Here is a 456,353-nt window from a genome sequence, read left to right on the forward strand (position 1 = left end):
CCCCACCCCGGCCGTCGACGGCAGCGCCTGGCAGAGCGCTACTCGACGGTGACGGACTTCGCCAGGTTGCGCGGCTTGTCCACGTCCCGCTCCAGTGCCACCGCCGCGTAGTAGGCGAGCAGCTGGAGCGGGATGCCGAGCAGGATCGGGTCGAGCTCGGGCTCGTTCCGCGGGATCAGGATGGTGTCCTCGGCGAACTTCGGGTCCGGCGCGGTGTGGCCGACCATCAGCACCCGGCCGTGACGGGCCCGGATCTCGCCCATGGTGGTGAGGTTCTTCTCCACCAGCTCGTCGTCCGGCACCAGCGCGACCGTGGGCAGCTCGGGACCGATCAGGGCCAGCGGGCCGTGCTTGAGCTCACTGGCCGGGTAGGCCTCGGCGTGGACGTAGGAGACCTCCTTGAGCTTCTGCGCCCCCTCGCGGGCCACCGGCCAGCCGCGCACCCGGCCGACGAACATCATCCCGGCGTTGTGCGCGTACTCGGCGGCCAGCTTCGCGATCTGCTCCTCCTGGCCCAGGATCTCCCTGATCTGGTCGGGCAGCGCCTTCAGGCCCGCGCAGATGCGGCGACCGTCGGCGGGCGAGAGGTCGTGGACCCGGCCGAAGTGCAGCGCGATCAGCGCGAACGCCACGGCCGTCGAGGTGAACGCCTTGGTCGAGGCGACCGAGATCTCCGGGCCCGCGTGCAGGTAGACGCCGCCGTCGCACTCGCGGGCGATGGCGCTGCCGACGGTGTTCACGACGCCGAGGACCCGGCCGCCCTTGCGCTTGATCTCCTGGACGGCGGCCAGCGTGTCGTAGGTCTCGCCGGACTGGCTGACCGCGATGTAGAGGGTGTCCGCCTCGATCACCGGGTTGCGGTAGCGGAACTCCGAGGCGGGCTCGGCGTGTGCGGGGATCCGGGCCAGCTCCTCGATCAGCTGGGCGCCCAGCTCGCCGGAGTAGTAGGCGGAGCCGCAGCCGAGGATCTTGACCCGGCGGAAGGCACGCGCCTCGCGGGCGTCCAGGTTGAGGCCGCCCAGGTGGGCGGTGGCGAAGCGCTCGTCGACGCGGCCGGAGAGGGTCCGCTCGACGGCGGCCGGCTGCTCGTGGATCTCCTTGATCAGGAAGTGGGCGTGCCCGGCGGTGTCGTAGGAGGCCTCCTCCCAGTCCACGGTCGAGGGCTTCTTGGCGGTGATGTGGGCGTCCTGGGTGAAGGTCTGGAAGCCGTCGGCGCGCACCGTGGCCAGCTCGCCGTCGTCCAGGTGGACGACCTGGCGGGTGTAGCGGACCAGCGCGGCGACGTCGGAGGCGGCGAACATCTCCTTCTCGCCGATGCCGAGCACGATCGGGCTGCCGTTGCGGGCGACGACGATCCGGTCCGGCTGCTCGGCGTCGAGCACCGCGATGCCGTAGGTGCCCACGATGCGGCTGAGCGCGGCGCGGACGGCGTCCTCGAGCTGCTTCTCGTGCTGCGCCTCGGCGGCGATGAGGTGGACGAGCACCTCGGTGTCGGTCTCGGACGCGAAGACGACGCCGTCGGCCTGCAGCTTGGCGCGCAGCTGGTCGGCGTTCTCGATGATGCCGTTGTGCACGACGGCGAAGCGCTGCGCGCCGTCCAGGTGCGGGTGCGAGTTCACGTCGCTGGGCTCGCCGTGGGTGGCCCAGCGGGTGTGGCCGATGCCCGCGCCGCCCTTGAAGCGCGCCGGCACGACGGCCGCCAGGTCGGCGACCCGGCCCTTCTTCTTCACCATCTTGAGCGCGCCCTTGGCGGCGACGGCGACACCGGCCGAGTCGTAGCCCCGGTACTCCAGCCGGGCCAGCCCCTCCAGCAGGATGGGGGCCGCGTCCTTGCTGCCGATGTAGGCGACGATTCCGCACATATGCTCTCTCTCCTCTGGTTCGTTGCCTCAGCCGTAGACGAGGCGGCGCAGCTGCCGGGCGGACAGCTCGGGCGCCGACACGCGGCGCTGCGCCAGCTCCTGGCCGACGCGGGCGAAGATCTGGTCGTTGGTCAGCCCGCGGGCCTGCAGCTCGCCGTGGCGGCGGCGCACGTACTCCTCGGCGCTCTCGCCGAAGTAGGCGAGCACGTCCGCGATGACGCGGGCGGCCTCGCCGGGGCCGAGCGCCGTGGTGCGGAGCAGGTGCTGCAGCAGGTCGTCGTGAGGGTGGCTGGCCTGGGACACGAGGCACGACCCTACGCACTCGGAGGCGGTTCACCAAGAATCCTGCCCGAAATCGGGCAGGACTGCGCCCGAACGGCCGTCGGGGCGACCGCCTGCCCCTCGGCCGGGGGTTCAGCGGCGGTCGCGACGGCGGTCCCGCCGGGCCAGCAGCAGCCAGACACCGCCGCACAGCAGCACCGTCAGCGCCGACCCGGTCGGCACCCAGTTGCCCCAGCGGTCGTAGAGCGTGCTGCCGGTGGCCAGCGGCACGGTGTAGGCGACCGCGCCCGCGTCGTCCTTGCCGAGCTGCTGTCCCACCCGGTTCCCGGACGGGTCGTAGGCGACGCTGACGCCGGTCAGTGTCGCCTGCACCACGGGACGCCCGGTCTCGGCCGCCCGCAGCGCGGCGAGGGAGGCGTGCTGCTCGGGGGCCCAGGTCTGCTGGAAGGTCGGCGTCGCCGACTGCACCAGGATCACCTGCGCACCGCGTTGGACCAGCGCCCGGCTCATGTCGGGGAAGGCCGACTCGAAGCAGATCAGCGGGCCGACGGCGAGGCTGCCACCGTCCCTGGTCGGCACGGTCATCACCACCGGGCCGGTACCGCGGCGACGGTCGACGGCGGCGGCCTTGGAGAAGTTCTTGACCCAGCCCAGCACCGGACGCAGCGGTATGTACTCGCCGAAGGGCACCAGCCGGATCTTGTCGTAGCGCGCTCCGGTCGGCCCCTGCGGGCCGACCAGCACCGAACTCTTGTAGATCCCGCCGCTGCCGGGCCGCACGGCGTCGACGTTGACCAGCAGGTCCGCGCCGACGGCGGCGGAGCTCGCCGCCAGCCGGGTGGTGAGGTCGGGCCGGGCGGCCAGGTCGTAGGAGACGCTGCTCTCGCCCCAGAGCACGAGGTCGGGCCGGCTCGGCCCCAGTGTCGCGGTGAGCTGCTCCCCGCGGACCGTGCGGTCCTCGATCGTGTCGTCGGCCAGACCCGGCTGGACGACGCCGACCACGGCGGTCCGGCCGGTCAGCCGGGGCTGCGGGGCCCAGGCGGTCACCGCGAAGGTGCCCAGCGCGAGGCCCACCAGCGTCAGCCAGGCCACGGCGGAGCGTCCCCAGGCCGCGACGAGCACGACGACGGCGGTGTTGACCGCCACGATGAGCAGGCTGTCCAGCCAGACCCCGCCGACCGAGGCCAGCCGCAGCGCGAAGTGCTGCTGGTACTGGCTCGCGCCGAGCAGCCCCCACGGCCCCCCGAGGTACTGCCAGGAGCGGACCGTCTCGGTCAGCAGCCAGCCCGTCGGCACCAGCACCAGTGCGGCCAGCGCGCGCCCCACATCGGGCGTGCCGTGCAGCAGGCGGTGAACCAGCCACCCCCACGGAGCCCACAGCACGCCGAGGAACGCCGCCAGGGCGACGATCGCGACGCTGAGCGAGGGGATCAGCCAGCTCATGACGCCGATCAGGAATCCCATCCCGCCCCACCAGCCCAGCAGCAGCGCCCGACGCGGGGTCGGGGCGGCCCTGAGCACCAGCATCAGCGGCACCAGGCAGACGTAGGCGAACCACCACCACCCCGGCGCGGGGAAGATCAGCACGGGCAGCGCGCCACAGACCGCCGCCAGCAGCGGCGCGGCGGCGCGGCGCGCGAAGGACGGTCGCGCCGGGGCGGGCCGGTCGCCCTGCTCGCCCATCGGTCTCCTCCCGGCGACGACGCGCACGCTGATCCCTTCCGCCGGCTGAGTCGGTGTCGCCCAATTCTCCCTTGCGATCAACCGTTGAGCACGTTGTTTGCGGGTCCGATCGAGTGGGGGCACCCTGGAGCGGACGGGAGGCTGACATGGGATCAGGCAAACGGCAAGGTCACTACCGCGCTTCGGGGCGCGGCCGACGGGGCGGCGTCGACCGCACGCTGAACTACGGGGGCCGGAACGGGGCCGTCCGGCGGCAGGGACAGAGCTTCGCGATCAGCCTCGCCATCGTGGCCGTCGCCCCGCTGTGGCTCTTCGTCGGCTACCCGCTGGAGCGCACGTGGGGTCGCGGCGGCGGCCCCGGCAACCAGCTCGCCTTTCGGGTGACCCGCCACCCGCTCGCGATCGCGCTGAGCGCGCCGATGCGCTTTGTCGCCTCCCGCGTGGTCCGCCCCCGCCGCACCGACAACGGCGAACCCGGCCCCCCGAACGCCGGCGACCGCGAACCCCGCCACCCCAGGCCCACCCTCCCCTCCGACACCATCTCCCTCGGCGAACCCCGCGCCTGACCCCGCCCCGACGGCCACCCAGGGGCGCGCGGACCTGCGCGCCCCCGGCGCGCAGGCGCGGCACCTCTCAGCAAAGCGCAAGTGGCACCACCTCGAGGGAGGAACTGCGCGGCCAAGCCGCGCGGACGCGCCAGGTCAGAGCACCGCGTCCGTTGCACTGTCAGGGGCGCGAGGCTCTGCTCGATTCACTGCGTGCGCGACAATCCCCCGGCCTTCGGCCGGGAGGTGCGCCCTCCCGCACGCGGATGGTCCTCATTGAGCAGGGCCATCCGCACAGGGTGGTTCCTCGCGCCCCCAAAAGGGCGCTTACGCGCCCGTCAGGGCCTGGGCGGCGGACTCCGGGGCCTCGATGACGACGGAGTGGTAACTCTCGATGCGGGAGACGATCGCCTCGCGAGGCCCCTTGAGCCACGCCTCGCTGCCGTAGAACGCGGCCTCCTGGTCGCGATGCTCGGCCAGGGAGGCGAACGCGCGGATCAGGTACGCCTCCTCGTGGCCGTCCTCGTCCGACAGGGAGGGGCCGGAGTCGACGACGCGGATGCCGGCCTGCCGCAGCAGCGGAATCGCCTCCTCCCGCATCGCCCGGACGAAGTCGGCACGCGTGCCCGGCACCAGCCGGTACGTGCGGATCTCGAGAAACATGGTGCATCCCCCTCCGAAGTCACTCGGCCTCGCGGTCGAGCCAGTCCGACAGCCGGCGTGCGCGCCGCGCCTCCTGCCTCAGCGCGTCCCCGTGCGACTCGGCGAGGCCCAGCACCTCGCCGAGCAGTTCCCGTGCCCGCGCGCTCTCCCCGGCGTGGGCGCAGATCTCCGCCGCGCCCAGCAGGGCCGTGGCGCGGCCGCGGTCGAAGTCGGGGCCGAGCTCGCCGAAGCCCGCCGCCGCCCGCTCGAAAAGCCCCAGGCACTCCTCGCGCGTCTCCGCCTCCGCGCCGTACTGCCGCAGCAGGTTCGCCAGCTGGCGGGCGGTGTCGGCGGCCTCGCCGCGCAGCTCCTCGCGGAACGCGGCCCGCCACTCCTCCTCCCCGGGGACCGCCAGACCCTCCACGGCGGCGGCCTCCGCCTCGGCGAAGGCCGCCCGCGCCGCGTCCAGGTCCGGCTCCTCCCCACGGGCCAGCAGCCAGCCGCGCGCCCGCAGCGTCCGGATCACCGGCACCGGCGCGTCCAGCTCGCGCCAGAGCCGCGTGGCCTCGGCGTACGCGGCCACCGCGTCCGCGACGCGGCCGGCGTCGGCCAGCGCCTCGGCGGTGGCCCAGGCCAGGTGCGCGTGCGAGCCGCGGTCGTCGGTCCAGCCGGAGGTAACGGCCATGGCCTCCAACAGCTGCTCCGCGCGGGCCGCGTGCTCGCCGAGCGTGGCCAGCGAGTCGGCCAGCGCGCGACGCGCGCTCACGCCCTGGCCCTCTCCCTGCGCCAGCAGGTCCGGCAGCGCCGACTGCAGCACCTCGGCCGCCTCGGCGTGGCGGTCCAGACCCTGGTAGGCCTTGGCCAGCCGGAACCGTGCCGCCGCGCCCGGCCCTTCGGCGAGGCCGGCCTCGTCGAGCCAGCGGGCGGCGTCCAGTGCGTGCCGGACCGCCTCCTCGTGGTCCTCCTGGTGTCCGGCCAGGTCCGCCACGAGCAGGTGCAGCAGACCCGTCTCCTCGGCGTCGTCCAGGATCTCGCCGCGTTCCAACGCGGTCAGCGCCGTCGCCCTGGCGGGGCCGAGCTCGCCCGCGCGGGCCAGCTGCCTGGCCAGCGCGCCGAGCGGGGCGGCCGCGTGCCAGGGCTGACCGGCGTCGTCGTAGGCGTCGGCCGCCTCGCGGAGCAGGGCGGCGCGGAACACGGCGTCCCCCGCGCCGAGTCCGGCGAGCAGATGCCGGGCGTCGGCCCCGATCGCATGCAGCCTGGGCTCTGCCTCGGCCTCGGCGGCGGCCGCGCCGACCTGGGCCAGCACCTCCTCGGCGGCGGAGCGGGCCGCCGCACGGCCCGCGTCGTCGTTCTCGTGACCGGCCAGCAGACCGAGCACCTTGGCCCGGCTCAGCTGGACCCCGGCACGGCGGCGGGTGTCCGCGCCCGCGGCCTGGGCCATGGCGACGGCACGGGACGCGGTCTCCCTGGCCTCGTCAGGCCGGTGCAGCAGGGCCAGCGCCAGGGCCGCCCGGCCGGTCTGGACGGCCGCGTCCCCCATCAGGTCCGCCTCGGCGCTCAGCTCCGCCGCCTCGGTGAAGGCGGCGAGCGCCGCCTCCGGGTCCTCGCCGGCCACGCGGATGCCGCGCTGCGCGGCGAGCTCGGCCCGCAACCGCAGGTCGTCCGTCCCACCGCGGGCCGCGAGCGCGCCCTCCACGGCGAGCCAGGCCGGACGTCCGGCCGGATGGCCCTGGTCCCGCAGGGTCCGCGCCCGGGTCAGCAGGTCCTCGAAGGACTCGTCCGCCCCCGCAGCCGTCGCCGCAGCCGCCTTGGTCGGCGCGGCGGCGTCGGGGACGCGGGGCAGCCGACGCGCGGCCGCGCCCAGCGGCAGGCGGTCGAGCAACGGCGGCTGGGCGACCCGCTCGCGGCTGCGCCGGGAGGTCGCGTCGGAACCGTTGCGGGCGTCGAAGCGGGCCGCGATGGCCGAGCGCTCGGCCTCGACGTGGGCGAGCAGCTCCGCGACCGTCCAGGTCCGGCCGGCCGGACCCGCGGTCGGCTGCTCGCCGAGCCCGAGCGCGTCGAGCCGGCCCAGCAGCAGCGCGGCCGCCTCCAGCAGCGAGAGCCGCGCGTCGGGGTTGGCGTGCTGGTCGAGGTGCTGGACGTGGTCGGCCAGGATCTCCAGGCCGCGCGCCTCGTTGCCGGTCAGCGCGCAGAACTCGATGTGCTTGCCGACGGTGGCGATCAGGCTCTCGTTGCCGCGCGCCAGCCGGTAGCCGCGCAGATGGTTGGCGCGGGCCTCGTCCAGGCGGTCCAGCCGGACCAGCGGGAGCAGCGTCTTGGCCAGCACCCGGTGCGGCTCCTCCGCGCAGGAGAGCCCGCCGGAGAGCACCGGCGCCCAGCGTTCCAGCGCCCCCTTGTCGTCGCCCCGCTCGGACTCCCACAGGCCCATGGACCCGGCCTCGCAGGCGTGGCAGTCGCTCATGGAGTCCCGGTCGGCGGCGAGCACCTGGGCGTAGGCGCCGGCGGCCCGGTCCTCGTCGCCCAGGTGCCAGGCGACGTAGAACTCGACCCAGCGGACGGTGCGCGCCGCGTGGCCGGCCAGCCGGTAGCGGCGCTCCATCTCGACCAGCCACTGCTCGATCGCGGCCAGCGGGATCTCCGGGTAGTCGAGCATGCTGCTGGTGACCCACTTGAACCACCAGAACAGCGAGTGCGCCTGCTGCTTGTCGAACTGGCTCGGGTCCGCGTCCCACAGCTGGAGCGCGCGGGTGAACGGCACGAACATCTTGCTGCGCTCGGCGCTGAACTCGTAGGCGGACATCAGCCCGCGCAGGCAGTCCAGCAGCAGGTCGACGTCGCCGGTGCGCTCGGCCCGCGCCACGACGTCCTCGGCGCGGGCGTTGCGCAGCGCGCCGTTGTCCATGTCGTAGGTGGCCCACAGCGCCTCGCGGATCTGCTGCGCCTCGTCGTCGTGGGTCATCGGTTCTCCTCCGGGCGGCTCGCCGGGGTGTGGGTGGCCCAGTCGAGCAGACCGAGGAAGGAGCGGTTGAGCAGCGCGCTGTCCGCCGCGGTGAGCGGGCGGCGGGAGAGCAGCAGCGCCTGGCCGTAGAGCGACTCGACGGCCACCCCGGCCAGTTCGGGCTCGGCGATGCCGGCGATCCTGCGCACCAGCGGGTTGTGGTGGTTCAGCACCAGCTGGGCCCTGGGCGCGCTGCCGCGCAGGGCGCCCAGGATGCCCGCCCAGAGCGCGTCCGCGCCCGCCTCCGCGTCGGCGCGCGAGCGCTCGTGGCGGGCCTCGCGGTCGTCGAGGTACAGCGCGGGCACGCCGACCGGTTCGAAGCTGCGCAGCACGACGTCGCAGCCCAGCGGTTCGAGCCGGGCCCTGGCCGTGGCCAGGAAGGGGGCCAGCGCGAGCTCGGCCCCGGCGTCGACCAGGTCGAGTCGGGCGGTGACGGCGCCGGCGTCGAGATCGCTGACGGCGACCCCCGGCACGATGCCGGGGAGCAGCGCGGTGACGTCGGCGTCGTAGGTGTAGCCGCCGTTGACGACCGCGATGCCCTGGGCCTGGGCGATCGGCGCGATCTGGCGGAACTCCTCGACCGTGCCGGCGAGGTGGATCTGCTGGTGGTCACGGGTCAGCTCGGCGAGCGTGGTCCGGCCCGCGGTGGTCTCGACCGTCAGCCACGGCAGCATCAGCCGCAGCAGCTCGGGATCGTGCCTGGCCAGGGACTTGACGCCGAGTTGGTGCACCTGGAGGAACCGGCCGAGGCGGTCGGGATCCCCCGCCGCCAGCCCGGTCAGCCAGTCACGCACCCGGACGCCGAGGGCGTCGCGGACGGCGGCGAGCGTCTCGTCCTCGTAGAGGCTCTCGCGGGAGGCGGTCGGCCGCAGCGCGTCGGTGTCGAGCACGCAGCGGACGAAGAAGGCCCAGTCGGGCAGCAGGCCCTCGGCGCGGTCGGTCAGCAGCATGCCCTTGAGCGAGACCCGGTGGCCGCCGCGCTGGCTGGGGTTGGCGGCGGCGGGCAGCACGTAGCCGACGCCGCGGACCCCGGCGGCGGGCAGGTCGAGCTCGATGACGTCGAGGGGCTCGAAGCCGAACAGCGTGTGGCAGTGCGAGGCCAGCGCGACCCGGCGCGCGGAGGGCGTCGGGAACGGTCGGTCCCAGACGGCGGGCAGCTCGGTGACCGCGTGCTCGCCGCCGTCGGCGTCGACCACGGCCACGTCGTAGGGCAGCAGCGAGCCGAAGTCCCTGGCCAGCTCCAGCACGCGGGCGGGCGCGAGCCACTCCTCGCTGCCGCGACGGGCGGTCAGTTCCACGGTGGTGCCGGGCTCCGGCCTGGCGTCGTCGGTCAGGGTGCGCACGGTGTACGAGCCGTCGTCCCGCGCCAGCCACTCGACCGGCGGCGCGGACGCGTCCCGCGCGGAGCGGGTGACGACCCTGATCTCCTGGGCCACGACGAAGCAGGCCAGCAGGCCGATGCCGAACTGCCCCAGGAACTCGGCCCGCGCGGACTCCAGGCCGTCCCGCTTGGAGCTGCGCCCGATGGTGGCCAGCAGGCTGTGCACGTCGGCCTCGGTGAGGCCGACTCCCGAGTCGTCGACGCGAAGCGTGCCGTCCCCTGCGCGCAGCCGCACGACCGCGGGCGCGTCCGGGTCCGCGAGACGTCGGGCGGTGACGGCGTCGACCGCGTTCTGCAGCAGCTCCCTGACGTAGACGCGGGGGCTGGAGTAGAGGTGGTGGGAGAGCAGGTCGACCAGACCACGCAGGTCGACCTGGAAGGTGTGCGCGGTGGAGCGGGTGTCAGCAGTCATCTCTCGGCAGCGGTTCGGGCGAACGCGGGGCGTCGCGAACGAGAAGGGACACAGCGGGGGAGCGGCTCATGCTAGGGCCTCGAACAGACCCACGACCACGGATTTCCGCCGCCTCAGACCCTCCCACCCACCACTGACACCGCCCCGCGCGGCCATGCACTCCCGGGATCCGAAGAGTTCACTCGACGCCCTGGACGTCCCTGCGCCTGGCTCCGTTCCTTCTCGACGTCAGGAGCCGTCTTCAATGGGTCAGGGATCGTCCGTCGCCCCCCTCACTGGAGCACGACGGTGACGCCGTTCCTGCGCAGGAGGTTCACGGTCTCCTCGAAGTAGGACAGGCCGCCCAGGTGGTGCAGGACGTGTCCGGCGAGGGCGTCGCGGGCGATGGCAGCGTGGTGCCAAACGACGCCGGATGTCGGCTGCTTGGAATGACGCTCCCCGCCCGTCGGCGTGGACCCCGGTACTCGGCCCCGCGTCAGGCCATCGCCAACGCCATGGACGATCCCCAGCCGCAGGCCGTCTCCGCCGCCTCCAGCAAGACCGACCAGGCCCACGACACCTGGAAGCCCCCGCCCGCGCCACCCGCCCGCGCCGCCCGGGCGGGGGCGGGGCCGGGAAGGATCTCGGGGGGAGGGCCTAGGGTGGGCCCCATGGGCCACAGCACCGACTTCCGTTCCGCCGCGCGTCAGGCGGCCGATCTCATCGCCGACTACCTCGACGGCCTGCCCGATCGTCCGGTCTGGACGCCGATGTCGGCGGAGGCGCGTGAGGCGTTGCTCGAACTGCCGCTGCCGGAGCAGGGAACCGGGCTGGACGCGCTGCTCGGCGAGGTCGCCGCGAAGGTGCTGCCGCATCCGATGGGCAACGGGCACCCGCGGTTCTTCGGCTGGGTGAACGCCGCCCCCGCGCCCGCGGGCGTGCTCGGGGCGTTCGCCGCGACCGCGGTGAACCCCAGTTCGGCCGGGGGCGACCACGCGGACGTGCACCTGGAGCGGAGCGTCGTGCGGTGGCTCGCGGAGCTGGTCGGGTTTCCGCATCCGGCCGGGGGCGGGCTGCTGACCTCGGGCGCCTCGATGGCGACGATCGTCGCGCTCGGCGCGGCCAGGAACCGGGCCGCGGCCGGGCTCGGCGTGGACGTGCGGGAGGCAGGGCTGTCGGCGCTGCCGCCGCTGGTGGGCTACGTCAGCGCGGAGACGCACTCGTGCGTGCGCAAGGCGGCGGAGCTGCTCGGTCTGGGCAGCCGGCACCTCAGGACGGTGGCCACCGACGCCGCCGGACACCTGGACCCCGTCGCGCTGCGCCTGGAGATCGCCGAGGACCTGGCCGCCGGGCGGGTGCCCTTCCTGGTCGCCGCCTCCGCGGGGACGGTGAACACCGGGGCGGTCGACGATCTGGACGCGCTCGCGGACGTCTGCGCCGAGTTCGGGCTCTGGCTGCACGTCGACGGCGCCTACGGCGCGTTCGGCCGGCTGGACCCGGCCTCCGCGCACCGCTACGCGGGGCTGGAGCGGGCCGACTCCCTGGCGCTCGACCCGCACAAGTGGCTGGGCGTGCCGGTCGACTGCGGCTGCGTGCTGGTCCGCGACGCCGAGCAGCTGCGCGGGACCTTCAGCCTGGTGCCGCCCTACCTGCGCGACGACGCGGCCGGGGGTCTGGGCTGGTTCTCCGAGTACGGCATCGAGCAGACCAGGCCGTTCCGCTCCCTCAAGGTGTGGGCGACGATCGCGGCGTCCGGCCGCGAGGGCATCGTCCGCGACGTGAGCCGCTGCTGCGCCCTGGCCCGCACCCTCGGGGAGCTGGTCACCGCCGCCGACGACCTGGAGCTGCTCGCTCCCGTGGAGACCTCGATCGTGGCGTTCCGCTACCGGCCCGCCGGGCTGGACGAGGAGACGCTGCACCGCGTCAACGCCCTGCTGCCGGTAGCGGTGCAGGAGCGCGGCGAGGCCTTCGTGACGGGGACCGTGCTGGGCGGCCGGGAGGCCGTGCGGGCCTGCCTGTTGAACGCGGCGACCACCGAGCAGGATCTTCGGGTCCTGCTCGACGAGGTCCGCGAGGCCGGTGCCGCGCTCGTGAAGGGCGCCTGACTCCGGCCCCGCGGTCCACCACCGGCCTCAGCCGGTGGTGAACTCCGCCATCATCGCCATGTCCTCGTGTTCGAGGTTGTGGCAGTGCAGCAGGAAGCGGCCGGCGTAGTCGGTGAACCTGACCGCCACCTCCACGCCCTGGGCGGGCAGCACGTCGACGGTGTCCTTCCATCCGGCGTCGTAGAGGCCCGGCTGCTCGCCGTTCCTGCTCACCACCTGGAAGGGGTCCAGATGCAGGTGGACGGGGTGGTGCACGTCGGTGACGAAGCGCCAGACCTCGATCTGCCCGAGCTTCGGCGCGGCCAGCGAACGGCCGGGCCGGTAGTCCTGTCCGTTGACGGTCCAGCTCTTCTCGGACTTCTGGAAGACGAAGGTGCGGTGGGCGACGGCCTTGGCCGGGTCCAACTGCTCGACGTGGGACAGCGGCCGCCGTATCGGGATCACCGAGTCGTCCGCGACCTTGGCGGTGCCGATGTCGAACCGCATGACCTCGTCCGTGCCGCCGCTGCCGAGCCGGTTGACCAGCCGGACGCTGCTGCCCGCCGGGTAGCGGGAGAAGTCGACGAGGACGTCGAAGCGCTCGGCCGGGGCGATGTCGATCGAGTCGTGGAACGAGGCCGAGCTCAACAGGCCGCCGTCGGAGCCGATCTGCACCAGGCCGAGGCCGCCGGACGGCGGCGGGTCCAGCTCCAGCCGGTAGCGGCGGGAGTTGGACGCGTTGAGGAGGCGCAGCCGGTAGCGGGCGCGGTCGACCTCGGCGAAGGGCCAGGGCGCGCCGTTGACCAGGACGACGTCGCCCAGCACGCCGTTCATGTAGGCGTTCCGGACGCCGGGGGTGCCCTCGGCCGGGTCCAGCGCCGGGTAGGCGAAGCCGCCGTCGGCGCCGAAGGCCCGGTCCGCGATCATCAGCGGCAGTTCGCGCGGGCCGCGCGGCAGCGGCAGCGCCGCCTCCTCGTCGTCGCGGACCAGGTGGAAGCCGGCCAGGCCGCGGTAGACGTGCGGGCCGGTGAAGCCCATGGTGTGGTCGTGGTACCAGAGCGTCGCGGCGCGCTGCTGCATCGGATAGACGTACCGGCGCTCGGTCGTGGCGGTGGCCGAACCCATGCCGGGCATGCCCGCCATGCTGCCAACAGAGGCCGAACCGCCGCCGCCCAGCGGAGCGATGAGGTCGAGCGGGTGGCCGTCGCTGTCGTCCGGGGTGTGGCCGCCGTGCAGGTGGACCACGGTCGGGTGCGGTAGTTCGTTGCGGTGCGTCACCACGGTGCGGCGGCCGGAGCGGGACTCGATGGTAGGGCCGGGGAAGACGCCCTGGTAGCCCCAGACCTCGGTGTCGTGGCCCGGCACCAGCCGGGCCAGCCCGGGGCGGGCGGTGATCTCGTAGTAGTCCGTGGTGCCGTCGGTCCGCACCGGCTGCAGGACCGGAGGGACCGGCAGCGGCACCGCGTACTTCTTCGGCAGCGGCACCTTGCTGGTCAGCAGCAGGCCCGGCTGGCCGCCGGGGATCATCCCGCCGAGCAGCGGCAGCCCGACGGCGACCGCCCCCGCCCCGAGGACCCCGGCCGCGCCGTATCCGAGGAACCGGCGGCGGCTCACGCCATGCCCGCGCATGCCCTGCCCGCTCATGCCTGCACCTCGACGGTCTCCGCCGCCTTCGGGACAGCGGTCGCCGCACCGGGCCTGAAGGTGAAGACGTCCACGGCGAACTTCTCCGCCATCACGAAGATGCCGACGCCGAGCGGGATGTGCAAGAGCAGCGCCCGCTCGAAGCCCAGCGAGATCTGCGCGGCGCAACTGACCAGCAGCACACCGTAGGTGACGGCGAACCTGGCCGGACCGCCGGCGAGCCGCCAGGCCAGCAGCCCGGCGAGGACGGCGAGCAGCACCACGGTGGCCAGGATCATCGCGGCCATCATGTGGGCGTCGAGGAGCGGGTAGTAGCCCTGCAGAAAACCGCCGGCCAGGAACGGCTGCCCGGCGGCGAGCAGCGCGACAAGGGCCGCGCAGACGCGCAACACGAGCAGGGGCCAGCGGGGCGGGACAGGGTTCTGCGGCATGACGATTCCCCCAGGGACAGCACAATTTCGTCTCTGGAGAGATAGTCTCATATGAGATTGTCTTGCGCATCCCCTATATTGGAGTCATGACCGACAGCACCCCGCCGCCCCTCGGCCTGGCCCTGCGCCACGCCCACCTGCGGGCCGCCCGCGTCTTCGCCGAGGAGCTGGGGCCGCTCGGCGTGGAGAACATCGTGGCCGGAGTGCTGATGCACCTCGGCCACCTGGGGCCGCAGACCCAGCGTCAGCTGGTCGAGCGGGTCAACAGCGACAAGTCCGCCATGGTCCGTTACATCGACGCGCTGGAGGCGCGCGGACTGGTGCGGCGCGAACCGCACCCGACCGACCGCCGCGCCCAGTTGATCGTGCTGACCGACGCCGGACGGGTGCTGCTGGCCGAGGTCCAGGAGGCCGCGGACCGCACCGAGGACCGGTTGACGGACCACCTCACGCCGGAGGAGCGCGAGCTCTTCCACCGCCTGCTGGTCCGCTTCACCTACGACTGACGGACCGAACGCGACGCCTCGTCGGCCGCGCCTCCCCGGCCGACCAGCCCGCGCGGCTTCTCGGCGAACTCCGCCAGCCGCGAGCCCATCGCGCGGAGCTTCATCGGTCCGACCGCGCCGACGATCAGCGGGGTCAGGTGCCGCTGCGGCTGCATGGCCCGCAGCCACGCCTGGGCGTAGACGTGCACGGAGCGGCGGGAGATGCCGTCCGCGAGCCGCTCGACCGCGGGGGCCAGCGGGTAGGTGCGGTTGAGCGGCCAGGGCAGTGCGGCCCGCATGTCCCGCATCACCGCGTCCTCGTCCGCGCCGCGCACCATGTCGGTGTCGGTCCAGCTCAGGTAGCCGACCCCCACCTTGACGCCCTTGAGCGCCAGCTCGGGGCGCAGCGCGTGGGCGAAGGCCTCGACGCCGCTCTTGCTCGCGCAGTACGCCGTCATCAGCGGCGCGGGGGTGAGCGCGGCCAGCGAGGCGATCTGCAGGAGGTAACCGCGCGAGGCGGTCAGCGCGGGCAGGAAGGCCCAGGCCGTGTTGGCGCTGCCGACCAGGTTGACCTCGATCACCCGGGTCCACACGTCGGGGTCCGAGTCCTCGAACGGCGCGCCGGTCGCGATGCCGGCATTGGCGACCACGACGTCGACCCGGCCGTAGCGCTCGACGATCGCCTCGGCCGTGGCACGCAGCGCCTCCCGGTCGGTGACGTTCGCCTCCCACCAGCCCGCGTCCGCCCCGCACTCCCCCGCGACCTGCTCCAACTGCTCCCGCTCCAGGCCGACCAGCGCCACCTTCGCGCCGCGGGCGGAGACCGTGCGGGCCAGCTGCGCGCCGACGCCGCGGGCGGCCCCGGTGATCACGACGACCTGACCGGCCATGCTCTTGTTCGGCATCTCGAACCTCTCAGACGTGCTCGGACGTGTCGGTCGTGCCCGACCCTGGTCAGGCGGGCACGGGGGCGGTGACGGGCGCGTGGATCAGGTCGTACTCGTGCAGGTCCACCTGGCGCGTCTCCCGCCGGAAGTGCCCGGTGGTGCCGGGCCAGAGCACGGTGTTGTTGCCTTCCGCGTCCAGGTACCAGCTGCGGCAGCCGCCGGTCTTCCAGACGGTACGGGCCATCCGCCGCTGGACGTCGTCGTTCCAGCGCCGCTGCGCGGACGCGGTCACGTCCAGCGCGGCGGCGCCGCTCGCGTCGAGCTTGCGCAGGTAGTCCGCCAGGTAGTTGAGCTGCGACTCGATCATCAGCACCATCGAGCTGTTGCCGAGTCCGGTGTTCGGGCCGATGACCAGGACCAGGTTCGGGAAACCGCGGACGGTCGTGCCCCGCAGCGCCTCCATGCCCTCGGTCCACTCCTCGGCCAGCGTGGTCCCGGCCGCTCCGGTGATGTGCTCGGCCACCGGCAGGTCGGTGACGTGGAAGCCGGTCGACAGGACCACCGCGTCGACCTCGTGCTCGCTGCCGTCGGCGGAGACCAGGGTGTTGCCCCTGACCTCCCTGAGCCCGCCGACCACCTCGGCGTTGGGCTGCGCGAGGGCCGGGTAGTAGGCGTTGGACAGCAGCACGCGCTTGCAGCCGAAGCGGTAGTCGGGCGTCAGCTTCGCCCGCAGCGCCGGGTCCTTGACGGCCCTTCGCAGGTTCGCCAGGGCAAGCGCCTCGGGGGCGCGGAGCAGTCCTGGGCGCTTCACGAAGGCGCCGACCTGGTACTCGCGGATCAGCCAGAGCGCCCCGCGCAGCGCGCGCTGGGTCGCCGGGAGGTGCCGGTAGACGAAGCGCTCGGCGGAGGTGATGTCGCGGTCCATCCGGTTCATCACCCACGGGGGCGTGCGCTGGAACAGCACCAGCTTGCCGACCTGGGGCTGGATGGCCGGCACGATCTGGATCGCGGAGGCGCCGGTGCCGATCACCGCCACGCGCTTTCCGCTCAGGTCGTAGTCGTGGTTCCAGCGCGCGGAGTGGAAGATCTCGCCGGGGAACTCGGCCAGACCGGGGATGTCGGGGATCGACGGGTCCGAGAGCGGCCCGGTCGCCGACACCAGGACCTGGGCGCTGTAGCGGCCCTGATCGGTGTCGATCTCCCAGCGGGCGGTGGCGTTGTCCCAGCGGGCGCCCTTCACCGTGTGGTTGAAGCGCAGGTGGGCGCCGAGTTGGAAGCGCTCGACGATCCGCTCCAGATAGGCCCGGATCTCCGGCTGGCCGGAGAAGGTACGCGGCCAATCGGGGTTGGGCGCGAAGGAGAACGAGTACAGATGCGAGGGCACGTCGCAGGCGCAGCCCGGATAGCTGTTGTCGCGCCAGGTGCCGCCCACGGACCCGGCGCGTTCGAGCACGACGAAGTCGGTGACGCCCTCCTCGCGCAGTCGCACGGCGGCCCCCAGGCCGCCGAAGCCCGAGCCGACGACAGCCACTTTCACGTGCTGCACTGCCGCACTGCTGCCCATCGCGATCCTCCTTCCGATTGTGCCAGTGATCGGTGGCGCAATCAGGAGAGTAGGGGACCGGCGGAGCCTCGGGAAGACTCCGGAGGTCAGAAAGTTACGCTCCGGTAAGGTCCGCCCCGCCCGCAGCGGTTCCCCCGGACGGCCCATCGGAGACAGCTCCGGACATTCCTCCGGACACCGGCCCGGATGCGCTCGAGAGCCCGTCCAGCAGTCGATCCAGCACCTCACCCGCCTCGCGACGCGCCCGGGCGTGATCGTCCGCACGGGCGATGTAGAGGCTCGCCTCGGAGATGAGCGCCGCCAGCATCCGGGTGAGCGGCGCGACCGGCATCGGCGCGATGCCGCCCTCGGCGATGGCCCGGGTCAGCTCCTCCGCGAGCAGCACGTAGCCGTGCTGCTCGACCAGCGCGTCCCAGGCGCTGTGACCGAGCACGGCCGGGCCCTCGACCAGCACGATCCGCTGGAAGTCCGGGTCGTTGCAGGCGTCGAGGAAGGACTGGAAGCCCAGTCGAAGCAGCGTCCAGGCGTCGCCCTCCTGCGCCTCGGCGCGGGCGGTCTCCTGCTCGACCAGACGCTCGGCCATCTCCTGGGCGCACTCGCCCATCACGGCCTGGAACAGGTCGGCCTTGTCCTTGAAGTGGTGGTACAGCGCGCCGCGCGTGACCTGCGCCGCGGCGACGATGTCCTCGGTCCCGGTGGCCGTGTAGCCGCGCTCGGCGAACAGCGTGCGGGCGGCGCGCACCAGCGCGCGCCGGGTGTCGGCGGTGTGCGCCGCGCGCCGACTCCGCACCGATCGAGGAGCTGACATACCTACATCCTGTTCCATACAGACTGTATGTTAGAGGAGGGCCACGGACCCGGGGCCCGGGGGAACGGAGACATGGATCATGGGACTCCCACTCAATCTGACCGTCAAGATGGGCGGCTACCTCCTCAAGCAGAAGCTTCTCCGCCGCGAGAAGTTCCCACTCATCGTGGAGGTCGAACCCCTCTTCGCCTGCAACCTCGCCTGTGCGGGTTGCGGCAAGATTCAGCACCCAGCGAGCGTGCTGAAGCAGCGGATGCCTGTCGAGCAGGCCGTCGCGGCCGTCGAGGAGGCGGGCGCGCCCATGGTCTCCCTGGCCGGCGGCGAACCGCTGATGCATCCGCAGATCGACGAGATCACCCGCCAACTGCTGAAGCGCGGCAAGTTCGTGGTGCTCTGCACCAACGCGGTCCTGCTGCCCAAGCACCTGCACAAGTTCAAGCCGAACCGGAACTTCGCCTGGATGGTTCACATCGACGGGCTCCGCGAGCGGCACGACGAGTCGGTGAGCAAGGACGGCGTCTTCGACCAGGCGATCGAGGCCATCAGGCAGGCCAAGGCCGCCGGATTCCAGGTCTACACGAACTCGACGTTCTTCAACAACGACAGCCCGCAGGACATCATCGAGGTGCTCGACTACCTCAATGACGACCTGAAGGTCGACCGGATGCAGATCTCGCCCGGCTACGCCTACGAGAAGGCCCCCGACCAGGACCGCTTCCTCGGCGTCGAGCAGACCCGGCAGCTGTTCAAGAAGGCCTTCGGCGACGGCCGCCGCAAGAAGTGGCGGCTCAACCACTCGGCGCTCTACCTGGACTTCCTGGAGGGGAAGCAGGACTTCGAGTGCACTCCGTGGGCCATTCCGTCCTACTCGCTCAAGGGCTGGCAGAAGCCCTGCTACCTGATGGCCGACGGTTACACCGAGACCTACCAGGAGCTGCTGGACACCACCGAGTGGGACAACTACGGCCGGGGCAAGGACGCCCGCTGCGACAACTGCATGGCGCACTGCGGCTACGAGCCGACGGCCGTGCTGGCCACCATGGGCTCGCTCCGCGAGAGCCTGCGCGCGGTCACCGCGGGCTGAACCCCGCGCCACGGTCCGCGCGAGGTGCGGCCGGGCCTGCTGTCGGGCCGCTGTGACGTTCGTCCGTCGCAGCGGCCCGTCCCTTTCGTCCCTAGCAATGCCCGCCGACGCGTCACTAGCATGAGCCCAATCCGAGGCAGTCGGAGACATTCGGGTGATCTGGGGGCATTTCCATGGCCGCAACGGACGATCTGGACACGTTCCACGTGCTCACAGCCCTGCTGCTGACCCCCGCCCAGTTCCCGAGCGTGCTCGGGGACGACTACCCGGAGGCCTGCGCGGCGCTCGACGTCGAGCCGTGGACCGACGGCTACGGCCTGCTCTTCGGCCAGGACGGCGCCGGCGCGCGGTGGACCGTGGTCTCCGACGACGCGGCGCTGATCGGCTGCGCGATCGCGGCGTGGGACTGCGGCATGCCGTACGAGCTGTCCGCGCCGGAGCGCACGGTCGTCCAGACCGTCGCCGGCTGGCCGCTCTCCATCACCATCGCCGCGCCCTCCCTGCCCGCCCCGCACGACCCTCCGGGCGAGCAGCCGATCCGGCTCACCGCGCCGGACCCGAAGGCCTGGGGCCCCGCGCAGCGGCGTATGGCGGCGGACGACGTGGCCAAGCAGTGGCTCAAGTGGCGCGAGCAGGTCACCGTGCACGCCAGCTTCGACGGCACGGGGGCGAAGCCCGCCGCGCACATCCAGCGCGTGCTGGACGAGGCCCACGGCTACACCAGCGACCCGCCGCCGGCCGGCCGCGTGCGCTCGGCGCCGGCCCCTGACGGCGCCCGCATCGTCCGGGCCGACGGCCCGGGCTGGAGCATGGCCGCCCACACGGAGGACATCGCCCTCCTCCTGCTCGACGAGAAGCCCCACGAACTCCTCCCCCTCGGCCGCGGCCCCGAACTCCCCGCCCTCCTCCGCGCCCTCGACCAAATGGCCCGCGCCTCCGCGTAACGCCTTCTGCCGGCGCGGAACCGGGCAAGCGCTCGAGAGGCGCCACATCCGCGGGCGAGAACCAGGCAAGCGCTTGAGGGGCGCGGGGAACTGCGCGAGAAACCACCCTGTGCGGATGGCCCTGCGCGTTGGGGACCATCCGCGCGTGGGTGGCTTGTCGCGCAGTTCCCCGCGCCCCTGGACCGTGCAACCAGCCCCTTGCTGAGAAGTGCCCCGCCCGCGCGCCGCAGGCGCGCAGTTCCTCGCGCCCCTGGACGGTGCAAATGGCCCCCTTGCCTCGGCAGCGGGTACAGACTGAAGGGGTGACCGAAGTGACTCGGCGGGGTGTGCTCGCCATCGGCGCGGGGGTGGTGCTCGGGGTGGCCGGGTGCACCAGCAGCCGGTCGGCGGGGGCGCGGTCGACGCCGAGTCCCACATCCGCCGCGGGCACGCCCAGCCTCAGCCCGAGCCCGACGGCCACGCTCGCGCCCACACCCTCGGCACCCCCATCGACGCACGCGTCGTCCGCCGCGGCGCTGCCCGCGGTCATCGCGTGGCAGCCCAGCAGCAACGACATCCAGCCGCAGGTGAAGCTCCGCGCCGTCCGCCTGATCGAGGCGTTGGGGAGCTGGCCCGTCGGCGGGTCGGGGCTCGCCGCCGCGCGGGAGCGCGCCGCCGCGGCCGGGTACGACCCCGCGCTCGCCGCGCAGGCGGGCGGGCTGCTGTCAGGGGCCGAGGAGGCCGCTCTGCAGGTGCTGGAGGCGCAGTACGGGGGGATTCTCAGCGACTCGTCCAGCGTGCTGGTCGTCTGCCGCCAGTACACGCCGGGGAACGACACCGGCGGCACCACCGTCGACGTGCGGCTGGTCAGCGCGCAGCCGCAGTGGCAGGTGACCGCGCTGCACCCCGCGCAGCCAGGGCCCCCCGCAGCAGCGCTCGGCGCCGCCGCCCGCGCCGTGCTCGCCTCGGACGCGATCACCCTGCCGCCCGCCGCGCACGCGGACGTGCTCAGCGGGAACATCCACGACAGCGCGCTCAACGCGATGCTGACCCTGTCCCGCAGCCATCGCATCGAGCTCAGCGTCGTCCGCTCGGGCCACCCGATCTACGTCTTCGGCACCAACCGGCCCAGCGACCACCCCAAGGGCCGGGCCTTCGACGTCTGGCGGATCGACGGGCACGCCGTCGTGGACCCGGCCACCCCCCGCGCGCTCACCGAAGCGTTCATGCGCGCGGCCGCGGCGGCCGGGTCCTACAACGTGGGCGGGCCGTGGCAGCTGAGTGGCGCCGCGTTCTTCAGCGACGACACCCACCACGACCACGTCCACGTGGGCTTCGACTTCTAGCCGGCGAAGCCGTCAGTGCGCCGGAGGCGCGTCCACCGCTGCGGCGTCCAGGGACTTGAGCGGCTTCTCCTTGAGCATCAGCCCGAAGCAGAACGCGATCGCGATGAACGGGATGCCGACCAGGAACAGGTCGCCGATCGCGTGCGCGAAGGCCGCCGTCACGTGCTCCTTGTACGGCTCGGCCAGGTGCTGGATGGCCTGGACGTTGTTCACGTTCGCCGCCTTGCCGCCGCCCTTGACGCCCTCCTGGGCCATGTAGTGGGCGAGCCGGCTGGTCAGCACGGTGCCGAAGATCGCGGTGCCGATCGACGCGCCGATCTGCCGGAAGAACGTCGCCGACGCGGTGGCGACGCCCATGTCCCTGAAGTCGACGGAGTTCTGGATCGCCGTCACCAGCGTCTGCATGGTCAGGCCCAGGCCCGCGCCGAAGAGGAACGCGAAGATCGCCACCTGCCAGTACGGCGTGGTGTTGCTCAGCGTGCTCAGCAGGAAGAGCGAGCCGATGATCACCAGCGCGCCCACGATCGGGTAGATCTTGTACTTGCCGGTCTTGGCCATGATCCGGCCCGAGGTGATCGAGGTCGCCATGATGCCCGCGATCGCCGGCAGCATGCCCAGGCCGGACTCGGTCGCCGACATGCCCTTCACGGCCTGCAGGTAGACCGGCAGGTAGATGATGCCGCCGAACATCGCGAAGCCCGCGAAGAAGCCGAAGCCGTTGCCGTCCCTGAAGATCGGGTTACGGAACAGGCGCATCGGCAGGATCGGCTCGGCCGCCCGCTGCTCCGCCAGCACGAACCCGATGGTGAGCAGCACCGCCCCACCCAGCAGCAGCAGACCCTGCCAGGACGTCCAGCCGTAGCTGGTGCCGGCCCAGTTCAGGTAGAGGAGCAGGCTGGTGACGCCCGTGACGATGAGCGCCGAACCCAGGTAGTCGATGCTGTGCTCGCGCCGGTTGACCGGAAGCTTCAGCGCGAAGGAGCAGACGACCAGCGCGCCGATGCCGATCGGCAGGTTGATGTAGAAGATCCAGCGCCAGCCGATGGAGTCGGTGAACCAGCCGCCGAGCAGCGGGCCCGCGACGCTGGCGAGACCGAAGACGGCGCCCATCAGACCCTGGTAGCGGCCGCGCTCGCGCGGGGGTATGACGTCGCCGATGATGGCGAAGGCGAGCGACATCAGACCGCCGCCGCCGATGCCCTGGACGGCGCGGAAGCCGATCAGCTCGCCCATGTTCTGGCTCAGGCCGGCCAGCGCGGAGCCGATCAGGAAGATCACGATCGCGGTCTGGAAGATGATCCGGCGGCCGTAGAGGTCGGAGATCTTGCCCCAGAGCGGGGTGGCCGCCGTCGAAGTCAGCAGGTAGGCGGTGACCACCCAGGAGAGCTTGTCCAGACCGCCGAGTTGGCCGACGATCGTGGGGAGGGCGGTACCGACGATGCTCTGGTCGAGAGCGGCGAGCAGCATGCCGGCCATCAGGCCGCCCATGACGACCATGATCTGCTTGTGGCTGAGGTAGTTGGGGCCGTCGGCCGAGGCCTCGGGACCGGGCGGAGTGACCGGGGTGTCGGTCGAGATCTCTGACATGCGACGCACCGTACTGCATGGCCCCGCGGACCGGATCGGCGGGGCTTGCCTTACGGCAAGTAAGGAGGCCGGACCGTCTGCACGGCGGCCTCGGGCGGCGGTCACGTCGTCGTCGCAGCTCCTCATCGGGATTACCCTGGGCATGACAAATGCTGCCACAGACACCCCTGCTTGTGGTGTCCGGCGCGAGAAAGATAGCGAAGTCATAAGTTGTGCCACAAGACAGCAGGACCACCCCGGTCTGTCCGGAAAAATCCCCCCAACTGGCGCTCGGAACCCGTCATCTCGCGGATGGCGCTTGCCAGCACCCGCACGTTCGCCGCTAACGTGCGTGCATGCAGACGGACGATCGACGCGCAGCCGACCTGGAGGAACTCGGCCTCACCAACTACGAGGCCCGGGTGTACCTCGCCCTGATCCGCCGCGACGTCTTCACCGCGGCGGAAGTCGCCAGGGAGGCGGGTGTGCCCCGGCAGCGCGTCTACGACGTGCTGGAGGGACTGATCCGCCGGCAGCTCGCCATGCTCCACCCCGGCCGGGTCGCCGGATACTCGGCGGTCGCCCCGGAGACGGCAGTGGAGCGGCTGATAGAGCAGCAGCGGCGCTCGCTCGGGCGCCTGGAACGCCTCTCCAGCGAGCTCGCGCGGGAGCTCAAGCCCACCTACGACAGCGGCCGCACCCACACGGACCCGCTCGACTACGTCGAGGTCCTGCGGGACCCGGCAGACATCGCCGAGCGCTTCGCGCGGATGCAGACCACCTCCGAGGGCGAGCTGCTGAGCTTCTGCAAGCCGCCGTGGATCACCCCGCCGGAGAACACCGCGGGCCTGGAGGCCAGCGCCCGCCTGCACGCGGCCGGGCGGACCGTGCGCTCGCTCTACACCCGCGAGGTGCTGGAGGACCCCAGGCTGGTCGAGGTCATGCACCTGTTCGTCGAGGCCGGCGAGGAGGTGCGGATCGCGGACGACCTGCCGCTCAAGATGATCATCTCGGACGGCTCGACCGTGCTCTGCGACATGCCCGACCCGGTGGCCAGGGACGGCGCGACGACCACGCTGTGCATCCGGCACCCCTCGCTGGCCGCCGCGCTCGCCACCGCCTTCCGGGCCATCTGGGAGGAGAGCCCGACGCTGACCGAGGCGCTCAAGGAGGCTCAGCCCGAGGCGCTCGAACCCCCGGCGGCGACGTCCTCGCCGGCGGACGCGGGCTCCCTCGAGGTCTCGAACGAGGCGGAGCCGGACGCGTCCCAGGCCTGATGCTCGTCCCGCAGCACTCGGCGCAGCACCTTGCCGAGCATGTTGCGGGGCAGCGGGTCCACCCTGAACTCGACGATCTTCGGCACCTTGTAGCCGGTGAGCCGGGCGGCGCAGTACTCGATCAGCGACCGCTCGGTGAGCCGGCTGCCCGGCCTCACGATCACGCAGGCCTTGACGGTCTCGCCACGGTAGGCGTCCGGCACGCCCACGACCGCGGCGTCCGCGACCGCCGGATGCGCGAGCAGCACCTCCTCGATCTCGGTCGGGAAGATGCTGAAGCCGGACGCGATGATGACGTCCCGCTTGCGGTCGATGACGGTGACGAAGCCGTCCGGGCTCATCACCGCGATGTCGCCGGTGAAGAGCCAATGGTCGTGCAGCATGGCGGCGCTGTCCTCGCGCTCGTGCCAGTAGCCGCCGAAGACCTGCGGCCCGCGCACCACCAACTCCCCCGCCACACCGTGCGGCTGCTCCCGCTCCGGGTCGTCCTCGGCGACGATGCGCACCTCGGTGCCCGGCAGCGGTATGCCGACCGTGCCCGGCCGGGCGTTGGCGTTCAGCGGGTTGGCGAGCACCACCGGGGAGGCCTCGGACAGGCCGTAGCCCTCGACGAGATGACCGCCCGTCAGTGCCCGGAAACGGTCCACCGTCTCGGGCTCCAGTCGCATCGCGCCGGAGATGCAGTACCGCACCGAGCGCAGCGCACGGGTGAGTTCGGGGCCGTGCTGCTCCGCCTCCCTCATCAGCGCCTGGTACATCGGCGGCACGCCGGGGAACAGCGTCGGCCGCCAGCGGCGCAGGGTCTTGACCACCAGCTCGGGGTCGAAGTTCGGCAGCAGCACCGTACGGGCTCCGGCGGTGGCGGCGACGCCCAGACACATGGTCATGCCGTAGACGTGGAACATCGGCAGGCAGGCCAGCAGGGTCTCGCGCCCCGGCCGCAGCTGCGGATACCAGGCGCGGACCTGGTGCGCGTTGGCGACGAGGTTGCGGTGGGTCAGCATGGCGCCCTTGGGCGTGCCGGTGGTCCCGCCGGTGTACTGGAGCACGGCGACGGCGGTGCGCGGGCTGACCGGCCCGAGCGTCCCCTGGCTCACCCGCGGGCCGCGGGCGACCTGGGGGAAGGGCACCTGGTCCGCGCCCGGCGGCAGCGGCGTGATGAGCTTGGCGCGGAGCTCGCGGGCCTTCGCCAGCGGCAGCCGCAGGGCCAGCCGGGACCGCCTCGGCAGCGCCTCGGCGAGCGAGGCCACCACGACGTGCCGCAGCGCGGTCCGGCTGCGGACCGCGTCGACGTGCGCGAACGCGCCGTCGTAGACCACGGCCACGACGGCGCCGGAGTCCTTGAGCTGGTGGGCCAGTTCGGACTCGGTGTAGAGCGGGTTGGTCGGCACGGCGATCGCGCCGAGCCGCAGGATCGCGTAGAACGCGATCACGTACTGCGGGCAGTTCGGCATCACCAACGCGACCCGGTCCCCGCGCCCCACCCCGAGCCCGGCCAGCCCGCCGGCGAAGCGCTCGACGCTGCGCTGCAGGGCCCGGTAACTCGTCCGTGCCCCGAGGAACACCAACGCGGTCCGCCGCCCGTGCCGCTGCGCGGCCTCGTCGAGCAGGCCGCTGACGGGAATGTTGGGAATGCTGACCTTGTGCGGCACCCCGGTCGCGTAGTACCGGTGCCAGGGCTGACCAGTACCGGCCACGGACGCCTCCTCCGGCGGCGGAGCGGATGCTGCTGACGCGCTATCTCACTAGAGGGCAAGATCGTGGCAGCCCGACGGCCCGCTGACAAGGCCCTCGCCGCCCCGGAGACGCGAGAACCCTTCCCGACGCCGCCAGGAAGGGGCTCGTCCGCCTCAGGTGTGCCCCGGCGTCAGCCAGGCACCAGCCGAGCTGGAGTCGACGCGAAGGATCACCGTTCTCGACACAGCCTGTACGGCATGTCTGAGTACTCCTGCTCAAGACCGCACACTGCGGCCCGAAGACACTGTCCGCATGAGCCTGAGCACGCATCGACGCAACATCAGGGAGGGCGAGCGCTTCCGCAGGAATATGGGGTGGCTGCTCGCCTCTCCGCTGTTGGCCGTGCCGGGCCTGCTCGCGCTGCTGTTCACGGCCTCGGGGGTCTGGGCCACGCTCGCGGAGGCGTGCCTGGGCGTGATCGCCGGCCTGGGAGTCCTGGCATGGGCCGCGATCATGCTGCTCATTCACCTGATCAGGCGGGCAGGCGGATTCCGGCCCTGACGGGTCGGGGCGCTCCTGACAGCCCAGGCGGGCCGCCCACGGCCCCGGGACGACCCCTTGCTTCCCGCTCCTCCCGGCTCTGTCCGGCGGGTCTGTGGGACGTCCGCTCGCCCCGATCGACGAGGTAGCTTGTGCGGATGCATCCGCAGATCGAACGGCTGACGGCGATGATGACGCCGCCGCCGATACGTCCCGCCCCCACACCCTGGCACCTTGCGCCGGCGGAGGTCGGTTTCCAGTTCCCTGACGACTACCGGGATTTCGCGGACCTCTACGGCTGTGGGCGGATCAACGATCAGCTGCTGATCTGGACCCCCAGCCTCACGTTGGACCGGGTTCACGAAGGCGACGGGCGCAGGGGATTCGCGAGCCTGGCGTCGGGCGCGCCCTCCGGGATGAGCGACTACTTCGCCGAACTGCACGAGGACGAACCGGACGAGAATCCGTACCCCATGTATCCCGACAAGGGTGGGCTCCTCGCCTGGGGCAACGACTACTCCGCGAACCACTTCTTCTGGCTCACCGGCGATCCGGACCCGGGTGCGTGGCCGATCATCGCCTGGAACCGATCGGGCTACTGGTTCCGCTTCGAAGGCGGCTTCGGCGACTTCCTCGTCGCGAACCTGACGGGCGAGTACCCCGAGGCGACGTGGATCGTCGGGGATGAGCGTCCCCCGACGTGGGAGATCCTTGGAGACTGGTCCAGGGACTACTGATCCGGGAGATCGGGGTCGGCACGCTCAGAAGAGTGCTTCCTCGTTCCAGTCACCGGCCCACGGCATGGTGCCGTCGGACATTGCTGCGCATTCGGCCCGCCATGCGGCCTCGTGGCGCTCGCGTAGCTCGGCGATGTCCTCGCCCCATGCCTCCAGAGCTCTGAGTGCTTCGACGCGGTAGCGAGTTCTCGTGCTGGCCGCGAGTTCGCTCCTGACCCTGTCGGCGACCGGCGAGCGCTGTTCGGCGAGCTCGGGATCAAGAAGCATTGTGGCAGCAGCAGCCAGTGCAGCCTCGCGAACCGTCGGGTCACGCTCGTCCATGAAGCGGCTCACGTCCTTGAGAAGTGACGGCAGGACCGCTCGCACTGCTGCCAGGTCAGCCTCGTCACCGGAATTCCATGCCAGCGCGTCCGCGACACTGCCCAGCCAGTCCAGCAACTCCGCCCGCAGACACCGCTCCTCGGCGTAGAAGAGGCCGCGAGCCTCCGTGCGCACGTCCGCGAGGACGGCCGCCACGACCAGCGCTGCCGCCGCAGTCGACCCGTAGACCGTGTTCTGGTGAAGCACCAACGAGGACAGGTCGCGCAGCGCCCGACGCCGAGCGTCGAAGTCACCGGCCAGCAGCCGCACCAGGATCTCCTCCGTGCGAGCTGCCTCCGGCTCATCCGGGCAGGCATGATCCAGCGCGGCCCAATCCGTGCCGGCCATCAGAATCTGCGCCTCGGGCGGCAGGGACGATCCGAGGTAGTTGGGCGTATCGCTCACACGAGGAGTGTGGCGTGGTGTGCCGCCGATGCCGCCGGCAGGGCTCAGGCCGAGCGGTGGCCCCCTCCTCGATCGGCCGGCTCTGCCGCACCCCCGGACGGGCCGCGGGTGACGCCCAGGCTGCTGTTCGACACCCGGGCCGGGGCCGCACCGGACCGGAGCAAGTCCCATACGTGCCTCTGGCCTCCAGCACTTCGCGCGGCCGGCGTAGACGCCGGCCGCGCGAATGGGATGTCTGTACTGAGGCACTTCTACGCCTCGGTGCTGCTCGACGCTGGGGAGAGCATCAGGGCGTTGGCTGAGGATCCGGGGGCACGACGACCCGGGCTTCACGCTCCGGACGTACGCCCACCAGATGCCCAGGAGTGGCTGTGGCCGGCTCAGTACCAGCTGTTCTGCTGCCAGAAGGCCCAAGCGGCGTTGGGGCTGCCGTAGGTGGAGTTCATGTAGTCCAGGGCCCAGCGGATCTGGGTCGCCGGGTTGGTCTGCCAGTCGGCGCCGGCCGAGGCCATCTTGGAGCCGGGGAGGGCCTGGGCGAGGCCGTAGGCGCCGGAGGAGGGGTTGGTGGCGGTGACGTCCCAGCCGCTCTCGTGGGAGATGATCTGGTCGAAGGAGGCCAGCTGGTCCGCCGGGACGATCTGCGCGGCGATGTCCTGCGGGCTGCCACTGAGGGTGGCGCGCTGCTGCGAGCGGTTGGCGGCGGCGGCCGCGTCCGCGGCGGCGCGGTCGGCGGCGGCCTTGTCGGCAGCGGCCTTGTCCGCGGCGGCCTTCTGAGCGGCGGCACGGTCGGCGGCGGCCTTCTGCTCGGCGGCCTTCGCGGCAGCGGCCTTGTCCGCGGCCGCCCTGGCAGCGGCAGCCTTCGCGGCGGCGGCCTTCTGCTCGGCGGCCTTGGCGGCGGCGGCCTTGGCAGCCGCGGCCTTCGCGGCAGCGGCCTTGTTGGCGGCGGCCTGCTGGGCGGCCGCGGCCTCCTGCTGGGCCTGCGCGCTCGCGCTGGCGACGGCGGCCTTGGCGTTGGGCTCGGCGACCGAGCTGCTCGCCGAGTTGCCCGGAACGGCGACGGCGACGGTGGCCGCGAGGCCGACAGCGGCGACGGAGGAGGCGATCGCGATCCCGCGCTTGCGGAGACTGATCTTGCGCAGGTTGATGGAAGGCATGGACGGCATGGAAGAAGCTCTCAATCGGTTGGCTGGGCAGCCGGCCGACGTCGTCCGCAGCACGTGACAGGTGCGCTGCGGAGTCGGACGGCGCCAGTGGCACGCCGGTTTCGGGCTGGTGCCGGACTGCGGGCGGACCCTGCGATCGCAAGGCCGCAATGACGACATCGCCATTGATAACAAGCCCGCTCGGGCCGGATCAAAGAGGCTTCTACTACCCGGCTCCGTAGTGGAACGGCGTTCGCGGCGGCCTCGCTCGGGACGTCCCGCCGTCCGCCCGCGGCGCGTCACCCGGGGAGACCAAGATCGTGCAGATCGCGTAAGGCCTGAGTGAAGCCCGGGGCGCACCTCTTCGCCGAAAGCGACGATCGCCCCGTCCGCTCGGACGAGGCGATCGCGAAAGCCCGCAAAAGATCAACTATCGACCATCGTAGAGAGAAAAGACCGTGTGGCGCGGCTCACAGGCACGTCACCCCGGGCCACAGGACGACCACCGGGCGTCGCCGCCCGGCGCGGCTCACCGACGGCTGTCCCGGTACCTCCTGCCGAACCAGCCGAGCACCACGCCCACCAGCAGCATCACCGCGAGCATCACCCACATCGGCATGGTCACGGTGGACAGGCCCCACAGGTGGATCTTCACGTCCGCGGTGTTCATCAGGATGAACCAGACGGCCAGGACGGCGAGCACCACGCCGGTCGCCAACCGCGGCGTGACCGTGACGCCGCCGATCTTCCGTTCCTTCGTGCCGCCCGAGGTCTTCGCCATGGCACCAGTCTCCGCTCGGCGGCGCCGCCACGCGCGGCCGGAGCAGGCCGAAGACGCCGAAAGGGGGGTACGGGGACGGGTCCCCGCACCCCCCTTTCAGGGAGAGCGATCCGCGTCAGCGCTCGGTCAGCCTGGCGGTCACGCCGAGCAGCAGCAGGACGCGCGCCCGCTCCAGGTCGTCGAGCGGCTCCAGCAGGCGGGTCTGGACCTCGGAGACGCCCGGGGCCACCTCCTCCAGCAGGCGCGCGCCGGCCGGTGCCAGCGCCAGCAGGTTGCGGCGGCCGTCCGAGGGGTCGCGGCGGCGCAGCACCAGGCCGCGCCGGACCAGGCGGCTGATCAGCTCCGCCATGGTGGCCTTGTCCAGCGAGGTGCGCTCGCCGACGGTCCGCTGGTCGATGTCGGGCTCGTCGGCCAGCGCGTCCAGCACGGCGTGCTGGGGCGCGGTGAGCTCACCGGCGACGAGTTCCGCCCAGAGCCGGGTGTGGACCTGCTGGGAGACCCTGATCAGGTAGCCGATCACGCGCGGAGCGTCCAGCAGCGGACGGGCGTCCACCATGGTCTCCAGCGCCAGGTTCTCCATGCGGGCCATCCGGGCCAGCGCCATCATCAGCTCGGAGCGCTCGGACTCGGTCAGCGGGACCAGCAGCTCGCGCTGGACCACGGCGACTCCGACCGAGGCCTCGTTCATGACCTGCTCGCCGTGGGGCGACAGGGTGAGCAGCTTGCGACGGCCGTCGGCCGGGTCCCGACGGCGCAGCACCAGGCCGCGCCGGACCAGTCGGCCGACCATCTCGGCCATGGTCGCCTTGTCCAGGGAGGCGCGCTCGCCCACCGTGCGCTGGTCCGCGCCCGGCTCCAGGGCCAGGGCGATCAGCGCGGCGTACTGCGGCGCGGTCAGCTCGGCTCCGACGTGCTCGGTCCACAGCCGGGTGTGGACCTGCTGGGCTATGCGGATCAGCTGCCCTGGCGACTGGGACAAGCGGATCGGCGTACCCGTCATGTCGATATCCCCCAGCACCATAGGACCGTCCTGATGTGTTCCACCGACACTGCAGCCCTGTGGGTGGGCGCGTTCGGATTCGAATCGGCGCGACCGTGGGCAGGTACCGTGTGGGGGTCCTGTGTACGGAATAATTCGGCCGGACAGCCTGCGGCTGCTGGCGGACACTATACAAACCAGACAGACCAGAGCGACATGCCCCAGAGAGCTGCGATCCAATCGTGATCCGACCCGGTCGTGTGTGGTCGACTCAGATCGGTTGCAGCCCCCGGAGCAAAAGGTCGGCAAAGGCTGCGCCGATCGCCTCGGGCGCGAGCTCGCCGTCCGCGTGGTACCAACTGCCCAGATGGTGGACCCCGCCGAAGAACTGATGGGTCACCAGATCGGCCGCGACGTCGTCGCGGAAGTCGCCCCGGGCCTGCCCCTCCTCGATCAGCGCGCGGAAGCGCTCGTGATAGCGCCGGCGGTCCGCCCGCACCTGGGCCAGACGGTCGGCCGGGAGCATGTGCATCGAGCGCCAGGAGACCATCGCGTCGTCCAGGTGCTCCAGCGTGCTCACCACGACGTCCGCCGCCGCGGCGCGCAGCCGCTCGGCCGCGGAGCCCGGCCCCTCCGCGATGTCCGCCAGCCGCGCCGACTGCACCAGCAGCAGCCGGGTGTAGATCTGCTGGAGCAGGTCGTCCTTGGAGGCGTAGTAGTGGTACATCGCGCCCTTGGTGACGCCGGCCAGCTCGACGATGTCCTGCACCGAGGTCGGCGCGAAGCCCCGCTCGGCGAACAGGCGGCTGGCGGCGGCGAGCAGCCGCTCCTGGACGGGGACCGCGATGTCGACCCTGGGCATCGGCGTCCTCCCCTTCTACTGGTGCGGTGCTTCACTGCGGCGGCAGTGCCGTCAAGGTGTCGCGAGCCACTCTAGCCGACATACCTACTAGTCGGTATGGTGGCGCTCATGAGCACTCAGACGCCCCCCGGGCTGGATCTGGACCGGCTTCGCGAACGCCTCGGGACGGGCCCGCTGACGGCCGAGCTGATCTCCGGCGGCAAGTCCAATCTGACCTACCGGCTCACCGACGGCAAGCACCGCTGGGTACTGCGCCGCCCGCCGCTCGGACACGTGCTCGCCACCGCGCACGACATGGGCCGCGAGCACCGCGTCATCGCGGCGCTGGCGGGCACGGCGGTCCCGGTCCCCCGGGTGCACCTGCTCTGCGCGGACGACGAGGTGCTCGGCGCTCCCTTCTATCTGATGGACGAGGTCGCCGGCACGGTCTACCGCACCGCCGAGGACGCCGCGGGGCTGGGCCCCGAGCGCGCCCGCGCCCTCTCCTTCCGGCTGATCGACGTGCTGGCCGAGCTGCACGCCGTGGATCCGGCGGACGTGGGCCTGGCGGACTTCGGGCGGCCCGAGGGCTATCTGGAGCGGCAGGTCTCCCGCTGGCACCGCCAGGCCGAGGGCTCCCGCAGCCGCGAGATCCCGGGCCTGGACGAGCTGCAGCAGCGCCTGAGCGAGGGCGTCCCCGCGAGCCAGCGGGCCACGATCGTGCACGGCGACTACCGTCTGGACAACACCATCGCGGCCGACGACGACTCGATCGCCGCCGTCCTGGACTGGGAGATGGCGACGCTCGGCGATCCGCTCGCGGACCTCGGCCTGATGAAGGTGTACTGGGACATCGCCGGCCGCATGCCCGGCAACCCGGTCGCCGGAGCGGTCAGCCCGGAGCTCGGCTTCCCCGCGATGGCCGAGCTGGTCGACCGCTACGCCGCCACGACCGGCCTCGACGTCACCCCCCTCCCCTGGTACACCGCCTTCGCGCAGTACAAGCTGGCGGTCATCGCGGAGGGCATCCACTACCGCTTCATCCAGGGCAAGACGGTGGGCGAGGGCTTCTCCCACCTCGGCGCGATGGTGCCGCCGCTGGTCGCCCTGGCCCTGGACACCCTGACGGGAAAGGTGGCCGACTGATGGACTTCCGCTACGACGAGCGCACACTGGAGCTGCAGCAGCGCCTGCTGGCCTTCATGGACGAGTGCGTCTACCCGGCCGAGCCGGTCGCCGCCCGGCAACTGCGCGAGGCCGCGGACATCTGGGAGCGGCCCGCCGTGATGGCGGAGCTGAAGGCGGAGGCGCGCAGCCGGGGGCTGTGGAACCTCTTTCTTCCCAACGCGGAGCACGGCGCGGGGCTGACCAACCTGCAGTACGCGCCGCTGGCGGAGATCACCGGCCGCAGCCCGCACCTGGCGCCGGAGGCGCTGAACTGCGCCGCGCCGGACACCGGCAACATGGAGGTGCTGGCCGAGTTCGGCACCCCCGAGCAGCAGAAGCGCTGGCTGACCCCTCTCCTCGAGGGCGAGATCCGCTCCGCCTTCTGCATGACCGAACCCGAGGTCGCCTCCTCCGACGCCGCGAACATCGCGACCAGGATCGAGCGCGACGGCGACAGCTACGTGATCAACGGCCGCAAGTGGTGGTCCTCCGGGGCGATGAGCCCGGCATGCGAGATCTTCGTCGTGATGGGCCGCACCGACCCTGACGCGCCCAAGCACCAGCAGCAGAGCATGATCCTGGTCCCGCGCGACACCCCGGGCGTCGACGTGCAGCGCGGCATGGAGGTCTTCGGCTACACCGACGGCGCCCACGGCGGCCACGCGGAGATCGTCTTCACCGACGTCCGCGTCCCGGCGGAGAACCTCATCGCCGGCGAGGGCCTCGGCTTCGCCATCGCCCAGGCCCGCCTCGGACCGGGCCGCATCCACCACTGCATGCGCCTGATCGGCATGGCCGAGCGCGCCGTGGAGCTGATGTGCCGCCGCGCCGTCGCCCGCAACGCCTTCGGCAAGCCGCTGGCCGAGCAGGGCGTGGTGCAGGAGTGGATCGCCGAGTCGCGGGTGAGGATCGAGCAGTTGCGGCTGCTGGTGCTGAAGACTGCCTGGTTGATGGACACCGTCGGCAACAAGGGCGCGCACACCGAGATCCAGGCCATCAAGATCGCCACCCCGGCGACGGTGGAGTGGATCCTGGACAAGGCGATCCAGACCCACGGCGCGGGCGGCATCTCCCAGGACTTCCCGCTCGCCCACCTCTGGGCGCAGGCGCGGACGCTGCGCTTCGCCGACGGACCGGACGAGGTCCACAAGCGGTCGCTGGCGCGCCGCGAACTCAAGCCCTACCTCGCATAACCCTCACCCACACACCCTCAGGAGAAGGCACCTCATGACCGAGCAGAACCGCGTCGCCATCGTCACCGGAGCCGCGCGCGGCATCGGCGCCGCCACCGCGATCCGTCTGGCCGCGGACGGCTTCGCCGTCGCGGTGATCGACCTGGAGGAGGCGGCCGGCAAGGACACCGTCGAGAAGATCACCGCCGCCGGTGGCCGCGCGATCGCCGTCGGCGCCGACGTCAGCAACGGCGAGCAGGTCGCCGCGGCGGTCGAGCGGGTCGCGGCGGAGCTGGGCGCGCCGACCGTGCTGGTGAACAACGCCGGCGTGCTGCGGGACAACCTGCTGTTCAAGATGTCCGAGTCGGACTGGGACACCGTCATGAACGTGCACCTGAAGGGCGCGTTCCTGATGTCCAAGGCCTGCCAGAAGCACATGGTCGACGCCGGTTACGGACGCATCGTCAACCTGTCGTCCTCGTCGGCGCTGGGCAACCGTGGCCAGGCGAACTACTCGGCCGCGAAGGCGGGTCTGCAGGGCTTCACGAAGACGCTGGCCAAGGAGCTGGGCAAGTTCGGCGTGACCGCGAACGCGGTGGCCCCGGGATTCATCGCCACGGACATGACCGCGGCGACGGCGGAGCGGGTCGGCATGGGCTTCGAGGAGTTCAAGACGGCCGCGGCCAGCATGATTCCGGTGAACCGGGTGGGCGTTCCCGAGGACATCGCGCACACGGTCTCGTTCCTGGTGAGCGAGGGCGCGGGCTTTGTCTCCGGCCAGGTGGTCTACGTCGCCGGCGGCCCGCTGGACTAGGTCCTCTCCCGCCGACCTCCGCCCTGCCGCGACCCCGGCACGCGCATCCGCCGGACCGGCGGAGGTCGGCGGGCGCGGCGCATGGCTGTTCGACACGGCCCGATCCACTACCCCGCCATGGCAAGGAGCACCTCATGACCCCTCCCCCCGCTTCCGGCAAGGTCGCGCTCGTGACCGGCGCCAGCCGGGGCATCGGCCTCGCCGTGGCGCAGGCGCTCGTCGCACGCGGCGAGCGCGTGGTGATCACCGGCCGGGACGCCGCCGCCCTCGAGGCGGCCGTGGCCGAGCTCGGCGGCCCCGAGGTCGCACTGGGCGTCGCGGGCAAGAGCCACGACGCCGCCCACCGCGCGGAGACCGTCGAGCGGGCGGTCGCCGCCTTCGGGCGGATCGACCACCTGGTCAACAACGTCGGCACCAACCCGGTCTTCGGTTCGATGGTCGAGCTGGACCTGGAGGCCGCACGGAAGATCCTCGACATCAACCTGGTCGCCACCCTCGGCTGGGTCCAGCTCGTCCACGCGGCGTCGATGCGCGAGCACGGCGGGGCGATCGTGAACGTCTCCTCGATCAGCGCGCTCGGCCCGGCCCCCGGCATCGGGATGTACGGGGCGAGCAAGGCGGCGATGATCCAGCTCACCCAGCAGTTGGCCTACGAGCTGGCCCCGAACGTGCGGGTGAACGCCGTCGCGCCGGCCGTGGTGCGCACCAAGTTCGCCGAGGCGCTGTTCGCCGGGCACGAGGAGCAGGTCGTCAAGAGCTACCCGCTGGGCCGCCTGGGCGAGCCGGCCGACATCGGCGGCGCGGTCGCGTTCCTGCTCTCCGAGCAGGCGACCTGGATCACCGGGCAGACCCTGGTGCTGGACGGCGGGCTGACCCTGGGCGCCGGCCTCGTCTGAATCCGCGCATTGCCTCATACCACGCACCACCTCCCGATGCGGCCGAATTCGCAGGTCGTATCGGGAGGAATTGTGAAGCCGCTCGGATTCCCGCATTCCGCCCCGGCCAAACCGTTCAGGGGGCGGAGATGAGGCAGATCACACCGGTCGACGATAAACCGTGGACATTTATTCAGATCCGACAATCCACCAGGTCACATCGTTGTCACGAAGGCGGTCTCGCGGCAGGAGTTGAAGGAGAAACACTGTAACGTCGAAGGGGTGCGTAACCAGAGGAGCCAGGTCGCCCTGCTCGAACGAGTGGAGCGGCCGGAGCAGCGAAGCAGCGAGCAACCGCCCGGCCGAGAGCGCTGGCGGCCGCTGAGCCGCACCCACAAGATCCTCTTCGCATCCACCACCGTCGTCTACGCCACGGTGATCGTCGCCGTCTTCACCACCTCCCGCCTGGTCGAACTCGACTGGGCGGTCATGGCGTTCAAGCCCTACCAGCACTGGCCCGCGCTGGAGACGTTCCTCAACTACTACGTCATCGCCGGGCAGCGCGGTCCGTCGGCCATCGTCGTCTCGATCTGGCTGGCCTGGCGCTGCTGGCGGACCAAGTCGATGCGGCCGCTGCTGGTCCTCGGCGTCTCCCTGGTCCTGCTCAACATGTCCGTCGGAGCCGTCAAGATAGGCACGGGCCGCCTGGGCCCGCACTACGCACACGTCTACGGTTCCAACGAGATCTTCCTCGGCGGCGGCATATTCCCGTCGGGGCACACCGCGAACGCCGTGGTGACCTGGGGGATCCTGGCCTATCTGGCGACGAGCTGGCGGCGCACCGGCGCCGTGCTGGCCGGCTGGATGGGCTTCTCCGTCGGCGCGACCACCGTCTACCTCGGCACCCACTGGGTGACCGACGTCCTGGCCGGCTGGGCCGCCGGGGCGCTGGTGCTGCTGGCCCTCCCGCTCTTCGAGCCGATCATCACGAGCGCGGACGACCGGCTGCGACAGGCCTGGAGCGAGCGCCGGCGCGGCACCCGGAAGCCCTCCCGGGCCTCGGAGCCGGCCTGGCTCTCCCGGCGCGAGGAGCAGCAGGCGCTGGAGCGGGCCACCGCCTCCCCGAAGCCGAGGAGGTCGATGGCCGTTCCCGCGCCGCGTGACCTCAACCACCGGGCGCACCGCACCCTTCCCGTGGTCTCCTAGCCTTTTCCCTCCGACCCCTTATCGGGCCGCGACGGCCTGCTTGATCAGGGTCTTCCCGAAATCGCGCATGAGTCCGGTACCGCTGTGCGCCTCGTCCATGATGTCGACGAACGCGTCGACGAAACGGTCCACCTCGGCCTCGCCGATGGTGAGCGGCGGAATCAGCTTGATGACCTCGAGGTGATCGCCGGAGACCTGGGTCAGGATCCTGTGCCGGTGCATCAGCGGCGCGACCACCATCTGCGCGAACAGGCCCTTTCTCGCCGCCTGCAGCGCGGTCCAGCCGGTGCGCAGCTTCAGCGACTGCGGGCGGCCGAACTCGATGCCGATCATCAGGCCCCGGCCGCGGACGTCGGCCAGCATCTCGTACTTCGGCTTGAGCGCCGTCAGCCGCTCGCGGAAGAGGTCGCCCACCCGCCGCGCGTTCGCGACCACCTGCTCCTGCTCGAAGACGTGCAGCGTGGCCAGTCCGGCCGCCATCGCCTGGGCGTTCGAGCCGAAGCTGGCGGAGTGGACCAGGACCCGGTCCATCGAGGAGTACACCTTCTCGAAGATCCACTCCTTGCCCAGTGTCGCGCCGACCGGGACGTAGCCGCCCGACAGCGCCTTGGCGACGCAGACCAGGTCGGGCTCGACCCCGGCCTCGTGCTGGTAGGCGAAGAAGTCCCCGGTGCGGCCGATGCCGGTCTGCACCTCGTCGGCGATGAGCAGCGCCTTGTGCCTGTGCAGCAGCTCCTGCGCGGCGCGCAGGTAGCCGTCAGGGGCGGCGTGCACGCCCTTGCCCTGGATCGGCTCGAGGATCAGCGCGGCGACGTCGCCCTTCTTCAGCTCGCGCTCCAGCGCGGCCAGATCGCCCAGCGGGATCGCGGTGTCCGGCAGCAGCGGCGCGAAGCCCTTGCGGAAGCCGTCCTCGCCGTTGACCGAGAGCGAGCCGGTGGTCAGTCCGTGGAAGGCGTGGTCGCAGAAGAGGACGCGCGGCTTGCCCGTGGCGTAGCGGGCGAACTTCAGCGCCGTCTCGACGGCCTCGGTGCCGCTGTTGCCGAAGAAGACCCGGTCCAGGTGCGGGGCGTAGGAGAGCAGTTTCTCCGCGAGCAGACCTGGCAGCGGCTGGCAGTCGAAGCGGGTCAGGTCGGCCAGTTCCAGATCCATCACCTGGGTGACCGCTCCGCGCACCACGGGGTGGTGCCGTCCGAGCGCGAAGATGCCGAAACCCGCCAGCATGTCGAGGTAGTCGTTGCCCTCGGCGTCGTAGAAGTAGGCGCCCTTGGCGTGCTCGTACACCTTGTCGAAGCCGATGGTGTGCAGCATCCTCGGCAGCTGGTGGTTCAGGTACTCGGCGTGCAGGCGGTAGCGCTCGGCGCCGCGCTCCGCCAGCAGCGCCTCCAGGTCGAAGGCCGGCGTCGTCGTGCCGGTCTCTGTCTCAGCTGCCACGGTGCTGGTCCCCTCCAACGAAGTCCGACGTCAGGCTGTTCGATGTGATGTAGGCGTCGCCCGCCACCAGGCCGAGAGCCTTGGCGAAGGCGGCGGTCTGGGCGGCGATGCCGGGACCGGTCAGGCCGATCTCGTCCAGGATCTCACCCCGCGCGGCGTGGTCCAGGAAGCGCTGCGGAATGCCGAGTTCGCGCGTCGGCAGATCCAGGTCGGCGTCACGCAGCGCCTGCGCGACGGCGGCCCCGACGCCGCCGACCCGGCCGCTGTCCTCGACGGTGACGACGAGGCGGTGCCGGGCGGCCAGCTCGGTCAGCGCCGGGTCGACGGGCTTGACCCAGCGCGGGTCCACGACGGTGGCGCCCAGGCCCTCGGCGGTCAGCAGTGCGGCCGCGTCCAGGCAGGCAGAGGCCATGGTGCCGACCGCGACCAGCAGCACCTCGGGCGCGCGCCCGGCCGGGCCGGTGCGCAGCAGCACGTCCACGCCGCCGACCCGCTCCACGGCCGGGATCGGCGGCCCGACCTCGGCCTTCGGGAACCGCACCACGGTGGGCGCGTCGGCCACGTCCAGCGCCTCGCGCAGCTCGGCGCGGAGCTGCTCCGCGTCGCGCGGCGCGGCGATCCGCAGACCGGGGACCACCTGGAGGATCGACAGGTCCCACATGCCGTTGTGCGAGGCGCCGTCGGTGCCGGTGACGCCGGCCCGGTCGAGCACGAAGGTGACGCCGCAGCGGTGCAGCGCACAGTCCATCAGCACCTGGTCGAAGGCGCGGTTCAGGAAGGTCGCGTAGACGGCGACCACCGGGTGCAGGCCGCCGGTGGCCAGTCCGGCGGCGGAGACCGCGGCGTGCTGCTCGGCGATGCCGACGTCGTAGGTCCGGTCGGGGAACTCGCGGGAGAAGGCCTGCAGCCCGACCGGCGCGAGCATGGCGGCGGTGATCGCCACGACGTCCGCGCGCTCGCGGCCGACGGCGACCATCTCCTTGCCGAAGACGGAGGTCCAGGAGACCCCGGTGGTCGGCCGCAGCGGCTCGCAGGTGATCGGGTCGATCGCGCCGACCTGGTGGAAGTGGTCGGCCTCGTCCAGCTCGGCGGGCCGGTACCCGCGGCCCTTCTCGGTCAGGCAGTGCACGATGACCGGCCCACCGAAGCCGCGGGCGCGGCGCAGCGCCGACTCCACGGCCTGGACGTCGTGGCCGTCGATCGGGCCGACGTACTTGAGGCCCAGGTCCTCGAACATGCCCTGGGGTGCGGTGGCGTCCTTGAAGCCCTTCTTGGCGCCGTGCAGCGCGTCGTAGATCGGCCCGCCGACGACGGGCGTGCGCTGCAGGGCGTCCTTGCCCCAGGACAGGAAGCGCTCGTAGCCCTGGGTGGTGCGCAGCGTGGCGAGGTGGTTGGCCAGACCGCCGATGGTGGGCGCGTAGGAGCGTTCGTTGTCGTTCACGACGATGATGACGGGCCGGTCGGTGGCCTCGGCGATGTTGTTCAGCGCCTCCCAGGCGAGGCCGCCGGTGAGCGCGCCGTCGCCGATCACCGCGACGACGTGGCGGTCGCCGTGGCCCTTGAGCTGGTTGGCCTTGGCCAGGCCGTCGGCGTAGCCGAGAACGGTCGAGGCGTGCGAGTTCTCGATCACGTCGTGCTCGGACTCGGCGCGCGAGGGGTAGCCGGAGAGCCCGCCCCGGTTCTTGAAGCGGTCGAAGTCCTGACGACCGGTGATCAGCTTGTGCACGTAGGACTGGTGGCCCGTGTCGAACAGGATCCGGTCCTGCGGCGACTCGAACACCCGGTGCAGGGCGAGCGTCAGCTCGACCACGCCGAGATTGGGTCCGAGGTGACCACCCGAACGGGTGATGGCATCGATCAGGAACTCACGGATCTCCTCGGCGAGGCGAGGCAGTTCCGACGGCGGCAGCAACCGCAGGTCGCGGGGGCTGCGGATGGACTCCAGCAGGGACATTCGCTCCTACCCTTCGTTGCGATCGCTCCAGGGGCGCCGGGAACTGCGCGAGGAACCACCGGCGTGCGGAGGGCCCTGCGCGTTCGGCCCGCCACCCGGGTGGGTGGCTGGTCGCGCAGTTCCCCGCGCCCCCAGGACGCTGCAACTACCTCGCCACCGAGACGGTCGGCTCGCCGGACTCCGTCATGTTTTCTGCCAGCTTGAGGGCTTCCTCGATCAGGGTCTCGACGATCTTGGACTCGGGGACGGTCTTGATGACCTCGCCCTTGACGAAGATCTGCCCCTTGCCGTTGCCCGACGCGACACCCAGGTCCGCCTCACGCGCCTCGCCCGGACCGTTCACCACACAGCCCATCACCGCGACCCGCAGCGGCACCTCCATGCCCTCCAGGCCCGCGGTGACCTCCTCCGCCAGCTTGTACACATCCACCTGCGCCCGCCCGCACGACGGACACGAGACAATCTCCAGACCGCGCTGACGCAGCCCCAGCGACTCCAGGATCTGGTTCCCGACCTTGATCTCCTGCGCCGGCGGCGCCGACAGCGAGACCCGGATCGTGTCCCCGATCCCCTCCGCCAGCAACGCACCGAACGCCACCGCCGACTTGATCGTCCCCTGGAACGCCGGACCCGCCTCGGTCACCCCCAGATGCAGCGGATAGTCGCACGCCGCCGCCAGCTTCCGGTACGCCGCGATCATCACGACCGGGTCGTTGTGCTTCACCGAGATCTTGATGTCACGGAACCCGTGCTCCTCGAACAACGAGCACTCCCACAACGCCGACTCCACCAGCGCGTCCGGCGTGGCCCGCCCGTACTTCTCCAGCAGCCGCTTGTCCAGCGAACCCGCGTTCACCCCGATCCGGATCGGCACCCCCGCGTCACCGGCCCGCTTCGCGATCTCCTTGACCTGGTCGTCGAACTGCCGGATGTTCCCCGGATTCACCCGCACCGCCGCGCAGCCCGCGTCGATCGCCGCGAACACGTACTTCGGCTGGAAATGGATGTCCGCGATCACCGGGATCTGCGACTTCCTCGCGATGATCGGCAACGCGTCCGCGTCGTCCTGCGAGGGACACGCCACCCGCACGATCTGACAACCCGACGCGGTCAGCTCCGCGATCTGCTGCAGCGTCGCGTTCACATCCGAGGTGACGGTCGTCGTCATCGACTGCACCGAGATCGGCGCGCCGCCGCCGACCGGCACATTACCCACCATGATCTGACGGCTGATCCGGCGGGGCGCGAGGGGTTCGGGCGGGAGGGACGGTATTCCGAGAGAGACGGCGGTCATGTGCGGAACTCCTCAGCAGAGTGCGTCAGCAGAATTGCGGATGCCAGGTCGCGAGCACCAGGCCGACCTGCTTGAGCGCGCGCAGCGCGCGGGGACCGTTCAGGAGGGTGGCGGGGCGGGCCAGCTCGTACTCCGGCGTGTCGACGACCACGCGCACGGCCAGCAGCGGGAGGCCGTCGGGGACAAGCTCACGCGCGGCGCGGAACGCCGCCGCCGTCTCCATGTCGACGCAGGTCACGCCCGCGCCGGCGAGACGCGCCCGCTCGGCGCCGCGGACCACGTGGTCGCTGGAGTGCAGCACGCCCCGGTGCACGGCCAGGCCGAGACCGTGGACGGCGTCCACCGCCCAGTCGCTCGCCGTGTCCGTCGCGGCCACCCCACGATCGTCGCGCACCTCCGTGGCGATCACGACGTCGCCCGGGCGTATTCCGGGGACCGCGGACGCGCCGAGGCCCGCGAAGACGATGCCGGACGGCGCGTGCGCCCGTTCGGCCAGCGCGCGACGGATGGCGCGCTCCGCCCGTTCGGGGCCCATGCCTGTACGCACCGGCCGCGCCCCCCGCAGCGCGCGCGCCTCGATGCCGAGGGCGCACGCCACGAGAGGCACGCCGGTTCGGGGTCTCACCGCAACCGCCGCCCGGCGAGGGAGGGCAGCAGCCGGCGCGTGATCGGCACCTCCTGCGGACCGCCGGCGGGGGCCGGCAGCGCCGGGTGGGCGCTCGCGTCGACCTCGCCCGGCGTCAGGTGCGGGGTGCCGTACAGGTAGCGGCCGAGCGCGGTGACCGGGAAGACCAGCCGGTAGAGGTTGTAGTTGATCGAGAAGTCCCACGGGAAGCCCGTCCCGGTGAACTCCGGCTCGTCCCACGTGCCCTCGGGCAGCTGCGTCTCGGCGAGCCAGCGCACGCCGCGGTCGACGCACTCGCCGCTCTCCCCCGCCGCGAGCAGCGCCATCAGCGCCCAGGCGGTCTGCGAGGCCGTCGAGGTGCCCCGGCCGGCCCAGGACTTGTCCTGGTAGGAGCGCATGTCCTCGCCCCAGCCGCCGTCGGCGTTCTGCTTCTCCTCCAGCCAGGCCACCGCGCGGCGGATCGACCGGTGGTCGGTCGGCACCCCGGCCGCGACCAGCGCGGGCAGGACCGAGCCGACGCCGTAGACGTAGTTGGTGCCCCAGCGGCCGAACCAGGAGCCGTCCTCCTCCTGCTCCTTGAACAGCCAGTCGATGCCGCGCCTGGTGCGCGGGTCGTCGGACTTGCCGTCCGCGGCGAGCATCTCCACCACGTGCGCGGTGACGTCCGCCGAGGGCGGGTCGACGACCTCGCCGAAGTCGCAGAACGGGAGCTTGTTCGGCAGGGTGCTGGTGTTGTCGACGTCGAAGGCGGCCCAGGCGCCGTTCTTGGACTGCATGCCGAGCACCCAGTCGATGCCGCGCCGGGTCGCGCCGGCGATCCGGCCGGGCTCGGGGTGGGCGATCCGGCGCAGCGCGAGAACCACCTCGGCGGTGTCGTCGATGTCCGGGTAGTTGTCGTTGTCGAACTCGAAGGCCCAGCCGCCGGCCGGCAGTCCTGGCCGCTGCACGGCCCAGTCGCCGCGGCGCAGCACCTCCTCGCCGAGCAGCCAGTCCGCGGAGCGCACCAGCGCCTCGTGGTCGGCCGGGAGCCCGGCGTCGGCCAGTGCGGTGAGGGCCAGGCAGGTGTCCCAGACCGGGGACTGGCAGGCCTCGATCCAGCGGTGTCCCTCGTCGGTGTGCACGGTGAAGCGGTCGAAGGCCGCCAGGCCCGCCTTCATCACCGGGTGGTCGAGGTCGTAGCCGAGCAGGTGCAGGGCGATCAGCGAGTACACCGCGGGGGGCTGGATGCCGCCCCAGCAGCCGTCCGCCTCCTGGCGCTCCACGATCCACCGGCCGGCCTGCTGCAGCGCCAGCCGGCGCAGCGACTTGACCGGCATCCTGTGGTAGTAGTGCAGCGCCTTGTCGAGCCGGACGAAGAAGCCGTCCCAGGTGTACGCGGGCGCGACCGGGCGGCTCGGATAGGGCTTCTCCGGGTCGGTGTGCAGTTCCTCCAGCTCGAACGGCCCCTTGCGCACCGGCCGGTGAGCCGAGACGACGGTGAGCGGCACGATCGTCTGGCGGGCCCAGCAGCCGAAGGAGTAGATGTTCAGCGGGAAGCCGCGCGGCAGGAAGATGACCTCGGGCGGCAGCTCCGGCAGCCGCTCCCAGGGCCACCAGCCGAAGAGCGCCAGCCAGATCCTGGTGAAGACGCGGGTGGACGCGATGCCGCCCTGCTCCCTGATCCAGCGTGAGGCGCGCTTCATGTGCGGCGCCTCCGGGTCGTCTCCCGCGAGCTTCAGCGCGACATAGGCCTCGACCGTGGTGGACAGCTCCGAGGGCCCCCCGTAGAAGGTGGCCCAGGTGCCGTCCGCCCCCTGTTGCGAACGGATCCAGTCGGCGGTCGCCCTGGTCTGTTCCTCGGTGCGGATGCCGAGGAACTGACGGAGCAGCAGGTCCTCGGCGTCCATGGTGACGTTGGTCTCGAGGTTGCCCTTCCACCAGCCGGCCTCGTCCTGGAGGCTCAGCAGGTGCGCGGTGGCCGCCTCCAGCGTCTTCCTGGCGACCGCCTTGACATCGGCCGGTCCGGCCTCGTCGGCGCCGTCGGTCGTGCTCTCGTGCTCCCCCGTGGTGGTGCTCTCCGCGACCGGCTCTGCTTCGTACTGTGGGTCGAGCCGGCCGTCCGCGGATGCTGTCATCTCGTCACCTCTCCCTGACCACAACGAACTCGGCGAGCGCGGCGAACTGCGCCCGCACCTCCGTCGGCATGGCGACCTCGTCCAGAGCCGCCAGGGCCGTGCTGTGCTGACGGCGGGCCTCCTCCGCCGTCCAGGCGCGGCCGCCCGCCTCCTCGATCAGCGCCGCGCGCACCGCGAGTTGTTCCTCGTCCTCGTGGCCGCGGCCCTCCGGGTCGGCGAGCAGCTCCGCGAGGCGCAGCGAGGCCTTGTTGCCCTCGGCCAGGGCGGCCGAGACCGGGAGGGACTTCTTGCGCTGGCGCAGGTCGCCGAAGTTGGGCTTGCCGGTGACCTCCGTCTCGCCCCAGATGCCGAGCAGGTCGTCCACGGCCTGGAAGGCGAGACCGAGGTGGTAGCCGTAGCGCTCCAGCGCGTCGGCGGAGGCGTCGTCGATACCGGCCAGCACCGCGCCGATGGACGCGGAGACGGCGAGCAGCGCGCCGGTCTTGTTGCCCTCCATCTCCAGGCACTCGGCGACGGAGACGCGGTCGCGGTGCTCGAAGGAGAGGTCCTGCGCCTGGCCGTCGATCAGCTTGCGGGTGGCGGTGGTGAGCCGCCGCACGGCGCGGCCGGCGTCGACCGCGGAGGCGGTGCCGTGGCCGGGGGTCTCCAGCAGGATCTCGTTGGCCAGCGCCATCATCGCGTCGCCGACCAGGATGGCCTGGGCGGGACCGAAGACGGTCCAGACGGTGGCGCGGTGACGGCGGGTCTCGTCGCCGTCCATCAGGTCGTCGTGGAGCAGCGAGAAGTTGTGCACCAGCTCGACGGCGACTCCGCCGGGGACGCCGACGGCGGCCGGGGCGCCGGCCGCGCGGGTGGAGAGCAGCGCCAGGGCCGGGCGGACGGCCTTGCCGCTGTCGGCGTTGGTCGGCAGGCCCTCGGCGTCGGTCCAGCCGAAGTGGTAGGCGGAGACCGCGTCCATGGGCGGGGCGAGCCGGGAGACCGCCTCCCTGAGCACCGGGGTGCACAGGGTCCTGCCGTGATCCAGCAGGGACAGCACGTCGACTGCCTCCACCGTCGGTGCCTGATCGGGGCGCGCTACCACGCTGGTTCCCTCTCCGTTCGCTCTGGTGTGTCGCATCTGTTCGTCGGACTGTTCGTGGTTCGGTGCTTCGGTGCGGACATCGGTCATCGCAGCTCTCCCAGGACGCTTCGGGCCGCTGCGGTACCGCTGCGCACGGCGCTCTCCATGGTTGCGGGCCAGCCGGTGGCGGTCCACGAGCCGGCCAGGTGCACGCCCGGCGTCCGGGTCCGCGCGCCGGGGCGCAGCCGGGCGGTGCCGGGGGCGGGAGCGAAGGTGGCGGTGCGCTCCCTGGTCACGAAGAACTCGGTGATCTCCGCGTGTCTGGCCCTGGGGAGCAAGCGCTCCAGGGCCGGGACGTAGCGCTGCCGCAGCACCGAGACCGGCAGGTCGACCTCGGCCTGCGCGGCGGACTGGGACAGCGCCAGGTACTGGCCGGGCCCCTGGAGCCCGGAGTGCGGGGTGCGGTCGAAGACCCACTGGATCGGCGAGCCGAGCGCGGCCAGGAACGGCTGGTCGAGCACCGGCCGGTCGTAGACCACGTGGACGTTGAGGATCGGCGCGTAGCCGAGGCCGAGCAGCGCGTCGGGCTCGTCGAGGCTGCCGGGCGGGAGCAGGGCGTGCGCGGCGTCCTGCGGGACGGCCAGCACCAGCGCGTCGAGGTCGGCGAAGGTCTCCGCGCCGCCGTCGAGCCGCTCGCCCTCCAGCTGGACCGTGTGCCGTCCTTCGCCGTCGCCGGAGGGCTTGACCTCGACGGCCCGGGCGCGCAGCAGCACCCGCACACCGGCGCGGTCAAGCGCGGCGCGCGCCATGTCGTCGTGGATCCGGCCCAGCGGGACGCGGGCGAAGCCGATGTCGGAGGCGCCGGGCTCGGAGAGCAGCCCGGTCTTGAAGACCATCGCGGCCAGTGCCAGCGAGGACTCGTCGGCCGTGGCGTTCAGGGTGGCGACGCCGACCAGGTCCCACAGCGCCTCTATGGCCCGCGCCGACTGGCCGTGCTCGCGCAGCCAGTCGCCGAAGGAGCGCTGGTCCAGCGCCGGGTCGGCCAGGTCGAGCCGCTTGAGCGCGAGCGCCGCGCGGCCGGTGGCGGCGCGTTCGGTCAGGCTCAGGTGCGGGTATCCGGCCAGGCCGCGGCCCAGGTGCAGCGGCACCGGCAGCGGATCCCTGCGGAGGCTGCCGGCCCGGCCGGTGTTCACGTCGTGCACGGGCACGTCGAGGCGCGGCTGGATCCAGACCTCGTCGCGCACGCCGAGGCGCTGCAGCAGACCGCGGTAGGCGGTGCAGCAGCGCAGGAAGACGTGCTGGCCGTTGTCGACCGTCAGCGCGCCGCGCCGGAAGGAGAAGGCGAGGCCGCCGAGCCGGGGCCTGGCCTCCGCGAGGGTGACGGAGAGCCCCGCGTCGGCGAGGCGAAGCGCGGCGGTGATGCCGGCCAGCCCGCCGCCGACGACCAGCGCCCTCCGTGTGCCCGACCGGTGCGTGCTCGCGCTGCCGCTCACCGGAGCCACCCCCCTTCCTGGTCCCGTACCAGCCGCGACGCAGCGCAGCGACCAGTGGTTCCCCACCGGATCGGGCGGGCAAACGGGATCGACACGAACGGACGGCCTTTCAAGGGGTACGCCCTCCCACCAGGCCGGACAGTGCTACGTAGGCCTTCTCCCAGCCGGGCAGCGAGACCCGGCCGCGCAGCACCGCCTCGGGCTCGGCGATGATCCGCTCCAGCACCCGGCGGTAGATCCCGGCCATCGCGCCGACGCAGGCGCGGCTGCGGCGGTCCAGCATCGGCAGCAGCCGCAGCCCCTCGTCGAAGTACTCCTGGGCGCGCCTGGCCTCGAACAGCACCAGTCCGCGGAAGTCGGCGTCGGCGGGCGGGGTGGTCAGGCCGAAGCCCTCCTCGCAGCCGAACCTGGCCAGGTCCTCGGAGGGCAGGTAGACCCGGCCGATGGAGGCGTCCTCGCGGACGTCGCGCAGGATGTTGGTGAGCTGCAGGGCGAGGCCGAGCGTGTCGGCGTACTCGGCGCCGCGCTTGGGGTCGGTGCAGCCGAAGACCGCGAGCGAGAGGCGGCCGACGGTGCCGGCCACGCAGCGGCAGTACAGGCGCAGCTGCTCGAAGGTGGCGTACTCGGTTCCCCTGACGTCCATCTCCATGCCGTCGATCAGCTCGTCGAAGGCGTCGAGCGGGATCGGGAAGAGGCCGCAGCTGTGGGCGAGGGCGACCTTGACCGGGTCGGTGTCCTCCGGCTCGACCGAGCCCTCGCGGATCGCGTCGAGCAGGGCGCGGGTGCGGCCCAGCTCCTCGAACTTGCGCGCGTCGGACCAGCCGCCGTCGCCGATGTCGTCGATCCGACGGGCCAGGGCGTAGATCGCGGACATGGCCTGGCGCTTGGCCTGGGGCAGCAGTCGGATGCCGTAGGAGAAGTTCTTGGCCTGGCTCCCGGTCACCGCCTCGCAGTACTGGTAGGCCGCTGCCACCTGTGGTGACAGCGGCTCCACCGCCGTGCCCGTCCCCTTGATCTGCGGACTCACCTCATGCCTTTCGGATCACTCTTCGGTTCAGCGCCGCGCCGTGCCGCACTGCTCTGCTCATCCTTGCGCCGCGCGGGCTGCTTCGCGGGAAGCAGCAGGGCCGGGAGCAGGGCTCCGGCCACCTCGCGCAGCAGCCGCCCCTTGCCGGCCTTGGGCGACGTCGCCAGGACGTCGTACCCGGCCGCCTCGACCGCGCCGAGCGCGGCGTACCCGCCCGCCGCGAAGCCGGAGAGCAGCAGCCGGAGCCGCCCGCTCACCGAGGCGAGCAGCGGCGCGCCCTCGTCGAGCAGGGCGCGGGTGCGCTCCGCCTCGAACATGACCAGACCGCGCAGGGCCGTCCCGGCGCGGTCGGCGTCGAGATCGCGCTCGGTGACGCCGAAGCGCTTCATGTCCCGCGCCGGGAGGTAGACGCGCCCCCTGGCCCGGTCCTCGGCGACGTCCTGCAGGTGCTCGACGACCTGCAGCCCGCTGCAGACGGCGTCGGACCAGCGCAGCCGCTCCGGCGTGGCCAGACCGGCGAGCTGGAGCACCAGCCGGCCGACCGGGTTCGCGGACAGCTCGCAGTAGGCCATCAGGTCGTCGAAGGTCTCGTAGCGGGCGACGCGCTGGTCGACCCGGTTGGCCTCGATCAGACCGCGGAAGGGCTCGACGGTCAGGCCGTGCCGGTCGATGACGGGCACCAGGGCCGCGATCAGCGGGTGCCGCGGCGGTGTCGCGCCGGGCGTGCCCAGGACCGCCTCGAAGGCCGCGTCGACGTCCGCGTCGAGGGCGTCGAGCAGGGCGAGCCTGAAGGCGGTGTCGGCCTCGGTGCCGGGCTCGGCGTCCGGGTGTTCGACGCCGAGCAGCTCGGCGGTGCCGCGCGGGTCGGGCAGGTCGCCGTCGCCCGCGTCGTCGACCAGGCGGGCGAAGCCGTAGACGGTCATGAGCCCCTGGCGCATGGCCGGCGGCAGGAAGAAGGGGGCGACGGGGAAGTTCTCCCGCGCCGCCTTGTCGAGCACCGCTCCGGAGGAGCCCACCGAGGCTTCCCCGGCCGCTTGCTCCTCGGACATCTGTTCACCGGACTGCTGTCGACGCACCGTCATGACCGCCACCCCCCCGTTCTACACCGATCTTGACAAGCTGCCCACAGGGGACACGCCTTCGTGCCCGGCCGCCGCTGCCGCGCCCCCGCGCACCGGCCCCATGGATCTTGCTCGTAAGCCTATGACCCGCAGCCTACGTCCCCGCACCGTCAGCCGCCGCGGAGGGTGGTCGCGGCGGCTGTCGGATCGTTATGGATGGTGTCCGGACGGTCTGCCCGGCAGCGCTGGAAGGTCAGCGCTTCTTGGTCCAGTCCTCGTACTCCTTGACGACGTCCTCGGTGGCGCCGTCGGCGCGGATCACGCCGTGCTCCAGCCAGATGGTCCGGTTGCAGACCTCCCGGATGGCGGAGTTGCTGTGCGAGACCAGGAAGACCGTACCGGCTTCCTTGCGCAGCTCGCGGATGCGGTCCTCACTGCGCTTGCGGAAGGCCGCGTCACCGGTGGACAGCGCCTCGTCGATCAGCAGCACGTCGTGGCTGCGCGCCGCGGAGATGGCGAAGCGGAGACGGGCGCCCATGCCGGAGGAGTAGGTGCGCATCGGCAGCGAGATGAAGTCGCCCTTCTCGTTGATGCCGGAGAAGTCGACGATGCCCTGGTACTTCTCCCGGACCTCGGCGTAGCTCATGCCCATGGCCAGGCAGCCCAGCACGACGTTGCGCTCGCCGGTGAGGTCGTTCATCAGGGCCGCGTTCACGCCGAGCAGCGAGGGCTGGCCGTCCGTGTAGATGGCGCCCTGGGCGGTCGGCAGCAGGCCCGCGATGGCGGCCAGCGTGGTCGACTTGCCGCTGCCGTTCGAGCCGATCAGGCCGATCGCCTCGCCCTTGTAGGCGGTGAAGCTGATGCCCCTGACCGCGTGCACCTCGGTCAGCGCCGGGGAGGCCTTGCGGTTGACGATCCGGGACAGCGCGGAGGTCGCGGAGCCCTTGCCGGCTCCGGCTCCGTAGACCTTGTACACGATGTGGACGTTGTCCACGATCACCGTGGGGATCTTCTCGGTGGGAACGGGCGGCGGCCCCTGGGGGTCCAGCACCTCGTCCATCATCTCCTGGTCATCCACGACCGTACTCCTGCTCCGCCTTCCAGAAGAAGACATATCCACCAAGACCGACCAGCACTGCCCAGGCTAGGGCCATCGGCCAGACATGGTGCGGCAGGCTGCTCGCCGCGACCGTGTCGATGAGCGCGTAGCGCATCAGCTCGATGTAGATCAGCGCGGGGTTCGCCTCCAGCAGCGTCGCCGCCCAGTGCGGCAGCTTGTCCGCCACCGTGGAGATGCTCCAGAAGACACCGGACATGTACATCCAGGTGCGGATCAGGAACGGCATCAGCTGGGCCATGTCCGTGGTCTTGGCGCCGATCCGGCCCATGAACATCGCCAGGCCGGCGTTGAAGATCGCCTGGAGCAGCAGCACCGGGATCATCAGCAGCCAGTTCACCGTCACCGGCACGCCGCTGACCAGAACGATCACGGCGAGCACGCCCATGGAGACCAGCAGCTGCTGGAGCTGGTTCAGGGTGACCGTGAGCGGCAGGGCGGCCCGCGGGAAGTGCAGCGCCCGGATCAGCCCGAGGTTGGCGGCGACCGACCGCGTGCCGTCCAGGACGGCCGACTGGGTGAAGTTGAAGATGAAGATACCCGTGCACAGGTACGGGACGAAGTTCGGAATGCCGCGGCTGGTGCCGAGGATCACGCCGAAGATCAGGAAGTAGACGGCCGCGTTGAGCAGCGGCGTCAGGATCTGCCAGACCTGCCCCAGCTTGGAGGACGTGTACTGCACGGTCAGCTTGGCCGTCGCGTAGGCGGTGATGAAGTGCCGACGCGCCCACAGCTGCCGGGAGTACCCGAGAAGCGTGGGCCGCTTGCCGCTGACGGTCAACCCGTACTTCGCGGCAAGCTCCGCGGGGGTCAACCCCGCGTCCGGGTCGGCTGCGCTGGCCGCCCGCTGCTCATACACCGTGGACACGCTACTCCCAAGCCTTCGCCCCACTGGACAGAACGAAACGGTATCGTCTCGTCCTGGGTAGGACGCTAACGGGGGCGACCGACGGAACGCAACCGTTACGTCGCAACGCTGGCGTATCGTGGGGCTCGGAAACCGGAGTCACGGCAGCCACCAGTGCTGACAGGGGAGCATATGGGAACGCAGTCGATGCCCGCCGCAGTGGCCGAACCCGCAGGTCGACCGGTCGCCGGCGGCGAGGCGAAGCGCCCGCCCGCAGGGGCGGCACTGCTGCGCGGCGATGTGACCGAAGCCATTCACGAGGCGGTCTTCGAGGAGCTCGCGACGACCGGCTACGCCCGGCTGTCGATCGAGGCCGTGGCCCGGCGCGCGGGGGTCGGGAAGACCGCCGTCTACCGGCGCTGGCGCTCGAAGCTGCCGATGGTGATCGAGGTCGTCTCCCAGGTCGTCAGCACCGGGATCGTCCTGCCGGACACCGGCTCGCTGGTGGAGGACCTGCGCCTGCTGGTCCAGGTCGTGCACCGGATCCTGCGACACCCGCTGGCCGCGCAGATCGTGCCCGACCTGCTGGCCGAGGCGGCCCGCAACCCCGGCATCGCGGACACCCTGGCGGTGGCGCTGCGCGAGGCCCAGCGGGAGTCCAGCGCCGCGCTGGTGGCCCGCGCGGTGGCCCGCGGCGAGCTGCGCGAGGGCGCCGACCCCGACCTGGCGCTGGACCTGATCGCCGGTCCCCTCTACTGGCACCTGCTGGTCACCCGCGGCCCGGTCACCCGCGACTACCTGGACCGGCTCACCCGGGCCATCGCCGCCGCGCTGAGCGCCGCGTGAGCGGCGCGGGGCCGGTCCGGGACCTGCTCTTCGGGGTGCCGATGCTGGCGGGCGAGCTGCCCGGCTTCGCGGCGGAGGCCGCGCCGGAGGAGCCGTTCCCGCTGTTCCTCGACTGGCTGACGGAGGCGGTCGCCGCGGGCGTGAGCGAGCCGCACGCGATGTCCCTGGCCACGGTGGACCCCGACGGCTGCCCCGACCTCAGGATCGTGGCCCTGCGGGACGCCACCCCCGAGGGCTGGACCTTCGCGACCGGAGCGGACAGCCCGAAGGCCCGACAGCTGGGTGGGCAGCCGCAGGCGGCGATCGGCTTCCACTGGCGCGAGCAGGGCCGCCAGATCCGCGCCCGCGGCCCGGTCGTCCGCGCGGACGCGGCGACGGCCGCGGCGGACTTCCTCGACCGCCTGCCGGGCTCCCGCGCGGCGAGCCTGGTCGGCCACCAGAGCGAGCCGCTGGCCGACCCGTCCGCCCTCCCCGACGCCTTCGCCGCAGCGCTCGCCGTGGTCGAGGCGGCGCCGGAGACGGTCGACCCTGCCCATGCGCTCTTCACCGTCCGCCCGGTCACCGTCGAGTTCTGGCAGGGCGTCCCCGGCCGTGGCCACGTCCGCCTCCAGTACCGCGCCGCCGCCCCGGTCGGCACGGCGGGCGCCTGGACCCGCACCCGGTTGTGGCCCTGACCCACCGAGGCCGCCGACGGACCCGAGGAGCCGCGCGAGAATCCGCCGGCTGCTGCGGACCGCTCTGCGCCCCGGGGGGCTCTCCGCGGGTCGACGGCGCACGCGATGGTCCTCGCGCCGTCCGCCCGACCGAACCGCCTCATCCGCCTCGTCCGCGGAGCCGGACGTCAACGTGGCGCGCCGCCGCGGGGAGACAGTTCCGGGTAAGGGCGAAGAGCCCTGCGCGCCGCCCAGGCACTGAGCAGTCGGGGCGACCACCGGGTCAGCAGCACTCCGACGAGCAGGCCCACGGCGGCCGTCACGGCCGTGGGCAGATAGGCGCCCGCCGCGAGGGCATGCGGGGCTTCGTCCACGTCGGCGGTCGCCCACAGCACCGGCACGACGGCCGGCAGCAGGCAGAGCGCCCACCACGGGTACGCCCTGCGTCCACGCCACAGGCCGAACACACCCCAGAGGATCAGCGGGAGCCCGGCCACCACTCCCAGCAGGGCGTTGCCGATGAACACCCCGTCCCAGTAGCCGGGATAGTCCGGCCCGTGGACCACCGCGCCGGAGGAGTCCCGCCGCAGGTCCATCCGCCAGCCCTGCCGCACCGTGCCGACGGAGACCGGCTCCCCGACCGCCAGGCCGTCGAAGGACGCTGGCGGGTGCCACAGGTTCATCCTGGCGGATGTGCCGTCGTCCATGGTCAGAGTGACCCGTGTCGTGGGATCCACCCCGTCGGGCGGCTGCACCCCGGTGACCTGGGCCGACTGCCAGGCGTAGCAACCGTTCGCCGGGACCGTCTGTCCGGCCGGACAGGGCTGCGCCTGCCGGTACGTCCGCAGCAGGGCGTCCTGCTCCCCCACGAACCGCAGCGCGGAGCCGAACCATCCCAGCACCAGCAGCCCGACCAACAACGGCGCAAGATGCCCCCAGCGCCACCCGACAGCTCTCTCCCCCATAGCCCTTGAGGGTAGGGACGGGCCTTCGGCCTGTCAGCACCACGGGCACGGGGCTCTGCTGATGCTCGGTCCCTCCTCCAGACTCCGGCATGGAGGCGCTTCGTGCGTGGGCGCGGGCCCCCCATGGGGATGGCCCTGCGCGCCCCGGACCATCCGCACGCACGTGGCCGGTCGCGCAGTTCCTCGCGCCCCTGGAGGTGCAACCGAGCCTTTGGCGTTACTGCTTCGTCCAGCGGTCGCGGCCGTCGGAGCCGGCGGTGCAGGTGAGCTTGGCGCCGTTGGCGCCCGTCGCCGTCGCGCCCGTGGTCGCGCAGAACTGGCCCGCCACCGCGGACGCGGACGGGCTCACCGCGGAGGTCCAGCGGTCCTTACCCGCGGAGTCCTTCTGGCAGGTCATCGCCACGCCGACCTTCGTCACCCCCTGCGCGCCCGCCGGCGCGCAGTACGCGCCGGGGGTGACCTGCTTCTGGATGGCGGTCGAGGTCGGGTTCGCCTTGGCCGAGATGCTCGCCTTGACGCTCGCCAGCGCGCTCGCGCCCGCGCTCGACGCACGGGCCTCCGCGCTGGCCACGGCGCTCTTCGCCGCTGAGGCCAGCGCCGACGCCTTGCCGCTGGCAACGTTCGACACGGCGTTCTTCGTGCTGCTGGAGCAGCCCGCCGTGCCGGCGAGCGTCGCCGCGGTCAGGCCGCAGAGCAGGAGCATGGTCGGGCGCCGGGAAGTGAGCATGAGGGAGTGCCTCTCGTCGCGAGCCGCCCGCGAGCGCGTGCGCAGCGGGCCTACCACTCCGAACGTAGGAGCGACAGCGCGGACCCGCCTCCCGCACTAGCCTGATCGCGTGATCATCAGCTGATGCCGCCGCCCCGCGCGGGTCTTCTCTTCTCCGACCCGCGCGCCCACACTGGCGCGCATGCTGACGCTGCAGGAGATTTCCGACCGCCTGGAGATCCAGGAACTCTTCGCCCGCTACGCGCACGCCGTCGACAGCCGCGACTGGGCCGCGCTCAAGGAGGTCTTCACCGAGGACGCCGTCGTCGACTACACCGCGATGGGCGGTCCGGCCGGGACCGTGCCGGAGATCTGCGCGTTCCTGGAGTCGGTGCTGCCGATGTTCCCGGCCACCCAGCACCTGGTGGCGAACATGCTGGTCGAGATCGACGGCGACCGGGCGACGGCCAGGACCATGTGTCACAACCCGATGCCGCTGCCGGACGACGGCGGACTGCTCCAGTGTGGACTCTGGTACATCGACAAGCTGGTGCGCACCGAGGTGGGGTGGCGACTCGCGGAGCGCGGCGAGGAGAAGGCGTATCAGGTCGTGCTGAAGCAGGCCACGGCGGAGTAGCCGGAGCGGCTCCGGTCCGTCGTGGCCTGCTCGGGCCGTCGGCTACTTGCTCCGGCTGCCGAAGAGCGAGCGGCTGAGCCGCCGCAGCGGCGCGAGGAGCACCGTGCGGGAGAAGCGGTTCGGGCGCGCCGGAGCGGAGGGCGTGCCGAGGCCGCGCGGCGTCAGCTCCCTTATCAGGCCGACCGCCTCGGCGACCTCGACCTGCGGGAGCGCGGGCGCGCCGAGCACCGCGAGGTGCCGGTCGAGCCGACGGCTCGCCGCACCCGTGCCGCACTGGACGGCCGGAATGCGCGGCCGACTGCGCAGGTGTTGCGTCTGTTCCATGTCCCACCCCTTGGAAGGCACCAGGGCCGTGGTGCGAAGCCTATCCGCCCCGTGAGGTCGGTGTGCAACTGTCCGTCCAGTTGCAGAGCGTACCCCGCGGCACTGACACCTACTCAGGCGGGGTTGCCCGCACCGGAAGTCGTTGCGGGTGGGGCCTGTGTGACGGTTGTGTCGGCTGCGAGCGGAATCGACTGCGGCAGGACGACGGAGAGACCGAGCCCGGAGAGCCCCATGCCGACGAGGAGCAGCAGGACCGCGACCACGCCCCAAGCGCCGAGCGAGCCCCAGTGGACCCGGCCTCCGTAGCGAACCAGTCCGACCAGCCCGAGGAGGCCGGTCACGATCAGCGCCGCCATGCCGTGCCGGACCCGGTGCAGCTCCCGCTCGCGCACGGCCATCAGCATCGCCGCGCCGAAGGTCAGCGCGAAGGCCGCGAGCACCCGGACGTCCAGCCTGCTGACCGCCCAGGGCCAGTGCCGAACCGCCCAGCCGGGGGCGAGGTAGAGCAGCAGGCCCAGCAGGCCGAGGAAGGCGCCGGAGCAGAAGGTCGGCAGGGCGATCCACCAGGGCATCGGGTCCGGACGCTCAGGCTCGGCGCCCTTGGTCCAGAACCACTGCGCGCCCAGTCCGACCGCGCCGACCAGCGGCGCGACCAGGTGCACGGCGAACCAGCCGAGGGCGGCCAGCACCGCGACGAGCGCACCGCCCCTCAGGTGCAGCGTGCCGTGCTCCAGCAGGATCGCGGCGAGCATCAGGAGCATGAAGAGGGAGGAGCTGAGCACGCTGACCCGGGCGTGCGTCCACCCCCTCGCCCGCGCACCGCAGAGCCAGAGCATCGCGCAGCTGCCCGCGTAGCCGGCGCCGATCAGGGTGGCGCTGACCGGGGACATGGTCCAGGCGAACAGCACCCCGGTCTGCGAGGAGGCGAGCGTGAGCAGCAGGGCCGCGTACGCGGCGCCGAGGGTCAGCGGCACCACCATCGCGAAGCGGACCACCGGGCTGAGCGGCTTGCCGGTCGGCCAGGCCTGCTGCGGCTGCGCCGACTGCGGCTCCATGCCTGCCCCCTTGTTAGACGTGGCGTCAGCATAGGGCGGCGCCCGGCCGCTGTCAGCCCTCGCGCATCGCCCTGATTTTCGGCGCCCGGCTCTTCGGCGAGTCCAGACTGAAGCCGCGGGCATCGCCGAGCTCGTCACGGACGAAGGCCTCGGTCCGGGCGAGCGCCTCCTTCAGCGCCGCGTCCTGCGGCACGAAGAGCTGGTGCACGATCTCGCCGGCCGCCGGGTCGAACTCCCAGAAGCCGACGATCCGGCCGCGGTCGGTCACGAGGTGGCACTGCGGGTCGACGTCGCCGCCGAAGACCCGGCCCTGCTTGGCGCCGGGCACCGGCCGCTGGGCGTCGGCCGGGTCGATCAGACGCGGCAGCGCACGGTGCAGCAGGTGCAGGCCGTCGATCCCGGCGAGCAGGGCGTAGTGCGGCTCCTCGGGGCGGCGGTAGGCGGCGAACTCGTCAGCCAGAGCGGACGGCAGCAGCAGGTCCGTCCCCTGGACCGGGACGAGGCCGAGGGGCGCGACCGCGGCCTTGGCCCGCGCCGCGGTGAAGCCCGAGAACCACCGGAAGTGCCCGAGCGTGGCCGGCCCGGCCCAGTCGAAGTACCGACGGGCGAGCTCGACCTCGGGCTCCGCCACGGCGACCGGCGTGCGCAGCCAGCGGACGTAGCCGTAGCGCTGCTGGTCGAGCCTGCCGTTGACCGGCACGCGGCGGATCTCGCCGCTCGCCTGGAGCAGGCCGAGGGCGAGCGGGAGGGTGGTGCCGAGGCCGCGCTTCTTCCCCGCCTCGCCCAGGTTCCGCACGGCTCCGCCCACGGCATCCTTGATCGCGGCCGGGTCGAGCGCCCCCTCGGCCCCCTCCAAGGCCGCCAGGACCGCCGCACACAGCGTGTCGATCTCGGCCTCGCGCACGCGGAGGTGCTTTCCGGCCGCGGCCAGCTCACCCGCGGGCGCGCCCGCGCCGACCGTGAGCCCGAGCGCGAAGTCGGCGGCGGGGAGCACGTAGGTGCAGCCGCGCGCGGACGGCAGCTCGTGGATCTCCACGGCGGCGACGGCGGCGTCGACCTGCGCCCGGGTCAGCCCGGCGCGGGCGAAGAGCCCCAGGTAGGGAGCCGCGCCGCCGACCGAGCGGGCCCAGCCGGTGCGGGCCAGCACGGTGGCCGCGTCGCTGCCCAGCAGCGAGCCGTCGAGCCCCTGGCGGTGCGCCCACCAGGCGCGGAGGCGGGCGGGATCGAGCAAGGAGGTCATGCCGGTCAGTATGGCGGGCTCCACCGACAGCACCCCGCAAGAAAACATGAGAAGTGCTCGCATTAGTCTTGCGTCCGCTCGCGCACCGGAGCATGATCGGCGGCCATCCGCCCCATTCGCCCCGGACCCCGGAGGTGCCCTTGCGTGCCCGCCGCCGCTCGACCGCCGCCCTCCTTCTCACCCTGGCCGCCAGCCTGGCGCTGCCCGCGGCCGCCCCGGCCTACGCCTCCTCGGCAGCGGGCCCGGCCTCGGACTCTGCCCCGGCCGCGGCCGCCCGCTCGGTGCAGGGCTCCTTCGCCGGCTTCACCGACGCCCGGGGCCGCCTGCTCGGGCTGCGCGGCTTCAACATCGACAAGTACGACGAGACCACCCCCGCCGACGTCCGCGCCATCGCCGCCCAGGGCTTCGACCTGCTCAGGCTCGACATCACCTGGGCGCGCCTGGAGCCGCAGCGCGGGCAGTACGACCTGGCCCAGTTCCGCAAGCTGCGCGCGCTGATGGACGCCGCCGACCGCTACGGGCTGCGCGTGGTGGTCGACTTCCACCAGGACGTCTTCGGCCCCGCGTACGGCGGCGGCGACGACGGGGTGCCGGTCTGGGCCACCCGCGACGACGGCCTGCCCTTCGTCGCCGACCCGGACGACTGGTTCGCCGGCTACTTCCAGCCCGCCGTCCAGCGCGCGTTCCAGCACCTCTACGACGACCCCGACCTGCGCCGCGACCAGGCCGACTTCTACGCCAGGGTCGCCCGCGAGCTGGGCGGCCACCGCTCGCTGCTCGGCTACGACCTGTTCAACGAGCCGAGCGGCCCGATCGCCGGCGACCCGACCGACCCGGCCGTCCAGGTCGCCGCCTCCGCGGCACTGGAGCAGGGCCGGCTGGCGGCCATGTACCGGCGGCTGATCGCGGCGGTGCGCGCGGTGGACTCCACCTCATGGCTCTTCGTAGAACCGACGGTCCTGGTCGGCGAGGGCGTTCCGACGCGGCTGCCCGGCTTCGTCGACCCGCGCCGCGGCGGCGCCAGGATCGGGTACGCGCCACACTTCTACGACACCGCCGTGGAGAACGGCCAGGACTGGGACCCCGCCGACGGCTTCGTGCAGAACTACGTCGCCGCGATCACCGCGTACCCGGCGGCGCACCGGATGCCGGTCCTGGTCGGCGAGTGGGGCCCGCCGAACGCCGACCGGCCCGGCAACACCGAGCTGATCGCCCGCCAGGTGGCCGCGATGCAGGGCTTCGCGGCGGGCTGGACCATGTGGTACTGGGGCAAGGGCGTCGGCGGCTACACCCCGGTGGGCCCGGACGGCGCCCCGCACCCGGGCGACGCCCCGGTCTTCGCCCCGTACGCCCAGGCCCTGGCGGGCAGCCCGGTGAGCGAGTCCTACGACCCGGCGACGAGGCGGTACGTCCTCCGCTTCCGGCTCTCGCGAGCCGACGCACCGACCCGGATCGTGCTGCCGCCCTCGGTCTACGGCGACGGTGGCGCGTCGGTCGCCGTGACGGGCGCGGCGTCGCCGGGCATCCGTCTGCGACAGCCGGGCCCGGACCACTACGGCACGGTCGACGTCACGGCCTCCCGGCACGGCGCTGCCGACTCCCTGCTCACGGTCACGATCTCACCGGCCTGATCAGGCAGGGCCTCAGGGGCACGCCGATCCTGCACGAGCAACCAGGCAAGTGCCCAGGGGCGCGAGGAACTGCGCGAGCAACCACCCGGTGCGGATGGCCCTGTTCAGTGAGGACCATCCGCACGCGGGAGGGGGTACCTCCCGGCCGAAGGCCGGGGGATTGTCGCGCAGTTCCTCGCACCCCTGATAGTGCAACCAGCCCTATGGCGCACAGGCGCCGCGCCCGCGCGCCGGAGGCGCGCAGTTCCTCGCGCCCCTGGGGTGGTGCAACTTCCCCTCTGATGTGAGGGTTTCACGCCCGCGCGCCGGAGGCGCGCGGTTCCTCGCGCCCCTGACGGTGCGACTGGCCCCGCCGTCGTGGGCTACACGTTCACGCGCCAGCCCGGGACGGGGACCGCTTCGCGGAGGGCCCGGGTGTAGGGCTCGCGGGGGTCGTCGAGGACCGGGCCGCAGGCGCCCTGTTCCACCACGCGGCCGCGTCTCAGCACCAGCACCGTGTCGCAGAGCTGGCGGACGACGGCGAGGTCGTGGGAGATGAGCAGGTAGGCGAGGCCGGTCTCGGCGCGGATGTCCGTGAGCAGGTTGAGGATCTGGGCCTGGATCGAGACGTCCAGGGCCGAGACCGCCTCGTCCAGCACCAGGACCTTCGGCCGGGCCGCCAACGCGCGGGCGATGGCGACCCGTTGGCGCTGGCCGCCGGAGAGGTCGCGCGGGCGGGCGGAGGCCTGGCGTTCGGTGAGGCCGACCTGGTCGACCAGTTCGTCCAGCCGGGCCGCGCGCTCGGCGGACGAGAGCCCGCCGTGGTGCCGCAGGATCTCGTCGACGGCTGCCCGCGCACTCTGGCTCGGGTCCAGCGAGGTGTAAGGGTCCTGGAAGACGATCTGCAACTCCCGTGCCCGGGCATTGCGTTCGGCGCCTCCCCGGGCGGGGCGACTGCGGTCGCGGCCCATCACGGTGATACTGCCGCTGCCGGCCCGCTCCAGACCGACGAGCATCCGGGCGATCGTGGTCTTGCCGGAGCCGGACTCCCCCACGATCCCCAGCGAGCCGCCCGCCGGGACGGTGAAGCTGACGTCGGCGACCGCGTGGTGGGCCTTGAAGTACTTGTTCAGGCCGTGCACCTCCACGGCGTTGCTGACCGGGTTCATGCGTGGGCCTCCTCGCTCGTGCGGGCCGCGTGGATCTCCTCGACCCGCGCGCAGCGGACCAGGCCGCCGTCGAACTCGGTCAGCGGCGGCGGGGTCTGCTCGCAGCTCTCCGCGGCGAACGCGCAGCGCGGCGCGAACGCGCAGCCGGGACCGGCCTCGAAGGCCGAGACGGGACGGCCGGGGATCGCCGAGAGCCGCTCCGAGCGCTCGTCGATCGCCGGGCGGGAGCCCAGCAGGCCGAGCGTGTAGGGGTGCGCGGCCCGCTCGTGGAGCGTCCGGGCCGAGCGCAGCTCGACGATCCGGCCCGCGTACATCACCGCGACCCGGCCGCAGACCGCGAGCGCGAGGTCGAGGTCGTGGGTGATGAAGACCATCCCCATCCCCCGTTCCCTGCGCAGCCGGTCCAGGATGCCGACGACCTCGCGCTGGATGGTGACGTCCAGCGCCGTGGTCGGCTCGTCGGCCAGGATCAGCCGGGGCTCGGCCAGCAGCACGGAGGCGATCATCACCCGCTGGAGCATGCCGCCGGAGACCTCGTGCGGGTACTGGCGCAGCCGGCGGCCGGGATCGTCGATGCCGACCTCGGTCAGCACCTTCTCGGCGCGGGCCAGGGCCTCCTTCTTGCCCAGGCCACGGTTGCGGAGCAGCGCCTCGGTGAGGAAGGCCCCGATCCTGCGGGTCGGGTTGATGTGGGCCCGCGGGTCCTGGAAGACCAGGCCGACGCCGCCGTCGCGATAGCCGCGCAGCGCGCCGACGTCCATCGCGCCCACGTCGGCGCCCTCGAAGCGGATCGTGCCCGAGGCCGTCGCCGCCTGCGGCAGCAGCCGGGTGATCGCCCGGACCGTCATCGACTTGCCCGAGCCCGACTCGCCTACCAGGCCGAGCGCCTCCCCGGGCGCGAGGGTGAGGTCGACGCCGTCGAGCAGGGTGCGCGAGCCTCCGTCCTCGGTCGCGAAGTCGACGGTCAGGCCGGAGAGTTCCAGCAGCGGCTGGTCCGCTGCTGTCGGTGCGGCGGTCATGCGGCGGCTCCCACGGTGGTCTTGTCCTGGACGGCGGCAGCGGCACGGCGGGACCGGCGCAGGTAGCCCGGCGGCTTCTCACCGCTGATCCTGGCGCCCAGCACGGTCAGCGAGAGCACCGTGAGGACGATCAGGACGCCCGGGGCGATGACGGGCAGCCAGTAACCCTTGATCAGCGCGTCGCTGTCGCTGACCATCACGCCCCAGTCGGAGGCGGGCGCCTGGACCGCCAGGCCCAGGTAGGAGAGCGAGGCGAGGTCGAGCAGCGCGTAGCCGAAGGCGATCGCGGCCTGGCCGACGACCACCGGCGCGATGTTGCGCAGGATGTGCCGTCCGGTGATCCGCAGCACGCCGAAGCCCTGCACCGCCAGCGCGTCGACGTAGGGGCTCACCCGCTGCTGCCGCGCCGCGGCCCGCACGATCCGGGCCAGGAACGGGACGTAGGCGATCGACAGCGCGGCGACGGCCGGGGTCAGACCGGGACCGAACAGGGCCACCGTCAGCACCGCGAGCAGCAGGCCCGGCAGCGCGTAGACCAGGTCGAAGACCCTGGCCACCACGCCGTCGACCCAGCCGCCGTACCAGCTGGCCGCGAGCGCGAGCGGGATCCCGACGAGCAGGGAGACCCCGACCACCAGCGCCGGGCCGAGCAGGCTGGTGCGCGCGCCGTAGACGAGCCGGGACAGGATGTCCCTGCCGATGCCGTCGGTGCCCAGCAGGTGCGCGGCCGAGGGGCCGGAGTAGGCGTCCAGCAGGCTCTGCTGGTTCGGGTCGGCCGGGGCGACGAGGGCGGCGGCGATCGCGGCGAACAGCACCACGACCAGGAAGACCGCGGCCGCGATCCCCGAGCGGCCGAGCGTGCCGCGCGCCCGGGTCCAGAGGTGTGTCATGAGGTACTCCCTGCCTCGCGCAGGCGCGGGTCGACGAGGGCCTGGATCAGGTCGCTGGCCGCGTTGCACAGCACGAACGCGCCCACCAGCAGCAGGGCCACGGCCTGGACGACCGGGAAGTCCTTCTGTGCGACCGACTGGATGGTCAGCTGCCCGATGCCGGGCACGGCGAAGGCCGACTCGACCACCAGGGTCGAGGCGAAGGTGCCGGCGGTGAGCAGGCCGACCGCGGTGATGATCGGCGGCAGCGCGTTGCGCAGCACGTGGCTGCGGAGCACCGTCGCCCGGGGCAGGCCGCGCACCAGCGCGGTCTGCACGTGCTCGCGTTCCAGCTGCTCGCGCACGGCGTTGCGGGTGACGCGGGCCAGGAAGCCGCAGGAGAGCACCGCCATGGCGACCGCCGGCAGGGCCAGGCCCTGGATCCTGCCGCCGAGTCCGTCGCCCAGCCCCGAGGCCGGGAACCAGCCGAGCTTGACCGCGAAGACGGAGATCAGCAGGGTCGAGGCGACGAAGGGCGGGACGGTGACCGAGACCGAGGTGAGCATGGAGACCGCGCCGTCGACGCGTCCCGGCAGCAGCGCCGCGGCCAGGCCGGCCGCCATGCCGACGACGACCACCAGGATCATCGTCATCAGCACCAGCAGCAGGGTGTTGCCCAGCCCGGCGCCGATCCGGTCGGCGACCGGCTGGCCGGTGACCATCGAGGTGCCGAGGTCGCCGTGGAGGACCCCGGTGAGCCAGTCCCAGTAGCGGACCGGCAGCGGCTGGTCCAGGTGCAGCCGGTGCCGCACCGCCGCGCGGGCGGCGGCGGTGGGCTGGCGGCTGCCGAACAGCACGTTCTCCGGGCTGCCCGGCGCCAGGTAGAGACTGCCGAAGATGACGACGCTGGACAGGAAGAGCGTGGTGAGCAGTCCGCCCGTCCGGTGCAGCAGCAGCCGCCCCATCAGGGCGCCCCGACCGCGGTGACCCAGGCGTTGTCCATGTAGGAGAAGGTCAGCGGGGCGCCGGTGACGGCCTTGCTCTGGAAGAGCAGCGCGCGCGGCTGGACGATCGGGATCCAGGGCAGGTCCTGGCTCAGCAACTGCTGGGCCTTGAGCACCTGCTGGGCCCGCGCCTGCGGGTCGTCCGTCGCCTGGGCGGCGTCGAGCGCGGCCTGCACGCCGGGGTTGGCGTAGCCGTTGAAGTTCTGCACGCCGCTCTTGGTGCCGTAGCTCGCGTACATGGTCGCGGCCTCGGGGTACTCCATGTAGTTGATCGTCAGGAAGCCGTCGTAGGACGCGCGGGCCTTCGGGTCGGTGAAGAGGCTGCCGTACTGCTGGTCCGGCAGGCCGACCAGCTTGACCTTGAGGCCGATGGCCTGGCCGGTCTGCTGCAGCACCTGGGCCAGCTGCGTCTGGGAGGGGGTGCCCGCCGCGTAGGCGATGCTGACCTGCTTGCCGGTCGCGCCCGCCTGCTGCACCAGCTTGGTGGCGGCGGCGATGTCGGGCGCCTTGGACAGCTCGTCGTAAGCGGCCTGGTAGGTGGCCTTGGCCGGGTTGTTCAGCCAGAAGCCGGGGCCGGCGACGGCGTAGAGCGGGTCGGCCGCGCCGCCGTAGATCGCCTTGGCGATGCCGACGCGGTCGATCGCCGCGCTCAGCGCCTGCCGGGTGCGGGCGTCGGCCAGGCCGCCCGAGAAGCTGGAGACGATCAGGTCGACGTTCTGCGTGGTGGAGCCGGACTCGCCGATGTAGAGCTTGCCCGCCGCGGCCTTGCCCAACTGGGCGATGGTGGAGGACTGCAGGTCGAACGCGCCCTGGACCGTTCCGGAGGAGAGGGCGTTGGCGAGCGCGGAGGGGTCGGCCAGGAACTTGAAGGTGACCGTCTCCGCCTTGCCCGCGTGGCTCGGGTCCCAGTAGTTGGCGTTCTTCTTCAGCACCATCTGGTTGGTGCCGTCGAAGGACTGCACGGTGTAGGGGCCGGCGCAGACGACGCCGACGTTGGCGTTGCCGAAGTTGGCGCCCGCCTTGACCGCGAACGACTTCTCGACCACGGCGGCCGCCAGGATGCCGAGGTTGCGCACGAAGATGTAGTCGGGCTTGGTCAGACTGACCGTCACCTCGTGCGGCCCGGTGGCCTTGACGGTGTCGACGTCGTTGAAGGAGTCGGCGTAGTTGCTCGCCACGGCCGGGTCGAGGTTGCGGACCAGGCTGTAGACGACGTCGTCGGTGGTGACCGGCTTGCCGTCGCTGAAGGTGGCGCGCGGGTCGAGCTCGACGACGACGTGCTTCGAGTCCGGCTGCGACCAGGACTTGGCGATGCCCGGGTGCATCGTGTAGTCGGCGGCGACCCGGATCAGGGGCTCGCAGACGTTGCCGAGGATGGTCTCCTCGGGGTAGTCCGCGGTCTTGACCGGGTCCTCCGAGTAGGGGGCGCGGTAGTCGCCGGACCAGGTGAGCGAGGACAGCGGCTGGGTGCCGGGGGCGGTGGTCACCTGGGACGTGGAGAAGTTGCTCTTGGCGTCGGGGGTCTTGGCCGCGCCGCCGGAGCCGCAGGCGGTGGCGAGCAGCGCCACGGCCGTGCCGGAGAGTGCGGCACGCAGGAGTCTGGTGTTCACGGGGAGGTCTCCTCGGGTAGCGGGGCGGCGGTCAGGCGTCGGCGGCGGCGTGGACGAGTTCGCCCTGGACGTAGGTGCGCAGCACCCGCGTGTCGGCGATGGCCTGGGTCGGTCCGTCGAAGGGGTTGCGGTCGAGCACGACCAGGTCGGCGAGCTTGCCGGTCTGGAGCGAGCCGGTGAGCTCGTCGAGGTGGTTCACCCGCGCCGTCCCGGCGGTGTACGCGGCGATGGCGGAGCCGAGGTCGATCCGCTCCTCGGGGCCGAGGATCCGGTTCGGGTCCTCCTCGCCGGTGCGGTTGACCGCGACGTGGCAGCCTGCCATGACGTCGGGGGTGGAGACCGACCAGTCGCTGCCGGCGGCCAGCATCGCGCCGGCGCGCAGCAGGGAACCGAAGGGGTACTGCCAGCCGGCCCGGCGCTCACCCAGGAACGGGATGGTCAGCTCGTCCATCTGCGGCTCGTGGCAGGCCCAGAGCGGCTGCATGTTCGCGGTCGCGCCGAGGGTGCGGAAGCGGGCGATGTCGTCGGGGTGGACCACCTGGAGGTGGGCCAGATGGTGCCGGTTGCCGCGGTCGCCGTTGCGGCGCAGCGCCTCCTCGACGGCGTCGAGGGCGTTGCGGACGGCGCGGTCGCCCAGCGCGTGGAAGTGCACCTGGAAGCCGGCCGCGTCGAGTTCGGCGACGTAGCCGCCCAGCTTCTCCGGGTCGACGAAGTCCATGCCCGCGTTGCCCGAGGAGCAGCCGCAGCCGTCCAGGTAGGGCTCCAGCATGGCGGCGGTGTGGTTCTCGGCGACGCCGTCGAGCATGATCTTGACGGTGCCCGCCCGGAAGCGTTCCCCGTTGCGCTCGGCCTCGGCACGGCGGTCCTGGAAGCCGGACAGCTGCTCCAGGCCCCCCTCGCGGTCCCACCACTGGGCGGCCCGGGCCCGAGCGGTCAGCGTGCCCTCGCGGTCGCCGCGGATGTAGGCGCCGTACACGTCGCCGGGTCCGAAGGTGGCCCCGACGCCCGCGTCCTGCCAGCCGGTGATGCCGTAGCTGTGCAGGTAGGCCTGCCCGGCCAGCAGGCCCTGGTAGAAGTCCTCGTCGGAGGCGGGCGGTATACAGCGGGTGACCAGCTCGGCCGCGCCCTCTTGGAGCATGCCGGTCGGGACGCCGTCGGCGTCGCGCTCGATCCGGCCGTCGGCCGGGTCGGGGGTGTTCGCGTCGATGCCGGCGATCTCCAGTGCGCGGCTGTTGGCCCACAGGCCGTGGCCGTCGCGGTTGGGCAGCGCCACCGGACGGTTCCCGACCGCGCCGATCGCGTCCAGCAGGTCCCGGTGCGGGGTGCCGCCGGGGAACGCCTCCATGCTCCAGCCGCCGCCGGTGATCCAGGTGGCGTCCGGGCGGGCGTCGGCGTAGGCGGCGACCGCGGCGACGTATTCGTCTGCGGTACGCAGCTCGTGCAGGTCGCAGCTGCGCAGGGTGGTGCCGGCCAGCACGGGGTGGACGTGCGCGTCCTGGAAGCCGGGCAGCAGCAGCTTGCCGGCGAGATCGACGACCTCGGTGCCGGGGCCGATCAGCGGACGGACATCGTGGTCCTGCCCGACGGCGACGATGCGGCCTTCGCGGACCGCGAGGGCGCCGGCCCAGGACCTGGCCGGATCGACGGTGTAGACAGGGCCGCCGAGAAAGACCAGGTCGGCGGGGTGGTGATCGCGGTGCACGGGCGCTCCAGAGCAGGGTCGGACGGAAAACCGGGGGCAGCGCTGCCGGATGTGTGGAGTAGCAAAGCTGGTGACAACGGCCCTGTCAATGCCATTGACAGCGGCACGCCGTTACGATCGGATGAAGCGATCCCGCGTGAAGGCGTCCACAGCGCGACGCGGGACAGTCGGCCGGCGGCACGAGGCGAACGATGAGGAGGGGCCCACGTGGAGGCCCAAGTGGCGGAGCAGGCGTCGAAGCGACGCGTCGCGCTCACCCGGGAGTCGATCCTTGAGGCCGCGCTGCGGCTCAGTTCGCCGGAGGGCGGCGGCCAGCTCACCTTCAGCCGCCTCGGCAAGGAGCTGGGCGCGGACCCGACGGCGGTCTACCGGCACTTCCGCGACAAGGACGAACTCGTGCTCGCGCTCACGGATCTGGTGATCCACGAGGGCATCGAACTCGCCCGCGCGGCACTGCCGGACGGCCCCTCGGAGGACTGGCGCGCCTGGCTCACCGTCACCGCGGACAGCGTCCGCACCGCGTACCTGGCCCGCCCGGCCCTGGCCGTCCTCGCCGCCGCGCGCACCACCGCGAGCCCCGCGGAGACCGGCAGCGTCGAGGAGGTCATCGCGGTGCTCCACCGAGCCGGCCTGCCGGTCCTTGAGGCGGCCGAGTGCTACCGCCAACTCTTGGACCTCACGCTGGCGATGACGCAGTACTCCGCCGCGTTCACGGCACTGGGCCCGGCGATCCACGCCAAGGACGAGGCGGCCTGGGCGGTCAAGTACGGCATGCTCCCGGAAGAGGACTTCCCCCTGCTTCACCAGAGCGCGCAGCGGCTGACCGAGCTCTACCGGGACGACACCGAGGTCTTCCGGATGACACTCGCGACCTTCCTCGACGGCCTCTCCGTCCGCATCGACCGCGCGCACGCGGCGGAAGCCTCCGCGCGACAGGCCTGAGGCCGGCCCTCTCCGAGGGCTCGTCCCTTTTTGCCTAACCGGCACAGAACATCCGACCGGTCAGGCAAAAAGAGATGCCCCCTGCCTCGGCCGCGGGGCACGTCCTGGGCGACCGGCCGTTCGAGGATCGCGGCGGTGCCGCCGTCCGTCTGTTCCGTCGTCACCTCGTCCGCGACGGCGTTGAAGCCCTCCGAGTTCCACGTGCCGACGCGGCGACGGTTAGGACGTGCACCGCGCCATCAGGGGCCGGAACCGGATCGACTATCTTGACGCCACATCGAGCGGATGCGGGGCGCGGTCGCCGACCGCGTGGGGCTCAGTGCCGGGAGGCGTCGGGGGGCGCCTCCCCCTCCTCCTGCTCCTGCTCCTGCTCCTGCTCCTGCTCACCCTCCGTCTGCTCCCGCTCCCACAGGGTGTGTTCGCGTCGCGCCCAGGTGCGCGGCACCCAGCCGGTGCGCATACCGCGCCTGGCCTCGGGGTCCTTGACGGCCATCCGCAGATGGCCCAGCACCAGCACGCCGATGACCAGCGCCAGCCAGTCGTGCACGAAGGTCGCGCCGGTGCGCACGTCGAGCGCGGCCAGGTGCGGGAACCAGAGGATCAACCCGGTGCCGATCATCACCAACGTCCCGCCCGCGATGAGCGAGGCGTACATCTTCTGTCCCGCGTTGAACTTGCCGGCCGGCCCCGCGGTCCGCGTCCCGTGCCGCATCGCCCGCCAGGTCCAGCCCCGGTCCTCCGGCCGGAACCGGTTCAGCCTGCGCATGTCCGCGCGCACCGCGCGGAAGAAGAGCCCGACCGCGAGCGGGAACGGCAGCAGCACCCCGCTCCACTCGTGCACGACCACCAGCAACCGTCTGCGGCCCACCAGCTCGGCGAGCTGCGGCAGGTAGAGGAAGGCGGCGGTGACGATCGCGACGATCATGAGCAGGGCGGTCGTCCGGTGCACCCAGCGCTCCGCCGTGCTGAAGCGACGCAGCAGCCGGGGCTCAGTTGGAGGTGGGGGCATCGTCGCGCCCGTTGGAGCGACCGACCCAGGCTTCGACGTCATAGCCGTACTGCTCCCAGTAGCCGGGTTCGACCTGCTCCGTCACGGTGATCCCGGACAGCCACTTGGCCGACTTGTAGAAGTACATCGGCGCGACGTAGAGCCGGACCGGACCGCCGTGGGCGCTCGTCACGGGCGCGCCGTTCATCTCGTGGGCGACGATCACGTCGTCACGGTTGGCCTCGTCCAGGGTGAGGCTCTCGGTGTAGACGCCGTCGAAGCAGGTCAGCTTGATGGCCTTGCCCTTGGGCTGCACACCGGCCTGTTTCAGCAGGTCGCGGACCAGCACACCGGAGAACTCGGTGTTGGGCACCCGCCAGCCGGTCACGCACTGGACGTCCTTGACCAGGCGCGTCTGCTGCATCGCCTTGAGGTCGGCGAGCGTGTACGTGGCGGGGCGGTCGACCAGGCCGTCGACGGTGAGCCGGTAGTCGGTGTCGCTCCGGTGCGGGATCGACGAGGCCACGGAGTAGAACCGGAAACCTCCCCCACCGGGAAGCAGCCCGGTCAGGCCGGTCGGGTCCTTGCTGTTGACCGTGGCGAGCACGCTGTCGAGACCGTTCTGGATCCGCGCCCCGAACGCCACCCCCGCCCCACCGAGCGCGAGCACGCCCAGCACCACCCGCCGCCCGACCGGCGTGCCCGCGTCCACCCGACCCCGTCGTTGCATGCCTCCATCCCATCACCACACGCCCGCCCTGACCAGGGCAAAGGGGTAAGCGTCAGACTTCGGTAATACAGAAGTTGCAAGCACCTCGGGGGGCGCGCGGCAGCGAACGGTTCAGATGACGACCGGCAGGGTCAGCGGCCCGTGCATGATGCCGCTCGGGGTCCACTCCAGATCCGCACTGGGCACGGCGAGCGCCAGGTCGGGCACGCGCCGCAGCAGCGTCCCCAGCGCGACCGAACCCTCCAGCCGGGCCAACGGCGCGCCCACGCAGTAGTGGATGCCGTGGCCGAAGGAGAGGTGCCGGCCGTCCGTGCGGGTCACGTCCAGCGCGGCCTCGCCCGCGCCCGTCGCGGGGTCGCGGCCGATCGCGCTGAGCGAGACGGTGACCACGCTGCCCTTCGGGATCCGGACCCCGCCCAGCTCCAGGTCACGCGCGGCGAAGCGCAACGGCGTCTGGTCGACGGGGGCGTCGAAGCGCAGGAACTCCTCCACCGCGCCCGGCAGCAGCTCCGGGCGCTGCCGCAGCAGCGCCGCCTGCTCGGGGTGGTCCAGCAGCGCGACCGTCGCATTGCCCAGCAGGTTGACCGTGGTCTCGTGGCCCGCGATCAGCAGGATCACCGCCGTGCCGAGCAGCTCCTCGTCGCTGAGCGCGTTCTCGTCCTGCTCGTTGAGCCGGATCAGCTCGGAGAGCAGGTCCTCGCCGGGGTCCTTGCTCTTGGCCGCGAGCAACTCGGCGAAGTACCCGTGCAGCGCGATCGCGCCCGCCTGCTGCGCGGCAGAGGGCCCGGAGGAGGTGGAGCCGGACACCGCGGCCAGCGTCCAGCTGCGGAAGTCGGCCCTGGCGTCCACCGGGACGCCCAGCAGTTCGCAGATGACCAGCACCGGCAGCGGCGCGGTGAAGTCCTCGACGAGGTCGATCGGCTCCCCGGCCGCCGCCTTCGCCTCCATCGCGTCGATCAGCCCGTCGGTGATCTCCTGGATCCGGGGCCGCAGCGCCTCGACCCGCCGCGGTGTGAACGCGCGGGCGACCGGGCCGCGCAGGCGGGCGTGGTCCGGCGGGTCGGCCATCAGCATGTTGATGCCGCGGCCCTGGTACGAGCTGACGCCGGCGGCGTCCAGCGCGGCGCGGGCGACCTCCGCGTCCTTGAGCAGGTCGGGGTGGGTGAGGGCGGCGCGGCCGAGCTCGTGGTCCAGGACGAGGAAGAGGCCGAGCCCGTTCGGCTGCCGCACCCGCTGCACCGGCCCGCGGACGCGCAGCCCCGCATAACGGGCGTGCGCGTCCGCCTTGAACGCTCGGTCGTTGATCAGCGGCGCGTCGGCGTCGGCGATCGTCATCAGGGCCCTCCCCAGACGGATGACGTGTTCGCAGCAAAAGCTACCCGATCGTCAACAGCCGTGCGCCTCAGGGCTACTGCAGCCCGGTGAGGTTCACGTGCATGTTGAACCTGATCCCGTTGATCGTGGCCAGCAGGTCACCCTGGTACCGCCGCTGCTCCAGGGTGGCGCCCACGTTCCCCCTGCCCTCGAGCGCCTTGTCCTGCGGATCGAGGCCGGCGAACGCCGTGAAGATGCCGCCGAGCGTGGCGGCCACACGGCCGACCTGGGTCCACTCGTCACGTAGCTCCTCGTAGGTCTCCGGGTCGAACGGCTGGCCGCCCAGGCCCAGGTTGACGCGCTCTCCCGCGACGTACGCATCCGCCATCTGCTGCAGGATTCCGTGAACCGCGGAGCCGTGGAACCGTCCGTCGGTCGCGATCGTGGCGATCAGACGGTCCCCGTCGACCTGTCCCAGACGACCCGCCCGGACGGCGTCCCTGTGGAGCTCCATGCGATCCGCTTCGAGCGCTTTGATCGCCTCCGGGTAACCGAACTCGGGGTTGCAGGCGATGCCGAGCGTGAGCCTCCACTTGTGCTCCCCGACGAACTCCGGGTCGAACCCCCACTTCTCGCAGTGCGCTCGCAGTTCGGCGTCCGCCTCGGCGCGGTCCTTCGCGTGCCTTCCAGCCATCGGCTGCACGATGCCCCCTGGCATGTCTCGGAAAAGTTCAAAGTTGCCACCTGCCAAGCAAATTGGCACTCGGAATCGCCCACTTCGTTCTGGTGGCCTCGCGCCCCGCCGCGCACAATGCACGCCATGAACATGGACGGCAGAGCTGCGGTGGTCACCGGCGGATCGCGCGGGATCGGGCGGGAGGTGGCCAGGGAGCTGCTCGCCGCCGGGGCGTCGGTGCTGATCGGCGCACGGGGGAAGGCCGGTCTCGACGAGGCGCTGGCCGAGCTCGGGCCCGCGCCAGGACGGCTGGTCGCGGCGGCAGGCTCGGCCGGGGATCCGGTGGACGTGCGCCGCTGGGCCGGTCTCGCGCTGGAGAGCTTCGGGCGGCTGGACTACGTGGTCTGCAACGCGGGAGCGAACCAGCCGCTCGGCCCGGCCGTCGAGGGCGACCCCTTCGCCTGGGCGGAGACCTTCGCCGTCAACGTCCACGGCCCGCTGGCCCTGGTCCGCGCGGCCTGGGAGGGCTGGATGCGGGAGCACGGCGGCGCGATCGTCACCGTGGTCACCGAGGGCGTGCACGGGGTCGGCCCCGGTCTGGCGGCCTACGAGACGAGCAAGGCGGCGCTGCTGCAGCTCACCCGCCACCTCGCCGCCGAGCTCGCGCCGCAGGTGCGCGTCAACGCGGTCTCCCCCGGCCTGGTCCGCACCGAGCTGGCGCGCTTCTACTGGGAGCGGGACGAGGCCGGCCTGGCCGCCGCCACCCCGCTGGCCCGGCTCGGCGAGCCGGAGGACGTCGCCCGCGCCGTGGTCTGGCTGCTGTCGCCGGACTCGGGCTGGGTGACCGGCGCGGACCTGCTGGTGGACGGTGGCCGCCGGGTCCGCGCGGGCATGCGCGCGCCCGGCTCGGCGGCCCCGGCCGGGGAGGCGGCGCAGAGGGCCGGGGAGGGCCTGGGGAGGGCGCTGTGAAGGAGGCGGCGGGACAGGCTCCGGAACAGGCAGAATGGTCCGGTGACCCTGACTGATCTCATCCCCGCAGAGCCCCAGCCCGACGACCTGTTCACCGCCTTCGCCGGCTGGGTCGAGGAGCGCGGGATCACCCTCTATCCCGCTCAGGAAGAGGCGCTGATCGAGATCGTCTCGGGCAACAACGTCATCCTGAACACCCCGACCGGCTCGGGGAAGTCCCTGGTCGCCGCGGGCGCGCACTTCGCCGCGCTGGCGATGGGGCAGCGCACCTTCTACACCGCGCCGATCAAGGCCCTGGTCTCGGAGAAGTTCTTCGACCTGGTCAAGATGTTCGGCACCGAGAAGGTCGGCATGATGACGGGCGACGCCTCGGTCAACCCGACCGCGCCGATCATCTGCTGCACGGCGGAGGTGCTGGCCAGCATCGCGCTGCGCGACGGTGCGCAGGCGGACGTCGGCCAGGTCGTGATGGACGAGTTCCACTTCTACGCCGAGCCGGACCGCGGCTGGGCCTGGCAGGTGCCGCTGATCGAGCTGCCGCAGGCGCAGTTCCTGCTGATGTCGGCGACGCTGGGCGACGTGCGCCGCTTCGAGACGGACCTCAAGCGCCGCACCGGCCGCCCGACCACCACGGTCTCCTCGGCGACGCGTCCGGTCCCGCTCTTCTACGAGTACCAGCGGACCCCCATCCACGACACGCTGGAGGACCTGCTCAAGTCCGGCAACGCCCCCGTCTACGTCGTGCACTTCACCCAGGCCGCGGCGGTGGAGCGGGCGCAGGCGCTGATGAGCATCAACATGTGCACCAAGGCCGAGAAGGAGGCGATCGCCTCGCTGATCGGCAACTTCCGGTTCACCACCAAGTTCGGCCGCAACCTGTCCCGCTACGTGCGCCACGGCATCGGCATCCACCACGCGGGCATGCTGCCGAAGTACCGCCGCCTGGTGGAGCGGCTGGCGCAGGCCGGTCTGCTGAAGGTGATCTGCGGGACGGACACCCTCGGCGTCGGCGTCAACGTGCCGATCCGCACCGTGCTGTTCACCGCGCTGAGCAAGTACGACGGCCAGCGGGTGCGGATGCTGCGCGCCCGCGAGTTCCACCAGATCGCGGGCCGCGCCGGGCGCGCGGGCTTCGACACGGTGGGGACGGTCGTCGCGCAGGCGCCCGAGCACGTCATCGAGAACGAGCGGGCCGTCGCCAAGGCGGGCGACGACCCGAAGAAGAAGCGCAAGGTCGTACGGAAGAAGGCGCCCGAGGGCTTCGTCTCCTGGGGCGAGGAGACCTTCACCAAGCTGATCGACGCCGCGCCGGAGCCGCTGGTCTCCCGCTTCAAGGTCAGCCACCTGATGCTGCTCTCCGTCATCAACCGCCCGGGCAACGCCTTCGAGGCGATGCGGCACCTGCTGACGGACAACGACGACGACCCGAAGACCCGCCGCCGCCACATCCGCGAGGCGATCGCCATCTACCGCTCGCTGGAGGCGGGCGGCGTCGTCGAGCGCCTTCCGCACCCGGACGAGACCGGCCGCATCGTCCGGCTGACGGTCGACCTCCAGGACGACTTCTCACTCACCCAGCCGCTGTCCACCTTCGCGCTGGCCGCGTTCGAACTGCTGGACCCGGCGTCACCGTCGTACGCGCTGGACGTCCTCTCGGTCGTCGAGTCGACGCTGGACGACCCGCGGCAGATCCTGCACGCGCAGGAGAACAAGGCGCGCGGCGAGGCCGTCGCGGAGATGAAGCGCGACGGGATCGAGTACGAGGAGCGGATGGAGCGGCTGCAGAACATCAGCTACCCCAAGCCGCTGGAGGAGCAGCTCGAGTACGCCTACGAGGTCTACCGCCGCGCCCACCCGTGGATCAGCGACCACCCGCTGCGCCCGAAGACGGTCGCCCGCGACCTCTACGAGCGGGCGATGACCTTCGTCGACTACGTCGGCTTCTACGAGCTCCCGCGCACCGAGGGCCTGGTCCTGCGGTACCTGGCCGGGGCCTACAAGGCGCTGGAGCACACCGTCCCCGACGACCTCAAGTCGGAGGACCTGCGCGATCTCTCCTCCTGGCTGGGCGAGCTGGTCCGTCAGGTGGACTCCTCGCTCCTCGACGAGTGGGAGCAGCTGGCCAACCCGGAGGACGAGGAGGAGCTGGAGCAGTCCCTCGACGAGAAGACCGCCCCGGTCACCGCGAACAAGCGCGCCTTCCGCGTCCTGGTCCGCAACGCGATGTTCCGCCGCGTGGAACTGGCCGCGCTGGAGCACCACGCCGCGCTGGCGGAGCTGGACTCCGAGGACGGCGGCTGGGACGCGGACCGCTGGGCCGACGCGATGGACCCGTACTGGGACGAGCACGACGACCTCTTCACCGGCCCGGACGCCCGCGGCCCGAAGATGCTCATCATCGACGAGGACTCGGTCCAGGGCGCCTGGCTCGTCCGCCAGATCTTCGACGACCCGGCCGGCGACCACGACTGGGGCATCAGCGCCGAGGTCGACCTCACCTCCTCCGACGAGGAGGGCCGCGCCGTCCTCCGCGTCACCGAGGTCAGCCGCCTGGGCTGAGCCTCACGCAGTGGCCCCTCCGCCCCGCTCCCGCCCGGCCTTCCGAGCGGCGGCGGGGCCCGCGCGTCGCGAGCCCTTCACGCGTCCCACGCCCGGCCGGACACCACCTCAGCCGTCCTGTCGTCGTCCCGGATCTCCGCCACCCCGGCAGCGTACCGAGGCCGGGGCCGGTCACCGGCGCAGCAGGGTGACGCCGTCCCGGGTGTCGATCAGTTGGTAGCCCTGGGCCTCGAAGCCCGCGAGGGCGGCTTCGGCGGCGTCGGAGGAGCAGGGGGCGACGGCTTTGGAGTCGGTGGAGTCGACGACGACCCAGGCCGGGCCCGGGGTGGTCTGGGGGGAGCAGACCAGGGTGACCGTGGTGCGGTGGACCAGTTGGGCCGCGAGGCGGTTGCTGGCGGCGACGGTCACGCCGTCGGGGATCTCGGAGAGGACCGCGTCGGCCGCGCGGACGTGGGGGCTGGTCGTCCACTCCGAGGGGAACGCCAGCTCTCTCAGGGGGAAGAAGGGGATCAGCGCCAGCGTCACCGCCGCGCTGCCCGCCAGCAGGCCCCGGCGGACGCGGCGCCGCAGCGGCAGGCGGCCGAGCGCGTGGACGAAGCCGCCGAAGACGATCGGCATCAGCACCGCGCTGTAGTGGTAGGCGACGCCCCAGTAGTGCGAGTTGCCGGAGGCGAAGCGCCACAGCAGCGTCGGCGCGCAGAGCAGGGTCAGCGGGGAGCGCACCGCGAGGAACGCCGTGGGCCCGAGCAGCATCAGCACCGTGAGCCATTTGACGCCCGGCCAGGGCACATGCAGCAGCAGGCCGACCAGCGAGCCGTCGCCGCCCGCCTGGGTCACGCCGCCGGTGGTCGCGCTGCCGCCGCCGGTGACCTGCTGCCAGTAGTCGAAGCCGCCGTGCTCGTTGAGCGCGGGCAGCAGCACGAGGACCTCGAAACAGGTGCCGAGCGCCCCGGCTGCGGTGAGCCAGAGGCCGAGGCGGCGCGGGCCGAGCAGCGCGACGTAGACGCCGATCGCGGCGACGGTCAGTCCCTGATCCTCCTTCACCAGCAGCAGCGGCAGCGACCAGAGCGCGGCCGCGCGCCACCGCTCCTCCCCCAGCGCCCGCACCGCGAACGCGATCAGCGGCACCGCGAAGGCGATCTCGTGGAAGTCGAAGTCGGCCGCCTGCACGATCCCCCACGACGCGCCCACGCCCAGACCGACCACCAGGGCGGCCCGCGGCCCACGCGTCCGCCGCGCCCAGTCGGCCAGCGGGACGATCGCCAGGGCGAAGAGCACGCTCTGCGCGACCAGCAGCGTCACCGGGCTGGGGAAGACCCGGTAGAGGGGCGCGAGCAGGGCGACGGCGGGGCTGAAGTGGTCGCCGAGGACGTCGAAGCCGGCCCCCTTGAGCGGGGTGATCGGCGCCTGCAGGTGCGCGTAGGCGCGCACGGCCTGCTCGAAGATGCCGAGGTCGAAGCCGGCCGTCAGCTGCTGGTCGTGCCGGCGCACCGACAGCAGCGTGTAGAGCACGGCGAACAGCCCTGCCACGCCCCAGCTGTACGCCCACGCCGGTATCCGGCCGTCCCGGCCGCCCAGCTCCCCCGGCAGCCCCGGCAGGGCCCGCAGCCGTCGTTGTGCGACGACTGTCACCTCGGTTGTACTCACTCGCCGCTTCCCACCCCGTCAGCCTGCAAACCCGACCACCATACGCGTCGCCCTCGTGAGCAGGTTGCCCTTTCGTCACTCAGTCGTCCGTTGGCGAACCTACCGACCCGGACGGTCCCGGGGCCAGCACCCGGACCGTTCCGGCGGGCACCGGAAGCGGACCCGAGGGCGTCGGAACCGTGGCGTCCGCGGCGGTGTGGTTGATCACGACCTCCCAGCTCCGCCCCTCTGCGTCGGCGCGTCGCACGCGTTCGACGCCGTCGGGCAGGCCGGAGGGGGTGCGCACGCCGGCGTCGGCGAGGGCGGCGCGCAGGACGGCGTCGAGCGTGCCCGGATCGGGTGCGGTGGCGACGTACCAGGCCGTGCCGTCGCCGAAGCGGTGGCGGGTGACGGCCGGGCGTCCCGCCGCGGGGCCGTCCGCGTGCTGGAGCACGGCGGAGGCGCCGTCGAGGGCGAGGTCCTCGGCCCAGCGGCCGGCCGTCCCCGGCGCGGCGTCGGCGCCGTCCATCCGGGGCGGGGCGACCAGCCTGGTCTTCTCGTCCTTGCGCAGCGGCAGGAACTCCTCCGTGCGCACGCCCAGCACGTCACGCAGCGCGCCCGGGTACCCGCCGGGGTGGACGGCGTCGTTCTCGTCGACGATGCCGGTGAAATAGCTGGTCAGCAGGGTGCCGCCGGAGCGGACCCAGGTGCGCAGGTTCTCCGCCCAGGCCGCGGTGGTCACGTACATCGAGGGGGCGACGACCAGCCGGTACCGGCTCAGGTCCGCACCGGGGTGGACGAAGTCGACGGTCACCCCGGCCCGCCACAGCCGCTCGTAGTAGGCGTCGATCCGCTCCCTGAAGTCGAGCTCGACCGAGGGCCGGAACTCCAGGTCCAGGGCCCAGCGGGACTCCCAGTCCCAGACGACGGCCACCCGCGCGTCGACCCGGCTGCCGCGCAGCGCAGCGAGCTCGCGCAGCCGCGCGCCGAGGTCCACGACCTCGCGCCAGACCCGGGTGTCGGTGCCCGCGTGCGGCAGCATCGCCGAGTGGTACTTCTCCGCGCCGGACCGCGAGGCGCGCCACTGGAAGAAGAGGACGCCGTCGGCGCCGCGCGCCACGTGCGCGAGGCTGTTCCTGGCGAGCTCGCCGGGCCGCTTGGCGATGTTGCGGGGCTGCCAGTTCACCGCCGAGGTGGAGTGCTCCATCAGCAGCCACGGCGCGCCGCCCGCCAGCGAACGCGTCAGGTCGGCGCTGAGCGCGAGGCCGATCTGGTTGTCGGGACGCTCGGCCGACAGGTAGTGGTCGGTGGCGACGACGTCCACCTCGCGGGCCCAGGCCCAGTAGTCGAGGTTGTCGGAGAGCCCCGCCATGAAGTTGGTGGTGATCGGCACGTCGGGGTCGGCGGCGCGGACGATGTCGCGCTCGGCGCGGTAGAGGGCGAGCAGCGCGTCGGAGGAGAAGCGGCGGAAGTCGAGCTGCTGGGCCGGGTTGACCGCGGTGGGCGCGGCACGGGGGACGTCGACCTCCGCGAAGTCGCCGTACCGCTGGCCCCAGAAGGAGGTGCCCCAGGCCTCGTTCAGCGCCTCGACGGTCTTGTACCGGTCCGTCAGCCAGTCGCAGAACGCAGCCGCGGAGCGCTCGCAGTAGCAGCGGGCGACATGGCAGCCGTACTCGTTGTGGATGTGCCAGAGCACGATCGCCGGGTGCCCGGCGTAGCGGGCGGCGAGCTCGCGGGTGATCCTGGCGGCGGCCGCGGCGTACTCCGGCGAGCTGGGGCAGTAGGTCTGCCGCGCGCCGTAGCCGAGGGTGCGGCCGTCCTCGGTGACCGGGCGCACGTGCGGGTGGGCGCGCTGGAACCAGGCGGGCGGGGCGGCGGTGGGGGTGGCCAGGTCCACGGCGATGCCGCCGGCGTGGAGCAGTGCGATGACCCGGTCCAGCCAGCCGAAGTCGAACTCGCCAGGACGCGGCTCCAGCCGGGCCCAGGAGAAGATCCCCAGGCTGACCAGGTTGACGCCGGCCTCCCGCATCAGCGCGACGTCCTCGGCCCAGACCTCCTCCGGCCACTGCTCCGGGTTGTAGTCCCCGCCGTAGGCGATGCCGTCCAGGCGCAGCGGCTGTGCCATGGATCACTCCTCGTCCGGTGCGCTCGATGGAACCGCGGTGGCCGTGGGCAGCCTCTCCCCTTCGACGCTTCCGGGGCAAGACCCCGTCCGGGTGCGTGGCGGGCCGCGCACCCGGCGTGGGTGTGAAGTCCGGCCGTGAGGGCTCCCGCCTCTGCCGGTCCGGTCGAGTAGCCTCGTAGGCTTCTTGTCCGGGGCGTGTCCGAAAAGCCCCGAACACCAGCCGGACCCGCAGTGCCCGCAGCACCCGCTGGACCCGCTGGACCCGCACCGCAGAACGCAGAACGCAGAAGGAGAAGGGCCGCACCGTGATCCACGTGGTCATCGTCGACGACGAGACGCTCGTCCGCTCCGGCCTGAGCCTGATCGTCAGCTCGGCCCCGGACATCGAGGTGGTCGCGACCTGCGGCGGCGGCGACGCCCTGGAGACGGTGGCCCGGCTGCGCCCCGAGGTGGTGCTGCTCGACGTGCGGATGCCGGACGTGGACGGGCTGACGGTGCTGACCGGGCTGATGGAACTGCCGCAGCCGCCCGCCGTGGCGATGCTGACGACCTTCGACACGGACGAGTACATCGGCACGGCGCTGCGCTCGGGCGCGGGCGGCTTCCTGCTGAAGGACACCGACCCCGAGCAGCTGATGCACGCGGTGCGGGTGCTGGCCGTGGGCGGCCGGATCCTCTCCCCCGCGGTCACCGACACGGTGATCGCCGGCTACCTGGACTCGGGACCCGACCGGCAGACGGCGGCCCGCCTGGCCACGATGACGACGCGGGAGCTGGACGTCCTCGCGCTGCTCGGCGAGGGCCTGTCGAACGCGGACATCGCGGCCCGCCTCTTCCTCAGCACCGGCACGGTCAAGGACCACATCAGCGCGATCCTGTCGAAGCTCGGCACCTCGAACCGGGTGCAGGCCGCCGTCTTCGCCCACCAGGCCGGACTGCTGGCCGGCGACCACTCCTCGCAGCCGGGCCCCGCCGCGGGCCGGGACCACCGGTGAGCGGGCCGGGCCGCCCCTGGTACCTCAGCCCCTGGGTGACGCTCCCGTTCCCCGTGCTGCTCGCGTGCCTGGACGCGGTCCTCGCCAACGACCTGGGCTCGGCGACCCAGATGGCGACCTCGCTGCTGGCCGCCGGCGCGCTGCTGCTGCGCAAGCGCTGGCCGATACCCGTCCTGCTGGCGACCCTGCCCGGCATGCAGCTCAGCTACATCTGGCTGGCGCCGATGATCGCGGTCTACTCGGTGGCGGTGCGCTACCGGAGCCGCTGGGTGGTCGGCGGCGGGGCCCTGCTGGTCGCCCTGACCCAGTTCGTGCCGTGGCCGATGGCGGACTACACCCTCGCCTGGGACCGCACGACCGCGCTGGCCGCGATGTACGCCCTGCTGACCGGCGGCGCGCCGGTCGCCCTCGGGCTGCTGGTGAACACGCGCCGCGAGCTGGCCGTCCGGCTGGACGAGCTGACCCGCGGGCAGGAGCGCGAGCGCCGGCTGCTGGCGGAGAGCGTGCTGTCCACGGAGCGGGCGCGGCTGGCCCGTGAGATGCACGACGTGGTGTCGCACCAGGTCAGCCTGATCTCGATCCAGGCGGGCGCGCTGCAGGTCCGGGCCGACGACCCGGAGGCGTCCAGGGAGGCGGGCCGGACGATCCGGCAGCTCTCGGTGAAGACGCTGGAGGAGCTGCGGCAGATGGTCGGCGTGCTGCGGGCCGCGGGCGGCGACGCGGGGCAGCTCACCCCGCAGCCGACCCTGGCGGACCTGCCCCGGCTGGTCGCGGGCTCCGGCCTCAGCGCGACCTTCGCCTGCGGCGACGGCCTGAACGGCACCCTCCCTGAACCGGTGGAGCGCGCGGCCTACCGCACGGTCCAGGAGGCGCTGACCAACGTGCGCAAGCACGCCCCGGGCTCGACGGTCTCCGTCGAGGTCGCGGCCTCGGACGGCCCCCTCCAGGTCACCGTCACCAACGGCCCGGCCGACCCGGACGCGCAGCCCCTCCTCCTCCCCAGCGGCGGCCACGGCCTGATCGGCCTGCGCGAACGCGCCCAGCAGCTCGGCGGCACCCTCTCGGCCGCGCCGACCCCCGACGGCGGCTTCACCGTCCACGCCACCTTCCCCGCGCCGGCCCGGTAGGCCCCGTCCGGCAAGTCTTCTCGGATCAGCCCGGGTTGTCCGGCGCGTGCGCTCGCAAGGCGGCGGAACGCCTCGTACAACGCAGCGAGCGTGCGTGCCAGGCAGACCGGGCCCGGGAAGATCCTCCCCCAGCCTTCCCCCTGGACAGGGCCCGGCCGCTCCGGGCGTCGAGATGCGCTCGGGCACGACCGCGCCGATCGTGGAGACATGGGCGTCATCGTGATGGTCGAACCGCAGACGGAGCACGCACCCGACCTGGAAGCCAAGAGCTGGGTCACCGGCGGCCTCCGCGCGGTCCACGCCGCCCTCACCGACCCCGACACCCCCGAGGACCCGGCCGACCTCACCCTCTGCGGCAAGCCCACCGCATCCATGGAGAAGCACAGCTACCACCCCCAGGGCCCGGGCGCGACCTGGTACCCGCCCAACCTCACCCCCTGGCAGTGCACCACCTGCACCCAGGCCCTGCGCCGGAGCTGAGCGCGAGGCCCACGCACAGGAGCCCGGGCCGACGGCCCGGGCTCCCTCGCTGAGCGGATCGCGCCCGCGGCGCGGTGGCCGTCAGGCCACGCTCTGGAGCACGCGGTCGCGTTCCTGCTGGGCCGCGACGCCGCGGCGCTTGCGGCGGAGGAGGGCGGGGAGGCGGGGTTGGGCGATGAAGCCCTCGACGCAGGCGTTGGCCAGGGCGATCCGGGGGAGGTCGCGGCTGCGTTCGAAGAGGACGTAGCGTGGCTCCCACTGTGGGCGGTACTTGGCGTTCGCGCGGTAGAGGGACTCGATCTGCCACCAGCGGGAGAAGAAGACCAGCACCGAGCGCCACGCGCGCAGGAACGGTCCCGCGCCCAGCTTGGAGCCGCGCTCGAACACCGCACGGAAGACCGCGAAGTTCAGCGAGACCCGCTCCACGCCGATGCTGCGGGCCTGCTGGATCAGCTCGATGACCATGAACTCCATCAGGCCGTTGTCGGAGTCCCGGTCACGGCGCATCAGGTCCAGCGAGAGGCCGTGCTCGCCCCAGGGGACGAAGCTCAGCAGCGCCCGCAGCCGGCCCTCGCCGTCGCGGCACTCCAGCATCACGCACTGGCCGTCGTCCGGGTCGCCCAGCCGGCCCAGCGCCATGGACCAGCCGCGCTCGGTCGCGCCGTCGCGCCACTGGTCCGCGTGGACCAGCATCGCCTCCATCTCCTCCTCGCCGATGGAGCCGTGGCGGCGCACCGCCACGGTGTAGCCGGCGCGGCGGACGCGGTTGTGCGCCTGGCGCACCCCGCGCATCGAGCGGCCCTCCAGGGAGAACTCGCCGACCTCGACGATCGCCTCGTCGCCCAGCTCCAGCGCGTCCAGACCGTGGCGGGCGTAGACGACGCCACCCTCCTCGCTCGCGCCGGTGACGGCCGGGACCCAGGCGTGCTCGCGGGCCTGCTCCAGCCACTTCTCGATCGCGCCCGGCCACGCCTCGACGTCGCCGATCGGGTCGCCGGATGCCAGCGAGACGCCGCCCACGACGCGGTAGGTCACCGCGGCCTTGCCGCTGGGCGAGAAGACCACCGACTTGTCGCGGCGCAGCGCGAAGTAGCCCAGCGAGTCGCGCGCCCCGTGCTTGGCCAGCAGGCCGCGCAGCTGCGTCTCGTCCTCCGGGCTCAGGTACTCCTTGCCCTTCGGCGCCCGGAACAGCGCGTAGGTGACCAGCACCAGGACGCCCACGCTCAGCACGTTGACGGTGACGTCTATCGACAGCGGCACCGGGGCGTCGAAGAACTGCGAGCCGTCCGAGCCCAGCGTGATCGCGCGCAGCAGCACGTACTCGGCGCGGTCCCCCAGCGAGGCGCCGCGTCCCGCGGCGGTCAGGCTCAGCAGGCCGACGCCGATCAGCAGCGTCGCCAGGCCCCCGCCGACCAGCGCGCCGGCAGCGAGCCGCGGGTTGGCCGGGTCGCCCTTGGCACGGAACTCGCCGCGGCCCAGCAGCAGCGCCGCGACGAAGAGCACCAGGATGCCGAAGGTGACCCAGTTGAACGGGTGCGAGCTCACGCCGCGCTGGTCCTGGAGCGCCACCGCCATGCCGAAGAGCAGCAGCCCGGAGAAGGCCAGGTTGGCGATCCACGCCGCCCGCTTGCGACGGTTCATCATGACCGCCATGAACACCGCGAAGGCGGCCGAGCTGAAGCCGGCGGTGAGCAGGTACGGCGTGTAGAACTCGCCGTGGTTGTGGTGCCGGACCTGGTCGCGGAAGCTCAGCGAGACGGCGCAGAGAAGGTTCAGGCAGGCCACGATCCGCAGGTACCAGACGGCGGCGCGAGCGCTCAGGCGCTGGACGCGCGGTGCGGCGGCTCGGGAGTTCAAGGACGGCTCCGTAAGAGGAGGGGCAGGACCGGTATCAGCTTCTCGCGGCGGGCCGTCGGCTTCGTCACTCCGAGGTGCCGTCCGCACCCCGCCGTTCGGCGGGGTGCCGGCACCGAACGGCAGGTCAGACGGGCGTGGCGGAGGTGTACTGCTTCCAGTCCGTGGGCGTCTGGCCGACGTTGAGCGTACGCAGTTTGGTCAGCACCGCCGGGTCCTGCGCCTCCAGCCAGTGCACCAGCTGGCGGAAGGAGACCAGCCGCACGTCGGGCTTGGCCGCGATCTCGCGCAGCGCCTGCTCGACGGCCTTCATGTAGATGCCGCCGTTCCAGCTCTCGAAGTGGTTCCCGATGAAGAACGGCGCGCGGTTGGTGGTGTAGGCGCGGTTGAATCCGGCCATGTAGGACGCGTAGGCCTGCTGCTGCCAGTAGGGCCGCCGGGACGGGTCGCCGTTCGGGGTGCCGCCGGTCTGGTTGGCCAGCATGTTGTAGTCCATCGACAGCACCTGGAAGCTGTGCCCGGGGAACGGGATGGACTGGAGCGGGAAGTCCCACAGGCCCATCCGCTTGACCGGCCACATCTGGTTGCCACCGGGCGAGCTGGCGTCGTACTTCCAGCCGAGCGCCGCGGCCGTGGGCAGCAGCCGGTCCTGCCCGAGCAGGCAGGGGGTGCGTCCGCCGATCAGCTCCTTGCGGTAGTCGAACGGCAGCGGGTCCACGTCGGTGAAGCCGGTGTTCGTCTTCCACTGGGTAACGAACTGGACGGCCTGGTCGATCTCGCTGCGCCACTGGGCCGGGCTCCAGTTGCCGACGCCGGTGCTGGGGCTGCAGAAGTGGCCGTTGAAGTGCGTGCCGATCTCGTGGCCCTCCAGCCAGGCCGCGCCGACCTGCTGCAGCGTCGCCTTGACGTGGTTGTCCGCGAGGTAGCCGATGTCGGAGGCGCCGGGACGGTGGCCGGGCGGGAGGTAGAGGTCCTTCTTGCCCTCGGGCAGCACGTAGATGCCGGAGAGGAAGAAGCTCATCGTCGCCTTGACCTCCTTGGCGACGCCGCGGAAGTGGGAGAAGAGCTCCTTGCTGTCCTCGCCCGCGCCGTCCCAGGAGAAGACGACGAACTGCGGCGGGCGCTGGCCCGGCTGCAGCCGCTCGGGGACCGGCTGGTTCGGCTGCGCACCGGTGTCGGAGGTCGAGCCGTCGCCGATCAGGTTGATCGGCTTCGCCGTGGGGGTCGGTGCGGTGGAGGGGGAGTGACCTCCGGCGCGGGCGTCGCCGCCGCCGGGTCGAGTGGCGCCGCTGGAGCCGCCGCAGCCGGAGACGCCCAACGCCGCCGCCGTGACGGCGGCTCCCCCAGCGAGTACGTTCCTGCGCGAGATCGCTCCCATATGGTTTCCCTGCCTTCCGCTCGGCCCAGTGTCGACTTCTCGACTTCTCGACGTGGTCGTCAGTTATGTTCTGCTGGCGTTCGGTTGTCCGAATACCGGGACGCTCGCACCGGATGCATCGGTTCGCTCCGATCGATCCGGATATAAGCAACCCTCACAGCATCGCTCAACCGGGGGCATCCGACGGGGAGTGACCCACCCGCGATTCACTCGCCAGTGCGTAGCCGCACGGGGTTTCCGGGGCGTCCTCGACCCGAATCTCACCCGAACGTGTGCCTCCTCGGCCAGACGGCTAAGCTGCCGCCAGTCTGATGAGATCACCGCCGAGCGGCGGGGTCCATCCGCCAACCGGCCGGAATTCGCCGGAGTCCGTCCGTGCTGGTCCGACCCGTGGGGGGCGTTCGGATGTCGATCGACTGGAGCACGGCCTCGGCCGTGCTGACGGCCGCGGGAACACTCGTGCTGGCTGCGGCCAGTTTCGCCTCCATCCGTTCGGCCGAGAAGGCGGCCCGCTCCGCCGAACGGGCCCTGCAGGTCTCGCTGCGGCCGGTGCTGGTGGCCTCCAGGGTCAGCGATCCCCAGCAGAAGCTCCTCTGGTACGACGGGCACCACGCGCATGTGACGGGCGGCCACGGCCACGCCCAGCTGGGCGAGGCGGTCGTCTACCTCGCGGCGTCCCTGCGGAACCTCGGCCCCGGCCTCGGCGTCGTCCACGGCTGGTCCCTGCCGAGCGGCGACGCCCCGGCGGAGGCGGAGGCCTTCCGCCGTCAGGGCCTCGACATGTACGTCGCCTCCGGCGACCACGGCAGCTGGCACGCCGCGCTGCGCGACCCGGCCGACCCCGAGTTCGCGGCGCTGGCCGACGCCGTGAAGAACCGCCAGCGGCTGAACGTCGATCTTCTCTACGGCGACCACGAGGGCGGCCAGCGGACGGTCACCCGCCTCTCCCTGATCCCGAAGACCTCCGACGACGGCTGGCTCTGCCAGACCGTCCGCCACTGGAACCTCGACCGCCCCGACCCCCGCTGACCCTCGGATCAGAGGGCCCGTTGCACTCTCCAGGGGCGCGAGGAACTGCGCGACAAGCCACTGACATGCGGATGGTCCTCAGAGCGCAGGGCCATCCGCACGCCGGTGGTTGCTCGCGCGGTTCCCCGCGCCCCTGACAGGGCTCCCGTCAGTCCGTCAGTTTGCGGAGTGCTTCCGCCGTCGCGAAGACGTCGTTGCGGAGTTCCTTCGCGTGGTCGACCAGGTCCGCCAGCGCGAAGCTGTTCGGGAGGGGCTTCACACCCGCCATCGCCAGATACGCGCGGGTCAGGGTCGCCGCGTAGAACTCGTTCATCGGGGAGTCCAGCGGCGGGCACACCGAGAGCGTGTGCAGCAGCGCCGCCGCACGCCAGTGGACGTCGCGCGGGGGCTCGTCGGCGACCAGGACGACGTCGCTGGCGTGGCGCGCGATCGCCGCGCTGATGCCGGAAGGGTCCCAGACCGTCGGGTCGGACGGGAGGTGGTGCGCCAGCACGTTCCAGGCCCAGGCCTCGTCGGCCTTCACGGCATCCGCCTTCACGCGGTCTTCTTCCCGCCGAACCGTTCCTGGAAGTACGCCCAGTTCTCGGACGTGTTGAACTCGGCAGCCGCCTCGAGGAAGCGCTGACGGTCCGGGTCGAGCTCGCGCTTGGCCGCCTCGGTGACCAGCGCGGTGATCGTCGTGCCCTCAGCCGCCGCCCGAGCAGCCAGCCGGGCGTGGAACTCCTCGTCCACCCGGATGGTGATGTGCTTCGACATGCTTGTTACGGTACAGCAGCCGTGCTGTACAGAGGAGAGCCGGGACGGAAGGAGGGGCAGAGTTGAGCGTTACCGTCGTCACAGGGGCCGGCCGTGGTATCGGGGCGGCCATCGCGCTGCGTCTCGCCGCGGAGGGGCACGACCTCGTCCTCGGCTACCGCTCCGACGCGCACGCCGCCGACGAGGTCGCCACGAAGGTGCGCGCCGCGGGCCGACGCTGTGTCACCGTGCAGGCCGACACCACCGTCGTCGACGACGTGGACCGCCTCCTCGCCGCGGGCCCGGCCGCCGGTCTCGGCCCGGTGACCGGGCTGGTCAACAACGCGGGGGTGCCCGGCCCCTACGGTCTGCTCGCCGACGCGGACCCCGAGGGCCTGCGCCGGTCCGTCGACGTGAACGTGACCGGTTACCTGCTCTGCGCCCGCGCCGCGGTGCGGGCGATGGCGGAGAGCGGGACGGCGGGCGCCATCGTCAACATCTCCTCCGGCGCGGCCACCCTGGGCAGCCCCGGCGAGTACGTGCACTACGCCGCGGCGAAGGCGGCCGTGGACGCGATGACGGTCGGGCTGGCCAAGGAGCTCGGCCCGGTCGGGATCCGGGTCAACTGCGTCGCGCCCGGCACGGTCTGGACGGACTTCCACCCCGACCCCGAGCGCCCGGCCAAGCGCGCCCCGAACATCCCCCTCGGCCGCTGCGCGCAGCCCGAGGAGATCGCCGGGGCGGTCGCCTGGTTCTTCTCCCCCGACGCGAGCTACGCGACGGGCGCCGTGCTGCGCGTGGCCGGCGGCCTGTAGCCGCAAGCCTGAACCCGGCCCCCACCGTCGGCCCCGCCGCCGGGCCCCGGTCCCCTGCCCGGCGGCGCAGGCCGGAGGCGGGGACCGAACCGGCCGCAGGCCCTTACGCCTCCGGCTCGATCAGGCGGCCCGCGCCGGAAGCCGGGCCAGCAGGGCGTCGACGTCCGCGGCGGAGTTGTAAAGGTGGAAGGCGATCCGCAGACCTCCGGCCCGGGCGCTGACCCTGATCCCCGCCGCGGCCAGCTCCTTGGCCAGGTCGCCGACGCCCGGCACCGAGACGATCGCCGAGTCCGCCGCGACCGGCGCATGACCGAGCTCGCGCAGCCCCTCGCGGCAGCGGGCGGCCAGCGCGCGGTCGTGCGCGCCGATCGCCGCCGGGGTGACCTCCTCGATCAGGGAGAGCGACTGCGCCGCGCCGACGAACGGCAGCCAGGCGGGCGGGCGGTCGAAGCGGCGCGCGGACGCGGCCAGCGGCACCTCGTCGTAGCAGCTGGTCCAGGGGTCCTCGCCCGCGTACCAGCTCGGCGCGATCACGCGCAGCGTCGGCATCGCGTCCTCGGTGACGGCGAAAAAGCTCGCGCCGCGCGGGGCGAGCAGCCACTTGTAGGCCGCGCAGACCAGGTAGTCGGGCCGGTCGTCGCCGGTGGGGAGCGGCAGCCAGCCCGCCGACTGGCTGGCGTCGAGCAGCAAGCGCGCGCCGTGACGTCGGGTCGCGGCGCGCAGTTCGGCCGGGTCGGCGACCCGGCCGTCGGCGGACTGCGCGATGCTGACGGCCACCAGTGCGGTGTCCGCGTCGACCGACTCCGCCAGCCGTTCCAGTGGGACCGCCCGCACCCTGAGGTCACCGCGGTGTTGCAGGGCCGGCATGACCGAGGTGAACTCACCCTCGGCGAAGAGCACCTGACTGCCCGCGGGCAGCGAGGCCGCGACCACCGCGGCGTGCTCGGAGGCCGTCGAGCCGATCGCCACCTGCCGCTCCCCCGCCCCGGCCAGCCGGGCGAAGGCGCGCCTGGCGGCGCCGACCGGGGCGTCGTAGGCGGGCGGGTCCGACCATCCGGCGGCCCACTCGGTCACGCCCTCGCGCAGCGCGGCCACGGTGCGCGCGGGCGGCAGTCCCATCGAGGCGGAGTTGAGGTAGACGCTCTCCGGCGCGAACTCGCGCGCGACGACGTCGTCGAGGTGGCTGGTCCCGCTCTGGTCCGGTTGCATGCCGCCATCGTGCCCCGGCACGACCGCCCGCCACCACGGCGTTTTCGCCGCCCCTCACCCCAAGGCCGGCTTATGCGAGCCGCCCGCGGGGAGGCCGCACAGGGCCGGGGACGACGAACGGGCCGGCCGCCCGAAGGCGGCCGGCCCGCACAGAGGCGTGGCCTACCGGCGACCCATCTCCTCGGCGATCGCCGTCGCGAAGGCGTCGATGTCGGCCTCGGTGGTGTCGAAGGAGCACATCCAGCGGACCTCGCCGGTGTGCTCGTTCCAGAAGTAGAAGCGGAAGCGCTTCTGCAGGCGCTCGCTGACCTCGCGGGGCAGCAGCGCGAAGACCGAGTTGACCGCGACCGGCCGCACCACGGTGACGCCCTCGACCGCGGCGACGGCCGTCTCCAGCCGCTTGGCCATCGCGTTGGCGTGCGCGGCGTTGCGCAGCCACAGGTCGCCGGTGAGCAGCGCCTCGAACTGGACCGAGACGAAGCGCATCTTGGAGGCCAGCTGCATCGAGGTCTTGCGCAGGTAGCTGATGTTCTTGACCGCGTCCGGGTTGAGCACCAGGACGACCTCGCCGAACATCAGGCCGTTCTTGGTCCCGCCGAAGGAGACCACGTCCACGCCGGCGTCGGTGGTGAACTCACGGAACGGCCGGCCGAGCGCCGCGGCGGCGTTGGCCAGGCGCGAGCCGTCGACGTGGACCAGCATGCCGCGCTCGTGCGCGTGGTCGCAGATCGCGCGGATCTCGTCCGGGGTGTAGACGGTGCCGAGCTCACTGCTCTGGGTGATCGAGACCGCGAGCGGCTGCGCGCGGTGCTCGTCGCCCCAGCCCCAGGCCTGGAGGTCCATCAGCTCGGGGGTCAGCTTGCCGTCGGGCGTGGCCACCCGGTGGATCTTGATGCCGGCCATCTTCTCCGGCGCGCCGCCCTCGTCCGTGTGGATGTGGGCGGTCTCGGTGGCCACCACCGCGCCCCAGCGCGGCAGGATCGCCTGCAGTGCCACGACGTTGGCGCCGGTGCCGTTGAACACCGGGTAGGCCTGGGCCCGCTCGCCGAAGTGGGCCTTGAAGACGTCCTGGAGGTGCGCGGTGTAGTCGTCCTCGCCGTACGCGACCTGGTGGCCCTCGTTGGCCAGGGCCAACGCGGCCAGCACCTCGGGGTGGATGCCCGCGTAGTTGTCGCTGGCGAAGCCGCGCGCGTTCGGGTCGTGCCTGCGCCGGGCGTCGGTGCGGGCGGTGCTGTCGGTGTTCTCGGTCACTGGGGCGTCAGCCACAGGTGCGTTCCATTCACGTCGTCGGCGGGGCGGGCCCAGAGCGAGACGACCTGCTCGGCGAGGTCGGCGGTCTCGGTGTACCCGGAGAACTTGGCGTTCGGCTTCTCGGCCCGCATCTCCGGGGAGAGCAGGGCCTTCACCACCAGGATGGCAGCCGCGGCGGACGTCTCCTTGAACGAGTCGGCGAGCGCCAGCGTCCAGGTCTCCGCGGCGGCCTTGGCGGTCGCGTACGCGGCGTTGCCTCCGGTGGGCTTGTGCGCGCCGGCGGCGGAGATGATCGCGAAGCGGCCCGCGTCGCTGCGCAGCAGCGCCTCCTGGAAGCCCAGGCTGGTGTGCTGGAGGGTGCGGACCAGCATGTCGTGCAGGAAGTCCCAGTCCGCCAGGTCGGTGTCGGCGAAGGTCTTGCTGCCACGCCAGCCGCCGACCAGGTGGACCAGGCCGTCCACGCGGCCGAACTCGGCCTCGATGTGGTCGGACCAGTCGTGCGCCGCCTGCGGGTCGAGCAGGTCGACGACCTGGCCGACCACGATCGCGCCGGGGACGGCGCGGCGGACGGAGTCCATCAGCTCGTCCAGCTTGCGTGCGTCGATGTCGCCGCAGGAGACGATCGCGCCGGCCTTGGCCAGCCGCAGCACGGTGGCCCGCCCGGCGATCCCGGTCGCGCCCGCGACCGCGACGACGCGGCCCTTCATGTCGATCTCAGTGCCAGTGCTCACGCTGCATTCTCCAGGACGGTGGTGCCGGTGATGCCGGTCGTCGAGGCGATGACACCCGACAGCTTCTTGGACAGGGCCTCGAAGAACATGCTGAGCGGGAACTCGTCCGGCAGCACGGCGTCGCACAGCGCCTTGTTGAGCGCCTTGGCCTCGGTGTGCTCGGTGAAGGGCAGCGCGTCGGCGCCCTTGGCCCAGGTGGAGGCGGGGTGCGGGGTCAGGTACTGCGAGACAAGCTCGTAGGCGGCCAGCCAGTGGGCCGTCTTGGGGCGGTCGATGCCGTCGCGGTAGAGCTTCTCGATCTCCGCGCACAGGTCGTTGGTGACCTTGGGGGCGCGCTGCCAGTCGATGTGCAGCTTGTTGTCGGTCCAGCGCAGCGCGTCGTGCTTGTGCAGGTACGCGAAGAGCAGCTGGCCGCCGAGGCCGTCGTAGTTGCGGGTGCGGCCGCCGGAGACCGGGAAGCGGAACATCCGGTCGAAGAGGATCGCGTACTGGACGTTGCGGCCGTGCTCGTTGCCCTCGGCCTCCAGCTCCACCGCTGCCTTGAACGCGGTCAGGTCACAGCGGAGCTCCTCCAGGCCGTACATCCAGAACGGGCTGCGCTGCTTGATCATGAACGGGTCGAACGGCAGGTCGCCGTGGCTGTGGGTGCGATCGTGGACCAGGTCCCACAGCACGAAGGTCTCCTGCGCCAGCGGCTGGGACGCCAGCAGCTCGGCGGCGTCCTCGGGGATCTCCAGACCGAGGGTGTTCACCGCGGCGGTGGAGACGGCGCGGAAGCGGGCCGCCTCGCGGTCGCAGAAGATGCCGCCCCAGGTGAAACGTTCCGGCACCTCGCGCACGGCGACGGTCTCCGGGAACAGCACCGCGGAGTTGGTGTCGTAGCCGGCCGTGAAGTCGACGAAGGTGATCGGCACGAACATCGGGTTGTCGTAGCGGGTGCGCTCCAGCTCCGAGAGCCACTCCGGCCAGACGACGTGCAGCAGGACGGCCTCGAGGTTGCGGTCCGGGTTGCCGTTCTGCGTGTACATCGGGAAGACGACCAGGTGGGCCAGGCCGTCCTCGCGCTGCTCGGCGGGCTGGAAGGCCAGCAGCGAGTCGAGGAAGTCGGGCACGGCGTAGCCGGAGGCGGCCCAGCGCATCAGGTCCAGCACCACGGCGTCGAGGTACGCCTTGTCGTGCGGGAAGAGCGGGGCGAGCTCGCCGATGGCCTCGGTGACGGTCGCGAGCTGCGCGTCGGCCTCGTCCTTGGTCGCGGCGCCGCGGGCGTTGAGGTCGATCGAGCCGTCCTTGGACTGCAGCGGACGGAGCGCCTCGACGGCGGTCTTGAGGCGCAGCCAGGCCGGGTGTGCCACGAGATCCGCAGTGGATTTGTCTGCCACGGGGAGCCTTGACGAGAGATTTTCCATGACAACCCTGCCTGAACGAAAGAAACTGTGGTGATCCCACCGTATATACAGAAGGTTCTGTCGTACAAGGCCACCCCGCAACCGGAAGCGTGGCGCTGGTCACCGTCCGCCATCCGAGACGGTGCGGATGCGGAGCAGCTGCTTCACCTTGCTGTGACAACTGATCGATAAGCTGCCGCCATTTGCCGGACACCCAGGAGTCACCGTGAACGCCCTGCTCAAGACCACTCGTCTGCTCAGCGCCGTGGCCGGCGCGGCCGTTCTGGCCCTGGCCGGCTGTGCGCCCCAGTCGAGCAGCGGCACCGCCGCCGCCTCCGGCTCCCCCGCCGCCGCGGCCTGCACCAAGGGCGCCCTGGCCACGCAGACCGCGGGCACGCTCACGATCGGCACCGACGACCCGGCCTACGACCCGTGGTTCAACGACAACAAGCCCAGCAACGGCAAGGGCTTCGAGTCGGCGGTCGCCTACGCCGTGGCCAAGCAGCTCGGCTACGAGGGTGGCAAGGTGGCCTGGACCGTCGCGCCGTTCAACAGCGTGGTGGCCCCCGGTCGGAAGAAGTTCGACTTCGACATCAACCAGGTCTCCATCACGGCGGAGCGCCGCCAGGCCGTCGACTTCTCCTCCGGCTACTACGACGTCCGGCAGGCCGTCATCACGCTCAAGGACTCCACGTACGCCGGCGCGACGAGCGTGGCCGACCTGAAGGGCGCCAAGATAGGCGCCCAGGTCGGCACCACCGGCCTGACGGTCGTGCAGAAGGTCATCGCCCCCAGCGCCCAGCCCTCCGTCTTCGACTCCACCGACCTGGCCAGCACCGCGCTGAAGAACCACCAGATCGACGCCATCGTGGTGGACCTGCCCACCGCCTTCTACATCACCTCGGTCCAGGTGCCGACCGCGAAGGTGGTCGGCCAGTTCCCGTCCGGCGCGGCGACGGCGGACGGCAAGCCGGAGCAGTTCGGCCTGGTCCTGTCCAAGGGCTCGGCGCTCACCTCCTGCGTCTCGCAGGCCGTGGACGCGCTGCGGGCGAACGGCACCCTGGACCAGATCGCCAAGCAGTGGCTGCCGGCCGCCGACACCGCCCCGGTCCTGAAGTGACCTCGGACCCCGCGATGCGGGTGCAGGACCCGCCCGCCTACGTCCCCTCCGAGCGGCGGCTGGCCCGTGAGGCCTACCGCCGCTCCCGGGCCCGGCGCTCGCTGCTGATCGCCACGGCGAGCACGCTCGCCGTGGCCGCGGTCCTCTACGTCGTGATCACCGGCTCGCCCGGCTGGCCGGTCACGCAGAAGACCTTCTTCAGCGGCCACTACGCGCGGGAGGCGCTCTCCCCGGTGCTGCACGGCTTCGTGCTGAACCTGGAGCTGCTGGCCATCTGCGGGCCGTTGGTGCTCGTCCTCGGGCTGCTGATCGCGGCGGCGCGGACGCTGCGCGGGCCCGTCTTCCTGCCGGTGCGGATCCTGGCGACGGCCTACGTCGACTTCTTCCGCGGCTTCCCGCTGATCATCCTGATCCTGCTGACCGTCTTCGGGGTTCCCGCGCTGCAGCTGCAGGGCGTCACCAACGACCCGATCATCCTCGGCGGGGCGGCGCTGGTGATCAGCTACTCCGCCTACGTGGCGGAGGTCTTCCGAGCGGGCATCGAGTCGGTCCACCCGAGCCAGCGGGCGGCGGCCCGCTCGCTGGGGCTCTCGTACGCGAAGACGATGCGCTTCGTGGTGCTGCCGCAGGCGGTCCGCCGAGTGGTCCCCGCGCTGGTCAACGACATGGCCTCGCTGCAGAAGGACACCGGCCTGGTCTACCTCGGCGGGGCGATCGACGCGGTCGCGGCGGCGCACATCATGGTCGCGAGCAGCTTCAACTACACGCCGCTGGTGGTGGCCGGGCTCGGCTTCGTCATCCTGACGGTGCCGATGACCCGGTACGCCGACTGGCTGACCCGCCGGATGGACGCCAGGAGCGCCCAGGGAGGTGCCGTATGACCGCGACGGACAACGTCGTGCTCCGGCTGGAATCGGTCCGCAAGGCCTTCGGCGAGCACGTCATCCTCGACGACATCAGCCTGGAGGTGCCCGAGCACTCGGTCACCGTGCTCATCGGCGCCTCGGGCTCCGGCAAGTCGACGCTGCTGCGCTGCGCGAACCTGTTGGAGGAGGTCGACGACGGCGCGATCTGGCTGGACGGCGAGGAGATCACCGACCCCCGCGCCGACGCCGACGCGGTCCGCCGCAGGATCGGCGTGGTTTTCCAGGCCTACAACCTCTTCCCGCACCTCAACGTCCTGGACAACATCACCCTCGGCCCGGTCCGCGTCCACGGCACGCCGCGGCGTGCGGCCGAGGCGCGGGCGATGGAACTGCTGGACCGGCTGGGCCTGGCCGCCAAGGCGAAGGAGTACCCGGACCGCCTCTCCGGCGGCCAGCAGCAGCGGGTGGCCCTGGTGCGCGCGATCGCCTCGGAACCCCGCCTGCTGCTGCTCGACGAGATCACGGCGGCGCTGGACCCCGAGCTGGTGACCGAGGTCCTCGAGGTCGTCCGCGACCTCAAGGACCAGGGCATGACGATGGTCCTGGCCACCCACGAGATGGCCTTCGCCCGCGACGTGGCCGACCAGGTCTGCTTCCTCGCCGACGGCGTCGTCCTCGAACGCGGCAGCTCCGGCGAACTCTTCGGCGACCCCCGACACGAGCGCACCCGGCGCTTCCTCGCCCGACTGCGGGAGGCCGGCCGCCTCTGACCGGCAACCGCACCACCTCGGGGGCACAGGGCTCCGCTTGATCGGCTGCGTGCGCCGCCATCCCCCGGCCTTCGGCCAGGAGGCGCCTCCTCCGACATGAGGACGGCCCTGCACACGCAGGGCCGTCCTTCCCCGGCCTCCGGCCGCGGGTACCGCTCAGTGGTTTCTCGCGCACGCAGTTGATCAAGCAGAGCCACGCGCTCGTACGACTGGCGCGCTCCGGCTTACAGGCCGTGCTCGCCGACGGGGCCGACCTGCCAGCCTTCGGCTTCGCAGTGGTCCAGCAGGCGCGGGAGCGCGGCGAGGGTCGCGGTCCAGGAGGCGGGGGCCGAGGTGCAGTCGGAGTCGTGCAGCAGGATCGTTCCGCCGCCGCGCAGGTTGCGGGTGACGGTCTGGTAGACGGAGGTGCCGGTCGCGCCCGCGCGCCAGTCCGCGCCCCAGGAGGTCCACAGGACCGGCGTCATGCCGAGGCTGCGCGCCGTCGTCAGCGCCGCCGTCGTCGCGATGCCGTACGGCGGGCGGTACCAGCGCGGGGTGACCCCGGTCGCCTCCGCGACGAGATCGCGGGCGCGGGTGAGGTCGTCGCGGGTCGCACGCGGCGTGCGGACGACCATCGGGCGGTGCAGGTAGCCGTGGACGGCGATCTCGTGCCCGGCCGCGACGATCTCCTTGCCGAGCCCGGGGTCGCGCTCCAGCATGAAGCCGAGCAGGAAGAAGGTCGCCTTCACGTCCCGCTTCTCCAGCAGCCGCAGGAAGCGCGGGGTGGAGATCGGGTCCGGCCCGTCGTCGAAGCTGAGGGCGACGTGGCCCGGGTCGCCCTGGCCCCCGTAGCCGGGGAAGAGCTTGGTCCGCAGCGGTTCGAGCGGCTGGATCGAGGTCAGCGCCGGCGCGGCGTGGGCCAGCGCCAGCCCGCCGGCCAGGCCGGCGGCGGTCTTCACGGCACGGTTCATCGTGCGTTCTCCATCGGGGCGAGTGGAACGACGACGCCGGGGAGTTCTGCGGTGAGGTGGGTCAGCCCTGCCGTCTCCAGCAGCAGCTCCACCGCGTCGACGCCCCACCGCGCGGGGACGGCGGATTCGGAGCGTATCGCCCGGTCCAGCAGCGGGGCCAACTCGGCGTGCGTACGCGCCCAGGGAGCCACACCCGCCTGGTCCAGTGCGGCGGCGTTGGTGAGGCCGTGGCCGGGGATGGAACGGTAGGTGACGACGGGCACGCCGGAGGCGACGGCCTCCAGCACGGTGATGCCGCCGGCGTTCTGCACCAGCACGTCGGCCGCGTGCATCAGGCCGGGCATGTCGTCCACCCAGCCGAGCGCCGTCACGCCGGCCGCGAGCAGCCGCTCGCGCAGCACCTCGTTGCGGCCGCAGACGACCACGCAGGTCAGCCGGGGATCGGCGGCCTCGACGTCGGCCACGGTGTGCTCCAGCTCGCCGGCGCCCCAGGAGCCGCCGACCAGCAGCGCGATCTTCCCTTCGTGCGGCAGGCCCCAGCGCTGCCGGGCAGAAGCGCGCGACGCCTTGGTGACCGGGGTGAACCGGCGGTCCACCAGCGGCGAGACCACGTGCACGTCACGGCAGGCGACCTGCTCCGCCTGCTCGGCCGGGATGGTGTGCACGGCGAGGTGCGCGTCCACGTCGGGCGCGGCCCAGAGCCGGTGCACGGAGAAGTCGGTCAGGTAGGTGTGCACCCGCTGGGTGATCTTCCCGCGACGGCGCAGCCGGCCGAGCACCTGACTGGCCAGCGGGTAGGTGGAGACGACGATCCGCGTGTCGTCGGGCAGCGCGCGGCGCATGGCCCGGCCGGCCAGCCAGCTGAACAGCATGGCCTGGCCGTTCATCATCCGCTGGTTGTCGAGGCCGCCGTAGAGCAGCTTCCAGGTCCACGGGGCGCGCTCGAGCATGGCGTGGTAGGTGCCGACGAAGATCCGCCCGCTCGGTCCGGGCAGCAGGTCGAGGAAGTCGTACCGGTCGACGGTCAGACCCGCCTCGGCCAGCCGGCACTCCAGCTCCTTGGCGACCGCGTCGTGGCCCGCGCCGACGCTCGCGGAGACGATCACCGCACGGGGCGGGGTCGCGCGGCCGGGGGTGCTGCGGCGCTGGAGCGGAAGGCGGATCAGTCGGCCCATGGTGTCGGGAGTCCTCGTCGGATCGGTCGGACATGGGAGATGCAAGCGGCAGGTTCCAAGCTATTGAGCGATCAGCCGCCGGAAGAGCGCCCGCAGGATGATTGGCCGCCCCCCGATCCGTAGTCCTGCCGGGTATGCCGACGGCCGATGTACTTCGTTGGGAGTACGCGGGGCCTCAGGGTCGCCCCCAGGGAGGAGGCGGGCCCGCTTCTGCTCCTTTGCGCCCCCGGAGCGCCCTGTCGCCGGACGATCACCCCGCGTCACAGTGGGCAGGTCGGTTCGCCGACGTACGACACGGCGCACGGAGGGTCGGGAGCGCGCATGATGCCGGACGGTGGGGTGCTGACCTGGATGCTGGTCCTGCTCAGCGCGGGCACGGGAACCTACTGCACGGCCCGCTTCTGCCTGCGCCGCTCGGCCCCGCGCGCGGACCGCGCGGCGGACGCCACCGAGGCGGTGATGGCGCTGGGCATGGCGGCGATGGCGGCCGGGCTGCGGGCCCCTACGGGTCTGTGGGTCGGCGTCTTCGGGTCGGCCGCGCTCGCCTCCCTGGCCGCGGCGGCGCTGGCGCGCGGCCACCGGGCGCATCACGGCTACCACGTGGTCGGACACGCGGCGATGGTCTACATGGCGCTCGCCATGAGCGTCGCCCCGGCCGCGGCAGGCACCGGAGGCGGGAGCAGCATGGGCGCGATGCCGGGCATGGGCGGGCCGGGCGTCACGCACGGGGTGCCGCTGCTGACGGGCGCGCTGCTGCTCACCTTCCTCCTCCTCGCGGTCCGTTTCGGGCTGCGACTGACCGCGGCCCCCGGCGTCCGCACGGGCGGCTCGCTGCTGCACGCACCGGCGCTGCCGGACGCCTGCCGGGTCGTCATGGGGCTGGCGATGGCGACCATGCTGGCCCTGCTCTGAGCCTGCCGCGCACGGCCGTTCGTGTCCTGCGTCACTGCGTGCGGAAAGCGATTCCGCTCGGGCAGCGGACGGCATAGGTTGAGCGCGCACGCGGTGACGCGTGCGCTCCGTCCTGCCCACTCAGGAGGTACCGCACAGCGGTGGGAGCCCTGCCCGGACTTGTCGCCCTCGGCGCGTTGCTGGCCGTCCTCGGCCCGCGCCTGCTGGGGCGCGCCCGCTGGGCCACGCGGGAACCGGTGGTCGCACTGTGGGCCTGGCAGTGCGTGGTCGTGGGCGTCCTGCTGTGCTGCGGCTGCGCGTTGGTGCTGACCGGCGCGGCGGCCTGGCCGGCGGTCAGGGACCTGGTCTTCACCGGCGCCCCCGCGGGCGTGGAGGCGGCATACGGCTTCCCGCTGGCCCGCCCGTGGGCGGTGGCGGCGGCGTTCCTCTTCCTGGTCGGCGGCGTGCGGACGGCACTGGCTCTCGCCTACGAGCTGGCCGGCGCGCGGGCGACCCGCCGCCACCGGCAGCAGCAGCTGTCCCGGCAGGCTCCCGACCTGCACCCGGAGCTGCGGGCGGCCGCCGCGCCGGGCTCGGGCTCCGACTCCGGCTCGGAGCAGTTGGTCGTGGTCGAGAGCGAGGAACCGAAAGCCTGGTCGCTGCCGGGCCCGACACCGCGCCTGGTCGTCACCACGGGCGCGCTGCGACGGCTGAGCAACCGTGAGCTGGACGCCCTGCTGGCACACGAGCGGGGGCACGTCCGGGCCCGGCACCACTGGCTGCTGTCGGCGGCGGAGGCGCTGCTGGCGGGCTTTCCCGGGGTGCGGCTCTTCGCGCACTTCCGCGACCAGGTGGGCCGCCTGGTCGAACTGGCCGCGGACGACTCCGCGGCCCGTCGGCACGGGCGTCTGGCGACGGCGATCGCGCTGGTCGAACTGAACCCGGACACGGCGTGCCCGCATCCGCTGGCGCAGATCCCGGCCCGCGTCGACCGCCTCCTCGGAGGCGCCCCGCGCCTCCGCGCCCCTTACCGCCTCGCCCTCACCACCGCAGCCCTCGCCCTCGCCCTCACCCCCTTGGCCCTCTCCTTCGCCCCGGGCCTCTCCGCCCTGCGGTAGTTGCACCACCAGGGGCGCGAGGAACTGCGCGAGAAACCACCCGATGCGGATGGCCCTGCGCATTGAGGACCATACGCTCGCCGGTGGCTTCTCGCGCAGTTCCCCGCGCCCCCGAAGTAGTGCAGCCGACCCCTTGGTGAGAAGTACCGCGCCCCGGGCCGAGGGCGGTGCGAAGACGGTCGTCCCCCAGGCCATTCTCAGACGCGCGCGCTACAGTTCCCGCGAGGGGCTGGTGACGGCTCGTGACTATGGGGGCATCCCCGTGACGGTGTTTCTGCTCGGCGTGGGCGCTGCCTGCCTGCTCGGCCTCGGGTTCGTGCTGCAGCAGCACGCAGCACGGCGGGCGCCGCGCTCGCAGCTGCTGTCGTACCGGTTGCTGCTGGGCCTCATGCGTTCGCGCGAATGGCTGTGCGGGATCGCGTTCATGATCTGTGGCCAGATCCTCAGCGCGATGGCGCTCAGCGCCGGGCGGGTGTCGCTCGTCGAGCCGCTTCTCGCGACGAACCTGCTGTTCGCGATGGCGCTCGCCAGACGGATCACCAGACAGACGCTCGGCGCGTCCGGGTGGGGCGGCGTGGTGCTGCTCGCGGTCGGGGTGAGTGTGTTCATCCTCAGCGGACAGCCGGACGGCGGCGGCACCGAGAAGGGCGCGCTGCGCCACTGGCTGGTGTTCGGCGTCGTCGCCGGACTGGCCCTGTTGCTGGTCTCGCTCGCCAAGCGGCTGCCCCTGCTGCGCGAGGCGACCCTGCTCGCCCTCGCCGCCGGTCTGCTCTACGGACTGCAGGACGCGCTCACCCGAACGGCCGGGCTGCGGCTGGACCACGGCGGGCTCGGCCTGCTGCTGCGCAGCTGGCAGGTGTACGCCGTGGTGGTCATCGGGGTGATCGGGCTGATCCTGGTGCAGAGCGCGTTCGAGTCCGCGCCGTTGAAGATGTCGCTGCCGGCGCTGACCGCCGCCCAGCCGCTGGCCGGGATCGCCTGCGGGGTCGGCTTCCTCGGGGACCGGCTCCAGCTGACCACGGGCGCGCTGGCCGGCGAGACGCTCGGGCTGGTCTGCATCGTGGTCGGCGTGGTCGTGATCGGTCGCCACCCCGCCCTGCCGGACGCCTGCCTGGAGGAGGCGCTGCGGGCCGCGGGCGAGGGGGACCGGGAGATGACCTACAGGTAGTACTCGCCCATCAGCTCCGTCGCCCACTCGGGCTGACGGACCTCGCCGCGCGGGCCGAACTCGCGCATCCACGGCTTGAGGTCGAGCACCGGCGTGCCGTCGATCGCGTCCAGTCCGCGGACGTGCAGGTCGAGGCCGTCGACCTTGACCAGTTCGCAGCGCGAGACGCCGATCCGGTTGGGCCGGTTCTTGCCGCGCTGGGCGAAGATGCCGACCAGCGGCCAGTCCTCGCGGCCGCGGGGGTGGCGGGCGCCGGTCTCGATCTTCTGCTCGGGCACCAGGTGGAAGTGGAAGACCACCTCCAGGTGCGAGAAGTCCGCGAGCCCTGCCACGGCCTCGGGGCCGTACCGCTCGGCGTCCAGCCGGATCACCGCCTGCACGGCGCCCCAGTGGTCGTCGCGGATCTCCTCGCGGCCGCTGACGACGTGGCCGACGGGCGTGACGGTGACAGACATCCGGGCGGCTCCCTGGTCGGGTGGACGCGGTTCAGCCGAGGGTCTGGGCCAGCACCGCGCGGTGGGTGGGACGGGCCTCAACATAGCGGGCCCGTCCGGCCTCCGTCAGCCGGACCATGATCCCGCGCCGGTCCTCCGGGCACATCGCGCGTTCGACGAGACCGTCCTTCTCCAGCCTGGCGATCAGCCGCGACAGCGCACTCTGACTCAGGTGCACCGACGCGGCGAGGTCCTGCACCCGCAGCGCGTCCTTGCCGCCCTTGCCGAGCACCTCGACCAGGCGCTCCAGCACCTCGAACTCGCTCATGCCCAGGCCGTGCCGCTCGCCCAGTTCGCGGTCGAGCGCGCACGCCGTGGCCGCGTGGCGCGAGAGCAGGCCGCGCCAGGCCTCCACGTAGTCCTCTGTCATGCGGCCAGGCTAGCAGATGCAGCCGAATTTATTGCAGCTGAATTAAATCTACTTGCATTGAATGCATGTGCATGTAGTGTCATCCCCATGACCGCCACAGCAACCGCACCTGCCGGCAGTTCCGAACGATGGTCTCCGCGCCTGTGGGGGACGCTCGTCGTCCTCTGCGCCGCGCTCTTCCTCGACGCTCTCGACGTCTCGATGGTGGGCGTCGCCCTCCCCTCGATCCGCACCGATCTGCACCTCAGCACCAATGCGCTCCAATGGGTGGTCAGCGGCTACGTGCTCGGCTACGGCGGCCTGCTGCTGCTCGGCGGCCGGGCCGCCGACCTGCTCGGCCGACGCCGGGTGTTCCTGATCGCGCTCGCCGTCTTCGCGGTCGCCTCGCTGCTCGGCGGACTGGTCACCAGCGGCGGACTGCTGATCGCCAGCCGCTTCGTCAAGGGCGCCGCCGCCGCGTTCACCGCACCGGCCGGGCTGTCCATCATCACCACGACCTTCGCCGAGGGCCCGGCCCGCAACCGGGCGCTCAGCATCTACACGACCTGCGGCGCCAGCGGCTTCTCGCTGGGCCTGGTGCTCAGCGGCCTGCTGACCGAGGTCGGCTGGCGCTGGACCTTCCTGCTCCCGTTCCCGCTGGCGCTGCTCGCGCTCGTCGCCGGACTGAAGCTGATCCCGCGCCAGGCGGCGCCCGCCCGTCAGGGTCGGGGCGGCTACGACCTCGCCGGCGCGGTCACCGCGACCGCCGCGCTGCTGCTGCTCGTCTTCACCGTCACCGAGGCGCAGAGCGCCGGCTGGGCCAGTGCGCGCACCGTGCTCTCGCTGCTCGCCGTCCTCGCGCTCGGGGCCGCCTTCGTGGCGGTCGAACTGCGCAGTGCGCACCCGCTGGTGCGGCTGGGCATCCTGCGCTCGGGGTCACTGACGCGCGCCAACCTGAGCGGACTGAGCATGTTCGGTGCCTACGTCGGCTTCCAGTTCATCGCCACGCTCTACCTGCAGGCACTGCTGGGCTGGTCGGCCCTGCAGATGGCGCTCGCCTTCCTCCCGGCCGGCGCGCTGGTCGCGCTGTCGGCGACCAGGATCGGCCGGCTCGTCGACCGCTTCGGCACCACCAGGCTCCTGCTGGTCGGCTTCCCCGCGGCGGTGCTGGCCTACGCCAACTTCCTGCGGATCGGCCCGCACAGCGACTTCCCGACGGTGATCCTGCCGACGATGCTGCTGCTCGGGCTGCACTTCGCGCTGACCTTCCCCGCGCTCAACATCCAGGCGACGGCGGGCGTGGCGGACGAGGAGCAGGGGCTGGCCTCGGGCCTGGTGAACACCGCGTTCCAGATCGGCGGCGCCGTCGTGCTGGCCGTCACCACGGCCGTGGTCACCGCCGGTGGCGCGGGCGGGGCGGGCAGCATCCAGGCGCAACTGGACGGCTACCGCCACGGGGTGCTGGTGGTGCTGGGCGTCTCGGCGGCCGGGCTGGTCACCACGCTCTTCGCACTGCGCCGCCCGAAGCGGCGGACGAACTGGGGCGTTCCCGACTACCGCTCGGCGGAGGCGCCGCAGCGGGAGGAGACGGCCACGTCCGACGCCGTCTCACGGCTGCACGGGTAACGGGGCCGAATGGGCAGAGGGTTCGCCGATCCCCCGCGTCGGCGAACCCCACCCCTGCCGCGCGTATATTGGCGCCAGGCCAATGAACGCAGGAGCACCATGTCACCACGGCGGGCGGCAGTCAACGAAGTTATGCGGGCCCGGTCCCGCGAGCGCATCATGCAGGCCACCGTGGAGCTGATCGACCAACGCGGGTTCACCCAGGTCACCCTGGCGGACATCGCCGAGCGGGCCCAGGTGGCCCGCGGCCTGGTCTCCTACTACTTTCCCGGCAAGCGGTTCCTGCTCCAGACGGCGATGCACCGTCACATGCACCTGACCCTGGCCGCCGCGCTGCGGCCGCTGGACGACCCGGCCGATCCGGCCCACAGCACCGACCCCGACGTCTGGCTGGCCACCGCGATCGACACGATCACCGGCCTCGCCATCGACCAATCGACGCTGATGCGCACCCATCTGGCGCTGATCCTCGCGCCGGTCGACGGCCGCTTCGTCCAGGACGACGAGCAGCGGCAACTGGGGGCGCTGCTCCAGGAGGTGCTGCGCAGGCGCGGCGCGGCCGACCCGGCCACCGAGCACGCGGTGCTGCGCAGCGCGCTGATGGGGGCCTGCATCGGCATCCTGTTGCCGGGCGCGGAGTCGCCCGTCACGCTGATCCGCGGGGACCTGTTCGCCCGCTACGGGCTGGACCCGCGCCTCGGCCCGCGCGCGGCCGCGGAGCCGGTCAGGACTCCTTGAGCAGCCCGGTCAGCAGCTCGACGGTCTGCTCGGGCGTCTGGCTGTCGACGCTGAGCCGCTCCATCACCTGGACATAGGCGTCCACGTCGTCACGCTTGTCCAAATACAGTGCACTGGTGAGCTGTTCGAGATAGACGACGTCCGGCAGGTCCTGCTCGGGGAAGCGCAGGATGGTGAACGCGCCCGTCTCGGCCGCGTGGCCGCCGAAGCGGAACGGCATCACCTGGAGCACGACGCCGGGCAGCTCGGCCATCTCGATCAGGTGCTGCACCTGGGCCCGCATCACGGCGGGTCCGCCGATGGGGCGGCGCAGCGCGGCCTCGTCGATCACCGCCCACAGGCGCGGCCCCCCGCCGTCGGTGATCATGCGCTTGCGGCGCATCCGCAGGTCGACGCGGTGCTCGATCTCCTCGGACTGCATGTGCGGCCGATTCAGCCCCATGATGGAGCGCGCGTAGTCGGCGGTCTGCAGCAGGCCGGGAATGAACTGCACCTCGTAGGTGCGGATCAGAGCCGCCGACTCCTCCAGACCGACGTAGGTCTGGAACCAGTTCGGCATCGCGTCGCTGAAACTGTGCCACCAGCCGTTCTGGTTCGCCTCACGGACGAGGGTGAGCAGCTGACCGCGCTCGGACTCGTCGACGCCGTACAGACTCAGCAGATCCACCACGTCGCGCTCCTTGAAGCTGACGCGCCCCAACTCCATGCGACTGATCTTCGACTCGGAAGCACGGATCGTGTAGCCGGCGTCCTCGCGGGAGATGCCCTTGGCTTCGCGGAGGCGGCGCAGTTGGGAGCCGAGGAGGATGCGGCGCACCATCGAACCGCCCCCCGGCTGAACCGTGGTCATTCTGTCGAACCTCCACCCGCTGGCAACAGTGCACAGTCTGCCACTGTGCGGCACTGTCCGGGCGCGCATCGTGCCCGCTTGCACACGCGCTGGTCAAGACAGTGGGACGGATCCCGCCGATCACTGCGCTGTGCGATCGTCAGACTACTCGCTGCACTGGAATCTGCACGTGCATCTGCAGGGACTGCTAATGCACGTGAATCCACTCTTGCATCTGACGTATGCGAAGAGGAGCATGTATGCGTGCACCTGCACGCCCCCTGGCAATCCGCCGAGAATCCGCCCCGGACGCCGAGATCGGCCGGGGCCGCGCCCGCATGGGAGGAGCTCTTCATGGGCCAGAGCCCGGCGGTCGCCGCGGACCCTGGAGTAGTGGTGAGCTGTGCCCTGGCGCCTCGTCACGAGTCGGTGCGCACCGCGCGCGAGTTCACCAGGCTCACCCTGAACCGCTGGGAGCTGGGGGAGCTTTTCGACGACATCGCCCTGGTCGCAAGCGAGTTGGTGACCAACGCGCTCCGCTACGGACTCCCCTCGGTGGTGCCCGAGCAGCGCAGCGCCTGGGGTAGACGCGGGACCGGCGGCCCCAGCCCGATCGACGACCGGATGAACGCCTGCGCCGAACCCACCGCCCCCCTGATCCGGCTCAGCCTGGTGCGCAGCGAGCCCGAGGGCACCCGGCCGCAGGTGGTCTGCGCGGTGACCGACCCGAGCGAGGCCGGACCCGTCCCGCGCGAGGCGGACTGGATAGCGGAGTCCGGGCGCGGACTGCATCTGGTGGAGTCCTTCAGTCACTCCTGGGGCTGGCACCCGATCGCGGTCGGCAAGGTCGTCTGGGCGGTCTTCGAACTGCAGTCGAATGTCTGAACATTCGTCTTGACAACCAGACGGCCCGGGAGTTGCTCCCGGGCCGCCCACTGCTGCGCTGATCCGCCACGAATCCGCTACGAATCCCCCGCGAAGCTCACTCCGTCAGGTGGTCGAACTCCCCCGCCTTGACGCCGTGCAGCAACGCCACGATCTCCGCCTTGGTGTAGATGAGGGCCGGACCGTCGGGGAAGCGGGAGTTGCGCACCGCGACCTCCCCGTCCGCCAGGCGGGCCATCTCGACGCAGTTGCCCTGCGAGTTGCTCATGCGGGCCTTCTGCCAGACCACTCCCTCAAGCTCCGTGGCGGCGATGCCGTTGTGGATGCGACGCATAGGTATCTCCCCGGGACGTGCGAGCGGTGCACCATGCAGCGGTCTCACTGCCGGTGATGATATCGCCAGTGCACGTGCACGTGCAGGTGCTTATGCGTGTGCACATGCGTTTACATGAGGTGACAGATTTCTTTACAAGCCAGGGAGTTGGCCGCCCGAAACGGGCAAATCCGGGCGCATGGTTGTCGCTCTCGGCTACCGGCGCTGCCCGAAGTGCCAGCGATGAGCGTCATGATCGACAGCATGGAACTCCCCCGTGACACACAGTCAGTAATCATGTGTCCCCACCACCTATGTGACGCTGCCCACACGCACACGGTTCAATTCGGCGGTATAGGGGATCCCGACTGCCGACGCACGAACGAATGACCTACGATCGTCCCCCATGAGCACTGCCGCGACTCCCAGCACGCCGCTGCCCGTCCGTACCCCGAGCGCCCGCGCGCGCGGACGCCATCGCCGCCCCGAGCGCCCCGAGCTGCCGGCGGGCGCCCCCGCGCTGCTGCTCGCCCTTCCGGCCCAGGCCTCGCCCGACGCGCGCCGCCTGGCCGAGGAGGTCGCCTCCCTGATCCGGCTCGACCAGCCGGGCATCGAGGTTTCGGCCGCCTACCTGACCGCGGGCGAGGATGCCGACGGCTGCGTGGCCCTCACCGACGCGCTGGGAGCCGCGCTGGAGGCCGAGGCGGCCCCGATCGTGGTTCCCCTCTCCCCCGGCCCGTCCACGGAGCTGGACGCCGCGCTCTCGGGCTTCGACGCCGAGGTCGTCCGCCGCACCGACGCGCTCGGTCCGCACCCGCTCCTGGCGGAGGCCGTGCACGTCCGCCTCAGCGAGGCCGGCCTGGCCCGCGCGGACCGCGCGCGCCTCTTCGCGATCAACACCTCCGCCGACGGCATCGTGCTTGCCAGCACGGGCGGCCCGGAGGCGCTGGAGCTGGCCGAGGTCACCGGCGTGCTGCTGGCCGCGCGCCTGGCGGTCCCGGTCGTGGCGGCCTCCCTCGACTCCGCGGAGTCCGTCGCGGCGGCGGTCACCCACCTCCGCGACACCGGCTGCGTCCAGCCGGCCCTGGCCCCGTACCTCCTGGGCCCCGAGATCAACGCGGACGTCCTCAAGAGCGTCGCCGACGCCATCGAGTGCCCGGTCGCCGAGCCGCTCGGCGCCTACCCCTCGATCGCCCGCCTCGCCCTCGGCCTCTACCTCGCCGCGCTCGGCATCGACGCCGACATGTAGTGGCACCACCTCAGGGGCGCGAGGAACTGCGCGAGGAACCACCCTGTGCGGACGGCCCTGCGCATTGAGGACCACCCGCACGTGGGTGGCTTGTCGCGCAGTTCCCCGCGCCCCTGGGGTAGTGCAACTCGCCCTTTGCTGAGAGGTGCCGCGCCCGCGCGCCGGAGTATTTGCAACTGGCCCCTCCGCACAGGGCAACGCACGACGCCCGCCCCGGACCTCGGTCGGGGCGGGCGCTGTGGGTTCGGCGGGTCAGGAGGCGAACGCCGTGCGGAGGCGCGGCAGGAGGTCGGCGAGGTCGCGGTCCCAGCAGCCGGAGTCGTGGCCGCCGTCGCAGCCCCAGCTGCTGCCGTTGCCGTAGTCGACGAAGTACGGTGTCTGCCCCGCGTTGGTGAGCGCCGTGGCCAGGTGCTGGGTCGCGCTCTCCAGCCACCACTCCTCCACGCCCCGGGTGGAGACCGCCCCGCTGCCCACGTAGAGCGAGACCCCCATGCCCGCGAAGGCGGACGCGTGCTGCGTCGGGTCCGCGGCGTTCCACAGCGAGTCGTTGTACGGCGGGGTCCACGAGATCGGGTACGGCGAGCCGAACAGCGCGTCGCTGTCGACCCCCGGTGCGTAGCCGTCCCGGCCGAGGCGGCAGTAGCTCCAGTCGGTGACCGGGGCCGCGTCGGTGAGCGAGGCGAGGACGACCTCACGCAGCACCATCTCGTTCCCCGACAGGTCCACGTCGCCCGACATCGAGGCCACCTGACCGAAGAGGTCCGGGTGCAGCTGGGCGAGGTGCATGGCGCCGAAGCCGCCCATGGAGATCCCGGCGATCGCCCGGTGCTTCTTGTCCGCGAGCGTGCGCAGGTTCGCGTCGACGAACGGGATGACCTGGTTGATCTCGAAGTTCTCCCAGTTCTGCGCACCGGCCGCGGTGCCCTGGTCGCGCCAGTTGGAGTACCAGCCGCGGGCGCCCCCGTCGGGGATCACGGTGATCATCCCCTCGCTGCTCTTCTCCGCGTCGAACAGCGGGAAGTTGGCGCCGCTGAAGTAGTCGCAGGGGTCGCCCGGCGAACCGTGCAGCAGGTAGAGCACCGGGTAGCGGGCGGTCGGGTTGCTGTAGTAGTCGGCGGGCAGCACGATCCGGATGTGGTGGCCGACCGTACCGGGGTCGGCGGCCACCTGGGGCGTCGTCACGGTGATCGTGAAGTCGGTCGGGGTGGCCGCCGGTACGCCCTGGCTCTGCAGCGAGGGGTCGGCGACCTGGGTCAGGCCGAAGCCGTTCGCCAGCGCCGGCGGGCCGGCCGGATCCGCGTGCGCGGCGGGCGCGGAGATCAGGGTGGCGGCGGCCGTCGCGGCGACGGCCAGGGCCGCCTTCGCGCGCGAGCGCCACGTGGGCAGGAGCGAGCTCATGAATGTCCCCCAGGTTCGACGGTGATGCCGGAGGCCGACACTAGCGTCAAAGAACATTGATGTACACAGATCAGTGAACGTTGATGTTCACAAAGCGATCCCGTTTCAGGAGGGGGAGTTGAGGGAAGATCAGGTGTCCAGCAGCGCGCGGATGAGCTCGGTGATCGAGCCCCGCAACGCCGCCAGTCCGGCCACGTCGCCCACCTCGATCCGGGCCGTCACCAGCGCGCTCACCGCGCCGATCAGCGCCCGCCCGATGAACTTCGGGTCCAGGCCCGGACGCCGGCGGCCGCCCGCGTCGATCGCGTCCGCGACGAGCATCGCGAAGCGCTCCTGGCTGGACAACCGGCGCGACACCGCCGCGTACCCGGCTCCGTAGACCTCGATCAGGAACACCCGCGCCGAGGCGGGCGAGGCGGCCAGCGTGCCCAGGTAGGCATCCATGACCCGGTCCAGCCGGACCGCCACCGGATCGTCGGGCGAGCCGAAGGCCTCCTCGATCCTGGCGACGAACACCTCGGCGGAGTCGTCGAAGGCGGCGAGGAAGCAGTCCTCCTTGTTGGCGAAGAACTCGTAGAAGGTCTGCCGGGAGATCCGCGCCCGCTTGAGCACCGCGCCGACGGTCGTCGCGGCATAGCCGTGCTCCGCCACCACCGCGACCATGGCGGTCAGCAGCCGCGCCCGCTGCGCCGCGCCGACCTCGTCCCGGCTGAGCCGGTGGTGTCCGCGCGGCAGCGTCGCCACGGTCTCTGGGCCGGGTGCGGAGCCGGGTGCGGCGCCGGAGACGAAGCCGGGAACGGAGTCGGAGTCCACTGCGGCAATCTACCCCCGGACGATCAGGAGAGCGCCCCTGTGGAACCGCGGACCACCAGTTCCGGCTGGAAGACGAACTCCCCGCGCTGCGCCGGGTTGCCGCCGATCTCCTCCAGCAGCACGTTCACCGCCGCCGCGCCCATGGACTCGACCGGCTGACGGATCGTCGTCAGCGGCGGGTCGGCGAAGGCGATCAGCGGCGAGTCGTCGAAGCCGACCACCGAGATGTCCTTGGGAACGGCCAGCCCGCGCGCCCGCGCGCCGCGGATCGCACCGAAGGCCATCAGGTCGCTGCCGCAGACGATCGCCGTGCAGCCCTTGTCCAGCAGCGCGTTGGCCGCGGCCTGGCCGCCCTCGACGGTGAACAGGGAGTGCTGGATCAGCGAGCGGCTCTCCTCCTCGCTCAGCCCCAGCAGGTCCTGCGCGGCGGCGACGAAGCCCTCCTCCTTGCGCAGCACGGGCACGAAGCGGGACGGGCCGACCGCCAGGCCGATCCTGCGGTGCCCGAGCCCGATCAGGTGGCGCAGCGCCATCCACATCGCGGCCCGGTCGTCGGGCGAGATGAACGGCGCGCTGACGCGCTCGCTGAAGCCGTTGATCATCACGAACGGCACGCCCTGGCCCTGGAGCTTGTCGTAGCGGGCGGTGTCGGCCGTGGTGTCCGCGTGCAGACCGGAGACGAAGACGATCCCGGTGACGCCGCGCTCGACCAGCATCTCGACGAGCTCGTCCTCGGTCGAGCCGCCGGGCGTCTGGGTGCACAGGACGGGCGTGTAGCCGAAGCGGGTCAGCACCTGCTCGATGACCTGGGCCAGCGCGGGGAAGATCGGGTTGCTCAGCTCCGGGGTGATCAGCCCGATCAGTCCGGCGCTGCGCTGCCGCAGCCGGGTGGGCCGCTCGTAGCCGAGCACGTCCAGCGCGGCCAGCACCGCCTGCCGGGTCGCCGCGGCGACGCCCGGCTTCCCGTTCAGCACCCGGGAGACGGTGGCCTCGCTGACCCCCGCCTGCGCCGCGATGTCCGCCAATCGCGCTGTGTTCGCCGCCCGCGCTGTGTTCACGGGAACGAAGCCTATTGCACGAACAGCTTTTCGCCCGCCGTTTGCCGCAGGCCCACTCGGCTGCGCAGACGGACCGAGCAGGCGAGCGCGAGCAGCGCCGCCGCGGCGGGCACGTGGTAGCCCGTGCCCGGCGGTGCGTGGTCGACCAGCCAGCCGCCCGCCGCGGTGCCGGCGGAGATGCCGACCAGCAGTCCGGTGGTGGTCCAGGTGAAGCCCTCGGTCAGCTGTTCCGGCGGCACCAGCTCGCCGACCAGGCCCATGCTGGTCGACATCGTCGGCGCCGTGGCCAGGCCCGCGACCAGCAGGATCGCCGCCAGCTGCGGCAGCGAGGAGGCGAACGGCAACGGCGCCAGGGTCAGCGCCATCGCGGCCAGCGCCCAGCGCAGCCGCACCACCGGACGGCCGCGCGGCCGCCAGATCCCGAAGGCCAGACCGGACAGGCAGGAGCCGAACGCGTAGCAGGAGAGCACCAGGCTGGCGGCGGCCTTGTGGCCGTGCGCCTGGGCGAAGCCGATCGTGGTGATCTCCATGGTGCCGAAGACCCCGCCCGCGGCCACCAGCATCACCACCAGCGCCGGCATCCCCTCCGCCCGCAGCGCGCCGCCCGCCGGATGCGCCCCACCCGGAACTCCGCCGGGGCGCGCGCGCCGTAGGCGGCCCAGCCCTCGTCCGGCCACGGTGGGGCGGCCGCTCCCGCCGATGAGCGGGATCGCCCGCCGCCCGGCCCCGGCCGGGTCCGGCGCGCGGCGCGTCGGCGGCGGTTCGGTGCGGCGTTGGGTCGCCAGGGCGAGGATGCCGGTCAGCGCCAGCAGGCTCGCGGTCAGGTAGGCGGTCAGCGGGGAGAAGCCGGTCGCCAGGGTCATCGCGGCGATGGGGCCGAGGATGTAGCAGAGCTCGTCGGCGACGCCCTCGTAGGCGTAGGCGGTGTGCAGCACGGCCTCGCGGCCGCGGTGCAGCCGGGCCCAGCGGGCGCGGGCCAGGGAGCCGGTGTTGGGGCCGAGGCCGCTGACCGCGCAGGCCAGCAGGTAGACCTGGACCGGGGCGTGCCCGTACAGCGCGGCGACGATCCCCGCGCCGCCGAGGCTCGCCAGCAGCACCGCCGGCACGCTCACCCTGGTCTGCCCGTAGCGGTCCACCAGCCTGGCCTGCCAGGGCCCGGCCGCCGCGACGGCGACGAGCGTGGCCGCGCCGCCGAGGCCGGCCAGGCTGTAGGAGCGGTGCAGCGAGGTCACCAGCAGGGTGGCCGCGAGCGAGAACATCCCCATCGGGAACCGCGCCACGAGCACGGCCAGGCTGAACCCGACCGCGCCGCGCGGCGCGAACAGTGCGCGGTAGGACACCCGTGTCAGGCCCGCGGCCTGGCGCCGGTGGAACCGCGGACGACCAGCTCGGGCTGGAAGACGAACTCGGCCCGGTGCGCCTCGGCCGCGTTGATCTCCTCCAGCAGCGCGTCGACCGCCGCCGCGCCCATCGCCTCGACGGGCTTGCGAATGGTCGTCAGCGGCGGGTCGGCGAAGGCGATCAGCGGGGAGTCGTCGAAGCCGACCACCGAGACGTCGCCCGGCACGCTCAGTCCCCGCTGACGGGCGGCGCGGATGACGCCGAAGGCCATCAGGTCGCTGCCGCAGACGATCGCGGTGCAGCCCTTGTCCAGCAGGCTGCCGCCCGCGGCGTGGCCGCCCTCGACGGTGAACAGGGTGTGCTGGACCAGGTCCTCGCTCTCGGCCGCGCTCAGCCCGAGCAGTTCCTGGGTGGCCTCGTGGAAGCCCTCCAGCTTCCTGGCCACCGGGACGAAGCGGGCCGGTCCGACGGCCAGGCCGACGCGCTGGTGGCCGAGTTCGGCGAGGTGCCGCACCGCCATCCACATGGCGGCCCGGTCGTCGGGCGAGACGAAGGAGGCGTCGATGCGCTCGCTGAACCCGTCGATCAGCACGAAGGGGACGCCGCGTCCGGCGAGCCTGGCGTAGCGCTCGTGGTCGGCGCTGGTGTCGGCGTGCAGTCCCGAGACGAAGACGATGCCGGTGACGCCGCGGTCGACCAGCATGTCGACCAGCTCGTCCTCGGTCGAGCCGCCGGGCGTCTGCGTGCACAGCAGCGGGGTGTACCCGTGCCGGGTCAGCACCTGCTCGATCATCTGGGCCAGCGCCGGGAAGATCGGGTTGCTCAGCTCCGGCGTGATCAGCCCGATCAGTCCGGCGCTGCGCTGCCGCAGTTTCACCGGCCGGTCGTAGCCGAGCACGTCCAGCGCCGCCAGCACCGTCTGCCTGGTCGTGGCCGAGACGCCCGCCTTGCCGTTCAGCACCCGCGAGACCGTGGCCTCGCTGACACCGGCCTGGGCCGCGATGTCCGCGAGCCTGGCCGGTGACGGCGCGACCTGAGGGGGAATGGTCATCTCAGCAGGTCCACCAGACGGTGGTGTCCGGGGCGATCTCCGCCAGTCTCTCCGGTCCCTCGATCACCACCGGCTCCGCGCCCGAGGAGAGCATCGGCCGCCCCGGCAGGGGCAGCCGGACGGGCACGGAGCCGGTGTTGGCGACGCAGACGAAGGCACCGGAGGCACCCGTTGCCCCGTCCGCACCGGTCTCATCGCTCCCGCCGGCCACGGTCCGGCGGAAGGCGAGCGCCCCGGCGGGCGCGTCCAGCCACTCGACGCTGTCGCCGGCGCCGAGCGCGGGGTGCTTGATCCGGACGGCCAGCGCGGAGCGGTACAGCTCCAGCGTGGAGGTCGGGTCGCCGGTCTGCGCCTCCACGCTCAGCTCGGCCCAGGACTGCGGCTGGGGCAGCCAGCTGGGGCCGCCCTCGACCGGACCGAAGCCGTAGGGGGCCGCCGTGCCGGACCACGGGATCGGCACCCGGCAGCCGTCGCGGAAGCCGTCCTGACCGGCCTGGCGGTGGAAGGAGGGGTCCTGGCGGACCTCGTCCGGCAGGTCGGTGACGTCGGGCAGGCCGAGCTCCTCGCCCTGGTAGACGTAGGCCGAGCCGGGCAGCGCCAGCATCAGCATCGTCGCCGCGCGGGCGCGGCGCAGGCCGAGCTCGCGGTCGCCGGGGGTGCGGATCTGGGTGCTGCTGCTGGGCTCGTTGGCGAAGCGGGTGGCGTGCCGGGTGACGTCGTGGTTGGACAGAACCCAGGTGGCGGGCGCGCCCACCGGACGCATCGCGTCCAGGGTCTGGTCGACCACGTCGCGCAGCGCCTCGGCGTTCCAGGGGGTGCCCAGGTACTGGAAGTTGAATGCCTGGTGCAGCTCGTCGGGGCGGACGTAGTTGGCGGTGCGGGCCACCGTCGGGGTCCACGCCTCGGCGACGAAGATGCGGTCGCCCGCGTACTCCTCCAGGATCGGCCGCCAGGAGCGGTAGATCGCGTGGACGCCGTCCTGGTCGAAGAAGGGCATCTCGTCGTTGCCGAGCAGCTTGAGCTGGTCGTGCATGCCCAGGTCGGGCAGGCCGGGGGCCTTGACCAGACCGTGGGCGACGTCGATGCGGAAGCCGTCGACGCCGAGGTCGAGCCAGAAGCGCAGGATCGAGCGGAACTCGTCGGCGACGGCCGGGTGCTCCCAGTCGAAGTCGGGCTGCTCGGGGGCGAACAGGTGCAGGTACCACTCCCCCGCGCTGCCGTCCGGCTCGGTGACCCGGGTCCAGGCCGGGCCGCCGAAGATGGACTCCCAGTCGTTGGGCGGCAGTTCGCCGGAGAGGCCGCGGCCGGGCCGGAAGTGGAACCGCTTGCGCAGCGCGGAGCCCGGGCCCTCGCGCAGCGCCTGCTGGAACCACTCGTGCTGGTCCGAGCAGTGGTTGGGGACCAGGTCGAAGATGACCCGCAGGCCGAGCGCGTGCGCGTCCTCGATCAGCCCGGCGGCGTCGGCGGTGTCGCCGAACATCGGGTCGACCTTGCGGTAGTCGGCGACGTCGTAGCCGGCGTCGGCCTGCGGGGAGGCGTAGAAGGGGGAGAGCCAGACCGCGTCCACACCCAGGTCGCGCAGGTAGGACAGACGCGAGCGGACGCCGGCGAGGTCGCCCATCCCGTCGCCGTTCGCGTCGGCGAAGCTGCGCGGGTAGACCTGGTAGATCACCGCGTCGCGCCACCAGCCGGTTCTCCGCTGCGCGAGGGGATCGCCCCCGACGATGCGTGCGGAGCGGTCCGGAATGACGAGATGCTGGGTCATGGGATCCCTTGACTGCGATATCTGGGACGGATCGGAGCGGGTGGTGCGGCGGCGCGGGGCCGGGCCGGTGTCAGCCCTTGGTGCCGCCGGCGGTGAGGCCGGTCACCAGGTTCTTCTGGACGACGTAGAACAGGGCGGCCGCCGGGATGGCGATGAGCACGCCGGTCGCGGCCAGGTAGTTCCACTGCGAGTTGTACTGGCTGATGAACTGCTTCATGCCGATGGCGAGCGTCAGCTTGTTCGGCGAGAGCAGGAAGAAGGAGGCGAAGGCGACCTCGCCCCACGCGGTGATGAAGGTGTAGAACGCGGCCACGGCCAGTCCCGGACGGGCCAGCGGCAGGATCAGCCGCCAGAAGGTGCCGAACGGGGTCAGGCCGTCGATCCGCCCGGCCTCGTCGATGTCCACCGGGATGGTGTCGAAGTAGCCCTTGAGCAGCCAGGCGCAGTACGGCACGGCGGTGGTGCAGTAGACCAGGATGAGGCCCAGGTAGCTGTCGAGCAGCCCGGTCTCGGAGAGGATCTTGTACAGCGGCACCATCAGCACGGCGACCGGGAACATCTGGGTCAGCAGGAAGGTGTACATCAGGGTGCCGCGGCCCAGGAACCTGATCCGGGAGACGGCGTAGCCGGCGCTGGCGGAGACCAGCACGCCGATCACCATGGTGCCGGCGGCGACGATCGCCGAGTTGCCCAGCCAGGTCAGGAAGTCGGTCTGCCCGAGCACGTGGCTGTAGTTGGACAGCGAGGGGTGGGCCGCGATGCGCTGCGGGTGCTGGTAGTCGAACTCGCCCGCACCGAGCGAGATGTAGACGACCCAGACCACCGGGAAGGCGGCGATGAAGGCGGCCAGGGCGAGGACACCGTGCAGGCCGAGCGAGGCGAGCAGCGAGCGCCGGCCGCGGACGCGGGGCTTCGTGGGGATGATGCTCATGCCTGCGCTCCCTGCATGCGCCGGATCCAGCGCCGGTAGAACTCGGTGAAGACGACCAGGATGGACAGGCACAGCACGCCGACGGTGGCGGCGCGGGCGTAGTCCATCGGCGTCTGACCGAAGAAGAGCTTGTAGGAGTAGGTCACCAGGATCTGCACGCTGTCGCTGTTGTTCGCGCCGAAGAGCAGGAAGATGACGTTGAACTGGTTGAACGTCCAGATGATGCCCAGCAGCACCAGGGTGCTGCTGACCGGGCGCAGGCCGGGCAGGGTGACGTGGCGGAAACGCTGCCAGGCACTGGCCCCGTCCATCTCGGCCGCCTCGTAGAGCTCGGCGGGGATGGCCTGCAGGCCGCCCAGCATGGAGAGCATCATGAACGGCACGCCGACCCAGGTGTTGACCGCGATGGCGGCGATCTTCTGCCAGAACGGGTCGCTCAGCCAGGAGATGTGGCCCAGGCCGATCGCTCCGGTGAGCGAGTTGAGCACGCCGTCGTCGGCCAGCATCAGCCGCCACGAGAAGATGGTGACGAAGGTCGGCACGGCCCAGGGCAGCACCAGCAGCAGCCGGTAGAAGGCGCGGCCGCGCACCTGGCGGTTGAGCAGGACCGCCAGACCGAGACCGAGCGAGACGGTCACGGTGACGCAGCTGACGGTCCAGATGATGGTCCACCAGAAGTGCGGCCAGAACTGGTTGTCCGGGCCGGACAGGATGTCCAGGTAGGTCTTCAGACCGACCCAGCTGAAGGTGTCGGGGATGTGGTTGACCCCGATGGTGTGCCCGACGTTGAGGCTGGTCGCGTCGGTGAAGGTGTACATGACGCCGAGGACCAGCGGGTAGCCGACCAGCAGCGCGAGGATCACCACGACCGGGGCGCACATGGCCCACGCGTACCAGAACTGGTCGTACGATCGCCGGATCCGCTTGAGCGGTCCTGCCCGCCGCTCCTCGGCCCGGCGTGGCGGAGCGGTTTCCACCGGTGCGGCCACGGTCATGCTGACACCTCTTCAGGAAGACACGTACAACTCAACGATTGGACCTGCGGGCGACGGCCGACCGGCCGGCCGTCTCCACCCTCAAGGAGACGGCCGACCGGTGGCTGATCACTGGGCGGCGTAGTCCGGGAGCAGCTTCTGCGACTGGACGGTCACGTTGGACATGCCCGCCTGGACGCTCTCCTGGCCGGTGAGGATCTTCGTCAGCTCGGTGCCGAAGGGGCCGTACAGGGAGCTGTACTGGGCGTTGGCCGGGCGCGGCATGCCGGCCGAGAGGACGGCCTGGAAGCCGGCGATGCCCGGGTTGGCGGTGACGGCCGAGGTGTAGGCGTCCTGGCGGGTCGGCAGCGTCGCGTTCTTGGTCGCGATGGTGGTCTGCGAGGCGGCCGAGGTCAGGAAGGCGATCAGCTTCTCGGAGGCAGCCTGGTGGGCGGCGTCCGAACCGGCGTAGGCGACCAGGTTGTGGCCACCGATCGGGGCGCCGGCCTTGCCGGCCGAGCCGGCCGGGACGGCGGCGATGCCGAGGTTCGACTTGTCGGTGAAGGAGGAGCCCTTGAAGACGTTGGTGGTCTCCCACGGGCCCTGGATGATCGAGGCGACCTTGCCGCTCTCGAACGCGTCCATGATGTTGGCGTAGCCGTTGGCGGTGGTGTCCAGCTTGGCGACGCCGGGCGCGGAGATCAGGTCCTTGAGCGTGTTGATGCCCTTGATCGCGGCGGCGGAGTTGAACTCCAGCTTCTTGTTCGCGACGTCGATCATGTCGGTGCCCTCGCCGTAGAGGAAGGGCATCGCGTAGTAGGAGTTCGGGTTGAAGTCGAAGCCGTCGACGCCGGCCTTCTGCTTGATCTGGGCGGCGTCGGCCTTGAGCTGGTCCCAGGTGGTCGGCGCGGCGGTGATGCCGGCCTTCGCGAAGATCGCCTTGTTGTACATCAGGGCGAGGGTGTCGGTGACCTCGGGGATGCCGTACAGCTTGCCCTGGTACGTGGCCTGGGTGATGAGCTGCTGCTCGAAGGAGGCCTTCTCGGCGGCGGCGGGGGTGCCGTCCAGCGGGACGAGGTAGCCCTGCTGGGCGAAGCCGGCGACCCAGCCCACGTCCGAGCGCAGGACGTCGGGCGCGCCCTTGCCGGCGGCCGCGGCGGTGGTGAACTTGGTCTGGGCGTCGGCGAACGGCACGCTGACGTAGTTGACCTTGATGTTCGGGTTGGCCCGCTCGAACTGGGCGACCAGCGCCTTGTAGGTCGGAGCCTCGTTGGTGGCGTCCGAGGTGTCCCACCAGGTGATGGTGACAGGACCCGCGCTGGCGGCGGAGCCGCTCGCGCTGCTGCCGCTGGAACCGCAAGCGCTTGCAGAAACCGCTATCGCCGTCGCCAGTACGGCTGCCGCAATGCCACGACGCATTGGTGCACTCCTTCAAGGGTGGATGCCCTGCGACCGCACTGCCGCCGGGCTTGGGGAGGAACGTAACAGCGAGGAAAGCTCGCTGGAAAGGCCTTGCAGCAACTTTCTGCAAAGCGGGGTGATCGTTACCTCCACGTGTCCTGCACGTTGCCGGGAAACGACACCAGCCGCGTACCCGACAACGGGTACGCGGCTGGTGAGGGGCTTGCGGGCGTTACTGCAAGGCTACGCAGGCGCCGCCGGTCCGGTGGAGCCCCGGACCACGAGCTCCGGCTCGAAGAGCAGCTCGTCGTGGGTCACCCGGGCGCCGGCGATCTCGCCGACGAGCAGGTCGACGGCGGCCCGGCCCATCGCCTCGATCGGCTGGCGGATCGTCGTCAGCGGCGGATCGGTGCAGGTCATGAAGGAGGAGTCGTCGTAGCCGACGACCGAGACATCGCGCGGGACGTCGAGACCGCGGCGGCGGGCGGCGCGGACGGCGCCGAGCGCGAGCGGGTCGCTGGCGCAGATGACGCCGGTGACGCCGCGCTTGAGCAGCCGCGTGGTGGCGGCCTGGCCGCCCTCCAGCGAGAAGAGCGCGTGCTCGACCGCCTCGTCGGGCAGTTCCACCCCGGCCCTGGCCGCGGCCTCCTTCGCCGCCGCGAGCTTGCGCTGCGAGGGGACGTGGTCGGGCGGGCCGAGCACCAGGCCGATCCTGCGGTGGCCGAGCGAGACCAGGTGTCCGACGGCCTGCTCGACCGCCACCGCGTCGTCACAGCTGACCTGGGGGAAGTCCAGGTCCTCTATGGCCGCGTTCATCAGCACCGTGGGCAGCCCGCGCTCGGCGAGCCGCTCGTAGTGGCCGTGCGGGGACTCGGCCTGGGCGTACATGCCGCCGAAGAAGACCACGCCGGAGACCTGCTGCTGGAGGAGCAGCTCCACGTAGTCGGCCTCGGAGACGCCGCCGGCGGTCTGCGTGCACAGCACGGGCGTGAAACCCTGCTGGGCCAGCGCGCCGCCGACCACCTCGGCGAAGGCGGGGAAGATCGGGTTCTGCAGCTCGGGCAGGACCAGGCCGACCAGGCGCGAGCGTTCGCCGCGCAGCTGGGTCGGTCGTTCGTAGCCGAGCACGTCGAGTGCGGTCAGGACAGCTGTGCGGGTGGCCTCCGAGACGCCCGGCTTGCCGTTGAGCACCCGGCTGACCGTCGCCTCGCTGACCCCGACCTTCTGCGCGACCTCGGCGAGTCGTCGTGTCATGCAGGCAAGGCTAGTGCACGGCACGCAAGCTGCTTACGCATTCTTGCAATTCCCCGGCATCGGTTGCTGCAAGGCGAGGTCAAGCAGCTCAGCGAGGTGCAGCGCCTTTCGCCCGTCCGCGAGTTGGGCGATCTGGGTGCGGCAGCTGAAGCCGTCGGCCAGCACCGGGGCCGCCGGTTCGGCGCGGAGTGCGGGCAGCAGCACCCGCTCGGCGGCGGCGACGGACACCTCGTGGTGGCCGGGCTCGAAGCCGAAGTTCCCGGCGAGACCGCAGCAGGAGGCGGGCAGTCTGCGCAGGTCGAGACCGAGTCTGGCCGCCAGCCGGTCGTCGGCCCCGGTGCCGAGCACCGCGTGCTGGTGGCAGTGGGTCTGTGCGAGCGCGCCGCGCAGCCCGTCCGGCAGCGGCGGGAACTCGGGCAGCTGATCCCGGCGCTCGTCCAGGAACTCGGCGAAGGTCCGGACGCGGGCGGCGAGCCGGGCGGCGGCCGGGTCGTCAGGGAGATGCCGCGGCAGTTCCTCGCGCAGGGCGGCGGCGCAGCTGGGTTCCAGCACCACGACGGGCAGCTCCGCCACGTCCCCGCGGCCCAGCGCGCGCAGCGTGCGGGCCATGGTTCGGCGCGCGGCGTCGAGGCGTCCGGTGGTCACCTGCGTCAGCCCGCAGCAGACCGGGCCCGCGGGCAGCACCGGCCGGAATCCGCAGCGTTCCAGCACGGCGGCGGCGGCCCGCAGCACGCCGGGGTCGAGGTGGTTGCCGAAGGTGTCCGGCCAGAGCAGCACCGGCTCGCCGGTGGACGGCGGACGGTGGTCACGGGCGAAGGCGCGGGCGGGGATCGGCGGCAGCGGGCGCTCGGGCGCCGTTCCGGCAAGGACGCGGGCGGCCACGGCGAGGGGCCGGATCCGCAGCGCGCGGGCCGCCGCGGTCCCCAGTCCGGGCACCGCGTGCAGCAGGCGCAGCAGCCGGGGCAGGCCGCCCAGCACGAGGTGCGTGCGCGGCCGCGGGCGTCGGCGGTAGTGGCGGTGCAGGAACTCGGACTTGTAGGTCGCCATGTCGACCTGGACCGGGCAGTCGCGGGCGCAGCCCTTGCAGGAGAGGCAGAGGTCGAGCGCGTCCAGCACCTCGCGGGAGCGCCAGCCGTCGGCGATCGGACCGTCCGCGCGGGTCAGGCCGCGCAGCAGCTCGGCGAGCAGGCGCGCGCGGCCCCGGGTGGAGTGCCGCTCGTCGCGTGTGGCCGCGTAGCTGGGGCACATCACCCCTGACGGCTCGTCCGCGACGCAGGCGCCGACGCCGACGCAGCGCCGCGCGCCGTCGGCCAACGGCAGCTCGCGGTGGAGCGCGGGCTGCCGCAGGTCCGCGTCGAGCGGCCGCGGGTCGACGAGGTTGCCGGGGTTCAGCAGGTTCGTGGGGTCGAACAGCGCCTTGAAGCTCCCGAACAGCTCGATCACCTCGGGCGGGTACATCCGGGTCAGCAGCTCGGCGCGGGCCTGACCGTCGCCGTGTTCGCCGGAGAGCGAGCCGCCGTGCCGGACCACGAGATCGGCGGCCTCGGTGAGGAACGCCCGGAACCGCCCGCCCGCCCGGCCGCCGTGGTCCCGGCCGCCGTGCTCCTCGTCGAGCGGGAAGTCGAGCCGCAGGTGGACGCAGCCTTCGCCGAAGTGGCCGTAGGGGGTGCCGCGCAGACCGTGCTCGGCGGTCAGCGCCCGCAGCTCGCGCAGGTAGCCGCCCAGGCGCTCCGGCGGCACCGCGGAGTCCTCCCAGCCCGGCCAGGCCTCCGAACCGTCGGGCGCGCGGGTGGCGGTTCCTGCGGCCGCCTCGCGGATCCGCCAGAACGCGCGCTGCTCGGCGGGGTCGGTGAGCACCACGACCCGGGCGCCCTGCTCCCGCGCAGCGCGGGCCAGCGCACGGGCGTGGTCGCCCGCCTCGGCCTCCAGCAGCAGCCAGCCCGCGCCCGCGGGCAGCCGCTCCCTGGCCGCCGGGTCGCGGACCAGGTCCGCGCCCATGCCCTCGGCCGTCAGCGGACGCAGCGGCAGCAGGTCGACGACGGCCTCCGCGGCGGCCGTCTCGTCCGCGTAGCCGGCGACGACCAGCTCCCTTGTGCGCGGCAGCGGCGCGAGGGCGACGGTCGCGCCCAGCAGGACGGCGCAGCCGCCCTCGGTGCCGGTGAGGGCGCGGGCGAGATCGAAGCCGCGCTCGGGCAGCAGCGCGTCCAGCGCGAACCCGGAGACCCGGCGCGGGAGTTGCGGAAAAGCCCGGCGCAGGGTGGTCAGGTTCCGCTCGACCAGGTCGTGCAGGCCCCGGTACAGCTCCCCCTCCCGGCCCGGCGTCCGCAGCAGCGCCGCGCGCTGCTCGGCGTTGCGCGGACCGTGGACGGTGAGCTCGGTGCCGTCGGCCAGCAGCAGGTCGAGCGAGCGGACGTTGTCGGCCGTCCGACCGAAGGCGACGGAGTGGGCGCCGCAGGAGTCGTTCCCGATCATCCCGCCGAGGGTGCAGCGGCTGTGCGTGGAAGGGTCGGGTCCGAAGACGAGACCGTGCGGCGCGGCAGCGGCCTGGAGCCGGTCCAGCACCGTCCCCGGCCGGACCCGCGCGGTCCGCGCGTCGGGGTCCACGGCGTCCGGCTCCAGTCCGCCGAGACCGGAGCGGAAGTCGAGCACCAACGCCCCTGGGCTGACGGCCTGTCCGCCGATGCTCGTCCCCGCGCCCCGCGCCAGCACCGGCACTCCGTGCTCCCGCGCCAAGGCGACCGCCGCCCGCACGTCGTCCGCCGAGGCGGGCCGCACGACGCCGAGCGGCACCTGACGGTAGTTGGAGGCGTCGTAGGCGTAGACGGCCCGCTGCGTCGCACTGAAGTCCACATCACCCCGCACCGCCGCCCGCAGGGCGGCCGCGAGGGCGGGGTCGAACGCTCCGTTGGTCACAGGGCCATTGTGGATCACCCGCCCCGACCGGTCGGCGCGCCGTCCCGGAACCGCGGGGTCGGGGTCAGTCGGTGAACTCCGCCGCCTGGCGGGCCGCGTCGGTGGTGCACTGGGAAAGCACGGGCGCGGGCCAGGCGAGGCGGGTGCCGTCGGGTTGGCGGGCGGCGAAGGCGCAGGCGCCGCGGGTGCCGAGGGCGAGGTACGGGGGCGGGGTCGTGCCGGGGCGGTTGTCGGCCGCGGGGAGGCCCGCGCCACCCGCGGTGAGGCCGGAGACCAACTGCCCGGCGGTCAGGGCGTCGGGGGCCACCCTCGGCAGCGTCGGGCAGGTGACCGGGGTCGGCCTGCCGAGGCGCGGCGGGCTCCAGTCGAGGGCGTAGCAGCGCACCGCGCTCACCGTGCGGCGGCCGTCGAAGGGGCCCGTGGTCGCCTCGCCGACCAGCCGGAACGTGAACACGGCCGTGGCGGTGCCCCGGTAGTCGACGCGCAGCAGCGTGCTGTCCACCGCGGCGGCCTCGCTCGCGAAGCGCGCCTCGCCGGGCCGGCCGTCAGGGGGGAGCTGACGCAGGGCCACGGCCAGCAGTTGGGCCTTGCCGTCGGCCGCGCGGGCGGCGAGCGCGGGGGCGTTGGTGGCGGTGAGCCAGCCGCAGGCCTGCCCCACGAGGACGACGGCGCCGAAGCTGGCGAGGGTGATCGTCAGCCCGAGTAGTCGCCGCAGGAAGCGACGCAGGCCGGGTCTCGGCGGCACCATCGCCGCGCCGAGCGTCACCGCCTCCGCCGCCTTCGTATCGCCGTGCCCGTCACTCCTGTCTCCACCTGGTGTCCCCACCGCGCGTCTGTGTCGGTCCCGTGAAGAACCATTGTGGGGCCTGCGCACGACGATTGGGCAGCCCGGTACAGAACTGTTGCAATGGTCCAGTCCTCTGCTGACGAATCCTCAGGATCCGTCCGTCCGTGCCCCTTTGGTCCACCAGAGCGAATCCCGGCGGGGCGCGGCTCACTCTTTCGCGTCCACGCTCCGGCTTCGGCGCTCCGGGCCGCACCGGTCGGCTACGGTCGGGCAGGCCATGACGATCAGCCCGACCCTCGCCCACCGGGTGCTCTCCCTCCTCGCCCTGCTGTCGCTGTTCCAGGGGCTGCCCGCCGCCCTGAGGAACGAGGCCGTCGCCCGCGTCTACCTGTCCGTCGGCTTCGGCGTGCTGTACGGCGCGCTGCTGGTGCTGGCCGCGTCGATGGGCGTCGCCCGGACGCCGGCCGCGCTGCGGCGCCTGGACGTGCTCGTGCTCGGCGGGGCGGTGCTGCGGCTCGGGCTCCTGCTCGCCTCCGGCACCGGCCGGGGCGCGGCCGCGTACCACGACGACGAGGGCCCGCTGGTCACCATGGCCGCGCGTTCCCTCGCCGCCGGAGGCCACGTCTACGGGGTGCACTTCCCCGGCACGCCGAGGATGTTCCACGTCCCGATGACCCCGCTGATGGACGGCAGGGTCGCCGACGTCTTCGGCTATCCGCCGCTGAGCGTGCTGCTCACCGCGCCGTTCACCGCCCACGGGCCGCTGCCCGCGCCGGCCTGGGTGCCGGTCGCCGGGCTGTGGAGCCTGCTCGCGCTGGTCGCCGCCGCCGTGCTGATGTTCCGTCGGCTGCCGACGCCGCTTCGGCCCGCGGCGACGCTGCTCTTCTTCGGCATGAGCTGGATGTTCGACTACGCCCGCGACGGCTACCCGGTCTACCTGGCCCTGCCCTTCCTCGTGGTCGTGCTCGCCGGGTGGAGCCGGATCGGCGCGGGCGGACGGCTCGGTCGGACCGGCGTGGTGTCCGCCTGCTGCCTGGGCGTCGCCGACAGCGCCCACCAACTGGCGTGGTTCCTCACCGTCTTCGTGCTGCTCGGCGTGCTGCTGCTGCGTCGCGGCGAGCTCGGCGCGTGGCGGTCCGCACTCGGCGTCACGGCCCGCTACACAGGGCTGGTCCTGGGTGTGCTGCTGCTGGTCGACCTGCCGCTGCTGCTCCGCGACGGCGCGGCCTGGCTGCCCGGCGTGCTCACCGTGCTGACCCAGCACGCCTCGCCGCAGGGGCTCGGTCCGGTCGACATCAGCTACTACCTGACCCACGGCAGCGGCGCGCTGGGCCTCTACTCCGCCGCCGCCGGCGCCCTGCTGCTGGCGACGCTGGCCGCCTTCGCGCTCTTCCCCGCCCGGCTCGCGCCCGTCGTCGCGCTGCTGCCCTGGCCCGCCTTCTTCCTGTCGACCAGGTCCACCGAGACCTACTTCGTGCTGCTCGCTCCCCTGTGGCTGACCGCCCTCTGCTGCAACGAACGCGCCGCGCTCGCGCAGGCCTGGCAGTGGCGTCCCGCGGTGCTGCGTTCTCGTCCGGTCCGGCTCGCCGCGCCCGCCCTGCTCGCGCTGCCCGCGCTGGTGCTGCTGCTGGCCGCGGTGGCCACCCCGCCGCCGCTCAGGGTCGCCGCGCGGGCGAGCGCGGGGAGCGGACCCCACAGCGCCGACCGGGCGACGGCGGGCCTGGACCGGATCGAGGCGACGCTGCGCAACACCACGGACCGCGCGCTCACCCCCTCCTTCGCCACCAGCAACAACGCCTGGCTCGACTTCGGCTGGCGGATCGTCTCCGGCCCGCGGGCGGTCCCCGCGCACGGCAGCGCCGCATACGTGCTGGTCCGGGTGGGCGCGCCGTTCGCGCCCAACGCCTCGGGCCCCACCTACCTGCGGATCCTGTCCGACGGCCCGATGACGCTCACCAACGAGCCGCTCGTGCTGGGCGCTTCGTAACGCCGCCGCCCACCGCGCACACCCCGGGGCTCAGCTGTAGACCGACTGCCGTTCGGTCAGTGCCAGTTCGACGACCTCGACCAGGACCTGCTTGACCGAGTCCCGCTCCCGCGCGTCGCAGAGGACCACGGGGACGTGCTCGCCGAGGTCCAGTGCCACCCGCACCTGGTCCGCCGGGTAGCGCTGGGCGCCCTCGAAGCAGTTGACGGCGACCAGGAAGGGGATGCCGCGCCGCTCGAAGTAGTCCACCGAGGGGAAGCAGTCCTCCAGCCGCCTGGTGTCGGCCAGCACGATCGCCCCGAGCGCGCCCTGGGCCAGCTCGTCCCAGACGAACCAGAAGCGGTCCTGTCCCGGCGTGCCGAAGAGGTAGACGGCGAGGCCGGAGCGGATGTCGATACGGCCGAAGTCCATCGCGACCGTGGTCGTGCTCTTGGCCTCGACCCCGTCGGTGTCGTCGACCGGACGGCCCGCCTCGCTCAGCCGCTCCTCCGTCCGCAGCGGACGGATCTCGCTGACGGTTCCGACGAGGGTCGTCTTGCCCGCGCCGAAGCCGCCCGCGACCAGGATCTTGATGGCGACGGGCGCGACGTCCCGGTTCGGAGCGGCTGCGTTCACGGGCGCATCATAGGGCCCACGGGCTCGGCCCCGTAAGTGGCGTATCAGCGGGACGCGGCTGGAAGGGCCGTTCCCACGTGTGCGGCGGCCAGTTGCTGGAAGCGGACCAGGCTCTGGGTGTACGCGACCGGTGTCACGTGCACCGGGCCGGTGTACGGGTGGGTCATGTGCAGCACCATCCAGATGCCGAAGCCGACCACCGCTCCGACCAGCCCGAGCGCCACGGACTCGCGCCGGTGGAAGGTGAGTCCGGCGATGGGCGCGTAGAGCAGCACCAGCAGGCCGGTGCAGATCAGCGCGGGGTAGAGCGGCCAGGGCATGGTCGCCGCGGTGTCGGCCAGCCGGATCTGCCGGGCCGTGTAGACGCCGTTGAGGTCGCTCAGCTCCTGTTCCCGCGCCGCGGAGGGCGGCTCGGACTGGACCTGGGCGCGGACCGCGTCCAGGCGCTGCCAGGAGACCGGGCTGGCCTGGCCCCTGGTCATGGTGGCCCACTCCGTGTCGATGACGGAGGTGACGTAGCTGTGCAGCAACGGCCGGGTGTGCACGTCGGCGTCGGTGTAGGCGGCGTTCAGCGCCCGCGACTCGTCGAGGGTGTGCCCGCGCGCGGTGTTGAGGTTGGCCCACGAGCCGGCGATCAGGAACGCGGCGATCAGCACGAAGGAGGAGAGCGAGGCGGAGCCGAGGAAGCCGAGGGCGCCGCCGGAGAAGGTCCCCTCGCGCGAGCGCGCGGTGCGCCCGAACGAGGCCAGCACGAGCACCGCGAGCACCGCGCCGACGGCCGCGGCGGCGAGAAAGCCCAGATCCATCATCGTCCCCTTCCCAGCACATGGTTGAAAGCGCCCGCACCGGCGGCGACCAGGGCGGGGATGGTGATGGCGACATAGACGAAGGCCGCTTCGGGCGCGGCGGGGGCGGCCGTGACGGTCGGCTGCGGCAGCGGACGGGGCACGGCCGTGACGGCGTGGGTGTGGGCCGTCGGCGTCGGCGTGGGCGCCGCGAGCACCGGCTGTCGGCGTAGGTGGTGGTGCACCGGTGCGGGCGGCTGCGGCGGTCGGGGGCGCGGCGGATGCGCGTGCGCGCAGTGCGGGGGCACCGGGAAGGGCGGCGGATGCGGCGGCGAGTGGGGAAGTCCCGGCCGCACCGGAGGCACGAAGGGGACGGGCGGCGGCGGGCAGATCCGTGGCTCCATGCGCCGAAGCTGCCCACCGGTCCTGGCCGCTACGGATCGCCGGGGCGGATTGACCCGACCGGGCCGGGCAAACCCGAACGCCAGGCCGAGGCGGCGCGCAGCCGTCCGATCCGTGGCGGCGGCCCCCGGTTCAGAGCGCGCGCAGGCCCGCGATGACCTCGCGCAGAACCGCCTCGTCCGGCAGCTGCGCCGCCGGAACGGGACGGGTGACATGGATCAGTTCGGCGGCCAGCAGGTCGCCGAGGAGGATGCGGACCACCCCGAGCGGCAGGTCGAGGTCGGCCGCGATCTCCGCCACGGAGAGCGGACGGCGGCGGACCAGCTCCAGGATCGCCTCGTGCTCCGGGTCCTGGGCGTCCTCGTCGGCCATGGCGGGGTCCTGCGGCACCGCGCCGATCTGGGTGACGACGTCGAAGGGCTCGGGTCCGCTGTGCCGGGTGCGCCCGCGCGTCAGCGTGTACGGGCGCACCAGCTGGGCGAGTTCGGGATCGTCGGTGTAGTCGTCCGTGCCGAAGTCCACGTAGTCGCCGTCGTCGAATCCGTCCGCCTCGTGGGCGCCCCCGTCCCCCCGCATCGGGCTCACCCCGCCGACGCCGCCGCCCGCGGCTCGGTGCCGAGGTGCTCACCGACCCGCCGGACGAGCAACGCCATCTCGTAGGCGATCAGACCCACGTCGGAGTCCGCCTCGCTGAGCACCGCCAGGCAGCTGCCGTCGCCGGCCGCCGTGACGAAGAGGAAGGCCTGGTCCAGCTCGACCATGGTCTGCCGGACCTCGCCGACCTCGAAGTGGCGGCTGGCGCCCTTCGCCAGGCTGTGGAAGCCCGAGGCGACGGCGGCCAGGTGCTCGGTGTCCTCACGGGCCAGCTCCCCGGACGCGCCGGTGGCCAGGCCGTCCCCGGAGAGGATGACGGCGTGACGGATCGTGGGCACCCGACGGACCATGTCGTCCAGGAGCCAGTTGAGATCTCCGGCGGGCTTCGTGGTGGCTGTCATCGGGTGGTTCCCTCCGAGGTCGGATCTGTTGTCGCCGCGTGCTGGTGGTTCTGGTCACGCCGGTGGTCGTGGTCCCGCTGTTCCTCGCGCCCGCGCGAGAGGCCGCGCTGGAACGAGGCGAAGGTGGCGCGCGCCTGCTCGGGCGTGCGCTCGGTGCGTTCGTCGCCCTCGCCGACGCGCGGCGCCGTCGCGGAGGCGGCCGAGCCGCTGTCCGTGACCCGCCGCAGCTGCGGGGCGAGGTTCGCCTGCCGGATCCTCCGCGGCAGCGCCGGGGGCGTGTCCCCCGCGTTCGACACGGTGGCCGAGGTGGCCGGCCCGATCGCCTGCGCGGCGGACCGGTCGGCGGCCGCGCGCTGCTCGGCGAGCAGCACGTCGGACAGCAGCGTGTCCGCCAGGATGTCCTCGTCGAGGACCTCCTGCCGCGGCGAGGGCGCCAGCGCGGGCGTCGGCGCGGCGGGCAGGGCCCGCTGCGGACGGCGACGCGGCAGTCCGCCGGTGCTCAGGCCCTCGTCCGGGGTGTGCGGGCGCGGGCCGCCCTGCGCGGCGGGCGCGGGCTCGGAGCGGTGGCGCCCGGTGGGAACGGCGACCCTGACCACCTCGGTACGACGCCGGTCCTGGCGGCCGGGGTCGCGCGGGATGCGGGTTAGCTGCGCCGGCTCGACGTGCTCGCCGGCCGCGTCCGCGTCACCGGGGCGCGGCTGCGCGGGTGTGAGCAGCTCACGCGGCAGCAGCACCACGGCCGTGGTGCCGCCGTAGGGCGACCGGCGCAGCGAGACCCGGATCTGGTGCCGGAACGCCAGGCGGCTGACCACGAAGAGGCCGAGCCGGTCGGTGTCGCCGAGGTCGAAGTCGCCGCCGGTCGCGAGCCTGTCGTTGGCCGCGAGCAGCGCCTCCTCGCTCATGCCCAGTCCGCGGTCGTCGATCTCCAGCACGAAGCCGTTCGCGACCTCCTCGCCCTGGATCCGCACCTGCGTGTGCGGCGGCGAGAAGACGGTCGCGTTCTCGACCAGTTCGGCCAGCAGGTGGACCAGGTCGGACACGGCCGCGCCGACGACGGCGACCGGCGGCATCCGGTGCACGCGCACCCGCGCGTAGTCCTCGATCTCGCCGACGCCCGCGCGGACGACGTCCAGGACGCGCACGGGGCGCCGCCAGGAGCGTCCGGGGGCCGCGCCGGAGAGGATGATCAGGCCCTCGGCGTGGCGGCGCATGCGCGTGGTGAGGTGGTCGAGCCGGAACAGGTCCTCCAGCTCGCCCGGCTCCTCCGCGCGGCGCTCCATCTCGTCGAGCAGCGAGAGCTGGCGGTGCAGCAGCGACTGGCTGCGCCGGGCCAGGTTGACGAAGACCGCGGCGACGCCGCGACGCAGTTCGGCCTGCTCGACGGCGGCCTCGACGGCCGCATGCTGCACGGCGTTGAACGCCCGGCCGAGCTGGGCCAGCTCGTCTCGCGCGGCGCCGTCGGTGGCCGTGCCGGACGTGGCGCCTCCCGGCCAGTGGAGCGGCGGGGCCTCGACGGCGACGTCGACCTTCTCGCCGTCACGCAGGCGCTGCATCACCGCGGGCAGCCGGACGCCGGCCAGCTCGAAGGCTCCGTCGCGCAGCCCGACCAGCTCCTTGACCAGGCGTCGGCCGATCCGCAGCGAGAGGAAGACGGTCGCGACGACCGCGAGCAGACCGCCGAGCCCGGCGATGGCGTCGTCCCTGATCACACCGATCGCGTAGTCGCGCGCCTCGTTGCCGGCGAGGGTGGCGGCCTGCTGGTTGATGGTGCTGAGCTGCCCGAGCACCCGGTCGGCGGTCTCGCGCCACTGCGGGTAGTTCATCCGGCTGATCGCGTCGATCGCGCCGAGGCCGGCGGTGTAGCCCTCCAGCGAGTTGAGCTCGAAGTAGTCGGAGCTCTCGGTGAACTGCGCGTAGAGGTTGGCGATCGGGTCGGGCAGCTGCGCGTAGTGAACCTTGAAGAGCAGCTGCTCGGTCGCGCCGGTCGCCAGCAGCTCCTGGAACTGCTCCTGGCTGAGGGCGCCGCGCAGGTGCGCACCCTCCTCCAGGGCGTCCTCGCGCGAGATGTACTCCCTGGCCCGGACCAGCTCGATCAGGTTCTGCGCGGTGCGCGAGAGGTCGCCGCCGCTGATGTCGCTCAGTTCGAGGCGCAGCGTGAAGAACGGGTCCTGGGCGGTGGTGTACCAGCCGTAGACGCTGTACCAGTCGAGGTAGTGCTTGGAGAGCGCGGAGCGCTGCTCGGTGAGCTCGCCGAGCTGGACCTGGATCGCCTGCACGGTGACGAGCTCGGCCTTGGTCAGGTCGCCGCGGTGCCCGGGGTCCTTGACGTGCGCCTGGAACACCGCGGCCGCCGCGTCGGTGGCCGCCTCGGCCGCCTGCAGCGGCTGGACGATCGCGGGGGGCGGCGCCTGATTGACCTTCAGCCGGACGGCCGAGAAGGCCACGGCGACCCGGCGCTCGTCCTGGAGGGCCCGCGAGAGGGTGTCGGCCGGGTTCCCGAACCACTTGTAGTCCGTGTTGACCTGGATCAGGCCCCAGACCTGGCCGACCGAGAGCACGGACGTGTAGGCCCACAGGCCGGTCAGCGCGGTGAGCGGCACCAGGAGCAGCGCGGTGATCTTCGCGCGGATGGATCTGCGGCGGAAGCGCATGGATTCCTCTCAGGGCCCGGCAGAATCGCGGCGACTCTACTACTAGCAAGAGCGTCAGTTCGACCGTCGCTCACACCATCTGCCTCTCTCGCACACAAGTACCCCCGACAAACCGGGCAAGTCACTCGAATCACCTGCCAACACAGGTCGTTGGTACGCAGTGCATGAGGTCGTCGCGTGGAACTCCTGTGAAAGGCCCGAGGCGCTCTGGCCGCGCAAGTTCCCCTCGGGTAACTTGCAATGTCCACGTGCCCCGCCGCCGCGGCCGTGGTCTCCTCCGCCCCGGAGGGTGGAAGGAGACGACGTACGTGCGCGAGTTCAGTGTCCCGGCCATGGCGAGGTCGCCGCGGACCGAAGGTCTGGCCGAGTCGGTGTACCGCACCGCGGAGGACACCCCCGACCGTGCCGTCCTGGCCCGGCGCACCAGCGGCGCGGGTGAGGGCGAGGGCGGCGGCGCGTCGGCCTGGGTCGACGTCTCGGCGGCACGGTTCAGGGACGAGGTGCTCGCCGTCGCCAAGGGACTGCTGCACCAGGGCATCCGCTTCGGAGACCGGGTCGCGATGATGTCCCGCACCCGCTACGAGTGGACCGTGCTGGACTACGCGCTCTGGTCCATCGGCGCCCAGTCGGTCCCGGTCTACCCGACCTCCTCGGCCGACCAGCTGAGCTGGATCCTCGCCGACTCGCAGGCCGTCGCCTGCGTCGTCGAGCACGAGGACCACGCGATGACGGTGGGCTCGGTCTGCGACGGCCTGCCGAACCTGCGCATGATCTGGCAGCTCGACGCCGGCGCGCTGCGACAGCTCGCCTACGCCGGACGCGGCGTGGGCGACGACGTGATCGAGCGTCACCGCCAGGCCGTCGGCGCGGACACGGTGGCCACCCTCATCTACACCTCGGGCACCACCGGCCGCCCCAAGGGCTGCGTGCTGACCCACGGCAACTTCATGGCCGAGTCCGACAACATCCTGGCCCGCTACGACTCCCTGTTCGGCGGCCGGGGCGGCGACCAGCCCGCCACGCTGCTGTTCCTGCCGCTGGCGCACGTCTTCGGGCGGATGATCCAGGTCGCCGCGCTCCGGGCCGGCGTCCGGCTGGGCCACGAGCCGAGCCTCGCCCCCGCCGACCTGCTGCCCGCACTCGCCTCCTTCCGGCCGACCTTTCTGCTGGCGGTGCCGTACATCTTCGAGAAACTGCTGCAGCGGGCCAGGCAGCGGGCCCAGGAGTCCGGCCGCGCGGCGGTGTTCGAGAAGGCCTACGCGGTCGCGGTCCGCTACGCCTCCGCGCAGGAGCGGCACTCCTTCGACGAGGGGCCGGGACCCTCGGCGGCACTGCGGGTCCAGCACCAGCTCTACGAGACGCTGCTCTACGGGAAGGTGCGCGCGGTGCTGGGCGGCAGGGTCCGCTACGCCATGTCCGGCGGTTCGGCGATGAGCCGCGAACAGGCGCTGTTCTTCCAGGGCGCGGGCATCACCGTGATCGAGGGCTACGGCCTGACCGAGACCACCGCCGCCGCCACCGCCAACCCGCCGGACCGCCCGCGCTTCGGCACGGTCGGCCAGCCGATCCCCGGCACGAGCGTGCTGATCGCCGAGGACGGCGAGGTCTGGCTCTCCGGCGGCCAGGTCTTCCACGGCTACCACAACGACCCCGAGGCCACCGCGCGCTCGCTGCGCGGCGGCTGGCTCGCCACCGGCGACATCGGGCACCTGGACGCCCAGGGCTATCTGCGGATCACCGGCAGGAAGAAGGAGATCATCGTCACCAGCGGCGGCAAGAGCGTCGCGCCCACCCTCCTCGAGGACCGGGTCAGACTCCACCCGCTGGTCGCCCACTGCCTCCTCGTCGGCGACGACCGCCCCTTCATCGGCGCCCTGATCACCCTCGACGCCGAGGCCGTCGCCCACTGGCTCGCCCTCCACGGCCGCGAACCGCTCACCCCCCAACAGGCCGCGGCCGATCCGGAGATCCACTCCGAACTCCAACGCGCGGTCGTCGCCGCCAACACCGCCGTCTCCCGCGCGGAGTCGATCCGCTCCTTCCGCATCCTCTCCCTCGACTTCTCCGAACGCGAGGGCCTCCTCACCCCCTCCCTCAAACTCCGCCGCCGCGCCATCACCCGCCACTGCGCCACGGACATCGAAGCCCTCTACTCCTCCCCCGACCCCTCCGCGGCCGCCCTGCCCCCGGCGTCCGCGCCGTTCGGTTAGGGCACGTCCGGGGACCGGCGGTGAACGTGCGGCCCGAGCGGCGGGCCGCCCCGGCCCGAGGGCTGCGCGCTGATCGCCGTCAGTGCTGAAGCACGGCCCACGGGTTGTCGTACTCCGGTGGGGCGGCTTGTTCAGGATGGAGCATCACCCGGACGCAGTGGCGCAGCCCCGTCTCGCCGGACGTACGGGCGTCGGCCATCCACGGCAGTGCGCCCATCGCTCGGGCGCGCTCGTCGGTGGCGAGCTCGTCCACGGCGGCGCGCAGATCGTCGGGGGCGGGTTCCTCCGAGAGGCAGAGCCAGCCGATCGCGGCGGCCAGCCGGGCTTCGGACGCCTCTGCTCGGTCCCGCCACCGCTCTCGGATCCATTTCGCGGTCGGCGCATGCGGGTGAGCGCGGGTGGATTCGGCGACGGCGAACACCAACGCGGCGCGGGCCATCGGATCCTGTTCCGCACCGAGCCGGGCGCGGAACGCGCCACGGACCGCGCGGTCGGGGTCCGCGGCTGTCGCCAACGCATACGCGGCGTGGACGCGGACCGCAGGATCGGGGTCGTGCAGAAGGGGGTGCAGGAGTGCGACGTCGGATCGGTCCGCCAATCGCCCATGTCACGCCACCTCGCCACCTCGCAACCGAGTCTCACCGGCCCCGATCATGCCTGAGCCGAGGGCCGAGCCCGGAACCGGTGCGTACGGAATCCGCGTCGGTCTCCAGAACGACGCCAGGGCGAGGCGCCGACGTGCAGAGAAGACGGAGACCGTTGGATGCCGACCGCAAGGGCGAACGACTACGACAGCTTCGGCGAGGCGTACGCGGCGCAGAACGAGAGCAGCCTCGAGAACGCCTACATCGAGCGGCCCGCGATGCTGGCCCTCACCGGGGACGTGGCCGGTCGCCGGATCCTGGACGCGGGGTGCGGGGCGGGTCCGCTGTTCGCGGCGCTCCGTGACCGAGGCGCCCAGGTCAGCGGCCTCGACTCCAGTGCGGGGATGGTGGCGCTGGCGCGGCGTCGACTGGGCGAAGACGCGGACCTGCACGTCGCGGACCTGAGCGATCCGCTGCCGTTCGCCGACGGCGCGTTCGACGATGTCGTCAGTTCGCTGGTGCTGCACTACCTGGAGGACTGGGGTCCGACGCTGACCGAGCTGCGGCGAGTGCTCCGACCCGGTGGCCGGCTGATCGCCTCGGTGATGCACCCCTTCGTGGACTACCTGTTCCAGCCGGATCCCCGGCCGAGCTACTTCGCGACCACCAGCTGGACCGACGACTGGATCGACCTGGTGGGCCGCCCCACCCCGATGACCTTCTGGCGCAGGCCGCTGCATGCGATGACCGACGCGTTCACCGCGGCCGGCTTCCAGCTGGCCGTCCTCACCGAGCCGAAGATCGACCCCACCGGCCGCGACCTGTTCCCCGACGAGTTCCGCGACCCCAAGCTGGGCTTCCTGATCTTCGTCCTGGAGGTGCCCGCGGTCCCCGTCGCCCGGGAGGACGGTCAGGCGTCGTCCTCGGCGTAGACGAGTTCCAGCTCGAAGCCCTGGCCGTCGACGAGGTGGACGGCCGTCCCCGTGTCGACCCGCTGGTGCCAGCCCGCGGCGAGGGCGGCGGCCAGGGGCGCGGGTTTGGGACCGCGGAGGGCGAGATGGTTGAGGCCGGCCCGGAGGCGGTCGTGGCCTCCGGGGTGGAGAGCAGGGGACTGTTCGATCACCACGTAGCTGGCGCCGCGACGCCAGCTACGGCCGTGGTCCCAGTGCTGGAACGGCTCGCAGCCCAGTGCGACGAGCACTGGCCCCCACTGGCGTTCGGCGAGGGCCAGGTCGTCCGTCCACAGCTCCACGTGGTGGACGAGGGCTCCGTGGTGATCAGTCGTCATTCCGACATGATCGCAGCGGAACTCACGCGTTGGCGCTGAACACCGGGAGGTAGCCGCCGGACTGGCCGGCGGAGGTGGGGTGGTAGGACTCGTATATCGGCAGCGTCGTGCTGTGCAGCCAGGAGTTGCTGGAGCAGATCTCGTGGCCGGAGAACGCCCCGCGCACGTCGCCGAAGCTGTAGCCGTACTTGGCGACCTCCTTGGCGGTCACCGTGGCCAGCGCGTCGGCCGCGCCGTTGATCGCCGTGCGGCTGGTGTTGCTGATGCCGAACAGGCAGCTGCCGGGGACCGCGTAGAGGTGCGGGTAGTCCAGCACCACGACGTGGGCGTTGGGCGCGTGCGACCTGATCGCCGAGTAGACGGCGTCGAGACGGGCCGCCAGCTGCGTGTTGATGTAGTTCTCCGCCGTCGAGACGGCGGAGAGGCAGGAGCTGGTGCCGTCCAGGACGCAGGTCTCCATGGTCGAGGAGAAGCCCGCGTCGTTGCCGCCGATGGTGATGCTGACCTCGGTGGTGCTGCTGCTCAGCGCCGAGATCTGGTTGTTCAGCACATCCGTCGTGGTCGCCCCGCTGCAGGCGACGAAGCCGAAGCTGGACGGCGCGTGCGACTGCTGCCAGAGGTAGCCGTAGGCGAGCGTGCTGCGGTAGCAGGAACCGCTGGAGGAGATGTAACTGCCGCTGCCGACGCCGGAGGAGTAGGAGTCGCCCATGGCGACGTACCCCCCGGTCGACGCGTTTGCCGCGGGAGCGGCGGCGAGGGCGCCCGCGGCGAGAGCCGCGGTGGCGAAGGTGGCGGCGAGGAGCCGTCTGAGGGCGGATCCGGGCATGCGCATGGAACCTCCACTGCTACGTGGTGGTGCACGACTGTGGGGTGGGACACAGGTCGACGCGCGTCCACACTTGTGTACCAGTGAGTAACCACGCTGGGAAGTGTGCATGCCAGTGATTGCCTCGAATGACTGAAGATTTGTCAGATCGACGCAAGTGCTGTGACGTGAGGGTCAGCCGAGATAGGAGAGCCTGACGGTCCTGCTGGGGTTGTCGACATTGGTGTCGATCAGCACGATCGACTGCCATGTCCCGAGGGCCGGGCGGCCGCCGACGACGGGCAGCGTGGCGTGCGGCGCCACCAGCCCCGGCAGCACGTGGTCCCTGCCGTGACCGGGCGAGCCGTGCCGGTGCCGCCACCGGTCGTCCGCCGGCAGCAGCGTGCGGAGCGCGGCCAGCAGGTCGTCGTCGCTCCCCGCCCCCGTCTCGATCACCGCGACACCGGCGGTGGCGTGCGGGACGAAGACGTTGAGCAGCCCGTCCGCGCCCGGCGCGACCTCGGCGAGGAAGCTCTCGCAGCGCTCCGTCAGGTCGACGGCCGCCTCGCGGTGACCGGTGGTCAGCTGAAAGGTGCGGGTACTGAAGGTCATGCCCCCATCATCGCCGACGCACCCGGCGCCTCCGGCACCCCGCTACGGGCCGAGCAGCCGCACTACGGGCCGAGCAGCCGCCGCAGGTGCTCCTCGTCCTCGTCGCTGAGGCCGGAGACGAAGCGGGCCAGCACCGCCTCGCGGTCCTGCTCCTTCTCGAGCTCCGAGCGCATCCGACGGGCGGCAAGGCCGGGGGCGTCGCGGGCCTCGCGGGCGGGTGCGTAGGCGAAGGCCCGGCCGCTGCGGGTGCGCTCGACCATGCCCTTCTCGTGCAGCCGGGAGAGGATCGTGTTCACCGTCGTGCGCGCCAGCTCCGCACCGAGGGCACGCTGGATCTCGGCCGGGGTCATCGGCCCGGTCGCCGCCCACAGCACGGTCAGCACTCCGGACTCCAGCTCACCCGGGTGCCGCCGGTGCCCCGCCCCATCCATGCCGCCGCCTCTCCCGCCCGCCGCCGGGCGATCGAACTCTCCGTCCACCGCACGCGTCGTCACCTTCGGAATCGCAGGTTCCATCCACTACAGTGACACGGAACGACTACACGCATGTAGACGATAACGACGCAGAGTCCACTATCGCAGGAGGATCAAGCCATGGCCCCGGACCCCTCGGCCGTGAACCAGCTCGCGGTGAACCTCCTCGATGCGAACTCCCTGCTCGCCGCCTTCGGGGCGCTCGGCATCGCGGTCATCCTCTTCGCCGAGACCGGCCTCCTGGTCGGCTTCTTCCTCCCCGGCGACTCGCTGCTCTTCACCGCGGGTCTGCTCTGCACCACCAGCAAGAACGGCGTGCACCTGAACCTGGGCGGGGTCCTCGTCTGCGCGATCGTCGGCGCGCTGGTCGGCGCGCAGGTGGGCTTCATGATCGGCCAGAAGGGCGGAAAGTCCCTACTGGCCCGGAGCAAGAACAAGCACCTGCTGCAGGGCGCGGCCCGCGCGGAGGAGATCCTCGCCAAGTACGGCTACGCCAAGGCGATCGTGCTGGCCCGCTTCATCCCGGTCGTGCGGACCGTGCTGAACCCGATGGCGGGCGCGCTGAACGTGCCGGTGCGCACCTTCACGCTCTGGCAGGTCGTCGGCGGCCTGCTCTGGTCGGTCGGCATCGTCATGGCCGGCTACGCCCTCGGCTCGAGCATCCCGAACATCGACCAGTACCTGCTGCCGATCATCGCCCTGATCGTGGTGATCTCCGTCATCCCGATCGCCCTCGAACTGCTGCGCTCGCGCAAGCGCAGCGCCTCCGCGGAGTAGGACACCTCCTTGAACAACCTGAGCACCAACGGCGTCGGCCAACTGGCCATGAGCGGACGCTCGATCGACGGCGGCCTGTACACCTGGATCACCCGCCAGGCACAGGACAGCCCGCACTGGCTGGACAGCCTGATCTCGTCCTACGCCACCGTGGCCCTCGGACTCGTCGCGCTGATGATGGTCCTGGGCTGGTGGCAGGCCCGCCAGGCCCGCAACGCCACCGCGATGGCGACCGCCCTGGCGGTGCCGGTGGCCGTGGTCGCGGCCTACGTGGTGAACGACATCTTCAAGAGCCTGGTCACCGAGGCCAGGCCCTGCCAGTCGATCCCGCACACGTTCACCGTCGACCCCTGCCCCGGCGTGGGCGACTGGTCCTTCCCCAGCAACCACGCGACGATCGCCGCGGCGGCCGCGGCGGCACTGTGGGTGGTCAACCGCACCATGGGGATCGTCGCGGCGGCGATGGCGCTGCTGATGGCCTTCGCCCGCGTCTGGGTCGGCGCCCACTACCCGCACGACGTGGTCGTCGGCCTGGTCGTCGGCGTCGCCGTGGCGCTGCCGGTCATGTGGGCGGCCCGCCGCTTCGCCCCACCCCTGGTGGTCAGACTCCAGAGCGGCGTCCTGCGCCCGCTGCTGACGGCCGGCTGAGCAGAACGCGCGACGCAAGCGGAGCGGAGGGCCTGCGCCCTCCGCTCCTCCCGTTCCCGGCGCCGCTCAGCCCCCGAGGTGCGGGCTGTAGAGCGCGGACAGGAAGCGGGTCACCAGCGCTTCGCGGGTGGCCACGGGCAGGGCGTCGAGCAGCCGGTTGATCGGCGCCATCCGTGCGCCGCCGACCGCGCCCCCGCCGTCCGTCGGCGTCGCTTCCGAAGCCGGGCCGTCCAGGCGCAGGCCGGTCGCCGGGAGCAGCGCGGCGAAGGACGCGTTGTCCAGCGCGGTGAGGTCCACCTGCCCCAGCAGCGCCACCAGCTCGGCCGGTACCTGCGCCGGGCCGAGCGCGCGGACCGCGTCCGCGCTCTCCCGCAGCACCGCCAGCAGGTCCTCGACGCCGCCCTCGCTGACGCCGGTCAGGGTCAGGTGGAGGTTGGCGGGGAGCCCGCCCAGCGCCAGCTGCGGCTGGAGGAAGAAGCCGCGCTCGCGGGCCTCGTCGGCGAGCGCGAACAGGTCGAGGGGGGCGTCGGGGTCGGCACCGATCGCCACCAGGGTCGCCTCGGGCTCGCCCAGGACCACCAGTCCGTCGATCGCGGCGACCCCGGCGATCAGCCTTCGTGTCGCCGCCAGTGCCGCCCGGCCGAGCTCGCGGTAGCCGTCCGCGCCGACCGCCTGGAGCGTCGCCCAGGCTCCGGCCAGCGGGCCCGCGCCCTTGCTGCTCTGGATGGTGGAGTTGACGACGGTGTAGCCGGGCCACGCGGCGCAGGCGTAGTAGGCGTGCAGTCGCAGCGCCTCGTCCCTGAACAGCAGCACCGACGCGCCCTTGGGCGCGTAGCCGAACTTGTGCAGGTCGCAGGAGAGCGAGGTGACGCCTGGCACCGAGAGGTCGAACGCGGGCACCTGCGCCCCCGCCTCCGCGAGCCAGGGCAGCAGCCAGCCGCCGACGCAGGCGTCGACATGGCAGGCGATGCCCCGCGCCGAGGCCCGCGCCGCGATCTCGGCGACGGGGTCGATCACCCCGTGCGCGTAGGAGGGCGCGGAGGCCACGACGAGCACCGTGTTCACGGTGCACGCGGCGTCCGTCGCGGCCGGGTCGGCGCGGAAGGTGCGGGGGTCGACCGGCACGGGGACCACCTTCACCCGCAGATAGGCCCCAGCCTTGTGGAAGGCGGCGTGCGCGGTCACCGGCACCACGATCTCGGGCTCGGCGATCTCCGGCCTCGCGTCGCGGGCGGCCTTGACGGCCAGGATGATCGACTCGGTGCCGCCGCTGGTGAAGATCCCCGGTGTGGCGTCGTCCCCGCCGAGCCGGGCGGCGGTCGCGCCGACGACCTGCCGCTCCAGCGCGACGATGCTCGGGAAGGCGGTCGGGTCGAGTCCGTTGACCTCCATCATCGCCAGGTAGGCGCGCTCGGCCGCCTCGCGGACCTCGGGGCGGCCGGTGTCGTACACGTACGCGGCGGTCCGGCCGCCTCGGGTCGGCAGGTCGCGTGCGGTGAGCGCGTGCAGCTCGCCCAGCAGGTCCTCGGCGCTGCGCCCGCGCGCGGGCAGTCCGGGGTGCGCGGTGGCCGCGGCGGTGTCCACGGCGGTGGCGTCGATCGTCATCGGGCGGGCTCCGTTTCGGGGAGTTCGGGGAATTCGGGATGATCGGGATGGTCGGGGAGTTCCGGGAGGCCGGGATGGTGGCTCACAGCGGACACCTCGGCGCGGCGCCGGCCGTAGGCGCGGAGCGCGGGCAGTGAGAGCGCCATCAGCGCCGCGGGAACGAGACTGAAGCCGAGCAGCACGCCGGTGCGGGCGGCCCCGGTCTGGGCGAGGGGATGGTCCAGCGTCGAGGAGGCGAAGCCGGTGGCGGCGAGGGCGAGCGAGTAGGCGCCGGGACCGACGGCCAGGCCGACCGTCTCCCCCGCCGTCCAGAGGCCGGTGAACGCCCCCGACTGCACCTGGCCGGTGCGGGCCGCGTCGGCGTGCACCACGTCCGGCAGCAGCGCCAGCGGCAGCACCTGCAGCGCGGCGTAGCAGACGCCGAGCAGCGCGCAGAGCACCAGCGTCGCCGGGACCCCGCCGGGGCCGGAGGCCGCCGGCCACAGGGCGACCGAGGCGAGGGCGTAGCCGCAGGTGGCGACGGTGAGGCAGCGCAGCCGGCCCCAGCGTGCCGCTGCCCTGGCCCACAGCGGGACCGCGACCGCGCTGGGCGCGACCAGGCAGACGAAGAGGACGGAGGTCAGTCCGTAGCCGCCCAGCCGGTAGGCCGCGACGTAGGGCGCGGCGGCGAGCATCATCGCGACCGCCGCCGCCTGCACGAAGAAGGCGGCCAGCAGGGCGAAAAAGGCCCGGTTGCCGCGCGCCGCGCGGAAGGCGGCGACCAGCCCGAGCGGTTCGGGCCCGGGCCGGGACCGGACCCAGCGGGTGCCGAACACCGGCACCAGCAGCACGCCCGCCATCACCGCCCCGACGACCAGCCCCATCGCGGCGTAGCCGTGGCGTCCGCCCCCGGCGAGCGACACCACGGCGGGCGCGGCCCCGCCCGCGACCAGGATCCCCACGGTGAGGCAGACGATCCGCCAGACCATGATCCGCGTGCGGACCGCGGGCGTCTCCGACATCTCGGCGGGCAGGGCCACGTAGGGCACCTGGAAGAGCGAGAACGCGCTGGCGGCGAGGACGAAGGTGACCGTCACCCAGACCGCCGCGCCGCTGCCGGTCAGCGGCGAGAGGAACATCGCCGCGTACGCGCCGGGCAGCGCGAGCGCGCCCGCGAGCAGCAGTCGGCCGCGGCGGCCGGTGCGCACCGCCTCGCGGTCGCTGGACGCACCGACGACGGGGTTGAAGACGGCGTCCCAGAGCTTGGGCAGGGCGACGACGAGACCGGCGATCGCGGCGGGGACGCCGAGGGCGTCGGTCATGTAGTAGAGCAGCAGCAGGCCCGGCACGGTGGAGAAGACGCCGGTGCCGACCGATCCCAGGCCGAAGGCGAGCAGCCGGCCGCGACCGACCTCGCCGCTCACAGCCCGAGCTCCCGAAGGACGAGCGCGCGCAGGTGGGCGCGGAAGCGCGGCACCTGCTCGCGGATGCCCGAGCGGCAGAAACCGTGGGTGGACCAGAGCACGGTCCACACCGTCAGCTCGACGTCCTCGGGCCGTGCCCCGGGCAGTGCCCCGGCGACCGTGTCCCTGACGGCGTCGATCAGCGGACGCGCGTACGCGGCCTCCAGTTCGGCGATCTCGGCGGCGTCGGAGAGCCAGCGACGCATCCACAGGGCGGGGATGTGCGGCTGTTCCAGACAGAAGTCGAGGTAGCGGTCGACCAGTCCGGTCGCGGCCGCGGCCGGATCGCCGGCCCCGGCCAGGGCGGCGAACTCGCCGAGCGCGTCGCGCAGCAGCGCGGCCTCGGCCTCGTGGGCGCGACGCATGACCTCGCGGTACAGGTCGGCCTTGGCGCCCACGTGGTAGGCGACGGTGGCCATGTTGAGCTGGGCCTCGGCGGCGATCCTGCGGGTGCTGGTGCCGTCGTAGCCGTACTCGGCGAAGAGCGTGGTCGCCGCCGCGAGGATGCGTTCGCGGCTGGCGTCGGGTGAGGGCGCTGCGGACATGGAGGGGACTGTATGCGCGGCGGCGCTCTCAATCAATCGATTGATGGAGCGATGTGCCCAGACCGGACGAACCTCGGGACCGCGAGCAATCACGCCCCGGACCGGCGGTCGTGGTGTGCGCGCGAGCGGTGCCGCCCGGTAGCAAGCACGGCTCAGCGTGCCGCCGCCGTGTCCGCGCCGGCTCGACGCCAGGCGGCGTCGCGGAGGAGGCGCAGGCCGTTGAGGCCGACGATCACGGTGGAGCCCTCGTGTCCGAGCACACCCAGGGGCAGCGGCAGGTGCCCGACCAGGTCCCAGACCACCAGGCCGGTGATGAACACCGAGGCGATGACCAGGTTCTGCACCACGAGCCGGCGCGCGCGGCGGGACAGCGCGATCACGGTGGGCACGGTGGCCAGCTCGTCGCGGACCACGACCGCGTCGGCGGTCTCCAGGGCGAGGTCGGAGCCCGCGCGGCCCATCGCTATGCCGGTGTGGGCGGCGGCCAGCGCGGGGGCGTCGTTGACACCGTCGCCGACGACCATCGTGCGACGGCCTGCCCGCTCCTGCTCGGTCACGGCGGCGACCTTGTCCTGCGGCAGCAGTCCGGCGCGGACGTCGGTGATGCCGACCTCGGCGGCCAGACGTGCCGCGGCACGCGGGTTGTCGCCGGTGAGCAGGATCGGCGTCCGCCCGGTCAGCGCGCCCAGGCGGGCGACGGTCTCGGCGGCGTCCGGCCGGAGACGGTCGGCGATGCCGAGCACGCCGACCGGCGTTCCGTCGCGCAGCACGACGACGGCGGTGCGGCCCGCGTCCTCCAGCTCGTCGGCGATGGCGACGGCACTCGTCTCCGCCGCACCGCGGCCCCGCTCCAGCAGCCGGGCCGGGGCGCCGACCGTGACCTTGCGGCCCTCGACGACGGCGGTGACGCCGACGCCCGGCGTGGAGACGAACTCCTCCGCGACGGCGAGGGCCGTCCCGCGGGCGTGGGCGGCGTCGACGACGGCACGGGCGAGCGGGTGCTCGCTGGGGTGCTCCGCGGCGGCGGTCAGTGCAAGGAGCCGGTCCTCGGTGAGGCCGGAGCCGGCGAGCGGGCGCAGGTCGGCGACGCGCGGGGTGCCCTCGGTGAGGGTGCCGGTCTTGTCCAGCGCGACGGCCTTGGTCCCGCCCAGCTGCTCCATGACGACGGCCGACTTCACCAGCACGCCGTGACGTCCGGCGTTGGCGATCGCCGAGAGCAGCGGCGGCATCGTCGCCAGCACCACGGCGCAGGGCGAGGCGACAATCATGAACGTCATCGCCCGCAGCAACGAGCCGGACAGCGCCGCGCCGAAGGCGAGCGGGATCGCGAAGACCAGCAGCGTGGCCGTCACCATGCCCAGCGAGTAGCGCTGCTCGACCTTCTCGATGAACAACTGCGTCGGCGCCTTCGTCTCCGAGGCCTCCTCGACCATGGCCACGATCCGGGCGATGACGGAGTCCGAGGCGCCGCGCTCGACCCGGACCCGCAGCGCGCCGGCGCCGTTCAGGGTGCCGGCGAAGACCTCGTCACCCTCCTGCTTGGCGACGGGCAGCGGCTCGCCGGTGATGGTGGCCTGGTCGACCTCACTCGCCCCGTCCAGCACGCGGCCGTCGGCGCCTACGCGCTCGCCGGGGCGCACCAGGACGGTGTCGCCGACCGTGAGGAGTTCCGTGGCCACGGTCGCCTCGGTGCCGTCGTCCAGCAGCCTGGTCGCGGTGCTGGGGGCGAGGTCCAGCAGGCCGCGCACGGAGTCGGCGGTGCGGGCGGTGGCCAGCGCCTCCAGCGCACCGGAGGTGGCGAAGATGACGATCAGCAGCGCGCCGTCCAGCACCTGCCCGATCGCGGCCGCGCCGAGCGCGGCGACGATCATCAGCAGGTCGACGTCGAGGGTCTTCTCCCGCAGCGCGGTCAGGCCCGCCCAGCCGGGCTCCCAGCCGCCGGCCGCGTAGCACAGTGCGTACAGCGGCCCCCACGCCCAGGCGGTGACCCCGGCGAGCTGCAACGGCAGGGCGATCGCGAAGAGCAGCAGTGCGGCCAGCGCCCACCGGGCCTCGGTCAGCGCGAGCACGCGCGTCTTCCGCCGCGGTGCGACGAGGGCCGACGGCGCAGCGGGGCGTTCGAGAAGGGTGGTCGGCATTCGGGCTGCTCTTCCCGTAAACGGAGGGACAGGTTTCGGCTCGGCCCACTATACGGGAACAGTTGAATGCTTCTTCACGCGTCCTCAGTATCATGACCTCATGGGCCATGGGATGAACCGCAGTACGACCGCACGCGAGCGCCTCGACGCCGTCGGCGCGAGCACCGTCGCCACCACGCTGCAAGCGCTCGCCACCCCGTCCCGGCTGCTGATCCTGGCCCAGCTCCAAGAAGGCCCGTGCGCGGCCACCGACCTCGCGGACGCCGTCGGGATGGAACGCTCCGCCTGCTCCCACCAGCTGCGCCTGCTGCGCAACCTCGGCCTGGTCGACGCCGAGCGGCACGGCCGCTCGATCGTCTACTCGCTCTACGACGACCATGTCGCCGACCTTCTCGACCAGGCCGTCGGCCACGTCGAACACCTCCGCACCCCGGGCTCCAGCGCCGCCGCAGCCCAGGCCGAGCCGGAGCCCGACCCCGCCCGCTGACGCGGCCGCCCGTCGCCCCGCGAGGATTTTCGGCCCGCTTGTGTACCTGGACGGTTACGTACCCGATCGGATACATTTCCCGCATGGACGCTGTACTGCACGCACTGGCGGACGGCGGCAGGCGCACGCTGCTGGAAGCGCTCGGGCGAGACGAGGCCACGGCCGGCGAGCTGGCCGAGCTGCTGCCCATCGCCCGGCCCGGGGTCTCCCGGCACCTGCGGGTGCTGCGCGAGGCAGGGCTGGTGGAGGTGCGCCAGGAGGGCCAGCGGCGGGTCTACCGGCTGCGGCCCGAGCCGCTGGCGGAGGTCGACGCCTGGCTGGGGGCCTACCGTGCCCGCTGGGAGCAGCGGTTCGACGCCCTGCAGACCGAGATCGCACGTGGCAAACGAGAGCGGAGGAACGAGTCATGACGGTGTACCAGCTCGACGGCAAGGGCGTGGTCAGGATCGAACAGCGCTTCGACACCGACGCCGGCGACCTCTGGTCGGCGCTCACCGAGCCCGAGCGCCTGGCGCGCTGGATCGTGGAGGTCAAGGGCGAGCTCCGGCTCGACGGGGAGTTCCGTGCGAAGTTCACCAGCGGCTGGGAGGGCCCCGGCCGGGTGGACGTCTGTGAGCCGCCCAGCCGGCTGCTGGTCACCATGGCCTTCGCCGAACAGGATGCGACCGTCATCGAGGCCACGATCAGCGCCGACGGCGACGGCTGCCGCCTGCTGGTGGAGGAGCGCGGCCTGCCGCTGACCGAAGCCTGGGCGCACGGCGCGGGCTGGCAGGCGCACATCGAGGACCTGGCCGCGCACCTGGAGGGCCGCCCGGCCTGCGACTGGCACGCGCGCTGGAAGGAGCTGAGCCCGTCCTACCGGGAGCAGTACGGCAGCCTGGACTGACGAGCCGAAGCGCCGAGCCCGGCCGCGGGCAGCGGGACGCCCGTCTCAGCGCTCGATCGGGGTCCACCACTGACCGCGGCGGCGGCCGACACCGGTCCGTTCGGTGCGCTGCAGGCGCTCCACCCGGCTGCGCTTCACCGTGCGGAAACGGCGAGCCCGGCCGCGGGCCAGGTCGGCCGCGCCCACGAGGCCGGCGGTGTTGCCGAGCTTGGCGCCCACCACCTCGGCCTCCGGCCGGAAGCCACGGCCCGTCAGGTTCCGCCGGTAGGCGTCCCTGGCCGGGCCGAGCAGGAGCTCGCCCGCCGCCGAGACGCCGCCGCCGATCACGAAGCGTGCCGGGTCCAGCGCCGCCGCCAGGTTGGCCAGGCCGAGGCCGAGCCACTGGCCGATCTCCTGCAGCAGCTCGATCGCGCACGGGTCGCCCGCCTGCGCGGCCTCGGTGACCAGCGGCCCGGTGATCGCCGCGACGTCGCCCTCGACGCGGTCCAGCAGCGGCTGCGCGACCGGCGACTCGGCCGCGGCCAGTTCCCGCGCCTCGCGGACCAGGGCGTTGCCCGAGGAGTACTGCTCCCAGCAGCCGCGGTTGCCGCAGGGGCAGCGGTGGCCGCCGGGCACGACGGTCATGTGGCCGAACTCCCCTGCCATGCCGTAGCGACCGCGCTCGAGCCGCCCGCCGCGGACGATCGCGCCGCCGATGCCGGTGCCGAGGTTCACCATCACCAGGTGCTCCTCCCCCGCGCCCGCGCCGAAGCGCCACTCGGCCCAGGCCGCGGCGTTGGCGTCGTTCTCCACCACCACCGGCAGCCGCAGGCGGTCGCTGAGCGCGTCCTGGAGCGGCTCGTTGCGCCAGCTCAGATGCGGGGCGAAGAGCACGCGTGCCCGCTGGGCGTCCACGAAGCCGGCCGCGCCGATGCCCACCGCGTGCACGTCGTGGCGGTCGGCGAGCGCCAGCACCAGTTCGGTGATGACGTCCTCGACGACCTTGGGGCTCTTGCTGCGGTGCGGCGTCTCGGTGCGCAGCTGCTCCAGGATCCGGCCCTCGCCGTCGACCACGCCCGCCGCGATCTTCGTCCCGCCGATGTCGATGCCGACCGTGGGCAGGCGCAGCGCCGTCCTGCGGACGTACTCGGCGTACTCGTTGCTCAACTGACGTCCATTCCTGATACCGAGGTCCGCCCGCGAACGGTTGCCTGCCATCCTCCCGCGTCCGAGCAGGTCGGAGCGATTCCCAGTCTGCGGGCCCGTCGACGCCGACGCCGCGCCCGTTCACCCGGCCGGGTGCCGGGGCGCGGGCTCCCGCCTCAGCTCAGTTCGAGCGCCAGGAAGAAGTCCACCCGGTCCTCCAGCTTGGACAGGTCACGGCCGGTCAGCTCCTCGATCCGGCCGATCCGGTAGCGCAGGGTGTTCACGTGCACGTGCAGGGCGGCGGCGCAGCGGGTCCAGGAGCCGTCGTAGCGAAGGAACGCCTCCAGTGTGCGGACCAGGTCCGCCTGGTGCTCCAGGTCGTAGCCGATGACGCGGTCCAGCAGCCGGGACCGGAAGGCGCGGCGCACCTCGTCGGGCACGGCGGCCAGCAGCAGCACGTGCGAGGCCAGTTCCTCCGGCCCGGCCACGCAGATCCGCCCGACGCGGGCGGAGGCGATTCTTCGCGCGTGCCGCGCCTCCTCCAGCGCCCCGCGCAGCCCGCCGACGCCGGGGGAAGGCGCGCTGACCCCGATGGTCAGCCTGCCCTCGGGCCCGAGGCCCGCGTCGAGCGGTGCGAAGAGGTCGCCGAGCACCTCGGCGGCGGTCCGGCTCCCGGCCGGCTCCGGCAGCAGCACGACCGCGCCGAGCCCGCCTCCCCCGACCAGCGCACGGTCGTCCAGCCCGGTGACGGCCTCCAGCACGGCCTCGCGGGCGCTGCCCTCGGCCAGCCCGTGGCTCTCGACGGAGACCACGACCCAGCTCTCCGGGAGCGGGCGGTCGGCCGTGGTGCCGTCGGTCAGGGTCATCGCGTGCGCGGCCTCCAAGGCGCGCAACAGCTCGTCGGGCGCGGCGTCGCGCTGGAGCAGCGCGATCATCTCGTCCGCGAGACGGGTGCGCAGCGTCCGGCTCTCGTCCCGGCGCAGGCGCTCCGCGGAGACGAGCCTGGCCAGGTTCTCGGCGAGCTGCTGCCGCTTGGCGGTCCAGTCGGTGACATCGCCCTCGATCACGAGGATCCACTGCGCGAGGGCGGCGCCGCCGGCCACCGGCAGCAGCGAGAACTGGCGTTCGCCGACCCTGGCCCGACTGGACGGCGTGCTGCGGCGACGCTGGGCGTCCAGGTGCGCGCGGGCCAGCGCGTCGCGCTCCGAGGGGTCCAGGTCGGCGGCGGGCCCGGCGATGACGCGGCCGGTGGGCGTGAGCACCCAGCAGTCGAGGTCGACGTCCCCGCCCAGCAGCTCCAGCACGGCGTCCAGCCCGGCGCCGCCCGCGGCGGAGACGAGCATGCGGTGCCGGTCGACCAGCGCGGAGAGGTCCGCGGCGCGGTCGGCGGAGACCTGCCGCACGACGTACTCGGTGACCGACCCGAACGCGATGTCCTCGCCCACGGCGAAGAGCGGCATGCGGTGCCGCTCGCACGCGTCGACGAGATCCTGCGGCACCGGCCCGACCTCCGCCTCCCCCGCGGCGAGCCCGGCGGCGCCGCCGGCGGCGAGGAACCGCACGAACCGCTCGGAGTCCTCCGGCTCGTACCGCCAGAGCATGCCGGTGAGCACGAGCTCACCCCCGTGGAGGTACCGGCTCGGATCACGCAGATCGGTCGTCATCACCCCGGTGACCACGCGGTCCAGCTCGCCCTGTCCGGCGAGCAGCCGCATGGGCGGTGCGGTGGGAGCGAGCAGCGCGCCGATCCGCACGTCGGGTACCTCCGGGAAGTCGGCAAAGGGGATGTTTTCCGCTGCACGGTACCCGACATGAGGTGACACGCGTCGAATCGACGAGACGGTGAGACCGAAAGGACCAGTGGCACCGCCTCAGGGGCGCGGGGAACTGCGCGAGCGACCACCCGGTGCGGATGGCCCTGCCCGCTCGGCGACCCCCCACCCAGGGTGGCTTGTCGCGCAGTTCCCCGCGCCCCTTCGGTGCGTGCAACTCACCCTCTGCTCGGACCTGCCGCGCCCACGTGCCGGAGGCGCACATCAGCGGAGCCCCGCGCCCCTGGGTGGGTGCAGCTGCGCCGCCGTCGCGACGCGGGCCTAGACGGCCAGGCCGCGGCGGGTGAGGAGGGGCTGGATCTGCGGGGCGCGGCCGCGGAACGCGGCGAACGCGGACATGGGGTCCACGCTGCCGCCCCGGCTCAACAGCTCGCGGCGGAAGATCTCCCCGCTCTCGCGGACCGGGCGGTCGGACTCCTTGAACCACTCCACGGTGTCCGCGTCCAGCACCTCGGACCAGATGTAGCCGTAGTACCCCGCCGCGTACCAGCCGCCGGCGAAGATGTGCGCGAAGTAGCCCGTCCGGTAGCGCGGCGGGATCGCGTCGACCGCCAGGCCGTACCGCCGCAGCGCCGCCGCCTCGAAGGCCTCCGCGTCGCCCGCGCCCTCGCCGTCCGGCGTGGTGTGCCAGGCCCAGTCCAGCAGCGTCGCGGCCAGGTACTCCACCGTGCGGAAGCCCTCGCCGAAGTTCTGGGCCTCGCGCATCCGCGCGACCAGCTCGAGCGGCATCGGCTCGTCCGTGTCGACGTGGCGGGCGTAGTTGGCCAGCACCTCCGGCCAGTCCGCCCACATCTCGTTGACCTGCGAGGGGTACTCGACGAAGTCGCGCGGGACCTCGGTGCCGGCCAGCGAGGGGTAACGGACGTCGGAGAACAGGCCGTGCAGCGCGTGGCCGAACTCGTGGAAGAAGGTGTTCACCTCGTCCCAGGTCATCAGGCACGGCTGGCCCGCCGGCGGCTTCGCGACGTTCAGGTTGTTGACCACCACGGGGAGCTGGCCGAGCAGGTGCGACTGCAGGACCACCTCGTTCATCCACGCGCCGCCCCGCTTGGACTCACGGGCGAAGAAGTCGCCGATGTAGAGCCCGACGGGGCGGCCGTCGGCCTCCTTGACCTCGAAGACGCGGGCGTCCGGGTGGTAGGCCACCAGGTCGGGGCGTTCGGTGAAGGTGATCCCGTAGACCAGCTCGGCCGCGTGGAAGACGCCGCGCCGCAGCACGGACTCCAGCTCCAGGTACGGACGCATCGCCGAGCCGTCGACGTCGTAGCGCTCCTTGCGGACCCGCTCGGAGTAGAACTGCCAGTCCGCCGCGGTGATCGCGTCGACGCCCGCCGCGGCGGCCAGCGCCGCGCCCTCGCGCTCCGCGTTGGCCACCGCCGGGGCGACCAGGCCGCCCAGCATGGACTCGACCGCCTCGGTCGTCTTCGCGGTCTGGTCGGCGACCTCCCAGGCCGCGTGCGAGGGGAAGCCGAGCAGCGCGGCGCGCTCGGCACGCAGCGAGGCCATCCGGACCGCCAGCGGGCCGTTGGTCCCGATGCCGCGGGTCAGCGAGGCGTCCAGCAGCCGGGCGCGCAGCGCCGGGTCGGTGAGGGCGGCCAGCTCGGTCTGGTTGGAGAAGTTCTTCAGGCTGAGCACGTACTTGCCGTCGTGCCCGAGCGCCTTCGCGTTCTCGGCCGCGGCGGCGATCTCGTCCTCGGGCAGGCCGGCCAGCTCCTCGGCGGTGTCGAGGACCAGGGCCGCCGCCCGGGTGTCGGCGAAGAGGTTCTGCTCGAAGGTGGTGCCGAGCACGGCGAGCTCGGCGTTCAGCTCACGCAACCGAGCCTTGCCCGCCTCGTCCAGGTTTGCGCCGCCGCGCACGAAGCGGGCGTGGTGGTGCTCGACCAGACGGACGGACTCAGGGTCGAGCCCGAGCTCGCTCCTGCGCGCGTGGACGGCGTCGATCCGGGCGAAGAGCGCCGGGTCCAGCTGGATCGCGTCGGTGTGCGCGGCCAGGCGCGGGCTGATCTCGGCGTCCAGCTCACGCAGCGCGGCGGTGGAGTCGGCGGAGGTCTTGTTGAAGAACACCAGGTTCACGCGCCGCAGCAGCGCACCGCTGCGCTCGAGTGCGACGAGCGTGTTCTCGAAGTCGGCCGGGGCCGGGTCGGCGGTGATCGCGGCGACCTCGGCGAGCTGCTCGGCCATGCCCGCCTCGAAGGCGGGCAGGTAGTGGGCCTCCTCGATCTCCGCGAAGGGCGGCAGCTCGTAGGGAAGCGTGCTGGGCTGCAGGAAGGGGTTCGTCGAGAGCTGAGTCACGCGGCAGACACTACGCCCAGTGGTGGCAGCCATGGCTACCCATTTCTCCAGGGGAGAACACCTCGGGAAAGTCAACCAGACGTCCCGGCCCGTTCGCCGTCCGTTGGAGAAAAGTACAGCCCTTCGGGTGGCGTCGCGACCACACCTTCATGCCATCAGTGACTGACGGCACATGGCGTGGGACTTGTGTACTGCTCACACCTCCCCTTGAAGAAACTCCCCACGACGAACCCCCAAGAAGTACCGACTGCTCGCTGTACCGACTGAAGGAGTCACCCGCATGGAGTTCCTGCGGCCCGCCACTTGGGACGAGGCGCTCGCGGCGAAGGCTGAGAACCCGTCCGCGCTGCCGATCTCCGGCGGCACTGATGTGATGGTCGAGCTCAACTTCGACCGCCACCGCCCTGCCGCCCTGTTGGACTTGAACCGGATCAGCGAGCTGACCGAGTGGGAGTCCGGCGCCTACGAGGGGCAGGAGGGCGAGGTGATCCGCCTGGGCGCCGCCGTGCCCTACGCCCGGATCACCCAGGAGCTGAGTGCCCAGCTGCCCGGTCTCGCCATCGCCGGCAACACGGTCGGCTCCCCGCAGATCCGCAACCGCGGCAGCGTCGGCGGCAACCTCGGCGGCGCCTCGCCGGCCGGTGACGCCCACCCCGCGCTGCTGGCGGCCGGTCGGGACGTCCTGGTCGAGGCCCAGTCGGTGCGCGGCACCCGCCTGATCCCGATCGACGAGTTCTACGTCGGGGTCAAGCGCAACAGCCTGGAGGCCGACGAGCTGATCCGCGCGGTGCGGATCCCGGTGGCCGACGGTCCGCAGCAGTTCTCGAAGATCGGCACCCGCAACGCGATGGTCATCGCGGTCTGCGCCTTCGGCTTCGCGCTGCACCCCAAGAACGGCACGGTCGGCACCGGTATCGGCTCCGCCGCCCCGACGCCGCGCCGTGCGGTGGAGGCCGAGGAGTTCCTGGCCGGTGAGCTGGCCGAGCGCGGCCTGTGGCAGTCGGGCGGCCTGATCGGCCCCGCCGCCATCCAGCGCTTCGGCGAGCTGGTGTCCGCCGCCTCCTCGCCGATCGACGACGTCCGCGGGTCCGCCGCCTACCGCCGCCACGCGCTGGCGGTCATGGCGCGCCGCACCCTGACCTGGACCTGGAACGAGTACACGCAGTCCCTGAGGAGCGCAGCATGAGGGTGACCTTCAACGCCAACGGCCGCGAGGTCGAGGCGGACGACGTCTGGGAGGGCGAGAGCCTCCTGTTCATGCTCCGCGAGCGGCTGGGCCTGCCGGGCTCCAAGAACGCCTGCGAGCAGGGCGAATGCGGCAGCTGTACGGTCTACCTCGACGGCGCCCCGGTCTGTTCCTGTCTGGTCGCGGCCGGCCAGGTGCAGGGCCGTGAGGTGCGCACCGTCGAGGGTCTGGCCGACCCGGAGACCGGCCTGGACGACGTCCAGCAGGCCTTCGTCGACGCCGGCGCCGTGCAGTGCGGTTTCTGCACCCCCGGCCTGCTGGTGCAGACGCACGACCTGCTGGAGCGCAACGAGCAGCCGAGCGACAACGACATCCGCGAGGCCCTCTCGGGCAACCTGTGCCGCTGCACGGGCTACGAGAAGATCATGGACGCCGTCCGCCTCGCCTCCGCCCGCAAGTGCTCGAAGTCGGAGGTGTCCCAGTGACGACCCGCGCCCCTCGCGTCGAGAAGAACCTCCAGGACATCACGACGGCCCACCCGGACGGCATCGGCGGCTCGCCGCTGCGCCCGGACGGCATCCTCAAGGTCACCGGCCAGTTCGCCTACTCCTCGGACATGTGGCACGAGGACATGCTCTGGGGCATGGCGCTGCGTTCGCCGCACGCCCACGCCAGGATCCTCTCCGTGGACACCTCCGAGGCGGTCAAGCACCCCGGCGTCTACGCGGTGATGACCTACGACGACATCCCCGGCTCCAAGTTCTACGGCCTGGAGATCAAGGACCAGCCCGCGCTGGCCACCGGCAAGATCCGCTACCACGGCGAGGCCATCGCCATCGTCGCCGCGGACCACCCGGAGACCGCCCGCCGTGCGCTCGCCAAGATCAAGGTCGAGTACGAGCTGCTGCCGACCATCACCACCGAGGAGCAGTGCCTCGACCCGGAGACCTACGGGTACGTGCACACCCCCGACGAGTACAAGGGCCACGCCTCCGGCAACGTCGTCCACTCGCAGAAGGTCGTCTCCGGCCTCGGCGTGACCGACGAGGTCCGCGCGATGGCGGACGTCGTCATCAAGGGCGACTACGTGGTCGGCATGCAGGACCAGGCCTTCCTCGGCCCGGAGTCCGGCATGGCCGTGCCCGCCGAGGACGGCGGCATCGACCTGTACATCGCCACCCAGTGGCTGCACGTGGACCGCGAGCAGATCGCCCCGGTGCTCGGCCTGCCCGAGAACAAGGTGCGGCTGACCCTCGCGGGCGTCGGGGGCGCGTTCGGCGGCCGCGAGGACCTGTCCATGCAGATCCACGCCTGCCTGCTGGCGCAGCGCACCGGCAAGCCCGTCAAGATCGTGTACTCCCGCGAGGAGTCCTTCTTCGGCCACGTGCACCGCCACCCGGCCAAGCTGACCTACGAGACCGGCGCCACCCGCGACGGCAAGCTGGTCTACTGCGACGCCAGGATCGTGCTGGACGGCGGCGCCTACGCCTCGGCCTCGCCCGCCGTGGTCGGCAACGCCGCCTCGCTCGGCATGGGCCCCTACGAGATCCCGAACGTCAACATGCTGGCGGTCGCGCTCTACTCCAACAACCCGTCCTGCGGCGCGATGCGCGGCTTCGGCGCGGTCCAGGCCTGCTTCGCCTACGAGGCGCAGATGGACAAGCTGGCCGCCGAGCTGGACATGGACCCGGTGGAGCTGCGCCAGCTCAACGCCGTGGAGCAGGGCTCGATCATGCCGACCGGCCAGGAGATCGACTCCCCGGCCCCGGTCGCGGACCTGCTGCGCCGCGTCAAGGCGCTGCCGCTGCCGGCCCCGCTGGACACCACGCACCTGGACATCCGTGAGATCCCCGGTGCGCTGTCCAACACCTCGCACGGCGAGGGCATCGTGCGCGGCGTCGGCTACGCGGTCGGCATCAAGAACGTCGGCTTCTCCGAGGGCTTCGACGACTACTCCACCGCCCGGGTCCGCCTGGAGGTCATCGGCGGCGAGCCGGTCGCCATGGTGCACACGGCCATGGCCGAGGTCGGCCAGGGCGGCGTCACCGTCCACGGCCAGATCGCCCGCACCGAGCTGGGCGTCGAACGTGTCACCATCCACCCCGCCAACACCGAGGTGGGCTCGGCCGGTTCGACCTCCGCCTCGCGCCAGACCTACATGACCGGCGGCGCGGTGAAGCTGGCCGCCGAGGCGGTACGCAACGAGCTGCTGGCGCTGGGCCGCAAGCGCTACGGCTGGACCTACAACGACCTGTCGCTGGTCGGCGGCAAGGTGGTCTCCGCCTCGGCCGGCGTGCTGGTCTCGATCGTGGACCTGCTCGGCGACACCGTCATCGACCTGACCCGCGAGCACCACCACCGCCCGACCGTCCCCTTCGACAAGGAGACCGGGCAGGGCTTCGGCCACGTCCAGTACACCTTCTGCGCGCACCGCGCCGTGGTCGACGTGGACGTGGAGCTGGGCCTGGTCAAGGTGGTCGAGCTCGCTGCGGCCCAGGACGTGGGCAAGGCGCTGAACCCGCTCTCCGTGGTCGGCCAGATCCAGGGCGGTTCGACGCAGGGCCTCGGCCTGGCCGTCATGGAGGAGATCATCGTCAAGGACGGCAAGGTCAGGAACCCGTCCTTCACCGACTACCTCATCCCGACCATCCTGGACACTCCGCCGCAGCCGGTGGAGGTCCTGGAACTCGCCGACGAGCACGCCCCGTACGGGCTGCGCGGCGTCGGCGAGGCCCCCACCCTCTCGTCCACCCCGGCGGTCGTGGCAGCGATCCGCCAGGCCACGGGTCTCGCGCTGAACCGGGTTCCGGTCCGGCCCGAGCACCTGACGGGCACCGGCGAGAGCTGACAAGGGCACACAGACCGCCCCGGGACGGAGCACACCATGTCAGGTCTTCCCACGCCCCGTCCCGGGGCTGCACCAAACGCAAGGCCAGCAACAACAGCAGCACAAGTAGAGAAAGTTCACGATGTACCCCGCACCAGCCAGCACGCCGCCTTCGCCGAGGCACGTGCACCACGGCAGCAGCACCCGCAAAGTAGCGCGCCGCACCGTCCCCTGTTTCCCCGCCTAGAGGGTCACCCAGGCCGGCCGCTCCACCCCAACCCCCTTCGAAACTTGGGAGTGGAACCGTGACCCAGATCTCCACGGAACCCAGTGTCACCCCTCCCGGCGGCCCCACCCTGCCGTCGGACCCGAGGCCCAAGAACGCTCTTGACGGCTTCTTCAAGATCTCCGCCAGAGGGTCCACCCTCGCCGGCGAGGTCCGCGGTGGTCTGACCACCTTCATGGCCATGGCCTACATCCTGTTGCTCAACCCGATCATCCTGTCGGTCGCGGACGTCAACGGGAACCATCTGAGCCATGCCCAGGTCACCACCGCGACCGCGCTCGCCGCGGCCGTGACGACCATCCTCCTCGGCGTCGTCGGCAACGCGCCGCTCGCCGCGGCCGCCGGACTCAGCGTGTCCAACACGCTGGCCGCAGTGATGGTCCCCCACATCACCTGGCCACAGGCGATGGGCCTCTGCATCATCTATGGGGCGGCCATCGTGCTGCTCGTCGTGACCGGTCTTCGCGAGAAGATCATGAACGGCATACCGATGGCGCTCAAGCACGCGATCACCATCGGCATCGGCCTCTTCATCGCCCTGATCGGGCTGGTCAACGCCGGCTTCGTGTCCCGCATCCCGGACGCCGCGCACACGGACACGCCGCTGCAGCTCGGCATCAGCGACAACCTCCAGGGCTGGCCGGTGCTGGTCTTCGCGGTGACGCTGCTGACGATCTTCATCCTGCAGACCCGCAAGGTCCCCGGCGCCATCCTGATCGGCATCGTGGTCGGCACCGTCCTCTCGGTCGTCCTCAACGCCGTGGTGAACATCCCGGCCTCCGTCTGGGGTCTGTCGGTCCCGACCTTCCCCGGCAACCCGGTCTCCTCGCCGGACTTCGGTCTCTTCGGGCACATCGACCTCTTCGGGGCCTTCGGCAGCCACGGCATGGGCGCGCTGAGCGCCGGCTTCGCGGTCTTCGCCCTGGTCCTGGCGGGCTTCTTCGACGCCATGGCGACGATCATCGGCATCGGCACCGAGGCCGGTCTGGCCGACGAGCAGGGCCGGATGCCGGGTCTGTCCAAGGCGCTGTTCGTCGACGGCACCGGCGGCGTGATCGGCGGCCTGTCCGGCGCGTCCGGCCAGACCGTGTTCATCGAGTCCGCCACCGGCGTCGGCGAGGGAGCCCGGACCGGGTTCTCCAGCGTCGTCACCGGCCTGGTCTTCGCGGCGATGCTCTTCTTCACCCCGATCGCCGGCATGGTGCCGGGCCAGGTCGCGGCGGCGGCGCTGGTCGTCATCGGCTCGATGATGCTGGCCCAGGCCCGCCACATCGAGTGGAACGACCGCGAGGTGGCCATCCCGGCCTTCCTCACCATCGCCCTGATGCCGTTCACGTACTCGATCACCGCCGGCGTCGGCGCGGGCGTCATCGCCTACTGCGCCATCAAGGCCGGTCGCGGCCGCTGGCGTGAGCCGGGTGTGCTGATGTGGGGACTGACCGTGGTCTTCCTCGTCTACTTCGCCCTGCACCCGATCAAGGAATGGCTCGGCATCCACTGAGCCTTCCGGCCGGGTCGCCCGTCCCTCGCGACGGGCGACCCGGCCACAGCCTTACTCTTGATTCCAAGGAGCGCGACCCATGCAGGACATCGCCGAGCAGCTGAGCAGCTGGCACAGCGCGGGACGTCCCTTCGCCGTGGCCACCGTCGTCTCGGTCTCCGGGAGCGCCCCGCGCGACCCGGGCGCCGCGTTGGCCGTGGACGCGGACGGCGAGGCCGTCGGCTCGGTGTCCGGCGGCTGCGTCGAGGGCGCCGTCTACGAGCTGTGCCAGGACGCGCTGGCGAGCGGCGAGCCGGTGCTGCAGCGCTTCGGCTACAGCGACGAGGACGCCTTCGCGGTCGGCCTGACCTGCGGCGGGATCATCGACGTCTTCGTGCAGCCGGTCCGCCCCGGCGTCTGCGAGGGCATGGACGCGGGCGTCGCCTACGTGCAGTCGGGCACCCCGGTCGCGCTGGTCCGCTGCATCAGCGGCCCCACCGAGCTGCTGGGCGCGACGCTGGCGGTGACCGGCGACTCCCACCACGGCACCCTGCACGCCGCCCCCGGCCTGGAGAACTCCGCGGTGCTGCAGGCCCGCGCGATGCTCGACGCCGGCCGGACCGGGCAGCTGACGCTCGCCCTGGACGGGCGTCCCTGCGACCCCAACTCCTCGAACGCGGCCGTGTTCTTCGTCGAGTCCTACGTGCCCGCACCGCGCATGATCGTCTTCGGGGCGATCGACTTCGCGGGCGCGGTGGCCAGGATCGGCAAGTTCCTCGGCTACGACGTCACCGTCTGCGACGCCCGCCCCGTCTTCGCCACCGAGCGCCGCTTCCCCGGGGCCGACCGCGTGGTGGTCGACTGGCCGCACCGCTACCTCGACGCGGAGGCCGAGGCCGGCCGCCTGGACTCCCGCACCGCGCTGTGCGTGCTGACCCACGACGCCAAGTTCGACGTGCCGCTGCTGGAGCGCGCGCTGCGGATGCCCCTCGGCTTCGTCGGCGCGATGGGTTCGCGCCGCACCCACCTGGAGCGCCTGGACCGGCTGCGCGAGATCGGCCTCACCGAGGTCGAACTGCACCGCCTGCGCTCCCCCATCGGCCTGGACCTCGGCGCCCGTACCCCGGAGGAGACCGCGGTCGCGGTCGCGGCCGAGATCGTCGCCCACCGCCGCGGCGGCGGCTGCCTCCCGCTCAGCGCGCACGACGGCCCGATCCACCACGACATCCGCAGCGCCACGGCCGAGGAGCCCCGCCGGATAGCCTGACCGCCCGGCAGCATCGGTCGGCCGGCGGTCAGCGCCGGGCCGGCGCCAGCACGCTCAGCCCGAACATCAGGACGCCCAGCGGCAGATGGACAGCCGGCACGTGCGCGATGCCGAGCACGACCTGGACCGAGGCGAGCACCAGGAAGCCCGACGCCTGCCACACGTGCCGACGGGTACCGCCGCCCCTCCTCCGGGCCACCACCGCCGCCAGCACGTAGAGCATCGCCGCCCCGTACATCACGCGCGCCCCGACGCCGTGCAGCGTCTCCCCGTAGCCGTCAGGTTGTCGCCGCGCCGGCCGAAGACCGGGTGCGGCTGGACGTCCACGGTGACGTACAGGTCGCCCGGCTGGCTGCCGCGCCGCGCGGCGCGGCTCCCGTGACGAAGAAGCGCTGGTTCGGCCGTTCGTCGCAGTGCGCGGTCAGCAGCAGTGACATCCCGGCCCTCGTCGTCCTCCTCGACCCGGCCGCGGTGATGACCGCCGACGGCGGCGGCCTGGTCGGCACCGCCCTGCACCCCGTCGAGGGCGGCGCCAGGATCGCCCGGTACATGGTCGCCATCGCCGAGACGGCCCCCGGGCTGGAACTCCTGGAACGCTCGGTCAACGGCATGCCGGGGCTGGTGGCCCGGCGCGACGGGGTCGTCGTGACGGTGGCCTCGTTCGCGGTGGCCGACGGCAGGGTCAGCAGGGTCTGGGCGGTCAGGAACCCGGAGAAGCTGCGGCCGTGGACCGACGGGGAGGACGACTGACGCCGACCGGGCCGGCCGCCGCCCGTCGACAACGCGAGGACCGGGACGTCGACGTCCTGGCCGGTGGGAGACCGCGGTCTGTTCGGGGCGGCCCGGAGGCGGCATCCTGGTGGGGTGCTGACTCCTGGTGACGCTGATGCGGACGCTCCACACCTCTGGCGGCTGGTGGAGCGGCGGCCGGTGTACGAGGGCAGGTTCGTCCAGCTGTACCAGGACGTGCTGTCGGGCCCGGCCGCGCCGGAGTTCTACGAGCACGTCCGCGTCGCGGACAGCGTGCGGGTGCTCGCGCTCGACGACCAGGACCGGATCGTCCTGGTGGAGGATCAGTTCTACCTCCCCGGACAGCGGATGCTCACCCTGCCCGGCGGCGGCGTCGCCCCGGAGGAGGAGCCGCTCGTCGCGGCCCACCGGGAGCTGGCCGAGGAGACCGGGTGCCGCGCCGCCGACTGGATGCCGCTCGGCGTGATCCATCCGCTGCCGACCGCCACGCCCGCCCGGACCCACCTGTTCCTCGCCAGGGACCTCACCGCGGGCGAGACCGACCGCGAGGCGTCCGAAGGCTGGATGACGGTGCGCCGCGCACCGGCGTCGGAGGCCGTCGCGCTGGTGCGCTCCGGCGCGATCACCGAGGCCGGCACCGTGGCCGCCGTCCTGCTGCTGGCGCAGTTGCTCGCCGAGGAGCACGGCGGGGCGTAGCGGCCCCGCCGCTCCCGCTACCAGCCCCGACGCAGGGCCCACCAGGTCTGCAGGGTGCTGAGCTTGCGGTCGAAGTCGCGGTCGTAGGGGAAGCCCGTGACCGGTCCCCTGACCTTGCGGACGGTGCCGTCGACCGCCACCACGACGATCTGGGTGGTGCCCCAGAACCTGCGGGTGCGGATCTCCCGCACGGCGGGCCAGAGCATCGGGGCGCCGCCCAGAGCGCCGAACTCGAGGGCCTGCTCGGTGAGTCTGAGTCCCGGTGTGACGAAGGCCAGCAGGCCGTTGAGGACCAGCACGAACACCGGGTAGGCGATCAGGAAGAACTCGCGGAAGTGTTCCCCGTGGGGTGCGAGGACCGTCAGCAGGTCAGCCACCAACGCGATGGCGGCGCCCATCTGCAGGGTCTGCCTCGCGCCCTGCCGGATCCGGATCTCGGCGACGCTTCCGTCCTCGCGACGGCCCCGGACCGTCACCCCGTCCCACCAGCTCATCCTTCACGCCCTCTTGTGCGCGCACCGACAACGGTGCAAGGTCCCACCGGAACCACCCAGTCAAGATCGACGGGAGGCGAGTGTATGCGCATCGCGGGCGTGCTCGGAACAGCGGCCCTGCTGTGTGCTGCCCTGCTCGGCACGGGAACAGCCCATGCCGACGGAGGGCAGATCGAGACCAACTACCAGAACCCGGTCACCGCACTGCCGCCGGTGAGCCAACCGGCCACGCACCACTGCACGGTGACCGCCATGCAGAACGACTTCGGCAACACCATCTCCTCCCCCGCCTGGAGCGGCACGGTGACGCCGCCGGCCGACTGCCCGGGGCCGTGGAGCAAGGTCGTGCTCGGCTGGTCCGGCAGCGTGCAGGGGCGGCAGTACGACCGGCTGGCGGGCGTGTGGATCGGCGGGGCGGAGGTGCTGCGCACCAGCACGCCGGAGCCGACGCAGGCGGGCATCAGCTGGAGCCTGGAGAAGGACGTCAGCTCCTTCATCCCGTTGCTGCGCACGGCGCAGCCGATCGCGGTCTCGCTCGGCAACGTGGTCAACTCCACCTACACCGGCGTCTACCACATGAAGCTGACGCTCACCTACTACCAGGCCGACAGGCACGACCCTGCGGCCCGCACCGCCGACGAGGTCCTCCCCCTCTCCGCTTCGACGACGGACGCGGGCTGGACCTACCTGAACCCGGGCCAGTCGTCCTCCAAGACGGTCACGCTCCCCCGGAACCTGACCGGCGTGCAGATGGAGCTCTACGCCCGCGGCGGCGGCTGCGACGAGCAGTGGTTCACCTCGGTGCCGGACGACCTCGCCGCGCAGTACCCCGACTACCTCTGCGGCGGCGGCCCCTACCGCGAGGTGCAGGTCTCCGTGGACGGCCGCCCGGCCGGTCTGGCGCAGCCGTATCCCGTCGTCTACTCCGGCGGCATCGTGCCGACGCTGTGGCGGCCGATCCCGGCGGTGGACCAGTTCGTCACCCAGCCCTACGGCCTGGACCTGACGCCCTTCGCCGGGCTGCTGGTGGACGGGAAGCCGCACACCTTCACGGTGACCCCCTACGGCGCGGCCGACGGCTGGACCGTCGACAGCACGCTGTTCCTGACGACGGACCACCACGCGGCGCAGACCTCCGGCGCACTCACCGGGGACACCATCTCGCTGACCCCCGCCGTCACCACCACGGAGACCCCGGGGACGGGCGACACCATGAACGTACGGGTGAGCGCCCAGCGCGACTGGACGACGTCCGGGTACCTGGACACCTCCGCCGGCCGCGTCCGCACCACGGTCGAGCAGCACGCCGGGTACCTCAACACCGACGCGGTCTCCTCGGCCGGCCAGCACCAGGTCATGTCCCAGCAGGAGTCCGGCACGACCACCGTCACCACCACCCGCGAACACGGCCGGACCTCGGCCACCAGGCACCAGTGGTCCTACCCGATCACGGTGGACTCGGCCGTGCCACTCTTCACCGACGGTGACAACTACTCCCTGTCCGCCACCGTCCACCAGGTCCGCATCCTGCGGGACAGCGTCCGCCAGGGTGACTCCCCCTGGCGCCGGACGGCCTTCACGGACGACTCCGTCCAGGCCACCGGCGTCCTGGCCCGCACGGGCGGCGTGGTCACGGCGGCCGACGGCACCGACTCCGAGCACTGGACCGGCACGACCGACACCGGCGCCTGCTACGACCACACGATCCGCGCCGCGCACGGCTACGTGACCTCGGACGTGGTCAGCTCCTGCGGCTAGCGTGCACGAGCCTGCGGGCGCCGGGACTCCCGGCGCCCGCAGGCTCATCCGGCGCGCGGCTCGGCTCAGTGCCAGTTGCTGATCTGGACGTCGTCCGGCGCGGGCTCGCCCTTGCCGGTCTCGACCACGCGCTTGAGGCTCATCAGGAAGGTGGCCCACTTGGTGCTGCAGTGGTACATGAACTCCACCGGCTCCCGCCAGCCCTCGTGCCGGAACAGGACGATGGTGTACTCGTCCTCCTGCTTGAGGTCGAAGCTCACCTTGGTGCCGAGCCACTCCTCGGGCCCGTCCACGACCTCCCAGAGCACGCGCTGGGACGGCTTGGCCTCCAGCACCTTCATGTCGAAGCCGCCGGGAACGAAGCGGAACCGGAGCACGCCGCCGACGTCGCTGTCGCCGTCCGTGTCCTTGGTCCACCAGCTCGCCAGCCCGTCGACCGTGCTCAGTGCGGCGTAGACCTCCTCGGGCGAGGACGTGACGCCGATCCTGTGCAGGATTTCCATGATCTCTCTCCCTCTCGTCTCCTCCCGCGCGGCTCAGCCTTCGTGGCCGGCCTCGCGGCTGCGCTGGATCGCCTCCGCGATCCGCTTGATGCGCTGCAGTCGGGCGTCCCAGGCGGCACCGACCGACGACAACTGCGCCACCGCGCGGGCGAGCTGGGCCTCGTCCACCTCGTAGCGGCGCTCGCGCCCCGAGGGTGTGTCATGGACCAGTCCGACCCGGCCCAGCACGCCGAGATGCTTGGCGACGGCCTGCCGGGTCACCGGCAGGCGATCGCTGAGCGTGGTCGCCGTGCCGCCGCCGTCGGCGAGCAGCAGGTCGAGCATCCGTCGGCGGATGGGGTCGCCCACCGCGGACCACAGCTCGTCGTCCACCACGGTGGTCACGGCGTCGACACCACCCGGGCGACCTGCCCCACCAGGCGCGGCAGGAAGTAGTCCCAGCCACGGGCATGGTCCCGGTAGGTCTCCTCCAGCACGGCCGCCTCCCACCCCTTCTCCCGGTAGCCGCCCTCCGTGAATCGCAGCAGCGTGCCTGCGCCGGACGGCTCCAGGTCGAAGGTGACCAGCAGGGAGTTGTCCACCCGCGCGGCCTCGCCCTCCTCGTAGGCCCACCGGAACGAGAACCGCCGCGGCGGATCGGCCTCCACCACGGTGACCGGCGACCCCTGCGCGTCCGGCGAGCCCAGCTCCCCGAAACTGACGAACCCGGTCGCCCCGGGCACCGCCTTGAGCTCGACGTCGTCCGGCCACCACTCCTTCAGGTGCTCGGGTGTGGTGATGACCTCGTAGACCACCTCGGGCGCGGCCTCGATGTGGATCTCCCGCTCGATGCTGCCGTACTCCATCACCGCTCCTCGTCCCACGTCGTGCAACCTTTGGTTGCTCTTAACGTTAGACCGCCGCCGGGCGATGCGCAACCTTTGGTTGCTCTGATGCGGGTCGGCGCCGCCGCCGCGGACGGGCACCATGAGCACCGGACCGTGAAGGAGTGCCAGCCGTGAGACTTGTCCCCGCCCCCGCGTTCACCGAAGTCGATCTGACGGGATCGGCCGACGAACTGCACCGCCTGGCAGACGCCGTCGCCACCGGCGAGGCCCGACTCAGCGCCTCACCCGCGCCCGACGACGACGTGGCCCTGCTGGGCATCGAGGTCCGGACCTCCCCCGGCCCCGGCGTTCTCGTTCGCCTCGACCCCGAGCGGCGGATTCTGCTGATCAGCGGCGACCAGGCCGGCCGGACGGTTCTCGCGGAGAACCTGCGCGGCATCGCATCCGCCGCGGACGGAGGCCACCTCCACCTCGACTACTTCCCCGGGCACTTCTACCTCGCCGAGGGCTCCGTCCCACTGGTCGTCAACAGCCCCCACGGAGGCATGCCCACCCGCCGGGCGGCCGGTTGATCGCTGCGCTAGACCGTGAGCGCCAGGAGGACCGGGGCCGCCTTGGCGGAGAGGGTTTCGGCGGCTTCCTTGAGGCGGTAGGCCTCCTCGACCGGGAGGGAGAGGGCGAGGCAGCCGACGGCGGTGCCCGCGGTGACCGGGACGGCGGCGCAGACCGTGCCGATGGCGTACTCCTGGAGGTCGAGCATCGGCATCGTGGTCGGGTGGCGGTCCAGACGTTGGAGGAGCATGCCGGTGTCGATGCTGGTGCGGGAGGTGAAGCGGGCCGCGGGGTGGCGGGAGAGGTGGTCGCGGCGGCCGTCGTCGTCGAGTTGGGCCAGCAGACACTTGCCGATCGCGCTGGCGTGGCCCGTGGCGCGGAAGTCGACCCACTCGTGGACGCTCGGCGTCATCGGGCCGTCGACCACCGCCTGGACGGCGACCTCGCCGTCCGTGTAGCGGCTGAAGTACACCGCCGCGCCCAGCTCGTCGCGGAGCGAGGCCAGCTTGGCGACCAGCCGCGACTGCACCAGCTGCTCGCGGTTGGCCTGACCCAGCATCGCCAGCGCGCCGCCGAGCACGTACGCGCCGTCGGCCAGGCGCTCCAGATAGCCCTCGCGGACCAGCGAGCGCAGCAGCCGCCGCGCGTGGTCGACCGAGAGCTGGACCTCCTCGGCCAGTTCGTCGGCGCTCGCGCCGAAACCCCTGCGGTCGACAGCCTCGAGCAGCCGCAGGGCGCGTTCCACCGAACTCCGCGGACTGGGGTTCTGCGCAGCCATGCTCACCAGACTAGCCGTCAGCGAGCCTGGTGAGCATGGGTTGTGCGGTGTTCGATGACCGATCGGTCCGGTCGCCAGCGGGGTGCTACGACGGCTGCACGGCCAGCTTGAGCACGCAGAACACGGCTCCCCACGGGTCCATGATCCCGGCCAGCCGTCCCGGCGGAGCGTCCATCGGCGGGACGACGACGGTGGCCCCGCGCTTGACGGCCGCGTCCACGGTGGCGTCGGTGTCGTCCACGCAGAACCAGGTCATCCAGTGCGGCGGCGTGCCCGCCGGGAAGTTGTCCCCCATGTCCTGCATCCCGCCGACGGTCCGGCCCGCGACCTCCAGGCCGAAGTAGCCGGGCATCTGCTCCATCGGCACGGCCTTGATGCCCAGGGCCGCCTCGTAGAACGCGGCGGCGCCCGGCACGTCGCGGGTGTTGCACTCGTTCCAGCACAGCGCGCCCGGCTCGTTCACGGCGACCGCGCCGAAGAAGTCCTTGTGGCCCCAGACGCCGAAGACCGCCCCCGTCGGGTCGACCGCGACCAGCATCCGGCCGACCGTGCCGACGTCCATCGGCTCGACCATCAGGCTGCCGTGCGCGGCCTTGATCTTCTCCGCGGTCGCGTCGGCGTCGTCACTGGACAGGTAGGTGGTCCAGACGTGGGGCGGCTCCGGCATCCCGGGCGGCGCCATCGAGGGACCGATCCCGCAGACCGGGCGGTCGCCCAGCATCATCATGGCGTAGCCGCCGAACTCGGCCGGGCCGGGTTCACCGGACCAGCCGAACACGTCTGAGTAGAAGTCGATCGCGGCCCGCTGGTCCTTCGCCATCAGGTCCACCCAACAAGGGGTGCCGGCCGCATACGGTGCACTGGTCGTGGACATGCTTCTCCTCCGGAAGCGCAAGGTCCCCCTCCGCGCACACTCTTCTACCAACGCAACCACGCCGCCACCGGAACGGTGACGGCGTGGTCGGAGAGTGACGGGAGTACTGCGGGAGTGCCGCGACTCAGCTCTCGTCGGCGTTGCGGATCGCCTTCACGGCAGCCTCGAGACGGCGGCCGTAGTCGCTGTCCGCCGCGTGGAAGAACGGCAGCACGCGCTCGACGACGTCGTCGCGGGTGACCGAGCCGATGGAGCCGGCCAGGTTGGCGATCAGACGCTCCTGCTCGCCCTCCGACATCAGTCGGAACAGCTCGCCGGCCTGGAAGAAGTCGTCGTCCTTCACGTGCGCGGCGGCGGCGTGTGTGCCGGTCCAGCCAGAGACCGCGGTCGGCGCGAACAGCGCGGCGTCGGTCTGACGCGGGCCGTCGTACGAGTTGGGCTCGTAGTTCTTGGCCCGGCCGGCGGCGTTGACGGCGGCGAAGCCGTCGCGGCCGTAGTTGTTCGCCTCGGTGGCCTTCGGCGCGTTGATCGCCAGCTGGGTGTGGTTGACGCCCAGGCGGTAGCGGTGCGCGTCGGCGTAGGCGAAGAGACGGCCCTGGAGCATCTTGTCCGGGGACGGGCCGATGCCGGGCACGAAGTTGTTCGGCGAGAACGCGGCCTGCTCGACCTCGGCGAAGACGTTCTCCGGGTTGCGGTTGAGCACCAGACGGCCGACGCGCTGCAGCGGGTAGTCGCTGTGCGGCCAGACCTTGGTCAGGTCGAACGGGTTGAAGCGGTAGTCCGCCGCCTCGGCGACCGGCATCAGCTGGACGTAGACGGTCCAGGTCGGGAAGATCCCGCGCTCGATGGCCTGGTGCAGGTCGCGCTGGTGGCTGTCCGGGTCCTGGCCGGCGACGGCAGCCGCCTGCTCGGCGTCCAGGCAGCGGATGCCCTGGTTGGTCTTGAAGTGGTACTTCACCCAGTAGGCGGCGCCGTCCGCGGCGACCCACTGGTAGGTGTGCGAGCCGTAGCCGTTCATGTGACGGTACGAGGCCGGGATGCCGCGGTCGCCGAAGAGCCAGGTGATCTGGTGCAGCGACTCGGGCGAGTAGGACCAGTAGTCCCAGACGTTGTCGGCCTCGCCGACGCCCGTGAACGGGTCGCGCTTCTGCGAGTGGATGAAGTCGGGGAACTTGATCGGGTCCTTGATGAAGAACACCGGGGTGTTGTTGCCGACGAGGTCGTAGTTGCCCTCCTCGGTGTAGAACTTCAGCGCGAAGCCGCGCGGGTCGCGCACCGCGTCCGGCGCGCCGAGGTTGCCGGCGACGGTGGAGAAGCGCAGGAAGACGTCGGTGCGCTTGCCGACCGTGGCCAGGAACGCCGCCCGGGTGAACGGGGTGACGTCGTCGGTGACCTCGAAGTAGCCGTGCGCGCCGGAGCCGCGGGCGTGCACGATGCGCTCCGGGATCCGCTCGCGGTTGAACCGGGCGAGCTTCTCGATCAGCTGCTGGTCCTGGATCAGGACCGGCCCGCCGATGCCGGCCTGGGCGGAGTTCTGGTTGTCGGCGACCGGGGCGCCGGACTCAGTGGTCAGGATTTTCGACATGGAGGTACTCCGGATCGGCTCAGACGTCTGTCTTCGCGGGTGAAGTCGTCGGTGAGGAAGAAGAGGGTGCAGAAGTGGTGGTTCGGCGGCGGGGCGCCCCCGCCGCCGAGGCGGAAGGGACGCCTCCCGGCCCGAGGCGGGAGCCGGTCAACGGTGGAAGGGGCCCCGCGCTGGTGGTTCGGCGGCTGCTGGAAGGGCCGTCGTCAAACTCCCAGCAGCCGCCAGATCGCGGCCCGGCGGCGGGAGGTCTCCGCGCCGTCGGGGGTGTCGGCCGGCGTCAGCGCGGCCTCGGCGGAGCGCACGGCGGCGGCGTCGGCCAGCGGGCGGGCGGCGGTGAGCGCCTGCGCCTCGGCGGCGGTCAGTCCGGCCTCGGTGAGCGCCTGCTCGGCCTCGGCGGCCGGCAGCACGTCGAGCCAGCGCAGCGCGTGCGCGGCGCGGCCGGCCTCGGTCAGACGGCCGGTGAGCCGCAGCCGGGCGATGCCGCCGTCGGGGAACACGTCCAGTCGCGCGGCGGTGACGGCCGCGCGCGGCTCGACGCGCAGGCGGTGGCGGGTGTCGGGCTGCAGGCGCGTGCGCGGCAGCAGCTCGATCCACTCGCCGGTGGCGGCGTCGCGCCCGGAGACGGCGGCCCAGCCGGGGCAGTTGGCGACGAAGTGGGTGGTGTCGACCTCGACGGCCAGCACCTCGCCCTCGCCGACCAGGTCGAGCTCGACCCAGTCGTTGCCCTTGTCGCGACGGCGGCGGGTCTCCCAGCCCTCACCCATCACGGCCGCGCGGCCGAGCGAGTTGAGGTTGTGCGGGGAGGAGAAGTAACGGTCGGAGGCCCCGGTGGCGACCCCGCCGAACTCCTGCGCCGCCAGGTCGAAGGTCAGCCCGTCGAGGTCGCGCGGGTCGGCGACGACCTCGCCGTGGACGCGGAGGCGGGCGACGCCGCCGTCCGGCCAGATGTTGAGGCGGACGTGGGTGAAGCGCTGCTCGACGGACACCTCGAACTCGTGCGCGGTGTCGCCTTTGAGCGCGGTGCGCGGGACGATCTCCACCCACTCGGCGGCGGCGACCTCGGCCGGCGAGGGCGTGCCGGGGATGGACGCGGCCTCGACCGAGCCGGACTCGGGGTAGTTGCCGGTGAAGTGCGCGGTGTCCACGATCACGCCGCGGATCACGCCGGCGACGCCCAGGCGGACGATCGCCCAGTCGTGGTCGTCGTCGGTCGGGTGCGGCTCGGACGCGTCCGCGCCGCGGCGACGGCGGGTCTCCCAGCCGTCCATGATCTGGCCCTTGTGCCCGAAGGTGTGCGGGCGGAACTCGGCCGGCTTGGCGACGAGCAGGTTCTCCTTCTCGGCGAACAGCTCGTCGTTGGCGTCGATCACGCCGGCGCCCAGCGACCTGGCCGCGAGGTTGACCAACTCGGTGAAGGCGGCGGGCTTCTGTGCGTCGGTCATGCTTCTCCTCGGGTCAGCAGTCGGCCGGTCGGGGCGGCGGTCACGTCCACCGGCTCGCCACGGAGCCAGGTGGTCCGCACGACGCCGGTCAGCGAGCGGCCTGCGTAAGGGGTCACGGGGTTGCGGTGGTGCAGCCCGGCCGGGTCGACGGTGAAGTCCCCGTCCGGATCGAAGGCCACCAGGTCGGCGTCCATGCCGGGCGCGATGGCGCCCTTGGTGGTCAGCCCGACGAGGGCGGCGGGCCCTGCGGACATCCAGCGCACCACGTCGGAGAGGCTGTGACCGCGACGGCGCGCCTCGGTCCAGATCGCCGGCAGGCCCAGCTGGAGCGAGGCGATGCCGCCCCACGCGGCGGCGAAGTCGCCGTCGCCGCCGAAGCGCGGCAGGTGCTTGAGGTCCGGCGTCGAGGGCGAGTGGTCCGAGACGATCCCGGCGAACTCGCCTGCGGCGAGTGCCTCCCAGAGCTGGTCGCGGTTGGACTCGCTGCGGATCGGCGGACAGCACTTGAAGGCGGTGTCGCCGGCCGGGACCTGCTCGGCGGCGAGGGTGAGGTAGTGCGGGCAGGTCTCCGCGGTCACCTGGACGCCGTCCGCGCGCGCGGCGCGGAGCAGCGGCAGTACGGCCGCGGAGGAGACGTGCAGGATGTGGACGCGGGCGCCGGTGCGCTTGGCTGCTTCCAGCAGGCCGGTCACGGCGACGGCCTCGGCGTCGTCGGGCCGGGAGGCGAGGAAGTCGGCGTACTCCGGGCCGGGCGTGTGCGGGGCCTCGTCGAGGACGCGGGGGTCCTCGGCGTGGATGATGGCCAGCGCCCCGATGCGCGCCTGCTCGGCGAACGCGCGCTCCAGCTGCTCCGCGTTCAGGTGCGGGAACTCGTCCACCCCCGAGGGGGCGAGGAAGCTCTTGAACCCGAAGACCCCGGCGGCGTGGACGTCGGCGAGATCCCCGGTGTTGTCGGGTACGGCGCCGCCCCACAGGCCGGTGTCGACGTAGAGCTGGCCCTCCGCGACCTTCTGCTTGGACTCGAGGTTCGCGACCGTGGTGGTCGGCGGGATCGAGTTGAGCGGCATGTCGACGATGGTCGTCACCCCGCCGGCCGCGGCGGCGCGGGTCGCGGTGGCGAAGCCTTCCCACTCCGTGCGACCGGGCTCGTTCACGTGCACGTGGCTGTCGACGAGACCGGGCAGGAGGGTGAGCCCACCGAGGTCGACGATCTCGCCGTCGGCGGCTTCGCCGTAGCCCAGGACCTCCGTGATCCGACCCTCGCTCACGACCACGTCGGCGGCGCGCTCGCCGTCCGGAAGGACGGCGTTTCCGGCTCGGAACACCTTGGTCAACTTGGGCCTCCTGATTGGGTTAACGAGAGCCTAGGACTGGCTTCAACAAGACGTCAACGGTTTGTTTCAACGAGTTGTTGAAGCGTTGGGACGCGCCGGGTTCAGGCGAACATACGGAAGCCAGCAGGGGCGCGGGGCTGCCGCGCGCGGCAAGCCGGGCAACGCCCAGGGGCGCGGGGCTCCGCCGATCCGCGCCTCCGGCGCGTGGGCGCGACGGGTCAACAGCGGCGCGCCGGCTGCAACGCCTCAGGGGCGCGGGGAACTGCGCGACAAGCCACCCGCGCGGGTGGCGCCCCGATCGTGCAGGGCCGTCCGCATGTCCGTGGTTTCTCGCGCAGTTCCCCGCGCCCCTGGATGGTGCAACTGTCCCGTCCGACGAAGGGACGCGCCTCAGCCCGCGCCGAGGAGGGTGGCGATGAGCCGCTCCCCAGCCAGCTCCGCCAGTTCCCCGGCGCGGGCGAGACTGTCTCCGCCGGGGCCGGCCAGCTCGGAGAGCGAGAGCGCGGCGACGAACCCTGCGGCACGCCACTGCGTCTCGGACAGCTCCAGCAGACCGGCCACGGCTGCCACCGGGACCCCTGCCCCGGTCGCCGCCTCGGCGACACCGGCGGGCGCCTTGCCGTGCAGGGTCTGCACGTCCAGGCAGCCTTCGCCGGTCACGACCAGACGGGCTCCCCGCACCGCCTGGTCGAAGCCCAGCAGATCGAGCAGAAGCGCGATCCCGGGCCGTAGAGAGGCCCCCAGAAGGGCCAGTGCGCCGAAGCCGAGGCCGCCCGCCGCACCCGCGCCGGGCGCGTCGCGGAGGTCGGTGCCGGTCAGCTTGGCGACATGGTCGGCCCAGTGGGCCAGCGCGGCGTCGAGCTCCGCGACATCCTCGGGCGTCGCGCCCTTCTGCGGTCCGTAGACCGCAGGCGCGCCCCGCTCACCGAGGAGAGGGTTGTCGACGTCGCTCGCGACGACGAACTCGACGCCGGAGAGGGTGTCCGCGAGCGGGCCGGGGTCCACCGCGTCCAGGCGGGCCAGGGCCGCGCCGCCCGGCGGCAGCTCCGCCCCGGCCGCGTCCAGCAGCCGGACGCCCAGCGCCTGGGCCAGGCCCGCGCCGCCGTCCGTGCAGGCGACGCCGCCGAGGCCGAGCACGATCCTGGTGCACCCCAGGTCGATCGCGCGGCGGATCAGCCGGCCGGTGCCGTAGCTGCCGGCCGTCAGCGGGGCCTTGACCCCGCCCGGCAGCAGCTGCAGCCCGCTGGCCTGGGCCGCCTCGATGACCGCGGTCTCCCCCCTGACCGCGAACACCGCCTCGACCGGCTCGCCGGTCGGACCGTCCACGCGGGTCGGCACGGCGGTGAAGCCCGCCGCGACCGCGGCCAGGACCGTGCCCTCGCCGCCGTCGGCGACGGGAAGCGTGCGCACCTCGACGCCGGGCAGGGCCCGGCGGACACCAGCGGCGATCCGCTCGGCCGCCTCGGACCCGGTGAGGCTGCCCTTGAACTTGTCGGGCGCGATCACCACGTGGCCCTGGTTCTGCAGCATGGACAGCCTCACCTTCGCGGACCTTGTACTCATTGAAGAATGCCTCCCGACGGCGAGGGCACGACCGGATTGGATCACGCCGCCGGGAGGAGATTAGCCGCGCCCCTCGGAGGGGGCGCGGAGCGCGCTCAGTTGCCGAGCAGCGCGGTGGGGGCGTCGCCGGGAGCGGTGGCGAGCTCCTCCCACTCGTTGACCTTGTCGATGTCGGCGCCCGCCATCGACACGTTCGTGATCCGCTCCAGGATGACCTCGACGATCACCGGGACCTTGAACTCGGCCGCGAGCTTCTTGGCCTGCTCCAGGGCGTTGCCGATCTCGCCGGGCTCGAAGACGCGGATCGCCTTGCAGCCCAGGCCCTCGGCGACCTTGACGTGGTCGACGCCGTAGCCGTTGAGCTCCGGGGCGTTGACGTTGTCGAAGGACAGCTGGACGCAGTAGTCCATGTCGAAGTTGCGCTGCGCCTGACGGATCAGGCCCAGGTACGCGTTGTTCACCACGACGTGGACGTAGGGGATGTTGAACTGCGCGCCGACGGCCAGCTCTTCGATCATGAACTGGAAGTCGTAGTCGCCCGAGAGCGCGACGACGGTCTCCTCCGGCACCGCGGTGGCGACACCGAGCGCGGCGGGGACGGTCCAGCCCAGCGGGCCCGCCTGGCCGGCGTTGATCCAGTGCCGGTCCTTGTAGACGTGCAGCAGCTGCGCGGCCTGGATCTGGGAGAGGCCGATGGTGGTGACGTAGCGGACGTCGCGCCCGAACGCCTTGTTCATCTCCTCGTAGACCCGCTGCGGCTTGATCGGCACGTTGTCGAAGTGCGTCTTGCGCAGCATCGTGGCCTTGCGCTCCTGGCAGCTCGCGGCCCAGGCGCTGTAGTCCTTGAGCAGCGAGGCGGCCTTGCGCTCGCGGGCGACCTCGACGAACAGCTCCAGCGCCGCCTTGGCGTCGGACACGATGCCGAAGTCCGGGGCGAAGGTGCGGCCGATCTGCGTCGGCTCGATGTCGACGTGCACGAAGGTGCGGCCCGCGGTGTAGACCGAGGTGTCGTTGCCGGTGTGGCGGTTGGCCCAGCGGTTGCCGATGCCGACGACGAAGTCCGACTGCAGGAAGGTCTCGTTGCCGTACCGGTGCGAGGTCTGCAGACCGACCATGCCCGCGGTGAGCGGGTGGTCGTCCGGGATGGTGCCCCAGCCCATCAGGGTTGGGACGACCGGGACGCCGGTCAGCTCGGCGAACTCGACCAGCAGGTCGGCCGCGTCGGCGTTGATGATGCCGCCGCCGGCGACGATCAGCGGACGCTCGGAGGCCTGGAGCAGGTCCAGCGCCTTCTCGACCTGGCGACGGGTCGCGGCCGGCTTGTAGACCGGGAGCGGCTCGTAGGTGTCGACGTCGAACTCGATCTCGGCCATCTGGACGTCGATCGGCAGGTCGATCAGGACCGGGCCGGGACGACCGGAGCGCATCAGGTGGAAGGCCTGCTGGAACGCGCCGGGAACCTGGGCGGGCTCCAGCACGGTGACGGCCATCTTCGTCAGCGGCTTCGCGATGCTCGCGATGTCGACCGCCTGGAAGTCCTCCTTGTGCAGCTTGGCCACGGGAGCCTGGCCGGTGATGCAGAGGATCGGGATCGAGTCCGCGCTGGCGGAGTAGAGACCGGTGATCATGTCGGTCCCGGCCGGGCCCGAGGTGCCGATGCAGACGCCGATGTTGCCGGCCTTGGCCCGGGTGTAGCCCTCGGCCATGTGGGACGCGCCCTCGACGTGGCGGGCCAGCGTGTGGTGGAGGCCACCACGGCTGCGCATCGCCGCGTAGAACGGGTTGATCGCCGCACCGGGGAGCCCGAACATGTTCGTGACACCCTCGCGCTTGAGGATCTCAACGGCGGCTTCCGCCGCGGTCATGCGTGCCATGTCAGTTGGCCTTTCCGGACAGGCGCTCCAGGTTGCGCAGCAGGGCGGAGTGGTCGAGGCCGCCGTCGCCGGCGTTGCGCAGCGCGGTGATGAAGTCGGCGACCAGCGCGGCGGTGGGCAGCGGGACCTCGACGGCGCGGGCCGCGGAGAGCAGGTTGCCCATGTCCTTGTGGTGCAGGTCGATCCGGAAGCCCGGGGCGAAGTCGCGCTTGAGGAAGTTGTTCTTCTTGCGGGTCAGCACGGTCGAGCCGGCCAGGCCGCCGTTGAGCACCTCGAGGGCGACCTCCAGGTCCACGCCGGACTTCTCCAGGAAGACCACGGCCTCGGCGCACGCCTGGATGTTGACGGCGACGATGAGCTGGTTGGCGACCTTGACCGTCTGGCCGGAGCCGGAGGGGCCGACCAGCGCGACGGTGGTGCCCAGCGCCTTCAGGACCGGCTCGGCCTCGTCGAAGTCGGCACGCTCGCCACCGACCATGATCGAGAGCACGCCCTCGATGGCGCCGGCCTCACCGCCGGAGACGGGGGCGTCGAGGGAACGCAGGCCCTTCTCCTTGGCGGCGGCGGCGACGCGCTGCGAGATCTGCGGGGTCACCGAGCTCATGTCGACGAGCAGGGCGCCGGCCGGAGCGTTCTCCAGCACGCCCTCCGCGCCGAAGTAGACGGCCTCGACCTGCGGGTCGGCGGGCACCATCGTGATGACGATCTCGGCGTCCTTGACGGCCTCGGCTATCGAGCCGGCGCCCTTGCCGCCATCGGCGATCAGGCGGTCGATCGGCGCCTGCACCAGGTTGAAGCCGGTGACGGTGTGTCCGGCCTTGACCAGGTTGGCAGCCATCGGGCTGCCCATGATGCCGAGTCCGATGAAGGCGATACGACGGGGGGTCGTGCTCATGGAGTACTCCTCCGGGAAGTTCACTGAGAGAGGGAAGTTGCAGGCGCCCCTTCAGGGGCGCGGGGCTGTGCCGACTTGCGGCTCCGCCGCGTGGGCGCGACCGGCCGTGCGCCACCGGGAGCCGGGGCAAGCACAGTTCTGCGCTCTTCGTTCCGTTGTGGTTGCGCGCGCAGTTCCTCGCGCCCCTGGTGGTGGGGCCGGTCAGAGCGAAGAGCTGCGCAGCTCGCGCGGCAGCCACTCGAAGGAGTCGGCTGAAGCCACTCCGGCCTCGGCCTTGTACTCCAGGCCGATGTAGCCTTCGTAGCCAACGGCATCCAGCTGCGCCAGAAGCGCAGGGAAGTCCAGCTCGCCGCTGCCGGGGAAGTTCCTGGCCGGCGCGTCCGCGACCTGTACGTGGCCGATCCGGTCCGCGTACTCGGAGATCACCGCGGGCAGGTCCTCGCCGTTGCGGGCCAGGTGGTAGAGGTCGCAGAGGAACTTCGTGTTCCCGAGGCCGGTGGCCGCGTTCACCGCGTCCACCACCGCCACCGCGTCCTTCGAGGAGAGCAGCCCGTACTGCGGGGCCTCCGGCGCGTTCAGTGCCTCCACCAGAAGCACGGCGCCGATCCCGTTCGCGGCCTGCGCGGCCAGCGCCAGGTTCTCCAGGGCGAGTTCGTCCTGGACGGCGAGCGGTACGCCGTCCACCCGGTTGCCGTACAGCGCGTTCAGCGCCGTGCAGCCCAGCGAGTCGGCCAGGCCGACCGCCACCGCGATGTTGTCGCGGAAGCGCTGCGAGTCGGCGGGACGCGAGAGCAGGCCCTTGTCGCCGCCGGCCATGTTGCCGGCGTCGAAGTTGAGACCGGTCAGCCGGACGCCCGCGTTCACGAACGCGTCGCGCAGGGCGTCGAGCTCGGCCTGCGGCGGGGTCGGGCCGTCCAGGGTCCACCACAGCTCGGCGGCGTCGAAGCCGGCGGCCTTCGCCGCGGCGGGACGCTCCACCAGGGGCAGTTCGGTGAAGAGGATCGAGAGGTTGACGGTCCAGCGCTGGTTCAGCCAGCTCTGCTCAGCGGCGGTCATGCCATCACCAGTTCCGAGAGATCCGCCGGCGCAACGCTGGTTCCACCATGCGGAAGATGTTTTCTGCTTGCCGAAACTATGCCACGACGCTTCAACAGTTTGTCAAGGGGAGGGTTCCCAACCCGCGTTTCGCGGTTACGCTTCGGGCGTGCGATTGAAGGTGGAGTTCACGACCGAGCCGTTCGAGCTGGACGGCTTCCCGGAACATGCGAAGACAGCCAGGCGCGTGGTCGACGAGGCCGGGCTCAGCGTCGAGGTCGGGCCTTTCGGCACCAGCGCCGAGGGCACCGCCGAGCAGACGCTGGCCGCCATCGACCGGCTGGTGCGGGAGACCCTGGCCCACGGGGCCACCCGGATCTCGCTCCAGGTCAGCGTCATCGGCGAGAACGGCGAACCGATTGCGGATGGGGAGGGAGCGGGATGAGCGAGGCGCAGCACCCGCTGGCGATAGCCATCAAGCCGCTGCTCGACGCCGTCGGCGCGAGCGCGGTGGAGCTCGGCGACACCCGGCCGGACGACGTGGTCCTGGAGTGGGAGGGCGCACCGGCGGTCGCGGTACGCCTGCCCGGCCTGGAGAGCGCGCTGGACCGGCTGCTGGCCGACGTGAAGCGCCAGTTCGGCGGCGGTGAGCTCACCGAGCTCGACCGGGCCGGCAAGCAGCGCGTCGTCGCCGTGCTGGAGGAACGGGGCGCGTTCACCGTGCGGCACGGGGTGGAGACGGTGGCGGCGGCGCTCGGGGTCAGCCGGTTCACCGTGTACAACTACCTCAACCGCCAGCAGGCGGCCGGAAAGCAGTCCTGACCGGCCCCGCGGGCATCGGGCCGGTGAACGACACGGCCGGGATTTCTTCAACAAACTGTTGACGATCAGGGGTGGCGGCTCCTACGTTTCTCGTGGCAACCACTTTTGGAGGTCACGAGTGACCCAACCCGCCACCCCGGCAAGCACCACGCTCGACCGCGTCAACGCGGTCGAGGACGGCGAGCTGGACACGCTCCTCCTGGAGATCTGCTCCAGCCCCACCTGGGCGAAGCTGGTCCGGCTCGCCCGCCCCTTCCGCGACGAGACCGCCCTCCACAGCGCCAACGCCAACGCGATGGCCGCCCTGGGCACCGCGGACCTGCTCGACGCCATGGCCGGCCACGCCAGGATCGGCACGCCCAAGCCGGGCGACGCCACCTCCGAGCGCGAACAGGCCGGCGTCGCCGGCGCCGAGCAGCAGCTGCTCGACGCCCTGGCCGCCGCGAACGCCTCCTACGAGGAGAAGTTCGGCCACGTCTTCCTGATCTGCGCCACCGGCCGCACCGCGGAGACCATGTTCGCCGCGATCCGCGAGCGCTACCCCAACGACGCCGCCACCGAGCGGGAGATCGTGCGGGGCGAGCTCGGCAAGATCAACGACATTCGCCTCGACCGTCTGCTGCACGAGAGCTGACGGTCCGCACCCCACCGGCACCCTCGCCGTTTCCATCTGTGAGGACGACATGACCTCCATCTCCACCCATGTGCTGGACACCAGCCTCGGCAAGCCCGCCCAGGGCGTCCCGGTCGAGCTGGCCCAGCAGGTCGGCGGCGAGTGGAAGGCCCTCGGGGCCTCCGCCACCGACGCCGACGGCCGCTGCAAGGACCTGCCGGTCCCGGATCTCGCCTCCGGCACCGTCCTGCGCCTTCGCTTCACCACCGGCGGAGCGTTCTTCCCCGAGGTCTCCATCGTCTTCGACGTCGACCCGGCCCAAGCCCACTACCACGTACCCCTGCTGCTCAACCCGTTCGGGTACTCCGTCTACCGAGGGAGCTAAGACCATGGCCCACGTGCTCGGCCAGAACCAGTACGGCAAGGCGGAGAACCGCGTCGTACGGATCACCCGCAACGGCAACCGCCACGAGATCCGGGACCTGAACGTCTCCGTCGCCCTCTCCGGCGACCTCAGCGACGTGCACCTCACCGGCTCGAACGCGAACTGCCTGCCCACGGACACGACCAAGAACACCGTGTTCGCCTTCGCCAAGAAGTTCGGCATCCAGTCGCCGGAGAACTTCGGCATACTCCTGGCCCGCCACTTCGTGGACGACACCCCGCCGATCCACCGGGCGCGGATCCGGGTCGAGGAGTACGTCTGGGACCGCATCGCGACACCCGACAACAACGCGCGCTTCATCGGCAGCGAGCAGGTCGGCCACTCCTTCGTGCGCCGCGGCACCGAGGTGCGCACCTCCGAGATCGTCTACGACGGCACCGGCTTCCAGATCATCTCCGGTCTCAAGGACCTGACCGTGATGAACTCCACCAACTCGGAGTTCTGGGGCTACATCAAGGACGAGTACACCACCCTCAAGGAGGCGTACGACCGGATCCTGGCCACCCAGGTCACCGCGCGCTGGAAGTTCGGCTTCACCGGCGTCGACAACGAGGCGGAGCCCAACTGGGACCGCTCGTACCAGCAGGTCCGCAAGCACCTGCTGGAGGCCTTCGCCGAGACCTACTCCTACTCGCTCCAGCAGACCCTGTACTCCATGGGCACCCGCGTGCTGAACAACCGCGCCGAGGTGGACGAGGTCCGCATGGAGATGCCGAACAAGCACCACTTCCTGGTGGATCTGGAGCCGTTCGGTATGGAGAACGACAACGAGGTCTACTACGCTGCGGACAGGATGTACGGCCTCATCGAGGGCACCGTGCACCGCGAGGGCGTCACCCCGGTCATCCCGGTCGCCTGACGCACGGCCTCCCGGCCACGTAGCCTCGTAGCAGAGCACGAGCTGTACCCCAGGGATTCTCCCGTCGTCCCGCCCTGGGCAGCAGTACCCGACGGCGGTACCCCTACTTCTAGGGCGAGAGCGCAGCGGCATCGCCACCGCTGCGCCTCCCGAGCCGCCATCGAGGAGCACGAAGATGACTGACCTCCCGGTCGAGCGCATCGTCATCGAGAACGCCGCCATCGCCACCGTCGACGCGCTGGACACCGAGCACACGCGCGGCCACGTCGTGATCGCCGGCAACATCATCGAGTCCGTCGGCGAGGGCCCCGCCCCCGCCTGGCTCGACAACGTGGTGCGCCGGATCAACGCCGAGGGCCATCTGGTCACCCCCGGCCTGGTCAACACCCACCACCACTTCTACCAGTGGATCACCCGCGGCCTGGCCCAGGACAACATCCTGTTCGACTGGCTGGTCGCGCTCTACCCGACCTGGGCCCGGATCGACGACAAGCTCGTCCACGCCGCCTCCCAGGGCAGCGCCGCCGCGCTGCTCAAGTCGGGCTGCACCACCGCCTCTGACCACCACTACGTCTTCCCGCAGGGCGGCGGCGACATCCTGGGCGCCTCCATCGAGGCCGTCTCCGAGCTCGGCATGCGCTTCACCGCGCTGCGCGGCTCGATGTCCCGCGGCAAGAGCGACGGCGGCCTGCCGCCGGACCACGCGGTGGAGAAGACCGAGGACATCCTGATCGCCTCCGAGGCGGCCGTGGACAAGTGGCACGACGCCTCCTTCGGCTCGATGCTGCACGTCGCCATCGCCCCCTGCTCGCCGTTCTCGGTGACCACGGAGCTGATGAAGGAGGCCGCCGAGCTCGCCCGCCGCAAGGGCGTCCGGCTGCACACCCACGGCTCGGAGACGGCCGAGGAGGAGCAGTTCTGCAAGGAGCTGTTCGGCATGGGCCCGACGGACTACTTCGAGTCGGTCGGCTGGCTCGGCGAGGACGTGTGGATGGCGCACTGCGTCCACATGAACGACTCGGACATCAAGAAGTTCGCGGAGACCGGCACCGGCGTCGCCCACTGCCCCTCCTCCAACGCGCGCCTCGCGGCCGGCATCGCCCGCGTGCCCGACATGATGGCCGCCGGCGTCCCGGTCGGCCTCGGCGTGGACGGCACCGCCTCCAACGAGTCCGGCGAGCTGGGCACCGAGCTGCGCAACGCGCTGCTGATCAACCGACTGCACGGCCGCCCCGACGCCCTGACGGGCCGCCAGGCGCTGCGCCTGGGCACCATGGGCGGCGCCCGAGTGCTGGGCCGCCAGGCCGAGATCGGCTCGATCGAGGTCGGCAAGCTGGCCGACCTGGCACTGTGGAAGATCGACGGCATCATGCACTCCTCGATCGCCGACCCGGTCGCCGCCCTCACCATGGGCGCGCTCCCGCCGCTGTCGCTGCTGCTGGTCAACGGCAAGCCGGTCGTCGAGAACGGCACTCTCACCCGGGTGAACGAGGACCGCATCGCCAAGGCGTGCGCGGACGCGGCCAAGGAGCTCGCCTCGCGCGGCTGACCCGCCGTTTCCCTTCCGCACTGAACGCTCAAGACTCCGGGCACGCACTGGGACGGTGTGCTGCCCGGACTCCTCGGCGCGCTCGCGCGCGGGGGAGCCGAGCCCCGGACCCACGGCGAGGGTCCGGGGCTTCGGCGTTCCCTTTGGGCATACCAGCGGGTATGTTGTGCGCAACGTACTGGCGAGTAGGCAAGGCAAGGAGCGGCGCCGATGAGGGCTGTCCAGATCACCGAGTTCGGCGGACCCGAGGTCCTGCGCCTGGCGGACGTACCGGAACCGGCCCCCCAGCCGGGCCAGCTGCTGATCGACGTCACCGGCGCGGGCGTCAACTACGCGGACACCCACGCGGTCGAGGACTCCTACCTCTCCCGCAGCACGCTGCCGATGATCCCCGGCGGCGAGGTCGTCGGCACCGCGCAGGACGGCCGCCGCGTCGTCGCCCTGACCGCGACCGGCGGCTACGCCGAACGCGCCTGCGCCTGGGAGGCCATGGCGACGGAGGTCCCCGAGGAGGTCTCGGACGCGGCCGCGCTGGCGCTGGTGGTCCAGGGCCTCACGGCCTGGAACCTGCTGCGCACCTCGGCGCGGATCGCGCCGGGCGAGTCCGTCGTCGTCCACGCCGCCGCCGGCGGCACGGGCTCGCTGGCCGTCCAGCTCGCCCGCCGCTTCGGCGCGGGCCGGGTCCTCGCCACGGCCTCGACGAAGGAGAAGCGCGACCTCGCCCTGTCCCTGGGCGCGGACGAGGCCGTCGACGGCGACCCCGAGGGCCTCAAGGAGCGGCTGATCGAGGCGAACGGCGGCAAGAAGGTCGACATCGTCCTGGAGATGACCGGCGGCCCCGTCTTCGACGCCTCCCTCGCGGCCCTCGCCCCGTTCGGCCGCCTGGTCACCTACGGCCTGGCCTCCCGCCAGGACCCGACCCCGATCCAGGCCACCGCCCTGATGGGCCGCTCCCAGGCCGTCATCGGCTTCTGGCTGATGCACGCCCTCGGCCGCCCCGAGCTGCACGCACAGCCCATGGCCGAGCTGCTCGACCTGGTCGCCAAGGGCGAGCTCGTGCCGCAGGTCGGGGGCACATATCCCCTGGCGGACGCGCGAGTTGTGCACGAGGCGCTGCGCTCGCGGGCGACGACTGGGAAGCTGGTGCTCGACCCCCGGAGGTGAACCGTGTCCAAACGCACCCGTAAGCGGGCGTGGCGCAGACGCAAGGCGAACCACGGCAAGCGACCCAACTGCAGATAGGCGCGACGAGGGAGGCCCGGCAGGGCCTCCCTTTCTGCTTGCCGCCCTTGCGCTTGTTACTCAACCGACGTACTTTTTACTCATGCCAGTAAAAGGCGAATCCCGATCCGTCACGGCGAACGCCCGCCGCGCGCAGATCCTGACCGCGACGATCGAGACGATCGCCGAGCTCGGCTACGGCCAGGCCTCCTTCGCGCGGATCGCGGAGCGGGCGGGGCTCAGCAGCACGCGGCTGATCTCGTACCACTTCGCCGGCAAGGACGAGCTGATCTCCGCCCTGATCGCCGACGTCTACGCGGACATGGGCCGCTTCATGGCCGAACGAATGGCGGACTGCGCCGACGCACGGGACGCACTTGCCACCTACATCCGCTCGGTCGTCGCCTACATCGCCGCGCACCGCGCCCAGATGCAGGCCCTGATGTCGGTCTTCCTCGGCTACCGCAGCGAGTCCGGCGCGAGCAGCTACGACGCGGACTCGGAGCGCGAGGTGCTGGGCCACCTCCAGGGGATCCTGCGCGCGGGACAGGAGAGCGGCGCGTTCCGGCCGTTCGACACCTTCGTGATGGCGGCCACGGTCCAGCGCTCGATCGACGGCCTGCCGTTCCTGCTGCGCACCGCACCCGACCTCGATCTCGAGGCCTACGCCGAGGAGTTGGCCGAACTCTTCGACCGCGCGACCAGGAGCGCGCCATGACCACGGCCCGAAGCCTGCGGGTCCTGCGTGCGGTGGCCGGGTTCGCCGTCCCGACCGCGCTCTTCTACGGCCTGCGCGCGATGGGCGTCGGCATCTACCTCACCCTGGTCATCGCCTCCGTCCTGCCGGCCCTGCTCGGCCTGTGGACCCTGCTGCGCTCGCGCAAGGTCGACGGACTGGCCCTCTACATGCTGGTCCTGATGCTGCTCAGCACCGGCGTCTCGCTGATCGGCGGCAGCCCACGCTTCCTGCTGAGCCGCGAGGCCTGGCTGACGGGGGTGACCGGCGCCTGGTTCATCGGCTCCGTCTGGACCGCCCGGCCCCTCGCCTTCCACTACACCCGCCCGATGCTGGAACACCGCAAGGGCCGCGCCGCGATCCCCGGCGACTGGGACGACCTGTGGGAACGCCTGCCCGGCTTCCGCCGCGTCTGGCGCGTCGGCAGCGTGCTCTGGGGCGTCGCCCTGCTGGCGGACTCGGCCGTCCGCGTGGTGATGGCCTACACCCTCCCGGTCGACGAGGTCCCGGCGCTCGGCACGGCGCTGTACCTGGCGACGTCAGTGGTGCTGATCGTGATCACCAACGTCTACTACTTCGCCTCCGGCCTCTACGACCGGCGCTCGTCGCTGTACGCCCCACCGGCCGCGGAGAATTCCTGAAATCCGTGCCCTCGCGGCTTCCTGAAACCGGGTCACCACGGGTCCTGGCCGACCCGCCCACGGCTTCCCTGGCGGAACGTGGCGCCCGGGGTCGACCACCGCGCGGCGGCCGCTCACCGGCCCGCTCACCAGCTCGACATACCCGCTCTGACCTGGTGCTTCTCTGATTCTCCCCTAGGCTGACGGTTTCTGCCGGACGCTGTCGGAGGGGACATCATGAGCGACGAGACCGTCAGGTTCGACGCCAGTCAGATCAAGGTGCTGGAGTGGCCGGAGGCCGTCCGCAGGCGGCCCGGGATGTATATCGGCTCGACCGGGGAGCGGGGACTGCACCAGCTGGTCTTCGAGGTCGCCGACCAAGCGGTGCACGAGGCCCTGACCGGTCGGGCCGGCCGTGTCGACATCCGCCTCACGGCCGACGGCGGCGTTCGTGTCGCTGACAACGGCCCGGGCATCCCGATCGAGGACGACGATCGCCCCGGCCTCACATCGCTGCTGACCCGCCTGTGCCTCCGAGCCACCCACAGGGGCCGTCACGAGGTCCATCTCTCCCGCTTCGGCCTCGGCCCGTCCGTCGCCAACGCTCTTTCCTCCCGTCTCACGGCCGAGGTGCACCTCGACGGGACCCGTTGGACCGGGGAGTACGCGCGTGGGGTCGCCGTCAGCCCGCTCACCGCGGTCGGGCCGACGGCCGACAGCGGGACGGTCATCACGTTCCGGCCGGATCCGGAGATCTTCCACACGGTGGAGTTCTCGTTCGACACGCTCGCCGACCGCTTCAGGGAACTGGCTTTCCTCAATCGACCCCTGGATGTTTCCCTGACCGGCGAGCGGCGGTCGTTGCGGCTCCGGTTCCCGGGCGGGGCAAGGGACTTCGTGGCCTTTCTCGACGAGCCCGCCCGGACAGCGGTCCACCACTCGGACGTCATCGGCTTCGAACGCGACGACCCGCAGATGGAGGGGACGATGGAGATCGCCTTCCGCTGGTCCCACTCCCCCGAGGAGCGGATCCGAGGCTTCGCCAACAGCCTGGCGACTCGCGGCGGGACCCACCTGGAGGGATTCCGCGACGGGGTCGTCGCCGCAGTGACCTCCCACGCACGCGCGCACGGGCGGTTCGCGGCCGCCGAGCGGGTCACCGCGGGTCTGACCGCCGTGGTGTCGGTGAAGCTGGACCAGATCGAGCTCGAGGGCGCCTGCCGGGACGTCCTGGGCAACGGGGCCGTACGGACCTCCGTGCGGCGAGCCGTGGAGGAGGAGCTCAGCCGGTGGCTGGCGGACCATCCGGAGCAGGCCAGGGCTCTCGTCGAGCGGGCGCAATAAGCGGCGCCTCGCGAAGGACCTCCCCAGGTTTCGCGAGACGCCGCTGATCAGGACCGGGTTACAGAAGGGCGTAACCCGGAAGCGTGAGGAAGTCGGCGAAGTCCTCCGCCAGCGCGACCTGTTCGAAGAGGCGCGCCGCGTCGTTCCAGCGGCCCGCGTCGAACGTGGCGTCGCCCAGTTCGGCGCGGAGCTCCGCCAGTTCGGCGGAGACCAGCTCGCGGACGAGTTCGGCGATGACCTTCTCGCCGGAGTCGGCCAGCACCACACCGTTGTTGATCCACTGCCAGACCTGCGAGCGCGAGATCTCGGCGGTGGCGGCGTCCTCCATCATGTTGAAGATGGCCACCGCGCCGAGGCCGCGCAGCCACGCCTCGATGTAGCGGACGCCGACCTGGACGGCGTTGTGCAGCCCGACGTGGGTGCAGCTGCCGCCGGCCGCGGCGATGTCCAGCAGCTGGTCGGGGGTGACCTCGCCCGCCGGGACGACCTGCTTCTGGTTCGGCGCGTCGGCCAGGACCGCGTCGAAGGCCGCGCGGCAGACCGGGACCAGGTCGGGGTGGGCGACCCAGGAGCCGTCGAAGCCGTTGGCGGCCTCGCGGTCCTTGTCGGTCTGGACCTTCTCCAGCGCGGCGGCGTTGACCTCGGCGTCGCGGCGGGAGGGGATGAACGCGGCCATGCCGCCGATCGCGTGCGCACCGCGCCGGTGGCACGTCTGCACCAGGAGCTGGGTGTACGCGCGCATGAACGGCGAGGTCATGCCCACGCTGTTGCGGTCAGGAAGGATGTAGTGGTCACCGGCGTCACGGAAGTTCTTGACGATGGAGAAGAGGTAGTCCCAGCGGCCCGCGTTCAGGCCGGCCGCGTGCTCGCGCAGCTCGTAGAGGATCTCCTCCATCTCGAACGCGGCGGTGATCGTCTCGATCAGCACCGTGGCGCGGATCGTGCCGCGCGGGATGCCGAGGGCCTCCTGCGCGTACACGAAGACCTCGTTCCAGAGGCGGGCCTCCAGGTGGCTCTCGGTCTTCGGCAGGTAGAAGTACGGGCCGGAGTTCGGGTCCTGCTCGCCGCGGGCCAGCAGCCGGGCCGCGTTACGGAAGAAGTACAGGCCGAAGTCGAAGAACGCGCCGGCGACCGGCTCGCCGTCGACGAGGAGGTGCGCCTCGTCCAGGTGCCAGCCGCGCGGGCGGACCACGATGGTGGCGAGCTCCGCGTCGGGCCTCAGCGCGTAGGACTTGCCCTCGGGGGTGGTGAAGTCGATCCGGCGCTCCAGGGCGTCGGTCAGGTTCAGCTGGCCGTCGACCGCGTTGTGCCAGGTCGGCGAGGTGGCGTCCTCGAAGTCGGCGAGCCAGACCTTGGCGCCGGAGTTGAGGGCGTTGATCGCCATCTTGCGGTCGGTCGGGCCGGTGATCTCGACCCGGCGGTCGTCCAGCGCGCGCGGGGCGGGGGCGACCTGCCACTCGGCGGCGCGGACGTCGGCGGTCTCGGGAAGGAAGTTCAGCGTCCCGGTCTTGGCGATCCGGGCGCGGCGCTCCTTCCGCAGTGCGAGCAACTCACGGCGCCGCGCGCCGAAACGGCGGTGCAGGTCGGCCACGAAGGCCAGCGCGGCGGGGGTCAGCACCTCGTCGCCGCGTTCCACCGCCGGACCGACGACCTCGACCCCGGTGAGGGGAGGTTCGCTCACGGTTTCCTGTGCTGCACCCATGTGCGCGGGCTCCTCGTCAGACTCAGAAGTTACGGATGATCGAAAGCGCCCTGTGCGGTGCGCTTCGCTTCTGTAAGGTGGAGGCTAGTTTCCGCGATACAGAAATTCAACACTTTGTTGAGTTTGCTTGCCGCCCCCTGCCAGGAAGGCCGTTGTGGTGACCTCTTCCATCCCGCTGGACGCTGCGTCCGCGGGCGCCGACCGCACCGGTGGCGTCCAGTCGGTCGAGCGCGCCTTCCAGCTGCTCGAGGTCCTCGCCGAGGCGGGCGGGGTCAGCACCCTGAGCGATCTGGCGACGGTGTCCGGCCTGCCGATGCCGACCATCCACCGCCTGGTCCGCACGCTGGTCCAGCAGGGATATGTCCGTCAGGACACGGCTCGACGCTACACCTTGGGGCCGCGGCTGATCCGTCTCGGCGAGACGGCGGGTCGACTGCTGGGCAGTTGGGCCCGGCCGTTCCTCGGCGAGCTGATGGAGACCACGGGCGAGACGGCGAACCTCGCCGTCCTGGAGGCCGGCGAGGTCGTCTACGTCGGCCAGGTGCCCTCGCGGCACTCGATGCGGATGTTCACCGAGGTCGGCCGCAGGGTGCAGCCGCACTGCACGGCCGTGGGCAAGGTCCTCCTCGCCCAGCTGCCGCGCACGGAGGCCCTGTCCGTCCTGGGCAACGGCCCGCTCCCGGCCCACACGGTGCACACGGTGACCTCCCCCGACGCGCTGCTCACGCAGTTCGAGGAGGCGCGGACCAGCGGCTACGCGGTGGACGACCAGGAGCAGGAGATCGGCGTCCGCTGCATCGCCGTCGTCGTCCCCGGCGCGCCCACTCCGACCGCCCTCTCCATCTCCGGCCCCGAGGCCCGCGTCCGCGCCCTGGAATCCCGCGCCGGCGCCCGCGCGCTCATCCCGGAGATGCAGGAGATCGCCACCCGCCTCGGCACTGCGCTGGCCTCGAGCGGCTGACCCGATCTGCGCCTCCGGCGCGCGAGCGGGTTCACGCGCTTCGCGACGGCGAGCCAGTTGCACCGTCCAGGGGCGCGGGGAACTGCGCGGGGAACCACCCGGTGCGGATGGCCCTGCACGCTCGGGGACTCAGGCCGTGGGTGGCTTGTCGCGCAGTTCCCCGCGCCCCTGATAGTGCAACGAACCCTCTGCGGTGACCTGGCGCACCCGCGCGCCGGAAGCGCGCAGTTCCTCGCGCCCCTGGCGAAGCGCGGCGAACTGTTCCGGGGTGTCGACGTCGTCCGGGGTGGCCACGTCGCCGCATTCGACGAGGTGCAGATCCGCCGCGTGCGCACGCAACAGCGCACGCGCGCCGGCGTCGCCCACCGCGCCCTCCCGTGCCTCGGCGAGATAGCGCGCGCCGATGTAGACCGGATGCCCCCGCTCCCCCGCGTAGCTCGCCGCGGCCAGCTCCGCGCCGGAGCGCAGCACGCGGGAGACCGCCTCCGGCGTGACGCCGGGGGTGTCCACGAGGCCGATCAGCACGCCGGGGGCGTCCACGCCGGTGAGGCCCAGCCGCAGCGAGGAACCCATGCCCGACGCCCAGTCCACGTTGACCAGGACCTCCGCGTCCCCCAGCTCCGCCGTCCGCAGGACCTCCGCCGACGCGGCGCCCAGCACCAACCGGATCCGCTCGCAGCCGCCGGCCCGCAGCACGCCCAGCGCGTGCTCCACCATCGGCCGCCCGCGGTAGGGCAGCAGGGCCTTGGGGCGATTGCCCAGGCGGCGACCGCCCCCCGCCGCCAGCAGGAGTCCCAGAGCGTCCATGACTCAAGCATGGCGAAGAAACCGGGGCCCTGGCCTTGGATGAATGCACAAGGCGCCTGCCCGGCGCCCTCGCGTTCACCGGGCCTTCACCCGCTGGACCGGAGCGCTCCGGCCCGGTTCTACTGGCACGATGCCGCGCACTACCCACCCCGCCCCGCTGCTGGACCGGTTCGGCCGCGTCCACACCGACCTGCGGGTCTCCCTCACCGACCGCTGCAACCTGCGCTGCACGTACTGCATGCCGGCCGAGGGACTGGACTGGCTGCCCAAGCCCGACCTGCTCACCGACGAGGAGCTGATGCGTCTGGTCCGGATCGCGACCACCGGGCTCGGCATCCGCTCGCTCCGGCTGACCGGCGGCGAGCCGCTGCTGCGGCGCGGACTGCCGGACCTGATCGCCGGCTTCGCCTCGCTGCCTGACGCGCCGGAGCTGTCACTGACCACCAACGGCATCGGCCTCGCCCGCCAGGCGGACGCCCTGCGCGCGGCGGGCCTGCACCGGGTCAACGTCAGCCTGGACACGCTGCGGCCCGAGCGCTTCCGCGCCCTCACCCGCCGCGACCGGCTCGCGGACGTGCTCGACGGGCTCGCCGCGGCCAAGCGCGCCGGCCTCGACCCGGTGAAGGTCAACGCCGTGCCGGTGCGCGGCGTCAACGACGACGAGCTGACCGAGCTCACGGCGTGGGCGGTCGAGCACGGTTACCGGCTGCGCTTCATCGAGTCGATGCCGCTGGACGCCCAGGGCGCCTGGGACCGCGAGCGGATGGTGACGGCCGACGAGATCCTGGCCGCGCTCGGCCGCGTCTTCACGCTGGAACCGGTGGCCCGCGCCGACGCGGGGCGCGACGCGAACGCCCCCGCCGAGCAGTGGCGGATCGCCGGCACGGACGCGGTGGTCGGCGTGATCGCCAGCGTGACGCGACCCTTCTGCGGCGGCTGCGACCGGGTCAGGCTCACCGCGGACGGACAACTGCGCAACTGCCTCTTCGCCACCGAGGAGTCGGACCTGCGCGCCCTGCTGCGCGGCGGCGCGGACGACGAGGCGATCGAGTCCGCCTGGCGCTCCTGCATCGCCGGCAAGGGCCCCGGCCATGCCATCAACAGCGCCGACTTCCGCCGCCCCGAGCGCCCCATGTCCGCCATCGGCGGGTGAGAGCGGTCCGGCGCGGCCCCCGGTGATCGGGTCCCGGCCGGAAACAGACACCGATTCGCATTCCGCTTGCCGGAAGGATCGGGGAGCATGGAACCCTGGGCGCACGGCGTGCGTAGTCTCAGGAGACGGCACTCCGGGAGCCGGTCGCCATGCTGCCGGTCGACCGGAGCCCCCGAAAGAAGTGGACGGTCCCTCATGTCAGGTTCACCCAAGCCCGTCCGCTGTCCCTCCTGCCGCAGGGAGCACGCGTATGAACCGCCGGTGTTCCCCTGCCCGTGCGGCGCCGCGCTGAAGATCCCGCTGCTGCAGGGCGGAGTGCCGGTGCAGGTGCGCTTCCGGTCGTGGGAGGACTCCTGGCTCAGCATGCGCTGCCCGTCCTGCGGGCGCTCCGAGCAGTGGCCGCAGCCCGAGTTCACCTGCGGCTGCGGGGCGACGGTGCGACTGCCCGTGGACACCGCGCGGCGGCCTCAGCCGGTCGGCGGGCAGCTCCCGCCGGTCGCACCGGTCCAGCCGGTGCGGCCCGCGGCGCAGGGGATCGCGCCGGTGCAGGCCGCCCAGCCCGGCCAGCCGCCACGGGCGCTCGCCCGCAAGCCGTTCCTGCCGCATCCGGTGCGGACCTCGGACGACGCCGTGCTGGCCGCCGCCCGCTATCTGGAATGGCTGGGCTTCGGCGAGCTGGAGGTCTCCGACTCGCAGGACCGCGAGGGCGTCTGCCTGCTCGGCCCGACGATCGTGGCCCAGGTGGACACCTGGACCGAACCGGCCGATCTGCGGGCGGTGGAGTGCCTCTGGCTGAACACCCTGCACGGTGACGAACTGCTTCCGGCGATGTTCACTCTCGCGGGTTATTCGCTCGAAGCCCGCAACAGGGCGGACCAGTTGCTCGTTGCGCTCTTCGAGCTCGATCTCACCGGCATGCCGCAGGCGGTGAACACCGCCGCCAGGGAGCTGGTCCGCAACTCCTCGCGTCCATGATCTGGCGCGCCCCGCCGCCCGCGTGTTGAATGACCGTCACCGAGGGCGACCAATGGCGGCCGACGACGGTTGCAGTGAGGGGCGGTGGCGTGTCCTTGTCCGAGCGGACAGCGGAGCAGCCGGCGACAGGGGGTAGGACGGGCTCCGGTTGGGGCCCGGGAACGGACGAGCAGGTCTGGCTGCTGCGCTCACGCGGCTGCTGGCAGCCGGCCGCGGCGCTCCTCGGCGAGGGACCGGACGCCGCCGTCGAACGGGCGGAGCTGCTGATCGAGGCGGCCTTCTTCACCGGCCGCGGCTGGGACGACGCGGAGGCCGCGCTGCGCGCCGCCGAGGCCCTGGTCACCAACAACAGCCAGCGCGCGGCCACGTCCTGTGCCCGCGGCTTCCTCGCCTACGGCGCGACGGTGATGAAGGTCCACGACCGGCTGGACGAGGCCCAGGCCGCGCTCGGCCGCGCCTCGGCGCTGCTGCCGCCGGACGACCCGGCCCGCCCGCTGCTGGACTTCCGCCGCGGTCTGATCGCCCACGCGCTGCTGGGCGACGCGACCGCGGGCCGCGCGGCCTACCGCCGCGCCCACGCGGGGGCCGAGCAGCAGCAGGACGCGCACCTGCTCTCCTACACCTGGCGGCACCTGGCCTCGATCGCCCAGGAGGACGGCAACGTGGCCGGTGCGCGGCACGGCTACGCCGAGTCCCTGCGCCTGCGCGAGCAGACCGGCTTCGCGATCGGCATCGCCCCGGCACTGGCCACGCTGGCGGAGGTCTCCCCGGCGCCGGAGGCCGCGCAGCTGCGGGCGGAGGCGCGTCGCCTGGTCACGGCGTTCGCGGGCACGCCGTTCTGGCTCGTGCTGGACTGAGGCCGGTCACTCAATCAGATGATCTGATACGGCAGTTGCCAATCATCACCCGTCCTGGTGTATCCGTCCCAAAACCACACGATCGTCTCTCCCGCTCCGTAAGGATGGATCCGCCTCGGGCGCCTGCCGGGGCGAGAGCGGGAGGAGACGGGCGACGATGAGATTGAGCGACAGCACACTGGGGTGGTTCCTCGCCCTCACGGCGATGCTGCTGGTGGTGGCCGTCCTGCTGGTCGTGCTGCGCGCCCGGCTGGGCCGCGCCCGGGTCGGCGACAGCTGGGAGCGCAGTGAGGAGCGCCGCCGGCGCAAGGAGACGGTCTACGGCTCCGCCTCGTACCTGCTGCTCTTCTGCTGCGCGGCGGTGGCCGGCGCGCTGTCCTTCCACGGCCTGGTCGGCTTCGGCCTGCAGAACCTCGGGCTCTCAGGGGGCTGGGAGTACCTGGTGCCCTTCGGGCTGGACGGCGCGGCGATGTTCTGCTCGGTCCTGGCCGTGCGCGAGGCCAGCCACGGCGACGCGGCGCTCGGCTCCCGCAGCCTGGTCTGGCTCTTCGCGGCGGCCTCGGCCTGGTTCAACTGGGTCCACGCCCCGCGCGGCATCGACCACCACGGCGCTCCGCAGTTCTTCGCTGGCATGTCGCTCTCGGCGGCGATCCTCTTCGACCGCGCGCTCAAGCAGACCCGCAAGGCGGCGCTGCGCGAGCAGGGCCTGGTGCCGCGGCCGCTGCCGCAGATCCGGGTCGTCCGCTGGCTCCGCGCACCGCGCGAGACGTACGCGGCCTGGTCGCTGATGCTGCTGGAGAACGTCCGCAGTCTGGACGAGGCGGTGGACGAGGTCCGCGAGGACAAGCGCGCCCGCCTGCGGGAGCGCGGCCACCCCCAGCCCCTCCGCGCGCTGGGCGGCTCCCGCCGCGTGCCCCAGCTCCCCCGCCCTTCGCCTGCGGCGCGCGACGCCGGCCCCGGGGAGCCTGCGATAGGGGCCGCCCCGGACCGCGTCTTCGACCTGACGGCCGAGGACGACACCGTCACCCTCCCCCGCGCCAGCGCCTGGGACTCCCTGGAACAGAAGCTCAAGGACCTCGAGAAGCTCTACGGCTGACGGTTGCCTGCACAGCGACAGGTAGTTGCCCCGTCAGGGGCGCGGGGAACTGCGCGCCAAGCCACTGACATGCAGATGGTCTCAACGCGCAGGGCCATCCGCACAGGGTGGTCGCTCGCGCAGTTCCCCGCGCCCCTGACGGGGCTCAGGCGGCGTCGGAGAGCAGTTCGAACCACATGCGCTTGCCGCTGCCGTTCGGGTCCACGCCCCACGCGTCGCTGAGGGCTTCGACCAGCATCAGGCCGCGGCCCGAGGACGCCTGCTCGCCAGGCGTCCGGCGCTTGGGCCACTGGTCGGACTCGTCCTCGACCTCGATCCGGAGGCGGGCCTGGCCGGAGTCCGCGTCGCGGAACAGGCGGGCGGTGAGCATCGCGTCGCGGTCGGTGTGGACGAGGGCGTTGGTGACCAGCTCGGAGGCCAGCAATTCCACTGTGTCGGTGAGGTCGCCCACGCCCCAGCGGCGCACCGCGTCCCGCAGCTCGGCGCGGACCTCCGCGATCCGCGCGAGGTCGGCCTGGCCGATCCTGCGGCGCAACTGCTCCCGCGGGCGGGTGTCCGCCGGGCCCTCCCAGCGCAGCAGCAGCAGGGCGATGTCGTCGTCGCGCTCGTGGCTGTCCGCCGCCGCGCGGGCGACGCGGTCGGCCAGTGCGCCGAGGTCCCGGTCCTCGCCGGCCACGAAGACCCGGCGCAGCCGTTCCATTCCCTCGTCCAGGTCCACCCGGCGCGTCTCGACCAGTCCGTCCGTGCAGAGCAACAGGATCTCGCCGGGGTCGAGCGTGAAGCGGCTGACCGGGTACTCCTGCTCGGGATCGACGCCCAGCGGCAGGCCGCCGTCGATGTGCTGGACGGCCGCGCTGCCGTCCGCCCGGCGGACCAGCGGGTTGAGGTGGCCCGCCCGGACCGCGTAGACGACGCCGTAGTCGACGTTCACCTCCGCGTACAGGCAGGTGGCGAAGTGCCCGGTGTCCAGGTCCGCGAGGAAGCGCGAGGCGCGGGTCATCACCGCGGCCGGCGGGTGGCCCTCCGCCGCGTAGGCGCGCAGCGCGATCCGCAGCTGGCCCATGACTCCGGCCGCGTGCACGTCGTGGCCCTGGACGTCGCCGATGACGACGCCGACGTGGCCGCTGGGGAGGGGGACGACGTCGTACCAGTCGCCGCCGATCTGCAGACCGGTGCCGGCCGGCAGGTAGCGGGCGACGGTGTCGAAGCCCGCCACGGGCGGGACCCGGCGCGGCAGCAGCACCCGCTGCAGGCCCGCGGCCAGCTCGTGTTCGGCGTCGTGCAGCCGGGCCCGCGCCAGCGACTGGCCGACCATGCCGCCCAGCGTGCTCAGCAGCGTCCGCTCCTCGTAGTCGAGGGCACGGTTCTCGTCGAAGCTGACCAGGCAGACGCCGATCGGTCTGCCGCTGGCGACCAGCGGCAGGAAGGCCCAGGCATGCCGCGGGTGGCCCATCACGGGGGGCCAGGCCACGGGGAACCGCTGCCGGTACTCGTCCTGGCTGGCGAGGAACACCGGTGTGCGGGTCCGCAGCGCGAGCGCCGCTGGGTGGTCGGCGTCGAGCGGCACGTGGTCGTGCGGGGGGCGGGACTCGCCGTCGTAGCCCGAGGCGGCCAGGATCTGGATCCGGCCGTTCTCCAGAACCGCCAGCACCAGCCCGTCCGGCGGGATGCCGGGCAGCGGGAGTTCGGTGAAGACGCGGGCGACGTCGGCCGTGGTGACGGCCTCGGACAGGGCCTTGGCGGCCTCACGGATGAACAGCGTACGGTCCTCGCGGACCGTCGCCGCCTGGTCGGCACGGCGGCGCTTGTGCAGTTCGACGGTCGCGTCCCAGACGAAGCCGACCATACGGGCCGGCCGGCCCCGCTCGTCGGCGAGCACCCGGCCGCGGAAGCGGACGGCGTGCATCTCTCCGCTGGGGAAGACGGTGCGGTAGTAGGCGCCGCACTGGCCGAGCTCGGCGACGGCGCGCTCGACCCTGCGCCGCACGACGGGTGCGTCCTCCGGGTGCAGCAGTGCCAGGAACTGCTCGGAGGTGATCGACGGCTCCCCGTCGGGCCCGGCCGCGGCTCTGGCGGCGGCGCCGACCGGGGTACGGCTCGCGGCGAGCTCCTCCAGCCCGAGGATCACCAGCGCGCGGTCGTCGCAGACCAGCCGGTCGGATCGGATGTCCCAGTCCCAGGAGCCGATGCCGTTGGCCGCCATCGCCGGCTCCAGCCAGTCAGGCGCCTGGCTCTGCTGCGGCGGGCGGTGCGCGGGTTGCGGGAGCCGCGGCGGCTGCGGCCTTGGCGCCATCGTTCTCCTGCCCTGCGTGGTGCGCAGTCGTGCGGTGCCCGCTCTCTCCCTGATGGGAGCGGTGCGCGGGCGATCTGGGGTGTATTTCCGGACTTCATCCTGTCCGATGAAATGCCTGGCGGCAATGGAGGCTCGCCCTCCCGTTCCACTCCGGAGGGTCACCGAAGGATTGCCGAGCGATCACGGAACCATCACGAAGCCCCGAACGTCGGGACCTTCGGGGCGTCGACGCGACGTCCTCAGGTCGGCGGAGGGGAAGAAAATCCCGTGAAGGTTCTGATCACCGGCGGGGCGGGTTTCATCGGCAGCACGGTCGCATCCGCCTGCGTCGACGCAGGGATCGTCCCGGTCGTGCTGGACAGCCTGGTCACCGGCCGGCGCGAGTTCGCCGAGGGGCGGCCCTTCTACGAGGGCGACATCGCCGACGGCGCGCTCATCGACCGGATCTTCGAAGAACATCCCGATATCAGCGCGGCGATCCACTGCGCCGCGCTGATCGTCGTGCCCGACTCGGTCGCCCGGCCGCTGCACTACTACCGGGAGAACGTCGCCAAGACCGTCGCCCTGGTCGAGCACCTGCAGCGCAAGGGCTGCCCACGGCTGCTCTTCAGCTCCTCGGCGTCCATCTACGCCCCCGGCGCGGACTTCTCCGTCGACGAGGAGTCCAGGCTCGACCCGCTCTCGCCCTACGCGCGCACCAAGCTGGTCACCGAACTGGTCTTCAAGGACACCGCCGAGGCCACCTCGCTGCGGGTGCTCTCACTGCGCTACTTCAACCCCATCGGCGCGGACCCGAGCCTGCGCACCGGCCTGCAGACGCCGGAGCCCACGCACGCGCTGGGCAAGCTGATCCAGGCGCGGGCCCAGGGCATCCCGTTCCGGATCACCGGGGTCGACTGGCCGACCAGGGACGGCAGCGGCATCCGCGACTACATCCACGTCTGGGACCTCGCCCGTGCCCACGTCGCCGCCCTGCTGCGCTTCGACGAGGTGGTCCCACTGGACGGCCCGCGCTCGTACGAGGTGATCAATCTCGGCACGGGCGAGGGCACGACGGTCCGCGAGCTGGTCGCCGCCTTCGAGTCGGTCACCGGCAGTCCGCTGCCGGTGGAGGCCGCTCCCCCTCGTCCGGGTGACAACGCGGGCGCGTTCAGCCGTACGGGGAAGGCCGAGCGGCTGCTCGGCTGGCGGCCGGAGCTCTCCCTGGAGCAGGGCATCGCCGACACGCTGACCTGGTTCGACCGCCGCGCGTCGGTCCTGGGGGCGTAGCACGGGCAGCCGCACAGGTCAGCACCGCATCCGAGCACCCTTCCGGCTGGTCCGGGCGGGTGCTCGCGTGCGTTGCGGGGCGGCCGGGGCTGGACAGGCGGGCCCCGGCGGGGTTCAATGCGAGAGAAGTTTGAACGGCGTTCTAAACCTTCGAACCAACGATCCGAACCACTGGTGAGGCACCGTGCGACTGACACCCACCGAACGGGACCGGCTGCTGATCTTCACGGCCGCCGAGTTGGCGCGCGCCCGGCGCGCCCGCGGCGTCCGGCTGAACGTGCCGGAGGCGACCGCGCTGATCGCCGACACGGTCTGCGAGGCGGCCCGTGACGGCCGCAGGCTGGCCGAGGCGATCGAGGCCGGGCGGACCGTCCTGACGGCGGACGACATCCTGCCGGGGGTCGCGGACGTGGTGACCACCTTGCAGGTGGAGGCGGTGTTCGAGGACGGCACCCGGCTGTGCGTCATCGACGACCCGTTCCGCGGCGCGGGCTCGCTCGGCCCGGAGGCGCCGGGTGCGGCGCTGCCGGGCGACGGCGCGGGCTACGAGCCCGCCGAGCCCACGGTCCGGCTCCAGGTGCGCAACACGGCCCCGGTCCCGGTGACGGTGACCTCGCACTTCCACTTCTTCGAGGCGAATCCGCGGCTCGCGTTCGACCGTGCGGCGGCCTTCGGGATGCGGCTGGCGGTCCCGGCCGGCTCCTCGGTCCGCTTCGACGCGGGCGCGGTCGTCGAGGTCGGCCTGCTGCCCATCGGCGGCGACCGCATCGTGATCGGCTTCGCCGGACTGGTCGACGGCCCCCTCGACGCCCCCGGCGCCCGCGACGCCGCCCTGGCCAAGGCCACAGCCTGCGGCTACCTGACCAACTTCGAGCAGGAGGAGTCCCGATGAGCGCCAGCGCTTTCGACGCCCAGGGCTGCCACGGGCGTTCCGGTCCGGTCGCACCCTGGGGCGCCATCGACCCGCACGACTACATGGCGGTGCACGGGCCGCGGGCCGGGGACCGGATCCGGCTGGGCGACTCCGGACTGATCATCCGCATCGAAACAGACTCCCAACACCCCGGCGACGAGTTCCTGGCCGGCTTCGGCAAAACCGCCCGCGACGGCCTCCACCTCAAAGCCACCACCGTGAGGGAGACCTGCGACCTCGTCATCTCCAACGTCACCCTCATCGACGCCGTCCAAGGCATCCACAAAACCAGCATCGGCATCCGCGAAGGCCGCATCCACGCCATCGGCCGCGCCGGCAACCCCGACACCCTCGACCACATCGACATCATCGTCGGCACCGGCACCACCATCATCTCCGGCGAAGGCCTCATCGCCACCGCCGGCGCCATCGACACCCACGTCCACCTCCTCTCCCCCCGCATCATGGAAGCCTCCCTCGCCTCCGGCGTCACCACCATCATCGGCCAGGAATTCGGCCCCGTCTGGGGCGTCGGCGTCAACTCCCCCTGGGCCCTACGCCACGCCTTCAACGCCTTCGACGCCTGGCCCGTCAACATCGGCTTCCTCGCCCGCGGCTCCTCCTCCGACCCCGGCCCCCTCATCGAAGCCCTCGCCGAAGGCGGCGCCTCCGGCTTCAAAGTCCACGAAGACATGGGCGCCCACACCCGCGCCCTCGACACCGCCCTGCGCGTCGCCGAAGACCACGACGTCCAAGTCGCCCTCCACACCGACGGCCTCAACGAATGCCTCTCCGTCCAGGACACCCTCGCCGTCCTGGAAGGCCGCACCATCCACGCCTTCCACATCGAAGGCTGCGGCGGCGGACACGTCCCCAACGTCCTCAAAATGGCCGGCGTCCCCAACGTCATCGGCTCCTCCACCAACCCCACCCTCCCCTACGGCCGCGACGCCCTCGGCGAACACTTCGGCATGATCGTCTCCGCCCACGACCTCAAAACCGACCTCCCCGGCGACGCCGCCATGGCCCGCGACCGCATCCGCGCCGGCACCATGGGCGCCGAAGACGTCCTCCACGACCTCGGCGTCATCGGCATCACCAGCAGCGACGCCCAAGGCATGGGCCGCGCCGGCGAAACCGTCCGCCGCACCTTCGCCATGGCCGGAAAAATGAAACACGAACTCGGCCCCCTCGACGGCCACGACAGCTACGGCGACACCCAAGCAGGCGACGACAACGAACGCGTCCTGCGCTACCTCGCCAAACTCACCATCAACCCCGCCATCGCCCACGGCCTCGCCCACGAAATCGGCTCCATCGAAACCGGGAAACTCGCCGACATCGTCCTGTGGCGCCCCGACCACTTCGGCGCCAAACCCCAACTCGTCCTCAAATCCGGCTTCCCCGCCTACGGCGTCACCGGCGACCCCAACGCCTCCACCGACCGCTGCGAACCCCTCGTCCTCGGCCCCCAATTCGGCGCCCACGGCACCACCCCCGCCGACATCTCCGTCGCCTTCGTCGCCACCGCCGCCCTCCACAACGGCGACCACCTCCCCACCCGCCGCCGCCGCGTCCCCGTCCAACACACCCGCGGCATCGGCCCCAAGGACATGCACCGCAACCACCGCCTCGGCACCGTCGACGTCAACCCCACCACCGGCCTCGTCACCCTCGACGGAGACCCCCTCCACTCCCACCCCGCCGACACCGTCACCCTCAGCCGCCTCTACTTCCTCTAGGAGTACGACCCCCATGACGTTCATGTCCGACTCGTCCTCGCAGCCGGCCAAGCCCGTGCAGACGCCGGCCGCCGCCGGTTACGCCATGCCCGCCGAGTGGGCTCCGCACGACCGCACCTGGATGGCGTTCCCGACCTCCAACGAGACCTTCGCCGGCGAGGAGCTGCACCTGGCCCGTCAGGCCTGGGCCAACGTCGCCAACACGATCGTCCGGTACGAGCCGGTCACCCTGATCGTCAACATCGGCGAGGCCGAGGCGGCGCGCGGCTACCTGGCCGAGGAGGTGGAGATCGTCGAGCGCCCGCTGGACGACGCGTGGATGCGCGACATCGGCCCGACCTTCCTCACCGACGGCAAGGGCGGCCTTGCCGCCGCCGACTGGATCTTCAACGGCTGGGGCGCGCAGGAGTGGGCCAGCTGGGAGAACGACCAGCACATCGCCGAGCGCGTCATCGAGCTGACGGGCGTGCAGCGCTTCGCCTCGCGCCTGATCAACGAGGGCGGCGGCATCCACGTCGACGGTGAGGGCACCGTGCTGCTCACGGACACCGTCCAGCTGGGCGAGGGCCGCAACAGCGACTGGACCCGCGAGCAGGTCGAGGCCGAGATCCACGCGTTCCTCGGCACCACCAAGGCGATCTGGGTCCCGCGCGGGCTGACCCGCGACTACCAGCGTTTCGGCACCCGGGGCCACATCGATATCGTGGCGGCCTTCCTCAAGCCCGGCACCGTGGTCGTCCACAGCCAGCCGGACCCGGCCCACCCCGACCACGAGGTGACCAAGGAGATCGCCGCCCTGCTGCGGGCCTCCACGGACGCCAGGGGCCGTGCCCTGGAGGTCATCGAACTCCAGGCCCCGACCGTCCTGTTCGAGGAGGACGGCGAGCCGGTCGACTACTCCTACATCAACCACTACCTCTGCAACGGCGCTGTCGTCCTCTGCGCCTTCGACGACCCGCGCGACCAGCAGGCCGCCGAGGTCTTCGCCCGCGTCTTCCCCGACCGCAAGGTCGAGCTCGTCGACGCCCGCGAGATCTTCGCGAACGGCGGCGGCATCCACTGCATCACCCAGCAGCAGCCGCGGGTGTGACGACGACGCCGTGACGGTGCCTGGCGCCGCTGGTGTCCCCCGGTGTTCTCGGTCTCGGTGCGCCTGTCAACCTTGTGGATCAGGTTCTGCCGTCGCCGTCGGACCGGTTCCGTCCGGTCCGACGGCGATCCACTGATCGAAACCGTGTTGCACGACGTTCCAGGACGAGAGGGGCTGAGCGCGCGTGGCCAGAGTGTCCGCCCGCAGGCCGGCCAGGCCGCGCGAGGAGGTCTTCGCGACGGCGATGGCGGCCATCGCCGCGCAGGGGCTGGCCGGGCTGACCATGGCCGGGCTGGGCAAGGAGCTCGGCATGAGCGGTGGCCATCTCCTGTACTACTTCGGGAGCAAGGACCAGCTGCTGCTGGAGACGCTGCGCTGGAGCGAGGCCCAGCTGGGCGAGCGCCGGCGCGAGGTGCTCGGCGGCGGCGCCTCGGCCACCGAGCGGCTGCGCGCGTTCGCGGCGCTCTACCTGCCGACCGGAGCCGGCGATCCGCGCTGGACGCTCTGGGTCGAGGTGTGGGGTCGCTCACAGGCGAGCGAGGAGATCCGGGCGGGCCAGGTCGAGATCGAGGCCGTATGGCGGGCCGATCTGGTCGAGCTGCTGCGCGAGGGGATCGCCGCCGGGGAGTTCCGGGCGGTCGAGCCCGAACGCTTCGCGGTTCTGCTGGGCGCGTTGCTGGACGGATTCGGCACGCCCGTCGTGGTGGGGCTGCCCGGAGCGGATCGGGATACCGCACTGGGGCATGTGGAGGGGTTTCTCCGGGAATCACTCCTTGTGCTGTGACCCGCACCATTGACGGACCGCCCGCGGATCGTCCGTGCCCGAACCTGATGTCCGCACACATGGACGAGGTTCGGCCACGTCGCATAGCATCAGCCGCCAGCCGCGTCACCAGAAACGCGGACCAGTCAAGGGGATCTCCGGTGCTCTGCCCGTCCTGTTCCGCCGCCGCCATCGACGCGTACGGCCGCTGTCCGAACTGCGGCTTCCAGGCCGGTCCGCCCGCCCAGCCCTACGCCGCCGCACAGCCCTACGCCGCCTACATGCCGCCGCCGGTGCTGGTCACGCCGACCGCCCCGGCCGGGATCGGGGTCGCGGCACAGATCCTGATCGCGATCAGCGGAGTCTTCTCGCTCATCTCCTTCGGGCTCGACATCTGGAGCTTCTCCGTCGCGAAGTCCGCCTTCGACGCGGGCTTCAACAGCGACGCGGTCGACCAGGCGGCCGCCGCGGCCGGCGTCGTGATCTTCCTGGCCGGTGTGCTGAACATCGCGACCGGGGTCGTCTTCATCATCTGGTTCTACAAGTCCGCCACGCTGGCCGCGATCCTCGCCCCCGGACGTCAGCCGCTCACGGCCGGCTGGGCGATCGGCGGCTGGTTCATCCCGCTCGGCTTCCTGGTCCTGCCGCGGATCGTCGCCGGCGGCATCTGGCGCGCGGCACGGCCGCTCGGCGCCGACCCGGTCGGACGGCGTCCGCGCACCTACCTGGTGACCTGGTGGTGGCTGGCCTTCGCCGTCGGCCAGTTCTTCTTCTCCTCGCGGACGATCACCGAGCGGAACCCCGCCGGTGCCCCCTCCGTCTCCTACCTGGCGGGCACCTACGCCCTGTCCATGCTGGTCGACCTGAGCTGGGTCGCCGCCTCGGTGCTGGGCATCCTGATGATCCGCAAGATCACCGCCATGCAGCAGGTCCGCATCCTCCAGGGCCCCGGCGTCGGCCACCCCTACGCGGCGCAGACCCCGGCGCAGGTCCCCTACGCCGCCTACGTGGACCCGGCCGCGCCGTACGCGGGCGCCCCCGTCGGCCCGTACAACGCGATGCCGCAGGCGATGCCCGCCCCGATGGCCGGCCAGCCCTACGCGCCCACGACCGCATGGCCGGCAGCGCAGCAGCAGCCCGTCCAGGCGCCCCAGGCTCCCACCGTCCCGCTGCAGGCCGCCGCCCCGGCCGCGGACGCGGCTCCGGCCACTCCCCCCGCGGACCCGGCGACCGTGGCGCTCACCAAGGCAGCGGAGGCGGAGCTTCCCACGCTGCCGCACCAGGCGGCCGCGCCGTCGGCGGAGTCGGAGGCCGGTGCGCAGGCCGAGGTCAGGACCGACCCGGTGACACTCGTGGAGCCGCAGGACGCCGTGCCGGGCGACGCGACGGTGATCTTCGAGAAGCGCGAGGGCTGAGAGGCCGGCTCCGCCGGTCACCCCGCCCCTTCCCGGCTACTCCTCCCAGATCGCGGCCGCCGTGCGGTCCGCCGAGTGTCCCTGCGCCCGGGCCTGGACCTGGCGCAGGAAGTCGACGCCGCTCGGCGCGTGCGGCAGCGACCAGTGTTCGGCCAGCAGCGCCGCCACCGCGGGCTCGGCACGCAGCGGCGCGGCCAGACCCTCTGAGCAGAGCAGCAGTACGTCGCCCGGCTCCGGCACGACGGCACGGAACCTGAACCGGTCCGGCTCGGCCGGCGTCGCCTCGGGGTCGCTGGTCAGACGGCGGCCCGCGTAGGCGTCGTACCAGGCGTCGTCCCCCAGAAGGAGCAGAGCGCCCGGTCCGGTGCCGAACCCGGCGCGGAGTCGGTTGGTCGGGTCCAGCGGTGCGATGAGCGCGTGCAGCGCGCCGCCCGCCCCGAGCTCGCGCGTCGCGCGGGCGGTGAGGCGCTGCAGGCCGTAGCGCAGCCGTTCCTGCGCGCCCTCGCGCAGGTCCGCGAGCAGTCCCGCGCGGCTGCGCCCGACGGCGGCGGCCAGCATGCGGGCGGCCGGCGCGACCTCGACGCCGGCCGGTCCTGCGGCGATGACGACGACGAGCAGTCCGTCCCCTCCTTCGCCGAAGCGCGCCACGAGCAGCCGGTCGGTGCGTGGCAGGCCGAGCGCACGCGCCTCCTCGCCGCGTGCGGTGGCGGCACGCAGGGTCATGCTGCCGTGGTGCGCGAGGTCGAGCGCGGTGTCCGGCACCAGCGCGGCGAGTGCGTCCGGATCGGCCTCCGGCAGCGCGTCGGGATCCGGCAGCCGTGCGCCGACCGGCGGGCGGTTCCGCCCCCAGCGCGCCGAGGCCCCGTCGGGGAGCGTGGGCGTGGGAACGTGCGGCGGTGGCGCGAGGGGTTCGCCGACCAGGGTCGGCGCCGGTGCGTCCGGGTCGTCGTCGTCCTGGCGGGGCGGGGCCGGCGGCGCGAGCAGTTCGTCCCCGAGCGCCGGGGGCGGCGCGGCGGGACGGTCGTCATCGCCGGGCCCGGGCGGACGCCCTGCTCGGTCCACGGCGTGCGCATCCCCGGCCTCGGGGTCCGCGGCACGATCCAGGCCCATCCCCGCGTCAAGGCCTGTCACCCGGTCCGGACCGGCGGACGCCGGAGCGGCCGGGACGGCGGGCCCGGGCTCCGGCACCGCGGCCGGGCGGCCCGGCGCACTCGGCTCGGCGACCTTCTCCTCCGACTGTCGGTCGGGGCGGGCGGCCTCCGTGCGGAGCTCCGGGCGGGGGGCGACCACGCGCGGGTCCGCGGAGACGCGGGGCGGCCGGGAGGGCCGGGGCGGGATGAGCGGAATCGGCGGGATCTGCGGCGGTGCCGGTGTCCGCGGGACCGGCGGGGTGTCCGGAGGCGGCGGGAGCGTGGGGTCGTCGGGCTGCGCGGGGATGACGGCGGCGTCCGCGGGGGCGGTGTCCTGGACGGCGTCGGGGGCGGGTGCGGGCGGGGGCACGGTCGCGCCCATCGCGCCCAGTGCGGAGGCGAACCAGTCGTCGATCGTCCCTGCCCGCGCGGCCGACGCGGAGTCGACGCCTCCCGGTCCGTAGACGGCATCCCACCACGCGTCCTCCGGCTGCCGTGTGCCGGGGCTCGGCACACTCTGGTCGCGTCGGTCGCTCATGATGCTGCCGCCTCCGTCCGGTGCCTCCGGGATGGACGCCATTGTCCACGGGCGGGGCCGGTTCCCGGCGCGGAACCGGCGAATGAGAACACGACCGGGCCAACCGAACGAAGGTATCCGGACAATCCCGCCGAGGGATCGGGCTGCCGTTCGACTACCCCCGACCGCCGCAAGCAGGCATGATGATCACGTCGTTGCCCGGACCGTCAGGAACCGGCCGGATCGCAGCAGGGAGGAGGGTGTCCGGAGCATGCTGGAGTTCGTCGGACTGAACGAGCGCGCCGAGCTCGTCTACCGGAACCTGCTCTCACTCGGCGCCGCCACCCCCGCCGACCTCGGCGAGCGGCTCTCGCTCCCGACCCCGCTGATCCGTCACGCGCTGGCCGACCTGGAGGCCGCCGGTCTGGCCGCCGCCTCGGCGTCGGTCGCGGACCACTACGTCGCCGCCCCGCCCGGTGTCGCGCTCGCCCCGGCGCTGTCCCAGCGCCGTCACGAGCTGCACGAGGCGGAGCGCATGGTCGAACTGCTCGCCGAGGAGTACCGCCGCAACGGCGCCGCCGCGTCCGGCGTCGCGGATCTGGTCGAGGTCGTCACCGGCATCTCGGCGGTGCGGCACCGATTCGAGCAGATCCAGCTCGGGACCGAGGAGGAGCTGCTCGCGCTGGTGACCGACGCGCCCGTCGCCGTCCGGCCCGAGGAGAACGCCGCGGAGGACATCGTCGTCGCGCGCGGCGTCATCCACCGCACGGTGCTCTCGCGGGCCAGCCTGGCGGAGAGCCAGGTGATGGCCCAGATGGCGCTCGCACTCGGACGCGGTCAGCAGGTCAGGGTCGCGGACTCGGTGCCCACCAAGCTGATCATCGCCGACCGCAGGATGGCGATGCTGCCGCTGCGCCGACTGGAGTCGCCGGGAGAGCCCGCTGCGCTGCTGGTGCGTGCGCCCGGCCTGCTGGAGGCCCTGATCGGGCTGTTCGAGCAGAGCTGGCGGCTGGCCTTCCCGGTCCGCTTCTCCTCGGACGCGGGCCTGCCGGTCGAGGACGTCGCCGACCAGCCGGACCACGTCGACCTGCAGATCGTCTCCTTGCTGCTGGCCGGCCTGACCGACGCCAGTGTGGCCAAGCAGCTGGACCTCGGGTTGCGCACGGTGCAGCGACGGGTGCAGCGGCTGATGATGCTGACCGGCGTCACGACCAGGATGCAGCTGGGCTGGCACGCCTACGAGAAGGGCTGGGTCGCCCGTTAGGCTTCTCGCCATGCCAGAACCTGTCGATCATGCCGCTGCCGCCGGCGACCACCTCGTCTCCGTGGACCCGGTGCAGGTGCAGCGACTCACCGACGCCGTCACCCGGCTGCGCCGCGCCCTGCGCAGCAGCATCCGCACCGACTATCCGTGGGAGTCGCTGCCGATGGCGCAGGTCGAACTGCTCCAGACGCTGGCCTCCGGCCCTTTGCGGGTGGGCGAGTTGGCGGCGCGTCAGCGGCTCGCGCCGAACACCGTCAGCGGCCTGGTGAGCCGGATGCTGGACGCCGGCTTCGTCGACCGGCAGGCCGACCCCGGCGACCGCAGGACCGCGCGCATCGCGCTGACCGAAGCGGGCCACCGTCAACTGGCGGACTGGCAGCGGGCGCACGAACGGCGCATCGCCTCCGCCCTCGACGCGCTCACGCCGGAGGACAGCGCGGCGGTCCTGGGCGCGCTCGGCGCGCTGGAACGCCTGGCGACGGCGCTCGGCGAGGACGAGTCCCGCTGATCCCCCGCCCCCGAGGCGCGTGCCGCTCCCCCGTCCGGCCGGGTCGCCAGGGGCTCAGCCTTCGAGGTCCAGCAGGATCTGCTTGGCCTCAAGACCCGCGGCGAAACCGGTGAGTGAGCCGTTGCTGCCGACGACCCGATGACAGGGGCGGATGATCAGCAGCGGATTGGCCCCGACGGCCCCCGCCACCGCCCGCACCGAGGTCGGCGGCAGGCCGGCCGCCTGGGTGAGCTCCTTGTAGGTGACGGTCGCGCCGAACGGGATGTCGTCCAGCGCGCGCCACACCCGCTGCCGGAACTCGCTGCCGGGCGGGGCCAGCGCCAGGTCGAACTCCTTGCGCTCGCCGGCGAAGTACTCGCGCAGCTGCGCGACCGCCGCGGCCAGTCCGTCCGGATCGGGGGTCCAGTCGGGATCGGGCGCGACCGCCGCGCCCTTCTGGACGGGCCCGTACAGGGAGGTCACCCGTCCCTCCTCGTCGGCGGTGAGCTGGAGCAGGCCCAGCGGGGAGTCCATCGTCGTGTAACGGGTCATCACACACCTGCCTTCGTCGTCGTCATCTGCTTCGCCTGCCGCTTCTCCGCCTCGAACGCACCTGCCGCAGACCAGAGTTGGTGGACCGCGTACGAGCGCCACGGGCGCCAGGCGTCGCTGTCGGCGTTCTCCGCCGCACCGGCCGCGCGCAGGCCGTGGCGGACCCCGATGTCGCTCGGGAGGTAGGCGTCGGGGTCGGCGAGGGCCCGCATCCGGATGTAGCCGACCGTCCACGGACCGATGCCCGGCAGCGCGAGCAGTTGCGCACCCGCCGCATCGCGGTCGACGCCCGGATCCAGTCGCACGCTGCCGTCCGCCAGCGCCGCGCAGAGGCCGCGGACCGCCCGCCGCCTCGACGCGGGCATGGCCAGGTCGGCGTCGTCCGCGTCGGCCAGCGCGGCCGCGCTCGGGAACAGGTGCGTGAGGCCGCCGCTCGGCGCGGCGAGCGGCGTGCCGTAGCGGGCGGCCAGCCGGCCCGCGAGGGTGCGCGCGGCGGCGACCGTCACCTGCTGGCCGAGCACCGCGCGGACCGCGAGTTCGTGCGGGTCGACGTGACCGGGCGAGCGCAGGCCCGGCCGTGCGGCCACGAGCGGGCCGAGGGCCGGATCCGCTCCCAGCACCTCGGCGACGGCCTCGGGGTCGGCGTCCAGGTCGAAGAGCGCGCGCAGCCGCTGGACGCCCGTGGTCAGGTCGCGCAGCTCGCCGAGGCGCAGCCGGGCGTCCAACCAACCCTGCGGGGCGGTGGGTTCGTCGACCTCCGCGACGGCGGGGCCGTGGGGCAGCGCGAGGGTCCGGCGGTAGGTGCGGGTGCCCGTCCGCGGGTCGACCGTGGTCTCCTCGACACCGGGGACCGCGCGGACCGCGAGGAAGTCGAAGATCGCTGCCGTGTCGAAGGGCTGACGGTGGGCCAGCCGGAGCGGGATGCTGCCCTCCACGACGGGTCGGCGGCCGGTGCGCACCCGCAGCTCCATCGGGGTCATCGCGTAGACCTCGCGGATCGTGTCGTTGAACTGGCGGATGCTGGAGAATCCCGCGGCGAAGGCGACCTCCGTGACGCTGAGATCCGTCGTCTGCAGCAGCAGGCGCGCGGTCTGGGCGCGCTGCGAACGGGCGATCGCCAGCGGACCGGCGCCGAGCTCGGCGTGCAGCTCGCGGCTGAGGTGGCGTTCGCTGTAGCCCAGTCTGGCGGCCAGACCGGCGACGCCCTCGCGGTCGACGACTCCGTCGCCGATCAGCCGCATGGCGCGGCCCACCAGGTCGGCCCTGATGTTCCACTCGGGCGAGCCGGGGGCGACGTCCGGACGGCAGCGGCGGCAGGCCCGGAATCCGGCGCCCTGGGCGGCGGCCGCGGTGGGGTAGAAGGTGATGTTCTCGCGTTTCGGTGTACGGGCCGGGCAGCTGGGTCGGCAGTAGATGCCGGTCGTCCGCACGGCGGTGTAGAACACGCCGTCGTGGCGAGCGTCCTTGCTGCTCACGGCCCGGTAGCAGGCGTCCTCTTGCATCATCACGCCTTCCAGTGTGCGGCATCCCGCGACCGGTCACTGGCGGGAATCGGACACGGCAGTACCCGGCCAGAGGATGGCGGGATCTTCACGACAGCGGGCGTTCTCGCCACTCGTTGCGGGTGCGCGCCGGTCGCAAGAATGAGGTCATCGCCCCGGAGCACGGGCCGCGACACCGGGCCCGACCGGGCCCCACCAGGACCTCGACCGAAAGACGTGACGACGATGACCAGCGCCAGCGCCGTTCTCAGCGTTCCCGCCGCCGACCCGGCCACCGCCGCCGCCCACTACGCCGCCCGCCTCTCCTTCGAGGCCGACGTCTCCGACGTCCACTCCGACCTCGCCTCCGGCGTCACCGGCGTCGTGGTCGTCGACTCCCGCAGCGACGCCGCCTGGGCCCAGGGCCACATCCCCGGCGCGATCCACATTCCCACCGCCCGCATCGCCGAGCTGGCCCCCACCCTGATCGACCCCGCCACCACCGTGGTCACCTACTGCTGGGGCCCCGGCTGCAACGGCGCCACCCGCGCCGCGCTCGCCTTCGCCCGGCTCGGCTACCCGGTCAAGGAGATGATCGGCGGCTTCGAGTACTGGGTCCGCGAGGGCTTCGCCTTCGAGTCGTCCCGCGGTGAGGAGCAGCGCCCGATCGACGACCTCACCGCGCCGCGCTCCGGCATCGCCTGCGCCTGCTGAGGCGAACGTCCGCAGATGGGCGAACCGGCCGCGGGTACAGGGCGGCAGCCCCGCACCCGCGGCCGGTTCGCCGTCGCGTCACGCGTCGGGCGGGGTGGCGAGCTTGAACTCGTAGCCGATCGGGTCGATCAGCCCGGCCATCCGCCCGAAGGGCGTGTCCGCGGCCGGCTCCGTCACCCGCGCGCCGGTCGAGAGGGCCGCGGCCACGGTGGCGTCGACGTCGCGCACCTGGAAGTAGGGCCGCCAGTGCGGGATGTCCACCTGCTCCACCTCCAGGATTCCGGCACGCGGCTGCCCGCCCACCTTCAGCGTCCAGTACCGCATGCCGGGCGCGTCCATCTGCTCGACCTCCGCGCCCAGCAGCGCGCCGTAGAAGTCCGCCGAGGTCTTCCCCTCGGTCGTGACCAGTTCGAGCCAGTACAGGGACCCGGGAACTCCGTGAACCTCGAAGCCGGGGAACGGACCGGCCTGCCACAGTCCGAACGCCGCACCGGCCGGGTCGGCGCCGTGGCCGAAGCGCCCGACCCCGGGAGCGTCCATCCCCGCGACGACGACCTGTCCGCCCAACGACCCGATCCGCGAGACTGTCGCGTCGACGTCGTCCACGGCGAAGTATCCGGTCCACGGCATCACCGGCGCGTCCGGCGGCATCAGCCCCACCCCTGCCACGGCCTTCCCGCCGACCTGCTGCACGGCGTACCTGTTCTGATCCTCCGGCAGCGGATCACCGGACCAGCCCAGCAGCGGCTGGTAGAACCGCAGCAAGTCGTCCTGCCTGCTCAGGAGTGTGTCCAACCAGCACACCGCACCCTGAGGGTGCGGCAGCGACGTCTCGGGCATGGTCCCTACCTCCGGTTTCCCGACCGTTCGTCACCTACGGTGAGCAGACTGCCACGCACGCGGACCCCATGCCAGCAGGACGAGGGTGCGGCGCGGGCCGCGGGCTCAGCCCTGCCGGTAGTAGGCCTCGATCGGGACGCGGGCCTCGTCGAAGAGAGCCGGTCCCTCCTGCGGGACGACGGGCCAGGCGGAGGAGGGGTTGAGGGCGACGAGCTGGTCGGTCGCCAGGGCGTAGACGACGCGGCCGAGGCCGGAGCGGACGATGGCGCCGGTGCACATGCCGCAGGGCTGGCAGCTCGTGTACATGGTGGTGCCGGCGGCCGCGGCGGGGTCGAGTTCGCGGGCGGCCCAGCGGGCGAGCTTCAGTTCCGGGTGGGCGGTGATGTCGTCGTCGCGGCGGACGGTGTTGTGCGCCTCGACGAGGATCCGGCCGTCCGCGTCGGCGAGCAGGGAGCCGTAGGGGGCGTCGCCCAGGGTGACCGCGTGGGCGGCGATGGCGACGGCGCGGCGCAGCAGGGTCTCGTCAGCGGTGGTGATCACGGTCATGGCCTCAAGTGTGCGGCACGGGTGCTGACTGTGCGCCAGGGACCACACGGAGACGCTCGTGGGCCGGGCCGGGCCGGCTCGTCTCGGCGGCCCGGCCACGAGCGTCGTCCCCGAGGTCAGTGGTAGGCGACCGAGACCGTGGCGAAGCCCAGCGAACGCAGCAGGCCCTGGAGCATCAGGGTGGTGTTCTGCTGGGCCCTGGTGGTGAGTCCGCTGGCCGAGGCAGCCGACTGGATCCGGTTGACCGCGACCACGTTCAGCATGCGCTGGTCGTTCGGGTTGCCGGTGAAGAACTGGCCGATGCGGTCGAGCAGGCCGCGCTCCTGGGCGACGATGTAGGAGTGGTTCGCGTCCAGTGCGGCCGAGGCCAGTTGGGCGTGCGGGAGGGTGATGGTGGCCGTGCGGCGGTCCGGGGAGACCGTGACGGCGGCCTTGGAGAGGTCGACGTAGGAGTCGACCGTTCCCGCCGCGACGTAGAGGGTGCGGCTGCCGAGGACCGCGGAGGGCATGAAGGTCGCCTCCTTGTCGATGTCGACGACCACTTGGAAGTTGCCCGCAGCCGCGTCGTAGCGGCTCATGTCCTGGACGGACTGGAGCACCGCGGGGCCGCTGCGATCGGTCGTCTTCTCGCCGAAGGGATTGGGCAGTCCGGGAAGCCAGTTGAAGTGCCCGGCGGCGACGAAGAGCGCGGTGATCAGCGCGAAGGTGATCGGGACGCTCACGTACCAGGGCACTCTGCGGCGGCCGTTCGCGTTCGCGTTCACTGTCTCCTCCTGTGGAGTCCGGGGTCGCGGGACCGCGCCCCCGGACTGCTTCTACCCCCGCCGGACCGGCTCAGCAGGAGCGGAGTCGACAGAACGGCAACAACCGCAACAGCCTTGTCACGACAGCCTTCTGGCCGCCCTCGCAGTGCCGCCGCGCGCCTTCCACACGCGCCGCAGCTCGGCGCGGACGCGGGCGTCCGCGCGGGCCGCCATGCGCTGGTTCTCGCGCTGGAGCTTGCGGTAGCTGTCGAGCCGACGGAAGGTCAGCGTGCCCTCGTCCAGGGCCTGCCGGACCGCGCAGCCGGGCTCGCTCTCGTGGCTGCAGTCGGCGAAGCGGCACTCCCCCGCCAACTCCTCGATCTCGGCGAAGACCTCTTCCAGGCCGTCGTCCGCCGCCATCACGCCCACGCCGCGCAGGCCGGGCGTGTCGATCAGGACGCCGCGTCCGCCGGGCAGCGGCAGCAGTTCGCGGGTCGTGGTGGTGTGCCGGCCCTTGCCGTCCACGCCGATCGACCGGACGCTCATCGCCTCCTCGCCGACGAGCGCGTTGAAAAGCGTGGACTTGCCGACGCCGGACTGCCCGAGCAGCACCGTGCTGCCGCCGAGGGCGGCGGCCAGCGCGTCCACGCCCCGGCCGGTGGCGGCGCTGACGGCGTGGACCGGGACGCCCGGCGCCACGGCTTCGACGTCCTCGCGGATCTGTTCGGCGTCGGGTGCGAGGTCGGCCTTGGTGAGCACGACCAGCGGCGCCGCCCCGCTCTCCCACGCCAGTGCGAGGAAGCGCTCGATCCGGCCGAGGTCGGGCTCGACCGCGAGCGAGGCGGCGATCAGGACGGTGTCGACGTTGGCCGCGAGCACCTGTCCCTCCGAGCGCCGTGAGGCGCCGGAGCGGACGACGGCCGTCCGGCGTGGGAGCAGCGCCCGCACATGGGCGCCGGTGGCGCCGGCGCCGTGGGCGACGACCGCCCAGTCGCCGGTGCAGATGATGCGCACCGGATCGCGCGGCGTGACGAGCGCGGTGTCGGCGCGGACGACGCCGTCCGCGGTGACCACGTCGCACAGCCCGCGGTCGACGCGGGCAACCCGGCCGGGCACCAGGCCCTCCTCGGCGTACGACGCGAAGCGGAGCTGCCAGGCGTCGTCCCAGCCGTAGGACGCGAGCGGGTCAGGAAAGGGGTGAGCGGAAGTGTGGAGCAGGGAAGACAAGAGAGGCCCTTCGAGGGGTGGGAGAGACGGTCCGCTGCGTGTCGTAGACGGTCATCGGCTTCCTCACCTCCTGGGCTTCCCGTGTCGGCTCACGGCTGACAGCGACGTTAGTGGGCGGCGCCGCCCTGGGCCACCGAATTTTCCGACGCGCCCTGCACCCTGAGCTCGGTGCTCCACGCCCCGGTGCGCCTGTGCTCCGGGCCGCGGCCGGCAATCCGCGTCAGCGGGGCCGACTCTCGCCCTCTCCCACGTCGCCCGTCTCGTCGCCGGCACCGGGCCCCTCGAACGGCGAGGGGTAGCGGCCGCGCCGTCGGCCCTTGGACTGGATCCGGCCGCGCACGTCCTCAGGGGGCAGGAAGTCCGCCCAGCGCTCGGGGTACTCGGCGGGCGCCTCGGGCTCGCCCTCGTCCTCGGGCCGCGGCGGGTACGCGGCGCGGTTGCGGTTGGCGGTGCGGCGGGCCTCGGCGCGCCGTATCACTTCGAGCGCCGCCTCCTCGCGGGCCTTCTCGTTCGCCGCGCGGGCCTGCGCGGTCTCGCGGGTCGGCCACATCCGGTCGATCGCCGCGTTCATCGCCGCGCCGATCAGCACGGCCAGTGCGGTCACACCGAGCCACAGCAACACCGCGACCGGCGCGGCCAGCGAGCTGTAGACGGTCGGTCCCTCGACCGAGTGGACCAGGTAGAGGCGGAGGAAGATGCTGCACACGAAGAAGACGACCAGCGCGACTATCGCGCCGGGCACGTCCTCCTTCCATGCCGTCCGCACCGGCACGGCCACGTGGTAGAGCGTCGTCATGAAGCAGACGGAGAGCAGGATCGCGCCCGGCCAGTAGAGGGCGTGCACCAGGTCGGTCACTGCGGGGAACCAGCGCACCAGGGTGTCCGGGCCCGCGATCACCAGGGGCCCGATCACCGTCCCTGCCACCAGCGCGACGATGTAGAGGCCGAGCGAGAGCAGCCGGGTGTGCACGATGCCGCGCTGGTCCTCCAGGCCGTACATGATCGTGACGCTGTCCACGAAGACGTACAGCGCCCGCGAACCCGACCAGAGGGCCAGCACGAAGCCGATCGAGATCAGGTCGGGCCGACCGCCGCTGAAGACGCTGTTGAGCAGCGGGGTCACGGTCTGGTGCACGGAGGCGGGGGTCAGGAAGGTCCCCGCGGCGCGGAGGATGTCCGCCTCCAGCTTGTCGATCACGCCCTGGCTCAGGTAGCCGAGCGTGCCGGCGACGCAGAGCAGCAGCGGGGGGACGGACATGAGCGTGAAGAAGGCCACCTCGGCGGCGAGGCCGGTGACCCGGTACTCGATGCAGGTGTTGGTGGTGTCCTTGATCAGCTTCCAGGCGATGGCACGATAGGAACGGCCGCCGCGTCGTCGCGTCGCGCGCCGACCGACCCTGGCCCGATGCCGGGCTTTGGCTGAGGATTCGCCTGCTGGTTGCACAGGGCCAACCTATCGGCCCCGGAGACTCCGACCGGATTCGGTGGAGTCCGAGTCGACTCCTGGTGGAGAGTGGTCCTCGCCACACGCCCGGGAGGCCGTTTCGGGGCCCGATCGGGGGCCGGCGGCGGGGCGGCGGTGACGGCGACGGGGCCCGAAATCCCCGAAGTCCATATTGTGGATGGTCTCGTCTCGCAGATCGAGAGGATCCCGTCGCCTGCGGCGGGAGGCGGGCTGGAGCGGGAATGGAGCCCGGCAGAATCCCATCCTGCGGGACAGTTTTGTCCGGATGGCGGATGGTGGTGGACGGCCGAAAGTTCGGCATGCGACTCTTCTGCCATGTCTGGTGCCGGAACTGCCTTGGTCGGTCGACTTCACGTCGACCTCGGCCGCATGTCCAGCGCCATCTGTCCGGTGACCTGATACCCCTCTGCCGCTCCACCGACAGCACCCACGACGTTCCGCCCGACGCCGCGCGGATCCACGTCGGCCCCGGCCAGGTCGCCGCAGCGCCTCGCACGCACCCCGTGCGGATCGGCGCCGCAGTGCCGAATCCGGGGAAATCCCAGCTCAGGCCCCCGTTCCACTGCCCGAAGGACGCACCATGACCGCCACCCCCGCAACGCCGGCGCCGAAGCGCAAGGTGACTCGCCACCGCGGCGAGGGCCAGTGGGCCGTCGGGCACTTCACGCCGCTGAACGCCAACGAGCAGTTCAAGAAGGACGACGACGGTCTCAACGTGCGGGCGCGGATCGAGACGATCTACGCACACCGCGGTTTCGACTCGATCGACCCCTCCGACCTGCGCGGGCGGATGCGCTGGTGGGGCCTCTACACCCAGCGCCGGCAGGGCATCGACGGCGGCAAGACCGCCATCCTCGAGCCGCACGAGCTGGACGACGAGTACTTCATGCTGCGCGTCCGCATCGACGGCGGCCGGCTGACCGTCGCGCAGCTGCGCGCCATCGCCGAGGTCTCCCAGACCTACGCCCGCGGCACCGCCGACCTGACCGACCGGCAGAACATCCAGTACCACTGGATCCGGATCGAGGACATGCCCGCGATCTGGCAGAAGCTGGAGGCCGTCGGCCTGTCCACGACCGAGGCCTGCGGCGACACCCCGCGCACCATCCTGGGCTCGCCGGTGGCCGGCATCGCCGCCGACGAGATCGTCGACGGCACGCCCGCGCTGGACGAGATCCACCGCCGGGTGGTCGGCAACCCCGAATTCTCCAACCTGCCGCGCAAGTTCAAGACGGCGATCTCCGGCTCGCCGCTGCTGGACGTGGCACACGAGATCAACGACGTGGCCTTCGTCGGCGTGGACCACCCCGTCCACGGCCCCGGCTTCGACGTGTGGGTCGGCGGCGGGCTCTCCACCAACCCGCGTCTGGGCGAGCGCCTGGGCGCCTGGGTGCCGGTCGAGGAGGTCGCGGACGTCCACATCGGCATCCTGTCGATCTTCCGTGACTACGGCTACCGCCGCCTGCGCAACCGGGCCCGGCTCAAGTTCCTGATGGCCGACTGGGGCGCCGAGAAGTTCCGTCAGGTGCTGGAGGACGAGTACCTGCTGCGCAAGCTGATCGACGGTCCGGCCCCGGCCGAGCCGATCGGCCGCTGGCGCGACCACGTCGGCGTGCACCGGCAGAAGGACGGCAACTTCTACGTCGGCTTCGCCCCGCGCGTCGGCCGGGTGGACGGCTCGCTGCTGGCGAAGGTCGCCGAGCTGGCCGCCGAGCACGGCTCGGACCGGCTGCGGACCACCGCCGAGCAGAAGATGATCGTGCTGGACGTGCGCGAGGACCAGGTCGACTCGCTGGTCGCCGGGCTCGAGGCGCTGGACCTCCGGGTCACCCCGTCCCCGTTCCGCCGCGGCACGATGGCCTGCACCGGCATCGAGTTCTGCAAGCTAGCCATCGTCGAGACCAAGGAGCGCGGCCGCACCCTGATCGAGGAGATGGAGGCGCGGCTGCCCGAGTTCGACGAGCCGCTGACCATCAACATCAACGGCTGCCCCAACGCCTGCGCCCGGATCCAGGTCGCCGACATCGGCCTCAAGGGCCAGCTCGTCACCGACGAGAACGGCGAGCAGGTCGAGGGCTTCCAGGTGCACCTGGGCGGCGCGCTGGGCCTGGAGGCCGGTTTCGGCCGCAAGGTCCGCGGCCTGAAGGTCACCAAGGACGGGCTGCCCGACTACGTCGAGCGGGTGCTGCGCCGCTACCTGGCGGACCGTCAGGAGGGCGAGCGCTTCGCCCAGTGGACCGCGCGGGCCGACGAGGAGGCGCTGGCATGAGCGAGCGCGCCGCACCGTTCTACTGCCCCTACTGCGGGGACGAGGACCTGCGCCCGAGCGAGACGGGCGGGCACGGGGCCTGGGAATGCGCCTCCTGCCGACGCGCGTTCGCTGTGAAGTTCCTCGGCCTGCTTTCGGCCCCGTCGACACCACGTGGGGGTAGCTCAGATGACCACCGAGACTGACGCGGAGACCCTCTCCCGCCACACGCCCGAGCAGTTGGAGGCCCTGGCCACCACCGCCGGCCGTGAGCTGGAGGACGCCACCGCCCAGGAGATCATGCGCTGGGCCGCCGAGACCTTCGGCCGCCGCTTCGCGGTGACCTCCTCGATGGAGGACGCCGTGGTGGCCCATCTGGCCTCGACCGCGCTGCCCGGCGTGGACGTGATCTTCCTGGACACCGGCTACCACTTCGTCGAGACGATCGGCACCCGCGACGCCGTGGCGGCGACCATGCCCGTCAACGTGATCACGCTGACGCCACGTCAGAGCGTGGCGGAGCAGGACGCCCAGTACGGGCCGCGGCTCCACGACCGGGACCCGGACCTGTGCTGCTCGCTGCGCAAGGTCGAGCCGCTGAACCGCGGCCTGGCCGGCTACGACGCCTGGGCGACGGGCCTTCGCCGCGACGAGTCCCCCACCAGGGCGAACACCCCGGTGGTCTCCTGGGACCCGAAGCGGCAGAAGGTCAAGATCGCTCCGATCGCCCGCTGGACCCAGGAGGACGTGGACGCCTACGTCGCCCAGCACGGGATCCTGCTGAACCCGCTGCTCTGGGACGGCTACGCGTCCATCGGCTGCTCGCCCGAGTCCTGCACCCGCCGGGTGCTGGAGGGTGAGGACGCGCGCTCCGGCCGCTGGGCCGGCGCCGGCAAGACCGAGTGCGGCATCCACCTCTGATCCCCGACCCCACCCCCACTTCTCCCCTCTGGAGCAGACCTTCATGACCACCACTGTTGACGCACCGGCCGCCGGCACGGCAGCCGCCGTGCAGGGCTGCGGCGCCACCGTGTGGCTGACCGGCCTGCCCAGCGCTGGCAAGACCACGATCGCGACGGCGCTGGCCGAGCGGCTGCGGGCCGAGGGCCACCGGGTCGAGATCCTCGACGGCGACGAGATCCGCGAGTTCCTCTCGCGCGGCCTCGGCTTCACCCGCGAGGACCGCGACACCAACATCCAGCGGATCGGCTTCGTCGCCGAACTGCTGGCCTCCAACGGAGTCAAGGTGCTGGCCCCGGTGATCGCGCCGTACGCGGACTCCCGCGCCGCCGTCGCCGCCCGCCACGGGCAGCAGGGCACCGCGTACCTGGAGGTGCACGTGGCCACGCCGGTGGAGGTCTGCTCCGAGCGGGACGTCAAGGGCCTGTACGCGAAGCAGGCGGCCGGTGAGATCTCCGGGCTGACCGGCGTGGACGACCCCTACGAGGCTCCGGCCTCTCCCGATCTGCGCATCGAGGCGCACACCCAGACGGTGGAGCAGTCCGCCGCCGCCCTGCACGCTCTGCTGACCGAGAGGGGACTGGCGTGACCACCGCAATCTCTCTTCCGGACGCCGCCGCGTTCGAGAACCCCTATGCGCTCTCGCACCTGGACGCGCTGGAGGCCGAGTCCGTCCACATCTTCCGGGAGGTGGCCGGCGAGTTCGAGAACCCGGTGATCCTCTTCTCGGGCGGCAAGGACTCCATCGTCATGCTGCACCTGGCGCTGAAGGCGTTCGCTCCGGCGTCGGTGCCGTTCGCGCTGCTGCACGTGGACACCGGTCACAACTTCCCCGAGGTGCTGGAGTACCGCGACCGCACGGTGGCCGAGCACGGGCTGCGCCTGCACGTGGCCTCGGTGCAGGAGTTCATCGACAACGGACGGCTGCGCGAGCGCCCGGACGGCACCCGCAACCCGCTGCAGACCGTGCCGCTGCTGGACGCGATCGAGTCCCACCGCTTCGACGCCGTCTTCGGCGGCGGTCGCCGGGACGAGGAGAAGGCCCGCGCCAAGGAGCGCGTCTTCTCGCTGCGCGACGAGTTCGGCGCCTGGGACCCGCGTCGCCAGCGCCCCGAGCTGTGGTCCCTCTACAACGGCCGGCACGCGCCGGGCGAGCACGTGCGCGTCTTCCCGCTCTCCAACTGGACCGAGCTGGACGTGTGGCAGTACATCGAGCGGGAGAAGATCGAGCTCCCCGAGATCTACTACGCCCACGAGCGCGACGTGTTCCAGCGCAACGGCATGTGGCTGACGGCGGGCGAGTGGGGCGGCCCGAAGGAGGGCGAGACCGTCGAGCGCCGCCTGGTGCGCTACCGGACGGTGGGCGACATGTCCTGCACCGGTGCCGTCGACTCCGACGCGGTGACCATCGAGCACGTCATCGCCGAGATCGCCGCCAGCCGCCTGACCGAGCGTGGCGCCACCCGCGCGGACGACAAGATGTCCGAGGCCGCCATGGAAGACCGCAAGCGCGAGGGGTACTTCTAAATGTCCAGCACCATCACCGAGCAGGGCGCGGCAACCTCGCTGCTGCGCTTCGCGACCGCGGGCTCCGTCGACGACGGGAAGTCGACCCTGGTGGGCCGGCTGCTGCACGACTCCAAGTCCGTGCTGGCCGACCAGTTGGAGGCCGTCGAGCACGCCTCGCGCAAGCGCGGCCAGGAGGCCCCCGACCTGGCGCTGCTGACCGATGGCCTGCGCGCCGAGCGCGAGCAGGGCATCACCATCGACGTGGCCTACCGCTACTTCGCCACCCCGCGCCGCCGCTTCATCCTGGCCGACACCCCCGGGCACGTGCAGTACACCAGGAACATGGTGACCGGCGCCTCCACCGCCGAGCTGGCCGTGGTGCTGGTCGACGCCCGCAACGGCGTGGTCGAGCAGACGCGCCGCCACGCGGCCGTGGCCGCGCTGCTGCGGGTGCCGCACCTGGTGCTGGCGGTCAACAAGATGGACCTGGTCGACTACGCGGAGCCCGTCTTCGCGGCGATCGCCGAGCAGTTCGGCGCCTACGCCGCCTCGCTGGGCGTGAGCGACGTGACCGCGGTGCCGATCTCGGCGCTGGCCGGGGACAACGTCGTCGAGCCGTCGGCGAACATGGACTGGTACGGCGGCCCGACGCTGCTGGAGCACCTGGAGACGGTGCCGGTCGGCACCGACCCCAGCGACGAGCCGGCCCGCTTCCCGGTCCAGTACGTGATCCGCCCGCAGTCGGCGGAGCACCCGGACTACCGCGGCTACGCGGGTCAGCTGGCCTCGGGCGTGCTGCGCACCGGCGACCAGGTCACCGTGCTGCCCGCGGGCATCACCACGACCGTGGCCGGCATCGACGTGCTGGGCGAGGAGAGCGACATCGCCTGGGCGCCGCAGTCGGTGACGGTGCGTCTGGCCGAGGACATCGACATCTCGCGCGGTGACCTGATCGCGGCCGGGCCCGCCCCGCAGGCGACGCAGGACGTCGTGGCCACCGTGGCGCACCTGAACGAGCGCCCGCTGCGCGTCGGCGACAAGGTGCTGCTCAAGCACACGACCCGGACGGTGCGGGCGATCGTGAAGGACATCCCCTACGCGATCGCCGTGGACACCCTGGAGCAGGTCGAGCACCCGGGCAGCCTGAACGTCAACGACCTGGGCCGGGTGGTGCTCCGCACCGCCGAGCCCATCGCCCTGGACGACTACCGCAGCAACCGCCGCACCGGCTCGTTCCTGCTGATCGACCAGGCGGACGGCACCACCCTCACGGCCGGCATGGCCGGAGAGGCGTTCTGATCCGATGAAGGGGTCCACCACGATGGGCGGCGAGGCTTTCTCGCTCATGGCGAAGGAAGGCGGGCGCGTCGGCAGCGGCGCGCTCGGGGCGGGACGCGGAGCCATCGGCCCGTGTCGCCCGATGGGTCGCTGACACGGGGCCCGCGCCCCGTGTCGTCCGCAGCTCAGCCCGACCGATCTCCGCCACCCATCACTGTGAGGACACCTCTCATGTCGCAGCCTTCCGTTTCGCACCGTTCGCGCCGCTTCGTTCCGACCAGACGTGCGGCGCTCGCCGCCGTCGCCGCCGTGACCGCCGCCGGGCTGCTGAGCGCCTGCGGCTACGGCTCGAAGGCGGCCACGACCTCTTCTGACAACGGCTCCGCCTCCACTGCGGCCTCGGGCGCCGCGGCGCTCTCGACCGGCACCGTGCACATCGGCTACTTCGCCAACCTGACCCACGCGACGCCGCTGATCGGCATCTACGACGGCAAGTTCGCGGCGGCGCTGGGCGGCACGAAGATAGCCACGCAGATCTTCAACGCCGGCCCTAGCGAGATCGAGGCGCTGAACTCCGGCGCGATCGACATCGCCTGGATCGGCCCCTCCCCCGCGATCAACGGCTACGTGAAGTCGAAGGGCGCGGCGCTCAAGATCATCTCCGGTGCCACCTCCGGCGGCGCCGAGCTGGTCGTCAACCCGGCCACGATCAAGAGCGAGGCCGACCTCAAGGGCAAGAAGATCGCCACCCCGCAGGCCGGCAACACCCAGGACGTGGCGCTGCTCAACTACCTGGCCGGCAAGGGCCTCAAGGTCGACCCGAAGACCGGCGGCGGCGACGTCTCGGTCATCCGGACCGACAACAGCGTCACCCCGTCCGCCTACGCCTCCGGCCAGATCGACGGCGCGTGGGTGCCCGAGCCGACCGCGTCGAAGCTGGTCGCCGAGGGCGCGAAGGTGCTCATCGACGAGAAGTCGCTGTGGCCGAACGGCAAGTTCGTCTCCACCAACGTCGTCGTCTCGCAGTCCTTCCTCAAGGCCCACCCGGACGTGGTCAAGGCCGTGCTGAAGGCGTCCGTCGACACCAACGCCTGGATCACCGCCAACCCGGCCCAGGCCCAGCAGGACGCCAACGCCGCGCTCAAGGCGCTCAGCGGCAAGGCCCTCAGCGCCAAGGTGCTCGCCGCCGCCTGGAGCGAGCTCTCCGTCACCGACGACCCGCTGGCCGCGACCCTGCAGAGCGAGGCGCAGCACGCCGTGACCGCGGGCTTCATCAAGCAGCCCGACCTCAGCGGCATCTACGACCTCACTCTGCTCAACCAGGTCCTGACCGCCGAGGGCAAGCCGGCCGTCTCCGCCGCCGGACTCGGCGCGCAGTAGCCGGCGCGGGACCCGCATGACTCCGGGAGCCGCTCCGTTCCGCGTCGATGCCCGATCCACTCGGGCCGGAGCGGCCTCCGGCCACAATTCGACACCACCCCACGACCGCAGCCCGAACCAGGAGGTGACCGCATGACCGCCCTGCTGACCGAAGCCGGCCTCATGACCGAGACCGCTGTCCGGCTGGACCACGTCACCAAGTCCTTCGGCCGCAGCGCAGCGGCCCACGTCGTCCTGGACGACATCAGCCTGAACGTCGCCCCCGGCGAGTTCGTCTGCCTGCTCGGCGCCTCCGGCTGCGGCAAGTCGACCCTGCTCAACCTGGTGGCCGGACTGGACCGTCCGACCAGCGGCGCGATCGAGGTGCCCGGCGGGCGCGCCGCGCTGATGTTCCAGGAGCACGCGCTCTTCCCGTGGCTGACCGCCGGCCAGAACATCGAGCTGGCGCTGCGGCTGCGCGGCGTGCCGCGCGGCGAGCGCCGCGCGGAGGCCCAGCGGCTGCTGGAGCTGGTCCGCCTCGGCGGCGCGCACGGCAAGCGCGTGCACGAGCTGTCCGGCGGCATGCGCCAGCGCGTCGCGATGGCCCGCGCGCTCGCCCAGGACGCCAAGGTGCTGCTGATGGACGAGCCCTTCGCCGCGCTCGACGCGATCACCCGCGACGTGCTGCACGAGGAGCTCATCCAGATCTGGACCGAGACCGGCGTCTCCGTCCTGTTCGTCACGCACAACGTGCGCGAGGCCGTCCGGCTCGCCGAGCGTGTCGTGCTGCTCTCCTCCCGCCCCGGGCGCATCGCCCAGGAGTGGACCATCGACCTGCCCCAGCCGCGCCGGATCGAATCGGCGGGCGTGGCCGACCTCGCGGTGGAGATCACCGACCAGCTCCGAGGGGAGATCCGCCGCCATGTCCAGCACTGATCTGATCAAGACCGCGCCGGCCCCTCCCGGCGCCTCCGCCTCCGACGCCGCGTCCGTCGGCGCGGGCCTGGACGCGCTGGAGACCGAGACCGTCGAGCGCACTCCCTTCCGGCAGGTGCTCACCGGCAAGGTGCTGCCGCCGCTGATCGCGATCGCGCTGGTGCTGGTGGTCTGGCAGCTCGCGTACGCCGCCCACATCAAGCGTCCCGACCTGCTGCCCAGCCCGCTCGACGTCTGGAACAGCCTGCACGACCAGTGGCTGCAGGGGACCATCCTCTCGACCATCTGGACCTCCCTCTCACGGGGTGTGCTGGGGTTCGTGATCTCGGTCGTGATCGGCACGCCGATCGGCCTGCTGGTGGCCAAGGTGAAGCCGGTCCGCGCCGCGATCGGGCCGATCCTGTCCGGCCTGCAGTCGATCCCGTCCGTCGCCTGGGTGCCCGCCTCGGTGATCTGGTTCGGGCTCAGCAACGCGACCATCTACGCCGTCGTCCTGCTCGGCGCGGTGCCCTCGATCGCCAACGGCCTGGTCGCCGGCGTGGACCAGGTGCAGCCGATCTACCTGCGGGCCGGGCGGACCCTGGGCGCCACCGGCCTGCGCGGGATCTGGCACGTGCTGCTGCCGGCCGCGCTGCCCGGCTACATCGCCGGGCTCAAGCAGGGCTGGGCCTTCTCCTGGCGCTCGCTGATGGCCGCCGAGCTCATCGCCAGCTCGCCCGCGCTCGGCCTGGGGCTGGGAGCGCAGCTCGAGTTCTCCCGCGAGAACCTCGACATGAGCGGTGTGCTCGCCACCATCATTCTCATCCTCGTCGTCGGCATCGGCATCGAGCTGCTCGTCTTCAACCCGATCGAGCGACGCGTGCTGCGGTCCCGCGGCCTGCTGACGGCTCGCCGGTGACGGGCGGACGCGATGACCAGGCTCCTCCTCCTCGCCCACGGCAGCCGTGACCCGCGGCACGCCGCGACCATGACCGAGCTCGCCGCGCTGACCCGCGCGGCGCGCGCGGGCGTGGACGTGCGCGTCGGCTACCTCGACCACTGCGCGCCCCGGATCCCGCGCGCGCTGGAGCAGTTGGCCGAGGAGGGTGAGGGCCCGGTCGTCGCGGTGCCGCTGCTGCTCGCACGGGCCTACCACGCCAAGACCGACATCCCCGGCGTGCTGCGCGAGGCGGCGGCCAGGCTGCCGCGCCTGAACGTCCGTCAGGCGGAGGTGCTGGGGCCCTCACCGCTGCTGCTGCGCGCGCTGGAGCGCCGACTGGCCGAGGCGGGCGTCCGCCCCTCCGCCGACACCGGCGTCGTGCTCGCGGCGGCCGGCTCCTCCGACCCGGCCGCGAACGCGGCGGTCCGCGCGACGGCCGCCGCCTGGGCCCGCACGGCCGGCTGGGGCGGCGTGGCCGTGGCCCACGCCTCCGCCGCGCCCCCGTCCGTGGCCGACGCCGCGGCCGCCCTCCGCGCCCAGGGCCTGCGCCGCCTCGCCGTCGCCCCTACCTGCTCGCCCCCGGCCTGCTCCCCGACCGCATCACGGCCCAGGCCGCGACGGCGGGCATCCCCACCGTCGCGGCCCCGCTCGGCGCGTCCCCCGACCTCGCCGAGCTGCTGTGGCAACGCTACGACGAGGCACTGACAACCGCGCACCTGCCGCTGGCCGTCGGGGCCTGAACCCGGGTCAGAGGGCGATCCAGTAGCGGCGCTTCGCGCCGTGTTCCGTGCGCCGGACGTCTTCCAGGACGCCGCCGTTGCGTTCGATGGTGACGGCGGAGGCGGTGTTGTCCTCGTCGCAGGTGACCAGGACGCGGTCCAGGCCGAGCGCACGGGCCTCGGGCAGCGCCGCGCCCAGCGCCCAACTCGCCAGCCCGCGGCGCCGTGCGGAGGGCCGGACGCTGTAGCCGATGTGGCCGCCGACGGCGAAGAGGAAGTCGTTGACGTAGTGGCGCAGGTCGATCGCACCGAGGTACGCGCCGTCGGCGGCGATCCACCAGTGCGTGGCGTGCACCCGGCCCTCGCCCACCGGGCGGGACCGGTCGGCCTGGAGCAGCAGGCGGTCGACCCACTCGGCGAAGCCCTCGGGAGCATCGAGGTCGAGATCGCCCGCGAGCCGCAGACCGGTGCCGTCCTGGTGCGCGCCCGCAGGCCACTCGTCGCGGGCCTCCCGCCAGGAGGCGTGCAGGGCGGCGGTGGGCGGGATCAGCTCGGGCATGGCTGGACCCTAGCACCGGCGAAAACGCGCAGGAGGGGCCGCAGCCCTGCCCGGCTGCGGCCCCTCCTGCTGCTCGGCGACTCAGCGTCGGATCAACGCCGGCCGGAGTCCACCTGCTCGCCGACGGCGTCGCCGTCGTCCTTCCGCAGGCCGACCGAACCGGCGACGACCCGGCTGGTGGTCGCCTTCCTGCGGTCGGCGTGTCCGGGCCACCAGGCGGCGTGGCCGATGAGCGCGGTCAGCGAGGGCGTGAAGAACATCGCCATGACGAAGGCGGCGAGGAAGATGCCGAAGCTGAGCGCGAAGCTCATCTCGGTCAGGAAGGAGTTCCCGCCGAAAGCCAGCATCGCGAACGTCGCCGCGAGGATGAAGCCCGCCGCGGCCACCGTCGGACCCGCGTGGCGGACCGCCATCGACGCCGCGTCACGCGGCTCGCGGCCCTCCTGCGCCTCCTCGCGGAGACGGGCGATCATCAGGATGTTGTAGTCGGTCCCGATCGCCACCACGAAGAGGTACATGATGACCGGCAGCATGAACATCAACCCGGCATCGCCCTTGAGGTTCTGGAAGATGAGAACCGTAGAGCCGAGCGTCGCACCGAATCCGAGGGCCACCGACGCCATCAGGTACCACGGTGCCACCACGCTGCGCAGCAGGAGGCCGAGGATGACCATGATCAGGAGGGCCGCGACCGGGAAAACCGTCCCGTAGTCGTGGTTGATGGCGGCGTTGAAGTCCTTGTAGACCGACGTCATGCCGCCCACCAGAGCCTTGCTCCCGGTCGGCGCGGCCGTGTGCGCGGCATCGCGCACGTCCACGATGGCACTGAGGGCCTTGTCCGTATTGGCCCCGTACTTCAGCTCGAGGGTGAAGTCGGCCGTCGAGCCGTCAGCACTGACCTTCGGCGGCAACACAGTGGCGACTCCGTCGGCCGCGGCGAGCTTTTGACCAAAGGCCGGGAACTGAGAGGGGTCAAGCTTCTGACCGTCAGTGCTGACCAGGAACACCGTCGTGGGCTCGGAGGCACCGGCCGAGTAGGCAGCGGCGATCTCGTTCTGGACGATCGTGGACTCGGCCGTCTTCGGCACCGCACCCGCGGAAAGGTCGAAGGTCGGCTTGAAGCCCGCGGCACCGAGCGTCAGCGCGAGCATCAGCAGGCCCGTGATCGCGGCAATCAGAGCGGGGCGACGGCCGACCGTGCGACCGACGGCCTCGAATCGGGAACCGGTCGGCTCGACCCCCCAGGACTTGGACGCCCAGAAGAGCGCCCGCGGGGGAATGAGCGAGCAGATCGCCGGGAAGAGCGTCAGGCCCGCGAGCAGCGTGACCGCCACGGCGATCGCGAGGGCCGGCCCCATCTGCTTGAGAAAACCGACGCTGGAGAGCAGAAGCGCGAGGAAAGCGATGATGACCGTACCCGCAGCGGAGGCAATGGCCTCGCCGACGCGGCCCACCGCGTTGATCATCGCTTCCTTGGGCTCCTCCCCCATCCGCAGTCGTTCGCGGTAGCGGAACATCAGGAAGAGGAAGTAGTCGGTGCCGACACCCAACAACACGATCAGCAGGATCTGCGAGATCGAGCTGTTGGACTGGAGCCCGAAGAGCTTGGTGGCGTCCGCGATGAGACCGTTCGCGGTCGTGTCGACCAGGAGGAAGAGCGTGACCACCGGAAGGAAGGTCAAGATGACCGAGCGGAAGATCAGCGCCATCGACAGGATGATCACGAGGACCGCCCCCAGGCCGGACAGGGCCGTGCCCTTCTCCGATGCCTTCTGCTGGTCCAGCGCGGTGGCCGCCTGACCACCCACCTTGGCGTCGAGTCCAGTGCCCTTGACCATGGACGGGAGGTCGTCACGGATCTTCTGGACCGCGTCGTTCTGTGCCGGCTGCCCGGTGGTCTTGCTGTCCATCTGGACCAGGACCATGTCGTACTTGCCGTCCTTCGACGGCGCCCCGGGCACGACCTTCTGGACCTGGTCGATCTTCTTGTTCTGCAGAGCGAGAGCCAACTGCTTGGCCTGGGCAAGGTCAGCCGGGCTCAACGCCGACCCGTCGGTGCGCTGCAACAGCACCACCGCAGCCGGGGTGAACGCGCTCGGGAACGCCTTCGTCTGGACCTCGGCCGCCTGGATGGACTCGTAGCTCTTCGGAAGGAAGGAGCTCTGGTCACTGCTCGAGGGCAGCGACGGCGCAGTGAGCAGGATGGCGGCCGCGGCGACCACCCAGGCCACGATCGTCCAGACGGGGTGTCGGACGACTGTGCGCCCGATCCGGTGAAACATGTCGATTGCCCCTCCACGGCATGGATCACCGCCACCCCGGGTGAGGACGTGGGCAGGGCGATCTGGCCACCCGACTAGCCGGGCGGCAGGTAAGTATCCTGTGAGGCATCCTAAGAAAGTCACTAGCCGCGCGGCAAGTCGGTTCCGAAGCCCCGGGGCCACTCACGGCGTCCTTAGGTCTGCCGGACATTATTTTGCCTGGCCCAGCCGCTGGTGACCTCGTCCCCCGGGTGGATCCGCCTCCTGCTCAGGGTGGAGATCCGTCCCCGAAGCATCCCCCAGCGGCCGGTCCCCCGCCGGCCCCGCACCCGAGCCGCCTTCGATCAATCCTCGACAGACCGCCCGCGCCAGGAATCGGGCGCCTCGGCGATGCCGCGCTCCAGCAACCAGGCTGCCGCCTCCGCCAGGCCTCGCGCCGCATGCAGCTCGGCGTCGAAGGACGCGGTCTTCCGCTCGATGGTGTGCGTGCCGCAGTCCGCCACGTGGTCGCAGCGAACCGAGACCGTCGCGTCCAACTCCCAGCGCCGGGCCACTCCAGGGCCCGGCTCGCTGCCACGCCCTCGGTCCAGAGCGACGACGAAGGAGACGTCGACCACTTCCGCGCAACCGAAGAGGGAAGCCTCCGCTTCGACGTGTCCGTGATGGAACTCCAGGCCACTGCCCGTCCAACCGGGACGGACGCCCAGACGCTCCGCCAGCTTCTCGATCCGGGTGCTCGCCTGCCCCAGGAGAGCCAGGAGCTCGCCCGGGCTCTCGGCGTCCGGAAACACCCAACGCACATCTCCGGCGGCCAACGCCGTCGTCTCCACGGCCGTTGGTCCCGTGCTCAGCGCAGCGGCCAGGCGCCGTCGATCACGGCGGTCGGGTCCTTCGCGCGACGCAGCCAGCTCTCCAGGTCGGCGGCCCAGGCCGCGTGCCAGCCGGCCTGGCGGGTGTGGAGGGTCTGCGGGGCCGCCCCGCCGACCTCGGGGTAGCGCTGGCCGAGCGCGAGGGCGACGCGGACCGCGGCCAGCGCGTCCGCGCCGGCCTCGTGGGCGTCGGCCAGCTCGACGCCGTACAGCGCGCAGGCGTTCTCCAGCGAACGCGAGCCCTTGCGGTACTTGTCCACGGCGCGGTCCACCACCAGCGGATCCACCACCGGGCCGACCGGCCCGCCGCCGAGCTGGCGCTCCAGCGAGGGCAGGTCGTGCCGGCGCAGCTCCGCCGCGAGCAGGCTGAGGTCGAACGGCGCGTTGTAGACGACGACGGGCACGCCCTCGCGCCAGTAGGAGACGAGCGCCGCAGCGACCTCCGCGACGACCTCGACGGCCGGGCGGCCCTCGACGACGGCGCGCCGGGTGGTGATGCCGTGCACGGCCGTGGCGTCCGCGGGGATCTCCACGCCCGGGTCCGCCAGCCACTCCCTGAGCCGGACCGGCTCGCCGCCCTTCGCCTCCACCAGCGCCGCGGAGACGATCCGCGACTCGGCCGGCTCGGTACCGGTGGTCTCCAAGTCGAAGCCGACCAAGGTGTCGTGCAACCAGCTCATCAGGCGCGTCCTCTCGTCCCGTTGACCACCATCATCCCGTCCGGCACTGACACGCCCCGCAGGGGGTCGGCACAGCGGGGTCAGGACACCGGCCGGGAGTCGGCCCAGACGCCCTCGAACTCCTCCTGGTAGACCTGGAAGAGGCCCGGCTCCGGCGGCCGCGCCGGGCTGATCGGCGCGCCCGAGCCGCCGCGCAGCACCAGCACAGGGGACTCCATCCCGCGCGAGCGGCGCAGGTAGGGCTGGACGACGGCCAGCCCGTCAGGGCCGTCGCCGTCGACCAGATAGGCGGAGACGCGCGGCAGTTCGTCGTAGACGCGGATCTCGAAGGCACCCGCGTCGCGCAGCCGGGAGCGGACCCGGCGCACGTGCATGATGTTCGTCTCGACCGACTTGCCCAGTTCGCCCCGGCCCAGGCCGAGTTCACGCTCCCGGCGGCGCAGCGAACTGCTGGCGGGGTTGAGGAAGAGCAGCCGCACCCGGCAGCCTGAGTCCGCCAGCGCGATCAGGCGCCGTCCGGTGAAGTTCTGGCAGAGCAGGCTGAGGCCGATGCCCACGGCGTCGAGCCGGCGCGCGCCCGCCAGCAGATCCTCCACCGGCAGGTCGCGCTGGAGTCTGACCCGGTCCGGGTGGACGCCGATGACGTCGGCGTAGCGGTCGCCGATCAGCTCCTCGACGGCGTCGACGGGGGCGCGCAGCCCCGCCACTCCCCCGGTGCCGCCCGGGTGGCCGCCGTCGAGCAGCAGCAGCAGACGGGCCGCCGCGCGCTCCGCCTGGGCCAGCACGTTCTCGGAGAGGGTCCGGTTGCGGGAGACGACGTGGCGGGCCACCTCCAGCTCGTCGAGGGCGACCTCTATCTCCCTGCGGTCCGCCAGGAAGGGCTCGAAGCAGGGCCAGTGCTGCACCATCAGTTCGCGCAGCTGCGGCAGGGTGAGGAAGACCACCAGGGCGTCGTCGTCCGGGTCGAGCAGGTAGCCCTTGCGGCGGCTGACCTCGCGGACGGCTCCGGCCCGCTGCACCCACTCCTCGCCGGCGGGGCCGGCCGCGGCGATGACCCAGTCGTCGCCGTGGGCGGGCTCGTAGACCGGCCGCAGCACCTCGGCGACCACGGACCGCAGCCGCTGCTCGACCAGGTTGAGCCAGACGTACGCGCGCCCGGCGCGGCCGACCCGGAGTCTGGCCTCCTCCCAGGCGGCGGCGGGCCAGGCCAGCGAGGGCTCCAGCGGCCCGGGCTGGTGCGGGACGGTCCGGCCCAGGCCGGTGCGGGCCACCACCGTCGGGGCGTCGCCCCGCGCCGCGCTCCCCGGGGAACCCCCGTCGGGGACCACCATTCCGGAGCTCACCGTCCCTATCCCGCGTCATCACGCCCGGCCTGCCCGGCCGTTGGGGGCGTGCGCCGGAACGACGCGCCCTGTCGGCCGCGCCCACACGGTACCGCGCCGGGCGGCCTGATGCGGGCCGTCCGGGCCAGCCCGGACGATCAAGAGTACTTCGGTTCCGGATCCCCGCGCAGCAGTTCGAGCCGCCCGGTCGGTCCGGCGCGGCGCGCGGTCGGGCGGGCGCCCGCGCGGTCCGGCCCAGCGGACGGAGAGCGCCGCCATCCGAACACGGTCCGGACACGAACAGGCCAAGCGTGGGACACAGACACTCGTTCGGGCGAAGAACCGGCAAGTCGGTCATGGGAACCGATGTGCTACGCCACGATGCAGAACGGACATGACGACGAGTCGGGCCGGGCATCAGCCTCTGGGAGCTCCCTCCGGGGGCGCTCCGGGCGTGGCCGCCGCCCGCCCGCTCTCAAGGATTGGTTGAGGACCATGCAAGTCTGGCCGGGCCAGCCGTACCCCCTGGGCGCCACCTACGACGGTGCGGGCACCAACTTCGCCGTCTTCTCAGAGGCGGCGGAGCGGATCGAGTTGTGCCTGCTCGGCGACGACGGGTCGGAGACCTCGATCGAGCTCCGCGAGACGGACGCCTTCGTCCGCCACGCCTACCTGCCCGGCATCCAGCCGGGCCAGCGCTACGGCTTCCGGGTGCACGGCCCGCACGACCCGGCCAGGGGGCTGCGCTGCAACAGCGCGAAACTGCTGATCGACCCGTACGCCAAGGCCATGAGCGGCCGGATCGACTGGCACGAGTCCGTCTACGGCTACCCCTTCGGCGCCCCCGAACGCCGCAACGACATGGATTCCGCCCCGCACACGATGACCTCCGTCGTGGTCAACCCGTACTTCGACTGGGGCAACGACCGGCCGCCGCGCACCGACTACCACCGCACGGTGATCTACGAGGCGCACGTCAAGGGCCTGACCAGGCTGCATCCCGGAATCCCCGAGGACATCCGCGGCACCTACGCCGGCATCGCGCACCCGGCGGTGATCGAACACCTGGTCAAGCTCGGCGTCACCGCGATCGAGCTGATGCCGGTGCACCAGTACGTCGACGACCACCGCCTGAGCGACATGGGCCTGTCCAACTACTGGGGCTACAACACCATCGGCTTCTTCGCCCCGCACGGCGCCTACTCCTCCCTGGGCGACCGCGGTCAGCAGGTCCAGGACTTCAAGTCGATGGTCAAGTCGCTCCACGCGGCCGGCATCGAGGTGATTCTCGACGTCGTCTACAACCACACCGCCGAGGGCAACCACCTGGGGCCCACCCTCGCCTTCCGCGGTCTGGACAACCCCTCCTACTACCGGCTGGCCGAGGACCGCCGGTACTACGAGGACACCACCGGCACGGGCAACAGCCTGCTGATGCGCAGCCCGCACGTGCTGCAGCTGATCATGGATTCGCTGCGCTACTGGGTCACCGAGATGCACGTCGACGGATTCCGCTTCGACCTGGCGGCCACGCTCGCCCGTCAGTTCCACGAGGTCGACCGGCTCTCCTCCTTCTTCGACCTGGTGCAGCAGGATCCGGTCGTCTCCCAGGCCAAGCTGATCGCCGAGCCCTGGGACCTGGGCGAGGGCGGCTACCAGGTGGGCAACTTCCCACCGCTGTGGACGGAGTGGAACGGCCGCTACCGCGACACGGTGCGCGACCTGTGGCGCGGGGAGAACGCCACACTGGCCGAGTTCGGCTCGCGGCTCACCGGCTCCTCCGACCTCTACCAGGACGACGGCCGCCGCCCGATCGCCAGCATCAACTTCGTCACCTGCCACGACGGTTTCACCCTGCGGGACCTGGTCTCCTACAACCAGAAGCACAACGCCGCCAACGGCGAGGAGAACCGCGACGGCGAGTCCTTCAACCGCTCCTGGAACTGCGGCGTCGAGGGCGAGACGGACGATCCGACCGTGCTCGGCCTGCGCTCGCGCCAGCAGCGCAACTTCATCGCCACGCTGCTGCTCTCCCAGGGCGTGCCGATGCTGGCCCACGGCGACGAGTTCGGCCGCAGCCAGGGCGGCAACAACAACGCCTACTGCCAGGACAACGAGGTCTCCTGGGTCCGCTGGCCCCGGCTCGACGAGGAGAGCCCGGCCGGACAACTCCTGGAGTTCACCCGGCACATGGTCTGGCTCCGCCGCGACCACCCGGTCTTCCGCCGCCGCCGCTTCTTCCACGGCCGCGCGGTCTCCGGCACCCACGACGAGCTGACCGACATCGCCTGGTTCACCAACGAGGGCGACGAGATGGCGGCGCGGGACTGGCGCGCCTCCTTCGCGAAGTCGCTGACGGTCTTCCTCAACGGCAACGCGATCTCCGAGCCCGACCGCAGGGGCGGCCCGATCACCGACGACTCCTTCCTGCTGCTGTTCAACGCCGACGCGCAGCCGCTGGAGTTCGTCGTCCCGGTCAACCACGGCCAGGAGTGGCAGGTCGTGGTGGACACCTCGCTGCCCTGGACGATCGCCCCGGGCACCGGCGCGAAGGTCAGGGCCGGGGAGAAGCTGCGGCTGGTCGACCGGTCGATGATGGTGCTGCAGCGCCCCGCCTGACAGGAGGATCGTCGTGGAGCGCGACGTCGCGCAGGAGGCCGCGCGGAGCGTCGTGCACAGGTTCGACCGATTGCCCTGCCCGGGTCGTGGGCGGCCCCCGGGTGGGGTAGGCGTGGAGGTATGACACCTGCCGAGCACCGGGCACCGACGGCCAGCTACCGGCTCCAGCTCCAGCCAGGATTCGGCTTCGCGGAAGCGACACGGGCCGTGCCGTACCTGGCCGGGCTCGGGGTGTCGCACCTGCACCTCTCGCCGGTCCTCCAGGCGACGCCGGGCTCGCGGCACGGCTACGACGTGGTCGACCACGGCCGGATCAGCACCGAGCTCGGCGGCGAGGCCGGGCTGCGGGAGCTGGCGGCCCGGGCCCGGGCGCACGGCCTCGGCCTGCTCGCGGACATCGTGCCGAACCACATGGCGGTGCCCACGCCGCTGCACCTGAACCGGGCACTGTGGCGGACGCTGCGCGAGGGACCGCAGTCGCCGTGGGCCGCCTGGTTCGACATCGACTGGGCGGCGCAGGACGGCCGGGTGCTGCTGCCGATACTCGGCGACCGACTCGGCGCGGTGCTGGAGTCGGGCGGCTTCGGCGTCGAACGCGTCCTCGGCCCCGACGGAGAGGAGCCGGTGCTCCGGCACGGCCCGCAGCTGCTGCCACTGCGTCCCGGCACCGAGACCCTGCCGCTGCCCGAACTGCTGCGCCGGCAGTGGTACCGCCCCGCCTGGTGGCGGCTGGCCGGCACCGAGCTCAACTACCGCCGGTTCTTCACCGTCAACGACCTGATAGCCGTCCGCGTCGAGCTCCCCGAGGTGTTCGACGCGACCCACGCGTTGCTGATACGCCTGCAGCGCGAGGGCGTCCTGGACGGCTTCCGGGTGGACCACCCGGACGGGCTCGCCGATCCGCGCGGCTACCTGCGCCGGCTGCGCGAGGCCACCGGCGGCGCGCACGTCGTCGTGGAGAAGATCCTCACCGGCGCCGAGACGCTCCCCGGCGACTGGCCCTGCGCAGGGACGACGGGCTATGACGCCCTGCGCCGCATCGACGGCGTGCTGACCGACGGCGCGGGCGTGCTGCGGGCCCTGCGCCCGCCCGCCGAGGTCGCCCTCGGCGCGGCCGAACGCGGGCGGACCGAGCTGGTGCGCCCGCAGGGCGAGCTCGACGCCGAGGTCGCCCGGCTGGTCCGCGAGGTCAGGACCGCCTGCGGGGACGACGTCGCGCTCGGCGACCATCCGGACTGGGCGATCCGCGCGGCACTCGCCGGAATGCTGGCCGGCTTCCCCCGCTACCGCCCCTACCCGGTGCCGGGCGAGCCGCTGCCCGACGCCGACGTCGAGGCGCTCGCCGCGCGGCCGGACGAGGCGCTGCTGCCGGGGCCCTTCACCGGGACGGCCGCCCTGGTCCGGGCGCTGCTGCTCGCGCCCGACTCCCCCGCCTCGCTGCGCGCCCGCTTCGCGCAGACGGCGGCGGCGGTCGCCGCCAAGGGCGTCGAGGACACCGCCTACTACCGGCACCATCCGCTGCTCTCGCTCAACGAGGTCGGCGGCGAACCGTCGCGCCCAGGGGTGAGCCTGGAGGCCTTCCACGCGTACTGCGCCGACCTGGCGCGGGACTGGCCCGCGACCATGACCGCGCTGTCCACCCATGACACCAAGCGCAGCGCCGACGCCCGGGCCCGCCTCGCGGTCCTGGCCGAGCTGCCGGAGGAGTGGCTCGCCGAGCGCGCCGCCTGGTCGGCGCTCGCGCCGGGCGGCGGGCTGCCGCAGGACCGGGACGCGGAGGACCTGGTCTGGCAGACGGCGTTCGCGGCCTGGCCGATCGACGCCGAGCGGCTGACCGCCGCGGCGCTCAAGTCCGTCCGCGAGGCGAAACTGCACACCGACTGGACCGACCCCGACGCCTCCTACGAACGCGCCGTCACCGCCCTGGCCCGCGCCGTGCCGGAGACCCCGGCGCTGGCCGCCAGGATCACGGCGTTCGTCGCACGGGTCGCCCCGTACGAGCGGGTCAACACGCTGAGCGCGGCCCTGCTGCACCTGACCATGCCCGGCGTGCCCGATCTCTACCAGGGCAGCGAGTTCCCGTTGCACACGCTGGTCGACCCGGACAACCGCGGCATCGTCGCCTTCCCCGCGCACGCCGACCCGCACGGCCTCGCCGCCGAGAAGGCCTCGCTCACCCGGACGGCCCTGCGGCTGCGCTCCCTCCAGGAACCCAAGGAGCCCTACACCCCCTGGACCACGCCTTCCCCCCACGCCCTGGCCTTCCTGCGCGGCGACGCGCAGCTGACCGTCGTCACCCGCCTTCCCCTCGGCCTGGAACGCGCGGGCGGCTGGGGCGAGCAGACGCTGCCGCTGCCCGAAGGCACCTGGTCCGACGCCCTGACCGGCCGCCACGGCCTGCGCGGCGCGATCCCGCTCGCCGACCTGCTCAACCCCCTCCCTGTCGCCCTGCTCACCCGCACCTAGGGCCCGTCCGCGGTCTCTGCGGATCGGTCCGCGGTGTCGGGCGCGGTCAGCCGCACGGCGTTGCATCGGTCTCGGACCGGAGGGACGCGGGCGCTGCGGCAACACGGCAGACGGCCCGTGCCGGGCACCCGGAAGGATCCTCCTCCCAGCCTTCGGCCGGGAGGTACCCCTGGGACAGGCTCCGGCGCCGGCCGCGGTGTCGGCCCGGCCGGGCCGGGTCGTGACGGGCCGGGAAGAACCGTGCCCGCGACGTAGCCTTCGCGTCCACGACCCGAACGGTCGATCAACAAACCTCCGCAGGCGTTCGACCCGGCCCGGGCCCGGCTCCGCCGCGCGGGCAGCCGGCTCCGCCGACCGACGGTGCGGCAGAAGGCCGCGCGGTGGAAGTCGGCCCGGTTCAGGCATGTCCGGGTCGCCGGGCCGGGTAGGAAGGACCGTATGCCGACGCCGACGCCAGCGCCCGACCGCCGCCCGCATCGCTTCGCGGTCTGGGCCCCGGATGCCGTCACCGTCGAGGTCGAGGTGGACGGCGGCGTCCACCCGATGCGGCGCGACCCGAGCCGGGACGGCTGGTGGGAGACCGGTGTGCCCGCCGACCCGGCGGCGAGCCGCTACGGCTTCCGGCTCGACGGAGGCCCGACCCGGCCCGATCCGCGCTCCCCCCGCCAGCCGGACGGTCCCGACGGGCTCTCCCGGCTCGTGGACCACGCCGCCTTCCCCTGGCGCACGCCGGAACGCCCCGGCCACGGCTTCGACGGCGCGGTCCTCTACGAGCTGCACGTCGGGACCTTCAGCCCGGAGGGCACCTTCGACGCCGCACTGGCCCGGCTGCCGCACCTGGCCGAACTCGGGGTCACCCACGTCGAACTGATGCCGGTCTGCTCGTTCCCCGGCCGTCAGGGCTGGGGCTACGACGGCGTGTCGCCCTGGTCCGTGCACGAGCCCTACGGCGGGCCCGACGGGCTCAAGCGCTTCGTCGACGCGGCCCACGGCCACGGGCTCGGGGTGGTGCTCGACGTCGTGCACAACCACCTGGGCCCGTCCGGCAACCATCTGCCCGCCTTCGGCCCCTACTTCACCGACCGGCACCACACCCCCTGGGGCGCGGCGGTGAACCTGGACGCGCCCGGCTCGGACGAGGTGCGCGCGTACCTGATCGACAGCGCGCTGGCCTGGCTGCGCGACTACCGCATCGACGGGCTGCGCCTCGACGCGGTGCACGCCCTGGTGGACACCCGCGCGCTGCCGTTCCTGGAACAGCTCGCCGCCGCGGTCGACGCGCTGGCCCGGCGCAGCGGTCGTCCGCTCTTCCTGGTCGGTGAGTCGGACCTGAACGACCCGCGCCTGATCACGCCACGCGAGGCGGGCGGCACCGGACTGGCCGGCCAGTGGAGCGACGACTTCCACCACGCCCTGCACGCCACCCTGACCGGCGAGAGGCAGGGCTACTACGCCGACTTCGCGGCCCGCCCGCTCGCCGCCCTCGCCAAGACCCTGACCGGCGGCTTCTTCCACGACGGCAGCTGGTCCAGCTTCCGCGGGCGCTCCCACGGCCGCCCGCTGGACGCCCTCCGCACACCGATGCACCGCCTGCTCGGCTATGCCCAGACGCACGACCAGATCGGCAACCGGGCGCTGGGCGACCGGCTCGCCGCCACCCTCACGCCCGAACTGCTCGCCGCGGGCGCGGCCCTGGTGCTGCTCTCGCCCTTCACGCCGATGCTCTTCATGGGCGAGGAGTGGGGCGCGTCCACGCCGTGGCAGTACTTCACGGACCACCAGGACCCGGCGCTGGCGCAGGCGGTCCGCGAGGGCCGTCGCCGCGAGTTCGCCGAGCACGGCTGGCGACCGGACCAGATCCCCGATCCGCAGGCCGAGTCCACCTTCGCCGCCTCGCGTCTGGACTGGACGGAGCCCCAACGCGGCCACCACGCTGCCCTGTTGGAGTGGTACCGGCTGCTGCTCCGGTTGCGCGGGCTGGCCACCGGAGCGGCCGAGGTCCGATTCGACGAAGCCGCACGCTGGCTGACGGTGCGTCGGGGCGCGCTGACGCTGGGCGTCAATCTCGCCGACGGCCCGCGCGAACTGCCGCTGCCCGAGGGCCGTCGCGTCGCGGCCTTCCCGGCCGGGCAGGCGACCGGACCGGTGCTCGCCCCACAGGCGACCGTGATCGTCCACGGAGCGGGCGAAGCCGACCCTCGGGATCGGTGAGGATCAGCCCCGGCGGGGCGCGTAGTCCCGCAGCTTCCGCCACACCTCGCGGACCTGCGCCTCGAGCCCGTCCAGCGGGCCGTCGTTGTCGATCACCAGGTCGGCGACGGCGAGGCGGTCGGCGCGGCTCGCCTGCGCGGCCATCCGGGCGCGCGCGTCCTCCTCGGTCATGCCCCGCAGGTCCACCAGCCGCCGCAGCCGGGTCTCGTCGGCGGCGTCCACCACGACCACCAGGTCGTAGAGCGGCGCGAGCTTGTTCTCCGCGAGCAGCGGCACGTCGTTGACGACGACGGCGTCGGGCCCGGCGGCGGCCTCCAGCGCGGCGGAGCGGTCGCGGACCAGGGGGTGCACGATCGCGTTGAGCGCCGCGAGCCTGTCGGGGTCGGCGAAGACGACGGCGCCGAGGCGCGGCCGGTCCAGCGAGCCGTCGGCGGCCAGCACGTCCTCGCCGAACTCGGCCACGACGGCGGCGAGCCCCGGCGTCCCCGGGGCGACGACCTCGCGCGCGATCAGGTCCGCGTCCACGATCACCGCGCCGAGCACGGCGAGCCGCCGCGACACCTCGCTCTTGCCTGCGCCGATACCGCCCGTGAGTCCAACCTTCACCATGCCCAGCAACCTATCGGCACCCCCTCACCCGGCACCACTCCGCCCCGGGCGGCAGGGCTCAGGCCGCTCGGCGGTCCGCGGCGGGGACGGGCAGGGACTCGGACTCGGGGGCCTGGGACCGCTGGAGCGGCAGCGCGCCGACGGCCTCCGGGAGCGGCGGGAGGTTGGCGTGCTCCTTCAGGCCGAAGCGGGCGTAGAGGCGGCGCAGCGGAGCGGGAGCCCACCAGTTGCCCTTGCCGAACAGCGACATCGTGGCCGGCACCAGCAGCATCCGTACCAGCGTGGCGTCCACCAGCACCGCCACCGCCAGGGCGAGGCCGATCTCCTTGATGTCGAGCATCCGTCCGGTCGAGAAGCCCAGGAAGACGATCACCATCAGCGCCGCCGCCGAGGTGATGATCCGGCCGCTGCGCTGCACGCCGAGTTCCACCGAGCGCGAGCAGGCGTAGCCCTCGTCGTGGAGTTCCTTGATCCGGGAGAGCAGGAAGACCTCGTAGTCCATGGAGAGCCCGAAGGAGAAGACGAAGACCAGGACCGGGATCCACGCCTCCAGGCCGCCCGTCGGCGTGAAGCCGAGCAGGCCGCTGAACCAGCCGTCCTGGAAGACCAGCGTCATCACGCCGAGCGCCGCACCCAGCGAGAGCAGGTTCATCACCAGCGCCTTGACCGGCACGACGACCGAGCCGGTCATCAGGAACAGCAGGATGAAGGTCGCCACGACGATCAGCCCGAGCGCCCAGGGGCCGCGGGTGTCGATCTCGTGCCGGAAGTCGACGACGCTCGCCGCGTTGCCGGTGACCCAGGTCTCCAGGCCGGCCCGGTCGGCCCGCAGCTCGCCCACGACGTGCTGGGCGGTCGCGCCCTGCGCCGTGCCGTCCACCCGCACGCCGACGGCCGACCAGGCCGAGTCGCCGCTGCCGCCGGTCTCGGTGACCTGGGCCGATCGCACGTCCGCCAGGGTGGCGATCTTCTCGGCGTAGGCGGTCGCGACGGCCTTGTCGCTCTTCACGTAGACCGTGACGTCCGGCTCGGCCAGCTGGGGGTAGTCCGCCGCGATCACGTCGGCGACCTCGCGGCTGCTGAAGCTGCTCGGCAGCACCTGCGTACCCAGGCTCTGGGCGTGCGCCCCGAAGAACGGCCCCGCGCAGGCGACCAGCAGCGCTGCCGCGCCCAGCGCCACCGGGAGGGCCTTGCGCTGCACCTGGCGGACGACCCACGCGAAGCGGCCGTCGTCCCGCACCCCGCGCTTGGGCGGCTTGATCCGCTTCCCGGCGAAGCCCAGCATCGCCGGGACCAGGGTGAGGCCGGAGAGCACGGTGATGACGACGACGCTGACCCCGGCCGCCGCCACGGCCCTGAAGATCGGGCTGGTCAGTACGAACAGGCCGGAGAGCGCCACCGCGACGGTCAGCGCCGAGAACGCGATGGTCCGCCCGGCTGTGGCGCTGGTGCGCTCCACGGCGGCCTCGATGGTGGCGCCCTTGCTGCGTTCCTCGCGGAAGCGGTTGACCATGAGGAGCGCGTAGTCGATGGAGAGCCCGAGGCCGAGGACGGTCGTGATGGGCAGCACGCTGGTGTCCATCGGCATGATCCGGGTGAAGCCGAACAGCGCCAGCAGCGCGCCGGCCACCGAGCCGATCGCCCCGAGCAGCGGCAGGCCGGCCGCCACGAAGCCGCCGAAGATCAGCACCATCACCGCGAGGGTGACCGGCAGCGCGATCATCTCGCCGCCCTCGGTGTCCGACTTGGTCTGCTCCTGCACCTGCTGCTGGAGCACCTGGTTGCCGCCGAGCCTCACGGTGGCGCCGCTGTCCGCGGCGATCCGGTCCAGGCGGGCGGTGGCCCGGTCGAGCGCCTTGGCGTCGCCGAGCTGGACGCTGAGCACCTGCGAGGAGCCGTCGGCGGCCTTGACGTCGCTCACCGAGGCGACGCCGGGCAGGGCCCTCAGGTCCTTCTCGGCGGAGGCGACGGCGCTGCGCACCTTCGCGTCGTCGGGGGACCTGCCGGAGACCAGGGCCTGCAGCGCGTCCTTGCTCGTCCCGGCCTGGGACAGCAGCGCACTGCCGACGGCGGACTCGGAGCCGGCCGCCTTGGCGGACGGGGCGGCGACGTTGAAGACCTTGGTGCCGAAGAGGAGGCCCAGGACCACGAGCACGGTCCAGGCGAGCGCGACCCAGCGCCGATGGCGGAAGCTGAACCTTCCGAGCGCTGCGAAGGGGCCGCTGCAACGCGTGGACTTCTGGTGCATGTGGAGGCCTTGCTTCCGTTCAGGGCAACTGTGTCCACGGTGACCGAGTTGTCCCTTGATCGGTAGAGCCATCCGGTATGGGCTACGCCATATTCGTCAAATCCGGTTAAACCCGGACATGCAGGAACCCCCGCCCGGTTTCCCGGACGGGGGTTCCTGAGGTGCTGCTACTCAGCGATCAGAGCCTCAGCTCTGGCCGCCCGCGAGCTTCTCGCGCAGGGCGGCGAGGGCCTCGTCGGTCGCCAGGGCGCCCGAGGTCTCGTCGCTGCTGGAGGAGTACGAGCCACCGGAGACCGAACCGCCGCCGACCTCGACAGCCGCGCCCTCGCCGGCGGCCGCAGCCTCGGCGTCGGCCTCGCGGCTCTTGATGACCTGCGCCTGGTGCTGCTCGAAGCGCTGCTGCGCCTCGGCGTACTGGCGCTCCCACTCCTCGCGCTGCTTCTCGTAACCGGGCAGCCAGTCGTTGGCCTCCGGGTCGAAGCCCTCGGGGTAGATGTAGTTGCCCTGGTCGTCGTAGGACGCGGCCATGCCGTAGAGGGTCGGGTCGAACTCGACCGAGGCCGGGTCGGCGCCGAACGACTCGTTGGCCTGCTTCAGCGAGAGGCTGATGCGACGACGCTCGAGGTCGATGTCGATGACCTTGACGAAGATCTCGTCGCCGACCTGGACGACCTGCTCCGGGATCTCGACGTGGCGCTCGGCCAGCTCGGAGATGTGGACCAGGCCCTCGATGCCCTCGTCCACGCGGACGAACGCACCGAACGGAACCAGCTTGGTGACCTTACCCGGGACGACCTGACCGATCTGGTGGGTCCGGGCGAACTGCTGCCACGGGTCCTCCTGGGTCGCCTTCAGCGACAGGGAGACGCGCTCGCGGTCCATGTCCACGTCGAGAACCTCGACGGTGACCTCCTGGCCGACCTCGACAACCTCGGACGGGTGGTCGATGTGCTTCCAGGACAGCTCGGAGACGTGCACCAGGCCGTCGACGCCACCCAGGTCCACGAAGGCACCGAAGTTGACGATCGAGGAGACGACGCCGGAGCGCACCTGGCCCTTCTGCAGGGTGGTGAGGAAGGTCTGACGGACCTCGCTCTGGGTCTGCTCCAGCCAGGCACGGCGGGACAGGACCACGTTGTTGCGGTTCTTGTCCAGCTCGATGATCTTGGCCTCGAGCTCCTTGCCGACGTACGGCTGGAGGTCGCGGACACGACGCATCTCGACGAGCGAGGCGGGGAGGAAGCCACGGAGGCCGATGTCGAGGATGAGACCACCCTTGACGACCTCGATGACGGTACCGGTGACGATGCCGTCCTCGTCCTTGATCTTCTCGATCGTGCCCCAGGCGCGCTCGTACTGGGCGCGCTTCTTGGACAGGATCAGACGACCCTCCTTGTCCTCCTTCTGGAGAACAAGGGCCTCGATGCTGTCACCGACGGCGACGACCTCGTGCGGGTCGACGTCGTGCTTGATGGACAGCTCGCGGGACGGGATGACGCCCTCGGTCTTGTAACCGATGTCGAGGAGCACCTCGTCACGGTCAACCTTCACGATGGTGCCTTCGACGATGTCACCATCGTTGAAGTACTTGATGGTCTCGTCGATCGCGGCGAGGAAGGCCTCGGCGTCGCCGATGTCGTTGACCGCAACCTGGGGAGTGGTGGGGGCCTCGGTGCTGCTCGTCATTAGGAAAGGGGCTCCGGTACGGACATGAAGTCGTAGGTACTACCACGCCGGGGACCCGTGATCGCTCCACCAAGGACACCCAGGAGCCCCGAACACGGGACTGGTGGGGTCTTCAACAGATGCGAGCGCGACCTGCTCCGTCCGAGGCGCGCAGGCCCGCAGCGCAACTTGTAGCATACGGGGACAGCCGTGCACGGTCAATGCGGACGCCGCACTGCCGGAAAGGGCCCGGACGGAGTGATGTCTATCGCTCGTACGGGACAATCCGCAAGACCCTGCGGCCACCTCGTTTGCTACGGCGCCAAGGCTACGCTATCGACGACATGATCGATGACACTCCCCCCGAGCCCCTGCCGCAGGCGACCGGCGACGACGACGCGGACGCCGTCCGCAGGGATTCCGGCGCCGCCGAGAGCAGCCGCGCCAACCGCGGCTGGTGGGACCGGAACGCCGACGAGTACCAGGACGAGCACGGCTCCTTCCTCGGTGACGCCCGCTTCACCTGGTGCCCCGAGGGCCTGGACGAGGCCGACGCCCGGCTGCTCGGCGACCCGGCCTCGCTGCGCGGTCGCCGGGTGCTGGAGATCGGCGCCGGCGCGGCCCAGTGCTCGCGCTGGCTCGCCGCGCAGGGCGCCCTGCCGGTGGCACTGGACCTCTCGCACCGTCAGTTGCAGCATTCGCTGCGGATCGACCAGCAGCTCGACCGCGAACCGGTCCCCCTGGTCCAGGCGGACGCGACGGAGCTGCCCTTCGCCGACGGCAGCTTCGACCTGGCCTGCTCCGCCTACGGCGCCGTCCCCTTCGCCGCCGACACCGCGCGGCTGATGACCGAGGTGCACCGGGTGGTGCGTCCGGGCGGACACTGGGTCTTCTCGGTGACCCACCCGATCCGCTGGGCCTTCCCCGACGAGCCCGGCCCCGAGGGACTGACGGCGCTCGCCTCCTACTTCGACCGCACGCCCTACGTCGAGGAGGACGACGCCGGCGCGGCGGTCTACGTCGAGCACCACCGCACGATGGGCGACCGGGTGCGCGAGCTGACCCTGGCCGGCTTCCGGCTGGTCGACCTGGTCGAGCCCGAGTGGCCCGAGGGACTGACCTCAGAGTGGGGCGGCTGGAGTCCCCTGCGCGGCCGTCACATCCCCGGCACGGCGATCTTCGTCTGCGTCAGGGACGGGAGTTGAGCCGAGCGGCCGGGCCCGCCGCCGGGCCCGGCCCTCGGCCACGAAGGCGAGGCCGAGCAGGACGACACCCAGGGTCGGCAGACCCCAGGGGAGATAGGTGCTGAGCATCAGCACCAGCGTGCGCTGGCTCTTGACCAGGGCGAGCGCGCTCGCCCTGAAGTCGGGACGGATCTTCACGTCGCCGGAGAAGATCGTGACCGGGGCCATCCCCGAGGAGGCGGGGAAGCGCAGCTGCTCGTTGTGCAGCTCCTCGCCGTCGACCGGGGCGCCGGTCACCGGGTCGACCCAGAACTTGCGCACGGTGGTGTACCAGCGCTGGTAGCCCAGGGCGTCGATCTGGGCGGGGGTGATCGCCACGTTCTCCGGCATGGCCTTGGGAAAGGGGACGCGGGTCCACGGGATGGTCTGCTCGAAGTAGTAGACGGTCAGCCCGTCGAGCTTCTGCCTCCCCTTGTAGTGGATCGGTGCGGAGGCCCGCGTCTGCGGGTCGAAGTACTGGTAGTCGTGCGGCTGGGTGTCGAAGGGGAACTTGTACTCGACGCCGATCCGGCTGAGCGCGTCGCCGTCCACGCTCTCCCCGCAGCAGTGCACCGGCTCCTGGGTACGGGCGTCGAAGACGTAGACCTCGGGGATCGCGGAGAGCCGCTTGCCGTCGTTGCCGAGGACGTAGGAGAGGCCGTCCCAGACGACGACGCTGCGGCCGGTGCGACGCTTCTCCGCCTGCGCGGCCGCGGCATCGCCCTTCAGAGTCTGGACGATCGTCACGTGCTGGTGCGGGACGCCGACCATCCGGCTGTAGTCGATCAGCGTCGCGTCCTTGGCCTCCAGCACCACGGCCTGGTACTGGTTGTCCGGCACGGCGACCACGCGCGGGTAGACCCAGACGCGCAGCATCACGCCGAGGACCGCGACGAAGGCCGCGAGCGCGACGAGGACCAGGCTGAGACGGTGGCGCATCGTTGTTCCGCTCCTCACGCGCTGCTCGCGCACTACGGATGAGCCGGGGCGCTGGTCAGCAGCGGCTTGGCCGAGGTCGGGCCGTTCTGGCTCGCCAGCGGCACGGCGACCAGGGCGAGCAGGACGGCCAGCACGGCTCCCGCGACCGCCGCCATCAGCACACGCACGTCGGACAGCTCCCCTCGGCACCGGAGCTCGACAGCCTTGGGAGTCCGGGCAGAAGCGCACCGTAGCGCCGCGGACCACAAATGAGAACAGGTTCTACCGGGCTCTGCCGCCCGCCTGCCCGCCAGGCCGCCGCATCGGCCACCGGTCGCACCGGCGGGAGAAGGAGGCGGACGAACGGTCCGTCAGTTCCTCGATCCGGGACGACTGGCAGGGGACCCTGTCATGGTCGGAAGGACAGTCGCAGCTCCTCGGGGGCGCGAGGAACTGCGCGCGAGACCACCCGACGGGACGGTGCCCCGAACGCGCAGGGCCGTCCGCCCGGAGTGGTCGCTCGCGCAGCTCCCCGCGCCCCCGAGGGTGTCGCCGGGCCGGCCCGGCGGAGCCGGATCAGTGGCCCGCGTCCTCCCAGTTCGCGCCCGCGCCGACGGAGACGTCCAGCGGGGCGCGCAGCGGGTACGCGCCGGCCATCTCGCGGCGGACCAGCTCCTCGACCTGCGCCCGCTCGCCGGGGGCGATCTCCAGCACGATCTCGTCGTGCACCTGGAGCAGCATCCGCGAGACCAGGCCGGCCTCGCGCAGCGCCGCGTCGACCTTGAGCATGGCGATCTTGACGATGTCCGCCGCCGAACCCTGGATCGGCGCGTTGAGCGCCATCCGCTCCGCCATCTCGCGGCGCTGGCGGTTGTCGCTGTTCAGATCCGGCAGGTACCGGCGGCGGCCCAGCAGCGTCTCGGTGTAGCCGGTGCCGCGGGCCTCCTCGACGACGCGCTGCAGGTAGTCCCTGACGCCGCCGAAGCGCTCGAAGTAGGTGTCCATCAGGCGGCGCGCCTCGGCGGCCTCGATGCCGAGCTGCTGCGAGAGACCGAAGGCGGAGAGGCCGTAGGCCAACCCGTAGGACATGGCCTTCACCTTGCGCCGCATCTCCGCGTCGACCGCGCCGGGCTCGACGCCGAAGACGTACGAGCCGACCGTGGTGTGCAGATCCTCGCCGGAGGCGAACGCGGCCAGCAGACCCTCGTCCTCGGAGAGGTGGGCCATCACCCGGAGCTCGATCTGGCTGTAGTCGGCGGTCAGCAGCGTCTCGAAGCCCTCGCCCACGACGAAGGCCCGGCGGATCATCCGGCCCTCCTCGGTGCGGACCGGGATGTTCTGCAGGTTCGGGTCGGTGGAGGAGAGACGTCCCGTCGCGGCCACCATCTGGTTGAAGGTGGTGTGGATCCGGCCTCCGGCCGCGACCGTCTTGATCAGGCCCTCGACGGTGCTGCGCAGCCTGGTCTGGTCGCGGTGGCGCAGCAGGATGACCGGGAGCTCGTGCTCGGTCTGCCCGGAGAGCCAGGTCAGCGCGTCGGCATCGGTCGTGTATCCGGTCTTGATCTTCTTGGTCTTCGGCAGGCCGAGCTCGTTGAAGAGGATCTCCTGGAGCTGCTTGGGCGAGCCGAGGTTGAACTCGTGGCCGACCGCGTGGTGGGCCTCCTTGACCGCCCGCTGGACCGCGGCGCCGAACTGGATCTCCAGCTGGGTCAGCCACTCGCGGTCGGCGGCGATGCCGGTGCGCTCCATCCGGGCCAGCAGCTCGGCGATCGGCAGCTCGAGATCCCGCATCAGGCCGAGCGCGTTCTCCTGGGCGAGCCTGGCCTCCAGCACCTCACCGAGGTCGAGCACGGTGCGCGCCTGGACCATCAGCAGCTCGGCGGCGGCTGCGGCCTCGTCCTCCTCGGAGGCCTCGTCGCCGAAGGCGAGCTGGCCCGCGTCGGCGGCCGCGGCGGAGCCGAGCGTGCGGCCGAGGTACTCCTCCGCCAGCACGTCGAGGCCGAAGGTGCGGCGTCCCGGCTTCTCCAGGTAGGCCGCGAGGGCGCTGTCGCCCTCGACGCCGGCGACCTGCCAGCCGTGCTCGGCGAAGGCGCGCTGGACCTGCTTGGCGATGTGCAGCGCCTTGGGGCGCGAGGCGTCGGCGAGCCAGGCGGCCAGCGCCCGCTCGTCGGCCTCGGCGAGCGCGGTCGGGTCGAACCAGGCGGCGGGACCCTCGGCGACGGCCAGCGCCACCGCCTTGACGTGGCCCTCGCCCAGCGACCAGCTGTAGTCCGCGGCGAGGCCGACGCGGGCCTCGGCGGCGTGTTCGGCGATCCAGGCCGCCAGGGCGCCCTCGGCGGTCAGCAGTGTGCCGTGGATGTCGACCCCGGGGCCGGACGCGGCGGCGGCCGTCTCGGCGCCGGCGGAGCCCGCGCCCGGGTCGACCGCGAACAGGCGGTCACGCAGCTGCTGGTTGCGGAACTCCAGGGCGTCCAGCAGCAGCGTGGTGGCCGGGACGTCGTAGGGCCTGCGGTCCAGATCGGCCAGGCCGAGCGGCAGCTCGACGTCGCGGATCAGCTCGGTGAGCTCGCGGTTGCGCTTGACGTCCTCCAGGCCGGCCCGGAGCTTCTCGCCGATCTTGCCCTTGACCTCCTCGGCGTGGGCGACCAGCTCGGCGAAGGAGCCGTACTGGTTGATCCACTTGGCGGCCGTCTTCTCGCCGACGCCGGGGATGCCGGGCAGGTTGTCCGACGGGTCCCCGCGCAGCGCGGCCAGATCCGGGTACTGGGCCGGGGTGACGCCGTACTTCTCGAACACCTTCTCGGGGGTGTACCGGGTGAACTCGGAGACGCCCTTGGTCGGGTAGAGCACCGTGACGTGCTCGCCGACCAGCTGCAGCGCGTCGCGGTCCCCGGTGAGGATCAGCACCTCCCAGCCGTCGGCCGCCGCCTCGGTGGCGAGGGTGGCGATGATGTCGTCGGCCTCGTACTCGGTGGAGCGCAGGTGTGGCACCTTGAGGGCGTCGAGCAGCTCGCCGACCAGCTCGACCTGGCCGCGGAAGCCCTCCGGCGAGGCGGAGCGGGTGGCCTTGTAGTCCGGGTAGATGGCGGCGCGGAAGGTCTTGCGCGAGACGTCGAAGGCGACGGCGAAGTGCGTCGGGGCCTCGTCCCGCAGGATGTTGGCGAGCATCGAGGTGAAGCCGTAGACCGCGTTGGTCGGCTGGCCGGTGGCGGTGCTGAAGTTCTCCTCGGGGAGGGCGTAGAAGGCGCGATAGGCCATCGAATGGCCGTCCATGAGCAGCAGCCGCCCCCGGGCGCCGCCGGACGCGCCCGCCGAACCGACCGCCGTCGCTGCCTTACTGCCTGCCATCGCCTGCCACCCACCGCTCTGCCGACTGCTTGCTTGCTCCCGAAATCCTATGGCCCGGCACCGACAGATCGGGCCGCCCCGGACACGTGCCGCGATCCCCGCAACGAGTGGGGCGGCGGGGCGTCGTACGATCGCACCGGATCACGCACGACGACGGCGTCAGGAGCAGCATGTCCGACTTGTCCGAGCAGACCGGCCCCACCCCCGAGCACGGCCCCGAGCTGAAGGTCCCGCAGGACGTGCTGGACCACTTCGCCAAGCTGGGCGTGAACCCGGAGACCTTCTCCGGCGGCCACCTCGGCGAGCGGCTGGGCATCCGGGTCGTCGAGGCCTCTCCGGAGCGCGTGGTCGGCACCATGCCGGTCGAGGGCAACCAGCAGCCCTACGGACTGCTCCACGGCGGCGCGTCCGCCGCGCTCGCGGAGACGATCGGCTCGGTCGGCGCGATGCTGCACGCGGGGCCGGGCCGCTACGCGGTCGGCGTGGACCTGAACGCGACGCACCACCGCTCGGCGACCTCCGGCCTGGTCACCGGGGTGGCCACGGCGGTGTTCCGCGGCCGCACGGCGGCGACCTACGAGATCGCCATCACGGACGACCAGGGCCGCCGGATCACCAGCTGCCGGCTGACCTGCATGCTGCGCGACCTCTGACCCGACCGCGCGCGTTTGGCCCGGCCCCCGGCCGGGCAACAAGCGACCGTCCACGGGAGTCCCGGCGGGCGGAGGGGGCACGGGGCGATGTCGCGAAGCGACCGAAGACGGGCCGGGGACGAACGTCCGGCGGAGTACGCGCACACCGGCGCGATCAGTGAGCCCGAGCTGGTCTGGGGCGACCAGGCGAGCGCCCCGGTGACCCAGCTGAGCGTCTCGGGGGGCAGCCGGCTGGAGCGCCGCGTGGGCTCGTGGTGGAGCGGGCTGAGCCGGCCGCGCCGCGCCGCCGCCCTGCTCGCACCGCCCGTGCTGCTCGCGGTGACGCTCTATCTGCTGGCCCCTCAGCCCGGCGCGCCCCAGGCGACCCCCTGGCCGGCCCTCTACGCCTCGGTTGTCTACCAGGGCAGCGTCACCCGGGCGGTGGCGATCCCGCGCGGCACCGTCTTCGTCGTCGGCGTCACCAACCGCGACACGGCCACCATGACGATCGGTCAGATCACGCAGCCCTACCGGGGCCTGACGTTCCACCCGGAGCCCCCGCTGCCGATCCCGGTGCAACAGGGACAGACCGTCTTCATCCAACTCTTCGCGGTCGTACAGGACTGCTCGAAGATTCCCGGAAACGACGCGATGCCCTTCATCGACGTCACCTTCAGTAACATCCGCGCAATCCAGACGGAAAGCGAAATACTCGGCGACCGATATACCGCCGACCTGCACCAGGCCATGACCGCCGCCTGCCGTCGAACCTGAAGTCTCAAATCTTCCTCAGCTCATAACAACCGCATCACATACCGACGCAACCGCTCCCGAAGGCGCACAGTGGAGCCCTAAAGTCACCGCCAGTCACCGCGCCATCGGTACGACAGGTCGGGGCCTGCGCGCGGTTCGACCCTCGCAACAGAGGAAGGACTCACGTGCGCAACCGTTCCCTGCTCGTGCTGACCGCCATCGCGGCCACCACCACGCTCACCCTCACCGCTTGTGGTTCCCGCGCCAGCAGCACCGGAGGCGGCGGCAGCAGCAGCACCGTCACCATCGGTGTCGACGCTCCGCTGACCGGTTCGCTCTCCGCGCTGGGCCTCGGTATCCAGAACTCGGTCGACCTGGCGATCAAGAACGCCAACAAGACCAACGAGGTCCCCGGCATCACCTTCAAGATCGAGGCGCTGGACGACAAGAAGTCGCCGCAGCAGGGTCAGCAGAACGCGACCACCCTCGTCGCCGACTCCAGCGTGGTCGGCGTGGTCGGCCCGCTGAACTCCAGTGTCGCCGGCTCGATGCAGAAGGTGTTCAACGACGCCAACCTCGTCGAGGTCTCGCCCGCCAACACCGGCGTGCCGCTCACCCAGGGCCCGGACTGGGCCAAGGGCGTCAAGGTCCGTCCGTTCAAGTCCTACTTCCGCACCGCCACCACGGACGCCATCCAGGGTCCGTTCGCGGCCACGTACGCGTACAACGACCTGGGCAAGAAGAAGGTCTACCTGGTCGACAACCAGCTCGCCTACGGCGTGGGCCTGGTCGGCACCTTCAAGGACGAGTTCACCAAGCTCGGCGGCACCGTCGTGGGCCAGGACCACGTCGTGGACGGCGCCAGCGACTACTCCGCCACCGTGGCGAAGATCAAGGCGTCCGGCGCCGACTTCGTCTACTTCGGCGGCGAGTACCCGGACTCCGGCCCGCTCACCAAGCAGCTCAAGGACGCCGGCGTCAACATCCCGCTCGAGGGCGGCGACGGCATGTTCGACCCGAAGTACATCGACCTGGCCCAGGGCAAGGCCGAGGGCGACCTCGCCACCTCCGTCGGCGCGCCGGTCGAGAGCCTGGACTCCGCCAAGAAGTTCATCTCGGACTACAACGCGGCCGGCTACAAGGACCCGTACGCGGCCTACGGCGGCTACTCCTACGACAGCGCCTGGGCGATCATCGAGGCCGTCAAGGCCGTGGTCAACGCCAACAACGGCAAGCTGCCCAGCAACCCGCGCGCCGCGATCGAGGCCGCCATGGCCAACGTCAACTTCCAGGGCGTGACCGGCACGGTCTCCTTCGACCAGTACGGCGACGCGACCAACAAGCAGCTGACGGTCTACGGCGTCAAGGGCGGCAAGTGGGTCGCCATCAAGAGCGGCTCCTTCACCGGCTGACGCTCCCGCACCAACCCCGCCGCGCGGGGGCGCGCAACCGCAGCGCCCCCGCGCGGTTCCATACCCGCCACCCTTGCGGGCCCAAGCTTTCCCAGCGAACACTCGAACTCTCGGAGGCCGGCGGTGCACGAACTGCCGCAAAACCTGGCCAACGGCCTACTCCTCGGTGCGACCTACGGACTGATCGCCGTCGGCTACACGATGGTGTACGGCATCGTCCAGCTCATCAACTTCGCCCACGGCGAGATCTTCATGACCGGCGCCTTCGGCGCGCTGACCGTGTGGACCAACCTCGGCAGCGGCGTGTCCCTGTGGGTCGCGCTGCCACTCATGCTCCTCGGCGGCATCATCTGTTCGACGGTCATCGCCGTCCTCGCCGAGCGCTTCGCCTACCGGCCTCTGCGCAACGCACCGCGACTCGCACCGCTGATCACCGCGATCGGCCTCTCCATCGTGCTGCAGCAACTGGTGTGGGCCTACTACCCGGGCGCCACGTCCGCGCTGATCTTCCCCTCGCTGCCCGGCAAGGCCGTGCAGCTCGGCTCGGTGCTGATCCAGCCCGCCGACTTCTTCGTGGTCGCCGCCGCCCTGGTCTCCATGCTCTTCCTGGCCTGGTTCGTCAACCGCACCAGGACCGGCCGCGCCATGCAGGCCACCGCGCAGGACCCGGACACCGCCAGGCTGATGGGCATCGACACCGACCGGGTGATCGTCATCGCCTTCGCCCTCGGCGCGACCTTCGCCGCCGTCGCCGGCGTCGCGCACGGCCTCCGCTACGGCCAGATCGACCCGTTCATCGGCTTCCTCAACGGCCTCTACGCCTTCACCGCCGCGGTCGTCGGCGGCATCGGCAACATCTACGGCGCGATGCTCGGCGGCATCGTGATCGGCATGGTCCAGTCGCTGGCCGGCATCTACGTCAAGGACATCCCCGGCATGGGCCAGTTCAGCAGCGGCACCTGGGCCGGTGTGTGGACCTTCGTCGTACTCATCCTCGTGCTCATGTTCAGGCCACAAGGCCTGCTGGGCGAACGCGTCGCGGACAGGGCGTGACATCATGACCGATCTTCCGCTCACCGCCGAGGCCACCTACGGCCTGACGAAGGACACCGCGCGGCCGCTGCTCCCGCTGCCCGCCACCGCGGCCCGCGCGCTCACCGCCGTGGGCGGTCTGCTGACCGCCGGCTCCGCGTTCCTCGCCTGGACCTACAGCTCCGACTTCCCTGACAACCTCACGGTCAACGGCTACCCGGCCGGGCTCCAGTGGGTCACCCTCGCCGCCGGACTGCTGACGACGCTCTTCGCGATCGCCGCCTTCCGCCCGTCCGGGATGCGCTGGCTCTCCCCCTCCGGAGACGCCGACGCGGCCGGGTTCATCCTCGCGATCGGCGCGTTCTGCACCACCTGGTACACCCTGCTGACCATCAGCTTCGAGCTCGGCGGCCTGGCCAACCTCACGACCGGCGGTCTGATCGCCGGCGGGGCGGCGCTGGTGACCCTGGTCGGCGGCCTCGCCCTGCCGCGCGGCACGGCCGGCGACAGCTCGGTCACCGGTCAGCTGGCCCTGAAGGTGGTCGGGGCCGCGGCCGGCCTCGGCGTCCTCGGCGTGATCTCGATCCCGGTCGGCACCGGCCTTGACGGACTGTGCTGGATCGTCGCCGGTCTCGTCCTGCTGGCGCTGGTGCTCATGATCGTCGCCAACTACGCCGGCCAGGCAGTGACCCCGCGCCCGCTGCGCCGACTCCCCGGCGTGGTCGAGATCCTGCTGATCGTCGCCATCCTGGCGGTGGGCCTCGTCGTCTTCATGTACGGCATCGACACCTCCTCCGGCGAGCTCTTCACCGGCTTCATGATCGCGTTCTGCTTCGCCCTCTGGGGCCTGCGCTACACGGGCCTGCTGACCCGCATGGGCGAGCTCTTCGCCCGCCAGCGGGCGGCACTGGCGATCGGCACCTTCGTCGCCGCCGCCGTCTTCCCGCTCACGCAGACCAGCGACGTCAACGCCACCATCGGCGTCAACCTGCTGATCTTCGGCACCACCGCGCTCGGCCTCAACGTGGTCGTCGGCATGGCCGGTCTGCTGGACCTCGGCTACGTCGCCTTCCTCGGCGTCGGCGCCTACACCGCGGCCCTGGTCTCCGGCGCCGCCACCTCCGCGCTCCACGTCACCTTCCCCTTCTGGGCGGCGGCGCTGACCGGCGCGGCGGTCTCCGGCATCTTCGGCGTCATCCTCGGCGCACCGACCCTGCGGGTGCGCGGCGACTACCTCGCCATCGTCACCCTCGGCTTCGGTGAGATCTTCCGCATCGTCGTCGGCAACCTCGACGGCGTCTCGGGCCCGAACCTCACCGGCGGCCCGAACGGCATCGTCAACATCCCCGACCTCAACATCTTCGGATTCGACTTCGGGGCCTCGCACTCGGTGCTCGGCGTCAGCCTGGGCCGGTTCTCGAACTACTTCGAGCTGATGCTGCTGGTCACCGCGCTGGTGGTGCTGATCTTCAGCCGGGCCAGCGACTCCCGCATCGGCCGCGCCTGGATCGCCATCCGCGAGGACGAGATCGCCGCCTCGGCGATGGGCATCAACGGCTTCCGGTTCAAGCTGCTCGCCTTCGCCCTCGGCGCGACCCTGGCCGGCCTCGCCGGCACCGTCATGGCCCACGTCACCCTGAGCGTGGTGCCCGACCCGTTCCAGTTCGCCGGATCCGTGCCGCCCAACTCGGCCTTCCTGCTCGCCGCCGTCGTCATCGGCGGCATGGGCACCGTGCCGGGGCCGTTCGTCGGCGCGATGCTCTTCTACGTCCTGCAGTCCAAGCTGCAGTTCCTGCAGAGCCACCAGCTGCTCGTCTTCGGCGCCGCGCTGATCCTCTTCATGCGCTTCCGCCCGGAGGGCATCATCGCCAGCAAGCGCCAGCAGCTGGAGTTCCACGAGGCCGAGACCGAGCCCTCCGCCGCCCACCTCAGCACCGCAGGGGCGTGACCGAGATGACCGACACCCTCACCACCCCGGCAGGCACTCCGCTGCTGGAAGCCCAGAGCGTCGTGATGCGCTTCGGCGGCCTCACCGCCGTCGGCGGGGTCGACCTGACCGTCAACACCGGCGAGATCATCGGCCTGATCGGCCCCAACGGGGCCGGCAAGACCACCTTCTTCAACTGCCTCACCGGGCTGTACGTGCCCACCGAGGGCAAGGTGACCTACCGGGACAAGGTGCTTCCGCCGACCCCGCACAAGGTCACCGCGTCCGGCATGGCCCGCACCTTCCAGAACATCCGCCTGTTCCACAACATGACGGTGCTGGAGAACGTCCTGGTCGGCCGGCACACCCGGATGAAGGAGGGCCTGATCTCGGCCCTGCTGCGCGGCCCCGGCTACCACCGGGCCGAGAAGGAGTCCCGCGAGAAGGCCCTGGAACTCCTGGAGTTCGTCGGCCTGGGCGCCAAGCGCGACTGGCTGGCCCGCAACCTCCCCTACGGCGAGCAGCGCAAGCTGGAGATCGCCAGGGCCCTGGCCAGCGACCCCGGCCTGCTGCTGCTGGACGAGCCCACCGCCGGCATGAACCCGCAGGAGACCCGCGCGACCGAGGAGCTGGTCTTCGCGATCCGCGACCGCGGCGTCGCGGTCCTGGTCATCGAGCACGACATGCGCTTCATCTTCAACCTCTGCGACCGGGTGGCCGTGCTGGTCCAGGGTCAGAAGCTGGTCGAGGGCGACGCGCAGACCGTGCAGAGCGACGAGCGGGTCATCGCCGCCTACCTCGGCACGCCCTACGAGGGCGACGGCACCACCGGCACCACCACCAGCACCGAGGAGTCCCAGTGACCGCGCTGCTCGAGGTCAAGGACCTCCGCGTCGCCTACGGCAAGATCGAGGCCGTCAAGGGCATCTCCTTCTCGATCGAGGCCGGCCAGGTCGTCTCGCTGATCGGAACCAACGGCGCCGGCAAGAGCACGACGCTGCGCACGATCTCGGGTCTGCTCAAGCCGGTCTCCGGCGAGATCCACTTCGACGGGCAGCGGATCGACGGCATGGCCGCCAACAAGATCGTCGGCCTTGGCCTGGCCCACTCCCCCGAGGGCCGGCGGATCTTCGCCCGCATGACCATCGAGGAGAACCTGCTGCTCGGCGCCTTCCTCCGGAAGGACCAGGCCGGCATCGACGCGGACGTGGAGCAGGCGTACGCCCGCTTCCCGATCCTCGGAGAGCGCCGCAAGCAGGCGGCCGGCACGCTCTCCGGCGGTGAGCAGCAGATGCTGGCGATGGGCCGCGCGATGATGTCGCAGCCCAAGCTGCTGATGCTGGACGAGCCCAGCATGGGCCTGTCGCCGATCATGATGCAGAAGATCATGGCGACCATCACCGAGCTGCGCGACCAGGGCACGACGATCCTCCTGGTCGAGCAGAACGCCCAGGCCGCGCTGTCGCTGGCCGACCAGGGGCACGTGATGGAGATCGGCAAGATCTCCCTCTCCGGCACCGGCCAGGACCTGCTGACCGACGAGTCGGTCCGCAAGGCCTACCTCGGCGAGGACTGAGCACGACCGCACCACCGCACGCGAAGAGGGGGCGGGCCCGTTCGGGCCCGCCCCCTCTTCGCGTTCCTGCCGCTGCGCCGCGGCTACTCCGCCTTCTTCTTGGCGTCCTGCGCGGCGCCCTCCTCGATGACGGCCTCGGCGACGGCCTTCATGGTCATCCGGCGGTCCATGGACGTCTTCTGGATCCAACGGAAGGCGGCCGGCTCGGAGAGCCCGAACTTCGTCTGCAGCACGCTCTTGGCCCGGTCGACCAGCTTGCGGGTGTCCAGCCGCTGGTTGAGGTCCTCGACCTCGAGCTCCAGCGCGCGGATCTCGCTGTACCGGGAGACGGCCATCTCGATGGCGGGGACGAGGTCCCCTTTGTTGAACGGCTTGACGATGTAGGCCATCGCCCCGGCGTCCCTGGCCCGGTCGACGAGCTCGCGCTGCGAGAACGCGGTCAGCATCAGGGTCGGCGCGATGTGCGCCTCGTGGATCTGCTCGGCGGCGGACAGCCCGTCCAGGATGGGCATCTTCACATCCAGGATCACCAGATCCGGCCGCAGCTCCTGCGCGAGCTTGACGGCGGTCTCCCCGTCCCCGGCCTCACCGACGACGGTGTAACCCTCCTCCTCGAGCATCTCCTTGAGGTCGAGACGGATCAGCGCCTCGTCCTCCGCGATGACGACTCGAGTCGTCGTCGGCGGGACATGCGGGTCCTGCGGCTCGTCGGCGACGGTCACGATGCTCCTCATAGCTACCGGGGGTGCGTGCACGAGCCTACCCGGACACGGTATCTTTGAGTTGCAGCGGGGGAGGCTCAGCCTTCGATCCGTAGGCCCCGGTAGCCCAATTGGCAGCAGGCAGTGGATTCAAAACCCACACAGTGTCGGTTCGAGTCCGACCCGGGGCACTTTACCTTCGATTCGAAGGATTCCGATCATTGGACCGCTTCACGCAAATGAGCGAAGTCGGCCGGGAATAGGCAACGCCTCGGCAGCGCCGGTCCAATCCTGGCGCGCATGTACGACTCGGCCACACGACAGCGCTCGCACGTTCGGGGCCTGACACTCAGTGAGACCAGCCGCGCCACAGAGATCTCCCGGTCGACTCTGCGCACCTGGCTGCTTCACGACGGGCACCCCACCCCCAATGCCACAGGGCTGATCGACGCCTGCGAGCGGACCCTGACGGAGGTTCTGCCCACGAACAGGGTCTGTCGCGTTGCCTGCCCCGGGTGCACGAGCGTGGTCGGCTACAGCAAGCACCGGCCCTGCCTCTTCCCCCAGGCCGGTCCGGGTCCCGAGCACCTGCGCCCGATCGTGCTCGCCGACTGGCGGCGGACCATCGTCGCCGAGCACCTGCGGGAGCTGGTACGCGGCCTGATCCACTCCGACGGCTGCGGGTTCACCAACCGGGCGACGGGCCGCGGACGCCGCTACGCGTACCCGCGGTGCGTCTTCACGAACAAGTCCGACGACATCCGTCGGATCTTCACCGACGCCCTCGACGAGGTCGGCGTCGAGTGGAAAGTGACAAAACGTGGGAGCAGTCCTTACAACATCTCCCTCGCCCGCCGCGCCTCCGTGGCACTGATGGATGAGCATGTCGGACCCAAGCACTGACGATTCCCAAGTGAGCCCTGCCGACCCCATGAGATTCCAAGGTCTACACGCGTCACATCGTGAATATTCATGACCGAGATGTTCAATGCTCAAATTTCCCTCAGGTGTCGCTCAGCGCAGTCGATGGCCTCCGAACTGCAAAGACGACCGGCCAGTAGGCATCTATTCAGTAACGGGATCTATGCATGGGATAAATACGTCGCTTAACTTTGGGCAACTCTCAAGCAACAGCTCCCCACCCTCGAGAGGCTCTGCATGAGCACCACTACCAAGCTCCCCGCCCCTCCGGCCACCGGCCGGTCGCTGAAGCGACACGTCGGCCTGATCGGCCTGATGTGGGCGTCAGTCGGTTCGATTATCGGATCCGGCTGGCTCTACGGGGCCAAGAACGCTGTCGTCGCCGCCGGTCCCGCGGCCATCATCTCGTGGGGCGTCGGCGCCGTCGCGATCGTGTTGTTGGCGCTCGTGCATGCCGAGCTCGGTGGCATGTTCCCCGTGGCGGGCGGGACGGCGCGGTATCCGCACTACGTCTTCGGCGGGCTCGCCGGGATGTCGTTCGGCTGGTTCTCCTGGCTGCAGGCGGCCACGGTCGCGCCGATCGAGGTCGAGGCGATGATCGGCTACGCCGGTCACTGGTCCTTCGCCTCGGGCTTCCAGAACGCCGACGGGACGCTGACCGCCTCCGGTCTGCTCGTGGCGGTCTTCCTGATGGCCTTCTTCGTGGCGATCAACTTCCTCGGCGTACGGGTGCTCGCCCACGCCAACAGCGCCACCACCTGGTGGAAGATCTTCGTCCCGCTGGTGACGATCTTCGCGGTCGCGCTCACGCACTTCCACTCGAGCAACTTCACCTCGCACGGCTTCGCGCCGTTCGGCGCCAAGGGCGTGCTCGCCGCGATCAGCACCTCCGGCATCATCTTCGCGCTGCTCGGCTTCGAGCAGGCGATCCAGCTGGCCGGTGAGAGCAAGAACCCGAAGAGGGACATCCCGCGCGCGGTGCTCGGCTCGGTCGCGATCGGCTCCACCATCTACGTGCTGCTGCAGGTCGCCTACATCGGCGCGCTGCCCGGCGCCTCCTTCGCCAAGGGCTGGGCCAACCTGGCCTACGCGGGCATCTCCGGCCCGTGGGCCGGCCTCGCCTCGGTGATCGGCATGGGTCTGCTGGCCAAGGTGCTCTTCCTGGACGCGGTGATCTCCCCGGCCGGCACCGGCCTGATCTACACCACCTCCACCTCCCGCATCTCCTACGGCCTGGCCCGCAACGGCTACGCGCCGGAGGCCTTCGAGAAGACCGGCGAGCAGGGTGTGCCGTGGTTCGGCCTGGCCCTCTCCTTCGTCGTCGGCGTCATCTGCTTCCTGCCCTTCCCGAGCTGGCAGCAGCTGGTCTCCTTCATCACCTCCGCCTCGGTGCTGATGTACGCGGGCGCCCCGCTGGCCTACGGCGCGCTGCGCAAGCAGCTGCCGAACCGTGAGCGCCCCTACCGCCTGCCGTTCGGTCAGATCATCTCGCCGGTGTCGTTCGTCGTCGCCAGCCTGATCATCTACTGGTCCGGCTGGGAGACCCTGTGGCGGCTCGGCATCGCCATCGTCCTCGGCTACGCGCTGCTCGGCGGCTACGCCTGGTACGCGCACTCCGCCAACAAGCCGAACGCGCCGCGCATGGACTGGAAGTCCGCGCAGTGGCTGCCGGTCTACCTGGTGGGCCTGGGGATCATCTCCTGGCAGGGCGGCTTCGGCGGTGAGAGCCACATCGGCCTCTGGGTCGACATGGGCATCATCGCGGCCTTCTCGCTCGGCATCTACTACTGGGCCGTGAACACCTCGCTGAAGACCGCCGCGATCGAGCGGAACATCGAGGACGTCGAGGTCGTGGACGCGGGCGGTCACTGACCCTCGCGCAGCCGTAACGGACCGAGCCCGGTCGGAGCAGTGTCGCTCCGGCCGGGCTCTTCCGTTGTCCCGTCACCCGGGAGTGGCTCACCCGGGGGTGGTCACCGCCTGGTCGGCAGCGGCAGGTCGTCCTGGCCGACGTGGTGGACCCGGACCAGGTTGGTGGAGCCGGCCAGGCCGGGAGGGGAGCCGGCGGTGATGACGACGATGTCGCCGACCTCGCAGCGGCCGATGGCCAGCAGCGCGGCGTCGACCTGCTCGATCATCTCGTCGGTGGTCTCCACGAAGGGGCCGAGGAACGTCTCGACGCCCCAGCTCAGCGCGAGCTGGCTGCGCACGGCCGGCTCGTAGGTGAAGGCCAGCACCGGGATCGGCGAGCGGTAGCGGGAGAGCCGCTTGGCCGTGTCGCCGGACTGGGTGAAGGCGACCAGGTAGCGGGCGTGGAGGAAGTCGCCGATCTCCGCCGCGGCGCGGGCGACGGCGCCGCCCTGGGTGCGGGGCTTGCCGGCGCCGGTGAGCGGCGGCAGGCCCGCCGCGATGATCTCCTCCTCGGCCGCGCAGACGATCCGGCTCATGGTGCGGACGGTCTCGACCGGGTACTTGCCGACGCTGGTCTCGCCGGACAGCATCACCGCGTCCGCGCCGTCGAGGACGGCGTTGGCGACGTCGGAGGCCTCGGCGCGGGTCGGGCGCGAGGCGTTGATCATCGAGTCGAGCATCTGGGTCGCGACGATGACCGGCTTCGCGTTGCGGCGGCACAGCTTGATGGCCTGCTTCTGCACCAGCGGGACCTGCTCCAGCGGCATCTCGACGCCGAGGTCGCCGCGGGCGACCATCACGCCGTCGAACGCGTCGACGATCTCTTCGAGGTTGTCGACGGCCTGGGGCTTCTCCACCTTGGCGATGACCGGGACGAAGCGTCCCTCCTCGCTCATGATGCGGTGGACGTCCTTGATGTCGTCCGCGCTGCGGACGAAGGAGAGCGCGACCAGGTCGGCGCCGATGCGGAGGCCCCAGCGCAGGTCGGCGACGTCCTTGTCGCTGAGCGCGGGAACGGAGACGGCGACGCCGGGGAGGTTGAGTCCCTTGTGGTCGGAGACCATGCCGCCCTCGACCACCGTGCAGTGCACGTTCTGGCCTTCGACGGAGGCGACTTCGAGGCAGACCCGGCCGTCGTCGACGAGGATCCGCTCGCCGGGGGTGACGTCGCCGCAGAGTCCCTTGTAGGTGGTGCCGCAGCGGTGGCGGTCGCCCTCGACGTCGGCGGTGGTGATGGTGAACTCGTCGCCGCGCTCGAGGAGCACGGGGCCCTCGGCGAAGGTCTCGAGACGGATCTTGGGGCCCTGCAGGTCGACCAGGATGCCGACGCTGCGGCCGGTCTCGTCCGCGGCTTTGCGGACGCGACGGTAACGGTCCTCGTGCTCGGCGTAGCTGCCGTGGCTGAGGTTGAAGCGGGCGACGTCCATGCCGGCGACGACCAGAGTCTTGATCTGGTCGTAGCTGTCGGAGGCGGGCCCGAGAGTACAGACGATTTTTGCTCGGCGCATGGAACGAGCGTAGGTCCTACCCGGTGGTAGCTTCGCGGCCCCAACTGGGCGTCAGATGTCTTTTGACCGACCCCGGGTTGAACATTCCGAAACGTACCTGCGGATGAACCCGGGGGGAACACTCGGTTGACGCATTCCGCTCCCCCTTTCGAACATCGGCGGGCGCTGCCTAGCATCGGCGCAATGGAACAGGTACGGCGCAAGGCGGTCGTGACGGCCGCGGCGGTTCTCGCGTTGGCGGGCCTCGCGGCGTGGGAACTCTCCGGGGGCGCGCAGGGTGCACCACGCTCCCCTGTCACGGACTCCACGCCGACCGACTACGCCTCGCTTCGGCACACGACGATCCACGTCTCGCCCGGCGGCTGCGGGGCCGGCTGGACCACGCCGACCGCGGGACTGCAGGTCTTCGACGTCACCGACGCGGGCCGCGCCCCCGCCGACGTCTACCTGCTGGAGCCCGCGACGGGTGCGGTGGTCGGCGAGATCGAGGGGCTCTCGCCGAACCGCTCCCGCCCGATGGTCGTCGACCTCGCGCCGGGCGCGTACGCGTTCCGCTGCCTGGAGCAGGACGCCGACGCGGTGACCGGCCCGGCCGTGACGGTCAGGGCGGCGGGAAGCACGGGAGGCGGTGGGACACCCGCCGTCGTCCCGGTCACCCAGCAGGACCTGATCCCGGCCACGCTCGCCTACCAGCACTGGGTCGCGGCCCAACTGCCCGGGCTAGTCGCCGCCGTGGACGCGCTGCACAGCGCCGTCGCGAGCGGGGACGTGGCGGCCTCCCGGCAGCGCTGGCTGACCGCCCATCTCGCCTACGAGCGTCTCGGCGCCGCCTACGGGGCCTTCGGCGACGTGGACGAGGAGATGAACGGGCCGCGTCAGCACGACACCGGCTTCCACGCCGTGGAGTACGGGCTCTGGCACGACGGCGGTTCCACCACCGGCCTGGAGCCGGTCGCGGCCCGGCTGCTGGCCGACGCCAGGGGACTGCAGGCGGGCTGGCCGAAGGTGCAGCTGGACCCGCTGGTGCTGGGAGTGCGCGCCCACGAGATCGTCGAGAACGCGATCGAGTTCGAGCTGAGCGGCCGGACCGACTACGGCAGCGGGTCCAACCTCGCGACCGTGCAGGCGAATCTGGACGGCACGGCGGAGGTCCTCACCCTGGTCCGCCCGCTGCTGGCGACCCGCGTCGCCCTGCCGGGCGTCGACGCGGCGATGGCCGCGGCGCAGGCGGAGCTGCGGGCGCTGGGCGGGGTCCCGCTGGAGTCGCTGGCCCTGGCGCAGCGGGAGAAGTTGAACGCGGTCTTCGGAGACCTGGTGGAGCGGCTCGCGCCGGTGGCGGCGGTGCTGGATGTGCGGAGGACGTCATGAGCGCGGTGGGCAGGCGATCGGTGCTGGCGGGTGCGCTGGCGGCGGGGACGGTGGCCACGGTGGCGGCCGCCGTGCCGGCGTCGCGCGCGGAGCGGGCCGCCGCCGCGGGCGATGCGGCACGCGGCTTCCACGGAGTGCGCCAGGCGGGCGTCCTGACGCCGAAGCGCCGCTGCGCGGCCTTCGTGGCCTTCGACGTCACCGCCGCCGACCGCGCCGGGCTCGCGGACCTGTTCGGCACGCTCACCGAGCGGCTGCGCTTCCTGACCACCGGGGGCGCCACCGGCGGCGTGCCGGAGCCGCTGGGGATCTCGGCCTCGCCCTCCGACTCGGGCGTGCTGGGCCCGCAGCTGCCGGGCGGGGCGCTGACGGCGCTGCTCGGGGTGGGCGCCTCGCTGTTCGACCAGCGTTTCGGGCTGGCGGCGCGCAGGCCGCTGCGACTCTCCACGATGCCGGCGTTCCCCGACGACGACCTCGACCCCGCCGTCTGCCACGGCGATCTGCTGCTGCAGCTGGAGGCGGACGAGACGGACGTGCTCGCGCACGCGCTGCGCGACCTGGCCCGGCACACCCGGGGCGGGATGCAGGTGCGCTGGCGGATCGACGGCTTCAGCTCGCCGCCGCGCCCGGCCGGCACGCCGCGCAATCTGCTGGGCTTCCGCGACGGCACGGCCAACCCCGACACGGCCGACGCGCGGCTGATGGACCGGCTGGTCTGGGTGGGGCCGGGACAGGGCGAGCCGGCCTGGGCGACGAACGGCTCGTATCTGGCGGTGCGGCTGATCCGGATGCTCGTGGAGTTCTGGGACCGGGTGGGCATCACCGAGCAGGAGCGGATGTTCGGCCGACAGAAGACCTCCGGCGCGCCGCTGGACGGTCAGCGGGAGACGGACGTGCCCGACTTCGGCGCGGATCCGACCGGTGACGTGATCCCGATGGACTCCCACATCCGGATGGCGAACCCGCGCACCCCCCGGACGGAGCAGCAGCGGCTGCTGCGGCGCGGCTTCAACTACGACCGGGGCACCGATCCGAACGGCAACCTCGACATGGGCCTGGTCTTCTGCGCGTTCCAGCAGGACCTGGAGCGGCAGTTCGCGACCGTCCAGAAGCGGCTCGCGGGAGAGCCGCTGGTCGACTACGTCCGCCCGTTCGGCGGTGGCTACTTCTTCGCGCTCCCAGGGGTCAGGGACGCCCACGACCGTTACGGCGCGGGGCTGTTGGCCTGACGCGTATCCGACATGCCGTTCCCCGACTCCTGCCGATCTACGCGCGAAGAAGCTAGGCTTCCCCCGCCGTTCACGGGCCCGTCACCCAAGCGCTCCGGGCGCGTACGCCGTGGCTTGAAGGATGCGGTCCGCAGCTGATGAGAGTTCAGTCCCACTGGAGGGGTAACGGGATGACCGGGAAGTCCGGCAGTACGAAGACCACGCGTCGCGGCGCACGCTTCGCCGCGCTGGCGGGAGCGGCCGCGCTGACCGTCGCCGCGGGCACCGCCCCGGCGTGGGCGGCCGCTGGCGCCGACCACGGCTCGGGCCACGGCAGGGTGCACACCACCACGCCGATCAAGCACCTCGTGGTGATCTTCCAGGAGAACGTCTCCTTCGACCACTACTTCGGCACCTACCCGAAGGCCGCCAACACGGACGGCACCACCTTCACCGCGGCGCGGAACACGCCGAAGTCGGTGAACACCCTGGTCAACTCCGGCCTGCTGACCAGTAACCCGAACCTGTACGCGCCGCAGCGGCTCAGCGGCAAGCAGGCCATGACCTGCGACCAGAACCACGGCTACACCGCCGAGCAGTACGCGGCCGACGGCGGCGCGATGGACAAGTTCGTCCAGTACACCTCCAAGGACACCTGCTCCGGCGGCCTCTACGGCGCGCCCGGCCTGGCCATGGACTACTACGACGGCAACACCGTCACCGCGCTGTGGAACTACGCCCAGCACTACACGCTGAGCGACAACTCCTTCAGCGACGTGTACGGCCCGTCCACTCCCGGCGCGCTGAACCTGGTCTCCGGCCAGACCCACGGCGTGGTCTCGGTCTCCGGCACCGGCAGCACGGAGAACCCGGTGCAGACGGCGACGCCCGACACGTACACCGTGCACTCGCCGGACGCCAAGGGCGTCGGCACCGTCATCGCCGACCCCGACCCGGCGTTCGACGACTGCGCGGACAACAACCACACCTCCACCTCCGCGCTGGCGGAGATGCAGGGCAAGAACGTCGGCGACCTGCTCAACTCCAAGAACGTCACCTGGGGCTGGTTCCAGGGCGGCTTCCGGCCGACCACCGCCTACAACGGCACCAGCGGCTACGCGGCCTGCGGCGCGACGCACACCAACGTGGGCGGCGCCACGGTGGCCGACTACAGCGCGCACCACAACCCGTTCGAGTACTACAAGTCGACCTCCAACCCGCACCACCTCGCCCCGGCGAGCACCTCGGAGATCGGCAACAACGGCCGGGCCAACCACGAGTACGACCTGACCGACTTCGACGCGGCGCTGTCCGCGGGCGACCTGCCCGCGGTGAGCTTCCTGAAGGCCGGCGAGTACCAGGACGGCCACGCCGCCTACTCCGACCCGGTCGACGAGCAGAACTTCCTCGTCAAGGAGATCAACGCGCTGCAGTCCTCCCCGGAGTGGGCCTCCACGGCGGTCGTCGTGGCCTACGACGACTCGGACGGCTGGTACGACCACGTCTACCACGCGCCCACCAACGGCTCCACGGACACCTCGGCGGCCTCGGCCACCACGACCACGGACGGCACGGCCTGCCAGGCCGGTCCGGCCGCGGCCAAGGGCTACGCCGACCGCTGCGGCGCCGGCCCGCGTCAGCCGCTGCTGGTGATCTCGCCCTACGCGCGCACCAACCACGTCTCGCACACCTTCACCACCCAGGCCTCGATCACCCGCTTCATCGAGGACAACTGGAAGCTCGGCCGGGTCGGCGACGGCTCCTTCGACGCGAAGGCCGGTCACCTCTCCACCGCGTTCGACTTCAACCACCCGAACAACGTCCGGGTGCTGCTGAACACGAACGGCTCGGTCGCCTCGGTCAAGCCGATCCGTCACGGTGACCAGGCCGACACCCCGATGGCGATCCAGGCCTCCCCGACGGCCGCGTCCGCGTCCTCGGACAACGGCGCGACGATGCTGTCGATCAGCCTCGGCGCCGCGGCGGTCGCGGCGCTCGGCACCGGCGTCGCGGTGTCCCGCCGGGCCCGTCGCAAGGCCACCGTGTAACGACGGAGGCACTCCAGCGGTGACTGCGGAGGCGTGACCCGCCCGGTTCCCCCGGGCGGGTCACGCCTCCGCCCTTCCGGGAACCGGAAGGGCGGCCCGGCCGTCCCAGGGACATGCGTCCGACGAAAGCCCTAGCCCTGGCCGCCGTGATCCTGACGGCCGCCGCGGGATGCGCGAGCACCAGCGTCACACAGGCCGACCAATCGCCGCCCGCCAGGACCGCCCCCGGGACGGGAGCCCCGTCGGCAGGAGCGGCGGACCCCGACCCGTTCCCCGTCCGCGCCGCGAACCTCGCCGGTGGCTGGGACGGCTCGCCGACCGAGCAGGCCTGGGACTTCGGCTACGTGCCGCTGAGCCGGACCCTCAGCCTTCCCGCGGGCGCGTTCCACTCCGGCCCGGACAAGGAGGCCTACCTCGCGGGGAACTTCCGCTTCGCCGTCCCGCTGCCCAAGGCCCCCGCACAGCAGACGATCCGCTTCGACAAGGGCTCGCCGCTGACGCGCCCGGGGCTCTCCCCCGACGCCGCGCTGCGCTCCGACGCCAACGGCTCGTGCCCGACCACCGGCTGCTCCGGCTCGCTGACCGTGACCGGCGCGAGCGCGACCACCCTGCGGGTACGGACCAGCCGCGGCGAGGCGACGGTTCCTGCATGGTCGTTCCTGCTCGCCGGGTACCAGGGGGCGTTCGTCTACGCGGCGGTGAAGGCCGACCCGTTGCCGAGCTCACTGCCCGGGGCCTCCCCCGGCCCCTCGCTGAAGCCGCGGCTCGTCGGGTACACCGGCGCGTCCCTGGAGAAGATCTCCGCCGACGGCCGCACGCTGACGCTCGGCTACGTCGTCGGATGCGGCAAGAGTCCGTCGACCGGACTGGTCAGCGAGGCGAAGAGCGTCGTGGTGGTCGGTTTGACGGATCCGCCCGCGGCGCCGACGTTCGTCACCTGCACCCTCGAAGCCCGCCTCGCTACGGCGCAGGTCCACCTGTCCGAACCGCTCGGGGCCCGTGCGGTGCTCAATGTCGGCGACGGGCTGCCGCTGGTCCCGACGCCCGGTGTGCCGCCGCAATGAACAACGGCACCAGCCCCCCGAACTTGGTCGGGGACAGGGGGCGGGTGCCGTCTGGTTCGCCGCGTGCGATCCGGCGCCGTTGCAGGCCACGCGGTTGCCCGTCAGATCGTCGGCGTCACACCGTGAGCGGACGATCCGTCGGGCGGATCGGGGCGGGCAGCGTCGAGGCGCGGCCCGAGAGGTAGGAGTCGACGGCCTTGGCCGCGCTGCGGCCTTCGGCGATCGCCCACACGATCAGCGACTGTCCGCGGCCGGCGTCGCCGGCCACGAAGACGCCATCGACGTTGGTGGCGAATCGGTTGTCGCGGGCGACGTTGCCACGCGGGTCCAGCTCCACACCGAGCTGCTCGACCAGACCGTTCTTCACGTCCGTCCCGGTGAAGCCCATGGCCAGGGTGACCAACTGCGCCGGGATGGCACGCTCGGTGCCGGGGACGGGCTCGAAACGACCCTCGGTGAAGACTACCTCAACCAGGTGCAGCTGCTGGACGTTGCCGTCCTCGTCGCCGCTGAAGTGGGTGGTGTTCACGGAGTAGATCCGCTCGCCGCCCTCCTCGTGCGCGGAGGTGACCTTGAAGACCATCGGCATGGTCGGCCAGGGCTGACCGGCCGGGCGGTCGTCGCCGGGACGCGGCATGATCTCCAGCTGGGTCACCGAGGCCGCGCCCTGGCGGTGCGCGGTGCCGACGCAGTCGGCTCCGGTGTCGCCGCCGCCGATCACGACGACGTGCTTGCCGGCGGCGCTGATCGGCGAGTCGACGTAGTCGCCCTCCTGCACCTTGTTGGCCAGCGGCAGGTACTCCATGGCCTGGTGGATGCCGGCCAGCTCGCGGCCGGGCACGTTCAGGTCGCGCGCCGTCGTCGCGCCCGCGGCCACCACGACCGCGTCGAAGCGGTCGCGCAGCTGACGGCCGGTGAGGTCGACGCCGATCTCGACCCCGGTGCGGAACCGGGTGCCCTCCGCGCGCATCTGCTCGACGCGGCGGTTGATGTGGCGCTTCTCCATCTTGAACTCGGGGATGCCGTAGCGCAGCAGGCCTCCGACGCGGTCCGCGCGCTCGTACACCACGACCGTGTGCCCGGCCCGGGTGAGCTGCTGGGCGACGGCCAGCCCCGCGGGGCCGGAGCCGACCACGGCGACGGTCTTGCCGGAGAGGCGGTCCGGGATCTGCGGCGTGACGTCGCCGTGGTCCCAGGCCTTGTCGATGATGGTGACCTCGACGTTCTTGATGGTCACCGCGTCCTGGTTGATGCCGAGCACGCAGGCCGACTCGCAGGGGGCCGGGCAGAGGCGACCGGTGAACTCCGGGAAGTTGTTGGTCGCGTGCAGGCGCTCGGTGGCGCCCTTCCAGTCGTCGCGGAAGGCCAGGTCGTTCCACTCGGGGATCAGGTTCCCCAGCGGGCAGCCGTTGTGGCAGAACGGGATGCCGCAGTCCATGCAGCGGCCGGCCTGCTTGCTGATGATGGGCAGCAGGCTGCGCTCGACGTAGACCTCGTTCCAGTCACGGACGCGCTCGGCGACGGGACGGCGCTCGGCCAGCTGCTTCGGGGTGGTGAGGAAGCCCTTCGGGTCAGCCATTTGCCGCCTCCATCATCTTGCGGGTGGTCTCGGACTCGGAGAGCCCGTCTCGCTCGGCGGCGTCCTTGGCGGCGAGCACTGCCTTGTAGTCGGTGGGCATGATCTTGGAGAAGCGGGAGACGCCGCTGCCCCAGTCGGCGAGGAGTTCGGCGGCCACCGTGGAGCCGGTCTCCTCGTAGTGCTGCTGCACGGTGTCGCGCAGCCAGTCGCGGTCCTTCGCGTCGGGCGCCTCGATGCCGACCATGCCGCCGTTGACGTTGGCGGGCCGCAGGTCGAGGACGTAGGCGATGCCGCCGGACATGCCGGCCGCCAGGTTGCGGCCGGTCTCGCCGAGGATCACGACGCGACCGCCGGTCATGTACTCCAGGCCGTGGTCGCCCACACCCTCCACGACGAGGGTGGCGCCGGAGTTGCGGACGGCGAAACGCTCACCGGCCTTGCCGCGCAGATGGATCCGGCCCGAGGTGGCGCCGTAGCCGACGGTGTTGCCGGCGATCACGTGGTTCTGCGCGTCGGCCCCGATCGCCGAGGCGTCACGGGCCGGGCGGACGATCACGACGCCGCCGGAGAGGCCCTTGCCGACGTAGTCGTTGGCGTCGCCCTCCAGGCGCAGCGTGATGCCGCGCGGCACGAACGCGCCCAGCGACTGGCCGGCCGAGCCGGTCAGGGTGATGTCGACGGTGCCCTCGGGCAGGCCCTCACCGCGGTAACGCTTGGTCACCTCGTGGCCGAGCATGGTGCCGACCGTGCGGTTGACGTTGCGGACCGGCAGCTGGATCCTGACGGACTCGCCGAGCTCCAGCGCGTCGTGGGCCAGCTCGATCAGCTGGTTGTCGAGCGCCTTGTCCAGACCGTGGTCCTGCTCGGTGGTGCAGTAGAGCGAGGAGTCGGTGTCGGGGACGTGCAGCAGCGGGGCGATGTCCAGGCCGGAGGCCTTCCAGTGGTCGATCGCCTCGGAGGCGTCGATCAGCTCGGCGTGGCCGACGGCCTCCTGGATGCTGCGGAAGCCCAGCTCGGCGAGGATCTCGCGGACCTCCTCGGCGATGAACTCGAAGAAGTTCACCACGAACTCGGGCTTGCCGCTGAACCGCTCGCGCAGCACCGGGTTCTGCGTGGCGACGCCGACCGGGCAGGTGTCCAGGTGGCAGACGCGCATCATGATGCAGCCGGAGACCACCAGCGGGGCGGTGGCGAAGCCGAACTCCTCCGCGCCGAGCAGCGCGGCGATGACGACGTCGCGGCCGGTCTTCAGCTGGCCGTCGGTCTGCACGACGATGCGGTCGCGCAGGCCGTTGAGCAGCAGGGTCTGCTGGGTCTCGGCCAGGCCGAGCTCCCAGGGGCCACCGGCGTGCTTGAGCGAGGTCAGCGGCGAGGCACCGGTGCCGCCGTCGTGGCCGGAGACCAGCACGACGTCCGCGTGGGCCTTGCTGACGCCCGCCGCGACCGTGCCCACGCCGACCTCGGAGACCAGCTTCACGTGGATGCGGGCGACCGGGTTGGCGTTCTTCAGGTCGTGGATGAGCTGGGCGAGGTCCTCGATGGAGTAGATGTCGTGGTGCGGCGGCGGGGAGATCAGGCCGACGCCGGGGGTGCTGTGCCGGGTCTGGGCCACCCACGGGTAGACCTTGTGGCCGGGCAGCTGACCGCCCTCACCGGGCTTGGCGCCCTGGGCCATCTTGATCTGGATGTCGTCCGCGTTGACCAGGTACTCGCTGGTGACGCCGAAGCGGCCGGAGGCGACCTGCTTGATCGCGGAGCGGCGCTCCGGGTCGTAGAGGCGGTCCGGGTCCTCGCCGCCCTCACCGGTGTTGGACTTGGCGCCCAGCCGGTTCATGGCGATGGCGAGGGTCTCGTGGGCCTCCAGCGAGATCGAGCCGTAGGACATCGCGCCGGTGGAGAAGCGCTTGACGATCTCGCTGACCGGCTCGACCTCCTCGATCGGGATCGGTCCGCGGCCCTCGGCGAACTTGAAGAGCCCGCGCAGCGTCATCAGGCGCTCGGACTGCTCGTTCACGCGCGAGGTGTACTGCTTGAAGATGTCGTAGCGCTTGGTGCGGGTGGCGTGCTGCAGGCGGAAGACCGTGTCCGGGTCGAACAGGTGCGGCTCGCCCTCGCGGCGCCACTGGTACTCGCCGCCGATCTCCAGCCGGCGGTGCGCCGGGGAGATGCCGGAGACCGGGTAGGCCTGGGCGTGGCGGGCGGCGGTCTCCTTGGCGACCTCGTCCAGGCCGATGCCGCCGAGCTTGGTGGTGGTGCCCGCGAAGTAGGCGTCCACCAGCTCCTGGCTGAGGCCGATGGCCTCGAAGACCTGCGCGCCGCGGTAGGAGGCGACGGTGGAGATGCCCATCTTGGACATCACCTTGAGCACGCCCTTGCCCAGGCCGTAGATCAGGTTGCGGATCGCCTTCTCCGGCTCGATGCCGGTGATGAAGGTGCCCTGGGCGACCAGGTCCTCGACCGACTCCATGGCCAGGTAGGGGTTGACCGCGCCGGCGCCGAAGCCGATGAGCAGCGCGACGTGGTGCACCTCGCGGACGTCCCCCGCCTCGACGATGAGGCCGACCTTGGTCCGCTGCTTGGTGCGGATCAGGTGGTGGTGGACCGCGGAGGTGAGCAGCAGCGAGGGGATCGGCGCGTGCTCGGCGTCCGAGTGGCGGTCGGAGAGCACGATCAGGCGGGCGCCGTCGGCGATCGCCGCGTCGGCCTCGGCCGCTATCTCGACGAGCCGGCCGGCCAGGGCCGCGCCGCCGCCGGAGACCTTGTAGAGGCCGGAGAGCGTGACCGCCTTCAGGCCCGGCAGGTCGCCGTCCGCGTTGATGTGGATGAGCTTGGCGAGCTCGTCGTTGTCGATGACCGGGAACGGCACGACGACGGAGCGGCAGGAGGCCGCCTCGGCGTGCAGCAGGTTGCCCTCGGGGCCCAGGTTGGAGCCGAGCGAGGTGACCAGCTCCTCGCGGATGGCGTCCAGCGGCGGGTTGGTGACCTGCGCGAACAGCTGCGTGAAGTAGTCGAACAGCAGGCGCGGCTTGGCGGAGAGCGCGGCGATGGGCGAGTCGGTGCCCATCGAGCCGAGCGCCTCGCCGCCGGTCTTGGCCATCGGCGCGAGGATGACCCGCAGCTCCTCCTCGGTGTAGCCGAAGGTCTGCTGACGACGCGTCACCGAGGCGTGGGTGTGCGCGATGTGCTCGCGCTCGGGCAGCGCGTCGAGCTTGATGGAGCCCGCGTGCAGCCACTCGCCGTACGGGTTCTCGGCGGCCAGCGCCGACTTGATCTCCTCGTCGTCGACGATGCGGCCCTCGGCGGTGTCCACCAGGAACATCCGGCCCGGCTGCAGACGGCCCTTGCGGACGACCTGCTCCTGCGGGATGTCGAGGACGCCGACCTCGGAGGCGAGCACGACCAGGCCGTCGGCGGTGACCCAGTAGCGGGCCGGGCGCAGGCCGTTGCGGTCGAGCACGGCGCCGATCTGGGTGCCGTCGGTGAAGGTGACGCAGGCCGGGCCGTCCCAGGGCTCCATCAGGTTGGAGTGGAACTGGTAGAAGGCACGGCGGGCCGGGTCCATGGTGGCGTGGTTCTCCCACGCCTCCGGGATCATCATCAGCACGGAGTGCGGCAGCGAGCGGCCGCCGAGGTGGAGCAGCTCCAGCACCTCGTCGAAGGAGGCCGTGTCGGAGTGGTCCGGGGTGCAGATCGGGAAGATCCGGTCCAGGTCGCCGGGGATCAGGTCCGTGGCGAGCTGCGACTCGCGGGCCGTCATCCAGTTGCGGTTGCCCTTGACGGTGTTGATCTCGCCGTTGTGGGCGACGAACCGGTAGGGGTGCGCGAGCGGCCAGCTCGGGAAGGTGTTGGTGGAGAAGCGGGAGTGCACCAGACACAGCGTCGAGGCGAAGCTGCGGTCCGACAGGTCGGGGAAGAACGGCTCCAGCTGGCCGGTGGTGAGCATGCCCTTGTAGACGATGGTGCGGGCGGAGAGGGAGGGGAAGTAGACCCCGCTCTCGCGCTCGGCGCGCTTGCGCACGACGAAGGCGACCCGGTCCAGGTCGAGGCCGGTCCGCGTGCCTTCGGCGTCGGTGACGAAGAGCTGACGGAAGCGCGGCATGACCGAGCGGGCGGTCGCGCCCAGCAGGTCAGGGGTGACCGGGACGTCACGCCAGCCGAGGACGGTCAGGCCCTCGGCCGCGGCGATGGCCTCGATGGCGGCGACGGCCGCCGCGTCGGCGGCGTCCTCGTCGGGGAGGAAGGCGATGCCGACGGCGTAGTGGCCCTGCTCGGGGAGCTGGAAACCGGCCTCGGCGGCCTTGGCGCTCAGGAACGCGTGCGGGATCTGGGTCAGGATGCCGGCCCCGTCACCGGAGTCCGGCTCGGAGCCGGTGGCCCCGCGGTGCTCCAGGTTACGAAGGACGGTCAGTCCCTGCTCCACGATGCGGTGCTCGGCGACTCCGCTCAGTGAGGCGACGAAACCGACGCCACAGGCGTCGTGCTCGTTGCTCGGGTCGTACAGGCCCTGCTTGGCGGGTCGCGCATCCGCCAAGGCCGCGTAGGGGCGGGGGGCGGGGTGCGAAGACGCAGGCAGCATCGGCTCTCCCGTCGTCGTGGTTGGCATGGAGTCAATTCACATGCGCATACGGGACGACGCTGGCCCTTTGCGTTTGCGTGTCGTGCAGGTTACATGATGCCCGAGATTCCACTCAGTGGATTTTTCAGTCCATCATGTGGACCAGCCAGCGGCGTGCAGCCCAGGGTGGGGGGCTGTGAAGGGGGGGACATCCCGTTACGTCCTTTCACCCAGGGTCAGGGGTATTCGGACGTCCTCGCAAGTCTGCCCGATCGCCCCGCTCGTGAAACAGAGCATTCGTGCGATTGCGGTGTGTGAGTAACACCACGCGACAGTGCCATGGCACACCTCAGGGGCGCGCGGAACTGCGCGACAAGCCACCGTGCGAGGGAGAGGCCCGATCGCGCGGGCCGTCCGCTCATCAGTGGTTGTTGCCCGCGCAGTTCCTCGCGCCCCTGGAGACGGGTGCAACCGAGCCAGATCAGCCCACGTGGCTGCCGATGAGCTGGCCGAGCAGGAAGGTCACCCCGGCCGCAGCGGCCCCGAGCGTGAGCTGGCGCAGGCCGCTGAACCACCAACTGCGGGCGGTCACCTTGCTGACCACCGCGCCGCAGAGGAAGAGGCCGAGGACGGAGAGGATCACCGCGGGGATCAGCGAGGTCGCGCCCAGCAGGTAAGGAAGCAGGGGCAGCAGCGCGCCCAGGGCGAAGGCCGTGAAGGAGGAGACCGCGGCGACCAGCGGGGAGGGGAGGTCGTGGGGGTCGATGCCCATCTCCTCGCGGGCGTGGACCTCCAGGGCCCGCTCCGGGTCGGCCGTGAGCTGCTGGGCCACCTCGAAGGCGAGCCGGGGCTCGACCCCGCGCTCCACGTAGACCTGCGCGAGCTCGGCCAGCTCCTCGCGCGGGTTGCGCTTGAGCTCCAGTCGTTCGATCTCCAGCTCCGCCTGGACCAGCTCACGCTGCGACGCGACGGAGGTGTACTCGCCCGCGGCCATCGAACAGGCGCCAGCCGCCAGGCCGGCCAGGCCGGTCAGCACCACGACGCTGTGACCCGCGCTGCCGCCGACGACGCCGGACATCAGGGCGAAGTTCGAGACGAGGCCGTCCATCGCCCCGAAGACCGCAGGACGCAGCCAGCCGCCGTTCACGTCGCGGTGGTCGTGCTTGTAGGCCTCGGCGGTCTCGGCTATGTCCTGGGCGGTCATCATCGTCGTCGTCACACCAGGGAAACTAACGCCCCAGGAGATTCATTTCCAGCAAGCCAGTACTGCCTTACCAACGCTCTGACCTGCATAGTTAGGCGATCCTTGCCTAAGCCGAGGCGGCCTCGAGGAGTCGGCCGTCGACCATCTCCAGCACCCGGTCGGCGGCGGCGAGCTGCGCCTTGTCGTGGGTGACCATCACCGTCGCCGTACCGTGCTCGCGGGTGATCGCCGCCAGCAGGCCGACGATCTGCTCGCCGCGCTCGTGGTCGAGTGCGGACGTGGGTTCGTCCACCAGCAGCACCGCCGGCTCGGCGAAGAGCGCGCGGGCGATGTTGACGCGCTGGCGCTCGCCGCCGGAGAGCTGGTGGGGACGCCGGTGCTGCTTGCCGCCGGTCAGGCCGACCGAGGCCAACAGCGCCTCGGCGCGTGGGGCGGCGGCCCGCGGCTTCTCGCCGCGCAGGTGGGCGACGGCCAGCAGCTGCTCGACGGCGGTGAGGGAGGCGAGCAGGTTGGACTGCTGGAAGACGATGCCGATCCGGTCCCTGCGCAGCGCGGTGCGCTCGCGGTCGGAGAGCGCGGCGGCGTCCTGGCCGCCGACCAGCACGCTCCCGCTGTCCGGGGTGAGCAGCGTGGCGGCCACGGCGAGCAGGCTGGACTTGCCGGAGCCGGAGGGGCCCACCACGGCGGCGAACTCCCCCGCGTCGACCTCGAGGGAGACCCGGTCCAGCGCGGTCAGCCGGCGGTCGCCGTCGGGGTAGGTGAGGACGATGTCGGACAGGCGCAGGCCTGCGCCCACCTCGCTGCGCTCGGCCGGGCCCTGGCCAATGGGCGCCTCCATGGTGACTCTCTCGCTTCGCTCGTTCATCGGTTGGCTCCCAGCGCGGTCAGCGGGTCGACGGAGGTGATGCGGCGGACGGCCAGCGCCGCGCCGAGGAGGCCCAGCAGGACCATGACGAGGACCGGGACGGCCACCGTCGCCGCGCCGAGGGTGAACGGCATGCCCGTGCCGCCGAGCAGCGCGCCGCCCGCGAAGCCGATGACCGCGCCGGTGAGCGCGCCGCCGAGCAGCATCGCGAGGGCCTGGGCCAGCGCGTCGCGGACCAGGTAGGCGCTGGAGGCGCCGACCGCCTTGAGGACGGCGATGTCCGCCCGGCGTTGCACCGTCCAGACCGTGAAGAAGGCCCCGACGACCAGGGCGCTGACCGCGAAGAGGAAGCCCTGGATCATCTGCAGGCTGCCCTGCTCGGCGGAGAAGCCGTCGATGCCGGCGAGCGCCGCGTCGCGGGAGACCGTCTTCGTGTTCTGGGCCCGGTCCAGGGCGGCGGTGTCCGCGCGGCCGGGGTCGACCGCGAGGGCGTTGGGCTCGCGGGCGCCGGTCACCTGCTGCCAGGTGGCCTCCGGCGTCCAGACGCTGGGCGCGTGGCCGTAGGAGCGGTCGGCGGTGATGCCGGAGACGGTGAGGGTCTTGGCCCCGACGGCGACCCGGTCGCCCGGCCTGAGGCCGTCGGCGTCGGCGACCTTGTGGCTCACCGCGACCTGGTCGGCCTGCGGGGCCGTGCCGGACTCGAGCGGGGGTATCAGCCCGGCGGGTGCGCCCATGACGCTCACCGACGTCGCCCCCGAGCCGCCCGTGAGGCGCGACATCGCCACTCCGAAGGGCTGCACCGAGCCGATCCCCGGCGCCGACGCCCAGGCCTGCTGCTGGGCCGCGCCGATTCCGCTGTTGCTGAAGGACACCTCCGGCGTCGCGCCCGCGGGGGCGGCGAAGACGATGTCCGCGGCCGGCAGCTTCGCGACGGCGGAGGAGGCGTCGGAGGCCAGGCCGCCGGTGAGGCCGTAGAGGAAGACCACGAGAGTGGTGATGAGCGTGACGACCGCGCCCATCAGGGCGAAGCGCCCCTTGGCGAAGCGGATGTCACGCAGGGCGACGAACACGGTGCGGCCTCCTGGAGAGCCGGGATGCGGGCTGACGTGCTCCACCCTCGCGGGAATCGGGCGGCTTTCCATCAGGGAGACGATCGGTCCCGAATCAACCGAACGATGGATGCCGCGGCCCGCCCGGCCGTCCGCGCCGGGACGTAGGGTCGATGCCGTGACCAGCACCTCCCCCGCCGACAACGACCTGGCGCGCTCCTCCGCGCTCCGGGTCATGCGGATCGCCCTGCCGGCGATGTTCTACGTGCTGCTGGTGATCGGCTCGATCGGCGGCGGGGCTCCCGCCTGGACGATGGGCGCCGCCCTCGGGCTGGCCTACGCCGCGGGCGGGCGCTTCGCCCGGCCCGACACGCCCCGCTGGGCCACGCTCGGGTGGCTGGCCCTGGTCACCCTGCTCTGGGTGGCGCTCGCCTTCCTCTCCCCCTCGGCGGGTTACGTCGCGTTCCCGCTCTACTTCCTCTATCTCCACCTGCTCCGCCCGCGCTGGGCCCTGCTCTGGGTGGCGGTACTGACCGCGGTCGTGGTGGCCGGCCAGTCCACCACGGCGGGCGGCCTGACCGCGGCCAAGGTGATAGGGCCGTGCGCGGGCGCGGCGGTGGCGGTGCTCACCGCTTACGGCTACGCGGGGCTCTACCGGGAGAGCCGCCGCCGTCAGGCGCTCATCGACGATCTCGTGCGCACCAGGGACGAACTGGCCGCCTCCCAGCGGGAGGCGGGCGTGCTCGCCGAACGCCAGCGCCTGGCCAGGGAGATCCACGACACCCTGGCCCAGGGCCTCTCCTCGATCGTGCTGCTGGCCCGCACCGCGGAGTCCGCGCTGCCGCCCGAGGCCGGGGCCGCCGCCGAGCGGGTGCGCGAGATCGGCGCGACGGCGAGCGCGAACCTCGCCGAGGCGCGCCGCTTCGTCGCCGCCCTGACGCCCCCTTCGCTGCAGGACGCCTCGCTCTCCGAGGCGCTGCGCCGGGTCAGCGCCGGCTACGGCCCGGTGCCCGAGGTCGCCTTCCACCTCGACGGCGAGCCCTACCCGCTCCCGGTCGAGGCGGAGGTGGCGCTGCTGCGGCTGACCCAGGAAGCGCTGGCCAACGTCCGCCGCCACGCGCGTGCGGGGCGTGCCGCGGTCACCCTCTCCTATCTTGACGACCAGGTGACCCTCGACGTCTTCGACGACGGGGTCGGCTTCGATCCTCAGGCCGAGCCGAACGACAACACCGGCCGCCCCCGGTTCGGCCTGCACGGCATGCGCGAACGGATCGCCGGCCTCGGCGGCAGTCTCACCATCGAATCCGCGCCCGGCGAGGGCACGGCGGTCGCAGCGGCCATTCCGCTGACGGCGCTGGACGCGCCCGCTCACCCCACCGCCGGGGCTCCGTCGGCCACCGAAGTCGCACCGGCCACGGAAGCTCCGGCCACCGAAGCTCCGACCACCGAAGGTCCGACCACCGCCGACGGGTCCGCCGCCTGCTCGGCGCGCCCGCCCCAGGAGCAGCCGCTGTGATCACCGTTCTGCTCGTCGACGACCACCCGGTCGTGCGTCGGGGCATGCGCGCGCTGCTGGAGGAGCTCCCCGAGGTGGAGCCGGTGGGCGAGGCCGCCGACGGGGCCGAGGCCCTGGCCGTGCTCGAACGCTTCGCCGCCGAGGGCCGGCCGCGGCCCGACGTCGTGCTGATGGACCTGCAGATGGGCTCCGGCATGCACGGGGTCGAGGCCACCCGCAGGATCACCGCGCTCTCCTCGCCGCCGGCCGTGCTGATCCTCACGACCTACAGCACCGACGCCGACATCCTCTCCGCCGTCGAGGCGGGGGCGACGGGCTATCTGCTCAAGGACGCCCCGCCCGAGGAGTTGGCCGCGGCCGTCCGCGCCGCCGCCCGGGGCGAGACGGTCCTCGCGCCGCCGGTCGCCGCCAGGCTCCTGGGCCGGGTCCGGGCCGGAAGGCCGACGCTGTCGCCGCGGGAGTCGGAGATCCTGGAGCTGGTCGCCGAGGGCCTGACCAACCGTCTGATCTCCAAGCGGCTCTTCATCAGCGAGGCCACCGTGAAGACGCACCTCGTGCACGTCTACGACAAGCTGGGCGTCGACAGCCGCACCGCGGCCATCGCCGCCGCCATGCAGACGGGGCTGATCCGGCCGAGGTAGCCCCCGGTGATCGGATCAGCCCGGTGCGGGCGGGCCGCTGCGGGCCGCAGGCTCAGGAGCCGCTGGGGCTCGGAGCCGGGTTGTTGTGGGCGGTCGGCGAGGCCAGCGCCGCGGCGCTCGCCGGGGGGATGCTCGCGGGCTGCTTGCCCTTGTTCGCCGCGTCGACCCACTTGACCAGGTTCGCGGGCGAGATCTGCTCGTTGTTGTAGGTCGGGTAGGCGGGGGTGCCGTTCAGCAGCACGGTCGGGGTCGAGGTGAAGCCGGACTTGTCGAAGTCCGCCTGCACGGCCGTGACCCAGTTGCCGAACCTGTTGTCGTTGACGCAGGACTCGAAGTCCGGCGTGTCCAGGCCCGGCACCTGCTTGGCGAGCCCGATCAGCACGCTCTTGTCGGCCCAGGCGTCGTCCGTCTCCTGCGGCTGGTTGGCGTACAGGACGTCGTGGTAGTTGTGGAAGTGACCGGCGTTCTGCGCGCAGGCGAGGGCGTTGGCCCCGTTCTTCGATCCCTTGCCGCCGTCGTGTCGGTCGATGAACGAGACGATGTGGTACTGGACCTGGATCTTGCCCTGGGACAGCAGCTGGTTGACGGTGCTCTTCATCGTGGTCTCGAAGCTCTCACAGGCCGGGCAGCGCGGGTCCTCGTAGACCGTCAGCGTGGAGGGGGCGTTGCTCGCGCCGACCGGGATCAGCAGGTTGTTGGTGCCGACCGCGCCCGCAGGGGCGTCCTTGGCCGCGTCGTAACTGCTGGAGCGGTTGTTCTGGATCAGGATGCCGACCACCACGGCCACCACGATCACGGCCAGCGCCACACCGATGGCGCTCAGTTGGCGCACCTTACGCGCCTTGGCGTCCTGTTTCGCCCGCTCCTCCAGCATCCTGGCGCGGGCGCTGCGCTTGCCGTCGTCGTTCTTCTGGCTCATGGAATCTTCTGTTCTGTTCGGAACGTGGGGAGAGGTGGGAGAGCGGCGCGCGGTCACCCGGCCAGCCAGCCGTCCAGCGACAGGCGGCTCTTGGGCCGCCAGACCAACCAGCCCGCCAGCACCAGGAATCCGCAGTCGCGCAGGATCTCCTGCCAGTACGCGGTCTGCGAGGCGGCCACCGCGCCGCCGCCGCCGAAGCAACCGCAGTCGATCGAGATGCCACGGGCCCAGACCGAGGCGATGGCCCCGATGTAGACGACCAGCAGCACGCAGGAGACGATCGCCGCGATCCGGGTGCCGAGCCCGACGAGCAGCAGCAGCGCGAGCGCGATCTCCAGGAAGGGCATGCCGTAGCCGATCGGCTTGACCAGCGCCTCCGGCAGGATCCGGTAGACGCGGACCGCCTGCGCCGCCGCCTCGGGATCGGACACCTTGGCCAGCCCCGCCCAGGCCCAGACCACCGACAGGGCCAGTCGCACGACCGTGCTGATCCAGGCGGTGATCACTGCTGTTCGTCTCCCTGCGGCGGCCGGTCCGTCATCAATACGGACTAATCCTGCCTTATGCTGCTGAACTGGCATGCGTCATTCTCCGCGATTCGCCGCATTCTGCACGTAGCTCCGGAGTGCGCTGGGGCTCTCCAGAAGCTCGGGCCGGGTGCCGAGGTCCACCTCGCTGCCGTTCAGCAGCATCGAGGGCGTGCCGTGATGCACCCCCGCGGCGTCGTGGAGGTGCTGCGCCGCGTCGACCCAGGGCTTCCAGTACAGCGCGCGCCTCGGCGTCGGATCCCGGCCCGCGCAGCGCCGGTCCACGGGAGACGAGGTCGGGCAGTCCCCGCGGGGTGAACCCGTCGAGGTCCTCGGGCCCTGGTCGGCCGGCAACAGGGCGTGGAGCAGCGGAAATCCGCCGTGGGCGACAGCGGCGCGGGCGGAGTTCGCGGCCAAGAGCGCGCCGGGTCCGGGCAGATGTTCGTCGAGTGAGGACGCGATGACGTAGTGGACGCGGACGGTGTGGCGCCCCGACCACCTCGCGCAGGGCGGGCCCCATGGCGGGCCTCGGAACGGGCCGTCGCCCGCGTGCGGGCCGCCGCGCGCCGCCCGCGTACGCCACCTGCCGGATCACGAACGAGGCGAAGCCACGCGCTCACCGGAACGAGGAGGCCGCCCGAGTACTCCGTGCGGGCGGACCGTACGCACGACGACGGGAGGGGCGCGCACCAGCGTGCGCACCCCTCCCGTGACGTGTCCGGCTAGCGCTTGCGCACGCCCTGCGCGAGCTCGGCTGCCAGTTCGCGGACCGACGCCAAGGCGGCCTCCTCCGACAGCGCGTCAAGGATGCGCTGCACGAACGCCGATCCGACGATCACACCGTCCGCGAACGCCGCCACCTCGGCCGCCTGCTCGGCGTTGGAGACGCCCAGTCCGACGCAGACCGGGAGGTCGGTGGTGGCCCGGGTCCGGGCGACCAGATCCTCGGCCATCGAGCCCACCTGAGCGCGGGTCCCGGTGACCCCCATGACAGCCGCCGCGTAGACGAAGCCGGTGCCCTTCGCGGTGATCTGGGCCAGCCGGTGGTCCTGGCTGGACGGCGCGACGACGAAGACCGTCGCCAGCCCGTGGGCCGCGGCCGCCTCCAGCCACTCGGCCGACTCCTCGACCGGAAGGTCCGGCAGGATGCAGCCGGCCCCGCCGGCCGCCGCGAGGTCGGCGGCGAAGCGGGCCTGGCCGTACCGGTCGACCGGGTTCCAGTAGGTCATGACCAGCACCGGGACGGTCGGGTTGGCGGCCGTCACCTCGCGGACCGTGGCCAGCACGTCCTTGGTGCGGATACCGGCCCTGAGCGCGATGTCGTCGGCCGTCTGGATCGTCGGGCCGTCGAGGACCGGGTCACTGTGCGGCAGTCCGATCTCGACGATGTCCGCGCCGCCGTCGATCACGGCCTGCACGGCCTGCGCGGCGCCCTCGATGGAGGGGAAGCCGGCCGGCAGGTAGCTGATCAGGGCGGCCCGGTTCTCGGCCTTGGCGGCGGCGAGGGTCTCGGTCAGCAAGGCGTTCGTCACTTGGCACCCCCGGTGGCGCTGTTGTCGTCGAGCAGGCCGAAGTACGCGGCGGCGGTGTGCATGTCCTTGTCGCCGCGACCGGAGAGGTTGACCAGGATCACCGCGTCCGGGCCGAGCTCGCGGCCCAGCTCCAGCGCGCCCGCGAGGGCGTGGGCGCTCTCGATCGCCGGGATGATGCCCTCGGTGCGCGAGAGCAGCAGCAGCGCGGCCATCGCGTCCGCGTCGGTGCAGGGCCGGTACTCGGCCCGCCCGACGTCCTTGAGGAAGGAGTGCTCGGGGCCCACGCCCGGGTAGTCCAGTCCGGCGGAGATCGAGTGGGACTCGATCGTCTGGCCGTCCTCGTCCTGCAGCACGTAGGTACGGGAACCGTGCAGCACGCCGGGGTCGCCCTTGGTGAGGGTCGCCGCGTGCTTCGGGGTCTCGACGCCCTCGCCGGCCGCCTCGATCCCAATCAGACGCACGTCGGCGTCAGGGATGAAGTCGTAGAACGCCCCGATCGCGTTGGACCCGCCGCCGACGCAGGCGACGACGGCGTCGGGCAGTCGGCCCACCCGCTCCTGCACCTGGACCCTGGCCTCCTGGCCGATGACCCGGTGGAAGTCGCGGACCATCATCGGGAAGGGGTGCGGCCCGGCGACGGTGCCGAAGAGGTAGTGCGTGGAGTCGACGTTGGCGACCCAGTCGCGGAACGCCTCGTTGATCGCGTCCTTGAGGGTCCGGCTGCCGGACGTCACCGGCACGACCTCGGCGCCGAGCATGCGCATCCGGGCGACGTTCAGCGCCTGGCGCTGGGTGTCGACCTCGCCCATGTAGATGGTGCAGTCCATGCCGAACAGCGCGGCGGCGGTCGCGGTGGCGACGCCGTGCTGGCCGGCGCCGGTCTCGGCGATCAGGCGGGTCTTGCCCATCCGCTTGGTGAGCAGCGCCTGACCGAGCACGTTGTTGATCTTGTGGGAGCCGGTGTGGTTCAGATCCTCGCGCTTGAGCAGGATCCGGGCGCCGCCGGCCTCCGCGGAGAAGCGGCGGACGTCGGTGAGCGGGCTGGGCCGGCCGGTGTAGTCCTTGAGCAGGGCGGCGAGCTCGGCGGCGAAGGCGGGATCGGCCTTGGCCTTCTCGTACTCGTCGGCGACCTGTTCGACGGCGGCGACCAGCGCCTCCGGGATGAAGCGTCCGCCGTACGCGCCGAAGTAACCGCGCGCGTCGGGGAAGGATGTCACGTCGGACATGGGAGTTCCCTCGGGGATGTGAGCTGACGTGGGCAGGGTGCACGCAGCCACGCGCCCACGCGGAGACCTGTGGTCTCAGCGCGACGCCGCGGCCCGCGTCTCCCGCTGCCATCGCCGACCCGGCACCTGGCCAGGCTCCGCGCCGATGACGTACCGCACGCGCCGCCCCAGGACGCGCCGGGCAGGCGCACGGCACCCGCGCGGCTTGCAGCCGCGCTGGAGGCCGGCGTAGCCGGGCTGCTTGATGGTCTCGGGGCTCACAGGACCGATCATAGCGTCAGTCGCGCCCCTTCCTGCCCGGCGAAAGGGCCACTCGGTGCCCCCCCCCGGGGGGCGCGAGGAACTGCGCGGCCCTGCCGCGCGGACGCGGCACCTCACAGCAGAGGGCCGGTTGCACGACCTCAGGGGCGCGGGGCTCTTCTTGATCAACTGCGTGCGCGACAAGCCACCGGCGTGCGGACGGTCCTCAGTGCGCAGGGCAATCCGCCCAGGGTGGTTGCTCGCGCAGTTCCTCGCGCCCCTGAGGTCGTGCCTGGTCGCTCACATGCAGAAGCCCCGCGCCCCTGAGGCACTGCCTGGTTGCCCGCCTGCAGAAGCCCCGCGCCCGGGCGACTACCGGCCGTGCCGGAGGGCGGGGTGGGCGCCCGCGGCGACGAGGTCGGCGACGGCGGACTTGGGGTCGCGGCCGGTGACCAGGGACTCGCCGACGAGGACCGCGTCCGCGCCCGCGTTGGCGTAGGCGATGAGGTCGTGGGGGCCGCGGACGCCGGACTCCGCGACGCTGACGATCCCGGACGGGATCGCATGCGCCACGTTCGCGAACGTGTTGCGGTCGACCTCGAGGGTCTTCAGGTTCCGCGCGTTCACGCCGATGATCCGCGCGCCGGCGTCGACCGCGCGGGCGATCTCCTCCTCGTCGTGGACCTCCACCAGCGGGGTGAGCCCGATCGACTCGGCCCGCTCGATCAGCGAGACCAGCGCGGGCTGCTCCAGCGCGGCCACGATCAGCAGGGCCAGGTCCGCGCCGTAGGCGCGGGCCTCCCACAGCTGGTAGGCCGTGACGATGAAGTCCTTGCGCAGCACCGGCGTGTCGACGGCCGCGCGGACCGCCTTGAGGTCGGCCAGCGAGCCGCCGAAGCGGCGCTCCTCGGTCAGGACCGAGATCGCCGCCGCGCCGCCCGCGGCGTAGTCCGCCGCCAGCGCGGCCGGGTCCGCGATCGCGGCCAGCGCGCCCTTGGACGGGCTGGAGCGCTTGACCTCGCAGATGACCGCGACGCCCTCGCCGCCGAGCGCGGCCACGCCGTCCTTCGCCTCGGGCGCCTTCGCTGCCAGCTCCTTGAGCTCGTCCAGCGACACCCGCGACTGACGCTCGGCGAGGTCCTCTCGGACTCCGGCGATGATCTCGTCGAGCACGCTCACTCGGGGGCCCCCATTCGTCGGGTCGGACTGCTCGGGCTTTGCCTCGGTCTCGTGCACCTGCCTTCCGACACACGTCGGATTCCTGTGTTCGACGACCTCGGGTCGATGGTATCCGTCCGACTACGCAGAACCCGCATCGAGAGGGCTCCGGTCTCGCTGGACGGACAGGTCCTCGCTGCTCACGGGGCGAGAAACGCACCGGTGGGAAGGTTGCGCAGGACGGTGAAGACGAGGACGACGGCCAGCAGGAGGAAGATCCACGGACGGCCCAACCGGATCGTCGGGCGCGGTCGTCCGGCCGCGACGCGGGTCGTCCAGAAGGCCCAGACGCCGACGGCCGTCGCGCAGAGGAGGACCCCCAGCGCGTTGTCGTGGAGGGCGCCGGTGAGGTCGCCGCGCGTCAGCGCGTGCACCGCGCGCAGGCCGCCGCAGCCTGGGCACCACCAGCCGGTCAGCCGCAGGAAGGGGCAGACCGGGTAGTGACCGGGCCGGTTGGGGTCGACGGCGCCGACGTAGGCCGTCGCGGCCGCCGTGGCGCCGAACAGGCCCAGGGACGCGACAAGCCCCCGCGCGCGAGATCCGCGAGGCCCGTCCGCAGGGGAGGGGGACGCGTGGGCAGGGGCTGGTGCGGCGGCCGTCATGGCTCGATTCTCGGGCGGGCACGGCGGCGATCCCGGCAGGGACACAGCCGCCGTGGCGGAAACCCGAGGAGCGAGCGGCGAGGGATCGGGCCTGGGATCAGACCGAGGCGCCCGAGGTCGCCGACTCCTTGGCCAGCGCGACAGTGCTCGCGGACGACTTCTTGCCGAAGCCCGCGGCGGACAGCAGCTTGCCCACGATCGCACCGGCGGCGGCGAGCACCAGGCCGACGACGACGAGGACCGGGCTGGGCATGACCATCGCCACGCCGGCCAGCATGAAGCCGATGAAGGAAACCGTGACGCCGGTCCAGGCGGCGGTCGTGTGTCCGTGGGCGTTAGCCGACATTACTGCTCCTAGTTCTAGGCCTCCCCCGCGCGGGAGAGCTCATCTCGTCCATTGTCCCGTACTGCCGAGGGTCAGCTCGCAGTGGGGTCCTCGCCCCGGTCCAGAGCCTTCCAAAGATCTGCCGGGGTCTGCGTCACCGCGGACCCTCCGGCGCGCCGCGGCGCCGGCTTCGCCGCTCCGCGCGTGGGCGCGTCGTAGCGGGCCGACATGCCCGGCCAGGCGCGGCCCTTCGCCACGGTCAGCAGCCCGGCCAGGACCAGCAGCAGTCCGCCGACCGCGGCGAGCCACGGCCAGAGGGTGTGCGCCACGCCGGTGGCCTGTATGTCGGCCAGGCCGACCGATCGGGCCGCCTTCTCGTCCAGCGCGCGGCTGCCGGAGCCGAGCGCGGCGGCGACGGCGGCGTAGACGGCGCCGACACCGGCCAGCGCGACCAGCGCGCCGAGCAGCGCCCGGAACCTGCCGCGCACCGCGAACACCGCGACCACCGAGGCCAGGCCGACCAGGGCCAGCGCGCCGGGAAGGCCGGTGACCTGCCCGCCGGTGGCGCTGAGCGATCTGGTCACGCCCTGCGCCCGCACATGTCCTGTGACCCAGTTCTGCCCAGCCGCGACCAGCAGCAGCGTCGCGCCGAGGACGGAGAGCAGCAGGGTCACCGCGAGGCTGCGGCGGTCGGCCCGGGGCCGGCCCGCTGCGCCCTGCCGGCCGGCGACGGGCTGCTCGGCCACGGAAGCTGGGGACTGTTCGGCGTTCACCGCTCCAGTGTGCCCTGCTCCGTCGCTCCGGCCGGACGCAGGGTGGCCGCCGACGCGATGGCGCGCAGCACCGCCGCGGCCTTGTTGCGGCACTCGGTGTCCTCGCTCTCCGGGTCGGAGTCGGCGACGACGCCCGCTCCGGCCTGCACGTAGGCGCGGCCGTCGCGGAGCAGCGCGGTGCGGATCGCGATGGCGGTGTCCGAGTCGCCGGCGAAGTCGAAGTAGCCGACGCAGCCGCCGTAGAGGCCGCGCCGGGTCGGCTCCAGCTCCTCGATGATCTGCATGGCGCGCGGCTTCGGCGCGCCGGAGAGGGTGCCGGCGGGGAAGCAGGCGGTGAGCACGTCGAAGGCGGTGCGGTCGGCGGCGACCTTGCCGGTGACGGTCGAGACGATGTGCATCACGTGGCTGTACCGCTCGATGGTGATGAAGTCGACAACCTCGACGCTGCCGGGGGCGCAGACCCGGCCGAGGTCGTTGCGGCCCAGGTCGACGAGCATCAGGTGCTCGGCGCGCTCCTTGGGGTCGGCGAGCAGTTCGGCGGCGAGCTCCGCGTCGTGCTCGGGCGTGGCGCCGCGCGGCCTGGTCCCGGCGATCGGGTGCACCATCGCCTCGCCGTCCTCGACCTTGACCAGCGCCTCGGGGCTGGATCCGACCACGTCGAAGGGCCTGCCCTCGGGGCCTGAGGCGCCGAAGCGGAACAGGTACATGTACGGGCTGGGGTTGGTGGTCCGCAACACCCGGTAGACGTCCAGCGCGGACGCCGGGCAGTCGACCTCGAAGCGCTGGGAGGGGACGACCTGGAAGGCCTCCCCCGCGCGGATCTTCTCCTTCACCGCCTCGACGGCCGCACGGTAGGGCGCGCCGCCGAACGGCGAGACGGCGTCGACGGCCGCGACCGGGGTGAGCGTGGCCGCGCCGCCCTCGGTGGGCTCGACCAGGTCGGCGGTCATCGCGTCCAGGCGGGCCACCGCGTCGGCGTAGGCGGCGTCGACGCCGGTGGGCCGGTCGTCGCGGTTGACCGCGTTGGCGATCAGCAGCACCGAGCCGTCCTTGTGGTCGAGCACGGCCAGGTCGTCGGCGAAGAGCATGGTCAGCTCGGGCAGGCCGAGGTCGTCCGGGGCCAGGGTGGGCAGCTTCTCCAGCCGGCGGACGATGTCGTAGCCGAGGTAGCCGACCAGGCCGCCGGTGAACGGCGGCAGCTCGCCGCCGCGGTGCAGGTCGCGCGGACCGCGCAGGGCCTCGATCGTGGCGCGCAGCACCTGGAGCGGATCGCCCTCGGTCGGCACGCCGACGGGCGGCGTGCCGAGCCAGCGGGCGTTGCCCTCGGCGTCGACGGTGAGCGAGGCGCTGCTGCGGACGCCGACGAAGGAGTACCGCGACCAGTGGCGGCCCTGCTCGGCGCTCTCCAGCAGGAAGGTGTTCGGCCGCTCCCCCGCGAGCTTGCGGTAGACGCCGACGGGCGTGTCCCCGTCGGCGAGCAGGCGCCTGGTCACCGGGATCACCCGGCGGTCCACGGCGAGCTTGCGGAAGGTGTCGAGGTCGGGGGTGACGCTACCGCTGGTCATGTCCCCGAAGCGTAGCGGCTCAGGCGCCGGTGATCGGGAGCTGTCCGGCGTCGAAGCAGGTGCGGTCGCCGGTGTGGCAGGCCGCGCCGATCTGGTCGACCCTGACCAGCACGGTGTCGCCGTCGCAGTCGAGCGCCACGGACTTGACCAGCTGCAGGTGGCCGGAGGTGTCGCCCTTGACCCAGTACTCGGCGCGGCTGCGGCTCCAGTAGGTGCAGCGGCCGGTGGTGAGGGTGCGGTGCAGCGCCTCGTCGTCCATCCAGCCCATCATCAGCACCTCGCCGGTGTCGTACTGCTGGGCGATGGCCGGGACGAGCCCGTGGGCGTCGCGCTTGAGGCGCGCGGCGACGGCGGGGTCGAGGGCGGTGGTGTTCGGCAGGGCCGGAGCGGCAGGAGAGCTGGACATGGCACCTATTGTGCCAAGCATGCGCGCCGCCCGACTCGTCTCGATCCTGCTGCTGCTCCAGGCCAGGGGCCGGTTGACCGCGTCCCAGCTCGCGGAGGAGCTGGAGGTGTCGGTCCGCACCATCTACCGGGACGTGGAGTCGCTGCACGGCGCCGGGATCCCCCTCTACGGAGACGCGGGCCACCGCGGCGGCTACCGCCTGCTCGACGGCTACCGGACCCGGCTGACCGGGCTCAACCCGGACGAGGCCGAGGCGCTGTTCCTCTCCGGGCTGCCGGGACCCGCGGCGGAGTTGGGCCTGGGTTCGGTCCTGGCCGCCGCGCAGCGCAAGGTCCGGGCGGCGCTGCCCGCCGAGCTGGCGGAGCAGGCCGGCCGAGTGCAGTCGCGGTTCCACTTGGACGCGGCGGGCTGGTACGCGGAGCGGGACGAGACCCCGTTCCTGGCGGAGGTCGCCGACGCGGTGTGGAACTCCCGCGTGCTGCACGTGCGTTACCGCCGCTGGAAGGAGCCGACGGACGTCGAACGGCGCTGGGAGCCCTACGGCCTGGTGCTGAAGGCCGGCCGCTGGTACGTCGTCGCGGGGCCGGGTCCCTTCGCCTACCGGGTGGACCAGATCCTCGACGTCCTCGACGCGGGCCCGGGAGCGGACCCGGACGGGGAGTCCTTCAGTCCGCCCGCCGACTTCGACCTGGCCGGCTGGTGGCAGCGCTACCAGGTCGACTTCCTCAGCCGCCTGCACCGCGGTGACGCGACGGTCCGGCTCTCCCCCGTCGCCCTCGCGCGCCTGACCGGCGTCTCGGCCCGGGCGGTCGCCGAGAACGGCAGGCCGGAGTCGGACGGCTGGACCCGCGCCGTCCTCCCGATCGAGTCGCTCGACCACGCCTGCGCGGAGTTCCTCGCGCTCGGCCCCGACGTCGAGGTCCTCGACCCGCCGGAGCTGCGGGCGCAGATCGCCACGACGATCCGCACGATGCTCGCCCACTACCCGGAGCAGCCGTAGCCGCGTCGCGGCTCCCGGGGAGTCCACGACGCACCCTGTCGCGTACGCGGCACAGACGGCATGCTGGGACGCATGGGGTTTTCCGGGGGGTGGTCGAGGCTGCGGCGATCGCGGGCCGCGCTCGCGACGACGTTGATCGCGGTGATCGCGGCGGTCGTGCTGGTGCTGGTCCTGGTGCTCCAGCAGAAGCCGCCGCAGGCCGCCGCGAAGGCCGCGCCGTCGCCCACCCCGGCAGCCTCGCACACACCGACGCCGACGCCGAGTCCGACGCCGTCGCTGCCGAACACCTTCGCCTACATCTCGCTGCAGCCCGGCGACTGCTTCGACTCCCCCGCCTTCACCAAGAGCGTCAAGGTGCTGACGAAGCGCGCCTGCACCGACCCGCACGACGCCGAGGTCACCCAGCTGACCGCGCTGCCGGACGGGCTGTCCGACTACCCCGCGATCATCCACCAGGCCCTGACGCTCTGCCAGCCGATCGACGCGGCCGCGTACCGCAGGCAGAGCGTCAAGCAGCTCCAGTACTACGAGCTCTACGCGAGCTTCGCGGACTACTCCCACGGTCGACACACCGTCACCTGTGCTCTCTCCGGGGGAAGTTACCTGGGCGCCAGGAAACTCCTGGCCCCGCTCACGCGCTAGGCGGGTCGCGCGCGGCAATCTGGTCTAGTCCTCTTGACGCGGACAGCCCCACGCTGTTTGGTATGTACCAACGCCAGGCCTGAGCGTGCACGGACGCCCCCACATCCCCCACGCCCGACGGGCATCCCGGAAGGGATCACTGTCATGCACGTGGCAAGACTTGCCGCCTCCGCCTGCGCTCTCACCCTCGCCACCGCCGGTGCGGTCGTCGCTCTGGCCCCCACCAGCAGCGCCGCCACCAGCGTCTACTCCGTCGCCCCCTACGTCGACATGTCGAACGGCCAGGAAGGCATGCTCGACACGGCCGTGACCGGCCATCACCTCAAGGCCTACACCGCCGCCTTCGTGCTCGGCGAGGGCTGCACCCAGATCTGGGGCGACACGCTCCCCATCGGCGCCGACTCCTACACCGACCCGGAGATCGCCAGGGCGAAGTCCGAGGGCGCCTCGGTCATCATCTCCTCGGGCGGTTCCGCGGGCGAGCCGCTCGCCTGGACCTGCTCCACGCAGAGCAGCATCGACGCCGGCTACCAGGCCATCCTCAACGACTACGGCGTCACCCAGCTCGACTTCGACGTCGAGGGCGCCGCCGTCGCCGACACCGCCTCGGCCGCACGGCAGATGCAGGCGATGAAGGACCTGAAGGCGACCAACCCCGGCCTGCAGTTCTCCATGACCCTGCCGGTGCTCGCCAGCGGGCTGACCAACGACGGCGTGAACATCCTCAAGGCCGCCAAGAACGCGGGCATCAGGATCGACGTGGTCAACATCATGACCATGGACTACTACTCGGGCTCCGGCACCGAGATGGGCCAGGGCTCGGTCGCCGCCGCGCAGGCCACCCTGGCGCAGATGCAGTCCGTCGACCCCGGCTACACCTACGCCAACCTCGGCATCACGCCGATGATCGGCAAGAACGACGACGGCTCGACCTTCACCCTGGCCGATGCCCAGACCGTCGAGAGCTTCGCCGCGCAGCACGGCGTGGGCCGGCTCGCCTTCTGGTCGATCGACCGGGACCAGCCGTGCAGCGGCAGCGCCAACTCGCTGTCCACCTGCAGTGAGATCAGCCAGAGCAGCCTGGCCTTCACCGACGCCTTCGTCCCGTACGAGGGCAGCTCGGGCGGTGGCGGCGGTGGCGGGACCAGCGACTTCTCGGTCTCGGTCGCGCCCTCCTCGGCCTCGGTCGCCCAGGGCGGCTCGACCACCGCGACCGTCTCCACGGCGGTCACCGCGGGCAGCGCCGAGTCCGTCGGCCTGGCCGCCTCCGGCGCACCGTCGGGCGTCAGCGTCTCGCTCAGCCCGACCTCGGTCAGCTCCGGCGGCAGTTCGACCCTGACGGCGACGGTCGGCTCCTCGGTCGCGGCGGGCACCTACCCGATCACGGTCACCGGCACCGCCGCCACCGGCAGCCACACGGCGACGTTCTCGCTGACCGTCACCACCAGCGGCGGAGGCGGCGGCGGGGGCGGCGGATCGCTGACCAACGCCGGCTTCGAGTCCGGCGGCCTCAGCCCCTGGACCTGCCAGAGCGGCAGCGCGGTCGTCTCGACCCCGGTCCACTCGGGCGCGCACGCGCTCCAGGTCGCGCCCGGAGCGAGCACCACCGGCGAGTGCGACCAGACGGTCACCCTCGCCCCCAACCACAGCTACACGCTGACCGGATGGGTCCAGGGCCCCTACGCCTACGTCGGCGTCACCGGCGGGGCCAGCGCCAGCACCTGGTCCAACAGCAGCAGCTGGAACCAGCTGACGGTGAACTTCACCACCGGCAGCAGCGGCACGGTCACCGTCTTCGTCCACGGCTGGTACGGCCAGGCGAACGTCTACGCCGACGACTTCACGCTCGGCTAGCCGAACGGCCTCGCGGTGCTCCGTCCCTCCCGGGCGGAGCACCGCTGTCGAGGGTGCGGTCCGGGCTCAGCCCTTCGGCGAAGCCTGCTGGATCACCTCGAAGGACCACAGCGTCGAGCCGGACGCGGCCGGCCTCGGCGCGCCGCCCTCACCGCCGCCGCCACCGTGCGCGGCCTGCATCGAGCCGGACATCCACGCCTGGAAGTCCTCCTCGCTGCGCCACCGCGTGTAGACCAAGTACTGGTCGGTGCCCTCCAGGGGGCGCAGCAGCTCGAACCACTCGAAGCCGTCCGAGTTCTCCACCGCGCCGGCCCGCGCGGCGAACCGCTTCTCCAGGGTCTCGGCCATCTCGGACGGGACGGTGAGAACGTTGATCTTCACGATGCTCATGTCCCCATCCTGCCAGTCGCCGCCCTCTGGACAGGGACGCCGGCGTGCTCCAGGCTGCACAGCCATGACGTCGACCACCCTCACCCCGCAGCTGCGCCAGGAGCTGCACGACGCCGTGCTCGGCGCCGCCAGGGACATCGCCGCGCTGCTCGGCCCGCAGACCGACCCGACGGTCCCGATCCCCGGGGCCGAGTGGAACGTGGGCGAGGCGGCCGCGCACCTGCTGCTGGCCAACCAGCTGATGGCCGAGGTCGCCGCGGGCACGGAGCGCCCCTACGGCGACGGCACGCCCGGCGGGATCGCCGCCGCCAACGCCGTCTCGCTGGACCAGTTCACCGAGCGGACGCCCGCCGTGCTGGCCCAGGGCATCGTGGCGCACGCCACGGCCTTCGTCGACGCGGCGAACGGGCAGCAGGGAGACACGCCGACGGTCACCCCGATGGGTCCGATGGACCTCGACACCTTCGCCTCCTACCTGCTCACCCACATGCTCGGGCACGGCTGGGACCTGGCCCGCGCCCTGCGCCGCCCGCACATGGTCGACCGTCGGCGGGTCGAGCTCTGCCTGCCGTTCCTGATGACGGCCATGCCCCGGGTGGTCGACCAGGGCGCGGCCAAGGACCTCACCGCCACGTACACCCTGGGCCTGCGCGGTCTGGACCGCCGATGGACCGCCGCGTTCACCCGGGGAGAGGTCACCGTGACGGAGGGGGCCGCGCCCCCCGGCGGCAGCGACTGCACGATCGTCACCGAACCTGTCACCTTCTTCCTGATCGCGCTGGGCCGCTGCTCGCCGTGGTCCGCCATCGCCCGAGGCAAGATCCTCAGCTGGGGCCGCAAGCCGTGGCTCGGCCCGGTCTTTCCCCGCTGTTTCCGCGCTCCCTGATTCGCGCCCGTCGTCGTACTCTTGGCCGCATGCCGAATCTGGGACGTCGTGAACGACTGCTCCTCGCCGACCTGCTGGAGAGCGTCGGGCCCGACGCTCCGACGCTCTGCGAGGGGTGGACGACCGCGGATCTCGCCGCCCACGTGGTCGTGCGCGAGCGCCGACCCGACGCCGCGGGCGGGCTCCTGCTGAAGTCGCTCGCGGCGCGGCTCGCCCGGGTACAGGCCGAGTACCTCGCCAAGCCCTATCCCGAGCTGGTCGAGGCGATCAAGGCGGGGCCGCCGGCCTACTCGCCGTTCCGGCTGCCCGGGGCCGAGGACGCGGGCAACACCGTCGAGTTCTTCGTCCACGGCGAGGACGTGCGACGCGCCCAGGCGGACTGGTCGCCACGGGTGCTGGACCAGGAGCTGAGCGAGTCGCTGTGGAAGCGGCTGAGCGCGACGGCCAGGGTCAACGGCCGCCGTTCGCCGGTCGGGCTGGTGCTGCGCCGCCCCGACGGCCAGACGGCGGTGGCCCGCAAGGGGACGCCGGTGGTGACGGTCACCGGGGAGCCGGGCGAGCTGCTGCTGTTCTCGATGGGTCGTCAGGCCCACGCGCGGGTGGAGTGCGAGGGGCCGGAGGACGCCGTCGCCCAGGTCATGGAGACGAAGTTCGGCCTCTGAGCGCGATCTCGAGTTCGAAGCGGGCGTCGGCGTCGCCCAGCGCCGGGCCGAAGAGCCGCTGCACCTGGTGCAGCCGCTGACGGGCGGTCTGCGGGTGGATGCCCAGGCGCGCGGCGATGTCGGGCGCGCTGCCGCGGTTGGTCTGCAGCCAGGCGAGCAGGGTCTCGGCCAGGCGCTGGCGCTGCTTGGGTGTGAGCCCCTCCAGCGCGCGCAGGCGTCGGTCCGCGATGAGGCGGACCAGGGCCGGGTCGGCCAGCAGCAGCAGCTCGGCGAAGCGGCTCTCGCAGTCGACCGGCCCCTTCGCCCCGTCGGGGAGCGTGGCCTGGAGGGCGCGGGCCCAGCGCAGTGAGTCGGCCGTGTGCTCGGGCGGCACGACCGGTCCGACGACGCCGCGGCGCTGCTCCAGCAGGGCGCGGACCTGACCGTCGCGCAGGTAGAGCCCGGGTTCGGGCACGATCATGAAGGGTGTGGGGCCGTCGAGTTCGGCCAGCACGAGCTCGGGCAGGCAGCGTCTTCGCGAGCCGGTGGCACCGGGCGGCCGGGGTGAGCCCGGCTGCGGCTGCTCCGGCGCGAGCGCGACGGCGCAGAGTTCCCAGGGCAGCGGCCAGTCGGCCAGGGTCGCGGCGGCGTCCAGTTCGGTGTGCTCCGCCCCGCGTTCGAGCAGCGCGACCAGCTGCGAGCGGGAGCGCCCGAGCGCGCCGGCCTCGTCGGCCTGCGCCTGGGCGTAGCCCTGGACGGAGGCGGCGGCCAGCTCGTCGATGTGGGCGAAGATCGCCTCGGCGAGCACGACCAGCTGTTCGGTGCCCAGGCCGACCCTGCGGGCCACCCGGGCGTAACGCCGCCAGGCGACGCGGGCGCCGAGCCGGTAGGCGGCCTGCAGCGCGTCCAGACTGCGGCCCTCGGCGAGCTCCCCGCGACCGAGCGCGCGATAGACGCGCATGCGTTCGGGATTCTCCTGACCGGCACCGGCGATCAGGTCCGTGAATTCCGCGAGCGCGGTCTCCACGCCGTGTTGAATTCCCGCACCGAATTGCCCCGCGAGCGGCCGGGAGAAATCGGGCACCTGGCTCCTGATCTCCCTGATGATTTCCGCCGCGATGGTCTGCTGCTCCCTGCGCAGTTCGATCGCCAGCGACCTGGGCAGCGCTCTCCAAGGCCCGCTCAAGCCCACTCCCTCCAACCTACCGGCCAGTATGGAGCGATGTTACCGGCGGGTCAATAGGGATGCACCTGCAGGTTTCGCTAGGTTTGGTGAGCGTTTCAGCAAGATCACCGACCCTTTACTGACAGTTGTTCATATGATTCGCCGTCACACTGCTTTTCTTCTTGACCGGCTTCGGGGCCGCTCCTAGCATCACCGCCGAAATCCACCCGAAATCCCGGACGAGGATGGACCCCATGCGCAGAAGAACAGCACTCGGAGTCGCGGCCGCGGCCGCCGGAATGGTCACGTTCGCGACGCAGCCGGCCTCCGCCGCCTGGTATCCGGTCGACTACCACTTCAGCACCGGATTCGTCGCCGGCTTCTTCGCCCCCGGCATCTCGCCCGCCGGCGCGAACAACTGGAACTGCCGGCCCTCGGCCTCCCACCCCGAGCCGGTCGTCCTGGTGCACGGCACCTTCGAGAACGGCGACGACAACTGGGGCGGCGCGGCCCCGCTGCTCGCCGACTCCGGCTACTGCGTCTTCTCCTTCAACTACGGCGGCCCGGCGTCCTGGTCGCCGATCCAGGGCGTCGGCTCCATCGAGGGCGGCGCGGCCCAGCTCTCCGGCTTCGTCGACCAGGTGCTGGGCGCGACCGGGGCGGCCAAGGTCGACCTGGTGGGCCACTCCCAGGGCGGGATGCTGCCCCGCTACTACATCAAGAACCTGGGCGGCGCCGACAAGGTCGCCAAGCTCGTCGCGCTCACCCCCAGCAACAACGGCACCACCCTGGACGGGATCACCGAACTGGGCCGGCAACTGGGCCTGCTGGAGCCGGCGAACAACTTCCTGGCCCAGGCCTGCGACGCCTGCGTGGAGCAGGAGATCGGCTCCCCCTTCCTCACCGCGCTCAACGCGGGCGGGGAGACCGTCCCCGGCATCGCCTACACCGTGATCGCGACGAAGAACGACGAGGTCGTGACGCCCTACACGAACGCGCTGCTGCCCGCCGCGCCGAACGTCACCGACATCACCGTCCAGGACCAGTGCGCACTGGACCAGTCCGACCACCTCGAGATCGCCTACGACCCCGTCGCCCTGACCGACGTCCTCAACGCCCTGGACCCGGCCCACCCGCAGCCCGTCCCCTGCGAGGTGGTCCTGCCGGTCACCGGTCCGCTGATCGGCTAGCGCCGCCGGGGCCCTAGGACTTCGGCGGACCCGAGGGCGAGGAGGCGTCCTGCTCCACGGCCACGTCGTGGAGCGCCGACTCGCCCTCGGTGTCCAGGTGGGGCAGCATCCGGTCCAGCCACCTGGGCGCCCACCAGGCGTGCGGACCGAGCAGCGTCATGACGGCCGGGACCAGCAGCAGGCGGACGACGGTGGCGTCCACCAGGACGCTGACGGCGAGGCCAAGGCCGAGCATCTTCACCACGATGTTGTCGCTCAGGATGAAGGCCGCGAAGACGCTGAACATGATCAGCGCCGCGCAGGTGATCACCCGGGCGGTGATCTCCAGACCGTAGGCGACGCTGTCCTCCGCCCGTTTGGTGCGGACCCACGCCTCGTGCACCCGGGAGAGCAGGAAGATCTCGTAGTCCATGCTCAACCCGAAGATGATCGCGAACATCATCATCGGCACGTAGCTCTCGATCGGCACCTTGCCGGCGACGCCCAGCGCCGTACCGCCCCATCCCCACTGGAAGACCGCGACCACCACGCCGTAGGAGGCGCCGATCGAGAACAGGTTCAGCACGGCCGCCTTCACCGCGACCAGCAGGCCACGGAAGACCGCGAGGATGATCAGGAAGGCGAGGCAGACCACGACCACGATGATCAGTGCCAGCCGGGAGCTGATGATCTCGGTGAAGTCCTGCTGGGCCGCGGTCACCCCGGTCACGTAGGTCGTGGCCGCCGTCCCCTTCGCGCCCTGCGGCAGCGAGACGTCCTTCAGGTGGTTGAACAGGTGGGTGGTGACCGCGTCCTGCGGTCGCCCGGTCGACAGCGCGGTCGCGGTCAGCACGTTGCCGTTGCTGGTGGCCTGGAGCGGACCGATGCTGGCCGCGTTCGGCACGCCGGTCAGCGCCTTCTGCATGTTCGAAGCCAGCGTGGAGCGCTGACTCGACGGCACGTCGGTCTGGTCCACGACCAGGTTGAGCGGCCCGTTGGCGCCCGGACCGAAGCCCTGGCTGATCAGGTCGAACGCGCGGCGGTCGGTGAAGGAGGTCGGGTCGGCTCCGTCGTCGATGTGGTCGAGCCGCATCGAGAACAGCGGGATCGCCAGGATGCCGAGCACCACCACCCCGGCCGCCAGGAACCACAGCGGGCGGCGTTCGACGCGCTTGGCGTAGCGGTGCCAGAAGCCGTGCTGCTCGTCGACGGACTCCTCGGCCTTCTTCCCGGCGTCCTCGCCGGCCACCGCGCCGCCCTCGGCCACCGGGGTCTTCAGACAGAACCGGTCGATCCGCCGCCCGATCAGCCCGGCCAGCGCGGGAACCAGGGTCAGCGCGCCCGCCACCGCGGTGACCACCGTGACGGCGGCCGCGATGCCGAGGCGGCCGATGAAGCTCAGGCCCGACACGTACAGGCCGGCCAGGGCCACGATGACGGTGCAACCCGAGACCAGGACGGCGCGTCCACTGGTGGTGACCGCGATGCCCGCCGCGGCGTGGGGCTCCACCCTGTCCATGATCAACTGTCGGAAGCGGGTGATCAGGAACAGCGCGTAGTCGATGCCCACGCCGAGCCCGATCATCGTGGCGAGGGTCGGCGACACACTGGCGAAGTCGATGGCGGCCGCCAGCAGGCTGAGGCAGCTCAGCCCGACGATCACGCTGACCAGCGCGGTCACCAGCGGCAGGCCGGCCGCGATCAGGCTGCCGAAGCCGATGACCAGGACCACGATCGCCACCGCGAAGCCGATGGCCTCACTGGTCAGGTCCTTCGCGTGGGGCCTGGCCGCCTCGCCGAGCGGTCCGCCGTACTCGACGTCGACCCCCGCCGAGCGCAGCGGCTGGACCGCCGCGTCGACCCCGTTCAGGTAGTCGCTGCCCAGCGCGGTCGGGTTCTCGTCGAAGCGGACGGTGATGTACCCGATCGTGCCGTCCTTGGACAACGCCCCGGTCTGGGTCGTGGTGCCCGAGGAGGTGGTCTGCGGCAGCGGGTTCTGCACCGAGATCACGTGGTCCAGCTTCTGCAGGTTCGCGACCACCTGGTTCACCTGGGTGGTGAAGTCCGTCAGCGGCTTCGCGTCGTGCATCACCACCGTCGCGCTGGTGCCGCCGATACTGGGGGCGTTCGCCTGGAGGACGTCGGCGCCCTTCTGCGACTGACTGTCAGGGAGGTTGAAGTCGTCGGAGTAGGTGCCGCCGAAACTGTTCTGCAGCCCATGGAGCACGCCCAGGACCGCCAGCCACACCACGATCACAATGATCGCGTGGCGGGCGCACCATTCACCGAGTCGCTGCAGGATTCCTTTTCGCACGCGTCCAGTTCAGAACGGCGCCGGGATCACCGCAATCCGGACAGAGCCGTTCGGATGGCGTACCGTCAGATCCGGACGGGGTGGCCCGCCTCGCGCAGCGACTGCTTCACCTCGGCGATCGTGAGGTCTCCGAAGTGGAAGACGCTGGCCGCCAGCACCGCGTCCGCCCCCGCGCCGACGGCGGGAGCGAAGTCGCCGAGCTTGCCGGCGCCACCGCTCGCGATGACCGGGACGGTGACCGCCTTGCGCACCGCGGTGATCAGCTCCAGGTCGTAGCCGTCCTTGGTGCCGTCCGCGTCCATGGAGTTGAGCAGGATCTCGCCCGCGCCGAGCTCGGCCGCGCGCACCGCCCACTCGACGGCGTCGATGCCGGTGCCGGTCCGGCCGCCGTGCGTGGTGACCTCGAAGCCGGAGGCGGTCTCCGTGCCCTCGTGCACCCGGCGGGCGTCCGCCGACAGGACCAGCACCTGCCGGCCGAAGCGCTGCGCGATCTCGCGGATCAGCTCAGGCCTGGCGATCGCGGCGGTGTTGACGCCGACCTTGTCCGCACCGGCGCGCAGCAGCTTGTCCACGTCCTCGACGGTCCGCACCCCGCCGCCGACCGTGAGCGGGATGAAGACCTGCTCGGCGGTGCGCCGCACGATGTCGTAGGTCGTCTCCCGGTCCCCGGACGAGGCCGTGATGTCAAGGAACGTCAGTTCGTCGGCGCCCTGGGCGTCGTAGAGCTTGGCCAGCTCGACCGGGTCCCCCGCGTCGCGCAGGTTCTGGAAGTTGACGCCCTTCACCACCCGCCCGGCGTCGACGTCCAGGCAGGGGATCACACGGACCGCGAGGGTCATGTCGGGAGCTCCAAATTCTTCTTGTACGCGTCCACCTCGACCTCGACCGACATCCGCGAGTCGACCAGGGCGTTGATGACGACCATCGTGCAGGCGGGCCGGACCTCGCCGAGCACGTCCTTGTGGGCCCGGCCCACCTCGTCGGTGTCACGCGCGTGCGTGACGTAGAGCCGGGTGCGGACGACGTCCGCGGCGGTGAGACCGAAACGGGAGATCGCGTCGAGGGCGACGCCGAAGGCGGCGACGGTCTGCTCGTAGGGCGAGCCCTCGAAGCGGACCGAGCCGTCGTCCCAGGCGGTGCAGCCGGAGACGAAGACGAAGTCCCCTATCGCGACGGCACGTGCGAAGCCGAACTGGTCCTCCCAGGGGGAGTAACCGCCCACGTGCCGTCGGTCCTGCCTCATCCCGCGACCTCCGTCGATAGGTCTTCCGCTCAGGACACCGCGGCCAGTGCCTCTTCGAGCGTGAACGCCTGCGCGTAGAGGGCCTTGCCCACAATGGCCCCCTCCACACCCTGGGGCACCAGGGTCGCGATGTCACGGAGGTCCTGCAGCGAGGACACGCCGCCCGAGGCGACGACCGCCCGGTCGGTCGCGGCGCAGACGTTGCGCAGCAGATCGAGGTTGGGGCCGGTGAGCGTGCCGTCCTTGTCGACGTCGGTGACGACGTAGCGGGCGCAGCCCTCCGCGTCGAGGCGGGCCAGCGCCTCGTACAGGTCGCCGCCCTCGCTGGTCCAGCCGCGGCCGCGCAGCGTGGTGCCCACGACGTCGAGGCCGACCGCGATGCGGTCGCCGAACTCGGCGATGACCTTGGCGACCCACTCCGGGGACTCCAGGGCGGCGGTGCCGAGGTTGACCCTGGCGCAACCGGTGGCGAGCGCCGCGCGCAGCGACTCGTCGTCGCGGATGCCGCCGGAGAGCTCGACCTTGACGTCCAGTCGGCCGGTGACCTCGGCCAGCAGGGCGCGGTTGTCGCCGGTGCCGAACGCGGCGTCGAGGTCGACCAGGTGGATCCACTCGGCGCCGGCCTGCTGCCAGGCCAGCGCGGCGGCCAGCGGCTCGCCGTAGGAGGTCTCCGAGCCGGACGCGCCCTTGACCAGGCGCACGGCCTGACCGTCGCGGACGTCCACGGCGGGCAGCAGCACGAGCTTGTTCGTAGTGGTCACAGCGTTGCGATCCAGTTCTTCAGCAGGGCGGCGCCGGCGTCGCCGGACTTCTCGGGGTGGAACTGCGTGGCGGACAGCGGGCCGTTCTCGACCGCGGCGACGAAGGGCTCGCCGTGCTCGGCCCAGGTGACCTTCGGCGGGCGCAGCTGCTCGATCGGCGGCAGCTCCCAGTGCCGGACGCCGTAGGAGTGCACGAAGTAGTACCGCGCGTCCTCGGGCAGGTCGGCGAAGAGGACGGTGCCCTCCGCCGGCTCGACGGTGTTCCAGCCCATGTGCGGCACCACCGGCGCGCGCAGCGGCTCGACCGTGCCGGGCCACTCGTCGCAGCCCTCGGTCTCGATGCCGTGCTCGACGCCGCGCGCGAAGAGGATCTGCATGCCGACGCAGATGCCCAGCACCGGACGGCCGCCGGCCAGGCGGCGGCCGATCAGCCGGTCGCCCCTGACGGCCCGCAGCCCGTCCATGCAGGCGGCGAAGGCCCCGACGCCGGGCACCAGCAGGCCGTCGGCGTCGAGGGCCTGCTGGAAGTCGGAGGTGATGACGGCCTCCGCGCCGACGCGCTCCAGCGCGCGCTGCGCGGAGCGGACGTTGCCGGAGCCGTAGTCGAGGACGACCACGCTCTTGGCGGTCATGGGGTACGCCCTTTCCGGGTCAGATGCGGAGCAGGCCCGCGGCGAGGCTCATCACGGCGCAGATGGCGAGCAGCACGACGACGCCCTTGGGAAGCTTCTGCTTCCAGAACGAGTAGGCGCCGCCGCCGAGGAACAGTCCGATGAAGATCAGCAGAAAAGCAATCGTGCTCACAGCGCGCCCTTGGTCGAGGGAATGATTCCCGCGGCGCGCGGGTCCAGCTCGCTGGCGTACCGCAGCGCCCGGGCGAGCGCCTTGAACTGGCACTCGACAATGTGGTGGGCATTGCGTCCATACGGTACGTGGACGTGCAGGGCGATCTGCGCCTGGGCCACGAAGGACTCCAGGATGTGCCGGGTCATGGTGGTGTCGTAGGAGCCGATCATCGGCGCCATGCCCTCGGGCTCGGTGTGCACCAGGTAGGGGCGGCCGGAGAGGTCGACGGTCACCTGGGCGAGCGACTCGTCCAGCGGCACGGAGGCGTCGGCGAAGCGGCGGATGCCGACCTTGTCGCCCAGCGCCTGGCGGAACGCGGCGCCCAGCGCCAGCGAGGTGTCCTCGATGGTGTGGTGCGTGTCGATGTGCAGGTCGCCGTCGGTCTTCACGGTGAGGTCGAAGAAGCCGTGCCGGCCGAGCTGGTCGAGCATGTGGTCGTAGAAGCCGACACCGGTGGAGATGTCGGTCTTCCCCGTGCCGTCGAGGTCTATCTCGACCTTGACCGAGGTCTCCTTGGTGGTGCGCTCGACGCGGCCGATGCGGTGCTGGTCGCTGTTGGACATGTTCCTAGAGCTCCTTGATGGCGTTGCGGACGGCGTCGAGGAAGGCGTCGTTCTCGGCGGGGGTGCCCGCCGTGACGCGGAGCCGGCCGGGCACGCCGTTGTCGCGCACCAGCACGCCCTGGGCGAGGATCGCGCTCCAGACCGCGTGGGTGTCCTCGAAGCGGCCGAACTGGACGAAGTTGGCGTCGGACTCGGTGACGTCCAGGCCCATCGCGCGCAGTTCGGTGACGATGCGGTCCCGCTCGGCCTTGAGCCGCTCGACGTAGCCGAGCAGGACGTCGGTGAAGTCCAGCGCGGCCAGCGCCGTCGCCTGGGTCACCGCGGAGAGGTGGTACGGCAGCCTGACCAGCTGCACCGCGTCCACCACGGCGGGCGCGGCGCAGAAGTAGCCGAGCCGCAGCCCGGCGGCGCCGAAGGCCTTCGACATGGTCCGGGTGACCACCATCAGCGGGCGGCCTTCGAGCAGCGGCAGCAGCGAGGGCTGGTGCGAGAACTCGACATAGGCCTCGTCGACGATCACCAGCGTCGGCTTGACCGCCTGCGCCGCGTCGTAGAGCCGCTCGACCGCGGCGCGCGTCAGCGCGGTGCCGGTCGGGTTGTTCGGCGAGCAGAGGAAGAGCACGTCCGGACGCTCGGCGTCGAGCGCGGCGACGGCGGCCGCCTCGTCGATGGTGAAGTCCGGGTTGCGCGGTCCCTCGATCCAGCGGGTGCCGGTGCCGCGCGAGATCAGGTCGTGCATCTGGTAGGTCGGCGAGAAGCCGAGCGCGGTGCGCCCCGAGCCGCCGAAGGTCTGCATCAGCTGCTGGATGATCTCGTTGGACCCGTTGGCGGCCCAGACCTGCTCGGTGCCGACGGCGTGTCCGGTGGACGCGGTCAGGTAGGCGGCGAGCCGGGTGCGCAGCTCGACCGCGTCGCGGTCCGGGTAGCGGTTGAGGTTCCGCGCGGCGGCCGAGACGCGCTCGGCGATCCGGGCGACCAGCTCGTCGGGCAGGGAGTACGGGTTCTCGTTGGTGTTGAGCAGCACCGGCACGTCCAGCTGCGGTGCGCCGTACGGCGACTTGCCCTTGAGTTCGTCGCGGATGGGAAGGTCGTCGATCTGCATTACTGCGGCACACTCCAGTCGCTGCGCTGTTCGAGTTCGCCTTCGGTAAAACGTGCACGGACAGCGTCACCGTGGCCCGGAAGATCCTCTGCGTTGGCGAGCGTGACCACGTGGCCGGCCACCTCGGCCAGCGCGTCGCGGTCGTAGGCCACCACATGGATGCCACGCAGGAAGGACTGGACGGAGAGTCCGGAGGAGTGGCAGGCGCAGCCGCCGGTCGGCAGCACGTGGTTGGAACCGGCCGCGTAGTCGCCCAGCGAGACCGGGGCGAACGGGCCGACGAAGACCGCGCCCGCGTTGACCACGCGCGCGGCGACCGCCTCGGCGTCGGCGGTCTGGATCTCCAGGTGCTCGGCCGCGTAGGCGTTGACGATCTCCAGGCCCTGTTCGACGTCGCGGACCAGCACGATGCCGGACTGCGGGCCGGCCAGCGCGGTGGCGATCCGCTCGCTGTGCTTGGTCGCCTCGACCTGCTTGGGCAGCTCGGCCTCGACGGCCTCGGCCAGCTCGACCGAGTCGGTCACCAGGACGGCGGCGGCCATCGGGTCGTGCTCGGCCTGGCTGATCATGTCAGCGGCGACGTGCCGCGGGTCGGCGGTGGCGTCGGCGAGGATGGCGATCTCGGTCGGCCCGGCCTCGGCGTCGATGCCGATCCGGCCCTTGAGCAGCCGCTTGGCGGCGGCGACCCAGATGTTGCCGGGGCCGGTCACCAGGTTGACCGGGCGGCACTCGCCCGCGCCGTAGGCGAACATCGCCACGGCCTGGGCGCCGCCCACGGCGTAGACCTCGTCCACGCCGAGCAGCGCGCAGGCGGCCAGGATGGTCGGGTGCGGCAGCCCCCCGAACTCCTTCTGCGGCGGCGAGGTCACCGCGAGCGAGGCGACGCCCGCCTCCTGCGCGGGGACCACGTTCATGACCACGGACGAGGGGTAGACGGCGAGCCCGCCGGGCACGTAGAGGCCCACGCGCTCGACCGGCACCCACCGCTCGGTCACGGTGCCGCCGGGGACGACCTGCACGGTGTGATCGGTGCGGCGCTGCTCGCGGTGGACCAGGCGGGCGCGGCGGATCGACTCCTCCAGCGCGGCGCGGACGGCGGGGTCCAGCGTCTCCAGGGCGCCGGTGACAGCAGCCTTGGGCACGCGGATGTCGGACAGTCGAACCCCGTCGAAACGCTCCGTGATCTCGATCAGCGCCTCGACGCCACGATGGTGCACGTCCTCGCAGATCGGCCGCACCTTCTCCAGGGCGGCCTCGACGTCGAGCTCGGCGCGCGGCAGGACGCTGCGCGGGTCGTCGGTGGTGCTGCGGAGGTCGATTCGAGAAATCACGTTGTCAAGTCTAGTGATCGGGAGAAAACGCCGTGCTCCCATATCACTCTCTGATACACACCCTGAGACGATCAGTTGCACCATCCGGGGCGCGCAGGGCCATCCTCCCCGGAGGGTCCCTCGCACAGTTCCTCGCGCCCCCTGGGGGTTGCCACTGACCCGTTTGCCTCGTCCTGGTCGCCGTGGGGGGCGGCAGCGGGCAGCGTGGTGGCGGGGCTGCGGCGTCAGCCGCCCAGCCGCTCAGCGCCCGTACCGGCGAGCTGCCCCGAGCGCGACCCGGTACGGGCACCGGCAGCCCTCAGCAGGCCTTAATCTTGCGCACGTGACGGAACGGCTCCCCCTCTTCCCGCTGGGCACAGTGCTCTATCCCGGGCTGGTACTCCCCCTGCACGTCTTCGAGGAGCGCTACCGGCGGCTGATGGCCGATCTGACGGCCGGACCCGAGCCGCACCGCTTCGGCGTGGTGGCGATCCGCGACGGTCGCGAGGTCGCCCCGACCGGCACGGAGTCCGCCTCGCCCGCGCTGGCCGGGCTCGGACCCGACCCGCAGCGGGCCCTGTTCGAGATGGGCTGCGTCGCCGAGATCGCCCAGCTGCAGCCGCATCCCGACGGGCGCTACGAGCTGCTCGCCACCGGCACGACCAGGTTCCGGATTCTCTCCATAGACGCGAGCGGCCCGTATCTGACGGCCGAGGTCGAGCCCGTGGAGGAGCAGACCGGGCCGGAGGCGCAGGTGCTCGCCGCGGGGGTCGAGCGCGTCTTCCGCGCCTACCAGAAGCGGCTGGCCGGCGCCCAGGAGACCACGGTCACCGGTCTGCAGGAGCTGCCGGACGACCCGAACATCCTGTCCTACCTGGTCGCGGCCGCGTCCGTGCTGGACACCCACGACAAGCAGCGGCTGCTGGCCGCCGAGACCGCGAGCGACCGGCTGCGCACGGAGCTGCGGCTGCTGCGGCGCGAGGCCGCGGTGCTGGCCAAGCTGCCCTCGCTGCCGGCCGTCGAACTGACCCGCCAGGCCTCCAACCCGAACTGACCGCAGACCCCCGAGCGACGACGACCTACCACCCAGAACCGGGAGCGGACCGCGCCGATGGCCAAGAAGACCAAGGGCGGCCAGGGCACGCCCGCGACCGTGGCCCTGGACCGGGCCGGCGTCCCGCACACGGTGCACGCCTACGCCCACGACCCCGCCGCCGCCTCCTACGGCGGCGAGGCGGCCGAGGCGCTGGGCATCGCGCCGGAGCGGGTCTTCAAGACGCTGGTCGCCGACGTCGACGGCGCGCTCGTGGTCGGCGTCGTTCCGGTGGCGGGCCAGCTGGACCTGAAGGCGCTGGCGGCCGCCGTCGGCGGCAAGCGGGCCGCGATGGCCGACCCCGCCGCGGCCGAGCGCAGCAGCGGCTACGTCCGCGGCGGCATCTCGCCGCTCGGCCAGCGGAAGGCGCTGCGCACCGTGCTCGACGCCTCCGCGCTGGACCACCCGACGGTCTTCGTCTCCGCGGGGCGGCGCGGGCTGGAGGTCGAGCTCGCGCCGAGCGCCCTCGCCGAGCTCACCGGCGCCGCCTTCGCCCCGATCGGGCGGCCCGGCTGATCAGGCGACGTTGACCTGCGCGGCCTGGCTCATGGTCGGCGCCGACCAGAAGGCGCCCCCGTAGTACCAGGCGTAGGTGCCTGTGCCGGACGCCTTCACCTCGGCGCTCATCGAACCGTGGCTGTCGGTCCGCGTCGTCGCCACCCTCTGCCACGGGGAGCCGTTCGCGGGGCGGAAGAGCAGCTGCACGACCGCGCCGGGGTTGTAGACCCAGAGCCTGCTGCCCCAGTCCGGCTTGGTGAGCTGGCCCTCGATCTGCATCGCCTGGCCCGGCCTGGCGATCGGCAGGACCCCGCTGATCACCGCGGCGGCCGCCTTCTGGATCGAGAAGGTGCCGGCGGTGTCCGACTCGAAGCGGTCGCCGTCGTTGGCGTTGGCCGTCGCCTGGACGTGCCAGCGGCCCGCCATGTCGTCGAAGACCTGGCGCCGGCTCACGTCGACCGTGGCGGTCCCGCGGCAGACCGAGATCTGCTTGGACTTCGCCTGGCAGGTGGTGGCGGTCGGCCTGAGCACGCCGTAGTTGCTGCCCCAGATGCCGACGTGGTCGACGGACCTGATCCCCGACTTGTCCTCGGCCGTCACCGCGAAGTCGAAGGTGGTCCGGTCGGTGGGGCCGAGCACCACCGGCTTTCCGCCGTTGACCTCCACGGACAGGATTCTGGTGTCGCCGCTGGACTGGCGCTGGCCGATCGAGGGCAGCACGATGCCGCCGACCGCGAGCACCCCCGACACCAACAGGAGCACGGACCTTCTGCGCATCTTCCTCATCCAACCGCTCGACCGGCACCCATTGTCCCCGAACGGCGGACCGACCCGGCCACCCCTGTCGACATCGTCGCCCGCGAGCGGCGTAGGCTCTACGGCGGCCGGGACTACCCCAGCGTCCGAGGCCTGGTGAGGGAGCACGTGAACACGGTGGCAACAGCAGGGACGGCGCAGCTCGCCGCCGGCGCCACTCTCTGCTGCTCGGTACGGGACGTCGTGAAGACGTACCGGGTCGGGCGCGGCGCGGCAGCCACCGAGGTGCGGGCCAACGCCGGCATCTCGCTGGAGATCCGCCGCGGCGAGGTCTTCGGCCTGCTGGGGCCGAACGGCGCCGGCAAGTCGACGCTGGTGCGCCAGCTGACCGGGCTGCTGCGTCCGGACGCGGGCGCCATCGAGATCCTCGGCCACGACATCGTCCGCCACCCGGACCGCGCCGCACGCCTGCTCGCCTATCTGGGCCAGGAGTCGACGGCGCTGGACGAGCTCACGGTGCACCTCGCCGTGGAGACCACCGCCCGGCTGCGCGGCCTGGGGGCCGCGGCCGCCCGCCGGACCACCGACGAGGTCGTCGAGGAGCTCGCGCTCGGCCCGATCGCGCAGCGACCGCTGGCCAAGCTCTCCGGCGGCCAGCGCCGACTGGCCTGCTTCGGCGCGGCGCTCGCGGGGCCGCGTCCGCTACTGGTGCTGGACGAGCCGACCACCGGCATGGACCCGATCGCGCGCCGTGCCGTCTGGTCCGCCGTGGACCGCCGCCGCCGTGCGGACGGCACGACGGTGCTGCTGGTCACCCACAACGTCATCGAGGCGGAGACCGTGCTGGACCGGGTCGCGGTCATCGACGAGGGGCGGGTCATCGCCTGCGACACCCCCGGCGGCCTCAAGGCGATGGTCGACGGCGACGTCAGGCTGGACCTCGTCTGGCGCGAGGAGGCCCCCACCGCGCTGCCGCTGGTCGCGGCGCTCGCCCGCCGGGCCTCGGTGAACGGCCGCCGCTGGACGGTCCGGGCGACCCCGGAGGAGGCGCGCGAGCTGGTCGCCGAGGTGACCTCGGGGCCCGCGTTCGCCGCCCTGGACGACTTCTCGCTCAGCACGCCCAGCCTGGAGGACGTCTACCTGCTGCTCGGCGGCCGACACGAGGGGTTCGAGAAGTGAGCACGGTGTTCCCGCTGGCTCCGCGCGCCGCGCTGCTCCCCTCGCTGGGCGCGGTCTACCGGGCCCAGCTCTCCCGGGCCAGGGTGGCCAGGATTCCGCTGATGTTCGTGGCGACCTTCCAGTCGCTCGGCATCCTGGTCATGATGCGCGGCGTCGTCGGCGCGCACGACACCGAGGCGGCGCGCGATGTCGTCGCGGGCTCCAGCGTGCTGGTGGTCGCCTTCGTGGCGCTGAACCTGCTGGCCCAGTACTTCGGCAGGCTCCGCGCGACCGGCGGCCTGGACCACTACGCGACGCTTCCGGTCCCCGCCGCCTCGGTGGTGCTGGGCACGGCGGCGGCGTACGCGTCGTTCACCGTGCCGGGCACGGCGCTGACGGCCGCGGTCGGCTGCGCGATGTTCCAGCTGCCGTGGGTGCACCTGTGGATCGTGCTGGCCGTGATCCCGCTCGCGGGGGCGGCGCTGGCCGGCGTCGGCGCGGCCTGCGGGCTGCTGGCTCCCCGGCAGGAGATCGCCACGCTGCTGGGCCAGCTCGGCATGTCGGCGGCGCTGCTGCTCGGCGTGCTGCCGGCGAGTCACATGCCGGAGGCGGTCCGCTGGGTCCGCGACCTGCTGCCGTCCACCTACGGAGTCGAGGCCTTCGCCCGGACCTTCGCCGCCCGTCCCGACTGGGCGGCGGTCGGCGTCGACCTCGCCGTCTGCGCGGTCGTCGGCGGGCTCAGCCTCGCCCTGTCCACCTGGGCCTACCGCAGGGCCGCGACCCGCGCCTGACCGGACCGGGTCCGGTCCCGTTCGCGCGTGGCCCGGACGGACGTGCGACCATGTCCCGGTGACAGCACCGAACGCCCCCGAGGGTCCCCGGCCGCAGCACGGCCCGCTCCCCCTGCCCGCCGACGCCACGACGGAGTGGGCGGCGCCCGCCGAACGGCCGAACCGGTCCAGGGAGATCCAGCGGGCGCTTCTCGTCGGCACGGCCCTGGTCGTCGGCTCGGCCCTGGCCGGGCTCCTCTTCGGCGTGCTGTGGCATGCGCTGGCCCCCAGGGTCCCGCTGTACTCGGACGGCTCCGCGGTCTACCTGCGCGACCCCGAGGGCGAGCAGCAGATCGCCGCGGACGCGACGTTCGTGATCATCGGTGCCTGCTTCGGCGTGGTGACGGCGGCGCTGGCCTTCTGGTTCACCCACAAGCGCGGCGGCGCGGGCCTCGCTGTCCCGATCGGTCTGACGCTCGGCGGACTGGCGGCCGGCTGGGTCGCCTGGCAGCTGGGCATCCACATGGGCACGCAGGACATCGTCAAGGCGGCCCAGGCCGTCCCGAAGGGCGTCACCTTCTCCCGCCCCCTCCAACTCGGCGCGAAGACGGCCCTGGTCGGCTGGCCCATGGCCGCCCTGCTGACGCTGCTGGCCGCGACCGCCTTCTTCACCAAGGAGGAGCTGCCCGCGACTCCGTCCCAGGGAGCCCCGGCGGGCGAGTGACCCTCGGGGCCGGGGGCGTCCCGTCGAAGGCGTCGGGCGGTGACTCGGCGGGCCGCGTCGCACGCCTGCGGATCCGGCGCGACCGGGCGCGGAGCTGCTCCGCTTCATCGCCCATGGTCCTGCAGTCGCGGATGCGCGCCGACATGTCCCGGATCAGCGTCCGCGAGCGCGCGTTCGCCACCATGACGGTGGACGTGCTCTACCAGACCCTTCAGGAGAGCTTCCGCGCCCATGTCGGCCGCGCGCTCGGCGCGGGGGCGACGCCGGACGAGTTCCGTGCCGTCGTCCGCGCCACCGCGACGTCCGGGATGACCCGGGCCTGGCGCGCGCTGAACGTCCTCGACGCCCTGCCGGCCGACCTGGAGCAGCCCGGCACGCGCGGCTGAACAAGCCGACGCCCGGACCGCCCGCACAGCGAGGCCGTGCAGGCGGTCCGGGCGAACGGCCCGTGACCTCTCAGGCGACCCAGGCGCCCGCGCCCAGGAGGCCCTTGATGTCGCTGGCGAAGCCGTTCTCCGCGTCCACCAGGAAGCCCAGTTCGAAGAGGACGCTGCGGGTGTGACCCTCCATCAGCAGGCGGACCGGGACGTCACCGGGGTGGGCCTTGAGGGCGCGCTTGAGCTCGGCCACCAGCTGGGCGTTGATCTTCCGCTCGTGGATCGTCAGCTGGATCGGCGGCTTGCCGCCGTGCTCCGCCGCCGAGATGTCGAGCATCTGCATCTCCGAGCCGAAGATGCTCAGCGCGCCGTCGCGCTCGTTCAGCCGGCCCTTGACCGCGACGACGTTGTCCTCGACCAGCATCTCGCTCAGCAGCATGTAGGTCTTGGGGAAGAACAGCACCTCGACCGTGCCGTCACGGTCGGCCAGCGTGATCAGCGCCCAGGCGTTGCCCGCCTTGTTGATGCGCCGGTCCACCGAGGTGATCAGCCCGGAGAGCTTGACCTCGCCCTCCGTCCGGCCGGAGCCCAGCAGTTCGGCGATCGAGGTGTCGCGGTTGCGCGCGAGGATGTGCTCGGCGCCGTCCAGCGGGTGGCTGGAGACGTACAGGCCCAGCATCTCCCGCTCGGTCGAGAGCAGGTGCTTGCGCGGCCACTCCTTCTCGTCGACGGTGAAGTCCAGCCCGATCGTCGGGTTGTCGCTGCCGTCGTCGATCGCCCCGAACAGGTCGTCCTGGCCGATCGCGGCCTGCTTCTTCAGGCCGATGACCGCGTCGATCGCGTTCTCCGCGACCGCGACCAGCCCGCGCCGGGTGTGGTCGAGCGAGTCGAAGGCACCCGCCTTGATCAGCGAGTCGACCGCGCGCTTGTTGCAGACCGGCAGCTCGACCTTGTCGAGGAAGTCCGCGAAGGAGGTGTACTTGCCCTTCGACTTCCGCGTCGCCACCAGCGAGTCGATGACGTTCTCACCGACGTTGCGGATCGCCTTCAGACCGAAGCGGACATCCTCGCCGACGGCGGTGAAGTCGGTCACCGACTCGTTGATGTCCGGCGAGAGGACCCTGATCCCCTGGGCCCGCGCGTCGGCCAGGTAGATCGCCATCTTGTCCTTGTCGTCGCCGACGGAGGTGAGCAGCGCGGCCATGTACTCGGCAGGGAAGTTGGCCTTGAGGTAGGCGGTCCAGTAGGAGACCAGCCCGTACGCGGCGGAGTGCGACTTGTTGAAGGCGTAGCCGGCGAAGGGGACCAGGACGTCCCAGACCGCCTGGATCGCCTCGTCCGAGTAGCCGCGCTCCTTGCAGCCCGCGTGGAAGGGGACGAACTCCTTCTCCAGGACCTCCTTCTTCTTCTTGCCCATGGCGCGGCGGAGCAGGTCGGCCTGACCGAGGCTGTAGCCGGCCAGCACCTGCGCGGCGCGCTGCACCTGCTCCTGATAGACGATCAGGCCGTAGGTGGGGCCGAGGACGTCCTTGAGCGGCTCCTCCAGCTCCGGGTGGATCGGGGTGATCTCCTGCTGGGCGTTCTTGCGCAGCGCGTAGTTGGTGTGCGAGTTCATGCCCATCGGGCCCGGACGGTACAGCGCCGAGACGGCGGAGATGTCGGCGAACTCGGTGGGCTTCATCAGCCGCAGCAGGGCGCGCATGGGGCCGCCATCGAGCTGGAACACGCCCAGGGTGTCGCCCCTGGCCAGCAGCTGGAAGGTGACCGGGTCGTCCAGCGGGATCTCGTCGCAGTCGACGTCGACGCCGCGGTTGGCCTTGATGACCTTGATGCAGTGGTCGATGATGCCCAGGTTCCGCAGACCCAGGAAGTCCATCTTGATCAGGCCCATGGCTTCGCACGACGGGTAGTCGAAGCCGGTGATGATGGTGCCGTCCTTGTCCCGCATGTGCAGCGGGATCAGGTCGAGCAGCGGGGTCGAGGAGAGGATCACGGCCGCGGCGTGCACGCCGGTGCCCCGGATCAGGCCCTCGATGCCCATGCCGGTGTCGATGATCTTCTTGACGTCCGGCTCGTTCTCGTAGAGCGCCCGGATCTCCGTGCCCTCGCTGTACCGCCCGTGCTCGCGGTTGAAGAGGTCCTTGAGCGGGACACCCTTGCCCATCACGTCCGGCGGCATCGCCTTGGTGATCTTGTCGCCCATGGCGAAGGGGTAGCCGAGGATGCGCGAGGAGTCCTTGACGGCGGCCTTGGCCTTGATCGTGCCGAAGGTGTTGACCTGCGCGGTGTAGGCGGCGCCGTACTTCTCGCCGACGTAGCGGACCATCTGGTCGCGCTGGCGGTCGTCGAAGTCGATGTCGACGTCCGGGGGGTTGATGCGCTCGGGGTTGAGGAAGCGCTCGAACAGCAGGTCGTGCTCGATCGGGTCGAGCTGGGTGATGCCGGTCAGGTAGGCGATCATCGAACCGGCCGCGGAACCACGGCCCGGACCGACCGGGATGCCGTTGTCGCGGGCGTACTGGCAGATGTCCGCGACCACGAGGAAGTAGGAGGAGAAGCCCATCGGGTCGATGACGGACATCTCCAGCTCGATCCGGTCCAGGACCTCCTGGCTCGGGTTCTCGCCGAAGCGGCGCTGCAGGCCCTCGCCGATCTTCTGGCGCAGGTAGCTGACCTGCGTCTCACCCTCGGGCACGTCGAACTGCGGCATCCGGTCGACGTAGTCGAAGACCTCGTCGTAGGGCTCGATCATCGACTCGACGAGGAGCGTGTTGTCGCACGCCTCCGGCAGCTCGCGGAAGAGCTCGCGCATCTCCTCGGAGGTCTTGAGGTAGTAGCCGGAGCCGTTGAACTTGAAGCGGTTCGGGTCGTCCTTGTTCTTGCCGACGCCGATGCAGAGCAGGTTGTCGTGCGCGTCGGCCTGGTCCGCGGTGACGTAGTGCGAGTCGTTGGTGGCCAGCAGCGGGATGTTCAGATCCTTGGCCAGCCGCAGCAGGTCCTCGCGGACGTCGCGCTCGATGCCGAGCCCGTGGTCCATCAGCTCGAGGAAGTAGTTCTCCCTGCCGAAGATGTCCTGGTAGGCGGCGGCCGCCGCGACGGCCTCCTCGTACTGGCCGAGCCTGATCCTGGTCTGCACCTCGCCGGAGGGGCAGCCGGTCGTGGCGATGATGCCCTCGGCGTGCTGGGCGATGAGCTCGCGGTCCATCCGGGGCTTCATGTAGTAGCCCTCGATGGAGGCCAGCGAGGAGAGCCGGAAGAGGTTCCGCAGCCCGCCGGCGTTCTTGGCCCACATCGTCATGTGGGTGTACCGGCCACCGCCGGAGACGTCCTTGCCGCCCTCGCCGCTGGCGTCGCCGCCGGACATCCGGCCGCCCTGCTGACCCCAGAAGGTCTGCTTCTTGTGGGTGCGGCTGCCGGGCGCGACATAGGCCTCGATGCCGATGATCGGCTTGACCGGGTGCTTCTTGGCGATCTGGAAGAACTCGTAGGCGCCGAACATGTTGCCGTGGTCGGACATCGCGATCGCGGGCATGCCCTGCCGCTCGACCTCGGCGAACATCTTGCCGTTCTTCGCGGCCCCGTCCAGCATCGAGAACTCGGTGTGAACATGCAGGTGAACGAAGCTGTCGGCCACGGTGGACAGAACTCCCTCAAGGGCGGCGGCGGGGTGTGAAGGAACTACCCTATCCCGCCTTCGCACCGCCGGGGACGGGCGCGCCCAATGTCGCTCACGCCCAGCGTTTCATGCTACTTAGTCTGATATGTCCTGGACCCTGCTCAGTCAGCTGCTCGCCCTCGCGGTGACCATCGGAGCCACGCTGCTCATCGGCTGGCTGGTCGACAAGGGGCTGCAGCGGATCTCCGCACGTCACCCGGAGACCGCCTTCTGGTCGCTGCTGCGGCGCTGCCGCATCCCGCTCCAGTTCGTCGTCTGTCTGGGCCTGCTGCGCGCCGACGCGCTGGTGAGCCGGATCTTCAAGGGCAACGCCGGTGACGTGCAGCACTGGCTGCTGCTGGCGTTGATGGCCTCGGTCGGCTGGCTGGTGGTCAGGGTGCTGGCGGCCGTGCTGGCCGCGTTCTTCGCCCGCTACGAGGCGCTGAGCGACGACGCCGCGCGGGTGCAGCGGGTGCGCACCCAGGTCGGCATGCTGCGGCGGGCGGCGAGCGCGCTGGTGGCGCTGGTCACGGTGGCGGCGATGCTGCTCACCTTCCCCGGCATGCGGACGATCGGCGCCTCGCTGCTGGCCTCGGCCGGTCTGATCGGCATCGTGGCCGGCATCGCGGCGCAGAGCACGCTGGGCAACTTCTTCGCCGGCCTGGTGATCGCCTTCGGCGACCTGGTGCGGATCGGCGACACCGTGGTGGTCGAGCAGCAGCAGGGCACGGTGGAGGAGATCACCCTCTCCTACCTGGTGATCCGGCTCTGGGACCAGCGGCGGCTGGTGGTTCCGGTCTCCTACTTCGTCAGCCGGCCGTTCGAGAACTGGACCAGGGCCGACCCGAAGATCACCGGCTCGATGCTGCTCCACCTCGACCACGCGACCCCCGTCGCGGCGCTGCGGGAGGAGTTCCACCGGCTGCTGCGCGAGAGCAAGGAGTGGGACGGCCGCGACTGGCGCCTGGTGGTCTTCGACACCACCCCCTCCACCATCGTCCTGCGCGCGACCATGACGGCCCGCACAGCGGACGACGCCTTCACCCTCAAGTGCGCGGTCCGCGAATCCCTCCTCGCCTGGCTCCGCGACCAGCACCCCGAGGCGCTCCCCCGCGTCCGCACGGCGGGGTAAGGGGACAGCCCCGCCCCGGCGGGGCACACTTTCGGGTGAGACCACCATCGATCACCTCGATCTGTCCGCGCGGGGCGATAGCTTCCGACACGAAGCAGCGCACACCGACCGACTGACCGGGGGGAAGGCATGGCGCTGATGACCGCCGTCGAGCAGCCCACTTCGGGGCCCTCGTGGGACGAGCTGCTCCGCATGTTCCACGAGGTGGACCAGTCAGCGCCAGAAGGCTGTCGCGCCGAGTTGATCGAGGGGGAAATCCTTGTGACCCCGCCGCCGGACGGCGACCACGAGACTGTCAGCGCCGAGGTCGTCCGGCAGTTCATCTCGAACTCGGAGCTCACGGTGCTCGTCCTGGCCAACAAGGGCCTCGTCGTTCCCGGCGGCCGGTTCATTCCGGACGGCACGGTCTGCGCGCGGGAGGCCTTCCGCCACGCGCGCCCATGGGCTCCCCCCACTGGGGCGCTGCTGGTGTACGAAGTGACGTCGACGCGCCCCGACAAGGACCGCACGGCCAAGCGCCGTGGCTACGCCGCTGCGGCGATCCCCTGCTATCTGCTGATCGACCGGAGCACCGCAACGGTCACCCTCTTCACGGAACCGAAGGGTGCGGACTATCGCGTGCGTGTCGAAGTCGAGTTCGGACAGGCGTTGGGCCTCCCCAAGCCGTTCGGCTTCGACCTGGACACCTCGGTCTTCGAGTAGGTCTCACCCCCGGCGCCGGATCCCGTACCAGCCGAGGGTCAGAGCGGCGGCGATGGGGACGACGAGGGCGATGGTCCAGCGGCCGACGGCGCCGCCGGAGACGCCCATCTCGATCACGACGAAGGCCAGGAAGCCGATCGTGGCGATCTCGATCCACGGCGAGGCACCCAGCCGGAATGCCGGGCGGACGACGTGGCCCGCCCCGGCGCGGCGGACGAAGAGGATGTGGCAGACCATGATCATGACCCAGGTGCTGATCACGCCCAGCGCCGCGATGTTGACCACGATCTCGAAGGCCTCGCCCGGCAGCCAGGCGTTGAGGCCGACGCCGACGAGCGCCGCGCCCGCGGTGAGGAAGATGCCGCCGTAGGGCACCTGGGTGCGGCTCATCCGGCCGGTGAAGGCGGGAGCGGAGCCGGCCGCGGAGAGCGAGCGGAGGATGCGGCCGGTGGTGTAGAGGCCCGAGTTGAGGCTCGACATGGCGGCGGTCAGGACCACCGCGTTCATGATCCCGCCGATGCCGGGCAGGCCGATCTTGGAGAAGACCGTCACGAAGGGGCTCTCGCTCGCCGAGTAGGCCGTCCACGGGAGCAGCAGCACCAGCATGACGATGGAGCCGACGTAGAAGAGGGCGATCCGCCACATGATGGAGTTGACGGCCTTGGGCACGACCTTCGCCGGCTCGGCGGTCTCCCCCGCCGTGACGCCGACCATCTCGACGGCCGCGTAGGCGAAGACGACGCTCTGCAGCACCACGATCATCTGCACCACGCCGCGCGGGAACCAGCCGCCGTTGTCGGTGATCATGTGCAGGCCCGGCTGCTGCCCGTCGATCTGGTGCTGCGAGGCCAGCAGCACCACCCCGACGACCAGGAACAGCACGATCGCCGCCACCTTGACGATGGCGAACCAGAACTCCATCTCGCCGAAGAGCCGCACCGAGATCAGGTTGATGGACAGCACCACGGCCAGCGCGACCAGGGCCAGCACCCACTGCGGGATCGCGGCGAACGCACCCCAGTAGTGCACGTACAGCGCGACCGCCGTGATGTCGGCCATGCCGGTCGTGGACCAGTTCAGCACGTACATCCAGCCCGCGACGTACGCGCCCTTCTCGCCCAGGAACTCCCGCGCGTAACTGACGAACGAGCCGGAGGAGGGCCGGTGCAGCACCAGCTCCCCCAGCGCCCGCACCACGAAGAAGGCGAAGAGGCCCGCCACCGCGTAGGAGATGGCGAGCGAGGGGCCGGCCTTGGCCAGGTTCGCCCCGGCGCCCAGGAAGAGGGCCGGTGCCGATCGCGCCGCCGATGGCGATCATCGAGATATGACGCGGCGCCAGGGTCTTGGCGTAGCCGGAGTCCCCGTCGTCGTCGAGTTCGACGTCGACGAATCCGCCCTGGGTGATCGTGGGGTCCTGACTCACTGCGGTGGCACCTTTCGCTTCAGCGCTCGCTGCGCAGGTCGAGCTGGCGGATGACGCGGTCGACCAGTTCGGGGTCCGCGCCCGGTTCCATCCGGGCGATCTGCATCTCCTCGCGCGAGGCGGCGAGCATGTCGGCCTCGATCCTTCGGAAGGTCGTGAAGACCTTGATCCGCTTCTTCCACTCCTCGCGCTGCTGCTCGTCGTAGATGTCGGGGCGGCTGCGGGCCAGCCGGTCGGTCTGGCGCTGCTTGAGCCGCTCGACCAGGTCCTCGGGCAGCTGCTCGTCCGCGGCCAGCTGTTTCAGACGCAGCAGGCCGGCCTTGGTCGCGCGGAACCAGAGCCGGCGCTCCTCGTGGTCCTCGGCGTCCTGGTCGCGGCCGAGGCCGAGCCAGCGGACCACCAGCGGCAGCGTCATGCCCTGGAAGAGCAGCGTGAAGAGGACCACGGAGAAGGCGATGAAGACGATCTCGTTGCGCATCGGGAACTCCGCGCCCCCGTGCACGGTGAACGGCACGGCCAGGGCCAGCGCCACCGAGGCCACCCCGCGCATCCCCGACCACCACAGCACCACCGACTCGCGCCAGCCCAGCGGCGCCGCGTCCTCCCTGCGACCCAGCCGACGGTCGAGCCGGTTGGTGAACCACGCCCCCGGCAGCAACCACAGGAAGCGCACGCCGACCACGACCACGATCACCAGGGCCGCGTCGCCGACCATCGACGGCCAGCCCCGGCCGACCTCGCGCAGGACGCTGGACCACTCGAGACCGATCAGGCCGAAGGCCATCCCCGAGATGAGCAGCTCGACCACGTCCCAGAAGGCGGAGCCGACCAACCGGTAGCTGACATCGTCCGCGCCGACCGCCTGGTCGTTGATCCACAGCGAGCAGACCAGCACCGCCAGCACCCCGGAGCCGTGCGCCTTCTCGGCCAGCTCGTATACCGCGAAGGGCACCAGCAGGCTCAGCGCCACCTGCAGCGTGGCGTCGCTCAGCAGCGCGATGACCTTGCCGCTCAGCCAGCCGATGCCGACCCCGAAGACGACGGCGAGCACCGCCGACAGCACCAGCCGCAGCACCGCCTCCAGGGTGGAGAACTCCCCCGAGACCACGGCGTCGATCGCCAGGCCGTAGACGACCAGCGCAGTGACGTCGTTGAAGAGGCCCTCGGTCTCCAGGATGCCCATCAGGCGGCGCGGCAGACCGACGCTGGCCGCGACCGCGCCGGCCGCGATCGGGTCGGGTGGGGAGATCAGGGCGCCCAGCGCCACCGCGGCGGCGACGGGCATCGCCGGGGTGATCCAGTGCATCGCGCCGGCCACCGCGGCCGTGGTCACGACCACGAGCGCGACGGCCAGCAGCATGATGACGCGGACGTTCGCCTTGAAGTAGCGCATGGTGGACCGCTGGGCCGCCGCGTAGATCAGCGGCGGGAGCACCAGCGGCAGGATCAGGTCCGGTTCCAGGCTGATGTTCGGCACGAACGGCAGCAACGCGAAGACGATGCCGATGATCGTCATGATCACCGGCTGCGGAACCCGGATCCGCTCGGCGAGCGGCGTGGTGACGATGGCGCAGAGAAAGACGGTGAACAGGAGGGTCAGCTGCGCCACATGGTCATCATGTCAGACGTTTCGTCATACTCCGGTGCGGAATGCCCGCGTCGGGGTATTCCTCGCCGAAGGCGACATAGCCCAGCTTCTCGTAGAAGCCGAGCGCCTGGGTCTGCGCGTGCAGCTCCAGTTCGGCGCCGCCTTGCGCGCGCCCCGCCTCCTCGATCGCCAGCACCAGCGCCGCGCCGAGACCGGTGCCGCGGGCACGCCTGCTGACGGCGAGTCGGCCCAGCAGCACGACCCCCTCGCGGCCGGTCTGGGTGAGCGCCTGCGGGCCGTGGATCAGCCGCCCGGTGCCCAGCGGGGCTCCGTCCCCGGCGCGGGCGATCACATGGACGGAGGTCGCGTCCAGCTCGTCGTACTCCAGCTCCGGCGGCACGCCCTGCTCGACGACGAAGACCTCGTGCCGGACCGCGCGCACGTCGGCCATGTCGGCGTCGGTTGCGACGGCGATCACGACACCGGCGTCAGCTTTCGGCACTGATGATCTCCAGGGCTCGGGCCAGGTCGGCCGGGTACTCGCTGCTGAACTCGACCCACTCGCCGGTGCCGGGGTGCTCGAAGCCGAGCGAGACGGCGTGCAGCCACTGCCGGGTCAGGCCGAGGCGCTTGGCCAGCGTCGGGTCGGCGCCGTAGGTGAGGTCGCCGACGCAGGGGTGGCGCAGCGCGGACATGTGGACCCGGATCTGGTGGGTGCGGCCGGTCTCCAGCTTGATGTCCAGCAGCGAGGCGGCGCGGTAGGCCTCGATCAGGTCGTAGTGGGTCACCGAGGGCTTGCCGCCGGCGACGACCGCCCACTTCCAGTCGCTGCTGGGGTGACGGTCGATCGGGGCGTCCACGGTGCCGGACAGCGGGTCCGGGTGGCCCTGGACCAGCGCGTTGTAGCGCTTCTCCGGGACACGGTCCCGGAACTGCTGCTTGAGCGAGGTGTAGGCGCGCTCGGACTTGGCGACGACCATCAGGCCCGAGGTGCCGACGTCCAGCCGGTGCACCACACCCTGGCGCTCGGCCGCGCCGGAGGTGGAGATCCGGTAGCCCGCTCCGGCCAGGCCGCCGATCACGGTCGGTCCGGTCCAGCCGGGGCTGGGGTGCGCGGCGACGCCGACCGGCTTGTCGACCAGGACGAAGTCCTCGTCGTCGAAGACGATCTTCATGTCGTCGATCTTCTCGGCGACGATCTGCACCGGCGCCGGCGGCGCGGGGATCTCGACCTCGAGCCAGGCTCCCGCCATCACGCGCTCGGACTTGCCCACCGCCGTGCCGTCGACGGTCACCTTGCCGTCCGCGGCCAGCTCGGCCGCCTTCGTGCGGGAGAAGCCGAACATACGGGCGATCGCGGCGTCGACGCGCTCGCCTTCGAGGCCGTCGGGCACGGGCAGGGCGCGGATCTGGGGAACGGTGCTCACCGTAACGAGTATGCCGGACCGCGGCGCCTCCTCCGGCCCGCACCCACGCAACGGGTCGGATCACCCGTTATCGGATTTTGACATAGCTGTGCACGTGAAGCGCTGTTCAGGGGTGAGAGGATGCGGTCTCAATTCAGGGGGGAGCGCGCCGCATAACGCTGTGCAGCCCGTGACCTCGTGCTCATGATCCCGCAGGAGGACAACCCTCATGGCCCGTTCCCTCTCGCAGCGCCTGCTCGCCGCCGGCGCGGTCGTCGCTGCCGGCTCGCTGCTCCTGACCGGCTGCGGCAGCTCCAAGATCGGCGGCAACTCGGGTGCGGCCCCCGACGCCACGCAGTCCGTCAACGCCGAGGGCACGGACGCCGCGCTGGTCGCCATGGTCCCCGCGGACCTCAAGGCCAAGGGCACCGTCACCATCGCCACCGACTCGACCTACGCGCCCTCCGAGTTCAAGGACGCCGGCGGCAACATCGTCGGCATGGACATCGAGCTCGGCAACGCGATCATGAAGAAGCTCGGGCTCAAGGCCAACTGGCAGAGCGCCGACTTCTCCAGCATCCTCGTCGGCATCACCGCCAAGAAGTACGACCTCAGCTTCTCCTCCTTCACCGACACCAAGGACCGCGAGAAGCAGGTCGACATGGTCCAGTACTACAACGCGGGCGAGGCCATCGCCACGCTGACCGGCAACCCGGACAAGCTCACCGGCAACGCCGCCGACCTGTGCGGCATCAAGGTCTCCGTCCAGACCGGCACCACCGAGGCCGACGAGATCAAGAACACCATCAACCCCGCCTGCAAGAAGGCCGGCAAGCCCGAGGTCCCCAACAACGGCGACCAGTTCAACGCCCAGACCGACGCCACCTCCGCCCTGATCGCCAAGCGCGACCAGGCCATGATGGCCGACTCCCCGGTCATCGACTACGCCGTCAAGCAGAGCAACGGCCAGCTCATCAAGATCGGCCAGGACTACAACACCGCCCCCTACGGCATCGCGCTCCCCAAGGGCGACGGCCAGCTCGCCCAGGCCGTCCAGGGCGCCATCAAGGACATCATCGCCGACGGCACCTACACCCAGATCCTGACCAAGTGGGGCGTCGAGTCCGGCGCGCTCACCGCGGACAAGGTCCTCATCAACGCCGCCGCCAGCTGACCGCTCCCCGCGCTCCCCACGTAAGGCATAGAGAATCGTGACGATTCCTCAAGACGACGCGCCCCCGGTCCGGGGGCGCCCGGAGGAGATCCGGGCCGTCGCGGTCCGGCACCCCGGCCGCTGGGTGGCCATCGCCGTGATCGCGGTGCTCGCGGCCATGTTCGCGCACCTGCTGATCACCAGCAGCGTCCTGCACTGGGACGTGGTCGGCCAGATCTTCACCTACCCCACGGTGATCGCCGGCCTCGGCCGGACGATGCTGCTGACCGTGCTGGCCATGGTCATCGGCATCGTCGGCGGCATCGTGCTCGCCGTCATGCGCCTGTCGGGCAACCCGGTTCTGTCCGGGGTCTCCTGGATCTACATCTGGGTCTTCCGCGGCACCCCCGTCCTGGTCCAGCTCTACGTCTGGAACTTCCTCGGCGCGGTGGTCCCGAAGATCGGCCTCGGCATCCCGTTCGGTCCGACCTTCGTGTCGTGGAGCTACAACGACCTGATCGGGCTGTTCACCGCCGCCGTGCTGGCCCTCGGCCTGAACGAGGCCGCCTACTTCGCGGAGATCGTCCGCGCGGGCATCCAGTCGGTCGACGAGGGCCAGAGCGAGGCGGCGTCCTCGCTGGGCCTGAACCGCGGCCAGACGCTGCGCCGGATCGTGCTGCCGCAGGCCATGCGGGTCATCATCCCGCCGGCCGGCAACGAGACCATCTCCATGCTGAAGACCACCTCGCTGGTCTCGGCGATCTCGCTGGAGGACCTGACCCGCGCCGGCCAGGACATCGCCTCGCGCACCTTCTACGAGATCCCGGCCCTGGTCGCGATCAGCCTCTGGTACCTGCTGATCACCTCGATCCTCTCGATCGGCCAGTACTACGTCGAGCGCTACTACTCGCGCGGCACCAACCGGATCCTTCCGCCCACGCCGTGGCAGAAGGTCAAGACGAACGTGTTCAGCCTCAAGCGCGTCGGAGGCACGGCATGACCATCGAACCCATGGTCCGCGCCGAGCAGGTGCACAAGTCCTACGGACCGGTCGAGGTGCTCAAGGGCATCGACCTCCAGGTGCAGCAGGGGCAGGTGTTCTGCCTGGTCGGTCCGTCCGGCTCGGGCAAGTCGACCTTCCTGCGCTGCATCAACCACCTGGAGAAGATCAACGCCGGCCGCCTCTACGTCGACGGCGAGCTGGTCGGCTACAAGGAGAAGGGCGGCAAGCTCCACGAGCTGCCCGACCGCGAGGTCGCGCTCAAGCGGCGCGACATCGGCATGGTGTTCCAGCGCTTCAACCTCTTCCCGCACAAGACCGCGGTGGAGAACATCATCGAGGCGCCGGTCCAGGTCAAGGGCGTCCCCAAGGCGGCCGCCCGCGAGCACGCCATGGAACTGCTGGCCAGGGTCGGCCTGGCCGACAAGGCCGGCAACTACCCCTCCCAGCTCTCCGGCGGCCAGCAGCAGCGCGTCGCCATCGCCCGCGCACTGGCGATGGAACCCAAGCTGATGCTCTTCGACGAGCCCACCTCCGCCCTCGACCCCGAACTCGTCGGCGACGTCCTCGACGTCATGCGGCAACTCGCCGAGGACGGCATGACCATGATCGTGGTCACCCACGAGATGGGCTTCGCCCGCGAGGTCGGCGACTCCCTCGTCTTCATGGACGACGGCATCGTCGTCGAGTCCGGCCACCCGCGCGAGGTCCTGACCAACCCGCAGCACGAACGCACCCAGGCGTTCCTCTCCAAGGTCCTCTGAGCGGACACACGACGAAGCGCCCGGCAGCTCGGCTGCCGGGCGCTTCGTCGTGGCCGGTTACCTGTCGCGCTGGACGGTGCCGTCCGGGTTGGTGCCCAGGAAGGAGAGCAGCACGACCAGGATGCCGCCGCAGACGATGGCCGAGTCGGCCAGGTTGAAGACGGCGAAGTGCTTGACCGAGATGAAGTCGACGACCTCGCCGCGGAACAGGCCGGGCGAGCGGAGGATCCGGTCGGTCAGGTTGCCGAAGGCGCCGCCCAGCAGCAGTCCCAGCGCGATCGCCCAGGGCAGGCTGTAGAGCTTGCGGGCCAGCCGGCTGATGACCACGATGACCGTCGCCGCGATGAGCGTGAAGACGACCGTCATCGCCGCGCCCATGCCGAAGGCCGCGCCCGGGTTGCGGATCACGGCGAGCTGGACCCAGTCGCCGACGATCCGGATCGCGTCCTTGTGCTCCAGCCGGGCCACGACCAGCAGCTTGCTGCCGAGGTCGAGGAGGTAGGCCAGCAGCGCGACGCTCAGCAGCACGCCGATCCGGCGCTTCCTGCGCACGGGTGCGGCCTCCTCCGGTGCGGCCTCGTCGAGTGCGGCCTCGTCGAGTACGTCTGCCGTCGCAGGCTCCAGGGACTCAGCGGCGTCGAGCGCCTCGGCCTCGGCGTCGTGGTGACCGTGGGTACTGATGATGCGCTCCGCGTGACCGTGTCGAGTGGGGCTTTCGCCGTCGAGGGTACGGCACGCGTCGGTCCCGGCGCGGCCAGGGGCGACACCGGGACCGCACGGTCGTGTCCTGGGACGGGGCCTAGTAGCGGCGTTCCTGCTTCTGCTTGCACTCCACGCAGAGCGTGGCGCGCGGGAAGGCCTGGACCCTGGCCTTGCCGACGGCCTTGCCGCAGGACTCGCAGAGGCCGAAACCGGTGCTCGCGATGCGCAGCAGCGCCCGCTCGGTCTGGGCCAGCATGTCGCGCGCGTTGGCGGCCAGGGACAGCTCGTGCTCGCGCGAGATGTTCTTGGTGCCGGCGTCGACCTGGTCGTCGCCCGCGCCGTCGCCGGAGTCCCGCATCAGGCCGCTGACGGCCGCCTCGGACGCCTGGATCTCGGCGCGCAGCTCCGCGGCCTCGGCGGTCAGCTCCGCCTGCAGCTCGCGGACCTCCTCCGCGGTCCACGGATCCTCTCCCTGGCGGACCGGAAGCGAGGCCGGGTCCGTGCGGGCGCCCGTGGCCTGGTGCGTCCGGGTGGCGGCCGTGGTCTTGTTACGCGTCACGATGCTCTCCCCCGGGTCGCCCACGGACACTCCGGTGCGGCGTGTCCCGCCGGCCCCGCTCCTTGCCTTGTCCGCCATTCCCTCGACCCCTTCGTGCATGACTGGCCGGCTCTGTTCGGTGCCGGAACGATAATGCGTGGCGAATGCCACCACAACGGGACATACCGGAGTTTGCCCCTCCACTCGCCTGCCTGCACCAGCGACTTCTTCGCTGCGCACCTTCTATGACGAACGGACGAAGGAAGTTGTGCCCAGAACGTGACGCGATAATCGCCATCCGTGTTCGTTACCGGCGCGTCACCACGTCAGGGGCGCGCGGGGGGTCGCTCGCAATGGACGAGAAATCGCCGCCGCGATCCCTATAGACTGCTCGGCAGCAAGGCGTGGATGGGGACGAGTACCGCCGCACGCAGCCACGAGAGACCCGGGGACGGTGGAAGCCCGGGGGTGTGCGCAGCGGGAACATCACCCCGGAGCCGCCGGAGGAAAGGCCCTGTGCGCGCCGTCGGCGCGGCCGGACCGAGTAGAACCGGCCGCTGCCCCAATGAGGGGGCCGTACGAGGCTTGTACGGCCAAGGAGGGTGGTACCGCGGGACGCGTCGCGTCTCGTCCCTCCGTCGGAGACCGCACTTCTCGAAGAAGACGCCGCCCGCCGGAGGAAAGCAATGTCTGCGCAGTACCGCGCCGTCCCCGCCCAAGTCGACCTGCCCGCGCTCGAGCACCAGATCCTCTCCTTCTGGCAGGACAACAAGATCTTCCAGCGGAGCCTGGAGCAGTCCGAGGGCCGTCCCGAGTGGGTGTTCTACGAGGGCCCGCCCACCGGCAACGGCAAGCCGGGCGCCCACCACATCGAGGCCCGCGTCTTCAAGGACCTCTTCCCGCGGTACCGGACCATGAAGGGCTACCACGTCGCCCGCAAGGCCGGCTGGGACTGTCACGGCCTGCCGGTCGAGCTCGCCGTCGAGAAGGAGCTCGGCTTCTCCGGCAAGCAGGACATCGAGGACTACGGCATCGCCGAGTTCAACGAGAAGTGCCGCGAGTCGGTGACCCGCCACACCGACATGTTCGCCGAGCTCACCACGCGGATGGGCTACTGGGTCGACCTGGACGACGCCTACCGCACCATGGACCCGGACTACATCCAGTCCGTCTGGTGGTCGCTCAAGCAGATCTTCGACAAGGGCCTGCTGGTCCAGGACTTCCGCGTGGCCCCCTGGTGCCCGCGCTGCGGCACCGGCCTGTCCGACCACGAGCTGGCCCAGGGCTACGAGACGGTCGTCGACCCCTCCGTCTACGTGCGCTTCCCTCTGACCGGCGGTCCGCTGGCCGGCCAGGCGTCGCTGCTGGTGTGGACGACGACCCCGTGGACGCTGGTCTCCAACGTCGCCGTCGCCGCGCACCCCGAGGTGACCTACGTGGTCGCCACCGACGGCTCCGAGCGGGTCGTCGTGGCCGAGCCGCTGGTGGAGAAGTCGCTGGGCGAGGGCTGGACCGCGACCGGCGAGCGCTTCACCGGCGCCGAGATGGAGCGCTGGACCTACCGGCGCCCCTTCGAGCTGGTCGAGGTGGAGGCCGTCGAGGGCGGCACGCACTACGTCGTCAACGCGGACTACGTCACCACCGAGGACGGCACCGGCCTGGTCCACCAGGCCCCGGCCTTCGGCGCCGACGACCTCGCGACCTGCCGGAACTACGGCCTGCCCATGGTCAACCCGGTCCGCGCCGACGGCACCTTCGAGGAGGGCGTGCCGCTGGTCGGCGGCGTCTTCTTCAAGAAGGCCGACGAGGCGCTCACCGCGGACCTGAAGGACCGCGGCCTGCTCTTCCGGCACGTCCCCTACGAGCACAGCTACCCGCACTGCTGGCGCTGCCACACCGCGCTGCTCTACTACGCACAGCCGTCCTGGTACGTGCGCACCACGGCCGTCAAGGACGCCCTGCTGCGCGAGAACGAGCGCACCAACTGGCACCCGGAGACGGTCAAGTACGGCCGCTTCGGCGACTGGCTGAACAACAACATCGACTGGGCGCTCAGCCGCAACCGCTACTGGGGCACCCCGCTGCCGATCTGGCGCTGCGAGGACGACCACCTCACCTGCGTCGGTTCGCTGGCCGAGCTCTCCGAGCTGACCGGCGCCGACCAGAGCGGCCTCGACCCGCACCGGCCGTTCATCGACGCGGTCACCTTCGGCTGCCCGGCCGAGGGCTGCGGGAAGACCGCCGTCCGCGTGCCCGAGGTCATCGACGCCTGGTACGACTCGGGCTCGATGCCGTTCGCGCAGTACGGCTACCCGCTGAAGAACCAGGAGCTGTTCGAGAAGCGCTACCCGGCGCAGTTCATCTCCGAGGCCATCGACCAGACCCGCGGCTGGTTCTACACGCTGATGGCGGTCGGCACGCTGGTGTTCGACAAGTCCTCCTACGAGAACGTCGTCTGCCTGGGCCACATCCTGGCCGAGGACGGCCGCAAGATGTCCAAGCACCTGGGCAACATCCTCGAACCGATCGAGCTGATGGACTCCAACGGCGCGGACGCGGTGCGCTGGTTCATGGCGGCCGGCGGCTCCCCCTGGTCGGCACGGCGCGTCGGCCACGGCACGATCCAGGAGGTCGTCCGCAAGACGCTGCTGACCTACTGGAACACCGTCGCCTTCCAGGCCCTCTACGCCCGCACGGCCGGCTGGGCGCCGTCCGCGGCCGACCCGGCCCCGGCCGACCGCCCGGCGCTGGACCAGTGGGTGCTGAGCGAGCTGAACACGCTGGTGCGCGAGGTGGACGCGGCGCTGGAGGCGTACGACACCCAGCGGGCCGGCAAGCTGCTCTCCGGCTTCGTCGACGACCTCAGCAACTGGTACGTCCGCCGTGGCCGCCGCCGCTTCTGGCAGGGCGAGCCTGCCGCGCTGGCGACCCTGCACGAGGCGCTGGAGACGGTCACCCGGCTGATGGCCCCGCTGGTCCCGTTCATCACCGAGCGGGTCTGGCAGGACCTTGTGGTCCCGGTCGTCCCCGACGCCCCCGAGTCGGTGCACCTGGCGGCCTGGCCGGTCGCGGACGAGACGCTGATCGACGCCGACCTCTCCCGCCGGATGGCGCTGGTGCGCCGCCTGGTCGAGCTGGGCCGCGCCACCCGCGCGGACTCCGGCGTCAAGACCCGCCAGCCGTTGTCGCGGGCGCTGGTCTCGGCGCAGGGCTTCGAGGACCTGCCGCAGGAGCTGCTGGCGCAGGTCGCGGAGGAGCTCAACGTCAGCGTGATCGAGTCGCTGGCGGAGGTCGGGGGCTCCCTCGTCGACACCACCGCCAAGGCGAACTTCCGCGCGCTGGGCAAGCGCTTCGGCAAGGGCGTCCAGGACGTGGCCAAGGCGGTCGCGGCGGCGGACGCGGCGGCGCTGTCCGCGTCGCTGCGCGCCACGGGCACCGCGTCGGTGGTCATGGGCGGGGAGACGGTGGAGCTCACGCCGGACGAGGTGATCATCACCGAGACCCCGCGCGAGGGCTGGGCCGTGGCCAACGAGTCCGGCGCGACGGTCGCGCTCGACCTGCACATCACCCCGGAGCTGCGGCTCGCGGGCGTCGCCCGCGACGCCATCCGGCAGGTGCAGGAGGCCCGCAAGAACTCCGGTCTGGAGGTCGCCGACCGCATCGTGCTGCGCTACGCGGCGACGACGGACGAGACCGCGGCAGCCCTCAGCACGCACGGCGCGCTGCTGGCGGACGAGGTCCTCGCCACGGACTTTGCGGCGGGCGAGCCGGACTGGGCGGATCCGACGGCCTTCTCGGACGAGTCCCTGGGCCTGACCTTCTGGCTCCGGAAGGCCTGACTCCCGTGACGGACATTCAGGTCCTGCGCGCGGCCGACCGCGTGGCCAGTCCCTGGAAGAACGGCGGCGGCGTGACCCGCGAGGTCGCGTCGTCGCCGTCCGGCGAGGCCGGCTTCGACTTCGACTGGCGCGTCTCCCTGGCGGACGTCGCCTCGGGCGGCCCGTTCTCGTCCTTCCCCGGCGTGGACCGGATCATCACGGTCGTCGACGGCGACGGCATGGCCCTCACCGTGGACGGCGTCGAGACGGTCGTCTCCGAGCGCTACCGCCCGTTCGCCTTCCCCGGCGACGCGGCGACGGACTGCCGCCTGCTGGGCGGCGCCCTGGTCGACTTCAACGTGATGACCCGCCGCGGCGCCCTCTCCGCGGAGGTCATCATCGTCACGGCGCGCACCCCGCTTCGCGGCAAGGCTCTCGCCATCCTCTTCGAGGGCACGGCGACCCTCGCGGGCACCACCCTCGCCCCCCTCGACGCCGCGCTCATCGCCTCCGGCACGGACGTGACCCTCGACGTCGAGGGCGTCGCCTGCGTCGTGACCTTCTCCTAGCGAGCCGGTTGCCCTCCCCCAGGGGGCGCGGGGAACTGCGCGAGAAACCACCGTGTGCGGATGGCCCTTCGCGCCCCGGGCCATCTGCTCGCCGGTGGCTTGTCGCGCAGTTCCCGGCGCCCCTGAACTGCGACTGAACCTGGCTGCACAAAAGGAACGCCCCCTTCACCGGAGGTCCGGTGTCGGGGGCGTTCCTTCAGGTCGGTGGGACCTTAGTTCTCGTCGTCCTGGTCGATCAGGAACCCGCGCATCGGCTGGGGGGCCTGCTGCAGCGGGGGCTGCGGACGGACGGCTGCCATCGGCTGCGTCATCGCCGCCGGAGGCGTCGGCTGGGCGCCCGAGGGCTGGAAGCCGTTGCCGCCGAAGGACGGCTGCGGCTGGCCGCCGCCGAAGGACTGCTGGCCGCCGAAGGTCTGGCCGCCGCCGAAGGACGGGCCGCCCGAGCTCATCGGGGACGCGCCCACCGGGCTCATCTGCGGCTGCTGGGACAGGGGCGCAGCCGGCGGGAGCGAGGCGGTGGCGGGCTGACGCGGCGGGGCCAGGCTGTCGTCCGCCTGGGACTCCAGCTGACGCAGCTGCGTCTCCAGGTAGGACTTGAGGCGGGTGCGGTACTCACGCTCGAACGCACGCAGGTCCTCGACCTTGCGCTCCAGCGTGGCACGCGCCGACTCCAGCGAGCCCATCGCGACGCGGTGCTTCTCCTGGGCGTCCCGCTCCAGCGCGTCCGCCTTGGCACGGGCGTCACGCTCAAGGCCCTCGGCGCGGCTGCGGGCCTCGCCGACGATCTTGTTGGCCTCGGAACGGGCCTCGGCGATCGCCTGGTCGGCGGTCTGCTGGGCCAGGGCGAGCACGCGGGCCGCCGAGTCGTTGTTCGGCTGCTGCGGCTGCATCATCTGCGGCGGCTGCTGCTGCATCGGGGCGAGGCCGCCACCGAAGGTCTGGCCGCCCATGGGGCCGCCCATCTGCGGCGCCTGCTGGAGCTGCGGGGCACCCTGCAGCTGCGGGGCACCGGGAAGCGCCGGCTGGCCGCCCGGCAGCTGCGGCGGGCCGGGGTGGCCCATCTGCTGCATGTGCGGCGGCATGCCCTGCTGCGGCACCGGCGGGCCGGATATGGCGGCGGGCACCGGCGGACCGGGGCGCTGCTGCTGCATCTGCTGGGGGTGCTGCTGCGATTCCTGCGGCAGCTCCTTGCGCATGTTCTGCTGGTTCTGCGCGGCGGCACGCGTCGCTGCGGCCAGCTTGGCGCGCAGGTCCTCGTTCTCGCGCAGGAGTCGGGTCAGCTCTCCTTCGACCTCGTCGAGGAAGGCATCGACCTCGTCCTCGTCATAGCCTTCGCGGAGGCGGACGGTCGTGAACTGCTTGTTCCGAACGTCCTCGGGGGTCAATGCCATTTCTTCACCTCAACGTGATCGTCGGACAGCCGGGCATCTGCGTCGGTCACAGCGCCCCCACGACCTGGATCAAAATCAACACAATGATGATCAGCAGCATGAAGGCCAGATCGAGGGCCATGCCTCCGATCCGTACCGGATGGATCCACCTGCGCAGGAGTTTGAGAGGGGGATCCGTGACGGTGTAGATGCTTTCGAGCAGGACGACCATGGCCCGTCCCGGCTGCCAGTCGCGAGCGAAGAACTGGACCCAGTCCATCACCATGCGCGCCAGCAGCAGGACGAAGAAACACATCAGCACGATGTACAGCACCTGCCATACAACGCTCACCGTGTCTCCCCTCGCCCTTCACTTCTGTCAGCTCTGGTTGAAGAACCCGCCCTCGGCGATCCGTGCCTTGTCCTCCGCCGTTACATCGACGTTAGCAGGAGACAGCAGGAACACCTTCTGCGTCACGCGCTCGATGCTGCCGTGAAGCCCGAAGACGAGTCCAGCCGCGAAGTCTACGAGGCGCTTGGCGTCCGTGTCGTCCATCTCCGTGAGATTCATGATCACAGGAGTGCTGTCACGGAAGTGTTCCCCGATGGTACGGGCTTCGTTGTAGGTGCGCGGGTGCAGCGTGGTGATGCGGTAAGGCTCCCGGTCGGAGCCGGTCTTGGACGTGATCACCGGTGCGCTCTTCTCCAGAAGACGACGTTCGGGTGTGATGGACGCCACTGGCGCGATCCGCGGTTCGGGAGCACGCATGGGGGCGACGACGGCCGAGGCGGCCACCGGCGCGGCGACGGGAGCCGCGGCGGGGCGGGGCACCTCCTCGGTGCGTCCGGTCCGCATCGGCTCGGGCTCGGGGCCGTAGTCCTCGTCGTCAGGGTCGTAACCCTGAGCGTCGTAACCATCGTCCTCCACGAGACCGAGGTAGACCGCCATCTTGCGCATCGCGCCGGCCATACTCCTGTCCTCCGCTCTGTGGTGGATCGGCCCGGGGAGGTTCTACGATCCACGGTCTGCCCCGGTGACCTGCAGACGCAGCCGGGGGAGATTCCTGATTGTCCGGATTTGTTCTCCGGTCTGATCTTCTAACCGGTGACGTTACCGGAGCGCCTGCCGCGCACCCAGCACCGCCGTACCGACGCGCACGTGTGTCGCACCGGCAGCAATGGCCTCTTCCAAGTCTCCTGACATCCCGGCAGAGACCATCGTGGCAGCAGGATGCGCCTCCCGTACACGGGATGCGATTTCCGCCAGACGCCCGAAGGCACGGCGCGGGTCGCCCGCGAACGGTCCGACCAACGGCGCCACCGCCATCACTCCGTCAAGTCGCAAGCCAGGAGCGGCTGCTACGGCATCCGCCAGCGCTCCGACCTCACTGGGAGCCGCGCCGCCGCGGTGCTCGCCCTCGGGGGTCTCAGATTCCAGTCCGACCTGGATCAGGCAGCCCAGTTCGGAACGTCCGGATTTGACCACTTCCGCGGAGAGTGCGGAGACGAGCCGGAGCCGGTCCACGGAATGCACTCGGTCGGCGTAGCGCAGAACGGAGCGCACTTTGTTCGTCTGCAATTGCCCGACGAAATGCCATTCCAAGGACAGATCCCGACATTCCGCCGCTTTCGGGGCGGCGTCCTGGTCCCGATTCTCGGCGACGTCGCGGACCCCGAGTTCGGCGAGGAGCCGGGTGTCGGAGGCGGGATAGGTCTTGGTGACCACGACCAGCGTGACCTCGTCGCGCGGTCGGCCGACGGCGGCGCAGGCGGCGTCGATGCGCGCCTCGACGGATGTCAGATTCGCCCTGAGTTCGGCGAGACGCTCCGCAGATGTCAGATTTGTCACTTTTCTCCGCCGCCCAGCCAGATGTAGCTCGCCAACCGACCGGTGCGCGCCGCACGGCGATAGGAGAAATGGTCCTCGGACTCGAGGGTGCAGACGTGGGCCTCCCCCTCCCGCACCGCCACACCCTGCCGCGCCAGCTGCGCGCGGACTCCGGCGGGGATGTCGAGTGCGGGCGTGCCCCAGCCGGTCTCGGCGTGCGCCTCCGGCGTTCCGGCGGCGACCTCGGCGCGAAGCTCCTCCGGCACCTCGTAGCAGCGGCCGCAGACGCTCGGCCCGACGACCGCGGTGATCTTCTCCGCGCCCAGCTCGCGCATGAGGGCGACAACGGTGTCGGCGACGCCCTTGGCGAGTCCGGGCCGTCCGACGTGCGCGGCGCCGACGACCCCGGCGGCGGGGTCGGCGAGCAGGATCGGCGTGCAGTCGGCCGTGAGCACGGCCAGGGCCAGGCCCGGAACCCGGGTGGCGACGGCGTCGACGGCCGGAGCCTCGCCGTCCGCCTGCCTGCCGTCGGCGACGAAGCCTTCGGCGCCGTGCACCTGGTTCATCCAGACCACGTCGGCGGGGTCGATCCCGAGAGCGGCGGCGGCGAGCCGCCGGTTCTCCCGAACGGCGGCGGGATCGTCCCCGACCGCGCCTCCGAGGTTCAGCTCGGCGAAGGGCTCGACGCTGACCCCGCCCCACCTGTCGGTGAACGCGGCCCGCACGCCCCACCCGAGATCAATCCGCTGCCCGATCATGCGATCACCTTATGGCACACGAGAAGCACGACAGGGGCGCGGGGAACTGCGCGAGAAACCACCCTGAGGAGATGGCCCTGCTCGCTCGGCGACCCACCACCGGGGTGGCTTGTCGCGCAGTTCCCCGCGCCCCTGGAGGTCGTGCGACTCCTACTTGAGGAAGTCCGGGACGTCCAGCTCCTCCGCCGCCGAGTCGACGTACGGCGGGCGCGGAGGCGCCTGCTGCGGGACCGGGGGGACGGTCGGCTCGGGCGCCGGCCGCGGGGTGTCCTCGGCGCGCGGCACGCTGCCCAGCGTGTGGACGCTGCGGCCGGCCGCCGTCGAGCCCGTGGCGCGGGGGAAGTCCGGGGTCGCGTTCGCGTTCGTGCGCTCGGTGCCGGTTCGGACGACCGGCTCGCGGACGATCGGGGTCGGCTGGCCGCCGTCGAAGCCCGCCGCGATGACGGTGACGCGGACCTCGTCGCCGAGCGCGTCGTCGATGACCGCGCCGAAGATGATGTTCGCCTCGGGGTGCGCCGCCTCGCTGACCAGCTGGGCGGACTCGTTGATCTCGAACAGGCCGAGGTCCGAGCCGCCGGAGATGGAGAGCAGCACGCCGCGGGCGCCGTCGATGGACGCCTCCAGCAGCGGCGAGGAGATCGCCATGACCGCCGCCGCCTTCGCCCGGTCCTCGCCGCGCGCCGAGCCGATGCCCATGAGGGCCGAACCCGCGCCGCTCATGACCGACTTGACGTCGGCGAAGTCGAGGTTGATCAGACCCGGGGTGGTGATCAGGTCGGTGATGCCCTGGACACCGGAGAGCAGCACCTGGTCGGCCGAGCGGAACGCGTCCAGCACGCTGACCTGGCGGTCCGAGATGGACAGCAGGCGGTCGTTCGGGATCACGATCAGCGTGTCGACCTCCTCGCGCAGCTGCGCGATGCCGTCCTCCGCCTGGTTGGCGCGGCGGCGGCCCTCGAAGGTGAACGGGCGCGTGACCACGCCGATCGTCAGGGCGCCGAGCGAGCGGGCGATGTTGGCCACCACGGGCGCGCCGCCGGTGCCTGTGCCGCCACCCTCACCGGCCGTCACGAAGACCATGTCGGCCCCCTTGAGGACCTCCTCGATCTCCTCGCGGTGGTCCTCGGCTGCCTTGCGGCCGACCTCGGGGTTGGCGCCGGCGCCGAGCCCACGGGTGAGTTCGCGACCGACGTCGAGCTTCACGTCGGCGTCGCTCATCAGCAGCGCCTGCGCGTCGGTGTTGATCGCGATGAACTCGACGCCCTTGAGACCGACCTCGATCATCCGGTTGATGGCGTTCACGCCGCCGCCGCCGATACCGACGACCTTGATGACTGCGAGGTAGTTCTGGGGTGCTGCCACGTCGAAGGCCTCTCGCCTCGGATCTGTCTTCTCATACCGAAGGGGCGGTGCTTCCGACGCTCCCGACCCGAACCCTAAACATGAGGTTTAGAGTTAATGCTATGTCACTGCTGCATTATCCACTGTCACTAGGACACTAGGTCTCCTGGCATGTCGGTTCAATGGACACGCCGAGCGAGCAGTTTTTTCTTGTGAGCCTATGTGATCAAAGGTCCGTGCCGTTACCCGGGGGTCAACCAGAGTCGGGGCTACGCCGACGCCCCGTCAAGACCACGGCCCCCGGGAGCTGCTCGGGTTCGCTCAGGATCGCAGCGCCGGATCGGTCGGTGCGCTCACGTCGTATCCCTTCGCGTCCTGTTTCATCAGGGCCGCCAGCACCACGGCTTTGCGCGCGCTCTGATCGGGGCTGCCCCAGTAGACGGTCGCCCCCGAGCTCAGCGTCAGCTCGATGTCGTCGTACGAATGAACGACGACCGCGGTCGTCCGGTGCGCTATCGCGGTCGGCAACACCTTGGCCACCTCGACCGCTCCGGCCACCAGAAGCTGCTCGGGGAATTCCGGCAGTGCGCCCTTTCCCGCCGCGGAGAGCTCGAGTTGGACCACCGGCACGCCGGTCGGCGGCTTCGGCAGGGTTGCGAAACGGACGCCCCCGGCGTCCTCCAGCGTGTACGACCCGCCCGTGCCGCGCACGGCCGCGACGGGGTTGCGCTCGGTGACCGCGATCCGCACCGCGTGCGGCCAGGAGGTGCTGACGACCACGTGGTCGACCCGCGGCAGCGCCTTCCTGACGCGGTCGGCGACGCCGTCGGTGTCCAGCCGTTCCAGCGGGCCGCCCAGGGGGACCCGGGCGGCGGCGAGCACCTGATCCGCGGTCAGCACCCTGGTGCCGGTCACGCTGACCGTGCGCACGTCGAAGACCGAGGAGAAGAGGACCAGCCAGACGCCGGTGCCCAGCAGCGCGGCGACCAGGGCGCAGATCACGCCGATGCCGCGCCGCGACAGCTTGAGCTTCGGCCGGGGCGGACGCTCCTGGTCCGGCCCCGGGGTCTCCCGCTCCTCCTCGACCCCGACGTACTCAGCCACGACGGCGGGCGCTCCCCCGGTGGGCCTCGATCGCCTCGTAGACCATCTGAGCCAGCAGCTGGTCCGCGTCGCGGCGGCCGAACTCGGCGGCGGCGTGGCTCATCTGCCACAGCCGCTGCGGGTCGGTCAGCACCGGCAGCAGCTGCGAGAGCACCCAGTCCGCGGTCAGCTCGGCGTCGTCCACCAGCAGGCCGCCGCCCGCACGGACGACGGGCTGGGCGTTGAGGCGCTGCTCGCCGTTGCCGATCGGCAGCGGCACGAAGGCGCCCGGCAGGCCGACGGCGGCCAGCTCGGCGACGGTCATGGCGCCGGCCCGGCAGAGCATCAGATCGGCGGCCGAGTAGGCCAGGTCCATCCGGTCGATGTACGGCACCGCCCGGTAGGGCGGCATGCCCGGCAGGTCGTCGCTGTGCGGGACCTCGTTCTTGGGTCCGACGGCGTGCAGGATCTGCACGCCGTACTGCTGCAGCCGCGGCGCGACGGCCTGGATGGTCTCGTTGAGCCGCCGGGCGCCCTGGGAGCCGCCGGAGACCAGCAGGGTCGGCAGGTTCTGCTCCAGGCCGAAGTACTGCCGCGCCTGCGGTCGGGCCAGGCCGCGGTCGAGGGTGGCGATGGTGTGCCGCAGCGGGATGCCGATGTAGCGGGCGTCGCGGAACTTGCTGTCCGGGGTGGCCACGGCCACGAAGTCGGTGTAGCGGGAACCGATCTTGTTGGCGACGCCGGGACGGGCGTTGGCCTCGTGGATCACGATCGGCACGCCGCTGCGCTTGGCCGCGAAGTAGGCGGACATGGCGACGTAGCCGCCGAAGCCGACGACGGCGTCGGCCTTGGTCCGCTCCAGCACGTCCTGGACCGCCTTGACGGTGTTGCGCAGCCGTCCCGGCAGGGTGATCAGGTCGCCGGAGGGCTTGCGCGGCAGGGCGACCTTGGGGATCAACGCGAGCTCGTACCCGCGTTCGGGGACCAGCCGCGTCTCCAGACCCTGCGAGGTGCCCAGCGCGGTGATGCCGACCGTGGGGTCGTTGCGCCGCAGCGCGTCCGCCAATGCCAGTGCGGGCTCGATATGCCCGGCGGTGCCACCGCCGGCGAGTACGACATGCACCGAAATTCACCGCTCCTTGTGGGGCAGCCGGAGGAACCGGCGCCGCGCCTGCTTGTTTCCCTTACGCCTGTTGCGCCTGCTCCGTGCGGCGAACGCCGCCTTCGCCCCCGGCTCGCTGCGTGCGAAGCAGAGCAGCATGCCGATCGCGAACATGGTCGGCAGCAGCGCGGACCCGCCATAGGAGAACATCGGGAGGGGGACGCCCGCGATGGGCAGAAGTCCCAGCACCGCACCAATGTTGATCGTGGCCTGGGCCATGATCCAGGTGGTGGCGCCTCCCGCTGCGTACCTGATGAACGGCTCCTTCGTGCGTACGGCCACGCGGATACCCGCATACCCTAGTGCCGCGAAGAGAACGAGGACGGACACGGTCCCCGCCAGACCCAGTTCCTCACCCGTGACGGCGAAGATGAAGTCGGTGTGGGGCTCCGGAAGTTGGCCCCACTTCTCGATGCTGCCGCCGAGTCCGGCCCCGAACAGCCCGCCGGAGGCGAGCGCCCAGATGCCGTGCACGGCCTGGAAACAGGAGCCGTCCTTGGCGACGTGGGTCGCCCCGATGCAGGACAGCCGGTTGAGCCGGTGCGGCACGGTGATGATGAGAGCGGCGCTGGCCAGCAGCGCGAGCACCGCCGACATGGTGAACAGGCGCGTGGGCGCGCCGGCCAGCCACAGCAGGCCGAAGAGCAGCGCGCAGATGATCATCGCGGTGCCCATGTCACCGCCGGCGAGCACGAGCGCGAGCAGCAGGAGTCCCATCGGGACGAGCGGGATGAGCAGGTGCTTCCACTCGCCGAGAGTCTTCATCTGCTGTTTACGCGCGAGGAGGTCGGCCGCCCAGAGGACGAGCGCGAGCTTGGCGAACTCGGAGGGCTGGATCTGGAAGAAGCCGCCGAGCCTGATCCAGTTCCTGTTGCCGTTCACGGCGACGCCGATGCCGGGAACCATCACGGCGAGCAGGAGGGCGAGGACGCCGAGCAGCAGCGGGTAGGCGAGCGCGCGGTGCGCCCGTGCGGGCATGCGTACGGCGAGGTAGAGCAGGCCGCCTCCGATGACGATGGAGATCAGCTGCTTCTTGAAGTAGTAGTCGAAGGGCAGTCCGTCGAGCCTGGCCTGGATCTGGGACGCCGAGAAGACCATCACCAGCCCGAGCACGAGGATCAGCGCGGCGGACCCGAGGATCAGGTAGTACGGCGTCAAAGGCCGTTCCAGCCCGCGCTGGAACCTCTCCCACGCCCCCTTCACGGCCCCGAACCGGGCGGTGGACCGGAAGGTCGCGACATTCGCCTGCGGCACTTCGGTGGTCCTCTCCCCTGCGTAACGCCTGTCGGCGAGAGACCTTACCGGCTCGGAGCTGACCCGCCCCGGAGGCAGACGGGCGAGTTGCCCACCTCAGCGGGCGCAGACGAGAAACCAGGCAAGGCCTCAGCGGGCGCAGGGGAGAAACCAGGCAAGGCCTCGGGGGCGCGAGGAACTGCGCGAGAAACCACCCCGTGCGGATGGCCCTGCGCGTTGAGGACCATCTGCTCGCCAGTGGCTCGGCCGCGCAAGGTTCCCCGCGCCCCTGGGTGTTGCAACTCCCCTTTGCAGTGAGGTACCGCACCCGCGCGGCGGAGCCGCGCAGTTGCTCGCGCCCCTGAGGGTGGAGCAACTGGCCCTGTGTTCGAAGGCGGAGCCTTACAGCGCGTGGACCGCGGCAGCGAACATGTCGCCGCGTTCGCCGTAGTTGGTGAACATGTCCATCGACGCGCAGGCCGGGGCCAGCAGAACGGTGTCGCCCGGTTCGGCGAAGCCGCCCGCCGCGTCGACGACCGCGCGCATCGCGGGTTCGCCGGTGACGCCGTCGGGGAGTTCGAAGACCGGGACGTGCGGCGCGTGCCGCTCCAGCGCGGCGCGGATGACGGCGCGGTCCGCGCCCATCAGGACCGCGGCGCGGAGCCGCGGCGTCGCCGCGGAGACCAGGTCGTCCATGTCCGCGCCCTTGGCCAGGCCGCCGGCGATCCAGACCACCGACTCGTACGCCGCCAGCGACGCCGCCGCGGCATGCGGGTTCGTCGCCTTGGAGTCGTCCACGTAGGCCACGCCGCCCACCTCCGCCACGAAGGCGATCCGGTGCGCGTCGGGCCGGAAGGCCCGCAGGCCGTCGCGGACGGCGCGGGGTTCGACGCCGTAGGCGCGGGCCAGCGCCGCCGCGGCCAGCGCGTCGGCGATGTTGTGCGGGGCGCTCGGCTGGACGTCCTCGACCGAGGCCAGCTCCGCGGCCGCGTGCCGGCGGTCAGGGATGAAGGCGCGGTCGACCAGCAGGCCGTCCACCACGCCCAGCTGGGCCAGCGCGGGCGCGCCCAGCGTGAAGCCGACGGCCCGGCAGCCCTCCTCCACGTCCGCCTCGCGGACCAGCGCCTCCGTCGCCTCGTCGGCGACGTTGTAGACGCAGGCGACCACGTTGCCCTCGTAGATCCGGCCCTTGTCGGCCGTGTAGGCCTCCATCGAGCCGTGCCAGTCGAGATGGTCGGGGGCCACGTTGAGGACCACGGCCGAGTACGGGCGCAGGCTCGGCGCCCAGTGCAGCTGGTAACTGGAGAGCTCGACCGCCAGCACGTCGTAGGGCTCGTCCGCGAGCACCGCGTCCAGCACCGAGACGCCCACGTTGCCCACGGCCGCCGTGCGCCTGCCGGCCGCGGTGAGGATCGAGGCGAGCATCCGGACCGTCGTGGTCTTGCCGTTGGTGCCGGTGATCGCCAGCCAGGGGGCCGGCTCGCCGGTCGCGGGGAGCGGGCGGCGCAGCCGCCAGGCGAGCTCGACGTCACCCCAGACGGGGATGTCGAGCTTCTCCGCCGCCTGGAACAGCGGCGAGTAGGGGGGCCAGCCGGGAGCGGTCACGATGAGCTCGGTGTCGTCCGGCAGCGAGTCGCCGTCGCCGAGGCGGACGGTGACGCCGAGCGCCCGCAGCTCCTCGGCCTGCGCCTGCTGGCGCGGTCCCTCGCCGCCGTCGACGACGGTGACCACCGCGCCGAGGCCGTGCAGCACCTTCGCCGCCGGGACGCCGGAGACGCCCAGGCCGGCCACGGTGACGTGCAGCTTTTCCCAGTTCATGGGGTTCTCCCAGTTCACGGGGCTCTCCCGGTTCGTGGCCCCCTCGCTCACGAGGACGTGACCCAGCCAGCGTAGAAGAGGCCGAGGCCGACGGCGACGCACAGACCCTGGATGATCCAGAACCGGACCACGATCAGGACCTCCGACCAGCCCTTCAGCTCGAAGTGGTGCTGGAGCGGCGCCATCTTGAAGACGCGCTTGCCGGTCATGCGGAACGAGCTGACCTGGATGATCACGGAGAGGGTGATCAGCACGAAGAGTCCGCCGAGGATGGCGAGCAGCATCTCGGTGTGCGAGCAGATCGCCAGGCCGGCCAGCGCGCCGCCGAGGGCCAGCGAGCCGGTGTCGCCCATGAAGATCTTCGCGGGCGAGGTGTTCCACCACAGGAAGCCGAAGCAGGCGCCCATCAGCCCGGCCGCGACCACCGCCAGGTCGAGCGGGTCGCGGACCTGGTAGCACTGGGCCCCGGCGGTCAGCGCGGAGCCGCAGGTCTGGCCGTACTCCCAGATGCCGATGAAGACGTAGGCGCCGAAGACCATCACCGAGGCGCCGGTGGCCAGGCCGTCCAGACCGTCGGTGAGGTTCACGCCGTTGGACATGGCCAGGATCATGAAGATCGCCCAGAGGGCGAACAGCACCGGGCCCAGCGACCAGCCGAAGTCGGTCACGAAGGAGAGCTTGGTGGAGGCGGGCGTGGTCCCGGCGTGGTCGGGGAAGCGAAGCGCGCCGACCGCGAAGACGATGCCGACGATCAGCTGCCCGGCCATCTTGGCCTTGGCGCGCAGACCGAGCGAGCGCTGCTTGACGATCTTGATGTAGTCGTCCAGGAAGCCGACCAGGCCCATCCCCGCGAAGAGGAAGAGCACCAGCAGCCCGGACGCGGTGGGCTTGCTGCCCATGATCAGGTGCGTCATCGCGTACGCGACCAGCGTCGCGAGGATGAACGCGATGCCACCCATCGTGGGCGTGCCGCGCTTGCTGTGGTGGGCCTGCGGACCGTCGTCGCGGATCATCTGGCCGTACCCGTGGCGGGCCAGGATCCGGATCAGCACCGGGGTGCCGACCAGCGAAAGGAAGAGTCCGATCGCGGCGGCGAAGAGGATCGCCTTCATCAGCTGCTCGCCTCCCCCGCCGACAGCGGCTCAGCCAGCAGCGCGGCGGCGACCTTCTCCAGGCCCACCGAACGGGACGCCTTCACGAGGACCACGTCCCCCGGTCGGACCTGCTCCCGGAGCAGCTCGATCGCGCTATCCGCGTCGGGCACCAGCACCGATTCCTCACCCCACGAACCTTCGTTCCTCGCGCCCAGCTCCATGCAGGCTGCCTCCCGGCCGCCCACCGCCACCAGCTGCGCGATGTTCAGCCGGACCGCGAGCCGGCCCACGGCATCGTGCTCGGCGAAGGACTCCTCGCCGAGTTCCCGCATCTCCCCCAGGACCGCCCAGGTGCGGCGGCCCTGGGGGCCCCTCCCGCCGATCGCCGCGAGCGCGCGCAGGGCGGCCCGCATCGAGTCGGGGTTGGCGTTGTAGGCGTCGTTGATCACGGTGACGCCGTCCGAACGCTCCGTCAGCTCCATCCGCCACTTGGACAGGCTTCCCGCCGTGCCCAGGGCTGCCGCGATGTCGGCGACGTCCATGCCGCACTCGGTGGCCACCGCGGCGGCGGCGAGGGCGTTGGCGACGTGGTGCTCACCGTAGAGCTGCAGGGCGACCGGCGCGGAACCGGAGCGTGTGCTCAAGGTGAACGAGGCCCGCCCGGCGGCGTCCAGCCGCACGTCCGCGGCGCGCACGTCGGCGTCCTCGGCCTCGCCGAAGTACACCACCCGCGCGACGGTCCGCGAGGCCATCGCCCGCACCAGCGGGTCGTCGCCGTTCAGCACCGCGACGCCCTCGGCGGTCAGCGACTCGACCATCTCGCCCTTGGCCTGGGCGATGCCCTCGCGGCTGCCGAACTCGCCCAGGTGCGCGGTGCCGACGTTGATGACCAGGCCGATCCTGGGCGGGGTGATCGCGCAGAGCTCGGCGATGTGGCCCTTGCCGCGCGCGCCCATCTCCAGCACCAGGAACTCGGTGTCCTGCTGCGCCTTCAGCGCGGTCAGCGGGAAGCCGATCTCGTTGTTGAACGAGCCCTCGGTGTACTCGGTGCGGCCCTTGGTGCGCAGCACCTGGGCGATCAGGTCCTTGGTGCTGGTCTTGCCGGTGGAACCGGTCAGCGCCACGACGGTGGTGTCGGTCAGCCGCTCGGTGACCGCGTGGGCGAGCCTGGCCAGGGCGTCGAGCACGTCGTCGACGACGACGGCCGGCACGCCGACCGGGCGGCTCGCGAGCACCGCGGCCGCGCCGGACTCCGCGACGGCGCGCGCCGCGTAGTCGTGGCCGTCGACATGCTCGCCGGCCACGGCGACGAACAGCGCACCCGGGGTGACCAGACGCGAGTCGTGCACCACCGGGCCGGTGACCCGGATCGTGGGGTCGGACGTGTCGGCGAGCGTCCCTCCGGTGGCCTCGGCCACCTCAGCGAGGGTGAGGGGGATCACGTTGGCTCTACTCCTCGATGTCCCTGGTCGGTTCGGTCACGGTGCCGGCGGCGCCGGCGTTGATGGCTTCGCGCAGCACGACGCGGTCGTCGAAGGGCCGGACCTCGCCCTTGGCGTACTGACCGACCTCATGCCCCTTGCCGGCCACCAGGATCGAGTCGCCCGCGTGGGCCCTGGCCACCGCGGCCGCGATGGCGCGGGCCCGGTCGGGCTCGACGAGCACCGCGGCGCGCTCGGTCTCCGGCACCTCGACGGCCCCGGCGAGCATCGCGGCGAGGATCGCCAGCGGATCCTCGGACCGCGGGTTGTCGCTGGTCAGCACGGCGGTGTCGGCGTAGCGGGCGGCGATGGCGCCCATCGGGCCGCGCTTGAAGGGGTCCCGGTCCCCGCCGCAGCCGACCACGACGTGCACCTGTCCCTTGGTGACCTCGCGCAGCGAGCGCAGCGCGCCCTGGAGGGCGTCCGGCTTGTGCGCGTAGTCGACCACGGCGAGGTAGGGCTGTCCGGCGTCGACCTGCTCCATCCGCCCCGGCACGCCCGGCACGGCCGCGACCCCGGCGACGGCCGCCTCCAGCGGCAGCCCCGCGGTGACGGCGGCGGCGATGGCGGCCAGCGCGTTGGCGACGTTGAACGGTCCGGGCAGGGGCGAGGCCGCGTCGGCGGCCTGGCCGTCGGGGCCGACCACGCGGAAGTGCGAACCCGCGTGTCCCAGCTGGACCTGCTCGGCGCGCCAGTCGGCGGTCGGCTCGCCCTCCGCGGAGTAGGTGACGACCGGCACCTCGGCCTCGCCGGCCAGCCTGCGGCCCCAGCGGTCGTCGATGTTGACCACGCCCACACGGGAGCGGCGCGTCGTGAACAGCGCGGCCTTGGCCCGGTAGTAGTCGTCCATGTCGGGGTGGAAGTCGAGGTGCTCCGGGGTCAGGTTGTTGAAGACCGCGACGTCGTAGACCACGCCGTCGACCCGGCCGAAGACCAGGGCGTGGCTGGAGACCTCCATGGCGACCGCGTCCGCGCCCGCCTCACGCATCATCGCGAGGACCGCGTGCAGGTCGGTGGCCTCGGGGGTGGTCCGCTCGCTCTTGATCCGCTGCTCGCCCACCCGCATCTCGACGGTGCCGAGCAGACCGGGCGTGTGGCCCGCGCCGCGCAGCGCGCCCTCGATCAGATAGGCGGTGGTGGTCTTGCCGCTGGTTCCGGTGACGCCGATGGTGAGCAGCTGCTCGGCGGCGCGGCCGTAGATCGCGGCGGCCAGCTCGCCGATCCTGCCGCGCGGCTGCGGCACGACGAGCAGCGGGACGCCGCAGTCTGCGGCGCGCTCGGCGCCGGTCTCGTCGGTGAGCAGGGCGACGGCGCCGGCCGCGACGGCCTGGGCGGCGAAGTCCGCGCCGTGCGCGTTGGCGCCCGGCAGGGCCGCGTAGACGTCGCCCGGACGGACTGCGCGCGAGTCGTGGGTGATCCCGGTGACCGTGACCTCGGGGCCCTCGACGCTCAGCCCGAGCTGCGCCCCGACCTGGGCGAGCGGAAGCCCGGCGGTGGTGCGGGGGCGGAGCGAGGGCTGATCACGATGGGGCACGGCGGTGAGGTTACCCGTACCGGTGCTCTCGGGGCCAAGTGGGGAGTCGGTCACCATGTGCATGCCGCCGTTCGTGCCGTTCATCGGGGTATCGCCGTCCTTACCTCTCGCGAGCTTGCCTCTCGGGTCCTGCTCACCGCCTGCCCCGCCCGTCACCAGTTCACCGGCAGGTTCGCCGGGGCCGCGCCGGTGGGGGGAGTCTGCAGGGTCTTCAGTGCGAACTCCATGACCTGCTTGAAGACCGGCCCGCACAGCTGACCGCCGAAGTGCGCGCCCACCGGCTTCTGGATCACGCAGGAGACGGTGACCCTGGGCCGGTCGGCGGGAGCGAAGCCGATGAAGGAGGCGGTGTAGCCGCTGTAGCCGGTGGCGGTCGCCCGGTTGGCCGTGCCGGTCTTCCCCGCGACGAGATAGCCGGGGATCTTCGCGCTGGTGCCGGTCCCCAGCTCGCTGCCGACGACGGACTGGAGCATCGCCGCCAGCGAGGACGCGGTCTGCGCGCTGACCACGCGGGTGGTCGCGGGCGCGGGCGCGGGCGTGTACCGGCCGTCGGGTCCGGTGGTCCCCTCGACCAGACTCGGCGCGATCCTGACCCCACCGTTGGCGATGGTCGAGTACACCGAGGTGGTCTGCAGCGCGTTGACGGCCAGGCCCTGGCCGAAGGGGATGGTGTACTGCTGCGAGCCGTTCCACTTGTCGGGGGTGGGCAGAATGCCCTGGGTCTCCCCGGGGAACCCGAGCCCTGAGGGCTGTCCGATGCCGAACTTGGTCAGGTAGTCGTAGAGGACCTGGTTCGCCTGCTGCTGGGTGCTGCCCAGATGCTCGGCGGCGAGGATGGTGCCGATGTTGGAGGACTGCGCGAGCACGCCGTTGAGGGTGAGCTGCTCGGTGCCGTGCGCGACGTCGTCGTGGAAGACCCGGTCGGACCTGGGCAGCGAGCCGGGCACGGTGACGTGGGTGAGCGGCGTCGCGACGTTCTGCTGCAGCACCGCCGCCATGGTCATCAGCTTGCTGACCGAGCCGGGCTCGTAGGCGTCGCTGAGGGCGGGGTTCCCGATCGCGGCGGGGTCGGCGTGGGCGAGGTCGTTGGGGTCGAAGCCGGGGGCCGACGCCATGGCCAGGATCTTGCCGTTCGTCACGTCCTGCACGATCACGTACCCGCCGAGGGCCTGGCTCTTGGCGACCTGGTCGGAGATGGCCTTCTGCGCCTCCCACTGGATGTCGCTGTCCAGCGTCAGCCGCAGGCTCGAACCCGGCACCGGGGCCTGCTCGTGCTGGCCGCCGGCCGTGGGCACCTCGCGGCCGTTGGCCTGGGCGTACACCTGCTTGCCTTCGGTGCCCTTGAGCAGTTTCTCGTACTGCTGCTCAAGGCCTCCGGAGCCGACGCCCTCGGCGTTGACGAACCCCAGCACGTTGGCGGCGAGGCCGCCGTCGGGGTAGACGCGCTTGTCGTGGCGGGTGTGGAAGACCGAGGCGAGCGGGTTGGCGCAGGCGGCGTCGACGCGGCCGGTGTCGCCGGCCTTCTGCGCGAGCAGGTTCTCGGTGAGGCAGTGGCCCCGGGAGGCGTTGTCGGCGAGCTTGGCGCTGAGGGCGCTGATCTGGTTCCAGGTCTGCGGGGTCTGCTGACGGATCAGCAGGCGGTACATGTCCTTGGAGTTCTTCGCGGTCAGCGCGGCCGTGAGGGCCTGCGGGTCCATGCCCAGGATCGGCGCGAGCAGCGCGGCGGCCTGGGCGGGACCGCCGGTGACGTGCAGCTGCTCGGGGGTGAGCATGGTCGGGTCGGCGGTGATGTCGTAGGCGGTGACGGTGGTGGCGAGGACGTTGCCCGCGGCGTCGGTGATCGCGCCGCGCTGGGCCGCGAGCGGGGTGGTGACGTAGCGGTTGGCGCTGGCCTCGTCGGCGAGCGCGGTGGAGTCCAGGAACTGGATCTGCACGAGCCGCCCGAAGAACAGCGCGAACACCGTCCCGAGCGCGACCACCATCAACCGCAGCCGCTTCCGCGGCTCCCCCAGCCGCAGCACGACACCCCCTCCGGCCCGCGCGTACCCCTCCGCCCGCACCCCCACCCGCCGCCCGGGCCCCGAGCCCCGACCCCCGGAACCCCCGCGCGCAGCGCTGCCGCGAACGGAACCTGCGGCGGAGCGTGCAGCCGAGCCCCGGCCGCCCCCGCCGCCGGCGGCACCGGACGGACCGCTCGAACGCGAGCCTCCGGCCGCGCTGCGCGAGCTGTAGCCGGCCCGCGCACCACCGGACCGAGGCGCCGGGGCGGAACCCCGGCCGCCGTCCTGCCCGCGCGGGCCGCCCCCACCGTAGGAGTCCTGGTCGCCCCCGCGTGCGGCCCCGCCGCGCGCGGAACGCGCAGCCGAACCCCGACCGCCCTCGCCGCCGGCGGCACTGGACGAGCCGCTCGAACGCGAGCCTCCGACAGCACCACGCTGGGCGCCGTACCCGTCCCGCGCAGCACCGGAGCGGGGCGCGGGGGCAGAACCCCGGCCACCGTCCTGCCCCCGCGCAGCGCGCGAGGCGGAACCGCCGGCGGAACCAGCAGCAGAACCCCGACCACCCTCACCGCGCGAGCCTCCGACAGCACCACGCTGCACGCCGTACCCGTCCCGCGCGGCACCGGAGCGCGGCGCAGGGGCGGAACCCCGGCCACCGTCCTGTCTGCGCGGGCCGCCGCCGTAGGCGTCCTGGTCGCCGCCGCGTGCAGCGCCGCCGCGAGGAGAACCTGGGGCGCCGCCCTGGCCGCTGCCCTCACCGCGCGGAGCGCCCGGGCGGGCGGGGCGAGGGGGTCGGGGGTCGCGGGGGTCGCGGGGGGTCTGGGGCATGGTTCGGTGGCTCCGTCAGTGGCCGGAGGGCTGGGTCGCGGGCATGGCCGTCGGAGTGCTCGGGTGCGGCGAGGAGGGGGCCGAGGCCGAGGGCGAAGCCGTCGGGGACGGTGCGGCGGGGAGCGGGGAGGGGGCGCCCAGGGTCCTGCCGTTGTCCGTCAGGAAGGCCGGGTTGCCGCTCGGCACCATGCCGAGGCCCCGGGCCCGCGCGGCGAGCGCGTCCGGCGCGGACCAGCCGTCGATCTGCTGCTGCAGGCCCTGCCGCTCGTTCTGCAGGGACGTCGTCTGCCGCTGGAGCTTCGAGACCGTGAACCCGCCCTGGCTCAGCGCCGTGTTCAGCATCAGCAGCGCGATCAGGCCGGTGGCCAGCAGCACCATCACCAGCAGCGCGAACGGCCCCCGCCCCGCCTTCGCGGAGCGACCCGCGCCTCCCCTCCCGACTGCCACCTGCACGCACTCCCATCGACGTCGATCACTGCCCGGCGCGTTCCCTGATTCTCTCCACCGCCCGCATCCGCACCGGCTTGGCACGGCGGTTCTCGGCGAGTTCCTCCTCGGTCGGCAGCTCCGCGCCGCCGCGCGTCAGCAGCTTGAGTCTCGGCTGGTGCTCCTCCGGCACGACCGGCAGTCCGGGCGGGGCGGTCGTGGCCGCGCCCTGCGCGAAGAACCCCTTCACCAGCCGGTCCTCCAGCGAGTGGTACGAGAGCACGACCATCCGGCCGCCGACCGCCAAGGCGTCCAGCGCGCCGGGAATGGCCCGTTCCAGCACCGACAACTCCCCGTTGACCTCGATCCGCAGGGCCTGGAAGGTGCGCTTCGCCGGGTTGCCCCCGGTCCGCCGCGTCGCCGCGGGAATCGCGTTGCGCACCAACTCCACGAGACGCGCGCTGCGGGCGAACGGTTCCTTGTCCCGCTCCCGCACGATCACCGAGGCGATCTTCCCGGCGAAGCGCTCCTCGCCGTAGACCTTGAGGATGCGGGCGAGCTCGCCGTGCGAGTAGGTGTTCAGCACCTCCGCCGCGCTGATCCCGACCGTCTGGTCCATCCGCATGTCCAGCGGCGCGTCCTGCGCGTAGGCGAAGCCGCGGTCCGCCTCGTCGAGCTGCATGCTGGAGACGCCCAGGTCGAAGAGGGCGCCCTGGATCCGGTCGACGCCGAGCCCGGCCAGCACCTCGGGGATCTCGTCGTAGACCGCGTGCACCAGCGTCGCGCGCTCGCCGAAGGGGGCCAGCCGTTCACCCGCCAGGCGCAGCGCCTCGGGGTCGCGGTCGACCGCGACCAGGCGGGCCTCGGGGAACTCGCGCAGCAGCGCCTCGCTGTGGCCGCCGAGCCCGAGCGTCGCGTCGACCACGACCGCGCCGGGCGCGGCCAGCGCGGGGGCCAGCACCTCGAGGGTGCGCCGGAGCATCACCGGGACGTGCTTCGCGTTGTCCGCGGCGGAACTCATCGGGGGCCTCTCTGCTGCGGCCCGCACCGACGGGTCCCCGCCCGCTCGCCCGGTGGGGGGCTGTACCCACACGGGTGCGGAGCCCTCTGGCGCCGGGGAAGAGGCGTCAGCGGGGCAGCCACGCGTGGATGCCGAGCGGGTGGAGGCCGGTGGGTACGGGCCCTCAATACATGCTCAAGAACGTACGGAGCGTCTTTTCTGACACTCCTTCGACGTCGCGCCACTCTACTCCACGGCTCACCCGGGTCAATCGAACGGCACGGCCGACACCCCGTCCGGGTGACGAAGGAAACCCCTGGTCAGCAGGGTTCCGTTCGACGTGGGGGGCGCGCGTCGTGACCGGGCGCGCCCCCCCACGCGGCGATCGTTCACACGGGCGGCGGAGTCCCCGCCCGGGCGGGGGCGACCGCCGGCCACCCGCCCCGGGCCACAGCGCCGCCTTCGCCCCTTTCCCGCCCTGTCGCTCCGGGGAATTCCCACTACGGTCATATCTATGACCACGACGCCCGATGCCCCGCACCTCGGCGAGACGTCCCCGACCCAGGAGGACGGCTCCCCCGAGTCCATCATCGACAGCTTCGTCGCCCGCAACCGCGACTACGCCACCCAGTACCGCGACGGCGGCATGGACGCCCGCCCGGTCCAGCGCGTCGCCGTGGTGGCGTGCATGGACGCCCGCCTCGACGTGCACGCCGCGCTCGGCCTGGAGCTGGGCGACTGCCACATCATCCGCAACGCCGGGGGCGTGGTCACCGACGACACCATCCGCTCGTTGACGGTCAGCCAACGCGCACTCGGGACCCGCTCGATCGCCCTGATCCACCACACCGGCTGCGGCCTACTGAGCCTCACGGAGGACTTCCGGGTGGATCTCGAGCGTGAGGTCGGCATCCGCCCCTCCTGGGCGCTGGAGTCCTTCACCGATCTGGACCAGGACGTCCGCCAGTCGATGGCCAGGGTGCGCACCTCCCCCTTCCTCCTGCACCACGAGGACATCCGGGGATTCGTCTTCGACGTCCACACCGGTCTGCTGCGCGAGATCGAGCCGTAGGGACACCACGCAGGGCGCCGAGGGAACGGCGCCGGGGACACCTCGGCGAGCGGCGCCCCGGACCTGGTCCGGGGCGCTGCGGGCGCCATGATCTTTACGGCAAATCACCCCTTGTCAGCCAGTCGAGTGACGTAAACCGCCCGCGCAGGGAACAATGCGTCTCGGTGGGCCCCGCACCGGACGTGACGGGAGCCCGCGGACGGGGTACCTCCCAGCTAAGGGCTGAGGGAGGTTGGACGGGCCGAGGAGCAGCCGGGTGACGACCTTCGACAATCGCAGCGGTGTCGACCAGCAAGTCGACCAGCACGCGGAGACCCTCCCGCACGGGCCGTCCGGAACGCCGCTGGCCGAGCTCGACGCGGTGGTGGGCCGGATCCGCGCGTCGGTCGAGAGCGTGCTGGAGGGCAAGCCCGAGGCCGTGCACCTGGCGCTCACCGTGCTGCTCGCCGAGGGCCATCTGCTGATCGAGGACGTGCCGGGCGTCGGCAAGACCATGCTCGCCAAGGCTCTCGCGCGGTCCATCGACTGCACCGTGCGACGGATCCAGTTCACGCCCGACCTGCTGCCCTCGGACATCACCGGCACCAGCGTCTTCGAGCAGAACCGCAGGGAGTTCGAGTTCAAGCCCGGCGCGATCTTCGCGCAGATCGTGGTCGGGGACGAGATCAACCGCGCCTCCCCGAAGACCCAGTCCGCCCTGCTGGAGTCGATGGAGGAGCGCCAGGTCACCGTCGACGGCGTCAGCTACCAGCTGCCCGCGCCGTTCATGGTGGTCGCGACGCAGAACCCCATCGAGATGGAGGGCACCTACCCGCTGCCCGAGGCCCAGCGCGACCGTTTCATGGCCCGCATCTCCATCGGGTACCCGAGCGCCGAGGCCGAACTGCAGATGCTCGACGTGCACGGCGGCGCCTCCCCCATCTCGACGCTGCAGCCGGTCGCGCACACCGACGACGTGCTCAAGCTGATCGAGGTGGTCCGCCGGGTCCACGTCGCCGAGGATCTGCGCCGCTACGCGGTCGCCCTGGTCGCCGCCACCCGCACCACCCCCGAGCTGCGTCTGGGGGCTTCGCCCCGCGCGACGCTGCACCTGCTGCGCGCCGCCCGCGCCGCCGCCGCCCTGGACGGCCGCAACTACGTCATCCCCGACGACCTGCAGCGCCTGGCCGTCCCCGTGCTGGCGCACCGTGTGCTGCCGACCGCGGAGACCCAGCTGGGCCGGCGCACCTCCGAGGACGTCGTCGCGGACATCGTCCGCGCCCTTCCCATTCCGCAGCCCACCCGGGGGCGCTGACCGTGCCGCCGACCGAACGGCGGGCGGAGGGGACGCTGCGACAGGCTCTGGGAGGGCTGACGACGCGCGGCCGCTGCTTCCTGGCCGCGGGGCTGACCGCCGTCTTCTGCTCCTACCTGCTCGGCCAGTTCGCGCTGATGCGGGTCGGCCTGCTGCTGGCGGCGCTGCCGCTGTTCAGCGTCGCGCTGCTGGTCCGCACCCGCTACCGGGTGGCCAGCGGGCGGCGACTGTCGCCCTCGCGCACCCCGGCCGGCCAGGAGGCACGGGTCCACCTGCGGGTCGACAACGTCTCGCGGGTGCCCACCGGGCTGCTGATGCTGGAGGACCGCGTCCCCTACGTGCTGGGCCCGCGTCCGCGCTTCGTGCTGGACAGGGTCGAGCCGCGCGGACACCGGGAGGTGTCCTACCGGGTCCGCTCCGACCTGCGCGGACGCTACCCGCTCGGGCCGCTGCAGCTGCGGCTGGGCGACCCGTTCGGGCTCTGCGAGCTGACCCGCTCGTTCACCGCCTCCGACCTGCTCACGGTCGTCCCGCAGGTGCAGTCGCTGCCGCCGGTCAAGCTGACCGGCGAGTGGGCGGGCTTCGGCGACAGCCAGGCCCGCGCGGTGGCGCTGGCCGGCGAGGACGACGTGGTGCCGCGCGAGTACCGGCACGGCGACGACCTGCGCCGGGTGCACTGGCGTTCCACCGCCAAGTACGGCGAGCTGATGGTGCGCCGCGAGGAGCAGCCGCTGCGTCACCACGCCACGGTGCTGCTGGACACCCGCAGCCGCGGGCACCGCGGCTCGGGCCCGGCCTCCTCCTTCGAGTGGGCGGTCAGCGCCGCCGCGTCGATCGCGCTGCACCTGCTGCAGCTCGGCTACGAGGTGCGGCTGCTGACCGACACCGGCGAGCAGGTGACCGCCGCCGGGGCGCTGAGCGCGGGCGGCAGCGCCACCGAGGCGGCCGGTCTGCTGCTGGACCAGCTGGCCGTGGTCGAGTTCTCCGATGGCTCGGGTCTCTCCCGGGCGGAGGAGGTGCTGCGCCTGGGCGGCGAGGGCCTGCTGGTGGCGATCCTGGGCAGTCTGGACGAAGAGAAGCTGGCCGAGCTGTCCCGGCTGCGGCGCCGCTCGGGCTCCGCCGTGGCGCTGCTGCTCGACACCGACAGCTGGACGCTGCTGCGCGGCATCGGCGGCGCGGCCAACGGCGGCTCCGGCAACGGGAGCGGCGCCGGCCAGGGTCACGAGCACGGCAACGGCCAGACGGGCGCCGCGGGCGCCGGATCGGGGAACGGCTCGGCCGGCGAGGAGCCGGTCGACGCGCGCGAGCGGCACCAGCGGCTGCTGCGCGAGGCCGGCTGGCGGGTGCTGCCCGCCCAGTCCGGCGACTCGCTGCCCGAGCTGTGGCGGCTGCTCGGCCGCGCCGGCGGCGCGGGCGCGGGCTCCCGCCCGCCCCGCCACCCGGCCACGACGCCGGCCACCGCCACGACGGACGGCCGGAGCACCGCCACGCGCACGACCGACGGGGGATCGTGAGATGAACGCCCGCACGCGGATCGCCCTGACCGCCGCAGCGGCCACGGTACTGACGGCGACCTGCCTGTGGCCGCTGGTCCAGCCGACCAGCTGGCTCGTCGGGGCGACCTTCCTGCTCCTGCTGCTGACCTGCACCGGCGTGCTGGCACGGCGGCTGTCGCTGCCGCGCCCGCTGGTGCTGCTGGCGCAGGCGCTGGTCGCGGTGCTGCTGCTGACCGTCTTCTTCGCCGGCGACGTGGCGCTCTTCCACGTACTGCCGGGTCCCGGCGCGCTGAGCCGGCTCTGGAGCATCGCCGCCTCCGGCGCGGACGACATGTCGCACTTCAGCACGCCGGCCCCGGCCACGGTCGGGCTTCGGCTGCTGCTGACGCTGACGGTGCTGGGTATCGGCCTGCTGGTCGACGCGGTCGCGGTCACCTACCAGCGCGTCGCCCTCGCCGGTCTGCCGCTGCTCACGCTCTACGCGGTGGGCACCGGCATCCACCCGCACGGGCCGATCTGGCTGTGGTTCCTCCTCTCCGCCTTCGGCTTCCTGACCCTGCTCATGGCCGAGGGGCGGGACCGGGTCGCCCGCTGGGGCCGGATCTTCCACGGCAGCGCCGGGACCATGGCCGGTGAGAGCACCAGCCCGCTCACCGCCTCCGGCGCCCGCATCTCGGTCCTCGCGGTGATCACCGGTCTGCTGCTGCCGCTGATGATGCCCTCCGTGGGCACCGGCATCGTGGCCGACTTCGGCGGGGGCGGCAGCGGCCCCGGCAACGGCAACGGCGTCATCACCGCCGTCGACCCGCTGGCCTCGCTCGCCGTCAGCCTGCAGCAGAACGTGCCGATGCCGGTGCTCAGCTACCGCTCCACCTCGAACGACCCCGGCGACCAGTACCTGCGGATCGTCGACCTGTCCCAGTTCAACGGCGTCTCCTGGAGCACCGGCACCCAGCGGGCGCTCAGCCTGCCGGCCTCCCTCGGCACCCCGCAGGACCTCGCGTCCTGGGTGCAGCGCACCCAGGTCAGGACCGAGATCACGACCCAGCTGGGCTACGTGCAGCAGTGGCTGCCGATGCCGTACCCGGCGACCGGGCTGAAGGTCCAGGGCGACTGGCGCTGGGAACCCGAGGGCCGCACGGTCATCGGCGGCAGCAGCAACCAGACCGCGGCCGACCTCGACTACCTGGTGGACAGCCTCGCGCTGCACCCGAGCCAGGAACAGCTGCGCAACGCGGGCCCGGCCCCGGACCAGATCAAGCACAACTACCTGGCCCTGCCGCCGGACCTGCCACCGGTGGTGGCCGCGACGGCGCGGTCGGTGACCGCGGGCGCCTCCAGCGACATCGACAAGGCGCTGGCCCTGCAGGACTGGTTCACCGGCGGCAGCTTCGCCTACGACACCAAGGTCCCGGTGAGCACCGGCCCGAACGCGCTGGCCGACTTCCTGGCCCGCAAGCGGGGCTTCTGCGTGCACTTCGCCTCGGCGATGGCCGCGATGGCGCGCAGCCTCGGCATCCCCTCGCGGGTCGCGGTCGGCTTCGCCCCCGGTCGCCAGCAGCAGGACGGCAGCTGGCTGGTCTCCACCACGAACGCGCACGCCTGGCCGGAGCTGTACTTCAACGGCGTCGGCTGGCTGCGCTTCGAGCCCACCCCGACCATCGGCTTCGCGCCCGGTTACGTCGCCGCTGCACCGCAGGCGACCAGCAACCCCACCATCGGGGCGACCGCCACGGCGGGGGCGCAGCCGAGCAGTTCCTCGCACAGCCTGGCCTGCACCACGCTGGAGCGCCACCTCGGCGACTGCGGCGCCGACCAGGGTTCCCTGGGAGTCCACCACAGCCAGTCCCCGCTGTCGCTGACCTCGCCGCTGGGCCTGGCCGGCTGGGCACTGGTCGGGCTGCTGCTGGTCCTGCTGCTGGTGCCGATGCTGTGGCGGCTGCGGGCCCGCCGGACCAGGCTGCGGCGCAGCCCGGCCGGCGGGGCCGGTCCGACCACGCTGACCGAGCAGCAGGTGCTGGCGGCCTGGCGCGAGTTGATCGACACCGCCTGGGACCTGGGCATCCCGCCCGACGCCGCCGAGACGCCCCGGCACACGGCGTCCAGGATCACCGAGCTCGGCGAGCTCGCTCCCGGCCCGAGCGCGGCGGCGGGACGGCTCGCCCTGGCCACCGAGCAGGTGCTGTACGCACCGGAGATCTCCGTGCGGCTGTCGCTGCGCCAGGACGTCCGGGAGGTCAGGGACGGGCTGGCGGCCAGGTCCGACCGGCGGACCAGGGTCAGGGCGGTCGTGCTGCCGCCCTCCTCGTCCCGGCTCTACCGCGGCCTGTGGCGGCGGACCCGGGCCAGGATCGCGGACACGACCCGACGCGGGGCCGCGGCCCTGAGGAACGGACTGCGCCTCCGGCGCTAGGACCCTTCCAGCCGCGGCGCCCGGCACGGTCGGCCGACCGTGCCGGGCGCCGGTGACTATCCGTGCAGGTAGACGATGCCGAGCTTGGTCAGCTGCCACTGCTGGCCCGCGGCGCCGGTGTCGGGCTGCAGGACGGTGATGTGGTTGCCGGCCGAGTCGGTGGCGCCGGTGCCGAGGGTGAGCACCATGCCGGTGTTCTGCGAGTCGGCGATCTCGTAGGTGCCGTAGCCCGCGGGCTTGAAGACCCAGTGCTGGTTGCCGCCGCCGTTGCAGCCCCACTGCTCCAGCGTGGTGCCGGCCGCGGTGCTCGCGCCGGTGGCGTCCAGGCACATGTCGCGGTTGCCGCTGAAGTCCAGTTCGTAGCTGCCGCCGGACTTGACCTCGAAGACGAAGGACTCGTTCAGTCCGCCGGCCGCGGGATAGGTGATGGCCGGTCGGCCGTTGGTGCTGTCGCCGTAGCTGCCGCCGCCGGAGAAGTCGAGCACCTGGCCGTTGGCCTTGTTGGTCAGCTGGTACCAGGCGCCGTCCTCGGGGATGTCGCCGAAGGAGGCGACGCCGGGGTTCAACGGCATGATCGTGGTGCCGTCCTGCTGGTCCAGGGTGCAGTAGGCCTCCTGCTGCGCGGGCTGGTCGTAGAAGTCCGCGAGGCAGGCCCCCTCCGCCTTGTAGCCGGCCACGCGCGGGTGGTACGACTGCCGGACCTCGTCGGTGCACAGGCCGGCGACGCCGATCGACTGGTCGCAGCCGTTGCGGGTGAGCTCGCCGACGTCGATGACGTCACCGTTGATGTACTCGTACGGCGAGCTGGTCCACTCGGCACAGACCTCGTGCCCGTAGGAGACCCGGCGCTGGTCCAGGAACCGCACTCCTGGCACGGCCTCGGCGGCCGCCCGCTCGGTGTCGTCCAGCTGCGGCACGACCCAGTTGTGGGCCCAGGCGGCGTCCTCGGGGAAGCCGGGGCAGCCCTGGGCGACCTTGGCCGCGTAGGTGTTGCTGCGGATGTCCGGGGTGATCGGGGTGAAGTACGAGTTCACCACCAGCTGGTAGGAGCCGTCCGCGTAGCCGGCGTTCCGCATGGTCTGCCGGATGTCGGTCAGCGCCGCCTCGACCTTGGGCAGCACCGCCTTGGCACGGGCGGTGATGGCCGCGCTGCCGATGGTGTCCCGGCAGCCCTTGGACTGCGGGATCGGGAAGTACGCGGTCAGGCAGGAGACGACGATGCCGGTGAAGTCGAAGTCGTCGTTGGCGCCGATGGTCACCACGACCATCTTGACGTTGTAGTTCGCTGCGGTCTGGGCCAGCTGGACGTCCTGCTTCGGCTCGCCGTAGTCACCCCCGCCCGGCCCGGTGATCTTGGCGAGGGTCGGGTCGGAGGTCAGGTCCCCGGTCTGCGCGCCGGAACAGGCGAGGTCGATCGGGGTGACGCCGGTGATGCCGGTGTCGAAGATCAGCGACTGGTTGTGCCGGTGGCAGAAGTCCTTGGGACCGTCGGTGCCGGCCATGTACGCGTCGCTGGTGTCGGTGCCGGCGCCCTCGCCGGAGATCGCACTGTCACCCATCGAGACGATGGCGGCGGGACGGGTGTCGGTCCCGGTGGCCGCGGCTGGTTGCGCGGCGACCGTGCCCATGCCGCCGACGAGCGCGCAGACCGCGGAGGCGGCGAACGCGGCCCGGATTCTGAGCGTGGTCGTGCGGGCTGACCTGGCAGATCTGGTCACACAGAGCTCCTGAGGGTGGACGGGGAGTGCCCGGATCGCCCCTCAGCGTAGGTACCCATAGGTAACTTAACAAGAGCCATGCTCATGTTTTCTGCTGCGAGCACAACAAGGAGCGGGCCCCGGAGTCTCCTCCGGGGCCCGCTCCTGTACGTCTGTTGCCGGTCCGCGTCGCTCAGAAGCCGCCGCGCTGCTGCTCCTGACGCCGATGCCAGCGTTGCTCCATCCGGTCGACGACACTGCCGCTGCGCCGGCGCCGCATCGGCGCTCCGGTCCGCGGATCCACCAGGGCCAGGCGCGGGATCCGCCGCCAGGCGGTGATCCCGAAGACCGCACCCGCGAGCATCAGCACGAAACCGCCGACGCTCACCCACTGCTGATGCAGGAAGAGGCCTCCCATCAGCAGGCCGACGCCCACCACGAAGCCCGCCGCCGAGGCGTAGACGGCCCGACGGGTCCGCGTGCGCAGCCCGCTGCCCTCAAGCGCCGTCGCGAACTTCGGGTCCTCGGCGTACAGCGCTCGCTCCATCTGCTCAAGCAGACGCTGCTCGTGCTCCGAGAGCGGCACGTCGTCCTCCTCATCTGGCCGCCGAAGGCGGGGTCACCGCCACCGGGGCGCCCACCCCGCCGCACTGCTTGATTCTCTTACAGAGTTTTTTGATCTCGCTAGTGATGCGTGTATGCCCCGGGCGACCGGCCGTCATGCTTGCTGGCTTTACCCGAATCATACGGTTCAACCGGGGTTTTTGGAGGGTGGTGCCTGATGTGCGGCACCTCTCTCCTGACCTGCGCACTGACCTGCCGCGGGACGGTCGTGAACGCTCCGTCGTGACCGATCAACGGGTGAAGCGGTGGAGAAGTTTCCGGCAGCCCCCGGACCCGGCTGCGGACCGTGCCCCGACCCTCCCAGCAGGCTCGCCGGACGCACCGCTCCGAGGCCGAACTTGGCCTGCACCGCGTCGACCGTCCGCTCCAGCTCGGCCCAGCCGCGTTCCCGCTCCCCCAGGGCGAGCTGCTGCGGCCGCGCCCCCTCCGCCAGACCCTCCACCCGCAGCCCGACCAGCCGGATCCTGGCCCGCCCCGGCGCCAGCCCCTGGAAGAGCGGGACCGCCGCCGCGTACAGGTCGCGCGCGAGGTCCACCGGCTCGGGGAGGCTGCGCGAACGGGTGACGGTCCGCAGATCGGCGAACCGCACCTTGACGGTGACGGTGCGCCCGGCCAGGCCGCCGGCACGCAGCCGCGCCGCGGCGGACTGGGCCAGCCCGAGCAGCGTGGTCCGGATCAGCTCGTGCTCGGCCGAGACGTCGGCGGGGAAGGTCCGCTCCCCGCCCAGGCTCCGCTCGGCCCGCTGCGGCACGACCGGCCGCGGGTCCTCGCCCCGGGCGAAGCGCGCGAGCTGGTCGCCGGCGGCGGCGCCGACGATCCGCCGCAGGGTCTGCGGCGGCGTCCCGGCGAGGTCCCCGACGGTGAGCAGCCCGAACCGTGTCAGCGCCTCCGCGGTACGGGGGCCCACGCCGGGCAGGGCGGAGGCCGCCAGCGGCAGCAGGAAGCCCTCCACCTCGGCCGGGCCCACGACCTTGACGCCGTCCGGCTTGGCGGCGACGGAGGCGAGCTTGGCGATCAGCTTGTTCGGTCCGACGCCGACGGACAGCGCGAGACGCTGCTCGTCGCGGACCCGCCTGCGCAGCAGCTCCGCGAAGGCGCGCGGCCGCACGGGCACTCCGGCCAGGTCGAGGTACGCCTCGTCGAGCGAGACGGGCTCGACCCTGCGGGCGCAGGCGTGCAGGGCGGCCATGACACCGGCGGACACGAAGGCGTACTCGTCCAGGTCGGGCGGCACGACGACCAGGTCGGGACAGAGCCGCCGCGCCCGCACGACCGGCTGCCCGGACGCGACGCCCCGCGCCCGCGCCTCGTACGTCGCCGACATCACCACCCCCCGCGGCCCGGTCCCCCCGACCGCGACAGCCCTCCCCGCAAGCTCCGGCCTCCGCCGCTGCTCCACCGCGGCGTAGAACGCGTCCAGATCCGCGTGCACGATCACGACGGGCCCCATACGACTGCGCAGAGAACGCGTTGCACCACCAGGAGCGCGGGACTCTGCCGATCAGCGGCTCCGCCGCACGGGCGCGACAGGTCACAACGGAGGGCCCGCTGCACCACCAGGGGCGCGGGGAACTGCGCGACAAGCCACCCCAGGTGGTGAGTCCCCGAACGTGCAGGGCCATCCGCACAGGGTGGTTTCTCGCGCAGTTCCCCGCGCCCCTGAGGTGGCACCTCGCCTGCAGAGGCTCCGCGCCCCTGGGCAGTGCCTGGTTGCTCGCCTGCGGAGCCGCTAGGCCTGCGCGAGCAGGTGGAGCTGGGTGGCCACGGCGTGGAAGGACGGGTCGTCGGAGGCCGCCTGCTCCAGGGCGAGGAGCGCGTCCAGCGCGCCCGGCTCGGTGTCGACGAGGACGCCGGGGACCAGGTCGGCGAAAATGCGGACGCCGTGGACGGAGAGGACGGACAGCCCTGCCCCGTCTGCCAGAGCCCGGAGCTCCGCTCCGGTGAAGCGGCGCGGCGCGTCCGCCTTGTCGACGCCCGCCAGGGTCGCCTTCGCCTCGGCGAAGTGGCCGGAGAGGGCGCGGGCCAGGACCGCGCCGTTGCGGTTGGCGGCGAGCAGGCTGACCAGGCCGCCCGGGCGCAGCACCGCGGTGAGGTCGCGCAGCGACTCCGCCGGGTCGTCGACGACCTCCAGCACGCCGTGGCAGAGCACCGCGTCCACACTGCCGGGGGCGACCAGCTGGGCGAGGGTGTCCGTGTCGCCCTGTATCGCGCGGACCTGGCCGGTGACGCCGGCCTCCGCCGCGCGCCGTTCGAGCGCGAACAGGGCGTCGGGGCTGGGGTCGACGACGGTGACCCGGTGGCCCAGGCTCGCGACGGGCACGGCGAAGTTGCCGGTGCCGCCGCCGGTGTCCAGGACGTCCAGGACCGGGCGGCCGAGCTCCGCGGCCTGGCGGTCCAACGCCGTGCGCAGGACCTCCCACACCACAGCGGTCCGAAGGGCACTGCGGGGACGCGTCGGGTACACGGATGGGCTCCTCGGGTCGACTCTCCTGACCAACAGAGCCACCCTATTGCCTCCCACCGCTGGTCGGGCCTCATCCCGGACTCCCCGGGCTGGTGTGCCACAGCTTGCGCGGGGCCTCCGCCGCCGGGACGCCCGGCGGCTTGAGGTCGGCGTAGGGGGACATCCGGAAACCGCTCGGGTGCACCATCACCCTGCGCGGCGGGGCCTGCGTCGGCTCGGGCCTGGCCGCCAGGACCGCGCGCACCGCGTCCACGCCCTGCTGCTGCCACAGCTCGTGCAGGGCCGTCAGCTCCCATGCGGCCGTCGCCGTCAGCGAGACCCCGCGCGGGCCGGTCCGGCGGACCACGCCGCGGACCAGCAGCAGCCAGGAGTGGAAGACCGTCGACGCGTAGTGCTGCTGCGCGTCCTCGAACATGGCGAAGTCGAGCGGTCCGGTCGCGTCGTCGAGGGTGGCGAAGACGACCCGGACGCCGGTCCGCACCGGCGGGGTCTGGGTGGCGACCTTGACCCCGGCGATCAGGATCTCGCTGCGGTTGCGCTGGGACAGCAGCTCGCGCGAGCGGACCGTGCCGAGCTCGTCCAGGAAGGGGAGATAGGGGCTGAGCAGGTGGGCGCTGTGGTCCAGGCCCAGTGCCTCGATCTCGCCGCGGATGCGCTCGGTCTCGGTGGGCGCCGGCAGCGCCGTGGGGCCGGTCTGCCGCTCCTGCTCCTCGGGGTCGGCGTCGGCCAGCTCCAGCTGGGCGGGGCCGGGGCGGCGCGGGCCCTTGGGCTTGGGGTCGGTGGCGGCGTGCAGCAGCAGGTCACGGCGGGTCAGCTCGGGGTGCAGGGTGTCCAGCGCACCGGCCAGGACCAGGTTCTCCAGGGTCGGCTGCGAGGGCTCGGCGCGGCGGCGGAAGTCGGGCAGGCTGGTGTAGCGGACGCCCTCGCGCTCGCCGACGATCCGCTGCAGCTCGGCGTCGGTGATGCCCTTGACGTCGGCGAGGCCGATCCGCAGCGCCTCGCCGTCGGGGGTGAGCTCCAGGGTGTAGTCGGCGACCGAGTCGTTGACGCTCGGCGGCAGTACCGGGACGCCGAACTGACGCGCGTCGTCCAGGATCAGCCGCTTCGGGTACATGCCGGGGTCGTGGGTGAGCAGGCCGGCGTAGAAGGCGGCCGGATGATGGACCTTCAGCCAGGCGGACTGGTAGGTCGGCAGCGCGAACGCGCCCGCGTGGGCCTTGCAGAAGCCGAAGGAGGCGAAGGCCTTGAGGATCTCCCAGACCCGCTCGACCACCGGCCGGGGATAGCCGCGGTGGTCGGCGGCGACGCAGAACCAGTCGCCGATCTCCTGCTGGCCCTTGATGCTGCCGAGCACCCGCCGGGCCTGGTCGGCCCGGTCCGGCGGGCAGCCGGTCATCGTGGCGATGATCCGGATGACCTGTTCGTGGAAGACGACCACGCCCTCGGTCTCGGCGAGGATCGGCCGCAGGTCGTCGTGGACGAAGACCGGCTCGGCCCAGCCGTGGCGGGCGTTGAGGAAGGGGGTGACCATGTCGCTCTTGACCGGTCCGGGACGGAACAGCGAGATGTCGATGATCAGATCCCCGAAGGTCTCCGGGGCGAACTTGCCGATCAGCTCGCGCTGGCCCGGCGACTCGATCTGGAAACAGCCGAGCGTGCGGGTGGAGCGGATCAGCTCGAAGGTCGCCTCGTCGTCGAGCGGGACCGCGTCGAGGTCGACCCGCTCCCCGCGCACCCGCTGCGTCTCGGCGACCGCGTGGGCCATCGAGGACTGCATCCTGACCCCGAGGACGTCGAGCTTGAGCAGGCCGATCGCCTCGACGTCGTCCTTGTCGAACTGACTCATCGGATAGCCCTGGGCGCTCTGCTCCACCGGCGTGCGGTCGCGCAGCAGGCCGTCGGAGAGCAGCACCCCGCTGGGGTGCAGGGCGATGTGGCGGGGCAGGCCGTCCAGCTTCTCGACGAGGTCGAACAGGACGGCGAAGACGCCCTCCTCCAGCCGGGAGTGGCGCAGTTCGGGAAGGTCGCGCAGGGCCGCGCGGGCGTCACGGGCGCGGATGTGCGGGAAGGCCTTGGCGACCGCGTCGATCTCCTGTGGCGGCAGCCCCAGCGCGGCGCCCGCGTCGCGGACGGCGTGACGGACCCGGTAGGTCTCCAGCATCGCCACGCACATGGTCCGGTCCGAGCCGAAGCGGTCCAGGATCAGGTCGTAGACCTCGGTGCGGCGGGCGGACTCGACGTCGAGGTCGATGTCGGGCAGCGAGACCCGCTTGGCGGACAGGAAACGCTCCATCAGCAGGCCGTGCTCCAGCGGGTCGACGCCGGAGATGCCGAGCAGGTGGTTGACCAGGCTGCCGGCGCCCGAGCCGCGCGCCGCGCAGCGGACGCCGGCGGCGCGGGTGAGGTCGACGACCTCGGCGACGGTGAGGAAGTAGGTCTCGTAGCCGAGGGCGTTGATCAGCGCGAGCTCCGCCTCGAGCCGGTCGGTGACCTCGCGGCGCGGCCTGCCGTAGCGGCCGGGGATGCCCGCCTCGCAGCGCTGCCGCAGTTCGCGGACCGCGCCCGCGTGGGTGGTGCCGAGGACGCTGGGCTCGGGCAGGTGCATGGTGTTCAGGCCCAGGTCCAGATGCGGGTCGAGCTCGCACTGCTCCGCGATCCGCCGGGTCCGGGTGAGCAGGGCGCGCGCCTCGGCGGCGGTCTCGCAGAGGTCGTGCGCGAGGGCGGCCATCTCCGGCCCCGACTTGAGGTACCCCTCGGCGTTGACCCGGTCGCGGGAGCGCAGCTCCAGCGGGACCAGCCGGCGGGCGGCGTCCAGCACGTCGGCGACGGGGGCGTCGCCGGGAACCGGATAGCGCACGGCGTTGGTCAGCACGGTGGGCACGCCCACGTCCTGGGCCAGACACAGCAGCCGCCAGGCCGCGGCGCGGGAGGCGGGGTGGCCGGGCGGGGCGAGGTGGTGCACCACCTCGACCACGACGGCCTCCCCGCAGACGGCCCACCAGCGCAGCAGCTCCGCCCTGGCCTCGGCCATCCGTCCGGCGGCCACGGCGCGTCCGACGGTCGACTCGGGGCCGAGCAGCACGTAGAGCCGGTCGGCGGCGTCCGCGATCTGCTCCGGCCGGACCACGGCCCGGCCCCGGCGCGCCATGTCGTCCCCGTGCGCCGCGCTGACCAGCCGGCAGAGCGCCGCCCACCCGCGTCGCCCGCCGCGCGCCAGCACCACGACCCGAGGCGGCCTGGCCGCGTCGGCGGCGGCGCGGTCGAGCCGCAGATCGGCGTCGGAGTCCGGAACGGGAGCGGGGACGGGCGCGTGGGCGGCGGGGGCCTGTGCCGCACCCGCGCCGGTGGGCCCGCAGGCGAGGTCGGCACCCAGGATCGGGCGGATCCCGGCGGAGACGCAGGCCTGGGCGAAGCGGACCGCGCCGTAGAGGCCGTCCCGGTCGGTGAGCGCGAGTGCGCCCATGCCGAGCACGGCGGCGTGTTCGACGAGGGCCGCGGGTGTGGCGGTGCCGTAGCGCAGCGAGTAGCTGGAGGCCGTGTGCAGATGCACGAAGGAGTCCGCGGGGCTCATGGTGTCCGACTCCTTCAAAGGCGTTGTGGGCCCCTCCCGATCCCGCCGTCTGCTGTGTCCGTCCGTCCGGCCGCGTCCGGCCGGCTCACCCCGTGCGGGGCATCCCCTCCTCGCCCTCGTCCCCCGCCCGCCGCGCCGAGGGCACCGCGCCGCGGGCGACCAGGCGCTGCACCATCCGCAAAAACAGCGCGGTGTTGCGGATCAGGTCGTCCGCGTCCCGCGCACTCGCCGCCGAGGCGATCCCGGCCTCGGCGGCGGCGCGCTTGGCCGCGCCGGCCGCGTAGTAGACCGCCCACTCCGCCAGCTCCGGCGCGACCTCGGGGAGGACCTCCCACGCGGTGCGGATCCGCTTCCGCTTGCGCGGGCTCTCCTCCGGCCGCCCGCGCAGCGCGAGCACCGCGGCGGAGGCGCGCAGCGCGGCGAGGTGCGCGGTCGCGTACCGCTCCAGCGGCCCCGACAGCTCCCGCGCCTCCGCGAGGCCGCGCTGCGCCTGCGCGAGCAGATCCACCGCGGCGGGCGGCGCACCGGCCCTCCGCAGCACCGGATGGATGTCCTCCGCCGGGCGGTAGGGCATGCCCGACCCACCGGTCGGGCTCGGCAGCGGCAACTGCAGCACCTGCGCCCGCGCCCTGCGGTTCGCGTCCTTGGTCTCCCTCATGACGTACGCCCTCCCATGCTCGGCAAGCCTGTCGTCAGTCCGTCGTACTGGTGAGGGTCCAGCGGTCGGTGTTGCGGTCGAAGCTGAGGTCGTAGACGCCGGGGGCGAAGCAGCGGCCGGGGCTGGCCTCGACCCGCCAGACCTCCCGCTCCGTCCGGTCGAGCGGCTGCCCGGCCGTGTGCACGGCGGGAACGGAGACCACACGGGCCTCCTCCCACCAGGCGCCGCTCTCCTTCCAGTGCCCCAGCACCTCGCGCACCGCGTACACCTTGTCGCGCCAGAGGAAGTGCGTGGGCAACCCCGTACCGCCGCGCACCTCGACCAGGTCCGCACGCTTTCGGCTCATCGCGTCCTCCTCCTTCACCGACCTCGTTCGAACTCTCGTTCGAACATCTCCAGAGTAACCCGCCGGACCGGAGCCACGTCAACGCCGTATCGCCCACATGGCCCCTCACTCGCCATGCTCCACCGCACCACTGACAACGCCGGAACGGGCGGCCACTGTCAGTGACCGCCCGTCCGGCGAAAAGGTTCGTTCCGGCAGCTCAGCGCCGCCCCTCACTCGTTCGAGGGCACCGTCCCGGTGGTCGACATGGTTGGCGCGGACGCGACGAGGTCCGGCTCGTCAACCGCGCGCAGCCGCGCTACAGCTCCACCGCGCACCCGTCCGGCGTGATCGCCCCCGGACCCGTCCGGCCGTGCCCCACTCGAATCGTTCGCATGGGGAACAGTGAAGAGCGGCAGGAAGAGCTGGACCAGCGGGCCGATCGCCAGCGCGTACACGACCGTGCCGACACCCACCTGACCGCCCATCAGCCAGCCGACGGTCAGCACGGTCACCTCGATCGAGGTCCTGACCAGGCGGACCGAGCGGCCGCTGCGGCGGACGAAGCCGGTCATCAGGCCATCGCGCGGGCCGGGGCCGAAGCGGGCGCCGATGTAGAGGCCGCTGGCGACGCCGTTGAGCACCACGCCGCCCGCCAGCACCGCCGCGCGGAGCGGCAGGCCGTGCGGGGCCGGCAGCAGGTTCAGGGCCGCGTCGACCGAAAGGCCGATGACGAAGACGTTGCTGACCGTGCCCAGCCCCGGCCGCTGCCGCAGCGGGATCCAGAGCAGCAGCACCGCCGCGCCGACGATCATCGTGATGGTGCCGAAGGAGAGCCCCACATGGCGGGCCAGGCCCTGGTGGAAGACGTCCCACGGATCCAGGCCCAGGGCCGCCCTGATCTGCATCGCCATGCTGACGCCGTACAGCACGAGGCCGAGGTAGAGCTGAACGAGACGGCGGGTGAGCTGTAGGGCCACCGCGGCCCCTCCCTTCCGACAGGCACTTGAATTTGGCAGGTTCAAGGAACACCCTGGAGCTGATTGGCCTGCCAATCCATAGCCAATTCGCGAGAGGTGGACTGACTGATGGCTCCGGCCCCCCGCGCCGCGATCGGCGCGCCGCAGCTCGACCGCGCCCTCGGCGACTGGCAGCGGGCGGGCCAGGGCCCCGCCTACCGCGCCCTCGCGGGCGGGCTGCGCACCCTGGTCCTCGACGGGCGGGTGCCGGTCGAGACCCGGCTGCCCGCCGAACGGGAGCTGTCCGCCGCGCTCGGCGTCAGCCGGACCACCGTCGCCGCCGCCTACGAGCTGCTGCGCGACGAGGGCTTTCTGGCCAGCCGACGCGGCGCGGGCAGTTGGACCGCGCTCCCGGCCGGGCGGCCGATGCCCGTCGCCGGCCTCTCCCCCTTCCCCACCGACGGCGGCGGGGTGATCGACCTCGGCGTCGCCGCGATGTCCGCGCCCGAACCCTGGCTCAGTGAGGCCATGGCGCACGCCGTGGCCGAACTGTCCGGGTACACCCGCACCCACGGCGACTTCCCCGCCGGGCTCCAGGTGCTGCGGCAGGCCGTCGCCGACCGGTACGCCGCCCGGGGCCTGCCCACCGCACCGGAACAGATCATGATCACCAGCGGCGCGGCGGGCGGCCTCTCGCTGCTGCTGCGTCAGCTCCTCGGCCCCGCCGAACGGGTGGCCGTCGAGTCGCCCAGCTACGCCAACGCCCTGCAGGCGTTCAGGTTCGCCGGGGGCCGGGCCGTGCCGGTGCCGCTGCTGCGCGAGGGCTGGGACCTGGAGGCCTGGTCGCGCACCCTGCGCGACGCCGCGCCGCGCCTGGCCTACACCATCCCCGACTTCCACAACCCGAGCGGCCTGCTCATGTCCGAGGAGGAGCGCCGCGAGCTGGTCGCCGCCGCCAGGTCCACCGGCACGCTGCTGATCGCCGACGAGACGATGGCCGAGCTCTGCCTGGACCCTGGGCTCGTCGGCTCGATGCCGCGCCCGATGGCCGCGTTCGACCACAGCGGCTGCGTGGTGACCCTCGGCTCGGCGGGCAAGACCTTCTGGGGCGGGCTGCGGATCGGCTGGATCCGGGCCACCGCGGAACTGGTCCGCCGCCTCGCCGCGGACCGCGCCAGCCTGGACGTCAGCTCACCGGTGGTCGAGCAGCTGGCGGTCGCCCGCCTGCTCGACCCCGAGGTGCTGCCCGAGGTGCTGGACTTCCAGCGCGAGCGGGTCCGCGCCCAGCGGGACGCGCTGGTGGCGGCGATGCGCGCGGACCTGCCCGACTGGAACTTCCGGCTGCCCTCGGGCGGGCTCTCGCTCTGGGTCCGCACCGGGCCCGGGCTCTCCGGCAGCGCGCTGGCCACGACGGCCCAGCGGCACGGCGTCTGGATCGGCTCAGGTCCGCGCTTCGGCGTGGACGGCGTGCTCGAACGCTTCGTCAGGCTCCCTTTCGCCCAACCGGCCGAGGTCTCCCGCGAGGCCGTACGCCGCCTGGCCGCCGCGGCGGCGACGCTGGGCTCGGCGCCCGTCGGCGCGGCCACCCCGACGAGCGAGGTCACCCTGCTCTGACGGGCCGGCCTCTCGCTCCCGGCCCGCCCGGGCCGGTGAGTCGGGCCGGCCGTCCGGGCCGGCGCGTCGGCACGGGAATGCGGAACGGCGCTCACGCGAGGACGAGCTCTCGCCCGCCGACGCGTGAACGCCGTTCCTTCCCCGTTCCCCCGTACTCCCCCGTACTCCCCCGGTTCCCCCCGGCTTGGTGCTCCCCCCTCGGCCGGGCAGCTGCTCCGCCGCCCCGTGTCGGCGGTGCAGTGCCGGGCCCCGGCCGCCGGGGCCCTGCGGCCCCAGCGCTTCCCGGTGCCCACTACTTTGCCGTCGTCGCAGGTCGGGAACCATCCGCGCGCGTACTCAACCCGTTCGGCCCAATCCCTGAGTACAAGTACTCAGGGATCTTGGGGACGAGGGCCGGGCCCGTGGTCCCTCGCACCGGCCCCCGGGCAGGAGGCCCTACTCTGGTGCCCGACCGACACATCTGCGTATTCGGGGGACTCACGTGGGACTGCTCCCACTCATCTTCACCAGCGGCTGGGCGAGCGGCATCAACGCCTACGCCGTGGTCCTGATCATGGGCCTGCTCGGCCGCTACGACGGACTCGCCACCGTGCCCCCCGCCCTGGAGCGGACGGACGTCCTGATCGTCGCCGCGGTGCTGTTCCTGATCGAGGCGGTGGCGGACAAGATCCCCTATGTCGACTCCGCCTGGGACCTGGTCCACACCGTCATCCGGCCGGTCGCCGGCGCCGTGGTCGCCGCGCTGCTGGCGGGCCACGCGCACGACTCCCTGACCTCGCTCACCGTCGCCGCCGCGCTGGGCGGCGGGACCGCGCTGGTGAGCCATACGGTCAAGGCCGGGGTTCGGATGGGCGTCAACACCTCCCCCGAGCCGTTCAGCAACATCGTGGTCAGTCTCGGCGAGGATCTGGGCGTCGCCGGACTGGTGACCCTCGCCCTCTTCCATCCGGTGCCCGCCGCGATCGTCGCCGGGGTGCTGCTGCTGGCCGGCGTCCTGCTGGTGCTGTTCACGCTCTCGCGGATCAGGCGCTTCTGGCGCCGCAGGCAGGAACGCCGGGCCGAACGAACCGCGCTCAGGACTCCCGTGCGGGGGTGAAGTGATCGGTGCAGCTGCGCGGGCCGGCGTTGGTGAGGCTCGCGCACACCCACATCGAGTCGTTCTCCGGTGCGGGGATCAGCGGGGTGTAGACGTCCCGGTCGTAGTGCACGACGTTGACCTGGGCGTCCCCCTCCGAGTTGTCCACGTCGACGGTGGAGCCGACCTGCGCGTCGGAGATCCGGCCCCAGGCGGCTCCGCAGGTCTTGCTGTACCGCAGCTCGATCACCAGGTCCTTGGGGATCGAGCCGGTGCGGACCGTCACCGCGTCGGCCGAACAGTTCATCTTCTTCGGGTCCTTGCCGTCGCAGGTCGCACCGTGGCAACCGACGACCGGGCGGGTCACCTCGGGAGCCGGCCCGGTCGCCCGCTCGGGCCGGACGACGGGTGCGTTGCTGCGGAACACCCCGAGCGCGTAGCTCACACCGAGCCCGGCGAACAGGACGACTAACCCGGCCAGCGCCAGAAGCAGTCCCCTGCGCCCCGGACGCGCGGCAGGCGGTGACTCCCCGTCCGGCTGCTCGGGCCCTTCGGCCTCGCCGGACGTGACGTCCACCGCGGCGGCCACCACGTCCGGACCGTGCGAGCCCTCCGGGCCCTCCGACCCGTCCGGAGCGTCGGAGCCCGGTCTCGGCGCCGGCAGCACCGCCTCCGCGCCCTCGGCACGTTCCGCGTCGGCCTCGTCCCACAGCGCGAGCACCTGGGCGGCGTCCCCGCCGCAGGCCCGGACCATCCCCTCGACCGCGCTGCGCGGCGGGAACTGCTTTCCGTTGACCCAGCGCTCCCAGGACGACTTCGCGTAGTGCGTCCGCTCGCCGATCCTGGTGAAACTCAGTCCGGACGCCGCCTTCAGCGCCTGGAGTTCCCTGGTCAGCCGTGCTGCCGCATCCAGGCGCACGGCATCGTCGATCTTGTTACTGGCCACCTGATGTACGCCCCCGTAGTCAAGCTGATCAAGCCGACGGACATATTAACTTGTGATCCGCCAGAAGGCTCAAGCGATCCATTTCGCCGTGTCGGTCGACATGTCGTCACTTGCCCGAACCGTCCCACGGAACCGTCCGCATCCCGCTGCGCGCCGAGCTCCGGCCCCAAGTGCGCCGGGACATCCCAGGGACACCGTTGTGACTGGTGGGACGCCCGTGCGGCGAACCACAGTTGCGGCGACGCCCCTCGCCGGAGGGGCACTGAGGGGGAGAAGTGAGGAAGGGATCAACTCCGGTGCGCGGCTTCGTCGTGGCGCTGCTCGCCGGGCTGGCGGTGGGCCTGCTGCCCTCGTCGGCGCACGCGCTCGACTCCACCACCTGGGAGCAGCGCAATCTCGCGGGCATCGGCTATCTGAGCAGCAGCGGCGTCGACGGGGTGGCCGGTCCGCAGACCACCGCGGCCGTGCGCGCGTTCCAGCACGACAACGGGCTGGACGAGGACGGCGTGTACGGCGCCCGCACCGAACTGGCCCTGCACAACAAGGTCATCGAGGTGCAGCATGCGGTGGGCGCCTCCGCCGACGGCGCCTACGGGTCGGGCACCGCGAGCGCGGTCTCCGGCTGGCAGGGCGCGCACCACCTGAGCGCCGACGGCATCAGCGGTCCCGCCACGATGCAGGCGCTCGGCGTCGCCAGGACCGTGCAGATCACCGCGCAGAACCGGTTCGGCGCCTACGGCTGGAGCATCAGCGGCCAGTTCGGCTGCCTGGACCAGATCTACACCCACGAGAGCGGCTGGAAGGTGTACGCGACCAACCCCTCGTCAGGGGCGTACGGCATCCCGCAGGCCCTGCCAGGCACCAAGATGGCCACCGCGGGCTCCGACTGGCAGACCAACCCGGCCACCCAGATCCACTGGGGACTCGACTACATCCACGACCGCTACGGCACCCCCTGCTCGGCGTGGAGTTTCTGGCAAGCGCACAACTGGTACTGATCCATTGTCATGGACCGATCCAGCTCGACGTAGCAAGGAGAACGAAGTGACCAGTTCCTCCCTCGACCGCCGGACCCTGCTGCGCTACGGCACCGGCGCCCTCGCGGCGACCGGCGTCGCCCTGGTGGCGAACGTCGGCCTCGCCCGCTCCGCGTCCGCCTACGGGTGGCCGGGGACGCTCTCCCAGGGTTCCTCCGGCAGCGCGGTGTCCGAACTGCAGATCCGCGTCGCCGGCTGGGCGGCGGACTCCGCCGCGCAGACCTATGTGGCGGTGGACGGCTCCTTCGGCCCCGGCACCGCGGCCGCGGTGCGCCGGTTCCAGTCGGCCTACGGGCTGAGCGCCGACGGCGTGGCCGGCCCGCAGACCTTCGGCGTGCTCAACTCGCTGGAGAAGTCCGACGGTTCCACCGCGCATTTCAACTGGTCCGAGTTCACCAGCCACGACGGCTCCGGCTTCGGCGGCGGCAACGTGGGAGCCACCGAGGTCAAGGAGAACGTGCGGCGCACCATGTACAAGCTGGAGGCGCTGCGCAAGAAGGCGGGCGACCGCGCCGTCACCATCAACTCGGGTTTCCGCAGCACCTCGTACAACGCCTCGGTCGGCGGTGCGTCCAACTCGATGCACACCTACGGCGTCGCCGCGGACACCGCCGTCTCGGGTCTGTCCACCCTCAGCGTCTACCGCATCGCGGAGACCTGCGGCTTCTCCGGCCTGGAGACCCACACCGTGTCCTGGCAGCACGTGGACAGCCGGGTTGAGCACGGCAACTACGGCTCCGGCTTCTGGTGGTGGCAGGACGGCGTCGCGTAGCGCCCCCGCCCCCACCTCGCACCGCACCGCACCGCACCTACGTACCACCGCACAGTCACAGCGAACGAAAGAGAATCACCAGTGCGCTCGAACGCCTTCACCAGGACCCTCGTCGGCCTCGCCACCGTCGCCGCCGTCGCGGGCGGCGGTCTCGCCTCGGCGGGCACCGCCCTTGCCGCGCCGCGGCCGGCCGTGGCCCCGCAGCTCGTCCACCCGATGACCGTGGCCAACCTCGGTCTGACCGTCGACCAGGCCAAGCGGGTCCAGCACTGGCTCCAGGAGTTCTGGGGCTACAACGACGGGATCGACGGGCAGCTGGGCACGAACAGCTGGAAGGCCATGCAGCGCAGCCTCCAGCAGTTCTGGGGCTACACCGGACAGATCGACGGCATCGTCGGCAGCGGCACCGTCAGCGCGCTCCAGCGGATGCTGAAGGACGGCGGCTGGGGCTACTCCGGCGCGATCGACGGGATCGCCGGACCCGGGACGACGGCCGCGTTCGCGGCCTTCGCCGCGGGCGAGGGCGGGCCCGCCTGAGGGCCCACCGAGCAGTACGGACAAGGCGACGCCCCGGCAGCCCGCTCGCTGCCGGGGCGTCGCCCGTCCTCCGCCGGGACCCACGCCCGGTGCCGGGTCAGGCGAGCAGCCTGCTCCAGGTGCGGGCGTCCACCACGCCGTCGGCGGGCAGGCCCGCGGACGTCTGGAACGAGGTGACCCCGGCCTGGGTACCGGGGCCGAAGGCGCCGTCCACCGTCGTGGCCAGGCCGTGGGCGCCGAGCTGGCTCTGGACCGCCATCACCGCCTTGCCCGAGGCCCCGCGCACCAGGGGTGCCACGGCCTGGCTCCAGGTCTGGTTGCCCGCCACCCCGTCCGCGGCGGCGTGCGTGGTGTTCTGGAAGGTCGTGACCGCGCTCTGGGTGGCGGGTCCGTAGGCGCCGTCCACCGTGACCGGCACGCCGCGCTGGTTCAGCAGGTACTGCAGCGTCCGCACGTTCTCGCCGGACGCGCCGCTGCCGAGCACCGGCCACACGGGCCCGGTCGGATCGCCGCCGATCCGCGCCGCGACGTCGCGGCGCAGCTGCGGGATCATCGCGTAGAGCCGGTCGCCCGGGCACTCGGTGTTGTTGAAGTCCCGGTGCCCGTAGATCTGGTAGGCGCGCAGGCCGTACTGCGAGCAGATGTAGGAGATGAGGTCCACCAGCGCCGCGTACTGCTGGCCGCGCGGGTCGACGGTGCTGTAGGTGCCCTCGTTCTCGATGCCGATGGCCACCGTGTTCTGCGAGGTGCAGTGGGCCGACTCCACGTGCTGGGTGCCGGAGGCCAGCGTGGCCAGGCTGTTGTGGCGGCCCTCCATGATGTAGGCGCCCCGGCTGATGGTGAAGTGCTGTCCGGTGTCGATCCAGTGCTCGGTGTCCATCTGGTACGTCTGCATCGACTGCGCCAGCGAGTACGCGGCGGCCTGGGAGTAGTCGGTGACGTTGGCGGTCGCGGTGTGATGCACGATCACCTTGTCCGGGACGCCGGCGATCACGTTGAGCGGGGCGCTTGCCGGGCGTGCGCCCCAGGCGGCGGTGCTCGCCACCGTCGGACCGGCAGCGGCGGCCCGGGCGGTCGCGGCACGGGGCGTTGTGGCACGGGCCGCGCTCTCCGGGAGCGCGACCGCGAGCAGCGCCCCCGCGCCGAGCGTGAGGGCGCCGCCGAGGAGGGCGCGGCGTCCGGGCATGGACGGAAGGGAAGGGTGGTGAGTCATGGGCGGGTTCCTGATCCTTGACCGCTCGAACATTCAGGCGGGACACGGCTGTTGCGCCCCAATCTCCCCGGCGGCGCTCCGTCCCCGCACCCTTCCCACGTCCCCGTGCGGCTCGGTCCGGCGTCCCAGGGACGCCGGACCGAGCCGCACCGAAGGAAACCGGGCGGAGCCTACGAGCGGCCCAGCGGCTCCTGGGCCCGGGCCGGGCGCGCGGGACGCGGCGGGCGGACCAGCGTGGCCAGCACCACGAAGGCCACCAGCACCAGCGCCGCCGAGCAGGTCATCGCCATCGAGACACCGTGGGCCAGCGTCGCGTGCTGCGCGGCCGGGCCGGTGCCGGACGGGTGGCTGGTGGCCCGGGTGAACGCGGTGATCCCGACGGCGGTGCCGAGCGCGCCGCCCGCCTGCTGCATGGTCTGCAGCGTTCCGGACGCCGCTCCGGAGATCTCCGGCCGGACGCTGGACAGGATCGTGAGGCTCAGCGGGACCATGGTGAAGCCGGCGCCGAACCCGAAGAACAGCATCGAGGGCAGGATTCCGGACGCGTAGTGGGTGTGCGCGTCGACCCTGGTGAGCAGCAGCAGACCGGTGAGCAGCAGCAGTGGCGCCCCGAGCAGGAACGGCCGGGCGCCGAACCTGGGCACCAGGCGCGGAGCCAGCCGCGCCCCGGCGAAGATCGGCACCGCCAGCGGCAGGAAGGCGAAGCCGGCCTGCATCGGCGAGAGTCCCAGACCGTTCTGCAGGTACTGGGTGATGAAGAAGAACATCCCGAACATCGCCGCAGCGACCAGCAGCATCGCGGCGTAGCCACCGGCCCGCACCCGGTCGGTGAGCAGGAAGAGCGGCAGCAGCGGCTGCCCGACCCTGCGCTCGATCAGGACGAAGCCGGCCAGCAGCAGGACCGCCGCGGCGAAGCAGCCCACGGTCAGCGGCGTGCCCCAGCCGACCGTCGCGGCCCGGATGAAGCCGTAGACCAGCGCGACCATGCCGGCCGTGGCGGTCGCCGCGCCCGCCAGGTCGAGGCGACCGCCCTGACGCGGCGGCTCCTGGATCACGCGCGGCGCCAGCAGGGTGACGGCGAGCCCGAAGGGCACGTTGATGAACATGACCCAGCGCCAGTTCAGCCAGGAGGTCAGCAGTCCGCCCAGGATCAGCCCGACGGTGGCTCCGCCGGCCGACATGGCCGAGAAGAGACCGATCGCACGGGCCCGCTCGGTGGCGTCCTGGAAGGTGGCGACGATCAGCGCCAGCGTGCTCGGCGCCGCGACGGCCGCGCCGACGCCCTGGGCGACGCGGGCGAGCAGCAGCTCGGTGGGCGTGGTGGCGAGGCCGCCGGCCAGCGAGGCGAGGGTGAAGAGCGCGATGCCGGAGGCCAGCAGCCGACGTCGACCGAAGACGTCGCCTGCCCGGCCGCCGAGCAGCAGCAGCCCGCCGAAGGTCAGCGAGTAGATGTTCATGACCCAGCTCAGCCCGGCCGAGGAGAAGCCGAGCGCGTGCTGGATGCCAGGCAGCGCGATGGAGACGACGGTGGCGTCGAGGATCACCATCAACTGGCAGGTGAGGATCACCGCGAGCGCCAGCGGATGGCGTGCCCGTGGTGGTGGTTGCACCGAGGACCTCTGCTGCGCCGACGAGGCGACAGCAACGGAGGAAACGGGAGTGGTGAGGGTGTTCTCGGACATGGCTCCGCCCCTGGAGTACATGGAGAATGGGAGGTGAGAATTGGCAGGGAACTCAAACGGAGATATCCTCCGGTTCCAGGGACAACAATACGGAGACAGTCTCCGTTTAGCAAGGGATGAGGTCATGACGGCCGAAACCGCGGCGCAGGACGCCTCCGACCGACCGTCGCGACGCCCCATGCGCGCCGACGCCCGGCGCAACTACGAGCGCCTGGTCGAGGTCGCCACCGAGTCCTTCCTCGCCAACGGCCCGAACACCTCACTCGACGAGATCGCCAAGCGCGCGGGTGTCGGCCCCGGCACCCTCTACCGGCACTTCCCCACCCGCGACGACCTGTTCGACGCGGTCTGCACCCGCTGGACCGACGCGGTGGCGGCGGACGCGCGGCCCCTGCTCGCCGAGGAAGGCGAGCCGATCGAGGCGCTGCGCGTGTGGCTGGTCAAACTCGTGGACCACGTCGGCGAGTTCAAGGGCCTGGCCTCGGCCCTGCTGCTGACCGGCGACCGCAAGCAGGAGACGGCCGGAGTGCTGCACCGCACCTCCGAGGAGCTGATCGCGCGGGCACAGGCGAGCGGCGACATCCGTCAGGACGTCAGCGTGAGCGAGATCATGCAGCTGACCACCGGGATCACCTACGCCTGCAGCAGCGCGAAGCAGATGAACAAGCCCAGCAGCTCGCCGGAGCGGCTGATCGGCCTGATCATGGACGGGCTCACGGTCCGCTAGCGCGTCGGGGCCGGGGCCGGTTCACGGCGGGCGTCGCCGGACCGGCCGGACCCGGCGGGCGCGCGGGCCCTACCGGGCCCGGTCGGTGGGCTCGCCCTTGCGGGACAGCGCGGCGACCGCGGCGGCCAGCGCGAGCGTCGCCTCCACCTGGGCCACCTGGACGTGGTACTCACGGGTGTGCGTCAGGCTGGACGCGCGCGACTCCGCCAGGGCGCGGAAAGCCAGCTGCTCGTGGTGTTCGAAGTCCGCCATGCCGCCGATCATAGTGGCCCGCCCCCACCCGGCGGAGCCGCCCGCTGACCAGCGCATAGGATCCATGACCATGGCACGGATCGTCGTCATCGGCGCAGGCATGGGCGGGCTCGCCACCGCGGCACGGCTCGCCACGGTGGGCCACAGGGTGACTCTCTGCGAAGCGGCCGACACCCACGGCGGAATGGTCGGCGACCACCGGCGCGACGGCTTCCGCTTCGACACCGGCCCGGGGCTGCTGACGCTTCCCGCCGTCTACCGCGACCTGATGCTCAAGACCGGGCGGACCAGTCTCGAGGAGGAGGTCGAGCTGCGCCCGGTCGATCCCGGCAGCGTGCACCTGCTGCCGGACGGCACCCGCGTCGCCCTCGCCAACGCCTCGCTCGCCAGGGTCGAGAGCGCCCTCAGCGGCGCGCTCGGCGCGGACGCGGGCGAGCGCTGGGCCGCGATGCTGCGACGCGGACGCGGCGTCTGGGAGGCGACCCGCCGACCGCTGCTGGAGGAGCCGCTCCCCGAGGACCCGTCCGCACTGCGGCGGGACCCCTACGCCCCGGCCCGGCGCGGCCTGCTCGCCCGCGCGTCCCGGACGCTGGGCGAGGTCGCCGCGCGGGAGCTGCGCGACCCCGGGCTGACCGCCCTGCTCGACGAGTACGCGCTGCGCTTCGGCCTGGACCCGGAGCGCGCGCCCGCCTCGTTGACCTCGATGCCCTACATGGAGCAGAGCTTCGGCGTCTGGTACGTCACCGGCGGACTGCGCGCCCTCGCCGACGCGGTGCTGCGCCGCTGCGAGGCGCGCCGGGTCGAGCTGCGCTTCGGCACACGGGTGGAGCGGGTCCTCGGCGAGGAGCGGGCGACCGGCGTCGCGCTCGCCGACGGCAGCGTCCTGGATGCGGACGCCGTCGTCGACAGCCGTCCGCCCCGGCAGCCCACCGGTGCGCCCGGCCGCTTCACCCTGCTGCTCGCCCTGCGCGGCGCCAGGCCGGAGGGGACGGCGCACCGCACCGTGCTGCACGCACCGGACCGCGCCGACGAACTCGACGCGCTCTTCGGCCGCACCCCACGCCTCTGTGCCCGTCCGACGTTGCAGCTGCTCCGGCCGGACGACGCCACCCTCGCCCCGGCCGGGCACGGGACTGCGGTGCTGACCGCGACCGTCCCCGCGCATGGACCGGTCGACTGGACCGACGCCGCACGCGTCTCCGACTACGCCGACGCCCTGCTCGCCCGTGCCGTGACGGCCGCGCCCGAGCTGGGCGACCAGGTGCTCTGGACCCACGCCCGCACCCCGGCCGACACCGAGGCGGAGACCGGGACCCCCGGCGGCTCGGTCCCCCCGCCCTCCCTCGCGGGCGCGGGCGGCACGTTCCTGGCCCCGCCGAACGCGGACCGGCTGCCCGGCCTCTTCCATGTCGGCGGCGCGACCCACCCCGGCGGCGGACTGGCCAGGGTCGGCATGTCGGCGACGGTCGTCTCCGGGCTCATCGGCACGCCGTAGCCCCGCGCGGGCCGTCCTACGGCTGCGACTCCGGGTAGTGGTACTGCGCGTACTCGGGCTGCTGGGGGTAGGCCGCCTGGTACGGGTACTCCACCGGCTGCTGGTACTCCGGATAGGGCTGCTGGTACTCGGCGTACTGCTGCTGGTCGGGCTGCGGCTGGTACGCGGCGGCGTACTGCTGCTGGTAGTCGGGCTGGGCCTGCTGATAGCCCTGCTGCGGGTCCTGGTACTGCCCGTAGTACTCGGCGTAGGCGTACTCCTGGGGCTGCTGCACGTAGGCGCCCTGCTCGGTCGCGTAGCCGTAGTAGGCGGCCTGCTGCTCCTGCTCGCCGTAGCCGTAGTAGACGCTGTCGCCCTCGACCTGGTACTCCTCGGCCTGGAACACCGCCGTCGCCTCGACCGCCGCCACCGACTCCACCGCGCTGACCTCGCCCACGACCACCGGCTCGGGCGCGGCCACCGCGACAGGACCGGCGGCGGCCGCGCCGAAGAGGCGGCCGACGACCGGCACCCGCTCCGGCGGGACCAGCGACCAGTAGGGGCCGCCGGGGGCCTTGAGCGCGCGCGAGGCCAGGTACTGTCCCGCGCCGAAACCCAGGACTCCCCCGCCGATCAGCGGCAGCGAGCCCATCGCTACACCGCCCACCAGTCCGAGGAATCCGGCCAGCGCGAGCGCCCGCCAGGGCAGGGGGGCGCGGCGCTGCAGCAGCAGTTCGCCGAGCAGCCACAGGGCGACCACCGCGAACGCGGCATACAACAGGGTCACCTCTCGCCCACCACCTCTCGCACCGTCGAACGGTGGAGCACACCGTACCGGTTCGGGACGGGCGCCGGATCAGGCCTGTGGAGTCAGCCCGAGGTTCTGGTAGATCTCCGAGGTCACCGTCGAGAAGTTCATCGTCATGAAGTGCAGGCCGGGGGTGCCCTCGTCGAGCAGGCGGCGGCACATCTCCGTGGCGTACTCGATGCCGACCGCGCGCACCGCGGCCGGGTCGTCCTCCAGCGCCAGCATCCGCTCGGCGAGCGCGGGCGGGAACCAGGCGGTGCTGAGCTCGGGGATCCGGCGCAGCGAGCGGACGCTGGTGACCGGCATGATCTCGGGGATGATCGGCACCTCGCAGCCGGCCGCGGCGACGCGGTCACGGAAGCGCAGGTAGAAGTCGACGTCGAAGAACATCTGCGTGATCGCGTAGTCGGCGCCCGCGCGGACCTTGGTCACGAAGTGGCGGATGTCGTCGTCCCAGTTGTCCGAGCGCGGGTGCCCCTCGGGGAAGGCCGCCACGCCGACGCAGAAGTCGCCGGACTCCTTGATCAGCTCGACCAGCTCGGACGCGTAGTTCACGCCCTGGGCGTGCGACACCCACTCGCCCAGCGGGTCGCCCGGCGGGTCGCCGCGCAGCGCGAGGACGTTGCGGACGTCCTGGTCGGCGTAGTGGCCGAGGATGTTCCGCAGCTCGGCGACGGTGTGGTCGACCGCCGTCAGGTGCGCGACGGGGGTGAGCGTGGTCTCCGCCGCGATCCGGCCGGTGATGTTGATGGTGCGGCCGCGCGTGGAACCGCCTGCGCCGTAGGTGACGCAGACGAAGGTCGGCGAGAGCGCCTCGAGCCTGCGGATCGCCTTCCACAGGCCCGCCTCCGCCTCGGGCGTGCGCGGGGGCATGAACTCGAAGGAGTAGGACTTGGCCCCGGACGCCAGAAGATCACGAATGGAGACCGCGCGGTCAGGGCGGGTGCTGGGGGTTCCGAGAGCCATAAAGGAAGGTTATCCGCGATCCGGACGCATCCTGAAACAACTGTCCAGTCCTTGGGACGGCAGGTCGCGGCCGGAACACCCGCCCCGGCAAGCCCCGCCACCCGGGCCGCGGCGCCGCGCGTTACGCTTTTGGTCCCCGTACCGCTCGGAGTCCCCGGTGTCACTCGCTCAGCCCGTCCCGCCGCTCGTCGGCAACCCCGTGGACGAGGAATGGCTGCGGCAGCGGGTCGACCTGGCGCTCGCGGACTTCGTCCGCGACCAGGAGCGGACGCTGCTGGCGATCTCGCCCCAGCTCTCCCCCGTCTGCGGCACGGTGCGCGACTTCCTGCTCAGCGGCGGCAAGCGGCTGCGGGCGGCCTTCTGCTACTGGGGCTGGCGCGGGGCCGGCGGCGAGGTCGACGAGCCCGGCGCGGTGGCCGCGGCGGCGTCGCTGGAACTGCTGCAGGCCAGCGCGCTGGTCCACGACGACCTGATGGACCGCAGCGACACCCGGCGCGGCCTGCCCTCGGTGCACCGGCGCTTCCAGTCCCTGCACGAGACGCAGGGCTGGCGCGGCGACCCGGCCCAGTACGGCGGCGCGGCGGCGGTACTGGTCGGCGACCTGCTGCTGGTCTGGTGCGACGCGCTGTTCGGCGACTCCGGCCTGCCCAGAGAGGCGGTGCGGCGCGCGAAGCCGCTGTTCGACCTGATGCGCACCGAGGTGATGGCGGGCCAGTACCTCGACATGCTGGAACCGGCGGCGGCCTGGTCCGAGCCGACCCCGGTGGAACGGGCCAGGACGGTGATCCACTACAAGTCCGCCAAGTACTCGGTGCAGCGCCCGCTCCAGATCGGCGGCCTGCTGGCGGACGCCCCGGCCGCGCTCACCGAGGCCTACGCGGCCTTCGGACTCCCGCTGGGCGAGGCCTTCCAGCTCCGCGACGACCTGCTCGGCGTCTACGGCGACCCCGCCCTGACCGGAAAGCCCGCCGGCGACGACCTCCGCGAGGGCAAGCGCACCCTGCTGGTCGCCGAGACCCTCGCCGCCTGCGGCCCGGCCGACGCCCGCCTGCTCGACGACCACCTCGGCTCCCCCGATCTCGACGCCGCCGGCATCGACCGCCTCCGCGACGTGATCACCCGCAGCGGCGCCCCCGCCCGCGTCGAGGCCCGCATCACCGCCCTCCGTGCCGAGGCCCTGGCGGCTCTCTCCGCCGCCCCCATCGCCGACCCCCGCGCCCGCGCCGTCCTCCACCGCCTCACCGACGCGGCGACGACCCGTCGGCACTGAGCCGCCACGGCACCGACGGCCCCACGCGCTGCTGACGTCCGTTCAACTGCCCCGCCGGGGCCTGGCAACCGCGCGGCGGGATTCATGAACAGCGGTGTACACCACGTCACCTGACTATGGTTCAATACCGCTGGATCGTGCCCGGAGGGGGCCGGTCACACGGGGGTGGGACGTTGAAACCGCTGCAGGACGGGGATCCGAAGCAGGTCGGCCCGTACCGGATCATCGGGCTGCTCGGGGCCGGCGGGATGGGGCGGGTCTACCTGGGGCACCGTGAGGACGGCGTGACCGCCGCGGTGAAGGTGATCAACGAGGAGCTGGCCCAGGACAGCGGCTTCCGGGAGCGGTTCCGGCGGGAGGTCGCCGCGACCGGGCGGGTGGGCGGGCCGTGGATCGCGGCCGTCGTCGACCACGACGTGGAGGCGGAGCAGCCCTGGCTGGCCACGGAGTACGTACCCTTCCCCTCCCTGCACACCGTGGTGACCAAGCGGGGCCCGCTGGAGACCGCCGCCGTCCGGCAGCTCGGCGCGCGGCTGGCCGAGGCGCTGACCGCGATCCACGCCGCGCATCTGGTCCACCGCGACGTGAAGCCCGGCAACATCCTGGTCTCCGACGACGGCCCCAGGCTGATCGACTTCGGCATCGCGCGCGGCGCGGCGGTCACCACGCTGACCCAGACCGGCGTGGTCATGGGCACCCCGCAGTACATGGCGCCGGAGCAGCTGCACGGCCGGTCCCGGGTGGGGCCGGCCGCGGACGTCTTCGCGCTCGGGCTGGTGCTGGCCTTCGCGGCCACCGGCGAGCACCCCTTCGGCCAGACGGACTCCTACGGATTCGGCTACCGCATCGTCCACGAGGAACCCGAGCTGGACGCCCTGCCCGCGCAACTGGCGCCGCTGATCGCGCGCTGCCTCGCCAAGGATCCCGCGGAGCGGCCGAGCACGGAGGAGATCGTCGCCGCGCTGCGCGGCGACGCGCCGGTCGCGACGCTCAACCTGCTCGCCGGGCCAGACGGAGGCGAGGGCGCCCCGACCCCGGTCGTCGCCGCTCCCGCGGCGGGGGAGCAACGGCGGCCGCGACGCCGGGTCCTGGCGATGGTCGCGGCCGCCGCCGTGGTGCTCGGCCTCGCGCTGACGCCGACCCTGCTGCACGTCGGGGGCGGCCCCGGCACCACACAGGCCCAGGGCGGCGGCCGCTCGCCCGGCCCCGGCGGGACGGGAACGCCCACGGCGGGCGGCGGCGCGACGGCGGGGCAGTCGGCGTCGTCGGGCACGGACGGCAGCGGCTCTCCGAGCCCGTCCTCGTCGCCCACCGCCCAGCCGTCCGCGACGGCGGGCGGAGGAGCGGCCGGGAACAGCACTCCCACCGCCGGCAGCGGCGGCGGCTCCGGCAGGAGCACGGGCGGCTCGTCCGGCACGACGCACACGGGTTCGGGCACCGGGACAGGGACGGGGTCCGGGGCCGGCGGCGGCTCCGCGAGCACGCCGACCCACGCGCCGACGCACCCGCCGACCCCTTCCGGCTCCCCGCCCGGGGCGATGGCGGGCTTCAGCGCCTACTTCCACAACGCCTGCGTGGGCTACTGCGCCGACATGCCGCTCTCGCTCACCTGGAACGCGAAGCCGGGCGCGACCCGCTACGACGTCCGGTACTCGATCAACGGCGCGTCCCACAGCGCGTCCACCGCGGGCACGGCCTACACGGTGGACGGCCCCGCCTCGGGCGACAAGGTCTGCGTGGCGCTCCGTGCGGCCAACCAGTACGGCGCGTCCGCGTGGACGCAGACCTACTGCTTCGACACGCCTTACTGACGCGGGCAACCCTCAGGGGCGCGAGGCTCTGCTTGATTCACTGCGTGCGCGAGCAACCACCCCGTGCGGATGGCCCTTTCCAGTGAGGACCCTCCGCACAGGGTGGTTGCTCGCGCCCCTTCAGGCGCGTTCGCGGACCCGTCGGGCCAGCGACTGGGCCGCGGCGAAGGGGTCGGCGGCCTGGGTGAGCGCGCGGACGACGACGACGCGGCGGGCGCCGGCGTCGAGGACCTCGTCGAGGTTCGACTCGTCGATGCCGCCGATCGCGAACCACGGGCGGTCCGTGACCTGCTTGGCCGCGTAGGAGACCAGGCCCAGGCCGGGCGCGAACCGGCCCGGCTTCGTCGGGGTGGGCCAGACCGGCCCGGTGCAGAAGTAGTCGACGCCGGGCTCGGTCAGCGCGACGTCCACCTCCGCCTCCGCGTGGCAGGAGCGGCCGATGACCACGTCCTCGCCGAGGATCGCGCGGGCCACCGGGACCGGCAGGTCGTCCTGGCCGAGGTGGAGCACGTCCGGGCGGGCGCCGAAGGCGACGTCGGCCCGGTCGTTGACCGACAGCAGCCGGCCGTGCCGGCGGCACGCGTCGGCGAAGACCTCCAGCGCCGCCAGCTCCTGCTTGGCCTCCAGGCCCTTGTCGCGCAGCTGGACCACGTCCACGCCGCCGGCCAGGACCGCGTCGAGGAACTCGGCCAGGTCGCCCTGCTCGCGCCGGGCGTCCGTGCACAGGTAGAGCCTGGCGTCGGCCAGGACCGCGCCTCTCGGCGCCGTCACAGGGCCATCGCCTGGGCGCGGCGCTTGACCTCGGTGCCGCGGTTCTCGTTCAGGGCCTGCGCCGGGGTGCCCGGCAGGGTCGGGTCATCGGTGAAGAGCCACTGCAGGGCCTCCTCCTTGCTGAATCCGCTGTCCTTCAGCAGTGTCAGCAGGCCGATGACGCCCTTGACGGGCTTGTCCTCGCCGATGAACGCCGCAGGCACCTGCAGCGCGTTGTTCTCTCCGCGGCGCACCGCCAGCAGGGTGCCGTCGGTGACCATGTTGCGGACCTTGGTGACCTCAACGCCCCACTTCTCCGCGATGTCGGGGAGGTAGAGCCAGGCCGGAATCAGGGCGTCGATCTTGGGATCAATCTCACTCACGTCAACAGACTGCCATCCCCGACCCCCGGTGTGCACACTCACGACCGCGACACCGTGGCGCGGATCGGTCGTTCAGGACTCTCCGCGCTGCCGCTCGTCCCACCGGGTCTCCAGCCGGGCCAGGCGCTCGTTGAGCTGCTGCACCTCGCGCAGCAGCGTGCGGAACTCCTCCACCTGGCGGCGCCGCTCCTCCGCCGCCGCCTCCTTGTCGTCCTCGCGGCGGGAGAGCTGGACCAGCCAGCTGGCGACCGAGGCGGTGACCACGCTCAGCGTCGCGATCCCGGTGACCATCAGCACCGAGGCGATCATCCGGCCGGTCGCGGTGACCGGGACGTAGTCGCCGTAGCCGACGGTCGCCATCGTCACCAGCGCCCACCACAGCGAGTCGCCGAGGGTGGTGATGTTCGCCCCCGGCGCGTGGCGCTCGGCCAGCCACTCCGTGTAGGAGCCCACCAGCAGCAGCATCACGAAGGCCCCGCCGGTGTAGGACGCCGTGCGCAGGATCCGGTTGCGGCGCACCGCCCGGCCGATCAGCGCGAAGAGTCCGAACGCCCGCAGCGCGCCCAGCGGCCGGAACATCGGGAGCACGAGCAGGGCCAGGTCGAAGATGTGGTCCCAGAAGAAGGCCTTGCGGTACTCGGCCAGCCAGAGCTTGATCCAGTAGTCGAGCAGGAAGATTCCCCAGATGACCCCGCCGACCACCCAGACGATGATCGTCTGATCCCGGCTCAGGTTCACCCCCAGCACGGGGAAGAGGATCACCGCCAGGAAGACGCAGCCGAGCACCAGCAGCGGCACGGCGGTCGCCCGGCTCCACCGCTCGAACCGAGGGCCCTGGTCCACCGGAGTCGACCGGTCCGCACCGCCTGCCTGCTGGTCCTCCGGATCGTTCAGCGGGTTTGACGAGGAGTCGAACATATGCGGCAAACCCTACGTGGCCCTGGTCAGTCCAGCACGGCGATGCCCTCCAGCTCGACCAGCGCCGGCTCGTCCCAGAGCCGGACGACCCCGATCAGCGCCATCGCCGGGTAGTCCCGGCCGGCTCGGGCGCGCCAGACGCGGCCGATGTCGGCGGCGTGGGCGCGGTAGTCCTCGGGGTCGGTCGCGTAGACGGTCAAGCGGGCCAGCCGGTCGGGGCTGCCGCCCGCCGCCGCGAGGGCGGCCAGCAGGTTGGCCAGCGCGCGGTCGAACTGCTCGACCACGTCGGCGCCGACGATCGCGCCGCTCCGGTCCAGCGCGGTCTGGCCGGCCAGGAAGACCAGGGTGCCGCCGGTCGCGGTGACCGCGTGGCTGAAGCCGGTGGGTGGGGCCAGCTCGGGCGGGTTGATCCGGTGCAGCGTCATGACTGCACGCCTCCTCCGTCGACGGTGAGGCCCTGACCGTTCAGGGCCTCCTGTTCCAGCAGCAGCCGGACCACGGCCGCGACCTCCTCCGGGCGGATCAGCCGCCCGATCGGCTGCATCCGCGCCAGCGCGGCGCGGGCCTGCGCCTCGTCGCGTCCGGTGCGGGCGACGATCGCGGCGACGGTGGCGTCCGTCATCGGCGTGTCCACATAGCCGGGGCAGACCGCGTTGACGGTCACGCCGGTCCCGGCCACCTCGGCGGCGGCGGCGCGGACCAGTCCGAGCGCGCCGTGCTTGGCCGCCGTGTACGCGGCGACGTACGGAGCGCCGACCTTCGCCGCGACCGAGGTCACCACGACGATCCGGCCCCAGCGCGCCCCCAGCATCGACGGCAGCGCGCGGCGGACGCAGCGGAAGGGGGCGGTGAGGTTGAGCGCGAGCTGCTGCTCCCACAACTCGTCCCCGGTCTCGGTCAGCCGGGCCGACGCGCCCGCTCCGGCGGCGGCGACCAGCACCTCGGCGGGGCCCCACTCCGCCTCGACCCGCCCGAAGAGCGTCTCGGCGGCGTCGGGCGCGGTGAGGTCCACCGGGACGGTCAGGCTCGGCCCCGGCAGCGCCCGCGCGGCGCTCGCCAGCGCGTCCGGGTCGCGGGCGGCCAGGACGACCCGGTGGCCGGCGGTGGAGAGGTCCGCGGCGACAGCCGCGCCGATGCCCTTGCTGCCGCCGGTGACCACGCAGATCCTGCTCGGTCCGGCGCTCATCGGGCGAGCTCCCTCGCGATGATCGAGAGCTGCACCTCGGAGGCGCCCTCGTAGATCCGGGGCGCACGGACCTCCCGGTAGAGCTGCTCCAGCAGGTGGCCCTGCCGCAGCGCCCGCGCGCCGTGGATCTGGACGGCGGCGTCGACGACGTACTGGGCCGTCTCGGTCGCGAACAGCTTGGCCATCGCCGCGCGTCCGGTCGGCCCGTGCAGGCCCGTCCCGCGCTCCTCGCGCCCGCCCTGGCGGTCGTAGGCGGAGGCCGCCGCGTAGACGAGCAGCCGGGCGGCCTCGGTGCGGGTGGCCATCTCGGCCAGTCGGTGTCCGACGGACTGGAGCTGCAGCAGCGGTCCGCCGAAGGCCTCCCGTTCGGCGGCGTGGACGAGCGCGGCGTCGAGCGCCGCCTGCGCCATCCCGACCGCGAAGGCGCCCACGCTCGGGCGGAACAGGTCGAGCGTGCGCATCGCGACCCTGAAGCCGTGCCCGACCTCACCGAGGCGGTCCTCCGGGCCGACCCTGACTCCGTCGAAGAGGACCCTGCCGATGGGGTGCGGGGAGATCATGTCGAGCTGCTCGCCGCCCAGGCCCGCCCGGTCGGCCGGGACCAGGAAGGCGGTGACCCCGCGTGCGCCGGCCTCGGGACCGGTCCGGGCGAAGACCGTGTAGAAGTCCGCCTCGGGCGCGTTCGAGATCCAGCACTTCTCGCCGCTGAGCCGCCATCCTCCCGCTTCGGCCTTCGCCTCCAGGGCCAGCGCGGCGGCGTCGGAACCCGCGCCCGGCTCCGACAGCGCGAACGCCGCGACGGCCCGCCCTGCGGCGACCTCCGGCAGCCATCGGCCGATCTGCGCCTCGCTGCCGCTCTGCAGCACGGGGTAGGCCCCGAGGCCCTGCAGCGCCAGAGCGGTCTCGGCCTCGGTGGACACCTGCGCCAGGCTCTCCCGCAGCAGGCACAGGTCCATCGCGGCCGCCTGCCGCAGTCCGCCTCCGGCCTCCGAGCCGGAGGCGCCGCCGGCCCCCACCCCGGGGAAGAGCCGTGCCAGCAGGCCGAGCCTCCCCATCTCCTCCAGCAGCGGCCGGTTGACCCGAGGGGAGCGGCCCTCGGGAAGCAGCCTGTCCCCGCGGGACGGCAGGGATCCGCCGCGACCAGCTCCGCCGACGCCGTCCGGCGCCGAGGAGGTGGCCGTGGGCGGACCCGGGCGCGTCGTGCCATCCGGCGGGAAGCCGCCCGCGCCGTGGGCGTGGGTCAGCGGCAGCAGCCGCTCCGTCGCCAGCGCGCGGACGTCCGCGCAGAAGCGGTGCTGCCCGTCGTCGAGCGTGAATGCCGCCGTCGCCGTCATCGCCTGCTCCCTCCTCCGCCGTGAAGCCGTCGGTCCATTCATATCGCGGAAGGTTGACTGTCGTCACCAACGCGCTAGCCTGACTTCGGACCGACCCGGTCCCTGCCAAGGTCAAGGTGAGGGGGAAACACCCGCCATGCACCTGCTCCCCTCCGCGCACGTCGACACGTTCGCGCGCGATCACCTCCCGCCCGCCGACGCGTGGCCGGAGCTGCGCTTCGACCTGCCGGAGCTGCACTATCCCGACCGGCTCAACTGCGGAGCCGAACTGCTCGACGCCACCATCGCCGCCCTCGGCCCCGACCGTCCCTGCCTGCGGCTGGAGGACGGCCAGGTCTGGAGCTACGGCGAGCTGCGCGCGCAGACCGACAGGATCGCCCGCGTGCTCACCGAGGACCTGGGCGTCGTCCCCGGCAACCGGGTGCTCCTGCGCGGCGTCACCACGCCCTGGCTGGTGGCCTGCTGGCTGGCCGTCATGAAGGCGGGCGCGGTGGCGGTCACGGTGCTGGCCGCGCAGCGCCGCAGCGAACTGGCCACGATGGTCGAGATCGCGGAGGTCCGCCACGCGCTCTGCGACGCCCGCTTCCTCGACGAGCTCACCGCCGTGGACGCCCCAGGACTGACCGTCGTCCCCTACGGCGGCTCCACCCCCGACGACCTGCTCACCCTTGCGGCCAAGCAGTCCGACGCCCCCTTCCCCGCCGTCGCGACCTCCGCCGACGACGTCGCCCTGATCGCCTTCACCTCCGGCACCACCGGGCGCCCCAAGGGCTGCATGCACTTCCACCGCGACGTGCTGGCCATCGCCGACACCTTCTCCGCCCACGTGCTGCGGCCGACCCCGGACGACGTCTTCACCGGGACGCCGCCGCTGGGGTTCACCTTCGGCCTGGGCGGCCTGGTGATCTTCCCGATGCGGGTCGGCGCGTCCGCGCTGTTGCTGGAACAGCCCTCCCCCAGCGCGCTCCCCGCGGCGATCGAGCGCCACAGGGTCAGCGTGCTGTTCACCGCGCCGACCGCCTACCGGGTCCTGCTCGACCACGCCGACGGGGCCGACCTCTCCTCGCTGCGCCGCTGCGTCTCGGCCGGGGAGAACCTGCCCGCCGCGACCTGGGAGGCCTTCCACGACCGCACCGGGCTGCCGCTGATCAACGGCATCGGGGCGACGGAGCTGCTGCACATCTTCATCTCCGCGGCGGACGATGACGCCAGACCCGGCGTCACCGGCCTGCCCGTGCCCGGCTTCCGCGCCCGCGTGGTGGAGGCCGCGACCGGCGCGGACGTCCCCGACGGCACGCCCGGTCTGCTCGCCGTCCAGGGCCCGACGGGCTGTCGCTACCTCGACGACCCGCGCCAGCACGACTACGTCCACGACGGCTGGAACCTGACCGGCGACACCTACGTCCGCGACCCCGACGGCCGCTTCCGCTACCAGGCGCGGGCCGACGACATGATCATCTCGGCCGGGTACAACATCGCGGGCCCCGAGGTCGAGGAGGCCCTGTTGCGCCACCCCGACGTGCGGGAGGCGGCGGTCATCGGGGTTCCCGACGAGGCGCGCGGGCAGGTGGTGAAGGCCTTCGTGGTGCTGGCGGAGGGCGTCCCCGCGGACGAGGGGACGGCGAAGGGCCTGCAGGACTTCGTGAAGTCCGCGATCAGCGCCTACAAGTACCCGCGTCAGGTCGAGTTCCGTGAGGCGCTGCCGCGCACCCCCACCGGCAAGCTGCAGCGGTACCGACTGCGGGCGACTGATCTTTAGAGTTGACCGTATGACCACCCGCATGACCGCCGAGGAGGAGTCCGCCGGCTCCGCACGCGAGCACACGCCGGGCTCGCTGCTCGTCACCTTCTTCGGCGCGCACGGCCGCGACCTCGGCGGCTGGATCGCCGTCGGCGACCTGATCCGGCTGCTCGCCGCGCTCGGCGTGGACGAGCAGCCGGTGCGGTCGGCCGTCTCCCGGCTGAAGCGGCGCGGCTTTCTGGTGCCGGAGCCGCTGGGGGGCGTCGCCGGGTACGCGCTGTCGGAGTCGGCGCGGGAGCTGCTGGCCGACGGCGACCGCCGCATCTACGCGACCCGCGCCCCGAGGCTGGCGGACGGCTGGGTGCTGGCGCTGTTCTCCGTGCCGGAGAGCGAACGGCAGCAGCGGCATGTGCTGCGCTCGCGGCTGGCCCGACTCGGCTTCGGCGTCGCGGCGCCGGGCGTGTGGATCGCGCCCGCGCATCTCTACGAGGAGACCCGGCACGACCTGACCCGCCTGAAGCTGGACCGCTACACGGATCTCTTCCGGGCCGAGCATCTCGCCTTCGAGGCGACGACGGAGTCGGTCCGCCGCTGGTGGGACCTGCCCGCGCTGGCGCGCTGCCACGAGGACTTCCTGGAGGTCCACGAGCCGGTGCTGACCCGGTGGAACCGCGCCCGCGGCGCCGCCGCCCTCCCCGAGGCCTTCGCCGACCACCTCCGCGCGCTGGACAGCTGGCGCCGCCTCCCGTATCTCGACCCCGGCCTCCCCCCTGAACTCCTCCCCTCCGCCTGGCCCGGCCTCCGCGCCGCCCGCGTCTTCCAGGACCTCGATTCCCGCCTCCGCCAGTCGGCCACGGACTTCGTCCGAACAGCGGTCAGCCGATAGGCGCGCGCGGCATCTGCACGCGAGAAACCAGGCAGTGCCTCAGGGGCGCGGATCCTGCGAGCGGTGATCAGCCGCAACAGGGGCGCGGGGAACTGCGCGAGAAACCACCCTGTGCGGATGGCCCTGCGCGCTGAGGACCATCCGCGTGTCAGTGGCTTGTCGCGCAGTTCCCCGCGCCCCTGGGTGAGTGCAACTGGCCCTCCGTTGTGGCCTGGCGGGCCCTTGCTACTGCTTGCGGCCCGTCTGGGGGCGGCGGCTGCCGGCGCGGTACGGGAGGGGCCAGTCCACGCCCGGGCCGGACCATTCCTGTTCCGCTGCCGCGTGCAGCGTCCAGGCAGGGTCGTACAGGTGCGGACGCCCCAGCGCGACGAGGTCCGCGCGGCCGGCCAGGATGAGGGAGTTGACGTCGTCCCAGGAGGAGACCGCGCCCACGGCCACCACCGGCACGCGCACGCGATTGCGGATCGCGTCCGCGAAGGGGGTCTGGTAGGAGCGGCCGTAGGCGGGGCGCTCGTCGGAGACGACCTGGCCGGTGGAGACGTCGATCGCGTCCGCGCCGTGCGCGGTGAACGCCGCGGCGATGGCCACCGCGTCGTCGACCTCGTTGCCGCCCGCCGCCCAGTCCGTCGCGGAGACGCGGACCGTCATCGGGCGGTCCTCCGGCCAGACCTCCCGCATCGCGTCGAAGACCTCCAGCGGCCAGCGCAGCCGCGCCTCCAGGGAGCCGCCGTAGGCGTCGGTCCGGTGGTTGGTCAGCGGGGAGAGGAAGGAGGAGAGCAGGTAGCCGTGCGCGCAGTGCAGCTCCAGCAGGTCGAAGCCGGCCGCCGCGCCCCTCCGTGCCGCCGCGGCGAACTGCTCCCGCAGCTCGCCCAACCGGGCGGGCGTCAGCTCGCTCGGGACCTGGCCGAGGCCGGGCCGGTAGGCCAGCGGTGAGGGGGCGACGACCGGCCAGGCGTCCGCCTGGTCCAGCGGGTCGTCCATGCCCTCCCACATCAGCCGGGTCGCGCCCTTCCGCCCGGCGTGGCCGAGCTGGAGGCCGATCGCCGCGCCGCTGCTGCCGTGGACGAAGTCCACGATCCTGCCCCATGCGGCCTGCTGCTCGTCCGACCAGAGGCCGGTGCAGCCGAGGGTGATCCGCGCCTCCGGCGCGACGCAGACCATCTCCGTCATCACCAGGCCCGCGCCGCCGAGCGCCCGCGCGCCGAGGTGGACCAGGTGGAAGTCGTTCGGCAGGCCGTCCTCGGCGGAGTACATGTCCATGGGCGAGACCACGACCCGGTTGCGCAGCGTCAGTCCGCGCAGCCTGAAGGGCGTGAACATCGGCGGCGTGCCCGTCGGCGCGCCCGGTCCGGCGAACTCGGTCTCCAGCGCGGCGACGTAGCCCGGGTCGCGCAGCCGCAGGTTGTCGTAGGTGATCCGGCGGCTGCGGGTGAGCAGGTTGAAGGCGAACTGCCAGCCCGGCTGCTCCAGGTACTGGTCCAGGTTCTCGAACCACTCCAGGCTCGCCTGGGCCGCACGCTGCGTCGACTCGACGACCGGGCGCCGCTCCGTCTCGTAGGCGGTCAGCGCCTCCGACACGGAGGCGGCGCCGGGCAGGCTCGCCGCCAGGGCCAGCGCGTCCTCCATGGCGAGCTTGGTGCCGGACCCGATCGAGAAGTGGGCCGTGTGGGCGGCGTCGCCGAGCAGCACGGTGGTCCCGTCGTGCCAGACCGCGTTGCGCACGGTGGCGAAGGCGATCCAGCGCGAGTCGTTGCCGCGCAGGGCGTGGCCGCCCAGCGCGTCCGCGAAAAGCTTCTCGCAGGCGGCGATGGACTGCTGCTCGTCCAGCAGGTCCAGCCCGGCCCGTCGCCAGACGTCCTCGCGCATCTCGACGATGACCGTGCTGCCGTCGGCGGAGTAGGGGTATCCGTGCAGTTGCATGACGCCGTGCTCGGTGCGCAGTACGTGGAACTGGAAGGCGTCGAAGACCAGGTCGGTGCCGAGCCAGATGTAGCGGCAGCGGCGGGTGTCCAGGGTCGGCCGGTAGACCTCCGCGCCCGCCGTCCTGGTCCGCGAGCGGACGCCGTCGGCGGCGACGACAAGGTCGTGGGTCCGGGCCAGCTCGGCCGCGGGCGGGGCCTCGGTGCGGAAGCGCAGGTCGACGCCGAGGGCACGGCAGCGGGCCTGGAGGGTGTCCAGCAGCCGCCTGCGGCTGGTGGCGGCGAAGCCGTGGCCGCCGGAGGTGAAGACCCGGCCGTCGGGGAGGTGGACGTCGATGTCGTCCCAGCGGGCGAAGCCGGCCGCGAGCTCGGTGTAGAGCTCGGGGTCGGCCTCCTCGATGCCGCCCAGGGTCTCGTCGGAGAGGACGACGCCGAAGCCGAAGGTGTCCCCGGCCGCGTTGCGCTCCCAGACGGTCACCTCGTGGCCGGGATCCTGCCGCTTGGCGAGCGCCGCGAAGTAGAGCCCGCCAGGACCTCCGCCGATCACCGCGATCCGCAAGGCCGCCTCCCTCGTCAGCTCAGAGCACATCCATAGCGCCTACCCGACCATCGTAATGACAGCGCTATGCGCTGTCACCGCCCCTGCCACTTCGGCGGGCGCCTGCCGGTGAAGGCGGCGTGGAACTCGGCGTAGTCGGCGCTCTTCATCAGCAGCGCCTGGGTCATCGCCTCCAGCTCGACGGAGGCGGCCAGGCTCATGTCGAGCTCCTGGGTGAGCAGCGCCTTGGTCTGCGCCAGCGCGAAGGCCGGGCCCTCGGCGAGCCTGCGCGCGAGCGCGCCGGCGGCGGCGTCGAGCTCCTCGTCCTCGACGAGCTCGCTGACCAGGCCGTAGCGGTCGGCGGTGGCGGCGTCGATGGTGTCGCCGAGCATCAGCAGCTTGGTGGCGTGGCCCAGCCCGACCAGGCGCGGCAGCAGGTAGGCGGCGCCCATGTCCGCGCCGGCCAGACCGACCTTGGTGAACAGGAAGGCGAACCGCGCGGAGCGGGCGACCACCCGGAAGTCGGCGGCGAGCGCCAGCACCGACCCGGCCCCGGCCGCGATGCCGTGGATCGCCGCGATCACGGGGATCGGGCACTCCCGGACCGCGCGGACGACCTGGCCGGTCATCCGGGTGAAGTCGAGCAGCTCGTCGGGACGCATGGCGAGCGTGGCGCCGATGATCTCGTTGACGTCCCCGCCGGAGCAGAAGGCCCGCCCCTCCCCGCGCAGCAGGACCGCCCGGGTGTCGCCGCGCTGCGGCAGCTCCGCGAGCAGGTCGCGGAGGTCGGCGTAGGAGTCGAAGGTCAGCGCGTTGAGCTTGTCGGGCCGGTCCAGGGTGACCGTCAGCACGCCCGCCTCGTCGCGACCGAGACGGAAGTGCCGCCAGTCCTCGGTGAAGGGAACGGATCCTCGGAACGGACTCATGATGCGGCGACCTCCCCTGATGGCGACTGGCGTCACGAACACGATATGCCGTCGCAGCCCCTGCGGACAGGGGGAACGGTGGCGCGGGGGGAGGGTTCAGGCATACTGCAGTCAGACAGGCGTACGAAGGAGTTCTGAGCATGCGCTATGCGCTGATCGCGGTGGCCCTGGCCGGAGTCTGCGTGCTGGAGTGGATCACTTCGCCGAGCACGCTGGCCGCGCTGGCCGTCGTCCTGCCGACGCTGGCCCTCGCCCCGATCGCCGTCATGGCGGGCCGCCCGCTCGGCAACGAGGACGAAGCCCCGGGCAACCGCCGAGTCGCGTAACGACGACGCTTCAGGGGCGCGAGGAACTGCGCGAGCAACGACCGTGTGCGGATGGCCCTGCTCGTTCAGGGCCCACCACCTGGGTGGCTTGTCGCGCAGTTCCTCGCGCCCCTGGTGTGGCAACTCACCCTTTGTCGAGATGTGCCTCGCCGGCGCCCCTTGAAGAGGTGCGACCTCAGGAGAGTGCGGACTTCAACGGGATCGCCGGGTCCGTCGCCCTGGCGACGTCGAGCCGTGCGCCGGAGTCGATCAGCTTGCGGCCCTGGGCCAGATCCCGGGGCCGGTCCACGGCCAGCAGGGCGACCAGCTTCCCCTCGCGCAGCCAGAGGACGGCGTCCTCGCCGCGGGCGACCCACTCGTCGCCCGCGTCCCAGTGGCCGGCGACCTGGACCATGTGCCCGAACTGCTCGGACCAGAAGTACGGCACCGGGTCGTAGGCAAGCTCCCCGCCCAGCAGGTTGGCCGCCACCACCCGCGCGCCCTGGAGCGCGTTGTCCCAGTGGTGCACCGCCAGTCGGCGGCCGTAGCGGGCCGAGGGGAAGCTCGCGCAGTCCCCCACCGCGTAGACGCCGGGGATTCCGCCCGCCCGCAAGCGCGCGTCGGTCGCGATCGCGCCGCGGTCGTCGAGGGCGATGCCGGAGCCGGCGAGCCAGCCGTTGTCGGGACGGGCGCCGATGCCGACGACCACCACGTCCGCAGGAACCCGGCTGCCGTCGGTCAGCAGCACCGCGTCCGGCGCGATGCCGCTCACCGCCGCGCCCGTCAGCAGCCGCACCCCGGCCGCCTCGTACCAGGCACGGGTGCGTTCGCCCAGCTCCGCGGGGAGCGCGCCCGCCAGCGGGGAGGGGGCCGCCTCGACCACGGTGACCTCGCAGTCCAGCTGCCGCGCGACCGTCGCCGCCTCCGCGCCGATCCAGCCCGCGCCCACGACCGCCACCCGCGTGCCGGGCCGCAGCGCGGCCTTCAGCGCGACCGCGTCGTCGTGCGTGCGCAGCAGGAACGCGGACTCCGGCTGACCGGGCAGCGCGATCGGGGCCGCGCCGGTGGCCAGGACCAGCTGCTCGAAGCCGAGGTCTCCGGCGTCCGTCTTCAGCAGCCGCGCCTCCAGGTCCACCGACAGCGCCCGCCGTCCGAGGGCCAGCTCGATGCCGAGGCGCGCGAAGTCGATCTCGAAGCGGGAGTGCTCGGCCCGGCCCAGCAGCACGTCCTTGGAGAGCGGCGGCCGGTCGTAGGGCGGGTGCCGCTCCGCGCCCAGCAGGACCAGCGAGCCCTGGTAGCCCTGCTCCCGCAGTGCCACCGCCGTCTGCACCCCGGCCATCCCGGCCCCGACGATCACAACAGCCATTCGGCCACTGTATAGAGTGGGTCGAGAAGTAGACACGGGAGCCCGGAGCACCGGGCTGAGAGGGAGGCTGGGGCGCCTCCGACCGTCCGAACCTGATCCGGGTCATGCCGGCGAAGGGAGTGCAGCAACCTTGGCACGCACACGCGAAGCGGCCGCGAGTGACGTCCTGGTCGTCGGCGGCGGCATCATCGGCCTCGCCGTGGCCTGGCGCTCGGCCCAGCGCGGCCTGACGGTCACCGTCCTCGACCCCGATCCCGGGCACGGCGCGAACCAGGTCGCCGCCGGGATGCTCGCGCCGGTCACCGAGCTGCAGTACGGCGAGGAGCCGCTGCTCCGTCTCGGGATCTCCTCCAACGCCCGCTACGCCGACTTCGTCGCCGAGCTCACCGAGGCCGCCGGCGGTCTCGACACCGGCTACCGCCGCTGCGGGACGCTCGCCGTCGCGCTCGACGCCGACGACCGCGCCGAGCTGCGCGAGGTGCACGCCTTCCAGCAGCGGCTCGGGCTGGCCACGGAGTGGCTGACCGGGCGCGAGTGCCGCCGCCTGGAGCCGATGCTCGCGCCGGACGTGCGCGGCGGGACGCTGGTCGCCGACGACCACCAGGTCGACGGCCGCCGCCTCGGCACCGCGCTGCTCGCCGCCTGCCGCCGGGCCGGCGTGACGCTGCACCCCTCCCGCGCGGCGACGCTGCTGACCGAGCACGGCCGGGCCGTCGGGGCGCTGGCCGAGGACGGGGCCAGGCTCACCGCCGGACAGACCGTGCTGGCGGCCGGCTCCTGGTCCGGCGAGCTGCCCGGCCTGCCGCCGGAGGTCAGGCTGCCGCTGCGTCCGGTCAAGGGCCAGGTGCTGCGGCTGCGGATGACGAACCTCCAGGGCGGCCCGCTGCCGATGCCGTTCCTCTCCCGCAACGTCCGGGCGGTCGTGCGCGGCTGCCACATCTACGTGGTCCCGCGCGCGGACGGCGAGCTGGTCCTGGGCGCGACCTCGGAGGAGCAGGGCTTCGACACGACGGTCACCGCCGGCGGCGTCTACGAGCTGCTGCGGGACGCGCACGAGCTGCTGCCGGGCATCACCGAGCTGCCGCTCGTCGAGACCGGCGCGGGCCTGCGGCCCGGCACCCCCGACAACGCGCCGCTGCTCGGCCCGACCGCGCTGCCCGGCCTGGTCGCGGCGACCGGCCACTACCGCAACGGCGTACTGCTGACCCCGGTCACCGGCGACGCGATCGCGGAGCTGCTGGCCACCGGCAGCCTGCCGCCGGAGGCGGCCCCCTTCACCCCCGACCGGTTCGCCGGACTCGACACCCCCGTTCCGCTGGAGCTCTCCCGATGACCGCCGCAAGCACCCCCCTCCGCCTCACCGTCAACGGCGAGCCGCGCTCCGTGCCGTACGGGACGACCCTGGCCGAGGTGGTGGCCCAGCTGAGCACCGCGCCGAGCGGGGTCGCGGCCGCCGTCAACGAGGCGGTCGTGCCGCGCAGCGCCTGGAGCGGGACCACGCTCGCCGACGCCGACCGCGTCGAGATCCTCACCGCCGTCCAGGGAGGCTGACCGCCATGGCTGACGACGTCCTGACCATCGCCGACCGCACCTTCTCCTCCCGCCTGATCATGGGCACCGGCGGCGCCCCGAGCCTGGAGGTGCTGGAGAACGCGCTGCGCATCTCCGGCACCGAGCTGACCACCGTCGCCATGCGCCGGATCAACCCGGCCGCCCGCGGCTCCGTCCTGGAGGTGCTGCAGCGCTGTGGCATCGCCGTGCTGCCGAACACCGCCGGCTGCTTCACGGCCGGGGACGCCGTGCTGACCGCCCGCCTCTCCCGCGAGGCGCTGGGCACGAACTGGGTCAAGCTGGAGGTCATCGCCGACGAGCGGACCCTGCTGCCCGACCCGATCGAGCTGCTGGACGCCGCCGAGACCCTGGTCGACGACGGCTTCGTGGTCCTCCCCTACACCAACGACGACCCGGTGCTGGCCCGCAAGCTGGAGGACGTCGGCTGCGCCGCGGTGATGCCGCTGGGCTCGCCGATCGGCTCCGGCCTGGGCATCCGCAACCCGCACAACTTCCAGCTCATCGTCGAGCGGGCGAACGTCCCGGTCATCCTGGACGCGGGCGCGGGCACGGCCTCCGACGCCGCGCTGGCCATGGAGCTGGGCTGCGCGGCCGTGATGCTCGCCACCGCGGTCACCCGCGCGCAGGAGCCGGCGCTGATGGCCGACGCGATGCGCAGGGCGGTCGAGGCGGGCCGGCTGGCGTACCGGGCGGGCAGGATCCCGCGCCGCTTCCACGCCGAGGCGTCCTCCCCGATGGAGGGCCGGGCCACGTTCGACCCTGAGGCCCCTGCCTTCTGATCCCAACCCGCGCCATAGGCCGCCAATCCTTACTTTTCGGAGACGGATGGTTCCGCCGTGCGGAGCGGCACACCCCCGCCCCGTACACTCCGTGGGATGGACACCACGCTTCACGACCCCCTCATCGGGCGCCTGCTCGACGACCGGTACCGGGTCGAGCAGCGGATCGCCGTCGGCGGCATGGCCACGGTGTACCGGGGCGTGGACACCCGACTGGACCGGGTGGTCGCGCTCAAGGTCATGCACCCGGGCTTCGCGTCCGACCCCGAGTTCGTCGAGCGGTTCATCCGCGAGGCCAAGGCCGTGGCCAGGCTCTCGCACCCGAACGTCGTGGGCGTCTACGACCAGGGCGACGACCACCGGTCCGCCCCGCCTGCGGTCTTCCTGGCCATGGAGTACGTGCCCGGCTGGACCCTGCGGGACCTGCTGCGCGACCGGGGCGCGCTGAGCGTCCGCACCGTGCTGGACATCCTCGAGCCGGTGCTCGCCGCGCTCGGAGCCGCGCACCGGGCCGGGCTGGTCCACCGTGACGTCAAGCCGGAGAACGTGCTGCTGACCGAGGACGGCCGGGTCAAGGTGGCCGACTTCGGGCTGGTCCGCGCCGTCAACGGCCAGACCGCGGCCACCAGCCAGCAGGTCATGGGCACCGTCTCCTACCTGGCCCCCGAGCAGATCGAGAGCGGCGCGGCCGACCCGCGCACCGACGTCTACGCCTGCGGCGTGATGCTCTACGAGATGCTGACCGGTTCGAAGCCGCACACCGGCGAGAACCCGATGCACGTGATCTACCAGCACCTCAGCGTGGACGTGCCGCCGCCGTCCGCCGCGGTGCCGGGCCTCGCCCCGCAGCTGGACGCCATAACGGCGGCCGCGACCGCGCGGGACGCCTCCTGGCGTCCCGCCGACGCGGTCGAGCTCCTCGCCGCACTCCAGCGCGTCCGCCGCGAACTGACGCCGGAGCAGCTGGACGCGGAACCGCATCCGCTGCCGCAGCAGCAGAGCGGCGCCGACGGACAGTCGGCCACCACCATGCTGCCCTCCGGGCCGCCCCCGGGACTGCCCGCGGTGGAGCGGACCTCGATCATGGACCCGGCGATGCTGCAGCAGCTGCCGCCGGACCTGGTGATGCCTCGTCGTGAGCAGCCCGAGCCGCCGCCGGTCGCCGTCCCGCGCCGGGAGCGCGGCGGGCGCCGGCCGCGCTGGATGCTGCCGACGGGCCTGGTGCTGGTCCTGGCGCTGCTGGTGGCCGGGCTGACCTGGGCGCTCAACGGCGGCCTCTACACCGGCATGCCCGGCGTGCTGGGCGAGCCGCAGGCGACGGCCGTGCAGACGCTGGAGCACGACGGCTTCGTGGTGAGCCTGAAGCAGGACTTCTCCCCCACCGTGCCCAAGGGCTCGGTGATCAGCACCGATCCCGGCCCCGGCGCCAGGGTCAGGAAGAACGCGGACGTCACGGTCGACGTCTCCAAGGGCGCGCAGCGTCCGACGATCCCCTCGCTGGCGGGCAAGTCCGTCGACGCCGCGCGGACGGCGCTGCAGCAGGCCGGGCTGGTGGTCGGCAGGGAGCTGCAGCAGGGCGACGCGACGGTCCCGGCCGGCTCCGTGATCGGCTCCAGCCCGGGGGCCGGCTCGCAGGTGGCCCCGAACACGACGGTGGACCTGCTGGTCAGCACCGGCCCGCAGCCGGTGGACCTGCCGGACGTCACCGGCGAGTCGGTCGACCAGGCGACGGCCGACCTGCAGGGCAAGGGCTTCCAGGTGAAGCTCGACCCGAACCAGGTCTTCTCCGACCAGGACGCCGGCACGGTCGCCTCGCAGAACCCGCCGGGCGGGCAGGCCCAGCAGGGGGTCACCGTCACGCTGACCATCTCCAAGGGCCAGCAGCAGATCGACGTTCCCGACGTGACCGGCCTGAGCGAGAAGGCGGCGAAGAAGAAGCTGGAGGACGCGGGCTTCAAGGTCCGCTCGCTCGGCTTCACGCTCTTCGGCAAGCCGACGGTGCACAGCCAGAACCCCTCGGCGAACAGCCAGGCCCCGCAGGGCAGCACCGTCACCATCTGGCTGTACTGAGCAGCGGGACGACGATGATCCAGCCGACCGCACGGGCCACGGTGACGACCTGGCATCTCGCCCAGACCTCGCCCGACGCCCTGCTGGCGGAGCCGGTGCCCGCGCCGGCCGGGCTCGACCTCGCCGTGGTCCGCGCCGAGGCGATCGGCCCGGAGTTCGCCCGGTTCCTCTACACAGCCGTCGGCGGGGTCTGGCACTGGACCGACCGGTTGGGCTGGAGCTACGAGCAGTGGGCGACGGCGCTCGCGGTCGAGGGCGCGGAGACCTGGGTGGCCTGGGTCTCCGGGAGCCCGGCCGGGTACGTCCAGCTGGAGCCGCGTGGTGAGGCCGGGGCGCCGAAGGGCGAGGTCGAGGTGCTCTATTTCGGCCTGCTCCCGGCCTTCATCGGCCGCGGCCTCGGCAGCCATCTGCTCGACCTCGGCCTGCGGCGGGCCTGGGACCTGGCGGACCGCCATCCCGCGCTGCCCGCGACCCGACGCGTCACCGTGCACACCTGCTCGCTCGACGGCCCGGCCGCGCTGCGCACCTACGAGGCGCGGGGCTTCGAGCGGGTCCGCGTGGAGACGGCCGAGCAGCCGCTGGGCGAGACCCCGGGGCCCTGGCCCGGCTCGGGCTTCACCCTCGGGCGCTGACTCCCCACCAGGGCGCCTGCTCGGCGGCCTCCCTGGCGGCCCGCCAGACGACCGTGATCCGCTCACCCTCGGGCTTCCGCCCGGCCTCGTAGAAGCCCAGCCGCCGCGGCACCGCCCCGCTGGCGTGGTTGTCGGCGTCGTGGTGCACCTCCACGTGCGTGGTGCCCGGCAGCGCGAAGGCCTGCCGGGTCAGCGCCGCGGCGGCCATGGTCACCAGCCCCCGGCCGGACCCCTCCCGGTGCACCCAGTAGCCGATCTCCCAGCCGCCGGGACCGATCCGCGCCATCATCGAGCAGGAGCCGAGCGGGCGGTCCTCCGGTGCGTCGGCGTCCAGGATCGCGTAGTTGTACGCCTCGCCGGAGCGCCACTCCTCGTCGCAGTCGGCCAGGTACGCGACGGTGCTTTCGGGCGTGTACCCGACCGCCCACGGCATCCAGGGCAGCAGCCGGTCGAGCGACCCCTCGATGAGCCCGACGAGCGCGTCCAGGTCGTCGGCCCGCCAACGGCGCAGGACGACCCGGTCATGGCGAAGCGTTTCGGCGGCGTGTTCCATCCGGTGATCCTGCCTGCACCGCAGGTCGACGGGCAAACGCTTATGCGCGGCTCAGGCGACGGGGCCGTCGCCGGGCTCCTCCTGGTAGGTGTAGCGCTGCTCGCGCCAGGGGTCGCCGAGGTTGTGGTAGCCGCGTTCCTCCCAGAAGCCGCGGCGGTCGGCCGTCATGTACTCCACGGCGCGGACCCACTTGGGGCCCTTCCAGGCGTAGAGCGGCGGGACGACCAGGCGGACCGGGAAGCCGTGTTCGACGGTCAGCGGCTCGTCGTTGCGGTGGGTGGCGAACACCGAGGTGGGGGCGGCGAAGTCGGCGAGACGGAGGTTGGAGCTGAAGCCGTACTCGGCCCAGACCATGACGTGGGTGACCTCGGGGGCCGGGGGCACCAGGTCGAGCACGGTGGCGGCGGCGACGCCGCCCCAGCGGTTGCCGAGCATGCTGAACCGCGTCACGCAGTGGAAGTCGCCGCTGACCTCGACCCTCGGCAGCGTCGTGAACTGCTCGAAGTTCCAGCTGTGCTTGGCGCCGTCGGCGGTCGCGCCGAAGATCTGGAACTCCCAGGTCGCCGGTTTGAAGCGCGGGATCGGTCCGTAGTGCAGCACCGGCCACCCACGTTGGAGCCGCTGCCCGGGGGGCAGGAGCTGCTGGGCCTCCGAAGCTGCTGCCTGCTCGTTTTCGGACTGACCCATGGCTCAATGGTGACAGATGCTCGCATCGGCTCTCACCACGGCGTGCCCCGCGACATCTGAGGGTGACCTTGCTGGATTCGCGGGACCGCGAGTGGAACGATGCCTCGAAACCGGACGTAACGGGAGAGAAAGGGCGGAGCCATGCAGGGCGACCCCGAGGTCATCGAGTTCCTGAACGAGCAGCTGACCGCCGAGCTGACCGCCATCAACCAATACTTCCTGCACTACAAGATGCAGGAGAACTTCGGCTGGACGAAGCTCGCGAAGTTCACCCGCTCGGAGTCCATCGACGAGATGAAGCACGCCGAGATCCTCACGGACCGGATCCTCTTCCTCGACGGCCTGCCCAACTACCAGCGCCTCTTCCACCTGCGCATCGGCCAGACCGTCAAGGAGATGTTCGAGGCGGACCGGCAGATCGAGGTCGAGGCGATCGACCGGCTGCGGCGCGGCATCGTGGTGATGCGGGCCAAGGGTGACGTCACCTCGGCGAACATCTTCGAGCACATCCTGGAGGACGAGGAGCACCACATCGACTACCTCGACACCCAGCTCGAACTGCTGGAGCAGCTCGGCGAGCCGCTCTACATCGCACAGCTGATCGAGCAGCCGGAGAGCTGAGCAGAAACAGGACCCGGTCGGGCCCGGTCAGGGCCTCAGGCCGCTTCGGCGGCCCCGCCGGCGGTCGGAATGCCCAGCCTTGCGGCGAGGCGGGCCGTCGGGCACGGGCGGGCGCCCTCGTGGCCGAGCAGCGCCTGGATCCGGCGCACGCAGGAGCCGCAGTCGGTGCCGGCCTTGCAGCCCTTGGCGACCTGGCGCGGGGTGGTGGCTCCCTCGGCTATCTCCTGACGGACCCGCTCCTCGGTGACCGCGTGGCACACGCAGACGTACATCGGGGTCCTCCAGGGCTTCGGAATGAGCTAAGGCTTACCTTACCCAGAGCTCCGGGCAACGCAAAGGCCCCCTCGGCCGAAACCGAGGGGGCCTTCGTCACACTGCCCTACCGACCTGCCCTACTGCCCGCGGTACATCTCCGCGACCAGGAAGGCCAGGTCGAGGGACTGGCTGCGGTTGAGACGGGGGTCGCAGGCGGTCTCGTAGCGCTGGTGCAGGTCGTCGACGAAGACCTCGTCGCCGCCGCCGACGCACTCGGTGACGTCGTCACCGGTGAGCTCCACATGGATGCCGCCGGGGTGCGTGCCCAGCGCCCGGTGCACCTCGAAGAAGCCCTTGACCTCGTCCAGGACGTCGTCGAAGTTGCGGGTCTTGTGGCCGCTGGAGGCCTCGAAGGTGTTGCCGTGCATCGGGTCGCAGATCCAGGCGACCTGCGCGCCGGACGCGGTGACCTTCTCGACCAGGTTCGGCAGCAGGTCGCGGACCTTGCCCGCGCCCATCCGGGTGATGAAGGACAGCCGACCGGGCTCGCGGTCCGGGTCCAGCCGGTCGATCAGGGTCAGCGCGTCGTCGACCGAGGTGGTCGGGCCGAGCTTGACGCCGAGCGGGTTGCGGATCTTGGACGCGAACTCGATGTGCGCGTGGTCCAGCTGCCGGGTGCGCTCGCCGATCCACACCATGTGGCCCGACACGTCGTACAGGTGGCCGGTGCGGGAGTCGGTGCGGGTCAGCGCCGTCTCGTAGTCCAGGACCAGGGCCTCGTGGGAGGCGTAGAACTCGACCGTCTTGAACTCCTCGGGATCGACGCCGCAGGCGTTCATGAACGCGAGCGCGTTGTCGATCTCCTTGGCCAGACGCTCGTAGCGCTGACCGGAGGGCGAGTTGCGGACGAAGTCCTGGTTCCAGGCGTGGACCTGGCGCAGGTCCGCGTAGCCGCCGGTGGTGAACGCGCGGACCAGGTTCAGCGTGGACGCCGAGGCGTTGTACATCCGCTTGAGCCGCTCCGGGTCCGGGATCCGGGACTCGGGCGTGAACTCGAAGCCGTTGACGGAGTCGCCGCGGTAGACCGGCAGCGTCACCCCGTCACGGGTCTCGGTGTTCTTGGAGCGGGGCTTGGAGTACTGGCCGGCGATCCGGCCGACCTTGACCACCGGCACCGAGGCGGCGTAGGTGAGCACGACCGCCATCTGCAGCAGCGTCTTGAGCTTGTTGCGGATGTGGTCGGCCGAGACGCCGTCGAAGGCCTCGGCGCAGTCGCCGCCCTGGAGCAGGAACGCCTCACCGCGCGCCACGGCCCCGAGCCGGGCACGCAGCTGGTCGCACTCGCCCGCGAAGACGAGCGGCGGATACGAGGCGAGGTCCGCAAGAACCTTGCGCAGAGCCTCGGAATCCGGCCATTCAGGCTGCTGCGCCGCGGGAAGGGACAGCCAGGAGTAGTCCTGGGCGTGGGTGTCAACATTCACGGTCACGGAGCAAGGCTACGTCGTCACGGAAACGATCGACCTCAACTGACCGCTCAGTGAGACGGGTCGTGGACTTGCGCCCCTCCCGCCCCCGGCGTCCGCTACGCTCGGCACCGTGAGCACGCAGTCGCACTCCTACAGCGCCTACAGCTGGTGGTGGACCGTCCCCGAGGCGGCCCACTAGCGAGCGTACCCACGCAGACTTCCACGGCCGCCCCTCGGGGCGGCCGTTCTCGTCTGCGACGAGCTGCCTCCCCGAGCGGCGGTCACCGACACCCGTCACCGACCCGACTCGCTCCAGGAAGGCTCACCGTGACCGACACGAGTTCTCTCGTCCGGCGTCTGATCGAGGCCGCCGAGCCGTTCGCCCTGCTGCACCGCCGCACGCCGCGCCTCGCCCCCGACACCGTCGAGCTGCTCTTCGGCGAGGTGGGCGACCACGGGACGCTGGCGGAACTGCCGCTGCCCGAGGGCGCTCCCGGCCGTCCGACCCACGACCTGCTGGCGCTGGTGCCCTACCGCCAGATCCGCGAACGCGGCTTCGACGCCCGCGACGACGGCACGCCGCTGCGGGCGATGCGGATCCGCGAGTCGCACGCGCTCCCGCTCGCCGAGCTCAGGGCGGCCCTGCCGGTCCGGCCCGTGGAACTGCGCGAGGGCGGCTTCGACGTGGACGACGCGAGCTACGCGGGGATCGTGCGGCGGGTGATCGAGGACGAGATCGGACGCGGCGAGGGCGCCAACTTCGTCATCCGCCGCGACTTCACCGGGACGCTCGCGGACTTCTCCCCCGCACTCGCGCTGACCCTCTTCCGGCGGCTGCTCGAACAGGAGCGCGGCGCGTACTGGACCTTCCTGGTGTACACCCCTGATCGGGTGCTGGTCGGGGCCAGCCCGGAGGTGCACGTGCGGCAGACGGCCGGGACGGTGGTGATGAACCCGATCTCGGGCACCTACCGCTATCCGGCCGAGGGCCCCTCGCTCGCCTCGCTGGTGGACTTCCTGCACGACCCGAAGGAGCTCGAGGAGCTCACGATGGTCGTCGACGAGGAACTGAAGATGATGTGCACGGTGGGCGATCTGGGCGGCCAGGTCCTCGGCCCGCGGCTGAAGGAGATGGCCCACCTCGCGCACACCGAGTACGAGCTGCGCGGCCGCACCTCGCTGGACGTGCGGGAGGTGCTGCGCGAGACCATGTTCGCGGCGACCGTGACCGGCAGCCCGGTGGAGAACGCGACCCGGGTGATCTCCCGCCACGAGCCGACCGGGCGTGCCTACTACGCCGGCGCGCTCGCCCTGATCGGCCGCACCGCCGGGGGCGCGCAGACCCTGGACTCCCCCATCCTGATCCGTACCGCCGACATCGACCCGGCCACCGGCCGGCTCGCGGTCCGCGTCGGCGCGACGCTGGTGCGGCACTCGGACCCGGAGTCCGAGGTCGCCGAGACGCACGCGAAGGCGGCGGGGGTGCTCGCCGCCATCGGCGCGGTCCCGGCGCGGCGCCCCGCGCGCGGCGGGGCGGCGGCGTCCCCGGTGCTGGCGGAGAACCACCGGGTGCAGTCCGCGCTGGACGCCCGGCGGAAGAACCTGTCGCCGTTCTGGCTCCGGATGCAGACCTCCGGCCGTCCGTCGGCCCAACCGGCCGCATACGAGACGCTGGTCGTCGACTGCGAGGACACCTTCACCTCGATGCTGGCGCATCTGCTGCGCTCACTCGGCCACCGGGTCACCGTCCGCCGCTGGGACCTGCCGGGCCTGGCGGAGGCGGTCGCCGCGCACCAGGGCCCGCTGGTGCTGGGCCCCGGCCCCGGCGACCCCGCGGCGGACGACCCGAAGATGAACACGATGCGCGCGCTGGTCGCCCACCTGGTGGCGACCGGTCGCCCGCAGGGTTTCCTGGCCGTCTGCCTGAGCCACCAACTGCTCTCGGAGGCCCTGGGCCTGCCGCTGCACCGGAAGGCCACGCCGTACCAGGGCGCGCAGGAGCGGATCGACTTCTTCGGCCGGGAGGAGACGGTCGGCTTCTACAACACCTTCACCGCGCGGGCGGACGAGGCCGCGGCGCGGCAACTCGCGGAGCGGGGCGTGGAGCTGAGCCGGGACCCGCTCACCGGCGACGTCCACGCGCTGCGCGGGCCCGGCTTCGCGGGCCTGCAGTTCCACCCCGAGTCGGTGCTGACGCTGGACGGCGTGGCGATCGTCAGCGAGCTGCTGGGCCGGTTGGTGCCACAATCGGCCTGAGAGCCGATCCCCGCCGCAGGCCGGGGTCGTCCATCCGATGTTGACCTTGTCCGTGGATGCTGGACGAGGTCACCATCGGGTGGACGGAGCGACCACGGCACAGCCGCGGGCTCGACGGTGAATGACGGGGAGGGGCACGGTGTCGGGCACGGAGCGCGTGGTGGCGGGGCGGTATCGGCTGCTGACGCAGCTCGGACGCGGCGGCATGGGGACCGTCTGGCGGGCCGAGGACGAACTGCTGGGGCGTCAGGTGGCGGTCAAGGAGGTGCACCTGCGCGCCGGCCTCTCCGACGAGGAGCGCCAGGAACAGCGCGACCGCACCCTGCGCGAGGCCCGTGCGGTGGCCAGGATCGCCCACGGCAGCGTCGTCGGCGTCTTCGACGTGGTCGAGGAGGACGGGCGGCCGTGGATCGTCATGGAGCTCGTCGACGGGGGCTCGCTCGCGGCTCGGATCGCCGCGGAGGGGCCGCTGCCGCCGGCCGAGTGCGCCCGGCTCGGCCTGGCCGTCCTCGACGCGTTGAGCGCCGCGCACGAGCTGGGCATCCTGCACCGTGACGTCAAACCGGCCAACGTGCTCTGGGAGCGGGCCAAGGACCGCTGGGTGCTGACGGACTTCGGCATCGCCCAGGTCGACGGCGCGGCCACGCTGACCGAGGTGGGAGCCTTTCTCGGCTCACCCGAGTTCACCGCGCCGGAGCGGCTCCACGGCGACCGGGCGGGCCTCGCCTCGGACCTGTGGTCGGTCGGCGCCCTGCTGGTCGCGGCCCTGGACGGGCGGTCGCTGTTCCAGCGGACCTCGGTGACGGCGGTGCTGCACGCGGTGGCCTACGGCGAGATCACCCTGCCGGAGCGGGCCCGGCCACTGGCGCACGTGGTGCTCCCGCTGCTGGAGCGCGATCCGGAGAAGCGGCCCGACCCGGCCCTGGTGCGGGCGCAGCTGGCAGGCTTCCTGCGCGGCGGACCCGGCTCCACCGTGCCGCTGCCGCCGCCTCCTTCGCGGCGGCGCTCGCCCGCCGTGCTGGCGGGCGGGGCGCTCTTCGTCGTCGCGGCGGCGGTCGCCGGCGGGCTCGCGATGAACGCCTGGCTGGGCGCCTCGCACGCGACCGCGTCCCCCTCGGCCTCCGGGGGAACCCCGGCCTCGGCCGGTGCGTCGGCCACGACCGCCGCCTCCGTCACCGCGCCCGCGGGCTTCGGCCCGGTGCGCGACCCGCGCGGCTTCACGCTGGCGGTGCCGACCGGCTGGGACCGTTCGGTGGACAGCACCGACGGCAGCCGCGTCTACTACAACTCGCCCTTCGCGCCGGGGCAGCCGGAGGGTCTCTACCGCGTCGGCATCCGCGTCCAGGACGGCGTGAGCACCGTGCCCCCGCAGGCGCAGGTCTGCCCGGGTCCCAAGGGCTACCCCGGCTACCGGGCGAACGGACCGACGAGTCTGCTGCTGCACGGCGGAATCGTCGCGATCTGCTCCTTCACCTGGAACGGCGCCGGCGGCCCGGCCCGGGTCTCCGATCTGGCCCTGTGGACCTCCCGCGGACGCACCTACACCCTCTGGGCCTCCGGACCGAAGGAGCAGGCCCAGCGCGTCCTGCAGATCGCGGACGTCGCCGAGCAGACCTTCTCCCCCGGCCGCTGACCCGCGCTCAGCGGCAGGGCCGCTGCGGATGCGGGTCGAGCGCGCGCATCCGGTCGGCCAGCGCGGTGAAGGCGTCCGGCCCCAACGGCGTGACCACGCGGTCGCGCAGCGCCCCGGCCAGCGCGAGGGCCGCCGCCATCGCGACCTCCTGCCCCTGCGCCGTGAGGGTCGCGAGCACCACCCTGCGGTCGGCCGACGAGGTCTGACGCCGGATCAGACCGGCCTCGGTGAGCCGGTCGGCCACCTTCGTGGTGCCTGCGGTGGTGAAGTTCAGCGTCGCGGCCAGCTGGTTCATCGGCGCGCTCTGTTCGGGCGAGGTGAGCAGGTACCAGAGCACCTGGAACTCCGAGGGCGCGATGCCCGCCTTGCTGTCGACGTCCGCGAGCAGTTGGTCGGTGAGTCTGCGGAACCCCGACTGCAGCGTGTTCCACTGCTCCAGCAGCGCCAGATCCGCCGCGTCCGGACAGCCCCGCTCCCCCGTGTGCTCGGCCATCGCGCCGTCCTCCCTCGTCCTCACCTGCTCTTGTCCAGGTTAGCAATACCAGCTATTGTCTAACCAGCTAGTAAATATCCAGATAGCTATTCAGCGAAGGAAACCGCCATGTCCACTCCCGCCGTCGCCGCCACCACCGCCGCGCTCCCGGCCGGTCGCTACCGGCTCGACGCCACCGCCTCCGAGGTCCGCATCGAACAGAAGACGATGTGGGGCCTGGTCAACGTGAAGGGACGCTTCGCCACGGTCAGCGGCGAGGGAGAGATCCCCGCCGCGGGCGGCCCGGCGTCCGGCACGCTGACCGTCGCCACCGCCTCCCTGGACACCGGCCATGCCAAGCGCGACGCGCATCTGCGCTCGGCCGACTTCTTCGACGTCGAGAACCACCCGGAGCTCACCTTCCAGGTGAGCGGCGCGGAGGCGGCCGCGGACGGCAGCGTCCTGGTGACCGGGAGCCTCACCGTGCGGGGCGTGACCGAGCCGCTGCAGTTCACCGCCGCCGTCAGCGACGCCGGCCAGGACTCGGTCACCCTCACCGCGCGGACCACCTTCGACCGCGACCGCTTCGGCCTCGGGTGGAGCAAGCTCGGCATGATCAAGGGCCGCACCACCGCCACCGTCACCGCCGCCTTCCGCAAGCAGTGAAGGACCGCGCCGCACCCGCTCACCCCGCCTGCGAGGAAGTCGCTCACCCGAAGAAGACGTCGAACTCCTCGTAGAGCTCCGGCGACACCGTCTTGATGCTCGCCGTGGCCTCCGCCAGCGGGACCCGGACGATGTCCGTGCCGCGCAGCGCGACCATCTGCCCGAACGCGCCCTCGTGGACCGCGTCCACCGCGTGCAGCCCGAAGCGGGTGGCCAGCCAGCGGTCGAAGGCGCTCGGGGTGCCGCCGCGCTGGAGGTGGCCGAGGACGGTGGTGCGGGCCTCCTGGCCGGTGCGGTGCTCGATCTCCGCGGCCAGCCACTCGCCGATCCCGGAGAGCCTGACGTGCCCGAAGGCGTCCCGGCTCTGGTCCTTCAGCACCATCTGCCCCTCCAGCGGCATGGCGCCCTCGGCGACGACCACGATCGGCGCGTAGTTGATCCGGAAGCGCTGCTCGACCCAGGCGCAGACCTGCCCGATGTCGAAGCGCCGCTCGGGGATCAGGATCACGTTGGCGCCGCCGGCGATCCCCGAGTGGACCGCGATCCACCCGGCGTGCCGGCCCATCACCTCGATGACCAGCACCCTCCGGTGCGACTCCGCCGTGGTGTGCAGCCGGTCCACGGCCTCGGTGGCGATGCCGACCGCGGTGTCGAAGCCGAAGGTGTAGTCCGTGCCGGCCAGGTCGTTGTCGATGGTCTTCGGCACGCCCACCACCGGCACGCCCTCCTCGACCAGCGCCGCGGCGACGCCGAGGGTGTCCTCGCCGCCGATCGCGATCAGCGCGTCGACCTCGCGCTTGGCCAGGTTCTCCTTGATCCGCCGCACCCCGTCGACCTCGCGCAGCGGATTGGTCCGCGAGGAGCCGAGGATGGTGCCGCCCCGCGGCAGGATCCCGCGCACCTCGGCGATGCCCAGCTGGGTGACCGTGTTCTCCAGCGGTCCGCGCCAGCCGTCCCGAAAGCCGGTGAACTCGTAGTCGTAGACCTGCGTTCCCTTGCGCACGATGCCCCGGATCACCGCGTTGAGCCCGGGGCAGTCCCCACCGCCGGTGAGCACTCCGATCCGCATGAGCGTTCCCCTCCCGCAGATGTGACGGCCTGTCACTTCACGGTAGGGCCGGTCGGCGGAATCTCACCCCTCCTCGTCGAGCCCCGCCTCGATCGCGTAGCGCACCAGCTCCACCCGGTTGTGCAACTGCAGCTTGCCCAGGGTGTTCTGGACGTGGTTCTGCACGGTGCGCGGCGAGAGCACCAGGCGGTCGGCGATCGCCTTGTAGGGGAGGCCCTTGGCCACCAGCCGCAGCACCTCGGTCTCCCGCTCGGTGAGCTTGGGCGCGCTCGACTCCGACTGACCCGCGGGGACCGGCTCGGCCGCCAGGCGGCGGAACTCCCCCAGCACCAGACCCGCAAGGCCGGGCGTGAAGACCGCGTCGCCGTGGGCGGTGCGGCGCACCGCGTCCAGCAGCTCGTCCCGGCTGGCCGACTTGACCAGGTAGCCCGTCGCGCCGGACTTCACCGCCTCCAGCACGTCGCCGTGCTCGCCGCTGGCGGAGAGCACCAGGACCCGCGGCGCGGGCTCGGCGGCCATCAGCTGGCGGCAGACCTCGACGCCCGGCTTGTCGGGCAGGTTGAGGTCGAGCACGACCACGCCGGGCTTGACCGCGCGCCCGCGCTGCACCGCCTCGCGGGCGTCGCCCGCGGTGGCCACCACGTCGAAGCCCGCGTCGGAGAGGTCGCGCGCGACCGCCTCGCGCCACATGGGGTGGTCGTCGACGACCATGACCCTGATCGGAGCCGCCTGCTGCTCCGCCGTCTCCGTCATCGCTGCCCCTCCTGGCTGTACTTCTGGTTGCGGGCTCGCTGCCCGGGAACGGTCTTCGGCACCCGCAGTTCGACCTCGGTGCCCTGCCCGGCCGCGGAGAAGATCTCGGCGGTGCCGCCGAGATCCCGCAACCGGCCGCGAATGGACTGCGAGACGCCGAGCCTGCCCTCGCGCTCCGCCTGGCCCAGCCGAGCCTGGTCGAACCCGGGCCCGTCGTCCCGCACGCTGACCACGACGGCCTCGGGCTCGTCCTCGACCAGGATCCAGGCCTGCGCCTGCTCGCCGACGTGCCGGCGGACGTTCTCCAGCGCCGCGCCGACGGCCGCCCTCAGCTCCGCCGCCGCGCGGGCGGGCAGCAGCACCGGCGTGCCGGGCTGCGCGACGCTGACCCTGGTCCCCGACAGCGGGGCGAGCAGCACCCGCAGGTCTTGCGGCGCGTCCGGATCGGCGTCCGCGGCCGACCTCGGGGAGGGAACAGGCCCCAGCCCCTCGGCGATCAGCGCCCGGAGCGCGACCTCCTGCTCGCCCGCCAGCGCGGCGATCTCGGCCGCCTCGCCGCCCAGCTCCGCGCCACGCCGCTTGACCAGCGTCAGCACCTGGAGCACCCCGTCGTGGATGTCGCGGGCCAGCCGCTCGCGCTCCCTGGTGGCGGCCTGGATCTCCAGCGCGCGGGCGAGGGTCTCCTCGCTCCTGCGGGCCAGCTCGACCACGAAGCCGATGGCGACGCCTGCGAGCAGCAGCAGCACGATGTTGTGCACGTTGGTCGAGGTCGGCTTGCCGGCCTCGACGATGTTCGCGACGCCGACCACCAGACCGGCGACGGCGGCGGGCAGCCACCCGCCGTAGACGGCGAAGCCGAGCACGCTGCCCGCGGCACGGATCGTCGGCAGCGTGACGTCCCCGCCGACGACCCACCGGTGCGCGTCGAAGGTCCGGGTCAGCAGGATGCCGAGCACGACCAGGGCCAGATCCACCGCCAGCCAGCGCCGGCTGCAGTTGGCCTTCGACCAGAAGACCTTCACGGTGCCGAGCGTCCAGGCCGTGAGCACGCCCAGGTAGATCCAGGCGCCGACCTGGTTCACGTAGTGCTGTTCGTGCTCGGCGTAGCGGCCGACGGCGTACAGGACGGTGAGCAGCCGGAAAGCGCTGACGGCGATCCACAGCGGCTGCTCGACGGAGAACGATCCCCCTGGTCCTTCGGCCCGCTTCCGTATCGCGCTGTCGGTCCTGCCCACGCCCTGCCCCCCGCTACGGCTGCTGTTGCTGCTTCTTCTGCTGCTTCTTGGCTTCCTGGATCTGGCGCTTGGCCGCCGTCGCGTAGATGTCGACGTACTCCTGGCCGGAGAGACGCATGATCTCGTACATCACCTCGTCGGTGACCGACCGGAGGATGAACCGGTCGTTCTCCATGCCGTGGTACCGCGAGAAGTCCATCGGCCGGCCGATCCGGATGCCGGGCCGCACGCCGAACTTGGGCAGCACCTGGCCGGGCGGCTGCAGCTTCTCCGTGTCGATCATCGCCACCGGGATCACCGGCGCGCCGGTGGCCAGGGCGATCCGGGCGACGCCGCCGACCTTGCCGCGGTAGAGCCTGCCGTCGGGCGAGCGGGTCCCCTCGGGGTAGACCCCGAAGAGCTGGCCGCTGCGGATCACCGCGATGCCGCTCTGGATCGCCGCCTCACCCGCGCCACGCGCGCCGGAGCGGTCCACCGGGAGCTGGCCGACGCCCTTGAAGAAGGCCGCCGTCAACTTGCCCTTGATCCCCGTCCCGGTGAAGTACTCCGACTTCGCGATGAAGGTGACCCTGCGCCTCGGGATGAGGGCGGGCAGGAAGAAGGAGTCGGAGAACGACAGGTGGTTGCTGGCCAGGATGGCCGGGCCCTCGTCGGGGATGTTCTCCATCCCCTCGACCCACGGACGGAAGAAGATCTTCAGCAGCGGGGCGACGATCAACTTCATCAGCCGGTAGAACAAGCCTGACCTCCATACTCACCTGACCAACGAGAACCTTAGTCCGGTTTCCCGCAAACTCCCTCCACCCGGGCCCGACCCGCTCCCGCCGGGAACACGGAAGCTGTACGGCTGCGTTGCCGACATGGGACGATGGCGCTACTGGCGCGCCATGTTCATCCGCGCACGTTCGAGACGCCTGTTCGATCCCCTGGGGAAGGACCACCGATGCCGCTGCTGCCCGGCGCCGAGCCGTACCGCCACCACGGGGGGCCCGTGGGGATCCTGGTCTGCCACGGCTTCACCGGCTCGCCGTTCTCGATGCGAGGCTGGGCCGAGCGGGCCGCCGCGGAGGGCCACAGCGTCTCGCTGCCGCTGCTGCCGGGCCACGGCACGCACTGGAAGGACCTGAACACCACCCGCTGGCCGGACTGGTACGCGACGATCGAGCGTGAGTTCCTCAGCCTCTCGGAGGAGTGCGACCAGGTCTTCGTCTTCGGCCTGTCGATGGGCGGCCTGCTCTCGCTGCACCTCGCCGCGCAGCAGGGCGACAGGCTCAGCGGTCTGGTCCTGGTGAACCCGCTGGTCGTGATGCCGGGACAGGCGCATGTGGCGCTGCCGGTGGTGCGCCACCTGGTCCCGAGCTTCCCCGGCATCGCCAACGACGTGGCCAAGCCCGGTGTCGAGGAGGGCGGCTACACCCGCACCCCGCTGCACGCGGCGCACTCGATGAAGCAGCTCACCAAGATCGTCCAGGGCGAGCTCCCGACGGTGAAGCAGCCGCTGCTGCTCTTCCGCAGCCCGAAGGACAACGTGGTCGCGCCGAGCAGCGGCAAGATGCTGCTGGAGCGCGTGGGCAGCCAGGACGTGGAGGAGCGCCTCCTCGAACGGAGCCTGCACGTGGCGACGCTGGACTACGACGCCGAGACGATCTTCGACGGCAGCGTGGACTTCGTGCGCCGGCTGACCGTCCCCGCGGCGAAGGGCTGAGCGCGATGGCCGAGCCCGAGGGCGCGGAGCGCCCCGAACCCACCCGCTCGGACGACGAGCTCTTCGCAGAGTTGGTCGCCGGCTTCGACGAGCCGGTCGCCGAGGACGCGCGGAGCTGGCCCGAGGCGGAGGACGTCGCCGACCTCTCCGACTTCGCCCCCCAGGCGCGGCCCCGGCCGGTGATCAGACCCCTGCCGGTGGTCCAGGCGGTCCCACCGGTCGACCCCCGCGCGTGGTCTCCTGCGGAGGACCCGGACGAGGACCACTACGTCCCCCCGCCGCCTCCCCCGATCACGGCCGAACCCGCGACGAAGCTGGCCCTGCTCGCCCTGGTGGGCGGCGTGGTCCTGGCTCTCCTCGGCGGCTTCGCCGTGCTGCCCAGCATGGCCACCTTCCTCGGCGTCATGTGCGCCGCCGGCGGCGTGGTCACCCTCGTCGCCCGCATGAGGGACCCCGACGAGGACGACCAGGACGACGACCCCAACCACGGCGCGGTCGTCTGACCGCGCCGGAGGCGCGTCACAGGGGCCGTCGCCGCCGAGTGGACGGTCGGGGCAGCCCTCAGGTCACCAGGGAAGCCGGTTTGTGGGCCAGCAAGGCGCACTGGCGTCCGATCAGGTCGGTCGCTGCCTTCCGGTCCGGGGCCGATGGGTCGTAGTGCCTCACCTCGACCATGACGTTTCCGACCACGGCCGCGACCTTGACGCCGTACTCCCCCGCGGAGTCCATCACGCTTCTCTGCCAACCCGAGCCGTGGACGGCCGGGTCGACGAACACGGACGCGCCCGCATCACCGCGCCACGACGTGACGACGCTCCGGAACATGCCTGTCGCGTCGTCGGGGGTCGCGAATTCCACGAGGAAGACGTCGTCCTCGGTCCCGTTGTCGTTGAACCACCCGTGGAATGCCGCGCTCCTGTACCCACGCCGCACGGCCACCGCCAGCCCCGGTCGACGACTGGCCGGGAGGTAGAAGGCGTCGATGAATTCCGACAGGTTCAGCTGCCCCTGGGGCTGGGTCACGGGTGTCGCCTCGGGTGGAACCCTGAGCAGCCACGAGCTCAGTTGGCCCCCGGGGGCAGGCGGTGCCGGAGCGGCCTCGGCACCGGCGGGACGCGTGCAGGATGTCAGGGCGTCGAGCAGGGCTGCGGCCGCCAGGACCCTCGGGAGCAGGGGCATGGGATGACCTTGGAGCCTGGGATCGTCCCTTTCAAGAGGGATGCGACCCCGCCATGGCGCCGTCGGGCGACATCCCGGGCAAACCCCTGCCCAGGAGCGATGCCACCGCGGCACGTGTGCAGGGGAACCCGGCTCGGGCGGAGCGTCTACCGGACGCGCAGGGCCGCCACGACCGGGAGGTGGTCGGTGGCGAGGATCAGGTCCTTGGGGCGGAGGCCGGGAAAGCCGTCGGCGGGGACGCCGCAGGCGAGGACCTCGATGTCCGGGGTGGCGAAGACGCCGTCGATGCGCTGGTGGGGGTTGTTCGGTACCGAGCTGAACTCGTTCCCCCAGGGGCGCGTCGCCCAGCCGTCCCGGAGGCGGGAGGCCAGCAGGTCCCAACCCCGCTCGCCCGGGTGTTCGTTGAAGTCGCCGCCGACCACGTGCGCGGCGACGTCCAGGCCGTCCAGGTGTTCCCCCAGCAGCTCGAACTGCCGGTAGCGCTCGTCGCGGTCCAGGGACAGATGACAACTGGTCACCGAGAAGGGCCTGGCCGAGCCCAGCCGGACCACGGTCGTGGCGAAGCCGCGCTGGTGGAGGCCCGGGGTGCGCGGGAGCCAGACGTCGTGGACCGAGAGGGGCTGGGCGCGCAGGCGCCCCAGCAGGAGCGGCCCTGAGGCCGACTTGCCGCCGCTGAGGACCATCAGGCCCGACGAGCGGGCCAGCCAGGCCGCCTGCGGGCGGGGGAACCAGAAGCGCGGGGACTCCTGGATGCAGACCAGGTCCGGCTGCAGCGCCCGTAGCACCCGCACCACCGCCGTGCGGTCGTCCCGCAACGAGCGGATGTTGTAGCTGACCACGCGGACGACCTCGGATCCGTCCGGCTGCGGCCCCGAGGCCGGGAGGTCCCACGTCTGGTGCGCCGCAAGGGAGTCCATCCTCCGAGTGTCGCAGCAGACGGACGCGCCCGCACCGATCACGGTGCGGGCGCGTCGCGTGGAACCGAGCGGGCGTCGGGCGCGGGCTAGGCCTGGCGGGCCAGGTCCGCCGCGCCGATGATGCCGGCGGCCGAACCGATCGTCGCCAGCACGACCTCGGCGCGGGGCCGGTGCACGCCGCCGATGAGGTACTTCTCGAAGGCCTTGGCGACCGGGTCGAGCAGCAGTCGGCCCGAGTCCGAGACGCCGCCGCCGAGCACGAAGACCGCGGGGTCGAAGAGCGAGGCCAGGTCGGCCAGGCCGCGGCCGAGCCAGTCGGCCAGCTCGTCGTAGACGTCCAGGGCCAGCGGATCGCCCTCGTTCGCGGCCTGGGTGATCTGGCTTCCGGTGATCGTCTCGGCGACGCCCTCGTTCAGTTCGAGAAGGCGCTTGCCGCGCACCGGGTCGGCCGCCGCGTGCTCGCGGCCGTAGCGGCGCAGGGCCCGGCCGGAGGCGTACTGCTCCCAGCAGCCCTTCGAGCCGCAGCCGCAGGGGAGGCCGTCCGGCACCATGTTCAGGTGGCCGATCTCGCCCGCCACGCCGAAACTTCCACGGTGCATCCGGCCCTCGATGACGATGCCGCCGCCGATGCCGGTGCCGACCGTCACCATGATCATGTCCTGGTGGCTGGCCGCCGCGCCGAACCGGAACTCGCCCCACGCGGCCGCGTTGGCGTCGTTCTCGATCACCGTGGGGAGGTGGACCAGGTCCTCGATACGGGTCTTGAGCGGCTCGTTCTCCCAGTCGATGTTGGGCGCCATGATGACCGTGGAGCGCCCGCGGTCGATGTAGCCGGGCGCACCGACGCCGACCGCGGTGATCTCGTGGTCGCGACGCAACTCCGTGACGGCGTCGGCGATGGCGCCGACGGCCCACTGCGGATCGGCAGGCGTCGGCACGCGCGTGCGCCCCAGGATCGTGCCGTTCTCGTCCACGACGCCGGCTGCGATCTTGGTGCCGCCGACGTCGACGCCGATGGTGAGTCCCATGTGTCCCTCAGTCTTCGGTGGTTCCCCGCTGGGCGGTACCGTACCCGCCCACAGGGGGGCGGGTACACACCTCTGCGTACATTAGCCGAAGACAGGGTGACTGAGCCTCCACTTCGCGGCTTCAGAAGTCGTAAACAAGTCTGCCGACGAGGATCAGTCCAGGTCGATGTGTTCCGAGCCGTTCTGCTTCGGAGCGGACCAGCGGCGTTCGGAGGCTGAAACCGCCGCGCGGTACGCGGCGATCAGCTCGCCGCCCGCCGCGAGCAGGTGACCGTAGACGGCGGGGTTCTTGGTCCGCAGCGGGGCCGCGAGGTTCTGCAGGACCTCCATGGGGTCGCTGCCGCCGTTCCCGACCGCGCTGACCTTCTCGCCGACGGCCGAGGCGAACTTCCGCACCTCGTCCACCAGCGGGCCGAGGTCGGCGCCGAAGGGCAGCTCGGGGCCGCCGGACGGCCGCTGCCCCTTCGCGTCGCCGGACTCACCTGCGGGCTGCTCCGCGGCCGGAGCGGCGGCCGGCTCGTCGGCGACCGCGGGTTCGTCCTTGACGAAGGGGACCGGCTCGGTCTCGTTCTGCTGCTGCTCGGCCACCGCCTCCGCCCACACGTCCGCGTCCGGGCGCTGCTCGGCGCTGTCGTCAGCACTGGTCATCGTGCATCTCCTTCATGGGCCCGGAGGTTCGTCTGCCTTCGACGCTACCTGAGCGGGGCGGGCCACAGGGAAGGGTCGGGAGCGAATCGCACCGACAGCAGGCCGTCGCGCAGCGCGGCCCCGGCGACCGTGCAGCGGCGCAGCGCGGAGGGCAGCGGAACGGTGCGCCGGTAGGGGCCGACACCGAGGGCGAGCTCGTCGCCGCGGCGGACCAGGTCGAGGTCGCCGCGTTCCGCGCCGGGAAGGGGGATGTGCCAGACCAGCACCCGGTCCGGGGTGTCCAGCCGGTCCTCCACCTGCCAGGCGACCGCCTCGCGGGCCCGGCTGTCGGTCCAGGTCACCAGGGCGGCCGGCGCTGCCAGACCGCCCAGGTCGGACCGCTCGGGTTCGCGTCCGAGGTCGCCCACGACATGGACGGGAACGCCCGTCTCGGCGGCGAGCGCGGAGAGCTCCGCACCCGGCTGCGCGCCGTTCACGACCACGGACTCCAGTGGCAGCTGATGCAGGGCCAGTCCGGCGCGCATCCGGCGCAGCTCGGCACGGGCCCGCGGTCCCCGCGGCGGGGCGACGACCAGGCGCAGGGTGCTGCCCGGCGCCTCCAGCACGGTCCGCACCTCGGCGAACTCGGCGGAGGCCCAGGCGCGGGCCTCGAAGAGCCACTGCGAGGGCATCGGCACGCCGGCGAGTCCGGCCAGCACCGGCCGCAGCGCGCGGGCGGCCTGGCGTTCGTCCGGCAGCAGCCGGGCCAGGTAGGCGTCGAGCTGCGCGGGCAGGCCCAGGGCGGGCACCAGCTCGTGCACGGGCGGCGCGTCGACGACGACCAGGTCCCAGCCGCCGGCGGGTTCCTCGCGCCCGTGCGTGCGGAGGGCGTCGAGCAGGGCGAGCTGGCGCGCGCCGGGCAGGGCGGTCAGCTCCTCCGGCTCCAGCGGCTCCACGCCGAGCAGGTCGAACAGCGGCTTGGCGCGCTCCAGCAGGCGGGCTCCGGCAGCCTTGAAGGCCGCCTGCTCGTCGAGCTTGAGCGCGAAGAGCCCCGGCTCGAAGCCGACGCGCAGCGGCTCCGCACTCAGCCGGTGGCCGAGCAGTCCGTCGACGGCGCGGTGCGGGTCGTCGGCCGCGACGAGCAGGACGCGCTCGCCCGACTCCGCGGCCAGGGCCGCCGTGGCGGCCGCGACGGTGCTGCGCCCCGCGCCGCCGGCGCCGGTGACCAGGACGAGCCGCGGAGCCATCAGCCCTCGACGCGCTTCTTCAGCCCGGCGAGCGCGCGGTCGATGATGACCTTCTCGGCCTTGCGCTTGATCATGCCCAGCATGGGGATCTTGACGTCCACGGCCAGTTGGTAGGTGACCTCGGTGCCGGCGCCGGACGGGGCCAGGGTGTACGAACCGTCGAGGGACTTCAGCATCTGGCTCTTCACCAGCGTCCAGCTGACCTTGCGGTCGCCGTCCCAGGTGTAGGCGAGGACGTGCTCGTCCTTGATCGCGCCGGCGTCCAGCAGGAGCCGGACCTGCTCCGCGCGGCCCTCGGCGTCGGCGGCCAGCACCTCGATCTCCTTGACCTCCCCGGTCCACACCGGGTACGCCGCGAAGTCCGCGATCACGGCCATCACCTGGGCCGGGGTCGCGTCGATCGTGGTGCTCGACCTGGTGTGCTCCGCCATCGGCTGGCCTCCGCCTCTCGCCTGCTGTCGGTGTCTCGCCCTGAGATCCCGCCCTGAGGCTACCGCGTCCGGGGGCACCCGTTCGGACGGAGGGGCCCGGCAGGGGCGTCAGTTGTGCATCGGCCGCCCCTCGCGTGTCCGTCAGATGTCGAGCACCCAGGGCCGCCCGGTCGCGTTGAAGTGGCCGACGTTCACGCACTCGGTCCGACCGATCCGCATCCGGCGCCGCAGCGGTTGGTGCACATGGCCGAAGAGGGCGTAGTCCGGCTGGGTGGTCCGGATCGCCTCGAGCACCGCCTCGCTGCCGCGCTCGAAGCGCCGCGCCACGGTGTCGTAGGTCAGCTCCGGCAGCGCCGGCGGGATGTGGGTGCAGAGCACGTCGACCCGCCCGAGCGCGGCGACCTTCTCCGCGTACTCCTCCTCGGAGATCTCGAACGGCGTGCGCATGGGGCTGGGCAGCCCGCCGCCGACGAAGCCGAAGCGGCGTCCGCCGATCTCCACGCTCTCGCCGTCCAGCACGGTGACGCCCGCACGGGCGAACTCCGGCCACAGCAGCGGCAGGTCGACGTTGCCGTAGGTGGCGTAGGTGGGCTCGGGGAAGGCGGCGAAGAGCTCCGCGTACTGGCGGCGCACGGCTCCCTCGATCGCCTCGCGCCGGTCCGTGCCGATCCCCGCCCAGAGCTCCGCGGACAGGGCGCGCGCCTCGTCGAAGCGCCGCTGGGTGCGCAGCCCGACCAGCCGTGTCGCGTTCTCCGCGCCGAAGAGATCGGGGAAGATGCCGCGCCGGTGATCGGCGTAGTCGAGGAAGAGGATGAGGTCGCCGAGGCAGACCAGCGCCTCCGCCCCCTCCCCCGCGCGCGCCAGCGCCTCGCTGTTGCCGTGCACGTCACTGACCACATGGACCCGCATGACTGCCAGCCTAGCCAGCCCCTACTCTGGACCGAGTGTGACCCTGGGAACACCTTGGCGAGTACATCTGTTCACAGACTCCTACCCGCTAGTAACGTCCTGGCGTCCAGCAGCGTGGCCGTGACAGCGCCCGGTTCCCCACCGGACCGGCGCTTCGAAGATCGAGGAGCAGTGCTTTGCGCGAGTTCAGCCTTCCGGCGCTCTACCAGGTGCCGAGCGGCGGAAACCTCACCGATCTGGTCCACCGCAACGCCGAGCAGTACCCGAACCTGCCGCTGGTCGCCCGCAAGGTGGACGGCGTCTGGGAGGACCGCACCGCGGCCGAGTTCCTGGCCGAGGTCAGGTCCGTGGCCAAGGGCCTGATCGCCTCCGGCGTCGGCCCCGGCGACCGGGTCGGCCTGATGTCGCGGACCCGCTACGAGTGGACCCTGCTCGACTTCGGCATCTGGTGCGCCGGCGCGGTTACCGTGCCGGTCTACGAGACCTCCTCGGCCGAGCAGGTCGAGTGGATCCTCGGCAACTCCGGCGCCGTCGCCTGCATCGCCGAGCTGCCCCGGCACGAGGCCGTGATCGGCGAGGTCCGCGAGCGGCTGCACGACCTCAAGCAGCTGTGGCAGCTGGAGGCCGGCGGGCTGCAGGAGCTGATCCGGGCGGGCGCCGAGGTCTCCGACGCGGCCGTCGAGGAGCGCCGGGCCACGCTCGGCCCCGACTCGCTGGCGACCCTCGTCTACACCTCCGGCACCACCGGCCGCCCCAAGGGCTGCATGCTGACGCACGCCAACTTCATGGCCGAGCTCGGCAACGTGACCACCCGTCTGGAGCCGCTGTTCCGGCCCGGCCACTCGTCGGTGCTGCTCTTCCTTCCGCAGGCCCACGTGCTCGGCCGGATCGCCGAGATCGCCGCCGCGATGGCGCCGATCCGCATCGGTCACGTCGCGGACATCAAGGAGGTCACCGCGGAGCTGGCCTCCTTCCGGCCGACGCTGATCCTCGGTGTGCCGCGGGTCTTCGAGAAGGTCTTCAACGCGGCGAGAGCCAAGGCCCAGAGCGAGGGCAAGGGCAAGATCTTCGACCGGGCCGCGGACACCGCCATCGCCTACAGCCGGGCGCTGGACTCGGCGGCCGGCGCCTCCCTCGGCCTGAAGCTGCGTCACAAGCTCTTCGACGCGCTGGTCTACAGCAAGCTCCGCAACGCCCTCGGCGGGCGGGCCACCCACGCGATCTCCGGCGGCGCGCCGCTGGGCGAGCGGCTGGGCCACTTCTACCGGGGCATCGGCTTCACCGTGCTGGAGGGCTACGGCCTGACCGAGACCTGCGCGGCCACCGCCTTCAACCCGCACGACGAGCCGCGGATCGGCAGCGTCGGCCAGCCGCTGCCGGGCTCCTCGATCCGGATCGGCGAGGACGGCGAGATCCTGCTGAAGGGCCCGCAGATCTTCACCGGCTACTGGCAGAACCCCGAGGCGACCGCCGAGGCGCTCCGGGACGGCTGGTTCGCCACCGGCGACCTGGGCGCGCTGGACGACGACGGCTACCTCTCGATCACCGGCCGCAAGAAGGAGATCATCGTCACCGCCGGCGGCAAGAACGTCGCCCCGGCCGTGATCGAGGACCGCATCCGGGCGCACCCGCTGATCGCCGAGTGCATGGTGGTCGGCGACCGCCGGCCCTTCATCGCGGCGCTGGTGACCGTGGACCCGGAGTTCTTCCCCGCCTGGAAGAAGCTCCACGGCAAGCCGGACGCGGCCACCGTCGCCGACCTGGCCGGCGACACCGACCTGCTTGCCGCCGTCCAGGCGGCCGTCGACGACGGCAACGCGGCGGTCTCGCACGCGGAGGCGGTCAAGAAGTTCGCGATCCTGGACACGGTCTTCTCCGAGGAGTCCGGCCACCTGACGCCTTCGCTGAAGCTGAAGCGCGGCGTCGTCATGAAGGACTTCGCCGCCAACGTCGAAGCGCTCTACACGCGCTGAGCACGCCCCTCCAGGGGCGCGGGGCTCATGCACGCGAGCAACCAGGCACTGCCTCCAGGGGCGCGAGGAACTGCCCGAGAAACCGCCCTGTGCGGATGGCCCTGCACGTTGAGGACCATCCGCTCATCAGTGGCTTGTCGCGCAGTTCCTCGCGCCCCTGAGGAGGGTGCAACTGGCCCTCTGCTCCGAACTGACACGCCCACGCGGCGGAACCGGGCAGTTCCCCGCGCCCTTGAGGTGGTGCAACTGGCCCTCTGCTCCGAAGTGACACGCCCGCGCGGCGGAGCGGGCAGTTCCTCGCGCTCCTGAGGAGGGTGCAACTACAGGAGGCTCTCCAGGCGGTCCGCCAGGAGGTCCCAGCGCCAGGACTGTTCGACCCACTGGCGGCCGGCCGCGCCCATGCGTGCGCGCAGCGCGTCGTCGCCGAGGAGTTCGACCAGGCGGGCGGCGAGATCGCCGCGGTCGTGGCCGGGGACGACGTAGCCCGTCTCGCCCTCGCGGACCGCGTCCGGCGCGCCGCCGGAGTCGCCGGCGACGACGGGGAGGCCGGTCGCGGAGGCTTCCAGATAGACGATGCCGAGGCCCTCGACGTCCAGGCCGCCGCGGCGCGTCCGGCAGGGCATCGCGTAGACGTCGCCCGCGCCGTAGTGCGCGGGCAGTTCCTCCCACGGGACCGCGCCGGTGAAGCGGACCGAGGCGGCGACGCCGGTCGCCTCCGCCAGCTTCTCCAGGTCCGCGCGGTAGGGGCCGCCGCCGACGACGAGCAGCACCGCGTCCGGGACCCTGGCCAGCACCGCGGGCCAGGCGCGGATCAACGTGTCCTGGCCCTTCCGCTTCACCAGACGGGAGACGCAGACCACCACCGGACGGTCCGTCAGCCCCAGCCTGGCCCGGATCTCCGCACCGCCGGAGCCGGGGTGGAAGGTCTTCTCGTCCACCCCGGGCGGGACCTGCACCATCCGCGACGCCGCCGCCGGGCCGACCGCCGAGGCGATCCGGGAGCGGGTGTACTCGCCGAGATAGGTGAGCGTGTCGGTGCCCGCGCCGATCCTGCGCAGCAGCTGCCGGGAGCCCGGCAGCTGGGCCCAGGCCGCCTCGTGGCCGTGCGTCATGCCGAGCAGCCGCTCCGCGCCCGCGCGGCGCAGCGCCGGCGCCATGAGGCCCAGCGGGGCCGCCGCGCCGAACCAGACCGAACCGCAGCCGTGTGCCCGCAGCAGCTCCGTGGCCCGCCGGGTCACCCGCGGCGTCGGCAGCAGCATCGTGGTGCGGTCGCGGACCACCTCGAACGGCTGCTCCGCGTCGAAGCGCCGGACCTCGCTGCCGTCGCGCCAGGTGGAGGCGTAGACGACGACCCGGTCGGCGGGCAGCCGCGTCGCCATGTTGTGCACGAAGGTCTGGATGCCGCCCTGGCGCGGGGGGAAGTCGTTGGTGACGATCAGGGTCTTGTTCACTGCGTTCGCGTTCCTCGGTCCGGAGAGGGCTGATCCGTACGATAGGGCAATGCGGACATTCGCCGACGGCGACCCCGAGAGCCGACGGCGCAGGCGGAGGCCGCTGTCCGCGTTCCCTGCGCCGCCCACGCTCCCGGCCTGGGCCGGTTGGTCGTCCAGTCGGCTGCTGGTGCTGCTCATGGTGCTCGGCGTGCTCCAGCTGCCGCACATGGACGTCACCAGCGACGTCAAGGTGATCTACCAGGGCTGGGCGGAGGTGCTGCGCACCGGCACCTACCCGATGGACGACGTGACCTGGCAGTACCCGCCGCTGGCGGCAGCCGTGATCATGGTTCCGCTGTGGCTGCCAGGCTCGTACTTCACCGGGTTCCTCACCCTCGTGGTGGCCTGCGACGCGGCCGTGATGTTCCTGCTGCTGCGCCGCCGGCAGGGCCAGGGGGGCGGGCCGGACCGGTGGGACGGGGCGCGGCTGTGGGCTGTCGCCGTGCCGCTGCTGGGTCCGACCGTCTACTGCCGGTTCGACCTGGTGGTCACGCTGTTCGGCGTCGTCGCGCTGCTCGCGCTGACGGAGCGGCCGCGGCTGGCCGGGGCGCTGGCCAACCTCGGCGCGCTGCTGAAGGTGTGGCCGGTGCTGCTGCTGGTCGGCGTGGCACCGGGGCGCCGGGGCCTGCGGGCCTGGGTCTCCTGCGCGGTGACCGGGATCGCGGTCTGCTTCCTCGTCGCGGTGTCGATGACCGGTGCTTTCTCCTTCCTCGACTTCCAGCAGAGCCGGGGCATCGAGATCGAGTCGCTGGGCGCGCTGCCCTTCTACTTCGCCTCGCTCTTCCTGCACTGGCACGGCCGAACCCAGATGCACTACGGCTCGCTGGAGTTCCTCGGACCGCACGTGCACGCGGTGAGCCGGCTGATGCTCGTGCTCACCGCGCTGGCGCTCGGGTTCCTGGGGCTGTGGCGGCTGCGGGCCGAGCGCTGGAGCGCCGCCACGGGGGCCGACGCCGGGCTCGCGGCACTGCTGCTGTTCACCGTGACCAGCAGGGTGATCAGCCCTCAGTACCTGGTCTGGCTGATCGGCGTGGCGGCCGTCTGCCTCTCGGTGCGGGGCAGCTGCCAGCGACCGGTGGCCTGGCTGCTGCTCGCGGCGGTCCCGCTGACGACGCTCGAGTTCCCGGTGATGTTCGGCGATCTGGTCAACCGGACCCCGATCGGCGCCGCGCTGATCTCCGTCAGAAACCTGCTGCTGCTGGCGGCGGCCGTCCTGGCCTGCGTCCGGCTCTGGCGCTCGACGGTCGGGCCGTCGGCCGTGGCCGCACCGGGGCGGACGGCTACGGTCGCAGCGCCGCCAGCAGATCTGCGCGCCACAGCGCGGTGAAGGCCGCCGTACCGAGGCCCAGCGTGCCGCGCAGCGCCCGGTCGAGGACGGCGTCCTGGCTCTGCTGCGCCCCCTGGCCACCGCCGTCGGCCGCGACCGCCGCGTAGAGCGCGACCAGCTTCTGCTGACCGTAGCGCTGCACCACCGTGCGGCAGGCGAACCAGGCCTCCTGGTAGGCCTGCTGCAGGCTGGTCCCGGCGCCCGTGCCGGCGAAGGCGGCGTCGGCGGGCAGCGCCGCCAGCAGGTCGGGCCCGGCGGCGCCGGCCCTGGCCACCGCCGCGGCGAGCTCGGGGGTGATCTCGCGCGGGGTGCGGCCGGTGCCGAGGAATCCGGTCCAGTCGGCGACGCCCTCGGAGAGCCAGCGCGGGGTCCACCGCTCGGTCTGGGTCCTGGTCGCGACGTGTGTGGTCTCGTGGGTGGTGACCACCTGGCGGCCGAGCGCGTTCAGGCCGTCCCAGGCCGCGGGGTTGATCGTGATCCGTTCGGTGCGGCCGCGGTCCGCCGCGCCGAGCTCGCCGGTGGTCACCGCGGCGAGGCCGGTGAAGCCGGCCGGGTCCGCGCCGAGCAGGGCGCCGAACTGGGCCGTACTCCGCGGCGCGAGCAGCACCGTGCGTTGTCCCCAGCCACTCCCCCAGACGGCGCTGACAGCGGGCACCGCCTGGTCCGCCTGCGCGCCGATCGCGGCGAGCACCGCCTGCTCGCGCAGTCCGAGCACGATGCTGTAGCGGCCGAGCACGACGCCCACCGGGCCCAGGTCCCACAGCTGCACGTCGCCGCCGGGGTGGTCGCCGTCCGAGGCGAGCAGCCACTCGCCGTCGGCCTGGCGCTCGAAGGTGAGGTACTGGGTCGCCGTCACCGGCTGCGCGTCGAATCCGGTGAACCGGTAGCCGAGCTCCGCCCGCACCGCGACCCGCTCGCCGCCGCCGATCGCGGCGGGCAGCGGATAGGCGTCGACGGAGACGACGCGCCAGGTCCACTGGGCCAGCGGCACCCGGGCGAGGTTCGCCACCAACTGGTACTGACGCCGTCTCAGCCCGGCCGCACCGGGGTCCGGCACGACGGTCGCGGCCAGCGCCGCCGCGTCGCGGGCCCGGACCGCCGCCGAGCGGCGGTCGAGGGTGCGGACGACGCCCGCCAGACGCTGTTCGCGCCGGTCGTCCCCCGCGTCCGCCCAGGCGCGCCAGGCGGTGGTGCCGCCCCCGCCGAGCACCGCGAGACCGGCGGCGTACCTGAGCACCCGGCGCCGGGTCGGCCCATGGCCGCCCCGGGGCTCCGTCGGTGAGGCGGGTCCGCTCTCGGGCTCGGGTCTCGGCACCGCCATCAGACGCGGACCACCGCGACGGCGGGCATGTCGCGGACGCTCTCGTAGCGGACCCGGGCACCCGGGTACGGAGCGTGGATGATCATGCCGTTCCCGGCATACATGCCGACATGGTGCATATCACCGTAGTAGATCACCAGATCCCCCGGACGGGCCTCGGACAGCGGAACACGACGCCCGGCGAAGGCCTGCTCCTGCGACGTGCGCGGCAGCGCGACCCCGCCGTGCCGCCAGGCCCAGTACATCAGACCCGAGCAGTCGAACGCGCCCGGACCGGTCGCTCCGTAGACGTACGGCATGCCCACCGCGCTGCGCGCCGCCGCGAGCGCCAGCGCGGCGCCCGCACTGGCCGGCCCCTCGCCGGGCGGCAGCGCCGCCCCGGCGGCCTGGGCGGCCAGCTGCGCGGCGGCGTCCTCCTGCTGCTGCAGCTGGTCCCGCTGACCGGCCGTCAGGGTGCCGAGCAGCGCCTGGGCCCGGCCCAGCCGGCGCTGCGCCTCCGCCTTGCCGGCCGCGATCGAGCGCCGCAGCTGCTCCAGCTCCGCGTACTGCTGCAGGGCCTCGACCCGGCCCTGCTGGAGTTCGCGTTCGACCGCGTGCAGCCGCTCCAGCTCGTCGCCGGTCCTGGAGTCCGCCTCCGCCAGTGAGGCCGCGCGACTGAGGTAGTCCCCCGGGTGGGCGCTGAACAGCAGCTGCACCACCGGGTCCATGCCGCCGCCGCGCTGGTACTCGGCGCTGGCCATCGCGCCGAGCCGGTCCGCGAGGACGTTGGCGCGCTCCTGCTCCTCGGCGAGCTCCTGCTGCAGCAGGGCGGCCTTGTGCAGCAGCGCGCGCTCCTGCTCCTGCGCGCTGTCGGCCCGCTGCCCCGCGGCCTCGGCCTGCGCGTACAGCGCGTCGACCTGCCTGCGCACGTCCTCCGGGCTGCCGGACCCCGCTCCCGGACCCGCCCCGCCGCCGGACGGACCCGGCAGCGCGTCGGCCCCGCCGGACGCCGTCAGCATCGCCGCCGTCGCCGCGGCGACGGTGATCGCCGCTCGTGACAGCACGGACGGGCCGACGGGCTTGCCTCGTCGATGGGACGCCACCTGCACGCACTCCGCTCCTCGGGGACCTGACCGACCGCAGACGCTAGCGAGTGGGACAGAAGCAGTCCAAGCTCCCAGAGGCTGAAAAATGGCATCGAATCCCGACCAAACGAACGAATCAGCAGGTCGCAGCGGGCTCCTGACCCTGCGCGAGGGCCGACTCGCCCCGAAGGGACTCACCGCAGCACACCCGTCCGAGTGAACGCGCTGCGCGAAGGAGCAGGACTCGTGAAGATCGGCGGCGGCTCCCCGGCGGATCGTCAGTTCGCGTGAGCCCGCGCGAGGGCCTGGACGGTGTCCGGCAGGAGCCGGTGCTCGACCCGCAGGACGCGTGCGGCGAGCGTTTCGGGAGTGTCGTCGGGCAGGACGGGGACCTGCTGCTGCGCGATGGCGGGGCCCTCGTCGTATTGTGCGGTGACGTGGTGGACCGTGGCGCCGGAGACGGTGTCGCCGCTCGCCAGGACCGCCTCGTGGACGCGGATGCCGTACATACCCGGTCCGCCGTGACGCGGCAGGAGCGCAGGGTGGACGTTGACGATGCGGCCCGCATAGGCGTCGAGGACCGCCGGGCCGAGCTTCTTCATGTATCCGGCGGTGACGACCAGGTCGATGCCGTGCTCCCGCAGCGCGGCGAGCATGGTCCGGTCGAGGACGTCCGAGTCCGGGTGGGTGCGGCCGGACAGGTGGAGGCAGGGGATCCCCTGTGCGCGGGCGTGGGCCAGCGCGCCCGAACCGCTGTTGTTGCTGATGACCAGGGTGACGCCGAAGGCGCTCGTGGGCCGTCGTCCGGCGGCGGTGAGGGCCCGCAGGTTGGTCCCGGTGTGCGAGGCGAGGACGGCGACGTCGAAGGACATACGACCGATCATGCCCCCGGACGCACGAGAAGGCCCCTGGTCGGCGGAGAGTCCGCCGGCCAGGGGCCTCAAGGGCTCGCGTGGCTCAGATGTGGCGCATCGCGTAGATCGAGCCGATGTAGCTCAGCTGCTCGTACTTGACGACGGTGCCGGTGTGCGGGGCGTGCAGCACCATGCCGTTGCCGGCGTAGATGCCGACGTGCGAGTTGCCGTTGAAGAAGATCAGGTCGCCCACCTGCAGGTCGGACACCGAGGCGACCGGGGTGCCGTAGTTGATCTGGTCGTAGGTGCTGCGACCGATCGAGTAGCCGGCCTGCGCGTAGGACCACTGCACCAGACCGGAGCAGTCGAACGAGGTCGGACCGGTCGCGCCCCAGACGTAGGGCATGCCCAGACGGGTCTGCGCGGCGGCGAAGGCGGCGGCCTCGATGCTGCTGCCGGGCTTGGCGCTGCCGAGGTTGGGACGGCTGGTGGAGCCGGTGTCACGGCTCGCGGCGCCGCTGCCCGTGCTCTTGGCGAGGGCGGCCTTCTGCGCGGCGGTCATCGAGTCGAGCAGCGCCTGCGTCTGCGCGATCTTCTTCTGGACCTCGGCCTTGTTGGCGGCCAGCTGCTGGTTGGTGGCCTGGATCTGCTGGAGCGTCTGCTCGGCCTGGGCCTTCTCCGCGTCCAGCTTGCCCTGCTCGGCCTGCAGCGACTTGATCTCGCTCGCCTGGTTGTCGGTGATCTGACCGAGCGAGGAGGCCTGGGCCAGGTACTCGTCGGGCGTCGACGAGAGCAGGAGCTGCACCGTCGAGTCGACGGCGCCGGAGGCGTACTGCTGGCTGGCGACCTCACCGAGGGCGTCGAGCCTGCTGTTGACCGTCGACTGGGAGCGAGCGATCTGGTCCTGCAGGGTGTTGACCGCGGCCTGCTGGGTCTTCAGCTTGGCCTGGGCGGCATCGAACTTCTGGATCGCCTGGTCCGACTCGGTGTTCAGCTGCTGGAGCTGGGCCTGGAGCTGGGCCGTCGTCGGCTTCGGCGCGGCCTGCGCGCTCTGGGCGGACACCGCGACGGCGGTGGCGGCGGCGGCGGTCAGCACGGAGATGCGCGCCCGACTGGGAGACTTGGGACGACGATGGGACGCCACGAAGGCGAGCTCCTTCTTCCTACGTCCGCCTACCGGGTGAGCTGACGGGTTCGGGCCAGGAAGGCAGCCCTACGACGCTTCACCGGACCGGGATCTCACCGGTCCGTCCAGGCGTCGATTCACCCCGGGGGGAAATGGTTCCCCGGCTCCGACTCGACGGCTTCCCCAGTACGGACTCCCCGCCCTCAGGCGGTCGGCCCTGCCGCGTCGTCGAACTCGACGGAAACCTCCGCTGCCGCCCGGATTGGGCGAACGACTGCGCGGCGGTTCGGGGACCGACCCTAGTAACCCAACCGTGATCGGTTCAAATCCTTGTCAGTAAAAACTCTCATCACTTTCGACGCCCCATCAGATCAGGGACGCTGCGTAGTCACATCATGACCAGATGCCGACGACATGGGGGTCAAATCGGTCATTCGCGCCCCACCAGTCACACGCGTGTGAGCTGACTCACAGAGGCGTCGTCGCGTCAGATCCGACGGATCGCCACAATGCCGCCGAAGTAGGACATCGGCTGGACCGACACGTCGTAGCCGTACTCCGGGGCGTTCAGCAGCATGTTGTTGCCGGCGTAGAGGCCGACGTGGTTGCCGTGCTCCATCACGATGATGTCGCCGGGCTTGGCGTCGGCCAGGCTCGGCACCGCGGTGCCGACCGACTCGTCCGCCTGGGAGGAGTGCGGCAGCGAGACGCCCGCCTGGGCGTAGGCCCACATCACCAGGCCCGAGCAGTCGAAGCCGGCCGGGGTGGAACCGCCCCAGAGGTAGGGCGACTTGCCGATGCGGCTCATGGCCGCCTCCATCGCCGTGTGCGCGGCCGCGGAGATGCCGGTCAGGTCGATGGTGCCGTTGTAGCTGCCGCCGGAGGGCGTCGAACCGTAGCCGCCACCCACGGTGGCGCGCTGGGACGGGGTGAGCGCGTCGAGGACCGACTGCGCGTGCTTGAGCTTGGCGAGCGCCGCGGACTTCTGCGAGCTCATCTGCTGCAGCAGCGTCTGCTCCTGCGCCAGCTCCGCCGCCGCCTGCGCCTTCTCCCGATTGAGGGTGGCCTCCTGGGCGACCAGCTGCTCCAGTGCCCCGGTCTGGTTGGCGGTGAGCTCGCTCTGCGAGGCGGCCTTCTGCAGGAAGGTCGACGGGTCGCTGGAGAGCATCAGCTGGAGCGTCGGGTCCACCTCGCCGGTGGAGTACTGCGCGTTGGCGATCTGCCCGAGGTTGGCCAGCTCGCCGTTCATCTGCGCCTGCTGCCGGGCTATCTCGTCCTGCAGGATCGCCACCCGCGCCTGCAGGGCCTGCTGCTGGCTGTGCGCGGTGTTGTACTGCTCGGTGATGTCCGAGGCCGCCTTGCGGTCGGCGTCGACCTGGGTCTTGGCATCCTTGGTCGAGATCGTCGGGGCCGCCTGCGCGGCCGTCTGCGCCGATATGGCCACGACGGTCGCCGCTGCCGCGGTCAGCACGGAGACACGGGCACGGCTGACCTGGCGAGGACGGCGGTGAGAAGCCACGACGAATGCAATCCCTTCACACACGGAAACGCCCGCATGCACGAAGAGAGAACACGAGTACGGACGTTGAGTGGAGAGAATAGTGAGGTTCGGGCCTCGTTGTCTCCCCCGGTACCCCGCTCTCTTAACAAAGCCTCAAGATCGCGGCCCGGCACCGGGCTCGAACCCTACACGCACCGGACTCAGGTGCGGACCAGGCGGCGGAGAAGCATCGTGGACGGAACGGGCCTTGCGCCCGATTTGCGTACTCCGTCCGCGACTTCGCGGTCCGTGGAGACCACCACGACGGGCCGGCCCTCGGGCTCGGCTCGGACCAGGCGACGGATCAGCTCGTCCGCCGTCTCCCCGGTCCGGCTGAACAGCACCCTGACCCCGCGCGGCGGCGGCGCCATCGGGATCGGGCCGTCCAGGTCCTGGCCGTCGAAGACGCAGGTCACCTCGGCGCCGGTCTGCACCGCCACCAGGCCGAGCCCGCGCAGCAGTTGCTGACGCTGGCGGTCCAGCGGCATGTCCGGCCAGCCGGTCTTGGTCACGTTGTAGCCGTCCACCAGCAGGTGCACCTGCGGCAGTTGGAGCAGCTGCTCGAGCAGCGCCGGGTCGTCGCCCTCGATCGCGCGGCGGGCGACGTCGTGCGGGGACGCGGCCACCGGCGAGACCGCCTCGACCGAGTCGGCCGGACGACCGCTGAGCGGCGCGAGGCCGAGCTCGCGCTGGAGCCCCTGCGCGCCCTGCACGACCGTGTCCAGCAGGAGCCGCAGCCGCATCTCCTCGGCGGAACGGCCCTCCCGCGCGGCCCGCTTGGAGGCCTCCAGCGCGGCCTCCAACTCGGCGACACGGTGCTTGAGTCGGCGCACCTCGCTGTCCTGCGCGCCGCGCTCGGTCGCGCCGGTCGCCCGCAGCGCGTCGAGCTCCGCGTTGGCCTTCCTGGTCGCCGCCTCGGCCCGCTTGGTGTCGGCGGCCAGCGAACGCAGCTGGCGACGGAGGCTGTCGCCCTCCTTCTTCGCGCTCTCCAGCTCGACCTTGGCCCGCTCCGCGTCCGCCCGCACGACCGCGCGCAGTTCGGCCAGCTCGCTCTGGAGCTTCTCGGCCAGTCGGGCCGACTCGGCGGCGTGCCCCTCGTGCTCGGCGCGCTCCACCTCCTCGCCGACCTCGCCGACGATCCTGGCCCAGCCCGCGGTGCGCAGCAGGTACGCGGCGGCGGCGACGTCCTGCGGATCGGCGGCGGCGGGAACGGCCCCCGCCTCCAGCGCGGCCACCAGGTCCGGCTGGCCCTGACGCACCCGCTCGGCGATCCGGGCTCGGAAGGCGGGCTCGGTCTCCAGCGCGGCGGCGATGGCGGTCGCCCCGCGCTTGACCCTGGCCTCACGGGTGAACTTGACGTACGGCCGGAGCCTGACCGGCAGTTCGGCCGGGGTCAGGCCGCTGAGGCCGTCGGCGGCGATGCCGACGACGCGCTTGCGCACGCCCTCCGGCAGCGGCCGCTCCAGCGTCTCGCCGGCCGAGGCCTCGGGCGCGGCGGGGAACTCGGGCGCAGCAGGAGGCGCGGGCGGGGCGGGAGGCGCGGGCGGCTCGGGCAGGGCGGCGCCGGGCACGGCGACGTCGCCGCCCCCCTCGGGCGCCTTCGCCTGATCTCGCTGCTCCACGTGCTCCGCTCCGATCCGCTCCGGGGGTCCTCACCGCCCGGACCGCCATTCTCCCCGCTGCCGCCCCCCGCCCGTCACTCCGCCACGTTCGATCAGCCCCGCGCCCCGCCGAGGGCCCCGAGCCCGCCCAGAGGCCTCAGGCCCGCTTGGCCTGCTCCGCCGCCTCGGCCGCCGCGCCCGGACGGTCCACCAGCTCGATCTGGTCCACGGCGTTGCACCAGCGGCAGCGGACCGACTCGACGGTCTCGGTCAGGACCTCGCGCTCCTCGACGTTCGGCTCTCCGGCCAGGTCCAGGTGGACGAACTCGACGACCCGCGAGGAGCGGGTGACGTCGAAACGGGTCAGGTTGCCGCAGAGCGTGCAGCGCCACCTGGTCGCCTCGGTGGGAAGCGGAACGGCCATGGCGAGATCCTCTCGTCGGTCTCTGTACCTGAGAAACCCTATGGCCTCGGGGATGCGCGCGGAGACCGTCCCCCACACGCCCCAGCGGTCGGGTGTCAGATTCGTCCCGACAAGGAATGCTTTGCCCATGGTGAGCCTGGCAATTCCGGAAAGCGTTCCCCGCCCCGTGCCGTACCTGCCGGTGGCGACCTACGCGCTGATCGTGCTGTGCGTGGTCGTCTTCCTGGTCGGCCCGGTCTCCGGCCTGGACCCTTTCTACGGCTCCGGCGCCGCCCGCGCCTGCGCCCAGACCGCCTACTACCACCGCTGGGGCGTCATCCCCGCGGAGCTGCTGCACAACGCGGCCCGCCCGCTGCACCTGCCGCCCCGCTGCCCGGCGGACAACGGGCTGCCCAAGATCCCGGCGCTGTCGGTGCTGACCGCGATGTTCGTCCACGGCGGCTGGGTGCACCTGGCCGGCAACATGCTCTTCCTCTACGTCTTCGGCGCGATGGTGGAGGAGCGCGTCGGCCCGCTGGCCTACCTGCTCCTCTACATCGCCCTCGGATACCTGGCGACCTACGGCTACGCGCTCGTCGAGGCGGGCAGCCCCGGCGCGACGCAGACGCTGGTGGGGGCGTCGGGGGCGATCGCCGGCATCCTCGGCGCGTATCTCTGCCTGTATCCGCGGGCCAGGATCACCAGCCTGATCCCCCTGCTGCTCTTCCTGCCGCTGCGCTTCCCCGCCTGGCTGGTGCTCGGGTTCTGGGTCGCGGTGCAGTGGCTCTCGGTCCGGGCCACCGACCCCGCCGTGCCCGGCGTCGCCTACGCGGCCCACCTGATCGGCTTCACCGGCGGCCTCGCCTTCACCTGGCTGCTCTTCCGCTACCGCGCCCGCCGCCCCGGCGGCCTCGGCCTCACCGCCGCCCTCTCCCGCCTGCGACGGCGCTAGACGGTCGGACAGGCCCTAGCATGAGCAGGGCCCGCCCCCGCCGACAGGAGACTCCGCGTGATCACCGCCATCGTGCTCGTCAAGGCCAGCGTCGACCAGATCCCGGAGATCGCCGAGAGCATCGCCGCGCTCGCCAACGTCACCGAGGTCTACTCGGTCACCGGCGGCTGGGACCTCATCGCGATGGTGCGGGTCCGCGCCCACGAGGAGCTGGCCGAGGTGATCCCCGGCCAGCTGAACAAGGTGCCCGGCGTCGCCCACACCGAGACCCACGTGGCCTTCCGCACCTACTCCAGCCACGACCTCGACGCCGCGTTCGCCATCGGCCTGGACGACTGACGAGCCGCTCCGGTCAGCGGCGGGTGTCAGGGACGCAGCGGCCGCCCTCGGTCCGGTAGGACCACTGCGCGCCCTCGCTGACCAGCTCACGCACCGCGGCCAGGAAGCGGTCGACGTGCTCGTCCGGCGTCCCCGCGCCGAAGCTGACCCGGATCGCGTTCAGGCTGCGCTCCCCCGGCAGCGACGCCTCCGGCGCGCCGCACTCGGACGGCGCCGCCTCCTCGCCGCCCAGCAGGGTGCGGACCAGCGGGTGCGCGCAGAACAGGCCGTCGCGCACACCGATGCCGTACTCGGCCGACAGTGCGGCGGAGAAGTGCGAGCTGTTCCAGCCCTGCACGACGAAGGAGAGCACGCCGACGCGCGGGTGGTCCTCGCCGAACAGCGTCAGCACCCGCACCTGCGGGATCCCCGCCAGCCCCTCGCGCAGCCGCTCGACCAGCTGCTGCTCGCGCGCCTGCAGCGCCTCGAAGCCCGCCTCCGTCAGAGCCCGGCAGGCGGAGGCGACGGCGTAGGCGCCGATCACGTTCGGCGAGCCGGCCTCGTGCCGGGCCGGCCCCTGGTGCCAGTCGACGGCGACGGAGCCGTCCGCCTCCCGCGCCACGGTCCGGCTGGCGCCGCCGCCCGCGAGGTAGGGGTCGGCCGCGTCCAGCCAGTCGGCGCGCCCGGCCAGCACGCCCGCGCCGAACGGCGCGTAGAGCTTGTGACCGGAGAACGCCACCCAGTCCACGTCCAGCTCGCGCACGGACACCGCGTGGTGCGGCGCCAGCTGCGCGGCGTCGAGCACGATCCGCGCGCCGTGCCGGTGCGAGACCTCGGCGAGCTCGGCGACCGGCCAGATCTCGCCGGTCACGTTCGAGGCCCCGGTGACGCAGAAGAGCTTGGGCCCCTCCCCTGCGGCGGCGAGCGCGGCGTCCAGTGCGGCGACGGCCTGCTCGGGCGAGCGCGGCGCGCGCAGGTAGGTGACCTCGAGGCCACGGCCGGGCCAGGGCAGCAGGGACGCGTGGTGCTCGGTCTCGAAGGCGAAGACCCGGGTCCCCGCGGGCAGCGCCGAGGCGAGCAGATTGAGCGAGTCGGTGGTGGCCCGGGTGAAGACGACCTGGTCGCCCTCGCGCAGGTCCAGGAAGTCGGCGACCGCGGCGCGGCTCTGCTCGAACAGGTCGGTCGACAGCTGCGACAGGTACCCGGCCCCGCGGTGGACGCTGCCGTAGTAGGGCGCGTAGGCGGCGACGTCGTCCCACACCCGCTGGAGCGCGGGCGCGCTGGCGGCATAGTCGAGCGCGGCGTAGGTGACCTTCTCACCGGAGACCAGCGGCACCTCGACGTCCCGGCCGAGGACGGACAGGGGCTGACAAACCTCGACATTACGGGCGACGACAGACATGGCGGTACCTCCGGGGAAGCGCGCACGGTGCGCGTGGGTATGGCAAAGAAGCCCCTGCTGCGGGGCAGTGACGGAGAAGAGGAGGCGCTTCGGCCTCTACCGCATTCGCTTCGACATGGGTACACCCCTCGGAGATCCGCGCTTGCCCGACGGCGATTTTCGCCGCAGGCCTGGTCGTCACCCGGAGGCACCCCACCACGGTCGGAGGGTTGCCGGACAGCGAGCCGGGGCTTCAGCGGCTGACGCCGCGTGCTGTCACTCGTGACCTGGTCAGGAGTATGCCAGAGGCCCACCAGGTGAGCGACGGGCGTTTCAGCATCTGAGAAGTTGCACTACCCCAGGGGCGCGGGGAACGGCGCGAGAAACCACCCTGTGCGGATGGTCCTCAACGCGCAGGGCCATCCGCTCGTCAGTGGTTGTTCGCGCACTTCCCCGCGCCCCTGGAAGTGCATGGTCGTCCGCCTGCAGACGCTCGCGCCCCCTAGGGGAGTGCGACTAGCCGTTCGCGGTCTCGCGGGCCCACTCGGCGAGCTTGCGCTCCGCCGCGCCGGAGTCGAGGGACTCGGCGGTGCGCAGCATCGCGTCGCGCAGCTGCTCGATGAACGGGGCGTCCGTCTGGTCCAGCGCGACCAGCGCCGACGCGCTGTTGAGGACGACCGCGTCGCGGATCGGACCCTGTTCGCCCTTGAGGATCCGGCGGGCGACCTCCGCGTTGAACGCCGCGTCCGCGCCCCGGAGGGACTCGATCGGGGCGAGGGCGATCCCCACCTCGCGGGGGTCGAAGGAGAACTCCTCCACCGCGCCGCCGCGCACCCGCCACACCGTCGACGTGCCCGTGATCGTCAACTCGTCGAGGCCGTCGTCACCCCGGAACACCAGCGCGGAGTTGCCCCGCCTGGCCAGCACGCCGGCGATCAGGCCGGCCATGCGGCGGTCGAAGCAGCCGACCGCGTTCGCGCCGACGCGGGCCGGGTTGGTCAGCGGGCCCAGCAGGTTGAAGAAGGTGGGGATGCGCAGATCACCGCGGGCCGTCGCGGCATGCCGCATGGAGGGGTGGAAGACCGGGGCCGGGCAGTAGGTGATGCCCGTCCGCGCGCCGACCTCGGCGACCCGCTGCGGGGTCAGGCCCAGGTTGACGCCGAGCTTCTCCAGCACGTCCGTGGCGCCGCTGGCGCTCGACGCCGCGCGGTTGCCGTGCTTGGCCACCCGCGCGCCCGCGCCCGCCGCGACGATCGCCGACATGGTCGAGATGTTCACCGTCTTGGCGCGGTCGCCGCCGGTGCCGACGATGTCGACGGCCGGGCCGGGGACCTCGATCAGCGTGGCGTGCGCGTACATCGCCTCGACCAGACCGGTGATCTCCTCGACCGTCTCGCCCTTGGCCCGCATCGCGACCATGAACCCGGCCACCTGCGCCGGCGTCGCCTCGCCGCTGAAGATCTGGTCCATCGCCCACGCGGTGTCCGCCGCGGCGAGATCCTCGCCCGCGAGCAGCGGGATCAGGATGTCGGGCCAGGTGCGCACCCGCGCGGGGTCGTCGCCGCCGTACGCAGGATCGGGGTGCACCATGGCTGTCGCCTTTCGAAGGCCGGGTCGGTTCGCTGAGGACCGGCCCAGCCTATCGAGGCGCACACCTCTCAAGACGCAAGATCTCACGCGCCGAGACGGGGGTTCTCAGCCCGACCGGCCCGCTCGCTCAGCCCGCCAGGGCCTTCGCGCCGCCGGCCCGCAGCAGGGCGCAGGCCGTCTCGGCGAGGGCCACCGGGTCGACCGGCGCGGGGACGGCGGCGTCGGCGTGGCTCCAGGTGGCCAGCCAGGCGTCCTGCGGGCGGCCGATCAGCACCAGCACCGAGGGGCACTGGTAGATCTCCTCCTTCAGCTGCCGGCACAGGCCCATGCCGCCCAACGGCACCGCCTCGCCGTCCAGCACCAGCAGGTCGATCCGCTTCGCGCCCTTGGCGTGCGCGTCCATCGCCCGGACGACCGCGGGGGCCGTCGCGCACTCGAGGTAGGCGATCTCCGGCAGCTCCGCGTCGGGCCGCTTGCCGAGGGCGAGGCGGACCTGCTCGCGGGTGTTGCGGTCGTCGCTGTAGACAAGGACGTTCAGTGCCATCGCTCGTACTCCCCCTGAGGGCTGAGTGTGATCGGGACCACTGCGGGGTGCTCGGTCCGGATGCTACTCGCGTCCCGCGCGCCACGACAGCCCACTCCGGTCAGCGGCACCTGCTTCACTACTTCGGGGGACTTCCGGACTCCGCGGGCCCCGACGCGCAAGCGCGACACGCCGCCGAAAGCGGCTCGGACGGCCGGAATGAAGGAAGATCGAGGAGGTCGGAGGGTACGTCACCCCTCGGACACACCGAGGAAGACCCCCCGGCGTTAGTGCGGAATAAGGGACCGACATAATGTCGGTCGTGGCGACAGCAACTGCAGTAGAAACCGGGCACGCGCACGGTTCGGTCAACCGGCCGAACCTCACCAGTGTCGGAACCATCGTCTGGCTGAGTTCCGAGCTGATGTTCTTCGCGGCCCTCTTCGCGATGTACTTCACGCTTCGTTCGGTGACGGGTACCGCCTTCTGGCACTCGCAGAACGAAGCCCTGAACGTTCCCTTCTCCTCCGTGAACACCACGATCCTGGTGCTCTCCTCGTTCACCTGCCAGATGGGTGTCTTCGCCGCCGAGCGCGGCGACGTGAAGAAGCTCCGGTCCTGGTTCATCGTGACCTTCATCATGGGCTCGATGTTCATCGGCGGTCAGATCTACGAGTACACGGAGCTGGTCAAGAAGGACGGCCTCTCGCTGTCCTCCTCCGCCTACGGCTCGGTGTTCTACCTCACCACCGGCTTCCACGGGATGCACGTGACGGGTGGTCTGATCGCCTTCCTGCTGGTGCTCGGTCGCACGTACGCGGCCAAGAGGTTCACCCACGAGCAGGCGACCGCGGCGATCGTCGTGTCCTACTACTGGCACTTCGTCGACGTGGTCTGGATCGGCCTCTTCGCGACCATCTATCTGATCAAGTAGGCAGGGTCGGACCGTCCTGACGGTCTACCAGACTCCAGACGCTCCAGATCCTCACACCGGGGTTAATCCGTGAAAAAGCTCTCCGCACGACGGCGCCACCCGCTGGCAGCGCTCGTCGTCCTCATCTTCGCCCTGGCGGTCACCGGGGGGCTGTGGGCGGCGCTCGCGCCGACCAGCAGTGCCTCCGCCGACGCCAGCCAGTCCCTCCAGGTCGAGGAGGGCAAGCGGCTGTACCAGGTCGGCTGTGCCAGCTGCCACGGCCTGAACGGCGAAGGCACCAAGGACGGACCCACCCTGGTGGGCGTCGGTCAGGCGGCCGTCGACTTCCAGGTCGGCACCGGCCGCATGCCGGCGCAGCAGCCCGGCGCGCAGGTGCCGAAGAAGAAGGTCATCTACAGCCAGGGCCAGATCGACCAGCTGGCGGCCTTCGTGGGCACCCTGGGCGCGGGCCCGGCGGTCCCCTCGGCCGACCAGTACAACGGCGGCGACGTCGCCAAGGGCGGCGAGCTCTTCCGCACCAACTGCGCCATGTGCCACAACTTCGGTGGCGCCGGCGGCGCGCTGAGCGAGGGGAAGTACGCCCCGAGCCTGGCCGGCGTCAGCCCCAAGCACATCTACGAAGCCATGCTCACCGGGCCGCAGAGCATGCCCCAATTCCCTAACTCCACCATGCCGGAGCAGCAGAAGCGGGACATCGTCGCGTACGTCACCCACACGACGAACTCGAACACCAACCCGAGCTACGGCGGGATGTCGCTGGGCGGCATCGGTCCCGTCTCCGAGGGTCTGTTCGGTTGGATCTTCGCGCTGGGCGCCCTGATCGGTATCGCGATCTGGATCGCCGCCCGCACCCCCAAGGCCAAGAAGTCATGACGAGCCAGGACAACATGTCTGAAGAACACCTGCCGGAGGCCCACGGCCACGGCGGCGGAGCCATCGCCGGCAAGGACGGATACTTCGCCGACCCCGGTCTGCCGCCCCACGAGCACCGCCGTACCGACATCGACGAGAAGGCCGCCCGGCGTGCCGAGCGTCAGGTCGCGATGTGGTTCCTGCTGTCCATGGTGGCGACCGTCGCCTTCATCGCCAGCTATGTCATTTTCAAGCCGGGTCCGACGCACCACGTCTACATCTGGCCCGTCGGCAACGTCTCGCCGCTGAACTTCGCGCTCGGCGTCTCGCTCGGCATCTCGCTGTTCGCCATCGGCGCCGGCGCGGTCCACTGGGCCCGCACGCTGATGTCGGACGAGGAGCACATCTCCGAGCGGCACCCGATCGAGGCCACGCCCGAGGTTCGCGAGCAGGTCTTCGCGGACTTCCGCCAGGGCTCGAAGGAGTCCGGCTTCGGCCGTCGCAAGCTGATCCGCAACACGATGATCGGCGCCATGGCGATGGTCCCGCTGTCCGCGGTCGTGCTCTTCCGCGACCTCGGCCCGCTGCCGGAGAAGAAGCTGGACACCACCGGCTGGAAGGCCGGGATGCAGCTGAAGAACATGAACACCGGCGAGCCGATGAAGGCCTCGGACGTGCAGGTCGGCACGCTGACCTTCGCGATGCCGGCGGACCTGAGCCAGGACGACGAGGACTTCCAGGTCCGCATCGCCAAGGACGCGCTCATGGTGATCCGGCTGGAGCCGGGCGACATCAAGGACAAGAAGTCCGCGGACTGGGGCTACGACGGCGTTCTCGCCTTCTCGAAGATCTGCACCCACGTCGGTTGCCCGATCAGCCTCTACGAGCAGCAGACGCACCACGCCCTCTGCCCGTGCCACCAGTCGACCTTCGACCTGTCGGACGGCGCTCGCGTCATCTTCGGTCCGGCCGGCCACGCGCTGCCGCAGCTGCAGATCGGCGTCGACGGCAGCGGCAACCTGCAGGCCCTCGGTGACTTCTCCGCCCCCGTCGGCCCCGGCTTCTGGGAGCGAAGCGAATGAGCACTCACGTCAGCGACGCCGCAGCAGGCGCGCACGGCTCCCACGAGGAGCAGATCGGCCACAGCGAGGCCGGCGTCGAGCAGAAGCACCTCGGCGAGAAGGCCGCGGACTGGGCGGACGGCCGGCTGGGCATCTACAACCTGGCCAAGTCCAACCTGCGGAAGATCTTCCCGGACCACTGGTCCTTCATGCTCGGTGAGATCTGCCTCTACAGCTTCATCATCATCATCCTGACGGGCGTCTACCTGACGTTCTTCTTCAACCCCAGCATGGGCGAGGTCGTCTACCACGGCTCCTACGTCCCGCTGCAGGGCATCAAGATGTCCGAGGCGTACGAGTCGGCGCTGAACATCAGCTTCGACGTGCGCGGCGGCCTGCTGATCCGTCAGATCCACCACTGGGCGGCGATCGTCTTCGTCGCGGCCATGCTGGTGCACATGATGCGCGTCTTCTTCACCGGCGCGTTCCGCAAGCCGCGTGAGATCAACTGGCTGTTCGGCTTCCTGCTGCTCTTCCTGGGCATGTTCGACGGCTTCATGGGCTACTCCCTCCCGGACGACCTGCTGTCCGGCACGGGTATCCGCTTCATGGAGGGCGCGATCCTGTCGACGCCGGTCATCGGCACCTACGTGGCGATGTTCCTGTACGGGGGTCAGTTCCCCGGCAACGACATCATCCCGCGCTTCTTCACGATCCACGTGCTGCTGATCCCGGGCATCATGCTGGGCCTGCTGGTGGCCCACCTGATCCTGGTCTTCTACCACAAGCACACCCAGTTCGCGGGCCCCGGCCGCACCGAGAAGAACGTCGTCGGCATGCCGCTGATGCCGGTCTACATGGCCAAGGCCGGTGGCTTCTTCTTCCTGGTGTTCGGCGTCATCGCCTTCGTCTCGGCGATCGCCTCGGTCAACCCGATCTGGGCATACGGTCCGTACCGCCCCGACCAGGTGTCCGCGGACGCCCAGCCGGACTGGTACATGGGCTTCTCCGAGGGCCTGATCCGCATCATGCCGGGCTGGGAGATCCGCGCCTGGGGTCACACCCTGGAGCTGGGTGTCTTCATCCCGCTGGTGATCTTCGGTCTGATGTTCATCGTCATCGCGCTCTACCCCTTCATCGAGGGCTGGATCACCGGTGACAAGCGTGAGCACCACATCCTGGACCGTCCGCGCAACGCCCCGGTCCGCACCGCTCTCGGTGTGGCCTGGATCGCGGAGTACCTGATCCTGCTGGTCGGTGGTGGCAACGACCTGTTCGCCACGCACCTGCACCTGTCGATCAACGCGATCACCTGGACCGTCCGGATCCTCTTCTTCCTCGGCCCGGTCATCGCCTACCAGGTGACCAAGCGCTGGTGCCTCGGCCTGCAGCGTGCGGACCGGGACAAGATCCTGCACGGTCGCGAGACCGGCACGATCAAGCGTCTGCCGCACGGTGAGTTCATCGAGGTCCACGCGCAGCTGCCGCAGGAGGAACTGTTCCGCCTGACCGCCCACGAGCAGCAGTCGCCCGTCCAGCTGCCCCCGGCGGTGGACGAGAACGGCGTCAAGCGGAAGGTCGGTCGCGTGGCCAAGCTCCGCGCCAAGCTGTCCGAGGGCTACTTCGGCTCGGCCGGCCAGATCCCGAAGCCGACCGCCGAGGAGCACGCCGAGATCACCAGCGGCCACGGCCACCACTGATCCGGCACGTACTGCAGTAAGCCGCCGCCACAGCGGTAGAGGCCCCCTTCCCGCCCGGGAAGGGGGCCTCCGGCGTTCCCCGGCGCCACGAAAGGGAACTGACGTATCGCTCGACAGGATATGCCGGTTGCCGATATATATAGGCAACATGAGTGATCGCCCCTTGCAGGAGCCCACGTTGCTCCTCCTCACCGCCCTGGCCGACGAGCCGAGGCACGGGTACGGACTGATCCAGGAGATCGAGACGATCTCCGGCGGCCGGGTGCGCATGCGCACCGGCACGCTCTACGGCGCTCTGGAACGGCTGCTCTCGCAGGGGCTGATCCAGGTCGAGCGGGAGGAGGTCGTGGACGGCCGTGCCCGCAAGGTCTACGCCCTCGCCGACGCCGGACAGCAGGCGCTGGCCGCCGAGGCGGAGCGGCTGCGCACGGTCGTCGCCGAGGCCGAGCGCAGGCTGGCCGCGCGCCGCGCGGCCCGCGCGCCGCGCACGGCCGTCCCGCCGCGCGCGAAGGGAGCCCTGGCATGACGGACCCGCAGCAGCCCCCGCTCGCCCTCAGGCTGGCGCTGGGCCTCCACCCGGCCGGCTACCGCGCCGAGCACGGGGCCGAACTGACCGCGATCTTCGCCGAGTCCACCGCCGACGCCGGCCGCCTCGGCGTGCTGCGCGAGGCGCTCGACCTGGCCGGTCACGCGGTCCGACGCCGCACCGGCCTCGGCTCGGACCGGAAGGCCGGCCAGGTGGCCGCCCAGGCGGCCCCGCTGGCCGCGGCGGTCGCCGGCGCCGGCGCCGCCGCCGGTTCCCTCCTGCAGTGGACCCTGTCCGGATTCCCGTTCACGTCGCCCGGCGGGCCGACGCTGGAGGTGGCGGAGCTGTGGACGGTCTTCGCCTATCAGGCGCTCGGGCTCGCCGTCCTGGTCGCCGTCTGGGCGGGCCGGTGGACGGCCGCCCGGCTGCTCGCCCTGCTCGCGCCGGTCGTCGCGACGACGCAGGTGGTCCTGATGAGCCTGGAGCCCGCCGGGCTGGACGGCGCCTGGGCCTGGGCCCTGACCTGGCTCGGCAGCACCCTGCTCACCTCGGCGCTGCTGCTCGCCGCGCCGAGGGACCTGCTCGGCCGCTCGGGGCCCCGGCGCCGGCTGCTCCTCGGCACGGTGCTGCCGGCGTTCGTGCCGTGGGCGGTCCAGCTGCTCTACCCGTACCGGTTCGCGTACACCAACGCGCAGAGTCTGCTCTGGGTGCTGGTGCTCTTCGCGGCACTGCTGCTCTCCGGCGGCGAGGGCTTCCGGGCCCCGGCGGTCGCCGCGGCCGTGCTGCCGGCCGCCCTCCGGGCCCTCGTGCCGTTGCTCCACCCGATGACGCCGACCGGCGTCGGCGTGCTGCTCCTCCTGCTGCTCGCGGGGGTGGTGGCGGTGACCCGCACGGTACGCGGACGCGCCGGGGCCACTCCGCCGACCCCCGCCTGAGCGCGGCTCAGCGGTCCCGCGCAGGCGCCGACTCCAGGGTGCTGCCGATCTGCCCGACGAACGCCTCCCAGCGCCGCACGAACTCCGGATCGTGCGGCGCGAGTCCGGTCGCCATCCGGGTGACCTGGGGCAGCAGCGACGGGTAGCTCACCATCGCGAAGCAGAGCAGCCGGAAGAGCGCGGGATCGAGGTCGGCGGGCAGCCGGCCGGCCTCCTGACGGCGGACGATCTCCTGGATCTGGGCCTGGACCACCGGTTCGCGTTCCGCCTCGCGCGGGACCGGCCGGTCGCCGTAGGCCAGCGCCTCGCGCTGGAGGTAGCCGAACCAGGCGGCGTCACCCGCCTCCTGCTCGCGGTAGTGGAACGGCAGGAACTCGCCCAGCCGCTCCGGCGCCTGCGCGGCGCGGCCCAGCCGCTGGCTCCTGACCCTGGCGAGCAGCTCGCCGAAGAGCGACTCCCCCACCCGGCCGCCGGTCGCCAGGAACATCGACCAGGCGAAGCCGCCCGCCCAGCCCGGCAGCCGCTCGATCAGCGCGTTGGCCGGCTGACCGGGGGCCGTCGGCAGCCAGTGCACCAGCAGCGCCGCACCGAGCAGCAGCGCCGCGCTGATCGGCATCAACTCGCCGAAGGCCGTCGCATAGCCGGCCCCGGCCGCCTGATGCCCCACCAGGGTGAAGAAGAGCAGGCCGAAGACGGCCACGCCGAGCACGTTCGCGGTCTGCATGGTCGTGGTGACGATGCCCGACGCGCCGCCCGCGTCCCTGGGCTCGACGCTGGAGAGGATCGTGCCGACCAGCGGGCTCATCCCGAGGCCCTGGCCGACGCCGGTCAGCAGCATGGTGGGCGCCAGCGACCAGACCGTGAGCGAGGTCCCCGCGACGGCCGCCGTCGCCGCCGTGCCGAGCAGGCCGAGCGCCGCCAGCACGTAGCCGATGCCGAGCACGTGCCGGCCCAGCACCGGGACCAGCCGGGGCGCCAGCAGCGAGCTGCAGAAGAAGCCGACCGCGCTCGGGGTGTAGACCAGCGCGGACCTGAGCGGGGAGAAGCCGAGCCCGGTCTGCAGGTAGACGGCCAGGGTGAACAGGAAGCCCGCGTAGGACATCATGAACATCAGCGCGATCGGCACGCCGGTGGCGAAGCCGCGGTTGCGGAACAGGTCGAGCCGGACCAACGGCTGCCCGCCCCGCCCGGCGACGGCCCGCTCCCAGCGCAGGAAGCCCCAGCCGACCGGCAGCGAGGCGACCAGCATCAGCACCAGCCACAGCGGCCAGCCCTGGTCCCTGCCCAGCAGCAGCGGAACGCTCAGCAGCAGCAGGAAGACCGTCACCAGCCCGACGCCGCCGCCGTCCAGCCTGGTCCCGGTCTCGCTGCGGTCGGCCGGCAGCCAGATCGCCGCGGCGAGCGCCGCCAGCAGCCCGATCGGCACGTTGACCAGGAAGACCGGTCGCCAGGTCCAGCCGAAGAGGTCCAGCGCCAGCAGGCCGCCGCCGATCAGCTGACCGGCGATCGAGGCGATCCCGATCACCGCGCCGAAGACGCCCAGCGCCCGGCCGCGTTCCGCGCCCTGGTAGGTGGTCTGGATGATCGCCAGCACCTGCGGGTAGAGCATCGCCCCGCCGACGCCCTGCAGCACCCGCGCGGCCACCAGCACCGGGACGTCGGGCGCGGCGCCGCAGAGCGCGGAGGCGAGTGTGAAGACCAGCAGGCCCGCCACGAACATCCGCTTGCGGCCGAGGATGTCCCCCAGCCGCCCGCCCGTCACCAGCAGCGAGGCGTAGGCGATGGTGTAGGCCGAGACCACCAGCTCCACCGCGCCGAATCCGGCGTTCAGGCCGGTGCGGATGGACGGGATCGCCACGTTGACGATCGCCACGTCCAGGATCGCCATGAATGTTCCGACCAGCACGATCGGCAGCACCAGCCGCCGACCCAGATCGCTGCGCATCCGCGCACCCCTCCCTCGATCACACCGAACGCCCAATTCTCACGGGGATCGTGCGTGACCGCAGGAGTTTCGATCAAGCGACCGGATCGATCGCGCGACGGCTCAGGCGGCCGGCCTCAGGTAGCCGACCGAGGTCGTCAGCGCCTGGGAGCCCGCCGTGACCGCCGAGGTGGTGACCGGCCCGCCGAGGGCGCTGCCCTTCTGCCACTGGGCCCAGTCCAGGTTCCAGTCGCCGAAGCCGTTGCCGAAGGGCTCCATCTCGTGGCCGGCGCTGTTGATCACCTGCACCAGGTCGCCGCGCCGGAAGGTGTTGTAGAACCACTCGGCGTTGTCGGTGCTCATGCCGGTGCAGCCGTGGCTGACGTTGGCCACGCCCTGGGAGCCGACCGACCAGGGCGCGGCGTGCACGTACTCGCCGCTCCAGGTGACCCGGGTGTCCCAGTAGACGTCCAGGTGGTAGGCGTTGGAGCTGTTGGCGGCGATGCCGACGGTCGAGGAGTCCATGAAGACGTGCTGCTCCTGCTCCAGCACCACCTTGATGCCGTTGCGGGTGGAGAAGCCGGGCTTTCCGGTGGTCACCGGGATGCTCCGGATCTTCTCCCCGTTGCGGTAGACGGTCATGTAGTCGCTGCCCGCGTCGGTGAGCGCGAGCAGCTTGTCGCCGGTGCGGAAGCCGATGGAAGCCGGGGTCCCGCCGTAGAGGCCGTTCGACACCTTGGCCCCGCCCAGGTCGAAGGAGGCCTGGACGGTCGCGTGGGCGGGCCAGTAGCTCTGCGGGCGGAAGTGCAGGGTGGAGTCGTCCACCCAGTACCAGCCGCCGACCACCGAGGGCGTGGAGCGCACGCTGAGACCGCGCTCGACGACCTGGCGGGCCGCGGGGTCGTGGACGGGGTGGTTGAGCTGGACCGTGATCGGCTCACCGACGCCGTAGACGGCCTTGTCGCCGGGCGCGAGCGTGGCGGTGAGGGTCGCGGTCGGAGTGAGCGTGGTGAAGCCCTTCTGCACGCTGCCGCGCCCGTTCCCCGCGCTGTCGGCCGCGGTCACCTTGACGGTGTAGTGGGTACCGGCCGCCAGCGGCCCGGTGGACCGCCAGGAGCGGCCGTCCGCGGCCAGGGCGCCGGCGAGCCTGCGTCCGCTGTCCGTGACGACGGTGACGTCCGTGAGCCGCCCGCCGTGCTCGGCGGTGACGACCACCGGCGCGGCGAGGTCGACGGCCGAGCCGCCGGCCGGGGAGACCTGGACCAGACCGCTCGCGTCGACGGCCTTCACCGGCGCGGGTCCCGATCCGCCGCTGCATCCGCACAGCGCCAGCGGTCCGGCGGCCAGCGCCGTGCCGACGAGGAAGATCCGTGCTGCCTTCATGTCCGACCGCTCCGCCTCTCCGAGGATCCCGGATAGTTCCGACGCCCCGTCACATCGTAGGAAACCGGGACAATCACCACCCGCCCAGTCACCCATCGGAGTGAGACGCCACTCCGCTCGGGGCGACGGGCCCGGAACAAGGCGAAGGGCCGGGCCCCGTGCTCACGCACGGGACCCGGCCCTTTTCGGCTTCGCTCAGCCGCAGTGGATCGTCACTGCGTCTGGTTCTCACCGCGGTAGTACTCGAAGGTCCAGCCGAAGAGGCCGATGAGGATCACCGGCATGGCGAACATCAGCAGCCACCAGCCGAAGATGACGCCCAGGAAGGCCAGGGTGCCACCCAGGCCCAGCGCCAGCGGCTGCCAGCTGTGCGGGCTGAAGAAGCCCTGCACGCCGGCGTCGTCCGAGACCTCGGCCTTGGGGTTGTCGCCCGCCCCGGTGTCCACGCGCTTGGCGGTGAACAGCAGGTAGAAGGCGATGAACGAACCCAGGCCGAAGGCCAGGAAGAGGCAGGTCGTGCCCGTCGGGTCCTTGGACCAGAGGCCGTACCAGATCGCCATGCCCAGTACGAAGACCGCGAAGCCGGCGAAGATCTTGCCCTGCTCCCTCATCGGTCACCCGCCTCCTTCTTGTCCAGTGCGGCCTGAACGTGGGCCGGCACCTCGCCGTGGTTCTCCAGGTAGTCCTGCGCCGCGATCTCCGGGTGGTGCAGGTCGAACGCCGGGGATTCCGAACGGATGCGGGGCAGCGTGAGGAAGTTGTGCCGCGGCGGCGGGCAGGAGGTCGCCCACTCGAGCGAACGGCCGTAGCCCCACGGGTCGTCGACGTCGACCTTCTTGCCGTACTTGGCGGTCTTCCAGACGTTGTAGAGGAACGGCAGGATCGACGCGCCCAGGATGAAGGAGCCGATGGTCGAGATCAGGTTCAGCGTGGTGAAGCCGTCGGAGGGCAGGTACGTCGCGTAACGACGCGGCATGCCCTCGGCGCCCAGCCAGTGCTGCACCAGGAAGGTGGTGTGGAAGCCGACGAACAGCAGCCAGAAGGTGATCTTGCCGAGGCGCTCGTCCAGCATCTTGCCGGTCATCTTGGGCCACCAGAAGTGGAAGCCCGCGAACATGGCGAAGACGACGGTGCCGAAGACCACGTAGTGGAAGTGGGCGACGACGAAGTACGAGTCCGAGACGTGGAAGTCGATCGGCGGGGAGGCGAGCAGGACGCCCGTCAGACCACCGAAGACGAAGGTCACCAGGAAGCCGATGCTCCACAGCATCGGGGTCTCGAAGCTCAGCGAGCCCCGCCACATGGTGCCGATCCAGTTGAAGAACTTGACGCCGGTCGGAACGGCGATCAGGAACGTCATGAAGGAGAAGAACGGCAGCAGCACCGCGCCGGTGACGTACATGTGGTGCGCCCACACGGTCACGGACAGACCGGCGATCGCGATGGTCGCCGCGATCAGGGACTGGTAACCGAACATCGGCTTGCGGGAGAAGACCGGCACGACCTCCGAGATGATCCCGAAGAACGGCAGCGCGATGATGTACACCTCGGGGTGACCGAAGAACCAGAACAGGTGCTGCCAGAGGATGGCGCCACCGTTGGCCGGGTCGAACACGTGCGCACCGAACTTGCGGTCGGCCTCCAGGGCCAGCAGCGCGGCCGCCAGGACCGGGAAGGCCAGCAGCACGAGCACCGCGGTGAGCAGCACGTTCCACACGAAGATCGGCATCCGGAACATGGTCATGCCGGGGGCACGCATGCACAGGATCGTGGTGATGAAGTTCACCGAGCCGAGGATGGTGCCGAAGCCCGAGAGGGCCAGACCCATGATCCACATGTCGCCGCCGACACCAGGGCTGTGGATCGCGTCCGACAGCGGCGCGTAGGCGAACCAGCCGAAGTCGGCCGCACCCTGCGGGGTGAGGAAGCCACCGACGGCGATCAGCGAGCCGAACAGGTACAGCCAGTAGGCGAACATGTTCAGTCGCGGGAACGCGACGTCGGGGGCACCGATCTGGAGCGGCATGATCCAGTTCGTGAAGCCGGCGAAGAGCGGCGTCGCGAACATCAGCAGCATGATCGTGCCGTGCATCGTGAACGCCTGGTTGAACTGCTCGTTCGTCAGCACGCCGCCGTCCGGCTGCGCGAGCTGCGCCCGCATGGTCAGCGCCAGGATGCCGCCGACCAGGAAGAACGCGAACGACGTCACCAGGTAGAGGGTGCCGATCGTCTTGTGGTCGGTCGTCGTCATCCACTTGATGATCGACGTACCGGCCTTCTGCCCCTTGGCCGGGCGACTCGCGGTGGCGGTTCCCCCGCTGAGCCCATGGGGTTCATTGAGGATGGTCATTTCTGGAGGTTCCCTGCTCCCGTGGTCGTGATGCCGGACGGAACGTTGCCGGCCTGCCCCTTGGCGCGGAGCGCCTGGAGGTGGGCCTGGTACTCGGCCGGGGTGACCACCTTGACGTTGAACAGCATCTCCGAGTGGTCGACGCCGCAGAGCTCGGTGCACTTCCCGCGGAAGGTGCCGAGCACGGTCGGGGTCACCTGGAAGTGGTTCACCACACCGGGGATGACGTCCATCTTCATGAGGAAGTCGACCGGCCAGAAACCGTGGATCACGTCGCGCGAGGTCAGGTCGAACTCGACGGACTCACCCTGGGGCAGCCACAGCGTGGGCGGCTGGCCGGGCGTGCCGACGTCGTAGGCGCCGGGGCCGTTGTCGTTGACCGCCGTCTGGTCCTGGTGCGCCTGCATCGAGTACTCGTAGTTGAACGCCCAGCTCCACTGGAAGCCCACCACGTTGATCTGGTGCATCGGCTTGTCGATCTTGGTCAGGTTCGTCTCGTCACGCGCGGTGTAGTAGAAGAACACCGACACCATGATCAGCGGAACGACCGTGAACAAGGCCTCGAGCGGCATGTTGTAGCGGAACTGCGGCGGCACCTCGACCTTGGTGCGGCTGCGCCGGTGGAACATGACGCTCCACAGGATCAGCCCCCAGACGAGCGCCCCGACCGCCAGGGCGGCGATCCAGGAACTCTGCCACAGGAAGAGGACCGTGTGGCCCTGCTGATCCCTGGGCACGGGCAGGCCAAGCCGGGGCAGGTCGCTGGACGAGCAGCCTGTGGCGGTGGCAAGGACGAGGCCCAGCGTCAGCGCTGAAAGCAGCTTCCGCCGCATCGAGCGCCGCGGCGAGCGGTCGGAGCCGTTGGGACTCACGTAGCGCCTTCCCGAAGTCTCGCCCGCTCACCAGCCGACCGAAGAGACCGCGGAGATCTCTCCGGGATTCCCGATGGCGTGGTCACGGGCAGGGTTTGGATGTTTATGCGGCCCAAACCCTACTCCAGCCGAATCGAAGGTTCGCGGGCAGGTCCCACTAACGCGCCGATCATCCCCCCGGACGGCGGCCGGACGCGACGAATCGCAGGTCAGAGCAGGTATGAACGCCGCCACCGCGCAGCGGACGACACGCCGGGGGGCCGCCTCCTGACAGAGCATGAGCCCGTAATACGATCAGCATGGCGCGGGCGCCGCCGTCGGTCCGCCGACGGGTGCTTCGGCGACCCCGGCGGACAGCTGACACTCTGCCACCGACCCGCTGGTTACGGTGGGACGGTGCCGAACTTCGACGTCGCGTCCACCGCCCCGCTGCATCCGCTGGCCAGGCAGGCCCTGCTCTCCGCGCTCGACGAGGGCTGGGCGGACCCGGCCAGGCTCTACCGGGACGCCCGCCACGCGCGCATGCTGCTGGACGCCGCGCGCGAGAGCGTCGCCTCCGACCTGGGCGTCAGGGCGGACGAGCTCAGCTTCACCGCTTCGGGTACGCAGGCGAACCATCTCGCCGTGCTGGGTCTGCTCGCCGGGAATCACCGGAAAGGGCGTCATCTCGTACATTCCGCCGTCGAACACTCGTCTGTGCTGCACGCGGCGGAGCGGCACGAGGCGGACGGCGGTGCGGTGACCTCGGTCCCGGTCGACGCCTCCGGCCGGATCCGGCCGGACGCCCTCCAGGAGGCGGTCGCCACGGCCGGCACGGCGCTGGCCTGTCTCCAGTCGGCGAACCACGAGGTCGGCACGGTCCAGCCGGTGACGGAGGCCGCCGAGCTGTGCGCCGCGGCCGGCGTGCCGCTCTTCGTCGACGCCGCGCAGTCCGCGGCCTGGTCGCGGGTCGAGGGCCCCTGGTCGGCACTGGCCGCCTCCGCGCACAAGTGGGGCGGCCCGGCCGGCGTCGGCGTCCTCGCGGTCCGCAAGGGCGTCCGCTACCGTCCGCCGTTCCCCGCGGACGAGCGGGAGGGCGGCCGGGTCCCCGGCTTCGTCAACGTCCCCTCGATCGTCGCCGCGGCGGTGGCGCTGCGCGCGGCCCGCGAGGACGCGGCGGCGGCCGACGCGCGCCTGCGGCCCCTGGTGGACCTGCTGCGCGACCGCGTCCCCGCGCTGGTCCCCGACGTGGCCGTGCTGGGCGACGCGGAGCGCCGCCTGCCGCACCTGCTGACCTTCTCCTGCCTGTACGTGGACGGCGAGTCCCTGCTGGGCGCCCTGGACCGGGCCGGCTTCGCGGTCTCCTCCGGCTCCTCCTGCACGTCCAGCACGCTGACCCCGAGCCACGTCCTCGCCGCGATGGGCGCGCTGACGGAGGGAAACGTCCGGGTCTCGCTCGGCCGCGACGCGACGCGGGAACAGGTCGAGGAGTTCCTCGCGGTCCTCCCTGAGGCGGTGGCCTCGGTCCGGGCCCAGCTGACGCCGGCGACGACGGAGAGTCCCTCGAAAGAGGTCACCGTGGTCGACGTCCTGGGCAAGCTGTGCCCGATCCCGGTCATCGAACTGGCCAGGCAGTTCCCCGCGGTCCCCGTCGACGGCGTGATCGCCGTCCTGTCGGACGACGAGGCCGCCGCGATCGACATCCCGGCCTGGTGCCACATGCGCTCCCAGGCGTACGAGGGCCAGGCCCCCGCCGCGGACTACCTCCCGGGGGCGACGGGCACGGCCTACCTGGTCCGCCGCCTTTCCTGACGCACCCTGGGACGTTGCAACCCCCCAGGGGCGCGAGGCTCTGCTTGATCAACTGCGCGCGCGACAAGCCACTGACATGCGGATGGTCCGGGGCGCGCAGGGCCGTCCGCACCGGGTGGTTGCTCGCGCAGTTCCTCGCGCCCCCAGCGAGCTACCGCAGGTGCGCGCGGAGCTCGTCCGCCGCGGGGTCGCCGTAGGCCGCGGCGAAGCGCTCGGCGAAGTGGCCGCGGCGCAGTTCGTACTCCTGGGTGCCCAGGGTCTCGATGACCAGGGTCGCCATCATGGCGCCCACCTGCGCCGCGCGCTCCAGCGAGACGCCCCAGGTCAGGCCCGCCAGGAAGCCCGCGCGGAAGGCGTCGCCCACGCCGGTCGGGTCGACCTTCGCCTTCTCCGCCGGGCAGGAGACGAAGATCGTCGGCTCGCCCTTGCGGTCGATCCGCGCGCCCTTCGCGCCCAGCGTGGTGATCCGGACACGGACGCGGTCCAGGACGTCCTCCTCGGACCAGCCCGTCTTCGTCTCGATCAGTGCCTTCTCGTACTCGTTCGAGAACAGGTACGCCGCGCCGTCCACCAGCGAACGGATGTCCTCGCCGTCCAGGCGGGCCAGCTGCTGCGAGGGGTCCGCCGCGAACGCGTAGCCGCGGGTGCGGCACTCGTCGGTGTGGCGGATCATCGCCTGCGGGTCGTCCGCGCCGATCAGGACCAGGTCGAGGCCACCGGAGCGCTGCGCGACCGGGTGCAGCTCGATGCTGCGGGCCTCGCTCATCGCGCCGGTGTAGAAGGAGGCGATCTGGTTGTGGTCCTGATCCGTGGTGCAGACGAAGCGCGCCGTGTGGCGGGTCTCGGAGATGTGCACCGACTTGGTGTCCACGCCGTGGCGGTCGAGCCACGAGCGGTACTCGGAGAAGTCCGCACCGGCCGCGCCGACCAGGACCGGGCTCAGGCCCAGCACGCCCATCCCGAAGCAGATGTTCGGCGCGACGCCGCCACGCCGCACGTCCAGGGTGTCGACCAGGAAGGAGAGCGAGACCGTGTGCAGCTGGTCGGCGACGAACTGCTCGGCGAAACGGCCGGGGAAGGTCATCAGGTGGTCGGTGGCGATCGAGCCGGTGACAGCGATACGCACGGCGGCGGGCTCCTTGGGACGGCACGGGGGGTTGCTGACGTTCTACGGTACCGGCCACCGCGGGCGGATTACCGCGAGGTAGGGCTGGAACGGCGGCGTGGACGGATCTACTGTCGAGCTGTGAGGCGGCGACGCAGCCGCCGAGGAGGCCGTGATGATGCCCGAGCGCAGCCCCATCCACATCCCCGCGTACCTGCGCGGCGAGGCGGATCCCGACACCCTGGCCGGTCTGGTCGAGGGCGGTCGGCGGCTGGGTCTGTTCTGGCCGCTGCTGGCCGGCAGCGAGGGGAAGGGCGACGCGAAGAGCGAGGCCCCGCAGCCGCCGCGGCGGCGTCCCGGCTTCCGGGTGGGCCCGCGCGAGGCCCGGCTGATCGGCGGCATGTCGGAGTACGGCGGCTGAGGGAACCGGTGACGTTCCTTCCGCGTCCCATGCTCGTTCAGCAAGGGACAGAGCAGGAGGCCGTCACCGTGGAGTTCCGACACCACCCCCGCCGCAGCACGCGGGTTCTCACCACGTTCGTCGCCCTGGCGGCCGCGTGCGCCGCCGGGTTGTCGGGCTGCGCGTCGAGCACCGCCACCGGTTCGCACTCCGCGCTCCCCAGCGGCACGCCGTCGTCGGCGCTGGTCACGCCCGGCGGTCCGATCCTCTCCCCGTCGCCGACCCCGACCCCCGGCGCGCCGGGGACGACGACGCCGGGCGCGCCGACGACGGGACATCCGACCGGGATCCCGGCCGGCGCCTACAGCACCGCCGGCACGGTGCTGACCGTGTACTTCGAGGCCGGGGTCTGCGACCGGTACGGCGTGACCGCCAACCAGTCGCAGGCCGGCAAGGTGCTGATCACCGTCGTGATCACGCAGCGGCACCCGAACGGGCAGATGTGCCCGATGGCGATCACGCCGCATCACGCGAGCGTCGACCTCGGCAGCCCGCTGGACGGTCGCCAGGTCGTCGACACCGCCACCGGCAGGGCGCTCCAGCAGCAGCCGTGGACCGGCGGCAAGGAGAGCCACGGTCCGGTCGGCAGCGGCAACAGCTGAGCACGGAAACGCGTACCGCCCCCGGCCGTCGGCCGGGGGCGGTACGCGTCGTTCCCGCTGTCGCGGGGTCCGACTAGCTGAAGGAGTCGCCGCAGGCGCAGGAGCCGGTGGCGTTCGGGTTGTCGATCGTGAAGCCCTGCTTCTCGATCGTGTCGACGAAGTCGACCGTGGCGCCGGTCAGGTACGGGGCGCTCATGCGGTCGGTGACGACGCTGACGCCGTCGAAGTCGGCCACCACGTCGCCGTCGAGCGAGCGCTCGTCGAAGAAGAGCTGGTAGCGCAGGCCCGAGCAGCCGCCGGGCTGCACCGCGACGCGGAGCGCGAGGTCTTCGCGGCCCTCCTGCTCCAGCAGGCTCTTGACCTTGGACGCAGCGGCATCAGTGAGGATGATCCCGCTCTCGACGCTGGTCTCGTCCTGGACGGTCATCTGCATACTCCCGGGTTTGACGACGTACTTCCACCGGCGGAAACCGGCGGCGCCCCGGATGTATTCCGGGCCAAGTCCTGACTGTCCATGCTCGCACACCCGGCCTCGGTCATCACTCCCCCGTCCGCGTTCTCGGGTGAGGCGCTCGCCACCTCCCGCCGGGCCCGGCCCGCCTCCCTGGCCGCGTCCGCCAGGCGGGAGACGGCGGACTCGACGATCTCCAGGTCGGCCTTGGTGTGCGCGACGGCCGCGTCGATCAGCAGAGCCACCATCGGGTCACCGGCGTGTTCCCTGCGCAAACGGGTGAGCGCGGCGAGTTCGCCCAGGTAGGTCTGCCGCTGCGCGGTGACCAGCGCGTCCAGTTCCGCCTCGCCGAGCCTGGCCGCGCCGAACAGCTTCAGGAACAGCTCGTCGCGGAAGCCCGAGGTGCGCACCCACGGGGTGGTGGCCCAGCCGGTCAGCTCCTCCTGGCCCGCAGGAGCGAGCGTGTAGCGGGTCTTGTCCGGCCGGTCCGACTGGCTCACGTGCGAGCGGGTGACGTAGCCGTCCCTGACCAGGCGGTCGAGGATCTGGTAGAGGTGCCCGATGTTCAGGCCGCCCCACTGCGGGCCGATGGCCTCCTCGAACCGCCCCTTGAGCTCGTAGCCGTGGCTGGGACCGTCGGCCAGCAGGGCCAGAACCGCGTGGTGCAGCGGCATTTACACACCTCCTTGCATTGTGCCAATGTACCGGTACATTGCCGCAATGTAAGGGGGAGGGCGGATGCCGGTGAAGCTCTGCGGGGTCACCCGCGGCTACCCGGGACTGACCGCGCTGGACGGGGTGGATCTGGAGATCGGCGACGGCGCCGCCGTCGCGCTCACCGGCCCCTCGGGCGCGGGGAAGTCCACCGTGCTGCATCTGCTGGGCGGCATGGACGCCCCGACCTCGGGCACGGTCGAGATCGACGGCGAGCCGCTGGCCGCCCGCCGGATGGACGAGCACCGCCGCCGGGTGGGTTTCGTCTTCCAGCGCTTCCACCTGCTGCCCGCACTCACCGTCCTGGACAACGTGCTGGCCCCGGTGCTGCCCCGACGGGTCGACTTCGACCGCCGGGCCCGCGCCGTCGAACTGCTGGAGGCCGTCGGCCTGGCCGCCCGCGCCTCCGCCCTGCCGGCCGAGCTCTCCGGCGGCCAGCAGCAGCGCGTCGCCATCGCCCGCGCGCTGATCGGCCGGCCCCGGCTGCTGCTCGCCGACGAGCCGACCGGCAACCTGGACAGCGTCATCGGCCGCGAGATCGTCGACCTGCTGCTGTCGCTGCGCGAGCGCTACGGCACCACCCTCGTGCTGGCCACCCACGACCCCGAGGTCGCCGCCGCCTGCGACCGGATCGTCAGGCTCCAGGACGGCCGGATCACGGCCGACACCGAACTCACCCCGCCGGGAGACGTGCTCGACCGGCTGGGAGGGCTGCGGCCGTGATCGCGATGATCCTCGCCCAGCTGCTGCGCCGCCGCGGCCGGGCCCTCGCACTGGCGGCGGGCATCCTGGTCGCGGCGACCAGCTTCACCCTGCTGACCTCGGCGGTCACCACCAGTCGGGCCGAGACGGTCGGCACGGTGAACGCCAACGCCCGCTCCGCCTACGACCTGCTGGTCCGCCCGCCGGGGGCGACCAGCACCGTGGAGAAGCAGCGCGGCCAGGTGGAGGCCAACTTCCTGTCCGGGATCTTCGGCGGCATCACCATGGACCAGTACCTGCGGATCAAGACGCTGCCCGGCGTGGACGTGGCCGCGCCCGTGGCCAACATCGGCTACCTGCAGGTGGAGAGCTCGATCACGGTCGACCTCTCCCGCTTCGTCGACAGCGGTGCGGCCGACCAGCTGCTGCGGATCCGCCCGGTGCTGAGCGCGGGCCTGGGCCGCTACCCGATGGCCGACCAGTACCTCTACCTGACCCGCGACCCGCTCGCCCTCGTGGACACGACGAAGGTGGGCGGCCTCTGGCCCGACGTCCAACTGCAGCACGCCGGCGGCAAGGACTACGCGGTCTGCTGGTACTTCAACTGGGACCACACCGGCGCCCCCGCCACGCCCTACAGCCAGGGCGACCCGATGGGCGTGCTGCCGCTCGGCCCGACCCCCTTCAGCCCCCAGGACCGCACCCACCTGACCTGCGAGTCCGGCCGGTCCGACCACGGCAGGGCGACCCTGCTGATCCCGGTCGCCTACCCGGTGCTGCTCACCGCCGTGGACCCGGTCGCGGAGAGCCGCCTGATCGGCCTCGGCTCGGCCGTCACCTCCGGCCGGATGCTCCGCGAGGGCGACACGCCGCGGGAAACCGCGGGCGTCGACGAGCGGGTGGTGTCCGTCCCGGTCCTGCTCAGCAGCCGGGCCATGAGCGCGGGAACGATCGACACCGCGGTGCAGCGGGTGGACGTCGGCGGCTCGGCGTCGCTGCCCGCCCTGCTGGGCACCCCCGCCGCGTACAGGACCGTCGAGGCACTGCCGGGCAGCACGGTCGGCAGCGTCCGGTCGGACCTGGCGAGCGGCTTCCTGACGCTCGACCCGCATCTGCGGACCTATTCGGGCACCTACTGGACCGTCGGCCCGATCGGCTACCGGGCCACTCCGCAGGGGCTGGTCGCCGCCACCCGCCCGCCGCAGCCCTACACGATCTGGAAGCCCGCCCCCAACGGCACCGGCTGGACCTGGCTCGCGCCCGAGGAGAACACCGGCCCGCAGTTCCGCTCCGTGACGCCGTGGCAACCCAGCGACTGCCGCGGCATCCAGGGCACCTGCGCCATCGATCCCGGAGTCGTCCCCTCTCCGACCCTCGACATCGTCGGTCGCTACGACCCCGCCCGGCTGGACAACTTCTCCACGCTCAGCAGCGTCCCGCTGGAGACCTACCAGTCCCCCGCCGTCACCGGCGCCGACGCCGCGAGCCGGGCCGCGCTCGGCGGCAGGCCGCTGCTGCCCGACCGCAACCTGGGCGGCTACATGAGCCAGCCACCCACCCTGCTCACCACCCTCTCCTCCATCGCGGCCTTCACCACCAGCCGGTCCACCCCCGGCCCCCAGCTGGACGCGCCGGTCAGCGCGATCCGGCTCCGCGTCGCCGGGGTCACCGGCGTCGACAAGGCCTCGCAGGCCAGGGTGAACGCGGTGGCGGCGGAGATCCGCGCCGCCTACCCGGCGCTGGAGGTGGACGTGACCGTCGGCAGCTCGCCGATGCCGCAGACGATCGTCCTGCCGGGCGGCGTGCGAGTGGTCGAGGGCTGGACCGCGAAGGGCGTCGCGCTGCGCATCCTGTCCGCCGTGGACGCGAAGAGCGCGGTGCTGTTCGTGCTGGTGCTGGTGGTCTGCGCGCTCTTCCTCGGCCAGGCGGCCCTCGCCTCGGTCCGGTCCCGCCGCACCGAGATCGGCACGCTGCGCTGCCTCGGGTGGAGCGCGGGCGAGGTCTTCCGGCTGATGCTGGGCGAACTGCTGTTGATCGGCGCGGCGGCGGGCGCGGCGGGCGCGCTCCTCGCGTACGCGCTGGCCGCCGGTTTCGGTCTGCACACCTCGGCCGCGAAGGCGGCCCTGGTCCTTCCGACGGCGGTCCTGCTCGCCCTGCTGGCCGGCCTCCCGCCCGCCTGGCGTGCGACCAGGGTCGGCCCGCTGGACGCGGTCGACCCGCCGGTGGCGGCGGTCGGCCGGGCCCGCCCGGTCCGCACGGTCCGCGGCCTGGCCCTGCGCAACCTGCTCCGCGTCCCCGGCCGCAGCGTGCTGGGCGCGGCGGGGCTGGCGCTGGGCGTCGCGGCCTTCACGGTGCTGCTGGGGGTCACCCTGGCCTTCCACGGCGAGGTCGCCGGCTCCCTGCTGGGCGACGCGGTGGTCGCCCGGGCCCGCACGGTGGACTACGCGAGCGTCGCCCTCTCCCTGCTGCTGGGCGCGGCGGGCGCGGTCGACGTCCTGGTCCTCTCCCAGCGCGAACGCGCGGCGGACCTCGCGGTCCTGCGCGCCTGCGGCTGGAGCACCCGCGAGCTGGCCCGGCTGACGCTCGCGGAGGGCGTCTGGCTCTCCGCGCTCGGCGGCGCGGCGGGCGCGGGCGCGGGCCTGGGCGTCCTCGCGGCGCTGGGCCGCGGCCTCCTCGGCGGCGGCAGGGTCGTCGCCCTCACCACCGCCGGCCTCCTCGCCGCGGCGGCGGGCGTCGCCCTCGTCTGCGCGGCCCTGGCTTTCGCCATCCGCGCTCTCTCCCGCCTGGCCCCCGCCCGCCTCCTGGCCGCGGACCAGTAGGTGCAACCACGGCAGGGGGCGCGAGGAACTGCGCGACAAGCCACCCGCGCGCGGATGGTCCTCAACGCGCAGGGCCCATCCCCACCGAGTGGTTGTTCGCGCAGTTCCTCGCGCCCCTGCCGTGGTTGCTCGTCTGCCCAAGGTTCCCCGTGCCTCTGGATGGTGCAAGGATCTTCGGGTGATTCTGCGACCGGTACGTGACTCCGCGTCAGACGCCGCCACCGTGCGCGAGATCTATCAAGCCGCCTTCGGCGTGCCGCCGCTCGGGGATCGGGAGCGCGCACGCGCGGACGTGCGGACGCGGCGGCTCGCCGTCGCGGACCAGGGCGGGTGCTGGTTCGCCGAGGAGGACGGCCTGCCGCTCGGCGTCGCGCTCTCGCTGAAGCGGGAGGGGCTGTGGGGTCTCGCCCTCTTCGCCGTACGGCCGGAGGCCCAGGGCAAGGGCACCGGCCGTCTGCTGCTCGACCACGCGCTCGCGCACGCCCGCGGCTGTCTGCGCGGGATGGTCGTCGCCTCGGAGGACGCCCGCGCCGCCCGCCGCTACCACGCCGCGGGCTTCAAACTGCACCCCACCATGGCGCTGACCGGGGCCGTCGACCGGACCCACCTGCCCGCCACCGGCGGGATCCCCGTGCATCTCGGGGACGCCTCGCACTTCGCGCTGCTCGACTCCGTCGACCGCGGCAGCCGCGGCGCCGCGCACGGCGAGGACCATCTCGCGCTGCTGCGCACCAGTGACGAACTGCTCGTCGCCGACACCCTCGGCGGTTCCGGCTACTGCTACCGCCTGGGCGGCCGGGTGATGATGCTGGCGGCCACCTCCCGCCGGGTCGCCACCGCGCTGCTCGCCGAGGCCCTGGCCCGGATCCCCGAGGGCGAGTCCGCCGACGTCCGCACGCTCACCGCCGAGCAGGACTGGGCGCTGGACGTCGCCCTCGCCGCCGGACTGTCCGTCAGCAACCGCGGCTACCTCGCGCTGCGCGGCATGAGGCCCCCGACGCACTACATCCCGTCGGGGGCCTACCTCTGAAGACCGCTCAGACCATGGTGTCCAGGATCTCCCTGACCATCTCCATCGTCGTGCCCGGGTGCAGGAACGCGAAGCGGGCGACGACCTCGCCCTCCCAGCCGGTCGGGGTGACGAAGCCGATCTGGTCGGCGAGCAGGCGCTCGGACCAGGTGTAGTAGTCCTTCGCGGACCAGCCCTTGCGGCGGTAGACGACGCTGGACAGCTCGGGCTCGCGGATGACCTCCAGGTCCGGGTACTCCGCCGCGATCAGCGCCGCGGTGTCGCGGGCCAGCGCGATGCCGGTCTCGATCGCCTCCGCGTAGGCGTCCGTGCCGTGGACCGCCAGCGAGAACCAGAGCGGCAGTCCGCGGGCCCGGCGGGTCAGGTGGTACGCGTAGTCGGTCGGGTTCCACTCCTGGTCGTGGTCGGCGGTGTGCAGTACGTCCAGGTAGGAGGCGTCCTGGGTGTGGACGGACTTGGCCAGGCGCGGGTCGCGGTAGATCAGCGCGGCGCAGTCGAAGGGCGCGAAGAGCCACTTGTGCGGGTCGACGACGAAGGAGTCCGCGTGCTCGATGCCGCGGTACTTCTCCCGCACCGAGGGCGCGAAGAGGCCGGCGCCGCCGTACGCGCCGTCCACGTGGAACCAGAGCCCGTGCTCGCGGGCGACCTCGGCGATCCCGGCGAGGTCGTCGACGATGCCGGCGTTGGTGGTCCCCGCCGTGCCGACGACGGCGATGATCGAGCCCGGGTCCTCGTCCGCGGCGATGGCCGCGCGCAGCGCCTCGCCGGTGAGGCGGTGGTCCCGCGTCGGGACGACGAACTTCTCCACGCCGATGATGTTCAGCGTGTTGGTGACCGAGGAGTGGGTCTGGTCGCTGACCGCGATCCGCAGCCGTGCGCCGATCCCGACGCCGAGCCGGCGGCGCGCCGCGTCACGGGCGACGACCAGCGCGGACAGGTTGCCCGCCGAGCCGCCGGAGACGAAGCAGCCGCCCGCCGAGGCCGGCAGCCCGGCCTGGTCCGCTATCAGCCGCAGCACCTGGTTCTCGGCGGCGATCGCACCGGCGGCCTCCAGCCAGGAGATGCCCTGGAGCGAGGCGCAGGAGACGACCATGTCGAAGAGCAGGGCGGCCTTGGTCGGCGCGCACGGGATGAAGGAGAGGTAGCGCGGGCTGTCGGCCGAGATGACGGCACGGGAGAGCTCGTGGTCGTACAGCTTCAGCACGTCCGCAGGATCGTTTCCGCGGTCGTTGAGCAGGCCCTCCAGCGCGCCGGCGAGCTTGTCGCCGTCGCCCGGGTGGTCCAGCGGGACCGGGTCGTACTGCAGACGCTCCCGCATGTAGTCGAAGACCAGGTCGACCATGCGGGCGTCGTACCGGTGCATCCGCTCGGCGTGGGGCACGGCAGTTCCTTCGGGGCGCAGGGGGTTGTGGGGCAATGCCACCCTAGGCAGGCCGGTGCCCGCCCCGCCTGTCGGAACCCTGCGGCCCACGCACGCTTCCTGCGTGATCAACCCCGGCCGCGCAGGATTCCTGCACCGCGACCGGAGCGCCCCCGACTCAGCCGATCAGCCTGCTCAGCACCACCGTGCTACGGCTGCGCTGGACACCGGGCTCGCGCCTGATCCGTTCGATCACGGCCTCCAGCTGGCGCATGTCGGCGGCGCGCAGATGGACCAGCGCGTCCGCGTCTCCCGTCACCGTCCAGGCGGCGACCACCTCGGGGAACTGGCGCAGCGAGGAGAGGATCTCCTCCGGCGGGGTGCGTTCGCGGCAGAAGACCTCGACGAAGGCCTCCGTGGTCCAGTCGAGCGCGCCGGGGTCGAGCACCACGGTGAAGCCGCGCACCACCCCCCGCTCACGCAGCCGGTCCACCCGGCGCTTGACCGCCGTGGCGGAGAGGTTCACCAGCAGCCCGATCTCGGCGTAGGAGGCCCGCCCGTCCCTGCCGAGCAGCTCCAGCACCCGACGGTCGGTGTCGTCCAGGGCGGCGGCGGGGCTGATCGGCGATCTCGGTGCTGGCACCCGCTCAGCCTTTCACACCGGAGGGCTCAGGGACCGGCCGCCGCTCACGCCTGCGCCGCAGCGGCTCCCTGCTGCGCGCGGTGGATCAGCAGCCCGGCGGCCACCGAGGCGGCGCAGACCACCCCGGCCACCACCACGCTCGGCGAGACCAGCACCGCCACGCCGGTGACCGGCAGCACCCAGAGCGCGGCCCCGCGTTTGGTGTGCCGGACGTGCAGGGCCCAGACGGTGAGCAGGTAGAGCGCCGTCGGCACGGTGACCGCCAGCGTCGCGGTGTGCGCGCCGATGTGGGTCTTGCCCACCGCGCGCAGGACCGCCACCTCGATCCCGGCCCCGATGGCGGCGGCGGAGAGGAAGACCAGGTAGTGGCCGTAGCCCCAGACGAAGGCCACCCGGTTCGAGTTCAGGTGCTCCTCCACCGACCGGGCGAAGTAGATCCACCAGGCGGCGAAGCAGATCAGCAGCCCGCCCGCGGCGATCGGCAGCAGTTCTCGGAAGGCCTCGTGCTCGTCCACGGCCGACTGGACGGCGACCGTCGCGGCCGCCACCGACTCGCCCAGCACGATCAGCGTGAAGCAGCCGTAGCGGTCGGCGATGTGGCCGGGGTGCCAGGCGGTCTGCGCGACCCGCTCCGCCCAGATCGGGACGGTCAGCTCGATGACGACGCCGGGCAGCGCGCCCCACAGCTTGTCCCCCGCCGGGACGTCGAACATCCACAGCACCCAGTACACCTGCGCCAGGGTCACCCCCAGGGCGTAGCGCAGCGCGACCGACCGGTGCGGCCCGCGGGCGGCGGCCGCCGCCCTGAGCCACTGGGCGACCAGCGCGATCCGCATCACGACGTAGCCGGTGACCGTGACCTTGAAGTCGGAGTCCGAGAAGGCCCGCGGCACCCCGGCCGCCAGGATCAGCGCGCCGACGATCTGCACGAAGGTGGCGATCCGGTAGGGGACGTCGTCGGTGTCGTAGGCGGAGGCGAACCAGGTGAAGTTCATCCACGCCCACCAGATGCCGAAGAAGACGAGGAAGTAGCCGAGAATCCCGTGCTTCAGCTCCCCCGCGCCGAGGGCGTGCGCCAGCTGCGCGCCCGCCTGGGCCACCGCCACCACGTAACAGAGGTCGAAGAACAGCTCCAGCGGCGTGGCCGCCCGGTGCTTCTCCTCCCGCCCGCGCGGGCGCATCCGCCGACCGCGGACCGGACCCCCGCCCGATCCGCCGTCCGACCCGCCGACCTGCCCCGAAGGCACCCCCGCGCTCGGCTGCTCGCTCATCGCCGCGTACCCTCTCCTATCGCCCGACTCGCTCCCTCGCAGACGATAGGGCAGGTCGGCGACGCACCCCGGTAGCGCCGCCTTGGCCACAGCGGGGTACGTCACATTGCCTCTGCGCCCATCGCCAGTGTGATCGGGGCGGGCTATCATAGATAGCGTCAGGTAGACGATAAGGCGACGGTCCCTCAACCGGCGCCGCACAGGAGGGCACCCGCCCGTGACCACCACCCCCGCGCCCGCCACGGGCGCCACCTTCGCCGAGCCCGGCGCGACGCCGCTGGCCCTACTGCTCCTCGGCCGCGAGGCGGACACCGCCAGCGAGCGCGGCGTCGACTGCCCCGGCGAGCTCCCGGCCGCCTCCGACCCCGACCTGGTCGCACGCGCCGCCGCGGCCAAGGCCAAGCTGGGCGACAAGGTCTTCATCCTGGGCCACCACTACCAGCGCGACGAGGTCATCCAGTTCGCCGACGTGACCGGCGACTCCTTCAAGCTGGCCCGTGACGCGGCGGCCCGGCCCGAGGCCGAGTACATCGTCTTCTGCGGCGTGCACTTCATGGCCGAGAGCGCGGACATCCTCACCACCTCCCGCCAGCAGGTCGTCCTCCCGGACCTGGCCGCCGGCTGCTCGATGGCCGACATGGCCACCGCCGAGCAGGTCGCCGAGTGCTGGGACCAGCTGGTCGACGCTGGCGTCGCCGACGCCGTCGTCCCGGTGGCCTACATGAACTCCTCCGCGGACATCAAGGCCTTCACCGGCCGCCACGGCGGCACGATCTGCACCTCCTCGAACGCGAAGCGCGCCCTGGAGTGGGCCTTCGAGCAGGGCGAGAAGGTGCTCTTCCTGCCGGACCAGCACCTCGGCCGGAACACGGCCGTCCGCGAGATGGGCCTCTCGCTGGACGACTGCGTGGTCTACAACCCGCACAAGCCGAACGGCGGCCTGACCGCGCAGCAGCTGCGGGACGCGAAGATGATCCTTTGGCGCGGGCACTGCTCGGTGCACGGACGCTTCAGCGTGGACGCGGTGGCCGAGGTCCGCGAGCGGATCCCGGGCGTCACGGTCCTGGTGCACCCGGAGTGCAAGCACGAGGTCGTCGAGGCGGCCGACATGGTGGGCTCGACGGAGTACATCATCAAGGCGCTGGACGCGGCCGAGCCGGGTTCGAAGTGGGCGATCGGCACCGAGCTGAACCTGGTCCGCAGGCTCGCCAAGGCGCACCCGGACAAGGAGGTCGTCTTCCTGGACCGGACGGTCTGCTTCTGCAGCACGATGAACCGCATCGACCTGCCGCACCTGGTCTGGGCCCTGGAGTCGCTGGCGGACGGCCGCGTCCCGAACGTGATCACGGTCGACCCGGACACCGAGAAGTACGCCAAGGCGGCGCTGGACCAGATGCTCGCCCTGCCGTAGGAAGCAAGGCACACACAAGGCGCACAAAGGGGCGCGAGGAACTGCGCGACAAGCCACCCTGTGTGGTGACTCGCCGAACGAGCAGGGCCATCCGCAGTGGGTGGTTGCTCGCGCAGTTCCTCGCGCCCCTTCGGCGTCGTCCCTAGCCCGGGATGAGGCCGTCCGGCTTCAGCAGGGCGCGGACCTCTTCCGCCGTCGCGTCCGCGTACGGCAGCGTCGCGTCGGAGGAGCCCAGGAAGTCGTGCGGGGTCGGCGATCCGCCGGCCCGCACCGCGGCGAGGAGCGCGGCCAGGCTGACCCTGAACTCCTCGTCGTCACCGCTGTCCAGCGCGGCCAGGACCGCGTTGTCCAGCTCGTTGAGGTGATCGACCAGCGTGTCGGGCACCTCGTACTGCCCCTCCGTCAAGATCCTGACGATCACGGCCGGTCTCCCTACTTGTCCAGGTGAGGCTGGTCGTGCGGAGCACCCTGCTGACCCTGCTCGATCGCGGGGGTCGCCGAGGAGCCACCCGTCAGCTCGGCCTTCATCCGGGCGAGCTCGAGCTCGACGTCCGAGCCCGCGGACATGCGGTCCAGCTCGGCCGTGATGTCGTCCTTGCGCATGCCGCTCGGGTCGTCGAGCGCGCCGCTGGCCAGCAGCTCGTCGATCGCGCCCGCGCGCGCCTGCAACTGCGCGGTCTTGTCCTCGGCCCGCTGGATGGCCAGGCCGACGTCGCCCATCTCCTCGGAGATGCCCGAGAAGGACTCCGCGATCTGGGTCTGCGCCTGGGCGGCGCTGTACTGGGCCTTGATGGTCTCCTTCTTGGTACGGAAGGCGTCCACCTTGGCCTGCAGCCGCTGGGAGGCGAGCGTGAGCTTCTCCTCCTCGCCCTGCAGCTGCTGGTACTGGACCTCCAGGTCCTGCACCTGGTTCTGGATGCCGGAGCGGCGGGTCAGCGCCTCCCGGGCCAGGTCCTCGCGGCCGAGGGAGAGCGCCTTGCGGCCCTGCTCCTCCAGCTTCGAGGACTGCTGCTGCAGCTGCTGAAGCTGCAGCTCAAGACGCTTGCGGCTGGTCGCCACGTCGGCGACCCCGCGACGCACCTTCTGCAGCAGTTCGAGCTGCTTCTGGTACGAGTAGTCCAGCGTCTCGCGCGGATCCTCCGCACGATCCAAGGCCTTGTTGGCCTTGGCGCGGAAGATCATTCCCATCCGCTTCATGATTCCGTCGCTCATGGGCTTCGCGCGCCCCCTTCTCCGACCTGCCGGTTTCTCGTACCAAGCCTACGGGTCCGGCGGCCTTCACCGCAGCGTCCCGCGCTGCAACAAGAGTGCTACAGCCGTGACCCCTGTGGCCTCATCCGTGGGGCTGATTGGCCGACCCCCGGCCCTACGCCGCCGGTCGGAGTCCGTCCCGGAGAGATCCTCTACCCGAGGGGCTGGGGAATACACCGGCTGACCACGTACTCTTGCGGTGTGTTCCGACGAAGCTCCCAGGATGCCCCCGCCGACGCCGTGACGCTCGACAAGAGCCGCGACGACGAGGCCGCGGTCGACGTGCCCACCGCCGAGGCGAAGAAGGGCCGCCCCACGCCCAAGCGCAGCGAGGCCGAGGCCAACCGCCGCGGCCGCGCCTACGTGCCGCCGGACCGCAAGGCCGCCGCGCGCAAGGCCCGCGACTCGGGCCGGACGGACCGCGAGCGCCAGATGATGGCGCTGCGCGGCCAGGGCGACCCGCGCGACCTGCCGCCGCGCGACCGGGGCCCGGTGCGCGCCTTCGTCCGCGACTACATCGACTCGCGCTGGACGGTCTTCGAGTTCTTCCTGCCGATCCTGCTGATCATCCTGGTCCTCAGCATCACCAAGATCCCGGTGCTGATCCTGACCTCGATCATCCTGTGGCCGGTCTCCATGGTCCTGATCGTGCTGCAGGCGGCCTGGCTGGTGTTCGGGCTGCGCAAGCAGCTGGCCCAGCGCTTCGCCGGCCAGAACACCAAGGGCGCCGTCGCCTACGCGCTGATGCGCATGATGCAGATGCGCCGCCTGCGCCTGCCGAAGCCCGCCGTCGCGCGGGGGCAGAAGCCCTGACCGAGAGCTTCCCCGGCTACCCCGGCTACTCGTACTCGCCCCTGGAACCACGTCCGGGGGCGGACGAGTCGACGATGGTGCTGCCGGTCCAGCGTGGGTACGACCCCGGCACGGGCCTGCCCACGGGCCCGGTCGGCTTCGCCCCCGGCTCCCGCGCCTGGCTCGCCAAGCTCGGCGGCCTGCGCAACGTCGTGCGCCAGGAACTGGTCGCCCGCCAGCTCGGCGAGCAGCTGACCGGGCGGTTCGGCCCCGACGCCCGGCTGCGCGTCCTGGACGCGGGCTGCGGCCAGGGCACCCAGCTGCTGCGCCTGGCCAGGGCCGGGCACCAGGTCACCGGACTCGACCCGGACCCCGGCACGCTGGCCGCGGCGCAGCAGGCGCTCGCGCTGGAGGCCCCCGCGGTCCAGGCCCGGGTGCAGCTGCTGCACGGCGAGGGCGGCGACTGCGGTCGCTGGTTCGGTCCGGCCAGCTTCGACGTGGTGCTCTGCCACGGCGTGCTGATGTACCTGCCCCAGCCGGAGCCGCTGCTGGCCGCGCTGGCCCGGATACTGGCTCCCGGCGGCCTGCTCTCGGTGCTGGTCCGCAACGGCGACGCGCTCGCGCTCAGGCCCGGCCTGGCCGGGGACTGGCAGGGCGCGCTGGCCGCCTTCGGCGGCGACGCCTACACCAACCGCCTGGGCCTGCCCACCCGCGCCGACCGCCGCGCCGAACTCACCCGCACCTTCTCCGAGCTGGACGTGCCGGTCACCGCCTGGTTCGGGGTTCGGGTCTTCACCGACCAGGCCCCCGACGACGCCCCGGTGCCGCCCGAGCCCGAGCTCGCCCAACTGCTGGACGCGGAGGACCGCGCGGGCCGCACCGACCCCTACCGCCGGGTCGCCGCCCTGCTCCACCTCGTGGGCGCGCGCCGGCTCTAGGGCCTCTCCGGGGGGCGTAGGGTCGGGCCCATGGAGTTTCGTCACTTGGGCCGTAGCGGCCTCGTCATCAGCGAGATCGCCTACGGCAACTGGCTCACCCACGGCTCCCAGGTCGAGGAGGACGCGGCCACCGCCTGCGTCCACGCCGCACTCGACGCGGGGATCACCACCTTCGACACCGCGGACGTCTACGCCGCCACCCGCGCCGAGTCCGTGCTGGGCCGCGCGCTCAAGGGGCAGCGCCGCGAGGGCCTGGAGATCTTCACCAAGGTCTACTGGCCGACCGGC

At 72.1% G+C, this 456,353-nt stretch carries 413 protein-coding genes, 1 tRNA gene, 8 pseudogenes and 3 riboswitches (2 of these 425 only partly in view); of the genes and pseudogenes, 177 read left to right on the top strand and 245 right to left on the bottom strand.

All coding sequences use genetic code 11. The features are described 5' to 3' along the window. Positions 1–52: the 3' portion of a GNAT family N-acetyltransferase gene (locus tag BS83_RS16505; RefSeq protein WP_051943148.1), read on the top strand. The gene continues 1,328 nt to the left of window position 1, outside the view; 52 of the gene's 1,380 nt are visible here — the last part of the coding sequence; the start codon falls outside the window, past its left edge; it ends in the stop codon at positions 50–52. Here BS83_RS16505 and glmS read toward each other — a convergent pair. From glmS to lnt, 3 genes are all read right to left on the bottom strand, one after another. Beyond that, positions 39–1,862 carry a glutamine--fructose-6-phosphate transaminase (isomerizing) gene (gene glmS / locus BS83_RS16510; RefSeq protein WP_037604552.1) on the bottom strand — a complete coding sequence of 608 codons (1,824 nt, stop codon included), beginning with the start codon at positions 1,860–1,862 and terminating at the stop codon, positions 39–41. The genes BS83_RS16505 and glmS overlap by 14 nt on opposite strands. Positions 1,863–1,889: 27 nt before the next feature. After that, entirely contained in the window at positions 1,890–2,165 is a 276-nt protein-coding gene (locus BS83_RS16515; protein ID WP_037604553.1) for a hypothetical protein, read from the bottom strand. 111 nt (positions 2,166–2,276) lie between these two features. Further along, on the bottom strand, positions 2,277–3,827 hold the full coding sequence (gene lnt, locus BS83_RS16520) for an apolipoprotein N-acyltransferase (protein ID WP_063774174.1): 1,551 nt from the start codon (positions 3,825–3,827) through the stop codon (positions 2,277–2,279). Between the two features lie 146 nt (positions 3,828–3,973). Here lnt and BS83_RS16525 point away from each other — a divergent pair, with 146 nt between their 5' ends. Next, a complete protein-coding gene (locus BS83_RS16525) occupies positions 3,974–4,393 on the top strand; it encodes a hypothetical protein (RefSeq protein WP_037604554.1) in 420 nt (139 codons plus the stop codon). A 306-nt stretch (positions 4,394–4,699) separates the two neighbouring features. Here the strand turns inward: BS83_RS16525 and BS83_RS16530 are convergent, their stop codons facing one another. The 4 genes from BS83_RS16530 to BS83_RS48340 all read right to left on the bottom strand — a co-directional run bounded on the left by BS83_RS16530 (position 4,700) and on the right by BS83_RS48340 (position 10,359). Beyond that, complete coding sequence (locus BS83_RS16530) at positions 4,700–5,035, bottom strand: NIPSNAP family protein (RefSeq protein WP_037604555.1); 336 nt, start codon at positions 5,033–5,035, stop codon at positions 4,700–4,702. Positions 5,036–5,054: 19 nt separating this feature from the next. Beyond that, positions 5,055–7,973: a hypothetical protein gene (locus BS83_RS16535; protein ID WP_051943150.1), complete on the bottom strand. Its 2,919-nt coding sequence runs from the start codon at positions 7,971–7,973 to the stop codon at positions 5,055–5,057. Then, positions 7,970–9,805, bottom strand: coding sequence for an HSP90 family protein (locus BS83_RS16540; RefSeq protein ID WP_037604556.1), 1,836 nt, complete (start codon positions 9,803–9,805; stop codon positions 7,970–7,972). Before BS83_RS16540 ends, BS83_RS16535 begins: the two co-directional genes overlap by 4 nt. 272 nt (positions 9,806–10,077) lie before the next feature. Then, the gene (locus BS83_RS48340) at positions 10,078–10,359 is read right to left on the bottom strand and encodes a hypothetical protein (protein WP_051943155.1); all 282 of its coding nucleotides are present in this window, start codon (positions 10,357–10,359) and stop codon (positions 10,078–10,080) included. A 96-nt stretch (positions 10,360–10,455) separates the two neighbouring features. Here BS83_RS48340 and BS83_RS16545 point away from each other — a divergent pair, with 96 nt between their 5' ends. Then, a complete protein-coding gene (locus BS83_RS16545; RefSeq protein WP_051943157.1) occupies positions 10,456–11,889 on the top strand; it encodes a pyridoxal phosphate-dependent decarboxylase family protein in 1,434 nt (477 codons plus the stop codon). Between the two features lie 27 nt (positions 11,890–11,916). Here the strand turns inward: BS83_RS16545 and BS83_RS16550 are convergent, their stop codons facing one another. Further along, positions 11,917–13,512, bottom strand: a complete 1,596-nt coding sequence (locus tag BS83_RS16550) for a multicopper oxidase family protein (protein WP_051943159.1) — start codon at positions 13,510–13,512, stop codon at positions 11,917–11,919. Next, positions 13,509–13,943, bottom strand: coding sequence for a hypothetical protein (locus BS83_RS16555; RefSeq protein ID WP_037604559.1), 435 nt, complete (start codon positions 13,941–13,943; stop codon positions 13,509–13,511). The genes BS83_RS16550 and BS83_RS16555 overlap by 4 nt, the downstream gene beginning before the upstream one ends. Positions 13,944–14,029: 86 nt before the next feature. Here BS83_RS16555 and BS83_RS16560 point away from each other — a divergent pair, with 86 nt between their 5' ends. Next, a complete protein-coding gene (locus tag BS83_RS16560) occupies positions 14,030–14,449 on the top strand; it encodes a MarR family winged helix-turn-helix transcriptional regulator (protein WP_051943161.1) in 420 nt (139 codons plus the stop codon). Here the strand turns inward: BS83_RS16560 and BS83_RS16565 are convergent. From BS83_RS16565 to BS83_RS16575, 3 genes are all read right to left on the bottom strand, one after another. Continuing rightward, complete coding sequence (locus BS83_RS16565; RefSeq protein ID WP_037604561.1) at positions 14,440–15,333, bottom strand: SDR family oxidoreductase; 894 nt, start codon at positions 15,331–15,333, stop codon at positions 14,440–14,442. The two genes, BS83_RS16560 and BS83_RS16565, sit on opposite strands and share 10 nt — an antisense overlap. Before the next feature lie 49 nt (positions 15,334–15,382). After that, a complete protein-coding gene (locus tag BS83_RS16570) occupies positions 15,383–16,879 on the bottom strand; it encodes a flavin-containing monooxygenase (protein ID WP_037604562.1) in 1,497 nt (498 codons plus the stop codon). A 94-nt stretch (positions 16,880–16,973) separates the two neighbouring features. Then, a complete protein-coding gene (locus BS83_RS16575) occupies positions 16,974–17,687 on the bottom strand; it encodes a TetR/AcrR family transcriptional regulator (RefSeq protein ID WP_037604563.1) in 714 nt (237 codons plus the stop codon). A gap of 79 nt (positions 17,688–17,766) precedes the next feature. Between BS83_RS16575 and hpnH the strand changes: the two genes are divergently transcribed. From hpnH to BS83_RS16590, 3 genes are all read left to right on the top strand, one after another. Further along, positions 17,767–18,771 (top strand): adenosyl-hopene transferase HpnH, encoded by a 1,005-nt coding sequence (gene hpnH, locus BS83_RS16580; RefSeq protein WP_037604564.1) that lies wholly within the window; start codon positions 17,767–17,769, stop codon positions 18,769–18,771. A 173-nt stretch (positions 18,772–18,944) separates the two neighbouring features. Further along, complete coding sequence (locus tag BS83_RS16585) at positions 18,945–19,715, top strand: hypothetical protein (RefSeq protein ID WP_037604565.1); 771 nt, start codon at positions 18,945–18,947, stop codon at positions 19,713–19,715. A gap of 302 nt (positions 19,716–20,017) precedes the next feature. Beyond that, positions 20,018–21,040, top strand: a complete 1,023-nt coding sequence (locus tag BS83_RS16590; RefSeq protein ID WP_232248364.1) for a hypothetical protein — start codon at positions 20,018–20,020, stop codon at positions 21,038–21,040. 12 nt (positions 21,041–21,052) lie between these two features. On the opposite strand, the gene BS83_RS16595 is transcribed toward BS83_RS16590, so the two are convergent. Further along, positions 21,053–22,627, bottom strand: a complete 1,575-nt coding sequence (locus BS83_RS16595; protein ID WP_084713579.1) for an MDR family MFS transporter — start codon at positions 22,625–22,627, stop codon at positions 21,053–21,055. A gap of 335 nt (positions 22,628–22,962) precedes the next feature. On the opposite strand from BS83_RS16595, the gene BS83_RS16600 reads away from it, so the two are divergent. Further along, positions 22,963–23,883 (top strand): TrmB family transcriptional regulator, encoded by a 921-nt coding sequence (locus BS83_RS16600; RefSeq protein ID WP_063774175.1) that lies wholly within the window; start codon positions 22,963–22,965, stop codon positions 23,881–23,883. Here BS83_RS16600 and BS83_RS16605 read toward each other — a convergent pair. Continuing rightward, entirely contained in the window at positions 23,781–25,580 is a 1,800-nt protein-coding gene (locus BS83_RS16605; protein ID WP_063774176.1) for an AMP-binding protein, read from the bottom strand. The genes BS83_RS16600 and BS83_RS16605 overlap by 103 nt on opposite strands. A gap of 292 nt (positions 25,581–25,872) precedes the next feature. On the opposite strand from BS83_RS16605, the gene BS83_RS16610 reads away from it, so the two are divergent. Then, the gene (locus tag BS83_RS16610; RefSeq protein WP_037604566.1) at positions 25,873–26,121 is read left to right on the top strand and encodes a hypothetical protein; all 249 of its coding nucleotides are present in this window, start codon (positions 25,873–25,875) and stop codon (positions 26,119–26,121) included. Positions 26,122–26,258: 137 nt separating this feature from the next. Next, positions 26,259–26,837, top strand: a complete 579-nt coding sequence (locus tag BS83_RS16615) for an SMI1/KNR4 family protein (RefSeq protein WP_157597204.1) — start codon at positions 26,259–26,261, stop codon at positions 26,835–26,837. A gap of 24 nt (positions 26,838–26,861) precedes the next feature. Here BS83_RS16615 and BS83_RS16620 read toward each other — a convergent pair whose 3' ends face one another. The 5 genes from BS83_RS16620 to BS83_RS16640 form a co-directional block, all read right to left on the bottom strand. Beyond that, positions 26,862–27,602, bottom strand: coding sequence for a hypothetical protein (locus tag BS83_RS16620; protein WP_157597205.1), 741 nt, complete (start codon positions 27,600–27,602; stop codon positions 26,862–26,864). Positions 27,603–27,982: 380 nt separating this feature from the next. Beyond that, complete coding sequence (locus BS83_RS16625; protein WP_232248365.1) at positions 27,983–28,756, bottom strand: aggregation-promoting factor C-terminal-like domain-containing protein; 774 nt, start codon at positions 28,754–28,756, stop codon at positions 27,983–27,985. Positions 28,757–29,273: 517 nt separating this feature from the next. Then, complete coding sequence (locus tag BS83_RS16630; RefSeq protein WP_051943166.1) at positions 29,274–29,525, bottom strand: LapA family protein; 252 nt, start codon at positions 29,523–29,525, stop codon at positions 29,274–29,276. Between the two features lie 115 nt (positions 29,526–29,640). Continuing rightward, positions 29,641–30,504, bottom strand: coding sequence for a MarR family winged helix-turn-helix transcriptional regulator (locus tag BS83_RS41870; protein WP_198035249.1), 864 nt, complete (start codon positions 30,502–30,504; stop codon positions 29,641–29,643). Between the two features lie 271 nt (positions 30,505–30,775). Continuing rightward, positions 30,776–31,366: a TetR/AcrR family transcriptional regulator gene (locus tag BS83_RS16640; protein WP_037604568.1), complete on the bottom strand. Its 591-nt coding sequence runs from the start codon at positions 31,364–31,366 to the stop codon at positions 30,776–30,778. A 108-nt stretch (positions 31,367–31,474) separates the two neighbouring features. On the opposite strand from BS83_RS16640, the gene BS83_RS16645 reads away from it, so the two are divergent. The 5 genes from BS83_RS16645 (at position 31,475) to BS83_RS16665 (ending at position 36,579) form a co-directional block, all read left to right on the top strand. Continuing rightward, entirely contained in the window at positions 31,475–32,491 is a 1,017-nt protein-coding gene (locus BS83_RS16645) for a phosphotransferase family protein (protein WP_037609211.1), read from the top strand. After that, the gene (locus BS83_RS16650) at positions 32,491–33,705 is read left to right on the top strand and encodes an acyl-CoA dehydrogenase family protein (protein ID WP_037604569.1); all 1,215 of its coding nucleotides are present in this window, start codon (positions 32,491–32,493) and stop codon (positions 33,703–33,705) included. Before BS83_RS16645 ends, BS83_RS16650 begins: the two co-directional genes overlap by 1 nt. Before the next feature lie 34 nt (positions 33,706–33,739). Next, positions 33,740–34,498, top strand: a complete 759-nt coding sequence (gene fabG, locus BS83_RS16655; protein ID WP_037604570.1) for a 3-oxoacyl-ACP reductase FabG — start codon at positions 33,740–33,742, stop codon at positions 34,496–34,498. A 134-nt stretch (positions 34,499–34,632) separates the two neighbouring features. Then, a complete protein-coding gene (locus BS83_RS16660) occupies positions 34,633–35,394 on the top strand; it encodes an SDR family oxidoreductase (protein ID WP_037604571.1) in 762 nt (253 codons plus the stop codon). 261 nt (positions 35,395–35,655) lie between these two features. Next, positions 35,656–36,579, top strand: coding sequence for a phosphatase PAP2 family protein (locus BS83_RS16665; protein ID WP_051943169.1), 924 nt, complete (start codon positions 35,656–35,658; stop codon positions 36,577–36,579). A gap of 18 nt (positions 36,580–36,597) precedes the next feature. Here BS83_RS16665 and BS83_RS16670 read toward each other — a convergent pair whose 3' ends face one another. The 11 genes from BS83_RS16670 to BS83_RS16720 all read right to left on the bottom strand — a co-directional run bounded on the left by BS83_RS16670 (position 36,598) and on the right by BS83_RS16720 (position 50,623). Then, positions 36,598–38,010 carry an aspartate aminotransferase family protein gene (locus BS83_RS16670; RefSeq protein WP_051943171.1) on the bottom strand — a complete coding sequence of 471 codons (1,413 nt, stop codon included), beginning with the start codon at positions 38,008–38,010 and terminating at the stop codon, positions 36,598–36,600. Beyond that, positions 38,000–39,964, bottom strand: coding sequence for a 1-deoxy-D-xylulose-5-phosphate synthase (gene dxs, locus BS83_RS16675; protein WP_084713581.1), 1,965 nt, complete (start codon positions 39,962–39,964; stop codon positions 38,000–38,002). Before dxs ends, BS83_RS16670 begins: the two co-directional genes overlap by 11 nt. A 145-nt stretch (positions 39,965–40,109) precedes the next feature. After that, complete coding sequence (ispG, locus tag BS83_RS16680; protein ID WP_037604572.1) at positions 40,110–41,258, bottom strand: flavodoxin-dependent (E)-4-hydroxy-3-methylbut-2-enyl-diphosphate synthase; 1,149 nt, start codon at positions 41,256–41,258, stop codon at positions 40,110–40,112. A 25-nt stretch (positions 41,259–41,283) separates the two neighbouring features. After that, positions 41,284–41,865: a phosphorylase family protein gene (locus BS83_RS16685; RefSeq protein WP_198035250.1), complete on the bottom strand. Its 582-nt coding sequence runs from the start codon at positions 41,863–41,865 to the stop codon at positions 41,284–41,286. A gap of 14 nt (positions 41,866–41,879) precedes the next feature. Continuing rightward, positions 41,880–43,997 carry a squalene--hopene cyclase gene (gene shc, locus BS83_RS16690; RefSeq protein WP_084713585.1) on the bottom strand — a complete coding sequence of 706 codons (2,118 nt, stop codon included), beginning with the start codon at positions 43,995–43,997 and terminating at the stop codon, positions 41,880–41,882. Between the two features lie 4 nt (positions 43,998–44,001). Next, a complete protein-coding gene (locus BS83_RS16695) occupies positions 44,002–45,114 on the bottom strand; it encodes a polyprenyl synthetase family protein (protein WP_051945399.1) in 1,113 nt (370 codons plus the stop codon). Positions 45,115–45,161: 47 nt separating this feature from the next. Further along, positions 45,162–46,559, bottom strand: coding sequence for a hydroxysqualene dehydroxylase HpnE (gene hpnE, locus BS83_RS16700; RefSeq protein WP_051943172.1), 1,398 nt, complete (start codon positions 46,557–46,559; stop codon positions 45,162–45,164). A gap of 100 nt (positions 46,560–46,659) precedes the next feature. Next, complete coding sequence (hpnD, locus tag BS83_RS16705; protein ID WP_037604574.1) at positions 46,660–47,577, bottom strand: presqualene diphosphate synthase HpnD; 918 nt, start codon at positions 47,575–47,577, stop codon at positions 46,660–46,662. Then, positions 47,574–48,626, bottom strand: a complete 1,053-nt coding sequence (gene hpnC, locus BS83_RS16710) for a squalene synthase HpnC (protein ID WP_084713587.1) — start codon at positions 48,624–48,626, stop codon at positions 47,574–47,576. Before hpnC ends, hpnD begins: the two co-directional genes overlap by 4 nt. A 265-nt stretch (positions 48,627–48,891) precedes the next feature. Continuing rightward, positions 48,892–49,701, bottom strand: a complete 810-nt coding sequence (locus tag BS83_RS16715; protein ID WP_051945401.1) for an ABC transporter ATP-binding protein — start codon at positions 49,699–49,701, stop codon at positions 48,892–48,894. A gap of 7 nt (positions 49,702–49,708) precedes the next feature. After that, positions 49,709–50,623 carry an ABC transporter permease gene (locus BS83_RS16720; RefSeq protein ID WP_408641012.1) on the bottom strand — a complete coding sequence of 305 codons (915 nt, stop codon included), beginning with the start codon at positions 50,621–50,623 and terminating at the stop codon, positions 49,709–49,711. Between the two features lie 186 nt (positions 50,624–50,809). On the opposite strand from BS83_RS16720, the gene BS83_RS16725 reads away from it, so the two are divergent. Beyond that, positions 50,810–51,448 carry a TetR/AcrR family transcriptional regulator gene (locus BS83_RS16725; RefSeq protein WP_051945402.1) on the top strand — a complete coding sequence of 213 codons (639 nt, stop codon included), beginning with the start codon at positions 50,810–50,812 and terminating at the stop codon, positions 51,446–51,448. After that, the gene (locus tag BS83_RS16730; RefSeq protein ID WP_037604576.1) at positions 51,445–52,122 is read left to right on the top strand and encodes a pyridoxine/pyridoxamine 5'-phosphate oxidase; all 678 of its coding nucleotides are present in this window, start codon (positions 51,445–51,447) and stop codon (positions 52,120–52,122) included. The genes BS83_RS16725 and BS83_RS16730 overlap by 4 nt, the downstream gene beginning before the upstream one ends. A 167-nt stretch (positions 52,123–52,289) precedes the next feature. Here the strand turns inward: BS83_RS16730 and BS83_RS16735 are convergent, their stop codons facing one another. Together BS83_RS16735 and BS83_RS41875 are read right to left on the bottom strand one after the other, a co-directional pair. Then, positions 52,290–53,066 (bottom strand): hypothetical protein, encoded by a 777-nt coding sequence (locus BS83_RS16735; protein ID WP_157597206.1) that lies wholly within the window; start codon positions 53,064–53,066, stop codon positions 52,290–52,292. A gap of 217 nt (positions 53,067–53,283) precedes the next feature. Further along, on the bottom strand, positions 53,284–53,793 hold the full coding sequence (locus tag BS83_RS41875) for a hypothetical protein (RefSeq protein ID WP_051943175.1): 510 nt from the start codon (positions 53,791–53,793) through the stop codon (positions 53,284–53,286). 181 nt (positions 53,794–53,974) lie between these two features. Between BS83_RS41875 and BS83_RS16745 the strand changes: the two genes are divergently transcribed. Next, positions 53,975–54,409: a nuclear transport factor 2 family protein gene (locus BS83_RS16745; protein WP_037604578.1), complete on the top strand. Its 435-nt coding sequence runs from the start codon at positions 53,975–53,977 to the stop codon at positions 54,407–54,409. A gap of 42 nt (positions 54,410–54,451) precedes the next feature. Here BS83_RS16745 and BS83_RS16750 read toward each other — a convergent pair whose 3' ends face one another. The 3 genes from BS83_RS16750 to BS83_RS16760 form a co-directional block, all read right to left on the bottom strand. Then, positions 54,452–54,733 carry a hypothetical protein gene (locus BS83_RS16750; RefSeq protein WP_037604579.1) on the bottom strand — a complete coding sequence of 94 codons (282 nt, stop codon included), beginning with the start codon at positions 54,731–54,733 and terminating at the stop codon, positions 54,452–54,454. Between the two features lie 113 nt (positions 54,734–54,846). Next, positions 54,847–55,788 carry a hypothetical protein gene (locus BS83_RS16755; RefSeq protein ID WP_037604580.1) on the bottom strand — a complete coding sequence of 314 codons (942 nt, stop codon included), beginning with the start codon at positions 55,786–55,788 and terminating at the stop codon, positions 54,847–54,849. 52 nt (positions 55,789–55,840) lie between these two features. Beyond that, on the bottom strand, positions 55,841–57,028 hold the full coding sequence (locus tag BS83_RS16760) for a DNA glycosylase AlkZ-like family protein (RefSeq protein ID WP_037609222.1): 1,188 nt from the start codon (positions 57,026–57,028) through the stop codon (positions 55,841–55,843). Between the two features lie 140 nt (positions 57,029–57,168). Here BS83_RS16760 and BS83_RS16765 point away from each other — a divergent pair, with 140 nt between their 5' ends. After that, positions 57,169–58,659: a cellulase family glycosylhydrolase gene (locus BS83_RS16765; protein ID WP_037604581.1), complete on the top strand. Its 1,491-nt coding sequence runs from the start codon at positions 57,169–57,171 to the stop codon at positions 58,657–58,659. 362 nt (positions 58,660–59,021) lie between these two features. Here BS83_RS16765 and BS83_RS16770 read toward each other — a convergent pair whose 3' ends face one another. The 6 genes from BS83_RS16770 to BS83_RS16795 are packed head-to-tail and all read right to left on the bottom strand — an operon-like array spanning position 59,022 to position 66,011. After that, on the bottom strand, positions 59,022–59,807 hold the full coding sequence (locus BS83_RS16770) for an ABC transporter ATP-binding protein (protein WP_037604582.1): 786 nt from the start codon (positions 59,805–59,807) through the stop codon (positions 59,022–59,024). Further along, complete coding sequence (locus BS83_RS16775; protein ID WP_037604583.1) at positions 59,804–60,826, bottom strand: ABC transporter ATP-binding protein; 1,023 nt, start codon at positions 60,824–60,826, stop codon at positions 59,804–59,806. The genes BS83_RS16770 and BS83_RS16775 overlap by 4 nt, the downstream gene beginning before the upstream one ends. Continuing rightward, complete coding sequence (locus BS83_RS16780; protein WP_063774178.1) at positions 60,823–61,716, bottom strand: ABC transporter permease; 894 nt, start codon at positions 61,714–61,716, stop codon at positions 60,823–60,825. Before BS83_RS16780 ends, BS83_RS16775 begins: the two co-directional genes overlap by 4 nt. Next, entirely contained in the window at positions 61,713–62,660 is a 948-nt protein-coding gene (locus tag BS83_RS16785) for an ABC transporter permease (protein WP_037604584.1), read from the bottom strand. The genes BS83_RS16780 and BS83_RS16785 overlap by 4 nt, the downstream gene beginning before the upstream one ends. Next, entirely contained in the window at positions 62,660–64,309 is a 1,650-nt protein-coding gene (locus BS83_RS16790) for an ABC transporter substrate-binding protein (protein WP_037604585.1), read from the bottom strand. Before BS83_RS16790 ends, BS83_RS16785 begins: the two co-directional genes overlap by 1 nt. A gap of 31 nt (positions 64,310–64,340) precedes the next feature. After that, positions 64,341–66,011, bottom strand: coding sequence for an amidohydrolase (locus BS83_RS16795; RefSeq protein WP_037604586.1), 1,671 nt, complete (start codon positions 66,009–66,011; stop codon positions 64,341–64,343). A 207-nt stretch (positions 66,012–66,218) separates the two neighbouring features. Between BS83_RS16795 and BS83_RS41880 the strand changes: the two genes are divergently transcribed. Further along, positions 66,219–66,953, top strand: coding sequence for a TetR/AcrR family transcriptional regulator (locus BS83_RS41880; protein WP_084713589.1), 735 nt, complete (start codon positions 66,219–66,221; stop codon positions 66,951–66,953). 316 nt (positions 66,954–67,269) lie between these two features. Here the strand turns inward: BS83_RS41880 and BS83_RS16805 are convergent, their stop codons facing one another. The 4 genes from BS83_RS16805 to BS83_RS16820 all read right to left on the bottom strand — a co-directional run bounded on the left by BS83_RS16805 (position 67,270) and on the right by BS83_RS16820 (position 70,679). After that, positions 67,270–68,004 carry a cytochrome b/b6 domain-containing protein gene (locus BS83_RS16805; protein ID WP_084713591.1) on the bottom strand — a complete coding sequence of 245 codons (735 nt, stop codon included), beginning with the start codon at positions 68,002–68,004 and terminating at the stop codon, positions 67,270–67,272. Continuing rightward, positions 67,943–68,671 carry a molybdopterin-dependent oxidoreductase gene (locus BS83_RS16810; RefSeq protein ID WP_037604587.1) on the bottom strand — a complete coding sequence of 243 codons (729 nt, stop codon included), beginning with the start codon at positions 68,669–68,671 and terminating at the stop codon, positions 67,943–67,945. Before BS83_RS16810 ends, BS83_RS16805 begins: the two co-directional genes overlap by 62 nt. Before the next feature lie 111 nt (positions 68,672–68,782). Beyond that, positions 68,783–70,006, bottom strand: coding sequence for a cytochrome P450 family protein (locus tag BS83_RS16815; protein ID WP_037604588.1), 1,224 nt, complete (start codon positions 70,004–70,006; stop codon positions 68,783–68,785). Between the two features lie 73 nt (positions 70,007–70,079). Next, on the bottom strand, positions 70,080–70,679 hold the full coding sequence (locus BS83_RS16820; RefSeq protein ID WP_037604589.1) for a hypothetical protein: 600 nt from the start codon (positions 70,677–70,679) through the stop codon (positions 70,080–70,082). Positions 70,680–70,805: 126 nt separating this feature from the next. On the opposite strand from BS83_RS16820, the gene BS83_RS16825 reads away from it, so the two are divergent. Both BS83_RS16825 and BS83_RS16830 read left to right on the top strand, forming a co-directional pair. Further along, positions 70,806–71,630: an SDR family oxidoreductase gene (locus BS83_RS16825; RefSeq protein ID WP_232248368.1), complete on the top strand. Its 825-nt coding sequence runs from the start codon at positions 70,806–70,808 to the stop codon at positions 71,628–71,630. A gap of 42 nt (positions 71,631–71,672) precedes the next feature. Then, entirely contained in the window at positions 71,673–74,189 is a 2,517-nt protein-coding gene (locus BS83_RS16830) for a DEAD/DEAH box helicase (RefSeq protein ID WP_037604590.1), read from the top strand. A gap of 171 nt (positions 74,190–74,360) precedes the next feature. On the opposite strand, the gene BS83_RS16835 is transcribed toward BS83_RS16830, so the two are convergent. Together BS83_RS16835 and BS83_RS16840 are read right to left on the bottom strand one after the other, a co-directional pair. After that, positions 74,361–75,821: a DUF2079 domain-containing protein gene (locus BS83_RS16835; protein ID WP_232248369.1), complete on the bottom strand. Its 1,461-nt coding sequence runs from the start codon at positions 75,819–75,821 to the stop codon at positions 74,361–74,363. Between the two features lie 94 nt (positions 75,822–75,915). Beyond that, positions 75,916–77,940: a beta-galactosidase gene (locus BS83_RS16840; protein WP_037604591.1), complete on the bottom strand. Its 2,025-nt coding sequence runs from the start codon at positions 77,938–77,940 to the stop codon at positions 75,916–75,918. A 305-nt stretch (positions 77,941–78,245) separates the two neighbouring features. Between BS83_RS16840 and BS83_RS16845 the strand changes: the two genes are divergently transcribed. From BS83_RS16845 to BS83_RS16855, 3 genes are all read left to right on the top strand, one after another. Continuing rightward, entirely contained in the window at positions 78,246–78,935 is a 690-nt protein-coding gene (locus BS83_RS16845) for a response regulator (RefSeq protein WP_051943180.1), read from the top strand. Beyond that, positions 78,932–80,062 (top strand): sensor histidine kinase, encoded by a 1,131-nt coding sequence (locus tag BS83_RS16850; RefSeq protein WP_051943182.1) that lies wholly within the window; start codon positions 78,932–78,934, stop codon positions 80,060–80,062. Before BS83_RS16845 ends, BS83_RS16850 begins: the two co-directional genes overlap by 4 nt. Positions 80,063–80,269: 207 nt before the next feature. Then, entirely contained in the window at positions 80,270–80,542 is a 273-nt protein-coding gene (locus BS83_RS16855; protein ID WP_037604592.1) for a hypothetical protein, read from the top strand. A gap of 81 nt (positions 80,543–80,623) precedes the next feature. Here the strand turns inward: BS83_RS16855 and BS83_RS16860 are convergent, their stop codons facing one another. Then, positions 80,624–82,399: a phosphatidylglycerol lysyltransferase domain-containing protein gene (locus tag BS83_RS16860; RefSeq protein ID WP_037604593.1), complete on the bottom strand. Its 1,776-nt coding sequence runs from the start codon at positions 82,397–82,399 to the stop codon at positions 80,624–80,626. A gap of 124 nt (positions 82,400–82,523) precedes the next feature. Next, positions 82,524–83,774 (bottom strand): polysaccharide deacetylase family protein, encoded by a 1,251-nt coding sequence (locus BS83_RS16865; RefSeq protein ID WP_037604594.1) that lies wholly within the window; start codon positions 83,772–83,774, stop codon positions 82,524–82,526. 405 nt (positions 83,775–84,179) lie between these two features. Here BS83_RS16865 and BS83_RS16870 point away from each other — a divergent pair, with 405 nt between their 5' ends. Next, the gene (locus BS83_RS16870) at positions 84,180–84,803 is read left to right on the top strand and encodes a hypothetical protein (protein WP_037604595.1); all 624 of its coding nucleotides are present in this window, start codon (positions 84,180–84,182) and stop codon (positions 84,801–84,803) included. Positions 84,804–84,951: 148 nt separating this feature from the next. Here BS83_RS16870 and BS83_RS16875 read toward each other — a convergent pair whose 3' ends face one another. Together BS83_RS16875 and BS83_RS16880 are read right to left on the bottom strand one after the other, a co-directional pair. Continuing rightward, on the bottom strand, positions 84,952–85,341 hold the full coding sequence (locus tag BS83_RS16875; protein WP_232248371.1) for a hypothetical protein: 390 nt from the start codon (positions 85,339–85,341) through the stop codon (positions 84,952–84,954). After that, positions 85,338–85,559, bottom strand: coding sequence for a toxin-antitoxin system HicB family antitoxin (locus BS83_RS16880; protein WP_037604596.1), 222 nt, complete (start codon positions 85,557–85,559; stop codon positions 85,338–85,340). The genes BS83_RS16875 and BS83_RS16880 overlap by 4 nt, the downstream gene beginning before the upstream one ends. Positions 85,560–85,621: 62 nt before the next feature. On the opposite strand from BS83_RS16880, the gene BS83_RS16885 reads away from it, so the two are divergent. After that, positions 85,622–86,353: an SDR family NAD(P)-dependent oxidoreductase gene (locus BS83_RS16885; RefSeq protein ID WP_037604597.1), complete on the top strand. Its 732-nt coding sequence runs from the start codon at positions 85,622–85,624 to the stop codon at positions 86,351–86,353. A 120-nt stretch (positions 86,354–86,473) separates the two neighbouring features. Here BS83_RS16885 and BS83_RS16890 read toward each other — a convergent pair whose 3' ends face one another. The 4 genes from BS83_RS16890 to BS83_RS16905 form a co-directional block, all read right to left on the bottom strand. Then, positions 86,474–87,562: an aminotransferase class V-fold PLP-dependent enzyme gene (locus tag BS83_RS16890; protein ID WP_037604598.1), complete on the bottom strand. Its 1,089-nt coding sequence runs from the start codon at positions 87,560–87,562 to the stop codon at positions 86,474–86,476. Positions 87,563–87,724: 162 nt separating this feature from the next. After that, positions 87,725–88,828 carry a threonine aldolase family protein gene (locus BS83_RS16895; RefSeq protein ID WP_037604599.1) on the bottom strand — a complete coding sequence of 368 codons (1,104 nt, stop codon included), beginning with the start codon at positions 88,826–88,828 and terminating at the stop codon, positions 87,725–87,727. Continuing rightward, on the bottom strand, positions 88,810–89,520 hold the full coding sequence (locus tag BS83_RS16900; RefSeq protein WP_037609231.1) for an SDR family NAD(P)-dependent oxidoreductase: 711 nt from the start codon (positions 89,518–89,520) through the stop codon (positions 88,810–88,812). Before BS83_RS16900 ends, BS83_RS16895 begins: the two co-directional genes overlap by 19 nt. Before the next feature lie 20 nt (positions 89,521–89,540). Further along, on the bottom strand, positions 89,541–90,950 hold the full coding sequence (locus tag BS83_RS16905; protein WP_037604600.1) for a DUF6421 family protein: 1,410 nt from the start codon (positions 90,948–90,950) through the stop codon (positions 89,541–89,543). Positions 90,951–91,155: 205 nt separating this feature from the next. Here BS83_RS16905 and BS83_RS16910 point away from each other — a divergent pair, with 205 nt between their 5' ends. The 3 genes from BS83_RS16910 to BS83_RS16920 are packed head-to-tail and all read left to right on the top strand — an operon-like array spanning position 91,156 to position 93,685. After that, positions 91,156–92,049, top strand: coding sequence for an ABC transporter substrate-binding protein (locus BS83_RS16910; protein ID WP_157597207.1), 894 nt, complete (start codon positions 91,156–91,158; stop codon positions 92,047–92,049). Positions 92,050–92,063: 14 nt separating this feature from the next. After that, positions 92,064–92,930, top strand: a complete 867-nt coding sequence (locus BS83_RS16915; protein WP_037609233.1) for an amino acid ABC transporter permease — start codon at positions 92,064–92,066, stop codon at positions 92,928–92,930. Further along, on the top strand, positions 92,927–93,685 hold the full coding sequence (locus tag BS83_RS16920; RefSeq protein WP_037604601.1) for an amino acid ABC transporter ATP-binding protein: 759 nt from the start codon (positions 92,927–92,929) through the stop codon (positions 93,683–93,685). The genes BS83_RS16915 and BS83_RS16920 overlap by 4 nt, the downstream gene beginning before the upstream one ends. A 224-nt stretch (positions 93,686–93,909) precedes the next feature. On the opposite strand, the gene BS83_RS16925 is transcribed toward BS83_RS16920, so the two are convergent. Together BS83_RS16925 and BS83_RS16930 are read right to left on the bottom strand one after the other, a co-directional pair. Then, positions 93,910–94,635: a polysaccharide deacetylase family protein gene (locus BS83_RS16925; RefSeq protein ID WP_037604602.1), complete on the bottom strand. Its 726-nt coding sequence runs from the start codon at positions 94,633–94,635 to the stop codon at positions 93,910–93,912. Then, positions 94,632–95,810 (bottom strand): MGDG synthase family glycosyltransferase, encoded by a 1,179-nt coding sequence (locus BS83_RS16930; RefSeq protein ID WP_051943185.1) that lies wholly within the window; start codon positions 95,808–95,810, stop codon positions 94,632–94,634. Before BS83_RS16930 ends, BS83_RS16925 begins: the two co-directional genes overlap by 4 nt. Positions 95,811–96,131: 321 nt before the next feature. On the opposite strand from BS83_RS16930, the gene BS83_RS16935 reads away from it, so the two are divergent. The 3 genes from BS83_RS16935 (at position 96,132) to BS83_RS16945 (ending at position 98,987) form a co-directional block, all read left to right on the top strand. After that, entirely contained in the window at positions 96,132–96,722 is a 591-nt protein-coding gene (locus BS83_RS16935; protein WP_037604603.1) for a DUF5134 domain-containing protein, read from the top strand. A 140-nt stretch (positions 96,723–96,862) separates the two neighbouring features. Next, positions 96,863–97,819, top strand: a complete 957-nt coding sequence (locus BS83_RS16940; RefSeq protein ID WP_232248374.1) for a M56 family metallopeptidase — start codon at positions 96,863–96,865, stop codon at positions 97,817–97,819. Between the two features lie 262 nt (positions 97,820–98,081). Further along, positions 98,082–98,987, top strand: a complete 906-nt coding sequence (locus tag BS83_RS16945) for a DMT family transporter (protein ID WP_051943188.1) — start codon at positions 98,082–98,084, stop codon at positions 98,985–98,987. Here the strand turns inward: BS83_RS16945 and BS83_RS16950 are convergent. Beyond that, complete coding sequence (locus BS83_RS16950; RefSeq protein WP_037604604.1) at positions 98,978–99,442, bottom strand: SAM-dependent methyltransferase; 465 nt, start codon at positions 99,440–99,442, stop codon at positions 98,978–98,980. The two genes, BS83_RS16945 and BS83_RS16950, sit on opposite strands and share 10 nt — an antisense overlap. Before the next feature lie 31 nt (positions 99,443–99,473). Continuing rightward, positions 99,474–99,851, bottom strand: a complete 378-nt coding sequence (locus tag BS83_RS16955) for a MarR family winged helix-turn-helix transcriptional regulator (protein WP_037604605.1) — start codon at positions 99,849–99,851, stop codon at positions 99,474–99,476. An 87-nt stretch (positions 99,852–99,938) separates the two neighbouring features. On the opposite strand from BS83_RS16955, the gene BS83_RS16960 reads away from it, so the two are divergent. Further along, positions 99,939–101,456, top strand: a complete 1,518-nt coding sequence (locus BS83_RS16960; RefSeq protein WP_037604606.1) for an MFS transporter — start codon at positions 99,939–99,941, stop codon at positions 101,454–101,456. 159 nt (positions 101,457–101,615) lie between these two features. Then, positions 101,616–102,194: a TetR/AcrR family transcriptional regulator gene (locus tag BS83_RS16965; protein WP_232248377.1), complete on the top strand. Its 579-nt coding sequence runs from the start codon at positions 101,616–101,618 to the stop codon at positions 102,192–102,194. Here BS83_RS16965 and BS83_RS16970 read toward each other — a convergent pair. After that, the gene (locus BS83_RS16970; RefSeq protein WP_084713597.1) at positions 102,181–103,044 is read right to left on the bottom strand and encodes a helix-turn-helix domain-containing protein; all 864 of its coding nucleotides are present in this window, start codon (positions 103,042–103,044) and stop codon (positions 102,181–102,183) included. The genes BS83_RS16965 and BS83_RS16970 overlap by 14 nt on opposite strands. Before the next feature lie 333 nt (positions 103,045–103,377). On the opposite strand from BS83_RS16970, the gene BS83_RS16975 reads away from it, so the two are divergent. Continuing rightward, positions 103,378–103,908 carry an ATP-binding protein gene (locus BS83_RS16975; protein ID WP_051943192.1) on the top strand — a complete coding sequence of 177 codons (531 nt, stop codon included), beginning with the start codon at positions 103,378–103,380 and terminating at the stop codon, positions 103,906–103,908. A gap of 97 nt (positions 103,909–104,005) precedes the next feature. Here the strand turns inward: BS83_RS16975 and BS83_RS16980 are convergent, their stop codons facing one another. After that, positions 104,006–104,242, bottom strand: a complete 237-nt coding sequence (locus BS83_RS16980) for a DUF397 domain-containing protein (protein ID WP_037604609.1) — start codon at positions 104,240–104,242, stop codon at positions 104,006–104,008. Between the two features lie 385 nt (positions 104,243–104,627). Between BS83_RS16980 and BS83_RS16985 the strand changes: the two genes are divergently transcribed. Continuing rightward, complete coding sequence (locus tag BS83_RS16985; protein WP_037604610.1) at positions 104,628–105,470, top strand: sirohydrochlorin chelatase; 843 nt, start codon at positions 104,628–104,630, stop codon at positions 105,468–105,470. Between the two features lie 252 nt (positions 105,471–105,722). Here the strand turns inward: BS83_RS16985 and BS83_RS16990 are convergent, their stop codons facing one another. The 12 genes from BS83_RS16990 to BS83_RS17045 all read right to left on the bottom strand — a co-directional run bounded on the left by BS83_RS16990 (position 105,723) and on the right by BS83_RS17045 (position 121,135). Beyond that, entirely contained in the window at positions 105,723–106,868 is a 1,146-nt protein-coding gene (locus BS83_RS16990) for an alpha/beta hydrolase (protein ID WP_037604611.1), read from the bottom strand. Between the two features lie 129 nt (positions 106,869–106,997). Continuing rightward, positions 106,998–107,681: a TetR/AcrR family transcriptional regulator gene (locus BS83_RS16995; protein WP_051943194.1), complete on the bottom strand. Its 684-nt coding sequence runs from the start codon at positions 107,679–107,681 to the stop codon at positions 106,998–107,000. A gap of 23 nt (positions 107,682–107,704) precedes the next feature. Next, a complete protein-coding gene (locus BS83_RS17000) occupies positions 107,705–108,739 on the bottom strand; it encodes a LacI family DNA-binding transcriptional regulator (protein WP_037604612.1) in 1,035 nt (344 codons plus the stop codon). 11 nt (positions 108,740–108,750) lie between these two features. After that, a complete protein-coding gene (locus tag BS83_RS17005; RefSeq protein ID WP_051943196.1) occupies positions 108,751–110,079 on the bottom strand; it encodes an MFS transporter in 1,329 nt (442 codons plus the stop codon). Positions 110,080–110,084: 5 nt separating this feature from the next. Further along, positions 110,085–111,131 (bottom strand): LacI family DNA-binding transcriptional regulator, encoded by a 1,047-nt coding sequence (locus BS83_RS17010; protein ID WP_037604613.1) that lies wholly within the window; start codon positions 111,129–111,131, stop codon positions 110,085–110,087. A gap of 1 nt (position 111,132) precedes the next feature. After that, positions 111,133–112,896, bottom strand: a complete 1,764-nt coding sequence (locus BS83_RS17015) for a glycoside hydrolase family 13 protein (protein ID WP_037604614.1) — start codon at positions 112,894–112,896, stop codon at positions 111,133–111,135. A gap of 70 nt (positions 112,897–112,966) precedes the next feature. After that, positions 112,967–113,827, bottom strand: coding sequence for a sugar ABC transporter permease (locus tag BS83_RS17020; RefSeq protein ID WP_051943198.1), 861 nt, complete (start codon positions 113,825–113,827; stop codon positions 112,967–112,969). Further along, the gene (locus tag BS83_RS17025) at positions 113,824–114,822 is read right to left on the bottom strand and encodes a carbohydrate ABC transporter permease (protein ID WP_037604615.1); all 999 of its coding nucleotides are present in this window, start codon (positions 114,820–114,822) and stop codon (positions 113,824–113,826) included. Before BS83_RS17025 ends, BS83_RS17020 begins: the two co-directional genes overlap by 4 nt. A gap of 108 nt (positions 114,823–114,930) precedes the next feature. Further along, complete coding sequence (locus tag BS83_RS17030) at positions 114,931–116,220, bottom strand: extracellular solute-binding protein (RefSeq protein ID WP_037604616.1); 1,290 nt, start codon at positions 116,218–116,220, stop codon at positions 114,931–114,933. Between the two features lie 225 nt (positions 116,221–116,445). Further along, positions 116,446–117,456: a LacI family DNA-binding transcriptional regulator gene (locus BS83_RS17035; protein WP_037604617.1), complete on the bottom strand. Its 1,011-nt coding sequence runs from the start codon at positions 117,454–117,456 to the stop codon at positions 116,446–116,448. A 33-nt stretch (positions 117,457–117,489) separates the two neighbouring features. Next, positions 117,490–120,387 (bottom strand): FAD-binding and (Fe-S)-binding domain-containing protein, encoded by a 2,898-nt coding sequence (locus BS83_RS17040; protein ID WP_198035251.1) that lies wholly within the window; start codon positions 120,385–120,387, stop codon positions 117,490–117,492. 46 nt (positions 120,388–120,433) lie between these two features. Further along, on the bottom strand, positions 120,434–121,135 hold the full coding sequence (locus tag BS83_RS17045; RefSeq protein WP_037604619.1) for a hypothetical protein: 702 nt from the start codon (positions 121,133–121,135) through the stop codon (positions 120,434–120,436). 298 nt (positions 121,136–121,433) lie between these two features. Here BS83_RS17045 and BS83_RS17050 point away from each other — a divergent pair, with 298 nt between their 5' ends. Continuing rightward, on the top strand, positions 121,434–123,143 hold the full coding sequence (locus BS83_RS17050; protein ID WP_051943201.1) for a hypothetical protein: 1,710 nt from the start codon (positions 121,434–121,436) through the stop codon (positions 123,141–123,143). A gap of 30 nt (positions 123,144–123,173) precedes the next feature. On the opposite strand, the gene BS83_RS17055 is transcribed toward BS83_RS17050, so the two are convergent. The 6 genes from BS83_RS17055 to BS83_RS17080 all read right to left on the bottom strand — a co-directional run bounded on the left by BS83_RS17055 (position 123,174) and on the right by BS83_RS17080 (position 128,591). Continuing rightward, positions 123,174–123,758, bottom strand: coding sequence for a GTP-binding protein (locus tag BS83_RS17055; RefSeq protein ID WP_037604620.1), 585 nt, complete (start codon positions 123,756–123,758; stop codon positions 123,174–123,176). 44 nt (positions 123,759–123,802) lie between these two features. Next, the gene (locus BS83_RS17060) at positions 123,803–124,567 is read right to left on the bottom strand and encodes a bestrophin-like domain (RefSeq protein WP_157597208.1); all 765 of its coding nucleotides are present in this window, start codon (positions 124,565–124,567) and stop codon (positions 123,803–123,805) included. Further along, a complete protein-coding gene (locus tag BS83_RS45480) occupies positions 124,564–124,947 on the bottom strand; it encodes a hypothetical protein (protein WP_157597209.1) in 384 nt (127 codons plus the stop codon). Before BS83_RS45480 ends, BS83_RS17060 begins: the two co-directional genes overlap by 4 nt. A gap of 130 nt (positions 124,948–125,077) precedes the next feature. Further along, complete coding sequence (locus BS83_RS17070) at positions 125,078–125,521, bottom strand: DUF742 domain-containing protein (RefSeq protein WP_084713601.1); 444 nt, start codon at positions 125,519–125,521, stop codon at positions 125,078–125,080. A gap of 5 nt (positions 125,522–125,526) precedes the next feature. Then, complete coding sequence (locus tag BS83_RS17075) at positions 125,527–125,940, bottom strand: roadblock/LC7 domain-containing protein (RefSeq protein ID WP_037604623.1); 414 nt, start codon at positions 125,938–125,940, stop codon at positions 125,527–125,529. Further along, positions 125,937–128,591, bottom strand: a complete 2,655-nt coding sequence (locus BS83_RS17080; RefSeq protein WP_051943203.1) for a sensor histidine kinase — start codon at positions 128,589–128,591, stop codon at positions 125,937–125,939. Before BS83_RS17080 ends, BS83_RS17075 begins: the two co-directional genes overlap by 4 nt. A 308-nt stretch (positions 128,592–128,899) precedes the next feature. Here BS83_RS17080 and BS83_RS17085 point away from each other — a divergent pair, with 308 nt between their 5' ends. Beyond that, positions 128,900–130,801: an AMP-dependent synthetase/ligase gene (locus BS83_RS17085; RefSeq protein ID WP_051943205.1), complete on the top strand. Its 1,902-nt coding sequence runs from the start codon at positions 128,900–128,902 to the stop codon at positions 130,799–130,801. Positions 130,802–130,880: 79 nt separating this feature from the next. Here BS83_RS17085 and BS83_RS17090 read toward each other — a convergent pair whose 3' ends face one another. Beyond that, a complete protein-coding gene (locus BS83_RS17090) occupies positions 130,881–131,399 on the bottom strand; it encodes a hypothetical protein (RefSeq protein ID WP_051943207.1) in 519 nt (172 codons plus the stop codon). Positions 131,400–131,564: 165 nt separating this feature from the next. Between BS83_RS17090 and BS83_RS17095 the strand changes: the two genes are divergently transcribed. Next, on the top strand, positions 131,565–132,317 hold the full coding sequence (locus BS83_RS17095) for a class I SAM-dependent methyltransferase (protein WP_051943209.1): 753 nt from the start codon (positions 131,565–131,567) through the stop codon (positions 132,315–132,317). Here BS83_RS17095 and BS83_RS17100 read toward each other — a convergent pair. The 4 genes from BS83_RS17100 to BS83_RS17115 all read right to left on the bottom strand — a co-directional run bounded on the left by BS83_RS17100 (position 132,296) and on the right by BS83_RS17115 (position 134,521). Then, complete coding sequence (locus BS83_RS17100) at positions 132,296–132,673, bottom strand: VOC family protein (protein WP_037604624.1); 378 nt, start codon at positions 132,671–132,673, stop codon at positions 132,296–132,298. The genes BS83_RS17095 and BS83_RS17100 overlap by 22 nt on opposite strands. A gap of 22 nt (positions 132,674–132,695) precedes the next feature. Further along, positions 132,696–133,499, bottom strand: a complete 804-nt coding sequence (locus BS83_RS17105) for an SGNH/GDSL hydrolase family protein (protein WP_037609248.1) — start codon at positions 133,497–133,499, stop codon at positions 132,696–132,698. A gap of 174 nt (positions 133,500–133,673) precedes the next feature. Beyond that, positions 133,674–134,090, bottom strand: coding sequence for a YjbQ family protein (locus BS83_RS17110; RefSeq protein ID WP_037604625.1), 417 nt, complete (start codon positions 134,088–134,090; stop codon positions 133,674–133,676). Between the two features lie 62 nt (positions 134,091–134,152). After that, complete coding sequence (locus tag BS83_RS17115; protein WP_037604626.1) at positions 134,153–134,521, bottom strand: BlaI/MecI/CopY family transcriptional regulator; 369 nt, start codon at positions 134,519–134,521, stop codon at positions 134,153–134,155. Positions 134,522–134,683: 162 nt separating this feature from the next. On the opposite strand from BS83_RS17115, the gene BS83_RS17120 reads away from it, so the two are divergent. Continuing rightward, positions 134,684–135,340, top strand: a complete 657-nt coding sequence (locus BS83_RS17120; RefSeq protein WP_037604627.1) for a DedA family protein — start codon at positions 134,684–134,686, stop codon at positions 135,338–135,340. Between the two features lie 9 nt (positions 135,341–135,349). Then, entirely contained in the window at positions 135,350–135,988 is a 639-nt protein-coding gene (locus BS83_RS17125; protein WP_232248378.1) for a phosphatase PAP2 family protein, read from the top strand. Positions 135,989–136,054: 66 nt separating this feature from the next. Here BS83_RS17125 and BS83_RS17130 read toward each other — a convergent pair whose 3' ends face one another. From BS83_RS17130 to BS83_RS17145, 4 genes are all read right to left on the bottom strand, one after another. After that, the gene (locus tag BS83_RS17130) at positions 136,055–137,593 is read right to left on the bottom strand and encodes a pyridoxal phosphate-dependent decarboxylase family protein (protein WP_051943213.1); all 1,539 of its coding nucleotides are present in this window, start codon (positions 137,591–137,593) and stop codon (positions 136,055–136,057) included. Beyond that, on the bottom strand, positions 137,590–138,996 hold the full coding sequence (locus BS83_RS17135) for an MFS transporter (RefSeq protein ID WP_084713603.1): 1,407 nt from the start codon (positions 138,994–138,996) through the stop codon (positions 137,590–137,592). Before BS83_RS17135 ends, BS83_RS17130 begins: the two co-directional genes overlap by 4 nt. Beyond that, positions 138,993–139,580 (bottom strand): TetR/AcrR family transcriptional regulator, encoded by a 588-nt coding sequence (locus BS83_RS17140; RefSeq protein ID WP_037604628.1) that lies wholly within the window; start codon positions 139,578–139,580, stop codon positions 138,993–138,995. The genes BS83_RS17135 and BS83_RS17140 overlap by 4 nt, the downstream gene beginning before the upstream one ends. 152 nt (positions 139,581–139,732) lie before the next feature. Next, a complete protein-coding gene (locus BS83_RS17145; RefSeq protein WP_037604629.1) occupies positions 139,733–141,718 on the bottom strand; it encodes a heavy metal translocating P-type ATPase in 1,986 nt (661 codons plus the stop codon). 100 nt (positions 141,719–141,818) lie between these two features. Here BS83_RS17145 and BS83_RS17150 point away from each other — a divergent pair, with 100 nt between their 5' ends. The 3 genes from BS83_RS17150 to BS83_RS17160 all read left to right on the top strand — a co-directional run bounded on the left by BS83_RS17150 (position 141,819) and on the right by BS83_RS17160 (position 143,091). Then, positions 141,819–142,205 carry an ArsR/SmtB family transcription factor gene (locus BS83_RS17150; protein WP_037604630.1) on the top strand — a complete coding sequence of 129 codons (387 nt, stop codon included), beginning with the start codon at positions 141,819–141,821 and terminating at the stop codon, positions 142,203–142,205. Positions 142,206–142,288: 83 nt separating this feature from the next. Then, positions 142,289–142,615: an ArsR/SmtB family transcription factor gene (locus tag BS83_RS17155; protein ID WP_037604631.1), complete on the top strand. Its 327-nt coding sequence runs from the start codon at positions 142,289–142,291 to the stop codon at positions 142,613–142,615. Then, complete coding sequence (locus BS83_RS17160; protein WP_037604632.1) at positions 142,612–143,091, top strand: SRPBCC family protein; 480 nt, start codon at positions 142,612–142,614, stop codon at positions 143,089–143,091. The genes BS83_RS17155 and BS83_RS17160 overlap by 4 nt, the downstream gene beginning before the upstream one ends. A 45-nt stretch (positions 143,092–143,136) precedes the next feature. On the opposite strand, the gene BS83_RS17165 is transcribed toward BS83_RS17160, so the two are convergent. The 3 genes from BS83_RS17165 to BS83_RS17175 form a co-directional block, all read right to left on the bottom strand. Beyond that, complete coding sequence (locus BS83_RS17165; protein WP_232248382.1) at positions 143,137–144,237, bottom strand: ROK family glucokinase; 1,101 nt, start codon at positions 144,235–144,237, stop codon at positions 143,137–143,139. A gap of 155 nt (positions 144,238–144,392) precedes the next feature. Further along, complete coding sequence (locus BS83_RS17170; protein ID WP_037604633.1) at positions 144,393–145,970, bottom strand: PucR family transcriptional regulator; 1,578 nt, start codon at positions 145,968–145,970, stop codon at positions 144,393–144,395. A 339-nt stretch (positions 145,971–146,309) separates the two neighbouring features. Beyond that, a complete protein-coding gene (locus BS83_RS17175; protein WP_232248388.1) occupies positions 146,310–148,340 on the bottom strand; it encodes a M3 family metallopeptidase in 2,031 nt (676 codons plus the stop codon). Between the two features lie 280 nt (positions 148,341–148,620). Here BS83_RS17175 and BS83_RS17180 point away from each other — a divergent pair, with 280 nt between their 5' ends. The 5 genes from BS83_RS17180 to BS83_RS17200 all read left to right on the top strand — a co-directional run bounded on the left by BS83_RS17180 (position 148,621) and on the right by BS83_RS17200 (position 155,386). Beyond that, positions 148,621–149,526 carry an FAD binding domain-containing protein gene (locus tag BS83_RS17180; protein ID WP_037604636.1) on the top strand — a complete coding sequence of 302 codons (906 nt, stop codon included), beginning with the start codon at positions 148,621–148,623 and terminating at the stop codon, positions 149,524–149,526. After that, positions 149,523–150,011 (top strand): (2Fe-2S)-binding protein, encoded by a 489-nt coding sequence (locus BS83_RS17185; RefSeq protein WP_037604637.1) that lies wholly within the window; start codon positions 149,523–149,525, stop codon positions 150,009–150,011. Before BS83_RS17180 ends, BS83_RS17185 begins: the two co-directional genes overlap by 4 nt. Before the next feature lie 38 nt (positions 150,012–150,049). After that, positions 150,050–152,374, top strand: coding sequence for a xanthine dehydrogenase subunit D (pucD, locus tag BS83_RS17190; RefSeq protein WP_037609254.1), 2,325 nt, complete (start codon positions 150,050–150,052; stop codon positions 152,372–152,374). Between the two features lie 284 nt (positions 152,375–152,658). Further along, positions 152,659–154,140, top strand: coding sequence for an NCS2 family permease (locus tag BS83_RS17195; protein ID WP_037604638.1), 1,482 nt, complete (start codon positions 152,659–152,661; stop codon positions 154,138–154,140). Positions 154,141–154,219: 79 nt separating this feature from the next. Then, positions 154,220–155,386, top strand: coding sequence for an XdhC family protein (locus BS83_RS17200; protein ID WP_037604639.1), 1,167 nt, complete (start codon positions 154,220–154,222; stop codon positions 155,384–155,386). A gap of 28 nt (positions 155,387–155,414) precedes the next feature. Here BS83_RS17200 and BS83_RS17205 read toward each other — a convergent pair. After that, positions 155,415–155,660: pseudogene (locus tag BS83_RS17205) on the bottom strand (hypothetical protein); the annotation flags it as partial. After that, positions 155,657–155,746: pseudogene (locus BS83_RS48585) on the bottom strand (DnaJ C-terminal domain-containing protein); the annotation flags it as partial. The pseudogenes BS83_RS48585 and BS83_RS17205, both read right to left, overlap by 4 nt. 72 nt (positions 155,747–155,818) lie before the next feature. Here BS83_RS48585 and BS83_RS17210 point away from each other — a divergent pair. Together BS83_RS17210 and BS83_RS17215 are read left to right on the top strand one after the other, a co-directional pair. Beyond that, positions 155,819–156,136: pseudogene (locus tag BS83_RS17210) on the top strand (RNA polymerase subunit sigma-24); the annotation flags it as partial. Between the two features lie 114 nt (positions 156,137–156,250). Further along, on the top strand, positions 156,251–156,832 hold the full coding sequence (locus BS83_RS17215; RefSeq protein ID WP_198035253.1) for an NUDIX domain-containing protein: 582 nt from the start codon (positions 156,251–156,253) through the stop codon (positions 156,830–156,832). Between the two features lie 17 nt (positions 156,833–156,849). Here BS83_RS17215 and BS83_RS17220 read toward each other — a convergent pair whose 3' ends face one another. After that, a complete protein-coding gene (locus BS83_RS17220; protein ID WP_157597213.1) occupies positions 156,850–157,326 on the bottom strand; it encodes a hypothetical protein in 477 nt (158 codons plus the stop codon). 84 nt (positions 157,327–157,410) lie between these two features. Here BS83_RS17220 and BS83_RS17225 point away from each other — a divergent pair, with 84 nt between their 5' ends. After that, positions 157,411–159,084 (top strand): peptide-N4-asparagine amidase, encoded by a 1,674-nt coding sequence (locus BS83_RS17225; protein WP_037604641.1) that lies wholly within the window; start codon positions 157,411–157,413, stop codon positions 159,082–159,084. A gap of 65 nt (positions 159,085–159,149) precedes the next feature. Here BS83_RS17225 and BS83_RS17230 read toward each other — a convergent pair whose 3' ends face one another. From BS83_RS17230 to BS83_RS17240, 3 genes are read right to left on the bottom strand one after another with little or no spacing between them, the layout of a single operon-like run. Continuing rightward, a complete protein-coding gene (locus BS83_RS17230; protein WP_037604642.1) occupies positions 159,150–159,587 on the bottom strand; it encodes an SRPBCC family protein in 438 nt (145 codons plus the stop codon). Between the two features lie 33 nt (positions 159,588–159,620). After that, positions 159,621–159,971 carry an ArsR/SmtB family transcription factor gene (locus BS83_RS17235; protein ID WP_037604643.1) on the bottom strand — a complete coding sequence of 117 codons (351 nt, stop codon included), beginning with the start codon at positions 159,969–159,971 and terminating at the stop codon, positions 159,621–159,623. Beyond that, positions 159,968–160,432 carry an SRPBCC domain-containing protein gene (locus BS83_RS17240; RefSeq protein WP_037604644.1) on the bottom strand — a complete coding sequence of 155 codons (465 nt, stop codon included), beginning with the start codon at positions 160,430–160,432 and terminating at the stop codon, positions 159,968–159,970. The genes BS83_RS17235 and BS83_RS17240 overlap by 4 nt, the downstream gene beginning before the upstream one ends. Before the next feature lie 152 nt (positions 160,433–160,584). On the opposite strand from BS83_RS17240, the gene BS83_RS17245 reads away from it, so the two are divergent. Next, positions 160,585–160,986 (top strand): Imm32 family immunity protein, encoded by a 402-nt coding sequence (locus BS83_RS17245; RefSeq protein WP_037604645.1) that lies wholly within the window; start codon positions 160,585–160,587, stop codon positions 160,984–160,986. Positions 160,987–160,994: 8 nt separating this feature from the next. Here BS83_RS17245 and BS83_RS17250 read toward each other — a convergent pair whose 3' ends face one another. From BS83_RS17250 to BS83_RS17290, 9 genes and pseudogenes are all read right to left on the bottom strand, one after another. Beyond that, positions 160,995–161,750 (bottom strand): IclR family transcriptional regulator, encoded by a 756-nt coding sequence (locus BS83_RS17250; protein ID WP_037604646.1) that lies wholly within the window; start codon positions 161,748–161,750, stop codon positions 160,995–160,997. Between the two features lie 79 nt (positions 161,751–161,829). Then, positions 161,830–162,618, bottom strand: coding sequence for a VOC family protein (locus BS83_RS17255; protein WP_037604647.1), 789 nt, complete (start codon positions 162,616–162,618; stop codon positions 161,830–161,832). 124 nt (positions 162,619–162,742) lie between these two features. Next, positions 162,743–164,203: a catalase gene (locus tag BS83_RS17260; RefSeq protein WP_037604648.1), complete on the bottom strand. Its 1,461-nt coding sequence runs from the start codon at positions 164,201–164,203 to the stop codon at positions 162,743–162,745. A gap of 416 nt (positions 164,204–164,619) precedes the next feature. Continuing rightward, positions 164,620–165,645 (bottom strand): annotated as a pseudogene (gene alc, locus BS83_RS17265) (allantoicase); the annotation flags it as partial. Further along, positions 165,642–166,979 carry an allantoinase AllB gene (gene allB, locus BS83_RS17270; protein ID WP_037604649.1) on the bottom strand — a complete coding sequence of 446 codons (1,338 nt, stop codon included), beginning with the start codon at positions 166,977–166,979 and terminating at the stop codon, positions 165,642–165,644. The gene allB and the pseudogene alc, both read right to left, overlap by 4 nt. Before the next feature lie 390 nt (positions 166,980–167,369). Continuing rightward, positions 167,370–168,509, bottom strand: coding sequence for a glycerate kinase (locus BS83_RS17275; protein ID WP_037604650.1), 1,140 nt, complete (start codon positions 168,507–168,509; stop codon positions 167,370–167,372). A 128-nt stretch (positions 168,510–168,637) separates the two neighbouring features. After that, complete coding sequence (gene gcl, locus BS83_RS17280) at positions 168,638–170,416, bottom strand: glyoxylate carboligase (protein ID WP_063774182.1); 1,779 nt, start codon at positions 170,414–170,416, stop codon at positions 168,638–168,640. Between the two features lies 1 nt (position 170,417). Beyond that, complete coding sequence (locus BS83_RS17285) at positions 170,418–171,311, bottom strand: 2-hydroxy-3-oxopropionate reductase (protein ID WP_037604651.1); 894 nt, start codon at positions 171,309–171,311, stop codon at positions 170,418–170,420. A gap of 201 nt (positions 171,312–171,512) precedes the next feature. Further along, complete coding sequence (locus BS83_RS17290; protein ID WP_037604652.1) at positions 171,513–172,367, bottom strand: TIM barrel protein; 855 nt, start codon at positions 172,365–172,367, stop codon at positions 171,513–171,515. Between the two features lie 148 nt (positions 172,368–172,515). Here BS83_RS17290 and BS83_RS17295 point away from each other — a divergent pair, with 148 nt between their 5' ends. The 11 genes from BS83_RS17295 (at position 172,516) to BS83_RS17340 (ending at position 180,555) form a co-directional block, all read left to right on the top strand. Continuing rightward, a complete protein-coding gene (locus BS83_RS17295) occupies positions 172,516–172,791 on the top strand; it encodes a thiamine-binding protein (RefSeq protein WP_084713611.1) in 276 nt (91 codons plus the stop codon). Further along, positions 172,788–173,168, top strand: coding sequence for a helix-turn-helix domain-containing protein (locus BS83_RS17300; protein ID WP_037604654.1), 381 nt, complete (start codon positions 172,788–172,790; stop codon positions 173,166–173,168). Before BS83_RS17295 ends, BS83_RS17300 begins: the two co-directional genes overlap by 4 nt. A 118-nt stretch (positions 173,169–173,286) precedes the next feature. Then, positions 173,287–173,802 carry a 2-oxo-4-hydroxy-4-carboxy-5-ureidoimidazoline decarboxylase gene (uraD, locus tag BS83_RS17305; RefSeq protein WP_037604655.1) on the top strand — a complete coding sequence of 172 codons (516 nt, stop codon included), beginning with the start codon at positions 173,287–173,289 and terminating at the stop codon, positions 173,800–173,802. A 49-nt stretch (positions 173,803–173,851) separates the two neighbouring features. After that, a complete protein-coding gene (gene uraH / locus BS83_RS17310; protein WP_037604656.1) occupies positions 173,852–174,166 on the top strand; it encodes a hydroxyisourate hydrolase in 315 nt (104 codons plus the stop codon). Positions 174,167–174,170: 4 nt separating this feature from the next. Beyond that, a complete protein-coding gene (pucL, locus tag BS83_RS17315) occupies positions 174,171–175,085 on the top strand; it encodes a factor-independent urate hydroxylase (RefSeq protein ID WP_037604657.1) in 915 nt (304 codons plus the stop codon). A 175-nt stretch (positions 175,086–175,260) separates the two neighbouring features. Continuing rightward, complete coding sequence (locus tag BS83_RS17320; RefSeq protein WP_037604658.1) at positions 175,261–176,634, top strand: 8-oxoguanine deaminase; 1,374 nt, start codon at positions 175,261–175,263, stop codon at positions 176,632–176,634. A gap of 210 nt (positions 176,635–176,844) precedes the next feature. Then, complete coding sequence (locus BS83_RS17325; RefSeq protein WP_037604659.1) at positions 176,845–177,798, top strand: quinone oxidoreductase family protein; 954 nt, start codon at positions 176,845–176,847, stop codon at positions 177,796–177,798. A gap of 3 nt (positions 177,799–177,801) precedes the next feature. After that, a complete protein-coding gene (locus BS83_RS48920) occupies positions 177,802–177,876 on the top strand; it encodes a 50S ribosomal protein bL37 (RefSeq protein WP_370096596.1) in 75 nt (24 codons plus the stop codon). Between the two features lie 82 nt (positions 177,877–177,958). After that, positions 177,959–178,573, top strand: a complete 615-nt coding sequence (locus BS83_RS17330) for a TetR/AcrR family transcriptional regulator (protein ID WP_037604660.1) — start codon at positions 177,959–177,961, stop codon at positions 178,571–178,573. Continuing rightward, the gene (locus BS83_RS17335) at positions 178,570–179,232 is read left to right on the top strand and encodes a VC0807 family protein (RefSeq protein ID WP_051943219.1); all 663 of its coding nucleotides are present in this window, start codon (positions 178,570–178,572) and stop codon (positions 179,230–179,232) included. Before BS83_RS17330 ends, BS83_RS17335 begins: the two co-directional genes overlap by 4 nt. Before the next feature lie 216 nt (positions 179,233–179,448). Next, a complete protein-coding gene (locus BS83_RS17340; protein ID WP_037604661.1) occupies positions 179,449–180,555 on the top strand; it encodes an ATP-binding protein in 1,107 nt (368 codons plus the stop codon). 58 nt (positions 180,556–180,613) lie between these two features. Here the strand turns inward: BS83_RS17340 and aceB are convergent, their stop codons facing one another. Further along, positions 180,614–182,257, bottom strand: a complete 1,644-nt coding sequence (gene aceB, locus BS83_RS17345; protein WP_084713613.1) for a malate synthase A — start codon at positions 182,255–182,257, stop codon at positions 180,614–180,616. Between the two features lie 154 nt (positions 182,258–182,411). Here aceB and BS83_RS17350 point away from each other — a divergent pair, with 154 nt between their 5' ends. Beyond that, positions 182,412–183,218 carry an IclR family transcriptional regulator gene (locus BS83_RS17350; RefSeq protein ID WP_157597215.1) on the top strand — a complete coding sequence of 269 codons (807 nt, stop codon included), beginning with the start codon at positions 182,412–182,414 and terminating at the stop codon, positions 183,216–183,218. 246 nt (positions 183,219–183,464) lie between these two features. On the opposite strand, the pseudogene BS83_RS17355 reads toward BS83_RS17350, so the two are convergent. After that, positions 183,465–184,025 (bottom strand): annotated as a pseudogene (locus BS83_RS17355) (nucleotidyltransferase family protein); the annotation flags it as partial. Between the two features lie 130 nt (positions 184,026–184,155). On the opposite strand from BS83_RS17355, the gene moaA reads away from it, so the two are divergent. The 4 genes from moaA (at position 184,156) to BS83_RS17375 (ending at position 188,106) form a co-directional block, all read left to right on the top strand. Continuing rightward, the gene (gene moaA / locus BS83_RS17360; protein ID WP_037604664.1) at positions 184,156–185,178 is read left to right on the top strand and encodes a GTP 3',8-cyclase MoaA; all 1,023 of its coding nucleotides are present in this window, start codon (positions 184,156–184,158) and stop codon (positions 185,176–185,178) included. A gap of 261 nt (positions 185,179–185,439) precedes the next feature. Further along, positions 185,440–186,153 carry a hypothetical protein gene (locus tag BS83_RS17365; protein WP_332262337.1) on the top strand — a complete coding sequence of 238 codons (714 nt, stop codon included), beginning with the start codon at positions 185,440–185,442 and terminating at the stop codon, positions 186,151–186,153. A gap of 95 nt (positions 186,154–186,248) precedes the next feature. Next, positions 186,249–187,010: a tetratricopeptide repeat protein gene (locus tag BS83_RS17370; protein ID WP_332262338.1), complete on the top strand. Its 762-nt coding sequence runs from the start codon at positions 186,249–186,251 to the stop codon at positions 187,008–187,010. Between the two features lie 157 nt (positions 187,011–187,167). Beyond that, a complete protein-coding gene (locus tag BS83_RS17375; protein ID WP_037604666.1) occupies positions 187,168–188,106 on the top strand; it encodes a DUF2637 domain-containing protein in 939 nt (312 codons plus the stop codon). Positions 188,107–188,251: 145 nt separating this feature from the next. Here the strand turns inward: BS83_RS17375 and BS83_RS17380 are convergent, their stop codons facing one another. Then, a complete protein-coding gene (locus BS83_RS17380) occupies positions 188,252–190,399 on the bottom strand; it encodes an ATP-binding SpoIIE family protein phosphatase (protein ID WP_084713615.1) in 2,148 nt (715 codons plus the stop codon). Positions 190,400–190,666: 267 nt separating this feature from the next. Between BS83_RS17380 and galE the strand changes: the two genes are divergently transcribed. From galE to BS83_RS41885, 6 genes are all read left to right on the top strand, one after another. Then, positions 190,667–191,668, top strand: coding sequence for a UDP-glucose 4-epimerase GalE (gene galE, locus BS83_RS17385; RefSeq protein ID WP_037604668.1), 1,002 nt, complete (start codon positions 190,667–190,669; stop codon positions 191,666–191,668). Positions 191,669–191,852: 184 nt separating this feature from the next. After that, on the top strand, positions 191,853–192,560 hold the full coding sequence (gene ureA, locus BS83_RS17390) for an urease subunit gamma (RefSeq protein ID WP_037604669.1): 708 nt from the start codon (positions 191,853–191,855) through the stop codon (positions 192,558–192,560). Further along, positions 192,557–194,323 (top strand): urease subunit alpha, encoded by a 1,767-nt coding sequence (locus tag BS83_RS17395; RefSeq protein ID WP_084713617.1) that lies wholly within the window; start codon positions 192,557–192,559, stop codon positions 194,321–194,323. The genes ureA and BS83_RS17395 overlap by 4 nt, the downstream gene beginning before the upstream one ends. Positions 194,324–194,336: 13 nt before the next feature. Beyond that, positions 194,337–195,413, top strand: coding sequence for an agmatine deiminase family protein (locus BS83_RS17400; protein ID WP_408641013.1), 1,077 nt, complete (start codon positions 194,337–194,339; stop codon positions 195,411–195,413). Positions 195,414–195,657: 244 nt separating this feature from the next. Next, a complete protein-coding gene (locus BS83_RS17405) occupies positions 195,658–196,197 on the top strand; it encodes a TetR/AcrR family transcriptional regulator (protein ID WP_084714977.1) in 540 nt (179 codons plus the stop codon). A 140-nt stretch (positions 196,198–196,337) separates the two neighbouring features. After that, a complete protein-coding gene (locus BS83_RS41885) occupies positions 196,338–197,591 on the top strand; it encodes a DUF4328 domain-containing protein (protein WP_051943222.1) in 1,254 nt (417 codons plus the stop codon). Between the two features lie 36 nt (positions 197,592–197,627). Here BS83_RS41885 and BS83_RS41890 read toward each other — a convergent pair whose 3' ends face one another. After that, positions 197,628–199,259, bottom strand: a complete 1,632-nt coding sequence (locus BS83_RS41890; RefSeq protein ID WP_157597216.1) for a hypothetical protein — start codon at positions 199,257–199,259, stop codon at positions 197,628–197,630. A gap of 250 nt (positions 199,260–199,509) precedes the next feature. Here BS83_RS41890 and BS83_RS17420 point away from each other — a divergent pair, with 250 nt between their 5' ends. Then, on the top strand, positions 199,510–200,502 hold the full coding sequence (locus BS83_RS17420; RefSeq protein WP_037604671.1) for a helix-turn-helix domain-containing protein: 993 nt from the start codon (positions 199,510–199,512) through the stop codon (positions 200,500–200,502). Positions 200,503–200,512: 10 nt separating this feature from the next. Continuing rightward, positions 200,513–201,010 carry a MarR family winged helix-turn-helix transcriptional regulator gene (locus BS83_RS17425; RefSeq protein WP_084713621.1) on the top strand — a complete coding sequence of 166 codons (498 nt, stop codon included), beginning with the start codon at positions 200,513–200,515 and terminating at the stop codon, positions 201,008–201,010. A 54-nt stretch (positions 201,011–201,064) separates the two neighbouring features. Here BS83_RS17425 and BS83_RS17430 read toward each other — a convergent pair whose 3' ends face one another. Both BS83_RS17430 and BS83_RS17435 read right to left on the bottom strand, forming a co-directional pair. Next, positions 201,065–201,541 (bottom strand): methylated-DNA--[protein]-cysteine S-methyltransferase, encoded by a 477-nt coding sequence (locus BS83_RS17430; RefSeq protein ID WP_037604673.1) that lies wholly within the window; start codon positions 201,539–201,541, stop codon positions 201,065–201,067. Then, on the bottom strand, positions 201,541–203,046 hold the full coding sequence (locus BS83_RS17435; RefSeq protein ID WP_051943226.1) for an AlkA N-terminal domain-containing protein: 1,506 nt from the start codon (positions 203,044–203,046) through the stop codon (positions 201,541–201,543). Before BS83_RS17435 ends, BS83_RS17430 begins: the two co-directional genes overlap by 1 nt. Before the next feature lie 222 nt (positions 203,047–203,268). Between BS83_RS17435 and BS83_RS17440 the strand changes: the two genes are divergently transcribed. Further along, on the top strand, positions 203,269–203,736 hold the full coding sequence (locus BS83_RS17440) for a rhodanese-like domain-containing protein (protein ID WP_037609268.1): 468 nt from the start codon (positions 203,269–203,271) through the stop codon (positions 203,734–203,736). A gap of 78 nt (positions 203,737–203,814) precedes the next feature. Here BS83_RS17440 and BS83_RS17445 read toward each other — a convergent pair whose 3' ends face one another. The 5 genes from BS83_RS17445 to BS83_RS17465 form a co-directional block, all read right to left on the bottom strand. Continuing rightward, positions 203,815–204,531, bottom strand: coding sequence for a VOC family protein (locus BS83_RS17445; RefSeq protein WP_157597218.1), 717 nt, complete (start codon positions 204,529–204,531; stop codon positions 203,815–203,817). Positions 204,532–204,681: 150 nt separating this feature from the next. Further along, positions 204,682–205,116 carry a nucleoside deaminase gene (locus BS83_RS17450; RefSeq protein ID WP_037609269.1) on the bottom strand — a complete coding sequence of 145 codons (435 nt, stop codon included), beginning with the start codon at positions 205,114–205,116 and terminating at the stop codon, positions 204,682–204,684. A 122-nt stretch (positions 205,117–205,238) separates the two neighbouring features. Beyond that, complete coding sequence (locus tag BS83_RS17455) at positions 205,239–205,886, bottom strand: DUF4230 domain-containing protein (protein WP_037604676.1); 648 nt, start codon at positions 205,884–205,886, stop codon at positions 205,239–205,241. A 117-nt stretch (positions 205,887–206,003) separates the two neighbouring features. Then, entirely contained in the window at positions 206,004–207,083 is a 1,080-nt protein-coding gene (gene rsgA / locus BS83_RS17460) for a ribosome small subunit-dependent GTPase A (RefSeq protein WP_157597533.1), read from the bottom strand. 229 nt (positions 207,084–207,312) lie between these two features. Next, positions 207,313–208,536 carry a YihY/virulence factor BrkB family protein gene (locus BS83_RS17465; protein ID WP_063774184.1) on the bottom strand — a complete coding sequence of 408 codons (1,224 nt, stop codon included), beginning with the start codon at positions 208,534–208,536 and terminating at the stop codon, positions 207,313–207,315. 336 nt (positions 208,537–208,872) lie between these two features. Between BS83_RS17465 and BS83_RS48925 the strand changes: the two genes are divergently transcribed. The 11 genes and pseudogenes from BS83_RS48925 (at position 208,873) to BS83_RS17510 (ending at position 218,506) form a co-directional block, all read left to right on the top strand. Beyond that, positions 208,873–208,956: a putative leader peptide gene (locus BS83_RS48925; RefSeq protein ID WP_332262522.1), complete on the top strand. Its 84-nt coding sequence runs from the start codon at positions 208,873–208,875 to the stop codon at positions 208,954–208,956. A 181-nt stretch (positions 208,957–209,137) separates the two neighbouring features. Continuing rightward, positions 209,138–210,826 carry a nitrite/sulfite reductase gene (locus tag BS83_RS17470; protein ID WP_037604679.1) on the top strand — a complete coding sequence of 563 codons (1,689 nt, stop codon included), beginning with the start codon at positions 209,138–209,140 and terminating at the stop codon, positions 210,824–210,826. Beyond that, entirely contained in the window at positions 210,823–211,011 is a 189-nt protein-coding gene (locus tag BS83_RS47590; RefSeq protein WP_084713623.1) for a hypothetical protein, read from the top strand. Before BS83_RS17470 ends, BS83_RS47590 begins: the two co-directional genes overlap by 4 nt. Further along, positions 210,995–211,726, top strand: a complete 732-nt coding sequence (locus tag BS83_RS17475; protein ID WP_037604681.1) for a phosphoadenylyl-sulfate reductase — start codon at positions 210,995–210,997, stop codon at positions 211,724–211,726. The genes BS83_RS47590 and BS83_RS17475 overlap by 17 nt, the downstream gene beginning before the upstream one ends. A gap of 43 nt (positions 211,727–211,769) precedes the next feature. Continuing rightward, positions 211,770–212,354 (top strand): adenylyl-sulfate kinase, encoded by a 585-nt coding sequence (gene cysC / locus BS83_RS17480; RefSeq protein WP_051943228.1) that lies wholly within the window; start codon positions 211,770–211,772, stop codon positions 212,352–212,354. Positions 212,355–212,362: 8 nt separating this feature from the next. After that, positions 212,363–213,292 carry a sulfate adenylyltransferase subunit CysD gene (gene cysD / locus BS83_RS17485; RefSeq protein WP_408641094.1) on the top strand — a complete coding sequence of 310 codons (930 nt, stop codon included), beginning with the start codon at positions 212,363–212,365 and terminating at the stop codon, positions 213,290–213,292. After that, on the top strand, positions 213,293–214,573 hold the full coding sequence (locus tag BS83_RS17490; RefSeq protein WP_037604683.1) for a sulfate adenylyltransferase subunit 1: 1,281 nt from the start codon (positions 213,293–213,295) through the stop codon (positions 214,571–214,573). 210 nt (positions 214,574–214,783) lie between these two features. After that, positions 214,784–215,932 carry an ABC transporter substrate-binding protein gene (locus tag BS83_RS17495; protein ID WP_037604684.1) on the top strand — a complete coding sequence of 383 codons (1,149 nt, stop codon included), beginning with the start codon at positions 214,784–214,786 and terminating at the stop codon, positions 215,930–215,932. A 132-nt stretch (positions 215,933–216,064) separates the two neighbouring features. Further along, entirely contained in the window at positions 216,065–216,847 is a 783-nt protein-coding gene (locus tag BS83_RS17500; protein ID WP_051943230.1) for an ABC transporter ATP-binding protein, read from the top strand. Next, positions 216,834–217,745, top strand: a complete 912-nt coding sequence (locus BS83_RS17505; protein ID WP_037604686.1) for an ABC transporter permease — start codon at positions 216,834–216,836, stop codon at positions 217,743–217,745. The genes BS83_RS17500 and BS83_RS17505 overlap by 14 nt, the downstream gene beginning before the upstream one ends. A 12-nt stretch (positions 217,746–217,757) precedes the next feature. Beyond that, positions 217,758–218,506, top strand: a pseudogene (locus BS83_RS17510) (sirohydrochlorin chelatase). A 7-nt stretch (positions 218,507–218,513) separates the two neighbouring features. On the opposite strand, the gene BS83_RS17515 reads toward BS83_RS17510, so the two are convergent. The 5 genes from BS83_RS17515 to BS83_RS17535 form a co-directional block, all read right to left on the bottom strand. Beyond that, the gene (locus BS83_RS17515; protein WP_037604687.1) at positions 218,514–219,044 is read right to left on the bottom strand and encodes a GNAT family N-acetyltransferase; all 531 of its coding nucleotides are present in this window, start codon (positions 219,042–219,044) and stop codon (positions 218,514–218,516) included. Positions 219,045–219,136: 92 nt separating this feature from the next. Continuing rightward, positions 219,137–221,326, bottom strand: a complete 2,190-nt coding sequence (locus BS83_RS17520; RefSeq protein WP_037604689.1) for an MMPL family transporter — start codon at positions 221,324–221,326, stop codon at positions 219,137–219,139. Between the two features lie 323 nt (positions 221,327–221,649). Continuing rightward, positions 221,650–222,135 carry a hypothetical protein gene (locus BS83_RS17525; RefSeq protein ID WP_037604690.1) on the bottom strand — a complete coding sequence of 162 codons (486 nt, stop codon included), beginning with the start codon at positions 222,133–222,135 and terminating at the stop codon, positions 221,650–221,652. A gap of 17 nt (positions 222,136–222,152) precedes the next feature. After that, positions 222,153–222,854, bottom strand: coding sequence for an exonuclease domain-containing protein (locus tag BS83_RS17530; protein ID WP_037604692.1), 702 nt, complete (start codon positions 222,852–222,854; stop codon positions 222,153–222,155). Positions 222,855–222,934: 80 nt separating this feature from the next. Continuing rightward, on the bottom strand, positions 222,935–224,197 hold the full coding sequence (locus tag BS83_RS17535; protein WP_037604693.1) for an SAV2148 family HEPN domain-containing protein: 1,263 nt from the start codon (positions 224,195–224,197) through the stop codon (positions 222,935–222,937). Positions 224,198–224,671: 474 nt separating this feature from the next. Here BS83_RS17535 and glgX point away from each other — a divergent pair, with 474 nt between their 5' ends. The 3 genes from glgX to treZ all read left to right on the top strand — a co-directional run bounded on the left by glgX (position 224,672) and on the right by treZ (position 231,472). Beyond that, positions 224,672–226,795 carry a glycogen debranching protein GlgX gene (glgX, locus tag BS83_RS17540; RefSeq protein ID WP_037604695.1) on the top strand — a complete coding sequence of 708 codons (2,124 nt, stop codon included), beginning with the start codon at positions 224,672–224,674 and terminating at the stop codon, positions 226,793–226,795. 120 nt (positions 226,796–226,915) lie between these two features. Further along, positions 226,916–229,261: a malto-oligosyltrehalose synthase gene (gene treY, locus BS83_RS17545; RefSeq protein WP_037604697.1), complete on the top strand. Its 2,346-nt coding sequence runs from the start codon at positions 226,916–226,918 to the stop codon at positions 229,259–229,261. A 438-nt stretch (positions 229,262–229,699) separates the two neighbouring features. Beyond that, positions 229,700–231,472 carry a malto-oligosyltrehalose trehalohydrolase gene (treZ, locus tag BS83_RS17550; protein WP_051943232.1) on the top strand — a complete coding sequence of 591 codons (1,773 nt, stop codon included), beginning with the start codon at positions 229,700–229,702 and terminating at the stop codon, positions 231,470–231,472. 3 nt (positions 231,473–231,475) lie between these two features. On the opposite strand, the gene coaE is transcribed toward treZ, so the two are convergent. From coaE to rpsA, 3 genes are all read right to left on the bottom strand, one after another. Continuing rightward, positions 231,476–232,081, bottom strand: a complete 606-nt coding sequence (coaE, locus tag BS83_RS17555) for a dephospho-CoA kinase (RefSeq protein WP_037609274.1) — start codon at positions 232,079–232,081, stop codon at positions 231,476–231,478. Between the two features lie 58 nt (positions 232,082–232,139). Beyond that, positions 232,140–234,329 (bottom strand): MMPL family transporter, encoded by a 2,190-nt coding sequence (locus tag BS83_RS17560; protein ID WP_051943234.1) that lies wholly within the window; start codon positions 234,327–234,329, stop codon positions 232,140–232,142. A gap of 186 nt (positions 234,330–234,515) precedes the next feature. Continuing rightward, on the bottom strand, positions 234,516–236,015 hold the full coding sequence (rpsA, locus tag BS83_RS17565; protein ID WP_037604698.1) for a 30S ribosomal protein S1: 1,500 nt from the start codon (positions 236,013–236,015) through the stop codon (positions 234,516–234,518). A 323-nt stretch (positions 236,016–236,338) separates the two neighbouring features. Between rpsA and BS83_RS17570 the strand changes: the two genes are divergently transcribed. Continuing rightward, positions 236,339–237,199: a class I SAM-dependent methyltransferase gene (locus tag BS83_RS17570; protein ID WP_051943236.1), complete on the top strand. Its 861-nt coding sequence runs from the start codon at positions 236,339–236,341 to the stop codon at positions 237,197–237,199. On the opposite strand, the gene BS83_RS17575 is transcribed toward BS83_RS17570, so the two are convergent. From BS83_RS17575 to polA, 3 genes are all read right to left on the bottom strand, one after another. After that, positions 237,116–238,156: a DUF3068 domain-containing protein gene (locus BS83_RS17575; protein WP_051943237.1), complete on the bottom strand. Its 1,041-nt coding sequence runs from the start codon at positions 238,154–238,156 to the stop codon at positions 237,116–237,118. The two genes, BS83_RS17570 and BS83_RS17575, sit on opposite strands and share 84 nt — an antisense overlap. Before the next feature lie 32 nt (positions 238,157–238,188). Then, positions 238,189–238,323, bottom strand: a complete 135-nt coding sequence (locus BS83_RS45490) for an SPW_0924 family protein (protein ID WP_157597219.1) — start codon at positions 238,321–238,323, stop codon at positions 238,189–238,191. Between the two features lie 388 nt (positions 238,324–238,711). Continuing rightward, on the bottom strand, positions 238,712–241,483 hold the full coding sequence (gene polA, locus BS83_RS17580) for a DNA polymerase I (RefSeq protein WP_037604700.1): 2,772 nt from the start codon (positions 241,481–241,483) through the stop codon (positions 238,712–238,714). Between the two features lie 170 nt (positions 241,484–241,653). Between polA and BS83_RS17585 the strand changes: the two genes are divergently transcribed. The 7 genes from BS83_RS17585 to BS83_RS17615 all read left to right on the top strand — a co-directional run bounded on the left by BS83_RS17585 (position 241,654) and on the right by BS83_RS17615 (position 248,815). After that, complete coding sequence (locus tag BS83_RS17585) at positions 241,654–242,136, top strand: PaaI family thioesterase (RefSeq protein ID WP_051943239.1); 483 nt, start codon at positions 241,654–241,656, stop codon at positions 242,134–242,136. An 87-nt stretch (positions 242,137–242,223) separates the two neighbouring features. After that, positions 242,224–242,889 (top strand): hypothetical protein, encoded by a 666-nt coding sequence (locus BS83_RS17590; RefSeq protein ID WP_051943242.1) that lies wholly within the window; start codon positions 242,224–242,226, stop codon positions 242,887–242,889. Between the two features lie 164 nt (positions 242,890–243,053). Beyond that, positions 243,054–244,280 (top strand): branched-chain amino acid ABC transporter substrate-binding protein, encoded by a 1,227-nt coding sequence (locus BS83_RS17595; RefSeq protein WP_037604701.1) that lies wholly within the window; start codon positions 243,054–243,056, stop codon positions 244,278–244,280. Positions 244,281–244,403: 123 nt separating this feature from the next. Beyond that, positions 244,404–245,333, top strand: a complete 930-nt coding sequence (locus BS83_RS17600; protein WP_037604702.1) for a branched-chain amino acid ABC transporter permease — start codon at positions 244,404–244,406, stop codon at positions 245,331–245,333. A gap of 4 nt (positions 245,334–245,337) precedes the next feature. Beyond that, complete coding sequence (locus tag BS83_RS17605) at positions 245,338–247,260, top strand: branched-chain amino acid ABC transporter permease (protein WP_037604703.1); 1,923 nt, start codon at positions 245,338–245,340, stop codon at positions 247,258–247,260. Positions 247,261–247,265: 5 nt separating this feature from the next. Continuing rightward, the gene (locus tag BS83_RS17610) at positions 247,266–248,102 is read left to right on the top strand and encodes an ABC transporter ATP-binding protein (RefSeq protein WP_037609280.1); all 837 of its coding nucleotides are present in this window, start codon (positions 247,266–247,268) and stop codon (positions 248,100–248,102) included. Next, positions 248,099–248,815 carry an ABC transporter ATP-binding protein gene (locus tag BS83_RS17615; RefSeq protein WP_037604704.1) on the top strand — a complete coding sequence of 239 codons (717 nt, stop codon included), beginning with the start codon at positions 248,099–248,101 and terminating at the stop codon, positions 248,813–248,815. Before BS83_RS17610 ends, BS83_RS17615 begins: the two co-directional genes overlap by 4 nt. Before the next feature lie 83 nt (positions 248,816–248,898). On the opposite strand, the gene BS83_RS17620 is transcribed toward BS83_RS17615, so the two are convergent. Then, positions 248,899–249,537, bottom strand: a complete 639-nt coding sequence (locus tag BS83_RS17620; RefSeq protein ID WP_232248392.1) for an ANTAR domain-containing response regulator — start codon at positions 249,535–249,537, stop codon at positions 248,899–248,901. Positions 249,538–249,632: 95 nt separating this feature from the next. Here BS83_RS17620 and BS83_RS17625 point away from each other — a divergent pair. From BS83_RS17625 to BS83_RS17635, 3 genes are all read left to right on the top strand, one after another. Beyond that, positions 249,633–249,707: transfer RNA gene (locus BS83_RS17625), tRNA-Leu, on the top strand. Positions 249,708–250,041: 334 nt separating this feature from the next. Then, positions 250,042–250,419, top strand: coding sequence for a hypothetical protein (locus BS83_RS48590; RefSeq protein ID WP_051943248.1), 378 nt, complete (start codon positions 250,042–250,044; stop codon positions 250,417–250,419). A gap of 255 nt (positions 250,420–250,674) precedes the next feature. After that, a complete protein-coding gene (locus BS83_RS17635; protein ID WP_269664860.1) occupies positions 250,675–252,309 on the top strand; it encodes an APC family permease in 1,635 nt (544 codons plus the stop codon). A gap of 101 nt (positions 252,310–252,410) precedes the next feature. On the opposite strand, the gene pyk is transcribed toward BS83_RS17635, so the two are convergent. Next, a complete protein-coding gene (gene pyk / locus BS83_RS17640) occupies positions 252,411–253,856 on the bottom strand; it encodes a pyruvate kinase (protein WP_037604707.1) in 1,446 nt (481 codons plus the stop codon). 183 nt (positions 253,857–254,039) lie between these two features. Between pyk and BS83_RS17645 the strand changes: the two genes are divergently transcribed. The 4 genes from BS83_RS17645 to BS83_RS17660 all read left to right on the top strand — a co-directional run bounded on the left by BS83_RS17645 (position 254,040) and on the right by BS83_RS17660 (position 259,541). Continuing rightward, positions 254,040–255,224, top strand: coding sequence for an EfeM/EfeO family lipoprotein (locus BS83_RS17645; protein ID WP_037604709.1), 1,185 nt, complete (start codon positions 254,040–254,042; stop codon positions 255,222–255,224). Then, positions 255,221–256,450, top strand: a complete 1,230-nt coding sequence (gene efeB, locus BS83_RS17650; protein ID WP_037604711.1) for an iron uptake transporter deferrochelatase/peroxidase subunit — start codon at positions 255,221–255,223, stop codon at positions 256,448–256,450. Before BS83_RS17645 ends, efeB begins: the two co-directional genes overlap by 4 nt. A 170-nt stretch (positions 256,451–256,620) precedes the next feature. Then, the gene (locus BS83_RS17655) at positions 256,621–258,477 is read left to right on the top strand and encodes a phospholipase C (RefSeq protein WP_037604713.1); all 1,857 of its coding nucleotides are present in this window, start codon (positions 256,621–256,623) and stop codon (positions 258,475–258,477) included. Between the two features lie 113 nt (positions 258,478–258,590). Beyond that, positions 258,591–259,541, top strand: a complete 951-nt coding sequence (locus BS83_RS17660; protein ID WP_157597220.1) for a hypothetical protein — start codon at positions 258,591–258,593, stop codon at positions 259,539–259,541. Between the two features lie 115 nt (positions 259,542–259,656). Here the strand turns inward: BS83_RS17660 and BS83_RS17665 are convergent, their stop codons facing one another. From BS83_RS17665 to BS83_RS17685, 5 genes are all read right to left on the bottom strand, one after another. Continuing rightward, positions 259,657–261,120, bottom strand: coding sequence for a glutamate synthase subunit beta (locus BS83_RS17665; protein ID WP_037604717.1), 1,464 nt, complete (start codon positions 261,118–261,120; stop codon positions 259,657–259,659). Further along, on the bottom strand, positions 261,113–265,696 hold the full coding sequence (gene gltB, locus BS83_RS17670) for a glutamate synthase large subunit (RefSeq protein ID WP_037604718.1): 4,584 nt from the start codon (positions 265,694–265,696) through the stop codon (positions 261,113–261,115). Before gltB ends, BS83_RS17665 begins: the two co-directional genes overlap by 8 nt. Positions 265,697–266,156: 460 nt before the next feature. After that, positions 266,157–266,882 (bottom strand): VIT1/CCC1 transporter family protein, encoded by a 726-nt coding sequence (locus tag BS83_RS17675; RefSeq protein ID WP_037609283.1) that lies wholly within the window; start codon positions 266,880–266,882, stop codon positions 266,157–266,159. A 103-nt stretch (positions 266,883–266,985) separates the two neighbouring features. Beyond that, positions 266,986–267,717 carry an ABC transporter ATP-binding protein gene (locus BS83_RS17680; protein ID WP_051943249.1) on the bottom strand — a complete coding sequence of 244 codons (732 nt, stop codon included), beginning with the start codon at positions 267,715–267,717 and terminating at the stop codon, positions 266,986–266,988. 23 nt (positions 267,718–267,740) lie between these two features. Continuing rightward, positions 267,741–268,814 (bottom strand): FtsX-like permease family protein, encoded by a 1,074-nt coding sequence (locus BS83_RS17685; RefSeq protein ID WP_037604720.1) that lies wholly within the window; start codon positions 268,812–268,814, stop codon positions 267,741–267,743. A 157-nt stretch (positions 268,815–268,971) separates the two neighbouring features. On the opposite strand from BS83_RS17685, the gene BS83_RS17690 reads away from it, so the two are divergent. Both BS83_RS17690 and BS83_RS17695 read left to right on the top strand, forming a co-directional pair. Further along, positions 268,972–270,309 (top strand): sensor histidine kinase, encoded by a 1,338-nt coding sequence (locus BS83_RS17690; RefSeq protein WP_063774185.1) that lies wholly within the window; start codon positions 268,972–268,974, stop codon positions 270,307–270,309. Continuing rightward, entirely contained in the window at positions 270,306–270,950 is a 645-nt protein-coding gene (locus BS83_RS17695; protein WP_037604721.1) for a response regulator, read from the top strand. Before BS83_RS17690 ends, BS83_RS17695 begins: the two co-directional genes overlap by 4 nt. Positions 270,951–271,002: 52 nt before the next feature. Here BS83_RS17695 and BS83_RS17700 read toward each other — a convergent pair whose 3' ends face one another. The 12 genes from BS83_RS17700 to hisI all read right to left on the bottom strand — a co-directional run bounded on the left by BS83_RS17700 (position 271,003) and on the right by hisI (position 280,283). Continuing rightward, entirely contained in the window at positions 271,003–271,869 is an 867-nt protein-coding gene (locus BS83_RS17700; RefSeq protein ID WP_037604723.1) for a DsbA family protein, read from the bottom strand. A 53-nt stretch (positions 271,870–271,922) separates the two neighbouring features. Continuing rightward, positions 271,923–272,375 carry a MauE/DoxX family redox-associated membrane protein gene (locus BS83_RS17705; protein WP_232248393.1) on the bottom strand — a complete coding sequence of 151 codons (453 nt, stop codon included), beginning with the start codon at positions 272,373–272,375 and terminating at the stop codon, positions 271,923–271,925. A 78-nt stretch (positions 272,376–272,453) separates the two neighbouring features. Beyond that, a complete protein-coding gene (locus tag BS83_RS45495) occupies positions 272,454–272,813 on the bottom strand; it encodes a hypothetical protein (protein WP_157597221.1) in 360 nt (119 codons plus the stop codon). Between the two features lie 305 nt (positions 272,814–273,118). Next, positions 273,119–273,928 carry a tryptophan synthase subunit alpha gene (gene trpA, locus BS83_RS17715; protein WP_037604726.1) on the bottom strand — a complete coding sequence of 270 codons (810 nt, stop codon included), beginning with the start codon at positions 273,926–273,928 and terminating at the stop codon, positions 273,119–273,121. Then, positions 273,925–275,154: a tryptophan synthase subunit beta gene (gene trpB / locus BS83_RS17720; RefSeq protein ID WP_051943251.1), complete on the bottom strand. Its 1,230-nt coding sequence runs from the start codon at positions 275,152–275,154 to the stop codon at positions 273,925–273,927. Before trpB ends, trpA begins: the two co-directional genes overlap by 4 nt. A gap of 75 nt (positions 275,155–275,229) precedes the next feature. Continuing rightward, a complete protein-coding gene (gene trpM / locus BS83_RS17725) occupies positions 275,230–275,415 on the bottom strand; it encodes a tryptophan biosynthesis modulator TrpM (protein ID WP_332262339.1) in 186 nt (61 codons plus the stop codon). Positions 275,416–275,766: 351 nt separating this feature from the next. Beyond that, positions 275,767–276,573: an indole-3-glycerol phosphate synthase TrpC gene (gene trpC, locus BS83_RS17730; RefSeq protein ID WP_037604729.1), complete on the bottom strand. Its 807-nt coding sequence runs from the start codon at positions 276,571–276,573 to the stop codon at positions 275,767–275,769. A gap of 179 nt (positions 276,574–276,752) precedes the next feature. Then, positions 276,753–277,214: a DUF2752 domain-containing protein gene (locus tag BS83_RS17735; protein WP_037604731.1), complete on the bottom strand. Its 462-nt coding sequence runs from the start codon at positions 277,212–277,214 to the stop codon at positions 276,753–276,755. Positions 277,215–277,311: 97 nt separating this feature from the next. Further along, complete coding sequence (locus BS83_RS17740) at positions 277,312–277,560, bottom strand: HGxxPAAW family protein (RefSeq protein ID WP_037604733.1); 249 nt, start codon at positions 277,558–277,560, stop codon at positions 277,312–277,314. Positions 277,561–277,631: 71 nt separating this feature from the next. After that, on the bottom strand, positions 277,632–278,312 hold the full coding sequence (locus tag BS83_RS17745) for a TIGR02234 family membrane protein (protein ID WP_198035254.1): 681 nt from the start codon (positions 278,310–278,312) through the stop codon (positions 277,632–277,634). Continuing rightward, positions 278,309–279,877: an anthranilate synthase component I gene (locus tag BS83_RS17750; protein WP_037604735.1), complete on the bottom strand. Its 1,569-nt coding sequence runs from the start codon at positions 279,875–279,877 to the stop codon at positions 278,309–278,311. The genes BS83_RS17745 and BS83_RS17750 overlap by 4 nt, the downstream gene beginning before the upstream one ends. Before the next feature lie 19 nt (positions 279,878–279,896). After that, positions 279,897–280,283, bottom strand: coding sequence for a phosphoribosyl-AMP cyclohydrolase (gene hisI / locus BS83_RS17755; RefSeq protein ID WP_051943252.1), 387 nt, complete (start codon positions 280,281–280,283; stop codon positions 279,897–279,899). A gap of 19 nt (positions 280,284–280,302) precedes the next feature. Here hisI and BS83_RS17760 point away from each other — a divergent pair, with 19 nt between their 5' ends. From BS83_RS17760 to BS83_RS17770, 3 genes are all read left to right on the top strand, one after another. Next, on the top strand, positions 280,303–281,283 hold the full coding sequence (locus BS83_RS17760; RefSeq protein ID WP_037604736.1) for a helix-turn-helix transcriptional regulator: 981 nt from the start codon (positions 280,303–280,305) through the stop codon (positions 281,281–281,283). A gap of 72 nt (positions 281,284–281,355) precedes the next feature. After that, a complete protein-coding gene (locus tag BS83_RS17765) occupies positions 281,356–281,925 on the top strand; it encodes a hypothetical protein (RefSeq protein ID WP_157597222.1) in 570 nt (189 codons plus the stop codon). A gap of 144 nt (positions 281,926–282,069) precedes the next feature. Further along, complete coding sequence (locus tag BS83_RS17770; RefSeq protein ID WP_037604738.1) at positions 282,070–283,779, top strand: carbohydrate binding domain-containing protein; 1,710 nt, start codon at positions 282,070–282,072, stop codon at positions 283,777–283,779. A gap of 66 nt (positions 283,780–283,845) precedes the next feature. Here BS83_RS17770 and BS83_RS17775 read toward each other — a convergent pair whose 3' ends face one another. After that, positions 283,846–284,169, bottom strand: a complete 324-nt coding sequence (locus BS83_RS17775; RefSeq protein WP_037604739.1) for an antibiotic biosynthesis monooxygenase family protein — start codon at positions 284,167–284,169, stop codon at positions 283,846–283,848. A 64-nt stretch (positions 284,170–284,233) separates the two neighbouring features. Between BS83_RS17775 and BS83_RS17780 the strand changes: the two genes are divergently transcribed. Beyond that, positions 284,234–285,055, top strand: coding sequence for a maleylpyruvate isomerase family mycothiol-dependent enzyme (locus tag BS83_RS17780; protein WP_037604740.1), 822 nt, complete (start codon positions 284,234–284,236; stop codon positions 285,053–285,055). Positions 285,056–285,084: 29 nt separating this feature from the next. Beyond that, entirely contained in the window at positions 285,085–285,717 is a 633-nt protein-coding gene (locus BS83_RS17785; RefSeq protein ID WP_037604741.1) for a TIGR03085 family metal-binding protein, read from the top strand. On the opposite strand, the gene BS83_RS17790 is transcribed toward BS83_RS17785, so the two are convergent. Further along, positions 285,692–286,888: a helix-turn-helix domain-containing protein gene (locus tag BS83_RS17790; RefSeq protein WP_408641014.1), complete on the bottom strand. Its 1,197-nt coding sequence runs from the start codon at positions 286,886–286,888 to the stop codon at positions 285,692–285,694. The genes BS83_RS17785 and BS83_RS17790 overlap by 26 nt on opposite strands. Positions 286,889–287,115: 227 nt before the next feature. Here BS83_RS17790 and BS83_RS17795 point away from each other — a divergent pair, with 227 nt between their 5' ends. Then, positions 287,116–288,051 carry an esterase/lipase family protein gene (locus BS83_RS17795; RefSeq protein WP_037604743.1) on the top strand — a complete coding sequence of 312 codons (936 nt, stop codon included), beginning with the start codon at positions 287,116–287,118 and terminating at the stop codon, positions 288,049–288,051. Between the two features lie 13 nt (positions 288,052–288,064). Here BS83_RS17795 and BS83_RS17800 read toward each other — a convergent pair whose 3' ends face one another. The 9 genes from BS83_RS17800 to hisD all read right to left on the bottom strand — a co-directional run bounded on the left by BS83_RS17800 (position 288,065) and on the right by hisD (position 296,190). Continuing rightward, on the bottom strand, positions 288,065–290,344 hold the full coding sequence (locus tag BS83_RS17800; protein ID WP_051943253.1) for an MMPL family transporter: 2,280 nt from the start codon (positions 290,342–290,344) through the stop codon (positions 288,065–288,067). 65 nt (positions 290,345–290,409) lie between these two features. Further along, complete coding sequence (hisF, locus tag BS83_RS17805) at positions 290,410–291,183, bottom strand: imidazole glycerol phosphate synthase subunit HisF (protein ID WP_037604744.1); 774 nt, start codon at positions 291,181–291,183, stop codon at positions 290,410–290,412. Further along, a complete protein-coding gene (locus BS83_RS17810; protein ID WP_037604745.1) occupies positions 291,180–291,587 on the bottom strand; it encodes a RidA family protein in 408 nt (135 codons plus the stop codon). The genes hisF and BS83_RS17810 overlap by 4 nt, the downstream gene beginning before the upstream one ends. 29 nt (positions 291,588–291,616) lie before the next feature. Next, a complete protein-coding gene (gene priA / locus BS83_RS17815) occupies positions 291,617–292,348 on the bottom strand; it encodes a bifunctional 1-(5-phosphoribosyl)-5-((5-phosphoribosylamino)methylideneamino)imidazole-4-carboxamide isomerase/phosphoribosylanthranilate isomerase PriA (RefSeq protein ID WP_037604746.1) in 732 nt (243 codons plus the stop codon). Next, complete coding sequence (hisH, locus tag BS83_RS17820) at positions 292,345–292,980, bottom strand: imidazole glycerol phosphate synthase subunit HisH (RefSeq protein ID WP_037604747.1); 636 nt, start codon at positions 292,978–292,980, stop codon at positions 292,345–292,347. Before hisH ends, priA begins: the two co-directional genes overlap by 4 nt. 19 nt (positions 292,981–292,999) lie before the next feature. Further along, positions 293,000–293,152, bottom strand: coding sequence for a hypothetical protein (locus BS83_RS46530; RefSeq protein ID WP_037604748.1), 153 nt, complete (start codon positions 293,150–293,152; stop codon positions 293,000–293,002). Then, positions 293,149–293,757 carry an imidazoleglycerol-phosphate dehydratase HisB gene (gene hisB / locus BS83_RS17830; protein WP_037604749.1) on the bottom strand — a complete coding sequence of 203 codons (609 nt, stop codon included), beginning with the start codon at positions 293,755–293,757 and terminating at the stop codon, positions 293,149–293,151. Before hisB ends, BS83_RS46530 begins: the two co-directional genes overlap by 4 nt. A gap of 4 nt (positions 293,758–293,761) precedes the next feature. Beyond that, positions 293,762–294,859, bottom strand: coding sequence for a histidinol-phosphate transaminase (locus BS83_RS17835; protein ID WP_037604750.1), 1,098 nt, complete (start codon positions 294,857–294,859; stop codon positions 293,762–293,764). Next, positions 294,859–296,190, bottom strand: coding sequence for a histidinol dehydrogenase (gene hisD / locus BS83_RS17840; RefSeq protein ID WP_037604751.1), 1,332 nt, complete (start codon positions 296,188–296,190; stop codon positions 294,859–294,861). Before hisD ends, BS83_RS17835 begins: the two co-directional genes overlap by 1 nt. A gap of 322 nt (positions 296,191–296,512) precedes the next feature. Between hisD and BS83_RS17845 the strand changes: the two genes are divergently transcribed. Together BS83_RS17845 and ybaK are read left to right on the top strand one after the other, a co-directional pair. Next, positions 296,513–297,223 carry an LON peptidase substrate-binding domain-containing protein gene (locus tag BS83_RS17845; RefSeq protein WP_037604752.1) on the top strand — a complete coding sequence of 237 codons (711 nt, stop codon included), beginning with the start codon at positions 296,513–296,515 and terminating at the stop codon, positions 297,221–297,223. A 57-nt stretch (positions 297,224–297,280) separates the two neighbouring features. Continuing rightward, complete coding sequence (ybaK, locus tag BS83_RS17850; protein WP_037604754.1) at positions 297,281–297,778, top strand: Cys-tRNA(Pro) deacylase; 498 nt, start codon at positions 297,281–297,283, stop codon at positions 297,776–297,778. On the opposite strand, the gene BS83_RS17855 is transcribed toward ybaK, so the two are convergent. Next, positions 297,779–298,537, bottom strand: coding sequence for a hypothetical protein (locus BS83_RS17855; RefSeq protein WP_157597224.1), 759 nt, complete (start codon positions 298,535–298,537; stop codon positions 297,779–297,781). It abuts the gene before it with no gap. 156 nt (positions 298,538–298,693) lie between these two features. Here BS83_RS17855 and BS83_RS17860 point away from each other — a divergent pair, with 156 nt between their 5' ends. From BS83_RS17860 to BS83_RS17875, 4 genes are all read left to right on the top strand, one after another. Further along, positions 298,694–299,695, top strand: coding sequence for an ABC transporter ATP-binding protein (locus BS83_RS17860; protein WP_051945423.1), 1,002 nt, complete (start codon positions 298,694–298,696; stop codon positions 299,693–299,695). Continuing rightward, positions 299,692–300,465 (top strand): ABC transporter permease, encoded by a 774-nt coding sequence (locus tag BS83_RS17865; RefSeq protein ID WP_037604759.1) that lies wholly within the window; start codon positions 299,692–299,694, stop codon positions 300,463–300,465. The genes BS83_RS17860 and BS83_RS17865 overlap by 4 nt, the downstream gene beginning before the upstream one ends. 58 nt (positions 300,466–300,523) lie before the next feature. Further along, complete coding sequence (locus tag BS83_RS17870) at positions 300,524–301,168, top strand: hypothetical protein (RefSeq protein WP_051943254.1); 645 nt, start codon at positions 300,524–300,526, stop codon at positions 301,166–301,168. Between the two features lie 113 nt (positions 301,169–301,281). Continuing rightward, positions 301,282–301,554, top strand: coding sequence for a carboxymuconolactone decarboxylase family protein (locus BS83_RS17875; protein WP_084713631.1), 273 nt, complete (start codon positions 301,282–301,284; stop codon positions 301,552–301,554). A 70-nt stretch (positions 301,555–301,624) separates the two neighbouring features. Here BS83_RS17875 and dnaE read toward each other — a convergent pair whose 3' ends face one another. Next, the gene (dnaE, locus tag BS83_RS17880) at positions 301,625–305,179 is read right to left on the bottom strand and encodes a DNA polymerase III subunit alpha (protein ID WP_037604760.1); all 3,555 of its coding nucleotides are present in this window, start codon (positions 305,177–305,179) and stop codon (positions 301,625–301,627) included. Between the two features lie 127 nt (positions 305,180–305,306). Here dnaE and BS83_RS17885 point away from each other — a divergent pair, with 127 nt between their 5' ends. Together BS83_RS17885 and BS83_RS17890 are read left to right on the top strand one after the other, a co-directional pair. Next, entirely contained in the window at positions 305,307–306,332 is a 1,026-nt protein-coding gene (locus BS83_RS17885) for a mechanosensitive ion channel family protein (protein ID WP_037604763.1), read from the top strand. 138 nt (positions 306,333–306,470) lie between these two features. Next, positions 306,471–307,034, top strand: a complete 564-nt coding sequence (locus BS83_RS17890) for a Uma2 family endonuclease (RefSeq protein ID WP_037609292.1) — start codon at positions 306,471–306,473, stop codon at positions 307,032–307,034. A 3-nt stretch (positions 307,035–307,037) separates the two neighbouring features. Here the strand turns inward: BS83_RS17890 and BS83_RS17895 are convergent. The 4 genes and pseudogenes from BS83_RS17895 to BS83_RS17910 form a co-directional block, all read right to left on the bottom strand. Further along, positions 307,038–308,457, bottom strand: a pseudogene (locus tag BS83_RS17895) (amino acid permease). A 19-nt stretch (positions 308,458–308,476) separates the two neighbouring features. Continuing rightward, a complete protein-coding gene (locus tag BS83_RS17900) occupies positions 308,477–310,066 on the bottom strand; it encodes a Na+/H+ antiporter (RefSeq protein ID WP_037604765.1) in 1,590 nt (529 codons plus the stop codon). A 7-nt stretch (positions 310,067–310,073) separates the two neighbouring features. Then, positions 310,074–310,496, bottom strand: a complete 423-nt coding sequence (locus tag BS83_RS17905; protein ID WP_051945425.1) for a GNAT family N-acetyltransferase — start codon at positions 310,494–310,496, stop codon at positions 310,074–310,076. Between the two features lie 37 nt (positions 310,497–310,533). Further along, positions 310,534–311,472: an RluA family pseudouridine synthase gene (locus BS83_RS17910; RefSeq protein WP_037604768.1), complete on the bottom strand. Its 939-nt coding sequence runs from the start codon at positions 311,470–311,472 to the stop codon at positions 310,534–310,536. A gap of 208 nt (positions 311,473–311,680) precedes the next feature. Here BS83_RS17910 and BS83_RS17915 point away from each other — a divergent pair, with 208 nt between their 5' ends. The 3 genes from BS83_RS17915 to BS83_RS17925 are packed head-to-tail and all read left to right on the top strand — an operon-like array spanning position 311,681 to position 314,368. Beyond that, on the top strand, positions 311,681–312,625 hold the full coding sequence (locus tag BS83_RS17915; RefSeq protein ID WP_051943257.1) for an ABC transporter substrate-binding protein: 945 nt from the start codon (positions 311,681–311,683) through the stop codon (positions 312,623–312,625). A 37-nt stretch (positions 312,626–312,662) separates the two neighbouring features. Next, the gene (locus BS83_RS17920; protein ID WP_232248397.1) at positions 312,663–313,604 is read left to right on the top strand and encodes an amino acid ABC transporter permease; all 942 of its coding nucleotides are present in this window, start codon (positions 312,663–312,665) and stop codon (positions 313,602–313,604) included. Positions 313,605–313,606: 2 nt separating this feature from the next. Beyond that, on the top strand, positions 313,607–314,368 hold the full coding sequence (locus tag BS83_RS17925; RefSeq protein ID WP_157597538.1) for an amino acid ABC transporter ATP-binding protein: 762 nt from the start codon (positions 313,607–313,609) through the stop codon (positions 314,366–314,368). 57 nt (positions 314,369–314,425) lie between these two features. Here the strand turns inward: BS83_RS17925 and lspA are convergent, their stop codons facing one another. Together lspA and BS83_RS17935 are read right to left on the bottom strand one after the other, a co-directional pair. Beyond that, positions 314,426–315,052 (bottom strand): signal peptidase II, encoded by a 627-nt coding sequence (gene lspA / locus BS83_RS17930; protein ID WP_084713635.1) that lies wholly within the window; start codon positions 315,050–315,052, stop codon positions 314,426–314,428. 115 nt (positions 315,053–315,167) lie between these two features. Next, positions 315,168–315,629 (bottom strand): TraR/DksA family transcriptional regulator, encoded by a 462-nt coding sequence (locus tag BS83_RS17935; RefSeq protein WP_051945427.1) that lies wholly within the window; start codon positions 315,627–315,629, stop codon positions 315,168–315,170. 665 nt (positions 315,630–316,294) lie between these two features. Between BS83_RS17935 and ileS the strand changes: the two genes are divergently transcribed. After that, a complete protein-coding gene (gene ileS / locus BS83_RS17940) occupies positions 316,295–319,447 on the top strand; it encodes an isoleucine--tRNA ligase (RefSeq protein WP_037604771.1) in 3,153 nt (1,050 codons plus the stop codon). Positions 319,448–319,452: 5 nt separating this feature from the next. Continuing rightward, positions 319,453–319,995, top strand: a complete 543-nt coding sequence (locus BS83_RS17945; protein WP_037604773.1) for a HutD/Ves family protein — start codon at positions 319,453–319,455, stop codon at positions 319,993–319,995. Positions 319,996–320,207: 212 nt separating this feature from the next. Here the strand turns inward: BS83_RS17945 and BS83_RS17950 are convergent, their stop codons facing one another. From BS83_RS17950 to rsmH, 16 genes are all read right to left on the bottom strand, one after another. Further along, the gene (locus BS83_RS17950) at positions 320,208–321,386 is read right to left on the bottom strand and encodes a DivIVA domain-containing protein (protein WP_037604774.1); all 1,179 of its coding nucleotides are present in this window, start codon (positions 321,384–321,386) and stop codon (positions 320,208–320,210) included. A 46-nt stretch (positions 321,387–321,432) separates the two neighbouring features. Further along, a complete protein-coding gene (locus BS83_RS17955; RefSeq protein WP_037604776.1) occupies positions 321,433–321,717 on the bottom strand; it encodes a YggT family protein in 285 nt (94 codons plus the stop codon). Between the two features lie 27 nt (positions 321,718–321,744). Beyond that, a complete protein-coding gene (locus tag BS83_RS17960; protein ID WP_037604777.1) occupies positions 321,745–322,335 on the bottom strand; it encodes a cell division protein SepF in 591 nt (196 codons plus the stop codon). 141 nt (positions 322,336–322,476) lie between these two features. Beyond that, positions 322,477–323,214, bottom strand: coding sequence for a YggS family pyridoxal phosphate-dependent enzyme (locus BS83_RS17965; protein WP_037604779.1), 738 nt, complete (start codon positions 323,212–323,214; stop codon positions 322,477–322,479). Then, the gene (gene pgeF / locus BS83_RS17970; protein WP_037604780.1) at positions 323,211–323,951 is read right to left on the bottom strand and encodes a peptidoglycan editing factor PgeF; all 741 of its coding nucleotides are present in this window, start codon (positions 323,949–323,951) and stop codon (positions 323,211–323,213) included. The genes BS83_RS17965 and pgeF overlap by 4 nt, the downstream gene beginning before the upstream one ends. 150 nt (positions 323,952–324,101) lie before the next feature. Further along, positions 324,102–325,313, bottom strand: coding sequence for a cell division protein FtsZ (gene ftsZ, locus BS83_RS17975; RefSeq protein WP_037604781.1), 1,212 nt, complete (start codon positions 325,311–325,313; stop codon positions 324,102–324,104). Positions 325,314–325,613: 300 nt separating this feature from the next. Beyond that, entirely contained in the window at positions 325,614–326,396 is a 783-nt protein-coding gene (locus BS83_RS17980) for a cell division protein FtsQ/DivIB (protein WP_037604782.1), read from the bottom strand. Continuing rightward, entirely contained in the window at positions 326,389–327,498 is a 1,110-nt protein-coding gene (gene murG / locus BS83_RS17985) for an undecaprenyldiphospho-muramoylpentapeptide beta-N-acetylglucosaminyltransferase (RefSeq protein ID WP_037604783.1), read from the bottom strand. The genes BS83_RS17980 and murG overlap by 8 nt, the downstream gene beginning before the upstream one ends. A 6-nt stretch (positions 327,499–327,504) precedes the next feature. Further along, positions 327,505–328,791, bottom strand: coding sequence for a putative lipid II flippase FtsW (ftsW, locus tag BS83_RS17990; protein ID WP_084713639.1), 1,287 nt, complete (start codon positions 328,789–328,791; stop codon positions 327,505–327,507). Between the two features lie 381 nt (positions 328,792–329,172). Beyond that, entirely contained in the window at positions 329,173–330,588 is a 1,416-nt protein-coding gene (gene murD, locus BS83_RS17995; protein ID WP_037609298.1) for a UDP-N-acetylmuramoyl-L-alanine--D-glutamate ligase, read from the bottom strand. A 47-nt stretch (positions 330,589–330,635) separates the two neighbouring features. Further along, positions 330,636–331,700: a phospho-N-acetylmuramoyl-pentapeptide-transferase gene (mraY, locus tag BS83_RS18000; RefSeq protein WP_037604784.1), complete on the bottom strand. Its 1,065-nt coding sequence runs from the start codon at positions 331,698–331,700 to the stop codon at positions 330,636–330,638. Continuing rightward, a complete protein-coding gene (locus BS83_RS18005; protein ID WP_037604785.1) occupies positions 331,700–333,124 on the bottom strand; it encodes a UDP-N-acetylmuramoyl-tripeptide--D-alanyl-D-alanine ligase in 1,425 nt (474 codons plus the stop codon). Before BS83_RS18005 ends, mraY begins: the two co-directional genes overlap by 1 nt. A 7-nt stretch (positions 333,125–333,131) precedes the next feature. Continuing rightward, entirely contained in the window at positions 333,132–334,781 is a 1,650-nt protein-coding gene (locus BS83_RS18010) for a UDP-N-acetylmuramoyl-L-alanyl-D-glutamate--2,6-diaminopimelate ligase (RefSeq protein WP_084713641.1), read from the bottom strand. A 68-nt stretch (positions 334,782–334,849) separates the two neighbouring features. Further along, positions 334,850–336,718: a peptidoglycan D,D-transpeptidase FtsI family protein gene (locus BS83_RS18015; protein WP_037604786.1), complete on the bottom strand. Its 1,869-nt coding sequence runs from the start codon at positions 336,716–336,718 to the stop codon at positions 334,850–334,852. A gap of 822 nt (positions 336,719–337,540) precedes the next feature. Continuing rightward, a complete protein-coding gene (locus BS83_RS18020) occupies positions 337,541–337,972 on the bottom strand; it encodes an FtsB/FtsL family cell division protein (RefSeq protein WP_232248399.1) in 432 nt (143 codons plus the stop codon). Between the two features lie 25 nt (positions 337,973–337,997). Further along, entirely contained in the window at positions 337,998–338,972 is a 975-nt protein-coding gene (gene rsmH / locus BS83_RS18025) for a 16S rRNA (cytosine(1402)-N(4))-methyltransferase RsmH (RefSeq protein ID WP_037604788.1), read from the bottom strand. Positions 338,973–339,465: 493 nt separating this feature from the next. On the opposite strand from rsmH, the gene BS83_RS18030 reads away from it, so the two are divergent. From BS83_RS18030 to BS83_RS18045, 4 genes are all read left to right on the top strand, one after another. After that, a complete protein-coding gene (locus BS83_RS18030; protein ID WP_037604789.1) occupies positions 339,466–340,023 on the top strand; it encodes a beta-class carbonic anhydrase in 558 nt (185 codons plus the stop codon). A gap of 256 nt (positions 340,024–340,279) precedes the next feature. Further along, positions 340,280–341,317 (top strand): AAA family ATPase, encoded by a 1,038-nt coding sequence (locus BS83_RS18035; RefSeq protein ID WP_408641015.1) that lies wholly within the window; start codon positions 340,280–340,282, stop codon positions 341,315–341,317. 2 nt (positions 341,318–341,319) lie between these two features. Then, positions 341,320–342,831: a DUF58 domain-containing protein gene (locus tag BS83_RS18040; protein WP_232248401.1), complete on the top strand. Its 1,512-nt coding sequence runs from the start codon at positions 341,320–341,322 to the stop codon at positions 342,829–342,831. Between the two features lies 1 nt (position 342,832). Continuing rightward, on the top strand, positions 342,833–345,226 hold the full coding sequence (locus BS83_RS18045; RefSeq protein ID WP_037604790.1) for a transglutaminase TgpA family protein: 2,394 nt from the start codon (positions 342,833–342,835) through the stop codon (positions 345,224–345,226). A gap of 56 nt (positions 345,227–345,282) precedes the next feature. Here the strand turns inward: BS83_RS18045 and BS83_RS18050 are convergent, their stop codons facing one another. From BS83_RS18050 to yczE, 8 genes are all read right to left on the bottom strand, one after another. Then, positions 345,283–346,944, bottom strand: coding sequence for an RICIN domain-containing protein (locus BS83_RS18050; protein ID WP_232248402.1), 1,662 nt, complete (start codon positions 346,942–346,944; stop codon positions 345,283–345,285). 172 nt (positions 346,945–347,116) lie between these two features. Continuing rightward, positions 347,117–347,509, bottom strand: a complete 393-nt coding sequence (locus tag BS83_RS18055) for a DUF3040 domain-containing protein (protein ID WP_037604791.1) — start codon at positions 347,507–347,509, stop codon at positions 347,117–347,119. Positions 347,510–347,674: 165 nt separating this feature from the next. Further along, a complete protein-coding gene (dinB, locus tag BS83_RS18060) occupies positions 347,675–348,985 on the bottom strand; it encodes a DNA polymerase IV (protein WP_232248403.1) in 1,311 nt (436 codons plus the stop codon). A gap of 291 nt (positions 348,986–349,276) precedes the next feature. Continuing rightward, positions 349,277–350,011, bottom strand: a complete 735-nt coding sequence (locus tag BS83_RS18065) for a methyltransferase domain-containing protein (RefSeq protein ID WP_037604792.1) — start codon at positions 350,009–350,011, stop codon at positions 349,277–349,279. A gap of 70 nt (positions 350,012–350,081) precedes the next feature. Continuing rightward, positions 350,082–353,582 carry a DNA polymerase III subunit alpha gene (locus BS83_RS18070; protein ID WP_037604793.1) on the bottom strand — a complete coding sequence of 1,167 codons (3,501 nt, stop codon included), beginning with the start codon at positions 353,580–353,582 and terminating at the stop codon, positions 350,082–350,084. Between the two features lie 85 nt (positions 353,583–353,667). Then, on the bottom strand, positions 353,668–354,240 hold the full coding sequence (locus tag BS83_RS18075; RefSeq protein ID WP_198035255.1) for an SAV_6107 family HEPN domain-containing protein: 573 nt from the start codon (positions 354,238–354,240) through the stop codon (positions 353,668–353,670). Positions 354,241–354,274: 34 nt separating this feature from the next. Continuing rightward, on the bottom strand, positions 354,275–354,586 hold the full coding sequence (locus tag BS83_RS18080; protein WP_037609305.1) for a DUF6504 family protein: 312 nt from the start codon (positions 354,584–354,586) through the stop codon (positions 354,275–354,277). 212 nt (positions 354,587–354,798) lie between these two features. Then, a complete protein-coding gene (yczE, locus tag BS83_RS18085; RefSeq protein ID WP_408641095.1) occupies positions 354,799–355,479 on the bottom strand; it encodes a membrane protein YczE in 681 nt (226 codons plus the stop codon). 174 nt (positions 355,480–355,653) lie between these two features. Here yczE and yczR point away from each other — a divergent pair, with 174 nt between their 5' ends. After that, positions 355,654–357,138, top strand: a complete 1,485-nt coding sequence (gene yczR, locus BS83_RS18090) for a MocR-like transcription factor YczR (protein WP_037604794.1) — start codon at positions 355,654–355,656, stop codon at positions 357,136–357,138. A 481-nt stretch (positions 357,139–357,619) separates the two neighbouring features. Then, positions 357,620–358,234, top strand: coding sequence for a DUF4126 domain-containing protein (locus BS83_RS18095; RefSeq protein ID WP_037604795.1), 615 nt, complete (start codon positions 357,620–357,622; stop codon positions 358,232–358,234). Here the strand turns inward: BS83_RS18095 and BS83_RS18100 are convergent. Beyond that, positions 358,212–359,159, bottom strand: a complete 948-nt coding sequence (locus tag BS83_RS18100) for a DUF2690 domain-containing protein (protein WP_037604796.1) — start codon at positions 359,157–359,159, stop codon at positions 358,212–358,214. The two genes, BS83_RS18095 and BS83_RS18100, sit on opposite strands and share 23 nt — an antisense overlap. A 335-nt stretch (positions 359,160–359,494) precedes the next feature. Here BS83_RS18100 and BS83_RS49130 point away from each other — a divergent pair. The 4 genes and pseudogenes from BS83_RS49130 to BS83_RS18115 form a co-directional block, all read left to right on the top strand. Next, positions 359,495–359,584, top strand: a pseudogene (locus BS83_RS49130) (hypothetical protein); the annotation flags it as partial. Between the two features lie 123 nt (positions 359,585–359,707). Further along, entirely contained in the window at positions 359,708–360,157 is a 450-nt protein-coding gene (locus BS83_RS49135) for an aggregation-promoting factor C-terminal-like domain-containing protein (RefSeq protein WP_456300479.1), read from the top strand. A gap of 46 nt (positions 360,158–360,203) precedes the next feature. Then, the gene (locus BS83_RS48345) at positions 360,204–360,968 is read left to right on the top strand and encodes a D-Ala-D-Ala carboxypeptidase family metallohydrolase (protein ID WP_037604797.1); all 765 of its coding nucleotides are present in this window, start codon (positions 360,204–360,206) and stop codon (positions 360,966–360,968) included. Positions 360,969–361,049: 81 nt separating this feature from the next. Beyond that, positions 361,050–361,505 (top strand): peptidoglycan-binding protein, encoded by a 456-nt coding sequence (locus BS83_RS18115; RefSeq protein WP_037604798.1) that lies wholly within the window; start codon positions 361,050–361,052, stop codon positions 361,503–361,505. Between the two features lie 97 nt (positions 361,506–361,602). On the opposite strand, the gene BS83_RS18120 is transcribed toward BS83_RS18115, so the two are convergent. Next, on the bottom strand, positions 361,603–362,691 hold the full coding sequence (locus tag BS83_RS18120; protein ID WP_269664861.1) for a peptidoglycan recognition protein family protein: 1,089 nt from the start codon (positions 362,689–362,691) through the stop codon (positions 361,603–361,605). A 197-nt stretch (positions 362,692–362,888) separates the two neighbouring features. Then, positions 362,889–364,400 (bottom strand): MFS transporter, encoded by a 1,512-nt coding sequence (locus BS83_RS18125; protein ID WP_084713647.1) that lies wholly within the window; start codon positions 364,398–364,400, stop codon positions 362,889–362,891. Positions 364,401–364,524: 124 nt separating this feature from the next. Here BS83_RS18125 and BS83_RS18130 point away from each other — a divergent pair, with 124 nt between their 5' ends. After that, positions 364,525–365,127 carry a TetR/AcrR family transcriptional regulator gene (locus BS83_RS18130; RefSeq protein ID WP_051943261.1) on the top strand — a complete coding sequence of 201 codons (603 nt, stop codon included), beginning with the start codon at positions 364,525–364,527 and terminating at the stop codon, positions 365,125–365,127. A gap of 69 nt (positions 365,128–365,196) precedes the next feature. On the opposite strand, the gene BS83_RS18135 is transcribed toward BS83_RS18130, so the two are convergent. Continuing rightward, positions 365,197–365,379 carry a hypothetical protein gene (locus BS83_RS18135; RefSeq protein WP_157597225.1) on the bottom strand — a complete coding sequence of 61 codons (183 nt, stop codon included), beginning with the start codon at positions 365,377–365,379 and terminating at the stop codon, positions 365,197–365,199. Positions 365,380–365,449: 70 nt separating this feature from the next. On the opposite strand from BS83_RS18135, the gene BS83_RS18140 reads away from it, so the two are divergent. Further along, positions 365,450–366,874 (top strand): phytoene desaturase family protein, encoded by a 1,425-nt coding sequence (locus BS83_RS18140; RefSeq protein ID WP_037609310.1) that lies wholly within the window; start codon positions 365,450–365,452, stop codon positions 366,872–366,874. Positions 366,875–366,890: 16 nt separating this feature from the next. On the opposite strand, the gene BS83_RS41900 is transcribed toward BS83_RS18140, so the two are convergent. Beyond that, a complete protein-coding gene (locus BS83_RS41900) occupies positions 366,891–367,640 on the bottom strand; it encodes a hypothetical protein (RefSeq protein WP_051943262.1) in 750 nt (249 codons plus the stop codon). A 69-nt stretch (positions 367,641–367,709) separates the two neighbouring features. Beyond that, entirely contained in the window at positions 367,710–368,627 is a 918-nt protein-coding gene (metF, locus tag BS83_RS18150) for a methylenetetrahydrofolate reductase [NAD(P)H] (RefSeq protein ID WP_037604801.1), read from the bottom strand. 157 nt (positions 368,628–368,784) lie between these two features. On the opposite strand from metF, the gene BS83_RS18155 reads away from it, so the two are divergent. Continuing rightward, positions 368,785–369,897, top strand: coding sequence for a polyprenyl synthetase family protein (locus tag BS83_RS18155; protein WP_037604802.1), 1,113 nt, complete (start codon positions 368,785–368,787; stop codon positions 369,895–369,897). A 173-nt stretch (positions 369,898–370,070) separates the two neighbouring features. After that, positions 370,071–371,708, top strand: a complete 1,638-nt coding sequence (locus BS83_RS18160; RefSeq protein ID WP_051943264.1) for a serine/threonine-protein kinase — start codon at positions 370,071–370,073, stop codon at positions 371,706–371,708. 120 nt (positions 371,709–371,828) lie between these two features. Here BS83_RS18160 and thiE read toward each other — a convergent pair whose 3' ends face one another. The 6 genes from thiE to BS83_RS18190 all read right to left on the bottom strand — a co-directional run bounded on the left by thiE (position 371,829) and on the right by BS83_RS18190 (position 376,279). Continuing rightward, positions 371,829–372,479 (bottom strand): thiamine phosphate synthase, encoded by a 651-nt coding sequence (gene thiE / locus BS83_RS18165; protein WP_037604803.1) that lies wholly within the window; start codon positions 372,477–372,479, stop codon positions 371,829–371,831. Further along, positions 372,476–372,841 carry an Rv2175c family DNA-binding protein gene (locus BS83_RS18170; protein WP_037604804.1) on the bottom strand — a complete coding sequence of 122 codons (366 nt, stop codon included), beginning with the start codon at positions 372,839–372,841 and terminating at the stop codon, positions 372,476–372,478. Before BS83_RS18170 ends, thiE begins: the two co-directional genes overlap by 4 nt. Positions 372,842–372,913: 72 nt before the next feature. Next, positions 372,914–373,759 (bottom strand): ion channel, encoded by an 846-nt coding sequence (locus BS83_RS18175; protein WP_051943266.1) that lies wholly within the window; start codon positions 373,757–373,759, stop codon positions 372,914–372,916. Between the two features lie 26 nt (positions 373,760–373,785). Further along, complete coding sequence (locus tag BS83_RS18180; protein ID WP_037604805.1) at positions 373,786–374,184, bottom strand: RidA family protein; 399 nt, start codon at positions 374,182–374,184, stop codon at positions 373,786–373,788. Further along, positions 374,181–374,945, bottom strand: coding sequence for an SDR family NAD(P)-dependent oxidoreductase (locus BS83_RS18185; protein WP_037604806.1), 765 nt, complete (start codon positions 374,943–374,945; stop codon positions 374,181–374,183). Before BS83_RS18185 ends, BS83_RS18180 begins: the two co-directional genes overlap by 4 nt. Then, the gene (locus BS83_RS18190) at positions 374,942–376,279 is read right to left on the bottom strand and encodes an acyl-CoA dehydrogenase family protein (protein WP_037604807.1); all 1,338 of its coding nucleotides are present in this window, start codon (positions 376,277–376,279) and stop codon (positions 374,942–374,944) included. Before BS83_RS18190 ends, BS83_RS18185 begins: the two co-directional genes overlap by 4 nt. A 136-nt stretch (positions 376,280–376,415) precedes the next feature. Between BS83_RS18190 and BS83_RS18195 the strand changes: the two genes are divergently transcribed. Beyond that, a complete protein-coding gene (locus tag BS83_RS18195) occupies positions 376,416–378,038 on the top strand; it encodes an AMP-binding protein (protein WP_037604808.1) in 1,623 nt (540 codons plus the stop codon). A 10-nt stretch (positions 378,039–378,048) separates the two neighbouring features. Continuing rightward, the gene (locus BS83_RS18200) at positions 378,049–378,906 is read left to right on the top strand and encodes a PaaX family transcriptional regulator (RefSeq protein WP_232248405.1); all 858 of its coding nucleotides are present in this window, start codon (positions 378,049–378,051) and stop codon (positions 378,904–378,906) included. Between the two features lie 225 nt (positions 378,907–379,131). On the opposite strand, the gene BS83_RS18205 is transcribed toward BS83_RS18200, so the two are convergent. Continuing rightward, positions 379,132–381,414, bottom strand: coding sequence for a bifunctional salicylyl-CoA 5-hydroxylase/oxidoreductase (locus BS83_RS18205; protein ID WP_051943268.1), 2,283 nt, complete (start codon positions 381,412–381,414; stop codon positions 379,132–379,134). 44 nt (positions 381,415–381,458) lie between these two features. Next, complete coding sequence (locus BS83_RS18210) at positions 381,459–382,289, bottom strand: enoyl-CoA hydratase family protein (protein ID WP_037604810.1); 831 nt, start codon at positions 382,287–382,289, stop codon at positions 381,459–381,461. A 140-nt stretch (positions 382,290–382,429) separates the two neighbouring features. Between BS83_RS18210 and BS83_RS18215 the strand changes: the two genes are divergently transcribed. Then, positions 382,430–382,615: a hypothetical protein gene (locus BS83_RS18215; RefSeq protein WP_037604811.1), complete on the top strand. Its 186-nt coding sequence runs from the start codon at positions 382,430–382,432 to the stop codon at positions 382,613–382,615. A gap of 175 nt (positions 382,616–382,790) precedes the next feature. Here the strand turns inward: BS83_RS18215 and BS83_RS18220 are convergent, their stop codons facing one another. Further along, complete coding sequence (locus BS83_RS18220; RefSeq protein WP_037604812.1) at positions 382,791–383,960, bottom strand: NAD(P)/FAD-dependent oxidoreductase; 1,170 nt, start codon at positions 383,958–383,960, stop codon at positions 382,791–382,793. Positions 383,961–383,984: 24 nt separating this feature from the next. Then, a riboswitch (TPP riboswitch) is annotated at positions 383,985–384,096 on the top strand. On the opposite strand from BS83_RS18220, the gene thiO reads away from it, so the two are divergent. The 5 genes from thiO to BS83_RS18245 all read left to right on the top strand — a co-directional run bounded on the left by thiO (position 384,091) and on the right by BS83_RS18245 (position 389,013). Next, on the top strand, positions 384,091–385,293 hold the full coding sequence (gene thiO / locus BS83_RS18225; RefSeq protein WP_037604813.1) for a glycine oxidase ThiO: 1,203 nt from the start codon (positions 384,091–384,093) through the stop codon (positions 385,291–385,293). (Overlaps the previous riboswitch by 6 nt.) Then, positions 385,290–385,511 carry a sulfur carrier protein ThiS gene (thiS, locus tag BS83_RS18230; RefSeq protein WP_037604814.1) on the top strand — a complete coding sequence of 74 codons (222 nt, stop codon included), beginning with the start codon at positions 385,290–385,292 and terminating at the stop codon, positions 385,509–385,511. Before thiO ends, thiS begins: the two co-directional genes overlap by 4 nt. A gap of 5 nt (positions 385,512–385,516) precedes the next feature. After that, positions 385,517–386,311 carry a thiazole synthase gene (locus BS83_RS18235; protein ID WP_037604815.1) on the top strand — a complete coding sequence of 265 codons (795 nt, stop codon included), beginning with the start codon at positions 385,517–385,519 and terminating at the stop codon, positions 386,309–386,311. 96 nt (positions 386,312–386,407) lie between these two features. Beyond that, complete coding sequence (pknB, locus tag BS83_RS18240; protein WP_037604816.1) at positions 386,408–388,381, top strand: Stk1 family PASTA domain-containing Ser/Thr kinase; 1,974 nt, start codon at positions 386,408–386,410, stop codon at positions 388,379–388,381. A 14-nt stretch (positions 388,382–388,395) separates the two neighbouring features. Next, the gene (locus tag BS83_RS18245) at positions 388,396–389,013 is read left to right on the top strand and encodes a GNAT family N-acetyltransferase (RefSeq protein WP_037604817.1); all 618 of its coding nucleotides are present in this window, start codon (positions 388,396–388,398) and stop codon (positions 389,011–389,013) included. Here the strand turns inward: BS83_RS18245 and BS83_RS18250 are convergent. Then, positions 388,997–389,566, bottom strand: a complete 570-nt coding sequence (locus tag BS83_RS18250) for a GNAT family N-acetyltransferase (protein WP_063774189.1) — start codon at positions 389,564–389,566, stop codon at positions 388,997–388,999. The two genes, BS83_RS18245 and BS83_RS18250, sit on opposite strands and share 17 nt — an antisense overlap. Before the next feature lie 51 nt (positions 389,567–389,617). Then, positions 389,618–390,253 (bottom strand): sulfite oxidase-like oxidoreductase, encoded by a 636-nt coding sequence (locus BS83_RS18255; RefSeq protein WP_037604818.1) that lies wholly within the window; start codon positions 390,251–390,253, stop codon positions 389,618–389,620. Between the two features lie 141 nt (positions 390,254–390,394). On the opposite strand from BS83_RS18255, the gene bfr reads away from it, so the two are divergent. Further along, a complete protein-coding gene (bfr, locus tag BS83_RS18260; RefSeq protein WP_037604819.1) occupies positions 390,395–390,874 on the top strand; it encodes a bacterioferritin in 480 nt (159 codons plus the stop codon). A 35-nt stretch (positions 390,875–390,909) separates the two neighbouring features. Here the strand turns inward: bfr and BS83_RS18265 are convergent, their stop codons facing one another. Continuing rightward, the gene (locus tag BS83_RS18265; protein ID WP_037604820.1) at positions 390,910–391,146 is read right to left on the bottom strand and encodes a (2Fe-2S)-binding protein; all 237 of its coding nucleotides are present in this window, start codon (positions 391,144–391,146) and stop codon (positions 390,910–390,912) included. A gap of 120 nt (positions 391,147–391,266) precedes the next feature. Continuing rightward, a complete protein-coding gene (locus tag BS83_RS18270) occupies positions 391,267–392,616 on the bottom strand; it encodes a class II 3-deoxy-7-phosphoheptulonate synthase (RefSeq protein ID WP_037604821.1) in 1,350 nt (449 codons plus the stop codon). A gap of 306 nt (positions 392,617–392,922) precedes the next feature. Here BS83_RS18270 and BS83_RS18275 point away from each other — a divergent pair, with 306 nt between their 5' ends. Then, a complete protein-coding gene (locus tag BS83_RS18275; protein WP_037604822.1) occupies positions 392,923–394,851 on the top strand; it encodes an anthranilate synthase family protein in 1,929 nt (642 codons plus the stop codon). Positions 394,852–394,990: 139 nt separating this feature from the next. Next, on the top strand, positions 394,991–396,484 hold the full coding sequence (locus BS83_RS18280; RefSeq protein ID WP_051943270.1) for a serine/threonine-protein kinase: 1,494 nt from the start codon (positions 394,991–394,993) through the stop codon (positions 396,482–396,484). Between the two features lie 7 nt (positions 396,485–396,491). Here BS83_RS18280 and BS83_RS18285 read toward each other — a convergent pair whose 3' ends face one another. Further along, positions 396,492–396,977 (bottom strand): MarR family winged helix-turn-helix transcriptional regulator, encoded by a 486-nt coding sequence (locus tag BS83_RS18285; protein WP_037604823.1) that lies wholly within the window; start codon positions 396,975–396,977, stop codon positions 396,492–396,494. Between the two features lie 108 nt (positions 396,978–397,085). Here BS83_RS18285 and BS83_RS18290 point away from each other — a divergent pair, with 108 nt between their 5' ends. After that, entirely contained in the window at positions 397,086–397,622 is a 537-nt protein-coding gene (locus BS83_RS18290) for a YceI family protein (RefSeq protein WP_037604824.1), read from the top strand. A 43-nt stretch (positions 397,623–397,665) separates the two neighbouring features. On the opposite strand, the gene BS83_RS18295 is transcribed toward BS83_RS18290, so the two are convergent. The 4 genes from BS83_RS18295 to BS83_RS18310 form a co-directional block, all read right to left on the bottom strand. Further along, on the bottom strand, positions 397,666–398,691 hold the full coding sequence (locus BS83_RS18295) for a 6-phosphofructokinase (protein ID WP_037604825.1): 1,026 nt from the start codon (positions 398,689–398,691) through the stop codon (positions 397,666–397,668). A 63-nt stretch (positions 398,692–398,754) separates the two neighbouring features. Next, positions 398,755–399,444, bottom strand: a complete 690-nt coding sequence (locus BS83_RS18300; protein ID WP_037604826.1) for a response regulator — start codon at positions 399,442–399,444, stop codon at positions 398,755–398,757. After that, positions 399,441–400,679, bottom strand: a complete 1,239-nt coding sequence (gene macS / locus BS83_RS18305) for a MacS family sensor histidine kinase (RefSeq protein WP_232248406.1) — start codon at positions 400,677–400,679, stop codon at positions 399,441–399,443. Before macS ends, BS83_RS18300 begins: the two co-directional genes overlap by 4 nt. 13 nt (positions 400,680–400,692) lie before the next feature. Next, positions 400,693–401,418 (bottom strand): lysophospholipid acyltransferase family protein, encoded by a 726-nt coding sequence (locus BS83_RS18310; protein WP_037604827.1) that lies wholly within the window; start codon positions 401,416–401,418, stop codon positions 400,693–400,695. Positions 401,419–401,622: 204 nt separating this feature from the next. On the opposite strand from BS83_RS18310, the gene BS83_RS18315 reads away from it, so the two are divergent. Next, entirely contained in the window at positions 401,623–402,384 is a 762-nt protein-coding gene (locus BS83_RS18315; RefSeq protein ID WP_037604828.1) for an alpha/beta hydrolase, read from the top strand. A gap of 5 nt (positions 402,385–402,389) precedes the next feature. After that, positions 402,390–402,887, top strand: coding sequence for a hypothetical protein (locus tag BS83_RS41905; RefSeq protein WP_051943273.1), 498 nt, complete (start codon positions 402,390–402,392; stop codon positions 402,885–402,887). A 58-nt stretch (positions 402,888–402,945) separates the two neighbouring features. On the opposite strand, the gene BS83_RS18325 is transcribed toward BS83_RS41905, so the two are convergent. The 7 genes from BS83_RS18325 to BS83_RS18355 all read right to left on the bottom strand — a co-directional run bounded on the left by BS83_RS18325 (position 402,946) and on the right by BS83_RS18355 (position 408,722). After that, positions 402,946–403,407, bottom strand: coding sequence for a sensor domain-containing protein (locus tag BS83_RS18325; protein ID WP_037604829.1), 462 nt, complete (start codon positions 403,405–403,407; stop codon positions 402,946–402,948). 302 nt (positions 403,408–403,709) lie between these two features. Next, on the bottom strand, positions 403,710–404,480 hold the full coding sequence (locus BS83_RS18330; RefSeq protein ID WP_037604830.1) for an endonuclease/exonuclease/phosphatase family protein: 771 nt from the start codon (positions 404,478–404,480) through the stop codon (positions 403,710–403,712). An 86-nt stretch (positions 404,481–404,566) separates the two neighbouring features. Beyond that, positions 404,567–405,508, bottom strand: coding sequence for an ROK family glucokinase (locus BS83_RS18335; protein ID WP_037604831.1), 942 nt, complete (start codon positions 405,506–405,508; stop codon positions 404,567–404,569). 153 nt (positions 405,509–405,661) lie between these two features. After that, a complete protein-coding gene (locus BS83_RS41910; RefSeq protein WP_051943274.1) occupies positions 405,662–406,156 on the bottom strand; it encodes a DUF5304 family protein in 495 nt (164 codons plus the stop codon). Positions 406,157–406,200: 44 nt separating this feature from the next. Further along, positions 406,201–407,382, bottom strand: coding sequence for an ArsA family ATPase (locus tag BS83_RS18345; protein ID WP_037604832.1), 1,182 nt, complete (start codon positions 407,380–407,382; stop codon positions 406,201–406,203). Beyond that, complete coding sequence (locus BS83_RS18350; RefSeq protein ID WP_037604833.1) at positions 407,382–407,813, bottom strand: SRPBCC family protein; 432 nt, start codon at positions 407,811–407,813, stop codon at positions 407,382–407,384. Before BS83_RS18350 ends, BS83_RS18345 begins: the two co-directional genes overlap by 1 nt. A gap of 141 nt (positions 407,814–407,954) precedes the next feature. Then, a complete protein-coding gene (locus tag BS83_RS18355) occupies positions 407,955–408,722 on the bottom strand; it encodes a metallophosphoesterase family protein (protein WP_051943276.1) in 768 nt (255 codons plus the stop codon). A gap of 176 nt (positions 408,723–408,898) precedes the next feature. Between BS83_RS18355 and BS83_RS18360 the strand changes: the two genes are divergently transcribed. After that, on the top strand, positions 408,899–410,695 hold the full coding sequence (locus BS83_RS18360) for an AMP-dependent synthetase/ligase (RefSeq protein ID WP_037604835.1): 1,797 nt from the start codon (positions 408,899–408,901) through the stop codon (positions 410,693–410,695). A 320-nt stretch (positions 410,696–411,015) separates the two neighbouring features. On the opposite strand, the gene BS83_RS18365 is transcribed toward BS83_RS18360, so the two are convergent. Next, the gene (locus BS83_RS18365) at positions 411,016–412,146 is read right to left on the bottom strand and encodes a glycosyltransferase family 4 protein (protein ID WP_037604836.1); all 1,131 of its coding nucleotides are present in this window, start codon (positions 412,144–412,146) and stop codon (positions 411,016–411,018) included. A 49-nt stretch (positions 412,147–412,195) separates the two neighbouring features. On the opposite strand from BS83_RS18365, the gene BS83_RS18370 reads away from it, so the two are divergent. Continuing rightward, positions 412,196–413,515 carry a glycosyltransferase family 87 protein gene (locus BS83_RS18370; RefSeq protein ID WP_084713653.1) on the top strand — a complete coding sequence of 440 codons (1,320 nt, stop codon included), beginning with the start codon at positions 412,196–412,198 and terminating at the stop codon, positions 413,513–413,515. Here BS83_RS18370 and BS83_RS18375 read toward each other — a convergent pair. The 7 genes from BS83_RS18375 to BS83_RS18405 form a co-directional block, all read right to left on the bottom strand. Beyond that, positions 413,469–414,752: a hypothetical protein gene (locus BS83_RS18375; RefSeq protein ID WP_051943278.1), complete on the bottom strand. Its 1,284-nt coding sequence runs from the start codon at positions 414,750–414,752 to the stop codon at positions 413,469–413,471. The two genes, BS83_RS18370 and BS83_RS18375, sit on opposite strands and share 47 nt — an antisense overlap. Positions 414,753–414,835: 83 nt before the next feature. Continuing rightward, on the bottom strand, positions 414,836–415,924 hold the full coding sequence (locus BS83_RS18380) for a C40 family peptidase (protein WP_232248407.1): 1,089 nt from the start codon (positions 415,922–415,924) through the stop codon (positions 414,836–414,838). A 254-nt stretch (positions 415,925–416,178) separates the two neighbouring features. Next, positions 416,179–416,772, bottom strand: coding sequence for a phosphoribosylglycinamide formyltransferase (gene purN, locus BS83_RS18385; protein ID WP_037604837.1), 594 nt, complete (start codon positions 416,770–416,772; stop codon positions 416,179–416,181). Positions 416,773–416,857: 85 nt separating this feature from the next. Further along, a complete protein-coding gene (locus tag BS83_RS18390) occupies positions 416,858–417,898 on the bottom strand; it encodes a C40 family peptidase (protein WP_037604838.1) in 1,041 nt (346 codons plus the stop codon). A gap of 10 nt (positions 417,899–417,908) precedes the next feature. Then, positions 417,909–418,067: riboswitch (cyclic di-AMP (ydaO/yuaA leader) on the bottom strand. A 300-nt stretch (positions 418,068–418,367) separates the two neighbouring features. Next, a complete protein-coding gene (locus tag BS83_RS18395) occupies positions 418,368–419,399 on the bottom strand; it encodes a C40 family peptidase (RefSeq protein ID WP_037604839.1) in 1,032 nt (343 codons plus the stop codon). Positions 419,400–419,581: 182 nt separating this feature from the next. Continuing rightward, complete coding sequence (locus BS83_RS18400) at positions 419,582–420,976, bottom strand: NYN domain-containing protein (protein ID WP_051945443.1); 1,395 nt, start codon at positions 420,974–420,976, stop codon at positions 419,582–419,584. A gap of 202 nt (positions 420,977–421,178) precedes the next feature. Then, positions 421,179–421,445, bottom strand: coding sequence for a hypothetical protein (locus BS83_RS18405; RefSeq protein ID WP_037604841.1), 267 nt, complete (start codon positions 421,443–421,445; stop codon positions 421,179–421,181). A gap of 127 nt (positions 421,446–421,572) precedes the next feature. Between BS83_RS18405 and BS83_RS18410 the strand changes: the two genes are divergently transcribed. Both BS83_RS18410 and BS83_RS18415 read left to right on the top strand, forming a co-directional pair. Further along, positions 421,573–422,376 (top strand): rhomboid family intramembrane serine protease, encoded by an 804-nt coding sequence (locus tag BS83_RS18410; protein ID WP_051943282.1) that lies wholly within the window; start codon positions 421,573–421,575, stop codon positions 422,374–422,376. 57 nt (positions 422,377–422,433) lie between these two features. Beyond that, a complete protein-coding gene (locus BS83_RS18415; RefSeq protein WP_037604842.1) occupies positions 422,434–422,715 on the top strand; it encodes an Lrp/AsnC family transcriptional regulator in 282 nt (93 codons plus the stop codon). Between the two features lie 13 nt (positions 422,716–422,728). On the opposite strand, the gene BS83_RS18420 is transcribed toward BS83_RS18415, so the two are convergent. From BS83_RS18420 to BS83_RS18430, 3 genes are all read right to left on the bottom strand, one after another. Then, positions 422,729–424,096 (bottom strand): aminotransferase class V-fold PLP-dependent enzyme, encoded by a 1,368-nt coding sequence (locus BS83_RS18420; RefSeq protein ID WP_037604843.1) that lies wholly within the window; start codon positions 424,094–424,096, stop codon positions 422,729–422,731. Between the two features lie 133 nt (positions 424,097–424,229). Next, a riboswitch (SAM riboswitch) is annotated at positions 424,230–424,363 on the bottom strand. A gap of 228 nt (positions 424,364–424,591) precedes the next feature. Then, positions 424,592–425,665, bottom strand: a complete 1,074-nt coding sequence (trpD, locus tag BS83_RS18425) for an anthranilate phosphoribosyltransferase (protein ID WP_037604844.1) — start codon at positions 425,663–425,665, stop codon at positions 424,592–424,594. A 127-nt stretch (positions 425,666–425,792) separates the two neighbouring features. After that, entirely contained in the window at positions 425,793–426,209 is a 417-nt protein-coding gene (locus BS83_RS18430; RefSeq protein WP_037604845.1) for a response regulator transcription factor, read from the bottom strand. 292 nt (positions 426,210–426,501) lie between these two features. On the opposite strand from BS83_RS18430, the gene ctaE reads away from it, so the two are divergent. From ctaE to BS83_RS41915, 6 genes are all read left to right on the top strand, one after another. Continuing rightward, complete coding sequence (ctaE, locus tag BS83_RS18435; RefSeq protein ID WP_037604846.1) at positions 426,502–427,122, top strand: aa3-type cytochrome oxidase subunit III; 621 nt, start codon at positions 426,502–426,504, stop codon at positions 427,120–427,122. Between the two features lie 69 nt (positions 427,123–427,191). After that, the gene (qcrC, locus tag BS83_RS18440) at positions 427,192–427,995 is read left to right on the top strand and encodes a cytochrome bc1 complex diheme cytochrome c subunit (protein WP_037604847.1); all 804 of its coding nucleotides are present in this window, start codon (positions 427,192–427,194) and stop codon (positions 427,993–427,995) included. Then, complete coding sequence (gene qcrA / locus BS83_RS18445) at positions 427,992–429,056, top strand: cytochrome bc1 complex Rieske iron-sulfur subunit (protein WP_037604848.1); 1,065 nt, start codon at positions 427,992–427,994, stop codon at positions 429,054–429,056. Before qcrC ends, qcrA begins: the two co-directional genes overlap by 4 nt. Next, on the top strand, positions 429,053–430,735 hold the full coding sequence (gene qcrB / locus BS83_RS18450) for a cytochrome bc1 complex cytochrome b subunit (RefSeq protein WP_084713655.1): 1,683 nt from the start codon (positions 429,053–429,055) through the stop codon (positions 430,733–430,735). Before qcrA ends, qcrB begins: the two co-directional genes overlap by 4 nt. 148 nt (positions 430,736–430,883) lie before the next feature. Then, on the top strand, positions 430,884–431,261 hold the full coding sequence (locus BS83_RS18455; protein ID WP_063774190.1) for a PadR family transcriptional regulator: 378 nt from the start codon (positions 430,884–430,886) through the stop codon (positions 431,259–431,261). Beyond that, positions 431,258–432,196, top strand: a complete 939-nt coding sequence (locus BS83_RS41915) for a hypothetical protein (RefSeq protein ID WP_051943287.1) — start codon at positions 431,258–431,260, stop codon at positions 432,194–432,196. Before BS83_RS18455 ends, BS83_RS41915 begins: the two co-directional genes overlap by 4 nt. Before the next feature lie 7 nt (positions 432,197–432,203). Here the strand turns inward: BS83_RS41915 and BS83_RS18465 are convergent, their stop codons facing one another. The 5 genes from BS83_RS18465 to ctaC form a co-directional block, all read right to left on the bottom strand. Then, positions 432,204–434,141 carry an MFS transporter gene (locus tag BS83_RS18465; protein WP_051943289.1) on the bottom strand — a complete coding sequence of 646 codons (1,938 nt, stop codon included), beginning with the start codon at positions 434,139–434,141 and terminating at the stop codon, positions 432,204–432,206. A gap of 102 nt (positions 434,142–434,243) precedes the next feature. After that, positions 434,244–435,503 (bottom strand): L,D-transpeptidase, encoded by a 1,260-nt coding sequence (locus tag BS83_RS18470; RefSeq protein ID WP_051943292.1) that lies wholly within the window; start codon positions 435,501–435,503, stop codon positions 434,244–434,246. A 212-nt stretch (positions 435,504–435,715) separates the two neighbouring features. Further along, positions 435,716–436,114 carry a cytochrome c oxidase subunit 4 gene (locus tag BS83_RS18475; protein WP_037604849.1) on the bottom strand — a complete coding sequence of 133 codons (399 nt, stop codon included), beginning with the start codon at positions 436,112–436,114 and terminating at the stop codon, positions 435,716–435,718. Continuing rightward, complete coding sequence (ctaD, locus tag BS83_RS18480) at positions 436,111–437,853, bottom strand: aa3-type cytochrome oxidase subunit I (RefSeq protein WP_037604850.1); 1,743 nt, start codon at positions 437,851–437,853, stop codon at positions 436,111–436,113. The genes BS83_RS18475 and ctaD overlap by 4 nt, the downstream gene beginning before the upstream one ends. Continuing rightward, a complete protein-coding gene (gene ctaC, locus BS83_RS18485) occupies positions 437,850–438,725 on the bottom strand; it encodes an aa3-type cytochrome oxidase subunit II (RefSeq protein ID WP_037604851.1) in 876 nt (291 codons plus the stop codon). The genes ctaD and ctaC overlap by 4 nt, the downstream gene beginning before the upstream one ends. Positions 438,726–439,121: 396 nt before the next feature. On the opposite strand from ctaC, the gene BS83_RS18490 reads away from it, so the two are divergent. After that, positions 439,122–440,516, top strand: a complete 1,395-nt coding sequence (locus BS83_RS18490; protein ID WP_037604852.1) for a cysteine desulfurase/sulfurtransferase TusA family protein — start codon at positions 439,122–439,124, stop codon at positions 440,514–440,516. A gap of 151 nt (positions 440,517–440,667) precedes the next feature. Here the strand turns inward: BS83_RS18490 and BS83_RS18495 are convergent, their stop codons facing one another. Further along, positions 440,668–441,642 carry a carbohydrate kinase family protein gene (locus BS83_RS18495; protein WP_037604853.1) on the bottom strand — a complete coding sequence of 325 codons (975 nt, stop codon included), beginning with the start codon at positions 441,640–441,642 and terminating at the stop codon, positions 440,668–440,670. 154 nt (positions 441,643–441,796) lie between these two features. Between BS83_RS18495 and BS83_RS18500 the strand changes: the two genes are divergently transcribed. Together BS83_RS18500 and BS83_RS18505 are read left to right on the top strand one after the other, a co-directional pair. Further along, positions 441,797–442,042 (top strand): hypothetical protein, encoded by a 246-nt coding sequence (locus tag BS83_RS18500; RefSeq protein ID WP_037604854.1) that lies wholly within the window; start codon positions 441,797–441,799, stop codon positions 442,040–442,042. A gap of 68 nt (positions 442,043–442,110) precedes the next feature. After that, positions 442,111–442,683, top strand: coding sequence for a hypothetical protein (locus BS83_RS18505; protein ID WP_157597227.1), 573 nt, complete (start codon positions 442,111–442,113; stop codon positions 442,681–442,683). Positions 442,684–442,756: 73 nt separating this feature from the next. On the opposite strand, the gene erpA is transcribed toward BS83_RS18505, so the two are convergent. Next, entirely contained in the window at positions 442,757–443,110 is a 354-nt protein-coding gene (gene erpA, locus BS83_RS18510) for an iron-sulfur cluster insertion protein ErpA (RefSeq protein ID WP_037604856.1), read from the bottom strand. Then, positions 443,107–443,808 (bottom strand): PadR family transcriptional regulator, encoded by a 702-nt coding sequence (locus BS83_RS18515; RefSeq protein ID WP_084713657.1) that lies wholly within the window; start codon positions 443,806–443,808, stop codon positions 443,107–443,109. The genes erpA and BS83_RS18515 overlap by 4 nt, the downstream gene beginning before the upstream one ends. A 64-nt stretch (positions 443,809–443,872) precedes the next feature. Between BS83_RS18515 and BS83_RS18520 the strand changes: the two genes are divergently transcribed. The 3 genes from BS83_RS18520 to BS83_RS18530 all read left to right on the top strand — a co-directional run bounded on the left by BS83_RS18520 (position 443,873) and on the right by BS83_RS18530 (position 448,399). Continuing rightward, positions 443,873–444,571 carry an ABC transporter ATP-binding protein gene (locus tag BS83_RS18520; protein WP_037604857.1) on the top strand — a complete coding sequence of 233 codons (699 nt, stop codon included), beginning with the start codon at positions 443,873–443,875 and terminating at the stop codon, positions 444,569–444,571. Between the two features lie 5 nt (positions 444,572–444,576). Beyond that, positions 444,577–447,369, top strand: coding sequence for an FtsX-like permease family protein (locus tag BS83_RS18525; RefSeq protein WP_037609331.1), 2,793 nt, complete (start codon positions 444,577–444,579; stop codon positions 447,367–447,369). A gap of 178 nt (positions 447,370–447,547) precedes the next feature. Next, positions 447,548–448,399, top strand: coding sequence for a GNAT family N-acetyltransferase (locus BS83_RS18530; RefSeq protein WP_037604858.1), 852 nt, complete (start codon positions 447,548–447,550; stop codon positions 448,397–448,399). A 7-nt stretch (positions 448,400–448,406) separates the two neighbouring features. On the opposite strand, the gene BS83_RS18535 is transcribed toward BS83_RS18530, so the two are convergent. The 3 genes from BS83_RS18535 to BS83_RS18545 form a co-directional block, all read right to left on the bottom strand. Beyond that, the gene (locus BS83_RS18535) at positions 448,407–449,780 is read right to left on the bottom strand and encodes a pyridoxal phosphate-dependent decarboxylase family protein (RefSeq protein ID WP_232248408.1); all 1,374 of its coding nucleotides are present in this window, start codon (positions 449,778–449,780) and stop codon (positions 448,407–448,409) included. Positions 449,781–449,937: 157 nt separating this feature from the next. Further along, positions 449,938–450,402, bottom strand: coding sequence for an Lrp/AsnC family transcriptional regulator (locus tag BS83_RS18540; protein WP_232248410.1), 465 nt, complete (start codon positions 450,400–450,402; stop codon positions 449,938–449,940). Positions 450,403–450,446: 44 nt separating this feature from the next. After that, a complete protein-coding gene (locus BS83_RS18545) occupies positions 450,447–451,673 on the bottom strand; it encodes a low temperature requirement protein A (protein WP_037604860.1) in 1,227 nt (408 codons plus the stop codon). A 217-nt stretch (positions 451,674–451,890) separates the two neighbouring features. Here BS83_RS18545 and nadA point away from each other — a divergent pair, with 217 nt between their 5' ends. After that, positions 451,891–453,084, top strand: coding sequence for a quinolinate synthase NadA (gene nadA, locus BS83_RS18550; protein WP_037604861.1), 1,194 nt, complete (start codon positions 451,891–451,893; stop codon positions 453,082–453,084). A 142-nt stretch (positions 453,085–453,226) separates the two neighbouring features. Here nadA and pspAA read toward each other — a convergent pair whose 3' ends face one another. Both pspAA and BS83_RS18560 read right to left on the bottom strand, forming a co-directional pair. Then, positions 453,227–453,505 (bottom strand): PspA-associated protein PspAA, encoded by a 279-nt coding sequence (gene pspAA, locus BS83_RS18555; protein WP_037604863.1) that lies wholly within the window; start codon positions 453,503–453,505, stop codon positions 453,227–453,229. Positions 453,506–453,516: 11 nt separating this feature from the next. Further along, positions 453,517–454,281, bottom strand: coding sequence for a PspA/IM30 family protein (locus BS83_RS18560; RefSeq protein ID WP_037604864.1), 765 nt, complete (start codon positions 454,279–454,281; stop codon positions 453,517–453,519). Between the two features lie 255 nt (positions 454,282–454,536). Here BS83_RS18560 and BS83_RS18565 point away from each other — a divergent pair, with 255 nt between their 5' ends. The 3 genes from BS83_RS18565 to BS83_RS18575 form a co-directional block, all read left to right on the top strand. Next, a complete protein-coding gene (locus tag BS83_RS18565; RefSeq protein ID WP_063774191.1) occupies positions 454,537–455,148 on the top strand; it encodes a DUF3043 domain-containing protein in 612 nt (203 codons plus the stop codon). Between the two features lie 74 nt (positions 455,149–455,222). Beyond that, positions 455,223–456,065 carry a methyltransferase domain-containing protein gene (locus BS83_RS18570; RefSeq protein WP_084713659.1) on the top strand — a complete coding sequence of 281 codons (843 nt, stop codon included), beginning with the start codon at positions 455,223–455,225 and terminating at the stop codon, positions 456,063–456,065. A gap of 30 nt (positions 456,066–456,095) precedes the next feature. Further along, positions 456,096–456,353, top strand: partial view of an aldo/keto reductase family protein gene (locus tag BS83_RS18575; RefSeq protein ID WP_037604865.1) — the beginning only. 750 nt of this gene lie beyond the right edge of the window; 258 of the gene's 1,008 nt are visible here — the first part of the coding sequence; it begins with the start codon at positions 456,096–456,098; its stop codon lies beyond the right edge, outside the window.

Source organism: Streptacidiphilus rugosus AM-16 (assembly GCF_000744655.1).
Taxonomy (GTDB): Bacteria; Actinomycetota; Actinomycetes; order Streptomycetales; family Streptomycetaceae; genus Streptacidiphilus; species Streptacidiphilus rugosus.

Coding starts and splice junctions, on each gene's coding strand:
- glmS (WP_037604552.1), bottom strand. CDS start 1,862: ATGTGCGGAATCGTCGCCTACATCGGCAGCAAGGACGCGGCCCCCATC.
- lnt (WP_063774174.1), bottom strand. CDS start 3,827: ATGGGCGAGCAGGGCGACCGGCCCGCCCCGGCGCGACCGTCCTTCGCG.
- BS83_RS16525 (WP_037604554.1), top strand. CDS start 3,974: ATGGGATCAGGCAAACGGCAAGGTCACTACCGCGCTTCGGGGCGCGGC.
- BS83_RS16530 (WP_037604555.1), bottom strand. CDS start 5,035: ATGTTTCTCGAGATCCGCACGTACCGGCTGGTGCCGGGCACGCGTGCC.
- BS83_RS16535 (WP_051943150.1), bottom strand. CDS start 7,973: ATGACCCACGACGACGAGGCGCAGCAGATCCGCGAGGCGCTGTGGGCC.
- BS83_RS16540 (WP_037604556.1), bottom strand. CDS start 9,805: ATGACTGCTGACACCCGCTCCACCGCGCACACCTTCCAGGTCGACCTG.
- BS83_RS16545 (WP_051943157.1), top strand. CDS start 10,456: ATGGGCCACAGCACCGACTTCCGTTCCGCCGCGCGTCAGGCGGCCGAT.
- BS83_RS16550 (WP_051943159.1), bottom strand. CDS start 13,512: ATGAGCGGGCAGGGCATGCGCGGGCATGGCGTGAGCCGCCGCCGGTTC.
- BS83_RS16555 (WP_037604559.1), bottom strand. CDS start 13,943: ATGCCGCAGAACCCTGTCCCGCCCCGCTGGCCCCTGCTCGTGTTGCGC.
- BS83_RS16560 (WP_051943161.1), top strand. CDS start 14,030: ATGACCGACAGCACCCCGCCGCCCCTCGGCCTGGCCCTGCGCCACGCC.
- BS83_RS16565 (WP_037604561.1), bottom strand. CDS start 15,333: ATGCCGAACAAGAGCATGGCCGGTCAGGTCGTCGTGATCACCGGGGCC.
- BS83_RS16570 (WP_037604562.1), bottom strand. CDS start 16,879: ATGGGCAGCAGTGCGGCAGTGCAGCACGTGAAAGTGGCTGTCGTCGGC.
- BS83_RS16575 (WP_037604563.1), bottom strand. CDS start 17,687: ATGTCAGCTCCTCGATCGGTGCGGAGTCGGCGCGCGGCGCACACCGCC.
- hpnH (WP_037604564.1), top strand. CDS start 17,767: ATGGGACTCCCACTCAATCTGACCGTCAAGATGGGCGGCTACCTCCTC.
- BS83_RS16585 (WP_037604565.1), top strand. CDS start 18,945: ATGGCCGCAACGGACGATCTGGACACGTTCCACGTGCTCACAGCCCTG.
- BS83_RS16595 (WP_084713579.1), bottom strand. CDS start 22,627: ATGTCAGAGATCTCGACCGACACCCCGGTCACTCCGCCCGGTCCCGAG.
- BS83_RS16600 (WP_063774175.1), top strand. CDS start 22,963: ATGCAGACGGACGATCGACGCGCAGCCGACCTGGAGGAACTCGGCCTC.
- BS83_RS16610 (WP_037604566.1), top strand. CDS start 25,873: ATGAGCCTGAGCACGCATCGACGCAACATCAGGGAGGGCGAGCGCTTC.
- BS83_RS16615 (WP_157597204.1), top strand. CDS start 26,259: ATGCATCCGCAGATCGAACGGCTGACGGCGATGATGACGCCGCCGCCG.
- BS83_RS16625 (WP_232248365.1), bottom strand. CDS start 28,756: ATGCCTTCCATCAACCTGCGCAAGATCAGTCTCCGCAAGCGCGGGATC.
- BS83_RS16630 (WP_051943166.1), bottom strand. CDS start 29,525: ATGGCGAAGACCTCGGGCGGCACGAAGGAACGGAAGATCGGCGGCGTC.
- BS83_RS16640 (WP_037604568.1), bottom strand. CDS start 31,366: ATGCCCAGGGTCGACATCGCGGTCCCCGTCCAGGAGCGGCTGCTCGCC.
- BS83_RS16645 (WP_037609211.1), top strand. CDS start 31,475: ATGAGCACTCAGACGCCCCCCGGGCTGGATCTGGACCGGCTTCGCGAA.
- BS83_RS16650 (WP_037604569.1), top strand. CDS start 32,491: ATGGACTTCCGCTACGACGAGCGCACACTGGAGCTGCAGCAGCGCCTG.
- fabG (WP_037604570.1), top strand. CDS start 33,740: ATGACCGAGCAGAACCGCGTCGCCATCGTCACCGGAGCCGCGCGCGGC.
- BS83_RS16660 (WP_037604571.1), top strand. CDS start 34,633: ATGACCCCTCCCCCCGCTTCCGGCAAGGTCGCGCTCGTGACCGGCGCC.
- dxs (WP_084713581.1), bottom strand. CDS start 39,964: ATGTCCCTGCTGGAGTCCATCCGCAGCCCCCGCGACCTGCGGTTGCTG.
- ispG (WP_037604572.1), bottom strand. CDS start 41,258: ATGACCGCCGTCTCTCTCGGAATACCGTCCCTCCCGCCCGAACCCCTC.
- shc (WP_084713585.1), bottom strand. CDS start 43,997: ATGACAGCATCCGCGGACGGCCGGCTCGACCCACAGTACGAAGCAGAG.
- BS83_RS16695 (WP_051945399.1), bottom strand. CDS start 45,114: ATGCGACACACCAGAGCGAACGGAGAGGGAACCAGCGTGGTAGCGCGC.
- hpnC (WP_084713587.1), bottom strand. CDS start 48,626: ATGTCCGAGGAGCAAGCGGCCGGGGAAGCCTCGGTGGGCTCCTCCGGA.
- BS83_RS16715 (WP_051945401.1), bottom strand. CDS start 49,701: ATGATGGACGAGGTGCTGGACCCCCAGGGGCCGCCGCCCGTTCCCACC.
- BS83_RS16725 (WP_051945402.1), top strand. CDS start 50,810: ATGCCCGCCGCAGTGGCCGAACCCGCAGGTCGACCGGTCGCCGGCGGC.
- BS83_RS16735 (WP_157597206.1), bottom strand. CDS start 53,066: ATGGGGGAGAGAGCTGTCGGGTGGCGCTGGGGGCATCTTGCGCCGTTG.
- BS83_RS41875 (WP_051943175.1), bottom strand. CDS start 53,793: ATGCTCACTTCCCGGCGCCCGACCATGCTCCTGCTCTGCGGCCTGACC.
- BS83_RS16745 (WP_037604578.1), top strand. CDS start 53,975: ATGCTGACGCTGCAGGAGATTTCCGACCGCCTGGAGATCCAGGAACTC.
- BS83_RS16750 (WP_037604579.1), bottom strand. CDS start 54,733: ATGGAACAGACGCAACACCTGCGCAGTCGGCCGCGCATTCCGGCCGTC.
- BS83_RS16755 (WP_037604580.1), bottom strand. CDS start 55,788: ATGGAGCCGCAGTCGGCGCAGCCGCAGCAGGCCTGGCCGACCGGCAAG.
- BS83_RS16760 (WP_037609222.1), bottom strand. CDS start 57,028: ATGACCTCCTTGCTCGATCCCGCCCGCCTCCGCGCCTGGTGGGCGCAC.
- BS83_RS16770 (WP_037604582.1), bottom strand. CDS start 59,807: ATGAACCCGGTCAGCAACGCCGTGGAGGTGCACGGCCTGAACAAGTAC.
- BS83_RS16775 (WP_037604583.1), bottom strand. CDS start 60,826: ATGACCGCCGCACCGACAGCAGCGGACCAGCCGCTGCTGGAACTCTCC.
- BS83_RS16780 (WP_063774178.1), bottom strand. CDS start 61,716: ATGACACACCTCTGGACCCGGGCGCGCGGCACGCTCGGCCGCTCGGGG.
- BS83_RS16785 (WP_037604584.1), bottom strand. CDS start 62,660: ATGGGGCGGCTGCTGCTGCACCGGACGGGCGGACTGCTCACCACGCTC.
- BS83_RS16805 (WP_084713591.1), bottom strand. CDS start 68,004: ATGACGTCGAAGCCTGGGTCGGTCGCTCCAACGGGCGCGACGATGCCC.
- BS83_RS16810 (WP_037604587.1), bottom strand. CDS start 68,671: ATGCAACGACGGGGTCGGGTGGACGCGGGCACGCCGGTCGGGCGGCGG.
- BS83_RS16815 (WP_037604588.1), bottom strand. CDS start 70,006: ATGACGATCGCCGACGCCGACGCGCCGCTGATCAACGACCGAGCGTTC.
- BS83_RS16820 (WP_037604589.1), bottom strand. CDS start 70,679: ATGGCTGGAAGGCACGCGAAGGACCGCGCCGAGGCGGACGCCGAACTG.
- BS83_RS16825 (WP_232248368.1), top strand. CDS start 70,806: ATGAACATGGACGGCAGAGCTGCGGTGGTCACCGGCGGATCGCGCGGG.
- BS83_RS16840 (WP_037604591.1), bottom strand. CDS start 77,940: ATGGCACAGCCGCTGCGCCTGGACGGCATCGCCTACGGCGGGGACTAC.
- BS83_RS16855 (WP_037604592.1), top strand. CDS start 80,270: ATGGGCGTCATCGTGATGGTCGAACCGCAGACGGAGCACGCACCCGAC.
- BS83_RS16865 (WP_037604594.1), bottom strand. CDS start 83,774: ATGGGAGCGATCTCGCGCAGGAACGTACTCGCTGGGGGAGCCGCCGTC.
- BS83_RS16870 (WP_037604595.1), top strand. CDS start 84,180: ATGTCGATCGACTGGAGCACGGCCTCGGCCGTGCTGACGGCCGCGGGA.
- BS83_RS16880 (WP_037604596.1), bottom strand. CDS start 85,559: ATGTCGAAGCACATCACCATCCGGGTGGACGAGGAGTTCCACGCCCGG.
- BS83_RS16890 (WP_037604598.1), bottom strand. CDS start 87,562: ATGCAACCGGACCAGAGCGGGACCAGCCACCTCGACGACGTCGTCGCG.
- BS83_RS16900 (WP_037609231.1), bottom strand. CDS start 89,520: ATGAAGGGCCGCGTCGTCGCGGTCGCGGGCGCGACCGGGATCGCCGGG.
- BS83_RS16905 (WP_037604600.1), bottom strand. CDS start 90,950: ATGGAAAATCTCTCGTCAAGGCTCCCCGTGGCAGACAAATCCACTGCG.
- BS83_RS16915 (WP_037609233.1), top strand. CDS start 92,064: ATGCGGGTGCAGGACCCGCCCGCCTACGTCCCCTCCGAGCGGCGGCTG.
- BS83_RS16920 (WP_037604601.1), top strand. CDS start 92,927: ATGACCGCGACGGACAACGTCGTGCTCCGGCTGGAATCGGTCCGCAAG.
- BS83_RS16925 (WP_037604602.1), bottom strand. CDS start 94,635: ATGAACCGTGCCGTGAAGACCGCCGCCGGCCTGGCCGGCGGGCTGGCG.
- BS83_RS16930 (WP_051943185.1), bottom strand. CDS start 95,810: ATGGGCCGACTGATCCGCCTTCCGCTCCAGCGCCGCAGCACCCCCGGC.
- BS83_RS16935 (WP_037604603.1), top strand. CDS start 96,132: ATGATGCCGGACGGTGGGGTGCTGACCTGGATGCTGGTCCTGCTCAGC.
- BS83_RS16950 (WP_037604604.1), bottom strand. CDS start 99,442: ATGTCTGTCACCGTCACGCCCGTCGGCCACGTCGTCAGCGGCCGCGAG.
- BS83_RS16955 (WP_037604605.1), bottom strand. CDS start 99,851: ATGACAGAGGACTACGTGGAGGCCTGGCGCGGCCTGCTCTCGCGCCAC.
- BS83_RS16960 (WP_037604606.1), top strand. CDS start 99,939: ATGACCGCCACAGCAACCGCACCTGCCGGCAGTTCCGAACGATGGTCT.
- BS83_RS16965 (WP_232248377.1), top strand. CDS start 101,616: ATGCAGGCCACCGTGGAGCTGATCGACCAACGCGGGTTCACCCAGGTC.
- BS83_RS16970 (WP_084713597.1), bottom strand. CDS start 103,044: ATGACCACGGTTCAGCCGGGGGGCGGTTCGATGGTGCGCCGCATCCTC.
- BS83_RS16975 (WP_051943192.1), top strand. CDS start 103,378: ATGGGCCAGAGCCCGGCGGTCGCCGCGGACCCTGGAGTAGTGGTGAGC.
- BS83_RS16980 (WP_037604609.1), bottom strand. CDS start 104,242: ATGCGTCGCATCCACAACGGCATCGCCGCCACGGAGCTTGAGGGAGTG.
- BS83_RS16985 (WP_037604610.1), top strand. CDS start 104,628: ATGAGCACTGCCGCGACTCCCAGCACGCCGCTGCCCGTCCGTACCCCG.
- BS83_RS16990 (WP_037604611.1), bottom strand. CDS start 106,868: ATGAGCTCGCTCCTGCCCACGTGGCGCTCGCGCGCGAAGGCGGCCCTG.
- BS83_RS17010 (WP_037604613.1), bottom strand. CDS start 111,131: ATGACCATTCCCCCTCAGGTCGCGCCGTCACCGGCCAGGCTCGCGGAC.
- BS83_RS17015 (WP_037604614.1), bottom strand. CDS start 112,896: ATGACCCAGCATCTCGTCATTCCGGACCGCTCCGCACGCATCGTCGGG.
- BS83_RS17020 (WP_051943198.1), bottom strand. CDS start 113,827: ATGAGCATCATCCCCACGAAGCCCCGCGTCCGCGGCCGGCGCTCGCTG.
- BS83_RS17025 (WP_037604615.1), bottom strand. CDS start 114,822: ATGACCGTGGCCGCACCGGTGGAAACCGCTCCGCCACGCCGGGCCGAG.
- BS83_RS17030 (WP_037604616.1), bottom strand. CDS start 116,220: ATGCGTCGTGGCATTGCGGCAGCCGTACTGGCGACGGCGATAGCGGTT.
- BS83_RS17035 (WP_037604617.1), bottom strand. CDS start 117,456: ATGACACGACGACTCGCCGAGGTCGCGCAGAAGGTCGGGGTCAGCGAG.
- BS83_RS17050 (WP_051943201.1), top strand. CDS start 121,434: ATGACGATCAGCCCGACCCTCGCCCACCGGGTGCTCTCCCTCCTCGCC.
- BS83_RS17060 (WP_157597208.1), bottom strand. CDS start 124,567: ATGATGGATCTGGGCTTTCTCGCCGCCGCGGCCGTCGGCGCGGTGCTC.
- BS83_RS45480 (WP_157597209.1), bottom strand. CDS start 124,947: ATGGAGCCACGGATCTGCCCGCCGCCGCCCGTCCCCTTCGTGCCTCCG.
- BS83_RS17070 (WP_084713601.1), bottom strand. CDS start 125,521: ATGCGGGGGGACGGGGGCGCCCACGAGGCGGACGGATTCGACGACGGC.
- BS83_RS17075 (WP_037604623.1), bottom strand. CDS start 125,940: ATGACAGCCACCACGAAGCCCGCCGGAGATCTCAACTGGCTCCTGGAC.
- BS83_RS17080 (WP_051943203.1), bottom strand. CDS start 128,591: ATGCGCTTCCGCCGCAGATCCATCCGCGCGAAGATCACCGCGCTGCTC.
- BS83_RS17095 (WP_051943209.1), top strand. CDS start 131,565: ATGCCGACCGCAAGGGCGAACGACTACGACAGCTTCGGCGAGGCGTAC.
- BS83_RS17100 (WP_037604624.1), bottom strand. CDS start 132,673: ATGACGACTGATCACCACGGAGCCCTCGTCCACCACGTGGAGCTGTGG.
- BS83_RS17105 (WP_037609248.1), bottom strand. CDS start 133,499: ATGCCCGGATCCGCCCTCAGACGGCTCCTCGCCGCCACCTTCGCCACC.
- BS83_RS17110 (WP_037604625.1), bottom strand. CDS start 134,090: ATGACCTTCAGTACCCGCACCTTTCAGCTGACCACCGGTCACCGCGAG.
- BS83_RS17115 (WP_037604626.1), bottom strand. CDS start 134,521: ATGGATGGGGCGGGGCACCGGCGGCACCCGGGTGAGCTGGAGTCCGGA.
- BS83_RS17120 (WP_037604627.1), top strand. CDS start 134,684: ATGGCCCCGGACCCCTCGGCCGTGAACCAGCTCGCGGTGAACCTCCTC.
- BS83_RS17130 (WP_051943213.1), bottom strand. CDS start 137,593: ATGACGATCGACGCCACCGCCGTGGACACCGCCGCGGCCACCGCGCAC.
- BS83_RS17140 (WP_037604628.1), bottom strand. CDS start 139,580: ATGTCCGCAGCGCCCTCACCCGACGCCAGCCGCGAACGCATCCTCGCG.
- BS83_RS17145 (WP_037604629.1), bottom strand. CDS start 141,718: ATGCCGACCACCCTTCTCGAACGCCCCGCTGCGCCGTCGGCCCTCGTC.
- BS83_RS17150 (WP_037604630.1), top strand. CDS start 141,819: ATGGGCCATGGGATGAACCGCAGTACGACCGCACGCGAGCGCCTCGAC.
- BS83_RS17155 (WP_037604631.1), top strand. CDS start 142,289: ATGGACGCTGTACTGCACGCACTGGCGGACGGCGGCAGGCGCACGCTG.
- BS83_RS17160 (WP_037604632.1), top strand. CDS start 142,612: ATGACGGTGTACCAGCTCGACGGCAAGGGCGTGGTCAGGATCGAACAG.
- BS83_RS17180 (WP_037604636.1), top strand. CDS start 148,621: ATGGAGTTCCTGCGGCCCGCCACTTGGGACGAGGCGCTCGCGGCGAAG.
- BS83_RS17185 (WP_037604637.1), top strand. CDS start 149,523: ATGAGGGTGACCTTCAACGCCAACGGCCGCGAGGTCGAGGCGGACGAC.
- BS83_RS17200 (WP_037604639.1), top strand. CDS start 154,220: ATGCAGGACATCGCCGAGCAGCTGAGCAGCTGGCACAGCGCGGGACGT.
- BS83_RS17220 (WP_157597213.1), bottom strand. CDS start 157,326: ATGAGCTGGTGGGACGGGGTGACGGTCCGGGGCCGTCGCGAGGACGGA.
- BS83_RS17225 (WP_037604641.1), top strand. CDS start 157,411: ATGCGCATCGCGGGCGTGCTCGGAACAGCGGCCCTGCTGTGTGCTGCC.
- BS83_RS17230 (WP_037604642.1), bottom strand. CDS start 159,587: ATGGAAATCCTGCACAGGATCGGCGTCACGTCCTCGCCCGAGGAGGTC.
- BS83_RS17240 (WP_037604644.1), bottom strand. CDS start 160,432: ATGGAGTACGGCAGCATCGAGCGGGAGATCCACATCGAGGCCGCGCCC.
- BS83_RS17255 (WP_037604647.1), bottom strand. CDS start 162,618: ATGTCCACGACCAGTGCACCGTATGCGGCCGGCACCCCTTGTTGGGTG.
- BS83_RS17260 (WP_037604648.1), bottom strand. CDS start 164,203: ATGTCGAAAATCCTGACCACTGAGTCCGGCGCCCCGGTCGCCGACAAC.
- BS83_RS17275 (WP_037604650.1), bottom strand. CDS start 168,509: ATGCTGCAGAACCAGGGCCACGTGGTGATCGCGCCCGACAAGTTCAAG.
- gcl (WP_063774182.1), bottom strand. CDS start 170,416: ATGGCACGCATGACCGCGGCGGAAGCCGCCGTTGAGATCCTCAAGCGC.
- BS83_RS17285 (WP_037604651.1), bottom strand. CDS start 171,311: ATGAGCACGACCCCCCGTCGTATCGCCTTCATCGGACTCGGCATCATG.
- BS83_RS17290 (WP_037604652.1), bottom strand. CDS start 172,367: ATGACCGCCGCTGAGCAGAGCTGGCTGAACCAGCGCTGGACCGTCAAC.
- BS83_RS17300 (WP_037604654.1), top strand. CDS start 172,788: ATGAGCGAGGCGCAGCACCCGCTGGCGATAGCCATCAAGCCGCTGCTC.
- uraH (WP_037604656.1), top strand. CDS start 173,852: ATGACCTCCATCTCCACCCATGTGCTGGACACCAGCCTCGGCAAGCCC.
- pucL (WP_037604657.1), top strand. CDS start 174,171: ATGGCCCACGTGCTCGGCCAGAACCAGTACGGCAAGGCGGAGAACCGC.
- BS83_RS17320 (WP_037604658.1), top strand. CDS start 175,261: ATGACTGACCTCCCGGTCGAGCGCATCGTCATCGAGAACGCCGCCATC.
- BS83_RS17325 (WP_037604659.1), top strand. CDS start 176,845: ATGAGGGCTGTCCAGATCACCGAGTTCGGCGGACCCGAGGTCCTGCGC.
- BS83_RS17330 (WP_037604660.1), top strand. CDS start 177,959: ATGCCAGTAAAAGGCGAATCCCGATCCGTCACGGCGAACGCCCGCCGC.
- BS83_RS17335 (WP_051943219.1), top strand. CDS start 178,570: ATGACCACGGCCCGAAGCCTGCGGGTCCTGCGTGCGGTGGCCGGGTTC.
- BS83_RS17340 (WP_037604661.1), top strand. CDS start 179,449: ATGAGCGACGAGACCGTCAGGTTCGACGCCAGTCAGATCAAGGTGCTG.
- aceB (WP_084713613.1), bottom strand. CDS start 182,257: ATGGGTGCAGCACAGGAAACCGTGAGCGAACCTCCCCTCACCGGGGTC.
- moaA (WP_037604664.1), top strand. CDS start 184,156: ATGCCGCGCACTACCCACCCCGCCCCGCTGCTGGACCGGTTCGGCCGC.
- BS83_RS17375 (WP_037604666.1), top strand. CDS start 187,168: ATGAGATTGAGCGACAGCACACTGGGGTGGTTCCTCGCCCTCACGGCG.
- BS83_RS17380 (WP_084713615.1), bottom strand. CDS start 190,399: ATGGCGCCAAGGCCGCAGCCGCCGCGGCTCCCGCAACCCGCGCACCGC.
- BS83_RS17395 (WP_084713617.1), top strand. CDS start 192,557: ATGAGCGCCAGCGCTTTCGACGCCCAGGGCTGCCACGGGCGTTCCGGT.
- BS83_RS17400 (WP_408641013.1), top strand. CDS start 194,337: ATGACGTTCATGTCCGACTCGTCCTCGCAGCCGGCCAAGCCCGTGCAG.
- BS83_RS17405 (WP_084714977.1), top strand. CDS start 195,658: ATGGCGGCCATCGCCGCGCAGGGGCTGGCCGGGCTGACCATGGCCGGG.
- BS83_RS41890 (WP_157597216.1), bottom strand. CDS start 199,259: ATGAGCGACCGACGCGACCAGAGTGTGCCGAGCCCCGGCACACGGCAG.
- BS83_RS17420 (WP_037604671.1), top strand. CDS start 199,510: ATGCTGGAGTTCGTCGGACTGAACGAGCGCGCCGAGCTCGTCTACCGG.
- BS83_RS17425 (WP_084713621.1), top strand. CDS start 200,513: ATGCCAGAACCTGTCGATCATGCCGCTGCCGCCGGCGACCACCTCGTC.
- BS83_RS17430 (WP_037604673.1), bottom strand. CDS start 201,541: ATGACCCGTTACACGACGATGGACTCCCCGCTGGGCCTGCTCCAGCTC.
- BS83_RS17435 (WP_051943226.1), bottom strand. CDS start 203,046: ATGATGCAAGAGGACGCCTGCTACCGGGCCGTGAGCAGCAAGGACGCT.
- BS83_RS17440 (WP_037609268.1), top strand. CDS start 203,269: ATGACCAGCGCCAGCGCCGTTCTCAGCGTTCCCGCCGCCGACCCGGCC.
- BS83_RS48925 (WP_332262522.1), top strand. CDS start 208,873: ATGTCTGGTGCCGGAACTGCCTTGGTCGGTCGACTTCACGTCGACCTC.
- BS83_RS17470 (WP_037604679.1), top strand. CDS start 209,138: ATGACCGCCACCCCCGCAACGCCGGCGCCGAAGCGCAAGGTGACTCGC.
- BS83_RS47590 (WP_084713623.1), top strand. CDS start 210,823: ATGAGCGAGCGCGCCGCACCGTTCTACTGCCCCTACTGCGGGGACGAG.
- BS83_RS17475 (WP_037604681.1), top strand. CDS start 210,995: ATGACCACCGAGACTGACGCGGAGACCCTCTCCCGCCACACGCCCGAG.
- cysC (WP_051943228.1), top strand. CDS start 211,770: ATGACCACCACTGTTGACGCACCGGCCGCCGGCACGGCAGCCGCCGTG.
- BS83_RS17490 (WP_037604683.1), top strand. CDS start 213,293: ATGTCCAGCACCATCACCGAGCAGGGCGCGGCAACCTCGCTGCTGCGC.
- BS83_RS17495 (WP_037604684.1), top strand. CDS start 214,784: ATGTCGCAGCCTTCCGTTTCGCACCGTTCGCGCCGCTTCGTTCCGACC.
- BS83_RS17500 (WP_051943230.1), top strand. CDS start 216,065: ATGACCGCCCTGCTGACCGAAGCCGGCCTCATGACCGAGACCGCTGTC.
- BS83_RS17505 (WP_037604686.1), top strand. CDS start 216,834: ATGTCCAGCACTGATCTGATCAAGACCGCGCCGGCCCCTCCCGGCGCC.
- BS83_RS17515 (WP_037604687.1), bottom strand. CDS start 219,044: ATGCCCGAGCTGATCCCGCCCACCGCCGCCCTGCACGCCTCCTGGCGG.
- BS83_RS17520 (WP_037604689.1), bottom strand. CDS start 221,326: ATGTTTCACCGGATCGGGCGCACAGTCGTCCGACACCCCGTCTGGACG.
- BS83_RS17530 (WP_037604692.1), bottom strand. CDS start 222,854: ATGAGCTGGTTGCACGACACCTTGGTCGGCTTCGACTTGGAGACCACC.
- glgX (WP_037604695.1), top strand. CDS start 224,672: ATGCAAGTCTGGCCGGGCCAGCCGTACCCCCTGGGCGCCACCTACGAC.
- treY (WP_037604697.1), top strand. CDS start 226,916: ATGACACCTGCCGAGCACCGGGCACCGACGGCCAGCTACCGGCTCCAG.
- treZ (WP_051943232.1), top strand. CDS start 229,700: ATGCCGACGCCGACGCCAGCGCCCGACCGCCGCCCGCATCGCTTCGCG.
- coaE (WP_037609274.1), bottom strand. CDS start 232,081: ATGGTGAAGGTTGGACTCACGGGCGGTATCGGCGCAGGCAAGAGCGAG.
- BS83_RS17560 (WP_051943234.1), bottom strand. CDS start 234,329: ATGCACCAGAAGTCCACGCGTTGCAGCGGCCCCTTCGCAGCGCTCGGA.
- rpsA (WP_037604698.1), bottom strand. CDS start 236,015: ATGACGAGCAGCACCGAGGCCCCCACCACTCCCCAGGTTGCGGTCAAC.
- BS83_RS17570 (WP_051943236.1), top strand. CDS start 236,339: ATGATCGATGACACTCCCCCCGAGCCCCTGCCGCAGGCGACCGGCGAC.
- BS83_RS17575 (WP_051943237.1), bottom strand. CDS start 238,156: ATGCGCCACCGTCTCAGCCTGGTCCTCGTCGCGCTCGCGGCCTTCGTC.
- polA (WP_037604700.1), bottom strand. CDS start 241,483: ATGGCAGGCAGTAAGGCAGCGACGGCGGTCGGTTCGGCGGGCGCGTCC.
- BS83_RS17585 (WP_051943239.1), top strand. CDS start 241,654: ATGTCCGACTTGTCCGAGCAGACCGGCCCCACCCCCGAGCACGGCCCC.
- BS83_RS17590 (WP_051943242.1), top strand. CDS start 242,224: ATGTCGCGAAGCGACCGAAGACGGGCCGGGGACGAACGTCCGGCGGAG.
- BS83_RS17605 (WP_037604703.1), top strand. CDS start 245,338: ATGACCGATCTTCCGCTCACCGCCGAGGCCACCTACGGCCTGACGAAG.
- BS83_RS17610 (WP_037609280.1), top strand. CDS start 247,266: ATGACCGACACCCTCACCACCCCGGCAGGCACTCCGCTGCTGGAAGCC.
- BS83_RS17635 (WP_269664860.1), top strand. CDS start 250,675: ATGAGCACCACTACCAAGCTCCCCGCCCCTCCGGCCACCGGCCGGTCG.
- pyk (WP_037604707.1), bottom strand. CDS start 253,856: ATGCGCCGAGCAAAAATCGTCTGTACTCTCGGGCCCGCCTCCGACAGC.
- BS83_RS17645 (WP_037604709.1), top strand. CDS start 254,040: ATGGAACAGGTACGGCGCAAGGCGGTCGTGACGGCCGCGGCGGTTCTC.
- efeB (WP_037604711.1), top strand. CDS start 255,221: ATGAGCGCGGTGGGCAGGCGATCGGTGCTGGCGGGTGCGCTGGCGGCG.
- BS83_RS17655 (WP_037604713.1), top strand. CDS start 256,621: ATGACCGGGAAGTCCGGCAGTACGAAGACCACGCGTCGCGGCGCACGC.
- BS83_RS17660 (WP_157597220.1), top strand. CDS start 258,591: ATGCGTCCGACGAAAGCCCTAGCCCTGGCCGCCGTGATCCTGACGGCC.
- BS83_RS17665 (WP_037604717.1), bottom strand. CDS start 261,120: ATGGCTGACCCGAAGGGCTTCCTCACCACCCCGAAGCAGCTGGCCGAG.
- gltB (WP_037604718.1), bottom strand. CDS start 265,696: ATGCTGCCTGCGTCTTCGCACCCCGCCCCCCGCCCCTACGCGGCCTTG.
- BS83_RS17675 (WP_037609283.1), bottom strand. CDS start 266,882: ATGATGACCGCCCAGGACATAGCCGAGACCGCCGAGGCCTACAAGCAC.
- BS83_RS17680 (WP_051943249.1), bottom strand. CDS start 267,717: ATGGAGGCGCCCATTGGCCAGGGCCCGGCCGAGCGCAGCGAGGTGGGC.
- BS83_RS17700 (WP_037604723.1), bottom strand. CDS start 271,869: ATGAGCCAGAAGAACGACGACGGCAAGCGCAGCGCCCGCGCCAGGATG.
- trpB (WP_051943251.1), bottom strand. CDS start 275,154: ATGTCCGACGTGACATCCTTCCCCGACGCGCGCGGTTACTTCGGCGCG.
- BS83_RS17735 (WP_037604731.1), bottom strand. CDS start 277,214: ATGACGGCCGCCGCACCAGCCCCTGCCCACGCGTCCCCCTCCCCTGCG.
- BS83_RS17740 (WP_037604733.1), bottom strand. CDS start 277,560: ATGTCGGCTAACGCCCACGGACACACGACCGCCGCCTGGACCGGCGTC.
- BS83_RS17750 (WP_037604735.1), bottom strand. CDS start 279,877: ATGACCAGCGGTAGCGTCACCCCCGACCTCGACACCTTCCGCAAGCTC.
- hisI (WP_051943252.1), bottom strand. CDS start 280,283: ATGTCCAGCTCTCCTGCCGCTCCGGCCCTGCCGAACACCACCGCCCTC.
- BS83_RS17760 (WP_037604736.1), top strand. CDS start 280,303: ATGCGCGCCGCCCGACTCGTCTCGATCCTGCTGCTGCTCCAGGCCAGG.
- BS83_RS17765 (WP_157597222.1), top strand. CDS start 281,356: ATGGGGTTTTCCGGGGGGTGGTCGAGGCTGCGGCGATCGCGGGCCGCG.
- BS83_RS17770 (WP_037604738.1), top strand. CDS start 282,070: ATGCACGTGGCAAGACTTGCCGCCTCCGCCTGCGCTCTCACCCTCGCC.
- BS83_RS17775 (WP_037604739.1), bottom strand. CDS start 284,169: ATGAGCATCGTGAAGATCAACGTTCTCACCGTCCCGTCCGAGATGGCC.
- BS83_RS17780 (WP_037604740.1), top strand. CDS start 284,234: ATGACGTCGACCACCCTCACCCCGCAGCTGCGCCAGGAGCTGCACGAC.
- BS83_RS17785 (WP_037604741.1), top strand. CDS start 285,085: ATGCCGAATCTGGGACGTCGTGAACGACTGCTCCTCGCCGACCTGCTG.
- BS83_RS17795 (WP_037604743.1), top strand. CDS start 287,116: ATGCGCAGAAGAACAGCACTCGGAGTCGCGGCCGCGGCCGCCGGAATG.
- hisF (WP_037604744.1), bottom strand. CDS start 291,183: ATGACCCTCGCGGTCCGTGTGATCCCCTGCCTGGACGTCGACGCCGGG.
- BS83_RS17810 (WP_037604745.1), bottom strand. CDS start 291,587: ATGAGGCAGGACCGACGGCACGTGGGCGGTTACTCCCCCTGGGAGGAC.
- hisH (WP_037604747.1), bottom strand. CDS start 292,980: ATGACCGCCAAGAGCGTGGTCGTCCTCGACTACGGCTCCGGCAACGTC.
- hisB (WP_037604749.1), bottom strand. CDS start 293,757: ATGTCCAACAGCGACCAGCACCGCATCGGCCGCGTCGAGCGCACCACC.
- BS83_RS17835 (WP_037604750.1), bottom strand. CDS start 294,859: ATGCAGATCGACGACCTTCCCATCCGCGACGAACTCAAGGGCAAGTCG.
- ybaK (WP_037604754.1), top strand. CDS start 297,281: ATGGCCAAGAAGACCAAGGGCGGCCAGGGCACGCCCGCGACCGTGGCC.
- BS83_RS17855 (WP_157597224.1), bottom strand. CDS start 298,537: ATGCGCAGAAGGTCCGTGCTCCTGTTGGTGTCGGGGGTGCTCGCGGTC.
- BS83_RS17875 (WP_084713631.1), top strand. CDS start 301,282: ATGGTCCTGCAGTCGCGGATGCGCGCCGACATGTCCCGGATCAGCGTC.
- BS83_RS17885 (WP_037604763.1), top strand. CDS start 305,307: ATGTCCTGGACCCTGCTCAGTCAGCTGCTCGCCCTCGCGGTGACCATC.
- BS83_RS17890 (WP_037609292.1), top strand. CDS start 306,471: ATGACCGCCGTCGAGCAGCCCACTTCGGGGCCCTCGTGGGACGAGCTG.
- BS83_RS17905 (WP_051945425.1), bottom strand. CDS start 310,496: ATGGCCGACGTGCGCGCGGTCCGGCACGAGGTCTTCGTCGTCGAGCAG.
- BS83_RS17915 (WP_051943257.1), top strand. CDS start 311,681: ATGGCCCGTTCCCTCTCGCAGCGCCTGCTCGCCGCCGGCGCGGTCGTC.
- ileS (WP_037604771.1), top strand. CDS start 316,295: ATGTCTGCGCAGTACCGCGCCGTCCCCGCCCAAGTCGACCTGCCCGCG.
- BS83_RS17950 (WP_037604774.1), bottom strand. CDS start 321,386: ATGGCATTGACCCCCGAGGACGTTCGGAACAAGCAGTTCACGACCGTC.
- BS83_RS17960 (WP_037604777.1), bottom strand. CDS start 322,335: ATGGCCGGCGCGATGCGCAAGATGGCGGTCTACCTCGGTCTCGTGGAG.
- pgeF (WP_037604780.1), bottom strand. CDS start 323,951: ATGATCGGGCAGCGGATTGATCTCGGGTGGGGCGTGCGGGCCGCGTTC.
- murD (WP_037609298.1), bottom strand. CDS start 330,588: ATGAACTGGGAAAAGCTGCACGTCACCGTGGCCGGCCTGGGCGTCTCC.
- mraY (WP_037604784.1), bottom strand. CDS start 331,700: ATGAAGGCGATCCTCTTCGCCGCCGCGATCGGACTCTTCCTTTCGCTG.
- BS83_RS18010 (WP_084713641.1), bottom strand. CDS start 334,781: ATGAACGGCACGAACGGCGGCATGCACATGGTGACCGACTCCCCACTT.
- rsmH (WP_037604788.1), bottom strand. CDS start 338,972: ATGAGTTCCGCCGCGGACAACGCGAAGCACGTCCCGGTGATGCTCCGG.
- BS83_RS18030 (WP_037604789.1), top strand. CDS start 339,466: ATGACCACGACGCCCGATGCCCCGCACCTCGGCGAGACGTCCCCGACC.
- BS83_RS18045 (WP_037604790.1), top strand. CDS start 342,833: ATGAACGCCCGCACGCGGATCGCCCTGACCGCCGCAGCGGCCACGGTA.
- BS83_RS18070 (WP_037604793.1), bottom strand. CDS start 353,582: ATGAGCCCCGCGGACTCCTTCGTGCATCTGCACACGGCCTCCAGCTAC.
- BS83_RS18075 (WP_198035255.1), bottom strand. CDS start 354,240: ATGAGGGAGACCAAGGACGCGAACCGCAGGGCGCGGGCGCAGGTGCTG.
- BS83_RS18080 (WP_037609305.1), bottom strand. CDS start 354,586: ATGAGCCGAAAGCGTGCGGACCTGGTCGAGGTGCGCGGCGGTACGGGG.
- yczE (WP_408641095.1), bottom strand. CDS start 355,479: ATGGCGATGCAGATCAGGGCGGCCCTGGGCCTGGATCCGTGGGACGTC.
- yczR (WP_037604794.1), top strand. CDS start 355,654: ATGGCTCCGGCCCCCCGCGCCGCGATCGGCGCGCCGCAGCTCGACCGC.
- BS83_RS18120 (WP_269664861.1), bottom strand. CDS start 362,691: ATGCCCGGACGCCGCGCCCTCCTCGGCGGCGCCCTCACGCTCGGCGCG.
- BS83_RS18125 (WP_084713647.1), bottom strand. CDS start 364,400: ATGTCCGAGAACACCCTCACCACTCCCGTTTCCTCCGTTGCTGTCGCC.
- BS83_RS18130 (WP_051943261.1), top strand. CDS start 364,525: ATGACGGCCGAAACCGCGGCGCAGGACGCCTCCGACCGACCGTCGCGA.
- BS83_RS18135 (WP_157597225.1), bottom strand. CDS start 365,379: ATGGCGGACTTCGAACACCACGAGCAGCTGGCTTTCCGCGCCCTGGCG.
- BS83_RS18140 (WP_037609310.1), top strand. CDS start 365,450: ATGGCACGGATCGTCGTCATCGGCGCAGGCATGGGCGGGCTCGCCACC.
- metF (WP_037604801.1), bottom strand. CDS start 368,627: ATGGCTCTCGGAACCCCCAGCACCCGCCCTGACCGCGCGGTCTCCATT.
- BS83_RS18175 (WP_051943266.1), bottom strand. CDS start 373,759: ATGTTCGACTCCTCGTCAAACCCGCTGAACGATCCGGAGGACCAGCAG.
- BS83_RS18180 (WP_037604805.1), bottom strand. CDS start 374,184: ATGACGCTGCACCGGATCAACCCGCCCGAGCTGGCCCCACCCACCGGC.
- BS83_RS18185 (WP_037604806.1), bottom strand. CDS start 374,945: ATGAGCGCCGGACCGAGCAGGATCTGCGTGGTCACCGGCGGCAGCAAG.
- BS83_RS18190 (WP_037604807.1), bottom strand. CDS start 376,279: ATGACGGCGACGGCGGCATTCACGCTCGACGACGGGCAGCACCGCTTC.
- BS83_RS18195 (WP_037604808.1), top strand. CDS start 376,416: ATGCACCTGCTCCCCTCCGCGCACGTCGACACGTTCGCGCGCGATCAC.
- BS83_RS18200 (WP_232248405.1), top strand. CDS start 378,049: ATGACCACCCGCATGACCGCCGAGGAGGAGTCCGCCGGCTCCGCACGC.
- BS83_RS18205 (WP_051943268.1), bottom strand. CDS start 381,414: ATGTGCTCTGAGCTGACGAGGGAGGCGGCCTTGCGGATCGCGGTGATC.
- BS83_RS18210 (WP_037604810.1), bottom strand. CDS start 382,289: ATGAGTCCGTTCCGAGGATCCGTTCCCTTCACCGAGGACTGGCGGCAC.
- BS83_RS18215 (WP_037604811.1), top strand. CDS start 382,430: ATGCGCTATGCGCTGATCGCGGTGGCCCTGGCCGGAGTCTGCGTGCTG.
- BS83_RS18220 (WP_037604812.1), bottom strand. CDS start 383,960: ATGGCTGTTGTGATCGTCGGGGCCGGGATGGCCGGGGTGCAGACGGCG.
- thiS (WP_037604814.1), top strand. CDS start 385,290: ATGACCGCCGCAAGCACCCCCCTCCGCCTCACCGTCAACGGCGAGCCG.
- BS83_RS18235 (WP_037604815.1), top strand. CDS start 385,517: ATGGCTGACGACGTCCTGACCATCGCCGACCGCACCTTCTCCTCCCGC.
- pknB (WP_037604816.1), top strand. CDS start 386,408: ATGGACACCACGCTTCACGACCCCCTCATCGGGCGCCTGCTCGACGAC.
- BS83_RS18245 (WP_037604817.1), top strand. CDS start 388,396: ATGATCCAGCCGACCGCACGGGCCACGGTGACGACCTGGCATCTCGCC.
- BS83_RS18250 (WP_063774189.1), bottom strand. CDS start 389,566: ATGGAACACGCCGCCGAAACGCTTCGCCATGACCGGGTCGTCCTGCGC.
- BS83_RS18255 (WP_037604818.1), bottom strand. CDS start 390,253: ATGGGTCAGTCCGAAAACGAGCAGGCAGCAGCTTCGGAGGCCCAGCAG.
- bfr (WP_037604819.1), top strand. CDS start 390,395: ATGCAGGGCGACCCCGAGGTCATCGAGTTCCTGAACGAGCAGCTGACC.
- BS83_RS18265 (WP_037604820.1), bottom strand. CDS start 391,146: ATGTACGTCTGCGTGTGCCACGCGGTCACCGAGGAGCGGGTCCGTCAG.
- BS83_RS18285 (WP_037604823.1), bottom strand. CDS start 396,977: ATGGCCGAGCACACGGGGGAGCGGGGCTGTCCGGACGCGGCGGATCTG.
- BS83_RS18290 (WP_037604824.1), top strand. CDS start 397,086: ATGTCCACTCCCGCCGTCGCCGCCACCACCGCCGCGCTCCCGGCCGGT.
- BS83_RS18295 (WP_037604825.1), bottom strand. CDS start 398,691: ATGCGGATCGGAGTGCTCACCGGCGGTGGGGACTGCCCCGGGCTCAAC.
- BS83_RS18300 (WP_037604826.1), bottom strand. CDS start 399,444: ATGACGGAGACGGCGGAGCAGCAGGCGGCTCCGATCAGGGTCATGGTC.
- BS83_RS18315 (WP_037604828.1), top strand. CDS start 401,623: ATGCCGCTGCTGCCCGGCGCCGAGCCGTACCGCCACCACGGGGGGCCC.
- BS83_RS41905 (WP_051943273.1), top strand. CDS start 402,390: ATGGCCGAGCCCGAGGGCGCGGAGCGCCCCGAACCCACCCGCTCGGAC.
- BS83_RS18330 (WP_037604830.1), bottom strand. CDS start 404,480: ATGGACTCCCTTGCGGCGCACCAGACGTGGGACCTCCCGGCCTCGGGG.
- BS83_RS18335 (WP_037604831.1), bottom strand. CDS start 405,508: ATGGGACTCACCATCGGCGTCGACGTCGGCGGCACCAAGATCGCAGCC.
- BS83_RS41910 (WP_051943274.1), bottom strand. CDS start 406,156: ATGACCAGTGCTGACGACAGCGCCGAGCAGCGCCCGGACGCGGACGTG.
- BS83_RS18345 (WP_037604832.1), bottom strand. CDS start 407,382: ATGGCTCCGCGGCTCGTCCTGGTCACCGGCGCCGGCGGCGCGGGGCGC.
- BS83_RS18350 (WP_037604833.1), bottom strand. CDS start 407,813: ATGGCGGAGCACACCAGGTCGAGCACCACGATCGACGCGACCCCGGCC.
- BS83_RS18355 (WP_051943276.1), bottom strand. CDS start 408,722: ATGCGGGTCCATGTGGTCAGTGACGTGCACGGCAACAGCGAGGCGCTG.
- BS83_RS18370 (WP_084713653.1), top strand. CDS start 412,196: ATGCGGACATTCGCCGACGGCGACCCCGAGAGCCGACGGCGCAGGCGG.
- purN (WP_037604837.1), bottom strand. CDS start 416,772: ATGTCCTTCGACGTCGCCGTCCTCGCCTCGCACACCGGGACCAACCTG.
- BS83_RS18405 (WP_037604841.1), bottom strand. CDS start 421,445: ATGGCCGTTCCGCTTCCCACCGAGGCGACCAGGTGGCGCTGCACGCTC.
- BS83_RS18410 (WP_051943282.1), top strand. CDS start 421,573: ATGGTGAGCCTGGCAATTCCGGAAAGCGTTCCCCGCCCCGTGCCGTAC.
- BS83_RS18420 (WP_037604843.1), bottom strand. CDS start 424,096: ATGTCTGTCGTCGCCCGTAATGTCGAGGTTTGTCAGCCCCTGTCCGTC.
- trpD (WP_037604844.1), bottom strand. CDS start 425,665: ATGGTGCACCCCGATCCTGCGTACGGCGGCGACGACCCCGCGCGGGTG.
- BS83_RS18430 (WP_037604845.1), bottom strand. CDS start 426,209: ATGGCACTGAACGTCCTTGTCTACAGCGACGACCGCAACACCCGCGAG.
- ctaE (WP_037604846.1), top strand. CDS start 426,502: ATGTCGGTCGTGGCGACAGCAACTGCAGTAGAAACCGGGCACGCGCAC.
- qcrA (WP_037604848.1), top strand. CDS start 427,992: ATGACGAGCCAGGACAACATGTCTGAAGAACACCTGCCGGAGGCCCAC.
- qcrB (WP_084713655.1), top strand. CDS start 429,053: ATGAGCACTCACGTCAGCGACGCCGCAGCAGGCGCGCACGGCTCCCAC.
- BS83_RS18455 (WP_063774190.1), top strand. CDS start 430,884: ATGAGTGATCGCCCCTTGCAGGAGCCCACGTTGCTCCTCCTCACCGCC.
- BS83_RS41915 (WP_051943287.1), top strand. CDS start 431,258: ATGACGGACCCGCAGCAGCCCCCGCTCGCCCTCAGGCTGGCGCTGGGC.
- BS83_RS18465 (WP_051943289.1), bottom strand. CDS start 434,141: ATGCGCAGCGATCTGGGTCGGCGGCTGGTGCTGCCGATCGTGCTGGTC.
- BS83_RS18470 (WP_051943292.1), bottom strand. CDS start 435,503: ATGAAGGCAGCACGGATCTTCCTCGTCGGCACGGCGCTGGCCGCCGGA.
- BS83_RS18475 (WP_037604849.1), bottom strand. CDS start 436,114: ATGAGGGAGCAGGGCAAGATCTTCGCCGGCTTCGCGGTCTTCGTACTG.
- ctaD (WP_037604850.1), bottom strand. CDS start 437,853: ATGACCATCCTCAATGAACCCCATGGGCTCAGCGGGGGAACCGCCACC.
- BS83_RS18500 (WP_037604854.1), top strand. CDS start 441,797: ATGATGCCCGAGCGCAGCCCCATCCACATCCCCGCGTACCTGCGCGGC.
- erpA (WP_037604856.1), bottom strand. CDS start 443,110: ATGACCGTCCAGGACGAGACCAGCGTCGAGAGCGGGATCATCCTCACT.
- BS83_RS18515 (WP_084713657.1), bottom strand. CDS start 443,808: ATGCCGCTGCACCACGCGGTTCTGGCCCTGCTGGCCGACGGTCCCAGC.
- BS83_RS18520 (WP_037604857.1), top strand. CDS start 443,873: ATGCCGGTGAAGCTCTGCGGGGTCACCCGCGGCTACCCGGGACTGACC.
- BS83_RS18525 (WP_037609331.1), top strand. CDS start 444,577: ATGATCCTCGCCCAGCTGCTGCGCCGCCGCGGCCGGGCCCTCGCACTG.
- BS83_RS18545 (WP_037604860.1), bottom strand. CDS start 451,673: ATGAGCGAGCAGCCGAGCGCGGGGGTGCCTTCGGGGCAGGTCGGCGGG.
- BS83_RS18560 (WP_037604864.1), bottom strand. CDS start 454,281: ATGAAGCGGATGGGAATGATCTTCCGCGCCAAGGCCAACAAGGCCTTG.
- BS83_RS18570 (WP_084713659.1), top strand. CDS start 455,223: ATGGTGCTGCCGGTCCAGCGTGGGTACGACCCCGGCACGGGCCTGCCC.